At 38.8% G+C, this 461373-nt stretch carries 349 protein-coding genes and 3 tRNA genes (2 of these 352 only partly in view); 222 read left to right on the forward strand and 130 right to left on the reverse strand.

Going from position 1 to position 461373, the window contains the following annotated elements:
- Together JYB62_RS12990 and JYB62_RS12995 are read left to right on the forward strand one after the other, a co-directional pair.
- A protein-coding gene (locus JYB62_RS12990) for a sensor histidine kinase (protein WP_205645860.1) crosses the window boundary here: on the forward strand, positions 1 to 1590 show its 3' portion. Its footprint begins 126 nt before the window's first position; 1590 of the gene's 1716 nt are visible here — the last part of the coding sequence; its start codon lies off the left edge, out of view; the stop codon is at positions 1588 to 1590.
- The gene (locus JYB62_RS12995) at positions 1587 to 2282 is read left to right on the forward strand and encodes a response regulator transcription factor (protein ID WP_205645861.1); all 696 of its coding nucleotides are present in this window, start codon (positions 1587 to 1589) and stop codon (positions 2280 to 2282) included. The genes JYB62_RS12990 and JYB62_RS12995 overlap by 4 nt, the downstream gene beginning before the upstream one ends.
- 47 nt (positions 2283 to 2329) lie before the next feature.
- On the opposite strand, the gene JYB62_RS13000 is transcribed toward JYB62_RS12995, so the two are convergent.
- Entirely contained in the window at positions 2330 to 3340 is a 1011-nt protein-coding gene (locus JYB62_RS13000; protein ID WP_205645862.1) for a dipeptide epimerase, read from the reverse strand.
- A gap of 78 nt (positions 3341 to 3418) precedes the next feature.
- On the opposite strand from JYB62_RS13000, the gene JYB62_RS13005 reads away from it, so the two are divergent.
- The 4 genes from JYB62_RS13005 to rlmF all read left to right on the forward strand — a co-directional run bounded on the left by JYB62_RS13005 (position 3419) and on the right by rlmF (position 7396).
- The gene (locus JYB62_RS13005) at positions 3419 to 4903 is read left to right on the forward strand and encodes a M14 family zinc carboxypeptidase (RefSeq protein WP_243431568.1); all 1485 of its coding nucleotides are present in this window, start codon (positions 3419 to 3421) and stop codon (positions 4901 to 4903) included.
- A 100-nt stretch (positions 4904 to 5003) separates the two neighbouring features.
- Positions 5004 to 5735, forward strand: a complete 732-nt coding sequence (locus tag JYB62_RS13010) for an SIMPL domain-containing protein (protein WP_205645863.1) — start codon at positions 5004 to 5006, stop codon at positions 5733 to 5735.
- 75 nt (positions 5736 to 5810) lie between these two features.
- Positions 5811 to 6302: a CIA30 family protein gene (locus JYB62_RS13015; RefSeq protein WP_205645864.1), complete on the forward strand. Its 492-nt coding sequence runs from the start codon at positions 5811 to 5813 to the stop codon at positions 6300 to 6302.
- A 140-nt stretch (positions 6303 to 6442) separates the two neighbouring features.
- Positions 6443 to 7396 (forward strand): 23S rRNA (adenine(1618)-N(6))-methyltransferase RlmF, encoded by a 954-nt coding sequence (rlmF, locus tag JYB62_RS13020; protein WP_207758635.1) that lies wholly within the window; start codon positions 6443 to 6445, stop codon positions 7394 to 7396.
- 74 nt (positions 7397 to 7470) lie between these two features.
- On the opposite strand, the gene JYB62_RS13025 is transcribed toward rlmF, so the two are convergent.
- The 11 genes from JYB62_RS13025 to JYB62_RS13075 form a co-directional block, all read right to left on the reverse strand.
- Positions 7471 to 7884, reverse strand: coding sequence for an OsmC family protein (locus JYB62_RS13025; RefSeq protein WP_205645865.1), 414 nt, complete (start codon positions 7882 to 7884; stop codon positions 7471 to 7473).
- An 87-nt stretch (positions 7885 to 7971) separates the two neighbouring features.
- Positions 7972 to 9147: a glycosyltransferase gene (locus JYB62_RS13030; RefSeq protein WP_243431570.1), complete on the reverse strand. Its 1176-nt coding sequence runs from the start codon at positions 9145 to 9147 to the stop codon at positions 7972 to 7974.
- Positions 9123 to 10283, reverse strand: a complete 1161-nt coding sequence (locus tag JYB62_RS13035; RefSeq protein ID WP_205645866.1) for a glycosyltransferase family 4 protein — start codon at positions 10281 to 10283, stop codon at positions 9123 to 9125. Before JYB62_RS13035 ends, JYB62_RS13030 begins: the two co-directional genes overlap by 25 nt.
- Positions 10276 to 11175, reverse strand: a complete 900-nt coding sequence (locus tag JYB62_RS13040) for a class I SAM-dependent methyltransferase (protein ID WP_205645867.1) — start codon at positions 11173 to 11175, stop codon at positions 10276 to 10278. The genes JYB62_RS13035 and JYB62_RS13040 overlap by 8 nt, the downstream gene beginning before the upstream one ends.
- The gene (locus JYB62_RS13045; RefSeq protein WP_205645868.1) at positions 11172 to 12302 is read right to left on the reverse strand and encodes a glycosyltransferase family 4 protein; all 1131 of its coding nucleotides are present in this window, start codon (positions 12300 to 12302) and stop codon (positions 11172 to 11174) included. The genes JYB62_RS13040 and JYB62_RS13045 overlap by 4 nt, the downstream gene beginning before the upstream one ends.
- 157 nt (positions 12303 to 12459) lie before the next feature.
- Entirely contained in the window at positions 12460 to 13863 is a 1404-nt protein-coding gene (locus JYB62_RS13050) for an O-antigen ligase domain-containing protein (RefSeq protein ID WP_205645869.1), read from the reverse strand.
- Positions 13854 to 14789 (reverse strand): glycosyltransferase family 2 protein, encoded by a 936-nt coding sequence (locus JYB62_RS13055; protein ID WP_205645870.1) that lies wholly within the window; start codon positions 14787 to 14789, stop codon positions 13854 to 13856. The genes JYB62_RS13050 and JYB62_RS13055 overlap by 10 nt, the downstream gene beginning before the upstream one ends.
- Complete coding sequence (locus JYB62_RS13060) at positions 14773 to 16062, reverse strand: oligosaccharide flippase family protein (RefSeq protein WP_205645871.1); 1290 nt, start codon at positions 16060 to 16062, stop codon at positions 14773 to 14775. The genes JYB62_RS13055 and JYB62_RS13060 overlap by 17 nt, the downstream gene beginning before the upstream one ends.
- Positions 16063 to 16075: 13 nt before the next feature.
- Entirely contained in the window at positions 16076 to 17143 is a 1068-nt protein-coding gene (locus tag JYB62_RS13065) for a GumC domain-containing protein (RefSeq protein ID WP_205645872.1), read from the reverse strand.
- Positions 17143 to 19731, reverse strand: coding sequence for an SLBB domain-containing protein (locus JYB62_RS13070; protein WP_205645873.1), 2589 nt, complete (start codon positions 19729 to 19731; stop codon positions 17143 to 17145). The genes JYB62_RS13065 and JYB62_RS13070 overlap by 1 nt, the downstream gene beginning before the upstream one ends.
- Positions 19732 to 19860: 129 nt before the next feature.
- Positions 19861 to 20865 (reverse strand): radical SAM/SPASM domain-containing protein, encoded by a 1005-nt coding sequence (locus JYB62_RS13075; protein WP_205645874.1) that lies wholly within the window; start codon positions 20863 to 20865, stop codon positions 19861 to 19863.
- 106 nt (positions 20866 to 20971) lie between these two features.
- On the opposite strand from JYB62_RS13075, the gene gldB reads away from it, so the two are divergent.
- Entirely contained in the window at positions 20972 to 21976 is a 1005-nt protein-coding gene (gldB, locus tag JYB62_RS13080) for a gliding motility lipoprotein GldB (RefSeq protein WP_205645875.1), read from the forward strand.
- Here gldB and JYB62_RS13085 read toward each other — a convergent pair.
- From JYB62_RS13085 to nth, 3 genes are read right to left on the reverse strand one after another with little or no spacing between them, the layout of a single operon-like run.
- A complete protein-coding gene (locus tag JYB62_RS13085) occupies positions 21939 to 23162 on the reverse strand; it encodes a glycosyltransferase family 4 protein (RefSeq protein ID WP_205645876.1) in 1224 nt (407 codons plus the stop codon). The two genes, gldB and JYB62_RS13085, sit on opposite strands and share 38 nt — an antisense overlap.
- Positions 23159 to 24934 (reverse strand): asparagine synthase (glutamine-hydrolyzing), encoded by a 1776-nt coding sequence (asnB, locus tag JYB62_RS13090; protein ID WP_205645877.1) that lies wholly within the window; start codon positions 24932 to 24934, stop codon positions 23159 to 23161. The genes JYB62_RS13085 and asnB overlap by 4 nt, the downstream gene beginning before the upstream one ends.
- Positions 24934 to 25599 (reverse strand): endonuclease III, encoded by a 666-nt coding sequence (nth, locus tag JYB62_RS13095; protein ID WP_205645878.1) that lies wholly within the window; start codon positions 25597 to 25599, stop codon positions 24934 to 24936. Before nth ends, asnB begins: the two co-directional genes overlap by 1 nt.
- Positions 25600 to 25787: 188 nt before the next feature.
- On the opposite strand from nth, the gene JYB62_RS13100 reads away from it, so the two are divergent.
- The 38 genes from JYB62_RS13100 to JYB62_RS13280 all read left to right on the forward strand — a co-directional run bounded on the left by JYB62_RS13100 (position 25788) and on the right by JYB62_RS13280 (position 61837).
- Positions 25788 to 26870, forward strand: a complete 1083-nt coding sequence (locus JYB62_RS13100; protein WP_243431573.1) for a P1 family peptidase — start codon at positions 25788 to 25790, stop codon at positions 26868 to 26870.
- Positions 26871 to 27475: 605 nt separating this feature from the next.
- Positions 27476 to 28516: a methyltransferase gene (locus JYB62_RS13105; RefSeq protein WP_205645879.1), complete on the forward strand. Its 1041-nt coding sequence runs from the start codon at positions 27476 to 27478 to the stop codon at positions 28514 to 28516.
- Positions 28517 to 28752: 236 nt separating this feature from the next.
- On the forward strand, positions 28753 to 29517 hold the full coding sequence (locus JYB62_RS13110; protein WP_205645880.1) for a hypothetical protein: 765 nt from the start codon (positions 28753 to 28755) through the stop codon (positions 29515 to 29517).
- A gap of 11 nt (positions 29518 to 29528) precedes the next feature.
- The gene (locus JYB62_RS13115; protein WP_205645881.1) at positions 29529 to 30407 is read left to right on the forward strand and encodes a dioxygenase family protein; all 879 of its coding nucleotides are present in this window, start codon (positions 29529 to 29531) and stop codon (positions 30405 to 30407) included.
- 17 nt (positions 30408 to 30424) lie between these two features.
- On the forward strand, positions 30425 to 31495 hold the full coding sequence (locus JYB62_RS13120; protein ID WP_205645882.1) for a DUF3500 domain-containing protein: 1071 nt from the start codon (positions 30425 to 30427) through the stop codon (positions 31493 to 31495).
- A gap of 48 nt (positions 31496 to 31543) precedes the next feature.
- On the forward strand, positions 31544 to 31867 hold the full coding sequence (locus tag JYB62_RS19890) for a DUF418 domain-containing protein (RefSeq protein ID WP_243431575.1): 324 nt from the start codon (positions 31544 to 31546) through the stop codon (positions 31865 to 31867).
- Positions 31833 to 32876, forward strand: a complete 1044-nt coding sequence (locus JYB62_RS13125) for a DUF418 domain-containing protein (RefSeq protein ID WP_243431576.1) — start codon at positions 31833 to 31835, stop codon at positions 32874 to 32876. The genes JYB62_RS19890 and JYB62_RS13125 overlap by 35 nt, the downstream gene beginning before the upstream one ends.
- Before the next feature lie 203 nt (positions 32877 to 33079).
- The gene (locus tag JYB62_RS13130) at positions 33080 to 34999 is read left to right on the forward strand and encodes an adenylate/guanylate cyclase domain-containing protein (protein WP_205645883.1); all 1920 of its coding nucleotides are present in this window, start codon (positions 33080 to 33082) and stop codon (positions 34997 to 34999) included.
- Positions 34992 to 36638 (forward strand): arylsulfatase, encoded by a 1647-nt coding sequence (locus JYB62_RS13135; protein WP_205645884.1) that lies wholly within the window; start codon positions 34992 to 34994, stop codon positions 36636 to 36638. Before JYB62_RS13130 ends, JYB62_RS13135 begins: the two co-directional genes overlap by 8 nt.
- 18 nt (positions 36639 to 36656) lie before the next feature.
- Positions 36657 to 38354, forward strand: coding sequence for a gamma-glutamyltransferase (gene ggt / locus JYB62_RS13140; RefSeq protein ID WP_205645885.1), 1698 nt, complete (start codon positions 36657 to 36659; stop codon positions 38352 to 38354).
- A 142-nt stretch (positions 38355 to 38496) separates the two neighbouring features.
- Positions 38497 to 39795, forward strand: coding sequence for an APC family permease (locus JYB62_RS13145; protein ID WP_205645886.1), 1299 nt, complete (start codon positions 38497 to 38499; stop codon positions 39793 to 39795).
- Positions 39796 to 39799: 4 nt separating this feature from the next.
- Complete coding sequence (locus JYB62_RS13150) at positions 39800 to 41116, forward strand: APC family permease (protein WP_205645887.1); 1317 nt, start codon at positions 39800 to 39802, stop codon at positions 41114 to 41116.
- Positions 41117 to 41233: 117 nt separating this feature from the next.
- Positions 41234 to 43267 (forward strand): S9 family peptidase, encoded by a 2034-nt coding sequence (locus tag JYB62_RS13155; RefSeq protein ID WP_205645888.1) that lies wholly within the window; start codon positions 41234 to 41236, stop codon positions 43265 to 43267.
- A 22-nt stretch (positions 43268 to 43289) separates the two neighbouring features.
- Positions 43290 to 43826 carry a DsrE family protein gene (locus JYB62_RS13160; RefSeq protein WP_205645889.1) on the forward strand — a complete coding sequence of 179 codons (537 nt, stop codon included), beginning with the start codon at positions 43290 to 43292 and terminating at the stop codon, positions 43824 to 43826.
- Between the two features lie 9 nt (positions 43827 to 43835).
- The gene (locus tag JYB62_RS13165; RefSeq protein WP_243431578.1) at positions 43836 to 44291 is read left to right on the forward strand and encodes a nuclear transport factor 2 family protein; all 456 of its coding nucleotides are present in this window, start codon (positions 43836 to 43838) and stop codon (positions 44289 to 44291) included.
- A gap of 4 nt (positions 44292 to 44295) precedes the next feature.
- Positions 44296 to 45060 carry a hypothetical protein gene (locus JYB62_RS13170; protein ID WP_205645890.1) on the forward strand — a complete coding sequence of 255 codons (765 nt, stop codon included), beginning with the start codon at positions 44296 to 44298 and terminating at the stop codon, positions 45058 to 45060.
- A 2-nt stretch (positions 45061 to 45062) separates the two neighbouring features.
- The gene (locus tag JYB62_RS13175) at positions 45063 to 45815 is read left to right on the forward strand and encodes a hypothetical protein (RefSeq protein ID WP_205645891.1); all 753 of its coding nucleotides are present in this window, start codon (positions 45063 to 45065) and stop codon (positions 45813 to 45815) included.
- Between the two features lie 91 nt (positions 45816 to 45906).
- Positions 45907 to 46098 carry a hypothetical protein gene (locus JYB62_RS13180; RefSeq protein WP_205645892.1) on the forward strand — a complete coding sequence of 64 codons (192 nt, stop codon included), beginning with the start codon at positions 45907 to 45909 and terminating at the stop codon, positions 46096 to 46098.
- A 92-nt stretch (positions 46099 to 46190) separates the two neighbouring features.
- Positions 46191 to 46859, forward strand: coding sequence for a hypothetical protein (locus JYB62_RS13185; RefSeq protein WP_205645893.1), 669 nt, complete (start codon positions 46191 to 46193; stop codon positions 46857 to 46859).
- Between the two features lie 419 nt (positions 46860 to 47278).
- Positions 47279 to 47782, forward strand: a complete 504-nt coding sequence (locus JYB62_RS13190) for a hypothetical protein (RefSeq protein WP_205645894.1) — start codon at positions 47279 to 47281, stop codon at positions 47780 to 47782.
- Positions 47783 to 48042: 260 nt separating this feature from the next.
- Entirely contained in the window at positions 48043 to 48774 is a 732-nt protein-coding gene (locus tag JYB62_RS13195; protein ID WP_205645895.1) for a DUF6090 family protein, read from the forward strand.
- On the forward strand, positions 48771 to 49526 hold the full coding sequence (locus JYB62_RS13200; protein ID WP_205645896.1) for a DUF6090 family protein: 756 nt from the start codon (positions 48771 to 48773) through the stop codon (positions 49524 to 49526). The genes JYB62_RS13195 and JYB62_RS13200 overlap by 4 nt, the downstream gene beginning before the upstream one ends.
- Positions 49527 to 49535: 9 nt before the next feature.
- Positions 49536 to 50303, forward strand: a complete 768-nt coding sequence (locus JYB62_RS13205) for a DUF6090 family protein (RefSeq protein ID WP_262897662.1) — start codon at positions 49536 to 49538, stop codon at positions 50301 to 50303.
- Between the two features lie 4 nt (positions 50304 to 50307).
- Complete coding sequence (locus tag JYB62_RS13210; protein ID WP_205645898.1) at positions 50308 to 51096, forward strand: DUF6090 family protein; 789 nt, start codon at positions 50308 to 50310, stop codon at positions 51094 to 51096.
- A gap of 4 nt (positions 51097 to 51100) precedes the next feature.
- A complete protein-coding gene (locus JYB62_RS13215; RefSeq protein ID WP_205645899.1) occupies positions 51101 to 51385 on the forward strand; it encodes a DUF6090 family protein in 285 nt (94 codons plus the stop codon).
- 102 nt (positions 51386 to 51487) lie between these two features.
- Positions 51488 to 51850 carry a hypothetical protein gene (locus JYB62_RS13220; RefSeq protein ID WP_205645900.1) on the forward strand — a complete coding sequence of 121 codons (363 nt, stop codon included), beginning with the start codon at positions 51488 to 51490 and terminating at the stop codon, positions 51848 to 51850.
- Positions 51847 to 52605, forward strand: coding sequence for a DUF6090 family protein (locus JYB62_RS13225; protein WP_205645901.1), 759 nt, complete (start codon positions 51847 to 51849; stop codon positions 52603 to 52605). The genes JYB62_RS13220 and JYB62_RS13225 overlap by 4 nt, the downstream gene beginning before the upstream one ends.
- Entirely contained in the window at positions 52602 to 53390 is a 789-nt protein-coding gene (locus JYB62_RS13230; RefSeq protein WP_205645902.1) for a DUF6090 family protein, read from the forward strand. Before JYB62_RS13225 ends, JYB62_RS13230 begins: the two co-directional genes overlap by 4 nt.
- A 5-nt stretch (positions 53391 to 53395) precedes the next feature.
- Positions 53396 to 54160: a hypothetical protein gene (locus tag JYB62_RS13235; RefSeq protein ID WP_205645903.1), complete on the forward strand. Its 765-nt coding sequence runs from the start codon at positions 53396 to 53398 to the stop codon at positions 54158 to 54160.
- Positions 54157 to 54900 carry a DUF6090 family protein gene (locus JYB62_RS13240; protein WP_205645904.1) on the forward strand — a complete coding sequence of 248 codons (744 nt, stop codon included), beginning with the start codon at positions 54157 to 54159 and terminating at the stop codon, positions 54898 to 54900. The genes JYB62_RS13235 and JYB62_RS13240 overlap by 4 nt, the downstream gene beginning before the upstream one ends.
- A gap of 75 nt (positions 54901 to 54975) precedes the next feature.
- Complete coding sequence (locus JYB62_RS13245) at positions 54976 to 55716, forward strand: hypothetical protein (protein WP_205645905.1); 741 nt, start codon at positions 54976 to 54978, stop codon at positions 55714 to 55716.
- Positions 55713 to 56447 (forward strand): DUF6090 family protein, encoded by a 735-nt coding sequence (locus tag JYB62_RS13250; RefSeq protein ID WP_205645906.1) that lies wholly within the window; start codon positions 55713 to 55715, stop codon positions 56445 to 56447. Before JYB62_RS13245 ends, JYB62_RS13250 begins: the two co-directional genes overlap by 4 nt.
- On the forward strand, positions 56444 to 57172 hold the full coding sequence (locus tag JYB62_RS13255; RefSeq protein ID WP_205645907.1) for a DUF6090 family protein: 729 nt from the start codon (positions 56444 to 56446) through the stop codon (positions 57170 to 57172). The genes JYB62_RS13250 and JYB62_RS13255 overlap by 4 nt, the downstream gene beginning before the upstream one ends.
- A complete protein-coding gene (locus JYB62_RS13260) occupies positions 57165 to 57902 on the forward strand; it encodes a DUF6090 family protein (protein WP_205645908.1) in 738 nt (245 codons plus the stop codon). Before JYB62_RS13255 ends, JYB62_RS13260 begins: the two co-directional genes overlap by 8 nt.
- Positions 57903 to 58070: 168 nt before the next feature.
- Positions 58071 to 59756: a potassium channel family protein gene (locus JYB62_RS13265; RefSeq protein WP_205645909.1), complete on the forward strand. Its 1686-nt coding sequence runs from the start codon at positions 58071 to 58073 to the stop codon at positions 59754 to 59756.
- Positions 59757 to 59869: 113 nt separating this feature from the next.
- Entirely contained in the window at positions 59870 to 60595 is a 726-nt protein-coding gene (locus tag JYB62_RS13270; RefSeq protein ID WP_205645910.1) for a hypothetical protein, read from the forward strand.
- A complete protein-coding gene (locus tag JYB62_RS13275; protein ID WP_205645911.1) occupies positions 60592 to 61308 on the forward strand; it encodes a DUF6090 family protein in 717 nt (238 codons plus the stop codon). The genes JYB62_RS13270 and JYB62_RS13275 overlap by 4 nt, the downstream gene beginning before the upstream one ends.
- A 7-nt stretch (positions 61309 to 61315) precedes the next feature.
- Positions 61316 to 61837 (forward strand): DUF6090 family protein, encoded by a 522-nt coding sequence (locus JYB62_RS13280; RefSeq protein ID WP_205645912.1) that lies wholly within the window; start codon positions 61316 to 61318, stop codon positions 61835 to 61837.
- A 506-nt stretch (positions 61838 to 62343) separates the two neighbouring features.
- Here JYB62_RS13280 and JYB62_RS13285 read toward each other — a convergent pair.
- The 3 genes from JYB62_RS13285 to JYB62_RS13295 all read right to left on the reverse strand — a co-directional run bounded on the left by JYB62_RS13285 (position 62344) and on the right by JYB62_RS13295 (position 72427).
- The gene (locus JYB62_RS13285) at positions 62344 to 64071 is read right to left on the reverse strand and encodes an NHL repeat-containing protein (RefSeq protein ID WP_205645913.1); all 1728 of its coding nucleotides are present in this window, start codon (positions 64069 to 64071) and stop codon (positions 62344 to 62346) included.
- Positions 64072 to 64559: 488 nt separating this feature from the next.
- On the reverse strand, positions 64560 to 68579 hold the full coding sequence (locus JYB62_RS13290) for a hybrid sensor histidine kinase/response regulator transcription factor (protein WP_205645914.1): 4020 nt from the start codon (positions 68577 to 68579) through the stop codon (positions 64560 to 64562).
- Between the two features lie 554 nt (positions 68580 to 69133).
- The gene (locus tag JYB62_RS13295; protein ID WP_205645915.1) at positions 69134 to 72427 is read right to left on the reverse strand and encodes a VPS10 domain-containing protein; all 3294 of its coding nucleotides are present in this window, start codon (positions 72425 to 72427) and stop codon (positions 69134 to 69136) included.
- Between the two features lie 254 nt (positions 72428 to 72681).
- Here JYB62_RS13295 and JYB62_RS13300 point away from each other — a divergent pair, with 254 nt between their 5' ends.
- The 9 genes from JYB62_RS13300 (at position 72682) to JYB62_RS13340 (ending at position 79259) form a co-directional block, all read left to right on the forward strand.
- Positions 72682 to 73422 (forward strand): DUF6090 family protein, encoded by a 741-nt coding sequence (locus tag JYB62_RS13300; RefSeq protein ID WP_205645916.1) that lies wholly within the window; start codon positions 72682 to 72684, stop codon positions 73420 to 73422.
- A 36-nt stretch (positions 73423 to 73458) separates the two neighbouring features.
- Positions 73459 to 74154, forward strand: coding sequence for a DUF6090 family protein (locus JYB62_RS13305; protein WP_205645917.1), 696 nt, complete (start codon positions 73459 to 73461; stop codon positions 74152 to 74154).
- A 38-nt stretch (positions 74155 to 74192) separates the two neighbouring features.
- Entirely contained in the window at positions 74193 to 74903 is a 711-nt protein-coding gene (locus JYB62_RS13310; protein WP_205645918.1) for a DUF6090 family protein, read from the forward strand.
- A gap of 8 nt (positions 74904 to 74911) precedes the next feature.
- A complete protein-coding gene (locus JYB62_RS13315) occupies positions 74912 to 75637 on the forward strand; it encodes a DUF6090 family protein (RefSeq protein WP_205645919.1) in 726 nt (241 codons plus the stop codon).
- Positions 75634 to 76332, forward strand: coding sequence for a DUF6090 family protein (locus JYB62_RS13320; protein WP_205645920.1), 699 nt, complete (start codon positions 75634 to 75636; stop codon positions 76330 to 76332). Before JYB62_RS13315 ends, JYB62_RS13320 begins: the two co-directional genes overlap by 4 nt.
- Positions 76329 to 77027: a DUF6090 family protein gene (locus JYB62_RS13325; protein WP_205645921.1), complete on the forward strand. Its 699-nt coding sequence runs from the start codon at positions 76329 to 76331 to the stop codon at positions 77025 to 77027. Before JYB62_RS13320 ends, JYB62_RS13325 begins: the two co-directional genes overlap by 4 nt.
- A 7-nt stretch (positions 77028 to 77034) precedes the next feature.
- Entirely contained in the window at positions 77035 to 77778 is a 744-nt protein-coding gene (locus JYB62_RS13330; protein WP_205645922.1) for a DUF6090 family protein, read from the forward strand.
- 65 nt (positions 77779 to 77843) lie between these two features.
- The gene (locus tag JYB62_RS13335) at positions 77844 to 78590 is read left to right on the forward strand and encodes a DUF6090 family protein (protein ID WP_205645923.1); all 747 of its coding nucleotides are present in this window, start codon (positions 77844 to 77846) and stop codon (positions 78588 to 78590) included.
- A gap of 138 nt (positions 78591 to 78728) precedes the next feature.
- Positions 78729 to 79259: a VOC family protein gene (locus tag JYB62_RS13340; protein ID WP_205645924.1), complete on the forward strand. Its 531-nt coding sequence runs from the start codon at positions 78729 to 78731 to the stop codon at positions 79257 to 79259.
- 100 nt (positions 79260 to 79359) lie between these two features.
- Here JYB62_RS13340 and JYB62_RS13345 read toward each other — a convergent pair whose 3' ends face one another.
- Positions 79360 to 82395, reverse strand: a complete 3036-nt coding sequence (locus JYB62_RS13345) for a glycoside hydrolase (RefSeq protein ID WP_205645925.1) — start codon at positions 82393 to 82395, stop codon at positions 79360 to 79362.
- Positions 82396 to 82760: 365 nt separating this feature from the next.
- Here JYB62_RS13345 and JYB62_RS13350 point away from each other — a divergent pair, with 365 nt between their 5' ends.
- From JYB62_RS13350 to JYB62_RS13525, 36 genes are all read left to right on the forward strand, one after another.
- Positions 82761 to 84302: an FAD-dependent oxidoreductase gene (locus JYB62_RS13350; RefSeq protein WP_205645926.1), complete on the forward strand. Its 1542-nt coding sequence runs from the start codon at positions 82761 to 82763 to the stop codon at positions 84300 to 84302.
- Entirely contained in the window at positions 84289 to 86232 is a 1944-nt protein-coding gene (locus JYB62_RS13355; protein WP_205645927.1) for an adenylate/guanylate cyclase domain-containing protein, read from the forward strand. Before JYB62_RS13350 ends, JYB62_RS13355 begins: the two co-directional genes overlap by 14 nt.
- A 36-nt stretch (positions 86233 to 86268) precedes the next feature.
- The gene (locus JYB62_RS13360; RefSeq protein WP_205645928.1) at positions 86269 to 88434 is read left to right on the forward strand and encodes a hypothetical protein; all 2166 of its coding nucleotides are present in this window, start codon (positions 86269 to 86271) and stop codon (positions 88432 to 88434) included.
- Between the two features lie 47 nt (positions 88435 to 88481).
- A complete protein-coding gene (locus tag JYB62_RS13365) occupies positions 88482 to 89789 on the forward strand; it encodes a hypothetical protein (RefSeq protein WP_205645929.1) in 1308 nt (435 codons plus the stop codon).
- A 389-nt stretch (positions 89790 to 90178) separates the two neighbouring features.
- Positions 90179 to 95485, forward strand: coding sequence for an ATP-binding protein (locus JYB62_RS13370; protein WP_205645930.1), 5307 nt, complete (start codon positions 90179 to 90181; stop codon positions 95483 to 95485).
- A complete protein-coding gene (locus JYB62_RS13375; RefSeq protein ID WP_205646672.1) occupies positions 95482 to 103212 on the forward strand; it encodes a sensor histidine kinase in 7731 nt (2576 codons plus the stop codon). The genes JYB62_RS13370 and JYB62_RS13375 overlap by 4 nt, the downstream gene beginning before the upstream one ends.
- A complete protein-coding gene (locus JYB62_RS19895) occupies positions 103209 to 105191 on the forward strand; it encodes an ATP-binding protein (RefSeq protein WP_243431580.1) in 1983 nt (660 codons plus the stop codon). Before JYB62_RS13375 ends, JYB62_RS19895 begins: the two co-directional genes overlap by 4 nt.
- Positions 105192 to 105193: 2 nt before the next feature.
- Entirely contained in the window at positions 105194 to 108859 is a 3666-nt protein-coding gene (locus tag JYB62_RS13385) for a sensor histidine kinase (protein WP_205645931.1), read from the forward strand.
- Positions 108856 to 110016 carry an FIST signal transduction protein gene (locus JYB62_RS13390; protein ID WP_205645932.1) on the forward strand — a complete coding sequence of 387 codons (1161 nt, stop codon included), beginning with the start codon at positions 108856 to 108858 and terminating at the stop codon, positions 110014 to 110016. Before JYB62_RS13385 ends, JYB62_RS13390 begins: the two co-directional genes overlap by 4 nt.
- A gap of 24 nt (positions 110017 to 110040) precedes the next feature.
- Entirely contained in the window at positions 110041 to 111180 is a 1140-nt protein-coding gene (locus JYB62_RS13395) for an FIST N-terminal domain-containing protein (RefSeq protein WP_205645933.1), read from the forward strand.
- A gap of 23 nt (positions 111181 to 111203) precedes the next feature.
- The gene (locus tag JYB62_RS13400; protein ID WP_205645934.1) at positions 111204 to 112343 is read left to right on the forward strand and encodes an FIST signal transduction protein; all 1140 of its coding nucleotides are present in this window, start codon (positions 111204 to 111206) and stop codon (positions 112341 to 112343) included.
- On the forward strand, positions 112344 to 113396 hold the full coding sequence (locus JYB62_RS13405) for a sensor histidine kinase (protein ID WP_205645935.1): 1053 nt from the start codon (positions 112344 to 112346) through the stop codon (positions 113394 to 113396).
- Positions 113386 to 117564: an ATP-binding protein gene (locus JYB62_RS13410; protein ID WP_205645936.1), complete on the forward strand. Its 4179-nt coding sequence runs from the start codon at positions 113386 to 113388 to the stop codon at positions 117562 to 117564. The genes JYB62_RS13405 and JYB62_RS13410 overlap by 11 nt, the downstream gene beginning before the upstream one ends.
- Positions 117557 to 121180: an ATP-binding protein gene (locus tag JYB62_RS13415; protein WP_205645937.1), complete on the forward strand. Its 3624-nt coding sequence runs from the start codon at positions 117557 to 117559 to the stop codon at positions 121178 to 121180. Before JYB62_RS13410 ends, JYB62_RS13415 begins: the two co-directional genes overlap by 8 nt.
- Complete coding sequence (locus JYB62_RS13420) at positions 121177 to 121935, forward strand: DUF6090 family protein (protein WP_205645938.1); 759 nt, start codon at positions 121177 to 121179, stop codon at positions 121933 to 121935. Before JYB62_RS13415 ends, JYB62_RS13420 begins: the two co-directional genes overlap by 4 nt.
- Positions 121932 to 122990 carry a DUF6090 family protein gene (locus JYB62_RS13425; RefSeq protein ID WP_205645939.1) on the forward strand — a complete coding sequence of 353 codons (1059 nt, stop codon included), beginning with the start codon at positions 121932 to 121934 and terminating at the stop codon, positions 122988 to 122990. The genes JYB62_RS13420 and JYB62_RS13425 overlap by 4 nt, the downstream gene beginning before the upstream one ends.
- A complete protein-coding gene (locus JYB62_RS13430; RefSeq protein ID WP_205645940.1) occupies positions 122987 to 123778 on the forward strand; it encodes a DUF6090 family protein in 792 nt (263 codons plus the stop codon). The genes JYB62_RS13425 and JYB62_RS13430 overlap by 4 nt, the downstream gene beginning before the upstream one ends.
- 11 nt (positions 123779 to 123789) lie before the next feature.
- A complete protein-coding gene (locus JYB62_RS13435) occupies positions 123790 to 124848 on the forward strand; it encodes a DUF6090 family protein (RefSeq protein ID WP_205645941.1) in 1059 nt (352 codons plus the stop codon).
- A gap of 3 nt (positions 124849 to 124851) precedes the next feature.
- The gene (locus JYB62_RS13440) at positions 124852 to 125574 is read left to right on the forward strand and encodes a hypothetical protein (RefSeq protein ID WP_205645942.1); all 723 of its coding nucleotides are present in this window, start codon (positions 124852 to 124854) and stop codon (positions 125572 to 125574) included.
- A gap of 67 nt (positions 125575 to 125641) precedes the next feature.
- Positions 125642 to 127768 (forward strand): ATP-binding protein, encoded by a 2127-nt coding sequence (locus JYB62_RS13445; RefSeq protein WP_243431581.1) that lies wholly within the window; start codon positions 125642 to 125644, stop codon positions 127766 to 127768.
- A 4-nt stretch (positions 127769 to 127772) separates the two neighbouring features.
- A complete protein-coding gene (locus tag JYB62_RS13450) occupies positions 127773 to 128474 on the forward strand; it encodes a DUF6090 family protein (RefSeq protein ID WP_205645943.1) in 702 nt (233 codons plus the stop codon).
- Positions 128475 to 128498: 24 nt separating this feature from the next.
- Positions 128499 to 129251, forward strand: a complete 753-nt coding sequence (locus JYB62_RS13455) for a DUF6090 family protein (protein WP_205645944.1) — start codon at positions 128499 to 128501, stop codon at positions 129249 to 129251.
- Between the two features lie 35 nt (positions 129252 to 129286).
- Positions 129287 to 129964, forward strand: a complete 678-nt coding sequence (locus JYB62_RS13460; RefSeq protein WP_205645945.1) for a DUF6090 family protein — start codon at positions 129287 to 129289, stop codon at positions 129962 to 129964.
- Between the two features lie 23 nt (positions 129965 to 129987).
- Positions 129988 to 130722 (forward strand): DUF6090 family protein, encoded by a 735-nt coding sequence (locus JYB62_RS13465; protein WP_205645946.1) that lies wholly within the window; start codon positions 129988 to 129990, stop codon positions 130720 to 130722.
- 14 nt (positions 130723 to 130736) lie between these two features.
- On the forward strand, positions 130737 to 131498 hold the full coding sequence (locus tag JYB62_RS13470) for a DUF6090 family protein (protein WP_205645947.1): 762 nt from the start codon (positions 130737 to 130739) through the stop codon (positions 131496 to 131498).
- Between the two features lie 92 nt (positions 131499 to 131590).
- The gene (locus tag JYB62_RS19900; RefSeq protein WP_243431582.1) at positions 131591 to 134998 is read left to right on the forward strand and encodes a sensor histidine kinase; all 3408 of its coding nucleotides are present in this window, start codon (positions 131591 to 131593) and stop codon (positions 134996 to 134998) included.
- A gap of 39 nt (positions 134999 to 135037) precedes the next feature.
- A complete protein-coding gene (locus tag JYB62_RS13480) occupies positions 135038 to 138319 on the forward strand; it encodes a sensor histidine kinase (protein WP_205645948.1) in 3282 nt (1093 codons plus the stop codon).
- Positions 138320 to 138818: 499 nt separating this feature from the next.
- Positions 138819 to 144989 (forward strand): S8 family serine peptidase, encoded by a 6171-nt coding sequence (locus tag JYB62_RS13485; RefSeq protein ID WP_205645949.1) that lies wholly within the window; start codon positions 138819 to 138821, stop codon positions 144987 to 144989.
- An 84-nt stretch (positions 144990 to 145073) separates the two neighbouring features.
- The gene (locus tag JYB62_RS13490) at positions 145074 to 147212 is read left to right on the forward strand and encodes a tetratricopeptide repeat protein (protein ID WP_205645950.1); all 2139 of its coding nucleotides are present in this window, start codon (positions 145074 to 145076) and stop codon (positions 147210 to 147212) included.
- 539 nt (positions 147213 to 147751) lie between these two features.
- A complete protein-coding gene (locus JYB62_RS13495) occupies positions 147752 to 151450 on the forward strand; it encodes a two-component regulator propeller domain-containing protein (RefSeq protein ID WP_205645951.1) in 3699 nt (1232 codons plus the stop codon).
- Between the two features lie 68 nt (positions 151451 to 151518).
- On the forward strand, positions 151519 to 152919 hold the full coding sequence (locus JYB62_RS13500; protein ID WP_205645952.1) for a sensor histidine kinase: 1401 nt from the start codon (positions 151519 to 151521) through the stop codon (positions 152917 to 152919).
- Positions 152920 to 152964: 45 nt separating this feature from the next.
- The gene (locus JYB62_RS13505) at positions 152965 to 153360 is read left to right on the forward strand and encodes a response regulator (protein WP_205645953.1); all 396 of its coding nucleotides are present in this window, start codon (positions 152965 to 152967) and stop codon (positions 153358 to 153360) included.
- Entirely contained in the window at positions 153357 to 154397 is a 1041-nt protein-coding gene (locus JYB62_RS13510; protein ID WP_205645954.1) for a response regulator, read from the forward strand. The genes JYB62_RS13505 and JYB62_RS13510 overlap by 4 nt, the downstream gene beginning before the upstream one ends.
- A 138-nt stretch (positions 154398 to 154535) precedes the next feature.
- A complete protein-coding gene (locus JYB62_RS13515; protein WP_205645955.1) occupies positions 154536 to 158165 on the forward strand; it encodes an amidohydrolase family protein in 3630 nt (1209 codons plus the stop codon).
- A 222-nt stretch (positions 158166 to 158387) separates the two neighbouring features.
- A complete protein-coding gene (locus JYB62_RS13520; RefSeq protein ID WP_205645956.1) occupies positions 158388 to 159122 on the forward strand; it encodes a DUF6090 family protein in 735 nt (244 codons plus the stop codon).
- Positions 159123 to 159308: 186 nt separating this feature from the next.
- On the forward strand, positions 159309 to 160127 hold the full coding sequence (locus JYB62_RS13525; RefSeq protein WP_205645957.1) for a hypothetical protein: 819 nt from the start codon (positions 159309 to 159311) through the stop codon (positions 160125 to 160127).
- 77 nt (positions 160128 to 160204) lie between these two features.
- On the opposite strand, the gene JYB62_RS13530 is transcribed toward JYB62_RS13525, so the two are convergent.
- The 3 genes from JYB62_RS13530 to JYB62_RS13540 all read right to left on the reverse strand — a co-directional run bounded on the left by JYB62_RS13530 (position 160205) and on the right by JYB62_RS13540 (position 163435).
- A complete protein-coding gene (locus JYB62_RS13530; protein WP_205645958.1) occupies positions 160205 to 160969 on the reverse strand; it encodes a LytR/AlgR family response regulator transcription factor in 765 nt (254 codons plus the stop codon).
- Complete coding sequence (locus tag JYB62_RS13535) at positions 160950 to 161993, reverse strand: sensor histidine kinase (protein WP_205645959.1); 1044 nt, start codon at positions 161991 to 161993, stop codon at positions 160950 to 160952. The genes JYB62_RS13530 and JYB62_RS13535 overlap by 20 nt, the downstream gene beginning before the upstream one ends.
- A gap of 191 nt (positions 161994 to 162184) precedes the next feature.
- Positions 162185 to 163435 (reverse strand): hypothetical protein, encoded by a 1251-nt coding sequence (locus JYB62_RS13540; protein WP_205645960.1) that lies wholly within the window; start codon positions 163433 to 163435, stop codon positions 162185 to 162187.
- Between the two features lie 1074 nt (positions 163436 to 164509).
- Here JYB62_RS13540 and JYB62_RS13545 point away from each other — a divergent pair.
- From JYB62_RS13545 to JYB62_RS20120, 14 genes are all read left to right on the forward strand, one after another.
- Positions 164510 to 165316, forward strand: a complete 807-nt coding sequence (locus JYB62_RS13545; RefSeq protein WP_205645961.1) for a DUF6090 family protein — start codon at positions 164510 to 164512, stop codon at positions 165314 to 165316.
- A gap of 275 nt (positions 165317 to 165591) precedes the next feature.
- A complete protein-coding gene (locus JYB62_RS13550) occupies positions 165592 to 165846 on the forward strand; it encodes a DUF6090 family protein (RefSeq protein WP_205645962.1) in 255 nt (84 codons plus the stop codon).
- A gap of 304 nt (positions 165847 to 166150) precedes the next feature.
- Positions 166151 to 166906, forward strand: a complete 756-nt coding sequence (locus JYB62_RS13555) for a hypothetical protein (RefSeq protein WP_205645963.1) — start codon at positions 166151 to 166153, stop codon at positions 166904 to 166906.
- Between the two features lie 344 nt (positions 166907 to 167250).
- Positions 167251 to 168267: an SMP-30/gluconolactonase/LRE family protein gene (locus tag JYB62_RS13560; RefSeq protein ID WP_205645964.1), complete on the forward strand. Its 1017-nt coding sequence runs from the start codon at positions 167251 to 167253 to the stop codon at positions 168265 to 168267.
- A 390-nt stretch (positions 168268 to 168657) separates the two neighbouring features.
- Positions 168658 to 170943, forward strand: a complete 2286-nt coding sequence (gene bglX / locus JYB62_RS13565) for a beta-glucosidase BglX (protein ID WP_205645965.1) — start codon at positions 168658 to 168660, stop codon at positions 170941 to 170943.
- Positions 170944 to 171077: 134 nt separating this feature from the next.
- A complete protein-coding gene (locus JYB62_RS13570; RefSeq protein WP_205645966.1) occupies positions 171078 to 171878 on the forward strand; it encodes a hypothetical protein in 801 nt (266 codons plus the stop codon).
- A 436-nt stretch (positions 171879 to 172314) separates the two neighbouring features.
- Entirely contained in the window at positions 172315 to 173079 is a 765-nt protein-coding gene (locus JYB62_RS13575) for a DUF6090 family protein (protein ID WP_205645967.1), read from the forward strand.
- A gap of 474 nt (positions 173080 to 173553) precedes the next feature.
- Positions 173554 to 174219, forward strand: a complete 666-nt coding sequence (locus tag JYB62_RS13580; protein ID WP_205645968.1) for a DUF805 domain-containing protein — start codon at positions 173554 to 173556, stop codon at positions 174217 to 174219.
- A 626-nt stretch (positions 174220 to 174845) separates the two neighbouring features.
- Positions 174846 to 177650 carry a Kelch repeat-containing protein gene (locus JYB62_RS13585; RefSeq protein ID WP_205645969.1) on the forward strand — a complete coding sequence of 935 codons (2805 nt, stop codon included), beginning with the start codon at positions 174846 to 174848 and terminating at the stop codon, positions 177648 to 177650.
- A 262-nt stretch (positions 177651 to 177912) separates the two neighbouring features.
- Entirely contained in the window at positions 177913 to 179166 is a 1254-nt protein-coding gene (locus JYB62_RS13590) for a neutral/alkaline non-lysosomal ceramidase N-terminal domain-containing protein (protein ID WP_205645970.1), read from the forward strand.
- 456 nt (positions 179167 to 179622) lie between these two features.
- Positions 179623 to 180699, forward strand: coding sequence for a DUF4185 domain-containing protein (locus JYB62_RS13595; protein ID WP_205645971.1), 1077 nt, complete (start codon positions 179623 to 179625; stop codon positions 180697 to 180699).
- A 169-nt stretch (positions 180700 to 180868) separates the two neighbouring features.
- A complete protein-coding gene (locus JYB62_RS13600) occupies positions 180869 to 181627 on the forward strand; it encodes a DUF6090 family protein (protein ID WP_205645972.1) in 759 nt (252 codons plus the stop codon).
- A gap of 176 nt (positions 181628 to 181803) precedes the next feature.
- Positions 181804 to 182031 (forward strand): hypothetical protein, encoded by a 228-nt coding sequence (locus tag JYB62_RS13605; RefSeq protein WP_205645973.1) that lies wholly within the window; start codon positions 181804 to 181806, stop codon positions 182029 to 182031.
- A 183-nt stretch (positions 182032 to 182214) separates the two neighbouring features.
- Complete coding sequence (locus tag JYB62_RS20120) at positions 182215 to 182646, forward strand: alpha/beta hydrolase (protein WP_205646636.1); 432 nt, start codon at positions 182215 to 182217, stop codon at positions 182644 to 182646.
- Positions 182647 to 183013: 367 nt separating this feature from the next.
- On the opposite strand, the gene JYB62_RS13615 is transcribed toward JYB62_RS20120, so the two are convergent.
- A complete protein-coding gene (locus JYB62_RS13615) occupies positions 183014 to 184381 on the reverse strand; it encodes a hypothetical protein (protein WP_205645974.1) in 1368 nt (455 codons plus the stop codon).
- Between the two features lie 632 nt (positions 184382 to 185013).
- On the opposite strand from JYB62_RS13615, the gene JYB62_RS13620 reads away from it, so the two are divergent.
- A complete protein-coding gene (locus JYB62_RS13620; protein ID WP_205645975.1) occupies positions 185014 to 187281 on the forward strand; it encodes a PD40 domain-containing protein in 2268 nt (755 codons plus the stop codon).
- Positions 187282 to 187338: 57 nt separating this feature from the next.
- Here JYB62_RS13620 and JYB62_RS13625 read toward each other — a convergent pair whose 3' ends face one another.
- Together JYB62_RS13625 and JYB62_RS13630 are read right to left on the reverse strand one after the other, a co-directional pair.
- Entirely contained in the window at positions 187339 to 188499 is a 1161-nt protein-coding gene (locus JYB62_RS13625; RefSeq protein WP_205645976.1) for a hypothetical protein, read from the reverse strand.
- A gap of 173 nt (positions 188500 to 188672) precedes the next feature.
- A complete protein-coding gene (locus JYB62_RS13630; RefSeq protein WP_205645977.1) occupies positions 188673 to 189485 on the reverse strand; it encodes a LytTR family DNA-binding domain-containing protein in 813 nt (270 codons plus the stop codon).
- A gap of 191 nt (positions 189486 to 189676) precedes the next feature.
- Here JYB62_RS13630 and JYB62_RS13635 point away from each other — a divergent pair, with 191 nt between their 5' ends.
- From JYB62_RS13635 to JYB62_RS13650, 4 genes are all read left to right on the forward strand, one after another.
- Positions 189677 to 190942, forward strand: coding sequence for a serine hydrolase domain-containing protein (locus JYB62_RS13635; protein ID WP_205645978.1), 1266 nt, complete (start codon positions 189677 to 189679; stop codon positions 190940 to 190942).
- 184 nt (positions 190943 to 191126) lie between these two features.
- Positions 191127 to 191567, forward strand: coding sequence for a DUF6326 family protein (locus JYB62_RS13640; protein WP_205645979.1), 441 nt, complete (start codon positions 191127 to 191129; stop codon positions 191565 to 191567).
- A 60-nt stretch (positions 191568 to 191627) separates the two neighbouring features.
- Complete coding sequence (locus JYB62_RS13645) at positions 191628 to 192329, forward strand: DUF4386 domain-containing protein (protein WP_205645980.1); 702 nt, start codon at positions 191628 to 191630, stop codon at positions 192327 to 192329.
- A gap of 461 nt (positions 192330 to 192790) precedes the next feature.
- Positions 192791 to 193546, forward strand: a complete 756-nt coding sequence (locus JYB62_RS13650; RefSeq protein WP_205645981.1) for a DUF6090 family protein — start codon at positions 192791 to 192793, stop codon at positions 193544 to 193546.
- Between the two features lie 288 nt (positions 193547 to 193834).
- On the opposite strand, the gene JYB62_RS20060 is transcribed toward JYB62_RS13650, so the two are convergent.
- Together JYB62_RS20060 and JYB62_RS13660 are read right to left on the reverse strand one after the other, a co-directional pair.
- The gene (locus JYB62_RS20060) at positions 193835 to 194887 is read right to left on the reverse strand and encodes a response regulator transcription factor (RefSeq protein ID WP_317194674.1); all 1053 of its coding nucleotides are present in this window, start codon (positions 194885 to 194887) and stop codon (positions 193835 to 193837) included.
- A 234-nt stretch (positions 194888 to 195121) separates the two neighbouring features.
- Complete coding sequence (locus JYB62_RS13660; protein WP_205645982.1) at positions 195122 to 196849, reverse strand: alpha/beta hydrolase-fold protein; 1728 nt, start codon at positions 196847 to 196849, stop codon at positions 195122 to 195124.
- A gap of 356 nt (positions 196850 to 197205) precedes the next feature.
- Here JYB62_RS13660 and JYB62_RS13665 point away from each other — a divergent pair, with 356 nt between their 5' ends.
- The 11 genes from JYB62_RS13665 to JYB62_RS13710 all read left to right on the forward strand — a co-directional run bounded on the left by JYB62_RS13665 (position 197206) and on the right by JYB62_RS13710 (position 208983).
- Positions 197206 to 198273 carry an MBL fold metallo-hydrolase gene (locus tag JYB62_RS13665; protein ID WP_205645983.1) on the forward strand — a complete coding sequence of 356 codons (1068 nt, stop codon included), beginning with the start codon at positions 197206 to 197208 and terminating at the stop codon, positions 198271 to 198273.
- Positions 198274 to 199368: 1095 nt separating this feature from the next.
- Positions 199369 to 200529, forward strand: coding sequence for an alpha/beta hydrolase-fold protein (locus JYB62_RS13670; protein ID WP_205645984.1), 1161 nt, complete (start codon positions 199369 to 199371; stop codon positions 200527 to 200529).
- A gap of 21 nt (positions 200530 to 200550) precedes the next feature.
- A complete protein-coding gene (locus JYB62_RS13675; RefSeq protein ID WP_205645985.1) occupies positions 200551 to 202185 on the forward strand; it encodes an alpha/beta hydrolase-fold protein in 1635 nt (544 codons plus the stop codon).
- Positions 202186 to 202344: 159 nt separating this feature from the next.
- A complete protein-coding gene (locus JYB62_RS13680; RefSeq protein WP_205645986.1) occupies positions 202345 to 202530 on the forward strand; it encodes a hypothetical protein in 186 nt (61 codons plus the stop codon).
- A 699-nt stretch (positions 202531 to 203229) separates the two neighbouring features.
- On the forward strand, positions 203230 to 203490 hold the full coding sequence (locus tag JYB62_RS20125; protein WP_394369699.1) for a HupE/UreJ family protein: 261 nt from the start codon (positions 203230 to 203232) through the stop codon (positions 203488 to 203490).
- Between the two features lie 155 nt (positions 203491 to 203645).
- The gene (locus tag JYB62_RS13690; RefSeq protein ID WP_205645987.1) at positions 203646 to 204164 is read left to right on the forward strand and encodes an O-acetyl-ADP-ribose deacetylase; all 519 of its coding nucleotides are present in this window, start codon (positions 203646 to 203648) and stop codon (positions 204162 to 204164) included.
- A gap of 115 nt (positions 204165 to 204279) precedes the next feature.
- On the forward strand, positions 204280 to 204489 hold the full coding sequence (locus JYB62_RS19910) for a GDCCVxC domain-containing (seleno)protein (protein WP_243431583.1): 210 nt from the start codon (positions 204280 to 204282) through the stop codon (positions 204487 to 204489).
- 178 nt (positions 204490 to 204667) lie between these two features.
- Entirely contained in the window at positions 204668 to 205462 is a 795-nt protein-coding gene (locus JYB62_RS20065; RefSeq protein WP_205645988.1) for a LytR/AlgR family response regulator transcription factor, read from the forward strand.
- Between the two features lie 100 nt (positions 205463 to 205562).
- Positions 205563 to 206717 (forward strand): serine hydrolase domain-containing protein, encoded by a 1155-nt coding sequence (locus JYB62_RS13700; RefSeq protein ID WP_205645989.1) that lies wholly within the window; start codon positions 205563 to 205565, stop codon positions 206715 to 206717.
- 2 nt (positions 206718 to 206719) lie between these two features.
- The gene (locus tag JYB62_RS13705) at positions 206720 to 207436 is read left to right on the forward strand and encodes a hypothetical protein (protein ID WP_205645990.1); all 717 of its coding nucleotides are present in this window, start codon (positions 206720 to 206722) and stop codon (positions 207434 to 207436) included.
- A gap of 374 nt (positions 207437 to 207810) precedes the next feature.
- Positions 207811 to 208983 (forward strand): alpha/beta hydrolase-fold protein, encoded by a 1173-nt coding sequence (locus JYB62_RS13710; RefSeq protein ID WP_205645991.1) that lies wholly within the window; start codon positions 207811 to 207813, stop codon positions 208981 to 208983.
- A 57-nt stretch (positions 208984 to 209040) separates the two neighbouring features.
- On the opposite strand, the gene alr is transcribed toward JYB62_RS13710, so the two are convergent.
- From alr to JYB62_RS13725, 3 genes are read right to left on the reverse strand one after another with little or no spacing between them, the layout of a single operon-like run.
- Positions 209041 to 210219 (reverse strand): alanine racemase, encoded by a 1179-nt coding sequence (alr, locus tag JYB62_RS13715; protein ID WP_243431584.1) that lies wholly within the window; start codon positions 210217 to 210219, stop codon positions 209041 to 209043.
- On the reverse strand, positions 210192 to 212180 hold the full coding sequence (locus JYB62_RS13720) for a hypothetical protein (protein ID WP_205645992.1): 1989 nt from the start codon (positions 212178 to 212180) through the stop codon (positions 210192 to 210194). Before JYB62_RS13720 ends, alr begins: the two co-directional genes overlap by 28 nt.
- 13 nt (positions 212181 to 212193) lie before the next feature.
- A complete protein-coding gene (locus JYB62_RS13725; protein ID WP_205645993.1) occupies positions 212194 to 213417 on the reverse strand; it encodes an ATP-grasp domain-containing protein in 1224 nt (407 codons plus the stop codon).
- 723 nt (positions 213418 to 214140) lie between these two features.
- On the opposite strand from JYB62_RS13725, the gene JYB62_RS13730 reads away from it, so the two are divergent.
- The 5 genes from JYB62_RS13730 to JYB62_RS13750 all read left to right on the forward strand — a co-directional run bounded on the left by JYB62_RS13730 (position 214141) and on the right by JYB62_RS13750 (position 223300).
- Entirely contained in the window at positions 214141 to 216546 is a 2406-nt protein-coding gene (locus JYB62_RS13730) for an arylsulfatase (RefSeq protein ID WP_205645994.1), read from the forward strand.
- 50 nt (positions 216547 to 216596) lie between these two features.
- Positions 216597 to 218033 carry a DUF1214 domain-containing protein gene (locus JYB62_RS13735; protein WP_205645995.1) on the forward strand — a complete coding sequence of 479 codons (1437 nt, stop codon included), beginning with the start codon at positions 216597 to 216599 and terminating at the stop codon, positions 218031 to 218033.
- 292 nt (positions 218034 to 218325) lie between these two features.
- Positions 218326 to 220494, forward strand: a complete 2169-nt coding sequence (locus JYB62_RS13740; RefSeq protein ID WP_205645996.1) for a TIM-barrel domain-containing protein — start codon at positions 218326 to 218328, stop codon at positions 220492 to 220494.
- Between the two features lie 157 nt (positions 220495 to 220651).
- Positions 220652 to 221113, forward strand: coding sequence for a (2Fe-2S)-binding protein (locus tag JYB62_RS13745; RefSeq protein WP_205645997.1), 462 nt, complete (start codon positions 220652 to 220654; stop codon positions 221111 to 221113).
- A 3-nt stretch (positions 221114 to 221116) separates the two neighbouring features.
- Complete coding sequence (locus JYB62_RS13750) at positions 221117 to 223300, forward strand: xanthine dehydrogenase family protein molybdopterin-binding subunit (protein ID WP_205645998.1); 2184 nt, start codon at positions 221117 to 221119, stop codon at positions 223298 to 223300.
- A gap of 70 nt (positions 223301 to 223370) precedes the next feature.
- Here the strand turns inward: JYB62_RS13750 and JYB62_RS13755 are convergent, their stop codons facing one another.
- Both JYB62_RS13755 and JYB62_RS13760 read right to left on the reverse strand, forming a co-directional pair.
- Complete coding sequence (locus JYB62_RS13755; protein ID WP_205645999.1) at positions 223371 to 224081, reverse strand: twin-arginine translocation signal domain-containing protein; 711 nt, start codon at positions 224079 to 224081, stop codon at positions 223371 to 223373.
- A 286-nt stretch (positions 224082 to 224367) separates the two neighbouring features.
- Complete coding sequence (locus JYB62_RS13760; protein WP_205646000.1) at positions 224368 to 225261, reverse strand: LysR family transcriptional regulator; 894 nt, start codon at positions 225259 to 225261, stop codon at positions 224368 to 224370.
- A gap of 90 nt (positions 225262 to 225351) precedes the next feature.
- On the opposite strand from JYB62_RS13760, the gene JYB62_RS13765 reads away from it, so the two are divergent.
- From JYB62_RS13765 to JYB62_RS13850, 18 genes are all read left to right on the forward strand, one after another.
- On the forward strand, positions 225352 to 225657 hold the full coding sequence (locus JYB62_RS13765; RefSeq protein WP_205646001.1) for a hypothetical protein: 306 nt from the start codon (positions 225352 to 225354) through the stop codon (positions 225655 to 225657).
- A gap of 14 nt (positions 225658 to 225671) precedes the next feature.
- Positions 225672 to 227336, forward strand: coding sequence for a proton-conducting transporter transmembrane domain-containing protein (locus JYB62_RS13770; protein ID WP_205646002.1), 1665 nt, complete (start codon positions 225672 to 225674; stop codon positions 227334 to 227336).
- Between the two features lie 39 nt (positions 227337 to 227375).
- The gene (locus tag JYB62_RS13775; protein ID WP_205646003.1) at positions 227376 to 229886 is read left to right on the forward strand and encodes a YbcC family protein; all 2511 of its coding nucleotides are present in this window, start codon (positions 227376 to 227378) and stop codon (positions 229884 to 229886) included.
- Between the two features lie 138 nt (positions 229887 to 230024).
- A complete protein-coding gene (locus tag JYB62_RS13780) occupies positions 230025 to 231020 on the forward strand; it encodes an SAM-dependent methyltransferase (RefSeq protein ID WP_205646004.1) in 996 nt (331 codons plus the stop codon).
- A 177-nt stretch (positions 231021 to 231197) separates the two neighbouring features.
- Positions 231198 to 232013, forward strand: coding sequence for an alpha/beta hydrolase (locus JYB62_RS13785; protein WP_205646005.1), 816 nt, complete (start codon positions 231198 to 231200; stop codon positions 232011 to 232013).
- 103 nt (positions 232014 to 232116) lie between these two features.
- Positions 232117 to 233199 (forward strand): nickel-binding protein, encoded by a 1083-nt coding sequence (locus JYB62_RS13790; protein WP_205646006.1) that lies wholly within the window; start codon positions 232117 to 232119, stop codon positions 233197 to 233199.
- A 120-nt stretch (positions 233200 to 233319) separates the two neighbouring features.
- Positions 233320 to 233715, forward strand: a complete 396-nt coding sequence (locus JYB62_RS13795) for a group I truncated hemoglobin (RefSeq protein WP_207758636.1) — start codon at positions 233320 to 233322, stop codon at positions 233713 to 233715.
- A gap of 117 nt (positions 233716 to 233832) precedes the next feature.
- On the forward strand, positions 233833 to 235197 hold the full coding sequence (locus JYB62_RS13800; protein WP_205646007.1) for a D-arabinono-1,4-lactone oxidase: 1365 nt from the start codon (positions 233833 to 233835) through the stop codon (positions 235195 to 235197).
- A gap of 142 nt (positions 235198 to 235339) precedes the next feature.
- Positions 235340 to 236914: an amidohydrolase family protein gene (locus tag JYB62_RS13805; protein ID WP_205646008.1), complete on the forward strand. Its 1575-nt coding sequence runs from the start codon at positions 235340 to 235342 to the stop codon at positions 236912 to 236914.
- A 231-nt stretch (positions 236915 to 237145) separates the two neighbouring features.
- Positions 237146 to 239011, forward strand: a complete 1866-nt coding sequence (locus JYB62_RS13810) for a sulfatase family protein (RefSeq protein WP_205646009.1) — start codon at positions 237146 to 237148, stop codon at positions 239009 to 239011.
- Between the two features lie 35 nt (positions 239012 to 239046).
- On the forward strand, positions 239047 to 239583 hold the full coding sequence (locus tag JYB62_RS13815) for a dihydrofolate reductase family protein (RefSeq protein ID WP_205646010.1): 537 nt from the start codon (positions 239047 to 239049) through the stop codon (positions 239581 to 239583).
- A gap of 167 nt (positions 239584 to 239750) precedes the next feature.
- Positions 239751 to 240671: an alpha/beta hydrolase gene (locus JYB62_RS13820; protein WP_205646011.1), complete on the forward strand. Its 921-nt coding sequence runs from the start codon at positions 239751 to 239753 to the stop codon at positions 240669 to 240671.
- 293 nt (positions 240672 to 240964) lie between these two features.
- On the forward strand, positions 240965 to 242935 hold the full coding sequence (locus tag JYB62_RS13825) for a pyrroloquinoline quinone-dependent dehydrogenase (protein ID WP_205646012.1): 1971 nt from the start codon (positions 240965 to 240967) through the stop codon (positions 242933 to 242935).
- A 28-nt stretch (positions 242936 to 242963) separates the two neighbouring features.
- A complete protein-coding gene (locus tag JYB62_RS13830; protein WP_205646013.1) occupies positions 242964 to 243773 on the forward strand; it encodes a class I SAM-dependent methyltransferase in 810 nt (269 codons plus the stop codon).
- A gap of 79 nt (positions 243774 to 243852) precedes the next feature.
- The gene (locus JYB62_RS13835; protein ID WP_205646014.1) at positions 243853 to 244281 is read left to right on the forward strand and encodes a hypothetical protein; all 429 of its coding nucleotides are present in this window, start codon (positions 243853 to 243855) and stop codon (positions 244279 to 244281) included.
- Between the two features lie 91 nt (positions 244282 to 244372).
- On the forward strand, positions 244373 to 245296 hold the full coding sequence (locus tag JYB62_RS13840; protein WP_243431585.1) for a serine hydrolase: 924 nt from the start codon (positions 244373 to 244375) through the stop codon (positions 245294 to 245296).
- 1 nt (position 245297) lies between these two features.
- Entirely contained in the window at positions 245298 to 246374 is a 1077-nt protein-coding gene (locus JYB62_RS13845; protein WP_205646015.1) for a serine hydrolase domain-containing protein, read from the forward strand.
- Positions 246364 to 246990 (forward strand): YdeI/OmpD-associated family protein, encoded by a 627-nt coding sequence (locus JYB62_RS13850; RefSeq protein ID WP_317194675.1) that lies wholly within the window; start codon positions 246364 to 246366, stop codon positions 246988 to 246990. The genes JYB62_RS13845 and JYB62_RS13850 overlap by 11 nt, the downstream gene beginning before the upstream one ends.
- 59 nt (positions 246991 to 247049) lie before the next feature.
- Here the strand turns inward: JYB62_RS13850 and JYB62_RS13855 are convergent, their stop codons facing one another.
- The 3 genes from JYB62_RS13855 to JYB62_RS13865 form a co-directional block, all read right to left on the reverse strand.
- On the reverse strand, positions 247050 to 248171 hold the full coding sequence (locus tag JYB62_RS13855) for an aldose epimerase family protein (RefSeq protein WP_205646016.1): 1122 nt from the start codon (positions 248169 to 248171) through the stop codon (positions 247050 to 247052).
- 82 nt (positions 248172 to 248253) lie between these two features.
- Positions 248254 to 250107: a glycoside hydrolase family 2 protein gene (locus JYB62_RS13860; RefSeq protein WP_205646017.1), complete on the reverse strand. Its 1854-nt coding sequence runs from the start codon at positions 250105 to 250107 to the stop codon at positions 248254 to 248256.
- 76 nt (positions 250108 to 250183) lie between these two features.
- Positions 250184 to 252319 carry a beta-L-arabinofuranosidase domain-containing protein gene (locus JYB62_RS13865; protein WP_205646018.1) on the reverse strand — a complete coding sequence of 712 codons (2136 nt, stop codon included), beginning with the start codon at positions 252317 to 252319 and terminating at the stop codon, positions 250184 to 250186.
- A 347-nt stretch (positions 252320 to 252666) separates the two neighbouring features.
- On the opposite strand from JYB62_RS13865, the gene JYB62_RS13870 reads away from it, so the two are divergent.
- Positions 252667 to 254211, forward strand: a complete 1545-nt coding sequence (locus JYB62_RS13870; protein ID WP_205646019.1) for a M20/M25/M40 family metallo-hydrolase — start codon at positions 252667 to 252669, stop codon at positions 254209 to 254211.
- A gap of 125 nt (positions 254212 to 254336) precedes the next feature.
- Positions 254337 to 255422 carry a serine hydrolase domain-containing protein gene (locus JYB62_RS13875; RefSeq protein WP_205646020.1) on the forward strand — a complete coding sequence of 362 codons (1086 nt, stop codon included), beginning with the start codon at positions 254337 to 254339 and terminating at the stop codon, positions 255420 to 255422.
- A gap of 20 nt (positions 255423 to 255442) precedes the next feature.
- Here JYB62_RS13875 and JYB62_RS13880 read toward each other — a convergent pair whose 3' ends face one another.
- The 6 genes from JYB62_RS13880 to JYB62_RS13905 form a co-directional block, all read right to left on the reverse strand.
- Positions 255443 to 256972 (reverse strand): arylsulfatase, encoded by a 1530-nt coding sequence (locus JYB62_RS13880; protein ID WP_205646021.1) that lies wholly within the window; start codon positions 256970 to 256972, stop codon positions 255443 to 255445.
- The gene (locus JYB62_RS13885; protein ID WP_205646022.1) at positions 256969 to 257508 is read right to left on the reverse strand and encodes an AAA family ATPase; all 540 of its coding nucleotides are present in this window, start codon (positions 257506 to 257508) and stop codon (positions 256969 to 256971) included. The genes JYB62_RS13880 and JYB62_RS13885 overlap by 4 nt, the downstream gene beginning before the upstream one ends.
- The gene (gene pnuC, locus JYB62_RS13890; protein ID WP_205646023.1) at positions 257498 to 258112 is read right to left on the reverse strand and encodes a nicotinamide riboside transporter PnuC; all 615 of its coding nucleotides are present in this window, start codon (positions 258110 to 258112) and stop codon (positions 257498 to 257500) included. The genes JYB62_RS13885 and pnuC overlap by 11 nt, the downstream gene beginning before the upstream one ends.
- An 89-nt stretch (positions 258113 to 258201) precedes the next feature.
- Positions 258202 to 259758 carry a hypothetical protein gene (locus JYB62_RS13895; RefSeq protein ID WP_205646024.1) on the reverse strand — a complete coding sequence of 519 codons (1557 nt, stop codon included), beginning with the start codon at positions 259756 to 259758 and terminating at the stop codon, positions 258202 to 258204.
- The gene (locus JYB62_RS13900; protein WP_205646025.1) at positions 259755 to 261569 is read right to left on the reverse strand and encodes a hypothetical protein; all 1815 of its coding nucleotides are present in this window, start codon (positions 261567 to 261569) and stop codon (positions 259755 to 259757) included. The genes JYB62_RS13895 and JYB62_RS13900 overlap by 4 nt, the downstream gene beginning before the upstream one ends.
- Positions 261570 to 261631: 62 nt before the next feature.
- The gene (locus JYB62_RS13905; protein WP_205646026.1) at positions 261632 to 266743 is read right to left on the reverse strand and encodes an adenylate/guanylate cyclase domain-containing protein; all 5112 of its coding nucleotides are present in this window, start codon (positions 266741 to 266743) and stop codon (positions 261632 to 261634) included.
- A gap of 253 nt (positions 266744 to 266996) precedes the next feature.
- Here JYB62_RS13905 and uvrA point away from each other — a divergent pair, with 253 nt between their 5' ends.
- Positions 266997 to 269813 carry an excinuclease ABC subunit UvrA gene (gene uvrA, locus JYB62_RS13910; protein WP_205646027.1) on the forward strand — a complete coding sequence of 939 codons (2817 nt, stop codon included), beginning with the start codon at positions 266997 to 266999 and terminating at the stop codon, positions 269811 to 269813.
- A gap of 166 nt (positions 269814 to 269979) precedes the next feature.
- Here the strand turns inward: uvrA and JYB62_RS13915 are convergent.
- The 3 genes from JYB62_RS13915 to JYB62_RS13925 all read right to left on the reverse strand — a co-directional run bounded on the left by JYB62_RS13915 (position 269980) and on the right by JYB62_RS13925 (position 271910).
- Positions 269980 to 270052: transfer RNA gene (locus tag JYB62_RS13915), tRNA-Gly, on the reverse strand.
- A gap of 125 nt (positions 270053 to 270177) precedes the next feature.
- A complete protein-coding gene (locus tag JYB62_RS13920; protein WP_205646028.1) occupies positions 270178 to 270489 on the reverse strand; it encodes a rhodanese-like domain-containing protein in 312 nt (103 codons plus the stop codon).
- An 11-nt stretch (positions 270490 to 270500) separates the two neighbouring features.
- Entirely contained in the window at positions 270501 to 271910 is a 1410-nt protein-coding gene (locus JYB62_RS13925) for an MBL fold metallo-hydrolase (RefSeq protein WP_205646029.1), read from the reverse strand.
- 223 nt (positions 271911 to 272133) lie between these two features.
- Between JYB62_RS13925 and JYB62_RS13930 the strand changes: the two genes are divergently transcribed.
- The 7 genes from JYB62_RS13930 to JYB62_RS13960 all read left to right on the forward strand — a co-directional run bounded on the left by JYB62_RS13930 (position 272134) and on the right by JYB62_RS13960 (position 284777).
- The gene (locus JYB62_RS13930; protein WP_205646030.1) at positions 272134 to 274665 is read left to right on the forward strand and encodes a M14 family metallopeptidase; all 2532 of its coding nucleotides are present in this window, start codon (positions 272134 to 272136) and stop codon (positions 274663 to 274665) included.
- 199 nt (positions 274666 to 274864) lie between these two features.
- On the forward strand, positions 274865 to 276529 hold the full coding sequence (locus JYB62_RS13935) for a carboxylesterase/lipase family protein (protein WP_205646031.1): 1665 nt from the start codon (positions 274865 to 274867) through the stop codon (positions 276527 to 276529).
- A gap of 95 nt (positions 276530 to 276624) precedes the next feature.
- Positions 276625 to 278358 (forward strand): alpha-glucan family phosphorylase, encoded by a 1734-nt coding sequence (glgP, locus tag JYB62_RS13940; protein ID WP_205646032.1) that lies wholly within the window; start codon positions 276625 to 276627, stop codon positions 278356 to 278358.
- Between the two features lie 35 nt (positions 278359 to 278393).
- On the forward strand, positions 278394 to 279731 hold the full coding sequence (locus JYB62_RS13945) for a glucuronyl esterase domain-containing protein (RefSeq protein ID WP_205646033.1): 1338 nt from the start codon (positions 278394 to 278396) through the stop codon (positions 279729 to 279731).
- A 22-nt stretch (positions 279732 to 279753) separates the two neighbouring features.
- Positions 279754 to 281133 (forward strand): sulfatase, encoded by a 1380-nt coding sequence (locus JYB62_RS13950; RefSeq protein WP_205646034.1) that lies wholly within the window; start codon positions 279754 to 279756, stop codon positions 281131 to 281133.
- Positions 281134 to 281222: 89 nt separating this feature from the next.
- The gene (locus tag JYB62_RS13955; RefSeq protein ID WP_205646035.1) at positions 281223 to 283022 is read left to right on the forward strand and encodes a M14 family metallopeptidase; all 1800 of its coding nucleotides are present in this window, start codon (positions 281223 to 281225) and stop codon (positions 283020 to 283022) included.
- Positions 283023 to 283130: 108 nt separating this feature from the next.
- Complete coding sequence (locus JYB62_RS13960) at positions 283131 to 284777, forward strand: DUF748 domain-containing protein (RefSeq protein WP_205646036.1); 1647 nt, start codon at positions 283131 to 283133, stop codon at positions 284775 to 284777.
- Between the two features lie 83 nt (positions 284778 to 284860).
- Here the strand turns inward: JYB62_RS13960 and JYB62_RS13965 are convergent, their stop codons facing one another.
- The 3 genes from JYB62_RS13965 to JYB62_RS13975 form a co-directional block, all read right to left on the reverse strand.
- Positions 284861 to 285469: a YceI family protein gene (locus JYB62_RS13965; protein ID WP_205646037.1), complete on the reverse strand. Its 609-nt coding sequence runs from the start codon at positions 285467 to 285469 to the stop codon at positions 284861 to 284863.
- Between the two features lie 62 nt (positions 285470 to 285531).
- A complete protein-coding gene (locus JYB62_RS13970) occupies positions 285532 to 286806 on the reverse strand; it encodes a hypothetical protein (RefSeq protein WP_205646038.1) in 1275 nt (424 codons plus the stop codon).
- Between the two features lie 17 nt (positions 286807 to 286823).
- On the reverse strand, positions 286824 to 287405 hold the full coding sequence (locus tag JYB62_RS13975) for a YceI family protein (protein ID WP_205646039.1): 582 nt from the start codon (positions 287403 to 287405) through the stop codon (positions 286824 to 286826).
- Positions 287406 to 287920: 515 nt separating this feature from the next.
- Between JYB62_RS13975 and JYB62_RS13980 the strand changes: the two genes are divergently transcribed.
- From JYB62_RS13980 to JYB62_RS14000, 5 genes are all read left to right on the forward strand, one after another.
- The gene (locus JYB62_RS13980) at positions 287921 to 290080 is read left to right on the forward strand and encodes a TonB-dependent receptor (RefSeq protein WP_205646040.1); all 2160 of its coding nucleotides are present in this window, start codon (positions 287921 to 287923) and stop codon (positions 290078 to 290080) included.
- Between the two features lie 10 nt (positions 290081 to 290090).
- Positions 290091 to 290735 carry a tetratricopeptide repeat protein gene (locus tag JYB62_RS13985; RefSeq protein ID WP_205646041.1) on the forward strand — a complete coding sequence of 215 codons (645 nt, stop codon included), beginning with the start codon at positions 290091 to 290093 and terminating at the stop codon, positions 290733 to 290735.
- Positions 290736 to 290821: 86 nt separating this feature from the next.
- A complete protein-coding gene (locus JYB62_RS13990) occupies positions 290822 to 291889 on the forward strand; it encodes a sensor histidine kinase (protein ID WP_205646042.1) in 1068 nt (355 codons plus the stop codon).
- The gene (locus JYB62_RS13995; RefSeq protein WP_205646043.1) at positions 291886 to 292638 is read left to right on the forward strand and encodes a LytR/AlgR family response regulator transcription factor; all 753 of its coding nucleotides are present in this window, start codon (positions 291886 to 291888) and stop codon (positions 292636 to 292638) included. Before JYB62_RS13990 ends, JYB62_RS13995 begins: the two co-directional genes overlap by 4 nt.
- 15 nt (positions 292639 to 292653) lie before the next feature.
- Positions 292654 to 293874, forward strand: coding sequence for a hypothetical protein (locus JYB62_RS14000; RefSeq protein ID WP_205646044.1), 1221 nt, complete (start codon positions 292654 to 292656; stop codon positions 293872 to 293874).
- 45 nt (positions 293875 to 293919) lie between these two features.
- Here JYB62_RS14000 and JYB62_RS14005 read toward each other — a convergent pair whose 3' ends face one another.
- The 3 genes from JYB62_RS14005 to JYB62_RS14015 all read right to left on the reverse strand — a co-directional run bounded on the left by JYB62_RS14005 (position 293920) and on the right by JYB62_RS14015 (position 296828).
- The gene (locus tag JYB62_RS14005) at positions 293920 to 295491 is read right to left on the reverse strand and encodes an Rne/Rng family ribonuclease (RefSeq protein WP_205646045.1); all 1572 of its coding nucleotides are present in this window, start codon (positions 295489 to 295491) and stop codon (positions 293920 to 293922) included.
- Between the two features lie 181 nt (positions 295492 to 295672).
- Entirely contained in the window at positions 295673 to 296500 is an 828-nt protein-coding gene (locus tag JYB62_RS14010) for a tetratricopeptide repeat protein (protein WP_205646046.1), read from the reverse strand.
- A gap of 19 nt (positions 296501 to 296519) precedes the next feature.
- Positions 296520 to 296828, reverse strand: coding sequence for an HU family DNA-binding protein (locus JYB62_RS14015; protein ID WP_074225800.1), 309 nt, complete (start codon positions 296826 to 296828; stop codon positions 296520 to 296522).
- A gap of 145 nt (positions 296829 to 296973) precedes the next feature.
- On the opposite strand from JYB62_RS14015, the gene mutY reads away from it, so the two are divergent.
- The 5 genes from mutY to JYB62_RS14040 all read left to right on the forward strand — a co-directional run bounded on the left by mutY (position 296974) and on the right by JYB62_RS14040 (position 306326).
- Positions 296974 to 298041, forward strand: a complete 1068-nt coding sequence (mutY, locus tag JYB62_RS14020; protein WP_205646047.1) for an A/G-specific adenine glycosylase — start codon at positions 296974 to 296976, stop codon at positions 298039 to 298041.
- 44 nt (positions 298042 to 298085) lie between these two features.
- On the forward strand, positions 298086 to 298541 hold the full coding sequence (locus JYB62_RS14025) for a single-stranded DNA-binding protein (protein ID WP_205646048.1): 456 nt from the start codon (positions 298086 to 298088) through the stop codon (positions 298539 to 298541).
- A gap of 69 nt (positions 298542 to 298610) precedes the next feature.
- On the forward strand, positions 298611 to 299960 hold the full coding sequence (gldE, locus tag JYB62_RS14030; RefSeq protein WP_205646049.1) for a gliding motility-associated protein GldE: 1350 nt from the start codon (positions 298611 to 298613) through the stop codon (positions 299958 to 299960).
- Positions 299961 to 300355: 395 nt separating this feature from the next.
- Entirely contained in the window at positions 300356 to 304846 is a 4491-nt protein-coding gene (gltB, locus tag JYB62_RS14035; RefSeq protein WP_205646643.1) for a glutamate synthase large subunit, read from the forward strand.
- Position 304847: 1 nt separating this feature from the next.
- Complete coding sequence (locus JYB62_RS14040) at positions 304848 to 306326, forward strand: glutamate synthase subunit beta (RefSeq protein ID WP_205646050.1); 1479 nt, start codon at positions 304848 to 304850, stop codon at positions 306324 to 306326.
- A 94-nt stretch (positions 306327 to 306420) separates the two neighbouring features.
- On the opposite strand, the gene JYB62_RS14045 is transcribed toward JYB62_RS14040, so the two are convergent.
- Positions 306421 to 306852 (reverse strand): DUF4890 domain-containing protein, encoded by a 432-nt coding sequence (locus JYB62_RS14045; RefSeq protein WP_205646051.1) that lies wholly within the window; start codon positions 306850 to 306852, stop codon positions 306421 to 306423.
- A gap of 88 nt (positions 306853 to 306940) precedes the next feature.
- A complete protein-coding gene (locus JYB62_RS14050) occupies positions 306941 to 308272 on the reverse strand; it encodes an NAD(P)/FAD-dependent oxidoreductase (RefSeq protein ID WP_205646052.1) in 1332 nt (443 codons plus the stop codon).
- 145 nt (positions 308273 to 308417) lie between these two features.
- On the opposite strand from JYB62_RS14050, the gene JYB62_RS14055 reads away from it, so the two are divergent.
- The gene (locus tag JYB62_RS14055; RefSeq protein WP_074225806.1) at positions 308418 to 309125 is read left to right on the forward strand and encodes a YebC/PmpR family DNA-binding transcriptional regulator; all 708 of its coding nucleotides are present in this window, start codon (positions 308418 to 308420) and stop codon (positions 309123 to 309125) included.
- A 26-nt stretch (positions 309126 to 309151) separates the two neighbouring features.
- Positions 309152 to 309718: an inosine/xanthosine triphosphatase gene (gene yjjX, locus JYB62_RS14060; RefSeq protein WP_205646053.1), complete on the forward strand. Its 567-nt coding sequence runs from the start codon at positions 309152 to 309154 to the stop codon at positions 309716 to 309718.
- 186 nt (positions 309719 to 309904) lie between these two features.
- On the opposite strand, the gene JYB62_RS14065 is transcribed toward yjjX, so the two are convergent.
- On the reverse strand, positions 309905 to 310888 hold the full coding sequence (locus JYB62_RS14065; RefSeq protein WP_205646054.1) for an NTPase: 984 nt from the start codon (positions 310886 to 310888) through the stop codon (positions 309905 to 309907).
- Between the two features lie 70 nt (positions 310889 to 310958).
- On the opposite strand from JYB62_RS14065, the gene JYB62_RS14070 reads away from it, so the two are divergent.
- Positions 310959 to 311882: a M28 family peptidase gene (locus tag JYB62_RS14070; protein ID WP_205646055.1), complete on the forward strand. Its 924-nt coding sequence runs from the start codon at positions 310959 to 310961 to the stop codon at positions 311880 to 311882.
- Between the two features lie 70 nt (positions 311883 to 311952).
- Entirely contained in the window at positions 311953 to 313731 is a 1779-nt protein-coding gene (locus JYB62_RS14075) for a chloride channel protein (protein ID WP_205646056.1), read from the forward strand.
- A 445-nt stretch (positions 313732 to 314176) separates the two neighbouring features.
- Here the strand turns inward: JYB62_RS14075 and mtgA are convergent, their stop codons facing one another.
- Positions 314177 to 314872 carry a monofunctional biosynthetic peptidoglycan transglycosylase gene (gene mtgA, locus JYB62_RS14080; RefSeq protein ID WP_205646057.1) on the reverse strand — a complete coding sequence of 232 codons (696 nt, stop codon included), beginning with the start codon at positions 314870 to 314872 and terminating at the stop codon, positions 314177 to 314179.
- A 4-nt stretch (positions 314873 to 314876) separates the two neighbouring features.
- Positions 314877 to 315671 carry a class I SAM-dependent methyltransferase gene (locus JYB62_RS14085; RefSeq protein ID WP_205646058.1) on the reverse strand — a complete coding sequence of 265 codons (795 nt, stop codon included), beginning with the start codon at positions 315669 to 315671 and terminating at the stop codon, positions 314877 to 314879.
- Positions 315672 to 315820: 149 nt separating this feature from the next.
- On the opposite strand from JYB62_RS14085, the gene JYB62_RS14090 reads away from it, so the two are divergent.
- On the forward strand, positions 315821 to 316285 hold the full coding sequence (locus JYB62_RS14090; protein ID WP_205646059.1) for a MaoC family dehydratase: 465 nt from the start codon (positions 315821 to 315823) through the stop codon (positions 316283 to 316285).
- A gap of 50 nt (positions 316286 to 316335) precedes the next feature.
- Here JYB62_RS14090 and JYB62_RS14095 read toward each other — a convergent pair whose 3' ends face one another.
- From JYB62_RS14095 to JYB62_RS14115, 5 genes are all read right to left on the reverse strand, one after another.
- Positions 316336 to 317652 carry a serine hydrolase domain-containing protein gene (locus JYB62_RS14095; protein ID WP_205646060.1) on the reverse strand — a complete coding sequence of 439 codons (1317 nt, stop codon included), beginning with the start codon at positions 317650 to 317652 and terminating at the stop codon, positions 316336 to 316338.
- Between the two features lie 63 nt (positions 317653 to 317715).
- Positions 317716 to 320145: a TonB-dependent receptor gene (locus JYB62_RS14100; protein WP_205646061.1), complete on the reverse strand. Its 2430-nt coding sequence runs from the start codon at positions 320143 to 320145 to the stop codon at positions 317716 to 317718.
- Between the two features lie 203 nt (positions 320146 to 320348).
- A complete protein-coding gene (locus JYB62_RS14105; protein ID WP_205646062.1) occupies positions 320349 to 320954 on the reverse strand; it encodes a superoxide dismutase in 606 nt (201 codons plus the stop codon).
- Positions 320955 to 321057: 103 nt separating this feature from the next.
- Positions 321058 to 321501 carry a nucleoside deaminase gene (locus tag JYB62_RS14110; RefSeq protein WP_205646063.1) on the reverse strand — a complete coding sequence of 148 codons (444 nt, stop codon included), beginning with the start codon at positions 321499 to 321501 and terminating at the stop codon, positions 321058 to 321060.
- 6 nt (positions 321502 to 321507) lie between these two features.
- Positions 321508 to 322650, reverse strand: a complete 1143-nt coding sequence (locus JYB62_RS14115) for a hypothetical protein (protein WP_205646064.1) — start codon at positions 322648 to 322650, stop codon at positions 321508 to 321510.
- Positions 322651 to 322881: 231 nt separating this feature from the next.
- Here JYB62_RS14115 and JYB62_RS14120 point away from each other — a divergent pair, with 231 nt between their 5' ends.
- The gene (locus JYB62_RS14120) at positions 322882 to 323994 is read left to right on the forward strand and encodes a Na/Pi symporter (protein ID WP_205646065.1); all 1113 of its coding nucleotides are present in this window, start codon (positions 322882 to 322884) and stop codon (positions 323992 to 323994) included.
- On the opposite strand, the gene deoC is transcribed toward JYB62_RS14120, so the two are convergent.
- Positions 323991 to 324656 (reverse strand): deoxyribose-phosphate aldolase, encoded by a 666-nt coding sequence (gene deoC / locus JYB62_RS14125; RefSeq protein WP_205646066.1) that lies wholly within the window; start codon positions 324654 to 324656, stop codon positions 323991 to 323993. The genes JYB62_RS14120 and deoC overlap by 4 nt on opposite strands.
- 1 nt (position 324657) lies before the next feature.
- Positions 324658 to 325866: an NAD(P)-dependent oxidoreductase gene (locus tag JYB62_RS14130; RefSeq protein WP_205646067.1), complete on the reverse strand. Its 1209-nt coding sequence runs from the start codon at positions 325864 to 325866 to the stop codon at positions 324658 to 324660.
- Positions 325867 to 325898: 32 nt separating this feature from the next.
- On the opposite strand from JYB62_RS14130, the gene JYB62_RS14135 reads away from it, so the two are divergent.
- Entirely contained in the window at positions 325899 to 326489 is a 591-nt protein-coding gene (locus JYB62_RS14135) for a methyltransferase family protein (protein WP_205646068.1), read from the forward strand.
- Positions 326490 to 326502: 13 nt separating this feature from the next.
- On the opposite strand, the gene JYB62_RS14140 is transcribed toward JYB62_RS14135, so the two are convergent.
- Genes JYB62_RS14140 through JYB62_RS14155 form a run of 4 tightly spaced genes read right to left on the reverse strand, consistent with a single transcriptional unit; the run spans position 326503 to position 329665 of the window.
- Entirely contained in the window at positions 326503 to 327054 is a 552-nt protein-coding gene (locus JYB62_RS14140) for an FKBP-type peptidyl-prolyl cis-trans isomerase (protein WP_205646069.1), read from the reverse strand.
- A 3-nt stretch (positions 327055 to 327057) separates the two neighbouring features.
- The gene (locus JYB62_RS14145) at positions 327058 to 327612 is read right to left on the reverse strand and encodes an FKBP-type peptidyl-prolyl cis-trans isomerase (protein ID WP_205646070.1); all 555 of its coding nucleotides are present in this window, start codon (positions 327610 to 327612) and stop codon (positions 327058 to 327060) included.
- A gap of 44 nt (positions 327613 to 327656) precedes the next feature.
- On the reverse strand, positions 327657 to 328583 hold the full coding sequence (locus JYB62_RS14150) for an FKBP-type peptidyl-prolyl cis-trans isomerase (RefSeq protein ID WP_205646071.1): 927 nt from the start codon (positions 328581 to 328583) through the stop codon (positions 327657 to 327659).
- A 47-nt stretch (positions 328584 to 328630) separates the two neighbouring features.
- On the reverse strand, positions 328631 to 329665 hold the full coding sequence (locus tag JYB62_RS14155) for a DHH family phosphoesterase (RefSeq protein ID WP_205646072.1): 1035 nt from the start codon (positions 329663 to 329665) through the stop codon (positions 328631 to 328633).
- Between the two features lie 187 nt (positions 329666 to 329852).
- Here JYB62_RS14155 and JYB62_RS14160 point away from each other — a divergent pair, with 187 nt between their 5' ends.
- The 4 genes from JYB62_RS14160 (at position 329853) to JYB62_RS14175 (ending at position 332612) form a co-directional block, all read left to right on the forward strand.
- Positions 329853 to 330275: a nucleoside-diphosphate kinase gene (locus JYB62_RS14160; protein WP_205646073.1), complete on the forward strand. Its 423-nt coding sequence runs from the start codon at positions 329853 to 329855 to the stop codon at positions 330273 to 330275.
- A gap of 371 nt (positions 330276 to 330646) precedes the next feature.
- The gene (locus JYB62_RS14165) at positions 330647 to 330772 is read left to right on the forward strand and encodes a DUF4202 family protein (RefSeq protein WP_205646074.1); all 126 of its coding nucleotides are present in this window, start codon (positions 330647 to 330649) and stop codon (positions 330770 to 330772) included.
- 200 nt (positions 330773 to 330972) lie between these two features.
- Positions 330973 to 331635: a response regulator gene (locus JYB62_RS14170; protein ID WP_205646075.1), complete on the forward strand. Its 663-nt coding sequence runs from the start codon at positions 330973 to 330975 to the stop codon at positions 331633 to 331635.
- 320 nt (positions 331636 to 331955) lie between these two features.
- Positions 331956 to 332612, forward strand: a complete 657-nt coding sequence (locus JYB62_RS14175) for a hypothetical protein (RefSeq protein WP_205646076.1) — start codon at positions 331956 to 331958, stop codon at positions 332610 to 332612.
- 515 nt (positions 332613 to 333127) lie between these two features.
- On the opposite strand, the gene moaA is transcribed toward JYB62_RS14175, so the two are convergent.
- The 11 genes from moaA to JYB62_RS14230 all read right to left on the reverse strand — a co-directional run bounded on the left by moaA (position 333128) and on the right by JYB62_RS14230 (position 342426).
- Entirely contained in the window at positions 333128 to 334144 is a 1017-nt protein-coding gene (gene moaA / locus JYB62_RS14180) for a GTP 3',8-cyclase MoaA (protein WP_205646077.1), read from the reverse strand.
- The gene (gene moaCB, locus JYB62_RS14185) at positions 334128 to 335045 is read right to left on the reverse strand and encodes a bifunctional molybdenum cofactor biosynthesis protein MoaC/MoaB (protein WP_205646078.1); all 918 of its coding nucleotides are present in this window, start codon (positions 335043 to 335045) and stop codon (positions 334128 to 334130) included. The genes moaA and moaCB overlap by 17 nt, the downstream gene beginning before the upstream one ends.
- Positions 335046 to 335166: 121 nt before the next feature.
- Complete coding sequence (locus tag JYB62_RS14190; protein ID WP_205646079.1) at positions 335167 to 335595, reverse strand: molybdenum cofactor biosynthesis protein MoaE; 429 nt, start codon at positions 335593 to 335595, stop codon at positions 335167 to 335169.
- Between the two features lie 89 nt (positions 335596 to 335684).
- Positions 335685 to 336746 (reverse strand): HesA/MoeB/ThiF family protein, encoded by a 1062-nt coding sequence (locus JYB62_RS14195; protein WP_243431587.1) that lies wholly within the window; start codon positions 336744 to 336746, stop codon positions 335685 to 335687.
- Entirely contained in the window at positions 336703 to 336939 is a 237-nt protein-coding gene (locus JYB62_RS14200; protein WP_205646080.1) for a MoaD/ThiS family protein, read from the reverse strand. The genes JYB62_RS14195 and JYB62_RS14200 overlap by 44 nt, the downstream gene beginning before the upstream one ends.
- Before the next feature lie 269 nt (positions 336940 to 337208).
- Positions 337209 to 337784 (reverse strand): molybdenum cofactor guanylyltransferase, encoded by a 576-nt coding sequence (locus JYB62_RS14205; protein ID WP_205646081.1) that lies wholly within the window; start codon positions 337782 to 337784, stop codon positions 337209 to 337211.
- Between the two features lie 8 nt (positions 337785 to 337792).
- Complete coding sequence (locus JYB62_RS14210) at positions 337793 to 338965, reverse strand: molybdopterin molybdotransferase MoeA (protein ID WP_205646082.1); 1173 nt, start codon at positions 338963 to 338965, stop codon at positions 337793 to 337795.
- Positions 338966 to 339178: 213 nt separating this feature from the next.
- Positions 339179 to 339979 carry a TPM domain-containing protein gene (locus tag JYB62_RS14215; protein ID WP_205646083.1) on the reverse strand — a complete coding sequence of 267 codons (801 nt, stop codon included), beginning with the start codon at positions 339977 to 339979 and terminating at the stop codon, positions 339179 to 339181.
- Positions 339957 to 340394, reverse strand: a complete 438-nt coding sequence (locus JYB62_RS14220) for a TPM domain-containing protein (protein ID WP_205646084.1) — start codon at positions 340392 to 340394, stop codon at positions 339957 to 339959. Before JYB62_RS14220 ends, JYB62_RS14215 begins: the two co-directional genes overlap by 23 nt.
- A 10-nt stretch (positions 340395 to 340404) precedes the next feature.
- Positions 340405 to 340995, reverse strand: coding sequence for a LemA family protein (locus JYB62_RS14225; protein ID WP_205646085.1), 591 nt, complete (start codon positions 340993 to 340995; stop codon positions 340405 to 340407).
- Between the two features lie 120 nt (positions 340996 to 341115).
- Complete coding sequence (locus JYB62_RS14230) at positions 341116 to 342426, reverse strand: aspartyl protease family protein (protein ID WP_243431589.1); 1311 nt, start codon at positions 342424 to 342426, stop codon at positions 341116 to 341118.
- Between the two features lie 150 nt (positions 342427 to 342576).
- Between JYB62_RS14230 and JYB62_RS14235 the strand changes: the two genes are divergently transcribed.
- Positions 342577 to 343050, forward strand: coding sequence for a Fur family transcriptional regulator (locus JYB62_RS14235; RefSeq protein ID WP_205646086.1), 474 nt, complete (start codon positions 342577 to 342579; stop codon positions 343048 to 343050).
- On the opposite strand, the gene JYB62_RS14240 is transcribed toward JYB62_RS14235, so the two are convergent.
- Positions 343047 to 343490: an SRPBCC family protein gene (locus JYB62_RS14240; RefSeq protein ID WP_205646087.1), complete on the reverse strand. Its 444-nt coding sequence runs from the start codon at positions 343488 to 343490 to the stop codon at positions 343047 to 343049. The genes JYB62_RS14235 and JYB62_RS14240 overlap by 4 nt on opposite strands.
- 9 nt (positions 343491 to 343499) lie before the next feature.
- A complete protein-coding gene (locus JYB62_RS14245; protein ID WP_205646088.1) occupies positions 343500 to 344114 on the reverse strand; it encodes a cytochrome c oxidase subunit 3 in 615 nt (204 codons plus the stop codon).
- Between the two features lie 124 nt (positions 344115 to 344238).
- Here JYB62_RS14245 and mfd point away from each other — a divergent pair, with 124 nt between their 5' ends.
- The 5 genes from mfd to JYB62_RS14270 all read left to right on the forward strand — a co-directional run bounded on the left by mfd (position 344239) and on the right by JYB62_RS14270 (position 352080).
- Positions 344239 to 347592: a transcription-repair coupling factor gene (gene mfd, locus JYB62_RS14250; protein ID WP_205646646.1), complete on the forward strand. Its 3354-nt coding sequence runs from the start codon at positions 344239 to 344241 to the stop codon at positions 347590 to 347592.
- A 177-nt stretch (positions 347593 to 347769) separates the two neighbouring features.
- Positions 347770 to 348993, forward strand: a complete 1224-nt coding sequence (gene gldJ / locus JYB62_RS14255) for a gliding motility lipoprotein GldJ (RefSeq protein ID WP_205646089.1) — start codon at positions 347770 to 347772, stop codon at positions 348991 to 348993.
- An 82-nt stretch (positions 348994 to 349075) separates the two neighbouring features.
- Positions 349076 to 349807, forward strand: coding sequence for a 23S rRNA pseudouridine(2604) synthase RluF (gene rluF / locus JYB62_RS14260; protein ID WP_205646090.1), 732 nt, complete (start codon positions 349076 to 349078; stop codon positions 349805 to 349807).
- Positions 349808 to 350181: 374 nt separating this feature from the next.
- Positions 350182 to 351204, forward strand: a complete 1023-nt coding sequence (locus JYB62_RS14265; protein ID WP_205646091.1) for a glucosaminidase domain-containing protein — start codon at positions 350182 to 350184, stop codon at positions 351202 to 351204.
- 72 nt (positions 351205 to 351276) lie between these two features.
- Positions 351277 to 352080, forward strand: a complete 804-nt coding sequence (locus JYB62_RS14270; RefSeq protein WP_205646092.1) for a hypothetical protein — start codon at positions 351277 to 351279, stop codon at positions 352078 to 352080.
- 97 nt (positions 352081 to 352177) lie between these two features.
- Here JYB62_RS14270 and JYB62_RS14275 read toward each other — a convergent pair whose 3' ends face one another.
- Positions 352178 to 353023 carry a glycoside hydrolase family 16 protein gene (locus JYB62_RS14275; protein ID WP_205646093.1) on the reverse strand — a complete coding sequence of 282 codons (846 nt, stop codon included), beginning with the start codon at positions 353021 to 353023 and terminating at the stop codon, positions 352178 to 352180.
- 190 nt (positions 353024 to 353213) lie between these two features.
- Between JYB62_RS14275 and JYB62_RS14280 the strand changes: the two genes are divergently transcribed.
- On the forward strand, positions 353214 to 353657 hold the full coding sequence (locus JYB62_RS14280) for a DoxX family protein (protein WP_205646094.1): 444 nt from the start codon (positions 353214 to 353216) through the stop codon (positions 353655 to 353657).
- Between the two features lie 6 nt (positions 353658 to 353663).
- On the opposite strand, the gene JYB62_RS14285 is transcribed toward JYB62_RS14280, so the two are convergent.
- From JYB62_RS14285 to JYB62_RS14315, 7 genes are all read right to left on the reverse strand, one after another.
- Positions 353664 to 354167, reverse strand: coding sequence for a hypothetical protein (locus JYB62_RS14285; RefSeq protein WP_205646095.1), 504 nt, complete (start codon positions 354165 to 354167; stop codon positions 353664 to 353666).
- Between the two features lie 74 nt (positions 354168 to 354241).
- Positions 354242 to 354961 (reverse strand): outer membrane beta-barrel protein, encoded by a 720-nt coding sequence (locus JYB62_RS14290; protein WP_205646096.1) that lies wholly within the window; start codon positions 354959 to 354961, stop codon positions 354242 to 354244.
- A gap of 172 nt (positions 354962 to 355133) precedes the next feature.
- Positions 355134 to 356156: an HAD family hydrolase gene (locus JYB62_RS14295; protein WP_205646097.1), complete on the reverse strand. Its 1023-nt coding sequence runs from the start codon at positions 356154 to 356156 to the stop codon at positions 355134 to 355136.
- Positions 356157 to 356213: 57 nt separating this feature from the next.
- Positions 356214 to 357770, reverse strand: coding sequence for an arylsulfatase (locus tag JYB62_RS14300; protein ID WP_205646098.1), 1557 nt, complete (start codon positions 357768 to 357770; stop codon positions 356214 to 356216).
- 342 nt (positions 357771 to 358112) lie between these two features.
- Positions 358113 to 359276: a helix-turn-helix domain-containing protein gene (locus tag JYB62_RS14305; protein ID WP_205646099.1), complete on the reverse strand. Its 1164-nt coding sequence runs from the start codon at positions 359274 to 359276 to the stop codon at positions 358113 to 358115.
- A 116-nt stretch (positions 359277 to 359392) separates the two neighbouring features.
- Positions 359393 to 360184, reverse strand: a complete 792-nt coding sequence (locus JYB62_RS14310) for a hypothetical protein (RefSeq protein WP_205646100.1) — start codon at positions 360182 to 360184, stop codon at positions 359393 to 359395.
- Positions 360185 to 360481: 297 nt separating this feature from the next.
- Positions 360482 to 362065 carry an arylsulfatase gene (locus JYB62_RS14315; RefSeq protein ID WP_205646101.1) on the reverse strand — a complete coding sequence of 528 codons (1584 nt, stop codon included), beginning with the start codon at positions 362063 to 362065 and terminating at the stop codon, positions 360482 to 360484.
- Positions 362066 to 362519: 454 nt separating this feature from the next.
- Here JYB62_RS14315 and JYB62_RS14320 point away from each other — a divergent pair, with 454 nt between their 5' ends.
- Entirely contained in the window at positions 362520 to 364958 is a 2439-nt protein-coding gene (locus JYB62_RS14320) for a S9 family peptidase (RefSeq protein WP_205646102.1), read from the forward strand.
- Positions 364959 to 365298: 340 nt separating this feature from the next.
- A complete protein-coding gene (locus JYB62_RS14325; protein ID WP_205646647.1) occupies positions 365299 to 366789 on the forward strand; it encodes a BCCT family transporter in 1491 nt (496 codons plus the stop codon).
- A gap of 46 nt (positions 366790 to 366835) precedes the next feature.
- On the opposite strand, the gene betA is transcribed toward JYB62_RS14325, so the two are convergent.
- The 5 genes from betA to JYB62_RS14350 form a co-directional block, all read right to left on the reverse strand.
- Positions 366836 to 368503: a choline dehydrogenase gene (gene betA, locus JYB62_RS14330; RefSeq protein ID WP_205646103.1), complete on the reverse strand. Its 1668-nt coding sequence runs from the start codon at positions 368501 to 368503 to the stop codon at positions 366836 to 366838.
- Positions 368504 to 368568: 65 nt separating this feature from the next.
- Positions 368569 to 369810 (reverse strand): alkaline phosphatase family protein, encoded by a 1242-nt coding sequence (locus JYB62_RS14335; RefSeq protein ID WP_205646104.1) that lies wholly within the window; start codon positions 369808 to 369810, stop codon positions 368569 to 368571.
- 64 nt (positions 369811 to 369874) lie between these two features.
- Positions 369875 to 371665, reverse strand: coding sequence for a RagB/SusD family nutrient uptake outer membrane protein (locus JYB62_RS14340; RefSeq protein ID WP_205646105.1), 1791 nt, complete (start codon positions 371663 to 371665; stop codon positions 369875 to 369877).
- A gap of 18 nt (positions 371666 to 371683) precedes the next feature.
- A complete protein-coding gene (locus JYB62_RS14345) occupies positions 371684 to 374923 on the reverse strand; it encodes a SusC/RagA family TonB-linked outer membrane protein (RefSeq protein ID WP_205646106.1) in 3240 nt (1079 codons plus the stop codon).
- 374 nt (positions 374924 to 375297) lie between these two features.
- Entirely contained in the window at positions 375298 to 376194 is an 897-nt protein-coding gene (locus tag JYB62_RS14350; RefSeq protein WP_205646107.1) for a metallophosphoesterase family protein, read from the reverse strand.
- A 184-nt stretch (positions 376195 to 376378) separates the two neighbouring features.
- Between JYB62_RS14350 and JYB62_RS14355 the strand changes: the two genes are divergently transcribed.
- Complete coding sequence (locus tag JYB62_RS14355; RefSeq protein WP_205646108.1) at positions 376379 to 376963, forward strand: TetR family transcriptional regulator; 585 nt, start codon at positions 376379 to 376381, stop codon at positions 376961 to 376963.
- 71 nt (positions 376964 to 377034) lie between these two features.
- Here JYB62_RS14355 and JYB62_RS14360 read toward each other — a convergent pair whose 3' ends face one another.
- The 4 genes from JYB62_RS14360 to JYB62_RS14375 all read right to left on the reverse strand — a co-directional run bounded on the left by JYB62_RS14360 (position 377035) and on the right by JYB62_RS14375 (position 378969).
- Entirely contained in the window at positions 377035 to 377451 is a 417-nt protein-coding gene (locus JYB62_RS14360; protein WP_205646109.1) for a hypothetical protein, read from the reverse strand.
- Between the two features lie 101 nt (positions 377452 to 377552).
- Positions 377553 to 378077 carry a hypothetical protein gene (locus JYB62_RS14365; protein ID WP_205646110.1) on the reverse strand — a complete coding sequence of 175 codons (525 nt, stop codon included), beginning with the start codon at positions 378075 to 378077 and terminating at the stop codon, positions 377553 to 377555.
- 42 nt (positions 378078 to 378119) lie between these two features.
- The gene (locus JYB62_RS14370; protein WP_317194676.1) at positions 378120 to 378401 is read right to left on the reverse strand and encodes a winged helix-turn-helix domain-containing protein; all 282 of its coding nucleotides are present in this window, start codon (positions 378399 to 378401) and stop codon (positions 378120 to 378122) included.
- Positions 378394 to 378969, reverse strand: coding sequence for a hypothetical protein (locus tag JYB62_RS14375; RefSeq protein WP_205646112.1), 576 nt, complete (start codon positions 378967 to 378969; stop codon positions 378394 to 378396). Before JYB62_RS14375 ends, JYB62_RS14370 begins: the two co-directional genes overlap by 8 nt.
- A gap of 142 nt (positions 378970 to 379111) precedes the next feature.
- Between JYB62_RS14375 and JYB62_RS14380 the strand changes: the two genes are divergently transcribed.
- From JYB62_RS14380 to JYB62_RS14395, 4 genes are all read left to right on the forward strand, one after another.
- Entirely contained in the window at positions 379112 to 379564 is a 453-nt protein-coding gene (locus JYB62_RS14380) for a DUF1569 domain-containing protein (protein WP_205646113.1), read from the forward strand.
- Entirely contained in the window at positions 379561 to 379932 is a 372-nt protein-coding gene (locus JYB62_RS14385; RefSeq protein WP_205646114.1) for a VOC family protein, read from the forward strand. Before JYB62_RS14380 ends, JYB62_RS14385 begins: the two co-directional genes overlap by 4 nt.
- A gap of 65 nt (positions 379933 to 379997) precedes the next feature.
- Positions 379998 to 380606 (forward strand): energy transducer TonB, encoded by a 609-nt coding sequence (locus JYB62_RS14390; protein ID WP_205646115.1) that lies wholly within the window; start codon positions 379998 to 380000, stop codon positions 380604 to 380606.
- A 113-nt stretch (positions 380607 to 380719) separates the two neighbouring features.
- Positions 380720 to 381193, forward strand: a complete 474-nt coding sequence (locus JYB62_RS14395; RefSeq protein WP_205646116.1) for a copper resistance protein NlpE — start codon at positions 380720 to 380722, stop codon at positions 381191 to 381193.
- Here JYB62_RS14395 and JYB62_RS14400 read toward each other — a convergent pair whose 3' ends face one another.
- Entirely contained in the window at positions 381194 to 382126 is a 933-nt protein-coding gene (locus tag JYB62_RS14400; RefSeq protein ID WP_205646117.1) for a hydrogen peroxide-inducible genes activator, read from the reverse strand. It lies immediately after the preceding gene.
- 180 nt (positions 382127 to 382306) lie between these two features.
- Between JYB62_RS14400 and JYB62_RS14405 the strand changes: the two genes are divergently transcribed.
- The 4 genes from JYB62_RS14405 to JYB62_RS14420 are packed head-to-tail and all read left to right on the forward strand — an operon-like array spanning position 382307 to position 385809.
- On the forward strand, positions 382307 to 383614 hold the full coding sequence (locus tag JYB62_RS14405; RefSeq protein WP_205646118.1) for a Gfo/Idh/MocA family protein: 1308 nt from the start codon (positions 382307 to 382309) through the stop codon (positions 383612 to 383614).
- 36 nt (positions 383615 to 383650) lie between these two features.
- Positions 383651 to 384874: a redoxin domain-containing protein gene (locus tag JYB62_RS14410; RefSeq protein ID WP_205646119.1), complete on the forward strand. Its 1224-nt coding sequence runs from the start codon at positions 383651 to 383653 to the stop codon at positions 384872 to 384874.
- 57 nt (positions 384875 to 384931) lie between these two features.
- Positions 384932 to 385372 carry a MarR family winged helix-turn-helix transcriptional regulator gene (locus tag JYB62_RS14415; protein ID WP_205646120.1) on the forward strand — a complete coding sequence of 147 codons (441 nt, stop codon included), beginning with the start codon at positions 384932 to 384934 and terminating at the stop codon, positions 385370 to 385372.
- Entirely contained in the window at positions 385369 to 385809 is a 441-nt protein-coding gene (locus JYB62_RS14420; RefSeq protein ID WP_205646121.1) for an organic hydroperoxide resistance protein, read from the forward strand. The genes JYB62_RS14415 and JYB62_RS14420 overlap by 4 nt, the downstream gene beginning before the upstream one ends.
- Before the next feature lie 466 nt (positions 385810 to 386275).
- On the opposite strand, the gene JYB62_RS14425 is transcribed toward JYB62_RS14420, so the two are convergent.
- The 3 genes from JYB62_RS14425 to JYB62_RS14435 all read right to left on the reverse strand — a co-directional run bounded on the left by JYB62_RS14425 (position 386276) and on the right by JYB62_RS14435 (position 387542).
- Positions 386276 to 386662 (reverse strand): hypothetical protein, encoded by a 387-nt coding sequence (locus JYB62_RS14425; RefSeq protein WP_205646122.1) that lies wholly within the window; start codon positions 386660 to 386662, stop codon positions 386276 to 386278.
- 271 nt (positions 386663 to 386933) lie between these two features.
- Positions 386934 to 387260, reverse strand: coding sequence for a hypothetical protein (locus JYB62_RS14430; protein WP_205646123.1), 327 nt, complete (start codon positions 387258 to 387260; stop codon positions 386934 to 386936).
- Positions 387261 to 387332: 72 nt separating this feature from the next.
- Positions 387333 to 387542, reverse strand: coding sequence for a hypothetical protein (locus tag JYB62_RS14435; protein ID WP_205646124.1), 210 nt, complete (start codon positions 387540 to 387542; stop codon positions 387333 to 387335).
- Positions 387543 to 387706: 164 nt separating this feature from the next.
- Here JYB62_RS14435 and JYB62_RS14440 point away from each other — a divergent pair, with 164 nt between their 5' ends.
- On the forward strand, positions 387707 to 388000 hold the full coding sequence (locus tag JYB62_RS14440; RefSeq protein WP_205646648.1) for an Ohr family peroxiredoxin: 294 nt from the start codon (positions 387707 to 387709) through the stop codon (positions 387998 to 388000).
- 109 nt (positions 388001 to 388109) lie between these two features.
- On the opposite strand, the gene JYB62_RS14445 is transcribed toward JYB62_RS14440, so the two are convergent.
- The 4 genes from JYB62_RS14445 to JYB62_RS14460 all read right to left on the reverse strand — a co-directional run bounded on the left by JYB62_RS14445 (position 388110) and on the right by JYB62_RS14460 (position 394124).
- Complete coding sequence (locus tag JYB62_RS14445; protein WP_205646125.1) at positions 388110 to 389399, reverse strand: BamA/TamA family outer membrane protein; 1290 nt, start codon at positions 389397 to 389399, stop codon at positions 388110 to 388112.
- A 182-nt stretch (positions 389400 to 389581) separates the two neighbouring features.
- Positions 389582 to 390625, reverse strand: a complete 1044-nt coding sequence (locus JYB62_RS14450) for a hypothetical protein (protein ID WP_205646126.1) — start codon at positions 390623 to 390625, stop codon at positions 389582 to 389584.
- A gap of 4 nt (positions 390626 to 390629) precedes the next feature.
- A complete protein-coding gene (locus tag JYB62_RS14455) occupies positions 390630 to 392573 on the reverse strand; it encodes a hypothetical protein (protein ID WP_205646127.1) in 1944 nt (647 codons plus the stop codon).
- Positions 392574 to 393107: 534 nt separating this feature from the next.
- Entirely contained in the window at positions 393108 to 394124 is a 1017-nt protein-coding gene (locus JYB62_RS14460) for an NADPH:quinone oxidoreductase family protein (RefSeq protein WP_205646128.1), read from the reverse strand.
- 104 nt (positions 394125 to 394228) lie between these two features.
- Between JYB62_RS14460 and JYB62_RS14465 the strand changes: the two genes are divergently transcribed.
- Positions 394229 to 395617 (forward strand): dipeptidase, encoded by a 1389-nt coding sequence (locus tag JYB62_RS14465; protein WP_205646129.1) that lies wholly within the window; start codon positions 394229 to 394231, stop codon positions 395615 to 395617.
- A gap of 54 nt (positions 395618 to 395671) precedes the next feature.
- Positions 395672 to 397738, forward strand: a complete 2067-nt coding sequence (locus JYB62_RS14470; protein WP_205646130.1) for a protein-disulfide reductase DsbD family protein — start codon at positions 395672 to 395674, stop codon at positions 397736 to 397738.
- 66 nt (positions 397739 to 397804) lie between these two features.
- Here the strand turns inward: JYB62_RS14470 and JYB62_RS14475 are convergent, their stop codons facing one another.
- The 5 genes from JYB62_RS14475 to dapF form a co-directional block, all read right to left on the reverse strand.
- Complete coding sequence (locus JYB62_RS14475; protein WP_205646131.1) at positions 397805 to 398575, reverse strand: S1/P1 nuclease; 771 nt, start codon at positions 398573 to 398575, stop codon at positions 397805 to 397807.
- A gap of 58 nt (positions 398576 to 398633) precedes the next feature.
- On the reverse strand, positions 398634 to 399824 hold the full coding sequence (locus JYB62_RS14480; protein ID WP_205646132.1) for a M20 metallopeptidase family protein: 1191 nt from the start codon (positions 399822 to 399824) through the stop codon (positions 398634 to 398636).
- The gene (locus JYB62_RS14485; RefSeq protein ID WP_205646133.1) at positions 399805 to 400347 is read right to left on the reverse strand and encodes a hypothetical protein; all 543 of its coding nucleotides are present in this window, start codon (positions 400345 to 400347) and stop codon (positions 399805 to 399807) included. The genes JYB62_RS14480 and JYB62_RS14485 overlap by 20 nt, the downstream gene beginning before the upstream one ends.
- A gap of 11 nt (positions 400348 to 400358) precedes the next feature.
- Positions 400359 to 403736, reverse strand: coding sequence for a preprotein translocase subunit SecA (secA, locus tag JYB62_RS14490; protein WP_205646134.1), 3378 nt, complete (start codon positions 403734 to 403736; stop codon positions 400359 to 400361).
- Positions 403737 to 403834: 98 nt separating this feature from the next.
- Positions 403835 to 404608 (reverse strand): diaminopimelate epimerase, encoded by a 774-nt coding sequence (gene dapF / locus JYB62_RS14495; protein ID WP_205646135.1) that lies wholly within the window; start codon positions 404606 to 404608, stop codon positions 403835 to 403837.
- 262 nt (positions 404609 to 404870) lie between these two features.
- Here dapF and JYB62_RS14500 point away from each other — a divergent pair, with 262 nt between their 5' ends.
- On the forward strand, positions 404871 to 405338 hold the full coding sequence (locus JYB62_RS14500; RefSeq protein WP_205646136.1) for a pyrophosphohydrolase domain-containing protein: 468 nt from the start codon (positions 404871 to 404873) through the stop codon (positions 405336 to 405338).
- Position 405339: 1 nt separating this feature from the next.
- Here the strand turns inward: JYB62_RS14500 and JYB62_RS14505 are convergent, their stop codons facing one another.
- The 7 genes from JYB62_RS14505 to mutS all read right to left on the reverse strand — a co-directional run bounded on the left by JYB62_RS14505 (position 405340) and on the right by mutS (position 412071).
- Complete coding sequence (locus JYB62_RS14505) at positions 405340 to 406191, reverse strand: mechanosensitive ion channel family protein (protein WP_205646137.1); 852 nt, start codon at positions 406189 to 406191, stop codon at positions 405340 to 405342.
- Between the two features lie 77 nt (positions 406192 to 406268).
- Complete coding sequence (gene betB, locus JYB62_RS14510) at positions 406269 to 407720, reverse strand: betaine-aldehyde dehydrogenase (protein WP_205646138.1); 1452 nt, start codon at positions 407718 to 407720, stop codon at positions 406269 to 406271.
- Positions 407721 to 407970: 250 nt separating this feature from the next.
- Positions 407971 to 408210, reverse strand: coding sequence for a GIY-YIG nuclease family protein (locus JYB62_RS14515; RefSeq protein WP_205646139.1), 240 nt, complete (start codon positions 408208 to 408210; stop codon positions 407971 to 407973).
- A gap of 42 nt (positions 408211 to 408252) precedes the next feature.
- Positions 408253 to 408336: transfer RNA gene (locus JYB62_RS14520), tRNA-Leu, on the reverse strand.
- A 67-nt stretch (positions 408337 to 408403) separates the two neighbouring features.
- Positions 408404 to 408476: transfer RNA gene (locus JYB62_RS14525), tRNA-Gly, on the reverse strand.
- Positions 408477 to 408601: 125 nt separating this feature from the next.
- Entirely contained in the window at positions 408602 to 409411 is an 810-nt protein-coding gene (locus JYB62_RS14530; RefSeq protein ID WP_205646140.1) for a LuxR C-terminal-related transcriptional regulator, read from the reverse strand.
- A gap of 53 nt (positions 409412 to 409464) precedes the next feature.
- Positions 409465 to 412071, reverse strand: a complete 2607-nt coding sequence (gene mutS, locus JYB62_RS14535) for a DNA mismatch repair protein MutS (protein ID WP_205646141.1) — start codon at positions 412069 to 412071, stop codon at positions 409465 to 409467.
- Positions 412072 to 412165: 94 nt separating this feature from the next.
- On the opposite strand from mutS, the gene JYB62_RS14540 reads away from it, so the two are divergent.
- The gene (locus tag JYB62_RS14540; RefSeq protein ID WP_205646142.1) at positions 412166 to 412699 is read left to right on the forward strand and encodes an RNA methyltransferase; all 534 of its coding nucleotides are present in this window, start codon (positions 412166 to 412168) and stop codon (positions 412697 to 412699) included.
- Between the two features lie 448 nt (positions 412700 to 413147).
- On the opposite strand, the gene JYB62_RS14545 is transcribed toward JYB62_RS14540, so the two are convergent.
- Genes JYB62_RS14545 through JYB62_RS14575 form a run of 7 tightly spaced genes read right to left on the reverse strand, consistent with a single transcriptional unit; the run spans position 413148 to position 418571 of the window.
- Entirely contained in the window at positions 413148 to 413594 is a 447-nt protein-coding gene (locus tag JYB62_RS14545; protein ID WP_205646143.1) for a PaaI family thioesterase, read from the reverse strand.
- Positions 413595 to 413602: 8 nt separating this feature from the next.
- Complete coding sequence (locus tag JYB62_RS14550; protein ID WP_205646144.1) at positions 413603 to 414193, reverse strand: hypothetical protein; 591 nt, start codon at positions 414191 to 414193, stop codon at positions 413603 to 413605.
- A gap of 35 nt (positions 414194 to 414228) precedes the next feature.
- Positions 414229 to 414987 (reverse strand): SDR family NAD(P)-dependent oxidoreductase, encoded by a 759-nt coding sequence (locus JYB62_RS14555; protein ID WP_205646145.1) that lies wholly within the window; start codon positions 414985 to 414987, stop codon positions 414229 to 414231.
- A gap of 11 nt (positions 414988 to 414998) precedes the next feature.
- A complete protein-coding gene (locus tag JYB62_RS14560) occupies positions 414999 to 415898 on the reverse strand; it encodes a hypothetical protein (RefSeq protein WP_205646146.1) in 900 nt (299 codons plus the stop codon).
- Positions 415899 to 415904: 6 nt separating this feature from the next.
- Complete coding sequence (locus JYB62_RS14565; protein WP_205646147.1) at positions 415905 to 417320, reverse strand: MBOAT family O-acyltransferase; 1416 nt, start codon at positions 417318 to 417320, stop codon at positions 415905 to 415907.
- 23 nt (positions 417321 to 417343) lie between these two features.
- Complete coding sequence (locus JYB62_RS14570) at positions 417344 to 417877, reverse strand: YfiT family bacillithiol transferase (RefSeq protein WP_205646148.1); 534 nt, start codon at positions 417875 to 417877, stop codon at positions 417344 to 417346.
- A 7-nt stretch (positions 417878 to 417884) separates the two neighbouring features.
- Positions 417885 to 418571 carry a ComF family protein gene (locus JYB62_RS14575; RefSeq protein ID WP_205646149.1) on the reverse strand — a complete coding sequence of 229 codons (687 nt, stop codon included), beginning with the start codon at positions 418569 to 418571 and terminating at the stop codon, positions 417885 to 417887.
- 83 nt (positions 418572 to 418654) lie between these two features.
- On the opposite strand from JYB62_RS14575, the gene JYB62_RS14580 reads away from it, so the two are divergent.
- The 17 genes from JYB62_RS14580 (at position 418655) to JYB62_RS14660 (ending at position 442543) form a co-directional block, all read left to right on the forward strand.
- Entirely contained in the window at positions 418655 to 418996 is a 342-nt protein-coding gene (locus JYB62_RS14580) for a carboxymuconolactone decarboxylase family protein (protein WP_074225897.1), read from the forward strand.
- A gap of 8 nt (positions 418997 to 419004) precedes the next feature.
- On the forward strand, positions 419005 to 419367 hold the full coding sequence (locus JYB62_RS14585; protein WP_205646150.1) for a hypothetical protein: 363 nt from the start codon (positions 419005 to 419007) through the stop codon (positions 419365 to 419367).
- Between the two features lie 2 nt (positions 419368 to 419369).
- Complete coding sequence (locus tag JYB62_RS14590; protein WP_205646151.1) at positions 419370 to 420134, forward strand: exodeoxyribonuclease III; 765 nt, start codon at positions 419370 to 419372, stop codon at positions 420132 to 420134.
- A 32-nt stretch (positions 420135 to 420166) separates the two neighbouring features.
- A complete protein-coding gene (locus JYB62_RS14595; protein ID WP_205646152.1) occupies positions 420167 to 420568 on the forward strand; it encodes an ATP-binding protein in 402 nt (133 codons plus the stop codon).
- Between the two features lie 3 nt (positions 420569 to 420571).
- Positions 420572 to 420997 carry an rRNA maturation RNase YbeY gene (ybeY, locus tag JYB62_RS14600; protein WP_205646153.1) on the forward strand — a complete coding sequence of 142 codons (426 nt, stop codon included), beginning with the start codon at positions 420572 to 420574 and terminating at the stop codon, positions 420995 to 420997.
- An 81-nt stretch (positions 420998 to 421078) separates the two neighbouring features.
- Positions 421079 to 422944: a tRNA uridine-5-carboxymethylaminomethyl(34) synthesis enzyme MnmG gene (gene mnmG, locus JYB62_RS14605; protein ID WP_205646154.1), complete on the forward strand. Its 1866-nt coding sequence runs from the start codon at positions 421079 to 421081 to the stop codon at positions 422942 to 422944.
- Between the two features lie 2 nt (positions 422945 to 422946).
- The gene (locus JYB62_RS14610; protein ID WP_205646155.1) at positions 422947 to 423843 is read left to right on the forward strand and encodes a class I SAM-dependent methyltransferase; all 897 of its coding nucleotides are present in this window, start codon (positions 422947 to 422949) and stop codon (positions 423841 to 423843) included.
- Positions 423840 to 425501 (forward strand): Ig-like domain-containing domain, encoded by a 1662-nt coding sequence (locus tag JYB62_RS14615; protein WP_205646156.1) that lies wholly within the window; start codon positions 423840 to 423842, stop codon positions 425499 to 425501. The genes JYB62_RS14610 and JYB62_RS14615 overlap by 4 nt, the downstream gene beginning before the upstream one ends.
- Positions 425502 to 425977: 476 nt before the next feature.
- The gene (locus JYB62_RS14620) at positions 425978 to 427726 is read left to right on the forward strand and encodes an AMP-dependent synthetase/ligase (protein ID WP_205646157.1); all 1749 of its coding nucleotides are present in this window, start codon (positions 425978 to 425980) and stop codon (positions 427724 to 427726) included.
- A gap of 280 nt (positions 427727 to 428006) precedes the next feature.
- A complete protein-coding gene (locus tag JYB62_RS14625) occupies positions 428007 to 428477 on the forward strand; it encodes a MarR family winged helix-turn-helix transcriptional regulator (RefSeq protein ID WP_205646158.1) in 471 nt (156 codons plus the stop codon).
- 45 nt (positions 428478 to 428522) lie between these two features.
- Complete coding sequence (locus JYB62_RS14630) at positions 428523 to 430928, forward strand: 3-hydroxyacyl-CoA dehydrogenase/enoyl-CoA hydratase family protein (protein ID WP_205646159.1); 2406 nt, start codon at positions 428523 to 428525, stop codon at positions 430926 to 430928.
- Positions 430929 to 430972: 44 nt separating this feature from the next.
- Positions 430973 to 432148 carry a thiolase family protein gene (locus JYB62_RS14635; RefSeq protein WP_205646160.1) on the forward strand — a complete coding sequence of 392 codons (1176 nt, stop codon included), beginning with the start codon at positions 430973 to 430975 and terminating at the stop codon, positions 432146 to 432148.
- Between the two features lie 45 nt (positions 432149 to 432193).
- Positions 432194 to 433987: an acyl-CoA dehydrogenase family protein gene (locus JYB62_RS14640; RefSeq protein WP_205646161.1), complete on the forward strand. Its 1794-nt coding sequence runs from the start codon at positions 432194 to 432196 to the stop codon at positions 433985 to 433987.
- 122 nt (positions 433988 to 434109) lie between these two features.
- Positions 434110 to 435789: a PQQ-dependent sugar dehydrogenase gene (locus JYB62_RS14645; protein WP_205646162.1), complete on the forward strand. Its 1680-nt coding sequence runs from the start codon at positions 434110 to 434112 to the stop codon at positions 435787 to 435789.
- On the forward strand, positions 435786 to 437066 hold the full coding sequence (locus JYB62_RS14650) for a serine hydrolase domain-containing protein (RefSeq protein WP_205646163.1): 1281 nt from the start codon (positions 435786 to 435788) through the stop codon (positions 437064 to 437066). Before JYB62_RS14645 ends, JYB62_RS14650 begins: the two co-directional genes overlap by 4 nt.
- Before the next feature lie 101 nt (positions 437067 to 437167).
- Positions 437168 to 439591: an alpha/beta hydrolase family protein gene (locus tag JYB62_RS14655; protein WP_205646164.1), complete on the forward strand. Its 2424-nt coding sequence runs from the start codon at positions 437168 to 437170 to the stop codon at positions 439589 to 439591.
- A gap of 138 nt (positions 439592 to 439729) precedes the next feature.
- The gene (locus JYB62_RS14660) at positions 439730 to 442543 is read left to right on the forward strand and encodes a PQQ-dependent sugar dehydrogenase (protein WP_243431590.1); all 2814 of its coding nucleotides are present in this window, start codon (positions 439730 to 439732) and stop codon (positions 442541 to 442543) included.
- A gap of 131 nt (positions 442544 to 442674) precedes the next feature.
- On the opposite strand, the gene JYB62_RS14665 is transcribed toward JYB62_RS14660, so the two are convergent.
- Both JYB62_RS14665 and dgt read right to left on the reverse strand, forming a co-directional pair.
- Positions 442675 to 445677, reverse strand: coding sequence for an AsmA-like C-terminal region-containing protein (locus JYB62_RS14665; protein WP_205646165.1), 3003 nt, complete (start codon positions 445675 to 445677; stop codon positions 442675 to 442677).
- 203 nt (positions 445678 to 445880) lie between these two features.
- Positions 445881 to 447224 carry a dGTP triphosphohydrolase gene (gene dgt / locus JYB62_RS14670; protein ID WP_205646650.1) on the reverse strand — a complete coding sequence of 448 codons (1344 nt, stop codon included), beginning with the start codon at positions 447222 to 447224 and terminating at the stop codon, positions 445881 to 445883.
- A 108-nt stretch (positions 447225 to 447332) separates the two neighbouring features.
- Here dgt and JYB62_RS14675 point away from each other — a divergent pair, with 108 nt between their 5' ends.
- The 4 genes from JYB62_RS14675 (at position 447333) to JYB62_RS14690 (ending at position 450575) form a co-directional block, all read left to right on the forward strand.
- Complete coding sequence (locus tag JYB62_RS14675; protein ID WP_205646166.1) at positions 447333 to 448178, forward strand: DUF4382 domain-containing protein; 846 nt, start codon at positions 447333 to 447335, stop codon at positions 448176 to 448178.
- Positions 448179 to 448359: 181 nt separating this feature from the next.
- The gene (locus JYB62_RS14680) at positions 448360 to 449076 is read left to right on the forward strand and encodes a DUF4382 domain-containing protein (RefSeq protein ID WP_205646167.1); all 717 of its coding nucleotides are present in this window, start codon (positions 448360 to 448362) and stop codon (positions 449074 to 449076) included.
- Between the two features lies 1 nt (position 449077).
- On the forward strand, positions 449078 to 450100 hold the full coding sequence (gene ribD / locus JYB62_RS14685) for a bifunctional diaminohydroxyphosphoribosylaminopyrimidine deaminase/5-amino-6-(5-phosphoribosylamino)uracil reductase RibD (RefSeq protein ID WP_205646168.1): 1023 nt from the start codon (positions 449078 to 449080) through the stop codon (positions 450098 to 450100).
- The gene (locus JYB62_RS14690; protein WP_205646169.1) at positions 450093 to 450575 is read left to right on the forward strand and encodes a GAF domain-containing protein; all 483 of its coding nucleotides are present in this window, start codon (positions 450093 to 450095) and stop codon (positions 450573 to 450575) included. Before ribD ends, JYB62_RS14690 begins: the two co-directional genes overlap by 8 nt.
- Positions 450576 to 450608: 33 nt before the next feature.
- On the opposite strand, the gene JYB62_RS14695 is transcribed toward JYB62_RS14690, so the two are convergent.
- Positions 450609 to 451376: an alpha/beta fold hydrolase gene (locus tag JYB62_RS14695; RefSeq protein ID WP_205646170.1), complete on the reverse strand. Its 768-nt coding sequence runs from the start codon at positions 451374 to 451376 to the stop codon at positions 450609 to 450611.
- A gap of 11 nt (positions 451377 to 451387) precedes the next feature.
- Positions 451388 to 453301, reverse strand: a complete 1914-nt coding sequence (gene dxs / locus JYB62_RS14700; RefSeq protein WP_205646171.1) for a 1-deoxy-D-xylulose-5-phosphate synthase — start codon at positions 453299 to 453301, stop codon at positions 451388 to 451390.
- Positions 453302 to 453479: 178 nt separating this feature from the next.
- Here dxs and JYB62_RS14705 point away from each other — a divergent pair, with 178 nt between their 5' ends.
- Genes JYB62_RS14705 through JYB62_RS14720 form a run of 4 tightly spaced genes read left to right on the forward strand, consistent with a single transcriptional unit; the run spans position 453480 to position 458605 of the window.
- Positions 453480 to 454229 carry a segregation and condensation protein A gene (locus JYB62_RS14705; protein WP_205646172.1) on the forward strand — a complete coding sequence of 250 codons (750 nt, stop codon included), beginning with the start codon at positions 453480 to 453482 and terminating at the stop codon, positions 454227 to 454229.
- A gap of 2 nt (positions 454230 to 454231) precedes the next feature.
- Positions 454232 to 455299, forward strand: a complete 1068-nt coding sequence (locus tag JYB62_RS14710; protein WP_205646173.1) for a lysylphosphatidylglycerol synthase transmembrane domain-containing protein — start codon at positions 454232 to 454234, stop codon at positions 455297 to 455299.
- A 1-nt stretch (position 455300) separates the two neighbouring features.
- Positions 455301 to 457760, forward strand: coding sequence for a bifunctional UDP-N-acetylmuramoyl-tripeptide:D-alanyl-D-alanine ligase/alanine racemase (locus JYB62_RS14715; RefSeq protein WP_205646174.1), 2460 nt, complete (start codon positions 455301 to 455303; stop codon positions 457758 to 457760).
- A gap of 35 nt (positions 457761 to 457795) precedes the next feature.
- Complete coding sequence (locus JYB62_RS14720; RefSeq protein WP_205646175.1) at positions 457796 to 458605, forward strand: ion transporter; 810 nt, start codon at positions 457796 to 457798, stop codon at positions 458603 to 458605.
- Here JYB62_RS14720 and JYB62_RS14725 read toward each other — a convergent pair.
- The 3 genes from JYB62_RS14725 to JYB62_RS14735 form a co-directional block, all read right to left on the reverse strand.
- Positions 458602 to 459291, reverse strand: a complete 690-nt coding sequence (locus JYB62_RS14725; RefSeq protein ID WP_205646176.1) for a potassium channel family protein — start codon at positions 459289 to 459291, stop codon at positions 458602 to 458604. The genes JYB62_RS14720 and JYB62_RS14725 overlap by 4 nt on opposite strands.
- A 101-nt stretch (positions 459292 to 459392) precedes the next feature.
- Positions 459393 to 461207, reverse strand: coding sequence for a TrkH family potassium uptake protein (locus tag JYB62_RS14730; RefSeq protein ID WP_205646177.1), 1815 nt, complete (start codon positions 461205 to 461207; stop codon positions 459393 to 459395).
- Between the two features lie 40 nt (positions 461208 to 461247).
- Positions 461248 to 461373, reverse strand: partial view of a voltage-gated chloride channel family protein gene (locus JYB62_RS14735; RefSeq protein ID WP_205646178.1) — the 3' end only. Its footprint extends 1131 nt past the window's final position; only the last 126 of its 1257 coding nucleotides appear in the window; the start codon falls outside the window, past its right edge; it ends in the stop codon at positions 461248 to 461250.

The raw sequence follows: 461373 nt of genomic DNA on the forward strand, positions 1-461373 counted from the left end.
GTGTATATGGCGCTCTCGGGGACGGTAGAGCAATTGGAAAAAGGAGAGACTTCAGACGTCTTACTCAGCTATTTAATGAAAGACTCCCTTTTCCAGGAATCCTTATTTGAAAAAATTGAACCAATCACTTTCCAGATCCAACAACGCCCCGTCTATAGAAGCAGACCCTCTATTGTGGACACTCTACTCAATGAAACTGCACCGGAAGTTAGCCCTACTTTCAGGAGAATCCTCGAATCCAGAGGGTTTGATATGAATGCACTGAAAGAATTGGAAATGTTTTTTGCCTATATGACCCCTGAATTGGCTTCCAGCATGTTTACTCCGGATGAAATGGCTATTCTTTTGGAAGAAAAGGAACGCCAACTCAACTACCTAAGTAAGGCAGAAAGTACAAGAGTAAGGCCTAATGTAGAAGTGATCCCAAGTCCAGAAGTATTGACAGAAATAAATATTTCGGATGATATTCTGGACAAAATCCGTCGAGCCAATTTCAAAATTGACATGGTGGAACGTACCTGGAATGAATTAGCAGCAGGGCAAAAGGAAATTCTGGACAGACTTGACACGCTCCAAGTAAGGGAGCTTTTGAGTAACCACCTTTTGGAAAGAGGGATTACCGAATCTTTTGAACTGGGACTTTTAAAAGACAATGGTGAAGTACTCCCATTAGGTCCAGTCACCCAACAAAGTACCTTACTCCAAAACGGAATCAAGGCCAAACTCTTTCCAAATGACATTCTAGGTAAAGAAAATTTCCTTTATATATTCTTTCCAGAAAAGAACTATCATGTCATCCGTCAAGTTTGGATTCCAATTTCGAGTTCCATCTTATTTATAGGAGTAATTATTTTCTGTTTCATTTACGCGATCAAAGTCATCATCCGACAAAAAGCACTTTCGGACACCAAAAATGATTTTATCAATAATATGACCCATGAGTTCAAAACTCCGTTAGCTACAGTAAGTCTTGCCGTAGAAGCTTTACAAGACCCTGAATTATCGACCCAGGATAAATTCAGAAAGAGATACCTAGGGATCATCAAAGATGAAAACAAAAGGCTGACAGCTCAAGTAGAGAAAGTTTTACAGGCGGCTGCGCTGGATAAGCAGGACTTCAAATTAAAAATAGAGGAGTTGAATCTCAGTGAATTATTAGAATCTACAATGCAACATATCAGCCTTCAGGTGGAGAAAAGAGGTGGAACACTCTCATTTACAGATCGGCTAAAAGAACCATCAGTTGAAGGTGATGCTTTTCATTTAACTCACATCTTTAATAATTTACTGGACAATGCATTGAAATATACTCCACATACCCCAACCATAAAAATGGAAGCGACGGAGGGAAAAGATCAGTTTATTGTTAAGATTACAGATAATGGGATAGGAATGTCTAAGGATGCCCAAAAGAAAATTTTTGATAAGTTTTATAGAGTTCCTACCGGAAACGTTCACGATGTGAAAGGTTTTGGTCTAGGATTATCTTATGTAAAAACCATGCTTGAAGCACATCAGGGAGGCATTCAAGTAGAAAGTGAAGTAGGAAGAGGGACAACGTTCACTATAACTTTACCCAAAAAGCAATGAGCAAAGCTAAACTATTGGTCGTAGAAGACGACCCAAACCTAGGGGATATTCTTCAGGAATATCTTGAAATGAAAGGCTATGAACCAACCCTATGCAGAGATGGGGAAGAAGGCTGGAATAAATTCAAAAAGGGCAAATACGATTTATGCCTTTTAGATATCATGATGCCCAAAAAGGATGGCTTTACCCTTGCCAAAGAAATCAAAAAAGTACAAGAGGATCTTCCAGTGCTATTTTTGACCGCTAAAAATCAAAAAGACGATATTATTGAAGGACTAAAAATAGGAGCAGATGATTACATCACCAAGCCATTTAGTATGGAAGAATTGCTGCTTCGGGTCACAGCAATCCTAAGGAGGACCCAAAAAAGCACAGAAGTTACTCCTTTAAAAATTTATAAGTTTGGTGGATTTGTACTTCATTACGATGAGCAATACCTCGAGGGCCCTAAAGGTAAACACAAACTTACTTCCAAGGAGAATGAGCTCATACGACTATTGGCCTCGGAAATCAATAAACTGGTCAATAGAAGTCATGCCTTAAAGCAAATCTGGGGAGATGACAGCTACTTCAATGCACGTAGTATGGATGTGTACCTAAGCAAGATTCGAAAACTGCTCAAGGACGATCCCAAGGTTCAAATCATCACCGTGCACGGAGAAGGTTTTAAATTGATCGTCTCAGAAGACTAAAAAAAGGCAGTGATTTCACTGCCTTTTTCCTATTCTAGAAGTAAGCTTTATACTAAACTTGCTCCAATTCCATTTCCCTCAGGAAAGGTTATTTTTTCTGGCGTTATCTTCACTCCTGTAGCAGGGTCTTTTGCCAACAACATGGCCCCATCCATATCCACATAATCCAGTAATGGCGCGATATGGGCAATGGCAGTAATCCCAATAGAAGATTCTGTCATGCATCCTACCATGGTTTTCATCCCTAAAGATTTTGCTTCATGGATCATTCGAAGCCCCGGAGTAATTCCCCCAGCCTTTACCAACTTCACATTAATACCATGGAATAGCCCATGGCATTTTTTCACATCACTTTCCACCATGCAACTCTCATCTGCAATTACCGGTAGTTTGGAATATTTGAATACTTCCTTCATCCCATCCAAATCATCTTTACCCAGAGGTTGTTCCATAAATTCCACTCCTAGTTTTTGGAGCTCTACCGAATATTCAATGGCCTGATCCGCAGTCCAGGCACAATTAGCGTCTATTCTAAATATAGCATCGGTATGCTTTCTTAACTCCCTCACGATTTCCAAATCATCCGATGTTCCCAATTTTATTTTATAGATAGGCCAGTGGACCTCTTTCATTTTAGAGACCATTTTTGGAACAGTATCTATCCCAATGGTAAAATTGGTAGTTGGGATATCCGTAGGGTTTAGCCCTAAAAATTCATACAGTTTTTTGCCCTTTTTCTTGGTATACAAATCCCAAGCAGCCATATCTAAAGCGCATTGAGCAAATGGATTATCCTTAAAATGGGTTTTCCCTAGCTCCCACAATTCTTCTGGGCTTTCCCAACTTCCACCCTCCACTATATCACGGAACTTATCCAGGGCCATACTCATATTTTCTACAGTCATCCCATAAAAAGGATTGGTCGTGGACTCACCTAAGCCCACCAAATCACCCTCTTCCAGTTTGACTATCAAGGTATCTTGAATATCCCTACTTTGGTGAGCAATGGTAAAAGTATGTTTAAGCGGAAGATCTTCAACAAAATACGATAGCTTCATTTACAATTTGAGCTTTATACATATACTATTTAAATCACAATGGCTAGTTTTACTTTTCACTTTAAAGAAAATCCAACCATGATGAGCTTTTCAAAGGGCATTTATACACGCATTTTTTTGCTGTTTTTAATTTCCTTAATTGGGTGTAAAACTGCAAATAAAAATACTGCCGAACCACTTTCTATCGAAACTTTAGAGTCAGCTTTCGACAATTTTAAGGAATCGGCTATCACCCATCGGAGATTTAAACACGAAGACCTGCAGCCTCTGATTCAAAAACATGCAAGTCAGTTTGAAACACAGGTTCTAGGAAACTCCATAGATGGCAGAAGTATTTCCAGTTTAGACTGGGGAAATGGCGAAACGAAAGTCATGCTATGGTCACAAATGCACGGAAATGAAAGCACTGCTACCATGGCGCTTTTTGATCTATTTAACTTTTTGGAGGGTAGTGGAGATGAATATGAAGATATCAGAAACACACTGAGAAGCAATTTGAATATCAAATTCATTCCAATGATTAATCCAGATGGTGCTGAAGCATTCAAAAGAAGAAATAGTCTGGACATTGATTTGAACAGGGATGCCATTTCTCAAATCTCCCCTGAAGCCATTATTTTAAAGAAAGCGAGGGATGATTTCGAACCAGAATTCGGTTTTAACCTTCACGATCAGCAGGTGTATTACAATGTAGAGGGTACTCCCAAACAAGCAACCATTTCCGTTTTGGCTCCAGCCTACAATGTCGCCACCGATGTGAATGAGATTAGAAAAAGGGCCATGCAGACTATTGTGGGAATGAATAAAGTTCTTCAACAAGTTGTTCCTGGCCAAGTGGGAAAGTATGATGATGCCTTTGAACCTAGAGCTTTTGGAGATAACATTCAAAAATGGGGAACAAGCACAATTCTGATCGAATCAGGAGGATACTGGGGAGACCCTGATAAGCAGTATATCCGCCAACTCAATTTTATGATCATTTTAGATGCCTTGCATCAGATTGCAACCAAAGGGTACGAACAGTACACTACAGAGGAGTATTTTTCAATCCCAGATAACGATTCCAAACTGGCAGATTTGATGATCAATGAAATGTTGGTTGAGGTAGAAGGAAAGAAATATCCAATTGACCTTATCATCAGAAGGAGAGAATCTGAAGTACCAGGCGGCTATTATGTTTCTGGCTCCATTGAAGATCTAGGCGACATGCAAGTATATTATGCTCCGGAGGTTTTTGATGCTAGTGGATTTGAGTTTGAAGAAGGCAAGGTATATGAATCAACTTTTGAAGACATTGGCTCATTAGATTTTAACCAAGCAATAGACTTATTAAAACAAGGATATTTGGCAGTGAAAGTAAACAATGGAGCGTCTAAAGATCTTCATTCCTTACCCATTCTGGTATTAAAAAGCGTGGATTCTTTTCCAAGTGTATGGACTACCGGTTCTGCCCCAAACTTTTATTTAGCTAAAGATGGAGAATTGAAATATGCTATCGTCAATGGTTATCTGATCGACTTGGAAAACCCTACACAGCAAGACTTTAAACAAAGAATCTATTAATTGTTAATAAATGTTTCCAGAGTACTAAAACCCGCTAAATGGCGGGTTTTTTGATGATTGGACTTATTATTCTTTATATTCAAAAGTAACTTTTAGCCCTATGAATAAGAACCTATCCTCCATATTATTTGCTTTGGCAATCGTCCTTGCCTCGATCGTTTTAGGAAATGCAATCATCAATAGAAACAGGCCTCAAGGCACCATCAACGTGACCGGTTTGGGTGAAAGTAACTTCACTTCAGACCTAGTGGTTTGGGAAGGGAATTTTTCCAGAGAAAGTTTTGACTTAAAATCTGCTTACGAGGATTTGGAAAAAGACAAGAAATTAGTGTCAGATTATTTGGTTTCCAAAGGGATCCCAGCAGACAAGTTGATCTTCAATGCTGTTCAGACCAACCCAAAATACCAGCAAAATTATTCCGAAACTGGAAGATACCTAGGACAGACATTTGATGGTTATTCTTTGAATCAATCGCTGAAAATAGAATCTACAGAAGTAGAGAAAGTAGAAAAGATCAGCCGTGAAATCACAGAGTTATTAAATCAGGGGATTGCATTCTATTCACAAGCTCCACGGTATTATTATACCGGACTGGAATCTTTGAAACTGGAAATGATTGCCAAAGCGACAGAAGATGCACGGGTACGGGCTGAGCGCATCGCAGAAAACTCCAAAGGGGATCTTGGAGACCTAATTTCGGCGAATATGGGTATTTTTCAGATTACTGGCCGAAATTCTGGGGAGGACTATTCCTGGGGTGGTACTTTCAATACCGCAGACAAAAACAAAACCGCTTCCATTACCATGAAACTGGTTTTTGAAGTGGATTAAGAAAAGGTTGGCTTTAAACAATTAGGACCTATAAGGCCTTATTAGTATGTGAAAGCTTTAATCATTTTAATACTAATGTCCTCGACCATTATCCTTTATCAGTTTGACAAAAATTCACCTACAAGAGATTGGAGGGTAGTAGATGATGGCGTGATGGGAGGAAGATCATCAGGCAATTTCTATGTCAATCAATCTGGGAATGGTGTATTTGAAGGTTTCGTGTCCTTGGAAAATAATGGAGGCTTTTCTTCGGTGAGATACAGGAAGACTTTTCAAATTCAATCTCAAAAAACTATTAGAATCCAATTAAAGGGAGATGGAAGCACGTATCAATTTCGAGTAAAGGCAAATTCTAATGATCTCCATTCCTACATAGGAGAATTTAAAACAAGCGGGGAATGGGAAATTGTGGAAATTGAGCTCACAAAGATGTACCCAGCTTTTAGAGGTCGAACACTTTCAATTCCAAACTTCGACAAAGATCATATTGAGGAATTAGCCTTTTTGATAGGTAATAAAAAAGAACAAAAATTCCATTTGGAAATAAAGTCTATCCAACTAATCTGATTCTTCCGATCGCTTTTGAATGTAAAAAAAGATGGACCTAAACTTGAATCTCAAGACTTAGGTGGAGATTACTTGTTAGATACCTACTAAAACCCGTCGATTAACACTAATTTGCCTTGATACTCATGAAGTAGATTGAATTGAAAAAACAAGAAAAGACCAAATCCGGACTTCACCCACGAAATGCCCATCGGGAACGCTACGATTTCCCTGCATTGATTCATTCCCACTCTTCCTTAATGCAATATGTTTCGGAAAATAAATACGGAGATCTCAGTATTGATTTTGCCAACCCTAAAGCAGTAAAGGAACTCAACAGAGCTTTACTCAAGCATTTCTACCAGATTTCAAATTGGGATGTCCCGGAGGGATACCTTTGCCCTCCTATCCCAGGAAGGGCAGACTATATTCATTATGTAGCCGATTTATTAACACAGTGTAATGCCGGTACTATTCCAAAAAAAGTTCATATGCTAGATATTGGAACTGGAGCAAACTGTATTTATCCCATTTTAGGCAATGCCATTTATGTCTGGTCCTTTATAGGAACTGACATTGACACCAAGGCTCTGCAGGCAGCTCAAAAAAACCTGGATTCAAACCCGAAACTTGAGCAACAAATCACGCTTCGCTATCAGGAAAATTCTGCACAGGTTTTAAAAGGAATTATCCGATCAGATGATGTATTCGATGTCTCCATCTGCAACCCTCCCTTCCATGAATCCCAAGCCGCAGCCGAAGCGGGAAGTAGAAGAAAAGTAAAAAACTTAAAAGGCAAGGTAGCAAAAAAAGTACCCCTCAATTTCGGAGGACAAAGCAATGAATTATGGTGTGAAGGAGGAGAGCTTTCCTTTATCAAAACCATGATCAAGGAAAGTGTAGAATACAAATACAATTGCTTTTGGTTTACCAGCTTGGTCAGCAAAGAAGAACATCTCAAAGAACTGATCCTTGCCTTGAAAAAAGCCAGAGTATCGGAAAGAAAAATCATTGATATGGCCCAGGGAAATAAAAAGAGTCGACTACTTGCCTGGACATTTTTATCTCCTGAAAAGCAAGAAAACTGGAGTAGGATGAAATGGAACAAAGGCTAGACTCAAAAAAAAGCGACTTGATAACTCAAGTCGCTTTTTTTTGGTTGAAAATTAATCTCTCGACTTAATCCTTATCAAGCGTTTAAAGTACTCTCAACAGAGATTTCCATATTCAACGCTCTGGAAATTGGACAATTTGCTTCAGCATCTTTTACCAATTCATCAAACTTTTCTTGTGTCACACCATCCACTGTTGCCTTCAGCACCAGATGAGATTTCTTAAGTGTACCTTCCTCAAAAGTGATATTGGAAGTAACATCCAGCTCAGTTGCAGTAAAGCCTGCTTCCTGTAGATTAAAGCTTAATTTCATGGCAAAACAACCAGCGTGAGCGGCAGCCACCAACTCTTCCGGGTTGGTACCTACCCCATCTTCAAAACGTGATTTAAAAGAATATTGTGTTTTGTCTAAAACTGTACTTGCCGTAGTCAAATGACCTTTTCCATCTTTTCCGGATCCTTGCCAAACGGCTGTTGCTTTTCTAATCATGGTAATATTTTTAGGGTTAAAAGTATGCTTATATAAACCAAAGTTAGAGATCAAAGTTCAGAATTAATCCATTCTCTTCGATCCAAATTAATTATCCACCCTTTCCAATTTTCTTTTTTCAGTGGAAACTTTTTCAGTTTTAAAACCAGCCAATTCTTCAAATACTTCCAAGTATTGATCTGTGACATGATCCCAATTGTATTTTTTCACCAATCCCTCACGAGCGGTCTTCCGAAAATAATCCATACGTTCTTGGCTATTTTCTGCAGCCTCGACAATATCCTTCACAGAGTCCACCGATTTTTTGAAATACCATCCATGCTTACCTTCTTGAAGCATTTCTTGGTTGAAAGGAGTATCTAATGCTAAGATCGCACATCCATACCCTAAGGCTTTCAGCATCGCAGGATTGGTACCGCCATACTCATGGCCATGGAAATAAGCATAACAATGGGTATACCAAGCAGCCAAATCAATAGGGTCTGTTACATAACCCAAAAACAACAATCGATCATCTTCAATGTTTTTCAACACCTGAGCATAATCATCTAAGTAAGGAACATCGCCTACAATCACCAGTTTTCTTTTTGAATCAGAATTCAAAAATCCTTGAATGATTAAATCGGCATTATTATCAGGAACCAGTCTACCCACAATCAGGAAGTAATCCTGAGGCTCTACTCCCCATTTCATTACCGGTGAAGGTTCCACCTCCTCTTTTGGATTAGCACCATAGGCAATCACTTTAGATTCGGCATTAAACAATTCCTTATATACCCGTTGCATTTCATCCGAATCATTGATGATTTGATCGTAATATTTGGTTGCCATTTTGGAGGCCCAGAAAAAATATCTAGATCCTAGCCCCCTCCATTTTGGCCGTAGCCATTCCAATCCATCTACATTAATCAAGGTAGCTTTTCTGAAAAATCTAGAAATCAACCCAAAGGGGCCATTCCCACTATTAACCACAAAAATCACATCCACATCCGATAGACATGCATGAATCATAGAGAAAAAAGTATGGGATAACTGAGTCAAATACTTTGACTCAATTGCTGGAGTATAGATGCATTCAATTCCATTGACATACCTAGGTTTCTCCACAAACAAGGCCTTATGGTTGTACACTCGTACGTGCACACCTTTTAAAACTAATCTCTCTCCCAGCTCTTTCACCATGGTATCATATCCCCCGTAAACGTAAGGATATCCTTTGGCACCCATGATTGCTACTTTTAGTTTTCGTTGAGATGCCTCCATAGGTGTTTTTGCATTTTTTCCTTAAATGTATTCAAATTATATTCTATCAGCACTTTACTTCTTCCAGCTTCACCAAAGCTTTTAATTTTTTCTTTATCTAGTATCAGCGTTTTTAAAGCCTCCACTCCCTTTTCCACATCCCCAATCGGAATCAAATATCCGGTTTTACCAGGTTCCACCATTTCCTCTGCTCCACCAGATTGCGTAGCGATTACGGGCTTGCCAGAAGCCATGGCCTCCAAGATTACTGTGGGAAAAGAATCAGGTAAAATAGATGGCAACATAAAAATATCTGTTGCTGCTAAAACTTCCGGAATATCCTTCCGAAACCCTAAATCACTAACGGATTCTTGCAATCCATTGTCCCTAATTACGGATTTTATTTCTTCTTGGATTGATTCATATCCAGGAAAAGGATCACCCACTAAAACAAAATGACATTGTGGATAAGTCTGCAATATACGCTTTGCAATTTCTAAAAAGAAAAGTTGGCCCTTTCCAGGATTAATCCTCCCCACCATGGTGATCACCAATTTATCCTCTGGCAAGCCTAAATCTGCTTTGGGATCTGAATAGGAAACCATGTATTCCTCATAGGGAATCCCATTGTGAATTACTTCCGGTTTGGCCACTTTTAACTTGGTCTCCCAATGCTTTTTAACTGCCTCTGAAACCACAATCGGATTTGGGGTACTGGAATCTAACACCTTTGCCAACAACTTCACCAGTGGACTTGGACCCAAAACTATTTCATGTATATGCCAAATGTGAGCAAGTTTATTTTTCTTGGCCCAATAGGCTCCAACAATCACTGCCAGGGTATTGGAATACACTAATTCAAATTGAAACTCCTGATGCAGTTGATCCAAAAATCGATAGGCTTTGTAATTTTTGGAAAATCGGTTGACCAAGCCTTTCGCATTCACATACTTCCTTCGTAAAATCCCAAGATTTTGAACTTTTACGATAAAGCCTTCAGACTCCATTAATTCACCAAGAGGACCTTCTCCAGTCATAACCACTACCGGATTCAATCCTTGATCTCTGTAAATCCTCAATACCTGAAGCAAGATTTTGCCAGAACCATACAACTCTGAACTACTTTGAAGAAAAAGTACGTTACTGCTCTTACCCATTCTTCTTAAAATAAACTCCCACTATACCCGATTTCCCAAAAGCGGAAGCAAGAGACTCCAACAAAAAAGCAACAGGTGTCAACAAGGCAACACCCAGCATTAATCCTACTGACTTCTTCTTTTTTAATGCCAAAATCAAATGGTCATTATATCCAAATAAGCTGAATAAAGCTTGAAGCATTCCCAATACTCCCAAATGAATGGAAAAGGATTTTCCTCCTACTTTCTTGTATCCAACATCCTCAAACTGTTTCACCAATCCCGATTCCTTCCAGTGGTTTAAATGTTTGGGAATATCCCAATGTAACCACTTGGTTCCTGCAATGTTTGCCTGCCAGGAATCAGTCCTTGGAACTTCAATATACAATAGACCCGTTTCAGCCAAATTCGATTCAATTAACTCCTTTACCATTGAAATAGGTGCTGGGAGATGCTCTAGTACATGGTTAAGCGTAATCAAATCAAATGGTTGATCAGTAACTTTTCCATGAGAATAAAACTCTTGTATCACTTCCACTTGATACTTATCCACAGCGAAAACTGCTCTATCTCTGGCAGTTTCAATACCAATACCATTCCAACCTAACTTTTTGGCCTCTGCTAAAAATTGCCCTTTTCCACATCCAAAGTCCAACAGCCTTTTTTTAGACGGACCAAGTAAATAATTGCCTTTATTTAAGATTATTCGAGCTTCACGAAAGATCAGCTTTTCAAATACAGATTGCCTATTATCCACTACTGCATACACTTCATCTTCATAAAGTGCATCTGAATCCAATTCGGCAGAAATAAAAGTCCACTTTACCTGACAGGTAGGGCAGTCAATAATTGAAAATTCCTCTGGTGATGAGTTAGGTTCTTGGTTGCAGACTGGACATGCAATTTGCCTCATATTCTAGGGGCAGCATTCAAAATCAAATGCTGAAAAGCTTCTATAAAATGTTGAGGGGAAAACTCTTTGCTTCGTTGAAGACCTTTTTTGATCAGTTCTTCTCGAAATGCCTTTTCCCGGCCCAAAAGTATCATTTTTTCTGCCAAATCTGATAAATCACCGGTCTTGAATGCTATTCCCGCTGATCCACTTACTTCTACTAAGGCTTCTTGATCTGAATGAATGACAGGAATCCCTTCTCGCATCGCTTCTAAAATCGGTATTCCAAAACCCTCATTTTCAGAGGGAAAAACATAGGCAAAAGCATGTTGATACAAACTCCTGATCTGGGCATCTGAAATATATCCGGGCAGAATCACACGATCTTCCAACCCTTTTTCAAGAATTAGTCTTTCTATCAAAGGAAAATCATTCATTTGGACACTTTGCCCAGGTCCTCCAGCTAGCACCAATTTGAAATCTTCTTCCTGACTTTTCAAAAATACCTCAAATGCTTCTACCAAAAGCGGTAAATTCTTTCGCTTATCAAAAGTCCCAACATGCAGAAAATAAGGAGTTCGGTCCAATGCGAATTTTTCAATCAGAAGCTGATCTACTTCCTTACTCAGACTTTTGGGGCTTTGATAAATTACATGGATCGGAAGACTAATTTCCAAATGCTTGCTCAAAGCCTGTTTAGAGTATTCTGTGGTCGTGATAATGTTTGTATCCTCTTTTAGTCCCTTTCGGATTAAGCTTAGAAAATACTTCCTCCACCAAAGCGGGTAATTTTGGGGCATCTGCCAAAAAAAAGCATCATGAATGACAGTAATTCGCTTGCAAGGTAAACTTGCAGCAGGGGAAACAAAATCAGGACAAATTAAGATATCCGGTTGAACCTTCTTGACTAAATCAGGAAGTTGAAACTCTTTCCATCGAAAGTAATCCAAATGATAATTCAGGCGCTGAAATTTGGATTCAGGATTTTTAAAAGTCTGATCAGCAGCCTGGGATTTTGGATCATGGGAAAATATCCATTCTATTTCAGGATGCGGATAGTCTACTGCAGCTTGGGCCAATTCCATCATGTAGGTCTTGATGCCTGTAGTAGCTACATTAAGATATTGTAAGTCTAAAAGTACTTTCAAAGGATTGATTTTGACTCGAATTTAGAGATTTTGGAGGAAAAAATAGTTGGGGATAACTTGATCATTTACTAAGCAGTCTCGTTACCATTCTGAATAAAGCAATAAATCGACCAAGGAGTGTCCTAGCTTTTGCTTTCAAATCCAGTAATTAACTATTTTAAATCAGCTCAAGTCTCTCCTCCAATTTCAGCCTACTATAGGCATGAACTGAATACCCTGCCATCCACCAAGTAGTCCAGGCCACATAGGTATACATTTCAGCATTGGCGGTAAACAGTGGTAACAAAAGCCCCACTTTAACCGCAGCTGCTACAAATGCTATCCGGGCATCCATCGTATTATCAGATCGATAGAAAACACGTAAACTCAAAATAACTGAGGAAGCTAGCGTCAGGATATATAACATCATGCCCAACCATCCTAATTGCACTCCATATATCAAAAACTGATTTTCTCCTCCTACACGCAGTTCATCAGATACACTCCCAGCATTCCCACTCATCGCCAATCCTATCCCAAATGGATTCCCTACCATAGAATCCAATGCCAATAACCATTCTACCACGTGACCAATACTAGAAGTATTTTCAAAAGTAAGTGTATCCACTACAAAAAAGTAGAAGTCGTCAGAAGCGAAGAAGATCACATAAATTCCGAAGGCCAACAAGCTTAAAAATCCAGCTGCAATCAACTTATACAAACCAAACACCAAAGCTAGGAAGAAGATCATCACGAAGAAGGCTCCAAATGCAGCTCGAGAAGCTGAAAACACCAAACTTCCCAAAGAGCAAATCATTACTATGATGTACAACCAGTTATATTCCTTTTTACTGGTCAAAAACCAAATTAAGCCAGCAGCAAACCCCATCAACACAGAGCTGGCCATTTCCAATGGATCTGAAAAAAAACTTGCCAATCGCTTGGTCACGGCCTGAGTTTCGAATGTCCAGGTCAATCCAAAATTTCCGGTTGGATCAATATCGTTGATGGCATGATTGTATAAAGCATATCCCGTGTATTGTTGTAGGTGTGCATTCAGCACATAATTTTCAAACAAATTGACTAGGAAAGCCCCGATGGCAATGGCAAAAATCATCTGAAATAAACCTCGAATCTCATCCTGGTTGAAGGTGGTATTCCTCCCCAAAAAGTAGACAATTCCGGGAATCAGCATCCCCTTAAAATAAAGGGCTTTATTAATAAAAGAGGCTTGTCCCAAAGGAAGAACTAAATAAATACTCCCCAAGGCCAAAAACGCCATCATAAACCAATCTACCGATTGCAATCGAAAAGAATATTCGAAGATATTCTTCCGAAAAAATATAAAGGAGAATAAAGCTAAAAGTACGATTGCTTCTTTCAACACCTGAAAAACTCCCACCAATGAGCTGGAACCAGTAGTCAGATACACCAAACTCAAGGTGGTAATATAAAAAGGAAGCAATCCGATTAGGAAATAGATAAAGTACTGCCAGTTTCCTTTAAACGCAATTTCCTGAACCACCCAGAATAGACCTGCAGCGACTATAAAGACAATTAAAATAAATAGTATCAAGGCCATTGCATTGGATTTTGTAATGGAAAATTGAAGCCATCTTTGATCCCTCTTGCCACAGATTTAAATTTCTGAAACCTACCCCGAATAAAAAAATATCCCATCCACAAGGAGAATCTAGTGATATGATAGGCAAAAGAAAAAGGTTTCTCCCATCCTGAGCAGACACTTCTTAATAGGAATAATTGATTTCTAACATGCAGATAAAATACTCGAGCACTCAACGTACCTTCTGTATGTTTTTTTTTGGAGGAAGCCCCAGCTTCATGATAAATTTTTGCTTTGGAGGTCAGCGCTATCCCATATCCATTTTCCCGAAATCTTAAGGACCATTCTACATCTTCAAAATACGCAAAATACCCCTCATTCAGTAACCCGACTTTCAGTAATGCTTCTCTTGTCACCAGCATACAGCATCCTGTGGCCCAATCCAGAGGACGATCGGCAACATGGATATTCGATAGAAATTTCCGGTCTTCTAAGGTAATTGCCCTACCCAGAAAGGAATTCCATTTTCCTCCTGCGCTCCAAACCTGGTCCTTTTCATGAAGAAAACAGATCAAGGGCTGAACCATTCCCAACTTGGAATCAGCCTGTAACTTTCGGATCATCTCTCCTAAAAAATCGGCTTCTACCTCTGTATCATTATTCAACAACATGATATGAGAATATCCATCTTCCAAAGCTTTGCTGATTCCTACATTATTACCTCCTGTAAATCCCAAGTTCTGCTCATTTTGTATCAAAAGGATATCCGGAAATGCTGCTTTCAAACGGCTTCCTTCCTGATTTCCGGATGCGTTATCTACTACAATGATTTTGTAATCAGGAAATTCAAGACATTGAAGCGATTGCAAACAGGCTTCGGTAAACTCAAACCCATTCCAGTTTACTAATACAATAGCTACCGAAGGTTCAGGTATAAAAGCCATGGATCAGTTTTCTATTATTTTGATACAACAACACCATGCAAATTAAAAAGACAATCACCTCGGTTGAAATAATGGCGATACACACCCCTACTCCCCCCATCATGGAGGTCAAAATAGTAGCCACTACGATCATATACAAACACATCATCCAAGAGGCTTTAAACAGAAGGTTTTTGAGATCTGCCACCAGCATCATAATGACGTTGGCAATGTTAAGGCAAGCCAGGAATGGGACTAAAGCTAACAATTGAAGATAAGTAACTGATTCAATCAACTCAGATCTTGAAAGTACCTGAATAGTCCAAGGTGCTGTCAAGTAGGTAGCGCCTGCCAAAAATGCTCCAAAGGCGAGCACTCTGAAATAGACACTTCTCAGAAACTTATAAAATCCGGCTTCATCACTTTTGTACAATTTGGCAGCATTCGGGTAAATCGCCTGAATGATCAATGCCGGAAACATTCTCAAAACCATCACCACGCGCTCTGCCAAAGAATACATTCCCAAGGTTTCAGCCACAGAGAAGAAACTAAGGATAATCAATCCTCCGTTGATTGAAATATGGCTGGCAAGATTACTAAAGAATAATAGAATATTATCTTTTAAGCTTTTTCGAATCGCTGAGAACTCAGGTCTATACACTCTAATCCCCATAAAAGTGTGGATATAAAAGAGCAGTAGAATATTGATGGATAACCCAAAGAATCCCATCATAAAATTCACCCACCTGCTTTGCCCTGGATTGTGAATAAATAACACGATCCCCATCAAGAAAAGCAGCTTACTAAAAATATTGGCTATACTGATCAGCTTCATTTTCTCCATTCCTTGGAAAAACCAAAGGGGGAGGGTGGCCTCTGAAAACAGCATTAAAGAGGAAAAAACCAAAATCATCTGGTATTCCTTGAATAGGTTCAGTCCAAATACTAAAATCAAAATGATTAAAGTGGCAGTGGTTGCCAACAGGATTTTGGCAGAAAACACATTGGACACCAAATGAGATAAAGCCGTCTTATCACCTTGATTGATTGCTACTTCTCTTGGAGCACTTAGATTGTACCCAAAGCCTACCAAAATATTCAACAAGATAATTACCGCAAGTGAAAGGTTTACCAACCCAAATTGATCGACCCCAATACTTTGTATAAGTAAAGGCATGCTAATAATGGAAATCAGCACATTGGAAGATTGAATAATCGCCAAAAACAAAAAATTTTGAATGGATTTGTTCCTGATAATATTGCCGATCGGAAGGAGTAATAATTTTTCAAACATGCCAGCTTTTCATTTAGCTTTCCTGCACATGCTTCTGATACAATCGGCGGAAATACACCACCAATAGGGTCAACATCCCAACAATTGCACATCCAAAAAACATTCCTTTAACCAATCGTATCTCCGTTCGCTCCAAAGGCAATCTTGGTGAATCAATAATCTGTATTAAGGGAGAGTTATTACGATGATTTACTTTTGCAATCTCCAAATTCTTTACGATTTCCTCATAAACAGCCCCAGTTGCCTGGACATCAATTTGCCTCTTTTTGCTTTCTATCGTGGCAGAACTCAACAATGGGTTCGCATTGGGGACTTTATCAGTGGCAGTGGCATAAGCACCAATACTTTCATCCAAAATAGCTCTCACGGAATCTGCCTGAGATTGTAAAATGGCTAAGTTTTCACTGGTCTTCTTTGTCTTTGTCTCCTTGTAAAACTCATTGACATTTTCTACCAAGCGCTCATTGAATACTTTGGCATACAATTCATCCTTAGAAGATACTGTTACCTGGATGATGCTCAACTTCCGATCGGGCTTGGTCACACTGAGTTGATTTTCCCGAATCAGTTTCGCTACTTCTTTGACTACCGAATCCTGAGACACCGTAAAATCTTCCCGATCAATAGAAAAATCCATGGAAGGGATATCAACTTTGGAGGCCCACTTTTTATCAATCTTTTCAAATGCTATAAAACGATCAATCAAGAGCTCATCTTCATTGAATGGACTGAGCAATGCTTCATCGAGCATTCTATCCGACCGGTACAGTTCCATGATATTATCTCCTTGAAATAAACCACTGGTACTTCCCAAAGAGCCTAAATTCACTCCTACCAAGGATGCCAATCCCGACATTTGTCCCATCCCTGCTGCATCCCCTTCTTCTAATACAAACGAGGTACTGGCATTAAAAATCGGTTTTTTAAAAATGGAAACCAGTGCTCCCAGCACCATTCCAATAATCCCCGCTAAAATCAATATTTTCCATTGCGAAAGGAAATAAGCAATCCAACTGGAAAAGTTTTGAAAAACTTCCTTTAGTGTAAATTGATTTTCCGAAAAATGCTTTCCTCCTGCCATTACCAGTTAATTTGGGATACGACCAATGCCAAGGTAGCCAAGCCAGTGGTGATTCCTACAATCTCACCCAAACGTAATGGAACCTTAGGACCTTTGGTAGGTACAATTACTTCAGCTCCTGGCTCTACTGGAGGATAATTTCTGATTCCGAAGAACCCTTTAGTTCTTTTTACAGCTCCATTGGCATATACCACATAGGTTTGCTTTTTATTGGCTCTCCGTTCAAATCCTCCTGCACCATTGATGTAATGCTTCAAACTTTTATTGGATTCATGTCTTAGAGTTGTTGGATATACCACATCCCCACGCATTCTAACGGTTTGCAAAAGCTTGGGCACCGATAAAATATCTCCTTCTTCCAGTAACAGGTCATCTTCCGAACCTGGATTCTTTACGATCGCCTCTAAATCAATAGCGACCGCTTCCGTTTCTTTGATTTTAACAGCAAACCCAGGAGTTTCCGAAGCAATTTGATCCAAAGATTCCTTTTTGTTTTGAGCCAATTGGGTATCGACTGGAGAATCCTTCTCTTTGGGAAGGTCCTTAAATAGTCTTTCCAATAATTGTTCCTGCGCTTCGGAATTATTCGGGTCAGCCAACAGTTGAAGTTTCAAATTCTCCAAATTTCTCTGTCTTCTCAGTTGTTCCGATTCAGTATTGAAAAATTCAGTTCTTCGGATCAAGGTAGCTCCTTTAGAATATGCAAATTGGTTGAGTCCTCCGGCCCGTTTCACCAAATCGGAAATTCGTTCTTCACTTGTCTGGATGGCGAAGATGCCTGGAGAATTGACCTGACCTTCTACTGCCACCAGCTTTTGCATGTTAAAATTTGCCCTCTTTCTTACAATCACCTGATCATAGGGTTGAAGTACTTCTCCATCTAGATTAAAAGACAAGTCAGCATTAACCTGGACAGGAATAATTTCAGACAAAGTCCCTAAATCCGCATCTTCTAGCCTTCTGGCTATTTCAATATCATCGGTATTGGCGGATTCTTGGAGGCCTCCTGCCATGATAATCAATTCCTCCACTTTCATCTTAGAGGAATATGGGAAAATTCCTGGCCGCTTTACTTCCCCAAGAATCTGAACATATTTTTCATTATTGATATCATAAATACTGGCAATTCTAACCACATCTTCCCGTTTCAAAGTAATATCCGTAGCTGTTCCATCCAAAATGGATTGGAGGTTTACCTGTACCATTTCCGTACTGAGATCTTCTTTGGTTCGAAGGATACTTGCCTGCTGTGTATAGGCATCTCCTCTGAGCCCTTCGGCATTCTTTATCAATTGAGAAAGGGTTAACCCATCGGTCAAAGCAAAAGTACCTTCTCTATAAACTGCCCCTTTGATTTGAACTCGATTGGAATACCTGTTTAATATTCGCTGAACGGTGATCTCATCTCCACCTTTCAATGGAAACATATTAAACTGGCTTTGGTATAAGTCAGAAACCGAACGTTGATTCCCGGTAATTCTAGAAATGGCCACCCGATCTTTAAATGCTTCATCTGTAAATCCACCTGCATATTGAAGTAAATCCTCAAAGGTATCCTCATTGGCGATTTCAAAGGTCATGGGACGCTTTACCTCTCCTTTGATTTTTGCTCTTGAAATAAATGGGGAAACCAATATCACGTCTTGATCTTGCAATTGTCTATCCAAGTCAGCCGTCCCTTTGATCAACAAATCGTAGACATCGATCTCCGCAATTTGCTTATTGTTTCTCACCAATTTGATGGCACGCATGGTACCATTGACATTAGGCCCACCTGCTGCATATAATGCATTGAAAACTGTAGAAAATGCACTTAAAGTGAAAGTACCTGGAAGTCTTACCTCTCCCAAAATATGTACTTTGATCGTACGAACATCACCCAAGGTGACTTTCAAAAAAGTAGAAGGGTTACTTCCTGTTAACCCAGTATAATACCTGGAAACTCTATTTTTAATGATTCCAGTGGCCTCATCAATACTTTTTCCAGAAACGGATACCGGCCCAATATTATCCAATAACACAAACCCATCAGGGTTTACTGTTGCTTCATAATACTGCTCAGATTCGCCGTAAATATCTACATACAACAAATCCCCTGGCCCCAAAATATAACTGCTTGGCGTAGCTTGATTCAAACTTGGCTCAAAACTCAAGTTTCTCTTTTTGTTATAAAACAAGGAGGTTCCAAAAATTTGATTTTCGGGGTCTATCTCCTCCATTTCTTCTTGTGGCTGAAAAACACCTCCTGCAATCAAATCAAAGTCTGCTTGTTTCCTTGGGTCTCTTTTGGATGCTTCCGAGGATCTTTTGAGACCTCGCTCCCCTAAGTCCAATTTCGCAATACGAGCTTTTAACTTCGTCACTTCCATGGTAGGCATTCCCCTTAACTCTGCCATTTCCAAAAATTCCTCAATGGAAAGACCTGCTTGTGCGGACCTGTTCAATAACTCCTGAATTTCAGCATCACTCATATCATCCACCTGTATTTTGGTGAAATCACTGTTTTGCTGAGCAATTACCTGTGGAGTTGCCAATCCTAGGAAGGCAAGTAAGGCAAAAAAGTACCAGAATCTTTTCTTTAAAATCATGTTATAGGCTAGCTGTACCGATCAACTTGGGTGTACGTCGAACAAATATTGACATTAAAAATCCGTGAATTTCTTATTTCTACCAAATATAGTTCCAAAAACCTACTTTCCCGAAATCCTGAATTCAGGCTATTCGGTACAATTTTGACAGATATTAATCTGAGAGCGATCCGCAAGCAATTGATTCCTAAAAATTTGATAAGCCGGGGATTTCCAAACATCCAACAAAGGTTGTTTTTTCAATTCTCCCATGACATGGCTGGCATCTTTATCAAAACAACAAGGGACTACTTTACCATCCCAAGTCACCACTGCTCCTTGCCACATCCGCCAACACTTATTTTCCAACTTTTTTTTGAGTTTCCATTTCCCATCTTTGTTGGGTAAATACCTAGAATATCCCAGATCAGAAGGAATTAACTCAGAACCATTTTCAAAGTCATAAATCTGGGTAGTTTTCAATTGCAACTCATCTACACTCATCTCCTGAGCCCATTGCTTTAATTTAGGAAGTTGATGTTCATTTTGCCCAGTCACCAAAAATTGAAGTACAATCCGAGGATACATTGAATTTGATTTCTCTCTTTCTCTTATTAGAAGGCTTAATCCTTCTTTGACTTTTTCCAAATTACCTCCCACCCGATATTGTTCATACACTTCCTGCGTGATCCCATCCATGGAAACAATCAATTGCTTGAGCCCACTTTTCAAAATTTCCTGTACGGTTTCCTCTTTCAAATAATGCGCATTAGTGGAAGTAGAAGTGAAAATCTTTTGAGAATCAGCGAATTTGACCATTTCCAAAAATCTTGGATTTAAGAATGGCTCTCCCTGGAAATATAAATGCAACCAGCTAAGATGGGCTTTGGACTGAAGGATGACTTTTTCAAACAACTGATCCTTTAGCATACCAGTAGGACGTGAAAAAGACCTTAACCCTGAAGGACACTCCGGACATCTGAGGTTACAGCTGGTCGTCGGTTCAATGGATAAGGTAGTAGGCATTCCCCATAAAATCGGCCTTCCCATGATTCTGGAAATTTGAAATGAAATTTGTAGTAAGCAATAATTCCAAACTTTCAAAAAAGTCAGGTAGTTGAGAAATGCTTTTGCTGTAATCCATTTGTTTTTCACCTTAGCAAGTAAATCAAATGCTTTGTTGCTACAAAGTGTATTTCTTTGAATTAATAAAAAGTACTTCCGATCGTTTACTTACTTTTGAAAGTCAAAACCATCATTCATGAAGCTTCTAAGATTTTCGATTTACGTGTTCTTGTTAATCATCGCCTTTTCCTGTGGGAAAAAGGAAGTAGCATGTGAACTTGACTCTGAGATATTAGATCAAGACTTAACGGTTGAAATTGTTCGGTTAGAAGATCAATTCTTCACAGCTGATTCGAAAGAAGATTTTGAATTTCTACTCGAAAAATACCCGGATTTTGCGGAAGGATATTTAGGGAAAAGTCTCTATGCAAGTCCTGATTCCTTGATTTCAGAACTACTCGCCATTCATCAGGATTCTGCAATGAATGTGCTTTATGATTCCGTCAAAATAGAATTTCAAGATATTTCCGATGTACAGAATGATCTTGAATATGCCTTCAAAGCCATCAAATATTACTTCCCGGAGTTTCAAGTCCCTAAAGTTTATACCTTTTTAAGTGGCTTCAATTCAGATTTGATTCTTACTGAAGACATGATTGTGATTGGATTGGATTATTATTTACCCATCACTCATACATTTCAGCCAGACTTACCTCGATACATGGCTGAGCGTTATGCTCGTCCCTACATCGTACCTATGATTGTGACGGCCATTTCATCTCAATTCAATGAAATCAATCCACAGGACAATACCATGCTGGCTGAGATGATCTATTATGGCAAAGCTTATCATTTTACCAAAGCCATCATGCCCTGTACTTCAGACCAATATATTATTGGGTATACAGAGGAAGAAATTGCAGAATGCTATGCCAATGAGGAATACATCTGGGCTCATTTTGTAGAAAATGAATTACTCTACGAAACCAATCCATTTGAAATCACCAAATATTTGGGAGAAGCACCATTTACAGATGCCATCAGCACCAAAGCGCCAGGTCGGTTAGGAAGATGGTTGGGATGGAACATCGTGGATGATTATCAGTTTAACCAAGATGTAACCTTCACGGAATTGATGGATAACCCAGATGCAGAGGAGATTTTTAGGCAGTCAGGATATAGGCCTCGTCCCCAAAATTAGCGGGGAATTTAGTAGGGTCAATCACCTGTAGGACCTTAGAAACCGCCAGATCTTTGGAAAAATACCTTTCGGCCAAGGTTCTGGAGTTCTGTTTCATCTGCAGCAAAAGTGCTGGATTTTCTTCCAGCTTTTCCAGTTTCGAAAAACTCTCTTCCAGTTTTCCAGGAAGAAATGATATCCCCAATTTATTCTGTTTCGAAAGCTGATAAACCCAGCCTTTGTGGTTGACCATAATTGCTTTTCCTGCGGCAATGGCATCGAAAAACTTATTGGGGCTATTGGTTTTTAATACAGGTAAATGAGCAAAGGAAATCCAGGCAAAATCAGCAAGGGATAAAACCTCCTTCACCTTTTCTTTTGAGCCAAAAGGTATAAATTTGACATTTTTCAACCCATTTGATTCCGCAGTTTTCTTTAATGCTATCTCCAAACTACCCGTTCCCATGATCAAAAAGTGCCAGTTCTTCTTTTTGAACTGAGCAAACTTTGCCAAATCCAACAGTTCTTCCACTGCATTCACTTGGCCCAAAGCCCCGGTATAAGCAATCGTTATAGCATCTGAAAGCCCATATTTATTCAGAATGGCAGGAATCTTTTTCTCTGGCTTAAATAGTTGAATGTCGGAGAAATTTGGAATCAGAAATACTTCTGAGGTTGGACTGACTAACCTGAGATGACTAGCAATCCCAGGAGATAGTGCCACCAATTTCAAGGCATTACTATAAATTTTCTTCTCCAATCTTCGAAAGTAATTGATCAAGAATCTGTTCTTTAGCGCTCCTACCTCGATGGGGGCTTGCGGCCAGAGATCCCTAATTTCAAAAATATATGGAATTGCCATTTTTCGCTTTGCCCAAAGTCCGATCCACCCAGTAGTCAACGGAGTAGAAGTAATGTAAAGAAGATCCGGTCTACTTAGCTTTTTTAATAGCCTTTTTACTTGGACACTAAACTCGTAAAACGCTGTGCTCCGCTTAAAAAATCCAAATTTTTGATCATAGGCAACTGGCAAATAATGCACCTTCATCCCATCTATCCATCGTTGATCATAGTCCTTTTGCTTTCCGGCGGTAATTATTTCTACTTCTATTCCAGCATCCACCATTCCTTTGGCCAGATGATAGGACCGAACTGCTCCCCCTTCACTTGGAGTCCGAAAATACTGATGGATATAGATAACTTTCATAGCTTTCTTAATTCAACCCATTCTGCCAACAAAAAGATGTTGAATAAGATCAAAAAATGCGATTTGGCAGCAGATGTTGGATTTTGAACCACCTCTCTAATAGGTGAAGGGATATATTCTCCATACGATTTTTCAAATAATTCCAATCGGTTGAATACTCTTTTGGAAAAGGCTCCTCCCTCTGCAAACCATTCTTCCAAAGGTAAGCCAAACCCAAATTTTCCCCTTTTTGTAACCATCTCCAAATCTGCTTCAATTAGCAGCTCTTTAATCCAAACTTTCCCTTTCAATAGAGATTCATCCTGTATTTCATTCCAAAATGCAAGCATGCTTCCAGAAAGGTAAGGAGCTCTCCCTTCCAAGCTATGTGCCATCAATGCCTGATCATGGATTTTCAGCACATCCTGAACCAAATAAACTTGTCGGTCAAAATCCAAAGCTCTTTTGTAAGTACTCAACTTTGGGTTGAAAACCCGATCGTAATCTGAAGCCAAATCATCAGAAATAGGGTTCAGAGCAGTAAAATTAAGAAAGGTTTTGGTAGGGTTATTTTCCAAAGAGTTGAGAAACTTCTGTGTCTTCCTACCCAACGGCAAATAGTTCAACCAAGGCTGAAGCATCATCAATACATTTTGATTTTTTAGGTAAAAGTCAAACGCTCCATGTCTTGAATATCCACCCCATAGTTCATCAGCTCCGGCTCCAGAGATTAAAACTTTCACCTCTTTTTTGGCCTCTTTTCCAATCAGCCAAGTCAGGAATCCTGCAGAATCCCCAATTGGGAAATCCAATGACATCAAATAGGCCTCCCAATTATCCCAGAATACCTGCTGGTCCACATGGATCAGACGATGCTCCGCAGGAATCCTCTCGATCAACGCGATGGCAGCATCTCCATCAGCATATTTTTTTATGTATTTCTTTTCAACCTGAATGGTATAAGCCGGTAAGGGTGTGCCGGATTGTTCATACCAAGTCGCATACAACAAACTGCTGTCCATTCCTCCGCTTAGCATGATTCCTACAGGAACATCCGCTTGGAATTGTGTAGCAACAGCCTGAGATAAAATATTCTTAAACTCCTTTTTAGTAAACTCCTGAGCCTTTGATTTAGCAATGGGGATGTTGTCCCATCTAAATGTAGAATGTTGTTGGATATGGCTATACCTGGAAGGCTTCCATTCTTTTACCCCTTTAAAAAAGGTCTTCCCTGGAGTCGGGAATCTTAAAAAACAATAATTCTCTATTTGTTTTTTATCCAGCTTCATCTCCGAAAGTTTTGCTATGCCACTTGCTACTGAGGAAATGATCAATCTATCTTGATTCTGAGAATAATAGAGCGGTTTTTCTCCATTTGGGTCTCTCGCAACTAAAATAGAATTGTCGTTTAGGTCTATAAAGATCAAAGCAAACATCCCTTCTAGTTTTTCTAGACCTTTAATTCCAAAAATCCGGATCCAATGGATCAAAACTTCAGTATCGCAATTGGTGGAGAACTCGATCCCCATCTTTTCCAATAAGCTACGAAGTGTTTTATGGTTATATATTTCCCCATTCCAAACCAATAAAGTCTTTCCATCACTGGACCAAAAGGGTTGATCCGCCTCTGGACCTGGATGCAATATCTTGAGTCTATTTGCTCCCACCCACATTCCTGGCCAAGGACTGATCGCCTCCTCCTGGTCCGGACCTCGGTAGGCACTTTCGCCCATCAAGCTTTGAATAGCAGCTTTATTTGCTCCCTTCCCCCAATAAAGATGAATTCCACACATTACTTTTCAGATCTGGTCACAGTGCCATAATTTTTCTCAAAGTATTTGCAGAGATGGGTAATGGAACATTCCTCACATTTCGGTTTTCGAGCTAGGCAAGTATACCTTCCATGCAAAATCAACCAGTGATGTGCCACATGCACATATTCTTTTGGAATATGTCGTATCAGCTGCTTTTCTACCTCCAAAGGAGTCTTGGCGGTTTGGGTAACTAAGCCTAATCTTTTGGATACCCGAAAAACATGGGTATCTACGGCCATGTTGGGTTGGTTCCAAACAACCGAAGTAATCACATTCGCAGTCTTCCGACCCACTCCTGGCAATTTGATCAATTCCGCTACTGTCTCTGGAACTTCCCCTCCAAAGTCCTCCACCAGCATTTTGCCTAGCCCTAACAAGTGTTTGGTTTTATTATTTGGGTAAGAAACAGATTTGATATATGGAAACAGTTCATCAAAATTGGAAGCTGCTAAATATTCCGGTCCTGGGAAGTCCCTGAAAAGCGCGGGAGTCACCATATTGATTCTTTTATCTGTACACTGAGCAGATAATACCACTGCTACCAATAATTGAAATGGATTTTCATAATGCAGCTCAGTTTCTGCCACTGGCATATTTTCAGAAAAGTGTTTTATAAAAGCTTCGTACCGTTCTTTCTTCAGCATGGAATCAAAATTTCTTTGAGTTTTGAAGATAGTTAAATTGGAAAATTTGAAGTATGAAAGGGAAGAATTTAGTTGAATTTTAAGAAAACTTTATTGGAATGCGGAAAAGAGTCCTGACAATTTTATCTTTCATCATGCAACTGAACCGATCCAACTTAGGACTACCTAAACTATTATTCTCACTAATCATGATTTCCATCACTTCAGCTAGTTTTTCACAGCAGGGACCACGTGAATTGGGAATTCACTTCGGAATTCTACCTACTGGAACTTACAATGCAATTACAGATGTGCCAGGAATCAAGGTGGGACAACTTACCAAAATTGAAGGGAATTCTATACGAACTGGGGTGACCGCAATCCTTCCTCATGGAGGGAACATTTTTCAGCAAAAAGTACCTGCAGCAATTTATGTGGGCAATGGGTTTGGGAAATTAGCTGGGGTTACTCAAGTGCAGGAATTGGGAAGCCTAGAAACTCCGATCGTTCTGACCAATACTTTGAGTGTGGCAGCAGGCATAGAAGGAACAGTAAAATACAGTTTGAGTCTTCCGGAAAATGAACAGGTACAATCAGTCAATGCGGTAGTAGGAGAAACGAATGATGGATATTTGAATGATATCCGAGGAATGCATATTTCAGCAGAAGAAGTAATAGAAGCCATCAAGTCAGCCAAATCTGGCCCCGTAACCCAAGGAAATGTGGGGGCAGGTACCGGAACCGTTTGTTTTGGATGGAAAGGTGGAATCGGAACTTCCTCTAGAAAACTTCCTGAAAGCTTGGGAGGGTATACTTTGGGAGTTTTGGTACAAACCAATTTTGGTGGGAATTTACAGATTGGAGGAATTCCCGTAGGTGAAAAGTTAGGTAAGTATCCATTCAAAGATGCGCTGGAAAAGTCAGATGGGAGTTGCATGATCGTAGTTGCCACTGATGCACCTTTATCTGACCGGAATTTAGAGCGTTTGGCCAAAAGAGCCATGATGGGTTTGGCAAAAACCGGAGGAATTGCCTCCAATGGTTCGGGAGATTATGTGATTGCCTTTAGTACCGCTGAAGGATTAAGAATACCTTATTCAGCAAAATCAGGAGAGTTGATGCAAACTGAAACGTTAAGAAATGACGATATGACTCCACTTTTTTTGGCTGTAATTGAAGCGACGGAAGAAGCCATTATCAATTCTCTTTTTGCCGCTGAAACCATGGAAGGGAAAGAGGGGAGAAAGGTGGAAAAACTACCCACTGAAAAAATCATCGAATGGTATAAATAATCGAATTTACGATAGCAGAAACTGGATATTCAGGAATACCAGTAGCTAAAAAGCTTGGAATTAAATATGATATGGTGATCCATGCCCTCCATTCACCTAAACCCTATATCCATTTTTTTCTTGATTTTTCAAATGAGATTATTGTCGAAGAAAATGATCCATTTTCTCCCCAAGTTGATTTAATCCATTTATTTGTAAAAAGTGAAGAAGAACTGATAGAAGGTTTCAAGCATGTGCATCAGCACTTAAAAAGAATTGGTTTGGTCTGAGCCACTTGCCCTGAAAGGACTTAAAATATGGTTTGGGAGTCGGTTTGGTAAATGTAAAAGTAGTTGCAATAGACCAGGATTAAAGTGGGTTAAAATTTATATACCGACTAAAGGATAGGTAATTGAAACTTGATATCTTTCTATTAACTCTTATTTCACATTGAAATATTTGCAGTTTAAAATTTAACTTTTCTAATAAAAACGATTAACTTTTAAGTCTAGTAACTCTAATTTTTAACGTTGTTTGAGCTAACCCAGTTTGCACTTTACTCCTCAAGCAAACTATCTGCGATTCAACTAGTGCTTTTTTTCAATTGACCAATACAAAAAATACTTATGGAAACATCATCAAACCATCCCACTCCTGAAAACATATTAAAAATCGGATCTGGGTTTATGGCTTGCAAAGCCTTACTTACCGCAGTAAAATTCCAGCTTTTCACCAAATTAGCTGCGCATCCCGACCAAACGGCCTTGGGATTGAAAAAGCAGTTGGACTTAAAATGTTCGGATCGGCATTTTTATGATTTCATGGATGCATTGACCGGTCTGGGCTTCCTTCAAAGAACCGGTCTATTGGAAAATGCCTTATACGCTAATAGTGCTGACACTGAAGTCTTTCTAGATAAAAATAAACCCACCTATATCGGGGGTATCCTGGAAATGATGGATGAAAGATTATATGGATTCTGGGACAATTTGGATGAAGGGTTAAAATCTGGTAAACCTCAAAATGAAGCTGTCCATGGGGTCAATATTTTTGAGGAGATCTACCAAGATCCTTTCCTTTTGGAAAATTTTGTGAACGGAATGACAGGGGTGCAACTCGGTAATTTCATGGCATTTGCGAAGCAATTTGACTTCTCAAATATAAAAACATTGACAGATGCCGGAGGATCTGCTGGATACCTATCCTTATTAGTAGCCCAAGAAAACCCCCATATGACCTGTACCAGTTTTGACCTCCCTCCAGTGGGCCCCATTGCTAAGTCCACCATCAAAAAATTCCATTTAGAGGATCGGGTAAAAAGTATGGATGGAAACTTTTTTGAAGACCCTATCCCCAGTGCTGATATGATTGTAATGGGAAATATTCTCCATGATTGGAATGAAGAAGAAAAAATAAGTCTCATGAAAAAAGCTTATGAATCCTTGCCCGAGGGAGGTGTATTTGTTGCTATCGAAAACATCATCGATCAAGAGAGAAAGCAAAATGTCTTTGGACTATTGATGAGTTTAAACATGCTGATCGAAACAGAAGGAGGTTTTGATTATACTTTTACCGATTTCTGTAATTGGGGTGAAAAAGCTGGATTCAAATCATTCAATTTGATGCCATTGGCAGGACCCGCAAGTGCAGCAATCGCTTACAAATAATAATTAGCCAGTTCAAATGATATAGAATCATGATTTAACTAATTCTATCTTAAATTGAACTGGCCCTTTATTACCTCTATCAAATTTATATTATTAGTATATGAATTGCATTTTTTAGTATATTAAAGATTCCTAGAAGTTTTTCTTTTTTGGAATACCATAGTGCTTTTTAAAACTAGACCAAAAATTCTGTTCAATCCGAAAAAAACGGATACGTCATTTTAATTCTCTTTCAGATGAAAGCCAAAGAGTCTATTAGTACGATATACCCAAATATGGGGTATTGGTTGATGCTATTTATTTTCGCCACTTTCGCAGGGTTTTATGTTACCTATTTTTCAAAGCTTACCTATACCTTCCCTGGAATAGTTCATATTCATTTTGCTTTTATGGGCACTTGGATGGCTATGGCCATTGTCCAACCCTTACTCATCAAATACAAAAAGATTTCTTTACACCGTAAAGTAGGAAGGTTAAGCTATGTGGTATTGCCTCTCGTGATTATCACCTCCTTACTCATGATCAGGCATAGTTATCAAACCCAATTGAGCCTAATGACTGAAAATATAGCTACAGGCATGGAGTCAATGTCATTGGAGCAGGGTTTAATTCTACTGGGTTCCTATCAAGCTCTACCTATTGTTTACTTGATCTGGTTGGCCATTTTCTTTACGCTGGCTATTTACAATAAGAAAAGCCCAAGCGTACACGCTAGATATATGATCGCAGCGGTACTCACCTTCATAGGCCCCACCTTTGATCGCATACTATTTTACTTATTTGACATGCCATTTATCCTACCCGGCATTCCTGCTGAATATGCTTCTTTCTTTTTAATTGATTTGATTCTTTGCTTCCTAATTATCAAGGATGTCCAAAAAGAAAAGAACTATATGCCTGTAGCCTTTTCCTTGGTGATTTACATTTTGTTTCAGGTGCTTTATACGCTGGTGCCAAAGACAGAGCCATTCTCCAACCTAGTCAACTTCTTATTAAGTTAAACCCAAGTAAAATGAAACGAAGAAAATTTATTGAAGCCTCTGCCCTTAGTGCAGTTGCTATTAGCTCTTTTGGATTTATTCGATTTGACGGTAAAAAATATGTGGGAGATTGTGAAACCACCACAGATATTTTAGGTCCCTACTACAGACCTGACAGCCCTATGAGGAGTAATTTGAATATCTCGGGAAGCAAAGGAAAACCCATCCATTTGACAGGATATATCTTAAATGAGGACTGTAGCACCCCCTATGCCAATGCAAAAGTAGAACTCTGGCATTGCGATCATGAAGGAGTTTATGATAATACCACTCCTGCCTATAATTACCGTGGAACTGTGATGACGGATTCCAAAGGTCAATATGCTTTCGACACCATATTGCCTGTTCCCTATGATGCCGGAGGAGGATTGATCAGGCCTGCACATTACCATTTAATGGTTACAGCAGCGGGATACCAAACGCTGGTGACCCAACTGTATTTTTCAGGAGATGAAAACATCAAAAAAGATCCATGGGCATCTAATGAAGCTGCAAAAAAAAGAGTTTTGGAAATTTCATCTGATGGCAGTAACGGAAACATAGTAACCTATCATGTAGGGCTTTCCAAAAAATTAAATGTGGAAGAGGCGTCCTTGGAAAAACTTACAGGAACGTATAAGTCTGAAAATGGGGATGATTCACTGGAGCTCTTCCAAAAGGAAGGAAGGCTTTGGCAAAAAAATGAGGTCTTTGGAATTGTTTACGATTACTTAGGGAATAATACGTTCGAATTCCCTGGCTTACACGATGGATCTTATAGAAGATTAATATTTCAGAATGGAATCTTGAAGCAGGAAATGTTTCAACCTGGATCAGAAGTAATTTCACGATCTTTCACCAAAATTTCTTAAAGCAACCAATTTATTAAATGAAAAAATCACTTCTTCTTTTGGTCATTCTGGCAGTTACTGGTTTGGGACTGAGAGCTCAAACTTCCAAAAAACTTATCTATACTACACAAGACTTTCTTAGCTCCTTAGATCCAGATCAAAAAAGCCAAGTTATGTTCACTATGGAAGATTCCATGAGAACCAAATGGACCAATCTTCCTTTGGGTCTAGCCCCTCGGACAGGCCTTCGCTACGGAGATTTTACAGAAGAATCGAAAATCAAGTTCCATAAGGTATTGAGTGCCATTTTTAGCTCTCAAGGGTATCTGAAAACCTTCAGCATTATGCAGGTGGATGATATATTGCATGAATTGTTTGAGATCCAATACAAAGAGGGAAAGATTCCTGAAAATACCATCCAAATGATCAGGGGGCTCAATTGGGATTATGGGAATTACTTTGCGGCAGTGTGGGGCGAACCCAAAGCAGAAGGTACTTGGGGGTTAAAATTTGAAGGACATCATATTTCCATCAACCTAACCATGGTGGATTCAGAATATTCCTTGACTCCCTTGTTTCTTGGATCAGATCCAGCAGTAGTGGAACAAACCCAATATGCTGGACTAAGACCTTTGAGTAAAGAAGAAGATTATGGGTTTTGGTTTGTAAACCTGCTTAGTGATGAGCAAAAAGCCAAAGCTGTATTTGAGGACAAGGTCCCTGGAGATATCATTACCAGTCCAGACCGACCTCAATGGATCTCTGAGTATAGAGGTATCAAAGGATCTGAACTGAATCCCGAGCAGCAAAAAATATTACACTATCTGATCGAGGAATATATCGGAAATCTTGAAACTCAAAAAGCAGAGGAATACATGGCTATTCTTCATGAAGGAGGATTGGACCAAGTCTATTTCTCTTGGATCGGTAGTTTAGAACCCATGAAACCACATTATTACCTCATCCATAGTCCAGATTTTATCATTGAATATGACAATGTCGGATTCTTGGATAATGCCAACCACATCCATTCTATCCTCAGACAAAACAACAACGACTTCGGTGCTGATCTTTTGAGAAAACATCGAATGGACCACAATCACAATTAATACCAATAGCCAAAAAGTTCTTTTTACCCATGTATCATTTTATCACCTATGCTAGATCAAACTTCACCAAAAATTGCTGCTACCCTAGGGATGGAGCGCATTCAGTCTCTCGATGTCATGAGAGGCTTTGTTTTATTTGGTATTCTATTAATGAATATCAACGGATTTGGATTAGCCAAAGCCTATAAAGACCCAACAGTGGCTGGTGGGTATACCGGTTATAATCTGTACACTTGGATCACCACCAATCTGTTTTTTGAAGGCACCATGCGAGCCTTGTTCTCTCTCTTATTTGGAGTAGGGATGTTTATTTTTTTGGACAGACTTTTAAAAAAGGATGCGGGGTATAAAAGCCGCAGATATTTACTTTAGAAGGCTGATGTACCTATTGGTTTTTGGTCTTATCCATGGATACCTCTTGCTTTGGGTGGGTGAGATCCTTTATCAATATGCCTTGATGGGTTTCTTGGTTTATTCATTTAGACAAATGGCCCCCAAACGTTTGATCGCAGTGGCTATTTTATTGATTTCCATCGGCACTTTTTGGAATTATATGGATTATAAAGACACCAAGAAGTTTGTTGCAAATGTGGAAGAAGCTGCTGTTTACAAAGTGGAAGGAAAAGAATTGACCAAGGAATTAAAAGGGGCTTCAGAACGATGGGAAAAGAGAGAAGAAGACCGCTCTCCAAAAGCTATTGCAGAGTATAATGCGGAAATGCATAAGGGATATTTTAGCGTAGTTGCTTTCCTTGCCCCTATCAACTTTGAATTTGACACTATCTGGCCTTATCGGGGTGATGTTTGGGATGTCCTAAGCATGATGCTCATTGGGATTGCCCTTTTTCGATGGAAAATACTTTCTGGCGAAAAGTCTTTCAGTTTTTATGGATCCATGGCCCTCATAGGCTATGCCTTGGGCCTTGCTATCAATTATTATGAAGTAAAAACCGTTTTGGATGCTGAATTCTCCTTATTGGCCTTTTCAAAATCTAATATCACCTATTATTGGGGAAGACTGTTTATCTCATTTGGGCATGTAGGTGCTATTATGATATTCTGTAAATCAGGAATTCTTTCAGGTTTTCAACAAAGTATGGCAGCTGTAGGAAAAATGGCATTAACCAATTACATGATGCATTCTGTTATCTGCATGTTCATTTTTACCGGAGTAGGTTTTGGAATGTTCGGTAAGCTCCAACGATATGAATTACTTTATGTGGTTTTCAGTATCTGGATTTTTCAGTTAATCCTAAGTCCAATTTGGCTCAAGTATTTTTATTTTGGACCTATGGAGTGGCTTTGGAGAAGCTTGAGTTATCAAAAAAGACAACTCTTTAAACGACCAAAAATAAGCCCACCTTCATTGGCAGTACAATAAAAGCCTAACGGTTGAAGAAAAACATTGGTGATTTCGGAGCAAACATTCTTAGAAAACAGCCAATGGATCATGAACACTGAATATCCTATTCAGATGTAACTTATTATGGAATTCAGCTTAGACTATGGAAAAAAAATATAAATTATTGAATCTTAAATATTTAACCTCTAATCTTATGGATTGGGAATGAGATTTTTTTGGCTATGGCAAAATTTCAGTTTTTATTTATTCTACTTTTCATCCTCTCTTTTTCTCTGAAAGGTCAGAACTTAGATAGCCTCCTTTCAAAGGCTTATTCCTATTATTCAGATTACAACTATGAGGAGTCCATACGATTTGCGGATGAAGCGATTCTTCTCGCCAAAAATGAAGGAAATGAGCCTGGCTTGCTTATCGGTGAGTTTTATAAAGCGCTGAGCGTTCAAGAACGGGATCCTACTCAATCCGATACAGAATTAATCGAGCACATGATTATCCAAATGGATAGTTTAGGTTTGAAGTTAGAGCAAGCAAGAGCCCATAACTTTCTGGCTAACACCTATGCCCGCTTCGGGGATATAGAAAAAGCGGTTGAAAATCATCAAGCCACCATGGACATATATGAGTCCACAGGCAATTTAACTGGAGTGTCTTCTTCCCATTCGAATCTCAGTTTGCTTTATTACGATCAACATGATTACGAGGAGGCGTTTTATCATGCTAGAAAGGCGTTGGAAATGGATATCTCCTTAGGAAATCCAGAAAACATTCAAAGTAGCTATAACAATCTAGCCATCATATTTGAACACACAGGCCCGCTTGATTCTGCTATTTATTACCATAAATTCTCTTTAGAATATGCAAAAGAGGATGAAAACCCCTATTCCATAGGTTTAGCCCTCAGTAATTTGGGTAATAATTATGCCAACAAAGGAGACCTAAAGCTAGCCGAAGAAACTTTACTTGAGGCACTCCGAATTCGAGATTCTTTAGGCTATTCTCGCGGCCTTGCTTATACTCATAACCGACTTGCCAATCTTTATCAAAAAACTGATCAGTTGTCAAAAGCTAAATACCATGCTGATAAATCATTGGAACATGCCCAGAAAGCAAGAGAAGTAAAAGTACTTCGAATGGCTTATGAACGACTTCAAGAGGTAGCAGAAAAAATGGGGGATTATCGTGCTGAATTAGCTTATTTAAAGGAGGCAACCTTACTTAAGGATAGTATCTTGAATGAATCGAACACAAAAAGTATCACCCAAATGATGCTTAACTATGAATTCGAGAAAAAACAGATTCTAGATAGTATCAAAAATGAGCAGGAAAAGCGAGAGCGGGACTTGATTTTCAACGAACGTCTCGAATTAGAGAGAAGCCGTAAGATCATTTTCATGATTTCCGGATTATTCCTGTTCCTACTCGTTGTTGGACTTTTTCTTCGATATCAATTCATTAAAAAATCAAAAGAAGTTCTTACAAAAGAGAAGGATCGATCAGATAAACTTTTGCTAAACATTCTACCTTCAGAAGTGGCAGAGGAACTAAAAGCAACAGGAAGTTCGGATGCCCGAGACTTTGATCAAGTCACTGTCATTTTCACAGATTTTGCCGACTTCACTAAAAAAGCCCAACATCTCAGCGCAAAAGAACTTGTCAAAGAATTGAATATTTGCTTTAAAACATTTGATGAGATCATTGTAAACCTAGGTTTAGAAAAAATCAAAACTATCGGGGATGCCTACATGGCAGCTGGGGGACTCAATTCCAAAGCTGGAGTTAAAGAAGTTGCCTTAGCGGCAATTCAGATGAAGAAATTTATTGATGAGCGAAATGCCGACCCAAATATTCCCAAAAAAATCAAATTCGATATGCGTTGTGGAATCAATACGGGGCCAGTTGTAGCAGGAATAGTAGGGATCAAGAAGTTCCAATATGATATCTGGGGTGATACGGTAAATACTGCTCAAAGAATGGAGGCAAATTGCGAAATAAACCGAATAAATATTTCTGAAAACACCTATTTATTACTGAAAGAGGATCCGCATTTCACCTTTACCGAAAGAGGAATCCTACCTGTAAAAGGAAAAGGTGAAATGAAAATGTGGTATTTAGAATCTTATGAAAAGAAAATTGATGAATAGAAAAAATCTTGGGCTAGTAATTCTTGTTAGTTTATGGTTCTTCGGCTGTACCAATAACCAACTAGATGACGGATCAGAAGATTCTCGCCCTAATATTTTATTAATTGTAGCGGACGATTTAGGCTACGCAGATATGGGGGCCTATGGTGGAGATATTGAAACACCTAATCTTGATGCATTGGCTGCCAGTGGAATCCGGTTTAGCCGGTTTCACACTGCTCCTCTTTGTGCAGTGACCCGAGCTATGTTATTATCAGGCAATAATAACCATATTGCTGGTATGGGAGTACAAGGTTTACAAACTCAAATTCCAGGTTACGAAGGTCATTTAACAGATAGAATCATACCCTTGCCAGCCTTGCTTCAATCTGCAGGATACCATACCTATATGGCAGGTAAATGGCATCTAGGAGACCGGTTGGAAGATGGCCCTATGGCTAAAGGTTTTGAGCATTCCTTTTCGATCAACGGGGAAGGGGCAGCAAATCATTATAGTAATTTGGGCATCTTCTCAGAATCTGCAATTACAGGCTATACCGAAGATGGAGAAAAAGCTGACTGGAAGGAAGGAGATTATTCCACCGATTTTTATACAGACAAACTTATTTCATACATTGATCGACACAGGGAAGATGGAAAGCCTTTTTTCACTTTTGCAGCATACACCTCACCACATTGGCCATTACAAGTGGATGAAAAATACTGGAAGAAATATGAAGGACGCTATGATGATGGGTATGAATCCTTAAAAGAAAAACGATTTGAAAGCCTTAAGAAAGCTGGAATGATTCCTCAAGATGCCGTACTTCCAAAAACCCATCCCAGTGTTAAGGCTTGGGATTCTCTTTCTCCAGAAGAGCAAAAAAAGGAGGTCCGAAAGATGGAATTATATGCTGGCATGGTAGATAACCTGGATTACAACATTGGAAGATTGATTAATCATCTAAAGGAAACAGGACAATACGAGAACACGCTGATAGTATTTATGTCAGACAATGGCGCTGCTGCGGAGGATTTTTATTACCATGAGAGCTTGGGACCTTTCATTAAAGAACACTATTCTGATGAATATTCCGAAATGGGAAAAGTAAACTCTTTTATTTCCTATGGAGCTCAATGGGCTGAAGCAGGATCCTCACCTTTCAAATATTTTAAAGGCTATACCACAGAAGGGGGTATCAACACTCCAATGATCGTTGCGGGACCAGGAGTAGAAAATAATGGAAAAATCAATGACTCATTCCTGACTTTAATGGATTTTGCACCTACCTTCTATGAGTTGGCCAATGTACAATACCCAAATGAATGGAAAGGAAAAGTAGTAAAGCCCTTACTTGGCAAATCAATTCTACCTTTACTCTCAGGAAAATCAACTACAGTACACGATTCTACCTTTGTCTTTGGATTGGAGCTTGAAGGTTATTCTATGATCAGAAAAGGAGATTGGAAAATTGTGAATATTGATTGGCCATTTCTTTTGGAAAATTTCCAGTTGATGAATCTCCAAACTGATCTCGCAGAGCAGCAAGATTTGAAGGAAATCTACCCAGAAAAATACCAAGAAATGCTGGCCGAGTGGGAACGCTTTTCCAAAGAAGTTGGAGTCGTTTACCCCACTCCAAGTCCAGAATCAAATTAAACCACCAGTATATTTTACATGAAGATTAACCCTTACCTTAATTATTTAGCTCTTAGCCTACTTTTAAGCACATTCCTTCCAACTTACCTTTTTGCCCAGACCTATGGTCAAAACGGCATGGTAGTTTCGGACCATTATTTAGCCTCAGAAGTGGGAGTAGAAATTTTAAAAAAAGGTGGTAATGCCATAGATGCCACAGTGGCCACTGCATTTGCATTGGCAGTAACCCACCCTGAAGCGGGAAATATCGGTGGAGGAGGCTTCATCGTCTACCTACCCTCAGATGGAGAAGTGACCACTTTTGATTTTCGGGAAAAGGCTCCATTGGCTGCTAGCCCCACGATGTTTTTAGGGGAAGATGGCAAAATCAAAGATAATTCCAATCATCGCGGATTATTGTCTGTGGGAGTTCCAGGAACAGTGGCAGGACTCTATCAAGCCCATCAAAAATATGGGAAACTACCTTGGAAAGACTTAGTTGAACCATCTATTAAATTGGCAAAAAAAGGCTTTCCCATGTCCTGGGGTTTATATAAGGCGGCCTTGAGAATGTCAGAGGGAGATGAATCTTGGGATATCATGAAAGATTATTTCCGAAACACTGATGGCGAAGTGGTTACTCCCGGAGAACTATGGAAGCAACCAGCATTAGCCAAAACTCTGGAAGAAATCAAAAAACATGGCAGAGATGGTTTCTATAAAGGAAAAGTAGCAGCAGAAATTGAAGCCTATATGGAGGCGAATGGAGGAATCATCACCCAAGAGGATTTGGCCAAATATGAGGCGATAGAAAGAAAGCCAGTAACAACCAGGTTTAAAGAATTTGATATTTTCTCTATGCCACCTCCAAGTTCCGGCGGCGTTGCATTGATCGAGATGATGAACTTATTGGAAGCAGCAGATATCTCTTCCGTGGAATTTAATTCTACTGCCTATGTGCATTTGGTAGCCGAAGCTATGAGAAGAGCTTTCGCAGATCGAGCAGAGTTTTTAGGAGACCCGGACTTCAATCCCGACATGCCTGTTGAAAAGTTGATTTCAAAGGAATTTGCCAAAGCAAGATTCAAAAACCTGGATTTAAAACATGCTTCTAAAAGTGATTCATCAAAATTCGGGCAGCTCTATGGAGGCGATCATACTACCCATTTCTCGGTAGTTGACAAAGATGGAAATGCCATTTCCATGACCTATACCTTGGAGAATTCTTATGGAGTCAAAATGGGATCCTCCAAACTCGGATTTATTTTCAATAATGAGATGGGTGATTTCAATCCCATCCCCGGAGTAACAACCTCTACCGGACTTATTGGCTCCACCCCTAATCTGGTAGCTCCTGAAAAACGCATGCTTTCAAGCATGACACCCACAATTGTAGCCAAAGACGGAAAACCTTATTTAGTCATTGGTAGCCCAGGAGGAAGAACCATCATCAATACCGTATTTCAAACGGTGCTCAATGTATTGGTGTATGACATGAGAATAGACCGGGCCATTGAGGCCATGAAAATCCATCATCAATGGTTACCAGATCAAATTCTCTACGAAAGAAATCTACTATCTCCAGATACTAGAAAGGCATTGGAAGAAATGGGACATACTTTAAGGCCCACTACCAATATTGGAGTATTGATGGGGATCACATACGATTCCAATTTAAAAGTATACATGGGCGCAGCTGATTCTTCAAGTGAAGATGGGGCGGCTAGAGGATATTAAATTCAGTAGGCAGAAGACAGTCGCAGTAGGCAGTATTCAGAATAGAATTATCAGGAAAAAATAGCCTTCGACTCCGCTCAGGCTGATATTGGAGATTTAGAATACAAACAAGGAATTAACCGATAATTATTAACAAATACAGGTGGAAAAAGAAACAGGTTTAAAAAGAGAAATTGGCGTCTGGGGGCTTTCTGCCAACATTGTCAACATTATAGTAGGGGCAGGGATTTTTGTCTTGCCGGCCATTGTTGCGGAAATCATGGGTTCCTCGGGAATCATCGTCTACCTATTCTGTGGATTCTTGATTGCCTTGGTCATGCTTTGCTTCGCGGAGGCAGGAAGTAAAGTCACCCGATCTGGAGGAGGGTATGCTTATATAGAAACGGCATTCGGTCCTTACCCCGGGTTTTTGTCAGCTATTTTTATAGTGGCTGGCAGTGTCTTTTCTGATGCAGCTGTGGCCAATGCCTTAGTGGAGTTGATCGGCTTAGCTTTTCCAGTTTTTACAGACCCTGTCAATAGATTCCTTTTAATGTTTGTGTTTTTCTCCAGTTTGGCTTTCCTCAATGTCATAGGAATAAAACAAGGAATCGGCTTGGTCAAAATCAATACGGTTGCAAAACTCACCCCCATCTTATTATTGATAATTTTTAGTTGGAAAGATGTATCATTTTCCAACCTTTATTGGGAAACAGCTCCCTCTTTTAATCAATTTGGACAGGCCTGTCTAATATTGTTCTTTGCTTTTCAGGGTGGCGATGCAGGCTTATCAGTTGGAGGTGAAATCAAAAACCCTCAAAAGACCGTTCCAAAAGCAATTTTTACTGGAATTCTATTTGTATTAATCCTATATGTCTTAATTCAAACCGTGGCACAAGGCGTCATGGGAGATCAATTACCTGAGTATAAGGAGGCTCCATTAGCGGCAGTGGCTAACGTGGTTTTTGGACCAATAGGGTATTCTGTTTTATTAGTAGGCGCTGGAATTTCCATGTTCGGTATGTTAAGCGGAGAAATCCTTAATCTTCCAAGGGTAATTTTTGGACTGGCCAGTGACAAAGTCATACCACTAGATAAGTTGGCATTAATTCACCCAAGGTTTAAAACTCCATACATGGCCATTCTACTTTATGCGAGTTTAGGTTTTACGCTGGCCACATTGGGAGGCTTTCGTCAACTAGCGGTTATCGCTTCAGCGAGTATGCTGTTGGTTTATTTCGGAGTTTGTTTATCTGTTATCTGGTTGAGAAAAAAACAAAAAGCCAAAAAAGGCGATTTCAAAATTCCATTCGGCAATACGGTGCCTATCCTTTCAGCAGGTATTATTCTTTTTTTCCTTTCCAATTTGACGGGATATGAGAAAACAGGTCTTTTCGTTTTTTTCCTCGCATTGACAGTAATTTATTATATGGTGAAAGCTATTCGAACTAAAAAATCATGATTTGATGGGAAACAACCAAACTGGCTTGAAACGTGAGATTGGTATATTGGGCGTAGTCACCAATGTTCTTAGTATCTCAATTGGAAGTGGAATATTCCTCTTGCCAGCCTTGGTATTTGTTATTTTAGGAAACGGAAGTATTCTAGCCTATATTTTTTGTGGACTGATTTTTTTAGCCCTTGGCTTATGCTTCGCGGAAGTAAGTAGTCGAATCTCCGATACAGGAGGGATGTATGTTTACATAGAGCGGGCATTTGGCCCTTTGGCTGGTTTTCTAGCGAATATTACCTATTTATTTGGAGTAGCCGTATTGGCCTGTGCGGCATTGCTTAATGCCATGGCGGATATTGCCTCCACCTCATTTCCGCTTATTCAGGAATCATGGGTAAGAATCTTATTTTTCCTATTGATTTTGGGAATCATATCCCTACTTAGTATTCGAGGAATTAAGGACAGTATGGTCTTTGTAAAATTACTGACTTTCACAAAGGTTTTGGCAATTCTAGCACTGATGATTTTTGGGCTTTCAGCAATCAATTTAGAAAACATCATGTGGACTGGATTTCCTGAATTTTCCAAAATTGGAGAAGCTTCCCTCCTCTTAATTTTCGCTTTTCTTGGGGGTGAATTAGCATTAAGTATCGGGGGTGAAATGAAAAACCCAAAGCGGACCGCACCTTTAGGATTCGTGATTGGAATATTTGGAGTGGTCTTAATTTTCTGTTTAATCCATTTGGCGGTTCAAGGAGTCCTTGGCCAGACTTTGGTCGACAATCAGGATGCCCCTCTTGCAGAATTAGCAAAAAATCTGGCTGGAAATATTGGGTTTATTTTGATCCTTATTGTCTCATTTATTGCAGTATGGAGCACATTTAGCTCCATTTTTTTACTTAAGAACCGGATTCTTTATGCTGGAGCTGTAGATGGACTTTTGCCAAAAATATTCGCAAAACTTCATCCCAAATATGGCACACCAACCATCGCTATTCTTTTCTTAGCAATTTTAGAATTAGTAATTGCAAGCACGGGAACCTTTCGATACTTACTGATTTTAGTTACAGCTAATTCCATTCTGATCTATTTAGGTGCAATTTTAGCCTTTTTTAAATTCAGGTTAATAGATAAAAAACCAGGTCCAGAAGTATTCAAAGTAAAAGGAGGATACTTTATTGGAACATTTGCCTTGATTGCATTGGCCTGGGTTTTTTCACGCTTACCATGGGTGGAGATTCAGGGAGTTTTAATTTCCCTTGTCACCTTAACCCTGATTTATTTTATGCTTAACTATTTGAAAACCAAAAGGGAAAAAGAATTTACCTAGCTTTTTTGCAAGAAAATCCTCACTCATATGACAAAAGAATTTTGGTAAAATTAATATCATCCCCCATTCATGCTCCAAACCATAAACCCAACCCATTTATCTAAAAATCAACCAAATATGAATATTAAATTTTATCTAATAGCTGTATTTGCGCTAGTATCATCTATGCCGCTAAATGCCCAGCAGAAATCAAACTTGGAACTCAGAGACATTTTTGATCTGGAGTATGTGACAAATCCATCCATTTCACCAGATGGAACCAAAGTAGTTTATGTCAGAAATTTCAAGGACATCATGACTGACAGAGATTATTCAAACCTCTGGATTAGTAATCTTGATGGAACTCAAAACCGCCCATTAACTCAAGGGAATCATCGGGATCTAGGTCCAGTCTGGTCTCATGATGGCACCAAAATCGCCTATAGATCCAATCAACAAGATGATAAGATGAAGCTTTTTGTCCTCTTTCTGGACACCCAAGAATCCGTGGCATTAACCAATTCTGCAAATGCACCAGGTCCTGTTTCCTGGTCCTATGACAATCAGGAATTGGCTTTCACTCAGTTTGTTCCCAAATCCAAAAAATCAATCCTGAACATTCCAACTAAGCCTGAAGGAGCAAACTGGAATGAATCCCCCATCTATATTGATGAGATGAATTACCGTGGTGATGGTGCTGGGTATTTCAAGGCAGGAAATGCTCAGATATTTACGATCGGACTAGCAGGAGGTACCGCTCGACAACGGACTTTTGATGATAATAATTACAGTTCTCCAATTTGGAGTAAAGATGGAAAAAGCCTGTTTTTTTCCGCCAATCTTCATGAAAATCATGATTTGGAACCTGGCAATTCCGAAATCTACCAACTCGATCTTCATTCAGGAAATGTCTCCGCATTGACATCGAGATTTGGACCAGATAGTGGGCCTGTACTTTCTCCTGATGGGACACAGATTGCATATACAGGATTTGATGATTCATATCAAGGGTATCAGGTAACAAATCTTTATATAATGAACATGGATGGTTCAGGGGTTAAAAACCTGACTGCAGATCTGGATCGAGATGCTGGAAATCTACAATGGGAAGCGAATGGAAAAGGAATCTATTTTCAATATGATGAATTTGGCGATACAAAAGTTGGGCATGTAGCACTTACTGGCAAAATAAGAACGGAAGTAGAAGGGCTTGGTGGCTTGGATCTAGGGAGACCTTACAATGCCGGTGATTTTTCAGTTTCTAATAATAACAAGTTTGCCTTTACCCTGGGAGGCCCGGAACATCCCTCCGATTTAGCGGTTTGGTCCGATGGGGAAATCAAAAGGATTACAGCTCTAAACGACGATGTTTTCTCCTACCGTAATTTAGGAAAAGTGGAAGAAATCTGGTGGGAATCCTCCTTTGATGGATTGAAAATCCAAGGATGGATTGTAACGCCACCTAATTTTGACCCAAATAAAAAATATCCGTTCATTCTGGAAATCCATGGAGGTCCTTTTGCCATGTATGGTCCTGCATTTTCGTATGAAATTCAGCAATATGCCGCTGCAGGTTATGTTGTGCTTTATTCCAATCCGAGAGGAAGTACCGGTTACGGGCAGGAATTTGGGAACGCTATTCATCATGATTATCCGAATCATGATTATGAAGATTTGATGTCCGGTGTGAATGCGGTCATTGAAAAAGGATATATAGACACCGACAACCTCTTTGTCACTGGTGGTAGTGGCGGTGGTTTGCTGACTGCCTGGATTGTAGGAAAAACCGATCGTTTTAAAGCTGCTGTCGTTGCAAAGCCCGTGATCAACTGGTCCACACATGTCCTATATGCCGATAACCCAGCATTTTTTACGAAATACTGGTTTCCCGGCAATCCATGGGAAGAACCTGAAAATTATGCCAAGCGCTCTCCAATTACTTTTGTTGGAAATGTAACTACTCCCACCATGCTCCTGACTGGAGAAGCAGATTACCGAACTCCTATAGCCGAGTCGGAGCAATTCTACGCAGCATTGAAATTACAGGAGGTAGAGACTGCGATGGTACGCATTCCCAATGCCTCCCACGGTTTGGTCGATAGACCCAGTATGCTGATGAGCAAATCGGCTTCTATTTTAAGTTGGTTCAACCATTACAGAGATCAAAAATAACTTCCCTTCAACTCAAATTGACATGAAAAAGCTCCTATTTACTTTGATTTTGACTTGTTCCATGATGGCATTCATACATGCCCAAGGAATAGTATACCCAGCCATTCAGGGATATGGAGGCGTCAACGAAGTTCCGTTTGAAGCTATTAAACCGGATCCCAACAAGAAGTACCGATTCGTCATCGAATTCAGCAACAGGATAGAAGACAAAAAAAAGGTATCAGATGATTTAGACTACGCTGCCAGAATGTACAATCTGCATATTTATGCAGGGGTTCCAAAAGAGAATATTGATCTGGCCTTCGTGGTTTTTTCTGGTTCAACACCTATTGTTCTTTCCAACGAAGAATACAAAAAGCGATTTGGAGTAGAAAACCCTAACGGTGAACTCTTGGACGAGTTTAAAAAACATGGCATCAGGGTGATTGTTTGTGGACAATCCATGATGAAGCAAGACCTAACCCCTGAAATGATCTATCCAGGAGTGGAAATGGCAGTTTCACGGTTTACAGCGACAACTGACTTGATGAACAAAGGATACCTATTGTTTACCCTTTAATCTTTCCCTATGAAGCCTTTAACAAAGCCATTTTTCAGGTTATTCTTAGTCTTATTAATGCTTCTGACTTTCCAAGTATTTGGACAAGAAACCGAAATCAATCAAATCCTTACCCAAAGGGAAGCATCCAATCAAGCCTTAAGAAATTTTGATGATGTCCTTAACAATACGTTCTTGACTGAGGATGTGTTAATAACTACCGGAGCAGGAACCTTGATATCAGGAAAAGCTAAGCTGATGGAATATATCAAAAATTCAAGTGGTCCTAGAATGTATTGGGTGAGAACCCCAGATGAAATCAAGGTAAATCCTGAAACCAACTTAGCCTGGGAAACTGGAACTTGGAAAGGGTTTGTAGAAGGGTTAAAAGAATCGATTGTAGGCGGAAAATATTCCGCTCAATGGACGAAGGAAACTGGAGTTTGGCTAATTCAATCCCAATTATTTGTAACCCTACCTAATTGACCTAATGATGAGAAAGAATGACGGGGTGGAGAAAGAGTCAACATCCAAAAAAACAAAAGAAAAGCGAGGCTTGGTCTCCTATCTCAAAGATTTTTTCATGCTTTTTCTGGCAGTATTTTGTGGGTTTCTGGCTGAAAATTACCGGGAATCTCTCAGTGCTCAAAAGATTGAAAAGGAATACATGGTTTCACTGATTGAAGACTTGAAAACAGATACCTCGAATCTTAAAACCTATATAGCATTTAGGAAAGAAAGGAGTAAAAGCATGGATTCTTTAGCGGTAATGATTCTTTCTGAAGAAAGAAATCAATTTGGAAATCAGATATACTATTTAGCAAGGCAAGTCTTTAACGAAGAACCATTTATATACTCTGATGGCACCATTCAACAGCTAAAAAATGCAGGAAATCTTCGCCTGATCAAAAAAAGGAACATTGTCGATGAATTACTCAATTATGAAAAGAAAGTAAGGATTGTGGAAGAATGGGACCAAAATGAAAACAAAACAAAATCTACATTCAGGGAGATGGGAGGAAAAGTATTTAATTCCAATGATCTTAATGCAACCATGGATGCAAATATGAAATTTGTCCTCCCTACAACGAACCCTCAGTTGATTACCGATGATTTCAACACCATCAATGAGTTGGCATTTCAAATCCATTTTTTATCTAAAATGTCCTTGGGAAATAGTAATCGAGCAGAATCCTTGCGAAAAAGTGCCATAGAACTATTAAGGTTAGTACATGAAGAATATAACTTAAATTGACTATGGCAAAGTCCTTAAAAAACCAAGGGCCGACAGGTAAAAAAAGCCCGCTAATTCAATCCATAAATCTGGATAAAAGAAACTGGGAATCCTATATCAAAGAATTTTTGATGTTGTTCCTAGCAATCGTCCTCGGTTTTTTTGTAGAGAATCTTCGAGAATCCTATGTGGAGCAACAAAGTGCCAAAGTACTTACCCAATCGATGCTGGAGGATTTAAAACAAGACAGAATTGCATTACAGGAAGCAATAAGGTTTGCAGAAGAAAAAGACCTGGTGATCCAAAATTTCCTCCAAATGCTTCACGCTCCAAAAGAATCTTGGGATACAGTAGCCATTTATAAAAGCATGACGACGGTTTTCACCACTTTCCCTTTCTCCCCTACAGATGGCACCTATTCGCAAATGAAATCATCGGGAACACTTCGATATTTTAATCAAATGCTAGTCAATCAAATGAATGCCTATGATAATCAGTTGAAGAAAACTGTTTTTAGAGATGAAATTGTTGAAAAGGCTGAATGGGAATTAGTCCCGCTAGCAGGTACTCTGATCAATTTTGAAGTAACTGGAGAATTACGATTTGACAAGCCGGTAACCAAAGAAATGTACCTCAAAATTCCCGATAAAAACATTTTGGATATTCTTATCAATAATGTCGCTGTTGTTCGGACAATGATGGGAAGATCTCTTCAGGAGTATAAGTCTCAACTTACTTTGGCAGAGGACCTTATTACTGAGCTAGAATCTCGGTAATCTCTGGAAAAATATCGATATTATATTCCTTACTTAATAAACCTTCTGAAAAATTCAGTTGGAATGTATGTAAACAAATAATTAGGAAATCATGGGAATGTTTTGGGATTTAATTCAGCAGAGTGAAATAGAGGAACAAAAGGAGAAGGCAGTTTCTATCGAACAACGTGTACTTTATTTAGAGGAAGAGCTTGAAAAGACTAGAAAACTTTTAATAAAAACATTGCATCTACTGGAAAAACATATTGGAAAAGATATTGATGAAGATGGAAAGTTAGGGTAAACAGCAGTTTTTTTGGTTAAAAACAAGTTATTATATCACTCTTTCGAAGAATCCGACAAAAACTCATTCAGGAAAACAAGTTCACCCGCTATTTGGCTTATGCTTTTGGAGAAATTTTTCTAGTTGTGATTGGAATTTTGATTGCGCTTCAAGTAAACAACTTTAATAACGGAAGACTTGCAAAAATAGAGGAAGAGCGGATAATTGAAGATTTATCTACTGAAATCTTACTTGCAATGAAAAGCAGGGAAGAAATAAGATTAGAATATTCTACCACAATCACACTTATTGCTCAAGCTTTAGATAAAATCTATTCCAATCTCCCAGCTTCTTTATCTGATGAGGAATGTAGAAGCATAGTATTTTCTCATATTATCCGTTGGGATCCTCATACCATTTCGACGCTTGAAGAAATAGTAGCAACAGGAAAAATCTCACTTTTAACAGATATTGAGCTAAGAAATATGCTGGTGGAGTTCAGAAACTTGTCCATAAGAAACAGAGAACGTTTAAATCAAACCATTTTTGAAGCAAATGTCTTGGTGGATGATTATCCAATAGAACTAAAAAGAACTTGGAGTCTTGAAATTCAAGATTCGGAATTTGCTTGTGACATAAACAAGATTAGAACCAATGATGCATTGCTTGCAAAGTTGCAAAGCAACAGAGGAAGAATGACTTCTCCGAGAAGCTCAGCAAGAAGAGAATTAGAAATGCTACAAGCTATTCAAAAGCTGATTAACAATAGAAACATAAAATAATGCTTCACTACCTTCATCAAAAACTCATTCTTTAAGTAAACTCCTAACAGTATTTGCTATACGCCGTTGAAGAAATTCTTTTGGTTGCCATTGGGTTTTTGATTGCCTTTTCACTTAGGAATTTAGCCAGCAATCCTTAGGAATCTAAAGAAAAATTGGAACTCCTTATTTCAATAAACCCCTATGATCTTTGGGGTTTCATTTAAAACTTGATTGGTTCAATCGAAAGTTTATCAAAATATTTGAACAGGAAATTACGGGAATCAACCTGTATACAAAATCAGGATAAATATTTATAATTTTTTTGCTTAATTCTATAATTAATCCTATAAATCATCAAATCACAATATTAATTTTTTAGATTTTCAATTTCATAGTCTTTAATTTTCGATATTGCTTCCTGCTAATTTATACAAAACATGAAGACAATTTATGCCCTAACCTTAGTCCTTTTCTTGTCGCTTAAGGTCAATGCCCAAAATGACATTTATGCAACTTCGCAAAAGCCGGATACCTACTCCAAGCCCAAAGAAAATACCTCAGTAAAAACTCCTGGAGAATCAGATGAAGTAAAAAATATTATGAGTATAAAGGCAGGAATTACAGATCCATTCCTTGCTTTTACTTATGAACGCTTATTTTCACAAAAGGTAGGCGCAGAAGTCGCTATCGGTCTTATTGGCCTTTCAGTAGGCCCAAAATTTTATCTCCCTTCCATAAGGCCCGAAAAAGTGAATTTCCATACCGGTGTAGTTGTGGGATGGGGATTTTTTGCCCAAGGAATGTATGGTTATTTACCAATCGGCATTAACCGATTAACTAAAAATAATTTCATGCTTAGTTTTGACGTAGGGCCTCAATATATATTTGAAGACGAGCAATTTCTCCCAGGAATCAATTTTAGGATAGGAAAAGCCTTTTAAAACCGAATGAGGAATTTAATCTTTCCCGGTTTTTTTATCTAGCAAATTTTCAGCTATCCTGAATTTAATTTAATAGAACTTTTTTTAGAGGATTACGAGTAATTTTCCTGTTTTTAAAACTTTTTTTAGGGCCATTCATGTTTTAGAATGGCCTGACAAAACTCAAAACCCAGCGATTACAATTCAATCATTTCACTTTTTTTCAGATCATAGAATTAATGTATCTTATTGATTCTTTTTCAGTTTTATTTGAATTTCCAATGCTCACTATATTCCGGAAAATCCGCCAAAAACTCCTAACTCAAAACAAGGTCACTCGCTATTTAGCCTATGCCATAGGTGAAATTTTTTTGGTTGTCATTGGAATTTTGATCGCCCTACAAGTAAATAACTGGAATGAAAGTAGAAAAGAGGATGCAAGAGAGCGGGAACTATTAATATATGCATTGGAAAATATTAAAACAGATTCCTTAAGCTTGGACAGCATCACATCAAGAACAGATAAAATACTTGCAGTACAAAGGGATTTGATTCTTCTTTCAGAAAATAAAATTCCTGCACAATCCATTGGAAACCTTGATTTGATTCGAGCTTCAGAGCCTAATATTTTGATTATCAAAAAAAACAATCCCAACCTTCCAAATGAAGTAAAAGACCAAGAGATAAAGAAAATGCTCTTGGATCATTACTTGACAATAGAATGGTTGGAAAACACCATTCTCAAACATAATGATATTATTGAGGGTGTAGTGAGGCCCTTTATGGCAGAAAAACAACTACTGAATTATGGAGAGCAATTAAACACCGACCGCGCGAAATTTGATTTGGTAAACGATGAAAGGTTTTATGAAGAGTTCAAAAATGAAGAACTCAGGCAGATTTTATTCGAATCGGGAGTGAAATTGAGAATAATGAGAACCAATGTTGAAAGAGTCGCCGAAAAAAATGAAAATTTAAAGAAAGCTATCAACTCATATCTAAACCATCGATGATCTCTTTTTTTAGAAAAATCCGCCAAAAACTCCTTTCCCAAAATCGGGTAACCAGATACCTCGTTTATGCGATAGGAGAAATCCTATTGGTGGTTATAGGTATTCTAATTGCACTTCAAGTCAACAACTGGAATGAACAGCGCAAAGCAGCAAACAGATGGAATACCTATCAAAAACGATTCCTTGAAGACTTTGAGGTAATTCTGGAGGACACAGATAATTCTATCCGTGGAAATGAAAAAAACTTGAGGAATTCAATCTTGGTGAAAAACTCACTGGAGTCTAAAAACCTACATGATTCTAGTAGAATAAACTTTGAAACCTACCTAGGTCAATATCACCAGTATTACATGACTATGACACCCTTTTCTACTTACGAAGAGATGATCAGCGCAGGAGAACTCAATCTGATTCCAAGTAGCAAGATTAGAGATGCCTTTTCTAGTCTTTCAGGGTATCGAAATTTCATAATCGAAGTAAACAAAGCTTACCATGATGCTGAAATCATGAAAACCAGTGAGTTTCAGCGGTATGTTCGATATACCCTTCTAAATCCAGGAACGGATTCCAGCAAAGTCATCCCTTCTTATGATTTTAATTCCATGGCTGGAGATTCTGTCCTGATCAATAAGGTTTCCCGGCAATCAGTTGCCTGGAATAGTATTTTGGGGATGTTTAAGAGGTATAAAACGTATGTTTCCGCATTTCGAGATTCGATCCAATTAAACCTGGAAAAAATTGAAAACCCTTAACCTGCTCCCATGATTTCATTTTTCAGAAAAATCCGCCAGAAACTCCTTTCCCAAAATAAGGTAACCCGATATTTAGTCTATGCGATTGGAGAAATATTCTTGGTGGTGATGGGAATATTAATTGCACTTCAGGTGAATAACTGGAATGAGAGTCAAAAAAATAAAGCCACTGAACAAAAGTTATTGAGGGAACTTAAAGACGACTTATCGGCAACTTTAGAAGACCTGAAATCTGATATAGTTATTGCCTCAGAACATTTAGCAATTTCCGATTCTATCTATACCTCCCTCTATTTAAAAGAAGAACCACCAACTGACATCAGTATTGATTTCTGGTTTTTATTTAAAAGAGGGTCACTTTTCGCAAAGATTTCGTCCTACGAATCCATAAAAAATACAGGCATTGATTTAATTCAAGATGATGCACTGAGAATTCAAATCACTAATTTTTATGAAATGAGCTTGATGAGAATTGTTAATCTGGAAAGCATTATTGCTAAAAACAGAGATGAAATTCAAAATATTTTAATCTCCCAAAAATTCAAGCAAAGCACATCTTGTGACACTTGTAAAAATTTAACGGAGCTTTTATCGCAAGAAAATCTTGATAAAAATATACTTACATCCATCAATGCTAAGACTTTAGCTACAGACACAGAATTCAATCAAAGTCTAAAGCTTCATTTTATAAGATACAATACGCTTAATAGATATTACTTGGATGCCGAGCGGGATATTGAGCAAATGATTCAAAGCTTAAATGACTATTTAAAATAGGCCTATGATCTCATTTTTTAGGAAAATCCGCCAAAAACTTCTCCAGCAAAACAGCTTCACCCGATACCTGATTTATGCTTTGGGTGAGATAATGCTTGTCGTAATCGGGATTTTGATTGCTTTACAGGTAAACAATTGGAATGAGGGAAGAAAACAGCGAAATATAGAGCTGAAGTATTTTTTAAACCTTAAAAATGATCTCTATGCCGATCTGGACAGGTTAAACTATTTGATTGATATTTCTAAAGGAAAAGTAACCGCTGCCAGTAAAGTTAAAAAAAGAGCAGATCGTGATTCGGTAGGATCGCTTTACGATTTTTCCACAGATATGCTGAATCTGATATATGTTGAAGAATTTCGACCTAATGACAATACCTATGAGGAAATGAAGAGTTCGGGAAACTTCAGTTTGATTCAAAATGACGAACTCAAATTGGAATTAATGACTTTGAGAAAAACCTATATAGAAATTCAAGCATTTCAAGAGCATCTGAGGTACGATTTTAATGTATTCCTTCAGGATTATGAGCGGTATGTCAATTGGGGTAAATATTATGACCTACCTAATTCTAATGTTCCAAAATCAGAGTTGTTATTTGATTCAACATATATCGAGAACCATCAAAAAGAAATGGAATCGGAGGTTCGCAAACTCTTAAAAAGTAAAATTTTCCTTAACAATATCTTCCTCCTAGAAATTAATTACAGATACGATATGGATGTGCTTCAAAATACTAAATCACAAATTGAAGAAATCATCCAAACATTAAATAATGAACTAGTTTTAGAATAATATCATGATCTCATTTTTTCGAAAAATCCGACAAAAACTACTCAGTCAGAATAGAATAACCCAGTACATCTTCTATGCTTTAGGAGAGATTTTTTTGGTAGTGCTTGGAATTCTGATAGCGCTTCAAGTCAATAACTGGAACCAAGAAAGGATTAGTCTAAAACGTGAAAAGCAAATACTTCAAGGTTTATATCAGGAATTTGAAGCAGCAGCTAAAGAATTAGATACAGACCTGAATGCCCGAAAGACATATCTCCGAGCAGCGAAGGCTCTTCAGGACAACCATTAGACCGGAGATGCATTAAACCTTCCAATAGATTCTATCAAACCCTTTGTTTACTCCCTACTATCAACAAGGTTTTATTCAACTGCCCATCCGATTTTAGATGACTTGTCCTCTTCCGGAAGTCTCGAACTTATCCGATCAGATTCTATTAGGTTGCTTTTGGGGACCTATATTCAGGAGAAAAATAGGTACATCTCAGTGGAGGAACGAGAAGGCAAATTTACCTACGAACAATTCATCCCTTTTCTTTCGGATATTTTGAATTTAAGCCATATCAGTTCTGACCTAATGACATCTTCAGAATTAGATAAAAATATTGAGATTTTGGAAGAGAATAATCAATATGGAAGTCTGATCTATATGAGAATTTCTCGTGTAAACGTTGCATTAGATTACGGATATAAAGTCGAACAGAGTATTGAAAATGTTCTTTTGCAACTTGAAAAGGAATTAAATAACTGGCCATGATCTCATTTTTTCGAAAAATCCGACAAAAACTACTTGCTCAAAATAGATTGACCAGATATCTCACTTATGCGATAGGGGAGATTCTTTTAGTGACTATCGGGATTTTAATCGCCCTTCAGATCAATACCTGGAATGAACAAAGGTTGAATCAAAAAAAGGAAAAATCAATACTAGAAAGTCTTCAATTGGAGTTTCTTAACAACAGAGAAAAGTTGCAAGTTATCATTCAGCATCATGAAGCTATTTTAGGAACTACAAGAGATCTAATGAAGCTTTTTAATGAGCCTGAATCGGTTCTCAAAAACTACAATTTGGATAGTCTTATTGAGAGAAGTATAGATTTCAGAAGTTATAACCCTTCCCAATCTGTCATTGAGGATTTGATTTCTTCAGGTAATCTTGATCTAATTTCTTCGGAAACCATGAGGAAATTGATTTTTGAATGGGGGACTGAAACCCTGCAAAAGGTAGAAAACTATAATACTTTGGATGAGACCTCTCAATTTTTATTGATCCCTTACTTGATGAAAAAAACATCATTGAAGAATATTGATCGGTATGGGTTTTTGAAATGGGAAGAAAAATCAAAGTTTAAGTCAGAGCCCTATAAGTTATTTCTAGATTTAGAATTTGAGAATCAATTGGACAACTATGCTTGGGGAATAGTAAATTACCTGCAGTCATTGTATATTCTTGAGGAAATTACTGATAAAATTATTTCCGAGACAAACCAAGTCCTTCTCCCAGAACAATGATCTCATTCTTTCGCAAAATCCGACAAAAACTCCTAAGAGAAAGTAAGGTCACCCGCTATCTGATTTATGCGTTGGGTGAGATTATTTTGGTGACCATAGGAATTTTAATCGCCCTTCAGATCAATACCTGGAATACTAATCGTCTGGAGCGAATCCAGGAGCAAGCAGTTTTGAAACAACTCAAGGAAGAGTTTGAGTCAAATCTTGAACAGATTGATCTCAAGATTGCTCTAAGAGATAATATTATATCCAATGCAACGGAGGTATTACATTATATCGATTCAAAAATGGAGGTAAGCAAGGATACTCTTTTCCAAAAAATGAGTCCTATCGTCATGGCTCCAACATTTGATCCCATTCAAAATGATATCCTGCAGTCCGAAAAAATCCAATTGATCAGGAATGAGCAATTACGCAGGATACTGGCAAATTGGCCGACCTATGTCACTGAGTTAAAAGAACAGGAAGAAGAGTGGGTGAAAATTTACAATAATTTCACTTCCCCTTACTTGATAGAAATTGGTCTTTCTAGGGACTTGAACCTGTATTTCTATGACAATCCTAAAAATTTAAAATACCTCATGGATATAAATAATAGTAAGGAAATATCCCTGAGCAATTCTAAAAGATCTCCATCAGTAATGGAAATCTTAAATGATATAAAAATTGAAGGCATATTATCGAATGCAGTATTGATAAATATTGGAGTCAATTGGGAGTCTGAAACCCTTAGAGACAAAATTCTCAAAATTTTAGAATTAATTGAGGGTCAAATAATTAATTGATAAAAATGATTTCATTTTTTAGAAAAATCCGACAGAAACTTTTTCAACAAAACCGGCTTACCCGGTACTTGGCCTATGCATTGGGGGAAATATTACTAGTGGTCATCGGAATTTTGATTGCGCTGCAATTAAATATTCAAAAAGAATTGGCTGAAGAAAAAAAAGAAACGGAGCAGCTTTTAATCGGTGTTCAAGCTGACTTGAAATTGGAAGCTGAACGGATAGACTTTCTGATTGACTTTTATGGGGAGATTACAGATGGCATTCAAAAGGTCCTTTTAAACTACCAAGGAAAGGAAATTAATACCAATAAAGAGTTAGGCCAATATTTCCTGAACACTTTTGAATTCCGAAAATTTTTCAAATATAATACTAGCTACCAAACACTTTACGGAAGCGGTCTTCTCCAGGGAATTGAGGACAAAAAACTATCTGAAGAAATCATTACCTATTATTCCATACAATACTTAGAGTGGTCTTTGGAGATTTATCAACAAAAAGCCAGCTCGTTTAATTTTAACAGTACCCCCCAATTTTATCCTCTTGATAAACTTGAACCAAGTGCCAATTATCAATCCATCCCTAATTTCCGATTGGATATTGATGATAATTTTAAAACCGATTTTAAAGAATTTATCAAAGAACCTGAGGTTTTGAACTTCCTCGTGGATCTCTTGCATCAAAGTGAATTGGTTTTTTTAAATCTAAAAACCTATAAAGAATCTAACCTGACTTTATCAAACAAAATAAAAAATCACCTTGAGCAATGATCTCACTTTTTCGAAAAATCCGCCAAAAACTCCTAACTCAAAATAGAGTGACCAGATACCTTGCATATGCTGTAGGAGAAATCCTTCTCGTGGTGATTGGAATTCTCATTGCATTGCAGGTAAATAACTGGAATGAAGAAAGAAAGAATAATAAAATACGTGAGATCTTTCGAAGTTCCCTAAAGAAAGATCTCCAAGCAGACACTTCCTATCTAAAAGCCACTATTCAAAAACTTCAATTGGAAAGTGAGCAATTAGCGCAGTTTAAAAGCCTTATCAATGAAATAGGGACTGATAAAAATGCTTTGATAGGCTTAATAAATACTAAAATAGAGCCTTTTATTACCCCATTTAGTGGGTTCAATAATAACACTTATCGTTCATTTGCCAACTCCGGAAGGCTTGAGCTTATAAGTTTAGACCTCCAAGAAGATCTATTTAAACTAAATTCATTTCAAGTTATTGTTGAGCGCGATTCAGAAAAATATCTTGATCTTTATTTCAGTAATATCGAGGCTTTTAAACTACCAATTCCGGTCGATATTCAATTATTACAAAATGGACCAGTCACCGATGCAATATGGAAGGCAACTAATTTTGAAACAATTGGAGTCCGACTGAACTCTTGGGGTACTTCCAAAAAGAACTATTATAGAATCATATTGCCATATTTGATTCAAGCACAAGAAAGGACAACTCAGATTCTTAAGAAATACTTTTCTGAAGAAAGTCAAAACTAAATAGTATAGGTATGGCTGTGATTCTAATTATTGAAGAACTGGAAAAGTTTTAAAAATCTGACTAAAGAAATTAAGATGATCTCCTTTTTCCGCAAAATCCGTCAAAAACTCCTAGCTCAAAATAGAGTGACCAGATACCTAGCATATGCTGTAGGTGAAATCTTTCTAGTGGTGATTGGAATTCTCATTGCCTTACAGATTAACGAATGGAATCAGGAACGGATTAATAAGAAAGTCTCTCTACAACTTCACCAACGACTTCTGGAGGATTTCGAGTTGATAGAAACTCGTACTCAAAATTCTATTTCAGATGCAACTGAGTCTATGGAGCTTATAAATTTCGCACTTTTCTGCTTTGATCAGAAAAGCATTCCAAAAGGAGAAGAAGAAAAATTTGACCTTGCCATTCGACAATTTTACCGATTTACTTATCCAGCCTTGCCAATGGCTACCTACGATGAAATGAAAAGTAATGGGAAGCTTGACTTGATTTACAACTTAGAGGTCAGAAACCAACTGAACGCCTTTATCAGCCTACTAGAATCGACCGAATTAATATTGGGAAATGCAGGGCAATCAATTCAAAACAATCTCATTTATTATGACAAATACATCCGATCAGAAACTAATCCACAGACATTGAGTATTTCTTTTTTTTATGACTTTGAAAAAATGGCAAATGATCCAGAATACCAAAATAAATTATCAAGAGTAGGTGTAAACTGGAGGGCAGTAGCTTTTTTCAACAAGGGAATTCAAAAACAAGTAGGAAACTTAAGAAGCCTGATTGAAGCAGAAATAATCAAACTAAAATGATCTTATTTTTTCGAAAAATCCGCCAAAAACTCCTTTTCAACCTGCCCGCTGGCAAGGCAGGAAACAGGATCACTAAATACCTGACCTATGCGATTGGTGAGATAGCCTTAGTCATGATCGGAATTCTTTTGGCCCTTCAGGTAAATAATTGGAATGAAAATCGTAAAGCTCAGATATTTGAAAGGGATATTCTTTCTTTAATTGATCAAAACCTTTCTAGGGATTCAGTCTTGATTGCAATAGAACTTCAGAAGGCTGTACTAGCGAACCAAATCACGGACTCCATTTTAAATCAAGTTGAACTCGGAATTTATGATGAGCAATTGAATAGATGGATGGGTAAAGTAGTTCGATTTGAACGCTTTAAATCGCAATCAAGTGGATTTGAAGTATTAAAGTCAAAAGGAATAGACCTATTATCCGACAAGAAGCTCCAGGTTAATTTGATTAATTACTATGACGAAACATTGTTTAGGGTCTATCAGTCGATCTTGGATGTAGAAAATTCCTTCAATGTGGATTGGGTCCCTGTGGTAAAAAGCGAATTCAATGACTTTGATTATGAGGACTACCTAGAGCCACGAAACCCGAAAGATTTTTTTGAAAACCCAAGCCACATCGTTCTTTTTAAACTATTTCAAGATAATCGACAAGGGGCTATCCTTAGAATGGAAACTGCTCTAAAAGAATTATCAGACCTGAAAATTCTCATTAAAAATCAGAATCAATGATCTCCTTTTTCCGCAAAATCCGTCTAAAGTTCCTTTCGCAGAACCGTGTTACGCGATACCTGATTTATGCTTTGGGTGAGATACTGCTTGTCGTAGTCGGGATTTTAATCGCTTTGCAAGTGAATAACTGGAATGAGGGTAGAAAACAGGAAAAAATCTCCGACCAAACCCTCCATAGCCTTGAAGAAGAAATCAATGAAGCCCGTTCAAATCTGGATAAAATAATTTCTTTCAACGAGCGAATTTTAGGAATTTCAGACCTTTTCTTATATGGAGAGTTGACCAGTGATTCCTTGGAAAAGGATCCAACTCAAATTTTCTTTTTAACGACCTATGCATCCGCCACGTTAAACTTTACTATTACAGAGCAGGAATTAAGCTCCGAAAGAACTATTCTAGGCAGGCAGAGCCTGAATGAAAAACTACGTGAATCGCTTCAGGATTACTTGATGATGGGAGATCTAGAGGATTTATTAAAGAATTTCTGGAATAATCAAGTTCTCCCCTACTTTATCGAAAAGAAAATGATGGTGGTTTATAATCAGTTTCTGAAAAAAGAAACCATCAACAAGGAGGATGTACAACTAATTATAAATGAGGAAAAGTTTGTCAATTTAGTAGCAACTACAAATTCGATGAATTATCAATTTCTTATTTTATTGAAAAAGCTCGATCAAGACTTAGAAGAGTCATTGGCATTAATTAAGCAAGAAGCCCATGATTAGTATTTTCCGAAAAATCCGACAAAAACTTCTCCAACAAAATCGTGTTACCCGATATTTGGTCTATGCTTTGGGTGAAATACTTTTGGTTGTAATCGGGATTTTGATTGCGCTCCAAGTCAACAACTGGAATGAAAATAGAAAAGATGCAGAAAAAGAAATTCAATTATTGACAAATCTTCAGGTTGAATTTAAAGACAATCTGAAAGACTTGGATTCTATCACAATAGAAGTAGAAGAGGTAATATATTCCTTAGAAAAATTATTTGATTCTTTCTCGAAGGATCCATCTCCCTATTTGAGGGACTCAGTCGATAGGTGGATAGCTTCCGGCCTCCAATCTCCAAATTGGAAGCCAAGTCAATATATTCTAAATAGTTTAACCAGTTCTGGAAGTATTACCAACCTAAAAAACGAACGGTTAAAACTTTTACTATATCAATGGTCAAGACAACAAAATGAAATGTTGGAAGTACAGTTGAGATCAGAGGAGACAGGAGAGGAAATCATCTCATACGTCAAAGAGTTTGGGTCCTTAAGGAATATCGATACCACCCATTCTGATTTTAATTACAAATCTTCAACATTAGGGAAAAGTAATAGCGGTTTGCTATCAGATGTTAGATTCGAAAACCTGATCGATGATAAATTGTACATGTACAAATTAACTAAGAAATGGTTAGATACTGCCAAAAAAACATTGGAACAATTGATTGAAGAGACAAACAGTTAGAGGAATAATTTATGATTTGTTTCTTGCTTTATAGTTGGCCTGAACTGAAATAATCTTCTTCCATCAAAAGTTAAAATTGTCTTTTTTGAAGGAAAGCCAAGTGCATGATTTCCAATAATTTCCTTATCTTCTTGGAAGTTTTTATCAGCCATCACCAGCCTCATCATATTGAAGAAGTTTGTTATTATCCTTCTACTTTTTTTAAGCCAAACTGCATTTTGTCAGGAAGGTGCACAAAGAAGAACCATTCCTTCTCTCACCGATTGGGTTGAAGAAGTGAATAATTGGCCGGATGAAATTTACAGGCAGGAAAATCTTAAAATTTTGATCGACCCTATAAAGGACAAAGATTTCATTTCCTTTTCAGAATCCGTGGCCAATGATCCGGCTGATACAATACCAAGGCTGACTATAAACAAAAGGCTCATTATCTGGGACATTCAATTTAGGGATGATCAGTCGCTCTACAGTGATTTTGCATTGAAGAATTTACACTTCAAAGAGCGAGTAGATTTTTATAGAATAATGAATGGTAGGCTTTCCTTTAAAAATTGCGTCTTTGAAAATGAACACCAAGTTCGTATCATCAATACGCTTTTTTATTTGGGTTATTATGATTGTGAATTCAAGGATGAATTTAGAAACAACAATCCTCAGGAGCCACTGGATATCCTCTTTTATAACTGTCAATTTCATAAGTCATTTGAGCTTTCCAGTGACCAAGGTGTCCCAAATGTTTATATCAAAAATTCAACCTTTGAAGACATAGTCAGCTTCAATGAAACCAGCAAGTATAACACGGTGAGCATTGACCAAAGCACCTTCAAATCTGATCTATTATTAAGTCGCCTTCAAATTGACAATACGCTAGAAGTAAAAGCTTCCAACATTTCATTTATCAACCTGGATGGTAGCAAACTTCCAACTGAAAACACTTATCTCCCATTCCGTCAAATCAGTCATAAAATCGGTGTTCAAAACCTACCGGATCAGACTTATTTTTTCGCGAACAAAGCTGAGGACTTTTCTTCCAAAACAGACTACGATCATGTAATAGCTCAATACGCAAAACTATTGGCGGTCTATAAATCCAGATCGGAAATGGATAGCTATAATGATTGCTACGTGGAGATGCGAGATAAGCAAACTGCTTATTCCCAATACCTTTATAAAAAAGATCGTTCTTTTGAAAACTGGCTGGTTTTTTCTCTCAATCGATTTTTAAAAATTTTCAGTGATTATGGTACACGTCCATCCAAAGCCATTTTGTTTTCTATCTATGTGATACTAGGATTTGCCCTCATCTATCTTTTCTTTCCTAATTCCTGGGATGCCCATGGCAAAAATCGAATCCTTAACCGTTACCGCTTCTTCATCAAATACCTGCAGCGAAATGCTGGTGTCCACGAAGTATATCTCGAAGAAAAAAAACAGGATCTAATGGGGTACGAGGAATTCAAAATTCTGATTTCCAATTCGGAAAAATCCGTACCGAGGTTCTTTTCTGCTACAGCCCTTCCGCTCTATCAATGGGCTGTATCAGGTAAACGCCTAACGGCTAAAATCCTAAGTAAATTCGATATCTTGAAAGGAACATGGGAAGATCTTCCTACAGGCCAAAAAGCCTGGAAGTCATTTCTGTTGGTTGGAACTTTCTTGATAGCTCTGGCTTATGATCTGTTGATTAAAGTATTGAATGCACTCATGCTCTCCATCAATACCTTCACCACCTTGGGTTTTGGAGAGATTCCCCTCAAGGGATTACCCAGGTACCTCGCAATTATCCAGGGGTTCATCGGCTGGTTTATGTTGACCATATTCTCTGTTTCATTGATATCTCAATTATTGAATTGATATGAAATCGAGCATGCTCCAAATGGCACACACTGGTATGATTACCAGCTTTGCGAGATACCCCGTCCAAATGGTGTCAGCCGGGCCGGCATGTCCCATAAAATTATAAACATATGAAAAGATTAATTATCACACTCAAAGAAAAATGGCCGGAATACATCCTGGAAATCCTTGTGATTACTATTGGTATTTATGGCGCTTTTGAATTGAATAATTATGGAGAAAACAAAACCCGGCGAAAAGCAGAACTTGAAATCCTGAAAGGCTGCAAGACAGAATTGATGATCGATCAGGCTGAAATTGATTTAAATATAGGTGAACTCAGGAAAAGCAAGGGCTCTTTAGACCTGCTCTTGGAAGTCTTGGAAAATGACGGCTCTTACCATGACTCGCTTGCTTTTCACTTCAATTATACACTTCTTCCGATGCATTTTGTTCACTCGACTAGCTCCTTTGAAACTGCAAAATCCAGGGGACTCGACATTATTTCCAATGCGGATATTCGGACTAAGTTGATCTCGCTGTATGACTCGCAGTATGATTTTTTCCTACAGGGAGAGGCAGAGGAATTGGCCGAGGTACAGTATGGGATGAGGCATATCCTGCCGGGTCGGTTTGAAGCAGGTTATAATTATCCGAATTCGGATTATACGTTTTCAGGAACCATGGTTCCCAACGACTTCGAATCCCTCAAAAGAGACCAAGAGTACCTTTATTTTATCAAAACACAGAGTAATCGTACCAGATCGTATATCGAGTTCTTTTATACAAATCTTAAGAAATCAGTTGTATCTATGATCCAGGATCTGGAGGAAGAAATCAAAAGACTCGAATCATGAAAAAAATCCTTACCACACTCAAAGAAAAATGGCCGGAATATATCTTGGAGATTCTGGTGATCACCATCGGTATTCTGGGTGCTTTTGCACTAAATAATTGGAATGAGCAAAAAAAAGAAAATGTCAGAAAATCCTTACTTCTAAATGCCTTAGTTCAGGAGTTTGAATCCAATCTATCACAATTAAATGAGGTTATTTTTTACGATGAATTAGTCTCAACAAGCTCTCTTAGATTATTGCATTTAGAGGAAAAAGAGATGGATATGATTCCTGAAGATACCATGAGATTTCTACTTCAAAATTCAAATTATATTTGGACATTTGACTCTAGATCAGGGGCATTAAGATCAGGTATTTCATCTGGTGATATTCATTTGATTCAAAATGACAGCTTGGTAAATCTATTGTTCAGCTGGCAAGATATAGTCAGTGATGCGAATGAAAATGAGTCATGGAGTTTAAATCACCGAATGAACAAAGACTTTGTGATAGAGAAGTATGTTCCGAAAGTCACCTATCGGAGTTTCGCCAACAAAGAAATGGGCGTAAGCAAGCATCCTGCTAACTATAAAAAACTGATTTTAGCCCCTGAATTCGAAACCTATATTACAGAACGGTACAGCCACATGAACGACGCCCTGAAGGAATTATATCAGGTAAAGGAGTTAAACACCCTTATCTTGCAACTCATTGAAAATGAGTTGAAAAATTAGCAATATTATGATTTTATTTTTTAGAAAAATCCGGGAGAAACTTATTCAAAAAAATCAGGTCACAAGATATCTGGTTTATGCTGTTGGAGAAATTGGCTTGGTTATGATCGGAATATTGCTTGCACTTCAAGTAAATAACTGGAATGTGGATAAGCAATCCAAAAAATGGCAAACAGACTTTTTAGTTGACACGCAAAACGAGTTAGAAAAAGACAAACGGCAATTAGAAGAAATAATCAAATTTCAGGAATCAAAAGAACTTAAATCATTAGAATTAATTCCCTTACTTGAAAAGCCGATACCTGATAAAAAAGATAAAATTGATTCTTTGTTTTCCTATTTAAGTTCGAGCAATGCCACCTTTTTTCCAAACGTCGGTGTTTTTGAAAATGCTTTATTTGCAGGAAAAATTGATTTGGTAGAAAACGATGAACTGAAATACACCATTATGGACCTTTACATGAGATCCTATAAAAGGTTAGTCTATAATGGTGAAATATATGATGAGCGCTATGACCTGGTTTCTTAGGAAAGGAAAAAGTATTTTAATAAAATCAAACAATCTATTAATTCTTGGGAGCAGGTAATATCACAGGAGTTTTACTCCCATGTTGAATTCCTGTACATACAAAATGAGATTTATACCCGATTGGCGAAAACAAGTCTTCAAGAAATTCAGAAAGTAATTCAAGCTATTGAAGCTGAAATTGCATAAACTACCAAATAACAAACCACACATACATTGATTTCATTTTTTAGAAAAATCCGTCAACACCTCCTAGCTCAAAATAGAGTGACGAGATAGCTCGCCCATGCTGTTGGGGATGCTTTTTCAGAAACATCCTGTGTTTTAATTACCTAAGTCCTCATTCAGACGAAGCAGGATAAAAGGATTTTTAATCCTAAAAAATACTTGCACCCAGAAAGGATTTCTGAAAATTATCGTAGAAAAAAAATTCCCCCTCTTCCGAATGGAAAAGGAGGAGTTGGTCACCCTTTTAGCTTAAAAAAAAAATTCAATCAATATATTTGTTCTCAATATTTAGAGATGCGGTAAATCACATTTTTTCCCCCACCCGAAACATAAATATCTCCAGATTGGCCGACAGCCACCCCATCAAACCAATAAGTTGGAGTCACAAGATTTTCTAAATTAATGGGAGCAGCACTCAGTTTGAGTCCGTCAGCTACCGTGGTTACTACTCCGGTTGCCAAGTCAACACGCGATAATCGAGAAGCCTCAGATTCCACAACCAACAATCCGCCTTCTTTATCCCAAGCCAATCCTTCAGGGCCTTTAAATCCAGTTGCAAGTGCTACTGGGATGTTGTCTGGTCCTAGCTGCCAGATGGTTCCAGTAGCGAAATCGGCCGCCCATAAAGTTTCTCCATCAGTTGCCAATCCGCTTGGTGCAAGTAGAGTCCCTCCCGGAAATATAGGTGACTGGTCACTTGCACGGACCACGCCGCCGGCGAACAGAGCGGACACAGCAATATCATCTTTGAATCGGATGGCATCGATAGGAATACTAGGTATCTCAAAAGCCTGAAGTACCTTATCAGTCTGTGGATTCCAAACCTGAACCAAATTGGAAAACCAGGAAGAAACGATGAGATTCTCCCCGTCTGCCGAAAGAGTGAAAGGAGTGGTCAGATTATTATCCGGATCTCCGAGCAAGTCGCCCTTATAATCCATTTCCTCCTTACCGGTGAGCCCATTGAATTGTCTCAATCGAAACAAGTCGGCAACAAACAAAGCATCTTGGTTATTGGCCCCCGGCAAAACAGCCAAGCCCATGGGCCCGATCATCCCTGCACCACTTACCGTGCGAGGCTGTCCACTAGGTAGAATTTCTACTATTGATCCATAACCCGCATTTGAGATAAATAGGGAGCCCTTGGAGTCGAAGGCCAGGTTATCGAGATCCGGTTGAATTTTGACAAGGAGTGTTTTTTCTCCGGTCTGGGTATTTACTTTAAACACCTCTCCTGATTGATCCAATACATGCAAAACTCCTTTTGAATCAAACTTCGCTGCAACGGGTACAGTAAAGCCTTCTGACACGATTTCGGCAGTTCCATCTTCAAAAGGTTTGGTGGAAGGAGGAGTCCCTGGCCCTCCTACGTTTACCCGGATCACTTTCCCTCCTGCAAATTGAGGTCCGTACAATTTTCCATCTGGACCAAAATCAAATGCATTAAAAAATGCAAGAGGGAAAAAAAAGTTTTCCTCGGCGGCAACAATAATCGGTCTAGGTGGGTCATTGAAGTCGGGGTCCAGCTCGTACAAGCCGTCACCCAGAAAGCAAAGCCCGACAAACAAACGACCATCCTCTGAGAACGTAATTGGGTTAACCCCAGGTGCCACAAACTGCTCGGTCACTACTCCAGCAGGATTCCTTCGCTTTACAAATCCAGTGAAAATATCTGTCCAATACAAAGACCCATCCGGTCCAAATGCCAAATCATCCGGTGTAGTCACCCCTTCATTTGGTCCAAGTCGATTCAAGATTTTGCCGTTCTGACTATTCATCACGATAATTTCCTGCGAATTCACTGCTCCGATGTAAAGGTTGCCATCAGGGCCAAAGTTGATGCCATTGGCACCCTTTATGGGTGAGCCAGTGGCAATCTCCTTAACTAGAGTATTAGATTTTTTTTTGCTATTGGCCCCTAGAGGTATTAGTTCATTAAATTCTTGGCATGCTGAAATTGCGGCAGTAATGACCAAAACTGCCAAAAAGGAAGACATTTTACGTTTCATGAATCATGAGTTTTAATGGTTAAAAATTTTGAAATGAAAGGTAATTTGAATGTAAAAAGCAGGACTTAGCTATTGTTTCAAATGCATTAGATATGGTTCCAAATCCAAAAAAATTAGGCTTAACTGTTTAATTGGTCACGAAGGATAGATTAAGGAAAAGCTGAATCAGATCAAAGATGAAAAACCGGTTTTTAAGCTAAAAATTTATCCATTTCTAAATTACCTATGGATCAACTACAAAATAAAAAAAAGCCACAGTCTACAAGTCAATGGCTTTTTGAATTCTCTAATCTATGTTTATGTAGAAGCTAATGTAAAGACCTGCCTAAAACATTGGTTTATCTATTGATTCATAAACTTTAGACTTTGTTCCAATTCATTCAAAAAGTTGATTACGCCTGTTTTTTAATACAGAAAGAATAAATTCATAAGAATTTGAATCCTCTGATCAGCCTTGGAAAACCTGGTCTTTTGTTTAGAAAAAAGGATTACCCTTTTCTATAAAAGCTCGGTGCCTGCCCAAACTCTTTGATAAATTCCTGTGTAAAATGGCTGGGATTACTGTAGCCTACTTCATAGCCAATTTCAGAAATATTTAAACTAGAATTTTCTAAAAGTCTTATGGCCTCCTGCATACGAATGGTTCGGATCACCTGAGAGGTTGATTTATTAGTCAAAGCCTTCAGTTTGCGATGAAGCTGGGTCCGGCTGACGCCTAGCATTTTACAGATCTCCGAGATACCAAATTCTTCATTTCCCATTTCACTTTCTATGAGATCTCGGATTTTTTTAAGGAAGGCATCCTCTTTCAATTCAGAAGATGTCTTTGGCCCGGGTAGGGTCTTCAGCCCTTCATATCGGGTAATGAGTTTTTGTCGGACCTCTATCAATTTACGAAGCCTAATCTCCAACTCATTTTTATTAAAAGGCTTGGTCAGGTAAGCATCGGCTCCTGTTTCCAATCCGGCCAAACGGGAGTCCATGTCAGCCTTAGCGGTAAGTAGGATGATAGGGATATGACTGGTTCGTTCATCGTTTTTTAACCTTTCCACCACTTCAAAGCCGTCCTTTTCTGGCATCATTACGTCGGAGACGATAATATCCGGGATTATTTCAATAGCCAGGTGAATTCCTTGAAGACCATTTCTTGCTTTCTGAATTCGATAGTGTCCCCTGAGGCAAAGTTCCAAATAACCTAAAATATCCTCATGGTCTTCGATAAGCAATGCGAGTGGAAGGCTTTCATCGTAATTTTCTTCCACCCCAATTGCGGAGGCTTTTAGTGTATCCTTGACAAAAGGCTTTGAATTTTGGGTCAATTCAACCGCAGAACCTTTGGGAGCGTGGTTTCGGATGGGTAGCCTAAGCGTAAATTCTGAACCTTTTCCAAGCTGACTGCTAGCCTCAATAGTTCCTGCCATGAGTTCGACGAGTTCTTTGGTAAGTGCCAATCCAATTCCACTACCTTCCTCAGTTCTGGTGGCGGAGTCATCCACCTGAAAAAATCGGTCAAAAATCCGCGATAATTGTTCAGAGGGTATTCCTTTACCTGTATCGACAACCCTCAATTCAAGCATATCTTCTCCTTCTTTAACCCTGATTTTTTCCATCTTGAGGTAGATGTTTCCACCGGATGGAGTGAATTTGATCGCATTGCCTATGAGGTTAGAAAAAATGATTTGAATTTTTTCCGGATCAAAGTCCATACGCAAGGTCTCTAAGTCTGTAAAAAAGTGTATCCGGATATCCTTAGAGTCTGAATAAGAGTGAAAGGATTCTGTCAAATAGTGTAAATACTCCAAAATATCATCATGGATCATTTTTGCAGTTAAAACCCCAGATTGAAGTTTGGACAAATCCAGGATCTGATTGACCAGCCTTAATAATTGGACACCATTCCGCTTGATCATAGGCAATCCATCCCTCAAGTTTTCCACCGTCGGGTGACTCAATATATAGTCTGAAATCCCTAAAATTACAGTTAAGGGGGTTCGGAATTCATGGGTCAAATTGGTATAGATTCTGGTTTTAAACTGATCCAATTCCTTTAGCTGGATCACTTCAGCTTGGGCCAGTTTTCTTCTCAACAAAAAGCTATAAATAAAGTAAAGGATCAAAAACATCACTAAGCCATACCCCAGCCATGCCCACCATTGGGTAAACCATGGCGGCCTAATTGTAATAGGTATGGATCGCTGACCCAGCTTTCCGTATCGATTTGTAGCAAGGACATGAAAAATATAGTCTCCCGGGGGTATGGAATAATAATTGGCAGTATAGGATGAGCCGCTTCTCCAGTTTTGATCAAAGTTTTCCAGCTTATAGCGGAGGTTTTTCTCAGATTCCTCAGTCACGAAATCAATAATGCCAAATTCAAGGGTAAAGGTGTTTTGATTGTATGCCAATTGAATCTCATTAGTTTCATTGAGATGCTTCGGAAGGATTTTTTTATCCGTTTGGGATGAAATATTACGGTCACCCAGAAAAAAAGCAGAGAAATACGGAATAGGCTCATCGGGATATTGCTTTTCCAATTCTCCCGGATAGAAAGAAAAATACCCTGAAGCATTTCCGACAAAAATCTCCTTTTCCTTGGAAATAAATGCATTTTTAGAGTAAAATCCAGTCTCGTTAGGTTTTTTCCAACTGTACCCAAAAAGGGCTGCGTTATTAGTTTCGGGATCCAATCGAATGAACCCAATATCTGTGTACAACCAAAGAAATTTTGAATCATCCTCAACTAATCCTGTGATGAGAAGCAAATCTGTAATTAGACCGGTATTGTCGTAGTACCGATTAAAAATTCCTGTTTCCGGATCTAATAAAAAAAATCCTGACCTGTAGGAACTGGCCCAAATTCGCTTTTTGCTATCTTCAAAAATTTCGATAATACGCACCCCTGTACTATCTAAAAATCTTTCAAAATCAGCTGATTCTTTGCGAAAGAGGTTAATGCCATTACCTGTACCTACCCAAACTCTTCCATTGGAATCTTGAAGGAGACTATGCACATCGAATGCGCTTAAACTGTTGGGATTGTTTGGGTTAGGGGTAAAATGCTTAAATTTTCCGCTTTTTGAATTGAACAGGTCAAGTCCGCGATTTGTGCCTATCCAGATAGTATCCTCACCGATAGGCAAAATGACATGTTGAAACGAAGAGGAAAGACCGTTTTTACCCTTCTCCTCCGGTCCATATAGCTTGTAGGTCATTGTCTGTCGATCGAAAAAGTACGCTCCACCCCATCGGTTGGCGACCCATAAATTGTATGCTTTGTCAAATTTTAGATCATTTATTGTTACTGATCTCAATGTATTTTGGACAAAAGTGAAAAAACTATCCCTTGATTGGTTCAAGTCATGGCCAAACACGCCTTGCCCGGTGCCAATCCAAACGCCAGTTTCTTGGTCTTGGGCAAAGACCATTGCTCGTGTTCCGATAGGGGTATGTTCAAAATTATTTTTAAAAGTGGAGATTTGAAACAACACTTGATTCTCTGTCTCGGGCTCCCATCCCGAAACCCATATAAGATTATCCTTGGTTTTCAGCAAGGACCGAAAGTCATTTTTCTCCATGTAATTCGGTCCAATTCCCGAAATCCCAAAAAACTCAATGGTCTTCGATTTCGGATTGTAGCGGTTGATTCCTCCCGCATAAGTTCCGATCCAAATACACCCTTGAGAATCTTCATTGATAAAGCTAATGTGATCTACTGCATAGCGAGCGTTTGGGTTGACAGGTGGACGGGAGAATGCATGTGGATTGTTAGGGACGTTGGGCAATCGTTGGAATGTACCTTGTTCCCGGTCCATGATATGGAGTCCATCCCCATCTGAACCGACGTAAAAATTACCTTTGCTGTCTTCAAACATAGCCCGAATCCTATTTCCAACCAGTGACTTCGGGTCTTCCGGATCATGTGTAAAATGAGTAATCAAACCGGATTCTTTTTCAAAATGGTACAAACCTGATGAATGATAATCATTAGGATCGAAAGGGTCGCCTGCGCCAATCCAAATCCGTCCGGCATGATCCTCATAGATACTTCTTACTGTTGCCTCGGTAATGGAACGACCAGCAGGTGTGTCGTCTTGTATATGAACAAAATGCCCGGTCTTCCTGTCCAAGGTATCGAGTCCTTTTGCTGTTCCAATCCATAAGGTACCCGAGCGATCTTCCAGAAGAGCATTTACCCGATTGTCACGAAGACTAGTGGTATCGCTTGAATCATGTTCGTAATGTGTGAAAGTTTCAGTAGCAGGATCAAGTCTATCCAAGCCCTCAAAAGAGCTCCCAATCCAGATAATCCCACCTTTTCCTGCATATAGGCATTCCAGCCGGTTGGTATGAAGGGAGCTGCTGTCATTTGGATTGGACTTAAAATACTTTTTATTCGTCCCATCGTATCTTACCAAACCATTGTAGTTGTCCGCAAGCCAGATAAAGCCCTTATCGTCCTGGCACATTCCCATAATATTGGTATGATTTGGATCAAAAATGAAAGGCACAGGAGAGATTTTAACCTCCTGACCAGTCGTAAGAAAAGAGGTTAAGAAAAAAATAATTAGAAAAAATAACCTAGCGCTTCTCATCTACTTAAAACAATTAGCAATCAACAACTTAGCCCTATTATTTTTAATAGCAAAAAAAGGAATAGTGAGAATAAAAAAATCCCGCTGGAATTTCGGAAGAAACACCATATCAAAATCAGAACCCTTAAATCCATAAGGCCTCAAAAATCCAGCATCAAGTTATATCCATACTTTCCCTTAACTTACTTAAAGCTATGCAACTAGTTGACCTTTAATTCATTTCTTACCCATTTATGATTCAATTTTTCTGGGAAACCCGTCAGAAAACTCCTCGAAGAAAATCCAGTGACTTATTTGCTCTCCATTATTCTAGGATTTATCGGCTGGTTTATATTGACTATATTCTCAGTGTTATTGATTTCGAAATTGTTGAACTAAGACGTCATTCCTGTCGGAGCAAAGCGGAATTCAGGTATCTTTTCCAGTGCCCCCATTGCTTATTGAGCGAAACGAAATTCAAGAATCTACCCCTAGTTCTTGATCTCTAAAACTCTTCCTGGTGTCCATGGGGCTTGATTTGCGTCAAGCTCCGCATTGATGGCCGGTACATCAACCTCTATCAGTTGCTTCAGACTTGCAATGACTGGATTCAAATAGTTCTCTGCAATTCTTTTTACCTCTTTAGACGTAGTAGTGGGGTCGGTTAAACTGGTAGATCCGGAATAAATTGCTGTATTCACCCGACTACTTAGCGATGGCGCCTGATCGATTTCTAGTTCTCTTTTGATTGGATCCCCAAACATGGTCAGCTCAATCTCATCCAATACATTTTCCATGGCATCAATTTTTTCATCCAGAGAGGCACTTTTCACTACTCTTGCAGCTGCCTGGTAATATTTCAATGCTTCACGCAATTGATTATAAGAATTTCTCGCACCATTTGCTGATTTGGAAAGCTCCATTAGTTCCTGATGAAAAGCGAGCATAGCTGCGGGATCTGACATCGGGACGGTTTGGTTATCCAAGGTTTTTACTTCGAAGGATACCGCTTCTGTGAGTGGAGTTATTTCACCATTAATACTCTTTGCTAGCTCCACAGTATAGGTTCCAGGCAGCACCATAATTCCTGAAGGGAGGTCCTTCATGGGATCTGCGAGACTAGGATTCACTTGATCGATAGCAGGATACGTTAAATCCCAGTATACTCGATTAATTCCTTCAGTCGCACCGCTCCTAATCTCATTGACCACCTCACCATTTACATCTTTAATGGTGAAAATCAGGAAGGGTTTTTCTTCGTCTTGCTCAGCTTTTAGCTGCTCGTAGCTAGGATAGTAAACAGTCTCACCGGCTTTCCTTTTCTCTTCTTCAGTTTTCTTTCGCTCACTTTCAAGCGTAGGGTATTTCTCCTTCAGAAAATAAGTAAAAGCAGCTCCAAATGGGGGGTTTTCACCTAAATAGTAGGTCTCACCCTGAAATCCTTTTGGCCCTAACCAAGAGATGGTTTTACTTGCAGCAATGGGACTATATGGCTCGTACTGCAATGCTTCCGAAACGGGGAAAATATGTGCTTCTTTTTCTAAAAGCTCATTGGATAATTCGCGCAATGCGGAGTAATCATCCAGGATATAAAACCCCCTACCAAATGTACCCAATACCAGGTCCTTTTCTCTTTCCTGAATGTTAATGTCTCGTACAGCGATGGTGGGTAGTCCTTTTGATAGCTTTTGCCAATATTGTCCACCATCGAGCGAAGTATAACACCCAAACTCAGTACCAACAAATAATAAGTTTGCAGCTACAGGGTCTTCTGCAATAGCATAAACGGATCCTTTTTCGGGCAGATTAGCTTTAATGGTTGTCCAGCTTTTTCCCATATCCGTGCTTTTCAAGATATAGGGTTTAAAATCACCTTGTTTGTGATTATTAAATGCCGCATAAACGGTATTCTTATCATGAGCAGAAGCGATGATTTCATTCACATAGGTCATGTCAGGCACGCCTGGAAATGAACTGTAGCGTGTCCAGCTCTCTCCTCCGTCTGTGGACACATGAATCAACCCGTCGTCTGTACCAGCGTAAAGTAAATTCTGATCAATTGGAGATTCTGCGATGGCCACAATGTTACCATAAGGTGTAGTCGATGCATGCTTTGCCACTGCATCCATAGGCCATACCTTGCCCATTACTTCTAGCTTGTTTCGATCTATTCCTCTAGTCAGATCACCACTCACTTCACGCCAGCTCTCGCCCATATCATCACTTCGATGTACTCGATCAGAAGCATAGTACAAACGTTTGTGGTCGTGACTACTGACAAGTAAAGGTGCATCCCAATTCCAGGTATAGGAATAGTCTCCATCCAAAGGCTGTGGTACAATGTTCTTTGTCTGACCGGTTTTCCTGTCAAATCTGGCCAGGTTACCATACTGCGATTGACTGTAAATAATATCTGGGTTTTCAGGATCCACATGTGGTTCAAAACCATCACCCAAGGTCGTCACGAACCAATTGCGATTGCTGATTCCAGTAGTTTCAGTCGTTTGAGAAGGTCCACCGAATGTGAAATTGTCCTGTGTTCCTCCATAAACAAAATAGAAGGGATAGTCATTGCTTACTCCTAGCTTATAAAACTGTGTCACTGGAAGATTTGGGAAGAAACGCCAAGTTTTTCCTCGATCCCATGACTCGTAAACTCCCCCATCATTTCCATTCAGTAAATAATTTGGGTTCTTAGGATCAATCCACAGCGCATGATTATCGATGTGCTTGTTCTTCTCACCAACATTTTTGAATGCCTTACCTCCATCTTCAGAAACGGCTGCATAGGTATCCATCACATAGACAAGCTCTACATCTACCGGATCTGCTATCACCTCTTGGTAATAGAGTCCACTGGTTGTAAAGTCACTTTGACGCACCCAGGATTCCCCAAGGTCTGTGGATTTATAAAACCCACCTTTATCTTCCTGTGCTTCCACTATGGCATAGATCACGTCTGGATTAGCAGGAGAAATATCCAGTCCAATTCGTCCTAAATCACCACTCGGAAGTCCATTGACAATCTTACGAAAATTCTCTCCTCCGTCTGTTGACTTGTAAACAGAGGATTCGGGTCCACCACTGATGTAGGTAAACACATGGCGTCTCCTTTGGTGCGCCACTGCATAAATCACATTGGGGTTTCTAGGGTCGAGATGCACCTCATGAATGCCTGTATGCTCATTGATATCCAAAATCTTTGTCCAAGTATCTCCTCCATCTATCGTTTTATATAATCCGCGATCACCTCCAGCACTCCAAAGCGGACCAGCAGCCGCTACATATACCACATCTGAATTGTTCGGATCAATGGCAATCATCCCAATGTGCTCTGAGTTTTTGAGCCCCTTATGCTCCCAGCTTTTTCCTCCATCCTTACTTTTATAAATCCCATCCCCATAGGCTACACTTCGCTGGTTATTGTTTTCTCCTGTTCCAACCCAGATGACGTTATGGTTATTGGGATCCATCTCCACCACCCCGATGGAGTAAGAGCCCTCAGCTTCAAATACCGGATCAAAATTGAGCCCTTTGTTGGTGGTTTTCCAAACCCCTCCTGCGGCAACGCCCACATAAAATTCACTTGGATTGTCTGGGTTTACAGCAAAATCAGCGATCCTGCCCGAAGTGAAAGCAGGTCCTATAGATCTGAAGGAAAGACTATTCCAATTGGTTTTATAAATGGCAGGTTTATCATCTTCCTTTTTTTGAGCTACTGCGAAAAAAGCAGAACCGGTAAGTAGTAGAAGCAACAGCGAAAAAGCGATGGTTTTTTGTAGCATAAGAAGTTACTTAGGTCAGTAGTATAGAGGAAGTTATAAAAATTCTTAGAAAATAGCAGGTTTCTCTACCCAAAAGGCCAGCCTGAACCAAAATGGGTAGCAATCATTGGGGATCGCAAATTTCACTTTGGATACCAAAAAATGGTGCTAATTCCCACCAATTCCCTAGTATTAGTTATCCGATAATCTGCAGGATACAAAAACAAATGCTAGAAATTCTTAACTTCAACGAAAGCGAAACTCACCCAGTTTGAATGATCTCATTTTTTAGAAAAATCCGCCAGAAACTTCTTCAGCAAAATCGTCTGACCCGATACATGTTGTACGCTGTGGGCGAAATTGTGCTGGTCGTAATTGGTATATTGATCGCATTGAGTATCAATAACTGGAACGATCAGAAAAAAGCACGAGATTTTGAAGTTAAAATGCTTGGTGAACTTCAAAGCACTCTTAGAGCTGACCTTAATTATATTGAAAACCACTTATTGGGAAATCGAAATCAAGCAGAATTAGACGCGATTGACTATTTCAGCGACCTACTTAAAAAAGTGAATAGAGACACTGACTCCTTGAGATACCATTGGTCAAGGTTAGCATATGGGCAAAATTTTCGAATGAACTTAGGCCCCTATGAGAGCCTTAAATCTATTGGTGTAGAAAAGATTAGCAATGATTCCCTGAGGTACCAGATCGTTCGCTTTTATGACTTTATTTTTCCAAGAAATAGAGATTTGATTCAAACGGCTCAAGATAGAGTTGAACTTGATGATGACCGCCTAGCCCAACTAATGGACAACATGACCTATGAGCTGGTAGATGACGAGGTAATCATTGATCGGCCAATCCCAGATCCATCCATTATATATAACCCTATATTTCTAGAAGTACTCAGAAATGCGCAGAGGAGAACCTCATGGACAATCCAGCACACCAATGCGGTAATTGAGGAACTAAATTTTTTACTGGGAAAAATATATGACGAATTAAATAAGTAGATGCTCAACTTCCTCCGTAATCTCAGACGAAAAAATATGAATACCAAGTACTTTAAATATGCTTTGGGTGAGATAATACTAGTTGTTATCGGAATCCTGATTGCTTTAAGCATCAACAATTGGAGCGAAAATAGAAAGGAAAGAAAGTTTGAGAAGAAAATGCTTGCAGAAATACAATTGGCGCTTGAGAACGATATCGACTATTTTAATCGTTGTATCGCACGATTAGAAAGACTGGATTCATCAGTTGAGGTCATGCTAACGCTCATAGAGCAAAAGGCAACTTTTGTAGACTCCATGTATGATCAACCAAACCAGAGGTCATATAATTTGGCTACAGGCATCTTATATCGATATAATCCCGGACCCTACGAAGCATTGAAAGCTACCGGTGTTGATAAGATCAGAAATGAGGTTTTGCGAAAAGAACTCATCAACTTGTATGATTTTGAATATCCCCGCCATGAAGAAATAGTGAAGTATTACGATCAAGATTACAAGGATCAAACAGATCGATTCTTTGCATTCCAATCTCCCCCATTTATTGAAAACAGAAATGGAGAAAGATTTATACTAACAAAATTTCCATCAGACCTTTTACAAAAACCTGAATTCCTTCTCTTACTAGATGATATTAGAGCTCGAGCTCGACTTGAGTTAAATATGTTTAACAATTTTATCCCCGAGCAGAACAGTGTATTGAAGCTTTTAAAAAAAGAATTAGAAGAATAATTATGCTCAACTTCCTTCGCAAATTCAGACGAGATAATATGAATACCAAGTACTTTAAATATGCTTTGGGTGAGATAATACTAGTTGTTATCGGAATCCTGATTGCTTTAAGCATCAATACTTGGAATGAGGACAGAAAAGATCGGATTTATGAACAAAAAATGCTGAATGAGATATACCGATCTCTGATCAATGATGCATCATATATTCGAAATCACACGATTGGCTATAGAATAGCAACTGTAGATTCAAGCATCAAATACTTTGATCAAATGCTTTTGGGTCTTGACCCAAATCCTAATAATCTGAAATATTATTTTGAAAGATTAACATGGGGGCTGACTTTTCAAATAAACGAAGGGCCATATGAAGGACTCAAAGCCAATGGATTGGATAAAATCAGGAATGATTCACTACGAAATACCCTAATGAGGTATTTTGACTTCGCTATTCCAAGGTACGAGGAACTAATAGAATGGAAATTAACCTCCACCCAACAAGAAATGGTGAAAATTTCTGAGGAATACAAAGGCAATTATCTTGCAAAGGAAGAAAACGGTGAAATTGTCCTTTATAGAAATATATCTTCCCCTTATTTCATAAGAGACCATGAATTTCTAAAGCTTTTAGCCCTTTCTAAATCCACTAATAAATGGAATAAGGATCGGTTTGATGAACTCCTTAAAGAACAATCATTTTTGATAAAAATGTTAGAAAAAGAACTTTCCATTGACCCTGCAAAACATTAAGCTGATCTATGATCGCATTTTTTAGAAAAATCCGCCAAAAACTCCTAAAGACCAACTCCGTTACTCGGTATCTAGCCTATGCTATAGGAGAAATACTTCTAGTTGTAATCGGTATTTTAATTGCACTCCAGGTAAATAACTGGAATGAAAACAGGAAAGAAGAAGTCGCCCAAAATGAATTATTGACAAATTTTGTGGTTGACCTAATGGCGGATACAGTACTGCTCATGGATTATGAATCGGATTTATTTGCTGTAATTCAAACCCACAAGCAACTCTATCTGGCACGAAAAGGAATACTTTCGTTTTCTGAAATTGAAAATCCACAATTAATCAGAGGTTCGATTAGATACCATTCTATTACCCTTAGCAATCATCCAAATATCGGCACCCAAGTAATGGATGATGAAATTAGAAATGAAATTCTCGACTACTATCAATTCCTAGCAAGAGTTGACAACTCTTATTTACAATATGACAATGTTGTCAAAGAAACCGTTAGGCCCTATTTAGCAAAAAACCTAGCATTAAATCCTGATTTTCTTTTTGATAATGAGAAAGAAAATAAATCCCCTTTAGATCTAGATCAATTCTCTCAAGTAATCTTTCAGGATGATTTTGGACAGGTGCTTTTTGAAGCAAATCTTAAAGCTGAAGAAACCATGGAGTTTTTTGAAGAACTAGAAAGTAGAAATTATGCCCTTCGTATTTTGATCAAAAAGAAAGTTTCATGAAGAGAATCCTCCATATCCTGAAAGAAAAATGGCCGGAATATATTCTGGAGATTCTAGTGATTACCATCGGTATCTTGGGTGCCTTTGCACTAAATAATTGGAATGAAAATCGAAAAGAGACCTACTCAAGGAAGGAAATGCTCAATTCATACCGAAATGAGCTAACCGACAACATTGCTTTTTTAGAGGACCGAATTACTACCAAAAATGAACCGATAATGAACCGATTGGATGCTTTCATACAATCGAATGTCGGATTGGAAAAGGATGAAGCAGGAAGATGCATATTGGATGTCTTATCTTTTCCCCCTTCGGTACCTGAGATATCTGTCCTGAATGAATTACTAACCTCAAATCTGTTTAAAAATCAGCTGGAGATCCTTGACCCATCTAGAAAACTAAAGCTAACGGTTAATCAAATCGAAAACTCTGAAAATTTTCTAAATCAATACTGGGTAAATGAAATCAGTCCATTTGTAAATCAAAACAACCTAAATGTAATCATCTTCTCAGTTTCACGGGATCTTCCTTATAGTTTGACAGATGAGCAACTAGAAACAGTAAACTCTCCGCAGTTCAAAAATCTGGCAGTAAATAAATACTTCCTATTGTCCGACTGGATCAGGCTTCAAAAATTAGCCTTAGACCAAATGAAAAATATTTTAGAATTGGTAGAAGAAGAACTCGCGAAATGAAAAGAATCCTCTCTATACTCAAAGAAAAATGGCCAGAATATATCTTGGAGATTCTGGTGATTACGATTGGTATTTTAGGCGCCTTTGCGCTGAATAACTGGAATGAAAATCGATTGAGTGAGCGAGAAGAAAGAATACTGTTATCCAACATTCGAGAGGATCTCATCAATACCATCAAAAAATTTGAAAAGGACACTGTATTCAATGCCCAAACCATCCGTAATGCAGAAAGGATTGAATATTATATTCATGAAAATCAACCTTATTCAATCGAACTCGATAGTTGTTTTGCATCATTAGGCGGCTGGAAAAGCCCATATGCAATATCTTCAGCCTATCAATCCCTAAAGTCGCAGGGTATAGATCTCATAGAGAATAAAGCACTTCGAAATTCCATTGTAAATCTTTACGACGGAATCTTAATTTTTGTAGAAGATGATTATGACCATGTGGAATGGTCTTATTATGAATCGGTCTTTATGCCCTACTCTTCCAAAAATATTAGAAGAGTGAATGAAGCATCTTTTCCAAGTGCTAGACCAAACGATTTTGAAGCCATCAAACAAAGTCAAGAATTTCAAAACATCCTGAGCACAATTATCAGGTATCGAAAAGCAGGAATAGAAATTTATGGGGATGCAATTGAAGAGATAAATCAGGTGATTGCTATGATAGATCAGGAGTTAAACGAATAATCAACCAATGAAAAGAATCCTTTCCATCCTCAAAGAAAAATGGCCAGAATATATCCTAGAGATTCTGGTCATTACGATCGGTATTTTGGGGGCATTTGCGCTGAATAATTGGAATGAAAATGTCAACAATAAGAGAATTGTAAATGATTATTACTGTCGCTTTTTGGCGGATTTAAATCAAGATGAAGTACAGGTTTCCGGTTTGCTCAAGGATAGTGGACTCAGATTAAAAAGTAGTAACGAAATGCTTGCTGAACTCCTAAGTACTAATCCAAACAAAGAAAAAATTATCCAACTCATGCTGGAATCCACCGCAAAAATCACCTATCAGTTCAACCCCATTTCTGCAGGATATGATGATATCAAGTCCAGTGGAAATCTAAATAATTTTACTGACCAAGCAATATTGGATAAACTTGGAGCCTATTTTCAAGAGGTAAAGGGACTTGCAGCCAATATTGCCAATAATGGGCAGCTAGGTTTGAATGAGGTGTTTGAAATTGATGACTTTTATAAGATTGGATTTATTGATAATTCATTCTTGGAAGAGGCCATAGATACCACAGTGGTACGAAAAGAATTTTTGGATAAAAATCCCTTAACCTTATCCCAAAACCAGGAATTAAAACATATCGCTTCCTTATTAATGGCGGTGAATTATCGAAATATCAAACATTATGAATCCATAATTTCTAAAATCGTAGCTATTAAACCTGTTTTGGAAAGTCATTGCAACAACACATCAAATTAAGCCAACAATTAATATCGAAAAATTCACAAAATCTACCTATTCTTTAAATCAATGATTCTTACAAAATGAAACGAATCTTCAGCGCCCTCAAAGATAAATGGCCAGAATACATCTTAGAAATCCTGGTGATTACAATTGGTATTCTTGGAGCCTTTGCGCTGAACAATTGGAATGAAAACCGATTAGAGGAGAAGGAAGAAGATGAAATACTTAAAAGCGTCAAAAAAGATCTAGAGAACACTATCAGCGAATTCGAGTTTTTGAATGTAATTAGGGAGTCCATACTTTATGGAACAAGAGGTATTTTAAATTTTTCAAATGCCACAGAATTACCAAAAAATGAGTTGGATAGCTTGCTTGGACTCACATTTAGCGTTCCAACTTTCAATAATAAAATGGGAACCATTGAACTGCTATTTACTTCAGGTAAGGTCAACCTGATAAAAAATGAAACAATAAAAGCCCGCCTAATCGCCTGGCCTGGATACATAGAAGATATGACAGAGGAAGAAATCTTTGCGGTTAATCTATTTCACGGACTTTATTATCAAACTTTGACGAAGTATGTAGTCATCGATGATCTTGTCACAGAAGTTGAAGTAGTATCATTCTTTGGTGGTGAAGCTGCTCCAGAATCCTTCCCGAGACCCCCTCTAGAAAGTGATTATTCTGGTTTATTGAAGGACAAAACCTTCCTTAATCATCTGAGAATGCGTGCCCTTAATATAGAACGAACAAATGCTGAAACTCGAGATTTAATAGAACAAGCAAAAGAAATTATTCAAATGATTGATTTAGAACTAGAGAAATAAAATATCTGAGCCTCATTATTTTTCTATAATTCTAGTTTTCAAAATAAAATTTTAAAGCTTTAAAAGCTACAAAAAGAAAGAAACCAACCCTTAGCACCCCCAAAGAAAAAGGATACCCGAATTAGAAAGTGAAAAAATATGAAAAATCAAATGCCAGTTTATTTATGTAGACGAGCTTATCTTTTATTGGTATTGCTGGCTTTTGTTGGATGCCAGACCAAATCGGATGAAGTTCAGCTTTTGTCTCGGTTTAATCATGTATACCTAAGCGTTGCTGATATGGATCGGTGTATTGCATTCTACACTGCTGCATTCGATTTGGAAGTTGCAAAACATGTCAAAAAATTAAAAAGAACTACTGAAGATGGAATGTCCACGGAATCTGACATCAATTTGGCATTTTTCAGATTTCCTGGGCAAGGTTTTGTACTAGAAGTTGGCGAAAACCCTGAATTTAAACCTGAAAACAGTTCGGCAAATTATCTCCATGTATGCGTCGAAGTGAAAGATATAGAAACAGCAGGAAAGCGTGTGGAAGAAGCAGGTGGAATACTTTCACGACCTTTATCTTTGGTTGAAATAGAGGGCGTGACAGCCAAAACCATGTTTTTCACAGGACCTGACGGAGAGACCATAGAGCTACTCCAACTTATCTCCGGAGGAATTTAACTCCTTAAAAACCTATTAAGCACTAGCCTAAAACTGCTAGAATATAAATAGTACTCTTCATTAAAATGCTAGATGGGCAAAACAAAACTATCCGCCCAAACTATTCTTTCACCTCATTCCAACGTAATTTGATTTTCTCCAAACTCTCCTTTAAAGAGTTTACTGCTTGAATGGTTTGTTGAGTGGGCTGAACATCCGCTGACTGAATCAGATTCATCATAAACAGAAACTTTTGCTGAAGGTCCACCAAAGTTTCATCGGACGGATCTGTCTCACGAATACTCCCATATAGGATATCAGGATTTCCTGCCCTTCCAATACCTCTGAGTGTTAATTGCCTTTCACTTGGCTTGGAATAAGCATCTATCGCTTCAATAATCGCCTGCAATTCATGGTAACTGTCATAGCAAGTTTTGCTCAATTCCGTTTGCATTTGTAAGGCTTCCTCCGAAATAGTTACCCGGGGATCCATTTTGATCGTTAATGGTTTTTCAAAGACCTCACCATCCACTGCCAATCGTACACGGTAAGTTCCAGGCCTCACAAAAGGTCCTTGTGGTGCACTCGGCGTGTTTTTGTAAACTGCAGCAATTGAATACTCTCTCTTGGAACCTCTAGGAGCTTCATACTTTAAATCCCATATGAATCGATGGTGTCCCTGAGAAACACCTACTTTTTCCTCTGGCCTGATCCAATAGGTAGGATGAGGCAAAGCAGTGCTGTCTATTTCTTCCGGTTCCTGATCACTTGAAAAGGTTCTAATTAACTCCCCTTGTTCATCCAGAATTTCCAATTTTACTTGTTGAGCCGACTGATTGAGTTGATAATCCAAAATTGCTCCATCTGGAGGGTTTTGACCGGTGGGCTCTTCAGGAGGAAGTGGTGTGTCCGAAAACATATTCCATCTTACCCGATAGCTATCAGAAGGGGAGTACAAATAAGCTGACCCTTCCTTAGATTTTGCCAACTCTCTCAAGGGAGCTATGTTATCTAAAATCCAAGCAGATCGGCCATGTGTTCCAACGACTAGGTCATTTTCATGGATCACCAAATCTCGAATAGAGGTAGCTGGCATATTATTCCTAAGGGATTGCCAATATTCCCCATCATTTATTGAAAAATACACTTCCCGTTCTGTCCCAGCATATAATAACCCTTCTGTGACAGGATCTTCACGAACTACGTTCACGGGACCATTTGGATTCAGTCCATTCGTGATCAAATCCCAGGTTTCTCCACCATCCCTAGTCCGATAAATGTAAGGAACCATGTCATCCTTACGGATGGCATTAATGGCTAAATATGCGGTCTTTTCATCAAAATGACTTGCATCGATCTGGGATACCTTATCCCAAGAACTCATCGTAAGAGGAGTAACTTCTTTCCAGTCTTTGCCTCCATTGGTAGTCAAATGCACACGTCCATCATCGGTTCCCGCCCAAATGATATCTACATTCAAAGGAGAAGGTCCAACGGCATAAATCACTCCCCTTCTTGCCATCGTTTCCATTTCAAGAGTCTTGTAATGGCCTACGCTAGATGGAACCTCCGGTTGCTCGTAGGTCAGGTCAGGACTTATGATTTCCCAGCTTTGACCTTCGTTGGTGGTTTTCCATAATACATTGGTGCCAAAAAGAAGCATCGAATCATCAGCAGGATGGAAAAGTAAAGGCATGGTCCTTACAAATCGGTAATCACCTGAACGCAAGGCTTCCGGAGCAACATTGGTAGATTGACCTGTCCGTTTATCAAAACGCATCACACGCCCTCCATAAATAATATCAGGATTCTTTGGGTCAGGTGCTACGTAAGCATATTCATCCGCTCCCACTCCCATAAATTCTCTAAAACTAATTTGTCCCCCATTTCCACGGCTGGCAACTCCGATGGCACCGCTTTCTTGCTGACCACCATAAACCCAATAAGGAAATGCATGATCGGTAGTGACATGATAAAGCTGGGTGGTAGGTTGGTTGTACCAAGAGCTCCAAGTTCGACCAGCATTCACAGTAATAACTGCCCCTTGGTCCGCCACAAAAAGCATGATGTCCGGATTTATTGGGTTGATCCAGATTCTATGGTAATCATCACCTCCCGGTGCACCTTTCAGAGAAGACCAGGTTTTTCCACCATCAGCAGAGGTATAAGAGGCAATATTGGCTACATAGATTCGATTTGGATCTTTCGGGTGAACTTTAATTTCTGCAAAATCCCCTCCTCGACCCCAAAGCCTCCGATCTTGATGAATCAAAGACCAGCTTTCTCCTCCGTCTACGCTTTTATAAATACCACCATTTTCCCGGGCATCTACGGTAGCAAACATAATACTGGAGTTACTTGGAGCAATACCTACCCCAATTCTACCTAAGCCTTGATCGGCTCCTGGTAGCCCTTTGGTAATCTTTCGCCAAGTTTCCCCTCCATCTGTACTTTTATATAGCCCACTATTGGGACCTGAAAAAGCTGCATTTTCCCAAGGGCCTTCCTGATGCTCCCACATATCTGCAAACAAAATTGCTGGATTATTGGGGTCAAATTCCACCTGAATTGCACCTGTATTCTCATTGATATAGAGCACTTTTTCCCAAGTCTCTCCACCATCTTCCGTCTTAAACACCCCTCTTTGTTCGTTTGGCCCATAAGGGTGACCTAATCCTGCGACAAAAACAATGTCAGGGTCAGTTGGATGCACGATTAATCTACCTACTTGCTGGATATCATTCAGTCCGATATGGATCCAAGTTTTTCCTCCATCTATACTTTTGAATATACCATCCCCTACTCCTAAATCAGGCCTGTGTAATCCTTCTCCACTACCAACATACAAAACCGAAGGATCGCTGGGAGCTACAGCAATATCCCCAACCGAGCCTGTAGGAGCATCATCAAAAATGGGGTCCCAAGTCCTTCCATAATCATCCGTTTTCCAAACCCCTCCATTGTTGACTCCCATAAAAAAAACATTCGGTTGTGAAGGGATACCTACACCTCCTACTGTCCTGCTTGCCCTAAACGGCCCAATCATACGATAGTCAAGATTTTGATACTGAGAGGAAGGGACTTGTCCGTAAAGCGGGGGGAGAGAAAAAATAAGAATCCCTACTAATAGAAATCGGAGTTGTTGAAATTTAAACATTTGCGAAGATTGGTTTAACCTATAATTAGTAAGAAAAAAACTATGCTGTAGAAAGCGAGCTACTAGCCTATCCAATAGAACGTCTTCCTTTTGTTAAAAATCTATTTCAAGATATTAATATATTTCAAACCTAATTCAGATTAATTCAATAAAAGAAAACTCATCTCCTATGGTCGGGAAGAACCTCATATTCAAATAAACTGGCTTTTAATTAATTAAATAGTAAGTTGACCTATTTTTAAAATAGATAATTTCTATAATTTTTTTATTGAGCATTGGATAAAATCAAGACCCAAGCATTCATTAATTGATCTAAATTCTTACATTGAAACAATAACTTTTTTTTACCAATACTTAGTAAACTGATGAGCCACCGATTGACACCTTTGCAAGAGAAAAAGGCCAAGTCCCTGAATTTTTTAAGGAGCAAAAAGGCTTCAAAAAAAATCCCTTCCAGCTATAAATTAGCATTGAACAAACTAGCCAAACTGGAAGAGCAACTTCATGGAAAAGTGGTTTATCCATGGACCAAGGGGTACAATAAAGACCGACAGGAGTTTGATGATCTCTATCCGACTTATCCAAAACTAATTGTCTATTCACTTTCATTCACAGACATTAGGGAATGTTTGGCTTTTGCAAAATCAGAAAATCTTCAGGTTGCTATTAGGTCAAGTGGGCATAGTTTGGCTTGTTTTTCTGTTTGTGATGGAATGGTGATTGATTTGAGCCTGATGAAGTCTATCCATGTGGACATAGATCAATTAATAGCCAATGTAGAATCCGGAGCAAATTTCGGAGATCTCTATCCCAAGATCGAACAATATAACCTTCATACTCCTACAGGAGATTGTCCTACCGTATGCCCCTCAGGATTTATGATGGGAGGAGGTTATAGCATTACCTCTAGAATGTACGGAATGGGATGTGATAATGTAAAGGAGGTCACCGTAATGCTGGCTGATGGAAAAATCGTCGTCGCAAACGAAGAAAAAAATAAGGACTTGTTTTGGGCAATCAGAGGAGGGACCGGTGGAAATTTTGGAGTCTTATTAAATACAAAACTGAAGCTCCACCCACTTGAAACCATTTTTGGAGTTCAAATGAGATGGCCCATTGAGAAAGATCCTGCTGTTGCTGCCAAGGTCCTATTTACGATTCAAGAATCCTTTCTAAAACCTGGTAAACTCCCCCAGCTTGGGATTGAAACGATCATTTCAAGTAATGACAATAAGGAGAAAATGGTCTTTTTCTGTGCGACTTGGATAGGATCTGAAAAAGATTTCATGGATGCTTTAAAACCCTTATTGGATATCCCCGGATTTTCCATGGATTCCTATCAAGGAAAGTATTCCAAGGTCAACAACCTGGTTTTGGAAGGCACTCCTGATATACCTGAAGATGTAATGGCATTTAGCAGAAGTACCTATATCGATAAGCCATTAGGCTACGATCACTGGTATGATATTCTCAAATACTTCTACAAACATGCGCCAAATCAATACACCATGATTGACATGGAAGCCTACGGGGGAAACGTAAGTTTAATTCCTGAAGACAACTGTGCATTTATTCATAGAAATGTCACCATGGATTTCTTTACAGAGGCTTTTTTCAATAAAGAAACCCATGATAGAGGAGCTAGTGAAAAATGGGTCAATGATCTGTTTGAATTTATGAAACCCCTGGCAAGTGGTCGCTCCTATCAAAACTACCCATACAGAGGACAAGAAGATTTCAGAACTGCCTATTGGGGCAAGTATTACAACCAACTAGTTCAAATTAAGAAAAAGTACGATCCAGATAATTTCTTTTGGTATCAACAATCCATAGGGCCTGATTTCATTGAGGACCCAGATCAAGTCACGTTATTCAAAAATTGCGCTATTGAATATGAAGCTTATTAAAACAGTATTGGGTCTTGTTTTATTCTTTAGTGCTATCAGTTCTTTGATAGCTCAATCTCTCATCAAAATTGGGGATAATGAAGGCGTGACTTTAGGTCCTCAGCTTGAATACTATGTGGATTCCACTAATTCATTGACCATTGACGAAGTTCAGGATCTATCTTTTGAAAGGAGCAATGCCAAAATTCTAAACCTGGCAAACCTCAGTTTTAATGCATGGGTCAGATTTGACATCGAAAGTCAAACGGAGGAGGAAATTTACCTAACATTAGACGATGCACTTCTTGAGGAAATTGTAGTGTATATCATTTCGGATGGAGGAGTCACCAACCATTTCGAGGGTAGCTTTCTCACTCCCTTTAAAAACAGACCCATTCAGTCAGAAAATTTCCAATTTAAATTACCGGTTACCCCCGGCACCAAGAGTTCTATTTATTTAAAAGTTCATAGTAAATTCCCTCTTCTTTTACCGATAGAAATCTCGACTTATAAAGTCTTCTCTCAAAATAATCAAGAACACAATTTGTTTTGGGGCCTTTATGCTGGCACCATCCTCTTCGCCTTCTTATATAACTTATTTGTTTACTTCTCAATAAGGGAAAGAAGATATCTATATTACCTATTGTATATCCTGGGTTCGGTTATTTTTTACATGGGATTACAAGGTTATTCCTTCCAGTTTTTATGGCCAAACCATCCCATACTGAATATTAGATTGGGCTTCTTGATTTGTATTACCAATATCATTATCACGGTTTTTACGATGAATTTTCTTCGCATCACCAAGGAGCAAAAAGTCATCTATTATATTGGAATAAGCACCATCATTGCTTACGGGTTGATTTCCATCATGAACTTTACCCCTGCCTATCCTATAGGGCTGGGTTTATCGCAATTACTAAGCTTAATCACTTGTATTTACTTTATTGTAGTCGCGATAATCAGCTACACCCGAGGAATTCAAAGCGCAAAATATTACCTCATTGGCTGGTCCATATTTCTGGTTCTGGTTGTTGTATATATTTTAACCATAAACGGAGTCATTTCAGGTAATTTTTTCACCACCCATTCCATCTTTATTGGTCATATGTCTGAGGTTCTGTTGTTGTCATTCGCTTTAGCAGACCAGATCAATATTCTTAAAAAAGAGAATGAACTCAATCAGAAAAAGATCATCGCTCAATTAGAGGAAAATGAAAAGCTTCAATTAAAGGTCAATCTGGAATTGGAGGAAAAAGTCCATGAAAGAACTGCAGAGGTGGTAAGACAGAAAAATGAAGCAGAATATCAGCGACAAAGAAGTGATGAATTACTTCTGAATATTTTACCTGCAGAAACTGCAGAAGAATTAAAAAATACGGGAAAAGCCAAAGCAAAACTAATTTCAGAAGTAACGGTAATTTTTGCTGACATTCAGGACTTTACCCACCTGTCAGAAACCATGACCCCCTCCGATTTGGTCAAAGAAATTAACGAGTGTTTCTCCGCTTTTGATAAAATCATGGGCAAATACAATGTAGAAAAAATAAAAACTATCGGAGATTCCTATATGGCAGCCGGTGGCTTACCTATTCCTAATCAAACTCATGCCAGGGACGTGGTCAATGCAGGGTTAGAAATTCAGGAATACCTGACTACCTACAAAAAACGAAAAATAGCAAATGGGGAATCTCCCTTTGAAATGAGAATTGGAATTCATACCGGACCCGTAGTAGCAGGTATCGTCGGGATAAAAAAGTTTGCCTATGACATTTGGGGAGATACCGTAAACCTAGCCAGTAGAATGGAAAGCTCAGGGGAAATTGGAAAAGTAAATATTTCTGAGGCTACCTATAACTACGTCAAGGAAGAATTTAAATGTACCTATCGAGGTAAAATCGAGGCTAAAAACAAAGGAATAATCGACATGTACTTTGCCGAAAGATTATAAAACACCATGCATCACTAGTAAGAAACTTAAAATTTTATGGGACTTTTTGACTTTCCAAGGATTCATTTTAGTGGGAAAATTGACATCAATGTACCTACTATTAATAATTCTTATTATTTCCCTTTAACCATGTATGACCAAACAAGGTCGAAAGCTTTTTTGCCACCAAGGTTATACTTTTCTGATCCAATTATTCCTAAACAGGTACAATCAGCAATTGACCCCAAGATCATCCATGATGCTGACAATGGGTATTGGTACATGGAAATCGAGCCTATCGATACGATTGACAAACTCCGGAAATGGTGTAGAACTCCATTAGGCAAAGATCCCAAAGCAAAGGATGCAGCCTATAACCCTTATTATGAAGCGGCCGACAAAGACTTGGGAAATGTGGAAGGAGCCGTCTTGATAGGAAATCCGCCGGGCTACTGGAATATGTATGGGGACATGAGCGTGAAAATGTTAGACACCAAAGTATCTGGTGTCCAAACCTATCAAGGAGGCAAAGTCAATACCTGGACAGAAAACAACCCTTCCCAAACCAAAGAAATTGGAGAATTACTCACATGTGCATTTAACCTAGACACGAAGCCTGATAGTGGAATTAGTACTGCCGTGATTGCGGAAACCATCTCAAGCCAAAGTATTTATGCGAATATCTTTTGCTCTTCCGTCAATTTATTTAAAGAGACTGAACCAGATCAAGTATTTCTCCAAGGCAAACCCTTCCGATTTTCAGCAATGATTTATGGAAGTTGGCGGGTGGTCAATTGGCTTCCAGCCATGGCGGGCTCTGCCAGATGGGTTTCGAGCATTCCAATGGATTCCATCCCAGACTCAGAACAGAGTAAACTGATCTCATTTTTCGAATCTCAGAATAATTATGATGGAAGGGCTTTAAAGGGAGTTTTCGTTTCATTTACCACCTTCGAGGTATTTGAAAACAGATATGATCCAGAACTCTATCAGCCCGAAAGAATCATCAGGAACCCTGCCCAAGCCACTACGGTAGGAAGCATTTCCCCATGGTATGAAGATGATATGAAATCAGCCGTTTCGGGTAGAAATTTGATTGCATTGAATACCCAGCCCATTTTTATCAATACGGGTAACAATGCTGAGATCCCTGTTCAAATGACGCCTGCAATTGCCTCTCACCGTAAACTTTCTGAAACCTTATCCATCTTCTCAGTGGACATGGGTAATAGCTGGCCGGAATTGATGGATCCTCCGTTTCAGGTTGACAAAGTTCAGCCAGCAAAGAGAGGGGAAGCAACCTTTGATACTTTGAACTTGGGCACATTAAGCTTTAGGACCGGACCGGATTCGTCTACAGAATTTGCATCCATTGAGGTTGACCCGATTAACAATCCCCTTTCCAAAGTATTTGGCCAGGGCTGTTTATTTGATTTTGTGATCACAGATCCAGCTACCATTGATACCATAGAAAACGAGTATATCTATGTGTATACCGTAAGTGAAGGCTCCGAAAAACTTATTTTAAAAGAGTCTACCTACATGATACTGACTGACGAAAAGGGTCTGTATGGGGAAGAAGGAGACGATCCGGACGAGGGCTATATGTCTTTCTCAGAGCAGAAGCAACCTTGTAGATTAAGGATTTTCCAAAGAGGTAAACCGGTCGTTCAACCCATAGAGATTTATATTGCAGAATACATTGTTCCGGAAGCCGCCAATGATCCACTAAAAGGACCTGATAATGTATGGACCCAACTGGTTGCTGACAAAGACATCGTCAATTTGGTATCCAATCAAATCAAAATTAAAAACACAGCGGTTTATTATTTTGTATACAAAGGTCAATATCCTGACGATGTAATCCCCACATTCACCACTTCCAATTATACCATCATGGACACTGGAAGTTTTGCTACCCTGCGGGTTTATCCGAAGAAAGATTACGAAAAATACACCAATCCAAACCATCCGGAATATGCACCTCCAACTTTTGAAGTCATGTACGAGGAGGTTTTCAAACTTTATGATGTGGTTTATCCCATTATGGCGGAAATCCATCCTTTCACGAAAGAAGCATGGGAGAATGGCATCATGGCTGGCTTGGTCAAACAACGTACAAATCCAAGCCTTTGGAATGACGTGCTATATATGGGAAGGTCCAGGGAGTTGAGCCAATCCCAAAGAGAATTGATTCTGGCTTGGGCTAAAAAGTATGAGTAATCCTTTGTTTTATATACCAAATTTTTCATCTATAAATCCTAAAGTTTATGCATGCTGATTCTTTAGATTTCCCTTCCTTTTCCATACGGCTCGAGCCTTTGACCAAACCTGAAAAGATGCCCTTGATTCAATCTGGAGCTTGGGCAGTTTGGGAAAATAAATTAATAATTCTTGGGGGTAGAGATGAAGGTTTTCATGGCTTAAATCAATTACAAGACCCTTTCAAACAAAGCCGGGTCAATCAATCGATTTGGGCGATAGATTTAAGCAGTTTTGAATCTCTTGAATTAAAATTAGACCCCAAGAATCCTGAATGGGAACAGCTTTTCTCTTCCAACATGCAATTTGAACAAGATGGAAGCACCCTCTATATCGTAGGAGGATTTGGGGCCCGACATTCCACGGATAAACAAAGTGATGACACATTTGATACTTTAATTGCTTTCGACTTACCACAATTGTTGATCGAAATCGAGCAACAAGGAGATCCTTCTAATGCCGTCGTGGCAAGAGCTTGTAGCCCTCATTTAAAAGTTACCGGAGGGGAATTATTGAAAATTGGAGACTTATTTTACCTCTGTTTCGGGCAATGCTTTGAGGGCGTATACGATCCCGGGAAATCTGGTCTTTACACAGGAGCCATCCGAGTATTTCAACTTATGGATCAAGAAATAACCTTAGTCCGGGAAATCAAACACGAAAGTCTACACCGAAGGGATTTAAATGCAGTAAAAATTTATCAAAATGAAAAAACCTTCCTAGCAGGACTTGGAGGAGTATTTGATTCCAAAGGGAACGGGTATTATAATCCCGTTTATTACGACCCTAATATTGATGAATGTTCAGTTACCGTTGACCCTTTGAAACAGCTTACCAATCAGTACAATTGTGCCAAAGCAAGTATTTTTGATAAAGAGTCCAATAGCTGTATTACTGTTCTCTTAGGAGGCATTGGTCAAAATCAATACCATGTTTCTAGCAATTCATGGGAAAATGGAGATAGTGGCGCAAAAATTCCATTTGTGAAAAGCATTACCCAAATGATCTTTTCTAAAGGTAAGATGTATCAATACATTCAAATACCTCCTCAAGATCCAGAAATGCCGGGACTTCTTGGCGCAAATTCCATATTCATCCCTGCTACAGCATTTAAAAATGATGATTCCATCATTGATTACAGCCTCTTAAATAATCAGGTATCGACTATTGGTCTTTTGTATGGAGGAATTGAAGCTCAAAGACCTACTTCCAGTACCATCTACCCAACTCGGGTTAACCAAGTTATTTACAAGGTTTTGCTGGAAAAAAATGAAGATAAAAGTTTTCAAACCCTTACAAAGAGCAGATTAGGGTAGATTATTAAAATGAAAAATTAGTGATACTAGGGGACTAAAGATCAAACCATAAACATGTAGGAAGCAGATCGCCTCAAAATAAAAAGCATTTTTTAAGCGATAAATCAATTTTTTATGAAGTTATATTCAATTTATTTCTTGCATTTGACTAAAAATCAACAAGTTCTTAGAGAGTATCATCATTTGATTTTGTAATTTGTTTAAACCAAACAAATTACCACCAACTAGTTAGTAGAAACTAAGCTTTTGAAGGAGTTCAGACCGCTTTCTTTCAGGATTAAAGCTTGTATTAGTTTTTGAGTTTAGTAATTGATTTTTAGGTCATCGGGTCATTTTTCTCAGATCTAAGACATCAGTTTCTACCAACTTGAATTTTAATTTTTAACAAAATGAAGTTGAGTAAAATAGAAGCTTCTGAAATAGCTCAAGTTTATGAAACTTGGTTGAACAGTTATATTTCAGGAGATATAGAAACCTACGATTCCTATTTCGACGATGAATATCATTTTATCGGCTCTACAAATAATGAGGAATATTTATCCCGCAAAGAGACTACTGATTTCTTTCGGAAAACAGCGGACCAACTAGCTGGAAAAACACAGCTTAGAAATAACGAGAAAACTTTTGAGCGACAAGGGGATATCGTATTCATTACACACTTTTTTGATGCCTATTTCTTAAGTGGTACTGAATGGACCTATTACGACCGTTTTCGATGTTCATCTGCCCTACACCATACTGAACGAGGATGGCTTTTTATTTACCAACATTTTTCAACTCCGGATAGTAATGCCGAAGAAGGAGAAACCATAGGATACGATCAGATCAGTGCAGAAAACAAGGAACTCCGGGAAGCAATTAATCGGAGAACCATCGAATTGGAAAATAAAACAAAAGATCTGGAGATACAGAACTCTCTGGAGCGGATAAGAGCGATTGCTATGGGAATGAGCAAGCCTGAAGATCTTTTGGAAATCGCTGAAAGTATTTTCATAGAACTTAAAAAACATGGATTCGAATCGCTCCGAAATACCATGATCAATATTTATCAGGACCAGCATGAATCTTTCCTCAATTATGATTTTTCTCCGAGTTCTGGTAAAACACTTACAACCATCGACTACAAGAGTCACCCCATTACAGAAAATCTTATCAAGGAAACCCGAAGTTCAAAAGACGTATTCTCTGAGTTTCAGGTGAAAGGCAAAAAGCTTCAGGAATGGAGAAATTATAGGAAAGGAATGGGAGAAGCAGACGATCCAGCACTGGATACTACGACTGTTCTCAGCTATTATTTCTATTCCTTCGAAGATGGGTCAATTGGAATTTCCACCTATGAACCCATCAACCAAAATCAATTAGCGGTAATCAAGCTATTCAAAAACACCTTTGAACTAACCTACAAGCGCTATTTGGATCTTCAAAATGCCTTGGCTCAAGCACGTGAGTCACAAATTGAAGCTGCTTTGGAACGCCTCAGAGCCAGAAGTTTATCCATGCAAAAAAGTGATGAACTGGCAGAAGCATCCATTCTTTTGGAAGAAGAAATCAGAAAATTGGGCATTGAAAATTGGGGCTGTGCTTTTCATATCTATGATGAGGAAACTACTGATGGGACTCCCTGGGATTTAGAATGGTTTACTTCTTTTGCTGGATTCCTTCCTTTTTATAAGACTCCTCGCGAAAATGTTTTCCTCAAATACTATGATGAAAGTAAAAAAGGTAATCCCCTCTACATTCAAGAATTTGGTCCAGATGTCATCAAGGAGCATTACGATTACCTCAAATCTATACCTGTTTTAGGAGATGCCTTAACCGAATTACATGATTCCGGAGTACCGCTTCCCGAAAGGCAAATTGACCATGTGGCATTTTTCAACCATGGCCATTTACTGTTTATCACCTATAAGCCTGTACCTGAATCTCATGACATCTTTATTCGATTTGCCAAGGTATTTAATCAGGCATACACCAGGTTTTTGGACTTAGAAAAAGCAGAATTACAGGCTAAGGAAGCAAAATTAGAATCTGCTCTGGAACGCATCAGAGGTCAGGTAGCCTCTATGAGAGAATCTACCGAGCTATTGGAAATCATGGTTTCCATGCGAAAAGAGTTTGTAAATCTTGGACATGAAGCCCATTATTTCTGGCACATGCGATGGCTTCCTGAATCCTATGAAAAAGCTATGACATCAGGGGACGGCACTCAGATTGGGATGGTCATGAGCTTGCCGAGACAGATTCATGGAGATATTCAGGCAGTAGCAGATTGGGAAAAAGGTTCTGACCCTCTTTTTGTACTCGCGATGGAAACAGAGGAAGCGGTTGACTATGTGCACAAAATGATCACCTGGGGAGATTTTGAAAAAGTAGATCCTCAGGCCCCAACGCTCGATGATATCCGTCATATAGGAGGATTGACTTTTGTGATGGCAAGAACCTCACATGGAGAGATCGGTTATAGTCTCCCTGGTTCTATACCTAATCCACCCAAAGAGGGTATGGACACGCTGATACGCTTTGCTAAAGTATTTGACTTAGCCTACCAACGCTTTGAGGATCTGAAAAAAGCAGAGCATCAAACCCGTGAAACCCAAGTTGAATTGGCTTTAGAGAGGGTTAGAAGCCGTAGCATGGCCATGCAGAAAAGTGAGGAGTTGAAAGAAGTCATTCAGGTGGTTTTCGACCAATTTGTCTCATTGGACATCCTAGTGGAGCATACCGGGTTTATTTTGGATTATAAAGACCGAGAAGATATGTTCATTTGGCTGGCTGATAAGAATGGCGTTCCCTCACAAATCACACTTCCTTACTTTGATTGTCCTCACTGGAACAGCTTTTTGGAGACCAAGAAAAATGGAGGCAACTTCTTCACCAACCTGCATACTTTCGAAGAGAAAAACAGATTTTATGAAGACCTCTTTGAGTGGATCCCAGATGCCGCAGAAGGTCTCCGGGAAATCTATTTGTCCTACCCTGGCTTAGCGATTTCTACGGTCTTGCTGGATAACATCGGGCTGTACATCGAAAACTTTGAAAGTAAACCCTATACCCCCCAGGAAAATGCGATTCTCATGCGATTTGGGAAAGTTTTCCAACAGACTTACACACGTTTTCTCGATTTAAAACGAGCAGAAGCTCAGGCAAAAGAAGCACATATTGAATCTTCCTTAGAGAGAGTCCGAGCTCAAACCATGGCGATGCATAATAGCCAGGATATTGGGAAGTGTATTGTGATGATGTTTGAGGAACTCACCGCCTTAGGAGTAAATGAAAAAACCCGCTTTGGTATCGGGATCCTAAACCATGAAAACGAAAACAATCAGCTTTGGACCGCCTCCAAAATTGAAGAGGAATTCAAACTACATATTGGGCATTTGGAAATGTCTTGGCATCCTTTGTTGAAAAGTGCACGGAAGGCATGGAAGGAGCAGATCCCGCTCCATACTTATGTACTGGAGGGAGAAGACTTGCTCAATTATTACAAAATGCTAAACCAAGCTCCTGATTATAAAATCCAAATACCACTAGAAAAACTTCCTACAAGAGAATTCCACTATGGTTTTGTCTTCGAACATGGGTTTTTCTATGCCTTTAGTCCTATCGAATTTCCGGCCGATATAATCCAAATTATTCATCGTTTCAGTTCTCTTTTCGGTCAAACCTACCGACGGTATCTAGACCTAAAAAGAGCAGAAGCACAAGCCAGGGAGGCACAAATAAATTTAGGCGTAGAACGGGTAAGGGCCAAGGCATTGGCCATGCATAATTCATCGCAGATCCTGGAGGTAGTTGATGTTTTGAAAAATGAGATGCTTGGCTTGGAAATTTCAGGGGTGGTTGCAGCAACGATTTATCTAAAAGAAGAAGAGGATTTTATCCGGATGTGGGACCTTACTTCTGTCCAAGATACAGCAGATGGTTTTCAGGTTACTTTGGACTTGAAATTCAATTTATCAGAAACCCATCCTGAGTTCTTTGTTCGAAAAATATGGAATAATATAGCAAAGTATTTTGTAGAAAAGCAGGATCCAAATGACATGGCCATCACGATCGATTGGCTGAAACAATATAATGCAGAGGAGGCGGATAATGTAGCTGAATTTTTATCAACCAACACTTTTGAATACTTACTCCATCCCACTGTAAAATTAGCAAATGGGAAAATGTCGGTTGACATTTTGAATACTTCTCCTCCGGCCGAAATGGAATCCATAATGGTGAAAATGGGAGCTGCTTTTGATCTAGCATATAAGCGATTCCAGGACTTACAGAAAGCAGAAGCTCAAGTAAGGGAAGCCAAAATTGAGGCCGCTTTGGAAAAAATAAGATCCCGTACCATGGCCATGCAGCATAGTGATGAGCTTCCTGAGGCTGCAAATGTCTTATTCAATGAAGTAAGAAAATTGGGTATTCCCGCCTGGAGTTGCGGATATAATATTTTATCAGAGGACCTTGAGTCCTCCATGTGTTGGATGAGTAGTGAAAATGAAATTCAAACTCCTTTTCGGTTGCCGCTTACCGAACATGAAAGTATGCTTCCTTGGCACCAGGCTATCGTGAATCAGGAAGAGTTTTTTGTTTACGAGCAAGGAGGTGAAGATTTGGTAGAGCACTACCGGTATTTGGGCGAGCTTCCCGAGCTGAAGCCAGTTTTAGAACAATTTGATGCAGCAGGTATTTCCCTACCTACTTTCCAGGTGAATCATCTGGGATGCTTTACACATGGTTTTTTATTGTTCATTACCTACGAACGGGTACCTGAAGCCCATGGTATTTTCAAGCGATTTACCAAAGTTTTCGAGCAAACTTATACCCGTTTCCTTGACCTGCAACAAAAAGAGGAGCAGGGCAAAAAACTGATAGCAGAAAAACAAAGATTGGAACGGGCATTAAAGGATCTACAGGCTACCCAGGCTCAACTCATCCAATCTGAAAAAATGGCCTCCCTCGGTGAACTTACCGCCGGGATAGCCCATGAGATTCAGAACCCTCTAAACTTTGTGAATAACTTCTCTGAAGTAAGCAGCGAAATGTTTGAGGAATTGATGGAGGAAATTGAAAATGGAGATATGGAAGAGGTGAAAGCTATTTCCGCAGATATCAAAGAGAACCTCAGCAAAATTAATCATCACGGCAAGCGGGCTGATTCTATTGTGAAAAGCATGCTGGATCATAGTAGATCAAGCTCCGGTGAAAAAAATCCCACCGACTTCAATGCTTTGGCAGATGAGTTTTTACGCCTCTCCTATCATGGAATCCGTGCCAAAGACAAAAGTTTCAATTCAGAATTTAAGCTGGACTTAGACCCCAAGCTTCCGAAGGTAAATATCATCGCAAAAGATATGGGAAGAGTGATTTTGAACTTGGTAAACAATGCTTTCTATGCAGTCAATGAAAAAGCGAAATCGTCAAATGGGGAATATCATCCCGAGGTGATATTAAGTAGTAAAAAGATTCTTTATGGAATCGAATTATCTGTAAAAGACAATGGGAATGGAATTCCGGAAACAGCAAAGGAAAAAATCTTCCAGCCATTTTTTACTACCAAGCCAACTGGCTCAGGAACAGGCCTGGGATTGTCTTTGAGCTATGATATCGTCAAAGCTCATGGAGGGGATTTTAGAGTCAAAAGTGTAGTGGGAGAAGGAACGGAAATGACCCTCTTTTTACCAATAGACCCAGAAAACAAATGAAAACGGAGGCCCAATTAAAAGCGGAAATTGAAAGACTCCAGCGCTCGATGGAAAAGCAAGCAATAGAGTTGGAATCTAAAAATCGAGAGTTGGAGATTGAGGCTGCTTTGGAGCGAGTACGATCCAGGACTATGGATATGCACCAAAGCAATGAATTATTGGACACAGCTAAAATTTTATTTCACCAGTTTCAAGAACTGGGCATTGGACTCCATGTTTGTGGTTTTGGTATTCCAGATAAAGATAAACCCACTGGAATACAATATTTATCAATTGGCGGCACTGAATTTCCGGAACCAGTTCCAATACGTTTTGATAAAGACCCCTATTTAATGAAAGCATATGAAGACTGGAAACTGGGTAAAACACACTTAATCTTTGATATTCAGGGAGAAGAATTAGAAAACCACCTAGCTGGTAATGCAGACCAATTCAAAGATCTGGAAAGTGCAGATATCTTGGCAAAACAGGCTGCAAAATATTCAAAGGGTCAAGCACAACAACCTCAGCGTTTAGTAGTCCATCACGCTTTCTTTAAACATGGTATTTTGTTTTTAACCAATGACAGGCCGATTGAAAATATAGAAATACTCGTCAGGTTTGCCAAAGTATTCGACCAAACCTACACCCGCTTCCTAGACCTTCAAAAAGCCGAAGCGCAGGCTAGGGAAGCACAAATAGAAGCCGGATTAGAAAGAGTCCGTGCGGCCTCCATGGCCATGCATAAAAGTGAAGAACTAAGTCAGGTCGTTGCGGTCATTTATGAAGAAATAAATAGACTTGGTTTTACTGACTGGGGTTGCTCAATCATTATTTGTGATATCCAAGCAAGTGTCATGCGATACTGGTATGCTGAGACCAACATGCCACATTTAGAAGGTTTTTGTAATGTGCCATTGACTAACAAAATTGCTAAAAAGACATGGGACTTATGGCAATCAGGTATTCCTCAATTTGATATTAACCTCCTTGGAAAGGAAAAAGAGGACTACACCTCCTTTATGCTAAATAATACCGACTATAATCAGATGCTTCCTGAGGAGGTTAAGAAAGGCTGGCTTAAACCCAAGGATATTTACTTATCCTATTTCACATTGAAATTTGGAATGCTTGAGTTTGTGGATATAAAACCACTTAACCGAGAAAATTACCCGGCCTACGAGCGTTTTGCTAAAGTCTTCGAACAAACCTATACCCGCTTCCTAGACCTTCAAAAAGCCGAAGCGCAAGCTAGGGAAGCACAAATAGAAGCCGGATTAGAAAGAGTCCGTGCGGCCTCCATGGCCATGCATAAAAGTGAAGAACTCGTTGACGTGGTTCGGGTGCTAGATCGAGAACAAATCGCGCTAGGTATCGAATTTAATGGTTCACAAATCATCACCGACTTTTCAAATATTAACGAAGGTCTTAATAGTTGGTTCGCACGTGAAGGGCAAGGATACCTTAATAAATTCCATATTCCATTTTCTGAGGAGTACTTCAGGATTTTAACCCATCCAACGGAAGATGGTCTCCCGTTTTACACTGAAAAATATTCGAAAGAAGAAAAAAACAAGTTTTTCAGGTGGTTATTTAAGTATTCCGATTTTAAAATTATACCAAAGGAGAGACAGGAATTTGTGTATCAAACACCTGGCTGGGTAAGAGCTGTCGTGCGATCAAAGAACTCTATCCTGGTACTTCAACGGTTCAGTCTCACTGAGTTCACAAAAGAAGAAGAGGAAATTTTTAAACGCTTCGGCAAAGTATTCGAACAAGCCTACACACGCTTCCTTGATCTAAAAAAGGCAGAAGCACAGGCTAGAGAGGCACAGATTGAAGTGGCATTAGAGCGGGTACGTGCTAGAACCATGGCAATGCATAAAAGTGATGAACTAACAGATACCGCTTCACAAATATATGTAGAGCTGGAATCCTTGGGTATAAAACCACTTGCATTTGGGTTTAATATTTGGGTTTCAGGCAAACCTATTGCAGAAGCCTGGTCATGTGCAGGTTCGCCTGATATTATGTGGAAAATGAATGTTCCCCACAATATCGACCCCTACCTTAAAAAAATATATAAAGGGAAAAATTCAGGTGCAGATCTATTTTCAGAAACTGTCAAGGGGAAAGCCTTGAAAAAACATTTTGAATACATGAAGACGATAATGAGTCAGGGAGAATTATCTGACGATTCATCTGACCTTTTGTTTCATTTACCGGAATCCATGTATATGAATGCAGCCTATTTTAAACAAGGTTATTTGCTTTTGACGACCCTATTTAAAAATGAGGAAGTAAAATCAATACTGGTAAAATTTGCCAAAGTATTCGAACAGACTTACACCCGCTTCCTTGATCTGCAAAAGGCAGAAGCGCAAACAAGGGAAGCGGAGATTGAGGCTGCATTGGAGCGAGTTAGATCTAGGTCAATGGCCATGCATCAAACAAATGAATTGAATGAAGTATCAATGGTTCTTTATGAGGAATTGATAAAACTAGGATTTCAGTTTGTTTCTTGTGGGTTCGAAATTATTCTTGAAAAGGAGCAGATATTAAAAGTTTGGAATCATGATTTTAACCAAGGACAGTTATCGCATTTCCAAATGCCACTTAAAGGAGATAATACCCTTAAAATGCGTTATGAGGCATGGAAAGATAGAAAGGCAATATTTCTACAAGAACTGAAAGGCATTGCACTCAATGACCACCTTAGACTGGGTGCACCTGAAAATGTGAAGTATGAAGAAAATCTGATTTCCTTATTCAATTTTCCAGACCCAGCATATTTCTGCCTTGCGAATTTTTCAAAAGGTTGTCTCCATGTTATTGGAAATAGCCAAATCCAAATTAATCATCAGAAGATTCTTATTCGCTTCGCTACTGTATTCGAACAGGCTTACACTCGTTTCCTTGACCTCCAAAAAGCTGAAGCACAGGCAAGGGAAGCACAAATCGAGGCTGCTTTAGAAAGAGTCCGAAGCAGGACTATGGCCATGCAAAAAAGTGAGGAGCTTACAGAGGTAGCTGGGTTACTTTTCAATCAGGTGAGTAAAATGGGCATTAAAGTTTGGACTGCAGGTTTTAATGTATGGAGTAAAGACAATAACTATTATACTGACTATGTCACGAGTCCTCAGGGAGAATTTATCAAACCCTATAAGCTAGATACGCAGCAGAATCCGGTTTTAAAAGAAATAAGTGATGCTCGGAAAAGTGGGGTCGACTATTTTATGCAATATGCTGAAGGGGAGGACCTTAAGCAGATGTATCTGACACTTACTCGATTTATGGACGAAAAACAATATGAAATCATGCTGAAGGAAGGAAATCATTTGCCATCCCATCAGTATAACCATTTTGTATTTGGCCAAGAGGTAAGTTTGATGTTTGTTTTATTTGAAGCTGTACCAGAAGCACAGGAAATTTTCCGAAGATTTGGTCAGGTTTTCGAACAAACCTACACCCGTTTCCTAGATCTCCAAAAAGCGGAAACCCAGGCGAGAGAGGCGCAGATTGAAGTAGCTCTTGAAAAGATACGTAACCGAACACTTTTGATGAAAGACAGTGCTGAACTGAATGAAACAGTATCTGTCTTTTTTCAGCAGTTTGATTTATTAGAATTATTGCCAAAGGAAGCAAGAACCTATTTCAGCCATGTTGATACGAATACAGATACAGTTCAAGTCTGGATGACTCACGCAGATGGACGGGTCATGTCGGGAAGTCATTTTACACCATTGAACCAATCTGCACAATTAAAGGCATTTTACTCGAAATGGAAGAAAGACAGAGGAATAATTAATATCCGTATCTATCAGGAAGAAGAATTAGCAAACTATATGGCATTCCTAGCTACCCTGCCCCACGTGGCTAAGGATGAAGATTATCAAAAACTATTTAAATCTCCGCCTGATCAAATTGTGATGACAGATGCCGGTTTTTTGCAAGGATTCCTCGGTATCATGAGTTTTGAACCTTTGAAAAAGGAAGCCCTTGAAATTCTTTCCCGTTTTGCCAAAGCATTCGAATTTACCTACACCCGCTTCCTTGACCTCCAAAAAGCCGAAGCCCAGGCAAGAGAAGCGGAGATAGAAGCCGGTTTAGAACGGGTTCGATCCGCTTCAATGGCCATGCATCGCAGTGAAGAGCTTGAGAAAGTGGTAGAGGTAACATTTCGTCAACTTCAAAATTTAAGACTTCCCATAGATGGTTGTCAATTAATCACCTTTGAAGATCAATCAAAGGACTTTCATTTTTGGTCAGCTACACCGGACATGATTTATCCGACTCGTTTGAATATCCCTTATTTTGACCATCCATTATTCTCAAATTTTTGGGAAGCTCGAGATAGAGGAGACACTTTCATAAGCTTTGATTTAACGAGGCAAGAAACCCTGGATTTTTATAATCACTTGTACGATAAAACAAATCTCGGAATATCTGTGACGAAAGAAAGGTGGGAAAGAATTCAATCCATAGAACATGGATTTAAAACCTCCTGGGGTATTCAGAAAAACACGGGTCTTTGGGTTTTCAATTTTACTAATCACCAATTCACAGAAGAAGAGAATTCATTAATTGATCGCTTCGCCAGAGTCTTCGAACAAACCTATACCCGTTTTCTAGATCTACAAAAAGCGGAAGTTCAAGCTAGAGAAGCGGAGATTGAGGCAGCCCTTGAGCGGGTCAGGTCTAAAGCCATGGCCATGCACAATACCAGTGATCTTGCAAATGCCAATAGTGTAGTCTTTAATGAATTAAATTCATTAGGAATCACTCCTTTGAGATCTGGGATAGGATTGATTGAGGCGGAAACTAAGCAGGGAACTATGTATGCCACAGTTCGATCTGATCAAGGGAACAATCTGCTATTAATTGGGGAAATATCTCTGCAGGGAAATGAAGTTTTAGAATCAATATTCGATCATTGGAATAAGAAGAAGATCTATTGTCCAAAGCTAAATGGAAAGGAATTACAGCAATATTACGATCTTATTCTTGCAAGCTACGGTGACTTGCCGAAACCAAAATTTTCAAAAAATGAAGTACAATACGGGTACTTCCTCCCTTTCAAGCATGGTTGTTTTTATGCCTGGACTCAAGAACCATTTAGCGAGGATAAGCTAAAGACAATTCAGCGGTTTGTAAGCGTCATTGACCTAACCTACAATAGATACTTCGACCTTCAAAAAGCGGAAGCTCAGGCTAGAGAAGCTGAAATTCAATTAGCTTTAGAAAGAGTGCGTGCTCGAACTATGGCCATGCAGCGAAGTGATGAATTAAAAGAGGTGGTAGCGGAAGTATTTGAAAAACTTTCAGAGCTGGATTTTGGTCTGAAAAATGGGGCAGCAATAATTCATATTTTCAACGATGATTCAAAAGATCATATAGAATGGATTGCCGACCCTTCTCAAATTTTTCCCAAAGGCCTCGAAATGCCCTTTTTCGAAAATCCCTTACGTTCAGATATTTTTAATGCCTGGCAAAGCGGGTTAAACTATTACTCTAAAGAATATTCCAAAGAAATAAAAGATGATTTTTTTGCCTTTACCTTTCAACATACTGATTATAAGAATATTGACAAAAAAATAAAGGAGGTAATTCAAAAAACTGGAAAATACTCGTATACAATTGCTTTTGGAAAAAATACTGCCATAGGAATCCCTGATACAACAGGTAGATTATTTACAGCTCAGGAAGAAGAAATTTTAACTCGCTTTGCCAAGGTCTTCGAACAAACCTATACCCGCTTTCTTGACCTCCAAAAAGCGGAAGCACAGGCAAGGGAAGCACAGATTGAGGCGGCTTTGGAGCGAGTACGAAGCCAGTCAATGGCAATGCAACATTCCGGTGAACTGAATTTAATTCTTGCCAAGGTTTTTGAAGAATTAACCAATCTGGAATTACAGATGGAGCGTGCTGTGATATGGATTTATTATCCAGAAAACAAATCTGTTCGTTGGTGGGCAGCCAATCCAGAAGCAGAAAGTGGAACAGACAGCTTTTTAATTACCAATCAGGATCATCCGGTTTATCTGGAATATTGGAAATGCTGGGAAGAAAAAAGGACAAAAAACCTTTACATTTTGGAGGGGGAAAACATGGTAAGCTGGTGCGATGTACTTTTCAATGAAATGGAATTGGGAAGACTACCCATGGAAGTACAAGAAGCAATGAGAGCTCCTGAAAAAGTCTATTTATACAATACGTTTAATGATTTTGGAGTCCTATTTCTTGCCTGCATCGAACCTTTGTCTGATGACAAATTTTCTGTTCTGGAACGATTTGGAAAGGTATTCGATCAATCCTACACACGTTTCAAAGACATCAAACAAGCTGAAGCTCGTGAAAAGGAAGCAATCAAACAGTCTTCTTTAGATCGCGTCAGAGCAGAAATCGCCTCCATGCGAAAAACGGAAGATTTGCAACGGATTACCCCTTTGATTTGGAGAGAGCTTTTGACACTAGGGGTTCCTTTCTTCCGATGCGGCTTAATGATTATAAATGAAAAAGAGGAAAAAGTCCATTTTTATTTATCTACTCCTGATGGGAAACCTTTAGCGGCCCTGAATTTAGATTATGAAAGTAATGAGGTCAGTTCCAACGGGGTAAAACATTGGAAAAAACAGCAGCCCTACATTGCCCATTGGAACAAAGAGGAGTTTTTAGCTTTTACTAATACCTTACTGGAACAACAGCAAATAGAAAATTCCATTACCTATCAGGGAGGCGAGGAACCACCGGAATCCTTAACCCTCCAATTTATTCCATTTCCCCAAGGAATGTTGTATGTGGGAAGTACAGCAGATTTAACTTCGGTTCAAATAGATCTGGTTCAAAATTTAGCAGACGCCTTTTCTGTTGCCTATGCCCGGTATGAAGATTTCAAGCAATTGGAGGATGCAAAATCCAAGATTGAGTATACCCTCAGCGAACTCAAATCCACCCAAGCCCAACTGATCCAATCCGAAAAGATGGCCTCTCTTGGAGAGCTTACTGCAGGAATTGCCCATGAGATTCAAAACCCATTGAATTTTGTCAACAACTTCTCGGAGGTCAGTGACGAGTTGGTCGATGAGATGAATGAGGAATTAGAAAATGGGGATATAGAAGAAGCGAAAGCAATCGGCAAAGACCTAAAAGAAAACTTAAGCAAGATCAACCTTCATGGAAAGCGTGCCGATGCTATCGTCAAAGGAATGCTGGAGCATAGTCGGGCAAATAAAGGCGAAAAAGCTCCAACAGATTTAAATGCTTTAGTCGATGAATTTGTGCGACTTTCCTTCCATGGACTTCGTGCAAAAGACAAGAGCTTTAATGCAGATTTCAAATTAGATCTTGACCCTAATTTGCCAAAAGTAAATTTAGTGGCTTCCGATATCGGTCGGGTAATTTTAAATCTAGTAAACAACGCTTTTTACGCAGTTCATGAAAAAGCTAAGACTGTAAACGCAGACTCCGATTATAAACCAATCGTAACTGTAAGCAGCACCTACTCCCCCCTAGCAGGGGAGCAAGGGGGGGTCGTCGAGCTCTCCGTCCAAGACAACGGTCCTGGCATCCCCGACTCCATCAAAGAAAAAATCTTCCAGCCTTTCTTTACCACCAAGCCGACAGGGTCCGGAACAGGATTGGGATTATCACTGAGCTATGATATTGTGAAGGCGCATGGAGGGGAAATAATTGTGAAATCATCTGCAGAAAAAGGAACAGTTTTCATTTTAACCCTACCTATCAAATGAGGCTCCTTTTAATCATATCATTTTTTGTAGGCCTAGTTAACTCTAGTCAAAGTCAAGGATTTACTGAAGAATATCGAAACTTCGGAATATATAACGAGCTAAGAGCTGCCACGGAAGACACTACTAAAGTAAATGTTTATATACAACTATCTAACTTCCATAAGTTTAGCAGGCCCGATTCCGGTATTTTCTATGCCTCTAAAGCATTAGTCTTATCGCGATCTATCAATTTTGTTTTGGGAGAAGTAAAAGCTTTACACCAGTTAAGCCTCAGCTATCAAACCCTGGGTGACTTTACAAAGGCACTTCGAATATGCTCTGAAGGACTAAGAATTGGTGAGGATTTGAATGAAAATACCATGAAGGCCAAATTCATTATGAACCAAGGCAATAATAGCACAATGCTAGGAAACTTCGAAGAAGCTATAAGGCTACTTCATACCGCCAATGATTTATTTCAAGAAGCAAATGATCAAAATTTCATTTCTATAAACCATTCATTATTAGCTAGAGCATTCTTAGGAAACCAAAAAATAGATTCTGCATTTCATTATGGATATAAGTCAAAAGTTTTGGCAGAAGAGCTTCAAGTATCTTGGGTTTTGGTTCAACCCTATAATGAATTAGGAAAAGCTCATAGCCAAATTGGTAATTTCGATTCTGCCATCTATTATCTCAAAAAATCTTTCTCACAATTCCATTCAGAATCACAATCCGGCGAAGCTAGAATCCTTCTTGATATAGCAAAAGTTTTCAAAGTGAAAAATGAACTGGATTCAAGTCTTTACTATGCAATAGAGTCCTTGACTAAAGCAACTGAAAATATGCTATTTGTTGGAATGAAAGATGGGAGCAAATTTTTGGTAGAGTTTTATCAGGATTCAGACCCAAAGAAAGCTTTGGTTTATAGTAAACAAGCACTCTCTGCATCTGATAGTCTGGCGAAAATGCTGAATATGTCTGCATTCTCAGACTTTAACGATTACGATGAACAACAAAGAAAATATGAGTTAGAAGTCGCTAAAAAGGAGTATCAGTCGAAACTAAACCGAAATATTTTTCTGGGAAGTACTTTCACTTTTCTAATCATTGGCTTTTTTCTGATCAGAAATAACAGACAAAAGCAAAAAGCAAAAGTCCAAATTGAAGGAGCTTACAACCAACTCAAATCCACCCAAGCCCAGCTGATTCAGTCCGAAAAAATGGCCAGTCTGGGTGAACTCACCGCAGGCATTGCGCATGAGATTCAGAATCCACTCAACTTCGTCAACAACTTTTCCGAGGTAAGCACAGAGCTAGTGGATGAAATGAAAGAGGAGTTGGCAGCTGGCAGTGTACAGTTTGCAGTGGAGATCGCCGATGATCTCAAACAGAACTTAGAGAAAATCACCCTCCACGGCAAACGGGCAGATGCCATCGTAAAGGGTATGCTCGAGCATAGCAAAAGAGGCTCAGGTCAGAAGCAACCTACTTATCTCAACGTGTTGGCAGATGAATTCCTTCGCTTGAGTTACCAATCCTTTTTAGCAAAAGAACCTGATTTCAAATGTGAATTAAAAACAGACCTAGCTCCTGATCTTCCACAGGTTTCGGTAATTCCTCAGGATATAGGTAAAGTTCTTCTCAACCTGATGAATAATGCTTTTTACGCCATTAATGAAAAGACAAAATTAGGAAAGACAGACTCCGATTATAAACCAATCGTAACCGTAAGCAGCACTTACTCCCCCCTAGCAGGGGGGCAAGGGGGGTTCGTCGAGCTCTCCGTCCAAGACAACGGCTCTGGTATCCCCGACTCCATCAAAGAAAAAATCTTCCAGCCTTTCTTTACCTCCAAACCAACAGGTTCGGGGACAGGATTGGGATTGTCTTTGAGCTATGATATAGTGAAAGCACATGGAGGGGAGATAAGGGTAGAAAGCGAAGAAGGTGAGGGAACAACCTTTATAATTTCCTTACCTTTTAAAATCAATCAATAATCATGATATCGAAAACGAAAACCATACTATTTTTTTCTTGCCTTGCGGCCATTTTTACGGTATCCTGTAATGATGATAAAGTTCAAAAAGGCGCTCTTGACCCGACCTCGTTCCGAACGCCTATAACCAAAGCATTTGAGTACACCGAAACCAAACCCATCGAATGGCAAGTTGTTGACCCGGATAGTATTGACCTTCCTCAAACATACCCGTTGGACATTGGCAAAATACCTTCTAAGCCCTTCAATATTAATGAGTTCAAACCTCTAAATTCTCCGATGGAAGAATCCCCCTTGGATTGGGACCCCAATGATCGGATTAAGCTGGAGTTTGACACCATTCCGGTTGAAAAGAAAATTTCCATCCTTCCTACGCCTGTTGTCAGCAAAATGAACCAACCAAGTGTTCTGACTGGAGTTTCTTCGGGGATATTACAACTTTCCATGAGTGAGGGGCTGCCCTCTAACGAAATCAGAAAAGTGCTTCAGAACGATGATGGGAGCTATTGGATTGCCACATTTGACGGTGGACTGTGTTTGTATAACGGGAATGAGTTGTATACTTATGACTACAGAAACATCTGGGATATTGTATTAGATCAGGATGGTAAATTATGGGTGGCCACGGGAAATAATGGGGTCTATGTACTAGATTTCAAAAATAGGACGCAAACCCATTTTCTGGCAACGCAGGTAATCCTTTCACTTCTTTGTGATCATCAAAATCAAATATGGATGAACCATTGGCAAAATGCCTACTATGTCATGGATAGTGAAATGAAGCAGTTGCGACAAATTACCAATCCCGGCTTTGAAGGTGGGTTTCGGATAATGGAGGATCATAGAAACAATATTTGGCTCACTCATAATAGTGGTGGTCAAAATGTATTAAGCGTTATCGGGGAAGACCGTGAAGACTACGTAGAAATCTTGAATGATCGGGTTTCATATTTTTTTCAAGACTCAAATCACAGTATGTGGCTGGCCGCCGAAAAGGGTCCTATGGCCATTTCATTAGAAGAAAAAACAGCTGCTACCATTGACAATAAAAAGTGGGGTCTTGGGTGGCAAGTTTTATTTGAGGAAGATCGTCACGGAAGGTTATGGGTCATAAAAAATGATACTATAGAGGTGCTCAGTAAAGATCGCAGGCAGATGAAAACAATTGTCACCAATAGTTCTGTAAGATGGGGAAATGCGATAAAAGATAACAGGGGCGTAATCTGGATTGGTATTACGGAAGGACTCCTTCTGTTGGATCCGGATGGACCTTTACCCGGGTTCCTGGACGAGTCTGATGGGCTGATCGATAGTGAAGTCAGGAGTTTGGAGGAAGACCATCGAGGGGATATCTGGCTAGGCACACCGGACGGCATCAATATTTATAGCCCTTCCAGCAAGACCCTCAAAGCGATCGATGATGCAACTCTACAAAACCCAAACTCAAGAAATATTTTTTTCATCAAAGAATTTGAAAAAGACAACTTATTCGTTGATGGAGATCAGCAGGGTTTTCTCATCATAAATCGCGAGGAAAAAGTACTCACCCAGTATCTTACAACGCAAAACATTGCAGAACGGATTTTCGGCGCCCTCAAAGACGAAGAGGGCTTCTATTGGTTAGCCACCGATAATGGACTCGCGGTATATAATCCGGTATCAAATGGATTAAAGATCATCCCAAAGGAGTCTCCCCAATTAGGTTCTGATCGGGTAAGCTGTATTTTGGATGATGGATCAGGTCGTTACTGGCTGGGCACAAGCAATGGATTGGTTATCATAGATCCGGATAAAAATACCATCCAATATTTACGGGAACAGGAAGGGTTGGCCCATAACAACATCTGGCAAATCATACAGAGGGAAGATGGTACGTTGTGGGTGGCAACAGATGGTGGCATTTCGATTATAAATCCTGTCAGTCAAACCATCACCAATCTGGGGGAAGCAGAAGGAATCGTGCCGGAGACCGTGTACAACTTACAGGAAAAAGATAGTACTCTATACTTAGGAACGGTAGATGGTCTCCTGATGGTAAATCCTCCGGCTGATCTAAACACGCCCTGGAATTTCTTCAACTACAGCGCTGCTCAAGGTTTCCTCTCAAATGACTATAACCGAAGAGCAAGCTTACTTCTGGCTAACGGGCAACTTTGGTTTGGTACTGGGCCTAATTGGAAATTGACCATTCTGACACAAGACCCGGTGATTGACACCGTGCCAAGTCCGGTTTTCATCACCGGACTAACAATCATGGATGACAAACGATCTTTTGATCGTATGGCAGATTTACGGCCCCTTGTTGAGACGGGAGATACTCTGTGGTCCAGCGATGGCAATCAACTCTTCACCAAAAATACGCTGCCACAAGACTCAGGATATGTATTTGATAATCATATCCAATGGGACAGCCTTTCAAGTCCTTACAAATTGCCCATCGGGCTGCAACTGCCTTATGATCAAAATTATCTCCAGTTCAGTTTTGCCAATCTGAGTGTCTTGAACAGAGACAAAATCTCATTCAGATATATGCTGGCAGGCGCTGACGATCGCTGGATCTATGCAGGCCAGGAGCCTCAAAGCAAAAATTACTTTAATCTCCCACCCGGCGCCTATACCTTTCGTGTCGCAACCAGAGGAATCCAAGGCCAATGGGGTGTCCCTGCTGAATTCAGTTTTCGAATTTTTCCGCCCTGGTGGCAGACCTGGTGGGCTTACTTGGCTTATGCAATCCTAGCCTTCGGCGGTATCTGGGCAATCGTTCAATACCGGTCGAGACGGCTAAAGAAGGAAAACCGTTTGCTCGAAGAAAAAGTAACTCAAAGAACCGATGAACTTCGGGAGACCATCAGTAACCTTCAATCCACCCAAAGCCAACTCATCCAATCCGAAAAGATGGCCTCTCTAGGAGAGCTCACCGCGGGCATTGCCCATGAGATTCAAAACCCTTTGAATTTTGTCAACAACTTCTCGGAGGTCAGTGACGAGTTGGTTGATGAGATGAATGAGGAATTGGAGAAGGGGGGCATTGAAGAGGCAAAAGCTATTGGCAAAGACTTAAAAGAAAATCTCTCGAAAATAAATCACCATGGCAAACGTGCTGATACCATTGTGAAAGGAATGCTAGAGCATAGCCGAGCCAACAAAGGAGAGAAAACACCCACTGACTTAAATGCACTTGCCGACAAATATTTGCGGTTGAGTTACCACGGACTTCGGGCAAAAGACAAGTCTTTTAATGCTGACTTTGAGTTAAAACTTGACCCTAATTTGCCAAAGGTAAATGTAGTCGCTTCGGATATCGGTCGGGTAATTTTAAACCTGGTGAATAATGCTTTTTACGCGGTCCATGAAAAGGCAAAATCTACCCCCCAGCCCCCTGAAGGGGAAGAAGGCTACAAACCAGAAGTAATTGTCAAAACAACGATGACCAAGTCCCCTTTAGGGGATTTAGGGGTAGAAATCTCCGTCCAAGACAACGGCTCCGGCATCCCCGAACACATCAAAGAAAAAATCTTCCAGCCATTCTTTACGACTAAACCAACAGGTTCGGGGACAGGATTGGGATTATCCTTATCTTATGATATCGTAAAGGCGCATGGAGGGGAAATAAGAGTAGAAACATCGATCAATTGGGGGACGAAGTTTATAATCAAATTAAGCACATGAAATCAAAATCCATCTACGGTAAATCTCCAGAGGACATCCAAAAGGCAATACAAGCCGCTATTGCTGACGATTTTACCCCTACCCTCGCTGTTGTTTTTATTTCTGTTAATCAGGACAGGCAAGCGGTAACCGAAATCCTTGCCCAATATGATATTGACGTTTTTGGAGCTACATCCTGTGGTGAGTTTGTCAATGGTCATCAAAGCAATGGTGAAATGGCCCTCCTCTTGATGGATTTGGCAAGGGATTCTTATTCCATTTTATTGAAGGAAATAGGAGTGCAAAGCATTCAGGAAGTAGCTAGGCAAGTGGCAAATTCCGCGCTTACCCAGTTTGTCAATCCTTCTATGATTGTTTGCAGTACCGGCGTAACACCGGGCTCTGAATTGTTTGACGGAATAACTCTAGTTCAAGAACTATCCGAAGCAATAGGACCGGAAAAGATCTTTTTTGGAGGCATGGCAGGTGACGATTTAACCTTAGCCGGAACGGCCGTTTTCACTAAAAACCAAGAAACAAATCATGGCCTGATAGTCTTGGTTTTTGATGCTAATAAAGTCTCTCTGAACGGTATGGCCATTACTGGCTGGAAACGTTTGGGAATTTCCAGGAAAGTGACCCGTAGCAAGGGTAAACTTCTGTATTCTATTGACGGAAAGCCAGCAGTGGACATGTACCTTAATTATCTGGGTAAGGGTAAAGAGGGTGAAAACCGGGAGTTCAATGTATTAAACGAGCTATCTTTCTATTACCCATTTATTGTGGAGCGGAAAAGCAGCGATGATATTCTCATCAAATCTCCGATGAGTATTGATTATGAAGAAAATGCGCTCAACATGGATATGGAGATGGTTGAGGGTGAGAAGTTTTGGTTTTCGGTACCTCCGGATTTTGATATTGTTCAGGAGATCACTGATGAAGCAAGTAAAGTCAGGAATAATTTAGGCAAGGATGCAGACGCATTATTGGTATTTTCTTGTGCAGGTAGAGAACCGGCTCTCGGACCGCTTGTGACGATAGAAAACGAAGGATTGGCTGAGGTTTGGAACAGCCCTATGGCTGGTTTCTTCACCTATGGTGAATTTGGTAGGGCAAAAAACAGCCCTCAAAACTTCCATTCTACGGCATGCTGCTGGGTGGCTTTGACAGAGAAATGAGTTGACCAAAAATTTGTTGAAAATATGAAAGCAAAAACCATCAACGGAAAAACACCTACTGAAATACAAAAGGAATTAGATGAATGCATGAGCGAAGGTTTCATTCCAACCCTAGCCACCATCATTCTAACCAACAAGGAGGATGCTGAAGAGCTCCGTTCCATTTTTGGGAAACAGGGTATTGAGATCTTCGGAATCACATCTCCGCAGAAATTTTCTGAAGATGGAATTACAGAAGCGGAAATCCTTGTCATGCTACTGGATATTAAACCTGACCATTTTAAAATAATATTGAACGAATACGAGGGGTCGTCTGCCTACGAAGCGGGGTATAATGCAGGGCTATCTGGAAAAACCGCTTTTGCGAATCCCGGCTTCATCATTTCACCATTGGATTTCAGAATTTCTTACGATGGGCTCATCCAAGGATTGACGGATGCCGCAGGTCAGGATATTTTGATCGCGGGCGGCGGTAGTGGTGATCCGGCTGACTTTACAGGAATCCTTTTCACCAATGATGTATCAAGTAAAGGAGGCTTGCTTGCACTCATTCTTGATCAGGACAAGGTTGCGATAAGCGGTCTGGCAGTTTCAGGCTGGAAGCCAGTAGGTACGATGAAAAAAATCACGAAAAGTGAAGGTTCCTGGGCTTTAACTATTGATCATGAACCTGCGATGCATGTCATTCAAAGATTCTTAGGGAAAGATATAGTAAGGGCGAATCCAGAAGGAAGTGGATTTATTCCTACAGACCTTGGCTATCCATTACAGTTTGAGAGGGCATCAGGAAATGCTATTATGAAGCCTGCGCTGTTTTTTAATCCTACCGAACTATCCGTCATGATTGCAGGTGGTGTAAATGAAGGAGATCAATTCCGATTTTCCCTTCCACCGGATTTTGATGTGATTGACAAAGTAGTAGAAAGCACCAGGGTCAGTAAAAGAAAGGAGATGCCAGATGCCGATGTGTTGATGGTTTTTTCATGTATAGGAAGATTAGGGACTTTCGGTCCTTTGATTTCCACTGAGATAGAAGGGCTGGCATCCACTTGGGGTACACCCATGATTGGCTTTTTCTCCTTGGGTGAATTTGGAAAATTGGATGAAGGCCGTTGCGAATTTCAGGGAACAACTGTAAGCTGGGTAGCATTGAAAGAGAAGTAATCTTATCAAAAAAAATTAAAAAAATGAAAGCGAAATCAATCAAAGGAAGATCTTCCGATGAAATTAAAGCAGCACTTACTGAAAGTATGGCTGATAGTTTTAAGCCCACACTGGCATTCGTTTTCCTGTCCGTTTCACAAGACCGCAAGGCCATTTGTAGCATACTTGACAAAGCAGGCATTGCCATTTTTGGATCTACCACCAATGGCGAGTTTATCGATGAAGAGACCGAATCAGGCGCAGTTGCCATCCTTTTATTGGATATGAAAAAAGAATATTTCAAAATCCATTCGGCTGAATTTCATCAAAATAACTATCGGGACACATCCAAATCCATTGCCTCCAAAGCCAAAAAGGAATTTGGAAAAGTTGCTTTCCTCCTAGCGGTCAGCAATGCGGCAACTGATGGCGAGGAAGTGTTGCTGGGCCTTCAGGAAATCGCAGGTGAACAAGTCAATGCATTTGGTGGAGCTGCCGGTGATGATTTGGCCTTTAGTAAAACCTGGGTTTTTACAAACGGATGGGAAAGTGATCAAGGGATGGTTTGTTTAGCCTTAAATGAAGAAAAAGTATCAGTCAGTGGTATTGCTACCTGTGGCTGGAAAGCCATGGGAACGGAAAAAACGGTAACCAAAAGCGAAGGCAATCATGTGTTCACCATCGATAACGAACCAGCACTCGATATCACTACAAAATATGGGGGCCTTGAAAATATCACGCCCGAAAATAAAGATGTATTGTTGGAACTTGCTGCCAATTTTCCTCTGCAATTGCAACGTGAAAAAGGTGACCCTGTCATGCGTCCTGGTCTAGTCGTAGATTGGTCTGACCATTCATTTTATACAAGTGGGTCTGTTCCACAAGGTTCAAAAATAAGGTTTTCCTTGCCACCCGACTGGGATGTGATGGAAAGGGTCGTGAAGGGAGTTCAAAATCTGAAAGACACTGAAATGCCGGAGGCCGATGCCTTGGTGGTATTCAGTTGCGCTGGTAGAATACTTTCCTTTGGTCCTATGATGAATGCTGAGATTGAAGGGGTGAAGCAGGTTTGGAATGTCCCTATGGCTGGCATGTTTTCCTATGCAGAGTTGGGAAGAATGGCCGGTGGAAATTTGGAAATGCATAACCTAACTACCTGTTGTGTGGCATTAAAGGAAAAATAAATGAACATCCATCTCCAGCAAATTCTCGATACCCTACTCCAGCTTGATGCCATCTCTGATGAGCAAAAATCTTCATTATCTAAATCCCTGAAGGAAGCTGATAAAGAGCTGACCATTTTGGAATTCAAACTAGACCGAACTGAAAAAGTAAAACGAACCACCGCAATTCTACTAGAGGAAACTATAGAGGAATTGGAACAGAAAAGAAAGGCTATAGAAGAAACCAATTCAGCACTTGAAAAATCATTGGAAGAACTCAAATCTACCCAGTCCCAATTGATCCAATCGGAAAAGATGGCTTCTCTCGGACAACTTACTGCTGGAATTGCCCATGAGATCCAGAACCCTCTAAATTTTGTGAATAACTTCTCTGATGTAAATCGGGAATTGATTGCAGAGCTTAAAGAAGAAATTGAAAAAGGTGATTTGGAAGAAGTGAAGTTAATCGCATCCGACATTGAGGCCAACGAGGAGAAAATCAATCATCACGGCAAACGGGCAGATGCAATAGTAAAAGGAATGCTCGAACACAGTCGAGCCAGCTCAGGCGAAAAAACCCACACCGACTTAAATGCGCTGGCCGATGAGTTTGTCCGACTTTCCTACCATGGACTACGGGCAAAAGACAAAAGCTTCAACGCTGATTTCAAACTCGAGCTCGACACGAATTTACCTAAAGTAAATGTGGTGGCTTCGGATATCGGACGTGTTTTATTAAACCTTATCAACAATGCATTTTATGCAGTAAACGAGAAAGCAAAGGAGAATTTGGAGGGGTATAAGCCTGAAGTAATTGTATCCACTAAAAAGACCAAAAATGGGGTAGAAATATCCGTCTCTGATAATGGTTCGGGCATCCCCGACTCCATTAAAGACAAAATCTTCCAACCATTCTTTACCACTAAGCCCACAGGTTCAGGAACTGGACTTGGATTATCCTTATCTTATGATATTGTGAAAGCGCATGGAGGGGAGTTGAAAGTAAATACACTTGAAGACGAAGGTTCTAACTTTATCATTCAACTGAACAAAAATGTTAACAATGGGATCTGAGAAAGAAAGGCTACTTGAAAAAAATTACGATCGCATTGCCAATGTGGGCTATTGTTTAATTCCTTATGAGGACTTACGTGACATCATCCATCCTAATGCAGTGGTTTTTGGTACCGCAAAGGATGAGCATCTTTTCACTTTTGAGCAAATAGATAAGTTATTTAAAGCCCAATATATTCAAATGAGTCAACTAGACTCGAAAATTGAGCGTAACCGGATAGCTACTCACCTTTCTTTAGATGGCAACCATGCCATCATCATAGAGCTGGTAAATATGAATATGGCATCAGAGGATGTGACAATTCACCTCGAGCTAAGAACCAGTTGCTCTATGGAGTATATCGATGGGACATGGGTACTTACCCATTGGCATGCTTCTACTGCAGCAAATACAGAAAATGATCCTTGGCACTTAGAAGAGTGGCGAAGGGAGCGAGAAACTCTCCAGGATCTTGTGGACCAACAGACAGAAGAATTATTGTTGAAAAACCGAGAACTGGAGATCGAAACAGCCCTTGAACGTATCCGAGCTCGATCATTGGCCATGCAACATACCGATGAACTTAGCGAGGTGATCACATTAATTTTTAAGATACTTAATGAATTCAATATAGCAGTAAAGGACGGTGTAGCGCTTATTACTTTCGATGAAGGAAGCAAAGACCTGAATGAATGGATGGCCAACGCTGGTTTTGATTCAGCCATGAATTTCTATTTACCTTATTTCGAGCATCCTGTTCTCTCCAACCTATGGGAAGCTAAAAACCTTGGCAAAAACTTTTTAACGCATAGATATTCATCAGAAGAAAGCAGGTCTTTCCATTCTCACATTTTTGAATATTCCGATTTTAAGCATACTCCTCAGGCGGTAAAAGAATATTGCCTTGCAGCAGAGACCTACGCTACATCCATTGCATTTCAAAAGAATACAGCCATTTTCATCAATGATTATTCAGGCACATCACTAACCCCGCCTGAAATTGACCTCTTAAAGAAATTTTCTAATGTCTTCGAACAAACCTATACTCGCTTTCTAGATATCCAAAAAGCCGAAGCGCAGGCTAGGGAGTCGCAAATTGAAGCATCATTGGAGCGAGTTAGATCGCGAAGTTTGGCGATGCATCATTCCTCAGAATTATCCTCTGTAGTTGATACCCTTCTCCAAGAATTTACCAATCTGGAATTCACACTTACTTTCTGCATCATCAACTTGATTGATGAGCATGACAAGAGCAATACGGTATGGGCAGCCAATCCGGAAACGGGAAAAGATCCAGAATCCTATTACATGAAGTTTGAAGATTATCCTTTTCATCATGCCATGTGGGAAGCATGGAAAGCTCAGAAAAAGAGATTTGTTTATACCATAGAAGGTGAAGAGAAAAAAATATATGATGAATACCTGTATTCAGAGACTGAATTCAGTCGCTTTCCGAAGCATGTCCAAGAAGCAAATAAAGGCCTTGATCGTTATGTTGCAGGCTTTACATTTTTTAAATATAGCGGACTCCAAACAGTTAGTGAGGGATATATATCTGAGGAAGATTTGGATATTCTCGAACGCTTCGGTAAAGTTTTCGAGCAAGCTTATACTCGGTTTCTAGACCTAAAAAAAGTAGAATCTCAGGCTCGAGAAGCACAGATAGAAGCGGCTTTAGAACGCGTTCGTTCGTCCTCTATGGCAATGCACAAAAGTGACGATCTTTTATTAGTAATAAAGGCAGTTCACGAACAAATCACCGAGCTTGGAATTAAAGTTGACGCCAGTAATTTTCAAACTTATATTGAAAATTCTCGAGATTTTTATTTGTGGGCAATCACCAACACGCATTCTTATCAACAAAAACTGAGGATCACTTACATAGATTTTGGTATGACCAAAAAAATGTGGGATGCCTGGGAAAAGGGTGAATCATTTGTAGAAATACATTCCGATGCCGAAGAAATGCATAGCTGGTGGAATAAAGCATTTGAAGTCTCAGAGCTTAGTCATACACCACAACACCGAAGAGAAATTATTCTATCTGCTCCTGGCTGGAATTCAATTGTAGCTAGGAGAAACACAGTTGGTTTACAACTACATCGTTACAATCTAGAAAGCTTCACTGACCAAGAAAAAGATATTCTAGAAAGACTAGCTACAGTATTCGAACAATCCTACACCCGTTTCCTTGACCTACAAAAAGCAGAAAGACAAGCTAGGGAGGCACAAATTGAAGCGGCCCTTGAAAGAATCAGATCACGCTCTATGGCCATGCATAAGACCAGTGAATTATCTGAAGTTATCCTAGTACTTTTTAAGCAATTTGAGCATTTAAACTTGGTCGTTGATACATGCTACATCGATATCTTTGATGAAGATAACCAGGCATTCAATGTCTGGATTGGAGCTAGTACAGCAATCTATCCAAAGCAAGTAAAACTTCCTTACTGCGAGCATCCCATTCATCAGCTGAACAAAGAAGCGAGACAAAACGGTATTGAGTTCTTCACTTTTGATGAGGATAAAAGATCAAAGGAAAAATACTTTGAACACTTTTATCCCAATGCTCAAGGTATAGATGTCCCAAAAAGTCGAATGGAGTATATTGATAAGGGCTTAGGGATTTCTGGCTCTGCTGCACTGGGGAAGTACTCCGGTATTACGATGTTCAATTATCAAAAAATTATTTATTCCAAGGAAGAAAATGACATCCTCAAGCGAGTTAATATAGTCTTTCAACAGACCTACACCCGTTTCCTTGACCTTCAAAAAGCTGAAGCTCAAGCTCGGGAAGCGACCAAGCAATCTTCCCTAGATCGGGTTCGGGCTGAAATCGCCTCAATGCGAACTGCCAAAGACTTGGAGCGGATTACACCGCTAGTTTGGAAAGAATTAAGATCCTTGGGAGTTCCATTCTTCCGCTGTGGGGTGATGCTTGTCAATGAAGAAAAACAGAAGCTAGACTTCTACCTATCCAACCCAGAAGGAAAAGCTTTGGCCGCCCTGCATTTGGATTATGACAATTCAGAAATTACCCGAAAGGGAGTGGATCATTGGAGGCAACAGGCCACCTACATTGAGCATTGGTCTGAAGAGCAATTCCTAACTTTTACGAAAAGTCTACTGCAGCAAGGGCAGATTTCGGACTTAAGCACCTATCAGGGTGGAGATAAGCCTCCCACTTCTCTAACTTTACAATTTGTCCCATTTGCACAGGGGATGGTCTATGTGGGCTCCGAAATTGATCTAAATGAGGAAGAATTGGACTTGGTTGCCGCTTTGGGAAGATCCCTTTCTGTGGCATATGCACGATATGAGGACTTTACCCGTCTGGATGTTGCCAAGGCCAAAGCGGAACAAGCGTTAAAGGATCTGAAAGCAGCTCAGGAGCAATTGGTACAGCAGGAGAAACTCGCCAGCTTAGGGCAGCTCACAGCTGGAATTGCTCATGAAATTAAAAACCCATTGAATTTTGTCAACAACTTTTCTGATTTAAGCTCCGAACTGATTGAGGAGGTATTTGAGGAATTGGAAAATATAGAGGATTCAATCTCAAAGGAAGAGATTATTGCAATCCTTGAGGATGTGCAAAGTAACCTAAAAAAGGTACATGAACACGGGACACGAGCAGATGGCATTGTCAAATCTATGCTACAACACAGCAGGGGCGGTGCAGGTAAAGTGGATAATATTCCGGTTAATGATTTGGTTCAAGAGTTTGTCAAACTATCCTTCCATGGTATGCGAGCCGGCAAAAACCCGATCAATGTAGACTTGGATTTTCAGCTGGATGAACAGGTTGGAGAGGTCGATTTGGTTATGGAAGATTTTTCGAGAGTGATTTTGAATATCGCTAACAACGCATTCGATGCCATGCGTGAAAAACTCAAAAATGAAGATCCCAATAGCTATTTACCAAAATTTACCGTCAAGACGGAAAGGCATCCAAACGAAATACTGCTCACCTTCAAGGACAATGGACCCGGAATTCCCAAAAAGCTTCAAGACAAAATTCTCCAACCCTTTTTTACCACCAAAAAAGGTACGGAAGGTACCGGATTGGGACTAAGCATCACCCATGATATCATTAAGGCACATGGCGGTAAATTAAGCGTAGAAAGTGAAATTAATCAAAGTACTTCTTTCACTATAACAATACCTATAAGTCAATCAGTTGATGGATAAAAATAAAAAACGCCAGCTGGAGGAAACCTACCAGAAGTTTATGTATGCCGGACTATCAGGATCCGAACCTAAAAATCTGGAGGAAATTATCGACCCAAAAATCGTGGGATTTGGCACTGCTCTAGACGAGAAAATCAGGGGTATCTCCGAGGTCAAAAAACTACTAGAAAACCAAAAAATCCAAAGCGAAGGGCTCACAATCTCCTGGACAAGAAACCCGGTAGATCAATATACTACCGCTGATGAAAACACCGCAATCATTGTAGATGAAGTCAAAGTATCCATCAATTCAGCCGATCAGGGAGTCGAAATAGACATGAGAATATCGAGTGTGCTCGAGTACCGCGAAAACACTTGGAAGGTGATTCACTGGCATGGATCAAAACCTGAGGAGGTAGAAAGTGAAAAAGATACCTGGGGAGTAAAAATATACAAGCAACGAGCGGAGGAATTGCAAAAGCTGGTGGATGAAAAAACCGCGGATCTACAAGAAAAAAACCGCAAGCTTGAGATTGAAACGGCTTTGGAACGGATACGAGCCAAAACGATGGCTATGGAAAAGAGCGACGAACTTGCACCGACCGCTTCTCTATTATTTCAACAATTAAAAGACTTAGGTATCAATACTTATAGTAGCGGTTTTACGATCTGGGACGAAAAACAAGACCAGCTTATTTCTTGGATGTGCAATGCTGATGGTTCGATGAACCCTCCATTCATCATGCCTATTGCTGATAATGAATGGCATGAATACCAATTTGAATCATGGAAAAGAGGAGAGCATTTTTTGGTCAAAGACTTATCAGGGGATGAGTTGCAATCCTATTTCAAATATTTGCAATCCTTTCCTATGCTTAGCCAAGCATTTCAAAAATCAATAGACGCAGGATATCCTATGCCAAAAAGGCAAATACATCACGTGGCTAATTTTGCATCTGGTAATCTATTACTTATCACACTAGAACCTCTGCCTGAAGCGCATGGTTTATTCCGACGTTTTGCGAAGGTGTTCGAACAAACCTATACCAGATTCCTTGACCTTCAAAAAGCAGAGGAACAGGCAAAAGAAGCTCGTATTGAGGCTGCTCTGGAAAGAGTTAGATCAAGGACCATGGGAATGCAAAGAGCTGAGGAATTGGGAGAGGTGGCCCTCGTATTGTTTGACGAGTTAAAATCCCTTGTTGATAATCTTTGGACTTGTGGTTTTGTGCTTTGTGAAAAGGATCGCAGAGAGGACGAATGGTGGCTAAGTTTGGATAATGGATTAATCAAACCGTTTTACATTTCCAATGAAGGAGACTATGCTCATGAAAATCTCTACGAAGGATGGGAAAAGGGTGTGCCTTACCGAACGGTGACCCTAGAAGGAGAAAAACTAAAGGAGCACTACGACTGGCTCATGAAAATTCCCATTACCAAGCAAATTTTTCAAGATATGGAGGCTTCTGGCATTGCACGACCAAAATGGCAACGCTTGCATGCTGCCTATTTCAAGACTGGGTATTTGGTGATGATCACTGAAGTTCCTTGTGAGGAAGAGCAAATATTTAAGCGTTTTGCTCAGGCATTCGATCTTACCTACACGAGGTTTCTTGATCTTACTAAGGCGGAGGCTCAAGCCAAAGAAGCAAAGTTAGAGCTTAGTCTAGAACGGATCCGGGCTCAAGTTACCGCTATGAGACAGTCTGAGGAACTCTTTGACATTGTAGTCACAATGCGAAGGGAATTTATTCTTCTTGGACATGAGGCAGACTACTTCTGGCATATGAAATGGACTCCAGAAAGCTATGAAATGTCGATGACCTCTGAGGATGGTGAAAGAATAGGCATGATCATTTCAGTTCCAAAGTTTGTCCACGATGAGATTACACGACTTGCCGCTTGGGAAAAGAGTGACTCCCCCATCATTGCCTTAGATTTGAATGGGCAAAAGGCCTGGGATTACATCGATAAGATGAATACTTATGGCAAATATGAACAAGCGGATCCTCATGCTCCTACAAAAGATGATATTATGGCTCTAGGAGGCCTTACTTTTGTCATCGCAAGAACTACACATGGAGAGATCGGGTTTAGTCTTCCTGGACAAGTTCCTAATCCACCTTCAGAGTCTATCGAAACTTTGGTTCGCTTTGCAGGAGTATTTGACTTGGCATACAGACGATTTGAAGACTTACTCAACGCTGAAAAGCAAAACAGGAAAGCAAAAATTGAACTGGCATTGGAGCGTGTCAGAGCGAGGGCTATGGCCATGCAGGAACCTGAGGAATTGGTAGAGGTGGCAAATGTAATGCGGGAGGAAATGGGCCTTCTAGGAGTAGAGGAATTAGAGACTAGCTCCATTTACATCAATAAGAATTCTCAGGGAGATGCGGAATGTTGGTATTCTCTAAAAGATATCCGCGAAGGAAAAAAAACCTATGTAGCCGATCATTTCAATCTGAATTACAAAGATACCTGGGTGGGCCAGCAGATGCTATCTTTTTACCAAAGTGAGCAACCGGATACTTCTATCGTCATGAAAGGAACCAATCGCATAGAATGGATCAACTATTGTTCGGAACAGTCTCCTGCGATCCAAGGGTATTATGGAAAAACCATCCCCGAACGCACTTATCATTTGACCAAATTTTCGAATGGTGCAATCGGAGCCGCTACCCCAGGTGAAATTTCCAGCGAAAGTTGGGACTTATTGCGGAGGGCAGCATTGGTCTTCTCATTAGCCTACTCCAGGTTCAAGGATCTCTCACAAGCCAAAGAGGATTTAAAGCGGCTGAAAAAAGCAAAAGCTCGAGCCGAAAAAGCCCTCAAAGAATTAAAATCCACTCAGCAGCAACTTGTTCAACAAGAGAAATTAGCCTCTCTGGGTCAACTGACTGCTGGAATTGCTCATGAGATAAAAAACCCGTTGAACTTTGTCAATAATTTTTCAGATCTCAGTAGGGAACTGATCGAGGAGGTATTTGAAGAATTAGAAAATCTGGAAGATTCGGATGGCAAAGAAGAAATCATTGCCATCCTGAATGATGTAAAAAGCAATCTTTTCAAAGTTCATGAACATGGTACCCGAGCAGATAGCATTGTCAAATCTATGCTACAACACAGCCGGGCTTCCGACGGTAAGCGGGAGGACAAAGCATTCAATGCATTGGTACAGGAGTTTGTGAACCTTTCCTTCCATGGAATGCGAGCAGGCAAAGCTCCTATCAATGTGGACATAGAATTCAAATTGGATCCTGAAGTAGGAGAAGTATCGCTAATCAGTGAAGATTTTTCGAGAGTAATTCTAAACCTATGCAATAATGGATTTGATGCTATGAGAGAAAAACTCAAAACCGTAGGAACGAATGATTATCTACCCAAACTTACGGTGACCACTGGTCTACTGAAAGACAAAATCCATTTCTCCATTTCAGACAATGGTCCCGGAATCCCAAAAGAAATAAAGGATAAAATTCTCCAGCCTTTTTTCACTACAAAAAAAGGAACCGAAGGCACTGGACTAGGACTCAGCATCACCCATGATATTATCAAAGCACATGGTGGAGAATTACACTTAGAAACAAATGAACAAGTTGGAAGTGAGTTTATTATTCATCTACCCCTTAAAAAATGATCTCTTTCTTTCGAAAAATTCGCCAAAAACTCATAAGCCACCTGCCTGCCGGCAAGGCAGGAAATCAGGTGACCCGATACTTCATCTATGCTTTGGGTGAGATATTTTTAGTGGTGATAGGAATCCTGATAGCGCTACAGGTCAATAACTGGAATCAGGAACGCTTAGAAAAGAGAAAATCCAAGGAATTCCACCAGCGTCTCAGCAATGATTTGGATCAGATCATTAGGTTCCTTGTAGGAATTGAGGAGTATTCCAGTTTAGTAGCTAACCAATTGGATGAGGCTGTGGAACTTTTAGAGTCCGGTAAATTCAACGATTCGAACAAGCAGATATTGGACTTTGCTTTTGGTAATTATTTTCGGCTTTCCCGCCACCTTCCCGAACTATCTGCCTATGAGGAAATGAAAAGCTCAGGGCAGTTGGGGTTGATATATAATCTGGAGCTTCGAGAAGAGTTGAGCAAATACATCACCCAACAAAAACTGGTGAGCACCATCTACGAGGATCTAAACGAAAAGGTCAATCAAACTACTTTCATGGATCCTTATTTAAAGTTTGAGGCTGGTGGAAGCGTAACCGAAAATGCTTTTAGCTATGATTTTTCAAAAATCCAACAAGATCGTGTCGTAATTAACACCTTATCCAGATATGCTTTTCACTGGAAGTCCAAAAGTTCCTTTTCTAGAAGTCTTCAAAACCAAGCAACTCAGCTCCACGAATTGATTCAAAAAGAAATTGATACTTCCTTATGATCTCTTTTTTCCGCAAAATCCGCCAAAAACTCTTCTCTCAGAATCGAATCACTCGATACCTCCTCTATGCCTTGGGGGAGATATTCTTGGTGGTAATTGGAATTTTGATTGCCCTTCAGGTGAATAACTGGAATGAGGAGAGAAACAATTTTAAAAAAACAGAGCAATTGTTAATCGAAATACAGAAAGATCTGTCAAATGACTATTCTGAAATAGGCTACTCTTCAGATTTTTATCAATTGAAAGATTCGCTAGCTCTTTTATTTTTAAGTGATACGGTTTTCGATTTAAACCCGAACCATTTTACAAATAGATCTATTCAGAAAATAGGTAAAGGTTCATTCCCGGTCACTATTAGCAACCAGTCTTTTCGAAATCTAGATGATAATAGAGAGATCATTCCCGAGCAATTCAAAGAAATCGTAAGAAGTTTGGGCTTATTTTATACCGAAAGAATCTCACAATTTGAATCAGTCTCGGGTAATCTATTGACAATAGAAAAAAATTTAGATCAATATTTAGCTCAACAGCCTGGTTACATTGCCATGCAAAGAGATTCAATTACTCAAGAAAATCTAGAGTTTTATCTTCAAGATCCAATCTTCAAAAATTTTGTATTTAAATACCACCAAGCTATTGAAGAATACCAAGTGATCGGCTCTATCCTGCAAAACAAAGTAATAGCCATAAATCAAATTATTAACGAGATCCTTGTTTTCGAGAAAAACCAGTCCTTAGACCCTTTGCTTCAAATTACTTACACAAAAAAGGAATTAGAAGAGTACACTGGAAGCTATATTTCTAATTCGGGCTCCGATACCATCTATATCTTTGATTACCACGGTCTCTTAGCAGGAAGAAGCTCAGAGAATCGCGAGATCTACGAAGAATTTTTTGTGTTAGAAAAAATTGGAGAAGATTCCGTAAGGAGTATCGGATTTGAGCAAGACCTAGCATATTTCATTAGAAATGAAGAGAGAGAAGTTGAGGCAATCAAAAATTATTGGTCAAATAGGGAAAGCTTTATTATTTCGAAAAAATTGAAAAACAAATGATCTCTTTCTTTCGCAAAATCCGTCAAAAACTCCTACAGCAAAATAGAGTCACTCGATATCTGGTCTATGCCCTTGGTGAGATATTCTTGGTAGTAGTTGGAATTTTGATTGCTCTTCAGGTCAATAACTGGAATGAGGAGAGGAAAGATAGAAAAAGAGAAATCGATTACCTCTATAGGATTCTTTCGGAAATTGAAAGGGATAGTGCCAGCCTACACTCATCTATTAATCTAACTTCAAATAAGGTTGAACAGGGTAAAAGACTTTTATCTTTAAATAAGTTAGATTCAAATTTAACTGATAGTGCCCAGTTTATTTGGGACATCTTTTTGATAGGAAGAGGGGGTAGTTATTCTCCCTATATTCCTGCTTACCAAGAATTAGTTTCAACGGGTGATGAGGTAAATGTTATTCATAACAAAGCAATCATTGAACTATTAGAAAAGTATCTAAATCGTACAAATGGCTTGGAATCCTTTGTGTACAGGGAAGGAGAACAACGAAGAACCGAGTACAACCAATTTATCCAGCGATACTTCTCCGCTTTAATCATGGATTCAATATGGGATTTAGGAAGGAAGGGGATTTCTGAAGAAGATATAGACCACTTTAAATCATTGGGAATAGACATTGAAGGATTTAGGAATGATGCCAATGCAGGTTATCAGATTCGAAGTATGACTGCCCTTAATATGGAATTATCAAGACTATATCGGCAAAATATGGAAAGCTATTCGGAGCCATTATTAGAGCAACTCAGAGATGAAATCAACTCGCTAGTAAAATAACTTGACAAGCTATGATCTCCTTTTTTCGCAAAATCCGTCAGAATCTACTAAAACAAAATCGGGTGACCCGCTACTTGGTCTATGCTATAGGAGAAATCTTCTTAGTGGTTATCGGAATACTAATTGCCCTGCAAGTGAATAATTGGAATGAGGAGAGAAAAAATAAAAAGGAAGTCCGAGTAATTTTGAAAGAAATTCAACAAGACTTAATAAATGATTTAGACGAGTTTGAACTAGGGCTGAAATGGGCAGTAAATAGAGACACTCTTTGTCTTAAAACTCTTCGAGGAGAGCTTACAGTTGAGGATTACAGAAATCCAAAGCAAAGGTCCTTATGGTATTTAGGCACCGAAGGCTACTTAATAAAGCTTAGTGATCGCTCTTTCCAAGTATTGGAGCAGGAAAAAGAAAAACTCCCCGATGAAAACCGAGAGCTTTTTGTTACCCTCAATTCACTCTATGTCGAAGATGAACACTACCTAGAGCAAGTATCAAAAGATTTGAATCTCACAACAACATCCTATTTTACATACCTACATGATTCTAAACCCTGGATAGTAGATTTGAGTCAAGATAAGCCAAACGAACTTGCCTTTGATTACTTTCTGAATGACCCACTTCATAAACAGAAAATTGCACTTTATCATACTCACCTCCAAAACTATACAGCATATATACTTCGGATAAGAGACAAATCAGTGTTGAACTACATGATTATTCGAAATCTTTTGGGCGACAGAAATGAACTTCCTCCTCAAATCAAAAAATTTATCCCCAATGATTCTAAACCTAGTCAAAACTATAAAGCCCGAGTTCGTGTAGTTACCGCAGATGGTGATTCCATTCAGTTTAGAATTTTTTCGAAATACGATTTGACCTTCTGGGAAAATTTGGATGTAGGAGGATTCCATTGGCGAAGTACCCTCTTGAATGAAATCTCCCCAGACTCCTTGCAATGGGCTTTTGACCCTAGATTCACCATGAAAATTCAGCGTGATCAGTCGGGAATAATTACTGGTTTGCAAACCTATGACCTTGGAAAGCCAGATTATCAATTCAAAGCTTACTAGTCTATGATCTCTTTCTTTCGCAAAATCCGTCAAAAACTCCTTCAACAAAATCGAATCACTCGATACCTCCTCTATGCCATCGGTGAGATATTCTTGGTAGTAGTTGGAATTTTGATTGCTCTTCAGGTCAATAACTGGAATGAGGAAAGGAAATCAAATAATGTATCCTCCCAAACTATTCAAAAATTGCAAGCAGAATTATCAGAGGTAAAAGCGGAAATTGAAAAAGCTATTGAGGTAAATGAAATGATTCTTTCCTGGGCTGATACTTACCTACAATCTCCTTCTTACGTGGATTCACTAAAAGCTGAATACACACGTATTCTTCTAATGACCAGTTATGTATCGCTAAGAGTAGATTTGCCGGTATTAAATCAAGAATTAAGTTCAGACCAATTAATAAAAGAGGAGCCCGATCTCACAAATAAACTCAGATCCATAAAACTTGGGTATGAAGAAGCTAGCTCAATTCGTGATATATCTAGATCCCTATGGAATGAAAATGTTATCGGGTACTATTTCGATAATCAACTCTTAGTGTTATACAATGCTTTCCTAAGAGGTCAAGATTATAATAAAGATGAGGTCATTTCTCTGCTTTACGATGAAGAATTCAAAAATGTAGTAGCCTTGACCACTTTGTCGAATGCTCAATTAACCAGAAAACTTAAAGAGCTTTTAGTCCATATTGATGAAACCCTTCAATTAATTGATCAGGGTTTGTAATGCTGCGAATATGTAGTCAAATCAGAAAAAACTCATTTGAAGATTAACTTATTGAAATTCAAGTTTTATGATCGCATTATTGATAGGTATTCTAACCCTTTTACAGCCCCAACCGATTCTGATTGATACAGCTAGCAGCGTACCGGTACTTCACGATTCGCTAACGGTTCAGGACGGAGAGGTTCTTTCTCTGTCCGCCCTGGACGGATGGGAGTTTACTACAGATAATATTGAAGATTCGATGGTATCCGTACGATGGGTGAGGCTTGAGCAACCGGTATCCAATCAAGATGCTTTTCCCGATTCACTCTGGAATGGCTTTGGATATTTCCGTCTGAAATTCAAGGTGGATTCAACGTTCAGTCACAAAGAAGCCTTTCTTCGATTTTCATCTTCTGAAAACACATCCGCAGAAATTTATTTAAATGACAAGTCGGTACTAAAGATTGGAAATCCTTCAAGAGATAGGGAGAGCGAAGAAATTGTAGCACGATATGCTGGAATAGGACAGCCCGTTAATTTAATTCCCGGCGCTTCGTATGTTCTAGTGGTAAAGAAGTCTTATCACCGCCATTCACTTTATAGGACATTGACTTTTCGAAGGTTTAGTAAGCCCTATTCCTTTTCACTCACTTTGGCAAGTCCGGATTATGTTCAAACCTATACTGACATTCAAAAAGTATCTATTTTGATAAATGGTATTTCGCTTTCAGTAATTTTTCTATTGTCTGTTCTTTATCTGATCCTTTACATAAAAGTAAAAGATCAGAAAGAAAATTTATGGCTGGTTCTTCTAATGGTGTCGATTGGTGGACTCGCTTTAAACTGGTTTCTCTATCAATTTACTATTCATTCGTTTTGGGTGGGTCTTGGTTTAGATATCGTTTTCCAAGTAGTGCTGGGCTCACTGGCATTTACCCTTGTGCCTTTGGTAACGCATAAATTATTAAAGGTTCAAGCTCATGTCTTTTGGAAAGCTTATGTCATTGTAGGAACCGTGTTACTTTATTTTGCTCCTGACAATAATGATTTTTATTTTTTCTTAATAGTATTTACATCACTGGCAGGCGGATTGAGCGCTATCTATAAGGCCTATATACAAGGAGTGAGCGATACGATCATCCCTGCTGTATCTATCCTGGGAGTACCTGTAGTTCTCATCTTGGCTTTTATTTTTGATTATTTTGGGTTTTTAGGGATGTATTTTGTTCCTGTATTAACACTATTACTTTATAACACATTGCCGATTGGACTCTCCATATATCAGGGTAAAAAATTTCTAAGGCTCAATACAGAGATGGAGGATTTGGTAACAGAACGAACCAACCAACTCGAAATAGCAAACAAAAAGCTAGAAGAATCTCTTAGTGATTTAAAATCCACCCAAGCCCAACTGATCCAATCTGAAAAAATGGCGAGCCTCGGTGAGTTAACAGCCGGAATTGCCCATGAGATCCAAAACCCACTGAATTTTGTAAATAACTTTTCAGAGGTTTCCGAGGAGCTAGTCGATGAAATGAATGAGGAATTGGAGAAAGGAGACATTGAGGAGGCCAAGTTTATCGGTAAAGATCTTAAAGAAAACCTCTCCAAGATTAACCATCATGGGAAGCGCGCGGATGCCATAGTGAAGGGCATGCTTGAGCATAGCCGAACCAATAAAGGCGAAAAAGCTCCTACAGATTTAAATGCACTTGCTGATGAATTTGTACGACTCTCTTACCATGGCCTTCGAGCAAAAGACAAAGAATTCAATGCTGTCCCGATAGATATCGGGATCAAATTGGAACTTGACCCAGACTTACCAAAAGTGAATGTGGTAGCTTCAGATATTGGCCGAGTGATTTTGAATCTGGTCAATAATGCCTTTTACGCCTGTGCTGAGCGAAGTCGAATTACTGTAAATGAAAAAGCAAAATCTGACCCCCAGGATTACAAACCCGAAGTCATTGTCAATTCAAAGCAGACCGAAAAAGGAATAGAGATCTCCATCCAAGACAATGGATCAGGCATCCCAGATTCAATTATAGAAAAGATTTTTCAACCCTTCTTCACTACTAAACCTACAGGGTCTGGAACGGGATTAGGTTTATCCTTATCTTATGATATTGTAAAGGCCCATGGAGGAGAATTGAGGGTCTGGAGCGAGGAAGGAAAGGGAACAAAATTTACCCTGCATATACCAATTTCATGAGAATTTGATTTCATTTTTAAGACATATCCGCCAAAAACTCTTCTCTCAGAATCGAATCACTCGATACCTCCTCTATGCCTTGGGGGAGATATTCTTGGTGGTAATTGGAATTTTGATTGCCCTTCAGGTCAATAACTGGAATGAAAGTCAAAAGCAGAATCGAAAAAAAGATCAGGCTCTAACGATTATCATTTCTAACCTAGAATCAGACCTTGAAATCCTAAGCAACAATATTAAAAATGGAAAGAAGGCTATCCTATACTGGGATAATTTTGGAAGAAATGATAGTCTAAGCCCTCCTGAATTATTTTTTAATCGGCTCAGTAGGCCAGGAATAAGAGTAAGTGATACTGGGTATATCAAAGCATTGAATGAGGATGTTATTAATAATTTAGGAAACGAATCATTGAAATTAGCCCTTATCCAGTACTACGATTCTGATTACAAGTACTATGAACTAAATCAAGCCAGATTAGAAAAAGAGTATGAATTTGTAAGGGACAAAGCTTTGATTCTTTCTTCTGACATTTCCAGATTTCCTTCCCTTCAAATGCAAATCAAAAACCTGATGTCCAATCCATCTTTTGAAAAGGTATTGGAGTCCTACATAAGACAAGCCCAAAATCTGTTACCAATTATTGAGGAACGGGCTAAACAATGTCAAACCCTAAAAGAATCCATTGAAACAGAACTAGAACGGAGATAAAACCCTAGCCAAAAATCAAGAACTATGATTTCTTTCTTTAGAAAAATCCGTCAAAAACTCCTTCAACAAAATCGAGTCACTCGATACCTACTCTATGCATTGGGGGAGATTTTCTTGGTCGTCATCGGAATACTAATTGCCCTTCAGGTCAATAACTGGAATGAACAACGTAGGGCTGAACAGTACGAGACCATCCTATTAAAACAGATGCAAAACGCTCTGGATAATGATCTGTTTTTGATCAACAACTTCTTTGAACCCAGAGTACAGCAGAATAAAGAAGGGGTAGATAGTCTGTTACAATATGTTCAAATGAATGAAATGCCTGACCAAGAAACTATGAGGCGGTTAGTCGGCAAAATGTTAACCGACATCATATACAGATATGACTCTGGACCTTATGAAAATTTGAAATCAAATGGACTTGATATTATTAAGAATGATTCCCTGAGAAATTATATTTCCAACTTATACGGTGTAGCACTGCCAAGCTATGCCCTGTTCATCAATGAATTCAAGGATGAACGTGAAGAGGAAATAAAGATCTATTTAAGGAAATTGATCAAAGATGAATTAACTGTGGATGAAGCCGGTAAACCCTATTTACGTGAAGTACCAAATTTCAATGATATCAGAGATGAGAACCTGTTAAGAGTGATCAATCTCCGCAGTTTTGTTTATAAAAATAACAGAGCAAGGCTTGTTGCTGTAATTAAATCCAACAGAAAAGGGGAAGCTATGATTGCAAAAGAACTTAGATCAAGAATTAAGAACTGATGCTTAGATTCTTAAGACATATCCGAAAAAACCTTATGGAACAGGATAAAATTCGTTCCTATATCCTCTATGCCATTGGTGAAATCACTTTGGTGGTAATTGGAATTTTGATTGCCCTTCAGGTCAACAACTGGAATGAAACCCGAAAGACCATGAAGAAAGAGCAAGCAAGCCTGAAAAAGATAGCTCAAAATCTTCAAGAGGACATTGATCTACTACAAGAAATAATCCACGAGGACTCCACAATTTATGAAAACCTGAGTAAGCTGTCCAATCAAATCATAGATGCTAACTCGGTCGATGACTTAGACCCCTCTAGTAGTGCCAGATTTCGGGTGCCATTGTTCTACCCCAATCAAAGTGCTTTTGAAAATCTGCTATCCTCAGGTCAGATTGAAATTATCCAAAATGACAGTCTGACCCAACGTCTACAGCTGTATTATAGATCCATAAAAATCATTCAAGAGGGCACAGATTTTTCTCTCAGAAATTATAGTCGTGACATCGAGAAGTTTTTCATGGAATTTGATCATGTTAGAGATCATCCAAAACTTAAAAAGAAAGCTATCGCAGCCTACCGGGAAGATCCATTTTTGCTAAATTCTCTGTATTACAAAAATGGACTGATTCTTCGTCAAATTTCGAATTATTCCAAGATCATGGTTGAAGCCCAAGGTATACTTGCTTTGATTGAAAATGAAATTTCATCTTAAACTCTGATCAAAACTCAAGAATCATGATCTCAATCTTCCGCAAAATCCGCCAAAAACTCCTTCAACAAAATCGAATTACTCGGTATATGACTTATGCTGTAGGTGAAATCTTCCTGGTGACTATCGGGATCCTAATAGCATTGAGCATTAATACTTGGAATGAGGATAGAAAAGAAAAGATTTATGAGCGAAAGATGCTATTGGAATTAATGGAAGATATGCAGTTGGACACTGCATTCATGCACTTACAATTACGCCGCATAGAAAATTTTGAAAGAAGCCTTGTTGCTTTAGAAAAACCCCTTTTAAGTTGGGAAGAACTAAAAGATGTAGACCCACAATTATTCGGAGGAGTGTACTTCATCCAAAACACGAAAGCCTTAGAAACCATCAAATCTGGGAACGTCCAGATTCCATTTGATGACCAACTGAGAAAACAAATCAATTCCCATTATCATAACTCCAGGTTTTATCTGGATTTAATAATCATGGAGGATAAAAATTTCAATGAATTTCGAAGCATCCCCATTCAAAAAGAATATTTCAAAGTGGAACGTAATGAAGATTCTGAAATCTTTGACTTAAAAATTTTCCCAATAGATTTTGAGAAGATGAAAAATTCGCAAGAATTTAAGGATTTTCTGTTACTCCGAAGATCGCGTGTCAATCGATGGAATTGGGCCTACAGAAAAGTTTATGACTCCACTTTGGAAAGTATGAAGTCGATTCAAGAATACCTCCAGCAAAAGACCAATTAACTATTCAAAGAATCATGCGAGTATTTAATTCCATGCGAAAACTTTTCCTCTTCGATAATAAAGTAGCTAAATACCTCAGTTATGCATTTGGGGAGATATTCTTGGTGGTTATTGGAATATTGATCGCCCTTCAGGTGAATAACTGGAATGAGGAAAACAAACTGAAGAAACAAAAAGTCATCCTCCTAGCAAGTCTAAAAACTGAATTTGAAGAAAACCAAAATAGACTGAATATTTTATTAAGCTTTATTAATCAAAGAGAAGCTTATGCAAGAAGCCTTTTAGGAATGCTGCAGCAAATTCCTACTCAAGTGGACAGTGTGGAAACGGTCTTCGCTTTGGAAAGAACGGGCTTTGTCCATTATTTTAACCCAACACTTCCTACCTATGAGGAAATGAAATCCTCAGGGACTTTAAGCCTTATCGATAATAAAGATCTGAAAAGGCGGATGGCTGATTACCAAACATTTCTCGAATACAGCTTCAGAATAGAAGATGGGAACAAGGGCCCCATTCAACAATTTTCCGAGCGTGTTTTGAAATACATGGATCCAGATTTTGGTGATGTAAACATCACGGATAATGAGTCAAGAAAATATACTTCTGTAAAATTTGATCTTGAGGCCATGTCAAATGATCCTGAAATTCAGTATCTTCTGAAAATTATTATCCAAAAGAGTGTTCTTGAAGCCGGATACAAGGAGCGTATCTTCAGACCGAGGTTAACAGGGATCATAGGTTTGATTGAAGAAGAAATAAACCAAACAGCGGAATAACAAACCTGAAAGCTTGTTTTTCCAACCTTCTTCATACAGGATTTAATCCCTGCCGTGGCTTTTTGACACATGTTATTTAGACAGTTTTTTTAATGAAAAAGCTAATTCAAACCCCATTTTTTTTATTGCTTCAGTTCTGCGGTTTGGCCATGATTTCTTTGGCTCTAAACGCTCAGAACATTTCTCAGAATGCAGTTTTCAACAACATCACATCAGATGAGGGACTGCCAAGTACTTCAGTCACCGATGTGACTCAGGACACCTACGGGTTTATCTATCTGGGTACTTGGGAAGGAGTTTTCCAGTTTGATGGAAAAAATTATAAAAAGATTTTTTATGAAGGCCGATATGTAGAAGCAGATGAAAAGGGAGGGGTCTGGATAGAAGCCGGAGATGGGGATTTGATTTATTATGACTCCAATAAAGATAGCCTTTCATTTTACCGGGATATTGATTTGAATAGGAGGTATGTCCAAGTCCTCTTGGGAAAGCAAGGTGAAGTATTTGCCTCCACCACAAAAGGAATCATGAAGCTAGACCCGGAAACTCAAAAATTTATTTTAGAGCCTGGGCAGGAATCAGGTGAAGTATATAATCTTCAACTTGGGGATGACGGAAGAGTAAATTTTATTTTAGTTCAAAATGGGAAAGAGGCAAAAATGGGGAAACGGCATCCTGATGGGAAATTCCACTATGAACAATTTCCTTTAGATGAAAACACTATCAATAAAACATCCTTTGCCACATACCGCCAAACTGTCATTCTTCCTTACGGGAATTCAGGCACAGTTCTTTTAAATCCGATTGGATTGGCTACACGGGAATCCGATACTGAACCTTGGACATTTAAAAAATTCAGTGAACCTGAACTATTGAAGGAAAAAGGCCTTGGGAGTGAAGCTTCTTATATAATTCATGGTCCATTTATATGGCTCAACCAACGGAACGCGATCACCAAAATCAATTTAGAAACAGGGGAATCCTTAACCATCCATTCTGGCACGAATACCCACAAAGAACTACTTCCAATGTCCAGTGATCACGGATGCAAATTATATTTGGATCGACAAGGGGTCATATGGATCACTAGATTCGCCTATGGAATCAGCCTTTTAAATACCCATCAATCTGATTTTGGCCTTTTACGGGATGAACAAGGAAAAACCATCCCAGATATCCTTTCTTCTTACGAACTGGAAGATGGATCTTTTTGGATAGGTCAGCGGATTTCTATTGAAAGTGGACTCATTCATTTTGCTACAGATGGAAAGAACATTCTCCACAGAATTGGAGCTTCCCAGGATAATCCTCCTGCTGGTAAAACATTCGGGTCAGAATTATCGCATCCCTATCCTTGGGCAATCGCAGAGACTTCTGATTCTACACTTTGGGTAGGAACAGGCTCTCCCGGAGATCAAAATGGAGGACTCAATCGGATAGACCCAAAAACAGGTTTGATTACCCGGTATCGAAATAATCCAAAAGATTCAACCTCTTTAAGTAAAAATTGGATTTTTGGAATTCAAGTAGATGCTAGAGACAAACTTTGGATCAGTCATACCGATGGAATGGATTTTTTTGATCCTGAAATAGAAAAATTCACCTCTTTGGTCAAAGATTCTTCCAATTCCAGACCCCGAGGAGTATTGATTGATTCTCAGGAAAATCTTTTGGTCCAAAGAACTGAAGATGGAGGCTCTTGGATGTTGATCGACACCAAATCTAAATCTGTAATTAAACAAGGTGCATTCTTCGGTGAATATTTAGGTTATTCAACATCTCGGCCGGTTCTTGATACTAAAGGAAGAGTCTGGATTGCTACAGTTGATGGATTTGGCTATGCAGATGAGGAATACAATGGATTAAAATTCTGGCAGAGTTATGAAGAGTTTGGATTTCCAGACCTTGAAATCAGAGCCTTCAGCTATGATGAGGATGGGTACCTCTATTTTGGAACTTCAGATGGTATTTTTCAATATCTCCCAGAAACTGGCAAAACAGTAAGATTTGGTATTGAAAGAGGGCTTCAATCCAGTTCATTTAATTCCAAACTGAAAAATCGTGGCCCATCTGGAAAAATCTACTTTTCGGGAAATGGTGGGATGAATGTGTTTGATCCCAGTGAACTTCAAACTAATCCGTATCCTCCACAAATCATTATTAGAGGAATAACCCTAGATGGGAAAAATTACCAAAACTATTTGGACTCCACAGAAAGGAAACCAAACCATACCATTTCTTCTCTGCTTATTCCTCCTGGAATCACCACTTTAAATATCAATTTTGCGGCCATTCACTTTGGGGGAAATGGAAATAATAGTTCCCAATATCGACTCACGAACTTTGATGATACGTGGCAAGAGGCGAGTGGAAATGCTGTTTTTACCAACCTACCAGCAGGGGATTATACACTAGAATTAAAATCTGTCAACCTAGATGGGATCTGGAGTGAAAGCCCTCTCCGGGTTTCAATCAAAGTATTACCTCCATGGTATCAAACCTGGTGGGCTTATCTCCTTTACTTGGTCTTATTTATGATTCTAGCATATTTATTTATCCAAGAGCAAAGAAAAAGGGCCGCTCGAATCGAACGCGAAAAATCCAAAGATCGTGAGCTAGCTCAAGCCAAAGAGATAGAAAAAGCCTACTCTGAACTCAAATCTACCCAGGCCCAACTAATTCAATCCGAAAAAATGGCTTCACTCGGAGAGCTGACCGCAGGTATTGCTCATGAAATACAAAACCCCCTCAACTTTGTCAATAACTTCTCGGAAGTAAGTTCTGAAATGATAGATGAACTACAAGAAGAATTGCAAAATGGAGAGTTGGAAGAAGCCAAGCTCCTAGCTACCGAAATTAAAGGCAACCTAAACAAAATCACTCACCATGGGAAGCGAGCGGATTCTATTGTCAAAGGAATGCTTGAACATAGCCGATCCAAAAAAGGAGAAAAGGAACTTACCGACATTAATGCGCTAGTTGATGAATTTGTAAGGCTTTCTTACCATGGTTTACGTGCAAAAAATAAATCTTTCAATGCTGATTTTAAGCTAGACCTTGACCCCAATCTTCCTAAAGTAAATGTAGTGGCTTCTGATATCGGCCGAGTGATTTTGAACTTAGTAAACAATGCTTTTTATGCGGTTAACGAAAAGGCGAATTCAAAAAACACAGACCCTGATTATAAACCACTCGTAACTGTGAGCAGTATCTACTCCCCCCAAGCAGGGGGGCAGGGCCTTTCTCGAGATATCGGGAGGGGGGCCATTCAGATCTCCGTCAATGACAACGGCTCTGGCATACCGGACTCCATCAAAGAAAAAATCTTCCAACCTTTTTTTACTACTAAGCCGACAGGTTCTGGTACCGGGCTAGGATTGTCTCTAAGCTATGATATAGTGAAAGTACATGGAGGAGATTTACGTGTGAGAAGTGTGGATGAAGAGGGCACTGAAATGATCCTCTTATTACCAGTAACAGACCAAATAAAAAACGAATAAAGTGTTGACCTCAAACACCCAACCCTAATAGATGAAATTATGAAAAAAGACTTTTTTAAATATCTAGTGCTCCCCAGTACGTTCTTCTTTAGTTTACTGGCTTTCAACTCCTATAGCCAAATAAACGCATCAAAGGGAGTACCTAGCTTCACTAATTATGTGGTAGGCGATGATAATTTTGCCGGTCAACAAATCTGGGATGTGAATCAAAATAAGGAAGGTTTCTTATTCGTTGGCACAAGTTCAGGTCTTCAAAAATTTGACGGTAAAAACTGGGAACTCCTTTCCTCTCCTACCACCGAATTCAATACCAATGTAAGGTCTACCTTACTTGCCTCAGATAGTACATTCTATTTCGGATCGCTCGGAGATTTTGGTATTGTCACCACTGATTCCACTGGAAAAACCATAGAAACATCACTCATTGAAGGATATCCTTCAGACCTGGTTTTCAATGATATCTGGTCGATTCGGGAAAGTCAGGGGAAAATTTACTTCCAAGCCAGAGAAGCAATTTTCATTTATACTCCAGCTTCGGAAAATCAGGGAAGCAATCTCAAAGTTTGGAAACCGGATACTGAATTTATGTATGGTTTTAGCCTAAATGATACCTATTATGCCCATCAAATCAACCTGGGTTTGTTTAAGGAGCAAGGAGGATCATTGGAGTTAGTGCCAGGCAGCCAATTTCTGGGAGAGGATAGAGTACAAGTTCTATTACCCTATCAAAACTCTGATGGGTTTCTGGTAGGCGCCTTTTCAGGAGGATTGTATCATTACGATGGTCAGGATTTCATTCCCTTCCCAACTGAAATTGACCCTCTTCTAAAGGATAGAAGTTTATACAAAGCACTCAGTCTTCCTGATGGCACCTATGCCCTTAGTGTATTGGGACATGGATTTTTTATCATCGATCAAGAGGGAAAAATAAAATCGGAGTTTAACACCAAAAATTCCATTACCGACCAAAGTGTCTATGCTTTTTTCCTGGACAATACTTCTAATTTATGGGTGGGTACAAACAGTGGGCTTTCAAAAATTGAAATTTTTTCACCGATTTCTAGATTTGATTCTGATCAATATGAAATAGGAAGTCCATTATCTCTTGGTGCCTATGACGACAATTTATACATCGGAACATCAACTAATGTGCTGTACCTAGATAAGTCTGATGGGGTCGTCAAGCAAGTCGAGGGAATTCCCAATACCCAGGTATTTGATCTTGTTCCAGATGTTAATCAGATGTTGAGCACTGGAGTTGGGGTATATTCAATTAGGGGAAAAACCTCCAAGATCATTCCAGGCACGGAGAGCTACCAGACACTTAAAATAGTGATTTCGGAATTTCATCCAGGATACGTGTTTATTAGTGGAGGATTTGGTATTCAGGTATTCAAAAGAGAGAAGGGAATCAATGGGGAGTATGATTATGAAAATATCGGCTCTATTTCCGGTGTGGAACGATCGATCTATAGCTTGGCCGAAAATCAGGAAGGTGAACTCTGGGGCGGTACCCAGGCAGGCGTACTATTCAGGATTGTTTTCCAAAAAACGGCATCTGGCAATCTAGATGTTCCCAACGCAAGGGTAACAGAAATCAGCGAAAAAGATGGGGTTAGAGGTTTATCAGGTCTTGCCGTAGGACCGATTGAGGGCAAAGTATATACTTCTGGTATCGATGGGTTCTATTTTTTCAATTCAAGTATCAATGAATTTGAGCGCGACCCGGTCTTCAGTTTCTCCGATGAAGTAGCCAACATCAACCTGGACACCTATGGCCTTGGAGTGGGAGAAACCGGCAATGTTTATTTGGACTTCAAAGGAGAAAAACGCTTGGCTGTACGGCAAGAAGATGGAAGCTTTCAGCTCCAATCCTATCCATTTAATTTAATAACAGCCAGTTCTGTTGCCTCAGGATTTACAGAGCCTAGTGGGGTAATATGGTTTGGCACAGATGACGGGCTGATCAGGCTTGATCCCAATAAAGATTATAGAACAGACCATCCGCTTCCACTATATTTCACTTCTGCATCGACGAGCGAGAATATTTTACCGATTAGCATGCAGTCCGGAGGATCAACTGTGGAAATTCCATATAAGGGCAATTCCATTAGTTTTAACTTTACTGCACCATTTTTTGTAAAAGAAAATCAGATTCGATATCAGACATTTTTAGAAGGGCTGGATGAAGAATGGTCTGACTGGACAGAAAATGTCTCAAGGGAATTCTCCAATCTCCCTTATGGATCGTACACCTTTCGAGTACGCGCAAAAAACACCTTTAACACCATCTCTAATGAGATCGCCTACCCCTTTGAAATACTTCCTCCTTGGTATGCCACTTGGTGGGCATTCCTCATTTACTTTATTGTCTTTGTCTTAATCGTCTATGGGCTGGTTAAATTCCAGACTAACAGGGTTTTGGCAAGAGAAAAAGTAAAAACACAGGAACGGGAATTAGCTCAGGCCAAAGAAATTGAAAAAGCATATAAAGAGCTCAAGGCTACACAGGCTCAGCTAATTCAATCCGAAAAAATGGCTTCTCTTGGAGAGCTCACAGCTGGAATTGCCCATGAAATTCAAAATCCTTTGAACTTCGTAAACAACTTTTCCGACCTAAACCAAGAGCTCATCGATGAATTGGAAGATGAAATCGAAAAAGGAAACCTTCTTGAAGTAAAGCAAATCGCAGCTTCAATCAAGGAAAATGAGGCCAAAATCCAACAACATGGTAGACGTGCAGATCTAATTGTCAAAGGAATGCTTCAACATAGCAGAGCAAATTCTAGTGAGAAAAAGGAAACCGACCTCAATTCCCTTGCAGAAGAATTCCTGAAGCTTTCCTATCATGGACTCCGGGCAAAAGACAAGAGCTTTAATGCAAACTTCAAGCTTGAACTCGATCCTAATCTCCCAAAAGTGAAAGTTGTGGCTTCAGATATCGGAAGAGTAATTTTGAATTTGGTGAATAATGCTTTTTATGCCTGTGCAGAGCAAAGCCAAAGCAGCATCAATGGAAAAGCACAAACAGGTCCCGATGGCCTTCTTGACAATAAATACGAACCGGAAGTAATTGTCAGCTCGAAGCAGACTCAACATGGTATCGAACTCTCGGTGAAAGATAACGGCCCCGGCATTCCGGACTCCATCAAAGAAAAAATCTTTCAACCCTTCTATACCACCAAGCCCACTGGCTCCGGTACTGGACTTGGGTTATCGCTAAGCTATGATATCGTAAGGGCGCACGGCGGAAAAATTAAAGTCATTTCGAAAAAAGGGGAAATGACCGAATTCATTATTTCTCTCCCTTTTTCTATCTAGTTCGAATAAAATGAAAAAAATCTTATTATCATTTAATCAAATTAAAAGAAGCAGTTTATCTCCTTAACTGTTTTATTAGCATATCTCATAGGTAGTAGCACCAACTTATTCCTTCAAGGCCCTTTGAAGGAATAAGTTTTTGAATTCCAACATTTCAAAAAATCCTTTAATTGAGTTTTACTTTGTTAATTAGAAAAAATTCAATTTTAATATTGGTATTATTATATTTTTCTTGATTATGAAATGAATTATTAAAAAACTCTGACGCCATTCTCATTTAACTTTTTTATCCAAAAATCAGACGATATTTTACCAAATTATAAATCATTGATTTTTAATAATTTGAAAATATTTTTCATATTTTAGATATATATTTCATAGGAAATTTAATGTTTTTCACTTGTAGAAAAATGCTGTTTTTGACACTTTTTACTTGATTTCGGATTTTTCAAAAACACGGTCTACTTGACTATTTATTCTTTAAACTGAATGTAATGTTATGCAAAAATTACTGACGCTCGCAAAGGGGATAGTGATAGTTTTTTTACTTGCATCAAATTTTTCCAATGCCCAATCTGTCAAGTTGGAGCAAGGACAAAATGGTGGAGTCGATAAAGAACCTACCAGTCCTGTAATTTGGTCAACAGGAAACTCCAACTCCGGAAATAGCCATTTTTTTGAAGGTCAATCCATACCTTATCGTCTTACCATTTCCAAACTGAAGGCCGGAAATCATTCAGTAGAAATTGAATGGGATACTAAAAAGGACGAAAAAAATGCCATTGACTATATTACCAACTTCAATAGAATCTGTGAGGAAGTAATTCCTGATCCAGGCACTCCCAGTTTTGCAGTAATTCCTGCGCCAGAAGGAACTCCCCAGCCTTTAACGAGTTTCAACCAACTTTCAGAAGACGAGCGGAAACTCGCCATATTTGGCGGAACGATAGAAGATGTTTCTTATACAATTCAGGAAACCAGTTCTTCCACTACGATCACCCGCCTTCGTATTTCTTTTGTTGTAGAGGGAGACAATGGAGCTAATAATACTGCAGTCATTGCCTGGGGAGGCCATATTGCCAAAGCCCAGGATTGGGGAGAAGGTAATTCAGCGGCTAGTATCAATGGATCTCCTTACCATACCCGAGTTGTTTCCCTTGACGACAAATCCGTAGGAAGCCAAAGCAGTTCTGTACAGGCTGCGACGGAAATTCTGGAATCCGTGACAGAATGCTTAATTGAAGGAGAAACTAACATTTGTGACGGATCCTTAGCTACTTATACTGCCCCCGAGGGAGGACTTTCCTATGCTTGGACGATCAGCGGGGAAGGAGAAATCAGTGCGGGTCAAGGAACTAATAGTATTACAGTCAATTGGGCTGGATCTGGAACAGTAGTCGTAGAAATAGAAAACGAAGGAACCTGTCTACCCATCCAATGCAGCTTAGATGTCACTTATACTACCCCTCCTACCCTCACTGTGTACGAGGCAGTACTTTGTAGTACTGAAAATGGAGGCAATACTGCCATTGGAAACCTGTATGATTTTATCTCTGTAGATTTTGGAGAGGTATCTTTTGTGCGCAATCGACAAACAATTGAAACCCCTGAAGAAATTTTGGTTACCGACGGAGATGTCATTGAAGTTTCTACCATCGGAAATTGTAGCAAAACAGAATCCTTCAGTATTACAGTCAATGACCGGCAGATTTTTGGAATTTGTAGCCAAGGAAAAGTCTACGAACTAATAGGTTCCGAATTGAGTGCTTTGAATGAAATATTCAATCAAGGGGAAACGGTGGAATCCAATGAGGTATTCTACATCGATGGAGACGAGGTACTCATTGAAGTCATTTACTTCAAAGATCGCTTTGCCGAAGCAAAGACCATTCTGGAAAACTTAGGCTTTGTCACGCCTACCGAAGCGGAGCTAAAACAAGACCCTAACTCGCTGATCATTGCAGGATTTTTCCCAATTGCAAACTTGCTAGAATTAAATAAATATTTTGAAGTTCTGAACCACGTTCGGCCTGCTTTCCCCCCAGTAGCCAATAAGGGAGCGACAACTACACAAGGTGATCGGGTGATGCGTTCCAATTTAGTTAGAGCTGGATATACGCATTTTGAGGGAGATCAACCCATTGATGGTACAGGTATAAAAATAGGAGTCCTTTCTGACAGCTATGCTACCCGAACAGATGCAGGGGTGAATACGTTGGAGACCGATATTTCAAACGGTGATTTACCTGAAAGCACCTATTTCTTGAGGGATCTTCCAAGTCGATTTGGAACAGGCACTGATGAAGGTCGTGCCATGATGCAGATCATATATGACATTGCTCCAGGAGCAGAATTAGCCTTCCGTACTGGTGTAGTTACTGCAGGAGATTTTGCCCAGGGAATACGGGATTTAGCAGCTGCAGGAAGTGATGTTTTGGTGGATGACATATCCTACATGACCGAACCTAGTTTTAGAGACGGTAAAGTAGCAAAAGCCATTAATGACGTCACAGCGGATGGAGTTTCCTATTTTACTTCTGCCGGCAATTTTGGTATCAAATCCTTTGAAGGGACCTTTAATCCAGTGATCGACCCCACTATTCAATTGCCGTTAAATAGTGGGACTTGGGAAGAACAAGGAAGAGTTCATCAGTTTAGTAATGGATCCACTACGCAATCCATTAATGTCTTCCCGGCAGAAAATGGGCCTGCAGTTTATATGATTTCATTACAGTGGGAAGACCCGCTATATTCTGTAGATCAGGTAGGAAGTTTATACGATCTGGACATTTATTTGAAAAACTTTGACGTGCCGCTCTTTGGCTTTAATAGGGATAATGCCAATGGAGACCCTTTTGAAATCCTTTCTTTTACCATCTCAGAGCCAACAACAATTGACCTTTTGATTGCAAGGGAATGCGAGAGTTGCAACGACTTGGATTCCAACACAGGCATCAAATTTAAATATGTAGTTTATAGAGGCGAACTGGACCCGAATGATCAAAATGGCATCAATGCATCCACGGTAGTAGGTCATGCCAATTCGGAAGGGGCAATGACGGTAGGCGCCGTACTATATGCCAATACTGCAGTATATGGATTTGACCCAGCATTAGTACCTAGTGGAACAGAGCCCTTTACAGTGGCTTCCTTCTCCTCCCGAGGAGGAACCACCACCAATGGGGTGGTTCGGGCCAAACCGGATTTCACAGCTCCCAATGGGGTAAATACCACTGTCAATTTAGGAGCTCCCAATCTAGAGGATGATGATTTTCCAAATTTCTATGGTACTTCTGCCGCAGCTCCGCATGCAGCCGCTTTGGCTGCCCTCATCAAGCAAGCCCGACTCAAATATTACCCAGAAACTTCTCCTCCTAATTGGGAAGGTGAAGTAGGTTCCACCACACCTGAAGACATCCGGCGGGTACTCAAATCAACGGCACAAGACATGCATGATCCCGGAGAGGACTTTCTTTCCGGTGCTGGGATGGTTCGGGCAGATAAAGCTTTATTGACCTTAGCAACTCCTAATCCCAATAACATTGAATTGGTATATGAGGAAGGAATAACTCCTGGAGAGGTAGAGTTTCAATTGATCATTCAGGGAACCAACCTCTATGAAGGTTCGAATGTGTACTTGAGAGAAGAACAATTAAACGCCGTCTATGGTGTGGATGAATTTGGTACCGGCTATTTGGAAGTGACGGTACCAACTTTTGAAGGAAACCCAGGGGTAACCGTTGTAAATAATTTCATTTCCGACAGTGAATTGGATGGGGGTACTGCCGGACCGGAATATTTCTTTGATGTGGTTAAAAGAACCATAGCCATCCGGGCAGATGATCTATCCAAAAACTATGCACAGACAGTACCTGCTTTCGCAGCAAGCGTCTATGAAAGAATTGATAATAATTGGGTGTTAAGTGAGCTGACATTGGAGGAAATAGGATTGACTTTAGATCCTGAAAACCCGGACCCTTCTTTACAATTATTGACCTTATCCAGTACCATCACTGGTAATTTGGCCGAGGTAGGGACTTATATTATTACCGCTTCCCATCCTCAAACAACCTTTACCTATTCGGATTTTTTCAATTATGTAGGAGTGCTTCAAGAAGATGGCTCCTTATTCTATGATGGAACAAATAATGATTTTGGAAATTATGGTCCAGGTATCATCACAGTGGAAACCTTACCTATTACTATCAAGCCGAAGGACCTAGTAGATCAATTTGCCATTGAATATGGAGAGTCCATAGGAGATGCATTGGAGTTTGAAGTATTGATTGCAGATAGCCTGATAGGCCCAGAAAGCAACCCGAAAATCATCGATGTGGCCGGGTTGAAAAATAGCGTTCTTACCCAATATATGGAGGACTTGGAACTTGCCAAAAGAACGGGAGACAATAGCCTTCCATTGGGAATATTTAATGGAAGATCCATTATCAATAAGGAAAGCTTTGTCAACAAAAGTTTCATGGTCAGCGGACGTAGCATTATTAATGGAAGAACAATCATCAACGGCAGATCCATCATCAATGGGCGAACCATTATAAATTCTGCATTTGATGTCCCTGCCAACTCCTTCTTAGATTACCTAGAAGATCCTGAAAATCAAGATTTGCAAGCCGTCAGCATCAATGGAAGGACGATGATCAATGCTCGGACCATGATCAACGCCCGAAGTATGATCAATGGAAGAACCATCATCAATGGACGGACCATTATCAATGCTAGAAGCATTATCAATGGAAGAACCATCATTAATTCTAGAACCATCATCAATAGTACAGGAGGTGAAGAAGAAGAGACAAACTTCAATAACCTGGTCATTTTTGGAGAAAAAGATCTAGAATTAGCTGAGGAAGGGGAAAATGCAGAAATCGGGAAATACTATGACTTCGGCGCTGAAACGGGAGAAAATAACGATGATTTCAACTTGGAATTCTTCTCCATCACGATGGTAACTGGTACTGATGTAGGACCACAAGTAATTATCCCCGGTACTTTTGAATCCAGAAATTTTACCTCTTACTATTTACCTGCCGATCTTACCATTACTCCTGCCTCCTTACTTGCAGAAACTTCAGCGACTCCAGATGCAATGATTTACGGAGATTCTATTCCTCCACTGAACACATCATTTGAAGGTTTTAAAATTAGTACCAGCTTCCTTAATTCTGAAGAAACGGAACTAACCTTAGAGGAAAATACCGAATCAATAGTGGATACTGTTACCTATCGATTGCTGTATCAGGAAATTGCATTTCCAAGAGTGGGTGTGATTCCAGTAGGATCCTATGTAATAGATCCAGAAATCACCCTGTTTGAACCTTCTAATTATATCATTGACCCTATTAATAAAGGAATGCTTTCAGTAGGAAAGGCAACACCTACTGTCATCGTTACAGGTGGTGAATTCGAATATTTGGGAGAACCGATTGAAGCAAGTGCCTACGCATATGGAATTGGCGGAGAAGAAGATTTTCTGGATAGAAAACTAATCTCCATTGAATACGAAGGAGTTGGCCAAACCAGCTATGGACCTACCACCTTTGCTCCCGTATTCCCTGGTACTTATCAGGTAATTGCACAGTATGCAGGAGATGAAAACTACACTTCAGCCAGTTCGGAATACGCTCCTTTCCTAATTGTAGGATGTGCCAATGAGGCACCTGAGATAGGGGATTTTGAAACCGCTATGGGAGCTGGAAATACCAGTAACCCTGCAATCATTAAAAAACCTGCCAATACCAAAATCGGTGATTTGTTGATTGTCGGATTAATGTTCGAAAAAGGAGAAGCTCCTTTGGTAACTCCTGAGGAAGCTGGGTGGGTCCTAATCCAGCGAGTCAATCAAGAAAACCAAGTCGCTATGGTCACCTACTACAAAGTGGTGGAAGACAATAATGAGCCGGAAACTTATGGGTTCCGTATCAACCAAGCGCCAAAATGGACCATGGGAATTACTAGAATTGAAGGGGCTGATATCCATCATCCGGATGGTCCGATTGTCACCTTTAGTGGAGATTCAGGATCTCAGAGTTTAGTAGGAACTACTCCTTCTTTAACCACCACGGACTGCAATACCCTGATCATGTTATTCTACACCAACAAGAAAAATGCTACCTGGACTCCACCGGCAGGTACTATTGAAGTGTACGATGATCCGAATGATCAGCAAGGTCTGACCTCCAATATGATGAGCTATTTTATTCTGAGCGATGCGGGCGAAACCGGAGCCTTAAGCGCTGAGGCTTCTGAAAGCGAGCATTGGGTGGCCCAAGCCATTGCAATCAGGCCAATCGTTACAAATTTTGAAACAGCCAGAGTAAAACCAATTACCGGAGAAACCAATCCTGAAATTTCACTATCTTATGAAAGTAAGCAGCTGAAGCAGGAGGAAATTCCAAGTGAATTGATTGCCTACCCTAATCCAGTAAATGACCGATTAAACCTAAATCTGAAAGGGTTGGTCAATGAAGAGCCTAGTGATTTCTCTTTGGTCATTCTTGATGCCATGGGAAGAATCCGTCAATTGCCTAGAGTATGGCATGAAAGGGAAAGAAGACTTGAGTTGGACTTCTCTCAAATGAATGTTGGTTTCTATATTATCAATATCAATACCACCAAAGGGATGAAAACCATTCATATCATCAAAGACCCGTAATTATGCACTTCCATACAATCGAAATATCCACCGACAAAATGAAGGTAACGTAATCCGCAAAAACTAAGGAACCAGGACCATTATATGACTACTTTTAGATATGTGCTCATTCTATTTTTGTTTACATCTCTCTATTTACCCAAAAGTTTGGCCCAAACGAATAGGATAGATAGTCTAATTCAGTCTATAGGAAAACTAGAGGAAGATAGTGTAAAGGTTTCTGGCTACATAGATTTAGGTCGCGAATACTTTGATTCTGATTTGAGTAGGACAATCTTTTACATGGATTCAGCCATTCAATTAGGTGAAAAAGTCAATTACAAAAAAGGGCTGGCCGATGCATACAATCTGAAAGGAAGAGCATATGCTCAACAGGGAAATTTCCAAGAAGCCATCCTGACTTTTCAGGAAGCATTAAAATTCTATCAGGAAATTGGAGACCAAACAGGAGAGGCCAATATTCTGAGTAATCAGGGTTCCATTTATTTTAGACTTGGAAACAGTACCAAAGCTCTGGAATTACATTTTCAATCCCTCAATATATCCGAAAGACTGGATAATAAGCTTCGGATTGGAACCTCTCTAAATAATATAGGGACTGTTTACAGTAAAAATAACTCGACCATCCAGGAAGCTCTCACCTACTTTAAAAGATCACTTCAGGTATTCGAAGAAATTAATTTGGAGACGGGAATGGCCATAGCAGCAATGAATATTGGGGAAGTCTATTTTTTAGACTTAAACTATGACTCTGCTACCTTCTACCATCAGAAGGCTTTAAAATTATGTGATGGAACAATAGATGCAACCTTTCCACTCACCCAACTCGGAGAGATTAGCTCCCAATTGGGAAATTTTCAGGATGCCTACGGATACCACCAAAGAGCATTGGATATTTCAGAAAAGTTAGATGCTAAATTTGAATTGACACAAAGTTTGATCGGGCTGGCCAAAACCCAGATTAAGCAGCAAGATTATAGAGCGGCCATTTCCAGTTTTGAGCGGGCTAAAACCTTGGGGATAGAAATTGATGCCAAAAATGAATTAGTAGATATCTATGAAAATCTCGCCAACACCGAAGCGCAGATTGGAAACTACAAGGCTGCATATGAAAATGAAATCAATGCCAAAAGCGTCAAAGAAGAAATAGCAAAATCAAGTACAGAAAAGAAAATACAACAACTTCAATTCGAATTTGAGCTGGACAAAAAAGAGGCAGAAATCGAACTTCTACAAAAAGATACAGAGTTAAAAAATGCCGAAGTATTTAACCAGAGAGTTATCATTTTCGCTTCATTGGGAGGCCTGGCGATGTTTGTCATCATCAGTATTTCTTTATTCCGAAACAATCTGAGTAAGCAAAAGGCTAACCGTCTATTACAAATCCAAAAAGAGGAAATCCGCATACAAAGAGAAAATGTCGTTTCGGCATATGATAAATTGAAATCTACCCAGGCCCAACTGATCCAATCCGAAAAAATGGCTTCTTTGGGAGAACTTACCGCAGGGATTGCACATGAGATTCAGAACCCCCTCAATTTTGTAAATAACTTCTCTGAGGTTAGTGAAGAAATGGTGGATGAAATGAAGGAAGAACTGGAAAAAGGTGATTATGATGAAGCAAAATCCATAGGAGAAGAAATCAAACAAAATCTTTCCAGAATCAGATTACATGGAAAACGAGCGGACTCCATCGTCAAAGGGATGCTGGAACACAGTAGATCCAATGCAAGAGAAAAAGTACCTACAGATTTGAATCTGTTAGCCAATGAATTTTTACGATTGTCCTATCATGGTATTAGAGCAAAGGACAAAGCATTTAATGCAGACTTTGAACTGGAAGTAGATGACCAGCTTCCCAAAGTGACTGTGGTGCCTCAAGACATTGGTCGGGTTATCCTCAACATGGTAAACAATGCTTTTTATACAGTCAACGAAAAATCAAAAACCGGAATTCCTGACTACCAACCGATGGTTCGTGTAAAAACCAAAAAAACTAAGAACGGTATAGAATTGAGCATTCAGGACAATGGAAGTGGTATCCCAGATGCCATCAAGGACAAAGTATTCCAACCATTTTTTACCACCAAACCAACCGGGTCTGGAACAGGCCTTGGCCTAAGTTTAAGCTATGACATTATTAAAGCACATAATGGCGAATTAAAAGTAGAAAGTAAAGAAGGGGAAGGAACTGAATTCATCATTTCATTACCCCTAAAATAAATACCTCCATTGTAGCCCTCTCCTTTTCATGGTACAAATACATTTTACGCGAGCCCTTCAATTTCAACCTAGGCTGGTTTAAAAACTCCTGCCTTCTCATTTGGAAATTCAACAATCCTCATTTTTCATACTGCAAACATTAGATTTAAGGATACCTATTGCTTGGTTTTGAAGGATTTAGTTTCAATTCTATTTCAGAATACCTATGGAAATTCCCGTAATAAAATGTAGATTAAAATGCCAAACAGGACGGAAGGGTGATGGATAGAAATGAATACCAAGTTGTGTGAGCTTTTTTAAATGAAACCCAATAAATAAAAGCAAAATAACTCTGAGTACTTTTTCTATTGATTACATTCGGTGAACAACTGGTTTCATTTTTTCGAAGGATATACCAGGTAAACACCTCTAGAGTAGGTTGCTCTCAAATGCACATTTTTGAAACCTACATGACCTCCACCCTATTTGGAAAAATTTGTAAAGGTGGAATACTAGTTTATGATTCATCAATTCTTCACGTGTTTATCAAACCACATTAGATGAAAACCTCCTATTTTTCATTTGTAGTGCCTTTGGTTTTTATTTTTTCTTGCTCAGAAAGCCTGGATAAAACGGCAACTGAGGTAAAAACCCCGATCTCCAAACCCACTGTAGTACAGCTGGATGCATTACCTGATTCTTTACAGCCTATTCCCCGATTTATAACAGAAGTACAAGCACCGCAAGTAGTAAGAGTTCCGCTGAGTTCCTCAGAACAAAGAAGCTATTTCAACGATGGGGAGCTGATTAGCCTAACCCCACCAGTGATATCTCCTTTGTTAGTCCTTCAGGATGAAGATGGAAGTACCGTAGCAGGCAGCAATGGACCCTTCATTCTTGGAGAAGGAGGAAGAGCACAATTTACCACCTACACTTCTGACAACGGATTGGCATTGGATGCGGTTAACTCTTCCCTATTAGATCGACATGGTCATCTATGGTTTGGAACTTCAGGAGGAGGAGTAAGTCATTTTGATGGAAATACTTTTACCAATTACACTACGGTACAAGGTTTGGCCGCCAATAACTTAAGATCCATTATTGAGGACCAAAATGGAAATATTTGGTTTGGAACGGTCGGCGGTGGGGCCAGTAAATATGATGGAGTAAGTTTTACCAATTTCAATGCTGGCAATGGATTGGTGGATGATATTGTTTTCATCATCAAAGAAGACCAGCAAGGAAATCTTTGGTTTGGAACCAACGAAGGAGTAAGCAAATACGATGGGAATACCTTCACCAATTATACCACCGAAGAAGGGCTGGCCGGAAATGTAGTGGTGAGTATAGAGGAGGATAAGGAAGGTAACCTTTGGTTTGGAACCTATGGTAATGGTGTCAGCAAATATGATGGCAACCAATTTCATTCAATCGCAGCTACCGAAGGCCTGTCTGGGGATCGGGTTCGGGTAATCCTAAAAGATTCCAAAGAAAACTTATGGTTTGGTACCGTAGGAGAAGGGGTCACAAAATATAATGGAGAAACTTTTGAAAACTATCGTATTGAAGATGGGCTTGCCAGCAACTTGATTCGAAATATTGCAGAAGACAAAAGAGGAAATTTGTGGTTTGCCACCTCAGGGGGAGGAATCAGCAAATTTGATGGAAATACATTCACCACCTACACCACGGGACAAGGCCTAGCGAGCAACAATGTCCTCAGTATTACAGAGGATAAATCAGGAAAACTATGGTTTGGAACGGACGGAGGAGGAATCAGCAGGTATGATGGGCTAGGTTTTACCACCTTTACCACTGCTCAAGGACTGGCGGCAAATATTGTAATGAGCATAGCCGAAGATCAGCAACAAAACCTATGGTTTGGAACACCTCTGGGAGGTATCAGCAAGTTTAACGGTAAAAATTTCACCAACTACACCACTGCTCAAGGCTTGGCTTCGGATGTCGTATTCAGTCTATATGCGAACCAAAATGAAGAATTGTGGATAGGCCGAGTGGGTGGAATCAGCTTGTTTGATGGCAAGAGTTTTACCAACTATTCATCTGACCAAGGTCTCACTGGATATGATGTTTTTAGCATTCTGGAAGATAAAAATGGAATTCTCTGGATCGGCACCGATGGAGGTGGTGTCACTCAATTTAACGGAGAATCATTCACCAATTTCACTCCAGATCAAGGCCTGGCAGGATATGCCATACTCAGTATCTTAGAAGACAAATCCGGTAGAATCTGGTTTGGAGCTGCCGATGGAGGAATCAGTATTTTTGACGGTAAAAGCTTTACTAATCTCACAACAGAACAAGGATTAATTGATAACTCAGTCCTTAGCATTGAGGAAGATTTTGCAGGGAATTTCTGGGTCGGTACTGAGCATGGATTAAACTTTATCAGTTCCAATGATTTGAATGCCCTGCTTCAAGGAAACTTTTCGGAAACAGAAAATCTTTTCAAATCCTTTACCACTACCGAAGGATTACCCAATGATGTCATCCTACAAATCGAATCATTCCCTACTGGGAAAATTGCCGTTGGAACGAACTTAGGCTTGGCGATTTTTGATAGTCCTATGGCTAATGAGCCCCTGCAGGAGCTCAAAAACCTTGAGCTTTTTAATTCCAACACAGGCTATCCCGTCAAAGACCTCACAGATGGTCAAAAAGGAATGTTTTTGGATAGCAGAGGCATTCTCTGGGCAGGTACAGGGAGCAACAAAACGGCTTTGAGCAGGTTGGATTACTCCTCTTTATTAAGAAATGAGAACTTACCAGAGGTAGCGTTAATGCAAGTAAAGATCAATGAGGAAAACCTCTCTTGGAACCTCTTAGCTCAAGCTGCCAACAATCCAGAAAGTGAAGGAATAACGACTTCTCAAATCAATGAAGAAGTCAGTGTTTTTGGAAGAAGTCTAAGTGAGAAAGAGCGGGAAGCCATGCGCAACCGATTCAATTCCATCGCGTTCGATAGTATCGCTCCTTTCCATCCTATTCCACTTAATTTGGTGCTACCCTATAAAAACAATCACCTGACTATTGATTTTGGTACTAACGAAATTTCCAAACCCGAATTAATAGAATATCGGTACATGCTGGAGGGCTATGATCAGGAATGGAGCCCCATTCTCAAAAAATCCGAGGCCACTTTTGGTAATATCAGCGAAGGAACCTACACCTTCAAGGTCATGGCCCGATACAATGGTCCTGCAGTAGCTGGAGCTAGCGAATGGACCACTCCAACCAACTATACCTTTACTGTTTTACCTCCTTGGTTTAGAAGCTGGTGGGCCTATGGCTTGTATACCCTGATCTTTCTTTCATTGATTTACCCTGCCTCCCGATACCAAAAGAATCAAGTATTAAAGGCTGAACAAAAGAAAGCCCGTGAACGGGAATTGGCACATGCACGGGAAATTGAAAAGGCTTATGCAAAGCTAGAAGCCTCCCATGAACACTTGAAAGAAACCCAGTCTCAATTGATCCAAGCTGAAAAAATGGCCTCCTTGGGAGAGTTGACCGCAGGCATCGCACATGAAATTCAAAACCCCTTGAATTTTGTTAATAATTTCTCCGATGTCAGCAATGAATTGATGGATGAAATGATGGAGGAATTAGAAAGTGGGGATATGGAGGAAACCAAAGCCATTGCCGAGGACATCAAACAAAACCTCGAGCGGATCAACTTGCATGGAAAGCGTGCCGACTCCATCGTCAAAGCCATGTTGCAGCATAGCCGGGTAGGTTCGGGTAAAAAAGAACCTACAAACCTCAATGCTCTGGCAGACGAATGTTTACGCTTGAGTTTCCATGGACTCAAAGCCAAAGACAAAACGTTCAATGCGGATTTTCTCACTGACTTTGATGAAAAACTGCCGCAGTTAGAAGTCATTCAGCAAGATATAGGAAGAGTGATTCTGAATATGGTAAACAATTCATTTTATGCAGTAAACGAGAAATCAAAAGCAGTAAACGGTACTGAATACCATCCCTATGTTAAAATTACCACCAGGCAAATCTTAGGAGGTGCAGAAATTACCATAGAGGATAATGGGCCAGGAATCTCTACAGAAATCATCAATAAGATATTCCAACCCTTTTTTACCACAAAACCAACAGGGCAAGGAACCGGATTGGGACTTTCTCTCAGTTATGACATTATTAAGTCACATGGAGGGGATTTAAGAGTAAAAAGTAGTACCACAACTGACCAAGGAACCGCATTTACTATTTATATTCCAGAATAATTCTTTTGGAAGGGCTTAAAATTCTTTTAAAACTATTTAATTAATAGATCAAATAACAAAACAACGTCGTGCTTTCAGTAAATATCATTTCCATCATTCTTCTATTTACCCTCAAGAGGCCGCTGAGTACTAAACAGGTTTCTGAAGAGTGGAAACGTTTATTCAATTATGGAATAATAGCTGCGATAGCCTTAATGGTGATTGAGTGGGTTCCCATGCCCTCCCTCATTTCCTTCATTGCCAGCATCGCAGGATATCTATTGATCAGTGCGATTGTCTTTGTGACCCTACAATTTCCTGCGCTGGAGCACAAGAAAGGTGTGGTCTATGCCTGGTTGCCAATTATCGTCATTTCCATCATTTCGGAAATTTTTGTGGCGCTGGCCCCGGAATTTTACAATAAATGGGATTCCTATTTCGAAACCGCTGAAGCATTTGCGTTTATCTGGGCCATTGCTATGTGGATCATCAATGCCAAGCAAAAGAAAAACTTGGAGAAAGAGCGAATCAAGGCGTTGGAGAAGGAAAAGGAACTGGAAATCACTGAGCAGTTAAAAAATCAGTTTGAGCAACAGGTGAAAGCCCGAACAGCAGAATTGACAGCCCAGAAAAACGAATTGGAGAAAATTGTGCAGGAACTGAAATCCACTCAATCCCAATTGATCCACGCAGAAAAAATGGCTTCACTCGGGGAACTTACCGCAGGCATCGCGCATGAGATCCAAAACCCCCTCAATTTTGTGAATAATTTCTCTGAATTGAGTAATGAGCTATTAGTGGAGATGAAGGAAGAAATCGAGGCGGGAAATTATGAATTGGCACTGGAAATTGTGGATGACATCACGCAAAACCTACAAAAAATAGCCCACCATGGTAATCGCGCTGATTCCATTGTTAAAGGAATGCTTCAACATAGCCGAATCAATTCTGGAGAAAAGGAATTAACAGACCTAAATAATCTGGCGGATGAATTTCTAAGACTTTCCTATCACGGGCTTCGAGCCAAAGACAAAAGCTTCAATTCGGATTTCAAGCTAAACCTGGATCCTAATCTTCCCAAAGTAAAGGTGGTAGCTCAGGATTTCGGTAGACTGATCTTAAACCTCGTCAACAATGCCTTCTTCGCTGTCAATGAGAAAAAGAGCAAGTTAGATCCCAATTCGGAGGAGGGGAAAAACTACCAGCCTACAGTAGAAGTCACCACTTCTCTCGAAAATAATAAGATCAAAATCACGGTATCGGATAATGGAAGTGGAATTCCTAAAGCCATCAAAGAAAAGATATTTCAGCCATTTTTTACCACCAAACCTACTGGGTCTGGAACAGGCTTAGGTTTGAGTTTGAGTTACGATATTGTCAAAGCACATGGGGGAGATTTCAAAGTGGATTCAGTAGAAGGAGAGCAAACCACTTTTACCATAATTCTTCCTCTTGATAAGCTCGAGAAATCAGATAAAGCTGAAGAATAAAAAAAGAGTAAAAAGTCAACATGAGTTTACTTTAAAGAAAGAAAAATGAATATTTTGATAGTAGATGATGAAATGGATGTAGAAATACTTTTTCGTCAAAAATTCAGGAAAGAAATAAAGAAAGGAGAGATCAGCTTATCTTTTGCCTTTTCTGGACAAGAAGCATTGGATTTTTTAGAACAAGAAAATCCTCCCCAAGTTGTATATGTGTTTTCGGATATCAATATGCCCGGGATGACCGGCTTAGAATTGTTGAAAAAAATAAAGGAACGTTTTCCACAAATCAATGTCAGCATGATATCCGCATATGGGGATACCGAAAACTATGAAAAAGCGATTGATTCAGGGGCAAAAGAGTTTTTTACAAAACCCATAGACTTTGAATTTTTAAAATCAGAAATCGCCAATTTGGTTCATAAACAAAAATCAAATAAGCCATGATCAGAATATTAGTGGTAGATGATGAGGCGGATCTAGAGGTACTTATCAGACAGAAATTTAGAAAGAAAATCCGTTCTAAGGAATATGAGTTCCATTTTGCCCTCAACGGTAAAAAAGCATTGGAACTCATGGAGGAATCAAAGAATATTGACATGATTCTGAGTGACATCAATATGCCTGAGATGGACGGATTGACACTGCTTTCGCGGGTAAAAGAACAAAACTCCTTATTGAAAACGGTCATTATATCCGCCTATGGAGATATGGAAAATATACGTACCGCCATGAACCTGGGTGCTTTTGATTTTATCACCAAGCCGGTGGATTTTCAAGACTTGGAAATTACTATTGAGAAAACCATCACCTACATCAATCAGATCAAGGACACCCTCAAAGCCATGAAGGAAAATAACATCCTGAGAATGTATGTGGATGAGACTGTACTGAACTTTATGGGAGGCAGGGAAATAGAAAGTGGACTGATCGAAAACGAAACCATGGAAGCGGCAGTAGCTTTTATCGATCTCTGCGGATTTACGGCCATCAGTGAAAATGAAGAACCCAACGTAGTGGTGGGCCAGCTCAATGATTATTTTGACATGATGGTGCGGGAAATCATCGCCGAACAAGGCATTATTGACAAGTTTATTGGCGATGCGGTAATGGCAGTGTTCAAAGGAGAAGATTATGAAAAGCGGGCTATTCGTGCAAGTATCGCCATTCGGGATAAGATGAACGCCATGCCAGTATTTTCAGAGAAATCCGGATTCCAACCCAAAGTTTCCATCGGAATCAATAAGGGCGAAATGGTCTCAGGTAACATTGGGTCCATTTCATTGAAGAGACTGGACTACACCGTGATTGGGGATACCGTCAATGTAGCATCCCGATTACAATCCAAAGCCAGCCCAGGGCAGATCCTAATTTTGGAACAATACCAACATGACGTGAAAGATGATTTTAAGATCTCCAAGATTGGGGAAATGGTCTTGAAAAATAAAGCAAAACCTGTCACCGTCTATGAAGTAAACTCCTAACTTATTCAGCCACAGCAGCTATCAAATACTCACTAATTAAAAAAATTGGCCGCAATCGGTCAATTTTTTTAATTTCAGGGCCAATCATTTGCCTTCAAACAAGATTAAGCTGTAGATTATTTACCCAAATACCACTATATGAAAAAATTTACCCAACCTGCCTTGTTGGTTGCATTGGGAGCATCGGTGAGTTTTGCCACGATGACTCCAAAACCAACAAAGAAACTGGTACCCATGGATCATGCAACAATGGTTCAGACGGACAGCACCAAAAAAGATTCCATTGTAACCCCAAAGTTTAAAGACCTTCCCCTCAAGCCCGAACGAGAAGTAAAATTCAATACCAAACAAGGTACTTGGATGAGTGTGGATGTGAGCCCGGATGGAAAAACTTTGGCTTTTGACTTACTGGGAGATATTTACACGATTCCGATCGAAGGTGGAAAAGCCTCTCCAGTAACCACAGGTATGGCTTATGAAACCCACCCTAGATTTTCTCCGGATGGAGAGAAAATCCTCTTCACGTCCGATCGCGCCGGAAACGACAACCTTTGGTACATCGATCTGGTCAAAAAAGACACCGTTCAGATCACCAAAGACAAAAATGGGGACGTTCCAGGTGCAGACTGGACCCCAGATTCCGAATACATCGTGGTCAGTAAAGGAAGAAGGATCTCCAAATTGTGGATGTACCATAAAGATGGAGGTGGCGGCATTCAATTGAATGAAAATCCGAGCAACATTAAAACCATCGATCCTTTTGTCAGCCCGGATGGAAAAAAGGTGTACTATTCCCTGAGAAGCGGAGCCTGGAATTACAATGCCTTGCTTCCACAATACCAAATTGGAACCTATGACTTTGAAAAAGGAGAGGTCAACCGAATTACCTCCCGATATGGTTCTGCTTTCACTCCAACCCTGAGTGATGATGGCAAATGGATGGTCTATGGTTCTCGTTGGGAAGAAAAAACTGGCTTGGTACTTAGAAACATGGAAACAGGAGAAGAAAATTGGTTGGCTTATCCAGTACAACGAGATGAGCAGGAATCCATCGCTCCCCAAGGAGTATTACCAGCCATGGCCTTCACGCCTGATAGCAAACATGTCATCGCTTCTTATGATGGTAAAATCTGGAAAATCTCCGTGGATGGCGACAGCCCTCAGGAAATTCCATTCGAAGTAGATGTGAACCTGGCTATGGGACCTCGCTTGTATTTCAATTACGAAATCAAAGATACGACAGCAGCAAGAGCCACTCAGATCCGGGATGCAGTTCCTTCTCCTGACGGAAAGAAATTAGCATTTACTGCTCTAAACAGATTGTATGTAATGGACTATCCTGATGGGGAGCCAAAACGAATCACCAATCATGATTTCACCGAAGCCATGCCTACCTGGAGTCCTGATGGAACCCAACTGGCATTTGTAGGTTGGAATGAAACCGAAGGAGGACATATCTACAAGGCTACTTTAGGAAACAGAGGCAGCGTATCCCAACTCACTACCGAAAGTGCGCTATACATGCAGCCCGCTTGGAGTCCAAGAAATAGAATCGCCGTATTCAAAGCATCCAATCAAGTGATGAAAGATGCAGAAGGCCCAGGAATCAATGGTTCAGAAGCAGAATTGGTGTGGATCCCAGCTACCGGTGGGGAATTCAGAAAGATTATGGATGCAGGAAACCAGGGCAACGTACATTTCACCAAAGACACTTCACGAGTATTCTTGAATGGTCCTGGTGGCACCTTGCTAGGTGTAAGATGGGATGGAACTGACGAAAAAGAATACGCAAAAATTACGGGCATCACTCCATTTGGGTCGGTCGCTGAATCCCATGATGATCATGGACATACCACCAATCCAGAAGAAGCATCAGATATCCGCTATGTGATGGGACTTCCTAGATCCAATGCCGATGCAGTCAATTATTGCATGCTTCCTGAAGGCGCCAGCGCACAGGAACCACAGATGAGACCAAGCAGTGCCAGCACTATTTTGATGGCTCCGGAAGGAGATTTGGCAGTAGCCCAGGTGAATAACAATATTTATGTGGTGCAGATCCCGAAAGTTGGGAAGACTCCAAGCATTAATGTGGGTAATCCAGAATCCAGTAATTTCCCTTCCCGCCAACTCACCGAAATCGGAGGAGAATGGCCGGCTTGGGAAGCGAATGGCAAGAAAGTTCACTGGTCTTTGGGCAATGGACATTGGGTGTATGACATCGACCGGGCTGAGTTTATCGAAGATTCAGTCAAGACTGCCAAAAAAGCAAAAATGATGGCAGATGCGGATTCTGTTGCTGCCTTGAAAGCTTTGGGACCTGAAGCGGTGAAAGCTGCCGATTCTGTAGCCAAAGCCAAAAAAGAAGCTTTGGCAGAATTGCTGAAAAATGACAAGGAAAAAGCAAAAGCAGATAGCATTTACAAAGCCGAACAAAAAGAAAAAGAAAGCTACAAACCTGTAGAAAAGCAAGTTTCGGTTTACTATACTAAAGACATTCCGAAAGGAACTGTCTTGCTAAGCAATGCCCGAATCGTCACCATGAAAGGGGATGAAATCATCGAGCGGGGAGATATTCTGATTGAAAATAACCGAATCAAAGCCGTTGGTGCCACCGGTACTTTGGATGCCGGAAATTCAAAAGTCATGGACATGTCTGGCAAGACCATTACCCCAGGCTTTATCGATACCCATGCGCACATGTGGCCAACTTGGGGATTACATAAAAACTCGGTTTGGATCTATGCGGCCAACTTGGCATATGGAGTAACCACTACCCGGGATCCACAGACAGCTACTACCGATGTATTGACTTACGGAGATATGGTGGAAGCTGGAATGGTGCCAGGACCTAGAGTGTACAGCACCGGACCAGGTGTAGGCTATTGGATGTATAATCTGAAGTCTCTGGATCAGACCAAAAATGTACTGAAGCAATACAGCAAGTATTACAATACCCAATACATCAAAATGTATCTCGTAGGGAACCGTCAGCATAGACAGTGGGTGATTATGGCTGCCAAAGAACAGGAACTGATGCCTACCACGGAGGGTGGCTTGGATTTCAAACTAAACATGACCCAGCTGATCGATGGTTATCCAGGACATGAGCATTCTATTCCGATTCATCCACTGTATCAGGATGTGACCAAGACCATTGCAGAAAGCAAGATGGCGGTGACTCCTACCCTCTTGGTAGCTTATGGTGGACCTTGGGCTGAGAACTATTACTACACTACCGAAAGCCCACTTCATGATCCGAAGCTGAACCGCTTCACTCCTTATGAGGAACTGAATGCCAAAGCAAGAAGAAGAGCCGGTGGATTAGGTGGCTGGTTTGCTCCGGAAGACCATGTATTTATGAAACATGCAGAAGGCATTAAATCCATCTTCGAGCAAGGTGGTTTAGCAGGTGTGGGTTCCCATGGTCAGCTACAAGGATTAGGTTATCACTGGGAACTTTGGTCTGTAGCCAGCGGAGGCATGGAAGCGCATGATGCACTAAAAGTGGCAACGATCTCGGGAGCGGAAGCTTTGGGATTGGATAAAGAACTGGGAAGTATCGAAGTGGGGAAACTAGCCGACTTGGTGATTATGGATAGCAATCCATTGGAGAATATCCGAAACACCAATAGCATTTCCCATGTGGTGAAGAACGGAAGAATCTATGATGGCAATACCTTGGATGAGGTCTATCCAACTCCTAGAAAGATGGATGTAAGTCCTTGGACTAAAGTCGCTCCGGTTCCGAATACCAGTTTGAAGTAAGAAACTCTAGAACTAATAGAAATCCCTCAGAGCGATCTGGGGGATTTTTTTGTTTTAGGGGAAAAATAAAACCGAAACTATCCTAAATCGCCAAGGAAGTCCAACCCGAAATCCTTACTTTACATTCTATACCCCTATGGACAAGGGGGATAGCTTCGCAATAGAATAGTCTGACTTGGGTTTATACCTGAATTGTGCTTCAAATGGAAACCCAAATAACCAATGATTAAATTCTTCAGAAAAATTAGACAAAACTTGCTTTCAGAAGGTAAAACTGGAAAGTACTTTAAATATGCTATTGGTGAAATCATACTTGTAGTTATTGGAATTTTGATTGCACTATCAATTAATAATTGGAACCAAAAAAGAATCAATTCCCTAAGCGAAAGCCTATTGCTAAAGGAAATTAACACTGAATTTAAATTCAATAAAAAAGAGCTGGAAAGCACCATTAGAACTTATACTCTTATTCGAAACCAGTGTAACTATTTAAGAAAGTCATTCCCTTTAGTCCAAAATGAAATAGATAGAGACTCTTTATCAAGAGCATTACGTCAGCTACGAAATCTTGGTTCTGCAGATCTATCGATGGGATCTATTTCAACTTTAATCAATACATCATCTTTTGAAATTATTTCAAATACAGAACTTCGAACTTTGCTAATTCAATGGGATGACTTGATATCTGATTATTTCGAAAGAGAGAAGCAAGCAATAAATTATACCAGACATACCATAATTCCCTATTTGGCGAAAAGAATCCCACAGCCCTATATTAAAGGGTTAGATGATGACCGTGTTGATTTATCATTTTTAAGCTCAATAGAATTTGAGAATTTAATTAACGACCGACACCTAGATGCAAATACATTGTTGAACATTGTAGAACATGAAGACGATGAAATCCGAAAAGCAATAAATAGAATAATATTTCTAAGTAACGGTAGCACGGAATAATAAAATGAATAATTTATTTGTTCCAAATAGATAACGAAAGGCTAACATCGGCTACACCCCAAGGCCTGGATCTTAGTACACCTCACACCCTCAAATCCTAAAAAAACCTATCTTTAGATGAACGCTATGCAATTAATACCGGCAACGGGGCATAGCCGTAACCGGTGGCAATAATTAAATCAAATCATGTTGAAAATAATATCTGTTATAATTTCATTGCTCTTCCTGGCTGGTTGCAGTCAAAAAGCAGAAAATAGAACTAAAGAACTAATAATTTTAGGTTCAGTCCATTTCCCTACAAGTGGGATAAATTCCGACTCGATTTACCTCGCTATAAAGAAAGTGAAGCCCGAGGTCATCTTAATGGAAAGGGACTCGGTTAGCTTTGACTCTGCATTTAACAGGAAGGTTGAGTATGAAGAGAACGAAGATCAGGCCGTTACCCGATATTTAAAAAATCATCCCAATACGATTCTCAGGCCTATTGAATTTGAAGGAAGAAACTCGTATCGAACCGAGGTGGGCTTGTATCCTCAAGCCGGAGAGGTGTATCAGAAACTCAATGAACTAAGTAAGGCTGGAAAATTCACCCCTAAAGAGAGTCAAATATGGAGCAGGTTTGCCAGTTATTGGGTTCATTTAGATAGTCTTTCTTCGGATAACCTAAAAGCGCTAAATAATGATGAGACTGATGCTGTTATGGACAGCATCAAGTATTATCAGTATACAAAAATGAAGCAGATTGTGAATAACCGAGATGAATTCAATGAACAAATACTTGACTCAAAAGGAGACTCTGTTTCTTTAGTAGACTATTTCAATAAATGGGAACAGTTTGAACATTATGATCGAAATAATGCAATGGTATCTAATATTATAAGAACTTTAGACCGTTTACCAAATGATCGATTTATGCTGATTGTTGGATATCATCACCGCTATTACATTAAAAAGGCATTAGCAAGTAAAGCGCCTCACATTAAGCTGATTGAGTTTTATGAATAAAACTTATTACCAACAAGGTATAAAATGCATTAAAACGCATTTTATACAAAACGTAGGGATTCTCAATAATATTTTCGTCAACTCCCATCGAGCCAAAGCTTAAAACGACCAGACCTCTCCTTGCTAACAATTACCTCAGTTGATGAAGATGGAGACAACTCTAATTTAAGCTTAGAATTAAAATAATCATGAATGGCGCTTATTGAATTAATACGAGCTAAAAATGATCGGTTAAGCCTAAAAAACACTTTTGGATCTAACATTTTCTCCAATTCCTCTAAAGAATAGGAAACACTATACTTACTACCATCTAACGTATGAACTAACACAATACTATCATCTCTCTGAAAATAAGCAATTTGATCTACTGAAAGACTGATTAACTTACTCCCATGACGAATTAGAAATCGTTCTTTATGCGCTTCTTTTGAATTTATTGAAATAGAATTTAATAAGCCCTGCCAATCATCCCTCTTCAAGGGAGAGGACAACTGTCCACGCAGTTTTTTAATAGCATTTTTAAAATGATCTTCATCAACAGGTTTTAGTAGATAGGCCAAACTATTCAAATCAAATGCTCTAATGGCATATTGATTGTAGGCCGTTGTAAATATCACAAAAGAGTCAATTTCGACCTCTGTTAAAATGTCAAAGCATTGCCCGTCAGTAAGCTCTACATCCATAAAAATCACATCAGGAGAAGGATTAGACGATAACCAGTTTACTGCCTCTCGTACACTTTGCACGGGGCCTGAAATTTCAAACTCTGTAAGGTATTTTTCACACAATCGTCGCAATTGGCGATATGCAGCCGCTTCGTCTTCAATTATTAATAACCTCATGCTTACCTATATTTAATAATGGTAATGAAACTCGAAAGATTGTCCCTTCCTTTTCAAAGGAGGGAAGTGATTGGCCTAATAAGCGATAGCGTTCACTTAAATTTACGAGCCCTATACGTGTAGAAGGATTCTTTTTCTTCCGCAGTTGCAGATTATTCTCAACAACTAAAACATCGTTCTCTACAAATATGTTGATATTGAGCGGATTAGCAACCTCTGCTATGTTATGCTTAAATGCATTTTCCACTAATAATTGTAAAGACATTGGAGGAATATATTTAGTCCGAGCTTCTTTGCTGACCTCTATGGTGGATTTAAAAGAATCCTCGAAACGCTTTTTCAAGAGAAAAAGATAAGATTCAATCATATTTAGCTCATTTTCCAAAGTCACAAGCTCCTCATCTTGATGTTGCAATGAATAGCGGTACACCTCAGAAAATACGGATAGGAATTTACTAGCTACTTCTGGGCTCTCATGAATCAGCGAATTCAAGGTGTTAAGATTATTGAATAGAAAATGAGGACTTATCTGATGCTTCAGGTTTTGGAATAAAGTTTCGGCTTGCTCCTTATGTAAACGTTCCGTTTCTAGCTGAGACTTTTGCCATGCTAAGAGATAAAATATACCCATCTGAAATCCCCCTATGGCTAATACCAAAAATACACCCGGGATAGAGACTGTGACATTTTGTTCAAGGCTAAACCCATTTCCTGTATTTCCTTGTATATAAATTTCATACAAGCGAAGTATATAATAGGAAATATTGAAGGCCATCATCCCAAAAACGAGAAGAACAACTAGTTGCCATGTTAACTTTTTCAGTAAAGAGGCTTTAACTGAAAACTTTCTATCAATCCATTTAGAGATCAGGTAACTGCCTTCCCATAAAACACTTGACATAGCAGTTAACCAAATAATTACTGGCCAATTTGCATCTTCGGTAAAGTGTCTTATTAAACTAAAAAACACCACTCCAAATAGCACCGGTACAGCTATGCGGAATATATTATTTATTCTCTCCATTGTAATGGTTATTGACTATTTACGGGTTAGTTAAGACCAACAATTGGCTTACAAATTAAGTTTTTTCTTTTGATTGCCTCCCAGCATAACTTAACTGTGAAAACAAATGACATTAAGATCATTATAAGGGTTCCTGACCATTTATGATGGTCGGGAACCCTTTCTTAGATAAACTTGATCAGACAATTTGCTTATCGGTTAAATTCTGGCTTTTCGTCCGCTGGTGGGAAAATTAATAAATCAAAACCCTTGATCATTCTGTTTAAATCTTGATAGTCAGGATGTGTTATGATTTGAAATTTATTAGCATTCAAGTCCTCTCGCAACTTTCTTAGATCGATAACAGTCCAGCTATCTGTTTGATGAAAGTCAAGGAAGGTCTGAGCTCGATCTTTAAAATCCTTGCCTTCATAGGTCGCTCTGGATATAATTATATTAGTACTCTTTACCTGCTCTATTTCAGCAATTTCATGGGTTAAAGCCCCAATATCATAACAATCAAAAGAAATACTAGTCGTTGCCGCATGCTTAGAACCTATTTTTATAAAATAACGAGCATCTTTGTTTTCCTTTTCAAAAGCTTCATATTTATTCAGGAAATTTGACCTTATATAATTTACCCTATCCTCATGAGAATTATTTGATTTTTCGTAGATGTACCAACTATCATAAAGTTTCTTTAAAACATCTTGTGCATAGTGGTCATCCGCATCAAACATCTTCTCAAAGTTTTTAAAATCTTCATGCTCATATATAGAAGTTAGCATAGAGTTAGAGTTATTATTGTCTATGTTTTCAAACTCAGCTTCTATGCTTGCCCTAGCTTTTCCCCAAGCCGCTTTAATCTCTTTGTAGTTAGCATCATTGGACTTTGAAGCCACCATTTCATCTCCAAGAAATACTACTGAGAAAAAAAACTCCTGATCAATACCCCAGAAATCCATCTTGGTGTCCGCAAATTCCTCTAAGAAGTTTGCATCATCAACATAAAAAAACATAGGAATAGCAGACATTTCCATTGAAGGAATAAAATATTCTTTATTGAAGGCCTTAAGACTTTCTAGGGTTTGAACAGGATTGCTTGATAATTCTTTGAGCTTCTCGGCAGAATGAGGCCCCACTTCAAAAGAAGCCACTTTATATCCTGATTGATCTAGCAAAGGAACCAGGTTTTTAGTTAAGATGGATATTTGCTTAGAATTATGGTTTTCTCCTAATACTAAGAATTTAGAACTGCTTACAGCATCTTTTAAAACAGCTGCACCATTTCCTTCAAATGAATTATCCTTAATATCAAAGTAGCTTACGGAGTTAGCCACTGTCAAAGAATCAAGTACAGGGATATCTCTTAAAGATTTTTGACCGAAAAGATTTGTGGAAGATATCATTGCCACAAACAGTGCAATGCATAAAAATCTGACTTTATTTTTTGAATTTTTCATGAGTAATGGTTTATTAAATGAATATCGTTTTGAATCAATTTATTTTTCCGAAAGGTGTAGAAATTGAGGTAGTGACTCAAGAGTCTACCTCCCGAAGCGTCTTAAATTGATTCCGAACCGACACTAAATGATAGCGAAAATTTTGAGTAAATCATTTCAAGTTCTTCCATAGGTAGATGTAGGTACTCACGGAATATTGGAGGCAAATTCATTTTGGCTAACAGAAATGGCTATGAAGCACTTCGATACAAGCTATTGGTAACTTTTATTAGCTCTACCATAAAGCAAAATTGTAATTCATTGGATTGATATTATCCTTCTGCCTCAAGGAAGATCATATCCTCATTATCGATAAATTAAAAAAGTGAGATCAGCTGTTACGATCAGGAGAAATTTGCCGTAAAATGGCTTTTATTGCTTCTGGTATTTAAGGATGTTTGATTTAGCAGATGGAAAAGGAATAAACGAACCTGCAACATGCCATAGAACCCATTTGCTTACTCATTTCATAGCAGGATTCTCTGCATGTGAACCGCAAGTTATGCTTTCGCCTCGGGCTAGCTTCAGTGAAGCGGGACGACAGATTGTAGAAATAAAAGGCAGCTAAGGTTAAGCAAACTGCAACAGCATTGGAAAATTTCGCGGGACTTTACATGATCACTTTCAATTAACATCTGCGTGACGATCAATCAGTTTCTCTAGCTGCCAACTTCAACGAAAGGACTAAGTTTGACCTACCGTATTGGGAAATGGTATATTCTGGTATATATGCCTTGGCAAGACCCTTTGGGTTATCTTATGCATGCGCTAGGTGCAATTTTAGAGATTTTTGTAGATAGAATATTAATTAAAAGATTGTTTGAATTTTGGGATTAGGCTCCTCAGAGCTATCTGGGGGATTTTTTGTTTTATGGCGGAAAAAAACGGAACTATCCAATATCCCCAAGGTAGTCATAACCGAAATTCTTATTTTACATTCTATACCCCTGTGGACAATGCGGATAGTTACGCAATAGACTATTCGGACTTGGGTTTATACATGTGTTGTGCTTCATTAAGACTAACCGCTATCCAATGATAAAATTCTTTAGAAAAATTAGACAAAACTTGCTCATGGAAAATAAAACTGGGAAGCCTGCCTGGCCGGTAGGCAGGTATTTTAAATATGCAATCGGAGAGATTGTTCTTGTCGTTATTGGAATCTTGATTGCTTTACAGATTAATAATTGGAACGAGCAAAGAAAAGATAAAATAAAGGAACAAGGTTTACTTAAACAACTGCAAGAAGATTATCAATCTAATCTTTTACAATTAGAAGAAAAAATGGCGACTAGGGAAATCTTGCTTAATTCGGCAGTTCAACTTTTGAATGCTATTGATGAACCTGTTGGTGTTGTAAGAGATTCAGTAATTAAAGATCTCGCGAATATTAGGCATGATCCGACATTCGATCCTATAAGAAATAACTTAACCAGTTCGGAGAATTTAAGATTGATTCGCAACAACGAATTGAGGCGTTTACTATCAAACTGGTCATCTGATGTAGTTGGAGTGAAAGAAATCGAAACGACTTGGAGTCAATTAGTGAATGAGCAGTATCATCCAATTATCTCAGAATTAGGTTTGGGCAGAGATATCTATAATAGTTTTGTTAACGATTCTGAACATAATTGGCTATTAGATAAGAACTCAAATTCTTTTAAATCAGAAATTGGAATTTCAAAACTAAAAACAACATTAAATGAAATATTAATAAGTAAAAAATTGGAATCTATGATTTCTGCCTCTATTGTTTTTAATAGAGGTGCAAATCTGCAATCTGAGGCATTACGCCAAAGAATCTTGGAGATTTTAGAATTAATAGCAGACGAAATAAAATAACGAAAGCCAGCCTTCTGCAGACAGGCACAACAATGGCAATAAGTAATTGCTTGTTCTCACCTACTTCTTAAAATCCCTGCGGAATTTCCAATTTGGTGTATACTGGCAAAGTTAAGTGCTAACCAACGCAACTACTCATAGCCGAGACGTTGTCTTTCATTAAAACCTCCCAATAACTTATCATATAAATTTTTAGAAAAATTCGTTTTGCTCTTATCGAAAACAATAAAACTGGAAAGTATTTAAAATATGCTTTTGGAGAAATTATTCTAGTCGTGATTGGTATCCTCATCTCATTACAAATCAATAATTGGAATGAAGCTAAAAAGCTTAACAAGGAAGAATTAATAATACTTACCCATCTGAATGAGGATTTTAAAGAAAATAAACTAATGCTTGAAGAAACTATTAATCTCGAGAGAAATGTGATTTCTCACAGCAAAGCTCTTATTAATATTTTACAAACTAAAAATGCAGATGTCAGTTCAGATTTTGTAATCAATTGTGTTGTAAAAGGAGCCAAATCCTGATGGAAACCAGAATTTATAACAGGAACCTAGGATGCTATGTAAGGTTCTGGCAAATTGAATGCATTATCTGATGATAATTTAAAACGTTTGCTTGCGCAATTTTCTACAGAGGTATAATTGGGTTTTGAGGTTATCAAGTGGAACGGTTTTTTTTTCTAAATCAGTGGCTCAAACACGCAACAAACCATACACAAAACCGCTGCAATAAAAATCATCCTAGGGACTAGTCCCTATTTCAACCCTTATTTGTGCCAGGTTTACCTTGTCTGCAGGGTATATTTGTCTGAACAAGACACATGAACTAATGAAAAAAACTACATTTCTTTTTACTCTGATTCTTTTAAACTCCATTTATTCGTTTTCGCAAGATTTAGGAACTAAAACACTAGAAGAGATTCGTCTAAAACAGATTGAAAACATCAAAAATCCTGAATTATGGGATATGGAACGAATGAAAGATGTTGATATTGAACCAGAAAATGAACGTCTGCCTATCAGGTTTGGCGCTTTCCCCGTACCTCATTACAATAGCCTTTTTAGCTTTGACTATAGAGGAGGCGGAGAAGTTAATAATCGAATGGCTCGATCTTTACCAGACTATAAGATTACCGTGGAAGATAAGGAAATTGTGTTTCAAAGTTTTTGGATAGGCAACAGTGAATTATATAAAGAAGAACAACGAAATACAGCATTTTTTACTGTTCTTACAGTTATTGATACTGTTGATACTAATAATTTCGCTTTAGGTGCTTCTAATTTCATTTCAAGAAATCACCCGGATTATACTGGCCAGGGATCATTTATTACAAAAGACAACAAGGTCGAATTTGTTGCTTTTGCAACACCAGATAAAGGGAGCTATGCCATTGTGAACATGAGGCTTTTTCATCTGGAATATGGAAATATTATTTTAATCACTCCTCAAAAAGATGGTTCTTTTAGGTCTCTCCAGATAAAAGGCTCAGTACCTCCAGCAGAAGCTAGTTTTGATTACATAAGAAGCAATGTCTTACAGAGAGAAGAAGTAATTAAGTTTTTTACTGCGGATGGAGTAATATAAAACCCCCTAAGCGTAGATCACGATAACTATCGGTGCATCTACGCTTTTCTATTTTTAGGAATTTGTAATTCCACTAGCCATTTCACAACAGAAAAACCAGCTCCAACAACTACGTTATACAAGTCAAGATAAGTGTCACTATTTCCATACCCCGACAGTACTACCTATGGGATTTTTTTGCTTTCGGGAAGAATAAATTCGAAACTATCCATTATCGCCAAGGAAGCCATACGCTAAATTCTTATTTTACATTATAAACCCCTGTGGACAATGCGTATAGTTACGCAATAGACTAGTCGGACTTGGGTTTATACAAGTGTTAGTGGATATAAATCAAAAAGAATATGAAAAAAATCACAACTATTATTCTCACTGCATTTTTTTCCCTTCCTGGAATTACCTATGCCCAATCCATTGCAAATGAAATTATTGCATCTGGTACAGAGTTGATAGAACTGTTTGATGGTGGAGAGGGTTTCCTCTTAGAGGGACCTTGCATGTCCCCTAGTGGTGAACTATTCTTTACCGATATTCCATTTACTATGTTTAGTGGTTTAAAAGCTGGAATTATCTGGAAATACAATCTTGAATCAAAAGAACCAACAGTATTTCGATCACCAAGTGGAATGGCAAATGGGATGGCATTTGATGCTGATGGGAATCTAATTGTTTGTGAAGGGGCTGATTTTGGAGGTCAGAGGGTAATTAGGACTGACATGTCAACCGGCAAAAGTGAGATAATAGCAGGTCTTTACAATGGCGAACCTTTTAATGGGCCTAATGATGTGGTCATAGATGAATCTGGTCGAATATATTTTACGGATCCAAGGTATTTCGGGCATGAACCCATTGAACAAAAAGTAATGGGAGTTTACAGAATTGACAATCAGGGTAAAGTAGAACTGATCATTGCAAATGCGAGCAATCCTAATGGGATTATCATTTCTCCAGATCAAAAATCGCTATACATCGCAAATTTTGCAGTTCCCGGAAATTATGAATTTCCAACTGCTAATTTCACAGGGGTAAGGCAAGTGAGTGAAGGGGAAATTTTAGCATATGACTTATTACAGGATGGTTCAGTCAAGTTTCGCAAAGAACTTATTAACTTAGGGAACTTAGGACCTGATGGAATGACCATTGACATGGAAGAGAACTTGTATATTGCTCATGGTAACAAGGTTGGTATTTATAATAATCAAGGAGAGAAATTATATGAAATTGAAATCCCTAAAAGTCCGGTCTCCAATTTAACTTTTGGAAGAGAAAAGTATAGTAAAACGCTATTTATTACTGCTGGAAAAAGTTTGTTTTCAATTCAAACGCAAAAAGAAGGATATCATATTCCATTTAATAAATAAATGGCCGTGATAAATTGAACATCCACTAACACCGGCTATGCGATAATGCCCCCTCTAAACAAAGACCTCGATACCTATTAGGCACATCTACGCTTTTCTATTTTTAGGAATTTGTAATTCTCTTAGAGCGAGATCTGGGGAATTTTTTTTACCCCATCCAAGAATAGCAATATTGTTTGAACTGGTTAAGTTTCCAATTCCGCCCTATTAAAAAAATAATTTGATTTTTAGAAAATGTTGGTTTTACTCCCTGCCACTACTCCACCTAAATCTTACCTATCTTTTATCAGTTCTTTTGTTAATCTAACCTAGATCAAATAACTTATCTAAAAGTATTGTATCATCATCTATTTCAGCATTTTGCTGATTGATTAACATAAACCCGACCTTATGAAATATCTAAGTACTATTATTATTTCGTGCATTATTCTTTTGATATCTCTGGGTTTCCAGAACATAAAGCCTGTTGCCAAGGGTGATCCTGCATTAGACGCGCGTGTAGATTCTTTATTGTCTTTGATGACTTTGGAAGAGAAAGTAGGCCAAATGAACCAATACAATGGGTTTTGGGAAGTTACTGGCCCTGCTCCAAAAGATGGAGATGCTGCAAGAAAATATGAACACCTTCGCAAAGGACTTGTTGGCTCGATGCTCAATGTAACTGGATCAGAAAATGTAAGGGCTGTTCAGCGTATCGCGGTTGAGGAAACCCGATTGGGTATTCCTTTAGTAATCGGGTATGACGTAATTCACGGGTTTAAAACCTTAAGTCCAATTCCATTGGCGGAAGCAGCAAGTTGGGATCTAGCAGCGATCCGTAAATCTGCAGAAGTGGCAGCTAAAGAATCAAGTGCTGCTGGGGTCAATTGGACCTTTGCTCCAATGGTAGATATTTCTAGAGATGCCCGCTGGGGCAGGGTGATGGAAGGAGCAGGAGAAGACACCTATTTGGGAAGCAAAATCGCATATGAGAGAGTGAAGGGCTTCCAAGGGGAAGATTTGTCTCAGCCTCACACCATTCTGGCCACAGCCAAACACTTTGCTGGTTATGGGTTTTCCGAATCCGGTAGAGATTACAACACGGTCGATGTGGGCACTTCTACACTTTACAATGATATTTTTCCTCCATTCCAAGCTGCATTGGAGGCCGATGTGAAAACCTTTATGAATTCCTTCAATATCCTAAATGGCATTCCTGCAACAGGTAATTCCTTTTTACAGCGGGATATTCTAAAAGGAAAGTGGGCATTTGAAGGCTTGATGGTTTCTGATTGGGGTTCTATTCGAGAAATGATTCCCCATGGATTTGCCAGAGATGGAAAACATGCCGCAGAACTAGCAGTCAATGCCGGCTCAGATATGGACATGGAGTCTGCTTTGTATGTAGAGCATTTAGTCTCACTGGTTAAAGAGGGTAAAGTCAAGGAAAGTGATATTGACGATGCAGTCAAAAGGATTCTAAAACTAAAATTTGAATTGGGACTGTTTGAAGACCCTTACAAATACTGTAATTCGGATCGAGAAAAAGAGATTACAGGAAGTAAAGAAATCCGCGATGCAGTTTTAGATATGGCTCAAAAGTCAATCGTCTTGTTAAAAAATGAAGGCGGACTTTTGCCTTTGAAGAAAAGTGGAGCCAACATAGCTTTGATCGGTCAATTAGCGGCAGATAAAGACAGTCCTTTGGGAAGCTGGAGAGCATTGGTCGAAGCCAATTCTGCAGTTTCTGTTTTGGAAGGATTGATTTCAAGTGGGCAGAATAAGATTCAATATGAAAGAGGCCCTTTGGTTTTTGATGGTACACAGAATTTTGCTTTCGAAGTAAAAGTCAATGAAGAGGACAGGACAGGTTTTCAGGAAGCCATTCAAGCAGCAAAACAAGCGGAGGTAGTAGTTATGGTTCTTGGTGAAAATGGGTTTCAGTCAGGCGAAGGCAGAAGTCGAACTGATTTGGGACTTCCTGGACTTCAGCAGGAACTGCTTGAAGAAGTCTATAAAGTCAATCCCAACATTGTTTTGGTCCTTATGAATGGACGTCCTTTGGTTATAGACTGGGCTGCCGAACATATCCCTTCCATCGTAGAAGCTTGGCATCTGGGCAGCGAAAGCGGGAATGCAATTGCTAAAGTATTGTATGGTGACTATAATCCAAGCGGAAAACTACCGATGACATTCCCAAGGAATGTAGGGCAAATTCCAATCTATTATAATCACAAAAATACAGGTCGCCCAGATTATCCAGGACAAGATTTAGTGTTTTGGTCGCATTATATGGATTCGCCCAATACTCCGCTATATCCGTTCGGGTATGGTTTGAGCTACACCAGTTTTGAATACAGTGATCTTAAACTTTCGGCTTCTCAAATGAACAAAGGAGGGAATATGGAACTCAGCGTGGTATTGAAAAACACAGGTGCGGTGAAAGGTAAAGAAACGGTCCAATTGTATGTCCACGACCTTGTTGCTTCCACAAGTCGACCAATAAAAGAATTAAAAGGGTTTCAGCAAATAGAATTAGCCCCTGGCGAATCCAAAGAGGTGAAATTCATCATTGATGAAAAAAGTCTTGGGTTCTACACGCCAGAGGGAAACTGGATAGTTGAATCAGGAGAATTCAAACTGTTCTTGGGTGGAGATTCCGCCAGCGAGATGAATGTTGACTTGGTTATTGATTAGATTTTATAAATAAGAATTGGTGCTTGGGTGGTAAAAAATGGCTACGCTTTCCCAAGCACTTTTTAACTTCTTGCATGGTATATCATCAAGTTTTTCAATATGATTCCGAATATTAGATATCCAAACTAGAAAAAATGCTGAAATTCTTTCGAAGATTACGACACTATTATATCGAGAATAATAAAACTGGAAAATACCTGAAGTATGCCATTGGAGAAATTTTACTTGTTATGATTGGGATTTTATTAGCATTACAAGTAAATACTTGGAATCAAGAGAGACAAAATAGAAAGCTCGAAAAAGAATATCTAAAAGGATTTATTCAAGACTTGAATCAAGATTCTCTTGATCTTTCTAAGGCAAGCGTCAATATTAAATTATGTGTTGATGTCATAATAGAATTAGGAGATAGTATTCCTAAGAATTATTATGAAAACAAATTTTTTAATACTGCTATGAATCAAGTAAAAATTGATGGAGGCAATGTAGTTACTTATAAAAACTATTCTGAATTGGTAAGAAGTTTTGGTGAAAAAACAACTCAGCTCACACAACATAGATCATTTGATTTAGCGAGAGTTACTTTTGATGATTTATTGTCAACTGGAAATATTGATGTCATACAAAATGAAAAACTCCGCAATGAAATACAAAACTACTATAGTGGAATGACAGCAGAATTAGACTATGAATCAAACGCAATAAATCCTTCTTTTAATACATATTTAAATGTCTTACAGGAAATTGGATTGACTCCTTATAATGAAACACCAATTGAAGAAATCAAGGACAATTCAGAATCTCGCCAAAAGTTAATAACCTCACTTAAATTTCTCCTTGAAGCAAATGTAAGACATCTCTATTGGTCAAGTGGACTTAATGAGAAAGTAAAGAAAATGGAATATGCCATTGAGATGGAGTCAACTAAATTATAGATTTTAACTTAAAATAGACCTTCAAAAATGTGGATAAATACAGTACCTCCGTCGAGTCTATAAAGCACATACACTCGCGGTAGCATTCATTATTACTCCCTCTAAGCGTAGATTGCATCTACGCTTTTCTATTTTTAGGAATTTGTAATTCCACTAGCCAAGCAATATTCAAACAGAAAAATCAGATAAGCATCTCCAATATAAATACCGAAAAAAGGCTCACTATTTCCATAGCCTCCTCATTACGATTTGGTTTTTTTGCATTAAAGGGGATGAAAATAAATTCCGAACCACCCAATATCTCCAAGGAAGTCATCTACAAAATTCTTAATTTGATATTAAATACCCCTGTGGAAAATGCGGATATATACGCAATAGACTTTTCAGACTTGGGTTGATACAAGTGTTAGCCTTCATTATGACCAACCATTAACCGATGATAAAATTCTTTAGAAAAATCAGACAAGAATTACTGATGGAAAATAAAATTGGAAAGTATTTTAAATATGCCATTGGAGAAATTATTCTTGTGGTTATTGGTATTCTAATCGCTTTACAAATAAACAATTACAACAACTACAAAGAACAGAGGAAAACAGAACAAGAGCTTTTAATATCACTTCAAACAGAATTTAAATCGAACCTTGAAAAACTTAATGTATCGATTGATGATAATAAAGTACGTAAAAATGCTCTTGAGGACCTCTTAACTTTATTCGATATTTCTGTGCTCGATAGTGTCAGCAACAAATCTATATCGTTCATGCTTGACCCTATTTTTGGTTCGGATTTAAGTTATAAACCTTCACTAGGCGTCGTAAGTGATATGATAAGTTCTGGAAAATTGAATATCATTTTGAACAAAAACTTAAGGCAGAAATTGGCCTCCTTTGAAAGTTCATTAGATTATTTAAAAATTCAGGAGGAAGAAGCCAATAACATAAAGCAAAGTTTGAAATCCTTGTTATTTAAAGAGTTGAGTATTCGTAATATTCAAAAAGATATAGGTAGACAGTTTGAAAACCAATCTATTTCGGATAGCATAAATAATAAACGAATATTCAATTCAGTTGAATTGGAAAATCATCTATTGGATTACTCACTGGTAACAAATGCTGCAAATGATTCACGCTTTTTTGGAGGTTTAAAAGAAGAGATAGAATACATATTAAAAGAAATTGAAAATGAACTGAATAAATAAAAAAGCTCAATATTGGCTATAAATTATTGTGGTTTTGTGCCACGCCAAGGAAGATGGATGTCAGTCCATGGGCTAAATCCGCTCCGGTTTAGAATACCAGTTTGAAATAAGATTTTCTTAAAATGCTAAAAATCCCTATGAACGATCTGGGGGATTTTTTTTGGCTTAAGTAGCATAAGTAATACTTAAAATAGAATTTATTCGTCATTACAAGGAGAAGGTTACGAAGACGCGGCAATCCCGATCAATTTGAAATCTATAACCTTTAAAGAATCAAAAGAAGAAACTGGAACCATCCAATATCCCCAAGGAAGTCATCTACAAAATTCTTAATTTGATACTAAATACCCCTGCGGATAACGAGGATATATATGCAATAGACTAGTCAGACTTGAATTTATACAAGTGTTGGCAATCATTTGAGTTACTCAGAATGAAAGTTGGAAAAGCCGCCAATAACATATAAAAAACTTTATGAAGTATTTTTTAGAAGCAATTAAAAACTATTCCGTTTTCCAAGGCAGATCTAGTAGAAAGGAATTTTGGATGTTCGCACTATTTGGACTCTTAATATTCCCTATGGGGTTAAAATTCCTTTTTGGTGATTGGCTTGAAATTATTTTCCTTACTAGTTATAGTCTTTTCATACTCATTCCCACCTTAGCCATTATGACAAGAAGAATACGCGATACCGGAACAAATGGATCATCAGTACTTCTTGCTTTAATACCTTTTTTTGGGTTTTTGATTATTTTAATTTTATGTCTTCTGGAGAGTTATAATAATGAGAATGAGTTTGAACCTGGTTTTGTGGACAACAACAAACTTGAACCCAATCAGTCCGAAAATCCAAATTTATATTCTAAGACTGCTCAATTAGATCATACATCCCTTGCCAAAAAGGAATATATGATACCTCAAGAGGCAAGCAAAAATAAAGGATATGGATGCGCATTAGCCTCTGGCGGTCTATTTTTTGGCGCCCTGACCGGCGGAATTATTGGATATATTATTGGTGATTCTCAGGCTAAACCAGGGGAAGCTATATTGGCTATTTTATATTTAATAATTGGAATACCAATTGGAGCAATTATAGGAATGGTAGTTGGCGGGATTTTGGGAAGTAAAAGAAAGAGTTGATGAATTTTTATTTCTGAGAATTGCTTCATGTATAAAGGAACTCCTACTTTTTCTATTTGGTAAGATCTCTGAAACTATGAATACCGGGGTAATGGCAGATATTTCAGAATAGAAAAAAATTAAAATAACTATTGCAGAAAAGATATATAAGCCATTAAGACGACTCATACACTAACCATTAAAAGTAACGCGCACGAATTGCATTGTTAGGTAACGCGGTCCAAGACAAATAGTAAACATAATTCTAAATCACGCATAATTCTGTACCCCAGAAATCATTGACGTTTGATTTCTAGTACTTACCAAGTAGAAGTTCATTACTCTTGATAAAATCCTTTTACCCTCAATAGAAGTAACTTGGCTCTTGGAAGCGATAAATGATATATGAACCTGAACTTCCATAAAAGGACATAACATTAAACTATCAACGCTACATCCAGACTTTTTGGAGCAAGGATATATCGAGATAGAAAACTTTTTTTGCGGATGAGTTGATGGATCATTTGAATAAAGTGATTTTGTCAGACTATAGATCGAAAGGAGGTGCGGTAAGGGAAGTATTCAAAAAATGTTGAAATTAGAGGTGTAGAATCTATGTCAACAGGCTAAGTCAACTAATATAAATCATGAAGTACATTTTTAGAGCATTCCTTTTTTTTCCACTCCTCAGTATGCTGTTGCTGCAAAGCTGTGACGATGCTACACCAAGCAATTGGCATTGGGAAACTGTCCAAACAGTGGGAGAACCAACAGCACGTCATGAGGCTGGCCTTATAGCATACAAAGACAAATTATATTTAATGGGTGGAAGAAGGATTAATCCTACTTCAGTATTTGATCCTGCCACAAATACCTGGACTGAAAAATCAGCAACGCCTATTGAATTACATCATTTTCAACCCGTGGTTTATAAAGATGCCATTTATTTGGTTGGGGCCATGACTGGAGAGTGGCCAAACGAAACTCCAGTGGACAGAATCATTAAGTATTATCCCGAGCGTGATGAATACGTTTACGGTGATTCAATTCCTAAACATAGAAGTAGAGGAGGTGCCGGAGCAGTGGTTTACAATAATAAAATATATTTAATCGGAGGAATTACCAATGGCCATATGAATGGCTACAAACCATGGCTTGATGCATATAATCCAGAAAATGGTGTATGGGAAACATTAGCTGATGCACCGAATGCAAGAGACCATTTTCAAGCGGTGGTTCTTGATGACAAACTCTATGCTTTTGCGGGAAGAACCACTTCGAAAATAACTGACCAAGATATGGCTTTGACAGTGAGCCATGGCAATATTTATAACTTCACAACCAATAAATGGGAAACTGTAACCAACAATTTAGAGATCCCTACTATGCGAGCAGGCAATTTCGCATTTAGATGGAATAACTCAATTATAATTGGCGGAGGTGAAACCGCTGAACAAGTTGATGCGCATAACGAGGTGGAGGCATTTAATACCAAAACAAATTTATGGAGTAAATGGCCTTCTCTCAATCAAGGTAGACATGGAACTGGATTTGCCGTAATTGGAAACTATGTTTATGTTGCTTCAGGTTCTGGAAAACATGGTGGAGAACCTGAACTTACCACAATTGAACGGTTGGAATTACCTCAGGGAGATGCAGAACCAATATCTGAAAATGTAGATAGCACAACAATACACATGCAGTGGCACCCCCTAACCCTTTCCTTCAAAGGGCCCGAATCATCTGAATTGGCTCAGGAAAATCCATTTTTGAACTATCGGTTAAGTGTTGATTTTAAGAACGAGGAAACCCAATATACAATACGTGGATTTTATGCTGCTGACGGAAATGCTTCTGAAACAAGCTCAGAGGCAGGATCGATCTGGAGAGTTCATTTTAATCCCGATAAAACAGGGACCTGGTCGTACTCGGCAAAATTAATCAAGGGGGATAGCATTGCTTTAAACGATGATCCAACTAGTGGCGAAACAGTATTTATCTCGAATGCCAAAGGCAATTTCAAAGTGATCAAATCAGATAAGGAGGGAGATGATTTTCGAGCTCATGGACGAATAGAAGCCTATAATGGGTACTTTAAATTTACTGGCACTGATAATTATTGGATTAAAGCCGGAACAAATAGTCCTGAAAACTTATTGGCTTACATTGATTTTGATGATACCTATAGAATCAAAGCGGAAGCAAGAGAGGGAGAAGCTGCTACGTCCGGCGAAATTCATAGTTATGAACCACACCTGAAGGATTGGAATACTGGAGACCCCACCTGGAAAGGCGGGAAAGGAAAATCATTGATCGGGAGCATCAATTATTTAGCGTCAAAAGGCATGAACGTTGCCTATTTCTTGACTTTAAATATTCTAGGCGATGGCAAAGATGTATGGCCTTATGTGAGCCCTGATGATTTTACACGATTTGATGTGAGTAAATTAGATCAATGGGAGATCTTATTTAAACACATGCAATCAAAAGGAATATTATTACATGTGGTGATCCAAGAAACTGAAAACGAAACCATGTTAGATGGTGGTGATACAGGTCCATTGCGTCAATTATACCTTCATGAATTGATTGCTCGGTTTGGACATCACAATGCTTTAATATGGAATTTAGGAGAGGAAAATGGACTTGCCCCATGGGTTACCACCGGAGCTCAAACGGATGCACAACGGAAATCGACAGCTACATTTATTAAAAAGAATGACCCCTATAATCACCCAGTGGTAAACCATACATTGCCTACGGAAGAGCTAAGAGCAACTGTATTAGATAGTCTACTTGGATTTCCTTATGTGGATGGAATATCGTTACAACATCACGAGCGAAAGAGTGCACCAGAGGTGGTTCAAGGCCTTAAAGAAATATCCATTAATTCCGGACACGAATGGCTAGTCACTATGGATGAAATTGGTATGTGGTATGATGGCGCCATGACTGATACCGAAGATCCAAATCATTCCACACTTAGACGCTATGCACTTTGGGGAACCTTACTATCAGGAGGAGCCGGTGTAGAATGGTATTTTGGAGCACAACATCCACATACCGACCTAACCTCCGAAGACTGGCGGCAAAGAAACCGACTTTGGGAAATCACCAACTACGCGAAGGCGTTTTTTAACACCTATCTGCCGTATTGGGAAATGCAACCTGAGCATAGTTTGATAAACTCGAAAGAAGCCTATTGCCTACGCAAAAAGGATGAAGTTTATGCTATTTATTTACCCAATTCTAAGACCTATACGATTGATTTAAGTAGCGCAAATGGAAGCTTTACTGTACAATGGTTTAACCCATTAATGGGAGGTGAATTACAAATTGGCTCAGTGCATAAAATTGAAGGAGGTCGAATTCGCTCATTGGGAAATCCTCCTAAAATTGAGAATATGGTACCTGATCAAGATTGGGTCGTATTGATAAAACGCTCCTTGTAAAATAAATCGAAATAAAAATCTTCTTAATTATAATATTGTTACTTGATGTTTGTTTATGACCAAAAGGCAAAAACTTAAACACCACAATTTGCCCCAAATCTCTAATAGTAACCTAGTATTCATACCTTGAAAACAAAACCCCTGTAGACAATACGAATATATACGCAGTAGACTAGTCGGACTTGGGTTTATACAAGTGTTAGCGGTTACGCCGTTTCACAAAAAAATAATTACCCGAAAAAAACTTACAAAACATTAATAAATGAAGTCCTTAACAGCACTACTTATCGGCCTATTACTAGTTGGATGTAATCAAAAAAAATACGATTACGGAGGACTAAGGGTTGGAGTTTCTTACCAATCCATTACCCCTAATTTGGGGGCCTTTATTGCCGGTGACCAAAATAATCGTCGTTTTACAACAGTCCATGACTCTTTATATGTGAAAGCAATGGTTCTGTCTGATTCAAAGAATACAATGGCATTTCTTGTATTCGATTGCATTGGAATGCTTTATCCGACCTTGATTGAAATTAGGAAAGAAGTTTCGTCCAGGATTTTACCTTCTGAATTAGACCCGTCTCACATTGTTATGGCTTCCACTCATACACATTCTGGTCCTGATGTTGTTGGTATTTGGGGACCGGACCAAGGAACCCCAGGAGTTGATTCAATATACATGGAAAAAATTATTAAGAAATCGGCAGATGCGATCTACACAGCATGGCAAAACATGCAAAGTGCAAAAGCTGTATACGCAGAAACTCAATTCGGAGAAGATTGGGTGTTTAATATTTCTGATTCTTTGAATTTAGACCGGTCATTAACAATCCTGCAATTTTTGGATAATAAGGGTAAATCAATCGCAACCCTTAACAATTTTGCTTGTCACCCAACCATAATGGATGGCGTCTCGAGTGCCGTTTCGGCAGACTTTGTATCCTCCATGTATTCATTTCTCGAAGAAGAAATCGGGGGAGTCAATTTCTTTCTTCAAGGAGCTATTGGTGGCTGGGTACAACCCGAATACGAAGCTAAAACTTTTGAAAGTGTAAATAAAAGAGGCTTAGAGTTAGGAAGAAAAATTATAACTGCTTTGAAAGATCCAATCAATTTGGAATCAGAATCTATTCAATTCAAAAGTAAAATAGTCAATTTGCCCGTATCGAATCCCAATTTTCAACAATTGGCAAAAATAGGAGTGATAAACCGAACTATGACAGATAGTGTAAGCACGGAAATTGCTTGGTTTTCTATTGGTAATGCACAATTTGTCACTCACCCTGGAGAAACTACTCCCACTCACTCATGGGAATCAAAAAGACTAATGAATAAACAAGGTCCCAAGTTTGTGATCGGTTTGGGAATGGATGCTTTAGGGTATATTCTAACCACGGAGTTTTACGAAGAAAAACCCAAAGTGAAACATGCAGAATATTTAACCGGTATGTCTATTGATGAAAAAGCAGGGACTCTTTTAATGGAGAATATAAAATCATTGGCCAATAAAGATTGACAAAACTGAATCCTTAACAATGAATAATAATGATAGCCTAGTTATAAGTAAATTCAAGTACTGTATTATGCATCAACTTCCTTGTATTTTGGAAGGAAATTCACACACAGTCGGCTAATATTCTTATACCCCTCTAAGCGTAGATTGCATCTACGCTTTTCTATTTTCAGGAATTTATAATTCCACTAGCCAAGCAATATTCAAACAGAAAATCAGATAAGCATCTCGAATATACAAGCCGAAAAAAGGCTCACTATTTCCATAGCCTCCTCATTACGATTTGGTTTTTTTGCATTAAGGAGGATGAAAATAAATTCGGAACCATCCTATATCACCAAGGAAGTCATCTACAAAATTCTTAATTTGATACTAAATACCCCTGTGGATAATCCGGATATATACGCAATAGACTAGTCAGACTTGAGTTTTTACAAGTGTTGGCAACCATAAAAAGGAATGAAATTACTTGCATTTTCAATATTATTCATATTTGTATTTATCCTAAATGGACAATCTCAGGTTCAATCAAAGGATATGCAAATTGAAGTGAATGAGGTCGATAATTCCATGTTCACTGCTGATAAATTCTGGAGAGGTGCAGATGGTGCAGCTTCAATTGATTTAGAGAATGGAAAAATTCTATGGTTATTCAGTGATACATTTATTGACCCTCAAGGAACAGGCAAGCGAAGTGATTCAAAGATGATCAACAATAGTATTGCTATTCAAGAAGGTTATTCTTTAGATAAAGGAAAAATTTCTTTTTACCATAAAGGAAGACAAGGAAAACCAAAATCATTCTTTGAGTTGCCCGGTAAGACATGGTTTTGGACTGGACATGGTATTGTTGCGAATGATAAACTTATCATATTCTTATTTGAAGAAAAGAGCACACATACAGGAATTGGATTTGAAGCAATAGGATGGTATATAGGTTTAATTGACAATCCATTTGAAAACCCTCTTAATTGGAATATAAAGTATATCAAGGGATCAGATACTTTTGGAGTTATTGCTGGATCTTCCGCTATTCTAAAAGATAAAGAATTTATATATGCCTATGGTGTCACAGAACCTTCTTCACATGAAGTCTACCTTTTGAGATTCCCAATTGATAAAATAGTTGAAGGCGATATCTCTGGGTTAGAGTGGTGGAATGAAGATAGTTGGACCACAAGAAAGGAGAAAAACCCAGCTCCTTCCCCACTTTTTATTGGACAGACTGAATTTTCTGTTCATTACCAGGAAAATCTTCATCAATATGTTCAAGTTCAAACATATGGCTATGGTGCTGCTTCTATAGGATATAGATTAGCCGAACGACCTGAAGGCCCTTGGTCACAGCCTGTAATTTTTTACCAGACACAATTGAAAAGTCCGGAGGAATTTGTCTATTCAGCAAATGCACATCCAGAGATAACAAATGATGGAATTTTGGTTACTTACAATGTTAATAATGGGAATTTTAATGAGTTGATGAAAAATGAAAACATATATTTCCCAAAATTCATAAGTGTTAAAATTTCAAAATGAAACATTAATTACTATTGCCAACAATGTATAAAAATAATAGCCGAGACAGTAGTAACTACAAGAGTTGAAGCCAGCTTCAACTTTCTTGTAACTTGACTGGAAAGTGCCACGCAGTCGGCTACTATTCTTATACTTACCGTTGTCCTTCATTATGACCACCCAATAACTTATGATAAAATTTTTTAGAAAAATTCGTTTCGGCCTTATCGAAAACAATAAAACTGGAAAGTATTTAAAATATGCTTTTGGAGAAATTATTCTAGTCGTGATTGGTATCCTCATCGCATTACAAATCAATAATTGGAATGAAGCTAATAAGCTTAACAAGGAAGAATTAAAAATACTTACCCAACTGAATGAGGATTTTAAAGAAAATAAACTAAGGCTTGAAGAAACTATTAATCTCGAGAAAAATGTGATTTCTCATAGCAAAGCTCTTATTAATATTTTACAAACTAAAAATACAAATGTCAGTTCGGATTCTGTAATCAATTGTGTTGTAAAAGGTGCCAAATCCTGGTGGAGAACAGAATTTATAACAGGAACCTACGATGCTATGTCAGGGTCTGGCAAATTGAATGCATTAACTAATGATAATTTAAAACGTTTGCTTGCGCAATTTTCTACAGAGGTAGAATTGGGTTTTGAGGATCATAATGAGTCGATTAATTATCTTATTGAATTAAATAAAATCTCAGCGAAGCTGACTCCCTCATTTATCATGGATGACCAACTCGTCCAGCTAGGAATGACTAAAAACCAAGAGCAAATTACTGAATCAATAAATGAACTTATAAATAATGAGGTTGTATTAGGATTAGTATTAAGCAAAACTTGGCTAGAAATAAATCGATTGGACTATTTATTTAAAATTCAAGATTACAATAATGACATTCTCAACATTATTGATTCAGAATTAAAAAAATGACGGAAGTACAGCAATGGCTATAAGTAATTGCTTGTTTTCTCCTCCTTATAAATCCCGCTAGCTATCGGGAACCACGGATTTTTAAGTTTGGCGTGTCATTGCGAAGTTAACTGCTAAACCATGCAAATACTTATAACCGTAACCACTAGCCTCAACTACTAGAAAACTAAAATTACATGAAACAACAACGACTGTTTATATTTATAAATTTATTGATATTATTTTTTCATACTTCGCTATTTGCTCAGTCTCAAAAAGATCAACAGAATATATTTGAAATAGGGGTTTCTGATAGTTTGTATTCAAAAACATTAGATGAATATCGAAAGATCTGGGTGCATGTACCTGAAAGTGCAATGGATAACAAAAACAAAAAATATCCAGTTCTTTTCGTTTTAGATTGAGATTCATAACTACCTAAAATTAGCGCTATTATTCAACAACTTGAAAGGATTAAATTGCCGGAAATGATTGTCATAGGAGTTGATAATAATTCTAATAGACTAAGAGATTTAACCCCAACAAAACCTCATAATCCAAGTCCGGAGTCTCCTGTTCCTGGTGGTGGATAAAAATTCACGGAGTTTATTGAAAATGAATTAATTCCCTATTTAGATAGTAAATACCCCACTACATCTTATCGTACCCTTTGGGGACATTCTATTGGCGGTTTACTTGTATTGAATGTACTGTTTTTACATTCTGATACATTTGACAACTACATTGCTATTGACCCCAGTCTATGGAGAGGTGGTGATTATGATTATTTAAAAGAGTATTCGGCTTACTTAAATAACAGGCAGTTTCACGATAAATCACTTTTTATAGGAGTAGCTAATACGATGTCTCGATTAAATTTAAATCTTGATACGGTGTCTGTTTTAAAAGATAGATCAAGGGCAACAGAACATATTCGTCATATTTTGACCTTCTCAAAAATAGCTAATTCAAACAAGCAAAATAAATTGAATTTTGCTTGGAAATATTATGATAATGAGGACCATAACAGTGTTGTCTAAATATCCACCTATGACGCCTTATATTATCTCTTTAGTTGGTATCCAGAAAATGAAAAATGATTTAATCAAAGTAAATGGCCTAACCCACAATAAAATACTGAAGCTAACAAAAGCTAAAACATCCATCCGCCCCAAACGGGCGCCCAGTCTTTAGCCTTTCCGTAAGCAACAATTTGAAATCAATGCGGATAAAGTCTATTTGAGAAAGAAATAATAGTGATACCTCAATTCTTAACTTTGATAAAAACATCAAGTCGTTAAAAGCACTACTTTTCAAACGTTTTTCCAATTCGAAAAACCTATTTTGCAATCATCATTTCGTCAAGCATTCAATTTCGTTTAGTCCTTTAATTCTCAGAATGAATCATTAATCATTCCCAACAAAATTGGCCCTTCCAAAAAATCTTCGATTCACGAAGTTATTGAGATTAGAACCAAAGCGATAATTAAACCCAAATCTGGTATCGATGTTATATGCTGATGGTAGGGTTACCCTCCCACTCAAAATATCCTGTTCGGTGTAATCTCCCGATGCCAGGTAAATCTGGTCCTTTACGTAGTTCCCTTCTACCCTCATAAAAAAAGAAAAATTCCCAGTGACACGGACTTGTGCACTAATATTCAAGCCTGTGGACCAAGAGCTAAAATCATCTAGGTAATTTCTAATTCGGTATCCCACTTCCAGACTACCCCAACGTTGATTTAACCCTAGGCTGGCTCTCAAACTATGGAGGACCCTGGTTTCTTTAAGAACACCGGAAATCGTTTCTTCTACATATTTATTATTCCTGACTTCTACCCCGTAGTTCACTCTTAGAAATCTGGAATTCTGCACTGATTCCGGAAAGAAATTGTACTCTATAGCTGGTCTAAAGCTGGTCTGAAACTGATAATTAAAGCGGGTGTTCTGACGACCTGCAATATCATACCCATAAGACCATTGGGGTGAAATAGACTTCACCAACTGGTGACTAAATCCAAATTCTGATACATCAAAATTATTCTCCACTTCATCGATGATCGGATTACCAGTTTCATCAAGAACCGGATTTCCATCATCATCAACTCTTGGTACTTTTTGAATCGTTCTTCTCAACCTTTCATCTATTCTCCCAGATAAGGAAATTTTCCATTTATCCGTGATACGATTAATATTGATGTCTCCACCAAAATTGATTTCCTTGCTCAATTCTTCTAATTCAATGTTTGCATCACTACCCACATTAAAAACCCAATAATTCCAAGGATCAATGCTTTCCTGCACGGTATCTTCCTGACTGCCAGAGACAGTCTTCATATTGATTTCAACCTCCTCTCCAGCATTGGTTTTCGCAACATAGGGAGCTAAACCTAATTTGATAAACCGGGTAAGTCTTTCCCGTACTTCAAAGTCGGTGTCGGTCTGTTTGGTATTTACATAGAGAGTGTCGCTTCTTCCCGCATGGATGTTTTGTTGACCTATAAACAAAAGTTGATACTGTCTTCCACCCCCACCAGACCTGTTATTGTTTATCAACAGAAAAACATCAGCCGATTGATTATCCCTGTAAAAGTCAACCGCTGTAATTTCAGTTCTGATAAAATCCATATCACAGCCTCCATCCCACCGATCACAACCATCAATAAATACCCTGAGTTTATTGGGTAGGCTGTTATTATCAATTAACGTTTGACTAATTGCAGGAGGATTTAAGGAAAAAAATGTCAGAATTAATAACAGTGGTAATTTTCTCATGTTTTTAGGGGTAACTCAGGTTGATCGCTTTATTTCAATCAAATTCAAGTGGCATTTATCAACCTACATACTGTTTTTACCCTACATTGTTTGAAATGAATATACATTTTACACGAAAGGGCAAAGAAAATAACACCCGATCCGTTGCTACCCCATTATTTGAATCAAGCAAGTCGCCTTCCCTTTTTATGAAAGAAATAAATCAAATGATTTGAAGCAGATACAAACGTCGGGTACCGGTATGTATTTAGAATTATATGAAGGTATAAACAAACTACTTAGCTAACAATGGATATAGGCATTAGCGGTTTCTTTGGGTATTCGAGCGGTAGTGTTTCTAATCAATCCCCCCAAACCTGAAAACCTAAAAAAAAAGAAAACAACACAGCACTATTTCAAGTACATGGCAATTTTAAAAACCATAGTTATTTGAATTTTTCAAAGCCCCCTCAAAACGATCTGGTTTTCTTCTTTATTGGGAGAAAAAATAAATCCAAAACTATCCAATATCCCCAAGGAAGTCCTATCTGAAATTCTTATTTTACATCTAATACCCCTGTGGAAAAGGTGGGTTGCTTCGCAATAGACTAGTCGAACTTGGGTTTATACAAGTGTTATCACCAATACATACTATGAAGAAACTCAATATTTTTTTACTAATAATTATACTTACAAGTCCACTAGCTTTTAGTCAAACTGGAAATGAACGCGTTTTCTTTTCTTCGTATAGACCACAGGGTTGGGATATTTGGATTGCTAACGGCCAAACAGAGGAAATTAATCAGGTGACTACCAACGAAGCTTTGGAATATAACCCAGTAATCAGCCCGGATGGAAAATGGATTGTCTTTACCTCTGAGCGATTTGGCAATCCTAAAATTTTCATCAAATCTCTAGAAGAAAAAGGTGAAGCTCGTCTATTTATCAACCATGAATCCTCCATGCAGGATCAGGCCGCAATATCTCCCGACAATAATTGGATTGTATTTACTTCAACACATGAAGGACAATCGGATATTTACCGGCTTCCCTTCCAGCCTAGCGATACATTAAATCTTGATGCTGCAATAAATCTTACTCATGACAAAGGCGGTGATTTCAGGCCGTCATTTTCACCTGATGGATTGCAAATCGCATTTTCAAGTGACCGCAACCATTCCATTAAATCGCATCCTTCTTTTGTGTTTGCTATGAGCCGAACTGCCGATATCTATAGTATGGATATCGATGGGGAGAATCTAAAAAGACTAACGAAAAACGATCATTGGGATGGAAGCCCTTGCTATTCAAATGACGGAAAGCAGATATTTTTCTATAGCGGTCCGAGAAATTCGTACCGAATCTATTCGATGGATCTCGATGGCATGAATCAGGAAGCCATTTCACCTGAGGGCATCAATGCCATTTCACCTTCAGTTAAAAATGATTCGACTTTAGTCTTTACTACATTCCAAGGAAGAGCATTTCGGCTAATGAGTTTAAATCTCATTTCGATGGAAGTGGATTCGTTATTTAAATCTACCTCAAATTTCTTAGGGGCAAAACTCCAACAAAATGGGATGATGACTTTTTACGGAGGAGAGCCTCCTATGGAAACGGCTTATAATTTAGGTGGATTTGAGGGTGATTTGTTAGTTAAAGGATCCCCATTTTCTAAAGATTTGAACCAAAAAGTAGTCGATATGTATGCTGTTAGGAGAGCATTTGCCGCTCCTCCAAATCCTAATAATAGCACACTAATTTTTGATAACACCGATATAAGAGGAGTGGAAGATGCACTTACTCCGTGGGCTTATAGCCTACTAACTATCGTAGTTTTATTAATCCTCTTTATTGGGTTAGGCAATCGAAACCTTAAAGTAGCTAAAGCAAAAACCCGTTCATTCCTTCTTTTCAATATCATTTCGGTTTTAATTATCGCTTTACTGGTATTCGAATTGTATTATTTCTTTATCGATCAACTTGCACCAATCAATACGATGCGAGTGTATCTTGGATTAGTAGCTGTATTCTTGGCCATCTGCATTGGTTTTGTTCATTATAAGAGAACACAAATGCTATCCGAACAATTAAGAACTATTTTAATCTTAAATTTTGTGAGCACACTTTTTCTGATTGCTATACTCCCTCTGCTGATCCGGATCCCAATTCAATTCTATGAGGTGAATTATAAAACGAATGAAGTAGACCCAATTTATTCTTTTGTCAAGCCATCAAATTATAATCCTTTAAATGGGATGGTTATTGATACTAAATTTAATCCGTCAGGAGACGAACTCGTATATTCTGTGGGTAATTTCAGAGGAGGACCATTAAATCAGGGAGATGTCTTCACTCTAAACCTAAACTCATCAAAAACTACCAGGCTTACATCATCTGATTTCAATGATGGCTTTGGCGACATAACCTCTGATAAATCAAAAATCGTTTTTAGAAGTGGTAGAAGTGGTTTTTTCGACATTTACTTACAAGAAGGAGAAATGGTTAAAAACATCACCTCAGATGAACACAGAGACAATTTCCCAATTATCTCTCCTCAAGGGGATAAGATCGCTTTCTGCTCAGATCGACTAGGAACTGACATAGAAGGAAAAGTGAAAACAATGGATATCTTCCTTACTGTTTTAAATGTTGATGGAACTTGGAGCGATGCAAAGAGAATGACATTTGATGGTGGTCAGGATGCACATCCACATTTTTCTCCTGATGGTGATTGGCTCATTTACGCTTCAGAAGAAGGAGGTATTAATGACGAAGAACCACTGGTACAACCAGTGATTTTTGGGCCTCAGATGTATGGAGAAATCTTTGCCATTCATATCAGCTCAGGTAAAAAAATCAGACTTACCCATAATAAATGGGAAGATGGAGCACCACTTTGGACAAAAGGATTAAAATAGGTGATAACACTTTATAAAATGCATTTAAACCCAACGTGGTGCTCCATCATCTTAAAGCTAAAATCTTAACCCCTCACTGTTCCTTACTAAAATCAGGTAATCGTAATAATCTGAAGTAACATTATTTTCTCCTGCATTGACTACCTGCCCAAATGGAAGGATTTTAAACATACTAGATAATCTTTTAGAATGATTATACGGTGAATCTATTCCATTTAATTTTATAAGATTAAAACTTTTCTCATCTGTTATTCTTCTTAAATCGTCGATACCAAATAGATAAGACATAAAAATATTATCATAAGAAACGCTGAGGTTAGTATACTCGCCTTCGTCCTGCATAAAACCTGGTAAAGCATTGCTATGAAAGGACATTTTACTATCCAAGAATACAAAATTTGTTGATAGAATCTCATCCTTTAAATCTGGCTTTATTTCTGCAAATCTTGCAGCCATTGATTTGTAACCACTTTCAAATGGTGCCAACACGGTATGTCCTAAACCATATGACCCATACACCTTTTCATTGCTCAAATTATATCTATCGTAAAGGGCTATAAGATTTTCTGTTAAGATTTCTTCCCTGTTTTTCTCAGTAATGGAATATTCAATATTTTTTAAAACATAATCTGCCAGCCAATTAAGATTGGTAGGTACTTGTGATTTTATAAATTTCTCCTGTGTCTCAATCAACTGAATAGAATCATTTTCCTTCGATTCCAGACTAAAAGTCTGATTTAAAACCTCATTAGAGAATCGTTTCACTAAATGAATATCTGATATATTGTTATTTCCGAAATAGGTGAATTCTCCGTCACTTAGATAAATTTGCCTAAGTTTTTTAAATTTATTTTTATAATCTACACTCTCCCGCCCTATTCGCACTACCCATTTACTTAAAACTTCTTCTAGTAATTGTTCATTGCCGGTTCTATTATAAACATTCAAATAATGAGCCTGGGCGAAATCCATTTCAACCAAAAAATGCTTGATATTAAATTTCTTTCTCAAAAAGGAAAAAAATACAGGATCAAATTTGGTAGCGTCCTGGAAACCATGAATTTCACCAACCAGAATTAATTTTGATTTTTGGATATCTTCGGTCATTATCTCAAAACTCAGACCTTCCGGATTTGGTGAAGATTCAATATTTCTATCAAGATATGACACAAAATTATTTCCCTTTAAATGTTCCCTTGCTTTAAACAAACTAAACATGATTATTAGTAGACTTAATAAAGTCAATAATCCTATACCTAAGAATTTGAATATTCGTCCCATCTTTCTTTTTTTGAGCAAAGAACATGGTCAAGTTTAACAACTGAAAATCTTAGTGACGAATAACTTATTAATGTGATGAAATCGTATAGGATGGGACGAATTTTACATTTTTAGGGCTTACTTTGAAGGTAACTTTTAATAGCATCATGGTACTTTCTACTAACAGGAATTTCTTTTTCAATGCCTTTCAATCTTAATGCTCTCTTTCTGGAGTTTCCCTCTAACTTATCAAAAAAATAGGGGTTTACTAGATAGGATCTATGAACCTGATAAGCATGCCTTAACTGTTCTGCTAATTGGCCAAAAGTAGAACGGAAAACTCTTTGAGTTAAATTTTCATCATTATCAAGGTAAGTTAAGCTGACGTAGTTTTGTTGCGCCTCTGCATAAATAAATTGATTGAAGCTTATTATAAATTCTTCTTCCTTACCCTCTCCAGAAATTTTCACTATTAAATTCTGAGCCTCACTTTGATTTTTGACGTAGATATGACCGAATCTAAACCTCAAATAAGCTAATAGAGGAATCACTATCGGGAAAAAAGGAATGCAATAGTTTAAAAAGTATTGGAAGAAATATGAAATAGATAATTGATTATCTGAAAATACAGTAGTTTGATATACATAACTTAGTGCCGAAATAAATATGACGGTTATGGAAATATAAATCACTTCATAGACCAGTCTCCAATCCCTGGAAGGATAATAAACGAGCCTTTCAATAAAATGAAGAATTAGAATAGGGAAAAATACTGTAAGTCCATAGCCGACAAGTTTGAAAGTTTTATATGAAATATCATTCTGAAAAGTATCGAATGGTTGTAGAAAAACCATGATAAAAACAATAAACGTGGAAAGCAGCATAGCTATCAAAAAAGTAAACTTCCAATTGTCTACAAAAGAGACTTGCTTATTTAAATTCATCGAGTTATAATATTAAATCGAACTAAAAATAAGAAAGCCAGTGCACATCATCAACTAAGCGCCATGGCTAGGTTAGCGCCTTATGTTCCATTTTCGGTGTGTGTTCTCTCTTCTATATTTTACATCGGTAGGACCCCACTTCCGTTTAGTGAGAGCGTTATCAGAAAGGCTTCAATAGAACCGATCACCCAATGAACAGGATCACACCTTTAACAATCATTATATTACTGGCTTTCTGCTCTTGTCAAGCTCCTTCAGGATCAACTAAGAATCAAGACTTATCTAATGTGCGTGACTCGCTAACAACCGAGCTACAGAGAATCTACGAACAGGGTTTCATAAATGGCTTTTCGGTTTCAATAGTAAACAAATCAGGTTCTATGTACCAAAATGGATTCGGATATGCTAACAAGAATCCTGAAATAGATTTCACAGAAAACACTATAATAAATATTGGATCAATATCTAAATCCCTAGTCGGTTTATCATTGATGAAAGCTCAAGAACTAGGCTTGTTATCACTCGATGATCCAATTAATGATCATTTACCTTTTACAGTTGAAAATCCGCACTTTCCGACCGAAACCATCACTATTCGTCAACTAGCAAATCATACATCCACAATTATTGATACAGAGTATTTTGAGAGAACCTGCTATGTAATGATTGCTGAACCCAATACCACAGATATTTACCCAATTGAAGTTCCATACTTCTTTAACGATCCAAAAGACACAATCTCACTTGCTAACTACATAGAAAGCATGCTAAGAAAAGGGGCCAATGCTTATTCAAAAACAGCCTTCTTAGAAGTAAAACCAGGTGAGAAATACCAATACTCCAACACTGGCGCAGGTCTTGCTGCGCTGATCATTGAGATAGCTTCAGAACAATCTTTTGCCGAATTTTCCACAAAAAATATCCTTAAACCATTAAAAATGGAGTCTTCCGGATGGAAACGAGATGACCTAGAAGAAAATCGAATCTCTAAAAATTATGCAACAACTGACACTGTGTATGCAGATTATCATTTAATCAACTACCCAGATGGAGGCTTGCTGACTTCGGCGGCCGATTTAAGTAAATTATTAGTGGAACTGATCAAAGGATACGACGGAGAAGGATCTCTTTTAACCTCAGAAAGTTTTGAAACTTTGTTTGCGAAAGACATAGCAGAAGACCTTTATTGGAATCTTGGAGAGGATGTAATTCCTGTGATTAACACGCGATTGGATAAAGGTATTTTCATGGGACTTGCTCCTAAAAACACCATTGGCCATTCAGGAGGCGATCCTGGAGTTGTTTCATTTATGTTCTTCAATTCTGAGACAGGAATTGGTAGGATACTTTTGATCAACATGAGCATTGATAATCCGAGCCAAGGGGTATTTACTGAACTTTTTGATGTTTGGAATAAACTTGAAGCATATCAAGAGAGATTGATCAATGCCAGCTGATAACGGACACTAAGCTCAATCGGCTCACTTAGTTTATTTGCAAAGGGCGTTTAGATCGGATGCTTTTGATATATTTAAAACACTAAGCCGACAAAGCTTAATTTTATGTGAACCTCTATGTTAAAACCCTACTTATCCAGTACCATCGTCAAATTTTAGTAGGAATTACTAAAAGCAAACAAATATGAATGTAAAAAAAACCTCCTCCAGATCACTGACTGATTATAATGTTAACATCAAAATTAAGCTAGCAGCTCTCTGGACCTCATTGATGTTTTTGTATATATATGCTGACTTTTTTCAGCTGATGACTCCAAAAAAGTTGGAGAAAATGATTGATCTTCAAACCCCAATGGGACCAACATCTCCTGGGATTTTGGTTGTTTTCTCAATGATTTTAATTGTTCCTTCACTGATGGTTTTTTTGTCCGTTTTTCTGAAACCCCAAATTAATAAATGGTTGAATATCTGTATTGCGGCCTTATATGCAAGCATGTCTATTTTGATTATTGTCTCCACACTAGGTAGTGAATGGCACATATTTTACATCTTGTTCAATCTGATAGAAGTTTTTGTTTTTGCGATGATAATTTATCAAGCATGGAATTGGCCAAAAGCGGTATAGCATTATTGGATACCGAAAAGTCATGATAATCATAAAATTTAAAAACAAGGCGAATAATCTATGAGTGTAATTAACGAACAAAAGCAATTGATTAAAACCGCAAGAACAACTGGCCTGTGGTATTTAATGATGGCCATTTCAGGAATTTTAGGATTTATGGTCTTTCATTCTCAACTATTTGTGCCGGGTAATCCCGAACAAACACTAACGAATTTAATAGAATTAGAATCTACTGCCAGAATTAGGTTACTCTTAGAGTTTGCTATTGTCATATCTCAGGCACTTACCGCAGTTTGGTTTTTCAAATTATTCAAAGAAAACTTTGAGTGGGAAGCTTGGACTCTAGGAATATGGGGAATGGTGAATGCTCTAGTCATTATGATCAGTGCAATTTCAATCGCTTCCGCAATAGGTATTGCAAATTCTGACATCAGTGCCATGAAAGACAAAGTTGTACTAATTCAGGGCTTTCAAACTGTAATTTCAAATGCTTGGGGAATTGGAGGTCTTTTCTTTGGGCTTTGGCTTTTTCCTATGGGATACATAGTAATCAAATCTAAAAGAATGCCTGTCTGGTTAGGGAGAGTTATTATTTTAGGGGGAATTGGCTATCTAATTACCACCGTTATCCGATACACAGGAATTGATTTTGGGTTCAATAGATTTCTTATCCTACCCGCAACTATTGGAGAATTTTGGATGATCGGTTATTTACTGATTTTTGGGATACGGCCTAAAGAGGACGAAACAAGACAAAATTAAGTGCTCTCTCATCAAACAAAACCAGCATTGATCAATGATAAAAATATTTGGATAAATTCTTTTGATCCCCTCAAAGCGTAGACCACCATAGTTATCGGGTACATCTACGCTTTTCTATTTTTTGGAATTTGCAATTCCTATAGTATAAACCATTTCACAGGAGAAAATCAGCAATAGCAAATCCGTTATACCGGTCAAAAAAAGGCTCACTATTTACATATCCCAATTTTGGAGGCCGAGAAAATTTAGAATTGGTGATATCATGGATTTGAAGAAGCGTTGAATATCGTCTCAAACCTTTTAAGTTAAAAGCCGGGAAACTCGAAAAAAGGGATTATATTCCTTTTAGACAACATTCCTAAGTCCCAAAGACTTAACCCATTTAGCCAGTCAAAAAAACCGGATAAACACCTTTATACCACCACTAAAATTTGTGGTTCCTTTCGACCAACCAATAAGCAATGATAAATTTCTTTAGAAAAATACGCCAAGACCTGATAGAGAAAAACAAAATGGGAAAATATTTGAAATATGCTTTGGGAGAAATAACCCTAGTGGTGATCGGGATATTGATTGCATTAGGAATTAATAACTGGAATGAAAAAGAAAATAATATAAATCAAGCGAATAAACATTTAGAAACAATTCGCCTAAACCTAAAAGATGATATAGTACAAGCAGAAAAACTACTGGCTGAAACGCAAACCACTGTTGACTATTCAAATATCTTTTTAGACCAATTCAAGACACTAAAACCAATTGATAGAAATATTCAGATGTATATTATCTATCTGATGTTCGAACGAAATATTGAAGTTAATGATAGCGGGTTAACGGCACTATTAAATTCGAATAGTATGTCATTTGTAGATGAAGATTTACAAGTCAAAATATTCAATTATTACAGGCATATCGAACAATTAAAAAGTAGAGAAATAAATGCCAATTCAGAAATTAAAACAATGTATGAGCCCTATGTGAAAGAAAATTTTTATTGGATTTACAACAAAACAAATCCTTGGCACAGGCAAGCTGATGTGTATAAAAATGACCCAAGGCCTATAGAAAATATTGACGGAAAATTAAAAAATGTAATAGAAGATAAGAGATTTGAAATAATGGTGAATCACAGGAGATACCAAACATTAATATTATCTGATTTCTATATTCAAACTATTGAACTAGCTAAGGAAATAATTTCCGAGATTAAAAAATAGCGAATGCTCAACAGCGAGTAAAAATAATTTCACGTCAGTTTCAATTGGAAATCCTGAGCATCTCCTTACAACTTTTTACCGGTTGCTAACTTTAAGGCAGAAGCTGGAATCCATCCCAAAACCCCTGAAAACCAGCAGGCTAAACCATCCACCACAACCCATTCAACCTTAAGTTGTAACGATTATTCCTCGAATTGATTGAAAGAAAGTTGGAAAGAGAAAATAAAGTTAGATTAAGATTATATCCTTATCCAAAAGAGGGCGAAAGACTGTTTCGATAAATGGAGCCTAATCCCTAGAATGATTTTTAAGCTTATCTACAAATTCTTGTCTATTGGCCACCTCTAACTTTGCGTAAATATTTCGGATGTGGGTCTTTACAGTACTTAAGGAAATGAAGAGTTCGTCTGCAATTTCTTTATTGCTTTTATCCTGAATGATAAGTTCGGAAATACGTTCTTCTTGATTAGTTAAATTGATATTCTCCTGTGGTAACCCTACGTTCTTTTTTTGCTTTAATTTCACAAACAATAAGACCACACCCATACTTAAAATAAAACTAACAGCTCCTAGGATATAGGCCACTAGTCTATAGAATTCCAATTCTTTTTGTGTTTCAGTTTTAGAAAGATCAATAATTAATTCGTCCAATTGGTTTGCATAGGCAGTATTATTGTAATAGACATTCAGGCTGTCTTGAAGCTTTTTATAAAACTCAGGATCACTTTCAAGATCATCCTTGAGAAAATGATCTTGAACATTCGCAAGCAAAACTAAAGTCACTAATGGATGAACATCATTTCTATCGGCATAGGACTTCAATTCTGATATCATCTGAGTAGACGATTGATTTTGTAGTTTTGGGTCGGTTACGGAAGAGAGTTCTCTGTTTAATTGAAGGGTGTAGCTATTGAATTCTTGTAATTCAATATCAACAGGATTTGTAGTGGTATAACTAGAAAACCAGGATCTGCTATTTTTTCGAAAAACGATGGTATCCTTGTTAGAAAATACAAAGTTCTGAAAGTTCTTGTACACCCCATCATCTAACATTTGTAATGTGGGCCCACTCTCATCAACTCTAGCATGAATACGGTATAGTGCATACTTATCAGAAAGTAATTTACCTTCAAAAGAAAAATATCCTAAGCTATCCGTCAAAGTAGACATTAGCACTTGACTTGTAGCAATTGTATTTTGTTCGTTAAATCTCAACAGACTTAAATAAACCCTCTTGTTCTTGGTGGGGGAATCTAGATATCCTGAAATAGAATACTGCCCATAGCAGAAATTGCTACAAACATAGAATGCAAGTCCGAAAAGAAATAAGTTACGCTTCATGCCAAGGCTAAAAGTAAAGAATTTCAATCATTGACCAAATCGAACTGAAACTTTAACCTTTAGACTTTACTAATAAAAATTTGCAGGTTTGAACTGAAATTGAACGCTTCCCAAAAGAGGGCAAACAACCAAACGCAGTTTTCACGGTAACTTATTCAATGGAAAAATGAGGCTAACAAACCTGTTATTAGCCTCATTTTAAGTTAATTATCAAAACTTAGAAAGCTTTTGCTATCAATCCATTTTAGTCAAGTAATTCTTTTGCAATCCTTCAAGCTCTTCTGCGGTAAAGATTCCATTTTTCTTGTAATTATCTTTACAATAAGCTAATGCTTTTTCTCCTTCGTTTCGTTTAATATTATGTTCATTAGCCAGTTTCGCGATGTGATAATTGAAAAACAACTGATAGTAGTTCACACTCTTTGGTTCGAGATCTGTATTTGAATTTAAATAGGCTTTGGTGTCCAGCATAAGATTCATTAAGCCATCATAATCTTTAATTTGTTTGAATGCTGAGATGGCTTTTTCAAAGTTTGCCAAATAAATTTCTGGAGGAAGAAACGTTTGAATTTGGTCAAATGCCAAGGCATAACTTTCCGCACTTTTCTTATAATCTTCTACGATGAAGTAGAAATTCCCTTTGTTTGCACCATCAAATCCACCTCCTTCTTTCATTTTAGGAAGCTGCCATAGTTTTTGATCTTCAACAAACTTTAATAATACCTCTAGTTCATCCTTTTTCTTTCCGATCATAATATCCGAAAATACGGGCTCTAAATCTCGTATAGAATACTCCTCTTCTATCCCATAATTAGTCTTCATATCTTCTAAATAATAGTCTCGATAAGAAGCTAAATTCTTGTAGTTTTCTACATTTCTGTAATCTTTAAAAATAAACTGAATCCCATCTACTAATGCGAGAGGTACAACTGAATTATGATTGGCCTCATAGGTTTGCTTTTTGAACTGGAAATTGGGATTCAAATTTTCCTGATAAATTTCTTCATAATCATTTCCTGCTTCAATTCTATCTGGCGAATCTGCTGTAGCATTAGCCACGAAATAATAAAGGTTATTACCCTGGTAGTTTTTCATGAGTTTACCAATTTCTTGTCTGACATCTCTGGCGTAGAAATTCGTTGATAACGATATAAATCCTCTAAAAGGGTTTTCTTCCTCGAGTAAAAGGAAGTGATTATACTCAGCCCCATTGGAATGTCCGATCATCACATTGAAATCCGAGGTGCTATACGTACTATTGATGTATGGGACTAGTTCCTCGAAAACGAAATTTTTAAACTTCTGACCAGTTTCTTTGTAATAAACATCTAAGTCGTCATTTCTATTAGAGCGGTCGTTAGTCGTTCCATGAACGATGCCCACTAAAATACTTTCAGGCATCAGCCTATATTCATCCAAAGAAAGATTTGAAATATAATTTTTGGCCACTGAAAACATATTCCATCCAGCATCAGTGGTATAAAAAACAGGATACTTTTTAGCAGGATCATAGTTCTCAGGTAAAGCAATTTTAACTAAACGCTCTGCTCCTAAATAGTTGGATTGAAATATTTTAGTGCTGTATCCTAGTCCTAAAGACTCCGCATTAGATTCGTTGGCCCAACCCTTAACGAAAAATATATTTTTGGAACTAGAATCGGATAATTTTTGATTCGGATTATTATCTAGTTGATTAATAATCCCTTCATTTTCCCATTTTCCTTTTGTGAATTTGAATTCAGCTGGGTAAGTAATAGCTGCTGTGATTTCTCTCTCGAAATCTGATACTTTATTCATTTTCACAACACCTGGGTCCCAGTTTCCTAAAGATTCTTGGTTACCCGTAATAAAAACCTCATCGGTTTTATTAGGCACAATGACCTTGATGGTTACGTTCTCTTGAGCAAATGCTTTCCCTATAAAAAGCATTGATAGTGCGAATACAATTATTTTTCGATTCATTTTGTTATGTGGTTGTTTCGAACAAATGTATCCTGCATACTAGATAAAGTCGATAAAAACCTAGGTGGAAATTGGTACTAGTCCCTAGGATGATATTTATTTATCTGACTGTAACTTATTAATATTAAGGATTTTAGCTTCAAAAATAATGGAAGTCTACCGTGCAGCTATTAATCCCCTTTACACACTAAGAGGCCCATTAGAACTTGACCAAAATGATGCAAATGTCAGATTTATAGGTGATGTTTTGATTTAGAAACTGGTATTAAGTCAAGACAATTATTAAGTCAAGATTTGTAACTTGAATTTCAATCCTTCAGATCCAAAACTTTTTAATTGTGTGAGGGATGGAAGGCATGAAATTCTTACTTTACATAAAAAAACCCTGTGGACAAGATTGTCAGGAAGGCAATAGACCAGTCGGATCCGGGTGTATCCAAGTGTTTTTAATAATAGATATAGGATTTATGGTAATAAGAAAATATTTGGCGCTTCTCATCCTAATCATTTTAAACACCAATTTACTTTTTGGTCAGCAAGGGGATCATTCTGTTTCTCAATTAAAGATTACAACCTTATCCACGATGTTGGTAAACTTAAAAGGTGTAGGGGAATGGGGATATTCGGCATTAATTGATGTGGATGGAAAGAAAATACTTTTTGATACAGGGGCAAAACCTGAAACTGTTTTACAAAATGCGCGGGAAATGGACATTGATTTATCTGATGTAGAAGATGTTTTGCTCAGCCATAATCATTGGGATCACATTGGCGGTCTTCTTACCCTTAGACAGGAGTTGAAAAAACAAAACCCCAATGCTCTCAAAAGAATCCATGTAGGAGAGGGCATATTTAGTAAAAGGGTGAATTCCGAAAATACCATTTTGGCAATTCGAGAAGAATTAGAAGCCGATGATGTGGAGTTTTACATTTATGAAAATCAACAGGAATTATTTCCTGGCGTCTGGATAACAGGGCCCATAAACCGAATTCATAATGAGCGAAATTGGTCTGGAAATGGTAAAATAGAAACAGCCAGTGGGCTGGTAGAAGATACTATACCTGAAGATCAGTCTTTGGTGATAAACACAAAAAATGGACTTGTTCTGATTTCAGGGTGTGGGCATGCAGGTCTTATCAATACCCTTGATCATATTGTTGCAAATAGTGAAGAAGAAAAGGTGTTTGCGATTATTGGAGGATTTCATCTATTCAATGCCTCAGAAGAGCATTTGAACTGGACGGCAAGTAAACTTAGGGATTTTGGAGTTTCGAAAATAATTGGAGCCCACTGTACAGGTATTAATTCGCTATACACTTTAAGAGGATTATTAGAACTAGACCGTAGTGATGCTGTGTTTGGATCTGTAGGTGATGTTTTTGATTTAGCAAATGGTATTAAAGCGGGGCCTATTGCAAGGTAAAAAGGAGACTTAGAAAAATGACAAATAGATAAAGGGAGAAGGAGATTAAAAAGTATCCCTCATATCTGCAAAGGGTTTTGTAAAGAGTTCGTTTGGGAAAATGGAAATTGCTAATCCATAAACATGGTGTTTTCAGGACAAAAAAAGAGTCTGGCCATTCACTACTTTGATGCCTTTAGCAGCGGCGGTCTTCCGCTTAATTTGATTCTAGTGTAGCTGGACCTTTTCAGCTCGCATACCAACGACCGTACTGATCAGGAGGGATATTTCATGCCAAATGGTAAGTTAAATAATACTGAAATCAGGAAAGCTTCGGGAAAATTTCGGGCTTTTAATAGATACTTTCTTTGTAGAATATCGACTATTCCCTAAATGCCAAAAACCGTGAAGAGGTATTAACAAATAACCTGATTGATCTACATGATCATTTTAATCTATCCCAGAAGCAGGTATATGGCTACTACGGACTTGGACATACCATGCTAAACCCAATAAGTGGAGGTTATGAGTCTATGGCATCAAGGTTCAAAAATGCCAAACCAGAAATGGAGGGCAAAATCCTGACTGCGAATTTAATTTAGATAGTCATATGACTATGAACAGTGATAATCTCTCATCGATTTTAAGAGATGAGGGTGAGTTTACTATGCTATCTGTGTCCTACGATAACATTTGGATGAATTATTTACACGGTATAGATGAACTAAGGAGATCCTCTAATCCACATTCCATTAATATAGTAAAGCTGAACGGCAAAAACTCCCCATATATGGAATCGCGAAGACTCTCAATGATGTCGCAGATTTTGCCCCTAGGGCCGCTCCTAAATTCCTTAGAAGGATCAGTAACCACTGATATTAATCAATATATGATTCTAATAAGGAACTCTGAGGGAGCATTATAGTTGCGATACATTTATTGGAGAATGAAACAGATCTTAAGTGTATTAAAAACATTAAAACACTTAAAAATGAAGAAGTTATTGTCCGATAAAATAAAAATCATCCTAGGGACTAGTACCAATTTCAACCTAGGCTTCTATCAAGTTTATCTAGTATGCAGGATACATTTGTTTGAAACAACCACATAACAAAAATGAAAAAGTTACACTTATTAATATTTCCATTAATTTTTATTGTATCGGGTGTGTTTGCTCAAAAGTTTGAGGAAATCACAATTGATTCAAAAGAATTAAATCAAAAAAGAGAAATCGTGGTATACACGCCCGTGAATTATTATGATGAGTATACCTATTATAACGTCATATATGTTTTTGATGCCCATGATCGGCCTCTTTTTGACTATGTAAACTCCATAGCACATCTTATTAGTGGAAATCATGAAGGATTTATTGTGGTGGGCATCAAGGCTACTTATGATCCAGTCAATTTCTATGCTAGAAATCATGATTTTCTTCCTTCTACAACAACTAGAAATATGGGACCTAAGTCCAAAGGGAATGCGGAAAACTTCTTGAAATATTTGAAAAATGAAGTGATTCCTTATGTCGATAATAATTACAGAACATTAAAGCATAAAACCGCTGTTGGTCATTCGCTTGGGGCCTCCTTTCTATTTTATACTATGATGAATGAACCTTCGCTATTTGATAATATAATTGCTGTTTCTCCCAATTTAGCAGATGATAATGAGCGGCTAGTAAAGCAACTTGCAACTTTTGATCCCAATCAATATTCTTCTACCAAATTCCTATATGTAAGTAATGCCGATGAAGGAAAAAACAGTAATTATAGAGGCTGGGGAGAAGCCTATGAAAAAACCTATAAAATTCTAAAAAATGATTTAGCTACAGAGAATCTAAAGGTTGTAGTAGAGGAATATCCAAGTGAATCGCATAGATCAGGCTATATCCCAAGCGTTAAATCGGCTATCTCGATATACATGAATGAAATTGAGCCAATTCAAGAGAAATTACTCTCCCAAGAAAAATTTGAAGTCACTTTTAAGGTAAAAGTACCAAATGAAAATGATGAGATTTTTATCACTGGTAATCAAGAAAGCTTAGGGAATTGGATGCCTGAAAAAATCAAAATGAATAAAACGTCACCGTTAGAACGTGAAATCACTTTAAAAGTACAGGACCCTGTCCAGGTAAAATTTACAAAAGGAAGCTGGGAAAGTGAAGCTTGGATGTCATTTTCAGATAATAGTCAAGGTAAGACAAGTGTGGCGAGAATGTTTAGACCTAAGGCAGGTATGAAAGTATCTTTTGAAATAGCCGGATATATGCAGTAATACAGAAAACATTATTTATTTATGAAAACATCATTGACTATCATTTTTGGCCTACTCTCTTTCATCTCTTTTGGACAAGAGTTAACCACCATTCAAGTGTCTGTCCCAAATAAATCGGACGAAGTATATATTGTGGGAAATCAGGATGCTCTAGGAAACTGGCAGCCCAATCAGGTTAAAATGGAGAAAGCCTCCGACTATGAACGAACCATAACATTGGAACTTAATTTCCCGGCAGAGTTTAAGTTCACAAAAGGAAGTTGGGAAAGCGAAGGAATAGTAACAACCTTATTGGACAACCCTAACCTTAAAATCGAAGACGGAAATGCTAGTAATTCTTTTAAAGTAAAAACCTGGAGGGATAATATTCAGGCAGACAAACTTGGTCTCGATTATGACATCAAATACATAAACTCCAAACTCTTCGGTGATGAAAGAATGCTCAATATCTATGTGCCCGAAAATTATTCGCCAAACAGAAAATACCCCGTCATTTATCTTACTGACGGCTCAGGCACAAATTTCCCTGCAGTTAAAGGATATGTAACCGCCTTTTCTCAACCCAACTTTAAGCTTGTTCCACCTTCCATTGTCGTAGGAGTCGTACATAAATCCCGAAATGAAGAACTTTACAATGAAGGGAATGGCAAGCACTTTACTGAATATTTACTTAATGAGGTGATGCCATACATTGAATCGACCTACAGCACCTCAGGTTTCAACATCATGGTAGGCCATTCGAATGGAGCTGAATTCAACCATACATTATTGGTTAGAGAGGATAACCCATTTAGAGGTTTTATATCACTCTCAACGTCCTTTTACGGAACAAAGGATATCAAGGGCAATCTCCCTTCATTTCTCAAGGATTATAATGGAAAGAAGATGTATTATTTTATAGCCAATGGCACATATGATTCACCAGATAGATATCAGGCAGGACTAACCTTTGATAGTTTGTATCAACATAACCCCAGTTCAAAAATCGACTTCAAAAGCCAAACCTATAAAGCAAACCATCAAACCATAGTCCCTCTCGGCTTATACGATGGTCTTCAATTTATTTTTAGAGATTACAGCGATTTAGATGTCTACCCGACTATATACGATTACGCTCAAAACTATCTAAAAAATGTAAAAGAGAATTATGGAATTGAGGGTCAAATTACCAGAGATGAGTTGGAAGGGTATGTCTTAAACTTAATGAAAACAAAAAATAAAAAGGAGTATGAATATATAATGGAGTTTATGGATGAGAACCGCCTTTTTAATGGCGGAAAAGTAGATCCTGTTAACAAAGCAATGGGTTACTTCATGATTGAGTCTTATGACGAGACTATCAGCTATTTCAATCAAGCCCTTGAAGAAATTGAGAATATAAATCCTGATTTATTTTATAAAAATGCCTTGTATGCAGCTACCAGAGCCTATAAAGCTGAAGGTAAAATTGCTGAGGGTATAATTTTCCTTGAGAAAGGAAGAGAAAAACTCCCTGAGCATTTCTCCCTAGGCTTTGCCTATCACATCGCAAAGCTATCATTGGAGAATATGGTTGAAATTCAAAAGGGGAAAGAAGCTTTAGAATATTGCAAAACCAATTACAGAGAGAACAAGGATTTCTCTATGGACGATCTTTTTGCTTTAGAAAAAAAATAAATACTGTTGACACTAATAATTTTGCTTTAGGAGGGTCCTATTTTCTTTCCGGAAATCACCCAGATTATGGAGGCGAGGGATCAATTATTACAAAAGATAATAAGGTCGAATTTGTTGCATTTACAACACTTGATAAAGGAAGCTTTGCAGTCGTGCAACATGAGGCTGTTTCATCTGGAATATGGAAGTATTATTCTAGTCACTCCCCAAAAAGATGGCTCATTTAGGCCCCTTCAAATACAGGGCTCTGTACCCCCTGAAGAAGGTAGTTTTGATTATTTAAAAAGAAATGTGTTACAAAGAGAAGAAGTAATTAAGTTTTTTACAGAGGATGGAGTTATATAATACGGATTTCAGCAATTAAAAGAATAAATCTGTAAAGTAAATAGTGGGTATATCAGAAACAATATCAATCGAGTATTTACAAGAATTATCATCTTGATTAGCATTTCAGGTAAATGGAATACCTATTTTAGTCTTGTTGATGGCCCGACATTTTATCAAAACTTTCATATTCTTACAACCTTCATATGGCTCGGACTACTTTTAACACAATTGATTTACATAGATTCAAGAAAGACTTTGATACATAGAAGATTAGGTGAAAAATTTATTGTTGGACCAATACTTATTTCACCCTAGTTTCGCTATCTGTTTTCCCAGCATCAAAATCAGCTGCTCGTGGTGAATCTGAAATATTTGCGATTCAGAATATTTTTCCTGCATTAGAAGTTGCTATACTAAGTGTACTAGGATTTCATCTATTCAATGCATCAGAAGAGCATTTGAACTGGACGACAAGCAACCTGAGAGTTTGGAGTCTAGAAAATAATTGGAGCCCATTGTACAGGTATTAATTCGCTATATACTTTAAGAGGCTTATTAGAACTAGACCGTAGTGATGCTGTGGTTGGATCTGTAGGTGATGTTTTTGATTTGGCAAATGGTATAAAAGCGGGGCCTATTGCAAGGTAAAATAAGGGCTTAAAAATCCTGCAAGGTCAATCTACCTTAACAAGTCAAAAGCCCTGGACAGTCGCATTTATTTTTGGTTTACTCCATGGATTTGGATTCGCAGGAGCATTACAAGACATCGGATTGCCTCAAAATGAAATCCCCTTGACTTTGACTACCTTCAATGTGGGAGCAGAATTAGGACAAATTTTTTTTGTCTTGGTGGTTTTGCAGATCATAAGATTCACACAATTTATTCTGCCATCAAAAAGTTGGACCGAAAAACTTGTTCCTTATGCCATAAGCTCAAAGGCTGTATTCTGGTTGATCGAACGGATTACAGGATTTTAGAATAACTATGAACTTCCCCTCGAGATGTTGTAAAAAAATCAATGGAAGCATTAAAAGAATCTATCAGGAAATATAATTCGCATATAAAGACTGTTACCAGATAATCCCAACTTTGGAGAAGCATCAACCAATTGATAAACACGAACCCTGAAAAAATGGAGATCGAACTACTTAAAGGAGATATCACCCAACTAGCCGTAGATGCCATTGTCAATGCAGCAAATACTTCCTTATTGGGTGGAGGAGGAGTGGATGGAGCAATTCACCAAGCTGGAGGACCCGAAATCCTAGCTGAATGTCAAAAAATCCCAGCTCAACAAGGAGGATGTAAGGTCGGTGAAGCAGTGATTACGACTGCGGGAAATCTAAAAGCAAACTATGTCATTCACACCGTAGGACCGATTTGGAAGGGTGGTAAGTTCGGAGAAGCAGAGCTATTGAAGAATTGCTATATCAACTCCCTGAAAATTGCCAGTGAACATGGGGTCAAATCCATTGCCTTCCCCAATATCAGCACAGGAGTCTATGAATATCCATTGGAAGAAGCCGCGGAGATTGCCATAAAAGCAGTATCGGAAGCCAATTTCCCGGAAATAGAAATCCTCACCTTTGTATGTTTCAATCAGGAAGACTATGAGCTCTATGACCAAAAACTGAATCAAATGCACAAATGATCCCCCTCTTTTAACTTTTCGTTCAAGTTAGCACTTTACCTTGTCAACTATACCAACCTCCAAAATTGAAGTTGATTGAATTCACTAACTTGTCATTGGTTCTTAATAACAAATAATGAAACTCATCTTACAATCGACAATCACTTGCCCTGCTTGTGGACATCAAAAAGAAGAAACCATGCCTACCGATGCATGTCAATTCTTTTACGAATGTGAAAACTGTAAGAAAATTTTAAAACCTAAACAGGGTGACTGTTGTGTTTATTGCAGTTATGGAACAGTGAAATGTCCTCCGATTCAAAAAGGAACGAACTGCTGTGGATAATTTTGATTTGAATCAGTAATACTTAAAACTATATCCTCACCAAGCATTCTTAAAACACCCAAGCTTTCAATCTCTGAATCTTTGCTAAATTAGTACATCACTTGGCAAAACTTCATTCCGTTTTATTAGCGATTTGAATGATAATCAGGTATTCCACTCTAAAACAGGTTGAATAATAGTGACCAAAGAATTGAAAATAGCAGGATCCATCAATTTTAACAAACGCTATTTGTCCAGGTATTTTCCAGTAATTTTTGGTATTCTTTCTGGCTTTTCGGTCTTCTATTTTCTGTATTTTTTTGAAGCTTATGGAATTCAAAAAGGACTGTCTTACTCAGGCCATTCCCATCTATTTCGAAGCATCAGTTTCGGTGTGTTGACTTTTACCTATCTCACACTGTTCGAAACTTGGCTCAAGCCAAAATGGGCAAAAGGTCGCTGGCTGAATCAAACCGCCTGGTATGTAGGTTTAGTGATGTTGGGCAGCCATCTCATCTTTATCCTATTCAATTATTTCTGGAATTGGCAAGAGTGGGATTTAATAGGCTATGGATTGATTATTAAAGAATTCCCTTTGATGATGGTACTCCCGCTATCCTTTTATTTGGTTCTAAATGCCATGACCAAACCAAAAGGGATCGACGCGGATTATTTACTATTCCAATCTGAAAATGGCAAAGACCTCTTAAAGGTGAAGTTGAGTGATTTTATGTTTGCAAACTCTTCTGATAACTACATCACCATTTTTTATCTGTCTCATAACCAAAGCAAGCAGCACTTGATCCGAAAACCCTTGAAGGTGCTGGAAGAAGAATTAAAAACCCATTTAGAAATTGAGCGTGCCCACAGAAGTTATTTGGTCAATAGAAGGAATATTCAGGCTGTAAAGCAACTCAAAGGGAAAGTACATGTTGAAATAAATGGCCACAGTTTACCTGTATCCAAACAGTTTCAAACACACTTTCTCAACTGATCCTTCGTTTCGTCCCTCCAGTAAATTTTTCATCCCAAAACGGCCAAATTATTCGTCAAACAGCATTCTAGGCTTTCATATTTGTAAAAAACGAAAGTCCATGAAGAACAATTTAATCCTGCTGTTTATAGGAATTTTCTTGAGTTTCTCAGTCGGCTGCCAATCAAAGAAAGAGGATGGCAAGGTGTCTTCTATGCCGGATCAAGCTCAAAAAATAGACTCACTGATCCAGGCACATTTTCAACAGAATCAATTCCACGGGGGAGTAGTCATTACGGAAAAAGGAGAAACCCTCTACGAAAACTACCTGGGACTGGCAGATAGAACCTGGGGGATTCCCGTGGCGAATGACACCAAATTCGATATTGCCTCGGTTAACAAATCCATGATTGCTGCACTTGTTTTAAAAGGTGTAGAAGAAGGAAAGCTAAGCTTAGAGGATAAATTGGTGGATTTGTTATCTTCATTTTCTTACCAGGGAAGTTTTCACCCTGACATTACCCTCCATCACCTTATGAGCCACAGTTCGGGATTACCAGATTATGATGGAGTAGCCAAAGAATTACAGGAAGATTTCTTTTTGCCTTTTAAGCGTTTGCGATTTACGAATGTGGGCTATGTTGATTTTATCAGTACCCTCAAGCCGATCAATAGCCCAGGTCAACAATTTTACTACAGCAATTTTGCCTATCACCTCCTGGCTATCCTGTTGGAAGAAACTTATGATATGCCTTTTGCAGAACTGTTAAAGGAAAAACTGACTCGTCCTTTGGGACTAAAACATACAGTCTCTGAAAGTCAAAACGAAATCATCATCCCACAACTTGCCAGAGCATATAACTACCAAGAGCAGACAGGAAGCTGGCATGAGAATAGGTTCATTGACTTAAGCCTAGGAAGAAGAATATTTTCTACTCCCTCTGATCTAAACCGATGGGCCCATGTCATGGATAATCCGGGATGGTTAACCGCAGAATCTTTGAACTTGATGCAGCAAAACCACCAAGCCACCATCGACCAAAACTTTAGCTATGGCTATGGATGGGTTGTCATAGACCAAGAAAACAAAAGTAGGATGGTCGATTTGGGGATAAGCCAACCCTACATCATTCATGGGGGGAGTACGGAAGGGTACAAAGCCATGCTCATCAATATCAATCATGGAGCATATGTCATCAGCTTCCTGAGTAATGTGGGAAGCAAGACCAATGAAATCCAACTCGCTAAAGCAATTGTAAACATTCTAATAAACTAAAGATGAAAAAAGAATTGAACTACCTCCTAGGATGTATCCTTTTACTCCTTTCTATCCCTGCTCAAGCCCAAAAAGAAAAGGTCTTAGGATTTTGGGAAGTTGAAAATGTAATGGTTGGGGAAGAAAACATGACGCCGGTGGCCAAATGGTTCAAAATAAACCAAGATGGAACCTATCAAGCAGGAAATGGATGGCTACAAAATGGGGAGGGTCATTGGGATTTCGACGCGAAAACAAATAAGTATGCTGCTCAAGACAATTTAGATGTGGCGGATGATTTCGGGGCTTTTGACGTCTCATTTACGGGTGAAAAAATGATTTTCGAACGTGAAGAAGAAGGGATGCATGTAAAAGTGATATTAGTACCTATCGAAAAATTACCGATGTCACCTACAGATTATTTGGAAGGAATTTGGGATTTGGTGGAAATCACAGAAAACGAGCAATCCATTTTAAACGAATTCGATGGAGAGGGAAAACATAAATTATTTATTCGTTGGGACAGGATCTACATTAATTTTTCTCCAGAAGGAAAAAGACTTTCAGGTTATTGGCATATCAATGGGCATAGGCCAGAAATCACCTTACTCCCCCATCAAGGAGATCAGGGCCCTGAAAGCTGGAAAATCGAAGTAGATGAAAAGAAATTAGTAATGACCGGGATCTCAGATAGCAATCGTGGCATTCAACGAAAATACCAGAGGTTAAAAAGTTTTTAAACTTTCTGATAACTATCCTCCGTCTTCTACTAAAGTAGTATTTAATTTAGGAAATCAAAGCCTTTTAAATTGTGGATAAATAAGATATATACGCAATTGGTGAAAGGTAATTGGGTTTATACAAGTTGGAATCTATGTAAAATATTAGTTAATCGTATTTTAAGGTTATCAGAAATAGAAAACACCCCTGACGTCGCTAAATGCATTTTTCCTTTGAGTTGAACCTCAACTAGGGTGACTAAATTAAAACCTAAAACAAATTTTTAAACATCATCTTCAGATTCCCGTGAAAAGTTTTGATCCTATCTTGGATTAAAACCCAAGACAAAAAAGTCCATTATCTTAGGATAATTAAATCCCTCACCCCAAAAAGCATGAGTAAAAATATCCTACTCCTTATTTTTTTCTTATCTGGAATTCAAATTATCAAAGCCCAAGAAACAAAAGAAATCTCCATCGGCACCGTTCACCAAATTCACTCCGATCAGCTCAACGAGGATAGGGAATATTGGGTCAACTTACCCGAATCTTACCATGAAAAAGGCAGCTCTTACAAAAGATATCCACTTCTGATCCTGTTGGATGGAAATGCTCATTTTCGGTCCATCACGGGGATGGTAAACTATATGAGTTCGGGGTACAATGGAAATCGGGTCATTCCGGAAATGATCGTCGTAGCCATTCAGAATGTGGATCGAAGACGAGACTTTACTCCAGACAAAATCATCACGGTTCGAGAAAACACATCCGGAGGGGGAGAACAATTTTTAAGCTTTTTGGAAGAAGAACTGATTCCTGAGCTGGATGCAAACTACAGAACGGATTCCTATCGCATCCTATTCGGACACTCCTTGGGAGGCTTGCTGGCAACACATGCTTACATGAAAGAAAAAACGCTGTTTAATGCATTCATCGCCGTAGATCCAAGTTTTGGAACCTGGGATGCGGAAACCATGGACCAAAAACTCGAGGCAGTGACCGATCAGTCTTATCAACGATACCTGTATCTAGCCACTGCAAACTGGGGCAAAAGGAATATTAGAAACCGAGATCGACATGTGAGGTTATATGAATCTTTACATAGCAAAAGCCCCGCTGAATTCTTTGCTAAGTACGAGTATTTCGAACAAGAAAATCATGGTTCTGTCCCTCCGATTGCTTTTTATCAGGGTATCTCTTCCATGTTTGAGGGATATGGGATTTCTTACAGAGATATACAAAGCATGGATCAAATGCTTCAGCACTTTCAATTGATTTCCCAACGACTTTCCTATGATTTTCACCCTCCAGAATACTTGGTCAACCGAGTCGGTTACGGTTTCCTTCAAAGCAGAAATCCTGAAGAGCAAGTCAAGGCTTTGGAATTTTTTCTCTTAAATACCCAAAACTACCCTGAATCTTACAATGCTTTTGACAGTCTGGGAGAAGCCTATGAAACCTTGGGTGATACAGAAAAGGCCATTGAGAGTTATCAGCAGTCCCTGAATCTCAATCCCACCCATGAACATGCCAAGAACAAGCTTGAAATTTTAAGTCAAGGCAATTAAACAAAGACTGTTTCTTCAAGCAAATTTCAAATCTTATTAAGCTAGGAATAGACGAGTCTATTTCACAATCTTCCTGGGAATCGCCGAGGGCAACCTACTCAACATCTCATTATTCATAAGTTGAGTTACTTGAGTAAATGAGCTAATATTAATGGTATTGTTATTCTGTCTTCCAACTAACACCACTTCATCACCAACCTGAACACCCGGAATGTGGGACACATCCACCATAAACAGATTCATATTGATCAATCCCACAATCTGAGCCTTTTTACCTTTAATCAGTACATGCCCTCGATTGGATTGGGCACGGGGATATCCGTTGGAATAGCCTAAGGGCATCACGGCCACTTTCATGTTTTGCGAAGCTTGGTAGGAAGTTCCATAGCCAATAAATTCGCCCGCATCCACATCTCTTACATCCATCACATCAGTTTTCCAGGTAAAAATTCGTTTGAGTGCTCCATCTGATTGCTTCCCGATTTCCTGCAAATGGGAGTAATAAATATCTGGACTGGGCCAAAATCCATACTGTGCTACTCCAATTCTCACCATGTCATACACGGTATCTTTGTAGGCCAAGGCGGCTGCAGAGCAAGCGATGTGTCGGATTTCAGGAAGCGTTTTCTTTTGTTGACATTGCTTGAGGAAACCTTTGAACCGTTCATGCTGAGCATTGATCTTGAAGAGATTTGAAAAATTCTCTGCTCCCCCAAAATGAGTACAAAGCCCCTTGAAGGCAATCTCCTCCGGATACTTCTTAAGGAAACTTAAAGTAGGAGCGAATTCCTTTTTGGTCATTCCGGTACGGTTGGCACCAGTTTCCACCTCAATATGCACTTTTGCTTGCTTTCCCACCTTTTTTGCCAACTCCAGCACCAGCGGTAGGCGCTCATAGTTGAACACATAAAATTCAATTTCATTCCGGATAGCCCATTCAATATCCTCATCATAGAGAATACCCATGATCATCACATCACTGACCTCTGATTTGGCTTCCAGAACTTCCTCCGCTTCAAAAGCTGAAGCAGTAGCAAAATGCCCTACTCCAGCTTTTTCGGCCATCTTTACAAAAGATCGAATGCCATGACCATAAGCATTCGCTTTGACCACAGAGGATATCCGAACACCCTCACCAACCTTTTTCCTGATGAAATTAATATTATTCGTTAGCGAGGATTGACTCAATTCTATTCTCGACGAATGTCTTACCATAATTTTGTTTGTTGATTCCATACATACGATTTCCCCCAGCTTTCCCTACCCATTTTTTCCACCAGAATGAGCTCCTCTTGGGGCACCTCATTGAGCTTATTTCTCACATCCAAAGTACTATAATGAAAGGCATAAACTCGCGCAGCAAAATGATGGAAAGGCAAGGATGATTCGCCCTGTTTTTCTCCTTGACCATGCACTGATGGCTTGATTCCCTGTCCCCAGTCCTGTCGGCCTTCGTTGTTTGGATTGAGAAAATAAGCCCGCAATTCACCGGCTTTGGTTTCATCAACCCTAAGAAGGGATACAGCGTGAAACCCGATCATATCTCCCTTATTGCTCGTAATGAAAATTCCTACGGGGTTAGGGTAAACCATTTGTTGATTCCCATTGTAGTTAGGGTGAAAAGCCCCATAAAAGATTCGCAGGTAGCCTGGATAATCCATGATGGAATTGCTCAGATAATCGTAACAGGAAGCAAAGCCCACCTGAATCCACTGACCATACATCGCCGGATTGACCCATTTGTGTGGGTCCTCCAGCCTTCCAGTGGATAGCCTCATCATTTCATTGTAAATCTTATCCAAGTGAGGAACCAATACCACAGAAACCACATCCAAGTTGTAATCGAGCTGATCCACCAAGCCTTTCAATAGATTATTTGAAACCAAGTTTTGGTTTTCAAATCGCATGATCAGGTTGTTTTGGGTGGACACGGTGATGATCATATCAATCAGTTTTGCAGGAGAATGCTGGCTCCACATACTGATTCCCCTCGCCGATTGGCAGGTAGGGTTATTCCCTTGACCTACCCCCAGCGGTTGTCCCAAAACCTTGATCGTGCCCCCAATCAAATATTGAAGAGCAGTAATCTCAGCATCTGGATCCGTTAAGGATTTCATGATCCTCTTCTCCACTTGAGGATTTATTTTAATACGCCGAAGGTTTTCCAAGCCTATTCGAACAGCCCTTCTGGAAAATAGGTTTTTGCCCAACATCCTGGCCAAACCATAAATGCATTGACAATTGTCCCAGCTTACTGTTTCCAAAATCAAGTTGGAGACCATCTCATGGAACTTCTCCCATTCGGCAATTCCCCGATCATTCAGGTCCAGACAGATAGGAACCAAGTTTGGATTTTTCTCAACTATAAATCGCAGTAAGAGGGCATGATACCCACTCACCAATCCAGTGGCGTTCATATACTCCCCCATGGAAAGAGATTCCGATGCGAGTTCAGTTTCAGAGGCCTGATCTAAAAACTCTAGATATTCTTCTTTTCCTTCATGTAGTTTAGCTCCTTCGGATGGTGCGAAAAGCGCATCTATATAAATGCGAATCGCTTTATCTTTCTTAGTGGTACCTGAGGTATCAAACCTTCTGTTGACTAAGCTGATCAGTTCTCGAGCTTTTTGGGTCCGAATAGGTCGTTGCTCGCAAATCATCTGAACTTCATCTACCAACTTTCCATAGACCCCATTGAGGTCCATTTCAGACATGATAAAGCCAAAGAGATTGAAGGCTTTTTTCAACTCCCGGTCCGACATCCGAACCCGGGTTTCCTCATTTGGCTCCCTTAGGGCAAATTCCAGATTATGCACAATGACTTCTTCTAGAAAGCTTTGCGCATCCTCTGCAGAAAGTAGCTCGTGGACATCCTCTCCTTTGGCATAACGAAGCATGCGCAGTTCGGATAGGGTTTCAAAACTAGAGGAGGGGTGCCCATATTTGAGCGTACCTTTCACTAAAAATGGCACCAGCTTATCAGGATCATTCCAGGAAGTCCCCTGAAAAAAGCCCGCTTGCTCCAGCTCGACACTTTTGTGATAGAGGTAAGCAAGACCTGATCTTGTCAAACTCAAAATATCAATGTGGCTGGCTAACTTGGTAGCTTTCTCTTTCTTAGTGAGTGCTCCAGAGTCGATAAACTCCTGGAGACTTTGATCGAAATTATTAAATACCTTATCGGTCGTCAATCCCATTAATTACTTCAAATTATACATAAAATTCTTCTTCCTCATAATGTTTTAGAAGCTCAGTCATCCGATCCGGATCCTCCCCTTTGAAATTGATGGTTCCAAAGTGATTACCAAATCCATTTCGGTCTGCACTTAACTTCTGCCCTTCATAAGGTGCAATCAACGTATGCTCCACGAAATAAGGCTCATTGTTGAGGGACTCAGGAATTTCTAACTTGGAGAACTGACGTTTCTGTGGATAGATCATCACGTTTCCGTGGTAGTTTTTGGGTTTGAAATCCTTGGCAGGAAATATCTCATCCAACTCCTCTTCGGTGATGTTTGGATCATGGCTAATCACAAAGGCAGCCAAGGCGTCAAATTCATAAGATTTAGAACATAATTCTAGAATATGCCCTCCTGGAATTCTACAGGCAGTTTCCCCGAAATTAAGCTCATCTTTTTCAGTCAAGAACCACTCTGGGTGAACCATACCATATTCGATTCCAAAGATGTCTACCATCTTCTGAACTTCCTTATGGATCAAATCCCGCTTACTTTCCAGGTATTTTCCTTCTGGGATAAAGTTGGAGTAGCCCAGTTTCACGTATTCAGTGATATTGAGGAATCTGATTTTACCTTTGTTGATAAATGCTTCACAAGAAAACTCCCGACCTGGCAAATGACTTTCCGCCAAACATGGGAAATCGCTATCCTCACATTTTTCGTCTACATCACTCATAGAACGAAGTAATCTATGGCCTACCGTACCAGCGGAGGCAAATGGCTTGATGTGAACCCAGCTATCTTCTTCTCCTTCCAACTGCAGGTTTGCCTGATTCAGCCGTTTCATAAAGGCCTTTACGCCTTCCTTGTTATACACTTCCTCAAAGAGCCCAACTCGTAAACCACCAATTAAGGCCTTTCTCTTCATCATGGCCTTATTACGGAATAAAAATGCCCTATTAAGAACACGTGGGTCTCCACGGTAAATAGAGTTAAGAGCACCTGCCCATTCTACTGTTTCTTCGTATAAGGGAACTGCTACATCCGCATCGAATGCTTTAAGCTTTTCATAAAGGTCAAGGGAATTGGAGCTGTCACTCCACTCATCTAGTTGATATGGAAGAAATGGGATATTATTTTCTTGTGCATACGGTTCAAAATCTGGAAAGGAGACCACTACAAAGGGTCTTCCTGTTTTTTGCATACTTTCTATGACGGGCAAACTCCAGCCCATTAGTGCGAAACATTTAGCCATAATTAAAATGGATTAAGGGTTAAAAAACTGATTTATTCGGATGTCTAAGGCAACACTGGATGGTGTGATAGAGAATTGGACAGAACAGTCAAAGGCTTAGACATCCACTTATACAAGGGATCTAGTAGGAAGTTCGTTCCATAAATTTTCAATCCCTTAGCAGAGTACAAGGGTTCTTAGAATATTATAATGAATTTGGATTTTATGAAGCGGAAAAAGGTGAATTCAATCATTCCTAATTACATCACCAGCTCAAATTTTCTGTATTCCAGTTGGGAGGCTGACCTGATAATAAAATATAAAAAGAAAAGGTATTTCAGCCATTTTTCCTGAAATGTCAACAAAATAAAAAGCATCAGGAACTTCGGTATTCCTGCTATTTTTCCATTCTCTGGAACAACATTTCAGTTTAAAACAGCCCTCCAAGAATATATCTTAAGTACAATTTAACCTAAGTATTTTTAAACTCCGATTGATTATCATTAAATTACAGGAATATCAAATTGATTTATTATAAGTTATTTCATGATTTTAATCATGGAATTTTTATTCCATTAGGTTTAACTTAAACATCCAACTGAAGATTGAATGCTACTATTAAGTAATCACTAATTTTTATCAAATTGAATCTCGGGAAAAGTAGTATCAACTTCAATTTTTAGGGCAAAGTTCAAGAGTAAGTAAATCGTTTATACATATAATATCAACAAACTTAGGCAAGTTATGAATTCATCATTTTTACAAAAAGCAGGGGGGGGCCTAGTATTTATACTTGGTATTTTTAGCTACATTCCTATAAGTATAGCTCAAGAGGTGATCCCATTTCCACAAAAGAAATCAGGTGGAACTCCTGGCTTGACGATTCAGGAGTCAATTTATAGTCCTAACAAAGAAAAAAGCTATTTAAGTAAAGATGCACCCAATATTATTATCATTTTGATTGATGATGTGGGACCAGCACAATCAAGTACGTTTGGAGGAGAAATCAACACTCCTACAATGGACAAAATAGCAGGGCAGGGCATCACCTACAATCGATTCCACACCACTGCCATGTGTTCTCCAACTCGTGCTGCCCTATTGACGGGAAGAAATCACCACATGGTCGGAGCAGGTCAAATTGCAGAATTAGCAAATGATTGGGATGGCTATTCAGGAGTTCAACCTAAAACCAGTGCCATGCTTCCTGAGGTGTTAAAAGCATATGGATATCACACTGGGGCTTGGGGGAAATGGCATAATACTCCTGCCCAATACACTACTGCAGCGGGTCCTTTTGACTATTGGCCCACCGGATATGGCTTTGAATATTTCTATGGGTTTTTAGCTGGAGAAGCCTCTCAATATGAGCCAAATATGGTTCGGAATACTTCCATTGTCCATCCCAATGAACCAAAAAATGGAAAACCCTATCATTTAACAGAAGATATCGCTGATGATGCAATTGAATGGCTTCAAGACCATAAAGCATTTTCTCCAGATAAACCCTTTTTCATGTATTGGGCCCCGGGAGCAGTCCACGGACCTCATCATGTTGCCAAAGAATGGGCTGACAAGTACAAAGGGAAATTTGACGATGGCTGGGACGCCTACCGAGAACGTGTATTTGCCAATGCAAAGGCCAAAGGATGGATTCCTCAAGATGCTCAATTGACTCCTAGACCAGCAACTTTGCCGGCTTGGGATGATATTCCAGAAAGCGAAAAACCTTTTCAAAGAAGGTTAATGGAAGTTTTCGCAGGTTTTGTGGAACATACCGATGTACAAGTAGGCAAAGTAATCGATGAAGTGGATCGCTTGGGTTATGGTGACAACACCCTCATATTTTATATCTGGGGTGATAATGGAGCTTCAGCAGAGGGGCAGGGAGGAACTATCAGCGAATTGTTGGCCCAAAATGGAATACCTACTACCATTGACCAGCATATCAATACATTGAATGATTTAGGGGGGCTAGATGTTCTTGGTAGCCCAAAAACTGATAACATGTACCATGGAGGTTGGGCATGGGCAGGCAGCACTCCATACCAATCGACCAAATTGATTGCAGCCCATTTCGGTGGAACAAGAAACCCTATGGCCATCCGCTGGCCTAAATCTATCAAGCCAGATTCAAAACCCCACACTCAATTTCATCATGTCAATGATATTGTTCCTACCATTTATGACATCCTAAATATTACTCCTCCCAAGGTGGTAAATGGTTTCCCTCAAGATCCTATTCAAGGAGTAAGTATGTTGTACAGCTTCGACAATGGTCAAGCTAAAGGTGAAAAACTTACCCAATATTTCGAAATCATGGGAAGTCGGGGAATTTATCATGATGGTTGGTTTGCCAGTGCTAAAGGACCAAGGGAACCTTGGGTTCCTGGGATACCAAAAGGAATGTTTAATGAAAAAGGAGAATTGATCTGGAACCCCAATGATGACAAATGGGAGCTCTTTAATTTGGACGAAGATTGGTCTCAAGCCAATGATCTATCCAGTCAAATGCCTAAGAAACTTAGGGAAATGCAGGATCTTTTCTTGGTTGAATTTGGTCAAAACAAAGGCTTGCCAGTAGGCGGAGGATTATTTGTTCCTTTGGTGAGACCTGACCTGAGAGTATCCACTCCATATACTGAATGGACTTTTGCCGGAAACATGACCAGAATGCCGGAATTTGCTGCTCCAGCTCTGGGCAACAAAGAGAATATCGTGACGATTAATGCAAAATTCCCAGCAAACGCAGATGGGGTGATCTATTCCTTGGGTGGGTTTTCTGCCGGCCTCAGTTTGTATATGGAAAAAGGAATCCTATCCTATGAATACAATCTCTTTGAAATCTCACGGACTCACATAAAAGCCAAAAGCAAGCTTTCTCCAGGCGCAAAAAAGATTGAAGTCATCACGAAATATGTAGAAAAAAGACCTGCAGGACCTTTAGAAGTATCCATCTATGTAGATGGAAAAGAGGTGGCCAAAGGGATAGTCCCAGTAAGTGCTCCTTTAGGTTTCACTGCTAATGATTGCTTGGATGTTGGGATAGACTTGGGATCCCCTGTTTCCATAGATTATTATGATAAAGCCCCTTTTAAATTTAATGGGACAATAGATGAAATGCAGGTAAAATACACAGATTCAAAATAGTGGAAAAACCGCTATTTTTTTAAAAATAAGGCATACCAAAAATCAATACAATGAAAACTCTAATTACTGTTCTATTCGCTTTTAGTATATCCATTTTTCTGGTTGGATGTGAGAATCAGACTGAAAAAACCGGGGAGTTAAAAGTAGATGAACAAGGCTATGTAATACTCACAGATGCTGAGGTAGAAAACTTAATCAAGCGCTCCTACCAGTATGTCGCTATGTACAATGTAAATAACAAGTTTGCATTAGCTGAGTCAGGCATGTCCACTAGGGGCTATAATAAGGGCCTAAAAAACACCCAATTGTTGGACCACACCGTCAAAGCCATTGCAAGGCCCAATAATGATGTGATGTATCAAATGGCCATGTTGGACTTACGAAAAGATGCCGCCGTATTTGAATTTCCTGCCATGGAATCCAAATATGTATCCTTGATGGCCACTGCCTATGATCATTATGTAAATGTGCCTCTTACCACCACTGAAGGTGATTTTAAAGAACCAACCACCATTCTTTTCTATACTCAGCGAACAGAAAATTACGATGGATCTCCTGTGGAAGGTGTGGACGAAATCTTCGAAATGACAGGTGATTTTGTCTCTGTAGTACTAAGAGTTATGCCTCATGCCAATGAACCAGAAAAGTTTCAAAGGATTATAGACCAAATTAATCAAATCAAAGGCATGACCCTATCGGAGTTTCAAGGCCAACCAAAACTTCCGGAAGAACCCATTGAATTCCCCGATTATGGAGCCACAGATGCCGATATATTCGAACATAACTTATTGGAGGTAATGCAATTCATATTCAACCATACCACCTTCGATACTACCAAGATCTTGGATAAGGGAGTTTTGGATGCTTACAAACCCTTGGGTATTGAACCTGGGAAAACCTATGATCCAGAAACAGCCTTTCGTATTGATGGGAAACGTTTTCGGGAAAAATCCATCCAAATCAAAGAGGAGTTCTTAGCTAAAATGAATAATCCAGAAGAAAGTAAAAGTCTATTACCAAAGTTGTTTCAGTTGAAAGGTAATATGACCCTAGAACCTATGGTGCTTCAATCTGTCGTTGGGCCCATTGGCCTTCCACTCAAAGAGGCAGTATATCCTCCTGTGGTAACCTCAGATGGAGCTCCAATGAATGCCATGAATGATTACGTCATCGAAATGTCAAAAGAGGATATCCCTCCAGCTACGGCTTTTTGGTCGCTGACTCTCTATGATACTGAAAATGGATTTTTCATCCCAAATGACCATAAGAAATACAGTGTAGGGGAAAACTCAGGCATGCAATTGAATCCAGACGGAGGAATTAAAATTTACATTTCCGAGAAAAAACCAGATGACATCCCTATGGACAACTGGCTTCCTATCAATAGAATTGACCAGAATATTGATGTCATATTAAGGGTATATGCTCCTGATCTAGAAAAGTATACAACCTGGACTCCTCCAAAGGCTGTCAAGGTTGAAAACTAACCCTAATCCATCATTTCAATTCAAAAAAATCCCATGTAGAGATCTCTAATATTAAAATCCAAAAGTCAGGTGAAAAGTCAAAATCATTAAAAATGATCAGGTGAAGGCAATCTCTTCGTTTTGTAGATTAAATGCACAAGAAGGCCGAAAAAGTAGTATAAAAAGCTGATATTAAAGTATTAGAGATTGAAAATTAAAATGTGCTTGCTGCATTGAAACTCCTGTTTATTAAACTTTATAGTACTCCAATTATTTTTTGATTCAATCGTAAAATCAGGTTAGATTGGTTGATATGAAGACAAAGCTTTTAAAAGATCAATCAAGAATTCTTTTTTTAACATCCATTTTAATCATTTTCTGTTTTAATGGATTTGCTCAGAACACCCTTATTTCTGACATGGATCAATTGAAATGGGAGAAGGTCATGCCTGGAATTTGGAAGGCAAGTTTTGGTGAAATGGGTCTAAATCCCATGGATTATACCAATCCACCCAATATAAAGGCAATAGAAGAACTGGGAGATACTCCTTTTCCCTTTGACGAAGAGGCTACTTATAGCCTTCTAACAGCAAACCGGGCTAGCATTCGATTACCTCTAGGTGAAACCGAAAAGATTTATGGGCTAGGTTTAGAATTTGAAGGAATGAATAGAAGAAGTAATGTTTATTCTTTAAAAGTAGATCACTATGGAGGCACAAAAGGATACACGCACGCACCAGTGCCTTTTTATATTTCGAGCAAGGGTTATGGTGTACTAATCAATTCTTCGCAACGAGTCAAAATTCATGTTGGCGTTGGCAATAGAAAAGATAGTAATTTACCCGAGCGAATCGACCGAACAACAGGTAAAAACTGGGCTGCAAGACCCCTTTCTGACGCCATTGAAGCAAGTGTCCAAGCCGGAGGAATGGAAATTTATGTCTTTACTGGACAAACAAACCTTGAAGTAGTTCAGAGATACAATTTATTTTTTGGAGGAGGAATTCTCCCTCCAAAATGGGGACTTGGCTTTTGGCATAGAGTGCACACTACAAGTTCTGATCAGGATGTCTTGAAAGAAATACAAGATTTTGAAAGCAATAATTTTCCATTGGATGTAATCGGATTGGAACCAGGATGGCAGAGTTTCGCATACCCTTGCTCTTTTGATTGGGATCCAACACGTTTTCCTAACCCTGGGAACTTTGTAAACATGCTGGATAAGAAAGGAATAAAAGTCAATCTCTGGGAAAATCCCTATGTGTCTCCTTCCTCCACCATGTACGAAGATATTAGACCCTTCACTGGTAGCCATACCGTTTGGCTAGGTGAAGTTCCGGATTATACCATTCCCGAAGCCCGGGAAGTACTGCTAAACCATCACGAAAAAAATCATTTAAACTTAGGTGTCAGTGGGTATAAGATTGATGAAGTAGATGGCTATGATGTTTGGTTATGGCCAGACCATGCCACTTTCCCTTCAGGAACTGATGCGGTAGAAATGCGACAAGTCTATGGAATGATGATGCAGGATATGTTTGATGATTATTTTAAAAAGCAAAACACCAGAACCTATAGCCTTATTCGCTCCGCCTATATTGGGGCAAGCAATCATAATTTCGTTTTGTATAGCGATTATTATGATCATAAAGGGTATGTAACAGCGATGGCAAGTGCATCCTTAACCGGACTTTTATGGACTCCTGAAATCAGAAGTGCAAACTCAGGAGAGGAATGGGTCAGGAGATTTCAAACTGTTGCATTCTCTCCATTGATGATGCTTAACGCTTGGTCATCGGGTAAAAAGCCTTGGAGTTTTCCAGAAGTAACTGATATTGTTAGAAACACCATAGAACTAAGATTAAAGCTTTTGCCCTATCTCTACACGGCATTTTATGATTACAATCAAAAAGGAATTCCTCCTTTTAGGGCCATGATTCTAGAAAACGGTTATAGGACTCAGGAGACACAAAAAAGCGGTGTTATAAATGATGTTACCAATCCCTATGCAGAAGAAAAAAGATTGGAAGTAACAGATCAGTATATGATGGGACCATCGATTCTAGTCGCACCGGTTTTTACGGGGCAGAAAGAGAGAAACGTAGTACTTCCTCAAGGAGATTGGTTTGATTTCTATACCGGGGAATACGTCGGTGATGGAGAAATTATCACCATACAAACCAAACTGGAAGAAATTCCTCTATTTGTAAAAGATGGGGCAATAATTCCTATGTTGACTTCTATCAGTAAGAGTGAAACAGATAATTCACTGGAGGTCAGACACTATGGAAAAAAGGAAAATTCATTTTTATTGTATGACGACGATGGAGTGAGTTATAATTACGAAAAGGGCGAATTCTCGATGACAGAACTGAAAGCCGAAAAAACTGAGAATGGAAAGTTATCTGGCAGCTCAAATGCTATAAATAACAAGAAGTCTAACTACAGTGAAATCACCTGGCGCTGGATGACTAAACAGTAATCCAAACTGAGTTGTTAAGGGAGTAGAAATCTCAAAACTCAAATAGTTGAAAAAAGTCTTTGTCAATTGTTAGTAGCCCATTTGGCTGATACCCATTTATAACTCTTGTCAAGTGACTTATTTTCAGTATTTTGAAATTTTCAAATATTATCTTGTTATGGCGTCTTATACATTGAATATTAACGATCAAACTCACAAGGTAGAGGTGGACAAAGGAACCTCACTATTGTGGGTGTTGAGAGAACATTTGGGTTTGACTGGAACCAAATATGGATGCGGAATAGCCCAATGCGGTGCTTGTACCATCCATGTGGACAATACCCCCATGAAAGCTTGTGTGCTCTCAGTTGAGGATTTTTCCAATGGAGAAAAGATCAAAACCATAGAAGGATTATCCGAAAAAGGCGATCATCCCCTTCAAAAAGCTTGGGTAGAAGTTCAGGCTCCCCAATGTGGCTATTGCCATTCCGGTCAAATCATGCAAGCTGCCGCCTTGTTGAAAAACAATCCAAGTCCAAGCAAAGAGGAAATCAAAACGCATATGAATGGAAATATATGCCGTTGCGGTACGTATCTGAGAATTGTGCAAGCCATCCAATTAGCCGCCCAAAGCCAATAAGCCATGACCCAAAAACACTCCAAAATCGAAACGTTGAACCGGAGAGAATTCCTGAAGTCATCGGGAGGTATTGCCTTATTTATCGGAGCATCCGGGATTTTTCCGGCCTTGGTTTCTTGTACAGATACCAAAAAAATCCAGGAGCAATTTGAAAAACATGCCATTACCGCTTGGGTAAAGATTTCAGAAGATGGTCAGATCATAATTTATAATCCTGCATCAGAAATGGGACAAGGTTCCATGACTTCTTTACCCTTGATTTTTGCCGAAGAAATGGATGCCGATTGGTCCAATGTACAAGTAGAGTTTTCTCCCCAGGAAAGTGATATCTACGGTTCACCAGGTTGGGCTCCCGGAAGCAAATTGATGTTTACGGTAGGTAGTAGAACCACCAATAGTTATTTCAATACGATGCGAACAGCCGGTGCACAAGCAAGAGCTATTTTGCTCCATGCTGCAGCTCAGCATTGGAAGGTGCCAGTGGGAGAGTTGAGTGCTGAAAACAGTGTGGTTTCCCATACCGGCTCGGGTAAAACGATCACCTACGGAGAATTGATACCCTATTTGGTTGCTGGAGAAACTATGCCGGATTTATCAGAAGTACCTCTGAAGGCCCCAGACAAATTCAAATTGATCGGTCATGAAATACCTAGGACGGAAATCCCCTCCAAAGTAGATGGCACTGCCCAATTTGCAATTGATATTCGCCTACCAGATATGCTTTATGGAGTACTGGAAAGAGGAAACCTTCATGGAGCCAAACCCACCTTACTCAATGAGTCTGAAATTTTGGGATTGGAAGGGGTAGTCAAAATCGTTCCTTACGATTATGCCATTGGAATCATTGCCACGAAGCTAGAGCTAGCCTTAAAGGCAAAAAGTCAGCTCAAAATCGATTGGAGTACTTCAAATGCCTCAGGCTTTAACTCAGAAGAAATCTACAGCGAATACAAAAAGATTGCCAACCAAAATCAATCGGGAGAGGTCATTATTAATGAAGGAGATGTAAGCCAAGCATTTCAGAATGCTTCCAAAGTTTATCAAGCGGATTTTAAAAACGATTATGTCTACCACGCCCAACTGGAACCTTTAAATGCAGTCATACAGGTTTCGGAAGATCTTCGGAAAGCCGACGTTTGGGTAGGTAGTCAACAAGGGACCGATACCAAACTTGGGGTACCAAGAGTGTTGGGGATCCCTCCCGAAAATGTCAATGTCCATTTACAATATTTGGGAGGTGGTTTTGGAAGGAGAAGCCTCAGTGATTTTGTGGAAGAATGTGCTGTACTGGCCAAGGAAGTAGCTCCAAAACCCGTAAAATTGATCTGGACACGTGAAGATGACCTGAGATATGGTACTTTCAGACCTATGTCCCTTCAACGAATCAAAGCAAGTGTTGATGTTTCTGGAACTATCCATGCGTTTTCGCATACGGTCGTAGGAGACGGAGGAAATCTGGTGGCCAGTGGTATCCGAAACGATCATTATGCCATTCCCAATCAATTTGCCGATTGGAGATCCACTTCCCATGGGATTCGATTAAAGCATTGGCGTTCGGTAGGACATGGTCCAAATAAATTTGCCATAGAATCCATGTTAGATCAAATTGCCTTTGATCAAAAAATAAGTCCTGTAACACTACGGAAGAAGCTGATGATCAACTCACCGAGGGCCTTAGCTACCTTGGAGAAAGCCGTAGAAATTTCCAGTTGGGAAGAACCATCTCCTGAGGGCTATGCCAAGGGAATCTCATTCGTGGAACACGGATCTTTAGGTACAGGAGTAGTGGAGATTTCATTGAATAAAGAAACTGGCGAAATTAAAGTACATCGTGTTTGGATTGCTTTGGACGCCGGAACCATCATTCAGCCCGATAATGTCAAAGCGCAGATGGAAGGCGGGATCATCATGGGGATTAGCAGTGCCTTGAAAGAAAAAATTTCGGTAGTGGATGGTCAGGTTCAGCAACGTAATTTCAATGATTATTCTTTGCTGAGAATGCAGGATGCCCCAGATAGCATTGAAACGGTGTTGATTCCATCTGGAGAAACTCCTCAAGGAGTGGGAGAAACAGCAACACCGATGGTGGCTGGTGCCATTGCCAATGCTTTCCTTCAATTAACCGGAAAACATTTACTACATATGCCATTCACCCCAGATCGGGTCTTGGAAGCTCTGAATTCCTGAAAAAAGATAGACGTTTAAAAAATAGTAAAACACCTTCTGAAGAAATTTACCTTCAAAAGGTGTTTTTTCTTTAACCTAGACTGGAATCGATGTAAGCAATTTTATTTTCTGCCAATCGACCTAATGCCCAAACTCCAGAAGGTGCAGGTAAAATTCCAGGAAGAGTTCCTGCCACAAAATCCTGATACACTTCCTCTTGTTTCAAGCCCATCTTCTGGGCCACAAACATGGCATTTACTTTTCTAGCCATATCACAGACACAAAAAACTGCGCCCTGCTCCTGCAATCCTTTGATACCAGCAAGCCCCGGAAGTGGAAAAACCCCATCTTCTGGGATATAGTATGGATTTTTTAAAGCAGGTTGCTTTGTGACAGGGTCATTATACCCAAAAAATTCTCCCAGCTTGTACTTGGAAATTGTCTCATCGTTCAAGGCGAATATCATCCCGTGGTGACGAAGTACATTAAAAATACCTAGCTGTTCACCCGGAGTACCAGTCTCCGCATTGGTCAAATAATACACATTGGACCAAATGAATCCCCATGGAATGGCTTGAGAAATATCATAGGAAACCGGATGCTTCTTCTTCCCTATTCTTTTAATTTCCTCATCCAGTTCCGCTCCACCGGCACCCATATTGCTCATGGCAAATCCTGATGAAGCATCCTTGTTGATTTTAGCCTGAAGGTTGTTTGGAAGTAAACTAAGTCCGGAGGCAACCGCCCCAGTAGCAACTAAACCAATGAAATTCCTTCTCGATTGTATGATGTCCTCTTTCATAATAAAATATGGTTTATGATTTAAATTGATTAAAAAGCAGATTTGGGGATGGGGACTTCTGATACTTAAAACAATCCACTTCCTTGCCCTATTCCATTACAGGAAGCTGGTTTCAATTCACTTCTCCAGTTGTGAGAAATAATGATGAGTCAAAATTGCAAAGAGAAAGATGAGGATACTACACCCAAAAAGATGATTTTAAAAAATCACACAATAGTGTGAGAAGCAACTTGAATAGCCAACTTCAGAGGACTTTCCAGCAAAAAAATAATTGACATCCTGAGGATTAATGGCTTAAGTACCAGCTGAAGCTATGGTCCAAGATATGCTGCTTTTCCGAACGGATAAATTCTAGAAATGCCTGGCTAATGGGAGATAGTTTTTTGCCTTTGAGCCAAATCAATCGCCACTCTGTTTTGATGGGTAAATCCACAGATTCAAGGATAAATAATTCTTTATTGACCAATTCATTATGAATCCCAATCATTGGCATGATGGAATAACCCAGCCCAGCAATCACCGCCTGTTTTACTGCTTCATTGGAAGTCAACTCCATCCTTTTCCTCTGCTTTCCTTGGTGCTCCTCAAAATATTTCTCCATGGCCAATCGGGTGGCAGACCCTTCTTCTCTATAAATCAGGGGCTTTTTCTCATCTCTAAAATCTTGATTTCCAATAAGGTATAGTTTATTTTCTATCAATAGCTCTTCCTCTACAGGTAGCTTTTCAGGAACAACAGACACCAAGGCAAAATCTGTTTCATTATTCTTTAAGCTCTCTATCACACGGCTTTTATTGGTCACATCTAAAACCAAATCAATTCCGGTATGCAATTCCATAAATCCGGATAGAAAGTAAGGAATGACATACTTCCCGGTAGAAGCTGAAGAAATGCTAAGTCTCCCCGTCAAAATCCCCTGATAGGCTTGGGTTTTATAGGTGATATTATCCAACTCTTGAATTACCCGCTCTGCTACCTGTGCGATTTCCTTCCCAAAATCTGTAATGTATAACTGCCGACCAATGACCTCAGTCAAGGGGATTTCAAATTGGTCCTGAAGATTTTTTAACTGGATAGAGACTGCAGGTTGTGTCATGAAAAGCTCCTCAGAGGCCTTGGTAATACTCCTTGTCTGTACCACTTTTAAAAAGATCTGTAACTGATGTATCGTGTAATTCATAAATTTTGTTTATGTATATTATAATAAATATAAATAAAAATTTATAAATAAGATTTCCAAACTTTGTATCGAAATCTAAAGACTTGAAGTATGATACAAACAGAATTGACAGAAAAAAAACCAGTTGAACTCCAAAAGTATGATCTGATCAAAGGAGATTTCTCCCCTGAGGATGCTTCAGAAATGATTTATCATATGATCTCCAAGAAGATAAATTTCCACGAGCACAGAAATTTTAGCAGTGAGATCAGGTTTGGAGAAGTGGATCAGCATTCAGTTGAACGTATCCAGCAATTAAAAGCCTGTTTATCCTCATTTAATACAGTAATCAAGGAAGCAAAAGAGCAGGGCAGAAATCTGAAAATTTCCTCCACCATTTCTGTAGAACTTATATAATCAATCGATTAGCTATGCTTCAAAACCTACTTACATTTCTAACCTTGGTATCTCCGGTTGTCTTTATATTGACAGCAATTGTATCTTGGTTCCAACCGGGAATTCGACCATTTTTTCTTAAAAAATTGGCTACGGCTGCTTCTATCATAAGTATTTCCATCGCCGCTTTAAGCGGTTTTTTTGTAGCCAATTACTCCTTGTTGGAATCTCCTTTTTATGGAATAGCAGATTTGGGATTCAGTATTAGATTGGATGCGCTGAGTGTAATTATGCTGAATATGATTGCCTTATTAGGATTTATTGTGATCAGATTTAGCTTGAATTACTTAGATGGTGATTCCCGGCATGGAACATTTATAGGAAGATTGGCCGCAGCCATTGCCTCTGTTCAGCTCTTGGTCTTATCAGGAAACCTAGGAATACTATTTATTTCCTGGGTACTCACTAGCATGTCCCTTCATAGATTGCTGGTATTTTACAAGGAAAGACCTGGTGCCATCATCGCTGCCCGTAAAAAATTCATTGTGGCACGACTTGGAGATGTCAGCCTATTGGCAGCCGCTATTCTCCTATATTCTCAATTTGGGACTGGAAACTTAGAAGTACTTTTCCAAACGATAAAAAGTAATCTTGCTACCGGAATCTCCATGCCCGGGATCGAGCTGGTTGCAGTACTTTTAGCATCAGCAGCTATCCTGAAATCCGCTCAATTCCCTACTCATGGGTGGTTGATTGAAGTGATGGAAACCCCCACTCCTGTATCTGCACTCCTACATGCAGGATTACTCAATGCAGGTCCATTTCTGATTATTCGAATGGCCTTTGTAATGGATGCAAGTACTTATGCTTCAGCGATCTTAATAGGGATTGGAGGATTTACCGCACTTTTTGCTTCGGTCGTTTTCCTTACCCAAACATCTGTCAAAACAGCCTTGGGATATTCAAGTGTGGCACATATGGGCTTTAGCCTGATGACTTGTGGTTTGGGGGTTTATCCTGCCGCGATGCTTCACTTAGTATCGCACTCCTTCTATAAAGCTCATTCTTTCCTATCCTCGGGAAGTGTAATCGAGGTAATCAGAGCTTCAAATGTTATTAACTACAAACGAATAGGAAGCCCAATAAGAATTTTAATGGGTGCCCTTCTAGCTTTGGTTTTATATTCAGGTTTTGCCATGCTTTGGGGTATAGATCCGCAAAAAGAACTATCCTTACTTGCCATAGGAGCAATCATCATCTTGGGACTGACCAGACTCTTTACCTCTGCGATAGATTCGAATGGGGGTATGAAGCTGATCTCAAGAGCAATTGCTTTATCTATGCTTGTTACCTTGTCTTTCTTCACCCTTGAATCAGGTGCGCACTTCCTGCTTTCTTCCCAAGTTCCTGAACTAACTCAACCCAATCTATTTGAAAGCATCTTATTGGGCATCATGTTGATTGCCTTTGGAATCACAGTGTTCATTCAAATCCTTGCTCCTACTCTTTCCTCAAACCCTGCCTACTTGGCTATGTCAGTTCACATTAGAAATGGTCTATACATCAATACAATATTTGACAGAATGGTAAGATCACTTTATACGCATAAACCTTTGCAGCATCCAGCTTTGATTTCAAAGTCTGTTCGGCAAAAGTCTAGACAAGAGGAAACTTTGGAAAAAACTCTTGCAGAAGCTTAAACTAAGTGTAGAAATATGCAATCCGCTAAAAGTCATCAAATGAACCATCTCAAAACTTCTACCATGAATACACTCGAAAATCTGGATCAAGACCAAAAACTCCTGATGAAAACCATGAAAACAGCAGGAAAGAAAATCGCTCCTGTCTGGCCTTTGGAGAATTTTGTAGCCGTAAACCCCTACCTTGGATTTACTGAAAAAAGATTTGAACAGGTTGCACATGAATTGGCTACAGCGGGAGATATACAAATGACCCTACCTAGCTCTTTTTACCTCCAAAAGATCCAGGAAGGAAGTTTGAAAAAGGAAGACGTTCTCCAGGTTTTGAAGCATAGAAAAAGCAAACAGGGATATAAGGAATTCATTCAATCAGTAGAAAATAACAGGGGTTCCAATGAATCCATGATTTATGTTTCCACGGTGGCAGACTTAGCCACGCAAGTCACCCAAAAGGACTGGAACCGTTTCGTCACCTCCAGAATTTCTCAATGGGCAGCATCTTACTTCGATAAAGGTCAGGCGATCTGGATTGCTGCAGATCAACAGGTAAGTATTTTCAAAGCTTGGAAAACTGAAGCCCAATTGGACAAAACTCCAGACCTGAGTGGTTTAACTAATTTTAGAAAAATTATCCAATCTTTTCCTGATCATCCGATCCAAGCTGCTCAGAAAGCAATTGAAATACTTGGGATACCTGCTGATCAAACCTCATTTTACTTTCATCGACTCCTACTGAAACAAGGAGGATGGGCAGCTCATGTAGCTAGGTTAGATTGGGATAAACAATTAGCAGGAGAAAAAGATGGGATGATCGTAGAATTTCTTGCTGTCCTGATTTGCTGGGAAGCTGCTCTATTGAAAAGCCTAAAAGGGTTTGAAATCGTACCTTTGTGGGAAGATCTAAAAGATCAATGGATAGGAAGTGAAGAGGACTTGGAAGTCAACAAGCAACTCACTGAAAATCTGATTCTTCAAGAAGCATTTGATTTGGCTACTCAACGAAGGCTGATAGAGAAGTTTAAAAATATTCAGGGCGGAAATAAATCCAAGAAAGAGCAGCCTAAGGCTCAGGCGGTATTTTGCATCGATGTAAGATCCGAAGTCTTCCGAAGAAATTTGGAATTAGTGGACCAGTCGATCGAAACCCTGGGATTTGCGGGATTTTTCGGATTCCCGATCAACTACATTCCCTTAGGACATCAAAGCGGAGAGGCACAATGTCCGGTTTTATTGAAAACAGGGCCAACAATTGAGGAGCAGATCCCTGATCCTGAAATCCATGAGAAAGCGGTCAAAGACCGTATTTTGTCTCATCAAATTGGTAATGTATGGAAGTCTTTCAAATCCGGAGCGGTCACCTGCTTCAGCTTTGTGAGCCCCATGGGTATATCTTATCTACCCAAAATCTTCACAGATTCCTTTCGATGGACGAGACCGGTTCCCCATCCAGATAAGCAAGGGATTTCTTCCAGCATTTTAAAAAGTAAAACAGTCCAATTGGAACCTCATTACTATGAAGCTGACTCGGCAGGGATTCCACTTGATCAACAAATTCAGATGGCCAAAAACGCCTTAAAAGCCATGTCACTTACAGATGATTTTGGAAAATTCGTCATGATAGTCGGGCATGGCTCCAGTACTGTCAATAACCCTCATGCCACAGGATATGATTGTGGGGCTTGTGGAGGACATACAGGCGAAGCCAATGCCAAAGTAGCGGCAGCCGTGTTAAATAACCGGGAAGTAAGAACCGGCTTACTCCAAGAAAACATCTTCATCCCTGTTCAGACCATTTTCCTGGCCTGTTTACATGATACTACTACTGACGAAGTGACCATTTTTAATGAACAAGTGGTGCCGTCCGAAAGAGCACAAGAATTGGAAGATCTGAAAAATTCCCTTAAAAATGCAGGGAAAGCTTCCAGAACAGAGCGGGCGCTCCGAATGTCAAGTCAAAAGAATTCAAGTGTGGAAAAGATGATTTTTGCAAAAAGTAAAGATTGGTCAGAAACCCGACCAGAGTGGGGATTGGCTGGCTGCTCCACATTCGTGGTCGCTAACCGGGAGAAAACAAAAAATCTGGACCTAGAAGGAAAATCATTCCTCCAATCTTATGATTGGAAAAAAGATCAAGGCTTCTCAATTCTCGAATTGATCATGACCGCACCAATGGTAGTGACCAGTTGGATCAACCTCCAATATTATGGATCAACAGTGGACAACAAGCACCACGGGTCTGGTAACAAAACCTTACACAATGTCACTGCTGGTCTGGGAGTTTTAGAAGGATTCTCCGGGGATTTAAGAGTAGGGCTTCCCTTACAAGCAATCCATGATGGAGAGAATTATCAACATGAGCCCAATCGCTTACAGGTGATTATTCATGCGCCTCTTGAAGCTATCAACGGGATCTTAGAAAAGCATCCCTCTGTAAAAAATCTATGTGATAATGAATGGATATTTCTGATGGCCATGGATGAGGAAGGCTACATCTCTGACCGTTATATGGGTAACCTAAAATGGCAAAGCTTAACCCAACATGTGGCCTAATTTTACAATGGCAAATAACTAGGTTATTTGCCATTACTTTTTTATCAGTAATCCCAGAATAAACTAGAATGCTCTTTATTTTTGATTTATCTAAAGTATTTTCAAATAACTTTTCATAAAGATGAATCATCCTTTTAGATGCCAGACAACCCAGCTCTTACGTTAATCAAACAATTCAGCTCTTCTTTACAAAACAACGAGATAGATCCACTTCAAGCCGAACGATTAATTAATGATATCCACAGTCATTTTTGCAAGCTGACTGATATCTCAGGCTTTGACTTAAAAGTTGAATATTTAGCAGCCATCCCCACTTCAAAAGGAAAAGCACTTGGTCTAAATCATGCGGCTCAATGCTTATTGGACTACCGCCGAACGGTGAAATTTGTCAAGGCCATTTTACAGGCCATCAAAGAAAAGCAAGGTCTATACCCAGGTAAAGTGATACAGATATTTTATGCTGGTTGTGGCCCATATGCACCCTTTCTAACTTTAATTGCACCACTTTTTTCTTCTGATAAAATTCAATTCACCCTCTTAGAAATCAATGAAAACTCCCTAAACTCAGCTAAAAGATTAATCCGATCCTTAAATTTGACAAACTTTTTAAAGACGGATTTTCTCGAAGATGCAGTAACTGTTCAAGTTCCTGACCCAAGCCACTATCATATTCTAATTAGTGAAACACTGGATGCCTTGCTATACCGGGAATGTTATGTCCCAATATTGAATAACTTGCTTCCACAATTTGACCCAGAGGTAACTTTGATTCCCGAAAACGTGACTATTCATCTCAGCTTGCGAAAAAACGCCGACCAGCAAGACCCTGATGAGGAAGAAATCAGCACAATTTTTAATGTTCGGGATACCCTATCCACCTTATCAAATGAACAACTATCCAGTGCTATATTCCCTGATGTGGTTATTCCCTTTACTACTATTGACATCCAACCTACCCATAGCTTTATCTTAGATACCACTGTACACATATACAAGGATATTGCACTTTTCAGAAATGAATCCTCACTTACCTTACCCATAGAACTACCGATAGAGCTTCCAACTAACGCTCAATCCTTGATTTTCAACTACTATTTAGAGCCTGAAGTTGAATTGAAATATAGGATTCAATAATATATTCATCATCCCTTTTAATGACCAGTATATGATCCAATTTTGAACAATAAAAAATTAGTATATTCAGTAAATAATTTTGTGTTTACTGATCATCCGAAAAAATCTGAATTCCCTTCCCTAAATGGACAGTGAATTACCTACTTTTAAGTATAGGTCACTCAATCGATAGAAATTATGAAAAGAATAGTAACTATAGGAGGTTTGGTTGCTTTATCGATTATTGCCGCCTATTTCATAATTCAACAAATCAAAACAGAGGCAATTGTTGCTTTAATAGTCACTGTTCCAGAAAAACCTAGCCCATTGGACTCTTTACCTATTCAAAAGATAAAGATTCCTGTAAAAAAAAGAGTGCTTGCTGCGAATTATTACCAAAAAGATGAAAATGCTCCTGCTATTTTCATTTGTACCGGCAACGGGGAGGCTTTATATGAATGGCTGGAAGTTCAGAAATATCTGTATGAACAAGGGTTTTCCTCTTTTGTATTTAGTTATTCCGGATTTGGAAACAGTACAGGAAAGACTTCTTCAACCAGTCTATTTGAAGATGCTTTAGCGGCATATCAACAGTTTATTTTACTGACGCCAAATGCCAATAAGCGCTTTGCTTTGTCTCATTCCTTAGGAGGAACTCCCCTTTTGGGCATCGCAAATCAACTTGATCCTGCGCCCGAAAAACTTATAGTACATGCTGCTTTTTCTTCCATCGTAGAGCTTCTTATTGATTTAAAAATTGCTACGAGTAATTCCGACTTTCTCTGGCCAAACCTGTGGAACAATACAGAGTTTGTAGAAGATATCGAACTCCCTATTTTATTTGTCCACAGTAAAAAAGACCATTCCGTCCCTTTTAAACATAGCCAGCGACTCCTAGAACATGCAGGAGAGAATGGATCTCTCTTGCTTCTTGAAAATTATGGACACAATGCTATCTATCAGAACGTTTCTGACAGTTTGTACAGGCCAATTCTAGAATTCATCAGAAAATAATTGATTCCACTTAGGACGATAAGTTAATATTCTTTCTCTTTCATATAAGCCGAAGTTCGGCTTATATGCCACGATTCAATTTTGTAACACTAAGAAAAAAACGATGCCCATTTACATGGACCGACACGATATTTCAGCAGATGTTACTGCAGAAAACGTGGCTGAACTGCATAGAGAAGACCTGAAAATTCAAGCAAAGTTTAGTTGCAAGGGCTTAACCTATTGGTTTGATGAATCCAAAAAAATAGCTTTTTGCCTGATTGAGGCACCCAATCAAGATGCAATTCACAAGATGCATCAACATGCCCATGGAGAAGTCCCCAATCAAATCATCGAAGTGGATCCTCAATTAGTAGAATCTTTTCTAGGTAGGATCAAAGATCCTTTCCCATCTTCTCCCAAAGCACAAGGTTTAATCAATGAATCCGCACAAAGAGTGATCATGTGCCTTCGGTTTGAACCGCAACAACTGAAAAACCTACCTGTATTGAAATGGAAAAGTCTTCTTCAAAGCTACTTGTATACCCTTAGAGATAAGCTAAGCAAATTCGAAGGTAACATAGGAAATCAAGTAGGTTCTCAATTTTTTATCTCATTTAAAAACTTCCAAGATGCGATTAGGTGCGGCCAAGAACTAGTAAATCATTTTAAATCAGAACATTTAAAAAATGGGAAGTACCTACTCGATATAAAAATCGGGCTATCTACCGGCATGCCTCTCAGTGATGGAAATGATCTTTTTGAGCCTGCAATATCCGAGTCGATTGCATTGAGTTATTTTAAATCAAATGGTATCATTCTTTCAGATTCATATTTAATAAACCAAGAGGGCCTACAAAAAAATAGGCCTATCAATTTACCTAAAGAGGATTTAAAAATTCTTTGTCATCTTTTAGAATTTATAAAAAAGGAATGGCAAAACCCCCTAGTAAAAGTCGAGGATTTTGGCCATTCATTAGGATTGAGCAAAACTTTGATGTACCGAAACATGATCCGACTGACCGGAAAATCCCCGAATAACTTTTTACGCAAATACAGGCTCGACCAGGCATTGGATGAAATAACCAAACAGGAAAAATCACTTACTGAAATAGCCTTTGAATCAGGATTTAATAGTGTTAATTATTTCTCAAAATGCTTCAAAAAACAATTTGGGACTCTTCCTTCCTCCTATTTAAAAAAATAGAATAATACTGAACCAAATGTGCAGGAAAAAAAACCAATTGTGCACGTTGAGCTAGGATGATTCCGGTACTTTTGAAAACTGCTGAACTATATTTTTCAATTCTAAAACCCATAAATGACCATGTCAAACTCAACTCAACAAATAGACGTATCCCTTTTCGAAAGATTGGGAAAGACAGATGGGATCACTAGGATCGTGGAAGATGTGATTCAAGCACATATGGAGAACCCCAAAATCCAGGCAATTTTCATTCCTTATAAGGATACTCCTGAAAAACTAGAGGTCATCTTACAGCATACCGTAGATTTTTTTAGTGAAGGAAGTGGTGGCCCGGTGGTATACAAAGGGAGAGATATGGTGACTACCCATAAGGGGATGAACATTACTCCGGAGGAATATGCATGTGTAGTAGATGATATCATGGGGGTATTGGAAAAGCATCAAATAGATAAGGATTCCCAAAATGAAGTGACCAAAATTCTTGAATCCCTAAAAGGGATGATCATAGGACAATAAGCCTAGCCTGATTTTCATAGAGGCTTAGCAAAAAGTAAGATGAACCAGCTCTGCTAAATCCCACTTTCCATTCCTCTTTTCCATTCAAAATTCTTTATCTTACTGAAAATAAGGAATATGAAAAGGAAAGATTTCATCAAAACATCTTCAGTACTTTTTGCTGGAAGTCTACTTTCCCCATACTTAGCATGTTCACCCCAAAATACAACGAAAGAAGACCTTCAAGAAATCGTTAGGAAAAACTGGGCTGGGAATTATACCTACCAAGCAAAAAAACTATACGAGCCCACTTCGGTAGAAGAACTACAAAATCTAATCAAGTCTATAAATAAACAAAAAGCTTTAGGTTCGAGACATTGTTTTAACAACATTGCCGATAGTCCGGAAAATCAAATCTCCACCAAAAACCTAAATCAAATTGTCTCACTGGATGAAGAAAACAAGACCCTTACAGTAGAGGCAGGCGCTCGGTATGGCAATTTTTCCGAAGAACTCTATCAAAAAGGATACGCCCTACATAATCTAGCCTCTTTGCCCCATATTACTGTGGCCGGTGCATGTGCCACGGCGACGCATGGCTCTGGTGTAAATAATGGGAATCTAGCCACTTCAGTGGTAGCAATAGAATTAATCAAGCCATCTGGTGAACTAGCTAAAATTGACAGGAACCACCCTGACTTTCCTGCTGTGGTAGTAGGTTTGGGAGCATTTGGAATTATCAGTAAAGTGACTTTGGAAATCCAGAATGCCTTTGATGTAAGGCAGGATGTTTTTCAGGATTTACCACTCTCATCTGTAGAAAACAGCTTTGATGAAATCATGTCCAGTGGTTATAGTGTCAGCTTGTTTACAGACTGGATGGATAAAAAGGTTAGTGAAGTTTGGATCAAAAGGAGAATGGACACCAATCCACAAGAGTTGGGAGATGATTTTTATGGAGCAAAAGCAGCTACTAAAGACCTGCATCCCATCGTAGAACTATCCGCGGAAGCTTGTTCAGCGCAAATGGGAGTTCCCGGTCCTTGGTATGATAGACTACCTCATTTTAAAATGGGATTCACACCAAGTGCTGGAGAAGAATTGCAATCCGAATATTTTATTCCAAAAGAGCATGCAGTAGCAGCAATCATGGCAGTAGAAAAACTGAAAGAGGAAATAAATCCTCACTTGATGATTACTGAAATTAGAACCATCGCTGCAGATAGCTTTTGGATGAGCCCATGCTATCAACAAGATTCTATTGCCATTCACTTTACATGGAAACCAAAAACCAAGGAAGTAATGGAAACCTTACCAAAAATTGAAGAGGTATTGGCTCCTTTTGGAGTTAAACCTCATTGGGGAAAATTATTTACGATCTCTCCTGCACTCCTTCATGTATTGTATGAGAAATTTCCTGAATTCCTGGCTTTGGCCAACAGCTACGACCCTGAAGGTAAATTCCGAAATAGCTACCTGGATTTAAATATTTATAAAATGTAGTAGGTAGCTCATTCAATTTAGATTTTTGGTGTCTATTAACTGGTACTGATTGTATTTTGTCAGGATTATGACTGAATCCTGCAAAACTTTGGTAATCAAGTACTTTTTAGCGTTTTTCATAAAGCAACCAACCACCAACCATATGAAACATCTACTAACTTTTTGCCTTGGGTTTATACTTGTTAGCTCCAGCGTGTATTCCCAAGTTCAACTCAATCCAGCTCCAGATAGAAGAGCTGATGAAGGAGAAGGCCCCTTTGAACGATTAATTATTAGAGGTGCCATCGTCATCGATGGTTCAGGGGCTCCTCCTGCCGGACCTGCTGACATCGTCATCGAAGGAAATAAAATTGTGGAAATCAGACAGGTCGGGGTTCCAAATGTCCCAATAGACGATGCTTCCAGACCGCAAGGAGCTACCAAGGAAATCGATGCGCATGGATCCTACATTATGCCCGGATTCATCAATCTTCATGCTCACATCGGGGGTGCTGAAAAATCACCCAATTCAGAATATCCCTACAAGTTGTATTTGGCACATGGAGTTACCACGATTAGGGGAGTGCCTGCTGCCAATGTAGCTTGGACACAAAGCGAGAAAAAACGCTCCGCTGCCAACGAAATCGTGGCACCGAGAATCGTTGCTTTTCATACCTTGGGCCAAGGAGAAAACTGGAAGGGAGGAGCCGTTTATACCCCTGAAAAAGCCAGAGAATGGGTCTCTTGGGCTGCCAGCCAAGGAGTAGAAGGAATCAAGTTCTTCAACCATGATCCAGATGTGCTTCAAGCTGCAATCGACGCTGCTCACGAAAATGGAATGGGAACGGTCGCCCATATCGCTCAGCCAATGGTCGCCCAGACCAATGCCTTAGATGCAGCAAGAATGGGCCTTGATAACATGACTCATTATTATGGATTATTTGAGGCATTGTATAAAGATGAAGACATACAACATTGGCCTGCTGAGTTCAACTATAATGACGAGCAGCATCGCTTTAGTCAGGTAGCTTATCAATGGGACAAAATACATCCAAGAGGAAGTGCTCAATGGAATGCTTTGATAGAAGAATTTTTGGAGCATGATTTCATTATTGATCCCACCATGACGGCCTATCTGGCTGGAAGAGATCTTATGAGGGAGCGAAATGCTGAATGGCATCAGGAATATACCTTGCCCTCTCTTTGGGATTTTTACACACCAAACCGTGAAAACCATGGATCCTATTTTTACAACTGGACTTCTTGGGATGAAACTGCCTGGCGGAATTTCTACAAAGTATGGATGTCATTCCTGAACGACTACAAAAATGCAGGAGGTCGGGTTACTGTCAGTGACGATGCGTCTTTTATCTATAATCTTTGGGGCTTTGGATTGATTGAGGAAATGGAGTTGCTTCAAGAGGCAGGCTTCCATCCTTTAGAAGTCATCAGAGGAGCAACATTACATGCGGCTCAAGCAATCTTTGAACCTAAGGGAAAACCCATTGAATTTGGGGTAATTCGTCCGGGCCTATTGGCAGACTTGGTGATAGTGGATGAAAACCCGATAGAAAATCTCAAGGTGCTTTATGGAACTGGCTTCTTGAAACTCAATGATGAGACGGGTGAAATGGAGCGAGTGGGTGGAGTAAAATATACCATCAAAGACGGGATTGTTTACGATGCAGTTCAGCTTAGGGAGGATATCAAAGAGATGGTCCGAAATCAAAAGAAATAAGCACTACCTGCTTTAAAATATCTCCCGGGGAGGTTTTCTCCCTGGGATTTTTTATGCTTTTCTGATTTTGGTTTTCAATGATATGTTTCTCCAAAATCAGTAATTTTATCAAGGTTCGGAGAGCACTAGGTATTGTTCGAATCGATTCATTTAGAGTGTCTCTCCTAGCCAACTGAATGGAATCCACAACTTAATAAGTTGATTCCCATCAACCTTCCAAAAAAACCCAAGATGAACCTTCGAATCCCACTACTGAACAGTCTTCTTCTATTTTTTAATTGCTGCAGTTTATTTGCCCAAAATAATCCTAGCATTCCTCCTCCCAACATAGTATGGATTACCTCTGAGGATAATTCCATGCATTATTTAAAGCTTTTCCATGAAAATGGCATAGCAACTCCAAATATAGAAAGCTTGGCAGATCATGGACTGGTATTTACACACACATTTTCAAATGCTCCCGTTTGTAGCGTAGCCAGGTCCACCATCATTTCGGGAAGTTATGCTCCAAGAATCGGCGCACAATTTCATAGAAAAAACAAAACTGTTCCCATGCAGGATTCCCTTCGAATGTTTCCCTTTTACTTAAGAAGAGCAGGATATCATACGAGTAATAACAACAAAAAGGACTATAATATCATCGAAGGAGACGGGGTTTGGGATGAGTCTTCACGAGAGGCAAGCTGGAAGTCTAGGAAACCTGATCAACCCTTTTTTCATGTTTTCAATATTGGAGTTAGCCATGAATCAAGCCTGCACTTTTCGAAAGAAAAGATGGAGACTACTCCCACACAAACCAACAAAAATTCATTTTCAATCCAGCCGAACCATCCAGATACGGAATTATTCCGCTACACCAATGCCTATTATCGGGATAAGATCAAGGAAATGGACCAAAGACTAGGCGAAGTTATCAGAGAGCTTGAAAATGACGGCTTATTGGAAAACACCTTCATTTTTTATTTTGGAGATCATGGAGGTGTACTTCCCGGAAGTAAAGGTTACCTCTATGAAACTGGATTGCATGTTCCCATGGTGGTTCATGTACCCGAGAAGTATAAAAACCTCGCCCAAATTGGAGAAGAAGGCAAGGTGAATGGGTTTGTGAGTTTCATTGATCTCGGGCCTACTGTGCTTCAATTGGCAGGTATAAAAACTCCCGAGGGAATGGATGGCAAGCCCTTTTTTGGAGACAATGTTACCAAAGAAATGATCGCTTCTAGAAATACTACCTTTAGCTATGCAGATCGATTCGATGAAAAATACGATATGGTCAGAGCTGTAAGAAAAGGGAAGTACAAGTACATCAGAAATTTTCAACCTTTCAATTTTGATGGGTTGATGAATAATTACAGATTCATCCAATTAGCCTATCAAGAATGGAAAGAACTATATGAAAAAGGAGCTTTAAATGAGATACAGGCTGCATTTTTCAAACCTAAAGAAGCAGAAATGCTATTTGACCTAGAATCAGACCCCTATGAAACGGTCAACCTCATAACCGATCCTTCCTCCAAAAAAATAGCCGAGGACCTACGAATGGAACTGAATAATTGGCTACAAGAAATGCCTGACCTCTCTTTCTACCCTGAGCATGTACTGATAGACCAGGCATTTTCAAACCCGACAGCATTTGGAAAAGCACATCAAAAGGATATTCAACGATATATAGATATAGCCAACTGGAGTATTTTGCCTTTCGAACAAATTGAAAACTTCTTACAGACAAGTCTGAAGTCAAAGGATCCATGGGAAAGGTATTGGGGCTTGATTACTTCCAGTAATTTTGGTCCAGAAGCAAAAAGTCTGAGCTCTCTTATTTCAGAGATCTCAAAAGAAGATGAAGAATTAATAAACAGAGTAAGAGCAGCCGAATTTCTATCTATTTCCAACCAAATTGACCCAAGTCAAGTGATGGTAGAAAGTTTGTACGAAAGTAAGAAACCAATGGAGGCTTTGCTGATTTTAAACTCGATTGTGCTCCAGAGTTCTTTTGATTATGGCTATGAAATCCATTTGGACAAAAGCAAAATTTCATCCACGGTCATTCAGGATAGTGAGGTGAAAAGAAGACTGGAGTATTTAACGGGAGGATAAATCCTCAGTTTTTTTGAAACAAAACGCAGTGAAACATGGGAAAGATCATCTATTATGTCGCAAGTTCTCTAGACGGATTTATTTCTGGTCCCAATGAAGATACTAGAATGTTTGTTCCAGGAGGAAAAGGGATAGAAAAATACTTCGAGGATTTAAAAAAATTCAAGACAGTGATCATGGGAAGGAAAACGTATGAATTCGGTTACAAATTTGGCTTGCAACCTGGACAACCAGCCTACCAACACATGCAGCATCATATTTTTTCAGATTCGCTGACATTTGAAAACAAGGCCGAATCGGTCCATGTAGAACCTAGGAAAATCTCTCGGGTTCAAGAAATTAAAGCATCTGCTTCTTCGGATATTTATTTATGTGGAGGAGGAATATTTGCAGGTTGGCTATTGGACCACCATCTGATCGACCAATTGAAAATTAAACTGAACCCCATTATCCTGGGAGATGGAATTAGGCTATTCGGATCATCCAAGACCAAAGGAAAGCTGGATTTGATGCAAGATGAAACCTTCGAAAATGGTCTAAAAATTATTACCTATTCTATTAGAAAAAATTAAGTCTGCAGCCCCTCTCCAGTTGATAGAATAAAAGGTTGTATTTAAAGTTACCATCATTTAATAAGGTGCTTATTATTTAGAATAGGATAGAAAGATTTTTAATATGAGGGAAAGCATATATTTTTAAAAACCTAATTATCAATTAGTTCTCTTAACCCAATAAACCTATGAAATTTTCAAAAATCGCCACTTTTGTTGGCTTACTATGCTTTGCTGCGTCCGCTTTCGCCCAAGACGGTACCATTTACCCTTTAGAAACCCCATCTGAACCAAATGCCATATTACTTAATACCGGTGGGGTAGATGATCAACCTGCCTCCGAAACCTGGTTTCGACAATGGGGAGATCCAATGGCTAGAAATATTACCACTGCGACCTTAACTCCATTTCTTCCAGAACCTGGAACTGCCAATGGTGCAGCAGTGATCGTAGCTCCTGGAGGTGGTTTTAGATGGCTTTCTATGGGAAATGAAGGATGGGAAGTAGCTGAGGCTCTTGCGAAACAGGGAATCGCCGCCTTTGTACTCAAATACCGCTTACATCCTACACCTGAATCGTTGGATGATTTTAGCGACTGGATGAATCGTCCTCGCCCTACTACTCCTGCGACATCTTCAGATGCTGCTCCTCGTCCTGCACCTATGGATCTTACCAACCAACTTGAAGATGCAGAGGCTGCCTATGCGATGATCTTGGACCGTGCTATAGAATGGGGAGTCGACACCGATAGAATTGGAATGATTGGATTTTCTGCAGGAGCAGGACTTACTATGCACTCTACTTTGAATTCCAAAACCATGAAGTTGGCATTTATAGGCCCAATTTATGGTGGAATGGGACCTGTGGAAGTTCCAAAAGGTGCTCCTCCTATGTTTAATGTCATTGCCTCTGATGACTTTTTATTTAGAGGTCAATTTGGAGTAATCGATTCTTGGTTCAAAGCCGGAATCCCAGTTGAGTTTCATTTGTATCAAAATGGCGGTCATGGTTTTGGGCTAGGCAATCCAAATCGTACTAGTAATCGTTGGTTCGATGCTTTTATTCATTGGTTGGATGTCAATCAATTTCTTACTGCCAAGGCAGAATAGAGATACTCTACCGCTACATATTTCTAAAAATCCCCAAAATTCTATGGGGATTTTTTGTTAACTAATTTTTAAATATAAATATTCTTTTTCTTATAAAATTGTATCTATCTAATAATTTATTTGTATTTTACTACGCTTTAATTGTGTTTAAGAGACAAACTTTGCTTTATTTCTCAAGAGAAATGAATAGTCTAAGCTTATTGGGATTCAATTTTTCTTGTCTTGGTTTTTCTTTTAAAAGCTAATAATTCTAGGAAATCATTGTCTTAAATTTTTACCTAACCAATAAAAAGATGAAATCTACCTATTCATTTTTAGTGTGGTCAGTTGTTGGGCTTCTTTTATTTGCATGTTCCAGCCCTAATGATCCTCTTACCATTACTCAAAGCGTAAATTGGTCTTCCTACGCTTCAGATAAATTTAACTCTAAATATTCCCCGCTGGATCAAATCAACAAGGACAATGTTAATAACCTAACCATAAAGTGGACATGGGACTCCCCGGATAATGCCTTGGTAAATCAGTTCAATTTCCCTGTTTCTATCTACCAAGCTACCCCTATTGCCATAGATGGAATATTGTACGTAAGTTCTTCTTCGGCAATTGTCTCAGCGATTCATGGTGTTACTGGAGAAACTATTTGGACCTATGACCCTGAAACCTATAAGTCCAATGCTCCAGCCCATGGAGCTTTTATCCATCGTGGGGTTTCCTATTGGGATGATGGCATGGAAGGAAGAATCATTTTTGGAACTCCTGATGCCCGTTTGATCGCCTTAAATGCGAGGGACGGGAGTTTGGTCGAATCATTTGGAGAAAGGGGGATTGTGGACCTTTCCAAAGGACTGGGTAGAGAATTTGACCCTTCCCATTACGGAGTATCTACTCCTCCCATCATCGCCAACGATGTCATTGTGATTGGTGCTTCCATTACAGATAAAGACCCTCAAAGTATGCGTCCTCCGGGAGACATTCGAGGATTTGATGTGAAAACCGGAAAACAGCTTTGGGTATTCCATACTATTCCACAAGAAGGGGAATTCGGAAATGAAACTTGGGAAAATGAATCCTGGAAATTCACCGGAAATACCAATGTATGGACCAGAATGAGTGCCGATGAGGAGTTAGGCTATGTATATCTTCCCATCAGCACCCCTACTAACGATTGGTACGGAGGAAATAGATTAGGGGACAACCTCTTTGCCGAAAGCTTGGTTTGTCTAAATATTAAAACTGGAGAACGAATTTGGCATTTTCAAATGGTCCACCATGGTGTATGGGATTATGATCTTCCCGCTGCACCCAACCTACTGGATATAAACAAAGATGGAAAAACCATTAAAGCGGTTGCACAGGTTAGTAAGCAAGGGTTTACTTATGTTTTTGACAGAGTAACTGGCGAACCCATTTGGCCAATTGAAGAACGGCCTGTACCCCAATCTACTGTTCCGGGAGAAAGGACCTCTCCCACACAACCTTTCCCGACCAAACCAGCCCCATTTGACAGACAAGGCGTAACTAAAGAAGATATCATAGACTTTACTCCGAAAATTTTTGAAGATGCATGGTCCAGTTTAAAGGGTGTGGACTTGGGTGAACTTTTTACACCTCCTACTGAGAATGGGTTAATGTATCTTCCCGGGGCACTTGGCGGTGCCAACTGGCATGGTGCTGCGGTAGATCCTGAAACTGGAATATTATATGTTCCCTCGATGACCTTCCCAGTATTCTTTAGAATCGTCAAATCTGATTCTACCAAAACAGATGCTAATTACGAATGGGAAAATTTTGGATTCCCTGGCCCAAATGGATTGCCATTCTTAAAACCTCCATATGGCAGGATCACAGCAATAGATATGAATGAGGGTAACCATATATGGCAATCACCCATGGGAGAAGGACCAAGAAATCATCCTCTTCTAAAAGACTTGAACTTACCAAGACTGGGATGGAATTTACGCGGATCACCAGTTTTGACGAAAACACTCCTATTTATTGGGCAAGAAGGAAAGTACTGGGAGTTCGTTCCTGCACTGGTGGGAGGAGCTAAGCTAACCGAGGTACAAACCCAAGAAATCATCAAGTTTGATCCAAAAATGCAGGTTTTCGATAAGGAAAATGGGGAATTGATATTTGAACTTGAACTCCCCCTCAATGTCACTGGTGCACCAATGACTTATATGGCAAATGGAAAACAATACATTGCATTTGCAGTGGGAGGATCAATTGGCCCAGCTAAAATTATTGCCTTAGGTCTAAAATAGAAATGGACAAACGCTTAACCCTTATCCTTTGAAAGATCAATCTAGTTCCTTTGAAAAGTCTATTCCTGAAGTATATGAAAAATACTTGGGCCCTTATCTATACGAACCATTTTCCAAATATGTCACCAATAGAATACTAGGTGACCCACAACAAGTATTGGAAATAGGTTGTGGTTCTGGTAGACTTACCAATCATTTGGTTAATTCCTTAAGTCAAACTGCCAAGCTAACGGCACTAGACATTAACTCCAATATGATTGCTGTGGCCAAAGAAAAGGTGCAAAGTTACCAAGTCGAATTTGTCCATGGGGATGCCCAGGAAATGCCCTTTGAAGACAACACTTTTGATTTTGTAGTTTGTCAATTCGGGTTCATGTTTCTCCCAAATAAACAAAAAGGATTCAATGAAGCATGGAGAGTTTTAAAACCTAGAGGCCAATTTATTTTTGTTACTTGGGACAAAGCTGAAAACAATATCACACTGCATATTAGCCAAGAAACTATTCTAAGCCATTTAAAAGCCAGTCCTCCGGCATATTTTGGACGAGCCTATTATTCCATGAATAATCCTGATGACTTATTAGCCTACACCAAAAATGCTGGATTTGAAAATGGTAAAATTGAAAAAGTGAGTTTACAGGCAACTTGCCAAACAGCATTGGACGCAGCTATTGGATTTGTGGAAGGGAATTCCATTATCAAAGAGATTCTTAAAGAAGGAGGTCCCGAATTACTTCAGAAAATCGAGTCCAACATTGTAAAAAGAATTAATTCGGAAGTTTGCCAAGATCCAGTTTGTTCTGAAATCAATGCCTGGCTGGGAGAAGCATTTAAGTAATCTTAAAATACACTTATTCAAAGCTTTAGTTCTTATAAAAACAAGGATTTCCTTCATTGAGAGTATCTTTAAATACCCTATGAAAAGATATCTAAAAATTATTCTTGCCGGACTTGTTGGGGGGTTTATTGGGGAAGGTATGATGGGAGCACTATTTATGAGTCCTCCGATCCATTCTATTTTATATGACCCCTCTTTACAAAGCGAGCTTTTTATACAACTTACTCCTGAGAGAAACCTAGTCCTGTCTATTGCAGGAATGGTAATTTTGACCATAGCTCATGCATGGTTTTATTACCTCTTTAAAAACTCAATTCCCGGCACTACTTGGGCTAAAAAAGGCTTATTCTGGGGTTTTACCATTTGGTTGCTCTATTGGGTATTTCAAGAATGGTTTATTTATCATACACTGATTGGAGAACCCATTTTATTAAACTTGTTAGAGTTGGCGGTTTTACTTCTAGGCTCGCTCGTAGAGGGCATCATCATTGCCAGAATTCTCAAATGAAAACTTTTTAATACTTCCTGATCCGATGAAGTAATCTGGATTTCATAAATTAGAAAATCACTATTTCTATTTAAGAGTGAATCCTAAACAAATGATGAAATTGATTCCCATGCCTTCCTATTCCCAACAAGTGTTAATTGTCTTGGCATTCCTCTCCCTATTTTCCTGCCAAAAGAAAACTACCGAAAAACCAAGTCTTGAAGAAAGTGTTCTTGCACAGCTAGACTCAATCCAAGGAGATGTAGCGGTGGCATATTTCAATTTGGGTGATCCTTCTGATACCTTGATGATTCATGCTTTTGAAGAATTCCATGCCGCCAGCACGATGAAAGTTCCCGTCATGATTGAATTATTTAAACAAGAGAAAGAAGGTAAACTCGATTTAAACGATTCTATTGTATTGGTCAATGAATTCAAAAGTATTGTAGATGGTAGTCCATACAGTATGGACATAGGAGATGATAGTGATGATGTGATTTACAGTAAAATTGGAAGTACTGTCTCATTAAATGATCTTATGTATAGCATGATTACGGTCAGTAGCAATTTGGCAACCAACGTATTGATCGAATTGGTGGATGCCAAAAACGTAACTGCAACAATGAGAACATTAGGAGCTGACAAAATACAGGTGTTAAGGGGAGTGGAAGATCAAAAAGCTTATGATCTGGGATTAAGTAATTCCACCACAGCCAATGACCTAATGATGATTATGAAAGCCATCGCTGAGGACCAGGCCGGAACTCCTACTGATTGCGAGGAAATGATCTCCATTTTGAAAGATCAACAATTCAATGAAATAATCCCCTTTTACTTACCCAAGGATGTTTCAGTTGCCCATAAAACTGGGGTCATTACAGGAGTTCATCATGATGCAGGAATCGTATACTTGCCAGATGGAAGGAGCTACGTTCTTGTTCTGCTTTCTAAAAACTTACAGGATTTTGACAAAGGAACTAATCAATTGGCTAAGGTTTCAAAGCTTATTTATGATCATTTCTTGATTCAAAATTGACATGTGGAAGGCTAAGCTTTCTAAATTTGGTTTCCACTTCATTTTTTGGGGGATTCTAATCTCCCAACCCCTTTCCGCTCAAGTGAATGTGCAAAAGATGGATGAATTGCTACCTGCAATTTTGGATAGTGCCAAAATACCAGGCATCAGCATAGCCGTCATCGACCAAGGAAAGATGGTTTATTCCAGCGCTTTCGGAAGAAAGGAGCTTAGAAAGGAGAGTGAAATAAGTAAGCAAACTATTTTTGAAGCGGCCTCGTTGACCAAGCCCATTACTGCCTTCTGTGCCATGAAGTTGGTAGAAATGGGAAAATTGGATTTGGATAAGCCTCTTTATCAGTACTTGGAATATCCGGATGCAGCTTCCGATCAAAGGTACCAATTGATCACGGGCAGAATGGTGCTTTCTCACAAGACTGGATTTCCAAACTGGAGGAAAAACAGAAATAGCAATAAGTTAGAAATCAAATTCGATCCTGATACCAAATTTGGATACTCTGGGGAGGGCTTTGTATACCTTCAAAAAGTGATGGAGCAAATCGAAAGGAAAAGCTTGGAACTAATCGCTCAGGAATTTGTCTTTCAACCTTTGCAAATGCATCGAAGCTTCCTGATTTTTCCTGAAACAGATGATTTTGCAGTAGGACATAATCCAAAAAATGAACCGAATCAAAAATTTATGCCAAAAGAGGCAAATGCTGCCTATAGTTTACACACTACTGCTGAGGATTATTCGAAATTCTTACTTGAACTCATGTATCCGAGTTTAATAGATTCGGCCTTCGTTTCTGACATGATTTCCCAAGAGACCCTCATGGACTCAAAAGACCCTTCTCTAGGATGGGGTTTAGGATTAGGTATTAATACCACTTCCCTAGACCAATACATTTGGCATTGGGGAGACAATGGCACCTTTAGAGCATTCTTTATCTTTTCCCCAAAAACAGAGGTTGGTCTAGTATATTTCACCAATAGCCAAAATGGCCTTAGCATAGTAAAAAGAATGGTTCATCTTACTTTTTCAGATCCTGAGGTCATGGAAAATTGGAACGAATACAAGCAGTTTGATGATGAATAAAAGTGTAGACAACTACTTCATTGAAGGATGTGGAAGATGTCCCTTCGGAGGAACTCCCCAGTGTAAAGTCCATTCTTGGGCTCAGGAACTTGGTCTTCTCCGGGAAATCCTTCAGGAAAGTGAATTAAAAGAAGAATGCAAATGGGGTGTTCCCTGTTATACCTTCCAAGGAGTAAATGTGCTGATTATTAGCGCTTTCAAAGAATATTGTTGTCTTAGCTTTTTTAAAGGAGCACTGCTAAAAGACCCTTATAAAATCTTGTCCAAACAGGGCGAAAATACCTATGCAGCAAGATTGATTCGATTTACCAATGTCCAGGAAATCAAAAAATTTACCTCTGAAATAAAGTCTACAATTGGCGAAGCCATAGAAGTAGAAAAATCCGGTTTAAAGTTACCTCCAAAGGAACTTACAGCAACAGATTTTGTGGATGAACTTTGGCAAAAGCTGGAGGAAGACCCTTCTTTTAAATCTGCATTTGAAGCATTGACACCAGGAAGGCAAAGAGGATATAACCTCTATTTTTCCCAAGCCAAACAATCAGTCACTCGTTTTTCAAGGATAGAAAAATCCATGAACAAGATCTTTGAAGGAAAAGGATGGAACGAACGATAAAAAGGGGAACAGATTAAATGAAATCTGATCCCTTTTTCAATTAAATCAAGGCTAGATTTTTATTTCGTTCCAAATTTGTAAATACAAGTTTGTTCGTATTGATCTCCAGGCTCCAAAATCGTAGATGGGAAGTTCGGTTGATTTGGAGAATCTGGAAAATGCTGTGTTTCCAAACAAAATGCAGACCTATATTCATAGGCGATGCCACCTTTGCCTTTGGCAGTACCGTCTAAGAAGTTACCCGCATAAAACTGAATTCCTGGTTCGGTGGTAAAAACCTTCATTTCAATTCCTGAATTTGGAGAATAGGCAGTAGCAGCCAATTCCAATGCTCCTTGTTCCTTTTTATCCAGCACCCAGTTATGGTCAAATCCTCCACCAAATTTCAATTGTTCATGGTCTTTGTTAATATCTTGGCCGATAGGTTTTGATTTAGTAAAATCAAAAGGTGTTCCTGCCACAGGTTCATTGCCTCCCAAAGGAATCAAGGTGCTATCAACAGGGGTATATTTACTGGCCATCAATTGAAGCTCTTGATCCAGCACATCACCACTTCCAGCCCCATCTAAATTGAAAAAAGAATGATGCGTTAAGTTGACTGGTGTAGCTTTATCGGTTTCAGCCTCATAAGTGATTTTAAACTCATTATCTTCTGTTAGAAAATAGGTCATTTTCACATTCAAATTCCCAGGAAAACCTTCCTCTCCATCTTTAGATAAGTAGGTAAAAACGATATGAGAATCATCAGCCTCTTGAATATTCCAGATCACATTGTGGAAACCTCCTGGTCCACCATGTAGGGAATTTGCTCCGTTATTGAGAGCCAAAGAATAGGTTTGTCCATTCAAATCAAATTTTCCTTTTGCAATTCTATTTCCATACCTACCCACTGCAGTTCCAAAAAAAGGTTCAGGTGACGTGAGGTATTCCGAAGGAGTGTCAAACCCTAACACTACATCGATTAATTCCCCATTCTTATCGGGAACAAGTAAGGTCATTACCCTTGCACCTAAATTGGTGACCGTCATTTTCATCCCTTTGCTATTGGATAAAGTCAGGATTTGGTAGGGGCTTTCTTCTGGAATCATAGTTTCTTCAGGCATTTCGGTTTGTTTTTTTTGAGCACAGGCAAACATAAGAACGATACAGCTCAAGCCTAGGATTTGGATTATATTTTTCATTGCTATGGGGTCCAGTCTGTATTGGGGAATTGGGGTAGAAAAGATTTCATGAAACCTTTCTACCCTACCAATTTACCTGATTTTACTGAATCGAAACCTTATAAAGTCGATCATGAAGAGATTTTAACTCTGCTGCTTTCATTTTAATGATTTTACGGTCATAGGTCATCAAACCATTCGTCTCCACTTCCACATCGGTAGTTTGTGTGTACACCGCTGCTGAAAGACCTGCTGCTATTAATTCTTCCATTCTACTCATCAATTGGGAGTATTTGGCTAAAAGCTCTTGTTCATTTTTGAAGCTCTGATATCCCCAATTGTCTTTCTGTTGCCAGACATGACCATCTACAGGAAGCCCTAATCCTCCAAATTCGCCCAACACGAGGATGTTCTCTTTTCCATAGATCCCCGGTGAAGGCATTTTGGCATCAGGGTAATTATGCAAGTCAATGATATCTCCGGTGATCTTTGCTCCCTCCATTTCAAAGTTACCTCCACTTGCAGAATTCACTAATCTACCTGGATCATGTGCCTCAGTCCATTCTGTGATTTCCTTGGTTTTGAATTGTCCCCAGGCCTCGTTGAAAGGGACCCAAACCACGATAGAAGGGAAATTGTAAAAATCATCCATGATTTCTTTCCATTCTGTTCTATAAATCGCTTCAGATTCAGGAGTACGATCCCGATCAGTTTGACTTCCTAGTACAGCCAATTTCATCTCCCAGCCATTACCCATATCACCGCTTGGCATATCCTGCCACACCAACATACCCATTTTATCGCAGGCATAATACCATCTGGCTGGCTCTACTTTCACATGTTTCCTAATCATATTGAAACCCATTTCCTTGGTTTTGGCAATGTCATACACCAACGCCTCTTCAGTAGGAGCTGTATACAATCCATCAGGCCACCATCCCTGATCCAGTGGTCCGTACTGGAAAAGGAATTTACCATTTAACATCATTCGCTGGATGCCATTCGAGTCCGGTGCCTTCTTTATTTCACGAAGAGCAGCATAACTTCCCACTTCGTCAAGGACTTTCTTTCCATTGATCAACTCAACTTTCAAATCATATAACACGGGATTTCCAGGTTCCCACAATTCTGCATTGGATATGCTAAGCTTTGCAGTTCCACTAGGACTGATAATTTCTTCAGCCAGCATAGTTCCATCTTTCCAGGCTGAAACCTTTACTTGATGACCTTCTGCTACGCCTGTCACTTCAGGGCTCACTAAAATTTGTTTGGATTGAATGTCAGAGGAATTTCTGATCCCAGAAATATAACTTGCAGGAACTGTTTCTAGCCAAACAGTTTCCCAGATCCCCGTCACCGGAGTATACCAAATTCCTCCTGGCTTATTTACTTGCTTTCCTCTAGGCTGTGGTCCATCATTGCTGGGATCCCAAATTCTTACTTGGAGTGTTTGATTTTTCCCTGATTTTAAAAATTCAGTAATATCAAATTGAAAAGGATCATATCCTCCTTTATGCACACCTACGGATTGCCCATTGACAAATACCTCTGTCTCCCAATCAGAAGCAACAAAGTGCAACAAAACTTTATCCTTGCTTCCTTTTTTTGGGGTTGAAAAAGTGGTGTTATACCATAATTCATTGTCTTTTCCCACTGTCTTTCCAACTCCAGAAAGAGCTGATTCTATTGCAAAAGGGACTAAAATCTCACCATCATAATTGCTGGGCATAGGTGTTCCTTTAGGAAGAATTGCATAGTCCCAAAGTCCATTCAGATTGACCCAATTTTGTCGAGTCATTTGTGGTCTTGGATATTCTTGATGCACATTTTCCGGATTTACTTTTGCCGCCCATTCGGTCATTATTTTCCCTTCAACGGGAGTCCATTCTTGTGCTTGGGCAACGGAAAATTGATGCGCAAAAAGCAAGGTTGCGCCGATAATTAAGGATCTTTTCATTAATCTAAAAGGTTTACTGTTTTGAGAACGGTTACTTGTATAATATTTAGGCTATAATTAGCCAGTTATTTCAAATTTATTGATTCTGTCTCAACTCTGGAAAAGCGGTAATTCTTAACCTTGCAGCTCCCATCGGGATCAAGGTCACATCTACCACAGGTTGATCCGAAGTTTTGGGAAGGTCTTTCAATTCTCCAACCAAGCCATATTCATCGAATTGCCATTCCGGGATTTGCTGTGCCTTTACCACCATTTTGATCGGAACTTCTTCCAGCGTAAATGGAAAGTTAGAAGAAGGCCATTTCCCCTTCATTACTTCAAAAGAGGATGAAGGATCATTTTCATCGACAATGATGCTATAATTCCAGTCCGTCACAGGATGAACTTCCCAGGAAGGCCATTTTTTGGTATCCACCCCCTCTTGCCATTTGGAATCCCTGATTGCCGTTTCATCACTATCCTTTTTAAGATATTTCTCCCTGATTTTTAAGGAATAGGTCAAAGGACCTCTATTCACACTTAAACTGTTGCTGTTTTTCTCCCAACGTTTGGTTTCTATTTCCATTGGCAGTTGAATGGAAACTTGATCTCCACTATACCAGGTTCGATTGATTTTTGCAAATCCAATTCCCGAAATATGATCCTTTACAACTTCTCCATTAATGGAAATAGAGGCACTTTTTACCCAAGCTGGAATTCTTAAATAAAGTGGAAAATCGACTTGCTTTTCCATACTTAAGGAAAACTGAATCTCTTCTTCAAATGGATAGTGCGTGGATTCCTTAATGGTTACCAGCGTACCATCTCCCACTTTGACTTCCACTTGATTTGCACCATAGAGTGTCGCAGCCACCCCATTGTCGGGAGTGGCCATCCATAGGTTTTCAATAAAATAAGGCCAACCCTGAGAATGATTGTGTTGGCAACATCTAGAACTAAAGGGGTTCATCATCAAGAATGGCCCTTTGTTGCCTATTCCCGGGAAATGGTTTTCAGCATCCAGCAAAGCCATGTTGGGAGAAGTAATGTAATGCAAAGCTTTAAAATCCGGCATGACTGCAGCCGGATAGGTATTATAGGCAACTTCCTCCGCATGATCTCCCCAAAAAGGATCTCCGGTGATTCTAAGCATATGTTCGTCTGAATTCATTTGCTCCACCATCCCGCAAGTTTCTACTCCTTGTCTTGGGTCTGCATACCCAGGTCTAGCATCTTCATCTGCCCCAAACATTCCTCCGGGAACCTGTCCAAAGTGGTTCCGAATGATTTCAAAATTTTCGTAGGAAGCCTTTAAATCCGCTTCATTTTTGGAAAGCAAGTAATATTGGGCAGGTTCTCTAAATGCTTGAGCATGGTTCACATTATGCCAATCCACCTGATCTCTATACCAGTCAGGAACTTCCCCTCCATCTCTTACTTCATAGTAGTTTCTGATATCTTCCAAGGGTAAATCCCTTCCAGTCCAATTGGCAGTATTTCGATGAATTTTCTCCGCCAATTCCAATAAAAATTCGTCCCCAGTTCGATTATATAGCCAGAACACGCTATGTAAATTATCTCCTCCACGAAGTTTTTGCCAGTAGCCTTCGAGGAAATTTTCATCAGGAATTGTCAACTCGTACTTGAAATAATTGGTCATTAACTCCAATACTCGGGGATCCTGGGAATATTCATAATAAGATTGAAGGCAATAGAGCATGATCATATTTGCCCAAAAATCCTGATTATCCCCATCAAAATGCTTTGGACCAAAATTTCCATCTTCCCGTTGGCTACCCAAGGTTCCTTCAATCCAGACCATCGCCTCATCGATCATTTTTTGATCCTCCAAAATGTAACCGATATTGGCATAGCCTTTCAACCAATAAGGAACCTCTTCCCATCCCCATTTTCCTTCTCCATCCGGCGAAAGCCAAGCATTATCCGTTTTTTGAAGCCAAGCAGAAATTTCTCCTAAATTCCCTGTCAATCCCTCTTTTTGTCTTAGTAGGTATTCCTTTAAAAAACCCTCAGGCTTTACCGACCCCACAGGCAGTTTGATTAAAGAACTTGGGATCAACGGAGCCCGATTACTTACATAATATTGATTAGTAGATTGAGTTTCAATTTTATCAACTATTGTCACTTCATTACTGCCAGAACCATTTTGGCAGGCAAAAGAGGTTATTGTAATACCAAGTAGTAAAAAAGTTTTTCTGGTGAAAAGATACATGGATTTAGTTTGGGTTTTGGTAAAATAAAGTATCAGTTACGCCTGAATGATTTCGACCCAAATCATGAAAATGATTCAATTGAAGCAATATAAGAACATGAAAAAAAGTCGTGATCATTCAAATTGAGATTGTACGCACTTGAAAACTACAAAAATATACAGATAGTCCCATAGATAAGAAGCATCTAGGGTTGTTGAATAACCCCTGAATTATTGTTTTTAAACTTGAAAACCCCGGGAGTTTGGAGGAATCATCAAGAGGAACTTTATTTAGACAAATACAAATCCACCAGCGGTGTGGAAAAGCGTTCTTCAAAGCCTATTTTTATCGTTTAAATACACCAAATATGAAAAAGAGATACCTACTCGGTCTTAGTATGATGTTGATTTTGGGAAGTCAGGTGCAAGCCCAAGACGAAATCATCGAAAAGATCATCAAGGAAGAAACTGAAAATTCTCAGTTAAAAGAGATTGCTCATGAATTAATGGATGGTATCGGTCCAAGATTAGTGGGAACTCCAAATATGCAGAAAGCTCATGATTGGGCGGTAGCAAAATACGAAGGATGGGGAATTGAAGCTCGCAACGAACAATGGGGTGAGTGGAGAGGATGGGAAAGAGGAATCACCCATATTGATATGGTGGCTCCATGGACCAAATCTTTGGCAGGTCAACAATTAGCCTGGAGTCCAGCATCTCCAGCAGGTGGTGCACAAGGAGAAGTTGTTGTTATTCCAAATGTGGCTGATGAAGCTGCTTTCCAAGCTTGGTTACCATCCGTAAAAGGGAAATACGTGATGATTTCCGCTCCTCAAATCACTGGTAGACCAGATTACAATTGGGAAGAATTTGCCACGGAAGAATCTTTCGAGAAGATGAAAGAGGAACGCACAGAATCCAATAGAGCTTGGAATGAAAGACTTCAAAAAACCGGTAAAGGCAGAAGAGAACTCCCTACCACTTTAGAAGATGCAGGTGCTTTGGGAATCATTACCTCTTATTGGTCACAAGGATTTGGAGCAAATAAAATTTTCTCAGCTTATACCAAAAAAGTTCCTACCATCGATCTTTCATTAGAAGATTATGGGCTACTATTTAGACTAGCAGAAGGTGGAGAAAAACCAAAGATCCATCTTAATGCGCAATCCAAAGATCTTGGGGTAGTTCCTACCTTCAACACCATTGCGGAAATCAAAGGAACAGAAAAACCAGAAGAGTATGTGATGTTATCAGCCCATTTTGACTCTTGGGATGGAGGTACGGGTGCTACCGACAATGGAACCGGAACCATCATGATGATGGAAGTAATGAGAGTTTTGAAAAAAATCTACCCAAATCCTAAAAGAACCATCTTGGTAGGACATTGGGGTTCTGAGGAACAAGGCTTAAACGGTTCAAGAGCATTTGTAGAAGATCATCCGGAAATGATGGATAAAATCCAAGCCTTGTTTAACCAAGACAACGGAACAGGTAGAGTAGCTAATGTTTCTGGACAGGGTTTTGTAGATAGCTATGAGTACTTGGGTAGGTGGATGTCAAAAGTTCCAAGAGAAATCACAAAAGATATCAACACGACTTTCCCTGGCAATCCAGGTGGAGGAGGCTCTGATTATGCTTCTTTCGTTGCAGCAGGAGTACCAGCATTCTCTTTGAGTTCATTGAACTGGTCATATTTTAATTACACTTGGCATACCAACTTGGATACTTATGACAAAATTATTTTTGATGATGTTCAGAGCAATGTGATTATGGCTGCTATCATGGTATACATGGCCAGTGAAGAGGAAAATATGGTTTCCAGAGAAGTGAGAGTTCCTGTGGGAAGAAATGGTGAGCCTACTGAATGGCCTGCAAAAAGATCTCCAACCAGAAGAGGCGGATTGGATAATTAATCCAAACTGAATCAAATTAGGAAAGCCACAGACATCTGTGGCTTTCTTATTTTCCACTTTTTACAATTCCCCTATTAGTGCATGAGTAAAAGGTTTTGTATTTTTCTAAACCTTACTCTATGAACATGAAAAAAATCATCTTTCAATTCATCCTCCTATCTTTTGCATTTACCTCACCGACGATTGCCCAAGAAAAAATCCTGGTAGACGCAGTAGAAAAAGCGAGAAGTGAAGGTTTTTCAGGAGTAATATTGGTTGCCCAAGAAGGTAAAGTCCTGTACCAAGAAGCCATAGGGTTACGATCATTTGAGAACCATGTCGCCTTAAAGAAGAACGATATTTTCGAAATGGCTTCAGTATCCAAGCAATTTACCGCCATGATGATCATGATGTGCCAGGAGAAAGGATTGTTGGAGTATGATGATCCCGTGGGGAAATATCTGGATATCCCCTACCGGGGAATTACAATTAGACAATTATTAACACATACCAGCGGTGTACCAGATTATCAAGCAGTGATGGATGAGCATTGGGACAAAAGCAAAGTAGCGGGTAATCCTGATATTCTGGAGTACCTAAATCAATACCAACCACCTATGATTTTTGAGCCCGGAGAAAAATATGAATACAGCAACACCGGGTATGTATTCTTGGCAAGTATAGTGGAAAAAGCCACCGGAAGAGATTTCGTGGAATTAATGAGGGAATGGATATTTCAGCCTTTAGGAATGAAAAACACCGATATCCGATCTCCAGAAGCGAAAGCCAAAGTAAAAAACTTTGCGGCTGGACACATTAAAAATGAAGCGGGGGAATATGTCAATGCAAATAACTTCCATTCCTCGGATTATACCGTTTGGTTAGGAAATAGAAAAGGACCAGGAAGAGTAAGTAGTACTGCTTTAGATCTTTTATTATGGGATCAAGCTCTATATACTGATCAATTGGTTTCCCAAAAAACCATGGAACTCGCCTATTCTCCAGCCAAACTTAATGATGGCACTAGAAGCTATTATGGATTCGGTTGGGAATTGGAACCCAAAAGCCCTTTAGGAAAAATGGTCATGCATACAGGAGACAATCCCGGATACAAGACCATTATTGTAAGATACATTGAGGAAAATAAAACCATCATCATCCTGAACAACAATTATCATCCTGATATGATGAGGCTTGTGGAGGCAGCTACACTTTCCCTAGGAAAGTGGTAAACAATTAAATTGTGTAAAATTTATTTATCGCCCAAAGCTGCCATTTTAAAGCGGTCTATTTCTGGAGTGGTGTGCTCCATCTTCATTATCTCTTCCATCTTTTTCACGATTTCCGGATTTGCTTCTGCCAAATTATTTTGCTCTTTTGGGTCAACAGATAAATCGTACAATTCAATTTCCAGATTTCCTTCCTTTACGATATTCTGGCGAACAGCCTTCCATTTACCCATTCGAACAGCCTGCTGTCCTCCATACTCAGGATATTCCCAAAACAAATATTCGTGCTCTTCTTGCTCCTGACCAAGTAGTGTCGGTAAGAAGCTTTTTCCATCTGCATCGGCAGGAACTGGTATTCCCAAAAGATCACATATGGTAGGCATGACATCATAAAAGGCAGAGATATGATCAGTGGTAGAACCAGCCTGAACTTTCCCTGGCCAACTCACCAGCATCGGGATTCTGATGCCTCCTTCATATACGAAGCCTTTGGTTCTTCCATAGCCATTGGTAAATGGTTTAGAGCTTTGGAAATAATCGAAATCCACACCTCCAGTATAAGTCGGTCCATTATCGCTCGTTACGACAATGATGGTATTTTCTTCCAATCCCAATTCTTTTAGTTTATTACGTACCTCACCGATTTGTTGGTCAAGGAGGGTGATCATGGCAGCGTAGGTAGCATGTGGATATCTATTTGGAAAGTATCCTCTGGATCCATCATACGGCACTTCATCGCCAAATTCAGATTCATACTTATCCACATCTCCCATAGGTGCCTGAAGAGGGACGTGAGGCAATGGTGAAGCATAGTACAAGAAGAAAGGCTCATCCTTGCTTTCCTCCAAGAAACTTAAAACCTTTTCGTGCATTAAGGTAGGTGCATAATCTTGCTGCTGGTATTTAGAATAGCTGGCGGGATCATTGGGATCAGCTTGCGGATCCAATTTTGTATTAGGAACCACGATCGGATTATTAAGCGGCACCTTCGTTTCATTTTCCCACATATGTGGTGGATAAAGGTTGTGCGCTTGTCTTTGGCAGTTGTAACCATAGAAATAATCAAAGCCCATCTTTGTGGGAATACTTTCAGTGGTCGGAGCACCTAAGCCCCATTTACCCACAATTCCTGTTTTATAACCTTGGCCTTGCAAAAGTGAAGCTAGTGTAACTGTACCGGTTGGTAAAGGTCGTTGTCCCTCTAAATTGGGGTCTGCAGCAGCTTTGGCATAATCCCATACCTCACCTCTTTCTCTCCATTCGTCATTTCCACGAATATAAGCATGCCCACCATGCTTACCAGTCAATAAAATGCATCTAGCCGGAGCACAAACTGGAGCTCCAGAATAGTGATTCGTAAAGACCATTCCAGAAGCCGCCAATGCGTCGATATTAGGAGTATGAATCTTTTCCTGCCCCTGGTAACCTACTTCTCCATACCCAAGATCATCTGCTAGAATATATACGATATTAGGCTTGATGGGCTTTTCTTCAGGTGAGGAGCATCCAAAAACTAAGGCTACGGCAAATAGAGATAAAAAGATTCGATTCATATTGGGTTGTTTTTGTGAAGGTACTTATTGATATAATTTATTGCTTGTTCAAGTCTTGAAACCTCTTTTCCACTGACCACCTCGAATGGAAATCCGCTTTCTTGTGCAAGTTGAAAATATTTGTCAAAGAAATACTTTCTCATTTCCAATTCTGGGTATTCCCGTTGCGGGTCAGGTTCCCATGGAAGGTCTGTGTCGGTCAATAGAATCAGACTATAAGTTCTTTTCTGGATTTGATCTAAGACCCAAGGGTCTGTTTTGTTAAATCGATGTTCGGACCAAATGTGGATAACTCGTAAATCCGTATCGCAAAAAAGGTATTTAGTCGCCTCTTGTACAAGTTGATCTTCCAGTTCCACTTGCCCTTTGGCTATTTCCAATAAATCATCGTATTGATAAGGTTTACCTAGTTTCTCCAAATATTCCCGGGCAAATTCTGGAACCCAGGGTTCTTTAAAGGCTGTGGATAAGTCTTGACATAAGGTGCTTTTCCCTGTCGACTCTGGGCCTAGTATCAGTATTCGTTTAGGCTGCATAACTTCTTTCAGATTTTATCCAAGCTAGCAAGCCCATTATTGCCAGCACCGTGAAAAACGTAAACTGGAAGGAAGTTAAAATTAACCCCTTGTAAAAATAAAGTGGGATGGAAACCAAATCCGTAATAATCCAAAAAATCCAGTTTTCCACTTTCTTTTTTGCCATCAGCCACATCCCAACAAAAGCAGAGGCAGTAGTGAATGAATCCCAATAGGGCACATCACTATCCGTAAATTGGGATAAGATCAAGTACAAGACCAAATAGGAAAATAAGAAAAGGACGATTGAAAAAAACCAACCGGAAGGCTTCAACCATGTAACCGGTAAGACAGTTTCTCCTTCTTTAGGGTGCGTCCAAACATACCATCCATAGATGGACATGCTAAAATAATAGGCATTGATCCCCATATCTGCATATAGCTTGTATTGAAAGCAGATCCATACATAAATTAAAGTAGAGATGATACCCGTTGGATACACCCAAATGTTTTCTTTGATGGAATAAAAAACAGAAGCGATGCCAAAAAAGACAGCGATCCCCTCCAGCAAGCTCATCTGCTGTAAGCCTTTTATTAAACCATCAAGGAGCCATTGGATTTCCATTACACGAAATAAAGAAAATAAACTTGAATCCTATCATATAAAAAAAGCGAGATTGAATCTCGCTTTTTACTCAGCAGAAATTTAAATTTTTACTGGGTATTTGGGTCTGCTTTAGTTGCAAAGCTTGCTGGTATGGCTCCGGAGGGAGTCTTAGTCACATAAACTGCAAAGATCGAATTACTAGCCCAAGTACCCTGGTTTGGAATTTTGGGCAAGGGCGCTGCTGCTTCAATCCCTCCAAGAATATATCCTGCAAGAACTTTCTCTCCGTTTGAAAGCCCACTCAACTTTAAGATTCCATTGCTTGTAGCCTTTCCTTCACTTTCAAGTTTTCGGTTTCCGATAAAGGTAACACTCGCTCCAAGAAGTCTATTATTTTTAATCGGCTCAGAATTAATATACTCAGAATAAGTTCCATCTGCTGATTCTATGAAGGTACTTATATCTGCCACGAAGGGGATTCCGTCATTTCTACCTTGGGCGGTTGCCAGATCGTAGATTGCTTTTTGAGTTGAGTCTTGGGAATAGTAATACAATCCTATTCCACCAAACATGGTCCTATAAATAGATTTATTATCTGCCTCATCATCGTAAATTGAAATAATCGGGCATTCATATTGGCTAAACTTCTGATGAACATCCTTATTCACCACAGGATTTTGGGGGCCAGTAATATAGATAGGGTAATCATATCCTCCGATGATACCTGGAGGAAATACACCTCCCAAAGCAGTAATTCTTTCTTGTCCAGTACTTGGATCAATGTCTTCGATAATGTTTCCGTCTCTTCGATGAAAAGGTCGATCTGGATCTGGACTAGTTGATGTACCATAGGTTAATATATCCAAAGACCCTGGTTTTAAGGTAAATACCCTTACTTCTTCGGTATATTCCTGAGTAAAATCAGTTCCACCAAATGCTCGATATTGACCATCAAAGCGCTGACCAAAGACTAAATAAAATCTTCCATTAAGTTTAATTAGATCTCCTCCTGTCACAGCAAATCGGTCATCTTCTCCATATTCCATAAGGGCCTCCATTTCACTTGCGGAAGCTCCATTTTTGATTGCTTGAGTTACTGCTTCAAGTTTGAACCGAATGATACTAGGAAAAGTCTTCATATCGGAACCGTCGGCCTTCCATCCATAGCCTCCGATCACATACACTTCATCCGTGTCTTCATCATGGTATCCCTGCAAATTATTGGATTGTAAAGGAGCGGACAGCTCATCTTTCAACCCATTTACATCGAAAGACCAAAAGTCTCCTGTCTCAGGGTTAATAACATAAAGAAAGTTGTTGGCACTATCTGGAATAAAATTATTCTCAGGAGCAGCTTTAAAAGTATGTAATCCTTGCCTTCTTCCTCCGACTATTAATATTTCTCCCGCCTGATTAACAGCACTTGTATAGGATTGCAATCCAGGAAGCGCAGGTTTATTAGAAAATTCTTGCTCCACAAATTCTATCGTATAAGGCAAAACATCCTGTTGAATATTTGGATCTGGCACACTCGTTTGTACCATCATAATCCCTTGAGCTTCTTCAGAAGTTTGTGAACCTCCGCTTCCCGAGTTTTCACAGGAGGAAAATACAACACTGGCTAACCCCACCAATCCAATATATTTTAAAATAAATTTATTCATGATTCTTGATTGTTTGGTCCAGTGGCTGTGCCGTTTTGGAGATTAAAAATAAAATTTAAGACAGTATCTCTTTTTGCCTTTGACAAATCCCGCGTTACAGGCATATACCTGGTGTCATTCTCATCTCTGGTCATAAAAAACCCTATCGCACCTGCCTTTATTCCATGCGAAGGAGGGGTATTTGGACCATACATATGATTCCATGGGGGGTTTTTCGCAAAGACTTCAAAGGATTTGAAATCAATAAGATTTATTTTTTCCGTCATTCCTGGAAACAACTTCACATAAGGGGCTAATATATCTTGAACATCTTCCCACTTTGGATTTTTTTTGACTTTATAATCTGACCAAGCAAGGCATGAGATCATAGCACTTTGGGAAATGCTAGAAGGAACTGGATAATCCGCATCATATAGGTTGATAAAATATAATTGGCCATCCAATTGGGGAGTTCTAAATCCTGGATCTTTAAGCACTACAATAGAAACTGTTGCAAAACCTAAAGAGTCAGTCTCTGTGATGGTTGCATCAATAGCTCCAAATGCCTGAGGAGTATTTCCGGGATTCGAGGGAGGAACTGTTGCGCCCGGAGTGTTTCCATGAACACTCACAATTTGAACACCTAACTTTTTCCCAGGAACAGGTTTCCCTAGCCTACTAACATAAACTTTAGTTGTTGCGACACTGCCAGGAGATCCTTCAAGTCGAATCGGCCTGACTTCTACTTCAATATTTACAGGGGTAATATCTTCAACAAATATCTCGGAGGGTCCAATATCTGTCCTGGATATCTGTAGGCTTAATGCTGATGAATTAAGGGCAGTAATCTGATCATCACTTAGTGGTATCTGAACTATGTGGGAATAAGTATTAAAACAATATTCTAAATAGTCTACCTCTCCTATTAAAATTGGATCTGCATGGTCAGGCTTAATCCAAGCCGTCAAAGTTCCTAAATCTACTGGTGGACCTCCTGCATTCTTTCTGCAAATTCCATTTGCCAAGTCCAGAATCAAAAATTTTCTTTCCTCATCAATTGTAAAGGGACAATTGTTAAACATTGGATAATGCCAAGGATCACTTTTATCTTGAGGTCTCCCATTCAGTATTCTTACACCAGGACTATAAAGCGGTTCATTTGCAAAAACCGGCCCCAAAGACCCCGTAATTCTTCCAGTTTGATATTGCTTATCCTCAGGGACATTTCTATATCCATCCACAACAAATCGAATAGACACCAAGTAATTTCCATTTTCTTGCAATGTCCTGGATTTCAACTCTTTTAATACCGGAGAAACCTCATCACTAGGCCAAGAGGAAAAAGGTACCCGTATAATGGATTGGTAAACACCACTTGCATTCATATCCCCTCCAAAACTATCCATTTGATAATCAGCATCTTGCCAACTCCTTGTCGCCAGAACAGATACCCACCATAATTGATTAAGCACAGCAGGGTCAATCAATCCTGTAAGACTGATAGAATCAGAAATTGGAATGCTTACTTCCATTCCATAAATAGTGGGCACTCCTTGTTGGTATACATCAATATCAGCAATTTTAGCAGCTGATGGTTGATCTGTAGTGATAAATGGAAGCCCTAAGATTGGATCTTGAATTTCACCATCCTTTCCTATTGTAGAAACTATACTACAATCTTGGAGTTGAAACTTATGAAGTCCTTTTGGATTCTGCCATGGGGAAGGAACAGTATTGTCAACTTCATAATGGGTAGGATCATTGTTTACAGTAGAAGGATCGGTAAAAAATCGACCGTAAAAATTAATCCTCGGATAAGATAAATAACTCATAATAAACTAATTACAATTTTTAATAAAATATTATACTCGAAAAATCCATCTAAATAGATGGATTAAATTTTAGAATCAACAAAATACATTTCTACCTGACCTTTGTTTTTAACCTTGATTTTTCCCCGAGGCGTACAGTTAAATTTATCTTTGATCAGCTCATAGGTTTGCCCACTAATATTAATTTTTCCAGACTCTCCTGCAGTTTCCATTCGTGAGGCAACATTCACAGTATCTCCCCAGATGTCGTATGCAAACTTTTTGATCCCAACGATCCCTGCAATGACAGGCCCAGTATGGATTCCAATCCGCATACCGATCGGCGGTTTTCCTTCAGAAATCTTTGATTTCATATGCTCCTGTATGAATTCATTAATTTCAAAAGCAGCTAAAATAATATTAGAGGCATCAAACTCTTTGGTAAAATTCAATCCGCCGGCACACATGTAGCTATCTCCGACTGTCTTAATTTTTTCGATCCCATATCGATCAACAATTCGGTCAAATTCACAGTAGAAATAGTTTAACTCAGCCACTAATTCTTCCGCCGTGAGGACTTCACATAATCCGGAAAAATTTACAATGTCAGTAAACATGACACTTACATCATCGAAATTACGAGCCTTTGACATCCCATTATTTTTCAGTTCACTGGCTATTTCTGGAGGCAAAATATTCAATAGTAATTCCTCAGATTTTTCCTTCTCCTCATTAAGCTGTTTGGTTCTCAATCGAATTTTATCCTCCATATTTTGATAAAGCATCGCATTCTCCAAAGAAATGGCCATTTGGCTTGAAAGGATATTGATCAGGTTTAAGCGTTCAATTGTAAATGCCCCTTCAATCAAGTTATTTTCCAGGTAAATGATCCCAGTCACTTCACTTTGTTTCATCAAAGGAACAATCATTATAGATTTGAGCTTTTCTTTTAGAATGTACGGATCCTTTCTAAATCGCTTGTCCTGAACTGCATTTTCCAAAATGACACTCTCCTTATTCTTCAAAGCATACAAGACCACCTCTTTTGCTATAGATTCGAAACTTTTCAGAGGGAGGTTTTCAAATAAATTTGGCTCATCATTTTTAGTACAGGATTCAGATTGGACTGTGAATTCATTCTCAGTTTTCAACAATAAAACCATGCGTTGAGCCCCGGCATTTTCGATGATAATCTTCATCAAAATTTTAAGCAAATCCTTTAATTTGATCTCCTTTGAAATTGCTTCTGAGGACTTCAGCACGGATTTCAAATCCAAATCATTATTCGAAAATTTTTGACTTACTCCTTTCTCATCTGCACGTTGCCCAAATCTGAATTCCATTCGGGAAAAATTACTCGAACTCCTTTTTGAAGCCATTAAATCAACGATACCTTTGGCTCCTAACAGATTATATAGATACTCGGCATCACTCAAATGAATTGCTGCTATTTTCTTTTTCCCATCTTTCAAATTCAATTCAAACAGGCGACGGTTAACCAATGCCTGGATCTGTAGATACTCGTTCTTTTCAGAACAATTTAACGCCTCATAATATTCAGATTGAGCCTTTTCTAAATCCCCTTGAATCAAAGCTAGTTCAGCAGAAAGAAGTCTATATTTATGTTCAAAATTTGAGGAACTTTGCTGCGTATATTTTTTGAATTTTTTGACAATAGATGAAAGTGCCCTCTTCCACTTTAAGTTATTTACCCTATTTGCATTCGGGATCAGACAGGCTAAAATCAATCCTTTGTAAAAATAATGCTCCGCAGTATGCAGCATCCCGGGAGAATCCTTCAAGTAAATGTCCGAAGTAAGAGAGACCTCATAGGCTTTTTCATATTCCTCCCATAAATAAAGGGACTGCATCTTATTGATATAATAAAAGTGTGCAAAATGCCTTGAGTTAAAGTTTTCTAACTTTTTTACATACTCATTTTCATTAAAACCCTCATCAGAAAACGAATCAATTGAATTTGTTTTGCCCTGCAGATTTTTAATGGACTGAGAAATCGCACTCATGGTGAGAATCCCCTCCTCAATTTGAAATCTTTTTAAGAAATCTAAATACGAGTTACATGACTCAAGAACCAGATCATACTGAACTCCTCTCATAAAATAACTTTGCACCATCGCACAACTCGCACAGCTGGCATGAAATAAATCTCCTACCTCCAATCCAGCCTCGTACGCGGTTAACCAATACCCTTCCATTTCCTTGGCAGGTTTTTTCCATGGAATTGCAAAGTACCCAGTTACAAAATTTACCTCAGCTCTTGCACCATAATTCTGGTATTTATCAACTAAACCTAGGGTGAGCTGCCCTATCTTATATCCTGTTGTTCTAAAACCCAGGATACCGCTATGAAAAACGGGGCCAAAACCAAGAAAACCGATAAAGCCTCCATCTGTATTGCCATGTTTTAAGCATAAGTTTACCATGATCGCGCAAACCAATACACATAATTCCGGCTTAATTTGAAATGCAGATTGACCAGCTGCAGCCATCAGAAGAATAGCCGTTTTAAGCTTTTCATCCGACATCTCCGGAAGGTCAATCAACTCCTCCACATCCCTTTTACCCATCATGGCTTTGTATTTCACGAACTCAATCGCTAGGCTAGGAGGCGAGAAACTAGCCGGAATACTCACTCCTAATTCGGATGTTACTTCCCTACAAACCTTATATGCTGCCTCAAAATTTCTGATATTATTGTAAAACTGAATTTTTCGAATGGTGATTTTTGCTTTTTCTATTACATCCTCTGCATTGTTTAGGGCCTCATCAAAATAATCTACTACATAGGTGTTATTTCCAGCTAGATGTTCGGATTCAGCCCTTTGCAAATTCAAATCCCGTAGGGTTTCTCTAGAGACGTTCAGATTTTTAGACTGAACCAATTCCATTGCATTTTTTATATAGCTCAATCCTGATTCATAGGCATTCGCATATTTTGCTCGGATGCTTGCAGAAATATTCAATTCTACCAATTTCTTTAATAAATCCTGATCAAGAATAAGTTCTTGGGCATAATTAAGATGATCAGTAACTATGTAGACATAGTCAGAGTGTTCAATATCAGAAAGTTTAGATATAATACTTTTTGCAATTTCAAGTCGAACCTTCCGCTTTTCAATTTCCGAAAGTAAGCCTAAGGCAGCTTGTTGAATTTTATCATGTTGGAAACCGTAATCATCATCTCCCGAGCGCTCTTTTGTTTTAATGTTTTCAATGATGCATAGTTTTTCCGCAAATTTGAGTTGCATGTCTAGCTCCCCCTCAGAAATATCAACTAGACCACTCAAAATTTCTATTGAAAAGGTGTTTCCTATACAGGATGCATATTTCAAAGTAGTCTGAACCTCATCTGGAAGCCTGAAAAATAGCTCCGACATCAGGTCAATTACATTATCACTGATGCTTACACGATTGGCTTTCTCAATACTATAAGTCCAACTTTGTGTGTTTTGAGATACTTGGATTACCCCACTTTCATAGAGCGTAAGAAGGCATTGCCTGATAAAGAAAGGGTTTCCAAGCGTTTTCCTGTAAACTATTTTAGCTAGATCTTTTCCTGATTCTTTTGAAATTGAAAGAGAGTCTGCAATGATTTCTTCGACAGAATTTTGATCTAAAGGAGATAAAGCGAACTGGGTAGTAGTGACCCCATGAGAATTAAACCGATCCAACATCAACATCATAGGATGTGAGGGAGAAACTTCATTTTCCCTGTAAGCACAAATAACAAGCAAGTGCTTTAAACTTGAATCCATTAATGTATTTTCCAACCACCTTCTAGTAGTACTATCCAACCACTGTAAATCATCCAAGAAAATACATAGTGGATGATCCTCGCTTGCAAAAGACCTGATAAAGCTGTTAAAAACTTGGTCAAATCTATTTTTGGACTCATTCATAGGAAGTTGGGGAACTTCCACTTGCGGGCCTATCAACAATTCCAGATCAGGCATGATATCAATGATCAGTTGACCGGAATTACCTACGGCTTTTAAAATTGACTTCCTCCAATAATCTTGTTGCTCCTCTCCCCGGATTAGAATTTGGTCGATAAGGTCATTTAATGCAATTAATAATGAACTTAAAGGAGGATTATTTTTGTATTGTTCAAATTTCCCTGAGATGAAAAACCCTCCACCTAAATCAATATATTTCTGAAACTCTCGGACAAAACTTGATTTACCTACTCCAGAGTATCCACTCACCAATGCCAATTCAGCTCTCTTGTTTTTTATTCGCTGAAAGACTTCATTCATTTGTTTTAATTCCTCATCCCTTCCATAGATTTTGGAAGAAATCTGAAATTGATCTAATCGATCTTGAGTACCCAAAGTAAATTCGGTGATCTCATTGATATCCAAAAGCCTATCCAAACACTGTTGCAGATCATTTAATAGCCCAGAGCAACTTTGGTACCTTTCACTTGTGTTTTTCTTCAACAGTTTTAAAACGACTTTACTGATAACCTGAGGAATATCATGACGCAACTTACTTGGTTCTTCTGGTAGCAATGCCAAATGAGCGTGCATCAGCTCCATGGGATCAGAAAAATTAAATATCGTTTTGCCTGTTAGCATTTCGTAAAAAACAGCCCCTATGGAATATAAATCAGTTCGATGATCAATAGGCCTGTTCATTCTTCCAGTTTGCTCAGGAGAAATGTAATGCAGTCCTAATTCCAAGGCCTCGCTCACATTGGAAAAATTAAGATCTCTACCTCTTTCTATCGCATAGTCAAAACCCCAAACTTTTATTTCTCCGTTCTTATCCACTATAATATTTGAGGAGTTAATATTTTTGTGGATGATATTTTTACTATGTAGGTAATTCACTGCTTTAGTGATCTCCATAGCAATTTTTAAAAAATTGATTAGGTCTAAATTCCCTTTTTTAAGATACTCAGATAAAGGCTCCCCAATCACATCCTCATTGACTATGATTGGCAAATTTTCCAAATATTCTAATCCTATGGGCTGAACAATATTTGGATGAGAAAGCTTTGATAAAATGGAATACTCTTGTTTTAAGTGATTCAAATCTCGAAAACTAGGATAAGCCGAGCGAAAAGTTTGAATGGTCACAGGTTTCGAATCCTGAATCCGATTTGCTTTATAAACGATGTATCTTGAGTTCTCCCGAACTTTATCCAGTATATCAAAGCTAAAATCAGGCATTAAAAAATTATTAGTCGTTAATTGAAGTTTTAGTTCAACAATGAAAGACCTTTACGGAAAAACATGTTGGTTCATAAACGTCTTAAAGTACAAACATTTTTGAATTTAATTAAAAAAATTACTCCAATAATCATGTAAAATGGACAATAATAATATTTGCAAAAATCATTATTTACTCCACCTCACCTGAGAAAATTTTAAACTCTTCCTATTCCCAAACAAAAAAGGATTTGCCTTTGTATCTTTGCCAGCTATGACTTTGAGCACATTATCCTCCAAAATAGACATTGATTCTTTTGACCCTAAGAATTTTATCATCATAAAAAATGCGAGGGTCAATAACTTAAAAAGTCTAAGTGTCGCCATTCCACGAAATAAATTGATTGTCGTGACCGGACTATCGGGTTCAGGTAAATCTTCTCTGGCCTTCGATACACTTTTTGCTGAAGGACAACGCATGTATGTGGAAAGCCTTTCTTCCTATGCACGGCAATTTTTGGGAAGGATGGAAAAACCCGATGTAGAATACATCAAAGGTGTAGCTCCGGCCATAGCGATCCAACAAAAAGTCAACACCAAAAACCCTCGATCAACTGTTGGAACGACTACTGAAATCTACGATTACCTCAAGTTACTTTTCTCCAGAGTCGGAAAAACCATTTCTCCCATATCCGGAAATGAAGTAAAACACCATACGGTAACTGACATCGTAGATTACATCCAATCTTTTGAAGAAGGTACCAAGGTCATGATTTCCTGCCCGCTTCAGATTCAAAGAGGTAGAAAAATCGAGCAAGAACTGGAGCTTTTACTTCAAAAAGGATATACACGGATTTTGATAGATGAAACGGTATACTTTGTAGAAGACTTATTGGGAGAGAAAAGTGTACCCAAGGGAACCTATGAAATTTTAATTGATCGGGCTTCTGTAATCCAGAATGATGAAGACAATCAATTCCGATTAGCAGATTCCGTTCAAACGGCATTATTTGAAGGACATGGAGACTGTAAAATCACAATTCCAGGAAAAGAGACCCGTACTTTTTCGGATCGTTTCGAGCTGGATGGAATGTCATTCGAAATTCCCTCAGTCAATTTTTTCTCATTCAATAACCCTTATGGGGCTTGCAGAACCTGTGAAGGATTTGGCAATGTGTTAGGAATAGATCCTGACTTGGTGATTCCAGACAAAGAAATGTCGGTGTTTGAAGGAGCCATTGCACCATGGAGAGGAGAAACCTCCAGAAGTTGGTTAGAGCCATTGCTAAAAAAAGGAATTGAATTTGATTTCCCCATCCACAGATCGTATAGTGAACTGACAGAAAAGGAGCAAAACCTGATCTGGAAAGGAAACAAATATTTCAAGGGATTGGATGCCTTCTTCAAAGACCTGGAATCCAAAACCCACAAAATCCAGTACCGTGTAATGCTTTCACGATTCCGCGGAAGAACAACCTGTCCAGATTGCCAGGGAACACGCCTTCGAAAGGATGCTTCTTATGTAAAGATTAATGGAAAATCCATTATTGACTTGGTATTGATGCCTATTGATGAAGCCTTGCCATTTTTCCAGAAATTGGATTTACCATCCCATCAGGCAAAAATCGCCAACCGCCTACTAAAAGAAATTCAAAGTCGATTGGAGTACATGGATCAAGTTGGATTGGGCTATTTGACTTTGAACCGACTAACCTCCACCCTTTCTGGTGGAGAATACCAACGAATCAAATTGGCGACTTCTTTGGGATCTGCTTTGGTGGGTTCCATGTATATTTTGGATGAACCGAGTATTGGTCTTCATCCTAGGGACACCGATCGGTTGATTGGTGTCTTAAAATCCCTGCGTGATTTAGGTAATACCGTCATTGTGGTGGAACATGAGGAGAAAGTAATGAAAGCCGCAGACCAGATCATCGATATTGGTCCGGATGCGGGTGTCAACGGAGGGGAATTGTTGTTTCAAGGACCTATCCAAGACTTGATGGCATCCGCCCAAACATATACGGCTAAATACCTGCGTGGAGAAGAATTGATTTTCGAGAAGGAGGGCAATAGAAAATGGAAAGACAGCATTATCGTCAAAGGCGCAAAAGAGAATAACCTAAAAAACCTGACGGTAAAATTCCCATTGAATACTTTGACCGTGGTAACTGGTGTTTCCGGTTCTGGAAAATCTACCTTGGTGAAAAAGGTCTTGTACCCTGCTTTAGGTAAAATGCTGGGTACTGTAATCGATGAAAGTGGGAAGTATGATAAGATTGATGGGGACTATAGATCTGTTTCCCAAATCGAATTCGTGGATCAAAACCCCATTGGTAAATCTTCTAGGTCTAATCCGGTAACCTATGTAAAGGCATATGATGCCATTCGTTCCCTGTATTCGGAACAAGCCATTTCTAAACAAAGAGGCTACAAACCTGCCTTTTTCTCCTTCAATGTGGATGGAGGAAGATGTGAGGCCTGTGCTGGTGAAGGCACTACTACGGTAGAAATGCAGTTTATGGCAGATATTCACCTGACCTGCGAATCCTGCAAAGGAAAACGCTTCAAAAATGAAATCCTGGATGTGAAGTACAAGGATAAAGACATTGCCGAAGTGCTGGACATGACCATTGATGAGGCCATTGAGTTCTTCCAAGGCAAAACCCAAATTGTCAACAAACTACTTCCACTTCAGGAGGTAGGTCTAGGCTATATAGGGATGGGACAAAGCTCCAACACCTTATCTGGTGGAGAGGCCCAACGTGTGAAACTGGCATCCTTTTTAGGGAAGGGTGGGAGTAAATCAAATGAGCACATCCTCTTTATTTTTGATGAGCCGACTACTGGCCTACATTTTCATGACATCAAAAAATTACTTCATTCCATCAATGCCTTGATTGATCAAGGGCATTCTGTCATTATCATCGAGCATAATACCGAGGTAATCAAATCAGCAGATTGGGTAATAGATTTAGGCCCAGAAGGAGGGAACAAAGGTGGACATTTGACCTTTGAAGGCACTCCAGAGGAGATGATGAAGGAACAAAACAACTATACCGCGAAGTATTTGCGAGAGGCTTTTGTTTAACCCTTCGAGTTTTTGAAAAATTCAAAGGTTTCCTTTATTGGACCTATAATTAGGAAATTTAGCGCAGTTAGTATTGGGTGCTGCTTAAGCAACGCAGTTGTCTAGATTTTGCATCCCATAAAATTCAAAGAAAGAGCCACTCCGAAATGGAATGGCTCTTTCTTTGAGCGGGTAATGAGTCTCGAACTCACGGCCTTCAGCTTGGGAAGCTGACGCTCTACCAACTGAGCTACACCCGCTTTTTTCAATGTTGATTCAAATTTTTGTGAATTTAATTTACTTCAAAAACTTTCAAAATGTTTCAGTCATTACCAAAAAAAAAGAGAGTCAACATTGACTCTCTTTTCATTTAACCCAAACCTTTTTAACCTACACACTCTTTGACATTACCCACGGTACCACCATCAATGACATTTGGAATCCCATGATGATTTAAAATACCTTGAGCTTGTCCGCTTCGGTTTCCACTTCTACAAAACACTACTACGTGCTTTTTGTTTTTAAATTGTGCCAATTGGTTTCCAATTCTATCCAAAGGAATATTAACCGCTCCTTTGACACTACCCGAAGCAAACTCTCCTGGAGTTCTTACATCCACTAGAAATGCCCCATCCTTGATGGCTTCCACTAATTTCGTGTTGTCCTTCGTTCCGAATATTGCTGAGAAAAAACCCATATTTATTTTCTTTAAATGTTTACTAATTCATTGGTGACAGTTTCCTGTCCAGTCTCTTTCCATTCCTTCATTCCTACGGAATAGTTTTTCACATTTTCAAATCCATTTCTTCTAAGAAGAGAGTAAGCAATTGCCGCCCGATCTCCACTTTGACAATGGATAACCACTTGCTTATCCTTGTTGATTTTTTCCAAGTTATCTACAAGAGTTCCCACAAATACGTGCTCTGCTCCTTTCACATGTCCTTGCTTAAACTCTGTGGTATTCCTTACATCCACAATTTGGACATCCTCTTTGCCTACCATGGACTTGAACTCTTCCAATCCAATCACCTCTGAGCTCTGAAGTTCAATTCCCAAATCCTCTACAGATTCCACAAATCCATAGATGTTATCCAAACCGATTCGCATCAATTTTCTAGTCAAATCTTCCATTTGGCTCTCTTCTGCCACCAGAATAAACTGCTCCTGATAGTTCAACAACCAACCTGCCCAAGTTGCAAAGGAGTTATTTCCTTGGATATTGATGCTGCCAGGTAAGAACCCTTTGGCAAAGTCCACTTTGTTTCTAGTATCTATAACTTTCAACCCATCTTGGTAAGCGGATAGAAATTGTTCTTTTGATAATTTTGGATGCTTTGGAACTTCCACCAACAAAGGTCTATCTACCTTATTGAGGTGTTTCATCATCGCAAAATACTTTGGTGGCTCTGGTTGACCATCCAACAAGTAATCAATGAAACCATTCTCATCAGTTGCAAATTGGAATGCCCAGTTTCTTACTTTTTCATATCCTACAGTAGAACTTGGAACAGAGCCTAAGGCTTTTCCACAGGCAGAACCTGCTCCATGACCTGGCCATACCTGTACATAATCAGGGAGCTCCGCAAATCGCTGGATGGACTCATACATTTGCTTGGCACCTTTTTCCTGGGTACCTACGATACCTGCGGCTTTTTCCAATAAATCCGGTCTTCCGACATCTCCCACAAAGACAAAGTCTCCGGTGAATACCATCACAGGTTTATCTGTAGCAGGGTGATCGGTTAACAAGAAACTGATACTTTCTGGCGTATGGCCTGGTGTGTGCAATACCTCTAAAGTCAAGTTACCTACCTTGATTTTATCTCCATGCTTTAATCCTTCATGTGGGAATTCGTACTGCCATTCAGCAGGCCCTTCATCGGAAAGATACATTTTAGCACCTGTTACTGCAGCCAATTCGCGTGCTCCACTCAAGAAGTCTGCGTGGATGTGGGTTTCAGTAATATGAGTAATCTTCATATTATTCTGCTTGGCAATTGCCAAATAAACATCCATGTCTCGCTGAGGATCAATTACAATTGCCTCTCCTTTGGCTTGACATCCAATGAAATAACTGGCTTGCGCCAGGGTCTTGTCATATACGTGTTGAAAATACATATCGCTTTCTTTTTTTAATTTCTATGACAAATGTCAACATTTCTAAACCCCTCCACAGGAACTTTTGTCACATTAGAAGGGGCCTATCTTCACATGAATCAATTTGAGCTGATAAAACCATTGATTTCATTGAAACCAAAGACTCCTGGGAGTTTTTTTTGATCGGTGTGAATGGAAAAGACAATTCCTTTTAACTTCAAGGCATCATTCTTTAACAAACTCTATGAAAAAAAATATACTTCTCTCATTATTCGTTTTTTCGATCACTATTTGCTCTTGGGCTCAAATTCAGACTCCAGAGCAATTTTTAGGTTATAAGCCTGGTGATCGATTTACCCCCCATCATCGAATGGTGGATTATTTTGAGCATGTCGCTGCCAACAATCCAAATGTCAAATTGATTCAATATGGGGAAACGAACGAAAAACGCCCGTTGATCATCGCGATTCTTTCCAGCCCGGAAAACATGGCGAATCTGGAGCAAATCCGTACGGACAACCTCAAAAGAGCTGGTATTATGGAAGGAACTCCTTCCACTGCTATCCCAATCAATTGGATGTCTTTTAATGTACATGGCAATGAATCTGTAGGAATGGAAGCCGCCATTTCCTCATTCTATACCTTAGCAAACCCAGAAAATGCTAAATCACAGGAATGGTTACAAAACCAGATCGTCATCATCGACCCGGCCATCAACCCTGACGGAAGAGATCGATATGCCATGTGGTACAACCAAAAAATGAATACTCGGCTTCAGCCTGATTTGCAATCTGTAGAACATAATGAACCATGGCCAGGAGGTCGTGCCAACCATTACCTCTTTGACCTAAACAGGGATTGGGCATGGCAAGTACAGGTGGAATCTCAGGCAAGATTGAAAATCTATCAACAGTGGATGCCTCAGTTGCATTTGGATTTCCATGAGCAAGGAATCAATAATCCATTCTACATGGCGCCTGCTGCGGAACCTTTGCATGAGCAATTGACTCCTTGGCAACATGAGTTCCAGGATACCTTTGGAAGAAATACGGCAAAATACTTTGACGAGGCTGGAAGATTTTACTTCACCAAGGAGCGTTTTGACTTGCTTTACCCATCTTATGGGGATTCCTACCCAATGTTCAATGGTGCTATCGGGATGACCATCGAGCAAGGCGGTGGCGGTCAAGCAGGTATAGGAGGTTACAATTCTGTAGGTGATACAGTGACTTTGAGTTATAGGATTGCGGGGCATTATACAGCTGCGATGTCAGCTGCAGAAGTTACCAGCCAGAACGCTCAAAAATTGCTTTCGGAATATGCCAAATTCTATGAGGATAACTCTACCAATCCAAAGGGTAAGTATAAGAGCTTTGTCATCAAAGGAAAAAGCAACCCTGCACAAGTAGCCAAATTATTGGAATTGTTAGATAAGAATGGAATCAGATATGGCAAGGCAGGTTCTAAGTCCGGCCTCAAAGGATATGAATACCAGACTGGTAAGAGTGGTTCATTTGCTACCTCTGACGAAGATATCATCATCAGTGCCTACCAACCCAAATCTGTATTGGCGCAGGTTTTCTTCGAACCCAATCCTGCTTTACACGATAGCATTACCTATGACATTACCAGTTGGGCTTTACCTTATGCCTATGGACTGGAAGCTTATGCAATAGAAACAAGATTAGATCCAACTGGAGAATACGAAGCTCCTGAATTCACTGCCAATACAGTAGGAAAAACTCCTGTGGCTTACATGGCCGCATGGGAAGGGACTAGAGATGTGGCTTTCTTGGCTGAGTTGTTAAATGCTGGAATCCGAGTTAAGTATCCCGAGTTTCCATTTGAAGTAGAAGGAAAAAGCTTCCCTGCCGGATCCTTATTGATCACCAAAGGAGGAAATGAATATGTTCCGAATTTTGATCAAAAGGTAGTAGAGATCGCCAATAAATTTGGAATAACATTAGAAACCACCATGAGTGGATACATGGACAAAGGTAAGGACTTTGGTTCACCAAATATCAGAATTATCCAAGCACCAAATGTAGCCTTGATTGGCGGATCCGGAACCAGTTCCTTGAATTATGGAGCGATCTGGCACTTTTTTGAAAAAGAACTGAATTATCCTTTAGTAAATCTTGAGTTGGAAAATATGGCCAGATACGATCTTCATAAATACGATGTGTTGATCATGCCTTCTACCAGAGGAGGAGGTTTGTCCAAACCTGCTATGGACAATGTCTTGGAATGGGTTCGAGGTGGAGGAAAATTAATAGCCATTGATGGTGCGTTGAACGTATTTGCCAATAAAGAAGGGTTCGAGCTAAAGACATTTGATACCGAAGAAGAAAAGAAAGCCGCAGAAAAAGAATCTACTGAATTAGCAAAAGAAGAGCGGCTTGCACCTTACCAAGAAGGTGAACGAGTGGCAATTTCTGGTGGAGCTGCTGGTGCTATCTATGAAGTTACCATGGATGAGACACATCCTCTGGGATATGGTACAGGGGGAAAATACTTTACCTTGAAAAACAATTCTAGTAGGTATGCCTACTTAACCCGCGGTGTAAATGCTGGAATTATCGCCAACAACGATGCATACCGAACTGGATATATCGGCTTTAAAATCAAATCCAAAATGGGAGAATCCATGGCTATCGGTACAGAAAGAGTAGGAAGAGGACAACTCGTCTATTTTGTAGATGATCCAATTTTCAGAGGCTTCTGGGAATCAGGAAAACTAGTATTGAGTAATGCTATTTTTATGGTAGGCCAATAAAGATAAATTTGAAAACAGGAAGACCGACTGCTGAAAAGTGGTCGGTTTTTTTATTGCTATTGCTCTATTATTTCAATTTGAAACAATATTTGTCCACTTAAATAATTCTTCATTAAGAATTCCTGATTAATTTGAGATTACTAAAAATAGAAACCTATATTTTATTGAATTTCAAACCATTACCATTAGACCCAAAATTATGAAAAACCAAAGACGGGAATTCTTTAAGAAAGTGGGGGTAGGAACCGCAGGCCTTGGCTTGGCTGCTACGGTCCCTTTTGCCTCCAATGCTAATACCCCAAATCCTCCACATGAAGCACCTTCCGGTCAATTTCTTCAAATCGGGGATGACATCGCTGTAGCCAATACCGATTCAGGAAAAATCAGAGGTTACATCCTCAATAATGTTTACACTTTTCTTGGCGTTCCTTATGGCGCAGACACTTCAGGGAAAAACCGCTTTATGCCTCCACAAAAACCCGAAAAATGGACAGGGGTCAAGCCAACTATTTGGTGGGGAAATACTGCTCCGCAAATTATGGATAATCGTTATGCCAGCCCTGATTACTCCTTTGCAGATCATTGGAATTATGACGATGTCAGTGAGGATTGTCTCAAATTGAATATTTGGACTCCCGCATTGGATACTAAAAAAAGACCTGTATTAGTTTGGTTACATGGAGGAGGTTTTACCAACGGAAATGGTATCGAGCAAGATGGGTATCATGGAGAAAATATCAGCAAAAACGGAGACATCGTTTTTGTTTCCATTAATCATCGTTTAGGTCCGATTGGTTTTACCGATCTCTCAGGTGTAGGAGGCTCAAAATATGCCCACTCAGGTAATGTCAGCCAATTAGATATCATCGCATCATTGGAATGGGTAAGAGATAACATCGCCAATTTCGGTGGAGATCCAGGTAACGTGACCATCATGGGACAATCTGGAGGTGGGGCAAAAGTAACGGCCACCATGTCCATGCCTGCAGCAAAAGGATTGGTTCACAAGGGAGTCCCATTGAGTGGCTCCATGCTCCGTGCCAATGACCAGGAGTATTCCAGAAAACTAGGGGAATACGTGATGAAAGAAGCTGGGCTTACTCCTGATTCTATTGACAAGCTACAGGAATTAAACTGGAGAGAATACATTGACATTGCCAATAAGGCTTTGGAAAAAATGAGAAAAGATCATCCAACTCCTGGGTTTAGAGGTGGCTTTGGGCCAGTGGCTGATGGCGTTAATATCCCTAAAGGAGAATTTTTTTCGGATCCAAATGGATTGGCTTCAGACATTCCAATGCTGATCTGTACCACATTTCATGAATGGAACCCTACAAGAACTTCTCCAGAACTCGAAAAAATCGACTGGGCAGGGGTTGTGGAAAAGATCCAACCAAGATTTGGAGACAATTCCCAAAAAATCGTGGATGCCTACAGCCAAGATTTCCCGGAAGCATCACCGGCAGATATTTGGGCCATGATACTATCTAACAGACAAGGGGCCATCAATACTGCTAATGCAAAATCCAAACAAAAAGCACCTGTATATCTAGCTTGGTTTGGATGGGAACCAGACCTCTACAGTGGAAGAATGAAAGCCTTCCACTGCATCGATATTTGTTTTTGGTTTGACAATACTGATCGTATGTATACACATACCGGTGGTGGTGACAGACCAAGAAAACTCTCTAAAGCCATGTCGGCTTCGCTTTTGGCATTTATGAAAACAGGAAATCCAAACGCTGGTGCTTTGCCTAATTGGAAAGAATATACAGCAGAAGGTGGAGAAACCATGATATTGAATGATGTAAGTTCCTTAAAAAATAATCCAGATAAACGGGGAAGGACAGCCTTAGAAGCTTAAGGTGAAACCGGGTGTTGAAAAACCACCCGGTTTTTATTTTTAAACACCTTAGAGCTATGGATAATCATTAAATTAGAAAGAACAATCTCCAACATATGACCGCCTTTCGCAACTTTTCCATTCCTTATCAACCTGCTGTCGCTTATTCAGAAAAAGTCGCCTACTTTTCAATGGAATTTGCGATCCATCAGCCTCTCAAAATTTATTCTGGTGGATTGGGTTTTTTGTCTGGATCCCATTTACGAAGTGCTTATGGTCTAAGGCAAAACCTCATCGGTATAGGTATTTTATGGAAATATGGCTATTACGATCAGGGAAGAAATCAGGACCAGACGCTCAAGCCAGAATGGTATGAAAAAACCTACAGCTTCTTGGTTGACACGGGAATCAAATTCCAAATAGAGGTACACAGTGCTCCTGTATGGGTCAAAGCCTTTTATTTACCACCTGAAACATTTGGAAGCGCCCCTTTATTTCTATTAAGTACGGACTTACCGGAAAATGACTATTTGAGTCAAACCATTTCTCACAAACTTTATGATTCGGATGTGGCAGGTAAAATTGCCCAATTTATGCTCCTTGGACTGGGAGGAGCCAAGTTATTAGATGAACTTAATTTTAATCCTGATGTGTATCATTTGAATGAAGCACATGGGGTCAGTGCCGTATTTCACCTGATGAGAAAATTCGGAAACAAATCGGCAGTGAAAAAGCATTTGGTATTCACCTCCCATACACCAGAAGAAGCCGGAAATGAAAAACATGATATTTACCTCTGCGAAAAAATGGGGTATTTCAACGGATTCTCACTTTCCGAAGTAAGATCATTGACCGGAATGTCAGGAGACTTATTTAACCATAGCTTAGCTGCATTTCGATTTGCAAGGAAAGCCAATGGCGTCAGCAAACTACATGGAGAGGTCAGCAGACACATGTGGCGAAATTACGAGGGCATTCCAGAAATCACCTCCATCACCAATTCCCAAAACTATCACTACTGGGCCGACAAACAGCTGTATAAATACTTGGATGAAAAGGATGTGGATCGGTTTGACGATAGGAAATATTTCCTAAAAAAACGCGCTTTTGAAATCGTAGCAGACCAGACTGGCAAACTCTTGGATCCATCTATCTTGACGATCGTTTGGGCTCGAAGATTCGCCAGTTATAAACGACCTGACTTGTTGACTAGAGACTTAAAACGTTTTGAAAAACTGATTAACAACGCTACAAAACCGGTACAATTTATCTGGGCGGGAAAACCCTACCCTATGGATGACGGAGCAATTTCAGTATTCAATCAATTGGTTCATCTGAGTAAGAAGTATCCCAATGTAGCAGTCTGTGTGGGGTATGAACTGGCACTAAGTAAAAGATTGAAACAAGCTTCTGATATCTGGCTCAACAATCCTAGAGTACCTAGAGAAGCAAGTGGGACTTCCGGTATGACCGCAGCTATGAACGGAGCTGTAAATTTTAGCACCTTCGATGGATGGATTCGTGAATTCGCTAAGCATGGAGAGAATAGCTTTATTGTCCCCACGGCAGATTATAAAAAGATGAATATCCCTGAACAGGATGATTTCGATTTGCAAAATCTATTTCAGGTACTTGAGAAAGAAATCGTTCCCACCTATTATGATGACCCTACTACCTGGAGAAATATCGTTCAGAATGGCATGAGAGAAGTAGTGGAAAACTTTGAAAGTGATCGATTGGCTAAAGAGTACTATGAATTGATGTATCAGGACAAAAAGTTAAAAGGCCCTAAAAATCCTTATGCCTTTAATGCTAGGCCTATTCATACAATAGCCTCGGCATTTTTGTAATTTGACTGTCTACAATTTACCCAATACCAATACCTATGAGAAATTTTATCCTTTTACTTTCCTGTTTTTTCATAGGTGCTCACTTATCCGCAGTTGCCCAACAGTCACAGCAAGCTCGAGATAGCATAGCAAAACTAAGTAAGGAAGACCATCAATTGATGATGGAGAGATTGGGGATTAAAGAATTGCGACCAGGCCCATCCGGAAATCCGAGCGCTCCTAATGCTGCAAATTCAGATGAGTCCAAAGCTACTCCCTACAAGGAATTGCCGAATCCTCTCTTCTTTGACAATGGAGCCAAGGTCAATTCCAAAAAGGACTGGGAGAAGAGGAAAAAAGAACTCAAAGAACATTTTGATTCTGAAGTATATGGTCGGATGCCTGAGCATATCCCAGGAGTTAAATGGGAAATTGTGGAAGAAAAAGACAGTCTTTTTGGTGAAGTAAATGCCAGGTATAAGAAGTTAATTGGCCATGTGGATAACTCTTCTTATCCCGAGATCCAAGTGGCAATCGAGATGCGGATGGCTACCCCTTTAGAAAGCAAAAGTCCAGTCCCACTGATCATGCAATTTAGTTGGATTTGGCCTGCCAGTATGCAAAGACCCAAGCCAGAAGGACCTACTTGGCAAGAGCAACTTCTTTCTGAAGGATGGGGTTTTGCCATGTTGATCCCTACCAGTTTTCAGGCTGACAATGGAGCAGGTTTAAGGGAAGGAATTATCGGATTGGTCAATAAAGGCCAGCCTCGGAAACTAGACGATTGGGGAACCCTGAGAGCTTGGGGATGGGGGGCCAGCAGGGCATTGGATTATTTTGAAACTGACCCATTGGTCAATGCCAAAAAAGTAGGTATTGAAGGGCTTTCCAGATATGGCAAAGCAGCCTTAGTAGCGATGGTGGACGAACCTAGATTTGCCATTGGTTTTATTGCTTCTTCAGGTGCTGGAGGAACCAAAATATTTCGAAGAGTGTATGGAGAACAGGTGGAAAATTTAGCCTCCTCGGGAGAATATCATTGGTTTACGCCTAATTTCATCAAATATGCGGGCCTGTTGACTCCTATGGATTTACCCATCGATGCTCATGAAATGCTTGCTTTATGTGCTCCAAGACCCGTATTTATTTCAAGTGGAGATCCCAAGGTTGAAGGTCATTGGATCGATGCAGTAGGGATGTTCAAGACAGCAGTAGCAGCAAGCCCTGTATATGAATTGCTTGGAAAAAAGGGCTTGGATACCGCTCAATATCCTGGTACCAATGTAGGCCTCCTCAATGGAGATTTAGTATTTAGACAACATGATGGTGGACACACAGAAGGTCCCAATTGGGCATATTTCATAGAGTTTGCCAGAAAGTATTTGAATGACTAGCTTCAGTTTTAAATTCTTCTTCATGAAAAGAGTCATTTTCTCAATTTGCTGCTTTTTTACGTTCTCCATTATTTCTGCACAAAAGCAACCCAACATCATTTTAATCAATATTGATGATATGGGATGGAGAGATGTAGGCTTTATGGGGAGTGATTTTTACGAAACTCCCACCATAGATAGCTTGGCAAAAGTCGGAATGATATTTACCCAGGGATATGCCTCTGCAGCAAATTGTGCTCCCAGTAGGGCATCCATGATGAGTGGACTTTGGTCGCCACGACATGGAGTGTATACCGTCGGAACTTCCGAAAGAGGAAAGTCCAAAGATCGAAAAATTATCCCCACACCAAACACTACCACCATCTCTTCTGCTCATGAGCTGATTCCACAATCCTTGCGTCGAGTTGGATATCAAACCATTCATGCAGGCAAATGGCATTTAAGCGACTCCCCACTGGATTATGGATTTGATGTAAATATTGGAGGAGGACATAATGGTCATCCTAGAAGCTATTACCCTCCTTATGGAAATGTCGAATTGGACGGAAATGGAACCTATTTAACGGATGCCATCATGGCAAAAACCTTGGAGCAGCTTAGTCAAACCCAATCTCCTTTCTTTTTGTATTATTCACCTTATGCAGTACATACCCCTATTCAGCCGGTAAATTCTTTAGTGGAAAAGTACCAACATAAATCTTCTACACTAGGCCAAGAAAATGCCGATTATGCCAGCATGGTGGATAACTTAGACCGAAATATTGGGTTACTTATCCACAATCTTAAAACCAATCATCAATTGGAAAACACTCTGATCATTTTTATCTCTGACAATGGAGGACTGAAAGGCATTACCAGTCAACAACCTTTGAGATCTGGTAAAGGCAGTTATTATGAAGGGGGAATTCGAGTACCTTTCTTCTTTATTTGGGAAGGGAAAATCTCTGCCGGGACATCCAATTCAACACCAATTTCTAATTTAGATATCTATCCCACTATTTTGGAAGCTGCTGGAGTCACTAATCGAAGCTCAAAACTGGATGGCAACAGTCTTCTTCCAATATTAACAGGGGAGGGCAGTATTCCGGAAAGAGCCCTCTTTTGGCATTTCCCAATCTATTTGGAGGCCTATCAATATGGTCAGAATGAAACCCGGGATCCACTGTTCAGAACAAGACCCGGCACTGCTATGAGATTAGGTAAATGGAAATTGCACTATTATTTTGAAGATAATGAAGTCGAATTGTTTGATTTGGAAGCAGACATTTCTGAACATAATGATCTATCCACATCTCTTCCTGATACTACAAAAGTATTACTGGAAAAAATGAAAGTTTGGTGGGAAGAAACCTCAGCACCAATTCCCCAAACCCCAAATCCAGCATACATCGACTTTAACTAACGAAAATTCACATGGATATTGAACCATTGAAATCTTAATCCTACTAGATTCACTGGATCTACACCATATTTAAGCCTTAATCACTAGTTATGAAAAATTTAAGGAAATCACTTCTGTTGCCAATCATTGGCATTATTTCTATTCAGGCTTCGGCACAGGATTTCCTTCCTCCGTCACTACCATGGCAGGGGAAAAGTAAAACTTTGATCGCTGAGCCTTCTGACCCTTGGGTTACTCCTAGCGAATTAACAGGACTTACTGAATCTCCAAGTTATGAGGAAACGATGGCTTGGTTGGAAAAATTAAGTGAAAGCTCACCTTATATTGCGATCAACTCCATAGGCGTAAGTGAACAAGGGAGAGCCATTCAAATGGTGATGGTCTCTAAAGATCAAGACTTCACCGCACATGAGTTATCCACATCCAAAAAACCCCTAATTCTTTTCCAGGCAGGAATTCATGCAGGGGAAATTGATGGAAAAGATGCTGGGATGATGTTACTAAGAGACATCAATGTAGGAGAAAAATTGGAGCTTTTGGACTACGCTAACCTGCTGTTTATCCCCATCTTGAATGTGGACGGACATGAAAGGAAAAGCGAATACGGAAGGGTCAACCAAAGAGGTCCTAAAATAATGGGATGGAGAACCAATGCGAATAACCTGAATTTAAACAGGGATTACACCAAGTTGGAAACTGCCGGAATTAAAGCCATTACCCATGTGATTAACAGTTATGATCCTGATTTGTATGTAGACATCCATGTAACTGATGGTGCTGATTATCAATATGACGTAACCTACGGTTTTGTGGAAACAGGAGGATATTCTCCGAAGATTTCTTCTTGGTTGGCTGAAAAATTCAAACCTGAAGTAGATCAGGCTTTGAAAGATCAAGGTCATATCCCTGGCCCTTTACTTTTTGCTGCCAATGGACAGGATTTTACAGAGGGGAATATTGCTTTTTCTTTTAGCCCTAGGTTTTCCCATACCTATGGAGATATCCGACATCTTCCAGCCATTTTAATTGAAAACCACTCTTTAAAACCATTTGAACAACGCGTTTTGGGAACCTATGTGTTTTTGGAACAAATGATCAAATCTGTTGGAAATCATTTTGAGGAACTTCAAGAGGCTATAGCCTCAGACAAGGATCAATCTATGGAAACGGTAGTTGTAAAATTTGGCTTTCGGGATACCCCGGCAGATTCAGTAGAATTTTTAGGTGTAAAATCCGAATTAGTAAAATCTAAGATTACGGGAAATGAATATGTAGACTGGAAAGGCGAGCCTACTACTCAAATAGTACCAAGTATATTGATGGACAAGCCAGTCTCCTCTGTTCCTGTGCCCAAAGCTTATTGGATTCCAGTAGAATGGTCAGCAGTGATACAAAAAATGGAAAATCATGGGATAGAAATGGAAGTCTTGGAAGAGCACAAAGAACTAAACCTAGAGTTTTCTGCTGTCAATGATTTCAAAATGGTGAGTAGACCTTATGAAGGTTTAATGAGATTTCAATCCTTTGACTTGAATAAAGCTTATAAAAGGGTAACGATGCAACCAGGTTCTGTACGAATAAAAACTGATCAAGCATTAGGTGAGTTAGCTGTCATTCTTTTAGAACCTGAATCTGTGGATAGCTTCTTCCAATGGGGATATTTCAATACCATTTTATCCCAAACTGAATACATGGAAACCTATGTGATGGAACCGATGATTCAGGAAATGCTGAGTAAAGACCCAGAATTGAAGAAAAGATTTGATGAGAAATTGGAAAGCGAGGAAGACTTCGCCTCCTCCCCTCGACAGATCTACCGTTGGTTTTATGAGCAAACCCCATTCATTGACCAAAACTGGAAAGTGATCCCGGTAGGTAGGGAATGGTAACTCTACTTCTTAGGACATTCAAATTAGTTGATTTAGGATGTTTCTCTAGGCTTATTTAAAAAGCCTTTTTTTTATTAAATTGACTGATAAGCTTTTAAGTCATTCTTAATGAAAAAAATAGTCATAATTATAGGGTCCATTCTGCTTTTCCTATTTGCCTCAATTATTGTATTGGAGTATTGGGTTCAAACGAAATTTCAAAATACTTTAAACTCCAACCCAAAGCGAAAGTATGACCTGAATTACGACAAGCTGACTGTTAGTATCTTTAAAGGAAGAATTGAACTAAATCAATTACAAATCACCCCCCTGATCGTCGATAGCATTCCAACCATTATAGAAGGTTCAGTAGAACGGGCGAATTTAGATGGAATTGGATTCATCAATTTTTTGAGATCCAAAGAAATTAGCATTGAAAACTTAGGGTTTCTAAACCCAGAATTCACCCTTATACGCACGGATTTTCAAAAAGATCAGGTGGAATCCACTAGACCATTTCAAACGCTATTTAGAGATATCATTTCCAGAGGTGAGATAAAAAATTTCTCTCTATCTGGAGGGAAAGCCATTTTATTTGAACAAAACGATAGTCTTCAGAGAATAGGCTCCTTTGATGATCTTGAGATCCTAGCAAGTGGCATAGAGACTGATTCAGTTCAGCTAGATAAAGCCATTCCTTTTAAGTTGGAAGAACTGAAAATCGGGCTTAAAAATCTATCCTACTTGCTTTCAGAAAATCAGGTTTTTGGTTTTGAATCCTATGCCTTTGATTTTTCCAGAGGTCAAATGGACCTAGAAAAAATCAGTTTGGAGCTCGATCAGGAGTGGTATGAACAAGCCAAAAATCAACCCGAACAAAAGGAAATTATGGAATTTGACATTGGAAGTGTTGCCATAAGAGGGTTGAGTGAAGCAAGCCAATTTGGAGATTCATTAATGATCATTGCAGAATCGATCACCTTGGATAGTGTTGATTTTAAGATAGGGAAAGACAAAAACAGACCCTTCCCACCAAAGGAACTCAAACAAGATTTTTCCTATTTGCTGGAGGCCTTGACCTTTCCAATGAGGGTAGATTCCTTACTGGTCACCAATTCCACGGTAACCTATTCGGAAATTGGAAATGGACATACCCTGCCTGGAACCATTGATTTATCAGAAGTCAATGGACTGATCTTAAATGTTTCTACCATAGAAGAAGTAGAGCGGGTAAACAGTCTCTATGTGGAGGTAACTGCAATTTTTGACAGGTCAGGCCAGTTGAAATTAGAGGTCCATGAAAATTACTTTGAAAGAGAATGGAAAGCTGACCTTACTTTAGAAAATATGGATATGACAAATCTCAATCAAACAGTCAATAACTTGGCGGGCATCTCCATTACTTCTGGAAAATTAAATAAGCTTCATCTTAACATGGAAGCAAATGCCAAATTTTCGGATAACCATTTTTTGATGGAATATGAAGATTTTAAAATTGAATTGCTGAATCCCGAACACCATAAAAAAGGATTCTTAAGTGGTCTGGCTAATTTAGCAGTACACAAACAAAATAAGCCTGGGGATAAACATTATCAAGAACTCGCATACGCCACTCCTAGAGACCCATACAAGGGACCTATCAATTTAATCTGGCTGAGTGCCAAGGATGGACTCTTGGCTACCGTTCCAATCAAAGCCGCTCAGAAACTAATGCTTCATTCCAAGAATGATAAAAGAGGGAAAAAACATGGGAAAAAGAAAAATAGCAAGGAGTAATTAGCCTCCTTATTTTGAGTATAGTTGTATCAAGTAGCCTTCTTTCCATCAATGGTTTCCAATCGTAATCAATGAAAATCACATTAGTTAGAAATTATTAAATCTTGTCGTTCCAAAACCAGGTAAAAATTTACTGCTATAGTGTCGCTGACTTTTAAAGCTCCAAAGAATTTTTCTGGAGGCTCAATATTAAAATCTGACAGCTGAATTTTTCGCTCTCCCGAAAGCAAGGCAGAATTATTTTCACTTGCTAAAAACACACAAGAAATGTCGTATTTTCGAGAAATTCCCACCATAGTAATCTCTACTTGCCCCATGAGGTTTTTCTGAGTAGGAGTTTCGGATTCTTTTGTTAAACCCAAAAAATTGACAGAGATAGTAGGAAATTTTTCTACTTCTATCGTCTTTTTGAAGTCTTTGGTCATCAACTCATTGTCACAATCAAAATTTCTACTTGTGATTTTGACTTCACCATTCCACTGACCAACTTCCTGACCTTTTGGAATCCTCTGAATTAAGTATTCCTGACCTGTATACTCATAATTTTCACAAGTAAATTTGGAAACATTGGTTGTCCCCAAAACCTCTAGCATACTATCTCTCGTGACTTTCCAATTAATAACTTCTTCTTTAGGAGAAGCATCTAAAAGAATGGACCAAATCAAAATTAGGAAGGATTGAAAAAGGGGCATAGTCGTGTAATTATAAAGTCAGTTCCGCTTTTGAATGCAGAACTGACCTTATTCTTAATTCCTTAGAAACTTATTGCAGCTTCAATATTGATTCCATTGAATTTGGCTTGATAATATTTTGAATCCATGCCAAAACCATTTTTATATTCTTGATTGACATACTCCAATTTAACAACCACATTATTGGTCATAAACCAACCTCCACCTACATTCACTCGGCTGATTTCTATATCCTCAGGATCAGATTCATTATTGGATCCTTTGACTGTATTGTACCGTCCACCTAAATAAAACTGCTCTGTTTTACCAAATCGATACAACAATTCTCCTGCTATTTGAGTGAATTGTCCTCCACCCTGCTCCTCTGAATTTCCTACGGATTCTAGAATCCCGAAAAACTCTAGCCCTTTATATTTAATAAAAGGGTTAAACTGCAAAGCAGTCATTTGCTTAAACCTAGGATTGAATCTTCCTTCAAAATCATTGGTAGTTCCATCCAATAAATCCAATATATGGTAATACCTACTTCCTGCACGATCCCCTCCATAAAGCCAGGTACCAGAGGTAGTTCCCTTATTTAAATACCAGGATCCAGTAAGCCTTACCCGTAGATCCTCAGTCACATAATTATCATAACCAAGTTTACCATAAAATGACATCTTGTTATTGGTGTTATCATTGACAATGACACTCTGATTTAACTTCCCATTGGTCAATCCGACAACTGCCAAGAAGCCGTTTTTTTGTACGGTCACTTCACCAAAGGCTTCAGTAGAGAAAGAATCCATAATGTAATTTCCTATAAACGGGTTATAAATAACTCGGGCATTGTCAGATCTTCGGAAATGTGCATCACCATAATTGAACTCATCCATCCCAAAGGTGAGGGTAGTATAATCCATAATCCCCTCCAAGAACCCTTCTTTTATAAAGTCTAATCGATCCATCTGCAGATAGCCACCTTTTACCCAGGCCTCATTATGGTGTTTGGAAGATAAATAAACCCGTAAATGAAGACGAAGACCACGGGCCAGTTGCGTATTCAAATTGAGATTGGCTGAAGGAAGGTTAATGTTCGACCCTAAACCCACTAGATTATCCAAGTAATTGGAATGATCTATTGATTGAAACTGCAAGGCGAAATCACCCCCGATAAAAACCCGGACTTTATCAAAAGTCTGTTCTGACTCTTTTGAAGTTTCGAAAACATTCACCCCTTCCTTGCTATTTTCCCGAAAATACTCAAGCTGGGTTTTCTCTTGTGCTAAAACCGAAATGGAACACAGTGCCAACAAAAGGCTTGCTCCAATTTTTGAAAATTGTAGAATTCTATTCATGTGTGATAGGGGGTAAATTAAGTTTTTTGTGTCAATGCAATATCGAATGACAACGTTAGCTCATTTCCAGTTTTGATGGTACCAAAAACAGCTTTGGGAGGCTCTATATTATAGTCTGTAAATTTGATCTCTTTCGTACCGGAGAAGGTAATCTTTGTACCATTCACCTGATACAAAACCACCATAGGAATAGTTTGTGAGGTGCCTGAAATTGTCATTCTGCCACTAGCTGAAATTTTATTACCACTGATTTTGGCAGGTCCCACAAGCTCAAAAGAGATGGTGGAATACTTATCGGTTACCAAAGCTTTGTAGGCATTGGTATCCATTCCTTTGTTTCCACTTTTCAGACTTTCGGCTTTCAGTTCCACCTTGAGGCAAAAAATCCCTTTTAACTGCCCATTTTCCAGGCTCATACTGGCAGTGGCACTAACGCCATTCTCAGCTACCATTTCCCAATCATGAATAGTGGAAGTGCCTGAAACTTTCATTTCTTTTAGCTCAGAAAATGAAAACTTTGTCTGAGCCGTACTTTCAACAGCCAACAGTAAAAATAGGATTGTGGCAAAAAATCCGCTAAAATTTCGGTGAAGCCCCATAAAATATAGTGGTTTTGTTTTAATTCAAATCTACACAAAGCATTTCGGGTTGACCGTGATAAAAAGAATTAACTTTCCTGATTAAAATCAGTAAAAATTTAAATATTCCGATCTATAGGCTACTCTTACAATATTTATTATTGAAATATTTATACTTAATCTAATATTTTTTGAAACAATGGCAACTTCTGCCTATTGTTTTTTTTAAGGAATTAATCCATACACCGAATTTAAGTCCATACTCCAGTGGATAGGATACCTTAAAAGGGCCTCTCATTTAAAACTTGCCAGGCTTTGAATCAAGTTTGTAAATGGGGAACTAAATCGGGAGATCAAAAAGTAATGTCATTCTTTATAGTAGATCATGACTTTATTATAAATCCCCTCGATTCAAATAAAAGCCAAAAAATTCATTCACTTCTTAATACAGTTCAGTAGCGGTTTCCTACGGTTCAGTCAAATCAAATTTTTAGCCTGGACTCTACCAAACATATTTGGCTTAAATCTAAGCCAACATGAAAACGCTATATCTTTTTACGTATCTCTTTTTTCTTCAAATAGGTTTCTTATTTGGACAAAGTCAAATATCAGGAATCATCACAGATGAAAAAGGGATCCCCCTTCCAGGCGTAAATATTTTTATTAGAGGAAGCTTTGATGGGGCAAGTAGTGATATCGAAGGCAAATATGTCTTTGAAACCACTTTAGAAGGTGAGCAAACCCTTGTTTTCCAATTTTTAGGATTCAAAGGCAAGGAACTGTCTATCAATTGTAATCAACAAAAGATACAAGTAGAATCTATCCACTTAATAGAAGCAATAACCGAAATGAATGCAGTAACTATTTCTGCAGGAGCAATGGATGCGTCCGATGAAAGTAAGGCAGTTATCTTGAAACCTATTGACATCGTCACGACTCCTAGTGCCATGGGGGATGTAGTGGGAGCATTTCAGACATTACCAGGAACAAGCACTGTAGGAAATGACGGGAGGTTATTTGTTCGTGGTGGTGATGCCAGTGAAGTGGGAATCTATGTGGATGGTATGCGTGTGGGAAATGCTTATGGGACCACTGCTGCAAATGTTCCAACAAGGACTCGATTCAATGCGAACTTATTCAAAGGTACATTCTTCAGTACCGGGGGCTATTCAGCGGAATACGGCCAAGCACTATCCTCTGCTTTGGCTTTAAAAACCAAAGACTTAGCTATCCGAAACCAAGGGGATCTTAGCATCATGTCTGTAGGAGGAGGATATTCCCACACACTCGCAAACGAAAAACACAGCATTACCTTATCTGCCAATTATTTTGATTTACAACCCTATCAAAATCTAATCAAACAAAACTTTGATTGGGAAAGAAGTCCTCATAGCTGGGATCTGGAATTAGCCGCTCAACAAAAAATTAAAAAGAATGGCTTAGTGAAAGTATTAGCTAGAACAGAATCAGGGGGAATGTCTCTTTGGAGGCCAGAACCTGGTAAAGAAGAAAGAGGAATCTTGACTGACATCAACAATTCCTATTCTTATGTTCAGACAAATTATAGACAAGCTCTTAAAAATAACTGGACCCTATTTTCAGGTATCGCCCTTTCGCACAACAAGGATGAGATCGGTTTGGATAGTCTACAGATCCACCGAATTAGTAACCTTACACACATAAAAAGTACAGCAACCAAAGATTTTTCTGATCGATTATCTGCCAATACGGGGATAGAAGTGTATCTCCATGGTTATAAAGAGTTACTTCCCAATAAAAATCTTAGCAGAAAAATTGATGAAACCGAAGCTTACCTATTCACAGAATGGGATTGGTATCTCAACAAAGATTTCATAGTAAGAGGGGGCCTTCGAGGAGGTAGGAGCCAGCTATCCGATCAATATTGGCTCGACCCTAGGATTTCATTAGCATACAAAGTTTCCGAAAGTGGGACAATCTCTTTTGCCTCTGGAAAATTTCATCAATTACCTGTGGATAACTACAGAGTCATAGAAAATAGTTTACAAAATTCAAATTCCAATCACCTGATTTTAAATTACTTATATGCAAATAATGGCATTACATTTCGAAGTGAGCTATTTTATAAATCATATGATAGATTGGTCACTTTTGAAGGTTATCCACAGGATCCACAACAGCTAACTAATGGTGGATATGGAAATGCAAAGGGATTTGATCTTTTTTATAGGGATAGAAAAAGTATCAAAAACACAGATTTTTGGGTGACTTACAGTTTTGTCGACAGTGAACGAAAATTTGATCAATACTCCAACCAAGTTCAACCGAATTTTGCTCCAAAGCATAACTTTTCGATAGTGGCAAAGCATTTCATTACAAATCTGAACTCACAATTTGGGGCTTCATTTTCTTTGAATGATGGCTATACCTACGCCAACCCAAATTTTCCAGGAGAGATGAACTCAAAAACCGAGAGCTATCAAAGTTTAAGTTTGTCATGGAGCTACCTGCCCAAACCGAATTTGATCATTCATTTAGCTTGCAGCAATGTGTTGGGAAGGGAAAATATCTTTGGGTATACCTATACTCAAAATCCCAATGAAATGGGAGTTTTTGAATCTCTACCAAGCGGACAGGTAGCTCCTAGATTTCTCTTCCTTGGGATCTTCCTGACTATATCCAAAGACAAAACAGCAAATAATCTAAACAACTTATAAAACTAAAATCATGAAAAAGTCAATTTTAACTTTCGCACTAATATTTATGTGGATCACTTTTGTAAAAGCCATGGACCCTGTTTATGAAGCGGCTATGCAAAAGCAAATTCAGGCTATGAATTCTATCCCAAACTTGGAAACTGCACAGCAAGTAACCAATGGTTTTATCAGAATCGCAGAAGCAAAAAATGAGGAGTGGCTCCCATTGTATTATGCTGCATATACAAATGTAATGTCAGCTTTCCGATTTGAAGTCAACAAAGATCAATATTTTGACCAAGCTCTTCAATGGGTAAATAAAGCAGCTGAAATATCCCCAGATAATTCTGAAATCACAGCCCTGCATGGATTCGTAATCATGGGTAAACTAAGTGTGGATCCAGCTAGTAGAGGACAAGAAATGAGCCCTATGGCCATGCAACTTTTTAGTAAGGCAATCAACCAAGATCGTGAAAACCCTCGTGCTGTTACCTTAATGGCCCAAATGGAATTAGGAATGTCTCAATTCTTTGGTTCAGGACCAGAAAAAGCATGTGGTATGGCAAGGTTAGGATTAGAGCTATTTAAGAAAGAGAAAATGAAAATTACGGATGAATATATCTTACCTACTTGGGGGGAAAGAGATGCAGAGGGTATTTTAAAGAATTGTAATTGATTTAATTGTATCAAATCCATAAAGAGCTAATTACAGAGGATACGAATCTTTATTCTGAATTAGCTCTTTTTTATTATCTTCCTACGATGCTTAAAAATTCATCTTCTGAAAAAGGCCAAGGATTATGGAATAACTTACGCAGCTTCCTGATCATTAACCTATTCATTGCCATCATCTTGGTAATTCTTTTTTGCCCCAAATGCTTTTTGAGTTGGGAAGGAATTGTCAATGTGATTCCTGATTTTTTTTATAGCTTCTTCATTTCCATGGCCTTGAGTTTTGGAGGAAGTAAAATAGAGGATTTTTATGATCAACGAATTTCATGGATTTCTTTTCCTCTCAAAAGGCTAGTATGCACCATACTGACTTATTTGGTGTATTCTTTTATCGTATCTTTTATCATAGTATTTTCCTTTGCATACCTTCAAGGCCAATTTACCTTTTCTAAAATCCCATGGAGATCCATTCTGGATTTCACCTTTGTACCAATGCAGATTGCATTTGTATTCATGGCGATATTCACAACGAGAAGCTGGCTCTTGGAATGGCGTAAATCAGCTATCGAGGCAGAGCAACTGAGGTCCGAAAAACTAGCGAGTCAGTATCAGGGGCTAAAAGATCAGCTGAATCCACATTTCCTTTTTAATTCTTTAAATGTGCTATCAAACCTTGTGTATGAGGATGCAGATCGGTCTGCTGCTTTTATTCAAAAACTTTCTAAAATTTATCGATACGTTTTAGATGTCCAAAATGAAGAATTGATATCATTGGAAAAAGAGGCTGCGTTTGCAAGAAACTTTTTAGAACTACAAAAAATCCGATTTGAAGACAGTTTAGAGTTCAACATCCAACTTCAACAAGCAAATAATTATTTTCTACCCCCACTGTCATTGCAATTGCTGTTAGAGAATGCCATTAAACACAATATTGCAAGTCAGGCAAACCCGCTCTTTATTCATATTATTCAGAAAGAGGATGAGCTATGGGTAAGCAATACCTTACAATTGAAATCAGGAAATAAAACCACTAATAAAGGAATTGGGCTGGAAAATATCCGCTTAAGATACCTTCATCTCAGCAATAAAGAAATTACAATAACCCAAACCCAAGATGAATTTCTTGTTCAGCTTCCATTATTAAAAATATTCAAATGAAGATTTTACTGATTGAAGATGAAAAACCAGCTGTCAAAAGGCTCTTGAGTCTTATAAAGGGCTACTTTCCTACTTCAGAATTCATTACTGATCTAGACACGGTGAAAAAAACTATTCAGTGGTTGCGATCCCATGAAAACCCTGACTTGATGTTTTGCGACATTCAATTGGCAGATGGAAACAGTTTTGAGATTTTTGAGCAAGTGAGTGTTAAAACTCCGGTCATTTTTACAACCGCCTACGATCAATATGCTATTAAAGCTTTCAAGGTCAATGCTGTGGATTATCTATTAAAGCCCATCGACCCTGAGGAATTACAAAGAGCAATAGATAAATTTAATCAACAGAAGCTTAATCAAAACCTGGATTTATCACTTATTCAGCAGCTCATTACCAAAGAAAAGTCCAGCTTTAAAAACCGATTTTTAGTGAAGTTTGGAGAAAAAATTCAAAGTATTTCTATTCAGGAAGTTGCTTTCTTTTATAGTGAAGAGCGCGTTACTTTTTTGCAAACCCATAAGGGTAAAAAATATGTTTTGGACAGCACTTTAGAGCAGGTAGAATCACAGATAAACCCTACTTTATTTTTCCGAATAAACCGAAAATATCTTTGTTCATATTCCTCAATTTCAGATATTTTCACTTATTCAAATAGTAGACTCAAAATCAAACTGATTAATTGTGAAGATCAGGACATTTTGATCAGTCGTGACAAAACTTCAGCTTTTAAAAGCTGGCTGGATGGTTAACCATCACAATTTTTTATGGAAAAGAAATTAGATACTGAAAAAAGACAGGAAGAACTGAGTTGGTTAGAAAACCTTCAGCGAAACAGTTGGGAACCTGAGGTCATCATATCAGGTATTACGCTTGCCTTTCTCTTTGCTTTTCCTTCCCAACTTTTTGAATTTGCGGCATACCTCATTCAAGATCTGGGAACAGGTTTTTTGCCGGCCATCTTAATTTTGGTTTATTCTTCTACCATCATTTCAGTTTTTAAAATTTTTTTCGTGGTTCATTTAATCCTGAGGTTTGTTTGGGCAGGTCTGTTGGGGTTGAGCTATGCATTTCCCGAAGGTGTGATTGAAAAAAACCTATTTAAGGTCGGGCAAGGTTATCGCTATCAAAAACCAGATGAAATGGTCTTGAAGCTGGAGCGCATTTGCAGTATGACCTTTGCATTTCCGGTTTCACTCGTGATTACATTTTTAATCTTCACAGTCTATTTAGGGATTTTAATCTCCATCTATATATGGTTGGACCTCCCATTTCTATTTATATATCTGATCTTTTTGATGACGGTTCTTGGCTTTGTGTTTTTTACGATCTCCTCACGGCGAACCCGTTTCAAGAAATGGTATGCAAGTACCATCATCAGTTCGATTTCATCCCTTTATCAAAGTAATTTAGGTAAATGGTTCACTGTTTTTTACGCCTTCTTCATATTTATTTTAGCCATTCCCATTATCATGACAGATATAGAGGATTTTGGCATGTTTGACAATGAAAGAAATATTGGAGGCCCCATAGAGCAGGAATGGCCGGCCAAATACCTTCATTTTGAGGATTACCATGACCCTGAAAAAAGATACCCCAGGGCATTTATAGATCAGGAAATCACGAATGACAACATCATAGAAATTAGCATTGCCAGATATGAAGGAGATCGAAAAGTAATGGAAGACATTAAGAAAAATTTTTCGGGGAAATTAGACTCCTTACAATGGAGAGAGTTAACAGAAACAGCCCATCTACATCGTATATATGTAGACAATTCACTAATCCCAATAGGTAAATGGTCAAAGGTGCGGTTCCCTAATACCAAACAAAAAATCTATCAGGCCGTGTTTGATTTAAAAGAATTGGCCCCTGGTCCTCATACACTTCGAGTAGAAAAACTGATGTTGAGTTATGATTTTTTTAATAATGAGCCCCAGTTCATAGTATTGGAAAACTGGTCCAGTTTTGAATTTATTAAACAATAATTCATTCTGATAAAAAAAGTTGGTCAGATCAAAAAAAAAGCGAGACTACACAGTCTCGCTTTTTACTTGAAGTTCTATTTCCTCTCCAGATTCATCTAAGAATCTGTATTCCGTTACCGGTAGGGAAGAATCTTTGATCAGTTTAATCCATTTGTAATACTTTAAAAACCACTTTACTCTGCGGCTTATAAAACCGGTAGTAAAGTATGCGTGCAGATAGGGATGCAGCCCAATGTGGATATGATCCACGTTTTGGATAGTAGCTATATGCTCCAGATCTTTTTCAAGCTTGTCGGCAACTAAAATAGATGCCTGGATTTTTCCAGTTCCATTACAAGCAGGACAGGTTTCTTTGGTAACAATATTAACTTCCGGCCTTACTCTTTGGCGGGTGATCTGCATGAGCCCAAATTTGCTCAGCGGCAAAACAGTATGCTTAGATCTATCCAGTTTTAGCTCTTCTTTCATTGCTTCATAGACTACCTTTTTATTTTCGGCTCTTCTCATGTCTATAAAGTCAACTACGATGATACCTCCCATATCTCGGAGGCGCAGCTGTCTGGCAATTTCTTTCGCAGCGACCAGATTGGTTTTTAATGCTGTTGATTCCTGGTCACTTTCCTGATTGGATTTATTTCCACTATTCACATCAATGACGTGAAGGGCTTCGGTGTGTTCGATGATCACATACCCTCCTTGAGGAAGGCTGACCGTCTGTCCAAACAGGCTTTTGATCTGCTTTTCTATTCCAAAATTTTCAAATAGCTTGGCTTTACCATTGTAAAGCCTGACAATTTTTTCTTTTTCAGGCGCTATGGACCTGATGTAGGATCTGATCTGATCGTAAGTGGATTCTTCTTCTACGGTAATTGCATCGAAGGATTCATTGAGAAGGTCTCTCACCAGTGAGGAAGCCATACTCATCTCTCCTATAACCTTGTCTCGACTTTTGGCTTTCAATAATTTTCTCATCCCATCTTCCCAATTTGTAAGAAGATTTCGAAGATCTTTGTCCAGTTCTGTAACGGACTGACCTTCTGCCACGGTGCGAATAATCACCCCAAAATTGGCAGGTTTGATCGAATTAATGAGCCTTAAAAGTCTTTTTCTCTCGTCGTTGCTTCTTATCTTCTTAGAAACATTCACAGAATCTGAGAAGGGAACCAATACGAGATAACGACCCGGTAGAGAGAGCTCGCAGGATAGTCGGGGTCCTTTTGTAGAGATGGGTTCTTTAACGACCTGTACTAACACTTGATTATTTTTAGACAGGATGTTGGAAATTTTCCCAATCTTGTCTATTTCAGGTTCGTTGTCAAAACCCTTCAAATTATAATTGCTAAAGTTGTTGTTGCGCACCATTTTGGTGAACTTCATCAGGCTGTTGAAATTCGGGCCGAGGTCCTGGTAATGAAGAAAGGCATCTTTCTCATAACCTACATCAATGAAGGCTGCATTGAGCCCATTGACGATTTTTCGGACCGTACCCAAATAAATGTCACCAACCTTGAATTGATTATCCATCCCTTCGGAATGCAATTCAACCAAGCTTTTATCTTGAAGGAGGGCAATACGACTACCACTTTGAGCAGAATCAATTAATAATTCCGTACTCAAAATCGCGTCTAACTATTATGTAAATGAACGTGTGTTAAAAAACGGGAATAAGAAGAAGTATATTACTTCTTCTTATGTCTGTTTTTTCTAAGTCTCTTCTTACGCTTGTGCGTAGCGATCTTATGTCTTTTTCTTTTCTTACCGCAAGGCATAGTCTTTAGAATTTAAGTGATATAATAATTTATAGCCTGTCAAGATAGCCCTGGATACTACTAAGGATCATTTCATCCCCGGTCATTTCCTTCACTGCCTCAAACTGAGCTTTTGCTTTATTCTTTTGATTGGCTTCAAAATAGCTCACCCCAAGGTAAAACTGACCTTGAAGATTCTGAGGATGATATTGAACCAACTCCTCAAAACGCTCCGCAGCTCGCTTGTATTGACCTGATTGAATCGCTAAGATACCCATATTAAACAAAGCATCCTCATTTTGAGGATCTTGCTCGAGAATTTCCCGAAGCATGGTAATGCCTTGCATAGGGTTTGAAGACGACACATAAGTCATGGCGACTTTGGTTTTCAAATCCAATCGGGTGGGATCGTTTTCCAACACCTGAGTTAAGTACTTTCGGGTCTGTTCGGCAGTAAACGCTACTTTATTGGCATCTAACGCAAATGTAAAAGCTTCATAATAAGAATCTCCGGCTTTTTCAGCCAGTGTTAAATTATTGCGCTCATCTGCAGCTAAACCAAAGTAATAGCCAGCACTGTCAAATTTTCCCAACTCCTGATAAATAGAACCCAAAGAATCCAATAATGATTCAGTATTCACATCTGAATCTCCATTGTCCAATCTTTCTTTGAGTGAAGCTACAACAGCCTCTTGATCAGGAGTCAACTCAGCCTCATGCATGGCAACCGAATTGGAATCCGAGGACTCTGCACCTGCATTATCCTGAGAAATTGCATCTACTTCGCCCTCATTATCCACCACCACACTTGGCAAGGCATATAGTCCTACTATGGCGATGATTCCCACGACAATGAGAATGAGCTGAGTTTTTTTCATGTCAAATTATCTTCTCAGATTAATCCTGAGGAGCCAATTCTTTAATTTTCTTGCTATTCTTGATCTTTTCTACAAACACTTTAGAAGGCTTGAAAGCTGGAATGTAGTGCTCATCAATTACGATAGCTGTGTTCTTAGAAATATTACGAGCGATTTTCTTAGCTCTTTTCTTATTGATAAAGCTACCAAAACCTCTTACGTAAATGTTTTCTCCTTCAGACATAGAATCTTTTACTACCTTGAAGAAAGCCTCAACGGCCTGTGTAACATCATCCTTTTGGATTCCTGTCTTGTCTGAAATCTTAGTGATTACTTCTGCTTTTGTCACAGTAATTTTAATTTAGAAATTATGAAATAAGCTTAACAACCTATTAACCAAGTGTTTTTGGGACTGCAAATGTACAAGAACCATCGCAATTAAAAAACAAAATGATAAAAATTAGCTTGATTTGTAAGATAGAATTTTCACATTCATGAACCATAAAGACACTGACTTTCAAGCATTTTCATATCAAATCCTACGCTGGTATCGTGAAAATCCTAGAGATTTACCTTGGCGAGGAATACGAAATCCATACAAAATTTGGCTCTCTGAAATCATCCTCCAACAAACTCGCGTTGCTCAGGGCTTACCTTATTATGAAAACTTTGTAAACAAATATCCCACAGTTCAAGAGCTGGCTAATGCCCCTGAAGAAGAGGTCTTGAGACTCTGGCAAGGTCTGGGTTATTATAGTAGAGCCCGAAACCTCCATTTCTGCGCAAAATACATTTGCACTGAGCTGGACGGGAAGTTTCCAGAATCCTATGAAGGACTATTAAAATTAAAAGGAGTAGGCAGCTATACCGCCTCCGCCATAGCAAGTTTTGCTTTTGGGGAAGCCAAAGCCGTAGTAGACGGAAATGTATTCAGAGTACTGGCCCGATATTTCGGAATAGAGACTGACATTGCCAGCAGTAAAGGGAAGAAACAATTTGAAGCATTAGCAGATGACATCATTCCACAGGACACGCCCGATGAATACAACCAGGCAATCATGGATTTTGGAGCAAGGCAATGTACTCCCGTTAACCCCAATTGTACAGCATGCCCCCTTAAATCAAATTGCTTTGCTTATACTAATGAACTGACCAAAGTACTTCCTGTCAAAATAAAGAAACTTAAAATACGAGAAAGGAACTTCCATTATTACCTGATCAAATGCGGAAGTAAGTGGGTCTGGAATAAAAGAGGAGCCGGAGATATCTGGGAAGGTCTTTTTGATTTTCCTTCCAAGGAACTGGGTGTAAATAAAAATTCTTTTGATTGGGAAACCTTTGAGGGAGAAGAAACCCAACATTATGAAAAGAAATACCGACATATTCTGTCGCACCAGCGTTTGAATGCTACATTTTCAGAAGTAGAAATCCCGAGTAAGAATTATCATAAATTGGCTGAATGGTGCGATCAGGAAGGTTTTACATTGGTCAAAGAAGATCAAATAGACGAACTGGCCAAGCCTAAGTTAATCGTAAATTTTTTGACTGATCAGGGGATTTGAGTAACTTCATTCTTTCAATTAGATATTCACATTATTCATAAAATATGGCAGGAGTCAACAAAGTAATATTAGTAGGAAATCTGGGAGCAGACCCTGAAGTAAAATACCTTGAAGGAGATAATGTAGTTGCAAATATCAGTCTAGCTACCACAGAAGCCTATAAAGACCGAAATGGTAATAGAGTAGAACAAACGGAATGGCATGACCTGGAACTTTGGGGTCAGCAGGCCAAAATTGCCGAGCAATACCTAAAGAAGGGAAGTCAAATCTATGTGGAAGGAAAGATAAAATCTGACAAATGGACTGATGAACAAGGTCAAAATAGAAAAAAGGTAAGAATTCGTGTTTTGAGCTTTACCATGCTGGGCGGTAAACCAGAAGGTGGAAACACCCCAGCAGGTCAAGCAAGTAATCCTCAATCCAAACCAACCACAGCTCCGGCCCCTTCCGGAGGTGACAAAATGGTCATGGATGAAGGAGATGATGATCTTCCATTTTAATTACAGTCCCCTGAACGTTATTTTCGGGGGATTTTTTTTTACTTTTGTCCTAAACATTCTGGATAATCCATGGACGACCCCTATCCGAGTTACCATTTACTCGCACAGATCAGTGAACTAGGCTTAAGCTACCTGATCTTTAACAGTTTACTTTTTCTTATTCTTCTGATTGGTTCCGCGTTGGTTTCTGGATCAGAGGTAGCATTTTTCTCCCTATCCAACGAAGATTTAGATTCACTTCAACTCGATCAATCCGGACAAGCAAAACAAGTGATCAGATTGGTAGAAGCACCTAAAAACCTGCTAAGCACCATACTTATTCTAAACAACCTGATCAACATTGGAATTGTCACCTTGACCACCTTTGTGTCATGGTCGATCTTTGGCATGAATGCCACCGGAATCATCGTCATCCTTGTACAAACGATCGGAGTTACCTTCGCCATTGTATTCTTTGGGGAAATAGTCCCAAAAGTCTATGCTGCAAAAGCAAGCATGCAGTTTAGTTTGATCATGGCACCTAGTATCAGTTTCTTCAGTACCATCCTCAAACCTATTTCCATTTTCTTGGAAGCAATGAGTAACCTCATTGAAAAAAACATTCAAAAGAGAGGATACTCACTTTCGGTGAATGAATTAAATCAAGCTTTGGAAATGACCACTGAGGATACTCCTGAAGAAGAACGAGATATCTTAAAAGGGATTGTAAATTTTGGAACCTTGACCGTCAAGCAGGTAATGAGAAGTAGAATGGAAATCACGGCGATTGATGAAGAAATGGACTTCCATGAATTAATGGACAAAATCAATAAAAGTGGCTTCTCCCGGATTCCAGTATATAATGAGACTATTGACAATATCTCAGGGATACTTTACATCAAGGATTTACTTCCATTTATAGAAAGAGACGAGAATTTCAATTGGAAAGACCTGATCCGGAAAAGTTACTTCGTACCTGAAAATAAAAAGGTAGACACCTTACTGAAGGATTTCCAATTAAAACGAGTTCACATGGCCATCGTAGTGGACGAATATGGAGGGACATCTGGGTTGGTTACTCTAGAAGATTTGATTGAAGAAATTATCGGTGAAATCAATGACGAATTTGATGACACAGACGATATTTTCTTTCAGGAAATTGATGAAAGCACCTTTATTTTTGAAGGGAAAGTTTCTTTGAATGACTTCTGCAAGAAGCTAGAATTGGATCCTCAGTTATTTGAGGAAGTCAAAGGTGAAAACGAATCCTTGGGAGGCTTGCTGTTAGAGCTAAATTCCAAACTCCCGAAAAATGGAACTAAAATCAAATTTGAATATTTCGAGTTTACTATCCTGGCCGTTGACGCCAGAAAAATCAAAAAAGTCAAAGTTCATCTTTTAGGGTCCCCTAAAAGCAATACTGCTAATTTTACAGACTGAAAAAGCATTTAAGTAGTTGATTCTTAGTTATTCAATCTTAGCAGAATAATATATTGCTAAATTCCAAATACTAATTTCATCAAAAAGGTGAAATCAAATTTTCTCAAAAAAAATTTATTTCTTTTTAAAATTTTCCGATAAAAACCACTTTTTGTCAAATTCACATTTTTTATCGTAATTATTGGTTGTTTTTTACCCTTTACCTCCTAAAATTATCACATTTTTCAACAGAAGTAGGTTTTATTAAACCCTCTACTTTTTTACGAAAAAATCAAAAATCTCTAATCTCATAAAAAATAAGGCATTTAGAAGGCTGGTTTATTGCCTAAATTTTAATGAAAGAAATTTTTTCTGTATTTTTTGGAAATTTTGAACCTATTAAATTCTACAGAAAAATGCAAAAAGGGTTGTATCGATCGGAGTTTGAGCATGACTCCTGCGGTATTGGTGCAGTTGTCGACTTGTCGGGAGTACCTTCCCACGAGACAATTAGCGATGCCTTATACATGCTTAGTAATATGGAGCATCGTGGTGGCAGAGGATCCGATCCGAAAACTGGAGACGGAGCGGGAGTACTTATACAAGTACCGCATCAATTCTTGAAGGACATTACAGCAAGGTCAGAAATCAATCTGCCTGAGGCTGGATATTATGGTGTGGGGATGACATTCTTCCCTAAAAACAAACAGTTGTTTCATAAATCAAAAGAACTCCTTAATCAAATAATTGAGGAATTGGATTTCGAATTAATTGGGTACAGACAAGTCCCAGTTGATGAAACAGTCCCTGGTTCAGGTGCCTTGGAAGTAATGCCTAACATTGAGCAATTATTTGTCAAGCACAAAAAGGGATTGACTGGAATTGATCTGGAACGAAAGCTCTACTTATTGAGAAATTACACTACTTCTGAAATCAACTCCAAGATTCCAGGGGTAAATAATTCATTCTATTTTGCCAGTTTAAGTAGCAATACACTTATATATAAAGGACAACTTCGAACAGATCAGGTTTTAGCCTTCTATAAGGACCTTCAAAACAGCAAAATTGAATCTGCGTTTGCCATTGTGCACTCCAGGTTTTCTACGAATACCTTCCCGAATTGGAGATTGGCTCAGCCATTTAGATTCCTATCTCACAATGGTGAAATCAACACCATTAGAGGTAATGTGACCAAGATGAAGTCAAAGGAATCTTTGATGAAAACAAAGTACTATTCAGAAGAGGAGCTTAAAAAGCTGTTACCTATCACCAACAGTCAGAATTCCGATTCAGCAAACCTTGATGCAATGGTAGAGCTTCTGACTCTAACAGGAAGGTCATTGCCACATGCCATGATGATGCTGGTACCAGAAGCTTGGCAGGACAATGAAGTCATGGATAGAGACAGAAAGGCATTTTATAAATTCCATGCTTCTTTAGTAGAGCCATGGGATGGCCCTGCTGCGCTTTTATTTACCGACGGCAAATCTGTTGGAGCTACTTTGGATAGAAATGGACTAAGACCTTTGCGTTATTTTATAACCAAGGATCAACGATTAATCCTTTCCTCTGAGGCAGGTGCCTTACCTATTCGTGAAGCTACCATTGTTGAAAAAGGAAGAATTAGCCCAGGCAGAATGATGTGGGCCGATTTGGAAAAGAAACGAGTACTTTTTGACGAGGAAGTAAAAGGTGAAATCTGCACTAAACAACCGTATGAAAAGTGGGTTGCAGACCAACGGATCAAGCTTCGTTTGATGCCTGACCCAGAGGTATTATCCCATCCTTATAATTTCGAAAATCTGAAGAAATGCCAAACAGTATTTGGTTATACTTCTGAGGAACTCAAAGTGGTACTTGCCCCCATGGGTGATACCGCCTACGAGGCCATCGGTTCTATGGGAGCAGATACTCCTTTGGCCGTTCTTTCAAAACAAAGTCAGCATATTTCTAATTACTTCAAGCAACTTTTTGCTCAGGTAAGTAACCCACCTATTGATCCAATCCGTGAGCGTTTAGTTATGTCCTTATTTACCCGTCTGGGAGAGGGACATAATATATTAGAGGAAAGCCCAAGACATACCAGACAGATTCATATCTCTCAACCGGTATTATTAAATGAAGATTTGGATAAAATCCAAAACATGGAGCACCTTGGGTATAGAAGCCAAAAAATCTATGCGCATTTCAATACAGATCATAAACCAGGAAGGCTGCTGGAAGCTCTTGAGAAACTTTGCATGGAGGCAGAAAAAGCAATCAAGGATAGCAAAAATATCCTGATCATTTCTGATCGAAACAGTTCTGAGGAATGGGCTCCTATTCCATCATTATTAGCCATCGGAGCTGTGCACCATCATTTGGTGAAAAATAACATCCGAACCAAAGCCGGTCTAGTGTTAGAGTCTGGAGATATCCGCGAAACGCATCATTTTGCCACAGCTATTGGCTATGGCGCTTCTGCCATTAACCCATACATGGCTCTGGAATCACTTTTGGAAATGTTTGAAAATGGACAGCTTACAAAAGTTAAAGAGCGTAAAAAAGTATTGACCAATTACCAAGAAGCCATAGGCAAAGGATTACTTAAAGTCCTTTCCAAAATGGGTATATCTACCCTTCAATCCTACCAAAGTGCTCAGATCTTTGAAGCATTAGGATTAGGTCCTGAGGTAATTGATAGATGCTTTAAAGGAACCATCTCTAGAATTTCCGGAATCTCATTTGATGAATTGGCAGAAGAAGTATTGATCAGACATAGGGCTGCCTACGGAACCAAAAGCCCAGTACTCGAAACAGGAGGAGTATACCAATGGAAGAGAAGAGGTGAAAAACACCTATTCAATCCAGAGACTATCCATCTGCTTCAAAAGTCTACCAGACTTAATGACTATGGGTTGTATAAGAAGTTTGCCAATAAAATTAATGAGCAATCCAAGGATGCCCTTACATTAAGAGGTCTATTTGAGTTCAAAAAGAGAATTACTGTTCCTATTGACGAAGTAGAACCTGCTTCCAGCATCATGCGAAGATTTGCTACAGGTGCGATGTCCTTTGGATCAATTTCTCATGAAGCGCATTCTACCTTGGCTATTGCCATGAATAGAATCGGAGGAAAAAGTAATTCTGGAGAAGGAGGAGAAGATGAAATCAGATTTGCAAGGAAAGAAAATGGGGACTGGGAAAGGTCTGCTATCAAACAAGTAGCTTCTGGAAGATTTGGCGTGACCAGTAATTACCTTTCTAATGCTGCCGAACTTCAAATAAAAATGGCCCAAGGTGCCAAGCCAGGTGAAGGGGGTCAGCTTCCTGGACATAAGGTCGATGAATGGATCGGAAGAGTAAGGCACTCCACTCCGGGAGTAGGATTAATTTCTCCTCCACCACACCACGATATTTATTCTATTGAGGATCTGGCTCAGTTGATCTACGATCTTAAAAATGCCAATAGAAAAGCCAGAATCAACGTAAAATTGGTTTCTCAAGCTGGCGTAGGAACAGTGGCTGCCGGTGTGGCCAAGGCTATGGCAGATGTGATTTTGATCTCAGGTGCTGATGGAGGTACAGGTGCTTCCCCATTGAGTTCTATCCGACATGCGGGATTACCTTGGGAATTAGGTTTATCCGAAGCTCACCAAACTTTGGTGAAAAACAATTTGAGAAGTAGAGTTACGCTTCAAACTGACGGTCAGTTACGAACCGGAAGAGACTTGGCAATTGCTACCTTATTAGGTGCTGAGGAGTGGGGAATATCTACCGCTGCTTTGGTAGTGGAAGGTTGTATCATGATGCGTAAGTGTCATTTAAATACCTGCCCAGTAGGAATTGCTACTCAAAATGAAGAATTGAGAAAGTTATTTACAGGAGATCCAGACCATGTAGTGAATTATTTCAATTTCTTGGTTCAGGATCTTCGTGAAATTATGGCTTCTCTTGGATTTAGAACCATCGATGAAATGGTGGGCCAAAGTCATATCCTTCAGTCTACCGGACATCTAAACCACTGGAAATGGGATAAAGTAGATTTGACACCAATATTCCATAGAGTAGAAGTGCCGGATCATGTCGGTATCCATAAGCAAATCGATCAGGATTTTGAACTGAAACGTGTACTGGATAGACAATTGATCAAGGCGGCACATCCATCTTTGGAACAGGCAGTTCCTTCTACAGGAAACTTCCAAATAAAGAATACTGATCGCTCTGTAGGTGCTATGCTTTCAAATGAAATTTCGAAAATATTCGGAAGTGTAGGATTACCTGATGATACCATTGAGTTTAAGTTTACTGGTTCGGCAGGGCAAACCTTCGGAGCCTTCCTTACCAAAGGAGTAAACTTTGAGTTGGAAGGTGAAGCTAATGACTACTTTGGAAAAGGTCTTTCTGGAGGGAAGCTGATTATTTATCCGAGCCGAAATGCACGATTCAAGCCAGAGGAAAACATCATCATTGGCAACGTGGCTTTTTACGGAGCTACTTCAGGAGAAGCTTATATCAATGGTAAAGGAGGAGAACGATTCTGTGTAAGAAATTCAGGAGTAAAAACCGTCATTGAAGGAATTGGAGACCATGGTTGTGAATACATGACCGGTGGTTTAGTGATCAATTTAGGAGAGATCGGTAGAAACTTTGCCGCTGGAATGAGTGGTGGTATCGCCTATATTCTTAAAGATTATATCACAGAAATCAATCCTGAACTTGTAGATATCGACAACTTGGAAGAAGAAGATTTTGCTACGATAAAATCCTTCCTTAAGCGACATGTGAAACTCACAGAAAGCGAGTTGGGAACGAAATTCCTAGAAAATTGGGATCAGTCAAAAGAGAAATTTATTAAAGTAATCCCTAGAGATTACAAAGCTGTTTTACAAAAAAGAGCTTCAGAACAATCTAAATCATTGGTGTAAGATGGGAGCGAAAGAAGGTTTTTTACAATTCAAAAGAGAGACGCCTGAATCAAGAGACCCAAAGCAAAGGGTAGGCGATTATAAAGAGATCTATAAGCCATTTTCCGGTGAACAATTAAATCACCAAGCGGCAAGATGTATGGACTGTGGTATTCCGTTTTGTCATAACGGTTGTCCATTGGGGAATGTAATCCCTGATTTTAATGATGCAGTATATAATGAGGAATGGGAGCAAGCGATCAATATTCTGAAAAGTACCAATAACTTCCCTGAGTTTACGGGTAGAATATGCCCCGCTCCGTGTGAAGCAAGTTGTGTATTAGGAATCAACAAAGATCCTGTTGCAATTGAATTGATCGAGAAAAGCATTGCTGAAAAGGCATATGAGCTAGGCTTGATCCTTCCTAAGCCTCCTGAAAAAAGAACCGGTAAACAGGTAGCTATCATCGGTTCGGGCCCTGCTGGACTTGCTGCGGCTGATCAGTTGAATCAGGCAGGTCATGAGGTTACTGTTTTTGAAAAAGACAACAAACCTGGAGGTCTTCTTAGATACGGAATCCCAGATTTCAAATTGGAAAAATGGGTCATTGATAGAAGGATCGACATCATGAAAGAAGAAGGTGTGATTTTCACTTGTGGAACAGAAGTAGGTTTTAATATCAAGGCAGAAAATATCCTCAGAAATTTTGATGCGGTCGTGATTTGTACCGGAGCTGGACAACCACGGGAACTCCGAATTAATGGAGACAAGTTGAAAGGAGTACATTTTGCAATGGAATTCCTCGGCAACCAAAACAAAGTGATCAATGGCGAGTTGGAAGAGAATCCAATTTCAGCGAAAGACAAGCATGTATTTGTCATTGGTGGCGGTGATACTGGAAGTGATTGTATCGGTACCTCAAACAGACATGGGGCAAAGTCTATCACTCAATTGGAATTATTGCCAAAACCTCCAAAGCAAAGAACTACTCTAAACCCTTGGCCAGAATGGCCAATGACCTTGAGAACTTCCAGTTCTCATGAGGAAGGTTCAGAAAGAATGTTCTCCATCTTGACCAAGGAGTTTATTGGAAATGAGGAGGGCGAAGTGACCGGACTGAAATTAGTAGATATAGAGTGGAAAGAAAATGGTGGAAGAATGACCTTTGAGGAGGTAGAGGGGTCAGAGCGTGTCGCTCCCTGTGACCTTGCGTTCATTGCCATTGGATTTTCAGGTCCTACTCAAAATGGGTTATTAGATGCATTTGGTGTAGGCACCATGGAAAATACCCTTCCAAAATCCAAAAATTACCAAAGCACAAACTCCAAAGTATTCCTTGCCGGAGATATGCGAAGAGGTCAATCACTTGTAGTTTGGGCAATCTCAGAAGGAAGAGAAGCTGCTGTAAAAGTAGATGAATATCTTATGGGAAGTTCATCTCTACCAATGAAAGACGAATCGTTTTTCCAGGTGGAAGAAGAAATCGCAGGTATTGATTGAGCCTAAAAGCTCAGATTATCCAATAGAATCCCTGTTTAGTTGACAACCCTGCGAAACAGAAAGCCATCCGCTTCGGCAGATGGCTTTCCTATTTTTAATTATCTCCTCTTCTTCTTGGTATTTCGCCTCTTTCTCTAATTTCTCCACCAGGTCTTCTTCCCCTTCGATGTCTTTGGGATTCTTTTAATTCTTCCCACTTTGCTCGTTGCTCTTCAGTCAGGACTTTTTTGATTGCTTCATCTTGTGCCTTCATCTCTTCACGCTTTGCGCTCATCTCTTCTTTTTTAGCATCCATTTCGGCTCTTCTGGCTTCCATCTCTACCTCTCTTTTCTTAGCATTTTCCAGATTGATTGCCAAAATCTCAGTTTTCTGAGCTTCAGAAAGTTCCAATTGCTTTGCCATCATCTCTGTTTGCTTTTGAGCTCTCTCTTCAGGAGTTGGTCTTTCTTTTGTTTTCGCCTCTTGAGCGAAGGCAGCTGTACCGGCCATCATGACCATCATCAATGCAATAGTTAGCTTTTTCATTGTTCTACGGTTTGTTTGTCTTTTAGACATGCCATTTGCTGGATAGTTTAATTAGAAATGCAAAACCCTTGTTAACAAACCTTAAATTCTACTTTTCTTCAATTAATTCTTTACGCTCACTGGCTTTTACATATTTTGGTTTGATCAGCAACCTCAGACTAGGATCAAAACTCAAATAATTCCAAGCCCAATCCAAAAAAATGAACATCTTGTTTTTGACTCCCAAAATGGCCATCAGGTGGACAAAAAGCCAGGTTAGCCAAGCCATTAAACCTTGAAATTTAATAAAAGGAAGATCTACTACGGCTAATTTTCTACCAACTGTAGCCATAGAACCCAAGTCTTTATAACGGAATGGCTCCATTTCCTTTCCCTTGGTCAGGTTAATTAAATTTTTTGCTAAGTTCTCAGCTTGCTGCATGGCTACCTGAGCAACCTGAGGATGTCCTTTGGGATACTTTTCTTCTCTTAGTAAAGCCACATCTCCCAAAACAAAAATGTCCTTTTCTCCTACTACCCGGTTCATTTCGTCTACATAAATTCTTCCATTAGGTGCAAAATGCTCTTTAGAGAGTCCGTCAATAAAATTCGGTTTTATCCCAGCAGCCCAGAGCAGAGTATGGGTATTTATTGATTCTTTCCCTTCCAATTTTACCTGCTCCCCATCATAGTCCTGTACTTTGGTATCCAGCATCACTTCAACTCCCAACTTCTGCAAATATCTAAGAGAATGATCTTGTGATTCCTCTGACATTGCACCCAGGAGTTTTGGGCCTGCTTCAATCAGGACTACCTTCATATTGCTAAAGTTCAGCTCAGGATAATCTTTTGGGAACACATTATTTCTCAGTTCCGCCATGGCACCTGCCAGTTCCACACCTGTTGGACCTCCTCCCACAATCACCACATTCATCAAGGACTTCCTATCTTCTTGCTTTTCAATATTGATGGCACGCTCATAATTGGAAATGATTTTATTTCTGATGTAAAGTGCTTCGGATACCGTCTTCATAGGACTGGAATTATATTCTATGGATTGACTGCCGAAGTAATTGGTATCCGCCCCCATTGCCAGAACTAGGTAATCATAGTCTATGTATCCAATATCAGAGTAAAGTCGTTTGATTTTCGAATCAAAAGAATGTACTTCTGCCATTCTAAAAATAGAATTTGGAGTATCGTGAAATATCTTCCTTAAAGGAAAAGAAATAGCACTGGGCTCTAATCCAGCCGTGGCCACCTGATAAAAGAGTGGCTGAAACTGATGGTAATTGTTTTTATCAAGTAAGATGACTTGATAAGGTCCCTTTATTAACTTTCTGGCAAGCTTTAATCCACCAAAACCTCCTCCAACTATGACGAGTTTGGGAAGGTTGGTTTCTGGAATATTTGGAATGGGTTTTTGTGCGGGTAGTAACATTGGCTATGGCTTTTCTTAGCTAACGAATTAGAAATAGATAAGGACAAAATTCTGCTCCCTTTTTCCTATTTAAAAGATCGGCCAACTTGGACTAGCCTATAGATAAAAAGATTTGTTATTTTTACCACCCTAATAAAGTATATCCATGGGAAGAGCATTTGAATTCAGAAAAGAAAGAAAATTCAAGCGTTGGGACAAAATGTCCAAAGTATTCACGCGTCTAGGGAAAGAAATAGTGATGGCGGTTAAGTCCGGTGGTCCCGATCCCGCGTCCAACCCGAGATTGAGAACAATCATCCAAAATGCCAAAGGAGCACAAATGCCCAAGGACAGAATTGAAGCTGCGATCAAACGAGCTTCGAATAAGGATGAAAAAGATTACGAGGAAGTAGTATATGAAGGTTACGGCCCTTTTGGAATTGCCGTCATCGTAGAAACATCAACAGATAACATTAATAGGACCGTAGCAAACGTCCGTTCTTACTTTACCAAGGCCGGAGGTTCACTAGGTACTTCAGGTTCCGTTAGTTTTATGTTTGACCATAAAGCTGTATTCCGATTTGCGCAGGGCGATTGGGACATGGAGGAATTAGAGCTAGAGTTAATTGATTATGGACTGTCAGAGATCGATGAGAATGAAGGTGAACTGTTTGTTTACACTGAATTTGCAGATTTTGGCACCATGCAAAAAGCATTAGAGGAAAAAGGGATTGAAGTGATCAGTGCAGATTTCCAAAGATTCCCAACTTCCTTAACTGAATTGACGGAAGAGCAAGAAGAAATCATCAATAAGATGATTGAAAAGATGGAAGAAGATGATGATGTCAATCAAGTATTTACCAACATGGCCTAGGCAATTGCCTAGGCTTTTTTATGTCTATGAATTTTCCAAAAAGAGTAAATTTTCAAGATGCTGAAAAACAATTGATCATTGTAGGAAGTAAAAACCCTGTCAAGATCTCATGTACTGAATCAGCATTTTCAGAAGCATTTTCAAAATCATTTTTAGTCAACGGAGTGAATACATCCTCTGGTGTTTCCGATCAACCTTTGGGTAGCGAGGAAACTTTGAAAGGTGCTAAAAACAGAGCAATCAATGCTAAAAAAACATTTCCTGAAGCAGATTTCTGGGTAGGTATAGAGGGAGGTGTAGATGAAGACGAACATGGCATGTTTGCTTTTGCTTGGATTTACATTGAAAGTGCTCAAAATAAATCAAGTCAGTCAAAGACGGGTACTTTTTATCTCCCCGATGAAGTAACTAAGCTCATCAAATCAGGTATGGAACTTGGTGAAGCTGATGATCAGGTTTTTAGTCAACTAAATTCAAAACAACAAGGTGGTTCGGTAGGAATTCTGACCCATGGTGTAGTGGATAGAAAAGCCTATTATTCTCAAGCAATCATTCTTGCTTTAATACCATTTCTAAATAAAAACCTCTACTAAAAAATCAGTTTTAGTAAAAAAGTAACATTTTTGCCTTTATATTATAAAAAATTTTTAAAATGGTTGGAAAATCCAATTAATTGAGTTTGATTAGTAACATTAAATGTAGATACACTCAATTCAGATATTACAGAAGTTGTTTCAGTCACCCAAAAATTGATTCAGCTATAAACCTCCTCAGGAGGTTTATTTTTTTAGATTCCTTAGGAAATTTCGAAGCGCAACCTGCCAATCCGGATCTGCATCCCATTCGGGGCCTATATATAACTCATTTCGAACGATAAGCTTGATATAATATTTAACCACCGTACGATTCGTAGATTCTCCTGCGGGAACTTCTAACCCCATACTTTTCATCATATCTGCTTCTCTTGCTTCCACCTTTACTAATAAGAACTGTACCCGATCCCTAATTAATTCCTGGTCAGTTTTTGCTTCCGTTAACCATTCTGTGGCATAAGGATATTCAGCTTTCAATATTTGTTCAATACCCGATTTTTGAGCTTCCTGTTCTGCTAATATGGTAGCTTGGGATTTTCCATACATGTCATACCTGAAATAGCTCAATAGACCTGATTCAGCAGAGGAGCCTTCGATCGGAATACCAAGTTTAAATACTTCTAGGTTTAAGGGGTTTTCTGCAATAAACTGTTGCGCGGAAGAAGTCTCATTTTGCCCAATGTTAGGAAACTCAGGCACATCTATCACTAATAGATTTTTGGATCTAGTATTTGCTCCGACCGCGGCAAATTGTTTGGCTGCTGTTTGTAAATCAGGTCCACTTACTCCAAATAAGCTGGTAGAAGGGATCATTTGCGCATTCCCTGTATAGGGAGCCACATGAATGGAGGTGTTGTTTTTTTGCCGTGTTACAAAAATGATATTTTTGACCAATCGACTTGAAAATGCATTGGAATAATCTGCTTGAACAGCATCTGATATGGCAACCTGTTCCAGTTCAAAATACCCCACAGGGTCTCCTCCTGCCTCCACCAAGGATGAATGGACACTATCAGCTAATGCTTTCCATTCCATCGCAGGTCTGGCACCGGGGTCATTCGATACCAAAACGATCGATTTCCCATCAAAAAAAGTTTCTGGCAAAGTGCCTTGCCCCATTCCTCTTAGTAGGAAAATGAAAACAAAAACTAGAGATAAGATATATTTCATTAGTAGAAATAGGTGATGTCCTTTTGCTTAGTAATTTTACGAATATACATAACGAAAAATATTTTCATTGATGCAGATTAATTTGAAGTCTTTCCTAAGTTTTCTGTTTATCCTATTGGCTTTTTATTCCGAAGCTCAACATGTGGATAAAAAATCACTATTGGACAATATAGAATATTTATCCTCAGATGACTTCAAAGGGAGAAAAACAGGCAGTGCGGAAAACTTAAAAGCCAGAAATTTTATCGTTGAGAAGTTCAAATCCATTGGATTAGAAACCCACTATCTCCAGTTTCAGCAAAAGTTTTCTTTTGAAAATAGAAGATCTAATGATCGCCTCGACGGTGCTAATGTGGTAGGGTTTGTGGCAGGCAGTGAATCTAGAAAATTAATCGTGATCACCGCCCATTTCGACCATGTGGGAGTAGGAAACCCTATTGAGGGAGACAGCATTTTTAATGGAGCGGATGACAATGCCTCGGGGACTGCCGCTTTAATAGCTTTGGCAGAATACTTTAGAAAGAATAGACCTAAGCACAGTATGATATTTGCCGCTTTGGATGGAGAAGAAATGGGGCTGCAAGGCGCTAGAGCATTGGTCAGGGATTTTCCATTTCCACTTGAAACAATTGAATTGAATATCAATATGGATATGATTTCCAGAAATAATCAGGGAGAATTATATGCTTCTGGAACTTACCAAAACCCAGATTTAAAACCGATTTTGGAAAAAGCGTCTTTAGGTCTTTCCCCAACTTTAGTATTTGGTCATGATATACCAGATACCGGTAGAGATGATTGGAGTAAATCCTCAGATCATGGAGCTTTCCTAGAAAAGGGAGTTCCACATATTTATTTTGGGGTGGAAGATCACCCGGATTACCACAAGCCAAGTGATGAGTTTAAAAACATACAACCTGATTTTTATTACGAGGCAGTTAACCTGATTCTTAAATGCACCCTTGCTTTAGATCGTGAATTACTGAAAGAATAGTATTAATCCTTCGGATTGCCTGAAAGGATGCGTAATTTGGGGTTTGTTTCTAAGACTATACCGCTGAATTTTGCCAAAAACAGATTTTATCACAAAGCTACTAATCTGGCGACTCAGACATCTGAGTAATCAATCCTTTATTATCATCCTTAGCGGGATCATAGGAATAATTTCAGGACTGGCAGCTGTAATTTTGAAAAGCGGAGTCCATGCCATTCAGGAGTTCTTAACAGAAGACTTTTACAACGAATACGCCAATTTCCTGTATATCCTTTATCCTATGATAGGGATAACAGCTGCGTATGTAGTAGGAAAATATATTTTTAAAGATGTAGGCGGACATGGAATCCCGGATGTTTTGTTTATCATCTCCAAGAAGCAAAGCCTCATTCCTAGGGTAAAAATGTATAGCCGATTATTTACTTCGGCACTAACCGTAGGATTTGGAGGTTCAGTCGGTTTGGAAGCTCCAATGGTGGTAACCGGGTCTGCCATCGGTTCCAATACAGGCTTGCTGATGCATTTAAATGCAAAAAAAAGAACCCTATTGATTGGCTGTGGTGCCGCCGCTGCTATTTCAGCCATCTTCGGAGCGCCCATTGGAGCGGTGATTTTTGCAATTGAGGTGATCCTAATGGAAATAAGCACCGCAAGTTTCATCCCTCTACTTATTGCCTCGGTGATGGGTTCGCTTACCTCCATGGTTTTGATTGGGAAAGATTCCATTTTTAACTTCAATTTCACCGAAACCTTCAAGGCTTCCCATATGCCCTATTACCTGTTATTAGGTATTATTTGTGGATTGGTATCGCTTTATTTTAACCGTGCGGTAAGAAGAACAGAATTAGCTCTGGAAGGATTGGAAAGCCAAACGATGCGAATGCTATATGGAGGTGCTTTTCTAGGTTTTATGGTGTTTTTCTTCCCCCCAATATATGGAGAAGGTTACAATATCCTAAACCAATTGATTGAAGGTAAATCGGCAGAAATTTTGAATAGAAGCCCATTTTTCTCCGTGATCGAGAACCCTTATATGATCATCATTTTCTTGGTTTTGATCATCTTATTTAAACCCATTGCTTCCGCATTAACCATTGGGAGTGGGGGTAGCGGAGGGATATTTGCCCCTTCTCTTTATGTGGGAGGTATCGTAGGTTTTGTCTTTGCCTATTCCAAAAACCTGTTTGGATTCCACATTCCTCTTCCTCTGGCCTCCTTTACTTTGGTAGCCATGTGTGGGGTCATGAGTGGAGTACAGCATGCACCGCTTTCAGCGATATTCTTAATTGCTGAAATTACGGGAGGATATGAACTCTTCGTCCCCTTGATGTTTGTTTCAGCAATTTCCTTTATCACCACTACCTATTATCAAAAGGATAGCTTATACTCCCTTCAATTAAAAGACAAGGGTAAATTTTTGCCTGAATCAAAAGATCAAGAACTACTAGAGTTAATTGATATAACCCATGTTATTGAACGGGATCTTCTGCCTGTTCATCCCGATGCTAAATTAAAGGATCTGACCAACTTGGTTAAAATTTCGAAAAGGAATATCTTCCCTGTAGTGGATGAGAAAAAGGCCCTTAGAGGCATCGTCACCTTAGATGATATTAGAGATATCATGTTTGACCAATCACAACAGGATTCCGTTTTTATACGAGATTTGATGCATAGCCCTCCAGAAATCCTATTGGCTACTGAAAATATGCAAAAAGCCATGGAAAAATTTGAAAGCTCAGGAGCTTGGAACCTCCCTGTTATTGAAAATGGGATTTATTTAGGCTTCGTTTCTAAATCCAGGATATTCAATGCATATAGGAAACGTCTCATTCGACAGAAGCAAGATTAAGCGAGTTTAGAATAAAATTTGGAATTGGAAATTATCCACTTATTTCAAGATTTAAATCTTCCTTTTTTTTAAGATAGCTACTTTTATCCACAAAATCGAGCTATTGTTTTATGTTATAAAAACTTGATTTTCAATTACTTATTATAACAAAGTGGAAAAGTGTGGATAAATTAATGAAAATGTGGATAAAATTTTCTTGCAATTTTCAATCCTTAAATAGACGCAATCAAGGCCCTTTTTTTTAAACAAACCTAAGAGCAAATTTCTATTTGTAATTCTATTTTCGAAGCTCAGAAATTCAAAGTTTAGAATAATATTCTGAAACACAACTTTTAGTCTTCATTTTAAGATGTGAAGTTGGATTTACCTAAATGGTAAAATATTCTCTCAGAAACTTCACATTAGTATAAGCCAATTTTAACAGATATAATACAAATAGTATTCCTTAGATTCCAAAGCCAATCGGGGCCAGATTATTCATTTGTTTTAAGATCCAGGCTTGTCTTCCAATAATATAAGGAGTAGGTTTTTTTGGATTCCAACGAATAGGATTAGGCAATACGGCGGCAATCATTGCGGCTTCGTTTCTATTTAAATTTGCTGCAGGCTTTTTATAATAGGTTTGGGCAGCAGCCTCTATCCCGTAAATGCCATTCCCCATTTCAATCACATTCAAATAAACCTCAAGAATCCTTTCTTTGGGCCAAATCAACTCTACCAGCACCGTAAAATAAGCTTCTAAACCTTTCCTTAGATAACTTCTATCTGGCCATAAAAACACATTTTTTACAGTCTGTTGGGTAATGGTACTTGCCCCCTTGATATTCTTTCCTTTTTGATTTCCTTCCCAGGCTTTTTTCATGGCCTCAAAGTCAAAGCCATGATGATCCAGAAATTTTTGATCCTCCGCAGCCACTACTGCCTGGGGAGCATTCTTTGAAATTTGGGTCATTGGTACCCAATCTTTCGACAACTTCACCTTTTTTTCTGAATCGAATGTTTGTTCAAATAGCCGAATCACCATCAAAGGCGTCACCGGAACAGGGACAAAACGATAAAGAACTGTAAAGCCAATAGAAAGAATAAGAAACCATATACACAGTTTCCAGAGAAATCTCCAAATTTTACGAAATACTTTCATTTAGTTAAACAGTTGCGCTGGCTTGAACAAAGCGATAGTAAAAGACCGCATTTCTATCCTCGGAAATGGTATCCAAATCTTGTTCCATTAATCGTATCTCTTCTTCTTTGATTAACTGAGCCTTTAACATGGAAGCAGCTGCACTTTTCATCAGCCCTTTCCAATAAGTGGTAAATTGCTGAAGGGTATTAGGGTCGTGCTGGCTTAAGTGAAATCCTCCTGGGAAGAGGTTAATATCAATAAAATCTGCCTCATGAAGTAGATTCCCCAATTTCAAACCTACATCAGGGTCTCCTCCGAGGGATCTTTGAAACTGGTTATATTTTTCATAGTAATTCTTTAAACCTGGAAGTTCGGGATAAAAGTAAAAAGAACTATTATAAACTTCAGTCAGCCAAATTTTGGATCCAGGCAAAAGATGAGATTTTAAGCTCCTTAATACCTGAGTTGGTTCTGGAATATGTTCTAATACCCAACAGATAAATGCCCCATCAAATTTCTCATTCAACTGTAGATTCCTAGCATCCTGATGCTCAAAACTAAGTCGATCCTTAAAAGAATCAAGATTGACCTGAGCCTTTTCCAATTGTTTCGATTCAGCATCTACACAAGTGATTCTAATTTCGGGGAATAGGTCCAGCAAAACTTGGGTTTGAGCACCTACTCCAGAACCGATTTCAAGGATATGTTTACATCCATTAAAATCAATTCTGGGATAAATCAAAGAACCTAACACTCCTGCTTGTTCTACCAGTCGTTCTTGTTCTTCGGGTACATATCCATGAATGTATGATGTCATTGACTTAAATTTTAATGCAAATTATCAAGAAAATAATAGAAGTATGTTAATTCCATTGTTTCAGTCTGAATTTTATCATCACATTAACTTCCCCTTGTAATTAACCCTAAAAGTTCCCTATTTTGGATTTTGACGAAATAATAAACCAAATGAGCGCAATAGAAATTGGAAGTTTCGAGGATTTTGAAAAATATAGCGGTAAAGAGTTAGGCACATCTGAGTACTTCCAAATAACCCAAGAGCAAATCAATTTATTTGCAGACGCAACTTATGATCACCAATGGATCCACACCGATCCTGAAAAAGCAAAAACCCAAGGAGCATTTGGAAATACCATTGCACATGGTTATTTAACCCTTAGTATCGTTCCTCATTTATGGGAACAGATCCTTAAGGTCAATAATCTAAAAATGATGATTAATTACGGAATTGAGAATTTCAGATTTGCTCATCCCGTGCTGGTTACTGACCAAGTAAGATTAGTCGCCACCCTGAAATCCGTAGTCAACCTGAGAGGGACCGTGAAGGCGGAAGTATCTGTAAAACTGGAAATCAAAGATCAGAAAAAACCAGCTTTTACCGGCGTATTAGTATTTCTATACCACTTTCAATAATCAATTGACATAATCTTATACTAAAAATAAAGCCGGATTTTCCGGCTTTTTTACTGTTCTATTCTCTGAAACAAGATAGTAGCCCCACCTTGTTTAAGAGTCATTTCGCCTTTCTCTGGATCAAAAATCATCGTAGCCCCTGCTTGGACAAATTCAAAAACATGATTTCCTCTGGCTTCTAAAGGAGTATCAGGTTGACCGGTAGGTTTCGCAATCAATGTATTTCCCTCTTTCACGAAGGTCATTTTAAGAGGAATCTGGTCTGAAGCATATTCCCCTAAATATTGATCCAACTCTTCTTCAGTTAATGTTGCAGTTTGAAAATTTGGAATCTTCACTTCTCTTCCAAATTGAGTATCCAAAATGGCTAGGATGATGTTATTGTTATTGTAATTACTGCCATTTGACAAAATACAGACTGTAACATCTTCTGCGGGTAAATAACCTATCATAGACGAAAAACCATCAATCCCCCCGTTGTGGCCATAGGCTATCTTTTCATAATAAGGAAATTGGAACATGCCCCTTCCATACCCGTCCTTTATTTCTTTCATTAATGCCAAACTCTCCTCAGAAATGAGTTTGCCAGAAAAAAGCCCTTCAATAAATTTCCCTAAATCTTCTGCGGTAGAAACAATAGCACCAGCTCCTAAAGGAATAGACATGTCGGTAACCTGTTCTTCCTCCCAACCATCTTCATAGGAATAGGATTTGGCTTCATTTGTTCCTTTTTCCTGACCCACTAAGGTATGTTCCAATTGCAAAGGCTTGGTGATTTTTTCCTCTACTAATTCCGAATAAGATTCATTGTAAACATCTTCTAAAATAAAAGTGAGTAAGACAAAATTGGAATTACTATACTCTCCTTTGGAGTCTGGTTCAAAATCGCTTCCTCCATCTTTGATGATTTCAACAAGCTGCTCACGAGTTTGAGGACTTGTGAAATAAGTATCATATAAATCATCATTGGTGAAATTATGAATGCCACTTCTATGCTGAAGGAGCATGCTGATGGTGATTTGGTCCGAATGAGGGATTTCGGGAATAAATTCAGATAGCTTTTGATCCAATTTCATCTTTCCTTCCTCCACCGCCTGGAAAACCATCACTGTGGTAAACATTTTGGTGATAGAGCCCACCCGGAATCTAGTATCATCATCTAATTTTACTCCCTCACCCACATCTTTAAAGCCAAGAGAACGGGCATAAAGCACTTCTCCATTTGCCTTCAAAAGGACATTCCCCATAAACTTGTCGTGGACTTCTAAGGAATCGAAATATTGATCCAGTTTGTTGAAATCTTGTGCAATCAGGGTAGCTCCGCTAAACAATAAAATAAATAATGAATAGATAAACCGTTGTTTCATAGCAAATTGTCTTCAATGAAGATAAAAAAAATCCTCCTTGGGTTACAAGGAGGATGTGAAGGATTAGTTAAGACGGTTTCTTTCTTCAGCACTTCCAGAACTTTTATTCACTCGGAAACTTTCTCCTTTAGAGAATCGATAACGAAGGGTAAATCTTACACCTTGGTTACTTCTATATTGTCTAAAAGAAGAATCAATATCTGCAAAATCAACTTTCGCTTTAATTACTTGAGTTCTAAATAGGTCGGTTCCATTTACGGCGATAGTCAATTTATCCTTCATAATGGTCTTGGTAACTCCTGCATCTACCCATCCGAAGCCTTCTAATTCTCCCTGTCCCCAAATCTGTGGACCTAAATACATACCCACTACTTCAAGCTTGAATCCTTTCGGTAAGTTGATATTGTGTTGTGATCTCACCATAAATGAAGTTTGCTCAGTATCCAGGTAGTCGTCACCAATCTGAGACTTATATCTATTATAGTTTACTTGCAACATATTGGAAGTTCCCCACCACTGTCTGATTTGGACAGGAACCATTGCTCTAAAGTTGGCATTTCTTGTTTTATCAAAATTGTCGGTAAAAGTCGTAGTGGTTCTTTCTTCATCATCCTGAATGAACACCTGATTAAATGCATCTGAAGTTTCACTGTAGCCAATAGTAAATTGATAAGCCCCTTTTACTACGTGGTTCATCTCAAAATTATTGGAATATTGAGGCTTCAAATTCGGATTTCCTCTTTCTGAAGTCAATGGATCGATATAGTAAACAAATGGATTCAACAATCTATAATTCGGACGAGTAATTCTTCTATTCGCATTATAAACGATCTGATAATTATCAGAAACCTTATGCTGGATAAATGCACTTGGAAATAAGTTGAAATACTCCTGAGTATTGATTTGATCCAAAGTCACCGAATTCCCTTCAATATTGGAATACTCCCCTCTCAAACCTGCCTGGTAACTTACCTTATCAGAAAACTTTCCTTTATAAGAAGCGTAACCTGCCAAGACATTTTCATGATATATAAAGTGATTACTGTTTGGAGTTGGCTCAAAAGGACCATCTTCTATCGCCAAGGTCAAATCCAAATTATTATCTGACATCACCCATGACCCTTTTACACCGGTCTCTAGCGTTCCTTTACCCAGCGGCTTTACAAAGTCTACTTTTGCAGTAAAGATATTATAGTACATATCATTTACAGTGTTAAGCCTCCCACGGGCAGCATCAACCTGATCTTCTCCAGTCCATGTAGTCGTACTCAACAAGGATTCACTACCTGAATTCATTCTGGTAAAGTCAAAATCTGCTGTCAACTTAGTACCTAAGGTATCCAAGTTTCCACCATAGTGAAGGTTTCCGAAGAATCGATTTCCTCCACCTTTTGAATCATTATAAGAATCTAAATAGGTCTTATCCACCACCCCAGGAGTAATTATTTCAGTTAGAGATGGATTGGTGGTTGTATTGTCAAAATCGGATGCCTGAAGATTGATACCAATGTTGTGGTTCTTATTGATTTCATAATTTGCTGCTCCATTGAAAAACAAATTTTTATTTCTTTGCCTAATTCTAGACTCTTGTAAGAAATTGGAAACCCCTTCCGCTACATCAAAATTCCGCTCAATGTCTAACTCATTTAAGTTGGCATAATGATTATAATTCAAATCTGCATTAGTGGACCATTTCCCTTTCTTAACATTCAAAGAAACTCCTGCAATCGGTGCCCAGTAGCCATTATATTGACCACCCGCCTGAACATTTCCAAACATTCCATCTACGGTATTCTTTTTAAGTCGAATATTGATCACGCCTGCAGATCCTTCTGCGTCAAATCTGGCAGACGGATTATTGATAACTTCAATACTCTTAATATTGTCGGCTGGCATAGCTCTTAAGAAATTAGCCAAGTCTGTGGCGCTCATATAAGTTTGGCGATCATTGATCATCACTACGACACCAGTACGACCATTCAAATTGATGATTCCATCCTGATCCACATAGATCCCTGGAGATCTCCCGATCACATCCAAAGCGGTTGATCCTTCCGCCATCACTGTTCCTTCTACATTGACTATGGTTTTGTCAGGTTCAATGATAATTTCTGGTCGTGTAGAAGAAACTGTCACCTCATCCAATCCGGTAGCTTCATCATGTACCGTCAATTCTCCCATTTCCTTAATCGTCCCAGGTTTCAATTCAAACGGATCAGATTCAAATGGTTTAAAACCAATAGAGGAAATCACCACTTTTACTTGTGCTGTTTTTGCTGATTCAATCAAAAATAATCCATTCTCATCGGATACAGCTCCATCTACAAGATGTCCATCATTTACCGCAATTAAGGCCACATTGGCATAAGGAACTGCCTGCCCATTCTGATCTAAAATTTTTCCGGATATTTTACTAAGATCTTTTGCAGCAAGATTACTCATTCCCAACAAATATGAGAATAGAGTTAAAAAGAGTAAGTTGGTAGTTTTCATTACTATGAAATATATGTGTTAACTGTGCCAACTAGTGAAAACAAAATGCCAAGAGTAAAAAATGCCCCAAAAAAGCATAGAATGGCGTTTTTTAGCAAAACAAAAAATAGAACTGTATCAAAACCGAACAGTATTTCGATCGGTTTTAAACAAAAAAATCCCCGATTCATACCGGGGATTTTAGAAAGAATTTTTAGTTCTGCTTATTTAGCAGCAGCATATCTCTTACTTACTTCTTCCCAATTCACTACATTCCAGAATGAAGCAATGTAATCAGGTCTTCTATTTTGGTAATTTAAATAGTATGCATGTTCCCAAACATCCAAACCAAGGATTGGAGTACCAGGGCACTCAGCAACATCCATTAATGGATTGTCTTGATTTGGGGAGGAACAAACACAAAGTTCTTTTTTGGCATCTACACAAAGCCAAGCCCATCCTGAACCAAATCTGGTAGCAGCAGCTTTATTGAATGTTTCTTTGAATGCATCGAAAGAGCCGAATTTTGCATCAATTGCAGTAGCTAACTCTCCAGTAGGGGCTCCTCCACCATTTGGAGAAAGGATCGTCCAGAAAAGTGAGTGATTAAAATGACCACCCCCATTATTTCTTACCGCAGTATTTGAACCTGCGATTTTCAACAACTCTTCCAGAGATTTACCTTCTAGATCAGTCCCTGCAATTGCATTGTTTAAGTTAGTCACATATCCATTGTGGTGCTTTGTATAATGGATTTCCATTGTACGTGCATCAATGTTTGGTTCTAATGCATCATATGCATAAGGTAATGAAGGAAGTTCAAAAGCCATATTGTTAAAATTTAAGGTTAAACGTTAAAATTATATTCATTCAAATAATCTGCCTAAGGAACTGGTAGAAAAGAAAAAAAATTCCCTGAAATCCAATTTCCTTTTAGTTTCTCAGCTTTTTGAAAAATTCAAGTATCAATTGCTCCGATTCTAAGGCCATAGGCCCCTGAAAAAATTTGGTTTTTGGGTGTAGCATTGCAGGGTTGCATTGCTTAAAACCTCTTTTGGGATCAGGTGCTGCAAAATGCACCTCTCCGATTTGGGACCAAAAAAGAGCCCCGGCACACATGGCACAGGGCTCTAAAGTCACATATAATTTACATTCGTTGAGATATTTGGATCCCAAGTAATTTTCTGCTGAGGTGATCGCCAGCATTTCAGCATGTGCGGTCACATCATTGAGCATTTCAGTTTGATTGTAAGCTTTTGCTATAATCCTGTTTTTACACACAATAACAGCGCCTACTGGGATTTCACCTTCTTCAAAAGCTTCCTTGGCCTGCTTAAAGGCCTCATTCATGAAATATTCGTGCGTGAAAAGCTCCAACTCTTTTTATCTGAAAAATGCGAAAATCTCCTCCCTAATTCCCTCGTTAATGATGACTGCCAACAATAAGGAAACCAATAATCCAATGAATGCCTTGCCCACATCTTTACTTGCCAATTTGTAAGCTCTGCTAACCCAGTCTCTACGTTTTTCTGGCTTGGCTGCTTTACCTAGGGCAATGGCTAATTCACGTCCTCCCAACAATCCGATAAACACCCAAGTCGTACTCATTGGAACTTTGCTGTGAATCTTGAAATAGAATAATATAATGGCGTACACAAAATCCACAATAGTCGCTGCTCTCACATCCGTGACATTTGACTTCTCGTTTACAATAGATTGGATTTTGTCACCTTTTAAATAAAACAGGAATCCAAGTCCCAAGAAGACAAACCCTGCATAAACAGAAAATTCATAGACATTCAACTGTCTTGGAAGGAATACGGCAATGTTTGCCGCATCTTGCATGATCCAAACAGCCCATAGGGTTCCTGAAGTGATCCATTGCAAAAACATCCAGTACGGCTTTGGCTTTCCTTTTAGGTAATTCTGAACAAACCGCTCCAATACAAACCAAACAACTATCGCAATACCGAATGCCAAAAGATAACCTACAAAGCTCTTCTTCATTACTTCTAAAATGGTACCTGCCTTATAGGTAAAAACATTTAGCAATAGGAATGTCGTAGAAACCGGCATTCTCATTCTAGTCATGATCAACAAGACTATTGGCGCTGCCAACTGTAAAAACACAAAGCTTTCGGGAGCTTTATCTAGGCCTTTGGTAGTCAAACGCTCATAACTCACATCACCATTGAAGGTAAACCAGCTATAGGTAACTGTTCCCACAAAAATTAACCCCATAAACAACCACAACCAATACCATTTTTTGGATTGATTAGAAGCTATGAAAGTACCGATGGTCTGTATACTATCATTGGCAATGGCAGAGTAGGCCGCCAAAGCAAATCCGAACCACATGGCGGCATAAGTATACGGTAGTATTAATCCAGCAATTGATATAAGTATACATATACCTATCAGGAACTGCTTTTCTTTCTTGGCAAAGTCAAATATAGAGTATGCACTTTTACTTAACTTCTCCTGATTAATGTTCTGGTCGAGATTTTTATTCTTAGCCTTGGCCATGTCTTTGTTTTCTATTTGGCTACAAAATTAATGAAGATAATCTTCTGGGAATATTAAGAAATTGTTAAGTACGCACAAATTCTTTTCTATTACACTTAGTTTGGCTTGTAATTCGCAAAAAAATTTCAACTTTTGCGATTTATTTTAATTAAAATTTGGAATTTCTTCGACATTAGGCTTCGAAGTGAAATATCATTAGTATTAGTAGACTACCAACTATAATACGCTGGGATGGAATTATATGATCAGGAACAACCTGTAAAAAACAAAACCAAAAGCTATATCTTAATGCTTTTGGCCATCATATTATTCATTTTTTCGATCGACCTTCTTACAGTTGCGATGGGTCAACTAAACAGCACTGTGGCAAATGATATTTTAATGGCCACCAAAAATCCATTCGTCAGCCTTTTCATTGGTCTTTTAATGACAGCTCTAATCCAAAGCAGCTCAACAGTAACTTCGAGTATCGTGGCGATTGTTGCCGCGGGAAATATGAGCATGGAACAAGCCGTTCCAATGGTAATGGGTGCAAATATAGGTACTACCTTGACCTCTACACTTGTTTCATTTTCTTATATCATGAAAAAGAAACAGTTTAAAAGAGCCATCTCAGCAGGGGTCATTCATGACTTATTTAACATTATTACTGTTTTTATTTTATTCCCTTTAGAATATTATTTCCAGTTTTTATCCAGAATTGCTCACAAACTGGCTTCCTTTTTCCTTACTAGCGAAAACTATTCAGGAAACTTCAATTACAACAACAAAGTATTTACACGTCCTATGACAGAATGGATCTCTGAAACAATTCAGATTCCTTTTTTAACCTTGGTATTGGCAATATTCCTGGTCTTTGGAGCCATTAAATTGCTTTCCTCTTCTGTCTATAAAGCCTTTGTATTAGATAGCTTTCAGGAAATCAACAATTTTGTCTTCAAGAAAACGAACTTGGCGTTTATTTATGGAATATTTTTTACCGCGGCGGTACAATCCAGCACCGTAACAACCTCATTGGTGGTACCGCTCGTAGCTAATAAAAAAGTATCTCTTAAAAAATCATTCCCTTTTATCATTGGGGCAAATATTGGCACTACGATTACTGCTGCCATAGCCGCATTCTATAAAACAGAGGCAGCCATCGCATTAGCTATTGTTCACTTCTTGATAAACTTGTTTGGAGCCTTAATCATCTTGCCTTTCCCAGGTATCCGAAATATCCCTGTTAGAATGGCTACTTATATGGGAGCAAAATCAGTTCAAACCCGATTTATTGGTTTCGCTTATATTTTGCTGACCTTCTTTATCATTCCATTCTTACTGATTTATTTCAGCAACTATTAAGAATATTTCATTTTCCAAGCATCCATTAATTGCTTTGCAGAACTGGTTCCGATTCGATCTGCTCCCGCTTCAATCAGTTGAATCGCAAATTCCAGCGTTTTGATACCCCCAGAGGCTTTGACACCCACATGCGAAGATAGAGTTGCTCTCATGGTAAGGATATCCTCTACAGAAGCTCCTCTAGTGGAAAAGCCTGTTGATGTTTTGACATAATCCGCACCTGCATCCTGACAGATCAGACAGGCATCTTTGATTTGGGACTCATTCAGGTTAGCAGTTTCAATGATAACTTTTAAAATTTTTTCCTCCTCATGACATAATTTAGCGATCTGAGCAATTTCTATCTTCGGCCAATTCATTCCAGAGTGATAAGAAGTCTGGGACCATACCAAATCCAATTCATCCGCTCCTTGTTTGATTGCCTCCTTCGTTTCAAACACTTTTGTTGCGGTATCAGTGTAACCCAAAGGAAACCCTATCACCGTGACCAACTGGATTTCTTCCTCTTTCAACTCTCTTTTAACTTTTTTCAACCAAAATGGTGGAACACATACACCTACAAACTGCTCCTCAATGGCATCCTTGATCAATTGATCAAGTTGATCCGAAGTCATGTTGGCTTGAAGTAGAGTTGATTCCAAATACCTATTAAAGTTTTTCATATCAAGACTTTGCATTTACATAATCCAATAAATACATGAATTCCAAAGTCAAATCCCCATCCCGGGCAATGGTGGCTCCTTCCAAAATTGGAGAAACATCTTTATTCAATTCTGGGATAACCCATTGGATCAGTTGATCTCCAAAATCAGTACTAGCTCCTCTAGGCAACTCGCAAGGGAGGTTATCAATGGCCATCACGGAAATACTGGTTTGATTGCCAAATGCTTCAATGGCTTCCCCTGTGTTTCTATCTACATCATACACTGGGTTCAGAATATTGGAAGCTTTCACGGTCGTAGGTATGGACCCATGAATGTCACAGGAGATATCTGCAATTACCGAAATTGCAAAATCAGGATGGTCAATATCTTTCAATTCAAACAACCTAGGCGCATCAGGATCCCAATAATGTGAGGCTATCAAAATTTCCCCTTCCTCCGCAAACTTTAAAAAATGGCTTTCATACTTTTCTGGAGTAGTGTAAAACTCTTCCTGATCATATCCTCCATCAGATTTGCGTCTATTATAATCCGAGGATTTTAAAACCAAATACACAGGCTCATCAAAATAATGGTGAAGGAAATCATGGGTAGAAACTTCTCTCACACCCAAAGTATCCAAAATTTCTTTAGCTCCTTTTCCTACTCTACCAGAACCGGTTACGATGATCTTGATAGGAGGTAATTGTACCTTTTGAAGCTCCAATTCCAGTTCTTTTTTATCAAAACACTGATAAGCCCTCTTAATATCAAATAGGTCCGTTTTCTTTCCATACGTCCACAAGGCATTATAGGCCCCAACTATTCCCGCCCATCTTCCAAATGCCACTACTCTTTTTCCAGATTCATCTTTCAGAACTTCATAATCCAATAAGCGAATATTTTTATCCAAAACCGCTTTTAACAAGCCACGGTTATAAGGCTGCTTTTTAATGGTATGCGAAAAGAAAAAAAAGGTTTTTCCCGGGATCAGCTGATCAATGGGCACTTCTTTTACTCCAAAAATAACATCACAATCACTCAAATCATCCACTACATCACAGCCCGCATGGATGTATTCCATATCAGTAAAGGCACGGTGAGGACTGGACTGAATATAAAAAGAATATTCTCCAGGATATTGTCCCTGAATATGAATGACTTGACTAGGAGTAAATGGAGTTCGTCTATCTGGGGGGTTTTTTCCTTCGCGGATAATTCCGATTTTCATAAAAATAAGGTTATCGGGTAATCGAATTATAAATGGGCTATATACTATTAATTTTCAGCTGGAGCATATTTTATAGTACGCACAGCCTTTTCGCTTCTGCCAAGTTAAAAAGAATTCTAAAAGCCCAATGGGCAGGAAGCCAAAAATGGTATAGACTTTTGTACACCATCTTTTCCACCTTGCTTTTTATGGGAATCATGATTCAATCCTTATTTATTCCTGCATCAAAATTTTTAGATCAAAATGCACTCATGACCTATTTGGGATATATGTTTGCCACTTTTGGAACTATCCTACTAGTCAAATCCACCAAGCAACTCCATCTCAAACAGTTCTTGGGAATTTCTGCACAAGAACAGTCCCCTCAATTAATCACCACTGGGTTATTTAGCCGAGTAAGACACCCTCTGTATTTGGGATTGGTTTTAATCTTTTTAGGCTATTTGTTGGTTTCTGCAACCTATACAGCTTTGATTCATTTTAGCTGTCTGATTCTATATTTACCATTTGGAATGTATTTCGAAGAAAAAAATCTAGTAGATCAATTTGGTAAAGCCTATCGGGAGTATCAAAAAAAGGTCCCTATGATCCTTCCTAGGTGGGGCAAAAAAAAGAGGGCCTAAGCCCTCTTTAATATCAATCTGTTCCTTTAAAGTCAACATCGAAAATCAATATCGAATTCGGTGGGATCCTACTGTTATTTTCAGAAGAACGATAACCATAAGGAGAAGGAATAATCATTCTTGCCTTGGTACCTGGTCTGATTCGTCTAAAACCGATATCCCATCCAGTAATTACATTTCCCGCTCCTACCTGGAATTTGAAAATATCATAGGCAGCTCCTTCTACATAGATATTATTTTCTCTGGCAATGGTTTCATCGGTGGTATCGAATACGGAACCATCTTCCATTAAGAAGCCAGTATAATCCGTATATACAATATTTCCGCCAGTAGGTCGAGACCCTACTCCCTCTTCTTGAACAATAATCACTACACCAGATGGGTCATGGATTCTATACAGACTGTCTACTTGAGCCGTGTCAATATAAGCCGCTATTTTCACAGAGTCGATGGCAAGATTCCCATCTACATCATAAACAGGACCCGTGTTGAAAGGATTATTTGGTTCGCAGGCAATAATTGCACTGAAAAGCCCAACTAAAAGGAAATAGAATAATTTCTTCATGTATTAATTTTCTCTTAGACCAGGTTTGATTTCCACTAATTCCACTTCAAAGACCAAAGGGGTATTTGGAGGTACTGGTCCCTGGCCATTTCTACCATAACCTAATTCAGAAGGCATGATGATGGTTGCCTTATCCCCAGTTTCCATTTGTCTAATTCCAAACTCAAAGGCAGTAAGAACAGAAAAGGAACCCACTCTAAATGAAAGTGGAGGATAATTATAATTGTCTCTATACAAGCCATTATCCTTGGCTACTTGTTCGATACTGGTATCAAACACTTTTCCACTCAAGAATTTACCTGTATAGTGAACAACTACTGTATCACCTACATAAACTGAATCTTTACTATTGGACAGCTCTTGCCAAATAATGTAATAGGCATTCGCCTGATCCTTGTATTCTTTGACATTGACTATGGAAGTAGTATCCAAATAAGCCTCAATCTCTGCTTTATCTTCTAAGAAAATAGCTTCTGAAGTCTCTTCAGTGTCAATACAAGATACAAGTGTAATGCTTCCTACAAGTAAGGAAAGAAATGAATACAGTTTAATTTTCATTGTGTTGGTATAGTTTTAATTGTTTGTCCTAAGTCTTGGCGGACTTATTTCTGAACATCTACTACCTCTACATCGAAGATTAGGATAGAATTAGGTCCAATCATAGCTCCAGCTCCATTTTCACCATATGCCAATGGAGAAGGTATCAAGAACTTCCCTTTAGAACCTTTTTTCAACAATAACAATCCTTCATCCCATCCAGGAATTACCTGACCCATTCCTACATTGACAGGAAGTGGTTCGTAGGGTCTTTGAGGATTATAAACATCATTCTCCTTAGCTAATTCCTCTATAGAAGTATCAAATAAAGTCCCGTCCAACAGGTAACCAGCATAATTCACATTCATGGTAGTACCTGGAGTGACTGGCTCACCTGTTCCTTCTTCTTCGATCACATAATATAGTCCGCTCTCAGTCTTATTCGCATTTAAACCCTTTTCCGCAACATATGCTTCAATAGTTTTTGCTTCTTCTACCAATAATTCCTTTGCTCTATCCGCTCTTTTTAGTTCTTCAGCTTCCATGGTTTGGTTGAAAAAAGCCTCAATTTCTAACTGATCCATGATTTCAAACGCACCTAATCTTACTTTTACTACATCATCCTCTTTCAAGAATGGAGGAAAATTCTCCCCAAAAATAATTTTGGCAGTAGATTCAAATGCGATGCTGTCTCCTTTTTTCAAGTTCAAGAAAATCTCATCCATCCCATTGGTAGGAGTAATGGAATCATTAGCCATCAAATAGCCTGGAAATGGCTGGTCTGCTGTGGAATAAATGACAGAGTCATCTCCATTGGTAATTTCCAAGTTGTAAAGAAGAAAATCTCCATTAGGAGCCGTCTCATTTCCCTCAGAAACGTAGGCGTACTCAATTCCGTCTTTTTCGGTTACTTTTTTCTTTTGACAAGAAGAAACTAGGGCTACCCCAAGCATCAAGACGATTAAAGCCAATAGGCTGTTGTTATTTTTCATAAAGATTAAGTGAATTTTCTAAGTAAAGTGTGGTGATAAAATCGGGCTTAATTTGCTCCAACAGGTTCAACAGGGAAAAGCGAATCCTGATTTTCTTCTACTAATTTTTCAAATCTTTCTACAGTTTCTTTTAGTCCCAAATTTGACTTACCTCCAGAAGCATTTTTATGTCCACCTCCATTGAAATATTGAGCAGCAAATTTATTTACTGATACTTCACTGGATGATCTGAAAGAGATCTTGATGCCATCTTCACGCTCTGAGAATAAAGCGGCCAATTTTATGCCATCCAAAGATAAAGCATAATTAACCAATCCTTCTGTATCTCCAGTCTGGCTTTGATATTTTTTAAGATCTTTTTTGCTGATGGCAAAATAAGCAGTATGTAGATCTTCTCGGACCACCAATCTTCTGCTGATGGCAAATCCGATAAATTTCAACCTGTTGACTGAATTGGAATCATAAATCCAATTGGCAATCTGGGAACTATTCGCTCCCAAATCCAATAACTCTGCCACTACCAAATGTACGTTTTTAGTAGTATTAGGATGTCTAAAACCTCCCGTATCAGTCATGATCCCTGCATAAAGACATTCTGCAATATCCTTATCGATCAAGGACTTGTCTCCTAGTTCATCGATCAACTCAAAAACCAGTTCACAGGTAGCTGCGGCCTGAGTACTTGAGTATTCAAAATCTGCGAAATCTTCAGGATCCTGATGATGGTCAATATTGACCACATAAGCTTTGGATTCACGAATCATCTCTCCCAATTCGTTTACCCTGTTCAAAACAGAGAAATCCAGGCAAAAGATAATGTCGGCTTCTTCCAGCTTATTAATGGCAATCTCCCGATGTTCAGGTTTGCTAAAATCCAATACGTCATCATTCCCTTTCATCCAGTTAAGGAAAGAAGGGTAATCGGTTGGAGTCACTACACTTACCTCATGTCCTTTTTTGATCAAGTAGTTAGCAAGACCCAAAGAGGAACCCAGTGCGTCAGCATCGGGCTTCACATGAGTGGTAATGAATATTTTTTTGGGGGATGAAATTTCTTTCTTAAATGAGGCTAATGCTTCCATTTTTTAGAATTAGCGGCACTTTGGCTCTAAGTAAGTCGCAAAGGTCACTAATTTTTTGACAAATCCCAACTTATGCATTTACCTGAAAATTAGCCGGATATCCGATAAATAATTTATAATACTCGGAAGATGGATTAAATTCTCCTATTTTTGCGCCCGAATTAAACCAATGTAAATAAGAAAACCCATGGCAACAAACAGAACATTTACCATGATCAAGCCGGATGCTTTTTCAGCAGGCAACTCAGGAGCTATCCTTAAAATGATTGAAGAAGCTGGTTTCAAAATCATAGCAATGAAAGCAACTCAATTGACCCCGGCTACTGCAGGTAAATTCTATGAAGTGCATAAAGAAAGACCTTTCTATGCAGATCTTTGCGCATATATGTCTTCTGGACCTATCATTGCGGCGATCTTGGAGAAAGAAAATGCAGTAGAAGATTTCAGAAAATTAATTGGTGCTACCAATCCAGCTGATGCTGCGGAAGGTACTATCAGAAAAATCTTCGCTAAATCAATCGAAGCAAATGCAGTTCACGGATCTGATTCTGATGAAAATGCAGCAATCGAAGGAAATTTCTACTTCTCTCAAATCGAAAGAATAGGATAATATACATACCCAATCTATTCTGAAGGCACCTCCATAGGGGGTGCTTTTTTGATTTTTATCAATTCCATTTCCAAGTTAGTGCCCTAAAAAATAGATTCTTCAAGTCTAACAAGGTTTCTATTTCGCCGTCTTTACAAAATAGCCATTTTGAAGACTTAAGGTTTTCAGATAAGAACCTAGACAAGAAATGACTTGATTAGCTCACTCCTAAGTCGGTTTAAGAACAAATGGAGTGATGTTCATTATAATGAGAACTTCCTTTTAAAGTAGGCAACAGCCTGAGTGAAGATGACTATAGCATCGCTACTGATCATGGTAAAAGTAGAAGAGTTAAATGGATATATTGGTTTTGCAGATTAAACCAATTACGCATGAACACTTCCCAGAGAACTATTTCAAAAATCGATGAAGAAACCCAGACTCTGGAAGACGTGATCTGCCTGGTTTTTTTGAGAGATTATTTCGAGGAGTTTTCCACCAAATCCGAAAAAGAGTAAATCATAATAATCTTTCGAAAAACCTGGGGAAAAATGTAGGAAAGAGGCCATCAAGCTTCACTCCAATTAATCTTTACAAAAGAGAATCTACAGCTAATCCAAAAAGTAGGGTTAGAATAAAATGAATCCTCCATTGATTTCAATAGCTGGTCTTTTATACGTAAAAGTGCTTATTTTACTACGTATTAAATTTAGTATGTATGTCTCCAACCCAAATAGTTCTTGTTGATGATCATGAGTTAGTTCGTGATGGAATTAAATTCCTATTGGAGAAAGAATCTGGTTTTGAGGTAATTGCTGAAGCTGCAGACGGCGTGGAAGCTTTACACGTAATTGCCAAAAAACAACCTGATCTGGTGATAGTAGATATTCGAATGCCCAATATGGATGGCATTGAGTTAGTAAGGCAGTTGGAACAAAAGTATCCCAATGTCAAAAAAATGATTTTGTCAATTCATAGTACTGAAGAATATGTAGTAGAATCGATAGAAGCTGGTGTAGATGGATACTTACTGAAAGGATCATCCAAAGATGAATTTATAAAAGCATTGAAAACAATTGCAGCTGGAAGCAAGTATTTCGCTGGTGATGTTTCTGCCATCATCATTCATCATTATGTCGAAAATAAACCTAAAGTCACCCATAAACCTAAATCAGTTCCTGATGAATTGGCAGCTTTGACCAATCGGGAAAAACAGATTTTGGATTTGATCCTGGAAGGGAAAGGCAATAACGAAATTGCAGAGGCCCTAAAGATCAGCAAAAGGACAGCAGAAGTACATCGCTTTAATCTGATGAAGAAACTTAATGTGAAGAACCTGGTTGAGCTTACCAATAAATCAAAAGAGCTACACTTAATTTAAACTTGGCAGTGAATCCAAATACTTTAAAAAGAATCTTCATATCTCTTTTTGAGAATTCTGAACTTACAGATAGGACTAGTGGAAATGGGGATTCAGGTAACTAAGTGTAGACGTGGGTAAAATGAGAGATTTAATTTTCCTAATATTAGTAAAGTGGCATAGCTCCTGAATAAAATTGATTTTATAACTACTTTTAAATCAATATTTTAATTACTTTTCTTATAGTTAAATAACTATCATTTTTTGCTTTTTTGACTCAAAATATTTTAATAATTTTTCTAAGAAATTTTTAACAATTCAACTTTTAAACCCAAAGTAAAATGAAAAATTTAAAGATTAGTTTATCTGCTTTTAGCTTTTTGGCTGCATTAGTGTTTTTTGGATGTGACAACAGTGTGACCGAAGATCAAACTCCATTGAAGGGGCCCGAAATGGGCTTACGATTAAGTACTATGACAGATGATGGGAAAGTGCTGGATACGGAAACTACTACTCCAATCCTAAACAAAAAATCCATTAACTCTAAAAGTAGATTAGCCACAGACCTAGCAGTTACCGGTGAGTTTAATACTCCATCTGGAAATTTCTATGATTTTAGTGCTGTCATGAATAGCAGCGGAATTCGTGGAGAAATGGTAGTGGATCATACCTTAGCGGGAAGGATTGAATCAGAAACGATTTGCGTCTCTAACGTAGACAATGAGGCCATCTTTGCCGTGCTACTTACCAGCGTAGAAACTCCTATTGGAGCTTTACAGGAGAACAACATTGTTTTCATCAAAGTGACAGACAATGGGGAAGGTAAAAACAGCGATCCAGATCAACGTAGTGATATTCTCCTAATCTTTTTTGATTGGTTTAATTTTTATGAAACACCAGAAGATTTTTTGGTAGACTTTCCTTGCTCTGCGGTATTTGACAATCCTAACTTTGTTGGATTTACAGATATTGAAGAAGGACAAGTTCAAGTTCGATAATAAGAAACCACATGGAATACCCGCATCATATTTGTGGGTATTTTTTATCGTACCTTCTTTTCATTTTAAGTCAAAAGGACACAAGTTTTTAAGGCTAGTTATTTGAAAACCTATTTTCAAATAACTTTTAAAATCAAGATTGCCCAACCACCTCAATTACAACGAATTCCTTAAATTGTTTTCTTTAATCATTCTGATTCTAGTATATATTTTAGAAATATAAAAATTAGGTTGATGAGAACTTGTTTTTACAATTGTTTGGGATGATACCAATTCACCTCACACAAAAAATTAATCAAAAATTCTTATTCTAACTTCGATGGCAGTTTTCTTTTTAGCTTGCCAAAAAAATCAATCCTGAACTAATATCTGCGGAATTGAAATCCGGATTAATTAAAAAGATTAAAAATCCTTAAAATTGAGCTTCGAGATTATATTCCGATAATTGTCAGAACTCGAAGAGCAGTATTGGCTCCCTAGTTATCGGAAATCTTTTTGAATAGGCTAAAAACCATTCACCCCCCAATCGCGATCATACTGCGATTATCGGAATGCAAGTCCGGATCGGATAATTTTTCAAGATTATCCATGCCGGCACGAACGGCCTTTTTATGAAAAATGGATTCCAAAATCAGGTTTTCTACATCTTCCCCAGCTCGTAAAGCTGTCAACAAATCGGTTTCCCGATTGGAAAACAAACAATTTTTTATCTTCCCGTTGGCAGTTAGGCGGATGCGATTACAAGTTCCACAAAAAGGATTGGTCACGGATGATATCACCCCAAAATCTCCCAGAAAACCTTTAATCTGAAATTTCCGGGCAGTTAGGTTTTGTTCGTCCGGTAAGGAAACCAAGTTTTCTGATCCAAAAGCAGCACCCACTTCCGCGAGCACTTCCTGTTCGGAAACCATTTTGGATCGATCCCATTTGTTCCCATCGAAAGGCATAAACTCTATAAACCGGGCAGATATGGGCAGGTCTTTGGTAAATCGCACAAAGTCAACCACTTCATCGTCATTCAGCCCTTTCATCAGTACGATATTCAACTTCACCTCAAAGCCTTCCCGGATAAACAAGTCCAGGTTATCCAGGGTCTTCTGATAACCTGATCTGCGGGTGATTTCCTTGAACCGTTCTTCTTTCAAGGTATCCAGACTGAAATTGACTTTTTTAAGCCCATGCTTTTTGAATACGGGAAGAAAGCGATCAGCCAAAATCCCATTGGTGGTAATGGAAAGGTCCACCTCAAATTGGGATAACCGGCTTAAAATATCTTCAAAATCCTTTCGAAGCAGTGGTTCGCCCCCTGTCAATCGAATCTTCTTTACTCCAAGACCCACAAAAGTTCTAGTTAGACTTTCTATCTCCTCAGCATTCATCAGGAATTTGGAAGGCGTCAAAGGAATTCCCTCTTCCGGCATGCAATACTTGCAACGCAGATTACATTTCTCGATCAGAGAAATCCTGAGATAGTCGTGTTTCCTACCAAATTGATCTTTGAGTACCTGAAGATGTTCAGTCTGCTGTTTCATGCTGAGCTCCTTTCAAGATTTTAAATACGTGTAATAAATGCGGGAATACCGCATCCATGGATTCTTTTGCTCCATTGGTACTTCCTGGCAGCGCCAAAACCAAAGCATCCCCAATTGTTCCTGCTACGGATCTGGACAGCATGGCATAAGGCATGATTTTCTGTCCATAGCTTCGAATAGCTTCTTCGATCCCAGGAATTCTTCTTTCCAGGATAGGTTCCAATGCTTCTGGGGTCACATCTCGTTTGGAGAGACCTGTACCTCCTGTGAAAATGATCAGTTTATTGGTATCTGCATATTCCAATGCCTTTTGACGGATCAATTCCAGTTCATCGGGAATAACCTCATAGGAGGACACCTCCACTTCCATGGATTTAAGTTTCTCTACAATGGTTTTACCTGCCGCATCTTCTTTGATTCCTTTGGAAATGGAATCCGAACAAACGATTACCGCAGCATTGATGGTTTTAGGGTTTTGTTGCTTGAAGCTACTTTTGCCTCCTTTTTTCTCCACCAAACCTACTTCACGGATTACAATTCCCTTGTCGATCGGCTTGAGCATATCATACATGGTCAAAGCAATCACAGATGCACCATGCATGGCTTCCACTTCTACCCCTGTTTTATATACCGTTTTAACAGTGATGTAAATATGTATTTCCAATCCTTGGATATCGTATTCCACAGCGGTGTATTCGATGGGAAGGGGATGACAGTCTGGTATGGTGATGTGGGTATTTTTCACGGCAAACAAACCCGCCACTTTCGCCATTTCAAAGACGTTGCCTTTGGGCACTTTATTTTCGACCACTGCTGCGATCGTTCCGGGCATGCTCACATGAACAATGGCCTTTGCCTTCGCAACTCGTAGCGTCGTTATTTTATGTGTAATGTCTACCATTCCTATATTATATTCTGGCTTTTCCTTCCTACCGCAACTGATCACTAAAAACTGTCTTCAAATTTCAGCTTTCTCACTTTATACTTCTTCCTTTCCCTCTACCTACTGCGACAGAATACTGTCAACTATTAACTTTCCACTGACTCTCCTCATTTTCAAAAATCTCCTTTCCGAAAATAGGAACCTCTGATTTCACTTGATTCACCAACCATTCGGTGGCTTCATATACTTGCTTTCTTCTAGGAGCAGACACAAAAACGAAGATACAGATACCTCCTACTTTCACATTTCCCAAACTATGGTAGATATGCATGCAGGTCAAGTCGAATTTCTCAAAAGCAGCTTCCCGGATTTCATGTAGCTTTTCATTGGCCATATCCTCATAACAGGTAAAGTCAATGGACTCTACCTTTTTACCATCTACTTCATCCCCTCGTACTTGTCCCAAGAAGATATTATGGGCACCAATGCTATGTTTGCCTTGATGCTTGGCAATCGAATCTGCTATGAATTCCGGAGAAATCGCTCCCTCAAGAAATACCTTTTTCATGTAATTTTTATTATAAAGTTATTAGCTACATGGAATCTCGCATAATCACTGATTAGTTCACAATAAAATCCTCCTGATTCCGTGCGATTTCATGTATCAATTAATTGTAATAAATCATTAGCACCCCCTCGAATCAACTTCAAATTCTGAAATCCTTTCTTGGAAAGCAACTCTGCTGCACTTCTACTTCTAATTCCAGATTGACAAAAGATTCTAAATTCTATTTTAGGATCCAACTTTTCACTTTCTCTTTCCAAGACCGAAAGAGGTATTTGGAGGGTATTCGAGAAAGAGACTTCCGGTTCTTCTCCAATTTCTCTGACATCTAGCAAAATAGAATCCCCATTTAATGCTTCCTCTGCCAATATCATGTCGAAGGAAACAGAAATATCGGGCTTTTTTGGGGAGGATACCTTCCCAAATTCAAATACTTGTTGGGTGTTTTGAAGCAAATCATATATCAACAGCTTACCCGACAGTACCTCACCGATCCCTAAAATAATTTTAATGGCCTCATTTGCCTGAAGCATTCCGATTAATCCCACAGTGGTTCCTAAGACCCCAGCCTCTGCACAGTTCGGCACGGATTGGTTTTCCTGAGGAAATATATCCCGATAGGAAGGCCCTCCTTCATAATTGAAAACGGAAACCTGACCCTGGAATTGATGGATGGAGCCGTATACAAAGGGTTTTCCAAATTCCAGACAGGTATCATTGATGACATACCGAATAAATAGATTATCCGTAGCATCTATGATCAAATCATAAGTAGGAAAAATTTCCTGAGCGTTTTTTGAAGTCAGAAATTCCTTGTACACCAAAACTTCCACCTTTGGGTTATTCTTAGAAATGGAAGCGGCCGCTTCATACGCTTTGTAAAAGCCCAGTTGATCCGGAGTATAAAGCACTTGCCGATGAAGATTGGATTCTTCAATTTGGTCTCCATCAATAATTCCGATGGTACCAACTCCTGCCGCTGCCAAATAAGGCAAAACAGCACAACCCAATCCTCCAGCACCTATCACTAGCACCCGGCTGTTCAACAGTTTTTGCTGACCGGACTCTCCCACTTGAGGTAAGGTTGTCTGACGGATGTATCGATTCATTTCAGCCTCCGGAAAAGGGTGGTAAGAAGGCGATTTCGTCCCCATCTTCTAATAGCTGTTCAGAGAGATTGGATACGATTTTCCTGTTCACCGCAATTTGAAAATTATATTCGCCCAAACTGTGTCGGGAGGTTAAATCTGAAAGAACTTTAGATAAGGTCATATTCTCCTCCGCAATATTTTCTGATTCACATTGAGCCGCCTCTGCTATAATTCCGAAATACTTTACCTGTATCATAGACTATAAATTTCTCCTAATTTACGAATGGAATGGTATTAAGATTCTTAAAAATTAACTCATCTTCCTATTCTTCTTTGATTTTTTTGGATGTCAAGTTCATCCCTTCTCACACGACAATGACTGCCATAGCCGCCATTTATCCTTTTCCTTTCAACTGATGGATGATCTCAATTGTTCCAAAATCAAGAATTACCTTTTCCCCAGACCGATTTCAACAGGGTTTTGATGATTTGATTTTCCTGTGATACTAATCATGGCTAGGTTTGTTAGGTGAGGCTAAGTAATTCTTCTTGTGTATTGATATTTCGTATTGCAGCTTGATCTTTTGGAGTAATGACTAATTTTTGATGCCTAAGGCTATCCACTAAAGGGCAAAGCTTTAAATGTTGCTGCTCAATGGCATATTGGAATGCCTGAAGCAAGGATTTTTGATAGCACCCGATTAAAGGATAATCATGCTTGCCATCTGAAAGGATAAAGACATCTTTATCGGATCCTTTTGCAGTTTGAATCAAAGCGGACAACACTTCTGTAGTTATCTTGGGGATATCACAACTTAAAATCAGATTGTACCTAAAGCTGGAATCAGCCAAAGCAGTATAAATTCCTCCGACTGGCCCTTGATCCTCCACCAAATCCGGAATCATGGGTAATCCAAAGCATGCATAAGCAACGTTCTTGGTTACCAAGGTAATGGTGCTAGTCATAGGAGTAACCGCATCCAGAATCCATTGAAGAAAAGACTTCCCATGAAATTCCACCAGCCCTTTCTCCGTATTCATTCTGGAGCTTTTTCCTCCACAGAGAATATAAACCGCTATATCTTCGTTGCTTCGGAGCATCAGGTCAATTAAAGTTTAAAGGGGATGTACATGACCTCATCCCCATCCTGGATTTCTTTTACATCATCAGGTACGAATAAAAACGCATTGCTTTGGGTAAAAGACACCAACATACTGGATGCCTGCTTTGGATAGACTTCCAATTCACCGGCATGTTCTCTCACCTGAAGAAATAGGGCCTTATTAAATACATTTTTATAATTCCCCTTCAATCTACCTTTTTTCAAATTGATGTCTATGGCGGCAGTTCCATTCATTTTGCGAATGGCCGCAGTCACATATATCAAGAAACATGTTAGGGAAGAAGCAGGATTCCCAGGCAACGCAAACACCTGCTTTTCCCCCTTTTTTCCATACCAAAGCGGTTTCCCGGGCTTTTGATTTACTTTATAGAATTTCTCCTGCACCCCATTTTTCTCCAGGCTTTCTTTGACAAAGTCATAATCACCCACTGAAATTCCTCCTGAGATCATCACGAGATCAGCTTCCAAGGCTTTTTGGATGGCTTGGAAAGTGTATTCTTTATCGTCAAGCACATGGGCAGAATAGAGCAAATCCACTTTCTCCGATTGCAGGGCAGCCTCCAACATATACTGATTACTTTCATACACTGATCCAGGTTCTAGAGGCGTTCCCGGCTCCTGAAGTTCATTTCCTGTTACAATTAGCGAAATTTTGGGTATACGTATGACTAAAACCTTGGAGATCCCTAAACCAGCCAAAAACCCCACAATCGCCGCATTGATTTGGGTTCCTTTTTTTAGGACAACCTCATCTTGTTTTATCTGTTCACCAATTTGTCTCACATTGGTTCCCTTCTCAGGCATTTTTAGGATTCGGATGCCATCAATTGTTTTCTCCACATGCTCTTGCATCACCACAGTATCTACCTGATCCGGAACTCTAGCACCAGTAAAAATTCTAAGGCAATCAGATATGGACACCTTAAATTCCTGGAAATCTCCCGCTTTGCTTTCGCCAATTAGCTTCAAATCTCCCTTCGCTCCATGTTGGAAGGCATAACCATCCATGGCTGATTGGCGAAATGGGGGGAGATTGATTGGAGCTTTGACATCTTCTGCTAAAACACACCCATTTACCTCAGAAAGAGGCAAAAGCATAGGAGCCAAAGCTTCTGTGTTTTGATCGATGATAGAAAGCGCTTGAAATACTGAAACCATAATTGATGTTGAACAAGGTACTAGGTTAGGTAAATTAAGTATTATTACGTATTTATTTCCATGAAAAGAGAATCCTCTCCTTTAAATCCTGCCAAGAAAAAAGAAATCTAAGCAATCCTTATTGCAAGACATAAAAAAGCCTGAAACCAATTTGATTCCAGGCCAATATTAATTCAGATATCTGTTTTCATCCATCTGACTTCTTACTTGTTTTTACCAACTTCCACCGGCACCTCCTCCACCAAAAGACCCTCCTCCGAAGCCGCCAAAGCCTCCTCCACCACCGCCGAAGCCACCGCTTCCTCCGAAGCCGCCGCCTCTACGACCACCACCCAGCATATTGGCCAGCATAATGGTTGTCCAAAGATCTACACCTCCACCTCGACCACCCATGTGGTTATCATTGTCATTTTTATTTCGGATCAATGGAAGAATCACAAAAAAGAAAATAAAGATCAATAGCAAGAAGATGGCTCCTCCGCCCTTTCCTTTAGACTCAATATCCTCTGCCTTATATTCTCCGGAAGCCAATTTGATAATCATATCTGTGGCTTGGTCCAAGCCCTGATAATAGGCCTCCATTTTGAAGTTAGGGATGATGAGCTGCTCTACAATTCTTTTGGCCAAGGCATCAGGAACTGCTCCTTCCATACCATATCCAGTGGCAATGAAGACTTTTCTGTCATCCATTGCTGCCAAAATAAGAATCCCATTATCATTTTCGGAACCTCCAATTCCCCAGGCATCTCCCAGTCTAAATGCATAATCCGAAATGTCATATTGACCGACGGATCGCATCATGACGATGGAAATCTGGGTAGAGGTACTATCATTGTAAGCCACCAGTTTATTCTCTAATTGTTGCCGTTCCGAGTTGGAAAGGGTATTGGTAAAATCATTGACCAACCTCGGAGGGTTTGGGGCAGGAGGAAAGTCCTGTGCAAAAGTCCCTCCGGCAAACAAAAAGAGAATGATGACAAGTGGTCGGATCTTATGATCCAAAAGAAATCTCATCAGGAAGTTCGTTTATGTCTGAATCCCCTTGGTAAGGAAAATGGGCTCCAAGCTGGGTTCCGGCTTCATTAATACCTTCTATCAGACCCTGTGTAAATTCGCCAGCCTTGAAACGGCTGACCATATTTTCTTTAATTTTTTCCCAGAAACCATCCGGAACGGCTTCGTTGATTCCTGAATCACCCAAAATCGCAAACTTCTTATCTTCTACTGCTAGGTAGAATAGGACCCCATTTCGGTCCTGAGTCTGATACATTTTGAGTTTATCAAAAACCACCACCGCACAATCAAGCACGTCCCCTTTACAGCGACTCTCGATGTGAACTTGAATTTCTCCGGAAGTGGAAACCTCTGCGGACTTAATTGCATCTACTATTGCTTTTTTGTCCGCAGAACTGAATAATTTTTCTGCCATGGAATTTTACTTAAAACTGTACTGAGGGAGCATTTTCAGCCCCAGCAGATGCTTCAAAGTAACCTTTGGCTTCAAAGCCATACCATCCCGCAAATATGTTATTAGGGAATGTTCTGAGGTTAGCATTATAAGCCTGAACAGACTCATTAAAGTTCCTTCTGGCCACAGCGATTCTATTTTCTGTTCCTTCCAACTGGGCTTGAAGCTCTAGGAAGTTTTGATTTGCCTTCAAATCCGGATACCGCTCTACAGTGACCAATAATCTGCTTAAAGCACCGGAAAGCTGGTCCTGGGCCTGCTGAAATTCTGCTAATTTATCTGGAGTTAAGTTTCCTGCATCTACATTGACGGAAGTCGCTTTGGCTCTCGCTTCAATTACCCCAGTGAGGGTTTCCTGCTCAAAATCTGCATATCCTTTTACGGTATTGACCAAATTTGGGATCAAGTCTGCTCTTCTCTGATATTGCGTTTGTACCTCAGCCCATTGAACGTTGATTTGCTCTTCGGTTTGAACAAATTGATTGTAAGTTCCTACTGCCTTGGTGTACATATAGATACCCACCACTGCTAAGATCAAAATAGGAATCAATAATTTTTTCATAGTCTGTTTTTTGGTTTAGAAATCGGAATTAATCACGAAAATCACAGAAAGAGGTTTGATTATCTCCCCAAACTGAAATCAAAAATATCCATTTTTTATTCCAATCAGGTCAATCCTGAATTAAATCTGCTTTTTGAGCACAATACGAAATACCATATCCTTATACTTGGTCAAGTCCAAGCCTTCGTACCTACGGACCTCAAATTCAATTTCTTTTCCTTCTTCTGATCTCAAAAGCTTGATGACATCTGACAATTCCCAGATAAAAGCTGGAATCTTGTTGATGGACAAAATTTCGTCAAACTCCTCAATCCCAGCCTTGCTGGCAGGAGAGTTGACCCTTACTTGTCCTACATAAATCCGGTTTTCCTCATTTGGAACTTTCTTGACAGAAATCCCACTCATATCGTATTCAAATGGAGCGTAATATTTTTCACCTCTGCGGATCAGCAATCTGTTTCTGGGGTAATCAATGATCAATTTCATTCTTCCCAGGACTTCAGAACCTAAACTACCTTGCCTTCCTGACTCTTTGATCACATAGCTGAAAGGCGTTTCGTTAGGATAGGAAGTAAGGACATCTTGCAACCTAAAACCTTCAAGATTGAGAGATTTCACTCTCCCTATAAATCCTTCCAGAACCCCTCCCAAGCTTTGCCCCAATTCGGATTCAATAAACAGTTCAGGTAAAATAATATCATCGGAAGTTTCTTTGTTCAATAACAAACCATGGTTTGCCCCAGTATCAATCAATAGTTTGGGTTTAAGGATACTTCCATCCTGTTGCCTTACTTTTGCCTCAATATAGGGTTTACTATTCTCTACAATCATCTCCAGCTTTTTATAAAAAATTGGTCGCCATTTCACGGCATCATTTTCATAAAAGGTTATCAGTTCCTTATCGTAATCGATTTTGACTGGATTGTATTTAAAGAATTCATAGCCTATAATTCCATATACAGGAATACCAATCACAGTCTCCAACTCTAAAAAGTCCTCTTCCAGAACCAATAAATTTTGATATGTCCCTTCAATAGGCCCTAAATCAAAGGTGTTGGTAGGAGAAACGAAAGCAGACAGACTCGCTGAACCATCCGCTCCAATCAGGTCAAGTTGACGGGAATAATTCAATTCCATAGCGTCCCCTAGGTTTTTACTGAATAAAATATTGGAGCGAACCCCAGTATCCACTAGAAAATTAACCGGGTAATTTCCATTGATGGAAACGGGAATAATAATCAAACTATTGGAAGCGTAAAAAGGAAGTTGAACTTTATGTTGCTCCTCCTTCATATAGAATCCAGGAAGTTGGGCATAGGTAGGCAGCGAGGCAATCCAAATGAAAAGAAATAAGGCTATCCTTGCACACATGTTTAAAGAAAAGTCCGGGTGACTGATATAAGGTAAATCTTTTTGTAAAATTTTCAGCATAGAATTCTCTAAACCCTAAGCTAACCTTATGTTTTACGCAATAGTTTCTCTTTTGTTAAATTAGAATAAAACCAAATTAGCATAGAAAAGGATGGGATTCTTGCCAAAATTTCAAGAATCCTCCATCTTTATTTTTTAGCAACCCGAGATATGGCTGATAAAGCACTTATAGAGAAAGCAAAAAAGATTTTTGAAAACTTCCTTACCAAACAAGGAAGCAGAAAGACCCCCGAACGATTCTCTGTAATCGATGAATTGTATTCCCTTCCAGAAGACGAACATATGGATGTGGAAGGCCTTTTTTTAAGCATGAGAAATAAAGGTTATACCATCAGTCGGGCCACCATTTACAATACATTGGATCTTTTGGTAGAAAGTGGTCTAGCAGTCAAACACCAATTTAAGGATAAAGTTGCCCTCTATGAGCAGGCGCTTACTTACAAGCATCATGATCACCACGTGTGCAACCAATGCCGAAAAATCCGTGAATTCTCTGATCCGAAAATCAATGAAATCAAAGAATCCATGGGAAAGGAATTTAAGTCTTCCATAAAAAGTCACTCCTTGGTGCTTTATGGGGATTGTTTGATTGAAAATTGTGAAAACAAGATTCCGTTGGTTTAATCCTCTTTCTTGAAGACTTTCCTGTAAATCGGAATTCGATAAGCAAATTGAAGAATCATGGCAGGATATAAAAGCCATGTCAGGAGCTGAAATGGGGCTTGATAACTTATTTCGTCTTGAATAATACTGCCTTCACCAGATTGGATAATTCGATGCTTATGTTTCCAGGATTTTAGAAAAAAGGGCAACTCAATTCCCTCATCAATAAAATAAAATTCCTCTTCGGTAGTTTGGTCATCCGTAATTTTACTTACCCATTTCTGCTTGAAGAACATAAAATTCAATTCTAAGGAAACTATATCTCCTTTCTCAGATCCATCAAACCTGATCAGTTTCACCGGAGGGAAGGGTGGACTTAATTTTTTAAAAAGGGTCGCTTGAAATCCTTCTTTTACCGAAAGATAATCCTGCTCCACACTCGTTTTAATTTTGATATTCATGCAAATTGACTAGAAACTAAGAACAAATAAGAAGAATAAAACCAACCAAATGGCATCCATGTAATGCCAATAAAAAGTAAATAGTCTAATCCTCATTTTCTCGAAGGGATTGGTTAGCATTACGAGGTTTTTAATCTGATCTCTTTGGTGTTTTCTCAATTGAACCCACATAATGAGGGCAAATACCATAGCTCCCAATAAATGGAAAATATGGATACCCGATAATACGTATAAAAAACTACCACTGGGAATACCTGTGAAACTAATCCCCATATTGCTCAATTCCATCCATCCAACCAACTGGAAACAGGTAAAAGAAATTCCCAACAAAATAGTGTTTCGCAAGGATGCCTGAAGCTTATCGGTATTTTCCTCCTGATAATGCAATCTCATTTGGGTGGCAGTATAGCCACTCAAAATCAGCAGCATGGTAGAAATCAGGAAAGCGATCGGAACGCGATGATTTAATCCTTCCAATTGCCTTAATCCGGAAAAAAGGAAAGCGACCACCAAAAAAAGGAAAATCAGGCCACTCCCAAGCATTCCTAAGTATAGGAGTGTTTCATATGGATGTAGGCTTTCCAGCTTTTGGAACCAAGTTTTAGTTTCTTTTGTATTCCCCATGTTTGATAAACATTTTATCTATCCTTAGGTTCAGAGTTTTCTAAATCAACTCAATTTAGCTCTATTGACGATCAAATGCGTTAAATTTGATCTCCAAACCTTACTTACAAACTACGCTACTATTTTGGATCGACAGGCATTTCTCTCCATCTACCAATCAGACCCGATTTTTCAGACGCTTTCGCATGAATTAAACAAGAAAGAAAAATTCCTCTTACAATTGAAGGGTCTTTCCGGAAGTCTTGATATGGTGCTTTTTTCAAGCTATTTCCTCCAACATGGTGGTTTTCACCTAATCATAGCTACGGATAAAGAACAAGCTGCCTACCTCAATTCAGATCTTCAAAATCTGTTGAACACAGAAGATCATATGATTTTTCCTTCGAGTTTCAAGCGAGCTTACCAATACGAGGAAGTAGACAATGCCAATGTATTATTACGTTCTGAAATCCTAAATCTTGTACTGGATGCCAAGACCAATTCCAGGATTATTGTCACCTACCCAGAAGCGCTTTATGAACGGGTTATCAATAAAAGATCCTTGAAAGAAAATACGTTTACGGCTTCTGTGGGAGAATCTGTGGATATGGAATTTGTTTCCGAAGTCTTGACCAGCTATGATTTCGAAAAAACCGATTTTGTCTATGAACCTGGTCAATTTGCCATAAGAGGGGGAATTTTGGATGTGTTTTCTTTTTCGAATGAACACCCCTACCGTCTTGAACTTTTTGGAAAAGAGATTGAAAGTATTCGAACTTTTGACCCGGAAAGCCAACTTTCCATTGCCAATGTCGATGAAATTTCACTGATCCCGAATGTTCAGACGAAACTACTTCAGGAAGTTCGCCAGTCTTTTCTAAGCTTTCTACCCCAAGACTGCAAAATCTGGTATAAGGACTATCAGCTCAACCTGGATGTGATGGACGAGTGTTTTCATAAAGCAGAACAGGCTTTTGATACCATTGCAAAGCAAACCCAGACTGATAAGCTCATGCTGAAGCCCTCTGACCTTTTTGATAAAGGAAAGGATTTTCGGGAATTGGCAACTAACCATTCTCAAATTGAATTTGGGAAGCAATTTTACCTCCGGGGAGGGAAAGAAATCAAATGGGATAGTCAGCCCCAACCTTCTTTTAATAAGAACTTTGACTTATTGGTAAGCAATCTTTCTGAGAATGAGAAAAAAGGATTTACCAATATCCTGACTGCGGAAAATGAAAAGCAAATAGAGCGTCTGCTGGGAATTTTCAGAGAGTTGGATCCTACCCTGCAAGTACAAAGCATGCTGCTGGGCTTAAGAGAAGGATTCGAAGATCGGATTCTAAAACTGGTTTGCTACACGGATCATCAGCTGTTCGAACGTTTCCACCGATACAAGACCCGAAACAAAGCCAGCAAGTCCAAAGCGTTGACCATCAAAGAACTGAAGGCACTACATCCTGGAGATTACATTGTGCATGTGGATTATGGGGTCGGCCGATTTGCAGGATTGGAAAAGGTGGATGTGAATGGAAAACTTCAAGAAGCCGTCAGGCTGGTCTTCCGGGACGATGATTTGCTATATGTAAATATTCACTCCCTACACAAAATCTCAAAATATTCTGGGCAAGAAGGCACCATGCCTTCTATGTCAAAATTAGGTTCTCCGGAGTGGGACAACAAAAAGAAAAAGGTAAAGCGGCAAGTCAAAGACATAGCCAAGGATTTGATCTCCTTGTATGCAAAAAGAAGATCTACGCCTGGTTTTGCCTTCAGTAGGGATTCTGTATTGCAGGTGGAATTGGAGTCTTCCTTTATCTATGAAGATACTCCAGATCAGGCCATGTCTACTGCAGATGTGAAAGCCGATATGGAAAAATCATACCCTATGGATCGTTTGGTTTGTGGTGATGTAGGTTTTGGAAAGACAGAAGTGGCCATTCGTGCTGCATTTAAAGCAGTCAACGATCGAAAGCAAGTGGCTGTTTTGGTTCCCACCACGATTTTAGCCATGCAGCATTATCAGACTTTTTGTGAACGTCTGGAAAATCTACCAGTAAAAGTGGAGTATATCAACCGATTCCGTACCGCCAAACAGGTCAAAGAGATTGTTGCTCAGGTGAAGACTGGAGAAATAGACATTCTGGTTGGGACGCATAAAATCGTCAACAAAGACATCGTTTTCAAAGACTTAGGCCTGTTGATCATCGATGAAGAGCAAAAATTTGGGGTAAAAGTAAAAGACCAACTGAAAAATCTTCGAGTCAATGTTGACGTATTGACTTTGACCGCCACTCCGATTCCAAGGACCCTTCATTTTTCGCTGATGGGCGCTCGGGATTTGTCAGTCATTGCCACGCCTCCACCCAATAGACAACCCGTAACTACCGAAGTCGCGACCTTTCAGGAAGAAACTATTCGTGATGCGATAGCCTATGAGTTAAGAAGAGGCGGACAAGTATTTTTCGTTCACAATCGCGTAGGAGAAATTGACAGCATTGCCAATTTGATCATGAAACTGGTTCCTGATGCCCGAGTAGTTGGAGCCCATGGACAGATGGATGGCAAAAAGCTCGAAAAAATTATGGTGGATTTTATCAATCATGAATACGATGTGCTCGTTTCTACCAACATCATTGAATCAGGATTAGATATTCCTAATGCAAACACGATTATCATTAACCGAGCTCATATGTTTGGTTTGAGTGATTTGCACCAAATGAGAGGAAGAGTGGGGAGAAGCAATAAAAAAGCCTTCTGCTATTTATTGACTCAGCCGATGTCTGGCCTTACCCCTGAAGCGAGGAAAAGACTACAAACATTGGAGGAATTTTCTGATCTGGGAGATGGATTCAAAGTCGCTATGAAAGATCTGGATATCAGGGGAGCGGGCAACTTATTGGGAGCAGAACAAAGTGGATTTATTACTGATCTAGGATTTGAAATGTATCATAAAATCCTAGATGAAGCAGTGCAGGAATTGAAGGAAAATGAGTTTGCTGCCCTTTTCGAAGTGGATCTGAAAGAAAAAGTGAAAGTATTGGTACAGGATTGTACCATTGAAACAGATTTGGAACTCTTGATACCCGAAGAATATGTAACCAATATTTCAGAAAGATTGGGGCTCTATTCCAAGTTGGATACCATTAAAAACGAAGAAGAACTGAGTAAATTCTCAGCGATGCTGATCGATCGATTTGGTCCTTTGCCTGATTCGGTCAAGGATTTGATGGAAACGGTACGATTGAGATGGATGGCAGAAAAACTGGGAATTGAGAAGCTAAATTTGAAAGGCAAGCAAATGAAATGCTACCTACTCCCTTCTACCAGAGATGATTTCTATTCCTCCGAGATATTTGGGAAGATTATGAAATTTGTTCAGTTACATGCGAAGCAAAGTAAAATAAAGGAGTACAAAAATCGTTTGATTTTAACAGTATCAGAAATTCCAACGATCTCAAAGGCTCAAAGTGCTCTAAAAGAGATGTCTGAAGTCTGATTTTCGTAAAATTTAACTGGCATAAATATTGTTGTTTTCCATACCAAATTTGTAGAATACTCGAAAATTTGCATAATAAGCACCTTTTCTTAAACTTGCGTTCTAGAAATTTGATTGGAAGTAGTCTGTAATGCTTCTATATTTACAAACTGATCAAGACCTTAAATAGATATAAATATGCGTCTGAGTAACAAATCATGGGGAATGTGGACAGCTGCCTTGGCTATTGTAGCTGGCTCTGTTTTAACCTCTTGTAACAAAACTCCAGGTTATGGTAGAAGAACTGCCAATAACCCAGGCAAAAAAAGTGCGACGACAGGAGCTGAGTTCAGTTTTGAAGAAAACGACTCTACTAACTTCTTTGTGGCAAAAAATGCGGAACAAATTCCTGGACCAAACTTGAAATTCATCCAAGGTGGCCGGGCTGTTTTGGGTTCTCAAGAGGAAGATGTGATGGCATTCCGAGACAACCAGGAAAGAACCGTGACAATTTCCAATTTCTACATGGATGAAACTGAAATCACGAATAATGACTATCGTGAATTTCTTTTCGATATGAAGAAAAAGGTAAGTGCTGATTCTCTTTTGAAGTTGGAGCCATCGGAAAATGTTTGGTCTGGCGCTATGTCTTTCAATGACCTTTATCAGTCATACTATTTCAGGTTCCCTGGATTTAATTTCTATCCTGTTGCTGGAGTTTCTTGGACTCAAGCAAACGTTTATTCAAAATGGAGAACTGAATATGTTCAGGAAATCATTCGAAAAGAAAGAGAAATTGACTCTACTTTTACTAAAAACCAATTGATCGAACGAGGAGTTGCCATGGCTGATTTCCGTTTGCCAAACGAAGGTGAGTGGGAATATGCAGCCAAAGCAATGATCGGTACCCAATACTTAGACGAAAATCAGGAATATGGTAGAATTTATCCTTGGGATGGTCGCGGTGTGAGAAATCCATACAATGTGAAGAGAAAAGGCAAGCAGGGTGATTTTTTAGCTAACTTCAAAAGAGGTCGTGGGGACTATGCAGGTATTGCTGGTAATCAAAGAAATGATGGAGAAATCCTTCCTACCAACGTGTATGATATGGCTCCAAATGATTTCGGATTGTACCACATGGCTGGAAACATGAATGAGTGGGTTTATGATGTTTATCGTCCACTTTCATACCAAGATTTTGATGACCTTAATCCATTGAGAAAAGATGGAGTATATGATGAGATTGACAATTATGAGACTACCATGCTAAGCGATGAGTTTAGAGTATACAAAGGAGGCTCTTGGAAAGATGTTTCTTATTGGTTAGCTCCAGGTACTCGTAGATTTATGCACCAAGATTCTGCTACCAACTCTATTGGTTTCAGATGTGCAATGATCTCTATTGGAGAAAAAGGAAAATAATTCTAAATATTTGTTGAAGAGCCCCGAGCGAATTTTCGTGTCGGGGCTTTTTTATTTCCAAAGAATCAGGAAATTTTACAGTATGGAAGAGAATAAAGGAATCCGAATCAATAAATACCTGAGTGAAGTAGGTTTTTGTTCCAGGAGAGAAGGCGATAAGCTTCTTGAAGCAGGGAGGATTACTTTAAATGGTAAAATCCCGGAAGTGGGCACTAAAGTAATGCCCAATGATATTGTGAGGGTAGATGGCAAGCCAGTGGGAAAGCCGATTCAAAACCATGTGTATATCGCATTCAATAAACCCGTAGGAATAGTTTCCACCACCGATACCAAAGGGGAGAAGAATAATATGATAGACTATATTGGGCACCCTCAAAGGATTTTTCCAATCGGTAGATTAGACAAGGACAGTGAAGGCTTAATTTTCCTGACCAGTGAAGGAGATATTGTCAATAAAATCCTGCGGTCCAAGAACAACCATGAAAAGGAATACATTGTCACTGTGGACAAGCCTATCAACGATCGCTTTATTCAACGCATGAGCTCTGGGATTCCCATTTTGGACACTGTCACTGATCCCTGTAAAGTGGAACGGATTTCCCGATTCAAATTCAGAATTATCCTCACCCAAGGGCTGAATCGCCAAATCAGAAGAATGTGTGAATATTTGGGATACGAAGTGAAGCAATTGAAACGCATCCGGATTATGAATGTGCGCCTGGATATCCCGATAGGTAAGTGGAGAGACTTAACCGAAAAGGAACTGAAAGAACTCAACTACCTGGTAGCAGACAGTTCAAAAACCTTCGATTAAACCCATTAGAATCTATTTTTTTGCCTTTTTAGTTTAGACTAAGCTTGTTCTATAATTGTTGATTATACTTTTATAATCTAATAAACTAATTATTGAAATAGGGTTTATTTTTTTCACTAAGCTTTTATTTTTTACCAATTATCCCCTCAAGTAAACTGATTTAAATCATAATAAAACGAATTTTAAATCAATCATAATCAGTGATTTGTAAGATAACTTGTGGTATACACATTAATTAAGTACCAGGTTTTCTAACAATCAATCTGTGGATAAGCAAGACAGTAAACTCAGGTTAATTTTTCGAGAATTTAATACCTCAACATTAGAGGAAGGAAGTACCTAGTATTTCTATTATCAACCTAAACTAATAAACAATGAGATCTAAAGCATTGATGATTATAGGAATTGTAGTAGCTATTCTTTTAGGCTGTATTTCAAAGAATGAGGATAAATCAACCTTGGAAGTGGTGACCAATGGAAAAAATAAAGTAGACACCTTAATTTATTCCAATCCACAAAATTATTCCAACACCCTAGAATCGGGACCTGATGTCCAAAATATAGAAGTCAGGAATTATAAGGACCTATTTGAACTATACGAGAAGCTTAACTATACTCCTGAAGCTTGGCAGTCTGGCATCAGGGAAGTTCCAAGAGTATACCTTCCGATCATTGGTGACCGATGGGGATCCGGAAACTCAGAGGAAGTAACCACAGACAACAAAAAGAGGCTCTTCTTTCGAACCTTAGCCCCTTTGATATTAAGATCGAATGAACTGATTTTAAAAGACAGAGACAGACTGGGTGAAATAAGATCTTCTTTGAAACAGAGTAATTCCATTTCAAAAGAAGATCAGACATGGATTGTTAAGCTTGCCAAAGTTTACAAAGTGGAGGTAAAAGAGGATGAGATTTCGGTTGATCGGGTTGATGAATTATGGAAAAAAGTGGATATCGTTCCTGTCTCTTTGGCATTGGCTCAAGCAGCTGAAGAAAGTGGCTGGGGAACTTCAAGATTTGCAGCATTAGGAAATGCAGTTTATGGCCAATGGACATGGGGATCCAATGCAATAATCCCGGAAAATCAACGAAAAGAAAAAGGGAATTATGGAATTGCCTCCTTTGAAAATCTTCAACAGTCCATCTGTGCCTACATGCTCAATTTAAATACCCATCGAGCTTATTCCAGCCTAAGAGACAAAAGGGCAGAGCTGAGAAGAAATAATGAAGAAATCACCGGATATATTCTTGCTGGACAATTAACCAAGTATTCAGAGCGTGGTGAGGAATATGTGAAATCTCTAAGAGGCTTGATGGACTATAATCAACTTATTCCAACTGATGAGGCCTATTTGTCTTCTAGCCCCATTATTTATTTAGTTCCTGTAGCTAATTGAAGTCAATTCTAAGGTAAACCAAATTCTATTTTCCCATGAATTCAAAATGAAGAAAAAATCTTAATTCAAAAAATGAAATCTCTAATCTGCCTTTTCAGCGCCATTTTATTGGCAACCGGAACTATTTACGGGCAATCTCAGGAAGAGCTGTCTAAACAAGCTGCTAATCCATTAGCAAACCTGATGAGCTTTCCTTTTCAGAATAACCTTAATATGAATTATGGCCCTTTTAATAGGAATTTGAATATCATGAATTTCCAACCAGTGATTCCATTTGGGTTAAAAAAAGGGACGATCATTACCAGGACCATTTTGCCATTCATGAAAATTCCTGATTTCTCAAGCGAAACTGGAAAGTACTCTTCCGGTTTAGGAGATATGGTATTAACCGCTTTCTATTCGCCAGAAAGTAGTGTGACTTGGGGAATTGGTCCCGTATTGGAACTTCCCACTGGCGGGAGGAAAAGAGGTTCCCAAAAATGGAGTGCAGGCCCTTCTTTTGTGATTCTGGTTCAACCAGGGGACTGGACCTTTGGAGCACTCGTAAATAATGCCTGGTCTTTTGCCGGAAATGAGGATCGCTCGGATGTAAATCATATGCTATTTAACGCCTTCATTGTACTACAACTTGGAAATGGTTGGTATGTGAACAGCGCTCCAATTATAACTGCCGATTGGACAGCTCCCTCAGGTCAACAGTGGACTGTGCCTGTAGGTGGAGGAGGAGGAAAACTTGTGATGATAGGAGGAAGACTACCCTTAAACCTTCAATCTCAGATTTATTATAATGTGGAACATCCAGACTTTGGCCCTGATTGGCAATGGAGATTACAACTACAGATACTTTTGCCAAAAAGCATACTTTCAAAAAAGTAAGGGAAAAATAATGATCCACCTTTATGAACTACCGACGACCCTATAAAATGGGACTTACTATTTGGTATTAGAGTAAAGTTTACTAGAATACCAAACCCTATTTTCTCTGATAAACCCGAACATAATCCACTTGATACTCCCTTGGAAAATCTGTAGGAGAAGGATCCCCTCCGTTAGAGCCAATAGCCAAATTCAGTAAAATATAGTGGGGTTGATGGAACGGGTTAAACCCATCAGGATTTAAGGTTTTGCTTAGATCAATTTCATTCAATAGAACTTCATCCAGGTAGATTTTGATAGATTCTTCCGTCCAATCCATTTTCCAAATATGGAATTCATCGGCCCATTGAGGGTCATTTTCTAAAAATTCTGAAAGAGGAATCTTAGCTTCGTCCCAATTAGCTCTTTTGGTCGCATCCGCCCAAGCAGCATTGGCTAAAATGGTCTGCTCTCCCTTCACCTGATAAAACTCCATTACATCTATTTCTCCATTTGCTGGCCAGGGCTTACTTATTCCCAAAGTCCAAATAGCTGGCCACATTCCTGAAGCTGTATCAATCTTAGCGCGGACTTCCAAAATACCATATTGAAATTCAAACTTGCCTCTGGTATTGATACTAGAAGAAGTATAATCAGCAAATTCCCGTGCTTTTTTCCAATTATCGCTCCCTGATTCATAAGCAGGATTAGCTAGTTTTTCTCTTCTCCCTTGGATCAGGAGTATCCCATTTTTCTGACTAGCATTGGCCTCCTGATACCATTGAAGCTCATTATTTCTGACAAACCCCTTTTCAAAATTCCATGTAGAAAGATCAACGGAACCCTCTTCATTAAACTCATCTTGCCAGACAAGTTGATATCCTGCCGGGATTTCCTGAGCAAAGGAAGGTTGCATCATTGCAGCAACTAAAAAAACGAAAAGAGATCTGAAAATGATGTTCATAAAAAACAAGGTTTGAAAAAGGAAGGTACAGCATTTTCGAATTGGTTTGGTCAGAAAATCCTTCAAGTAGCAAGAAATAGGGTTTAAAACTTAGCGAAAACCTCCAGTCAATTGAACACACAACCTATTGAATTTCAAATCATTAATTCGATTTCAACGTATAAAGAGTATAATCAAAACCCAAAATAACATGAATGCTGTACAAAAAATGGAACATTGGGCAGATGCCCATCATCCACAATGGATTGATTTTTTACGAGTGGTATTAGGCCTATTTATCTTTTATAAAGGGGTCTTATTCATTTCAAATACGGATGCCTTGCTAGAAATCATGAAAAATGCGGATCTACAATTTGTAAATTTAGGATTAGCACACTTTGTGGCTTTTGCCCATTTGGTAGGAGGAATATTGATCGCCATGGGCTTGGTCACCCGATTTGCCATAGCCTTCCAGATCCCAATTCTTTTAGGGGCCGTATTGTTCGTGAATATTAATCAAGGCTTTTTATCAGTCTCCAATAACCTGGAATTTGAAACCTCCATTTTGGTATTGGTACTTCTGATTGTCTTTTTAATATTCGGATCAGGAAAATTTTCGGTAGATCATTGGATGAAAAAGCACCCAAATGGCTAATACCGTTTAATCCACTCTTCTATAGGTGAGGGCTCCAACACAACTGTTCACTCTTCCATTAGGAGTGTCATTGCAAGGATACACCAAATCAAAAGATCTGTTATTTGAAGAAAAAATCATACTACCAGTAATGGGGTAGGTGCCTGTAACCTCCGTTTCCTGAAGATTTTCTTTTGGAACATACAAGAGGTATGCATCCAATTTTAGCTCATACATCTTGGTAATATTCTCTGTGTAGGACTCTCCACGGAGTTCGTACGTTCCAATTGCATTACTATAATAACCAAGTATGGTGGTAGTCTCACTTTCTCTAATCAAAATACTTTTCTCCAAAGTGCCATCTTTCTGAAAAATATATTGGAAAATAAAAAAGACCTTCTGATCGGAATTATAAACTGCACGCTGCCAAATTCCTTCAAGCGGACTGAGCGGTAGTATGTCTTTGTCTTCTTTACAGGAAAATAAACCTAAGAGAATTGTGAAAAGAAAAAATGCCCTAGCGTTCTTCATTGATTTCTAATTTTAGAAAGGAGGAAAACTTTTCCCAATAACGAAACGATTAAGTCAATCGCAACGATCTGACTTTAATCCTTCAAACCGGCTTTTCCTCTTCCAATTGGAAGATTATAATAGATGGCAAGTTGACTGTGCTTATTACTCCCTTGGTTTTTCATCACATTAACTATTCCCCCAACATATCGGATCCCCACTGCATCTACCTTATACTTCCCGATGAATGTTCCAACCCCTACAATATAGGAAACGTCAATTTGATTGATCTGATCTTTAACATCCACTTCCAGAACCAAATCTCCATCAGGTACACTTCTTGTAAAATAGTCTTTTGCTTTTTTTGTTCTCCAGGAAAACTGAGCACCAGCCTCTACAAACATCCCCTTATCATTCATATACCGAATGGTGGGAGCAGCACTCAAATAATTGATTTTCCGATCAAAATGAGTGTTTGAAAATTGAGAATCCAAATCTGGATCCATAAGTGAATAAGCTGGAATTTCTGATGCTCCTCTGATATATTTACCAAGCAAATCCATATTCCAAGCCCAATGATCGTCAAATTTTCGACTAAAAAACAATCCTAAATTCAAAGAGCCCAAACCCAATGCTCTAGAATCTTCAATGTTCGTGATCCCATTAAAGCTGTAATCAATATGCATTCCAAAGGCGTTTTTCTCTGTATTTAACTTATCTCCAAATATCAAGCTCATTAATACTTGGGCATTTGAATAGCTTACTACTCCAAAGAATAAAACAAGGGTGAAAATGAAATTAGGGCGCAGCTTCATGGTCAATGGGATTTATTTCAATCTATTGTTTTTTACTGATGCCTGCAAACCTACAATTCAAATTCAATAAAAACTGAATAGGAAGATAAATAAAAGCTTAGTGCGGCAAATCATTGAAATGAGTTTAAAAGGTTCCCTTTCTTAAGATAATATCCATATAGGGTAAGTGAAATTAATTTGGGTAAATCAACTCCCAATCTTTTGCCATATCCACTACCAACCAATGGTTTTTTTCAGCATCATCTAAGCCTTTGACCAATTTTCCAATGGAAGATTCCCGGTCATAGGCATACTCTCTAATGGAATCTGTATGATGGATATAAATCCCCAATCTTGGGCCATCAGAGTTTGTTGTGTATTCCAGCATTTCATAATCCCCATCCGAATTCCCCACCGCAATAGTCGGCTTCATTCCAATATGCTGATGTATGCCGACTGGCTTACCTCCCTTATCATCAAAAAAGTTTAATTCCGGTATTTTGAGGATTTGAAGTTTCCCATCTACTTCTTCATATTTGGCTTTTAAGGAGGAACCTACCACCTGATAAGGAGGTATGCCATAGGCTTCTTCTGCCCAAACCCTTAAAAAGTCAATCCCTCCGCCTGACACAATAAACGTTTTGTAGCCATGGTCTCTTAAATAATCCAGCAACTCCAACATGGGTTGAAATATCATTTGGTTAAATGGTTTACCTGTTATGGGATGCTTACTCATTGATAACCACTCACGAACAGAGTTTGCGAACTCATCTTCTGTCATATTTGCATGGGAAACCATCATCAACTCAGCCAAGGCTTTTTCACCTCCAGCCAAAGCTCCATTTAAATCGTCATTAAGAATTGACTGAACAGCTTCACTTTTTGACCATTCTGGATGTTCAGCTGCATGCTTTTTGATAAAGTCCACCGCGTAAAAAAGTTGGAAATAGAGCGGCTTTTCAGACCATAAAGTACCATCATTATCAAAAACAGCTATCCTCTCATTTTTGGGAATAAAATCAGTACTTGTTGAATCTGTAGTTTTTTCCACAAACGCTGTAATTCTAGCTTTACTTGGTCCTTCATTCCATGATTCAAGAAACTCCATCTTTTCAGCAACAACCGGATTATTTTTATTGTCACTTTCTTCGTTAGTTCTACAACTAATGAGGCTTAAATTGATGATTATTATGATATAAATACAACTCTTGTTCATTGGTTTCATAGAGAATAATAGGAATTAAAAAGCCGGTCTTTTGGGACCGGCTTTGACTTACTTATTATGTGATTTGACCATATTATTTATTTGCTCTTCCACTTTACTCAAACTCCAATCGCCCGCAGTCTGACTTGGAGGATAATCTTGGAAGGTAGATAAAAAATTAAAAGCATATCCTTGCATTGCAATAAGAATAAAGGCCCGATCAATATACCAATCATAATAGGTGTTTGAACCAATAAGTGCTTTTTCAAAAGGATCTCTTCTTAAGTTAAACAAATAGGGGGCCCTTAATTCTACAAAAGGTTCTAACCATATTTGAAGTCTATCAGCTCTATTCTCTAAAAACATTGCCTTCCAATCTTGGTACCTTAAAGCTGCTACAGCCCCCGCATCATCCACATAAATAAATCCTTCTCTGGGAGACTCTTCCACTTTTCCAGTCAAATAATCCAGCTGGTTCACTCCATCTATGTAATTTTTATAAGTTCGTCCACCCATTGTTACTCCATTCATGATTTTTTCTTTCACATTTGGATCTCCGGCCATGGCAGCAAATGTTGGTAACCAATCTTCGTGAGAGACTATACCATTCAAAGTTTTTCCCGCTGGTATTTTACCAGGCCATTTAATAAATGCAGGAACCCTATATGCTCCTTCCCAACTGCTATTTTTCTCTCCATGGAAAGGAGTAGTGCCTGCATCTGGCCAGGTGTTATAATGAGGTCCATTATCTGTACTGTAGAACACAATGGTATTTTCTGCAATTCCCAATTCATCCAATAAATCTAACAATTGCCCTACATGCATATCATGCTCAATCATTCCATCTGTATATTCATCATTGCCTGGATGTCTATTCTCTTCCTTCACGTGCGTTCTAAAGTGCATCCGAGTAGCATTCCACCATGTAAAGAATGGCTTATCTGCATCTACTTGTTTTTTGATAAATTCCTTTGCCGCAGCGATTGTTTCATCGTCAATGGTCTCCATCCTTTTTTTGGTCAAAGCCCCAGTATCTTCAATTTTTTGTCCCCCATTTCCATCGGCCCAACTATGAATGACTCCTCTTGGTCCATAAACCTCTCCGAAAGATTTGCCATTTTTCAAGACAAGATCGGTTGGGTAATCAAAATTTTCTGGTTCTTCTTCCGCATTCAAATGGTATAAATTTCCAAAAAACTCATCAAAGCCATGCATAGTTGGCAAATGTTCGTCTCTGTCACCCTGATGGTTCTTCCCAAATTGGCCAGTTGAATACCCCAAGTTCTTTAGGACAGTGGCGATGGTAATATCCGTCATCTGCCATCCTTCCTTAGCTCCTGGCATTCCTACTTTGGTCATTCCTGTGCGAACGGGTACATTTCCTCCAATAAAAGCTGCACGACCAGCCGTGCATGATTGTTGAGCATAATAATCTGTAAATCCTACACCCTCACTTGCAATTCGATCAATATTAGGAGTCCTATAGCCCATCATGCCGCGGTTATTATGGCTGATGTTCCATGTTCCAATATCATCTCCCCAAATCACCAGAATATTGGGTTTATCCTGAGCCCAAACTAATGAGGTCCATAAAAATATCCCCACTATTAAATAAATCTTTTTCATAATGAAAACAGTTAGGTTAGTAAAATTCTAAATCTAAAACATGATCAAAGTCAAATCTCACCCATTTGATGAAAATTCAGTCCTTTTAAAAGTATAGGCTTGTTAAGAATAGCCTAATATTGACAAAATGGTATTTCCTCCGTAAAAACATCCCATCCATTCTCCAACATCTTAACCTATAAGTATTTACTCTCTAAAATCAATTTTTAATTTACTGAAATCTTAGAAAAACTCTTCTAAAATCCATACATTTTACTAGTTCAGCCATATTTATATTTATCATATAGGATCAAATCCAATTATAAATAATAATCAACGTAAAATTTTGATGACTTAAAACTATTAGAAGACTGTATCTGGAATCTCTTTCAAATATTGGCTGGGTGTAATTCCTTTGACTTTTTTAAAGGAAGATATAAATGTAGTACGATTCGAAAATCCGCATTTAGAGGCTATTCCATCTAAGGTCATTTTTTCATGGTACCCTTCAAAGATCAACTGTTCAAATTCCTCAATTCTAAACTGGTTGATCCACTGATTGAAATTCATATGAAAACAGGCATTGATAGCGGGGGAAATCTTATAAACGGGAATATCTGATGCTACACTCAAATCATTGATGGAAAAACCCTTCTTTAAAAATAATTTCTCCTCCTGAATCAAATGATTCAATTTTTGACAAAGCTCTTGGTTTTCCCGCTCCAACCTTTGCAGTTCCTTTACACTAGTTTCACTGGTTTTTTTAAAATCAATCCTTTCTTGGGATTCATTTTCCCAATAAAAACCATACAAGAGTGAAGGATGGAAGAATAAAAATATTCCTGATCCTATAAGAGTGATCGCTAAAGTAAGGGCTTGCATCCCCAGGGTATATGCTTCTACCAAATTGATAACCCTAAAAAATGGAGGTAAAATCGAAATGCTCATTGTCACCACCATAAACCAAAGGTAACGGTTAATATCCCGGTTGACCTTAGCCTCTTCTCTCCTTATTAAATTTCGGTTAATCCACAGCAATCGGATACTTAAGATCAAAAAAAGCAATAAATAAATCTGCCGAAAGTAGAAATGAAAGCTATCAGGAAGAAAGCTGCTTTCGCTAAATAAGAAATGATCCTCTCCTAATTGTTGAGCCAGGATAATGCTGGATTTTTCCTCCCCCGAAAGTAAATAATAAGGCAAAAAATCAATCAAATTTAGGAGAGACGGTAAAAAAATAAGTAGGTCCGGGCTTTTAAATAAAGGTCCTCGATAAAGTAAATACCTGACAAAAAGATAAAATAGTGGAGCAACAAGGTATGCAGAAAGATTCCCTGTTCTTGAAATATGGGGTACATTAACCATATCTCCACTTTGATATAGAATAGAAACTAAGAGGCAATGACAAACGGTGAGTAAACAAAACCCTAACAAAATATTTCCATTTTCCCTCGATCGAGGGAAGAATATCAGGATTATAGATACCAATAACCCTATGATCATTCCAGGCCAAAAGAGAAATAACATATACGGTAGCGAGGAGGTTAAGCTACTTAAATATAACCCTTTATCTTCTTGAGAATGAAGTGATAAATAATAATCACCTTATTTTTGTTTTGAGGAAAAAAATAAATTCCAACGGTCTATTGTGGAAAAAGGAAGATTAACACCGCTCTCCATCCCCAATCTGCTTTGCCTCCTTCGGGAGCTACCAGGTTTATCCGTGGACCTACTGCAAACTGTGTTTTTTGTTTTCCGAGTGAAGTCACAGCACTGAAAGTTGGGTTCAACCAAATCGTCGAAGATGAGGTTTTCCAGTTTTGTGTCCACTCCATATTGGCTCCAACTCCTGCCCCGGTTTTCCAATTATACACCAAAAAAGGTTGAACAAACATTTGGCTGACATCAGGGCGGTCCTCATTTCCTGCTACAGACCAGAGTTGATTGATCAATCCACCAACCGTCCATCCATTGGCTTGTTTTAATGCCACAGCCGTTGGGCCCATTCCAAATTTTTTGGTGGTCAAATAATCATTGGTACCAATAGGCAAAAGCAGTGCAGGCCCAACTCCCCAAGTTACTTTGTCGGAGTTTTTTGGTGAAAAGAAAGCAGACATTACCGCATCTCCTAAACCGGATTGTTTTTCCCCCGGTGCAGAAATATTGTATTGCGTAATAATTGGTAGCACCACCCGAGTGATCATATTCCAATTTTTACTTACTGAAACTGGAATTACTGGCTGAATATTCAGTGTATTTCTTGTCCCTTGAAAAGAACTTATTCCATAATCAGTGTTATTCTGTAAAGGTACCGATATCAAGGAAGCTATAGGGTTTGCAAGTTTTTTTGCTAGTTCGGCAGCATCATCTTGTGCATTAGCCGTGAGTGTGTATAAAAAAAATAGGCAAGTACATAGAGTAAAAACCTTCTTCACTGTCATGTTGGTTTAAACCAATAAAGATAGTTTAATCTTAGATAATTAAAATCTTTTACGCTTATAATCTAACAAACTTGGAAAGATTAGGAGGTTAATTCAGTTTCTGAAGAAGATTGAGGTATTCAAAACAGTAATTGGAATATAACTTCAAACAGCTCGGCAAATTTCAGGGTTAACCGTGGTCTTACACGTACCTGGATAAAAAATGGTGCTCTCTATTCATAAAAATACCCCCAAAAAGAAATAACTTTTTGAGGGCATATCAAATTCAAAATTTCTTTTACATGAAGATATTTATTGCTTACTTTTTTTGATAAACTCTTCTACCACATTAGACATATCAAAACTTTTACCTCCCTGAACTGGGGGATATTCAGCGAGGGATTGTAGATGTTCCTGCATAAGAACTCCCATGGGTTGAAGTAGCCATGAAACTTTTTGCATAAGATGTCCATACGAATCTTTATTATCATAAGACTCAAAGGGGTCCATTCTAATATTAAAAACTAAGGGAACCGTCCTAGGAATCACATTTGCATAATAATCTTCTTTGGTTGAGAAATGGAATTTCCAGGGTCCCATCCTGACAGCAGTAAGTTTCGACTCATAATAATAGAAAATTGAATTTCTTGCTGAGTTATCTGTTTCACCTTTCCAATACGCTAAATTGTTAACGCCATCAATAACTTGCTTTTTTTCGCTCATAACTTTGTCTGCAATATTATCTATCCCCGCAGCCGCAGCAAGTGTGGTGAACATATCCATATGACTTTGGATGCCATTAAGTTTTTGTCCCGGTTTGATTACTCCAGGCCATCTTAACATTGAAATTACACGCACTCCACCTTCATAAGTAGTCATTTTCTCACCACGGAAAGGAGTTGTTGCACCATGTGGCCAAGAAGCGTGCTCAGGACCATTATCAGTTGAATACCAGATAATTGTGTTTTCAGCCAAGCCTTGTTCTTCCAACCATTGAAGCACCATTCCTATATCATGATCATGTTGTAACATTCCTGAACCATGAATGTCAGCTTCACTGGTATATTCCTCCGCAGCATATTTCCATTTTTCATCCAAACGAGTATATAAGTGCATCCTACTGGTATTTAACCAGACAAAGAATGGCTTATCTTCATCCTTGGCTTTTTTCATAAAATTTTCAGCCATTGGGATTACCTCTTCAGAATCAAAGTTTTTCATTCTTTCCTGAGTAAGCGGTCCCGTATCTTCTATTCGCTGCATTCCCACTTTTCCAAATCTTGGATCCTCCGAGTTATCCATTTGATCAGTTGCCCAAGAATGAATGACACCTCTTGTACCAAATCTCTTCTCATACGATTCTAAATCACCGGAAAAAGCTTTTCCAAATCGTTGATAATCTCGTTGCTCAGATTCTTCTTGGGTATTTAGGTGATACAAATTTCCATAAAACTCATCGAATCCGTGGGCAGTTGGAAGATGTTCATTTCGATCACCCAAGTGATTTTTACCAAAATGGCCAGTTGCATAACCTGCTTCTTTCATATAACTAGCAAGGCTAGGAGATGCAGCTTGTAAACCTAAGGCATCACCAGGCTGACCTACCGTAGTCATTCCTGATCTTATAGGATATTGACCTGTAATAAATGAAGCTCTTCCTGCTGTACAACTTGGTTGAGCATAGTGATCTGTAAATCGAATACCCTCCATTCCAATTCGATCAATATTGGGTGTGGTATATCCCATTGTACCCATTCCATATGCACTTACATTTTGCCAACCTATATCGTCCCCCCAGATCACCAAAATATTCGGCTTATCTTGAGCCCACACCAGGCATGGCCCCAATAAGAAGAGGTTCAAAGTCCATAGAAAAATAGAATTTACTTTCTTCATTTATTATATATTTAAGGTAAGATTTCGGACTAAAAAAAGTTTAAGTCATCGTTAAAATTAATATGTTTTTTTGACAATTTTTTCTACTCAAAATTCAACCTTTATTGATTACAATAAAAATTAATCAAGCTCCATTGGTTTAAAACACAGCTTGAAAGGATGATATTTAAATTTTAAAAGACTTTAATCAAAGGGTCAAAAAAAGCCTGACAAATCATTAACTAATTAATACAGATTCTTTCTATTCGTTTGATTATTGCCTATTTAACAATCTTCTCAAACAAATGTTATTTTAGATCAATTGATTCACAGTACCTGCCCAAATAGGCATATTCTTAAACGTATACTTTAAATTCAGACTATTAAACCCAGATACCTACCATTGATCTTATTTTTGAAGTCAAAATCGATCGAAAGGGGTTATTTTAATTAGCGAAAATTAAACCTTACCGTTATGAACAAAAATTTTACAATCTGTATACTACTTGCGCTAGTTGTCTGGCTAGGAATCCCTGATTCTCAGGCACAAACAGGCTACCAGAAACCACCAAAGTCAATTGCTGACTTGGTAAATGCGCCTAATACTCCTTCGGTAAATTTTAGTAAAAATGGGGATTGGATGCTGTTATTGGAAAGTGCCGATAACCCTAGCATTGAATCGCTTTCCCAACCAGAATTGAAAATTGCGGGACTTCGAATTAATCCGGCAACTTCTGGGCCCAGTAGAGGAAGAGGCATCGAAAAAATAAAAATAAAGATGACCCAAGGAGGAGAAGAAAAGCAAATAACAGGACTTCCATCTCAACCTAATATGAGTGACTTTAGAGTTTCTCATGATGAAAAATACCTAGCATTTACCCAAACTGAAGCAACCGGGATCAGCCTTTGGGTAGTAGATTTAAGCACTTTTGACGCAAAAAAATTAACGGATCCTATCATTAATGATGTGATGGGCAATTCAGTGATTTGGACTCCTGAAAATAAATTATTGATCAAAGCAGCCAACCCTAGTAGAGGTACGATGCCTCAAAGACCTGCTGCTCCTGCAGGCCCTATTATTCAAGAAACTACCGGAGAAGCAGCTCCAAGCAGAACCTATCAAGACTTGTTATCAGACCCATATGATGAGGCTTTATTTGCTTATTTCATGGATTCTCAATTGATGTTGGTGGATTTGAATGGTACAAAAAATGCAATCGGAAGCCCTGGAATGATAAAATCAGTGGATCTTTCCCCTGACGGATCCTATATTTTAGTAGACTTGATCAAAAAACCTTTTTCCTATTTAGTTCCAGCTTATCGATTCCCATATGATGTGGAAATCTGGTCAAAAGAGGGTAATAAAATGAAAACCCTTGCGGAAATTCCATTGGATGAAAACCGTCCCACAGGCTTTGATGCTACTGTTACTGGTCCCAGAAATATTAGCTGGAGAGCTGATAAACCTGCCACCCTCTATTGGGTGGAAGCACAAGATGGTGGTGATGCCAGGGTAGAGATGGAGGAAAGAGAAATCATCTACTCCCTAGAAGCTCCATTTACTAGCAACAAGAAAAAACTGGCCAGTAGCTCCTATAGATTTGCCGGAATCGCATGGTCTGATGACAACTTTGCCATCATGAACGAACGATGGTCACAAGCTAGAAAAGAAGTTAGGTCGGTAATCAATCCATCTGATCCTTCCCAGGAAAAAAGAGTGATCATTGATCGATCTTCTGATGATTTATACAATGACCCTGGAGATCCGCTTTTCACCGAAAATGAATTTGGAAGGAATGTACTTCTTAGAAATGGCGATTTGGTCTTCATGACTAGCCAAGGAGGTTCTCCTGACGGAAATATGCCTTTTCTCTCCACATTTAATACCAAAACGAAAGAGCAGGAAATCTTATGGAGATCACAAGCTCCTTATTATGAACGAGTTGTTAAGGTTTTAGATGACAACGGAACAGAATTTATCACCCTGAAAGAAAGTACAGATATTCAGCCAAACTATTGGTTGGTCAATACAAGAAAGAGAATTGCTCCGATGCAATTGACAAATTTTGAACATCCGTATGAGTCTTTAAAGGGAATACAAAAACAATTGGTAACTTACAAACGAAAGGACGGATTGAATCTTTCTGCAGTCATTTATACTCCAGCAGGATATGATCCGGCAAAAGATGGTCCGCTACCAGTTTTGATGTGGGCTTATCCAAGAGAATATAAGTCCAAGGAAGTTGCAGCTCAGGTTCGTGGTTCAAAATACGCTTTTACTAGATTGAGTTGGGGCTCCCCTTTGTATTGGGTGACCCGAGGATATGCGATCATGGACCGTACCGAAATGCCGATTGTAGGAGAGGGAGATCAAGAACCGAATGATTATTTTGTGGAGCAGTTGGTAGCCAATGCAGAAGCGGCCATTGACCATATTGTAGAATTAGGGATTGGTGATCGGGACCGAATTGCAGTGGGAGGACACTCTTATGGGGCATTTATGACCGCCAATTTACTTTCTCATACCAATCTGTTTGCAGCAGGAATTGCCAGAAGCGGGGCATACAACCGAACCTTGACCCCATTTGGATTCCAATATGAACAACGCACCTATTGGGAAGCACCTGAGGTATATTTCAATATGTCCCCATTCTCTTTTGCTCACAAAGTAGAAACCCCAATTTTGTTGATTCATGGACAGGCGGATAATAATTCCGGAACTTTCCCCATCCAATCAGAACGCTATTACAATGCCTTAAAAGGCCATGGAGCGACTGCTAGATTGGTTTTTTTACCCAATGAAAGCCATGGTTATGCAGCAGAAGAATCCATATTGCATACCCTTTGGGAGATGGACACCTGGCTGGAAAAGTATGTAAAAAACAAGAATGAAATCCAGAAAGGAACCGATTAAAAATTCCCTTTTCTTCGAAGACAAAAGAGGCTTTGGTAAAACCAAGGCCTTCTTTATTTTAACCAAATAAAACAGCTGCATTTTAAACACAAATTAGTTCTCAAAAGGGTTCTTTTTTTTCCAAAAAAAACAGCCTAAAATTATCCTAAAAAAGTGAGAAAAAACCTAGGATAAGAAGCCTTTTTTCATACGTATTTGCCTCTTAAATAAGGATTTACAAAAACAGTGGATATACCGTCCCATATATTTCCCTAAGCCCGATAAATGGGTTAAATTAGCCAAAAAAACACCCTTAGTTATCAAAGATTCTAAAAGTACCCAAGTTCCCTTTTTAAAGAGCATTCAACCCTGGGTTTTTTTTCCCTCCGCTGGCTTGATTGTTTTATTTGTTACACTCACCTTGATCTTCCAAGAATCCGTAGGAGATTTATTTGAATCTGCACAATCCTACATTTCTACAAGGTTTGGTTGGCTTTACGTCCTAGCTGTAAATGTTATTCTGATTTTCTGTATTTACCTTGGGTTTAGCAGATATAAAACCATCCGTCTTGGAGGGAAGGACGCCAAACCCGAATTCAGTACCTGGGCATGGTTAAGTATGCTTTTCAATGCAGGTATAGGATTGGTTTTGATGTTTTATGCAGTAGCTGAACCGGTTAGTCACTTTTCAAATCCTCCTTATGGGGAAGCGGGAACTTTGACCGCTGCTAAAAATGCCCTCAACTTATCCTATTTGCATTGGGGCCTCCACGGCTGGGGTGTATATGCTTTAATGGGATTATCCATCGCTTTTTTCAAATACAATAAAGGACTTCCTCTTGGAGTGCGTTGGATTTTATATCCATTATTAGGGGATCGGCTGAAAGGTCCAATTGGTCATTTCATTGATACCATGGCCGTAGTTGCTACCATGTTTGGTCTGGCCACTACCCTAGGATTAGGAATTCAACATATCAATTCTGGTATGGAATACCTATTCAATATCCCTATCAGTGCCAATGTTCAAGTAATCCTGATAGGAATCATCACTATTTGTGCCACCGCTTCAGTGGTTTCAGGTTTACATAATGGAATTCAAGTCCTTAGTAAAATAGCATCTATTATGGCGATTACCCTAATGGCTTTTATGATCATCGTAGGACCCACCTTATTTATCCTTGGCTCGACTGTTCAGAGTACCGGCTCTTATATTCAAAGCCTTATCGGTACTGCGACTTGGATGGAAGTTTATCGGGGAACGCATTGGATGGATAGCTGGACCTTTTTTTATTGGGCTTGGTGGTTCGCCTGGGCTCCATTCGTGGGACTATTTATTGCAAGGATTTCAAGAGGTAGAACGATTCGCGAATTCATGATGGGAGTATTACTTGGTCCTACAGCAGCTAGTATCATATGGATTTCCATCTTTGGAAATACTGCTTTTTATGTGGAATTATTCGGGCCAGGAGGAATAAGTGAAGCAGTTCAGGAAAATATCAACACAGGTCTATATTCACTACTTGAATTATACCCTCTTCCTTACCTAAGTATCTTTTTTGTGGTACTTGCCGGAGTTATTTTCTTTGTTACTTCTTCCGATAGTGGATCATTGGTAATCGACTTTATCACCAGTGGTGGAAGAGATGACACCCCTGTCAAACTACGAATTTTCTGGGCATTAATCGAAGGGGCAGTAGCTTCAGTATTAGTGTTGGGAGGAGGATTGATTGCCCTTCAAACTGGTTCTCTAGTTACTGGATTACCCGTATGTATATTGATGCTAGTAGTTTGCTATTCAATCTTTAAAGCACTCAAAAAATATAGAGTAGAACATAAAGAAAGCCACGAATAGGAATTATTCGTGGCTTTTATAGAAAGGGCTGTTGACCGAAGTTTTACTATTTGGTGACAGCCTCTTTTTTTGAATCAGGCATTTCTATTTTATAATAAGGAACATTTTCAGCTGGCAGAGGAGCATTTCCCAAAATAATGTCAGCAGCTTTTTCAGCCACCATCATCACAGGAGAATAAATATTTCCATTGGTAACATAAGGGAATACAGAAGCATCCACTATTCTGAGGTTTTCCACTCCATGTACTTTCATGGTTTTAGGGTCGGTTACATCCATTGGGCCCACACCCATTCTACAAGTCGAACATGGATGATAGGCACTTTCACCTTCTTTGGCTACGAAGTCCAAAATCTCTTCATCCGTCTGGACATCCTTACCAGGGGAAAGTTCCTCCCCTCTCAATTCACCCATGGCATTTGTCTCAATAATTTTTCGCGACAAGCGAATGGCTTCCACCCACTCTTTACGCTCTTTTTCTGTGGACAGGTAATTGAAAAGAATACTCGGGTAGTCTTTTGGATCTGCTGATTTAATTTTCACTCTTCCTCTCACATCCGTGTTCATTGGACCCACGTGAAGCTGAAATCCATGTCCCTCCTTTGGGGCAGAACCATCGTAGCGGATTGCCAAAGGCAAAAAGTGGAATTGTAAATTTGGATATTCTACAGTGTCATTGCTTCGGATAAATCCTCCTGCCTCAAAATGATTGGAAGCTCCTAGTCCTTTTCTCCTGAATAACCAGTCGAACCCGATTTTTGGTGCTCTCCAGGGGCTCAAAGCTGGAAATAAACTAACCGGCTTTTTACAGGCCCACTGAACATATACTTCCAAATGATCCTGAAGATCTTCTCCTACTCCTGGCAAATCATGCACCACTGGGATTCCCAAACTTTTCAAATGTGGGGCATTTCCTACTCCTGAAAGCTGAAGTAATTGAGGCGTATTGATCGCCCCTCCACAACAAATGATTTCCTTGGCATATACTTGCTTGACGTTTCCTCCTTTTTGATATTCTACCCCAACCGCTTTTTTCCCTTCAAAAAGAATCCTCATCACCATGGCTGAGGTTTCTACATGAAGATTCTTTCGGTGTTTTATTGGATGAATATAGGCACGGGCAGCATTCAATCTTCTAGACTTGTATATGGTCTGATCAAACTTCCCGAAACCTTCTTGTTGGTATCCATTCACATCATCTGTCAAAGGATATCCTGCTTCCTTAACTGAATTAAAAAAGGCATCAAACAACGGATTATTACACTTGGGAGTAGTCAACTTCAAGTTTCCTTTGTCCCCTCGGTAATCGTCCCCTCCAATCAATCGCTCCTCCACTCTTTTAAAATAGGGAAGACAATGAGCATAATCCCAATCTTCCAAGCCTTTATCCTGAGACCATTTATTGAAATCCATGGCATTACCACGGATCCAAATCATCCCATTGATACAGGAAGATCCCCCCAAAACTTTCCCGCGTGGCTGGGCAATTCTGCGGTTATTCATATAAGGCTCCGGGTCTGAAGAATAACCCCAATTGTAATGGGTCCCCGTTAAAAGGTAGGTGAGTGCTGCAGGCATATGAATTCTAAAATCCAGGGTATAATCTGGTTTTCCAGCTTCTAGTACCAACACTTCTTTTGAGGGGTCTTGACTTAGTCTGTTGGTAAGGACAGCACCAGCAGAACCGCCTCCAACAATTATATAATCGTACTTCATAGTAATCAATATTTTGAGGTTATTAAACCTACTAGGGTCCTTGCATCTCCTAGTTCAACTCTAATTTACTCCTCTGTAATCCAATAATTTAAATAGCCTGAAGGGGTTTCCAAGACTATTTTATAGTATTCTGAATCTGAATTTTCCGGGGAAAATGTGAATTTTTCATCAGAGAGATTTACCTCTCCTATAGACTGGTAGTCATCAGTTCCACCCATTTTAAAATGATTGGTAGTACTAATCCAAACTTTTCCTGTCCCTGTTTTAGAAAGCGAATTCCATGTCAAATGAATTTGTTCTCCTTTTTCAACCGCTTTGAAATTACTCACATCCACCTGCCCAATAAATGGAACACCATCCAACTCCATTGCATGTTCCTTAGGGATTTCAAGATCCAAGAAGTTGACGATGGATGGGAAAATATCTACAGTAGCGCCTACTTCATTAAAATGAGCATTGGTCTCTGGATAATTAGTAGCAATCCAAACACTTCTCTCACGCTCACTTTGACCACCATGACCATATCCACTATCCTCTCTACCGTGGTCTGTGGTAATGACAATTAGCCAATCTTCATTATACTTAGATTCTCGTTTTTTGATTGCATCCCAGACTCTTCCTACTTGGATATCTGCCTTTTGGATGGCGTCAACAAACTGTGGGCTATTGCCGAACTTATGAGACATATCATCAGTAAACTCCAAGTACATCCAGGTTAGATCTGGTGATTTTTCTAATATTTCCTCTGCCGCTTTTTTTGAAACCTCTTCATCGATCAAATGAATATAGGTTCGTTCTTCATCATGAGGATAACTGACGGTATCTATTTCCAAACCATCAAAATGATAATCAACGGTCAAATTACCAGTTTGGGGAAGACCATCTCCCACCAATTTGGTTCTGTTGTCTAACCAAGTAGAATAAATAGCATTCTTTTTTTCAGGGTTGTTATTCTTGAGTACCCTAAATAACGTGGGGTAATGATAATTCGGATCTTTAATAGAATTCCCCCAAACATTGTGTTTGTTTGCCCAAACTCCGGTAAGCACCGTATTGTAACCTACAGCTGAAATGGTGGGTGTTTGGCTGTAACCATCTTTTTCACCACCCATCATTGCTTTGGTTATTCCTCCTTCAGCTATGATTTTATCCAAATTTGGGGTAGGAACCGTATCCAGAACATCATCAGGAATGCCGTCTAAGATTACAAATATGGCTTTTTTAGCAGTTGGTTGATTTTTCTCTTCGGTAGTACAAGATTGTAATGCCACCAATACGAGGCATACAGCTACAAATAGGTTTTTCATTGTAGTTATTATAAATGGAGGAAGCCCGGCACATTTACCGGGCTATTTATCTTACTTGATTAGTTTATTCCCATCCAAAGATCTGAACTAGATTTGGATTTAAAGTTACTTGTTGAATTGGGATAGGTCGGTAATAATATTTAGGCTCCACGAAGTTTCTTTCCTTCGTTTCAGTAACCATGTTACCTCCATTCTCACCATCTGTTAAGAATACATCTACATTATCGTCAATTGTTCCAGCCTTGTAGTAAATCAAAGCTTCACCCAGACTGTTTTTTTCTTTATCATCTCCAACAGGGATAGTACTGTCCTTATCCACTAAAATAATGTCTTCTATTCCATCTCCCGTCATATCGTATTTTCCAAGACCTGGAAAATACATCCCCTCTGGAATATTTTCCAGAAGTTTACCTGCATTCCATCTCATCAAATCATCATACCGATATCCTTCCAAGGCCAACTCTACTCTTCTTTCTCTTCTGATTTCAAGTAGTACACCTTGGTTAGCACCTGAAACTGAAGGATATTTAGAAGTCAAGAATTGATCAGGATTTCCATTGGCTGCTGCCATTTCCAAATTTGGCATACCTACTCTTTGTCTCAAAACATTAATGGTCATGTCTAAATCTCCTTGGCTTAATTCATTCAATTCAGCTTTTGCCTCTGCATGAATCAATAAGGTTTCCGCAAATCGATACACAGGGAAATCATCACTGGATACTTCCACATTATCAATGCTGTTAACATAGCCTTTCAATTGATGATATCCAGTAAAATTTTTATTTAGAGATTGAATGTATGGAGTAGCATCAGGCTGTCTTATCCAGCCTGGATAAACGACAGTTTGACTTAACCTTGGGTCTCTATTCTGAAACTCCTCTACAAAAACTTTTTCATTGTAACCTTCCAAATCGGTAAACCTCGATCCGTCTTTCATCAAATAACTTAATACTAGATCCTTTGAAGGAGATTGCTCATAATCACCAAAGATGACGGTATTGAAATTAGCTCCTCGGTCTTTATTGGAATCATAAATATTAGCTAAAATTACTTCAGGGTGGCCTACCAAATCCTGTGCACCAAATAAAGATCCATAATCACTTTCTGGATTTCCAGAGTTAAAAATGGAAAACAAACCTGAATTCATGATTTCTAGAGAAACGTTCTTAGCTTTTTCCAAAAATGCCGCTGCACTTCCTTCTAATCCCAATTCAGTATGGTATTTTCTATAAGTTCCCTCATATAAAGCTACTCTCGCAGTAAATGCTTTGACTGCCCAAACATCAGGAGTACCTGTAGGAACTGATTCTCTTACATTTGCCATAGCAAAGTCCAAGTCTTCCATGACCTTGGTCATGACCATTTCCCGGGAATCTCTGGGCTTATATAAATCTTCATCACCTGGACTCAACGTACTTTCATACCATGGTACATCAGAATATCTTTTTACCATGTTGAAATAGAACAACGCACGATAATACCTCGCCAAACCTACATAATGGGCAATCCCTTCCTCGGTACCCGTGGCTTTGCTGTAGTTATCAAGGAAATAATTGATGTTTCTAAGTGTTCCCCAGTTCCAGCCACTGGTAATTGTCTGTGAACTTGGAGAACCTGTCATGATATTTTTTATTTCAATGGCGCCGGTAGTGGCACTATTGTCACTGCTTTGGTCAGCTAAATAACTTCCAGGTCCAGCCATGGTAAGTAACCCATTTACATACAATTCTAAATCTTCCTCTGTTTTGAAAAACTCTTCAGGAGCTACTGAAGTCTGAGGATATTTATCTAGAAAATCATCGTTACATGAAGCTAAAAGGAAAGCTGCACTTAAATAAAGGAAATATTTTTTCATGATTTTTTCTATTCTTAATTACAGATCTATGTTGATTCCGAATGCAAATTTTCTCTGGAATGGATATGAATTTGCATCTCCACTCGACGCATTAACCGATTCCGGATCCACATATTTCTTGATGGCAGAGATTTCATATAAGTTCTCTCCCGTTACATAAAATCTTACTTTGGTTACGTTTAGCCTTTCTGTCAACACCTGAGGAAGGCTATAACCAAGAGTGATATTTTTAAGTCTTAAATAAGCACCACTTAGCAAATAGTTGGTTTGAGGAATATCCAACCCTGCTCCATAATTAGCATCTGCCAACCAAGATTGAAGTACCGGATAGCTTGAATCCAAATTTTGCTCTGCTAAGCCCGCTTCAATGTAAGATTGAGAATGCTGAGCCAATAAATCAGTTCCATCTGCCTCTGCTCTGTAGAAATCAAGGTTCCAAGGATAAACATTCCCGTAAGGCTGTTGGTAAGGTCCCCAGAAGAGGTAACGGCTTGGGTAATAATCTCTTTTAGCTACGCCTTGTAAGAAAAGGGATAAATCAAATCCACTCCAGCCTACGTTAATGTTAGCTCCATATCGATATCTAGCAGTAGTGTTACCAATTAATCTCAAGTCCTTTGGATCATCTTGGGATTGACCTCTTTCGATTTTACCATCATTATCTTGGTCTACATACTTTGGCCAGCCTGGAACAATGTCCAAAGCTCCCCATGGTACGATACTGGATTGATCCAATTGAGCAATTTCATCTTCATTGGCAAATAACCCATCACTTTCAAGCCCCCACAACTCACCCACTTCCTGGCCTACTCTCCAATTGGAAAATAAGTTTTGCTCATTTTGGAATTTGGTAATGGTAGATCTAGAATCTGAAAGGATCATTTTCACACCAAAAGTTACTGGGTTGGATGTGCTTCCTACCTGATCTCTATATCCAATGGAAAAGTCAAATCCTTTTGTTCTTAAATCAGCTGCATTTTGCTTTGGAGGTGCGGTTCCTAATACTCCTGGAAGTTCTACTGGGTCCGTAAGCATTCCTTTGGTATCCCGGATGAAATAATCAAAAGTACCACTGATTCTATCTCCTAAAAATCCGAAATCCAAACCTACGTTTGTAGAGATTACTTCTTCCCAAGTATAGAAATTAGGATCTACCGCTAAAGATGGAGCAGAGGTAATAATGGTTTTCTTACTACCGTCTATTAGGTAACTAGACAAGTTGGTTGGCAAAGCTTGGATATATCCAAAGTTCGCTACATTCTGATTTCCTAAACTACCATAAGAGGCTCTCACTTTGAACGTAGATACTACATTGGTCAAAGGTTGGAAGAAACCTTCATCCATCATCAACCAGGAAGCAGAAACGGATGGGAAGAAGCCCCAACGGTTGTCGCTTGGGAATCTGGATGACCCATCATATCGTCCATTCACCTCAAGGATGTATTTATCATTGAAGGTGTAGTTAATTCTACCAAACAAACTTCTTACAGAATAGGCACTATAGGATGGCGTAATGAATGATTCTCCAGTAGTCAAACCTATGTATGGAAGGGAAGAGGAAATCAACACTCTTCTTTCTGCTTGAATCGTGGAGTAGTCATAATTTTCTTGGTTGTAACCTGCTAAGATTCCGAAGTTATGCTTACCAAGAGTTTTGGAATATCTACCATAAAAATCCAAGATGGTGGTATTCAAAGATCCGTTTCTTTCGATTACAGATCCATCTCCACCTTCTGTTCGGATGTCTTCAGGACCAAAGCCAATATTATATTTCTTTCTATTCCAATGGTATTTCCATTGCTCTCTTTTGAAACTGGCCGTTCCTTTGAAAATCAAATCCCCGTTTAACATGGTAGCGGTAGCTCCCAAAATATTTTGGAAACCAAACATGTTTTCTTGATTCTCTCCTCCATCTACTAACCTGGCAGCTAATCTTCCTGTCGCTGTGTTTGCCCAGGAACCATCAGGGTTGACCGCCACATCAATTGGTCTTAAGTTGTAAACACTTGTAATATTGTTGGTCGGATCTTCTCTTTTAGTCTGGTAGATGTTCAGATTATTGTCCACATCTAGCCATTTCAACGGCTTAGCAGTTACTCGAGCTCTAAGGGAATACCTTTTCCAATAGTCATCAGCTAATTTATTTAGTCCGTTTTCATTGGTATAATCACCTGAGACGTAATAGCCCATTGGCATTTTTCCACCACTATTTCCACTAATCGCTAAACTATGGTTGGTAGAAAAGCTGGATTTATTGAAGAAGTAATCATACCAGTCATAATTACCCATGTAAGCCCAACGATTTGGGTTATTGGGATCTAATCTAGTATCCTCGATAGAAGGATCTTCTGATCTTTCTTTTGCCCATTGGTAATGCGCATCAGAATAATTGACATAATCCCAAGGTGTATTATTGGTAGATGTTTCCAACACTCTGGAATGGATATACGGATCTGTTACAGGTTCTGGAAGTACAGAAGGTCGACCCCATGCAAAATAGTTATTGTAGGTTATTCGCTGATTACCGGATGTTCCTTTTTTGGTGGTAATCAAAATCACTCCAAATGCGGCTCTGGCACCATAAATTGCAGCTGAAGCAGCATCTCTAAGTACGGAGTAAGATTCAATATCAGAAGGATTCAACCTCAATAAATCGCTGTTGTTTCCTGCAATTCCATCAATTATAATCAAAGGGTCTCCTCCATTGATAGAAGTAAAACCTCTAATATTGATATTAGGAACGGATCCAGGTCTACCTCCTTGATAGGTAATGTTCAAACCAGGACTCATCCCTTGAAGTCCTTGCATAACATTCGCGATAGGTCTATCGGCAATTTCTTCTCCAGCCAATTGATCCACGGCACCCGTTACATTTACCTTTTTCTGAGTTCCGTATCCCACTACAACTACCTGCTCCAGCAACGTATCTTCTTCTTCGAAAGTAAGATCAATGATACTGTTTCCTCTCACAGGCTGCTCCATGGTCTTATATCCAATGAAAGAAAATACCAATACAGCATTTTCATTGGAAACCTCAATCGTATAAGATCCATCCAAATCAGTGATCGTACCATTTTGAGTACCTTTTTCCAATACGGATACTCCAGGCATTCCTAATCCTGATTTATCAGTGATCGTTCCTTTGATTTGAGATTGTGCGAACGAACTAATCGCAAAAGTCACAACCAAAAAAATCATAAGGCCTGTCCTCCTTATCAAGGAGTTTCGGTCTGGGATTCTTTGTAAAACTTGTTCCATATAGTATTGAGTTGAATTGTTTCTTTTTCAAATTTTCTATTCCAAAAACGGTTAAAAAATTGCCAATTTAACCAAGAATTTATTGAACATTCATTCAATATTAAATATTGTAATTTAAAATTCAAAGGAATTAAATTTCCATTTTAAATAGTTAATAATAATTTAATACTTAGTGTTAGTAATTAATCCTGAAGAAATGAATCAATAATAAAATGCTAAAAATTGAAGTTTTTCCACAAAAAATTGACCCATTGATTATAGCAAGCTGCTTATTTGCAGTTTATGAATCATTGAATGGAATTATATAAAAAAACATAAGCCACCCTTAAATGATGGCTTATTAGATAATTGTCAATTCAGAAAAATATGGTTTTTTATCGCAGAGGGAAATATTCATTTTCCACCTGACCATCTTCATATAATTTTAAAATTGCATATCCAGGAGGAGTCTCCAAGTAATACTGTTTACCAGCAGATTCCTGATCTCCATCTCCCCACCAAAATCCACTAAGGGATCCATTACAGAAATAATGTACATCATTGTACCAAGTTCTGTCCAACAAATGTTGATGACCACTCAAACACACCCGAACCTTATCTTTATGTTGGTAGAATAATTTTTTCAATTCTTTATGGTCCTGATGCTGACCACCTACCAGCGCATTGGTAATGGATGTAATTGGAAAATGAGACATGACTAAGGTTGGAGTATTTTCGGCAAGTTGAATTAGGTCATTTTCTAACCAGTTCATCTGCTCTTCCCCAAGGCTAATTCCCTCATGATTTCCATCCAAAATGACAAAATGCCAGCCATTTTTATCAAAGCTGTAATAAGGTGATGGCATCCCCAAACGTTCCACTACATAAGGCTTCCCATACATCGGCTCTTGATTTTTATCAGCAACATCCCACCAAGGATCGTGGTTACCAATACAGCTATACACTTCACTTTCTTTGATTTCTTCCCTGAATTGATCCCAAACTTCCCATTGTGCAATGACTCGATCCTTTGTCACTCCTTCATACGAAGCATCATGGATGCTATCCCCTCCATTTAGATAAAAATCGGGTTTATGTTTTTTAACGATTTTCAACCAGTCTATGGCTCTAGAAGGAACATCTTCTTCGGGCCGAATATGAACGTCAGTAATATGGGCAACTGTTAACACCGGTTTTTTAGCAGAATTAATGTCTTTAGCAGATGAAACGGTAGGCAATCCTATTCCTGCAGAAATAAATCCAGCATTTGTTAAAAACTTCCTTCTATTCATATTCTCTTTAAATCAATTTTTCCTGACTAAAAGCCATGAAAATCAGCATTTTTTGAATTATTTTTATTTTTAGTCACCCGATTTCTGTTGAATGACCATTCAATATTATATATTGTAAAAGTCAAAACAAAAGAATTTACTCTAATTAAAGAGTGCATTAACTTTATTTTAATAATTAATTAACATGGCCACAAAGGTTTCTGCTGATAGGAAAAGAGAAATAATTGAAGGGTTTTATCAGCTTTCCAAAGAAAATGGAATTGAAAACACATCCATTGCCAAAATCGGAAAACACCTGGGGATGCCCCCTAGTCTGATCATGCATTATTTCCCCACCAGGGACATTTTAATTTCTAATCTCATCTCATTTATTCTAAAGAGATTATTGCAAATTTATACACCTATTATCAAGGAATTGAGGGTTCAAAACTATACCGACCCTCATACATTTGTAGAGCGAATGTTTTCGAGAGACTGGAACCTATTGATTGATGATGGAGTATTTTATAGTTGCTTTAGCTTGATTTTCAGGAATGATACTATTAAGCGGGAATACCGAAACCTTCATCTCAAACTCAGAGAAAATTTGAAGGAGATTCTTGATCAAGATGAAAAATTGAATAAAAAAGATACTGCATTACTTTCTGAGCAAATCTTTGTAGTAGTAGAAGGTGCTTACTATTATTTATCCATGATTGATGATGAGGAGCTTTACGAGCAAAAAGTCGAGATTTTTAAAAATCAGGTTTACGATTTACTAAGAGGCTAAATTCTTACCAGTACTCAATTTTTTAAAATCGTTTTGCAACTCCTAAAGCAAATGACGTCACATCATAAATATTAGACCTTACATCCTGGGATAAAACAGCAACCATCTCCCAGCCATTTGAAATTTCTACTCCATATTCCAAACTTATAGGACCCTGTAATGGTAGGAGCAATAGGTCTTTCACGCTCTACCACACCTCCCTCATCTCCTGTTTCGATAAAATAATTCTCGTTGACAAAATCCGTTTGAACCCCCAAAGCAAACTTATTTGAAAACCAATAGCTGTAATCCACTGCAAAAGAAGGGACCATGGTAAATTGCTTTTTCCCTTCACTGGATCTGCCCTGACCAATTCTGGAATGACCCAATAATAAGGCAATCACATGTTTTCCTTCCTTCGTTTCCTTCTCTATCTCTTCCTGTGCTTTTAATTCTGAAAAAGAGCTTAGAATCAAAAGAACAATTGTAAAGTGAAAAATTCTATTCATGTGGTAGTAGTTAAAAGCTTATTACAAATTACAAATCAACTGGAATCGAAAAAAGCAGGAACTGTGTCCTGCTCTGATTTCCTGTTTAAAACTACGGAATGTTATTGCGCATTTTTAGAAAGAGTCATCTCGAAAAATTGATACCAATTCTCTCCTTTCTTAATTTCTCCAATTTCAAACCAAGTTTCTTGTTCATCAATCCGGATGATGTATCGAATATCTTCCCTTGGATACCAATAGAAATTACCATTAATAGTCTCTGCTTTGAATTCTCCTTTTCGGCCGTTTTGTAGATAGGATTGAAAGGAGTATTGATCTTTTTCTCCTCCAAAGGTTACTATGGCCATTGCATTATGAATGATTTGATCATGAGTCTTTCCCTGTCCTTCAATCAAAATTGCTGTAGAGTCCAATTTAAACTGGATGTGTTCTGTTTGGGTAAACTCATATCTTTCCCGGTCAGCTCCCATCATCCATCCACTTCCTGACCATGATCCGATTAAGTGTTGAAGAGAACTTATCGCCTCTTTTGAAACAGGATCGGTTTCTACGTTTTGAGAAAACGCCTGGTACTGAACTCCTGTAAGAACCCAGATTCCTAACATAATTTTAAATAAGTTTTTCATTTGTAAACTGGTTTATTTTATAAACTAAAATGACAAAAAATTTTAATGGATGTAATTCTTTAAATTTTCTACATAGTCTTCAAAAGCCTTTATCCCTTTGGAAGTAATTTTACAGGTGGTCAAAGGTCTTTTACCTTTAAACGATTTATGGATTTTGATATAACCTGCCTTTTCGAGTTTATCCAACTGAACACTCAGATTACCCGCGGTCGCTTCCGTTTTTTCCTTTAAGAAAGTAAACTCTGCTTCCTCCAGTCCTATCAACAATGACATGACTGCCAGTCTTAATTGAGAGTGAAGAAGAGGATCAAGTGGCTTAAACACGTTCACGGTAGTTTTTTTTCAAATAATATCCGGGCACAAGATATCCTAAAATGATGGCAATCCCTGCTACTAGGTACTGATCCATGACCGGTAATGTAAAAGCAACGATGGCTCCTATACCAAGGATTACTCCACCCAGTTTAACTACGTTGACCCGAATAAGAGTCCCCGTAACAAACATTCCCAAAGCTGCCAAAATTAAAATCACCGGATTCTGATTGAATTCCAAAATATTCATAAATCCCAACACGATGATAATTCCAACAAACACGGCAATCCACAATTGGCTGATCACGATGTCTAAATGAGTTCTGACTCTTGCCTTTTTTCCCTTTCGAATACCATGCACCGTGCTTACAATCGTCGTTGGGATCACTAATAGCCATATCAAATAGGAATTGGCTATCCCTGCTTTCATCAAAGCATAATGCCCCAAATTACAGATGGATATCGCCCACCCCCATAGTAGAATCTGAAAACTTCCATCTCCAGCTACTTCCCTTTTCGCTTTTCTGATCATGTCAGTAATCAGTGCTAATGAATCTTTACTGCTAAGCTCTTTTTCCATAATAGTTTTTTGTTTTCTTGCTATAACGGAACAAATATAAATAGGTTTACATTATAAACCTATTTATATACAAATATTTATGAATCAATTGTTTGAAACGAAGAAAGATGCCTAATTTTAATAATAAAGGAACATACCAATTATGAAAGATATCTTTGATCCAGCTGTCACTGCTAAACTAATAGACAGGATCAATCAATTGACACCTGAAACTCAAGGACTTTGGGGAAAAATGAGTGTAGACCAAATGCTTGCACATTGTAATGTGGCCTATGAAATGGCATTTACTGATAAGCATGCAAAACCTAATGCGTTGGTTCGGTTTCTCCTAAAGACTTTCGTCAAAAATGGGGTTGTCAATGAAAAACCCTACCCAAAAAATGTAAGGACTGCTCCTGCTTTTATCATTGCTGACTCTAGAAATTTCAATGAGGAAAAGGAACGTTTGATTGGTTACTTGAACCATACCCTAGAATTGGGAAAGGAACACTTTGAAGGAAAAGCATCTATTTCCTTCGGGCCAATGACTGCTCAAGAATGGAATAATCAATTCTATAAACATTTGGACCATCATCTGAACCAATTTGGCGTATGAATCATCCAGCAAAATCAATTCGAACATTTATAGGAGCCAAAAACTTCGAAGAGAGTACTCGATTTTACCAAACCCTAGGTTTTACTGTAAAACCTCTAAGCAAAGGGTTCTCATTAGTGACTGTTAAGGAAAATATCTGCTTTTATCTACAGGACTATTATTCCAAAGAATGGTGTGAAAACTGCATGATTTTTTTGGAAGTGGATCAGCTGGAATCTTATTGGGAAGCTATGAAAGTGCTTGGTATTCCGGATAAGTTTAAAGGAGTCAAGTTGAGCACTATCAAACATGAAGAATGGGGAAGTGAGTTTTTTCTTCACGATCCAGCAGGAGTTCTATGGCACTTTGGAGTGTTTAAAAACAACTAAGAATTACTTTTTTATTTGCTTTAAAATCAGTAGTTTAGTTCAACTAACACTAAACCAGATTTTTTATGAAAAAATTAACCTCACTATTTTTGATCTTATTTTTTGTAGGGGTTGGAGCAATGGCTCAAAACTCCAGTGGGCCAGCAGCCATGAATCAAATGTTGTCTAAAAATGTAAAATATCCAGCAGAGGTCAGAGCAGAGAATAAGTCTGGATTTGTCACTTTATCCATATCCATGGATGATTCTGGTTATCCCATGGGAAAGCCTACGGTTTATTCTTCTCATGAAAAATTATCTGAAGAGATATTAAGAACCTTTGCGTTGTTAAAAGAAAATTGGGATCCTAGTTTTTTAGATGGAAAAAAGACCGGTGAAGAATACTTGATGACTTTTGAGTTCCGCTTAAGCCAAGGAGGTGAGTTTATTAAAAATCCATTGACGAAGTATAAAACTCCTGAAAAAGTAGATCATCTTGCTGTATTAAATAAAGCAATTGAGGAAAACCCCTATTCTTCCAAACTATATCATGAAAGAGGCGAGTATTACCAAATGATTGGAGAAAACTGGCTTTCAAAATTAGACTTCAATCAAAGTACATTTCTAAAAAATCAAGAGATAACCCATGTAGTGATTGTGGGATATGGAGCATCCAATCATCCAAAATCACTTTAAAAGATTAGCAATTGTTAAGCCTAAGGAGAACTGTAATCAGTTCTCCTTTTTTATTATACATTCGGTTTTGGTTTAATTTCTTCAAAGCTACCTTTGTATCAAATTTTATTAAAATGAAGTGCCTTTATTCAATTTTTACTGTCTTATTTCTTTTTCTTCTAAGTTCTTGCTCCAATGAGAAAGTAACAAATAAAAAGGAAGCAGAAACAACTGATAATTTACAGGAGCAATTAAGCGAAGGGTTACCAATTGGAGACAACTCCAGAACCTCCTTGGATTGGAATGGGACTTATTCAGGGATCATACCCTGCGCTGACTGCGAAGGGATAGAAACCACCCTGACACTCAATCAGGATCTAACCTATTACATAGTCACCAATTATTTAGGGAGAAATGATGCTTTGGAAGAAACCTTCAACGGAACCTTCAAATGGGATGATACGGGTTCGAAAATATTCTTAGAAGGCGTAAAGTATGCTCCGAACCAATATAAAATCGGTGAAAATCAAATTTGGCAATTAGACAAATCAGGTAACATGATTACCGGAGACTTGGCCGACCATTACATCCTTTACAAAAAACCTTGATTACTTAAACCGAACGATTTTACCGTGGGATTTGGAAGTCATTTTTGCAGGAATAGATTCAGTTATCTCGTTATATAGGAGCTCTACTAATTTTTGTTTCAGGTAACTGCGGTTCAAAATTATACTTACTTCCCGAATAGGAGGTACTCCAAAAAATGGACGAATTCTTGATTTTTCCTCATCGGATAAGTCAAACGTAGCTAACTCTGGAAGCAAGGTGACTCCTTGGTATTTATTGACCATGTTTTTTAGGCCTTCCAAAGATCCACTTTCATAATGGAAGTTACTGGGCCCACTCAATCTTTGATCACATAGATTGATCACCTGGTCCCTGAAACAGTGACCTTGTTGTAAAATCCACAAGTCCTCTTGATTGATCATTTCTGGCCTGAATTCTTTTTCTTTCAATAAGGGATGGCCTTTGGACAAATAGGCATAGAATTTTTCATAAAACATAGGCTTTTCGACCACCCCAATTTCATGAAGTGGAGTGACTACAATCCCTAAATCCAACTCATCATTTTTGAGTTTTCTGACAATTTCTTCGGTCATCATTTCCTGAACTTCCATTTTCACCTTTGGATATTTTTCAAGAAACTTTCTAATAAAAAGATGAAGTAAATAAGGAGCGAGCGTAGGAATAATCCCCAGCTTAATCACGCCAGAAATATCTCCCTTCAATTGGGCCACCAACTCAAAAATTCCTTTGCTTTCAGATACTACTCTTTTGGCTTGGCCAATAATCTGAACTCCAATCTCGGTGGGAATTACAGGCATTTTGCTTCTATCAAACAAAATCACCCCTAATTCTCTTTCCAGCTTACTCAACTGTGCGCTTAATGTGGGTTGGGTAACAAAGCAACTTTCAGCTGCATGCCCAAAATGCCGATGTTTATCCACGGCAATTAAATATTCTAGTTGTTGAATAGTCATGAAAGTAGGTTTAGGTTAATAAAAGTAAAGATTTTTCGAGAACCCTCTAGCGAACCCAAACAAGGAACCTGGATACCTTTGGTCAAAATAAGGTTTGAAAATTTCACTAAACTTCAGAAAAACAGTAATTTATTTCCTCTAATCGTGAATAGACAATCAACAAACCCAAAATAAATACAAATGAGTAAATCTTCTTTTTCAAGAAGGAAGTTTATTGGGACTTCCCTTCTTAGCTCTATCGGTCTTAGTAGCATCCCTGCACTCTCTTTTGCCAAATCTAATCCCGCCTTTAAAAAAGATTCCGAGACCATCAAACTGGGCTTTATTGGTGTAGGTAGGCAGGCAATGGGACTGCTTAATAATATGATGAACAATCCTTCTGTGGATGTGATAGCAGGCGCAGATGTATACGAAATAAAGCTACAGCGTTTTAAAGAACGCGTGGCAAGGAATTATGAGGAACATCAGCGAGAAGCCAAAGAAGTTCGTCTATATGCAGATTATAAGGAATTGTTGGCAAACCCTGAGGTAGATGCAGTAGTCATCGCCTCACCAGACCATTGGCATGCTATGATGGCAATTGATGCTTGCCATGCAGGAAAAGATATTTACCTGGAAAAGCCGCTGACATTTACCATTCATGAAGGGCAGGAATTAATCAAAGCAGTAAGAGGGAACAATATTGTGTTAGCTGTTGGTAGTATGCAACGCTCCGCTGCAAATTTCCAACATGCTGTACGAATGGTGCAAAAAGGAAACCTAGGTAAAATTACTGAAGTGCTGGTCAATGTGGGAACTCCTCCTCATCCCAAGCCATACGATTTACCAAAGCAGGAAATTCCGGCAGGATTAGATTGGAAAACTTGGACTGGTCCTCTTCCAGATATTCATTATAACGAAGAACTAAACCCTCCTATCAGTTTAAATCCTGAACAAAATGAAAAAGTGTGGGGAGCTTGGAGATGGTATGAAGAAACCGGTGGTGGATTGATGACCGATTGGGGTGCACATATGATTGACATAGCACAATGGGGAATAGGAATGGATAGAAACGGACCAGTGGAGATTATACCTGCAACAGATTCCAGTCCACTCACCTATTTTTATCCAAATGGTGTAAAGATACATATCACTCCATTTGATGAGGGGCGACAAGGAGTCAAGTTCTTTGGTGAAAAGGGCTGGATAAAAGTTTCACGTGGCCAATACGATACCAATGTTCCGGCATGTGAAAGAAAATTCAGTAATGAAGAAACCAGATTCAATGCTCATCACGTCGATTTTATCGATTCTGTCAAAATGAGAAAAGATCCAATTGTTCCTGTGGAAATAGGCCATAGCACTTGTACTTCCTGCACTTTGGGAAATATCGCTCATAAACTGGGAAGACCATTGAAATGGGATCCAACGAAACAAGTGTTTATCGATGATTTTGAAGCCAACACGCATTTGCATTATGTGTACCAGCATGGGTATTCCTTAGGCTAATTCAAACTTTCTCAACCCTCCTCAATCTTCTGTGTTATGAAATCAAAGTTGAAAATTATTCTAGTTGTTGAATTATTACTGCTTTTGACTTTTCTACTTACAAAATGTAACAGCAAATCAGTTGATGAAAAAGGAGGTGAACAGTCAGGTTTAGATCTAGAAGAGTCAAGCTTTGTAGCAAATCCTCAAATGGTGGAAGAAAAACCAATTGGAAAACTGGCAATAGGAGACAAGGCTCCAGATTTTAACTTACCTGGGGTCGATGGTGATTTCCATCAACTCTCAGACTATAGTGAAGCCGATGTATTGGTAGTGAACTTTACCTGTAATCACTGCCCAACTGCACAAGCTTATGAAGATCGATTTATTCAAGCAGTGGAAGACTACAAAGGCAAAAACGTTGCCTTTATAGCTATTTCTACTAATAGCCCCATCGCTATTCTTCCAGAGGAGTTGGGATATACTGACCTCAGTGATACCTATGAGGAAATGAAAATCAGGGCGAAGGACAAAGGCTATAATTTCCATTATTTATATGACGGAGACCAACACAAATTTTCCTTGGCATATGGTCCCACTGCCACACCACATGTATTTGTATTCGATAAGAATAGAAAATTGACCTATTCCGGAAGAATCGATGCTTCCGAAAAACCAGGCACTGCGAATGCAGAGGATTTAAGAAATGCCATTGATTTGACTTTGCAGGGAAAAAGTCTTCCCTCTGATCAAGCTCAAACTCCATCTTTTGGCTGTTCTATGAAATGGGCCTGGAAAAATGAATACACCATTAAAACCAATAAAGCCTGGAAAGAAAAAGAAGTGAATTTGGAAAAATTATCTCCGTCTGAATTAGCGGAACTTCTAATTAATGATACAGATGAATTGCTACTTGTGAACTTCTGGGCTACTTGGTGTGGCCCTTGTATCATTGAGTACCCAGAGTTTGTTACACTTCAAAGAATGTATGGGGAACGTGATTTTCAATTCGTTTCCATAAGCATGGATAATCCTGAGCAAGAGGCCAAAGCGCTGAAGTTTTTGAAAGGAAAAGCCTCTGCCTTACCCAATTACATCATGAACACGGATGATAAATATGAAGTAATCGAGGTGGTGGGAGAAAACTGGGACGGAAGTTTACCGATCACCTTGTTGGTGGAGCCAGGAGGGGAAATAGCCTATTTCGTACCCGGAACCATTGATATACTCGCCCTCAAAAGACAAATTGTAGATCACTCATTAATCGGGAGATATTATTGAAAATCTTTGGATTTAGTTTTTATGCAGTTAAATTGTATAAAACTTAATTTATAGAAAATGGTCTCCCTTCATCAACTCTCTCTAGCACTTTATAGTACTTCAAGGTTACTGATTCAACTTCTTCAAAACACCCTAAAAGAATTTAATCTAACCTATCCTCAGTATGTAACTATGACAGTACTGTGGGAAGAGGATAGCATTTTGGTAAAAGAAATAGGAGAAAGACTTCACTTAGACTCTGGAACGCTGACTCCATTGTTAAAAAAATTGGAAGCAATGAATTACGTCAAGCGACAACGAGGAGAAAATGATGAACGAACTGTTCATATTGAGTTGACCTACCCTGGCAAGTCACTTCAATCGAAAGTCCAGCAAGCCCTTCTGCCTTTAGAGGAAATTCTAAACGAAATTCCAGGTTTGGAATTATACGATTTAAACCATTCCCTACAAAACTTGTTAGAAAGCGTAGAAACTCTAAAAAATTCTAAAAAGGAATGAAAAAATTAAAGGTTGATTATACTGCTGTGGCTTTTAATACAGGAGGGAGAAAAGGCCACGTCAGAACTGACGATGGAAAAATTGACATGGAAGTCTCTATGCCCAAAGAAATTGGAGGAGATGGTGAAAAGACCAATCCTGAGCAGCTTTTTGCAGCAGCCTATGCTGCATGTTTTGGAGGAGCTTTGGGAGCAGTTGCCAAAAAAACCAGCTTGAGAGATTCAGAAATCAAAGCACTAGTCCATCTTGGTCATTATGGCCCAGACAGCTACGGACTTGAAGTGGACATCGAGGTAAAAATCCCACATGCTGAATCTCTTGAAGAAGCACAAAAGTTAGTCGAAGCAGCCCACCAAGTTTGCCCTTATTCCAAGGCTACTAGAGGGAATATGGTGGTGAGAGTAAAAGCTGTTGAAAAAGTCAGGCGTCAAAATTGACGCCTGACTTTTTCAGAATAAATAATAAAAAAGGTAAATCAATAAGGGGAAATCTTTCCTTCTTCAAAAAGGTGATTTGCAAGCTTCATATTGGATGATTTAGTGATTGGAAAAAATTAATCTAGGTAATCTTAACCAAGAGAAGGGCTAAAAAACACCTTATGAAGATTTACAAAATTCAAATTCATTTAAATTGACAGATATTCGAAGCCTATAAATAAGACTTGATTTTAATTTCAAGCGCAGATTTTTCAGTTTATGTGGTTATCATCAATTTAGGTCTAAGTGAATGCCACATTAAAGCGATCTTTTAGCCACTTTAGAATATCACTCCAGGAGAAAAGTGAAATTGAACATGTTTCTTGCCTCAAGCTTCAGCTTATTGGTAAACCAACCTATTTAATAAACATACCTTAGCTTCATAGAAAGCATTCTTTATCATTTTACTGGCCAATAATTCCTCATCCTATTTCCCTGCATTTTTCTTGGCTCTGCGTTGGGCCATTTTTTTTACCGCTTCCTCATAAGTAATGTGTATAGTCTTCCCTGTCTCCATGGTGAAGATTATGAATATCCCGACACTGAGGAAAGTGTAGAACAAATGGAAAAACAACATCTCATCACCGGATGCCTCAATCAAAGGTCCTGAATAAGGAGTATTCATTGACATAGTCGTCACTGAATAGAGGATAGACTCCTTTAACGGCCAACCACCAGCAAGCCAAGTATACAATGTCCCAACTAGCAGGACCAATAAATTAAGCAAACCGATAGAACGGTAGTACCGATCCTTGATCAGGCGTTTGATAATTCCGATCAGAAACTGAAAAGCAAGTAATATTGTCGTTAACATAGAAATTTTTAATGAATAATAAATAAATCATTGAACATAAACAACTTTGTCCGATATTCAGCCCTTTAAAGAAATAATGATTATTTGACAAGAGTGGAAATTGTAATCCTAAACCTTCTACGGATTAAGAAAATACTCTTGGCCGTAGAAGTATAATATAATAGTTCGACAAAACCTCACAGCCTGATGACGCAGAAACCAAGGTAAAGGGATGGCACAGACCATTTTTAAGATTTTGGATTAAAAACATGCCTCACAAAAAAACTTATCTTTAACCCATTGTTTGATCATTTTTGTCCATATAGGAGGTGTTTTCTCTAGAAATTTCGGATGTAATGGATTCTTTTTTAGATAGATACTCATACCTCTCATCCAAGGACTTTACTATATAGCCTCCGTTTTCGGGGATTTTTTGAAAATAAACCGTGCACTGGAAAACACCCCATTCAATTTTTTGACCCATAAATTTCAGAGGCTCGGTATTTACTAATTCTACCTTTTCCAAATCATCTCCAACTAGATAAATTAAACCCTTTACTTTTTTCCCAAATTTCAATTCTGGTTCTAATTTGGATGGATCATAAAGAAAGGAGAACACTAGATTAGATCCATCCTGAATGACTAAGGTCAAAGTACTTTCATCATACAAATAGGACTTGGAAAAGCGGATTTAAGAATGCATTTCCTTCACAGCCTTGACCAGTTCTTTCTCCTTTATAATCCTAAGGGAGTCCGGATTGTATTCTATTTGGATATCTAATCCTTCCTTGAAGTTTGGATCATAATTCAAAATAAATTGAACAGGATCTGCTTGTCCATTTTTCATCCTTTTGGCCACTGTGTTTTGGACATAGGCACCCTCTTGCAGGGTCGCACTCAAGACAGCATCCAGGATTTTAGGTGAAATTCCACGAGCTTTAAGATAGCTACTATTTAAAGGAATGGAACTTTGGCAAACCCAAATCCTAGAATTCAAGAAAGAAAAAGTGTAAAAAATATTTTTTTCATGGTAGATTTCTTCTTAGAATAAATCATGAAGGCTGAATTAGTAGTAATCCTGAACAATTATTAGCTGCGGCCTTTTCTACTTGTTTTGGAGGGGCGCTGGCTTCAGTTGCACAGAAAGTAAGTTTGCGTGATTCTGAAATTACAGCCAAAGTACATTTAGGAAGTTTTGGTCCTGAAGATTATGGTATTGCAGTGGATATTTTTGTAAAAATCCCACATGCAAGTTCTTTAGAGGAAGCTCAAAAACTTGCAGATGAAGCACATGAAATCTGTTTGATTTCCAAAGCCACCAGGGGAAATATTGAAGTAAATGTGAGGGCCATAGATTAGCAATTAAAACTTGGTCTAACATCCAAAGTGTGAATACTACAACCGAAATCTATTGGAGGATAATACTTAAATTAATGGAGTATAATTTGAAATCACTTGATTAAGAATTCTAAAAATATTCATTCAACCCAAAATAAATGGCCCCCTTGCCATCAGCCCCAATTCCATAATCTAGAGTTACATTGGAGCGAGTTGCCTTTTGAAACATGAACCTTAGACCTGCCCCAGCTCCACCCTTGATGGTTTGAAATAGTTTTACGTTTTGGTCAATTGAGGAGGCAGATGTGGCATTGGCAAAAACTGCTCCTCCCAAAAAATCCGGATTTTTATTAAATAAAGGAATTCTGAATCGATATTCTAATTCAGAATAAATAAGGTTTTCCCCCCTGAATCTCCCTTGGGGATATGCACGCCCTGATCTACCCAGTTGATCCCAGCCTAGTGCGGGTAATCCCATATAGGGTAATTTGCCAAAAGCAGTCAGATTGGCAAAAGCCCAAAGTGCTATAGTATTTCTTTTAACTCTTTGGGAAACATTCCAATATTGTCGATATTCCAGCCACCATGAATGAGTACTTTTCTGATTTCCTAACCAACTCGGAAGAAATCTGTATTGGGCAAAGGCATACCTTCCTTTATAGGGAAAGTTCACATTGTCTCGTGTATCAAGTACTGAATTCAAACTAGGGCCTGTGATAGAGTATTGCGCTAATTCAAAATCATGCAATACATTATACGCGAAATGGTTGGTAATCCTTTTTGGATCACTCTCCAGGTCCAAAAGTGTATCATCGATATTGTAATATCGATCTAGATGGTATCCAAAGCCTAAATAAAATTCGTTTTTGATCCGCTTCAAGGCAACCTGAGAGATTCGTAGGAGATTAAAATTCATCAATTCTTCTAAATCAACACCATCCTTGTAATCCCCCAGCTCGAAGCCGTTTCCAGGCTCATTCAAAAAAATCTCACTTTGTTTGCCTGTTCCTAATCCATAAGTTGGTTGAGAAGAGTCCAAAAATCTCCAGTCTCCCAATAAAATCCAGTTGTTGTGATTCGTATAGATGGTTGTCTTCAAACTGAGAACCAATTGTTTTTTGGAAGAATAGGTAGCATTAAAAAATCCAGAAGAAAGATTGGTGTCTTCTAATTCGCCAATCAGCATGTTTGTTGATGCAGCTACACCGTAAATAGCCCCAAAAGCCGGGTTATAGGATATCACCGGTAGGGGGATAAAATATAACTTTCTAGGCTTGATTTGAGCTTTAGTAGAGTCTTTTTTAAAAAGCTGCCGGCCTTCTGCTTCCTGAGAAATCCCAAGGAACCCTAGGATAAAAAAAATACCAGTAGCAAATATAAAGCCATTAAAAACCCTTTTCCCGTCAGCAATTTTATTCATAAATAACCCTTTATTTGACTTTGTTCCAACGTGAAACCAATGGCTCTAAGCTTCTTGCGTTTGTGAAGTTCCGGAATTTAAACTCAGGCAAATGGCTTTTTAAACTAAATAGAAGAAGTCAATTTTAACTTTACAAAGCGATAAATAAAGAAACCAAGATGTTGAATTAAGAGTAGTTTCGATTATAATGTAAGCCCTCTGAGATAGTTTTTACCTTTCCATCCAAATCTATAACCTACGCCTGCTACAATCTGCTCTCTACTGCCCAAAAAGGTGTATATCGCATTAAATTGAAAACGATGATTAAGTTGATAGTTAGCGCCAACGGTCATACTAACAGGATAATACAATCTCTTTGTAAAATCATAATAAATACTAAGCGGATCTTCACTCCTTAAAAAGTTTGAGAACCCATCATAAATACCTTCATATAACTCTCTTTGTTGATCATCGAGATCACCATACCATTCGTCCAATTTATCTGCAGCTTCTAATTTTCCCTCTGGTGTGATCCCAACTAATTTTTCCAAATTGGCAGATCCATTGCTCTTAGGATTCAAACCTATATATTGGGCTCCGACCAGCAACACAAGATTCTGTTGGGGCTTTCCTCTAAATCTAAGCATATAGCCAACTCTTCCATCAACAACGGTAGATTTTGATGGTCTATCTAGACTGGGGACAAAAGTCCAAGCTTGGACATAGTTAGCTGCCATTACCAAAGGTCCCACACCACCTGCGGCTACAGTACCCCAGCCAATAGTGTTTCCTGAATTTTCTGTTTGAAATTGTAAAGAAAACGGAAGCCCCATATCCACATTCGTTTTAGACTCTATATGACCGGCTATAGCGAAAAAATTGATAAAAGGAAGAACATAAAAATCATACCGGGCTACAATTGCATTTACGCTGGCATCAATAGATCTAAAACGTGCGAGACCATCCACATTTACCATCTTATCTGGGGCAAAACCGACTTTGAGATCATCCAGAATTAAGTTCTGTGTGGAATAACCATAAGATATCGACACCCCATTTGGATAAGGAAGATCAAAACCCAACTCCCTCAATTTTGCTCCCATCACCGGGAATCGCCAAGGATAATTTGAAGTTTTTATACTATCTCTATATTTTTCATAAACTTCATCCAAACTCAAGTTTCCAATTTGACTAAAAGCTGATGTCCCAAACAAAATAAAAACTACTACTAATGTTAACTTCTTCATAAGACTATTTATGGCTTAGTACTATTGTTGCTTCTTTAAAATTATTTGCAATCTGGACTTGCTCCCACAAATTATTATAGATCAAAAGAGCAATGATTGCAGATACTCTCTTTTCAGTGATTACATCCTCGAAGATTCCACTGGCTACCACCGCATTGATCAATTTTTGGGAAAGATCTTTTGCATCGATAGCATTGATTGATTGAAGAACAGGAAGAAGAATTGCAGTTATATTTTCTTCGTTTATGGTATCTTTTATTATATCAAGAGATAAAATGCCTTTGGCAATATATCTGGCTAATGCCTCGGCATTGATGTTTGCAATGAAATCAATAGCAGGTTGTATTAAGAGTTTAATTGACTCTTCGGTTACATTTTCTTTAATAAATTTATTGAGTGCCTGCGCGATTTTAAAGGATACCAACTCTGGATTAATATTGTCCAAAATGGGGCTTAAAAGGTTTGACAAATAATCGATTATTTGCGGAGACACGTTATCTACCAAGTTCACTAACCAAGCTGAAATAGTCGATCCAACAAGCTCTGGATCCAACTGTTGTAATGCATTGATTGCAGAGACAAATACAGAATTGATATTTTCAGTATTTAAAAATCCAGAAATCACCAATTTTCCCACTTCTGCAGCTGCTTTCTCTGCTCCACCTGCTAGGCTTATAACGGGCTTCGCTGCAATGAAAATAGCCTTGATTTGCTGTTCTATTTTTTCATAGTCTGGAGAAAGATTTAAATCCGGAAACTCTTCATTGATTTTTCCAATGAGCTGCTCAAGAGCTGCTGTTGTCTCCTTTGCCAATTGGCCCATTTGAAGAATGGATGTGTTTTCTATTTTAGAGGTAAAAGGAAGAAATAGTTCTTTGAAATTTTCCTCATTAATCCAGACTTTCTCTACGATCGATGTAAGCGTATCTGAGATCACCTTGACTTGTTCATCATCTAATTTCGTGAATTTTTCCCAAGCTCCGGCGATAAGTACTTTGACATTTTCTTCATTGAAAATCTTTAAAAATTCATTTACAACAAGAGTAGAAATTGCCTTAGCACTTTCGTCAGGATTAGTGGATAATTCATTCAAGAATGGCAGAACCAAATTATAAATATTTTCTGTAGAAAGGCCTTTATTAATGGCTTCAGCAACTTCCGAGGCAATTTTACTTGCCACTAAGTCCGGATCGATATTGGTTATTTTTTCCAATTCCGGTCTTATCAAATCTGTTAATTTACCTTCCCAGTCAATAGCCCCCAAAGAATCAATTATCTTTCCAGCCAAAAGCTCGGCTGCTTCCTCAGGGTCAAAATCAGTGATTGATTCCAATTCCCCAGCCAAAGCCGAAACAACCAAGTCATTGATCAGCTTTTGGATCTTCTGGTTATTAAAAAGTAAATCCGCAACTAAATCTCCTAATTTATTTGGCGTTCTGTTAGCAACGGCACTGACCAATTTATCGTTGATATCCCGAATCAATGCACTTGCATCATCAGCTGTCACCGTCATCGAAAGCGTGTTTTCAGGCTCATTATATAAGTACCGATAATTTAATTTAACTTTTTCCGTTTTTATTTGAACTGTTCTATCGTTAAATACAAAATAGGAGGCAATACTATCACCCAATACGTCTATTGGCCCATTTGATGTAACCAAATTCCCCTCTGAATCAAAAATGACCGAGTAATCCCTCATATCCGACGCATCAAACACCATGTCATCTAAATCATAAATTCCAGATTTCATGACATCTTCACCCAATCCAAATAAAATTGGTGCTGGGATATCTGAACTCCTCACTTTTACAGTAAAATCCTCTAACTTCCACACGTTGGACTGAAGCAGATTATTGGTTTGGTCTACAGCTTTAATTATGGGGTCCAAAGGTTGTTCACATGCGAAAACCATCCCTAGAATTAGCAAAAAGCTTAATATTTTTTTCATTTTCATAAAGACATCATTTCAATTGGTAGCTACCAAAACCTTAATGAGAAAAAGAAGATATTCTACATTACTGAATATAATTCTAATTACTTTCTTTTCATTTTTAAATTCTTCCAATCTATCCTAGTGCTTCAATAAAAAGAACTCTCTGCTATGAAGGAACTGATATTTAGGTTTGGAAAATTATTGATTTAATATGCAAAATTAAGTAAATAAGCAAGGATGAGGCCTACTACTAAAGTCGTAGAAAAGTAGGTTTTTTGCCATAAAAAATGGGGGTTTATTCATGAAATATAAATCCTTTGATTTTTAAGAATTTAATCAAAACCGAGTTTCTATATTCATTGTTTCTTATTTCTTGAGAGAAGGAATAATTAGAATACAATATTAATTTCAAAACCGTTATATATTTTTAATTCTAAATAGCTTGACAACATCAAATTGTTTGTCAATGGTTTATAGAATTTTAAAATTAATATTTTAGAAAAGACTCCATTCCAATAAAACATAAAGATGTTTTTAATTAATGACTCTTTACGCTCTAATAAAGCCCTGAATTACGTTCTTTTTTCTTCCCCCAATAATTACCACTCCCTTTCCCAGCATCTTTCGGTCTAGTAAATTCTGCAAAGCTTCCGGTACTTCTTTTAATGAATACCTCCTACTAATGTGCTGTTGAATTTTTCCCTCTTTTATCCATTGAACCAACTGAGAAATATTCTCAAAATTCTGTTTTTGCTCAAGTTTCGAAAATTGGCTCCAAAACACACCTATAATTGAACACCCTTTTAATAAAGGAAGATTCATCGGAATTCTAGGGATTTCCCCATTGGCAAACCCTACGACAAGATAACGTCCTTTCCATGCTATTCCCCTCAAAGCTTTTTCCATAAAATCACCTCCAACTGGATCATAAATTACATCAACTCCTCTCCCATCAGTCAGCTCAAGGATTCGGGTTTTTAGATCTTCGCTTGTGTACTTAATCGTTTCTGAAGCTCCCTTTTCGCGGCATAGCTCAAGCTTCTCATTTGTCGAGGCAGCAGCAATTACTCTGGCACCCATTAGTTTCCCCAACTCCACCGCAGCCAGTCCCACTCCTCCTGCTGCGCCCAATACCAAAAGACTTTCTCCCGATAATAACTTTGCACGATCCTTCAAGGCATGGTAAGATGTCGCATAAGTATATAATGTAGAAGCAGCCGTCTCAGAAGATAAACCCGAGGGTATTGCGAAAACGCGATCTCTATCCACTACCACTTTCTCAGCAAATCCACCCCAGCCGCAAAGTGCAAGAATTGTTTGTCCAACCTGGAATTGCGTGACATCTTTACCGATTTCTATCACTTTACCAACGACTTCTCCTCCAGGTGAAAAAGGCAAGTCTGGCTTAAACTGATACTTATTTTGGATCAGCAGCAGATCTGGAAAATTCACACCACATGCATCCACCTCTATTAAAACTTGGTTTTCCCCAACAATTGGGTCTGGCACTTCTCTTAATTTCAAAAGATCAGGTCCTCCAAATTGCTCACAAAGAATCGCTTTCATTCGTTTTTATAGAATTTCATAAAGAAGAAAAGTAGTATTTAAAGTAGGCAATTCCTCATTAAAAGGATAATTTTGAGCTTTGTATAACCCAATTATAAACTTCTATGGCAGTTTCAGATTTTATCCAGAATAATAAAGACCGTTTTTTAAATGAACTATTAGACTTATTGAGAATTCCATCCGTCAGTGCAGATCCTAAATTCAAAAATGATGTTTTTGCCGCAGCTGAATTTGTGAAGGAAAGCTTAATCAAAGCCGGAGCTGATACTGCAGAAATATGTGAGACCAAAGGGTATCCGATTGTCTATGGAGAAAAGGTCATAAACCCGGAATTCCCTACCGTATTGGTTTATGGGCATTATGATGTTCAACCTGCAGATCCATACGAATTATGGGATTCTCCTCCATTTGAGCCAGTTATCAAAAAGACAGAAGAGCATCCACAAGGAGCAATTTTTGCTAGGGGTTCGGCCGATGATAAAGGACAATTCTACATGCATATAAAAGCTCTTGAAGCCATGATGGCTTCTGGAGATTTACCATGTAATGTGAAGTTTATGATTGAAGGAGAAGAAGAAGTCGGATCGGATAACCTGGACAAATTTGTTATTGAAAATAAAGAGAAATTAAAAGCTGATGTCATTTTGATTTCAGACACTCATATGATCAGCATGAAAGACCCTTCCATTACGGTAGGACTTCGTGGCATGGCTTATATGGAAGTGGAAGTGACTGGAGCAAATAGGGACTTACACTCTGGAACCTATGGTGGAGCAGTAGCCAACCCAATCAATGTACTATGCGATATGATTTCTTCCATGAAGGATGAAAATGATCACATCACCATTCCAGGATTTTACGATAAAGTTGCAGATTTAACAGCAGAACAAAGAGCCAGGCTTAATGAAGCTCCTTTTGACCTCGATGAATACAAGAAGAAACTAAAAATAGCCGACGTTCAAGGTGAAAAAGGATATACAACCATTGAACGAGTGGGTATCAGACCAACTTTAGATGTCAATGGTATTTGGGGAGGATATATTGGAGAAGGTGCAAAAACCGTGTTGCCATCCAAAGCCTCTGCAAAGATTTCCATGCGATTGGTTCCAGATCAAGATTGGCATGAAATCTCTGAGCTTTTCGAAAACTATTTCAGGTCTATCGCTCCAAAATCAGTAACTGTCAAGGTAATCCCACATCATGGAGGGTCTCCAGCTGTGGTTTCTGATAGCTCGATTGGATACCAAGCAGCAGAAAAAGCCATGGAGGAGACTTTTGGAAAAAGACCTATTCCTACTAGAGAAGGCGGTTCTATCCCTATTGTCGCATTGTTTCAAAAAGAGCTGGAAACCGATCCAATTTTATTTGGTTTTGGTTTGGATACCGATGCATTACACTCACCCAATGAACACTATGGGGTTGCCAATTATTTTATTGGAATTGAAACTATTGCGGCTTTCTTCAAACATTTCAAAACTTTAAGTAGTCAGTAATTCAGGAACTTATTGCACTTCAATTTCCTTTCGAATACAATCATCCTTGAATACATGAAAATCAACAGATTTCTTCAGGTAGCTGTAGCAATTATCTTATTCCTGAGTCTAGGCTCCCTTTCGGAAGCTCAGATTGTATCTCCCCCAAGTTGGAGTATTAGTTTGGAGCCTAATAAAACCCTTGTGGGCGAGGAATCTACGCTAGTATTTGAAGCTCAGATACCTATAGGCTGGTATGTTTACTCCAATGATTTTGATCCAGACTTAGGACCCAATTTGACCACCCTCGTTTTAGAAGAATCTGCAGATTATACGCTCTCAGGTTCTCTGACGCCTATTAATCCTAAAGAAAAGTTTGATCCTATCTGGAAAGGGGATGTCACGTATTTCATGGGAAAAGGAAGGTTTGAGCAAAAGTTTATTGCGAATTCCGAATCTGGAACCATTAAAGGCTATTTGGAATACCAAATGTGCTCAGATGTCACCGGCCAATGTATCAACTATGAAGAAGATTTTGAAATTTCCTTCAATGCAGTCTCAGGAAGTAGCAGTGTAAATTCCGATGCAGCAGGTGAAGAACAGGCCGAATTAGATAGCCCATTTGATGTGGTAGAATCTGAATCTCCCTCTACAGATGCAGATGAGCAACAAGTCTCCACATTTACCACAGAAACTTCGGATTCAAGTGAGTCCTTAGTAGGTTTTATGGTGTTGGCATTCTTAGCAGGCTTGGCAGCATTGCTTACGCCTTGCGTGTTTCCCATGATCCCCATGACCGTCACCTTCTTTACTGGAAGGTCAAAATCCAAGGCAGCGGGAATCCGACAGGCCTTTATTTATGGACTTTCCATTATCGCAATTTATACCGTAGCCGGAACGGCAGTGGCCGCAATCCAAGGACCGGAATTTGCAAATTGGTTGGCAACCCACTGGGTACCCAACCTCTTCTTTTTCGGGGTTTTCATCTTCTTTGCCTTGGCTTTCTTAGGATTATTTGAAATAAATCTTCCATCCAGTTTTGTTAATAAAGTAGATGCCAAAGCTGAAAAAGGAGGCCTGGCCGGAGTATTCTTCATGGCCTTTACCTTAGTATTGGTTTCCTTTTCCTGTACAGGACCCATCGTCGGATCCATTTTGATTTCCTCCGCTGGAGGAGAACTTATCAAGCCGATTTTGGGAATGTTTGCGTTCTCAATGGCATTTGCAATTCCATTTACCTTATTCGCCATATTTCCAGAGTGGATGAAATCCCTACCAAAATCCGGAGGTTGGCTGAATTCAGTGAAAGTAGTATTGGGATTTTTGGAGTTGGCTTTGGCCTTCAAGTTCCTTTCCATAGCAGACCTGGTTTACCATTGGGGAATTTTGGATCGTGATATATTCTTGATCATCTGGATTGTCATCTTTGGGGCAATGGGACTTTACTTACTAGGAAAAATCCGATTGCCACATGATTCTCCATTGGAAACTATTGGGGTACCAAGACTACTATTAGCTTTGATTACCTTCATGTTTGTGGTGTACATGATCCCTGGCTTATTTGGAGCTCCGCTGAAATTATTAAGCGGTTACCTTCCCCCAATGACTACTCAAAACTTCTCCATAGCTTCAGTGCCAGGATTAGAGTCAGAAAGACCCGTTTCTGACGAAACAATCCTCTATTCTGATATTTTGGAAATCCCTTACGGTATCCATGGCTACTTTGATTATGATCAAGCCATGGCAGCGGCCAAAAAAGCAGGGAAGCCCTTATTGATTGACTTTACTGGGCATGGCTGTGTCAACTGTCGTAAGATGGAAGAAAATGTTTGGGTAGATCCTGCTGTACTAACCCGACTTCAACAAGATTTTGTCATGGCCGCTTTGTACATTGATGAGAGACTGGAACTTCCAGAAAGTGAATGGTATACCTCTAAATACGATGGAAAGGTCAAAAAGACTTTAGGTAAGCAAAATGCGGATTTTCAGATCACTGAGTTTAATAATAATGCGCAACCTTATTATGTGATCTTGGACCACAATGGAGCACTTTTAGCAAAACCTCATTCTTATGATACCGATATCTCCAACTTTGTGGAATTTCTGGATGGGGCAAAGAAAGAATTTGAAAAGAGAAAGTAATTAAAATGAAAAAGCTTCTGGAAACTTTTAATTCCAGAAGCTTTTTTGAAATCTCTTTTTGAGTATTTAATAAATCTCCTCCAATACCTGAGCTAATCGTACACTCGCTGCTATTAATCGCTCCTCCACAATATCTCTGGTTTCATATCCATATTCGTAGGAGATCTTTTTATTTTCTGGAAGATTATAAACCATCGGTCTTAAGCTTACCGCTTCTTTCAACCAATCATCAATGGTAGCTTTTCTATATTGATTTTCCATCTCAGCTGTAATCCTCCTGCTCAATTCATCTCCAATTTCTGTGTAAGACATCGCCCAACGGTCAATCATTCCGGAATCCCATACCGAATGCAAATTACTTGGTTGGTAAAAATACTCCAATTTGACATCGTTGCCTCCCCGATCTTCACCAGTACCAACATGTAAAGGTTGATGAATATCTTCAACAATATGAATCAGCATTTTCAGCTTTTCCGCTTCTTCCTGAGGACTCAAGTTACCAGCGATCAATTCACTTTTCAATCTAAGAATTGCTTCATAGGCATCACCACCCTCTTCCTGAAGTTCAGGATCATACTCTCCAGACTTGCTGGTCAGGTAATGCCAAGAATATGCATAGTTGTAGGATCTGTCAGATTTGATTTCATCCATCCAAGTACCGCTTCTACCCAAGCTCATGGGGCCGAGGACCTGCTCTACTTTCTTTCGAGTAGAGTTTTTCAACTGCATATTGGCCATATAGCCGATCAAATAGTGACCAAGTTGTCCCCAGGCGAAAACCTGTGACCCCATCAATGACATGATCAATGTCAATACAATAGATTTGATGAATTTCATAACAATAAAATTAGTCCTAAATCTAAGGGGAAAATAAAAAGAAGAGGTAAACTGAATATTAAGAATTTTGCAATTCTGACACTGCCAACCAAGCCATTAAGCCTGCTCCTATTTCCAAGGCATCTTCTTCAATGTCAAAAGTTGGGGTGTGTACTCCAGAAGTGATTCCTTTTGCCTCATTTCTGGTACCCAATCTATAAAAACAACCGTTGATCTCTTGGGAATAATAGGCAAAGTCCTCTGCAGCCATCCAAATATCCAAATCCAATACATTTTCCTTTCCTAGGTATTCAATGGCAGCTTGCTGGGATCTGTCTGTTAATTCTGGATCATTTTGTAAGAATGGATATCCTTTTCGGATTTCGAAATCCAGTTCTCCTCCCATTCCTTCTACAATCCCATGAGCGATCTGAAGCATTTTTTCATGTGCTTTCGCCCGCCATTCTTCATTCAGGGTTCTGAACGTTCCCTGAATCTTCACTTCATTTGGAATCACATTGGTGGCTCCTAAGGCTTCAAATCGTCCAAAAGATAGAACCGATGGGATTTTAGGACTTGCAGCTCTACTTACCACTTGTTGTAATGCCACAATCATATGGGAAGCAATCAATACAGGATCAATCAACGTTTCAGGCATGGCTCCATGCCCACCTTTACCTTTGACAGTAACATAGATTTCATCGGCGCTAGCCATGTAAATACCTTTTCTGAAGCCTACTTTACCAGAATCAATAAAAGGCATCACATGCTGACCAATAATTCCGGCAGGTCTAGGGTCCTCTAGTACTTTATCTTTGATCATTAAAGAAGCTCCACCAGGTACTACCTCTTCTCCTGGTTGAAAAATCAATTTGATGGTACCTTCAAAATCGTCTTTTACTTCATTGAGGATTTTAGCCGCTCCCAATAAAGAAGCAGTATGGGCATCATGGCCACAGGCATGCATCACTCCTACATTTTTAGATTTATAAGGCACATCGTTAGCTTCTATGATTGGCAAGGCATCCATATCAGCTCGAAGAGCCACTACTTTTTTGCTTGGATTTTTACCTTCGATCAAAGCTGACCAGCCTGTAGTAGCTTTTTTATCAATCTTAGTAATTCCCAAATCCTTGAGCTTTTCTTCTACAAAAGCAGAGGTCTTAAACTCGACATAGGATAGTTCTGGATTGGCATGCAGATGTCTGCGGTTCGCAATAACTTCTTCTTTATAGGCCTTGGCCAGTGACTTAATTTTGTCCTTCAGCATTCGAATTTAAGATTTCAGGGGCTTCATATTCTTTTCTCTGAAATCTATCCTGAATAATTCTTGCAGTAGGAAACTGAGATTTGATCAGTGAAAAGCTCTTATGAGCCTCTATTTTATAATTAAACTTACCCACCTTTACCATATAGCGTGGCTCTTGGTATTGCATTTCAGCTTTTATATCAGGAAAATATTCCTTCAATTCATCTTGAGTCTCAAATGCCTTTGTTCGGTCAATGCCAGAATAAACCAATACCGAATACCCGTTGAAATAAGGCTCCGTTACATTTTTATCATAGATTTCTTGAATCTTCTGTTCTAGCTCTGCATCTACCGTTTTCACGGAAGTATTGACATTGTCATTGGATTTAGCTGCCAATTCAGCTTCATAATTAGGATACACAGGCAATGAACTCGTCAGATTTTCTTGATAAGAAGCATAAGCAGATGCTCCTCCAGAAGCTGACTTACTGGAATTACAACCTACTACAATGACTACTAATCCGAGAATCCAAACTGCTTTCATAATCTGTTACTTTAATCGATAATAATACACTTACCTTCCTGAATATCCTGCTCCACACTTTTATATTTCACATCTGATTTGGTAGTTCCATTGGTATATTGAACATTCACCCGATCATTTCTTCCATAAGCTTTGTCTGACTTTCTTGGAGCAACCACTTGAGGAGCTGGTCTTCCAGCACTTGCTGCAGCAGCAGCCGCTCTATTGGCACCAGGATTCAAAGTACTGGAAACTTCTGCTTTGCTCGCTTGTCCCTGTGGCTCTGCCGCTCTCGGAGGCTGCGCCACATTCACTTGACTTGGGTCTTGCTTCGGTAAATCCGCCCTAGAAATGAATGAAATGACATCTTCGTTCAATTTACCGATGAAGCGCTTGAACATTTCAAACGCTTCAAACTTATAAATCAATAACGGGTCTTTTTGCTCATACACTGCATTCTGAACAGACTGCTTCAAGTCATCCATATCGCGCAGATGCTCTTTCCAGTTTTGATCAATGATCGCCAAGGTCACGTTCTTTTCAATGGATCGGATCAATTCACGACCTTCACTATTGATCATTCCCTCTAGATTTACGACTACTCCAATCTGCTTGATGCCATCAGAAATCGGAACCATGATATCTTTTACAGTAGCTCCTCTTTCTTCCTGAACTTTCTTGAAGATTGGGAGCGCAGTGCTCATGATTAACTCATTCTTTTTCTGGTAATTATCAAAGGCTGCTTCATACAACTCCTGAGTCAAAGTAGTAGAATCCTTAGATTTCAAATCACTTTCAGAAATCTGATAATCCAAGCCCAATGACGTAAAGACATTCAATCTCAAATCTTCTGGATCACCGGTAGATTTTCCCATTTCGATGTTGCTTTCGCATACATCATACATGATATTCAATATATCTAACTCCAGACGATCTCCTTTTAGTGCATTTCTTCTTCTTTTATACACTACTTCACGCTGTGAGTTCATCACATCATCATACTCTAGCAACCTCTTTCTGGTGCCAAAGTTATTTTCTTCTACTTTCGTTTGAGCACGCTCAATGGATTTAGTAATCATACTATGTTGAATTACCTCTCCTTCTTCAAGCCCCATTCGGTCCATTAACTTGGCAATTCGATCCGAACCAAATAGACGCATTAGGCTATCTTCAAGCGAAACGAAGAATTGAGAAGAACCCACATCACCTTGACGTCCAGCACGACCTCTCAACTGTCTATCCACCCTTCTGGATTCGTGTCTTTCGGTACCTATAATGGCTAAACCTCCTGCTTTTTTGGATTCATCCGAAAGCTTAATATCGGTACCACGACCTGCCATGTTGGTAGCGATGGTTACGGTACCTGCTTGACCAGCAGCAGCAACTACATCTGCTTCCTTCGCGTGTTGCTTCGCATTCAATACCTGATGAGGAATTTTCTTCAAAGTCAGCATTCTACTTAACACCTCTGAAATTTCCACTGAAGTGGTACCCACCAAGACAGGTCTTCCGGCTGCTACCAATTCATTGATTTCATCAACCACCGCATTGAATTTCTCACGGACGGTTTTATAAACTTTATCTTCTCTATCTGAACGTTGGATAACTCGGTTGGTAGGAATTACTACCACGTCCAATTTATAGATTTCCCAAAATTCCCCAGCTTCAGTTTCTGCTGTACCAGTCATACCAGCCAACTTGTGGTACATTCTGAAATAGTTCTGTAAGGTAATCGTCGCGTAAGTCTGAGTGGCATCCTCCACTTTCACGTTTTCCTTCGCTTCAATCGCCTGGTGTAATCCATCCGAGTATCTTCTACCCTCCATGACACGACCTGTTTGCTCATCCACGATCTTCACTTTTCCATCCACAATGATGTACTCTGTGTCTCGTTCAAACATACAATAAGCCTTTAGCAATTGATTTACGGTATGGATACGTTGTGCTTTTACACCATAGTCTTTGATGACTTCTTCTTTTCGAACCAACTTCTCTTTATCATTCAAAGAATCATCCTTTTCCAAGTCTGCGATTACTACACCGATATCCGGCAAAATGAAAAACTCAGCATTTTCATTTTTGCTAGTCATCGTATCTATCCCACGATCAGTCAAATCAACCACATTGGTTTTTTCATCAATCGTAAACAAAAGTGGCTCATCAGCCTCAGGCATGTTTCGCTTATTGTCCTGTAGATAGAAGTTTTCTGTTTTTTGAAGAATTACCCGAATACCTGGCTCAGAAAGGTACTTGATCAATGGCTTGTATTTAGGCATCCCTCTAAAAGCTCTAAATAATGCCAATCCCCCTTCTTTTTCATTTCCTTCTGCCAATAATTTCTTAGCAGAGGTAAGGTATCCTTGAACTAATTTTCTTTGTTCGTCAACCAAAGTGGCCACACGAGGCTTCATGTCATCAAACTCATGTACATCGCCTTTTGGCACAGGGCCAGAAATAATCAATGGAGTACGAGCATCATCAATCAATACGGAATCGACCTCATCGACCATGGCAAAATGATGCTTGCCTTGAACCAAGTCTCCGCCATCACGAGCCATGTTGTCACGCAAATAGTCAAATCCAAATTCGTTATTGGTACCATACACGATATCACATGCATAGGCTTTCTTTCTTCCAGCTGAATTCGGTTGGTATTTATCAATACAGTCTACAGACAGCCCATGGAATTCAAAAAGTGGTGCATTCCATTCGGAGTCACGTTTCGCCAGGTAATCATTGACTGTGACAATGTGAACTCCTCTTCCTGCCAAGGCATTGAGGTACGCAGGAAGTGTGGAAACCAAGGTTTTACCCTCACCAGTAGCCATCTCTGCAATTTTACCACTATGTAAAACCATCCCTCCTATTAGCTGAACATCGTAGTGGACCATATCCCAAACTACTTCGTTACCTGCTGCTAACCAGGTGTTGTGCCAGATGGCAAGATCTCCATCGATTTCAACATTTTGCTTGCGAGCTGCCAATTCACGGTCATGTAAATTGGCTGTAACTTTCAGCTGCTTGTTTTCTTTGAATCTTCTCGCAGTCTCTTTCACTACAGCAAAAGCCGTAGGCATAACCTCCAAAAGTACCTCTTCCAAGGATTCATCCCGCTGCTTCTCCAGTTGATCAATTTCGTTGAAAAGTTGGTCCTTTTCATGAATTGCATTCGCAGGAAGTTCATTGATCTTTATTCTTAGCTCTCCAATGCTATCATCGATAGTTTTGAGTTTAGCATCAATGATACCTTTGATTTCAGCAGTCTTTGCCCGCAACTCATCATCACTGAGAGAAGCTAAGCTTTTAAAGATCTTATTGATCTCTTCTACTTTTGGGGATAATTCTTTAATATCTCTATCGGACTTAGTACCGAATACTTTCGCGAGTCCTTTGGCAATTAATTCTAACATGTCGAGTGAATGTGATTCTCAAATCGGGCTCTAAAATTAAGCCCTTTTTATTACAATTGATAATGATATTCAGTTAGTCCTGAATGATCCTTTTTCTTCTAAAGTTTAATAGTTCCGCTAAACACTTGCTCTGCTGGACCGATTAACCAAATATCGGTAAAACCTCCTGATGGCTTAGAAGTAAATTTAACGGATAACTTCCCTCCAAGGGTATTAATTTTTATTTCAGCGGCAGGAAGATCCTTTCCATAGACCAATGCTGCGGCGGTCACCCCTGTCCCACAGGAAAGGGTTTCATTTTCTACGCCTCTTTCATAGGTTCTAACAAATAGCTCATCATCAGAAATCGCTTCTACAAAGTTGACATTGGCACCTCCGGGAGCATAAGAGGAACTGTATCTCACCTCTTTACCTTCGGCATAAACTGGATAGTCAGATACTGCACCTACTAAACGAATATGATGAGGCGATCCGGTATTGACGAAATAATCCTGCTCTTTGGACTCTATACCGCTCACATCTCCCATCAGTAACTGGACTAAACCATCTTTGATCACTGCATCATGAGCACCATCAATGGCAAGAAAATGAGTCTTGAATGTAACAATTCCCAAAAATGCAGAAAAAGCAACAGCACATCGTGCTCCATTTCCACACATACTCTGCGACCCATCGGCATTGAAATAAATCATTTCAAAATCATAATCTGGATGATTCCGAATCAAAATCAATCCATCGGCCCCTATTCCAAACTTACGGTTGCATAACTTTGAAACAAGCTCCAAATTAGAAACATCAAATGCTTCAGAACGATCATCGATCATTACAAAATCATTTCCTGTTCCTTGATATTTATAAAAGGTAATTTCCATGGAATTATAATTCTAGCAACTTGGTTCAAAAATTCAACCAACTGCCATATAGATTGCAAACTTAATCAACTTGTCACAAAATCAGACTTATTGTCTGATTCTCAATTTAAAAAACGGCAGAAATTGCGCTAGTATACAGCCCATTTCGAATAATCAAGGGGCTTTTCAAAGCAGATCCTCAATTTGCAGGAATAAAAGCTTCCTCTAAAGACCGGTTATTCCAGTCTTTTTCATTTATTTCGAACAATCATTAAAATAAAACATGCAAGATCCAAAGTCACTTACCTCGGTCGCTTTATTTCACGAGACATTCAAACATCCAGTTTTAGCTGAACCTACCATTCCTTCCGATACGCGCTGTAATCTACGTGTTTCCTTATTGGCAGAAGAGCTAAGAGAATTGGAAGAAGCGATTGAAAACAAAGACCTGGTTGAAATTGCCGATGCTCTTTGTGATTTACAATACGTATTATCTGGTGCCATCTTAGAGTTTGGATTAGGAGAAAAATTCAAAACCCTATTTGATGAGGTTCAACGCTCCAACATGAGTAAAGCCTGTAAATCAGAAGAAGAAGCGAAAGCGACCGTAGCACATTATGAAGCAAAGGGAACTCCTTGCTTTTATGAAAAAGAAGGGGAGCTTTATTTAGTTTTCAGAGAAGGGGATCACAAAACCCTAAAATCAGTCAATTATTCTCCTGCTGACTTAGCAGGTATCCTCAATAAATAAATTAAGAAGTCTTCAGACTTTTCCCCTGATGATTTTTCAATTCAACGATCTTGGCCGGCAAATTATAGCCGGCCTTTTCTAATGCCGTCAATACCTGAATGATGGCGTTACTTTTGACTACTGCATCAGAAATTGAACGTTCAAAAGTATCTACCCAAAATGTCACTTGGATATTTAAGGTACTTTCTGCTAATTCCACAACCCAAACTTTCGGGGATTTAGCCCCTTGCAGCACCCCTGGAACAGTCACAATAGAAGATTGGATCAATTCAACTGCACCTTGGTAATCGGAACCATAATCCAGACCAATAATAAAATCATATCGAAGGAATCCATCAATGGTAAAATTGGTCAGTGGGTTTTTTAGAATGACTCCATTAGGAATGAATACATCTTTTCCGTCTGCCGTTTTAATTTGGGTATCTCTCAGGTTGAGGGTAAGTACCTGACCTCTCATCCCAATGATATCTACCAAATCACCTACCCGAAAAGGTCTTTTGAATGCGAGAATGATCCCTGCTAAAAAGTTTTCCCCAATATCTTTCAAGGCAAAACCAATGATGAAAGCGGAAATTCCGGCCCCGGCCAATAATCCAGAAACCACTCCTGATAAACCAATAATTCTAAGGACAACCAACAAGCCAGCTAGGATGACCAAAGCACTGGCAATCCCAGCAAGAAAATTTGCCAGTAAATCATCCTCCATTCGCTTTATCAAACGAGCCCTCAGAAAGGTCTTCGATTTTCTAGCGAAAAAGACAAATAATAAAAAAACACCTAAAGCGACACCCGCAACGAGCAATCCGTTTTTGAGGGTAGCCCAATCCATAGAGAAAAATTCCAATTCCTTCATTTTAGTAAAATACAAAAAGTCAATCAGATTAGAATTTTCTGCCCTATCAATGTAGGAATATGAGGAACTTGCTTGAATTAAAAAGGATTGCCAAGGTCTTTCATTGCAACATATACAGTCTTCAATTGGGAATAATGCTCGATGGCCGCCAATCCATTTTCTCTTCCTATCCCGGATTGTTTATAGCCCCCAAAAGGGATTTCAACTGGATTGATATTGTAGGTATTGATCCAACACATACCTGCTTGAAGACCGGCTACCATACGATGGGCTCTTCGCAAATCATTGGTATAGACACCAGCAGCTAAACCAAACTCGGTATCATTGGCACGTTGTAAAACCTCTGACTCCTCTTTGAATGTCAGGATAGTCATGACCGGACCAAAAATTTCTTCTTGAACGATCTGGCAATGGTCCACTTTGCTTCCAAAAATAGTGGGCTCAATGAAATAACCTCCTTCACAACCAGAGACCTTGATTTGCTTCCCGCCATAGATTAATTCGGCTCCTTGCTCTTTCCCCAATTCAATGTAGCCCATCACTTTTTCAAAATGGCTTTTATTGATTAGTGCACCTATTTGGGTCTCAGGATTTGAAGGATTACCCACTCTGAGCTGCTTCGCCTTTTCGACAAGTGTTGCAATAAATTTTTCGCGGATAGTTTCATGCACAAAAACGCGAGTTCCATTGCTACAAATTTCTCCTTGAGTGTAAAAGTTGCCAAGCATGGCCCCATTGACCGCTTCATCAATATCGGCATCTTCAAAAATAATAATGGGTGATTTTCCCCCTAATTCCAAAGTAACATGCTTCAGGGTAGCAGCAGAAGCAGCCATGACCTTCTTTCCCGTTCCTACTTCCCCAGTTATAGAAACCTTAGCGATGTCTGGGTGAGCAGTCATTAATTGTCCTACTTCTCCATCGCCTTGGATCACGTTGAAAACTCCATCAGGCATCCCAGCTTCCTTAAATACATCACCCAAAAGAAAGGCTGTCAAAGGAGTCAATTCAGCAGGTTTAAAAATCATCACATTCCCACAAGCTAAAGCAGGGGCTGCTTTCCAGCAAGCGATTTGAATTGGATAGTTCCATGCTCCTATTCCTCCGCAAATACCCAAAGGTTCCCTCTTGGTATAGGCAAAATCTCCTCCCAATTCAAAATGCTCTCCATGTAAGGAGGGGGCTAATCCTGCATAATATTCCAAACAATCTGCTCCGGAAATTACATCTACTGCTATAGCTTCTTTGAAGGGTTTACCGGAATCCTGAGATTCCAATAAGGCCAATTCCTCATTTTTCTCACGTAATAATGCTGAAGCTTTATGTAAAATTCTTCCTCGTTCGGTGGGAGACATGGCAGACCATACTTTGAAGCCTCTTTTTGCGGACTCAATCGCCTTTTCAAAATCTTCCGGAGAAGCACTGGTGACTTGATGAGTCTTTTCACCGGTAGCAGGATTGAAGTTATCAAAAATCTTACCTTGTCCGCCGACTGGCTTATTATCTATAAATAAAGGGATGATTTGCATTTTTGTAGATTTAATGGCCTTGTGGGATCATTTTTCGTGAAATAAAGGCAAAAGTTGAATGGTCATTCAAATTTATAGGTCTTATGATCCTGTCCCAAGAAAGTAGCGGTGGAATTTGAAAAAATTAATGAAGCATACCCTAAAATACAAAAAGCCCCACATCACTGTGAGGCTTTTGGATTTACCTCCTACAGGGAGGCCAGGAGCGGGACTGGTAAAATCGAACCTACCTGCAGTAGGCAGGCCCGCACTATTTTAGCAATGCCTTTAAAAACCGCTTACCATGGCTTGTTTTCAATTCCTTTTCCCGTCTTCTTGCGGAAGACCTATCTGGAAATTCTTCACTATAAATCAATTTGAAGGGCCGATAGGGTTTTGTAGTTCGCTCGTATCCCGAATTGTGACGTGTTATCCGGTTTTCAAGATCGGAGGTGAGACCTACATAAATGTATTCTCTGGTCTGACTCGATATAGCATAAACTTGAAACATACCCTAAAATACAAAAAGCCTCACATTGCTGTGAGGCTTTTGTACCAGGAGCGGGAATCGAACCCGCACGGCCGTGAAGCCACAAGATTTTAAGTCTTGCGTGTCTACCTATTCCACCATCCCGGCTTCACTCCAACAATTCGGAGCTACTTAAACTCTAAACAAGAAAGCCCTTGAATCAAGGGCTTCTTAGAGCGAGAGACGAGATTCGAACTCGCGACCCCGACCTTGGCAAGGTCGTGCTCTACCAGCTGAGCTACTCTCGCTTTTTCAAAACTCAAACGATCTTTGAGCGATTTGTGGATGCAAAGGTAAGATCGTAAAATAAATTTACAAGTATTGAACGCGTATTTTTTTTCTTTTTCTTACGAAAAATTCTGATAAACTTGATTTACAGCACCATATCAAAGTCATACGATGCGATAATTTTTATCATTTCTCCCAAGTTTTTTGCCCCCAACTTCCTTAAAATATTTTTTCGATGGGTAGAAACCGTGTTAAAAGAGATATTCAATTTTTCACTGATTTCTTTGGATCCTAGCCCATCCAATATCAATCTAACAATCTCTTTTTCCTTTTTAGTCAAGGAAATTTCACGATCTGAAGGAGAGTTTTTGCTGACAAAAATCCTAGTTCCATCATCTTTCACATAGGAATAATTCCAGTCATAATTTTTGGTCTTAGGAGGAGTATGCAGTTTCACAATGATATGTAAATCCATCGCAAAATTACCGGCCGAGTCGATCAAATAAGGTTTTACCCTTCCCATCATCCAAAACACTTCCTGGGTAGTTCTATGAACCCATCTGGTGGTATAAGAAAACTCAAATCGATGTCTCTCCGCAATGGATAGCTGATGAAAAGCATCAAGCACAATCTTCTGGAAACGAAAAAGTTCTTCTCTATCGTCTGGATGAATCATGGTAAATGAGGTTTCCATCCCTTTCGATTTAAACATAGAGGCAGGATAGCCTGTCAACTCCTCTATGTTTCCAGTAAAGAACCCTAAACTTAAATTTCGGTAATCAAAACATGCAATTACCAATCCTTCTCTCATCCCAATATTTTGACTGAGAACTTCAAGATCAGCAAGCATCTGTTCCTCGTTAGGGGAATCTTTAAACTCCTGCTCTTTCCATGAATGAAAAAATTTTGAATACTTATCCTGCTTTTTCAGGTCCTTCAAAAGCACCTTATCCATAAACTCTGCTTCCTTGGTTAAACTCTATTCTAATATACATATTTACCAATCAACTACCCTTCTAATTTTTTCTTAATCTCATGTAATTTCAATAAAGCCTCAATAGGAGAAATCGCATTGATATCTATTTGCTCTATTAACTCTTTGGCCTCTTGAATCTTAGGATCAAGCTCAAATAAACTTAATTGATAATTATTTTTAGGAATAGATTTAATGCTTTCGTTTTTCTCATTGACTGCTTTGTCTTTTTCCAAGTGCCCCATAATTTCAGAGGCCCTTAAAACAACCGGATTAGGCATGCCCGCCATTTGTGCTACATGAATACCAAAGCTATGTTCGCTACCACCTTCCTTCAATTTTCTCATGAAAATGACTTTGTTTCCCACTTCTTTGACCGAAACATTAAAGTTTTTTATCCTCGGAAAATCTTCTGTCAACTGGTTTAATTCGTGGTAATGAGTTGCAAAAAGTGTCTTAGCTTTAAAATTCGGATGATTATGTAGGTATTCCACGATGGACCAAGCTATGGAAATCCCATCATAAGTAGAAGTTCCTCTTCCTATTTCATCCATCAAAACTAAACTTCGGTTAGATAAATTATTCAAAATGCTAGCCGTTTCGGTCATCTCCACCATAAACGTAGACTCTCCTTTTGATAAATTATCGGATGCTCCAACTCTTGTAAAAACCTTGTCAATAATTCCTACTCGAGCAAATGAAGCCGGAACAAAACTTCCCATTTGTGCCATCAAAACAATCAAAGCTGTTTGTCTTAATAATGCCGATTTACCTGCCATGTTAGGACCAGTAATGATCATGATTTGCTGGCTGTCATGATCCAAATAAATATCGTTTGGAACATAATTTTCTCCTAATGGTAGTTGTTTCTCTATCACAGGGTGACGACCATCTTTAAATTCCAATGTTTCGGTATCTGAAACTTTTGGCCTAGTATAAGAATTAGACAATGCTACTTGAGCAAAAGATAATAACACATCCAGGGTACCTACTACCCGTGCATTTTGCTGAATTTGAGTAACATATTTAGCAGTTTCCTGAACCAACTCTAAAAAATACTTTTGTTCCAATCCTACTAATCTCTCCTCTGCATGAAGGATTTTTTCCTCATAATCTTTTAATTCTGGAGTAATATACCGCTCCGCATTGACCAAAGTTTGCTTTCTGATCCATTCTTGAGGAACCTTATCTTTGTGGGCGTGCGTAACTTCTAGGTAATAACCAAAGACTTTATTAAAGGCTATTTTTAAAGAGGTTATTCCAGTATTCTGAACTTCACGTTGCTGAAGCTGAACCAAAAAGTCCTTTCCAGTATTGGCTAGGTTTCTATACTCATCAAGCTCTTCATCAACTCCATCTTTGATGATGCCTCCTTGATGTGTCAGCATAGGAGCATCTTCTTTGAGCTCTTTGTCAATTTTTTCCAACAAAAACTCACAAAGATTGAGTTGATCCGAAAGCCTTTTTAAGGTTGGATTTTCCTTACTTTTTAAAAGCTCCTTGATAGGAATAAGTGCTTTTAGGGCTCTTTTGATCTGATTGATCTCTCTAGGGTTTGCTCTTCCTACCACTACTTTGGATATCAAGCGCTCCAAATCCCCTATATGTTTGAGCTCTCCTACGATAATTTCTATCAATGATGAATTTTGATAGAAGAAATCTACAACATCCAGCCTTTCTTCGATGGCTCCTTTGTCTTTAAGAGGCAACACCATCCACTTTTTCATCATTCTGGAACCCATGGGTGTAACGGTTTGATCCAATATCTGAATCAATGGCACTCCTCCTTCATGCTGAGGATAAACCAACTCCAAATTGCGGATGGTAAATTTATCCAACCATACATATTTCTCCTCTGCAATTCTGGAAATAGCCGAGATATGCTGAATTTCTTTATGCTCTGTCTCTTCCAGGTAATATAAAATTGCCCCTGCTGCGATTATCCCTAATTCTTGATCTTCAATTCCAAAACCTTTTAGGTTAGCGGTTCCAAAATGGCCCTTAAGTTTTTCATAGGTAAAGTCAAATTGGAAAACCCAATCTTCACAATGAAACGTAATGAAATCATCCTTTAGCAGTTCCTGAGCCACTTTTCTAGTAGCTTTGGAGTAAATAATTTCGGAAGGAGCAAAACTCTGGATCAACTTTTCCAGATAAGATGCTGAACCCTCGGCGCACATGAATTCACCTGTGGACAAGTCTAGAAATGATATACCATGTGTATCCTTTCCAAAGTGGATGGACGCTAAATAATTATTTCGTTTCGTGTCCAGTACCTGATCATTGAAGGAAAGGCCTGGTGTTACTAATTCAGTCACGCCCCTCTTCACAATTCCTTTGACTGATTTGGGATCCTCCAATTGGTCACAAATAGCAACCCTGTTTCCAGCTCTTACCAATTTAGGTAGGTAAGTATCAAGGGAGTGGTGGGGAAAACCTGCCAATTCAATATGAGAGGCAGAGCCATTTGCTCTTTTCGTCAATACAATGTCCAGAACCTTGCTTGCTTTGACGGCATCTTCACCAAAAGTTTCATAAAAATCCCCTACCCGAAACAACAATAAGGCGCCTGGATGTTTGGCTTTAATGGCATTATACTGCTTCATTAAAGGGGTTTCTTTGCCATCTTTGGATTTACTCATGGGAGGGTATGCTTACTTTATACTATTTTTGCTCAGGTTATTCCTTTAGAATAAAACCTGAAAATAAGGCAATCCTCAAGCAGAACAAAAGGCGATGAAAAAATTAAGTATGGAAGAGCTCAACAGGCTCTCAATTGAAGATTACAAAAAAGCAGGAAAAAGCCCGATTGTGCTTGTTTTGGATAATGTGAGAAGCCTTAATAATGTGGGTTCAGCGTTTCGAACAGGAGATGCATTTCGAGTAGAAAAAATTTTTCTCTGTGGTATCACAGGAACTCCTCCTCATCGAGATATTCAAAAAACAGCCTTAGGTGCTACAGAATCCGTGGAATGGAGCTATTCTGAAAGCACAGTTGAAGCAATTACCTACTTAAAAGCACAGGGATATAAAATTTGCGCCTTGGAACAGGTCGATAATTCTATTTTTTTAAATGAGTACCAACCTGAAATAACAGATAAAATTGCGCTGATTTTTGGAAATGAAGTGTTTGGGGTAGAAGATGATGTCTTGGAAAAATGCGACCATGTCCTGGAAATCCCTCAATTGGGGACAAAACATTCCTTAAATATCTCTGTCACCTTAGGGATAGCCGTCTGGGATATGATGGTAAAGCTAAAGCAGTTTTAGTTTTTTTAAATCGATATCTGATTACTTTAGAACCTCTTAGGATACTCATTTCGTCAAGTAAACTGGCCATTTCCAATTGGAAGCCAAAATTTATGTTCTCAAAGGGTAAATATTTAAGACTGACAGTATGGCTAAACCTGAAATATAATTCCCTCTGCCACTAGGTCATGCGTAGACTTGAACTGTTTCATTTTGGAAAAAGGAATAATTGAGAACCAGTTCCAAGTCGGTACATTCAAAACTATTATCTCCCTCTAACCGGAATTCCGGAAGCCATTTATCCCCTAATAGCCGGTCTACACCAACAAAAAAGTCTATTGCCTATAGGAAATGAGGTTCTCTACTGGGCTTGGGCAATAAATGCGCTACTATTTAAAAAGACACAGAAAAAAAATAATTTTTTGAAGAAGTGTTTTTTAGTTGTACTAAATCCTTTCGAATGTTACTCCTATAGTTTTAAATCACCCATCTTAACATGGGTTTTGATCATATTTGAACTCGCTTTAGCTACGATTTTTCCCGTTTTTTTTCTGATCACCGCTTCCCAATGGTTTATATTCGCCCCTGATCGTACGAGCTCGGCTGTAAGATCCAAATCTTCTCCAATTTGAGCAGAGGAAAGAAAGTCTACACTTAGATTAATACTGGTCATTAAATATTCTGTACCAGTCACAAAATTTGCCATTCCTATTGCATCATCCAACATCAAAGATGCAACTCCCCCGTGAAGAATTCGGGCAGGGTTACACATATCTGGCCTTACTTTGTACCTCACTTTAATGTGGGATTCTGAAACTTCCAAAAGCGTTCCATCAAGCCAATTTCCTGCAGATGAAGGGGTATGATCTAATTTTTTCCCAATTAGGGCGGTAAAAAACTCTAAAGGCGTCGGCATTTTTACAACTATTTATCCTCTAATAACTTAAAATAATCGTTCAATATTTCTTTTATCGCCGCTTGTTCTTCTTTTTTTTGCCATAAAGGTTGCCAGCCATATTTAGATTTTATTGAAAAATTAGCCTGAGCATCAATCCAGAGTTTTATGGAATTCACATAGGATAAAAAGGTCTGAGCATTCCCATTTTCAAAATTAAAGGAAGTAGAATCAGTTGGAGTAATTGCTTTGATGTTCAATGGCCAATCCAAATTTTTTGGCTCCAGATAAATATAAGCCTCATCTTTTAAGGAGTTTTGGATAATCACCAAGTCTAATCCTGGTTCATTTTCTTCCTGATTTCTGTCCTTATGCCTAAACAAGAGCATTTTGGCATCTTTACGGGCTTCGCGATCATAATGAATCGCCCTCAAGTTTAAAAAAAACAGGCGATTGGAGTCATTCACCTTAAACGTTTGATCTTCTCCGGTATTATTTGCTCTTTTTTCGTCGAAAAAAGAAAGTATCAATACAATGAATACTGAAGCTATCCCAAATATTCTTAGAATTTTCAGTAGCTCAGGCGTAAATATTGGATCATTAGAGGTGCCTTTTCCCATACTTTAATCAACTGTAAACCTATTTAAAGGTTAGATTAATGTACGTAGGATCCTGCGTTAATGTCTATGCTAGTTCCTGTAGCATGGTCAGCCAAGCCAGAGCAAAGAAGAGTAATCATTGGGGCGATATCTTCTGGTTTAGTCAACTCAGTCAATGCAATGTCATTTAAAGCATATTCTTCCCCATATTCGGATAAAATTTCATTGGCCATATCTGTCCGAGTAAATCCAGGTGCCACCAAAAATGCTTTAATCCCTACTTTTCCGTAATACCTAGCTATAGATCTGGTCAAGCTGATTAATGCCCCTTTTGAAGCAGCATAAGCTAAATAATCCGTGGTATCTCCGCGAAATGCTGCTCTGGAGGAAATATTTATTATTCTCCCATTTTCCAATTCTTTGGCCTGATCAATAAATTCTTTGCATAAAATTCCCAAAGCAGTAGTATTGACCTGTAATGTTTGGTCCCAAATCTTTGCCCATTCATCAGTAGGCAAGGTATCCGGAGCTGATTTAGCAATTCCGGCATTATTTACAATCCCGGATAGGGGACCATATTTTTTTACCAAATAAGGTATAAAACCAATCACTTGAGAAGAGTCTCCTAGATCACATTTTTCAATAAACCCAGAGGTCTTTAGTTCTTTCTGTAGTTTGAGGGCTTCTGATTCATTTGCATTAAAGTGTACAATCACCTCAGCACCTGATTCAGAAAGTTGCTTTGCAATGGCTCTTCCAATTCCTCGAGATGCGCCTGTAACCAGGATTCTCTGACCTGTTAATGAAATATTCATAGTTGGAAATTTTAAAATGAACTTTTGAGAATATTGAATTCTTCAATAAATGCTTCTGTTGCTATTTTTTTCCCTGAGTTTACCATATGGATGTAGTCAGAAAAATACTTAGGATCATTAATTTTTCGGGAATGGTTAATCACAAGAAATTTTGAATTATCAACCTTGATATCATCCCTTAAATAGGGAGCAATGTAGATGATTAACTTACTTCCATTCTTTTGTGCCAACTCGCTTATTTTATCAAGAATTGGGTTTGGTAACTCCGTCTCAAAGAACCTTGGTTCCGGCATAATTTCTTGAGCCAAATAATCGGGATATTGGTAATTTCCCAATTCATCAAATAAATACTTATAATCAGGTTTGATTAAAGCTAAACCCGCTGGAGGTAATAATTCCATGTTATAATAGGCATAACCCAATACAGGAAAGTATTGTGAACTGAATAATGGTTTCACCCAACCTTCCTCATATTTTTCAAAATACCTTTGAATATAATCTTCCGAAACAAAGGGCAGGAACCTATGATCATTTTCAGAAATAATGGTCTTTGAAGTTTCAAAATCAGGTAAGTCCAAGGAAACCACAACCCATTCAGAGGAATAACCTTGGGCATAAAAATGCTCAAGCATCAATAAAGTCGAAGGCAGTGCAGTATAATCCATCGAAAAATTTACAGAGTAGCCATCAATCGCTTCACCAATCAATTTTGTATCAATAGCCGCCAAACTTCTACTTGATCCAAAAACAGTCAAATCAAAAGCCTGATTTGGTGAAAAATGATGGACCAAATAGGTTGTTTTGAAAAAATCACTCTTACTTAGAGTTCTTAAACCTATAAATGCCAAAAAATTAGCAATTAAAAGTGTAAGAACTAGGTAAACAATTGATTTAGTTACAAACTTTTTCATCAAGCATCAAAATTGAAAATAGATGAAACTTTCATGGTTTTTAAAACCCCCGAAGTAAAATATAAACAGTACAATCAATACCAAGCTCCAAGAAGGAAGCAACACTTCTTTTTTCTGTTTGCTTTCAAAGTAGCCTTCTATTATCATCATTCCCATGATACATAGCATAACAATTGTTAAAATGATCTTTCGTTTATTCGCTTCAAAAATAAAATTGGAAGATCCTTCATTGCTAAATATCAAACCAATGTAATTAAATGCTTGGGAAACGCTGTCCGCCCTAAAAAAAATCCAACCTAAACAGACGACAGTAAAGGTTAAAAATATTTTTGGCAGATTTTTAAGGATGGAATGCTCATGTAAATCCTGATGGGGTTTCATAAAGAAAAATGGAATGTATAAGATCCCATGAATCAAACCCCAAATGATAAATGTCCAATTGGCCCCATGCCAAAAGCCACTAACCAAAAAAACAATCAAAACATTTCTAAAGGATATCCATGTGGAAACCCTACTCCCTCCAAGAGGAATATAAACATAATCTCTAAACCAACTGGAAAGTGAAATGTGCCATCTTTTCCAAAAGTCATTGATGTTTTGAGCTAAATAGGGAAATCTAAAATTTAGCATCAAATCAAATCCAAAAATACGCGACAATCCAATTGCTATATCTGAATATCCACTAAAATCTCCATATATCTGAAATGCAAATAATACCACACCAAGGATTAATGATAGGCTTGATTGATTGGTATAATCTAGAAATATTTCATCTACCATAAATGCAGCATTATCTGCTATTACAATCTTTTTAAACAAACCCCAAATGATCAACCTTAGACCAGAAACAGCAAATAAATACTCAAAAACCCGAGGTTTTTGAAATTGTCCTAATAAATGGGAAGCTCTTTCAATAGGTCCAGCAACCAATTGAGGAAAAAAGCTAACGAAACCAAAAAATGCCAACCAATCATTGGTAGGCTCTAGTTTTCTCCTATAAACATCTATGGTGTAACTCAAGGTTTGAAAAGTATAGAAACTTATCCCCACTGGTAAAATAATATTCAACCTTCCAGTAGATATCTCTTTCCCAAAAAATGTAAATGCTTCACTTAGTGATTCGGAAAAAAAATTATAGTATTTGAAAAAACCTAGAAGACCTAAGTTTGTCAACAAACTTAATCCAAGCAGCATTTTCCTCTTTGATTCCACAGTAAGAGTACCTAACCGTTTTCCAATCAGAAAATCTATTCCAGAACTAAATATAATTAAACTCAAAAAGCGCCAATCCCACCAACCATAGAAGATGTAACTTGCTACTAATAAGATATATAGTTGAAATCGAAAGTGCTTTCTTAATGCCCAATAAAGTATAAATACTATTGGAAGGAAGATGGCAAACTCAATGGAATTAAACAGCATAGAAATTTAAGATTGCCAAGGATTTACCAGTTTTCCCTAATCATCAATGCTTGAATATGGGCTAAATGATGCTTCCCATGCCAACCATACATTAATGTTATTTCACTGAGAGGTGCCGAATGCTGTGATTCCGGGTGGTAATAAGTTTTAGAAAAATCAGCCGGAGACATATGATCTAAGATCACCCCCCATTTGAAATGTATATTTTTAAGTATTCCGATGGATATATCGATAGGCAATTTATTATCCGCCAATTCAGCCCAAGCTGCTTCATTATAAGGTTTAATAGTAGGGTTTATTTCAGTTAAGGCTAATTTAAACCTAGAATAGGCATTGATATGACTATCTGCGCAGTGGTGAATTACCTGCCTGACAGTCCAACCCCCTGGTCTATAAGGAGTATCCAATTGTTCCTCCGACATATTCTTCACAGTGGATTCCAAAAATTTTGGAAAGGACTTAATATCTTCAATCGCTTCTGCTAAATCCGGTTCCGTGATTTGGGATGGTATTTGAAATCTGCCAATTGGATATTTCAACAATTCAATGTCTATCATATAGTCTTTATTTTCCTGCTGCAATGGTAATCAAATCTACAGTTTTTGCTCCATTAGCCAAAAGCACATTTGCACAAGAGCATAGAGTCGCCCCCGTGGTAATTACGTCATCTACCAATAAAATTCTTCTTCCATCTGTCGGCCTAGCTAAAACAAAAACTTCATCCACATTTTCCATTCTTTGAATTCTTGTCTTCTTAGTCTGAGTTTCAGTGAATTTCTTTCTTTCTAACAATTCTTCCATAGGTAATTTCAATCCATTGGAAAGCCCTTTTGCAAACTCCTCACTTTGATTGTAGCCTCTACGATATTTTTTAATGGGATGAAGTGGAACCGGAACAATAACATCCCAATTTTTTGTCAAATCAACTTCATTTAATTGATAGGAATAAAGTTCCCCTAATTGAATTCCTAGCTTTGGCTTATTTCGATATTTAAGACAATGGAGAATTTTTTGACTTTGACCATTTTTTGTAAATCTTAAAAATGACATGGTCATACCCACATTTGCGATACCTTTTATTTTTTGAATTAGGTCATTTTCACTTGGCATCAGATGATATAGTGTTTTAGGTAGCGTTCCAATGCATATTTTACAAAGGCAGGATTCAAAATCAAATAAATTTCTACCACATAAATCACAGGTTCTGGGGAATATTAAATCAAAAAAATCTTTGATAAAAAGTAAACGCATCAGCAAAAAGTTCTGTTAGTACAATCCTAGGCCGAATACCTGCTATATTTGCCTGTAAATGTGTATCCTAAACTGTTAATTTAATGAATCTCATAGAGGAATTCAATGATTATAGAGCGATGATGAATGAAAAAATCATGGCTGCTGACAATAAAGTGTTAAAGAGGATTTTCAATTTGGATACGAATGCCTTTGCTGAAGGTGCTCTGGATGTCAAAACCAAAGAAATGTTGGGTCTTGCTTGTTCGATGGTTTTGAGGTGTGATGATTGCGTAAAATATCATCTAGGCAAATGCAAAGAGGTTGGATTGAATAAAACCGAAATTTTTGAGGTATTTTCGATTGCAACTTTAATAGGTGGATCCATTGTAATTCCTCATTTAAGAAGAGCTTCAGAATACTGGGAAGAACTTGAAAATCAATAGTTTACAAGATGTTTAAAAAGGATTTAGATCTAGAAAAAAGGTGGGCCAAACTGTTAGAAGGTCTAAAAGAAACGATAGGAAAAAAACCATCAGATCTAAATGGCGTTTTGTTTCTAATAGGAGTACAAGAATTGGGTCAGGGAAACAAGACTTTTACGAAGGAGCAAAAGCAAGATTTGATGCATATTGCCATTTGTAAAGTACTAAGCTATGATGGTTTCTATGAGTTAGACTTTGTAGACCAAGATGGTTGGCCACACTGGAAGTTGGTAAAAGAGCTTCCATATTTCGATTTATTGGAACAAGAAAAATTGTTAAAAATTCAGGTACTGGAATATTTTGAAAAAGAGTACGAAATAGAAATAAAGTAAAAATGAAGATTGTCTCCTATAATGTAAACGGCATTCGGGCTGCCATGAACAAAGGATTTGTAGAATGGTTACAACAAACAAACCCAGATGTTATTGGTTTACAGGAAGTTAAGGCATTAGAAAGTCAGATTGATAGTTCTATATTTAAGGACTTAGGATATGAAATTTATTGGTATCCAGCAGTGAAAAAAGGCTATAGTGGAGTAGCAATTTTTACTAAGAAAAGCCCTAAATCTATCAAACATGGTATGGGATTGGATAAATATGATGATGAAGGAAGGTTGTTAGAAGTTGAATTCGATGATTTTTCTTTTATATCTGCTTATTTTCCATCTGGTACCACTGGAGACATTAGACAAAGCTTTAAATATGAATTCTTGGATGATATCTATGGATACATGCAGGACTTAAAACAATCGAAACCAAATATCATTTTAAGTGGAGACTATAATATTTGTCATAAAGCAATAGATATTCATAATCCTATTTCCAACAAAAATAGTTCTGGCTTTTTACCAGAAGAACGAGCATGGATGGATAAATTCACTGACTCAGGATTTACAGATACATTCCGTTATTTTAATGAAGATCCTAATCATTATACCTGGTGGAGTTATAGAGCCAATGCAAGAGCAAAGAATTTAGGTTGGAGAATAGATTATCATATGGCCTCCAAAGAAATGCAAAATAAACTGAAAAGGTCCGTAATTTTGCCTGATGCAAAACATTCAGATCATTGTCCCATATTATTAGAATTAACTGAATAAATCATACCTGTTGATCATTGAATAAAATTAAGATGAAATCAATAAAAATTTCCATACCCTCATTAATAGAGAATATTAAAATAATCGAAAGTTTTATCGATAACGCAAGAGAAAACTTCGATATCAACGATGATATCTATGGAAATATCATGATTTCCGTCACAGAATGCATCAGCAATGCAATTATTCATGGAAATCAACATGACAAGAATAAATTAGTCCATCTGGAACTATTTATGGAAGATGAGCTTTTACGGTTCATTATAGAAGATGAAGGTCCTGGCTTTGATCTAACAGAATTAAGAGACCCTACAGAACCGGAAAACATAGAAAAACCAGGAGGAAGGGGAATTTTCCTGATCAAACATTTATCCGACGAAGTAAAATTTGAAGAGGAAGGAAGAAAGACCATTTTATCTTTCTATATGAATTAAAACATGGCTATAAATTTCTTTGAGGAAGAAACCACTTTTCGTTTAGAGAAAAGACTAAAACGTAAAAAATGGCTTAAATCGATAGCAGATTCAGAAGAATTTAAAATCCTGGATTTAAATTACATCTTTTGCAGCGATGAATACCTCTACAACATCAATGTTGAATACCTAAACCATGATACTTATACAGATATCATCACCTTTGATAATTCTGAAGAAGAAGACAAAATTGAAGGAGATGTTTTCATTAGTATCGATCGAGTAGAAGAAAACTCAAAAAAACATCAAGTACCTATAGAAGATGAACTAAGCCGGGTAATTAGTCACGGCCTATTTCATTTAATGGGATACAAAGACAAGAAAATAGAAGAAGTCGAAATAATGCGAACAAAAGAGGAGTTCGCAATTAATTTATTTCAAAACATCTAGTGTTCCACGTGGAACAGATGAATAATTTGAGTTCTATTAATACTAATGTTTCACGTGAAACAGTAAACAAAAATATAAATCATGTTTCCAAAATATGATGTAATTGTAGTAGGAGCAGGACATGCTGGATGTGAAGCGGCGCATGCAGCAGCACAAATGGGTTCCAAGGTATTATTGTGTACAATGAATATGAATACCATTGCCCAAATGTCTTGTAATCCTGCAATGGGAGGAGTGGCAAAAGGTCAAATCGTTCGAGAAATTGACGCGTTGGGAGGAATGTCTGGAATAATTTCAGATAAATCCATGATTCAGTTTAGAATGCTAAACAGATCAAAAGGCCCAGCTATGTGGTCACCACGATCTCAAAATGATAGGATGAGATTCGCAGAAGAGTGGAGATTAGCCTTAGAGAGAACACCAAATGTGGATTTCTGGCAAGAAATGATTACTGGAATCCTAGTAAAGGATGGCAGAGCAAAAGGAGTCAGAACAGGTATAGGGATAGAGATTGAGGCAGAAAGCGTAGTTTTGACCAATGGAACTTTCCTAAATGGTCTTATTCATATTGGAGAAAAACAATTTGGAGGAGGTAGAACAGGAGAAGCTGCTGCTAAAGGAATTACAGAACAATTGGTTTCTTTGGGTTTCGAATCTGGTAGGATGAAGACTGGAACCCCTCCAAGAGTGGATGGAAGAAGTTTGGATTATACCAAAATGGAAGTTCAGTATGGGGATGAAAATCCAGAGAAATTCAGCTATTCTGATGAAACTCAACCTATCAAAGAGCAAAGAACCTGCTGGATAACTTATACCAATAAAGATGTTCATAGTACTTTAGAGGAAGGATTTGACCGTTCTCCCATGTTTAATGGAAGGATTCAAGGATTAGGTCCGAGATATTGTCCTTCTATTGAAGACAAGATAAATAGGTTTGCAGAACGAGATAGACACCAAATATTTGTGGAACCTGAAGGGTGGGACACAGTAGAAATCTACGTCAACGGATTTTCGACCTCTTTACCTGAAGACGTACAATACAAAGCAATCCGTAAAATCGCTGGGTTCGAAAACGCAAAAATGTTTAGACCGGGATATGCTATAGAATATGATTTCTTCCCACCAACTCAGCTCAAACTTACTTTAGAAACCCAATTGGTAGAAAACTTATACTTCGCAGGACAGATCAACGGTACCACAGGCTATGAAGAAGCAGCATCTCAAGGACTAATTGCTGGAATCAATGCAAGTTTAAAAGTACAGGAAAAGGAACCTTTCTTATTGAAGAGATCAGATGCATACATAGGTGTTCTAATTGATGATTTGATAAATAAAGGGACTGAAGAACCCTATAGAATGTTCACATCAAGAGCAGAATTCAGGTTGTTACTTAGACAAGACAATGCAGATTTACGTCTTACCCAATTAGGCTATGATATTAATTTGGCAAGCCAGGAAAGATTGGATAAAATGCTAAATAAAAAGAAAGAAACTGCCCGGCTAATAAATGATCTAAAACAAAAAAAACTGGCTCCAGAACAAATAAATAAAGGTTTAGAACAAATAGGCACAGCAGAAATCAAAGAAAAAATAACAGCAGAAAAACTGTTGAAAAGACCGCAAATTGGTTTGAATGACTTAATGATTTTAGATCCCGAATTAGACCAATTCCTATCAGGTTTCACTACTGCTGTCAGGGAACAGGCTGAAGTTCAAATTAAATACGACAGCTATATTGAAAAAGAACAGCAGATGGTAGAAAAACTGAGTAATATGGAAAATTATAAAATTCCACTCAAGTTTGATTACTTAACCATTCCTGCACTTTCTAATGAAGGAAAACAAAAGCTAAACAAAATAAAACCCGAAACCTTAGGACAAGCTTCAAGAATCAGTGGGGTATCGCCAGCTGACCTCTCGATCCTTACCGTTTATTTAGGAAGATAATCATGGCTGAAAGACTCAGTAAATGCCCACTCTGCAAAAGTGGGCTTTTTCTTAATTACACAGAAATCAAAGATTATGCAGTAAGCAAGGAGACCTTCATTATCTGCCAATGCCAGAATTGTTCCTTACTTTTTACCAATCCTAGACCCAAAGAAGATAAAATAGGTCCCTATTATGATTTCCCAGAATATTATTCCCACGAAAAGAATAATAAAAATATTACCCAATACATTTATAATAAGGTAAGGGATTATGCAGTTTCTGAGAAAGTAAAGCTGATTACTTCTCTAAAAGGAACAGGCAAACTTCTGGATTATGGCTGCGGAACAGGAGAATTCCTAAATGCTGCTAAACAAAAGGGTTGGAAAGTAAAAGGAGTAGAACCTACAAAAAAAGCCAGAGAACAGGCAAATCTACTATTGGAAGATTCGGTCGTGAGAACCATCGATCAGTTAGAAGGTAAAAAGAAATATGATGTAATCAGTCTTTTTCATGTATTGGAACACATCCATACACTTAGGAAAACCATAAAAACACTTATAAAACACTTAAAATCAGATGGTTACATACTAATTGCTGTCCCGAATCCAGCATCTTGGGATGCACAAAACTATGGAAAAGAATGGGCTGGATGGGACGTACCTAGACACCTTTATCATTTCAATGAAACTGCTATCAAAAACTTCGAACAACTATTTGATTTAGAATTAGTTAGAACTGATCCAATGACTTTTGACAGCTACTATGTATCCTTATTATCCGAAGGATATCTTCAACCAAATCAACCTACTATTACAAAATACCTAAAAGCAGTAATTTCCGGTTGGAGATCCAACAAAAAAGCAAAAAACCAAATTGGACAATACTCCAGTAATCTCTTTATTTTTAAAAAGAAGTGAAATACAGATTATACATAGCATCCCTATTCATCGCTTTTCTATTATATGCTTGCGCAAAGCAAAGCACCCCAATGGGAGGACCTCGAGATCAGGACCCACCAGTGGTACTAGAAATGTATCCAACCAACCAAAGTCTGAACCAAAAGCCTGAGGAAATTTTAATCGTATTCGATGAATACATCAAACTTGATAACCCTAATAAAAATATTATCATTACTCCTAAAGTAAACAAAGATGAATTAGTAATTACAGCACTAAAAAACATAGTGAAAATAGAACTGAATCAAGATTTGGAAGACAGTACTACTTATGTATTCAACTTCCAAAAATCTATTCAAGACTTATCGGAGGGTAACCCCACAGAAAATTTAAAACTTGTTTTTTCTACAGGAGAAACAATAGACAGCTTAAAATTTACAGGAAAAGTCAATAATTACTTTCCAAAAAGAGGATTCTCTTACGAAAATGTAATCATAGGATTGTATGAATCAAATGATACAACTGATGTTTTTACAGCTCCTCCTTATTACTTAAGTCAAGCAGATTCATTAGGAAATTTTTCAATTGAAAACATCAAAGCAGGAAGGTATAGGGCTTATGCTTGGGATGATGACAATAATTCACTCAAAGCAGAATATAAAAGCGAAGCCTATGATTTCATCCTAGATACCATTGATATTCAAAATGAAGTATCAGGAGCAGTATTTAATCTATCCAATGCAGATCAAACTCAAATAAAACTAACAAGATCATCTTCTTCTGGAGGAAATTATGACTTAGTACTCAATAAGGATCCTTTAGAAATTGAATTAGAAAATGAAAGAATAGGAAAAGATATTTTTTATAAAGTAGCCGATAAAAAAATCACACTTTTTTCAAAAGAGCCTATTCAAGACAGCGTGAAAATTGGTGTTCTACTCCAAGATTCGTTGAGTTTTAAGGTAGATACTACCATTTATGCAAAGTTTGAAGAAACCGAAAGAAGAGCGGAAAAATTAACTTACACAGTTAATTCTGGAAAAAACTTTTACCAGGAGTTATTCATAGAATTAACCTTTAATAAACCACTAGCTGATATCTATTTCGATTCATTATACATCACCTATGATACAGCATCTCAAATCACTATAACCCCTGAGATGCTTTCTTTTCAAGATTCAATGAAAAGGGACCAGTTAAATATTAAACTAGTAATACCTGACTCCCTTAATACAGATATATTCAGTATAAATGCAGCGGATTCTACATTTAAAGATATCGAAGGACAATTCAATGAAGCAGTTTTAGCAGCAAACTACAGAAAGCTCAAAAGAGAGACCTTAGCAGACGAGATATCAGGACAAATAATAGGTGGGACAGCACCTTACCTCATTCAATTAATTGATTCTAAATCCCAAATTGCAAAGGAGCTATACATAACGGATGGAAACCAATTCAAATTTGAACTGTTAGAACCTATTACATACAAAATCAGAGTAATCGAAGACTTAAATAAAAATCGCCGATGGGACCCTTCTAATTATCTAGAGAACAGGTACGCTGAACGAGTCTTTTATTACGTACATCCAGATACCAATTTACAAGAGATAGTTGTAAAATCAGGATGGATTACCGAAGACCTTACCATCGAAGCAACTCCAAAAACAGGGTTAAAATAGGATTAAATTCCTCCTGTTGATAACTAGGGATAAGCTGTGGAAAAGAGTAAACAAAAACAGGAAAAAAACATACTTATCCCCATCCTTGTAAAATGAAAAAAACAAATTCATACTGTTGGGGGATAACTATAGAAATGTCCACAGAAGCCCAATAAGTAATCCACAGCTATTTTACCAACAGATAATAAAAATTAAAAAACTTCAAAATAGTGGATAAAAAATCACTGATCAGAAAATCAAGGATTTACATGTGGAAAAAGCTGGTATAACTGTTGGGATAAAGAAGAATAAACTACTAAAGGATGGTGGAGAACTTTTTAAATGAACTTTGTCCACAAATCCACACACCTAATAACTGTAATAGTTCTTTTTTAAAAACTAAATATAATAACTATTAAAAGGTGGATAATGTGGATAGATTCAAGAATAAGCCATTTTTTCATTAACTTATTTATCCATAACCCAAAAAACACAAAATGGCCTTACATCGATTATTTGATCTTATCCCATATCAGATCAGTGAATACGATAAAGAGATTTCACTTGCTTTTAAAGAAAATGGTACATGGCAAACTTATTCTTCCAGAGAGGTAAAAGAAATAGTAGATAATTTGAGCTTGGCATTTTTAAAAGCAGGAATTTCAAAGAATGATAAAGTTGCCCTAATTTCCCAAAATAGACCTGAGTGGAATTTTGTAGACTTGGCTTTGCAGCAAATAGGGGCGATTTCTATCCCCATGTATCCTACAATAACTATCGAAGATTATCGATACATATTCGATCACGCAGAAGTTAAAATGATTTTTGTAGGAGACCAGGAAATTCTAACCAAAGCACAAGAAGCTGCAGATGGCAGGAATATCTACTGTTTTCAGAAATTGGAGGGAGTAGAATTTTGGAGAGATTTTATGGAATTAGGTCAAAATGGAGATCTGGGCGAACTAGAACAAGCCAAATTGAAAGTAACTCCCGAGGATCTATTCACAATCATTTATACTTCAGGAACGACTGGTAGACCCAAAGGAGTCATGCTAACTCATCAAAATGTGTTAAGCAATGTGTTGGCAGTTTCTGAGCGCTTAGTTCTTGAAAAGGGAACTAGTAAAGTTTTAAGCTTTTTGCCTATCTGTCATATTTTTGAGAGAACCGGCTCATTTTGTTGTTTCTATTTGGGTATATCGATTTATTATGCAGAAAGTCTTGAAAAAATTGGGGATAATCTCAGAGAAATCAAACCCCATGGTTTTAATACTGTTCCTCGACTTTTGGAAAAGATTTATGATAAGATAGTATCTAAGGGATATGAATTGAAAGGAATAAAAAAGTCACTTTTCTTTTGGGCTTTAAAATTAGGAAATCAATATGATCCAGCAACTGATCAAGGAGCTTGGTATAATTGGCAGTTGAAAATGGCTAATAAATTGATTTTTAGTAAATGGAGAGAAGCCTTGGGAGGAGAAATAATCCAGATCAATTCAGGTGCCTCTGCATTACAACCTCGATTAGCTAGAATTTTCTGGGCTGCTGGAATCAAAGTTTGTGAAGGGTATGGTCTTACAGAGACATCCCCTGTAGTTTCATCATCTATTTGTAACCATGATGAGATCAGAATCGGTTATGTAGGTAAAATCTTAGAAGGAGTTGAAGTGAAAATCGCTGCAGATGGTGAAATTCTGGTGAAGGGACCCAATGTAATGCAAGGGTATTACAAGCAGGAGGATCTCACCGCTACTGTACTCCAAAATGGCTGGTTCCACACTGGAGATATTGGAGAGCTGGATGGAGAATACTTAAAAATTACCGATCGAAAGAAAGAGATGTTTAAAACTTCTGGAGGCAAATACGTTGCTCCGCAAGTAATAGAAAATAAAATCAAAGAATCCAGTCTCATTGACCAGATTATGGTAGTTGGTGAAAACAGAAATTATCCTGCAGCTCTCATCGTTCCGAGCGAAGATGGCTTGAAAGAATATTGCAGGCATAAAGGATATCCATTTACTCAAATGGCTGAAATGGTAGAAAGGCCGGAAATTATTGCTAAATATGAAAGGGTTATAGAGGAGATGAACAAGTATTTTGCAAAATGGGAAACCATTAAACGCTTTAAAATACTTCCGGATCCATGGTCTATTGAATCTGGTGAATTAACCCCTACTATGAAATTGAAGAGAAAAATCATCTTGGGTAAATTCGAGAAAGAGGTAGAAAATCTTTATAAATCTTGATATTCTTTTGATCCAGATCAATTTATGTTTTTGAAGTGAATTGATCGATAATTTAAGACTTTTCAATTTTGCCAAACATGATTTGGAATAGGAAGCTATTCTTAAATTATATTCTGAATATTTTTATATTGATTGAAATTACTAGTAAATAGTTTTGTTTATTTTAGAATTACCATTTTTAATTTGTGATGCATGCATAACTTTTTATAGAATATAGTATGCATGCATACAAAATTTTCGTTACATTAGAAGTCCTTAGAATTTGGACAAAATCTGAAGTATGAAGCGAGAAGAGACAGTTGATTATCATATTAAAAGTGCCTGGCATGCTATTTCTAGAATGTACAATCAGAAGGCAGCAGGTGAAGGGTTTACTACAGCGATAGGTTTTGTCCTGATCAATATTAATTCTAAAGAAGGGACACCGGCTACGAAAATAGCCCCGATGATGGGATTGGAAACAAGAAGCCTTACTCGCATGCTGAAAAACATGGAAGAAAAAGGACTCATTTATAAGAAGCCTGATCTTGTAGATAAAAGATCCGTTAGAATATTTTTAACGGAAGAAGGAAAAAGAAAAAAAGAAATTTCAATAGCCACTATCAAGGAGTTTAACGAACTGATTCGCGAGGTAGTAAGCGAAACTGATTTGAAAAATTTCTTTCAAGTTTTTGAGAAAATTCAATTGGTGATCGATCAGGTTCAGTCCGAAGGATCAGATGAAATCAACAAAATCATATTTGAACTATAAACTAAGAGCCTTATTAGGCCAATAACTACCGAAAAACCCAAAGAAATGAAAAGAACTATAAAAAATGTCGCCATTTTAGGTTCAGGAGTGATGGGGTCAAGAATTGCCTGTCATTTCGCAAACATAGGTGTACAAGTACTTTTATTAGATATTGTTCCTTTCGAATTAACGGAACAGGAAGAGCAGAAAGGATTAACGAAAGAGCACCCGATGGTCCGAAATAGGATTGTAAATACGGCTTTGCAAAATACCTTAAAAGCTAAACCATCTCCTATCTATGATAAGGACTTTGCCTCAAGAATTCGGACTGGAAACTTTGATGATGATTTATCTAAAATCAAAGATTATGACTGGATTATGGAAGTGGTCGTAGAACGACTGGATATTAAGCAATCACTTTTTGAAAAGGTTGAAAAATTCAGGAAACCTGGAACCTTGATTACCTCCAATACATCTGGTATTCCTATGCATATGATGTGTGAAGGTAGGTCTGAAGATTTTCAGATCAATTTTGCAGGAACTCACTTTTTTAATCCTCCTCGCTATCTCAGGTTATTGGAGATTATTCCAGGGCCTAAAACGAATCCTGAGATTATCGAATTCCTGATGGATTATGGAGATAAATTTCTAGGTAAAGAAACGGTCTTGTGTAAAGATACTCCTGCTTTTATTGCCAATAGAATTGGAGTGTATGCCATTATTTCGGCTATGCATTCTATTGAAAAAATGGGATTAGGTGTCTCTGAAGTGGATAAATTGACGGGAACGGTGATAGGTAGAGCAAAATCTGCCACGTTTAGAACCATGGATGTTGTGGGATTGGATACTACAGTGAATGTGGCCAATAACCTATACAAAGCACTTCCCAATGATGAATCTCGAGAGAAATTTAAGCTCCCAAAAATTGTCGAAGTCCTTTATGACAATAAGTGGTTTGGAGATAAAACAGGCCAAGGTTATTTCAAAATGATCCGTCATAAAGATGGATCGAAAGAATTAAAAGAAATTGACTTCAATACATTCGAATACAAGGACGTTGAAAAACCAAAATTTAAAGCATTAGAAGCCTCCAAAAGCATTGAAGACCTAAAAGAGCGACTCAAGTTCTTGGTCAATTTTGATGATCAAGCCGGAGAATTTTACCGCACCACTTTTTATGACTTGTTCAGGTACTGTTCCAATAGAATACCGGAAATAGCTGATGAGTTGTATAGAATCGATCAGGCGGTAAGCGCAGGTTTTGGATGGGAATATGGACCTTTTGAAACTTGGGATTTTCTGGGAGTAAAAGAAACGGTAGAAAAAATGGAAGCTGCAGGCGAAAAACCAGCAGCTTGGGTATATGAAATGTTAGACGCTGGCAATTCTTCATTTTACAAAGTAGATGCAGGCAAAAAACACTATTATGATATTCCTACTAAGACATACAAAGAGGTACCTGGAATAGAGGATTTCATCATTCTTGATACGTTAAAATCTGCAGGGAAAAAGATCTGGGGAAATGCTGGAGCTACAGTCTATGATATGGGTGATGAGGTGATCGGATTGGAATTTCATACCAAAATGAATTCCATGGGGTCTGAAGTGGTAGAAGGGATCAATACTGCGATTGGAATGGCAGAAAAATCTTACAAAGGATTGGTGATTGGAAACGAGGGGGCCAATTTCTCTGCGGGAGCCAACCTTGCCATGTTGTTTATGTTTGCCGGGGATCAGGATTTCGATGAGATCAATTTAATGATTGCCCAATTCCAAAATACTATGATGCGAGCTAGATTTTCTTCTGTTCCAGTGGTGGTAGCTCCTCATAATATGACCTTGGGAGGTGGATGTGAACTCTCTTTACATTCAGATCATGTTCAAGCTCATGCAGAATTGTATATGGGATTAGTGGAAGTCGGTGTAGGCTTAATACCTGCAGGTGGTGGTACCAAAGAAATGACCTTGAGATTTTCAGATAGCTTGATTAGTGGGGATGTGGAATTGAATCAACTACAGGAATACTTTATGAACATTGCCATGGCAAAGGTTTCTACCTCTGCTCAGGAAGCAAAAGATTTGGGTTATCTGAGAAAGAGCGACGGAATTACATTGAACCGTAAGCGACAATTGGCAGATGCCAAATCCAAAGTAATTTCCCTGTTTAATGAGGGCTATTCACAGCCTATAGAAAAGAAAGACATTAAAGTACTTGGAAAGGAATCCTTGGCTTTATTTGAAGCAGGTATTACCGGAATGCAATACGGAGCCTATATTTCTGAACATGATGCTAAAATCGCCAGAAAACTGGCTTGGGTAATGTCAGGGGGAGACTTGTCTTCTCCAACAGAGGTATCAGAACAATATTTATTGGATTTGGAACGAGAGGCATTTTTAAGTTTGACCGGAGAGAAAAAGACCTTAGAAAGAATACATAGCATTCTGTTCAAAGGAAAACCTTTGAGAAATTAAATCGCCTGGTATCAAGAAACTCAATAACTCAAAAAAGCACAATAATGGAAGCATATATAGTAAATGGATATAGGTCTGCAGTGGGTAAAGCCAAAAAAGGAGGTTTTAGGTTTTATAGACCTGATGATTTGGCCGCTGATGTAATCACTCATTTGATTGCCAATACACCTGGTTTGGAAACAAAGCACATCGATGATTTGATTGTTGGAAATGCGGTACCCGAGGCAGAACAAGGCATGCAAATGGGTAGAATGATTTCTTTGCTTGCACTTGGAATCGATAATCCCGGATTTATCATCAACAGGTATTGTGGCTCCGGATTGGAAGCTATTGCTTTGGCTGTAGGAAAAGTGAAAGCTGGAATGGCTGATTGCATCATTGCTGGAGGAACTGAAAGTATGTCCTTGGTACCGATGATGGGCTACAAAACGGTTTTGAATTATAAAATTGCTACCGAGCATCCATCCTACTACATCAGTATGGGATTGACTGCAGAGGAATTGGCAAAAGAATATAACATTACTAGAGAAGAGGCTGATGCGTTTTCAGTTCGGTCACATGAGCGAGCTTTGGCTGCTATTGCCGAAGGAAAATTTAAAGATGAAATCGTCCCTGTAGAAGTTGAAGAAACTTACTTGGATGAAAAAGGGAAAAAGAAAACCAGAAAATATGTGGTAGACACGGATGAGGGCCCTAGACCTGGTACTACCCTGGAAGTTTTGTCCGGTTTGAAGCCTGCATTTAAAAATGGAGGGCAAGTCACTGCAGGTAATTCTTCCCAAACTTCTGACGGAGCTTCTTTTGTCGTGGTGATGTCTGAAAAGTTCATGAAGTCTCTCAATTTGGAGCCCGTAGCGAGATTAATGTCTTACAGTGTTGCTGGGGTAGATCCAAGAATTATGGGAATTGGCCCAAAAGAGGCTGTTCCAAAAGCCCTGAAGCAAGCTGGGCTAAGTCTACAGGATATTGATTTAGTGGAATTGAATGAAGCATTTGCTGCTCAAGGTTTGGCAGTTATTAAGTCCTTGGATTTGAATCCTGATATCGTCAATGTCAATGGTGGAGCAGTAGCATTAGGGCACCCGTTAGGTTGTACTGGAGCAAAACTTTCGGTACAGATTTTTAACGAGTTAAGGAGACAAAATAAAAAATATGGCCTCGTAACTGCGTGTGTTGGTGGTGGTCAAGGAGTAGCAGGCGTTTATGAGTTATTGAAATAATTCAAGCTTCAAAATCGAAAAAGAAAAAAATTAATAGCATTCCAAATGGCAACGTTAGCAAAATCTATCAAAGGAGGAGAATTCCTGGTTCGGGAAACCTCAGCACATGAAATTTTTATTCCAGAGGAATATACTGAAGAGCAAAAAATGATGGCTCTGGCTTGTCAGGACTTTATTGACACTGAAATTACTCCTAAGATTGAGGAGATTGATAGTATGAAAAATCCTGATCTGGTTCCTTCAATTTTCAAAAAAGCGGGTGAACTTGGCTTATTAGGAATCTCTGTACCTGAAGAGTATGGAGGGATGGGGATGAACTTTGTTACTTCCATGCTGATTGCGGATATCATTGGCTCAGCTGGTTCCTTTTCTACAACTTATGGAGCGCATACCGGAATCGGAACCCTTCCGATTTTGTATTACGGTACGGAAGAGCAAAAGCAAAAGTATCTGCCAAAGCTAGCCACTGGTGAGTGGGCAGCATGTTATTGCTTGACAGAACCCGATGCAGGATCGGATGCGAACAGTGGAAAAACCAAAGCAGAACTAACGCCGGACGGTAAGCATTATTTGATTAATGGGCAAAAGATGTGGATTTCGAATGCAGGATTCGCTGACTTATTTATCGTCTTTGCCAAAATTGAGGACGATAAGAATTTGACCGCTTTTATTGTTGAAAAAACATTTGGGGGAATCACCATGAATGAGGAGGAGAAAAAGATGGGTATTAAAGGGTCCTCTACCCGTCAGGTATTCTTCAATGATTGTAAGGTTCCGGTAGAAAACATGCTTTCGGACCGTCAAAATGGATTTAAGATTGCTGTGAATATCTTAAACATTGGTAGAATAAAATTAGGCTCTGGGATTTTAGGAGGTGTAAGAGCAGTCACTACGAAAGCAATCAAGTATTCCACGGAAAGAAAACAATTCGGAGTAAGCATCAACACCTTTGGAGCAATTAAATCCAAGTTGGCAGAAATGGCCATAAGAACATACGTTTCAGAATCGCTTTGCTATAGAGCGGGTCAGGATATAGAAGAGCAGATTAATTCTTTCGTCGCAGAAGGAATGGAGGAAAGCCAAGCTAAATTAAAGGGAGTAGAAGCTTTTGCCATGGAGTGTGCTATCGCGAAAATACACGGATCTGAAGTATTGGATTATGTAGTGGATCAAGGTGTCCAAGTGTATGGAGGAATGGGCTATTCTGCGGAAGCACCTATGGAAAGAGCTTATCGGGATGCTCGGATCGCCCGCATTTATGAAGGGACGAATGAAATCAACCGGATGTTGATGATTGGAATGCTTTTGAAAAGAGCCATGAAAGGAGAAATTAACTTATTTGAGCCTGCGATGGCTGTTTCTGCTGAATTGACTTCGGTGCCTTCTTTCGAAACCATTGACACATCTGAGTTATTTGCCTCAGAAAAAGAAGTGCTGAAGAAGTTGAAAAAAGTATTCTTAATGGTCGGAGGTAAAGCTGCGATGGCATTGCAAGATAAAATTGAAGAGGAGCAGGAAATCATGATGAATTTGGCTGATGTAATGATCGAGATTTATGCTGCAGAATCGGCAATTCTTCGGAGTGAAAAACTCGTGAGCATTCAAGGTGAAGAAGCTACTGCCCATCAAATTGCGATGAGCCAGGTTTATTTGGCTGAAGCTGTAGATAAAATAAATGCAGCAGCAAAAGAAGCCATTGCAAGTTTTACCAAAGGAGATGAACAAAAAGTGATGCTCATGGGACTGAAAAGATTCACCAAAGCTGATTTAGTGAATACCAAGGAACTTAGAAGGCAAATTGCCGATTATATGATCGAGCAAGGGAAATACCCATTTTAACTAAACAGGGATTATTTGGTGAAACCTCTGGTACTTTGTGCCAGAGGTTTTTTTATTTCTAAAACCAGACAGAAAAACAATATATTTTTCTGTATTTAACAAAAACTCCCAAATTAGTATCGATGAAAAAATTAAGTACCCTTTTTTCCGTTTTGACAATTCTTGCTACCCTATCCTGTACTTCAACTAATGAAGAAGAGTTTGGTGCAACTATTAGTCAAGACGTTGATCAAATTAAAGCCGGAAAAGTCCTTTTTGATCAGAATTGCTCTACTTGTCATAATTTTAACGAGAATGCAATAGGCCCTAATCTAAGTGGTCTTACCCGTCAGGTAGAAACAGATTGGATCAAAAGATTTATTAAAAACCCATCTGAGTTTTTTAAAGCTAAAGATGAAAGAGCAGAAAGGCTTTTAGCCATTTATAAAAATGAAATGCCTGCATTTCCAAACTTTTCAGAATCAGATCTGAATTCTATTCTAAGCTATCTTCACACCTTTGAAACCCTCCCTATTGAAATTTTAGGAGACACTACCTCGAACTTAATTCCCGAGAAAATACAGGATTCAGGAATTAGATTTGAATTAGAGTTTTTTGCGCAACTACCGGCTTCAGACACAACTCCAGCTTTGGCTAAAATGACTAAAATGGAGCCAATTCCTGGCACAAATCGCCTAATGATCAATGACCAGCGGATAGGAATCTATGAGTTAGTGAATCAAAAACCACAGCTATATCTAGATTTATTAAAGCAAAGACCTGATATGGTGAGTAAACCGGGGTGGGCAACGGGTTTGGGTAGCTTCACCTTTCATCCGGAGTTTTTGGAGAATGGTCTATTTTATACAGCTCATACTGAGCCAGGAGGAACCCAACTTTCAGATTTTGGCTATACTGATAGCTTGAATGTTTTTATGCAATGGGTTCTAACTGAATGGAAAACAGATTCGCCAAATTCAAAAACCTTCGAAGGAACCAGTCGGGAAATTCTCCGAATTGATAATGCTTCTCAGGCTCATGGAATGCAGGAGCTCACATTTAATCCAAATTCGAAAAAAGGAGATGAAGATTTTGGGTTGCTTTATATAGGATATGGAGATGGTGGTACAGTAGAAAAACGATTTGCCTATATCTCAGATCATGGAGGGACTGGGGTTTACAGCAGTATTTTGAGAATTGATCCTGCAGGGAATAATAGTGCCAATGGAAAATATGGGATCCCTACAATTAACCCATTTTCTGGTATCCAAGGAAAAGCAGGTGAAGTTTTGGCGTTTGGGTTTCGGAATCCAAATAGAATATTTTGGGATGAATCAGGCAAATTATTTGCAACTGATATTGGGCAGCATAGTATTGAAGAGATTAATTTGATTGAGCCGGGAAAATTTTATGGCTGGCCCATTCGGGAAGGAAGATTTATGATTAATCCTTTTGGAAGCTTCCGTACCCTTTATCCCTTGCCAAAGGATGATGAAAAAAAGGGGGTAACTTATCCTCTTATTCAGTTGGAGCATGATGAAGCTGTGGCGGTAATTGGAGGCTATTTTCTTTCAGAGGGGAGACTAAAAGGGAATTTTGTGTTTGGAGATATTCCAACAGGTAGATTGTTTTTTGCTGATTTAGATCAAAATCCAAACCCTGAAGTGAAAAGTATGAAAGTGGTTTTTGAAGGGAATGAAACGACTATGGAAGAAATAGTTGGCGGTCGAGTAGATTTGAAATTTGGAATCGATGCCGAAAAACAGGTTTATATCATGAGTAAGAATCAAGGAAAAATCTATAAAATCGTCAATACTCTATGATAAAATCATTAAAGAGCCTTCTTTCCATCTCTATTGGTCTCGCTTTACTGCTTAGTTCTTGCACAAAGCAAGAAGAGAAGTCAGATTTTATTGTTAATGAACTTGCTATTGCCAGATTAGACTCTACCCTACAAGCCTATGTTAATTCGGGAAATGTAGCAGGGATTTCTGCATTGATTTTTGAGAAGGATCAGGAGGTGTATTTTAATGCTTTTGGATATGCCAATAAAGAGAAGAATATCCCGATGCAGAGAAATACCATTGTCCAGATTTATTCGATGACAAAACCTATTACGGGTACTTCTTTGATGACCTTATATGAAGAAGGAAAATTCCAACTTGATGATCCACTTGAAAAATATGCGCCTGAATTTGCCAATATGAAAGTTTACCAAGGGGTAGATGAAAATGGAAAAATGATTTTGGTAGATACAGAGAGACCAGTGACGATCCGTGACATTACCAGGCATACAGGCGGTTTTCCCAACCGTGACAATATCCCAGGTTTGAGTGAGGTAATGAAGGAAAAAGATGCCAGAAGCTATGAAAACACACTTACGGTGATGGCAGAGAAAATTGGAAGTACTCCGCTTTGGTTCCAACCTGGCACCCAGTGGGAATATGGCCAATCAGTAGATGTGCAGGCCTTTTTGGTAGAAAGAATTTCCGGAATTCCTTATGAAGAGTATGTTTATGAGCATGTGTTGGGCCCCTTACAGATGAGCGATACTCGATATGTGGTTAGAGAAGAAGATTTAGATAGATTTTCTGCTGCTTATCAGCGAACAGGTGAAGGAGAATTGACCCAAATGCCCGACTCTGTAGCCCATGCTTTTAACCTTAAAAAATGGCCTTTGACTCCAGGAGGATTTGGGTTGACATCTACTTTGGATGATTACATGACTTTTGCGAGAATGCTTGTTAATGAAGGCTCTCTAAAAGGAACTACTATTCTGAAACCAGAAACTGTAAAATTGATGGCAACGAACCATCTTCCTGATTCCGTCACAGAAAGATCCTGGCTTCCAAGCAAAGGAAGAGTCGGCTTCGGAATTGACTTCGCTGTTCGGACAGACCCACCGGCTTCCGCAGAGGAAATGAATGGTGTGGTTGGAGAGTTTTTTTGGGATGGAGCGGCAAGTACTTTATTTTGGGTAGACCCTGTCAATGAATTGACTGCTGTCCTGTTTGTTCAGTTATTCCCTTATGATGGAATAAGGCTTCATAAAAATTTTAGAGATGCAGTATATGGGAAGTATGTTCCAACACCAAACTGAGCAATAATTCCTTAATTATGAATGGTTTCAGTAAAATCTAATAATTTCAGTAGATTAGGATACCAGTCATTTTTTGACATAAAACCACCAACCTACTGACAATGATTAAAAAAAAACTGAAGCAGGCTTGGGCATGGATAAGTGCCAAGACTTTGTTGATCACACCAGGTAAAACCTCTATCAAAGGTGCTGCCATAGGTTTACTAATCGGGAGCATTGGTTTGTTGCTCCTTTCATCCATAATTAGAGCATTTAATATCCGGGACCCTTGGATCTTGGTATTAGGCATTTTGCTTGTTGCTGCTGCCATCCTCGCAGCATTCTTATCAGCTTGGGTGATCAAATTGATTTATAAAATTCCCAAGTGGTATAAAATAGCCTTATTGGTATCGGTTCCACTATTTTCCTTTACTTTTTATGGGAATTTTCTGTTGATGGGATGGTGCGTTTTAGTTTTTTCCTTCCTTGGTGCTTTTTGGATTACGTTTACAAAAACCGGCTTTCAAAAACTTAAAACTCCCAAAAAGGTCATTTTTATCCTTGGGAGTCTCTTAGGAATTATAGGCTTTGGGCTTACTATCTATTACTATTCTCTCAGAGGTTTGGAAATGGATAAGATAGAAAATGCCGCACTTTATTCAGAAGTTGAAATTCCTACTATTGAGGGGGAATCACCAGCTACTCCAGGTTCTTTTGAAGTCAAAACCTTTACCTATGGAAGTGGAAAAGATAAACATCGAAAGGAATTTGGAGAGGAAGTAACCTTTAAAACGGACTCCGTCAATGGGGTAGCTTTTTTGGATAATTGGGATGGATTTGGTGGTTGGTGGCGAGAGAAATATTGGGGATTTGATTCCAAATCCTTGCCCATAAACGGTAGAGTTTGGTATCCTGAGGGTCCAGGACCTTTCCCTTTGGTATTGGTGGTCCATGGAAACCACTCCATGCAAGATTATTCTGATCCGGGCTATGATTACTTGGGGGAGTTATTGGCTTCTCGAGGTATGATATTGGCCTCTGTAGATGAAAATTTTGTCAATGGTTCCTGGTCAGACATTTTTGGAGGATTGAGCAAAGAAAATGATGCCCGAGGTTGGCTTTTATTGGAGCATCTGAAAGTTTGGGATCAGTGGAATACCTCTTCGGATCATCCATTTGCAGGAAAAATTGATATGGACCGTATAGCCCTGATGGGCCATTCCAGAGGAGGTGAAGCGGTGGCTCATGCTGCCATGCTCAATGAATTGGATTATTATCCAGATGATGCCACGATACCTTTGGGTTATCATTTCAATATTCAGTCCATCGTGTCCATTGCTCCAGTTGATGGGCAATACCAACCCGGGGAAACCCGCACAAAATTTAAGGACGTTGATTACTTTGTTTTTCATGGATCACAGGATGCAGATGTAACTTCTTTTATGGGATCCATGCAATTCGAACGTGTCTATTTTGAAGACTCCAGCTACCATTTCAAGACAGGTCTATATATCCAAGGGGCAAATCATGGTCAGTTCAATACCTCTTGGGGGGATAATGATTCAGGAAACCCCTTCAAAGGCTTGTTGAATCTGGAGCAACAAATGGATGAAAAGTCTCAACAGGAAATTGCCAAGGTGTATATTTCTGCCTTTTTGGAAACCACTCTAAATGCTGACACTAAATACCTCCCTTTATTTATGGATGCCAGATCTGGGAAAGGCTGGCTTCCTGAAACCATTTATTTGAACCAGTTTGAAGATTCAAATACACGCTACTTGGTAGATTTCAATAAAGATTTTGATGTAACTAATACAGGCTACGGAGGAGAAATTGTTGGGAATAACCTTAGTGTATGGAGAGAATCAGAAGTTAAACTAAAATATGGAAAGAAAGGTACACGGGCAGTTTTTTTAGGATGGAGTTATGAGGTTCCGGATAGCTTAAAAGAACGTCCTATACAGGAAGTTGTGCCCGATTCGTTGATTGCCTCCTACTCTATTTTCCCAAAATCTGAGGATTTAATGCTAGACTCTACCTCAGTTTTCGTTTTTGAAATGGCTGAGTCCAAAGAAAATTCCAATCCAAAAGCCAGTGGAAAATGGATTTCTGATGAGGATGAAGAGGAAAATGAAGAGGATCTAAATGGAGATGTCAAATCCGAAAATAATAATTCCAGTGAAGAAGATGAACCCAAAGAGGGGGAAGATGAAGAAAAAGAGCCTGAGAAGCCTTTGGATTTGAGCATTCATTTAGTGGATAGCAGTGGAAATCACGTGAGCTTTCTCCTGAGTGAATTTTCCTCCCTGCAACGCCAAATTGTAGTCAATACCCTTAAAACAGATTTTGTAGAAGGAGATGGTAGTTCAGAAATTGTATTTCAGAAATATACCTTTGATTTGGAGGAGCTTAAAAATAAAAACAACACATTGAATCCTTATCAATTAAGAGAAATCAAATTGGTTTTTAATCAATCTGAAAAAGGAGTGATCGTGTTAGACAAACCAGGCTTCTCGAAAAAAATAAATTTGGTAAAGATCGATTAACATTTATAAAAACTTGGATTAATAGTTCATTTATCCCAATAAAATGCCGTAGAACGTATTTTGAATAGTGGCTTGTTGCCTATTTTTTCAAATTGACAAATTAAAAGCCGAAAACAATTATCCAAAATCAATTGATTAATGAGTCATTTGGTAAATAAAATTTATAAAGGCCAGATTTTCATGGTCTTTCTTTTATTCATGGGATTGATTTCCTGTAAAGAAACGGAGCCAGCGGATGATCCTACCATCAAACCAGAGGAAAATCGCTTTACAAAAGTGGTTTTGACGGAGGGGATGGACGAACCTATGGAAATGACTTTTCTTCCAGGAAAAAGAGTGTTGATTGTAGAAAGAAAAGGGGGGGTCAAAATACTAGATGAGAATACTGGTGAAATGACCTTGGTAGCTACCATTCCCGTAAATACAAAATACACTAATAAAGAGGGAGCTGTACGAGAAGCAGAAGAAGGTTTAATGGGCGTAATAGCACATCCGGATTTTGAAAAAAACCATTGGATATATCTTTATTATGCAGATCCTGTGGATACACAGCATGTCTTGGCCCGCTATGAATTGGATGGTAATACCCTGAAAGAAGAGACCAAAAAAGTTCTTTTGGTTGTTCCAACGCAACGGGAAGAATGTTGCCATACCGGTGGAGGGATGGTCTTTGACCAAGAAGGAAACTTATATCTTACTGTGGGAAATAATACAGTAAATCCAAGAACAGGTTCTTCCAATCTGGATGAAAGACCAGGCCATGAAAATTCGGACGATCAAAGAGCTCCAGGAAATACCAATGACTTAAGAGGAAAAATTTTAAGAATCCACCCAGAAGATGATGGTACTTATACTATTCCTGAAGGAAATTTATTTCCTTCAGGCACAGAGAAAACAAGACCAGAAATATATACAATGGGACATAGGAACCCTTGGAGACCTACTTTGGATAGTGAAACCGGTTACCTGTATTGGGGTGAAGTAGGCCCGGATGCTTCTGTTGATTCCATTTGGGGTCCTAAAGGGTATGATGAATTTAACCAAGCCAAAGGTCCTGGATTTTTTGGATGGCCTTACTTTATTGCTAATAATAGACCTTACAATAGACATGATCTGGCCACAGATACCTATGGAGAGCCTTTTGATGTCAACAATCCTGTAAATGAATCTGTAAATAATACGGGCTTAAGAGAGCTACCTACTCCAGTGATTCCTGCATTTATATATTATCCTTATGGTGTTTCTGAGGAGTTTCCAATGCTCGGTAGTTCTGGAAGAAGTGCGACTGGAGGACCAGTTTTAAGAAAGAAGGACTTTTCAAAAGATGCTCCGTTTGTTTTCCCGGCTTATTATGAAGGAAAATGGTTAATTGTAGACTTCATGAGAGGTTGGATCATGGCAGTTACCATGGATGAAAATGGTGATTATCAATCCATGGAGCGTTTTCTTCCTAACGATAATTTCAGCTCTGCCATAGATATGGATTTTGGTCCAGATGGAGCATTATATGTTTTGGAGTATGGTAGTGCCTGGTTTAGGGGAAATTCCAATTCTAAATTGGTTAAAATCGAATACAATGCGGGAAATAGAAAGCCTAACGTAAGTGCTTCTGCAGATGTGTTGGCCGGAGCTGTTCCATTTACCTCCAACTTTTCCTCAGAAGGAACCAGTGATTACGACGATTATGATCAAGGTAAGCTTGACTATTCTTGGTCTATATCTTCAAATAACGGCACTGAAGAAACGCTTCAAGGAGAAAATGCTACTTATACCTTTGATACTCCAGGGGTGTATGAAGTTCAACTTACGGTGACAGATACCAAAGGAGAATCAAATGTTGCAAACCTTGAGTTGATTGCCGGAAATGATCGCCCTGAGGTGAGTATTGATTTCAAAGGAAAAAACAGAACTTTTTATTTTGGAGAAAGCTCTTTGGAATATCAAGTGAGCGTTTCGGATAAAGAAGATGGGTCTACTTTGGATGGTTCGATCAAACCTGAGGAAATGGCTATCACATTTGATTACGTTCCAGCTGGATTTGATCCAATTGAAATGGCATCTAATCAAAGTGGAGCAGAGTCCATGGCAGTATTGAATATTGGTAGAAATTTGATTGAAGCCAGTGATTGTAAATCTTGTCATCAGTATGACTCTACTTCTATTGGGCCAAGTTATTCTGCGGTTGCCCAAAAATATTCCAATACTCCTGCTAATGTTGATATGTTAGTAAGTAAGATTATTAATGGCGGAAGCGGTGTATGGGGAGATCATGCTATGAGTGCTCACCCACAGCTTTCTGAAGCTGATGCCAAGAGAATGGTGGAATATATTTTCAGTTTGAATGAAGTGAATCCAACTGTTACATCTCTTCCTTTGGAAGGACAACTGAATCCACAATTTCCAACCGGTGAAGATGGCCAAGGTGGATTTTTATTGAGAGCTTTTTATACCGACAAAGGAGCTGGCAATATTACTTCCTTGACTGGCGAGGATTATGTGGCTTTAAGAAATCCTTTCTTGGACCCACAACTTTCGGAGATGCGAAAAGGTGTTCAATTATTGACAACGCCTAGTATCAATTTCTTTATGGTAGGTGACCAATCCTATATAGGATTCAAGGACATTGATTTGACAGAAGTACAGGAAATTGTTCTTTACCTTGGAATTAGCAACAGAAACGGAGCCAAAGGAGCATCAGTGGAGGTAAGAGTTGACTCTCCTACTGGAACGCTTATTGGTCAAACAGAAAAAGTTACTGAAGCGCCGAACGGAGGCTTTAGACCTCCAGCTGGAGTATCACGCTTGGAGTGGAGAAGACAGAATTCTGCCAAACCATCAGCGAAAATATCCGAGGTAAGCGGCAAACACGATATTTATTTTATATTTAAAAATGCAGATGCGAAATCAGAGGAAATCTTAGCTGCGATTAATGAAATAGAATTCAAAAAATAGCTTCCAACTGATTGAATCATCTCCTTTTTTCAGGGCAAGTTTTTTGAGACTGAAAGCTCAAGGAAAAAATAAAAACCCAAAATAGCCAAGCCCCAAACCGAAAGGTTTGGGGCTTTTTGCTTCAATATGGCTTAGTTTTCTTTGATTATGGTGGTATCTGGTTTGGTTTCTTTGGGAGCAGATAAAAATCCTTTCAGTAGTTTTTTAGCTTCATTTACTGCTTTGTCTTTGGTGACATTTGCCTGCTTTTCTAATTCTTTTTTGACACTATCTTGAACTACTTCCGCCTTGAGCTTCATTTCTTTTTTGATACTATCCTGAGCAGCATTGAATTGCTCTGTAGCTTTCGTTTGCAATGTTTGAGTTTCCCCGCTTACTCTAGCTTTTAATGCATTTGTCAATAAACTTTCCATACTATTCCCTCCTGCCAAAGCTATTTTTGGAGAATTGTATGTGCCTGAAAGATTCAAAGCAATAGGGATTTTGGTGTTTTCATCTACTGTAGATCCCGAAAGGGTTGCCAAAATTGAATTGGCTTGAGTCCCAAATTTTCCAGCAGGAACTTGCATATTGATCAGGTAATTGATGGACCCGTCAAACCCGGCAGATCCTTGTACATTGGCTTCATAATCCCAAAGTTTTACATCAAATGGCTTCACATCCATTACCCCATTATCAATGGAAATGGGGATGGAAATATTACGCAATTGTAGCGTATTGACATCCTTTAGTTTGGTCAAGCTGGTGATGCCCTCCAAAATTTTACTGTCTTTAAGGGCTGTTTCGGCTATTTTTAACAAGCCAGAGCCATCCAAACTTGATAAAAGAGGCATCATATCTTGGCCTAAGTTTCCTGAGAAACTAAGATTTGAATTGAATTTTCCTGTCAGGTTTTGTGCAATAGGAGCAAAAGCTTTGACTGTATTAAATGATTTAAAAGCCTCTGCTATACTTAACTCCACGATATTCAAATCAAAATCAAATTTTGGTACCGTAATATCTCTAGGATCATAGGTACCGCTTAATGCAATGCTTCCGCCTAAAGTTTTCATGGAGGCATCACTAAACTTCAACACTCCATCCTTCAAGGTCATGCTTCCCTTCATATCTCTAAGATTCATGTTGTCATAAATGACTTCATTCGCTGATACACTCATGGTGAAATCAATATTTGTCGGAAGCTCTATGACAGTCAATTCTGTGCTTGAAGTGTCTGGGCTATTATCTTCTGTCATCCATTCGTTCACATTGAACCGAGTGCTGTTGATCGCCAATTGACCTTTTAAGGTGCCATTCTCACTGAGAAGATATTCCATGTAGTTGGACAATGATCCCGTCGCTTGGACAGGACTTTCTCCTAATTTAGAGTCAAATTCAGTGAGCTTAATACTAGTAGGACTAAACTCAGTGATTGCTTTGGATATTTCAACACCTTGAGGTATCTCTGAAGAGCTGTACTTAAAGTCCGATACTTCCATTGTTCCTTTGGTGTCCAATTGCTGATATTTTCCTGCTTCCAAGGCAGCATAGGATCCTTGAGTTAGTATATCAGCTTGAATTCGACCTTCCAAATTCATGTCATCCACAGGAAAAATTGCCATGATTTTTTTCAGGTCCACTTCCCCTTTGATTTCTCCATCCCAATTCAATTTTTCAAAATCAGTGATTTTCATTTTTCCATGGATTTCCTCTTCTTCCAATTCAAAACCAAATTGGCTTAGGTTGACCAAGAAATCGTTCATTTTGCCACTGTTGTTCTGAATCAAGGCATTCACACGGATGTTTTCAATTGGGGCAGGATATTCGGTACTTTTTGCATAGCCATTTGCCAACACTAGTTTGGCATCAATTGCTGGAATCACTCCGGCAATAGAATCATATTTCCCTTTTGCCGTTGCATTGATAGCTAGATTTCCTTTCAGCGCCAATCCATCAATTGGAAAAATGGAAGTCATTTCCTCTAGATTTAATTTCCCATTGATCGCGGCATCCATGGTATAAGAAATTAAGTCTTGCAAAAAGAATTTTCCAGAAAGTGGATTGCTACCAAACTCTAAATTGAAAGTAGGAATAGAAACAGATGTATTGTCTAAGTGATCAGTTTCGTTAAAGACGTGTAAGTCTAGATTTACATTTTTGACGGGTCTTGGTAGATCGGGGTATTGAAACATCCCGTCAGCGATTTTCAAGCTGATGTCAAAAGAGGGGAATTTAGTCTCATTATAAATTCCTTTGACAAAACCCGAGAAGTCCATGGTCCCAGATGTTTCCAGGCTGGAAAAGCTATCTGAATAGATTCCCGGAACCAAGGAAAGGACACTTTTAAATTCATTGTTTCTTCCAGAGAAAGCTAGATCCAATTCAATATCATCTGTAGGCATGGCCAGAAACCCTGAGAGCCCAAATACAAAATCATTCAGTTGAAACTCACCTTCTCCAAGGGTAAATTTCATTTTATCCATATCAATGTTGACCAACGTCTCTCCTGAAAAAGTCTTATTGGAAAGGTAGCTAGTACCTTCATAATTTATTTCCGCAATTAAGGCCTCAAGTTCTATTGGTAATTCATATACGTCAGAAGTAAATTCTCCATTTCCCGTAGCATTAATATCTCCTAAAGCCATAAAGTAACGAAGGGAACGATCGTCATAAACCAGGTTAAGATGATTGATTTCAATTTGGTCTACACCTATTCTTAGGTTGCTTTCTTCCGTTGTGGTAGATTCTTCAGATGGATAAGTGATATCATAGTTGGCAGTTCCATCCTCCAATACTTTCACATAAAGGCTTCCTCCATTCAAATGTACTCCTGTCAAGGTAGGATAGTCATTAAACAATACCGACTTCAAATTAAAATCTATTTGAAGTTCATCTAACCTTGCCAGCGTGTCATTTTCAAAAGGTGCATTTCCTACGATTCCAAAATCTTTGACATTAGCCGAGATGTCAGGAAAATTTCTAAAAATGCTGAGACTGATGTTATCCAAATCATACAGCACCTTTGCATTCACAGATTGGGCAATTTCTTGGTCAATTCGGGCAGCTATTTTATCCTTGAATATGAAGGGAATAGCGATGGCTGAAGCGATCAGAAATAAAAATATAGCAGATAGTATTAATAGAGTCTTTTTCATAATCGTTGAAATTGGGCAATTGAGTTGTATAGGACCTTTTATACAGAATGGAATTGCAATGCTAATTACGGAGAACTGTTCCGTAAAGGCTTAATTTAAAGCAAGATTTAAGCCGTTCAATAGTAAATTTTTTGACTTGGAAATAAGAAAGGCCATGATTTAGAAAAAAACCATGACCTGTAATATGAAAAGCAGTATTTTAGTTAAGACCCCGGAAAGGAAATTCCTTTTACTCTTCTATATAGATTGACTGCATATTTATCTGTCATTCCAGAAATGAAATCAACCAAAGACCTCAGTAATGGATAAGGATTTACTTCAGCTCCCCAGCCCTTTAATGGAAAGTCTTCTGGAAGCAGTCGTAAAATACTTTTATCTTGACCTGAGAATCTTTCAGGAAGATAAAATTGGTGATATAATGCCTGAGAAAATACAGAAAGTAACCCTTCCAGTACCTGGAAGCCTGCTGCTTCCTTTTCTAATACGACCTTGGAGCGATAAATTTTATCTATAGAGACCATGGTGATTTGTTGGAGTGCTTTAGCAGATGGTATAATGTCTGTCAATGCTTTGTCAAAGTTTCCCTTGCACATGCTCTCCTCATACTGTGCAAAAACTTCTACAGTTTCACGGATTAACTCTCCGATTGCCAATGCCCTTAATGCACCTAGGTTTTGGGAATTGGTCCGATTTTTCAGTTTTTTCGGATCAAATTTATCTTTCAAAATGGGAGCTAAAAGCTTGACAGTTTCTTCAAAACTTACCAGGCCCAAAGTGCATCCATCTTCCAAATCAATAATACTGTAGCATATGTCATCTGCGGCTTCTACCAAAAATGCTAGGGGGTGTCGTAACCAACATTCAGGGCTGGATTTCTCCATTCCCAAAAAGGTTCCCATTTGCTCAAAATCAACTAATTGATTAATAAAAAAGCCATATTTTTTCTGACTTCTTCTTGCGATGTCCCTATGTGGAATAAAGCTAGGTCGAGGATATTTGGTAAATGCTGCAAGCGTAGCATAAGTGAGTTTCAAACCATTTGATTTTGAAACTAACATTCTGAATCCCTGTGCATTACCTTCAAAGTTGCAAAGGTCTTCCCATTGCTCACCCCGTACATGAGATTCCCAACATTTCCCAGTATCGTGAAATTTAAAAAAATCGGAAATAGCTTCTTCTCCTGCATGTCCAAAAGGAGGATTTCCAATATCGTGAGTTAGTGCAGCAGCAGCCACAATAGCCCCTACTTCATAGGCTGAAATCCCCGTTTTTTGCAGATTAGGGTATTTTTCCAATAGAAATTCTCCAGCAGATTTACCTAATGACCTTCCTACGCTTGATACTTCAAGACTATGCGTTAACCGGGTGTGGACAAAGGCCTGTTCGGGTAATGGAAAGACCTGTGTTTTGTCCTGTAGATTTCGAAAAGGAGCTGAAAATATGATCCTATCATAATCTACTTCAAACTCACTTCTTGTAATTTGAGTTGGAATAAAACCGGGCTCATCTCCAAATCTGCCCCTGGCCAATAATTTTTCCCATTTCATCATCCCCAAAAATAACAAGCTACTTTTACAATCCGTTTAAAAAAATTAAATTGTAAATTGGCACGGACATTGAAACTTGTCCGGTCAAACTAACCCAACAATTTACGTATGAAGAATATATTTAATTATTTGATGTTGCTCGGAGTAATGCTTTTTGCTGTTGCATGCTCCAATGATGATGAAACTCCAAACGGAGGAAACGCCAGAGTAAATTTTTACTTGGTAGATGCTCCTGGAGATTTTGAGGAAGTTTGGATTGAAGTGCTTGCAATTAGAGTTAAAGCAGAAGATGATTCCATGGATGATGATGTTCAAGGCAATGATGATGATGACGAGAATGAATCTGATTGGATTGAAATTCCTTACGATGAAGCTAGCCCTTACGTGAATTTGATGGATCTAACAGGTGAAAATTCCTTGTTTATTGGATCAGAAGATTTTCCTGAAGGCGAAATTGATCAATTGCGATTGGTGCTTGGAGATGATAACTACGTGATCAGAGACGGTGAACGTTCTGATTTGACAACACCAAGTGCTCAGCAAAGTGGACTGAAAATCAAGGTTGATGAAGATATTGAAGGAGGTATGAGTTATAACTTGGTTATTGATTTTGATGTTGCAAAATCAATTGTTGAGGCAGGAAACTCCGGGAATATTATCTTGAAGCCTGTTTTAAGAGCCTATTTGGAAGAAGCAGCTTCAGGAGTAATGGGCCAAGTATTCCCAGCAGAAGCTCAACCAGTGGCAGTGAATGCCCTAAAAGGTGATGATGAGTATAATACATTTGTCGATGATAATGGTAATTTCAAAATTTTAGGAATGGATGATGGAGTCTATACCTTTACATTTACTCCAAATGATGGTTACCAAATATTGGTAGTAGAAAATGTTGTTGTAGAGGAAGGAGTTGTGCTTACCCTAGACCCTATTACACTTCTACCTATAGAAGAATAAAAATGAAAGCCGGTTTCGACCGGCTTTTTTTTATGATTTTTTGATCTATCTCCCAAAGGCTAAATTTTGACTACTTTTAGGCTAAATTTGTAAAGTGAAAAGAAGCGTTTTTAATTTCTTAAGTATTCTTTTAATTCTGTGCTTTTGGGGTTGTAGCGAATTTGATTCTAACCCTAAAGGCTTGCTGAACCTTATTCTGATAGATGCACCTGCACAATGGGACTCTGTTTTTGTGGAGATCCAAGGGGTTGATGTAGAGTTGATCAGATCGGGTAGAGAAGATGGTGTGATTGAAACCTATTTTCTTCCTTATGCTCCAGGAGATAAAAAAATTGAAGTTAGCTCCTTGGTAGCGGGGGAAGCTCTTTTATTAGGTAGGGATGAATTACCAAATGGGAAGGTGTTGGGTTTGACTATGAGATTGGGAAATGAATATTTCCTCTACCTAGATGAAAAAAGGTATTCTATGAGTTTGGCAGAATCTTCCTCCAATGAGGTACCTATAGAAATTGAAATGGATATTGAGCAAGGGTTTTCCTATGATATCGTATTGGATTTTGATCTTGAAAAATCTATAAAAGTCATAGGTGAAGGGCCTTTGTCTTTTGAGTTGAATCCTTCGGTAAAAGCGTATAAAGGCGCAGGCACAGGAGAAATTAGGGGGGTAGTCAGCCCCACTGCCTTGCAACCAGCTGTCTATGCAATTTTAGAAGGGGATTCAATAAGTACACATACCAACAGTTCTGGAACCTATAATTTTAGACTTCCTGAGGGGACTTATTCACTTTACTTTGATCCCAAAAATGAGTCTTATGCAGATACCCTAATTCACAATGTGGAAGTAGTGGCTAGAGAAACAAATTCCTTGGATTTGGTGACTTTAAAATTGAAGCCTTAGTATGAATGATCAACTCTACATGCAAAGAGCTTTAGAGCTTGCTGAATTAGGGAGAGGTAATGTAAGTCCAAACCCAATGGTGGGATGTGTGATTGTGAAGGAGGGATTTATTATCGGGGAGGGATACCATCGGAAATATGGGGAAGCTCACGCGGAAGTCAATGCAGTAAATGATGTCAAAGATCCTAAGTTAATAGAGGGCGCTACTGCCTATGTGACTTTGGAGCCATGCGCCCATTTTGGGAAAACTCCTCCTTGTGCCAATTTATTGGTGGAAATGAAGATAGGAAGAGTTGTCATTGCAGCCGTGGATTCCAACCCTTTGGTTGGGGGAAAAGGCATTAATATCTTAAAAGAAGCGGGAATTGAAGTGGACACCGGAATTTTAGAAGAAGAAGCCCGATGGCAAAATCGCAGATTTTTTACGCAAATAGAAAAAAAGCGTCCTTATGTGATTCTCAAGTGGGCCCAAACCGCTGATGGCTTCGTAGCAAGAAAAGATTATTCCTCAAAATGGATAAGTAATTTTTCCAGCCGTCAATTGGTTCATAAGTGGAGAGCAGAGGAAGATGCAATTATGGTAGGGAAGAATACTGCTAAATATGACAATCCTACCCTGAATGTAAGAAATTGGGTAGGTAAGAATCCTTTAAGGATTCTTGTTGATAGCAGATTGGAATTACCAAAAGACTTAAAATTATTTGATCAAGCAGTTCCTACTGTATGTTATAACACTCAAAAATCAGAAGTATATGGGAATTTAGAGTTTGTGAGACTAAAGTCTGGATTTTCTGTTCAAGATATACTTCAGGATTTAAATCAAAGGAAAATTCAAAGCCTGATTGTCGAAGGTGGGAGTTTCCTATTGAATAAATTTTTGGAATCTGAACTTTGGGATGAAGCTCGTGTGTTTACCAGTCAAAATAAATTTGAGGAAGGAATTGTTGCTCCAATCATTAATAATCCTGCATCCGAATTTATTTCAATTTTAGAAGATCGTCTAGCAATACATTATCATGTCTGAAAATCTATTTATCCCAGAAGCTGCTACCAAGGCAGAAAAATACGAAGCGGTAATCCCGCAAATTGAAGCGCTGATAAGTGGAGAACCAGACTTATATGCCAATTTGGCCAATATTTCTGCAGCCTTGAAAGAGGCTTTTGGATTTTTTTGGGTAGGCTTTTATTTGGTGAAGGAAACTCAATTGGTATTAGGTCCATTCCAGGGCCCTATCGCTTGTACTCGGATTTCAATTGGAAAAGGGGTTTGTGGTACGGCTTGGCAAGAAGCCAAAACGCAAGTTGTTCCGGATGTTGATGCTTTTCCAGGACATATTGCATGTAGCTCTGCCTCAAAATCAGAAATTGTGGTCCCTGTATTTAAAGATAAACAGGTCGTAATGATCTTGGATGTGGATTCTGACCAATTAGATGATTTTGATCAAACCGACCAAAAGTATCTGGAAAAGTTAATGGACTCTTTAGGAAATACTTTATAATAAATCCGTTCTAGTCTATTAATCAAGGGTTCTTTAGTTTAGACTTTTTCCAAATGAACGGATGATCTCAATCGTTTCTTCCTTTCTTTCAATCATTCCTACATGACCAGTTTCTGGAAGTTCAACGTAGTTGGTCACCGCTTCTTGGTGTTTTCTACTTGCTTCAATTGGTACCGCTGCATCCAGTTCTCCAGCGATCATCAATTTTGAACCTTGAAAATTTTCTAAGACTTCCATTCGGTCTTTTCGATCTCTCATGGCTTTGGTAAGCACAATTAATCCCTCAAGAGAACAATTTTTACCTTGTTCGATGGCTAGTTGGATGTCTGAATATAATTCCTCTCTTCTATTTTCCGGAAAAAGAGGTGGAACAAAAGAAGTAACAAAGGTATCTACTCCATATTTCTGAAGGAAAATTACGGTGCGGTCTCGCATTTCTTTCTTTTCCTGACTGTCTGCAAAAGCAGTAGAATGAAAAAGGCCTATGGCTTTTAACTTGTGCCCCATTAACTCTGTGAGGGCTAAAGTAACGTAGCCGCCTAAGGAATGTCCGATTACTATAGGGTTTAAAATGCCTTCTTCCTCCAACCAATTTTCCAATAAAACAGCTATCTCTTCCATAGTCAGACTAGATTGCTCAAGTTTGGAATTTCCTATGCCGGGAAGATTTGGACAAATGATTCTAAAATCCTTGGATAATGAATTGGCAAAATCACTCCACATTTCTGCTATTTCACAAAAACCGTGGATCAGGACAATGGGTTGACCCTGTCCTTTTTCAAAAAATTCAATACCAGACATATTTGTGTTTTTTAGAGGGATTTGGCTACCTCAGCCATGCTTCTCACAGCATCTGCTATTCCATCAGGATCAAAACCACACTCTTTTTGCAATTCAATTTGCTCACCGTGTTCGATGACCTCATCTGGAATTCCCAAACGTTTTATTTGTGCTTGATAGCCATGATCCATCATCCATTCTAGAACTGCAGATCCAAAACCGCCCATGAGACATCCATCCTCCACAGTGATAACCTTTTTGAATTTGCCAAACACCTCATGGAGTAATTCTCCATCCAATGGTTTAGCAAATCGCATATCATAGTGCGCAGGATTTAGACCTTCTTTTTGGAGGGTTTCACATGCTTCTACAGCGTAGTTTCCAATGTGGCCCAAAGTTAAAATTGCTACTTCCTCTCCTTCTTTGATGATTCGTCCTTGTCCTGCAGGAATTTGTCTAAATGGTGTTTTCCATTCTGGCATTACTCCTTTACCTCTTGGATATCGAATGGAATATGGTCCATTGTGCAATGAACCTGAATACATCATATTTCGGAGTTCCTCTTCATTCATTGGTGCAGAAACAACCAGATTTGGAATGCATCTGAAATAGGCAATATCATAGGCACCGTGATGGGTAGGTCCATCAGCCCCAGCAAAACCAGCTCGATCAAGACAAAGTACTACTGGAAGGTTTTGAAGGCACACATCATGTACTACCTGATCATAGGCACGCTGCATGAAGGTGGAATAGATATTACAAAAAGGTACTAAACCTTGGGTAGCAAGACCTGCCGAAAATGTAACTGCATGTTGTTCCGCAATGCCCACATCAAATGCTCGGTCAGGCATGGCTTTCATCATGATATTCATGGACGATCCCGATGGCATGGCTGGAGTCACCCCCATGATTCTATCATCCATTTCAGCTAATTCCACTAAGGTATTTCCAAAAACATCTTGATACTTTGGAGCTTGAGGAATTGAAGGAGTTTTCTTGAAAATTTCTCCTGTTACTTTATCGAAAGTGCCTGGTGCATGCCAAGTCGTCTTGTTTCCATTTTCTGCAGGCGCGTATCCCTTTCCTTTGACTGTGACGCAGTGCAAAATTTTCGGGCCAGGGATATCTTTCAAATCCTTGAGAATTTCAGCCAAATGATTTACATCATGTCCGTCTACAGGACCAAAGTATCTTAAATTCAAGGATTCGAATAAGTTACTTTGATGAAGTACTGCGGATTTGATGGCTCCCTCTACTTTTGAGATAACTTCTTGGGCACTAGAACCGAATTTGCTGAATTTTCCCAAGAGCTTCCATACTTCATCTTTTACTTTATTATAAGTATGCGAAGTAGTAATATCTGTGAGGTAGTCCTTGAGTGCTCCTACGTTAGGATCAATGGACATACAGTTATCATTCAAAATAATCAGGACATTGGAGTCACTGACTCCTGCATGGTTCATGGCTTCAAATGCCATTCCCCCGGTCATAGATCCATCGCCAATGACTGCGACATGTTGCTTGTGAACTCCTTTGTATTTGGAGCCTACAGCCATTCCCAAAGCAGCAGAAATGGAAGTGCTGGAATGACCTACACCAAATGTGTCGTATTCGCTCTCTTTTCTTTTAGGGAAACCGGAAATACCTCCGTACACTCGATTGGTATGAAATTGATCTCTACGGCCAGTTAGGATTTTATGCCCATAGGCTTGATGGCCTACATCCCACACCAATTGATCTTCAGGAGTATTTAAAACGTAATGAAGAGCCACGGTCAGCTCTACTACACCTAAACTTGCACCAAAATGTCCCCCATACACGGAAACGTTATCTACTATAAATTGACGCAATTCATCGCATATCTGAACGAGTTTTTCCTTCTGAAACTTCTTCAGGTCAGCAGGGCTGTTGATTTGCGCTAATAATTCTCCTGGTTGAATCAACATGATCTAATTTCTGGTGTCAAAAAGAAATAACTCTCCTTTTAAGTATTTGTTCTAAAATCAGTTAGGATTTCTTTTTGCCTACCTTTTTTCATTCTTTGGCCTAAGTCCAATTAATTTACGCTTAATTGAATATCTTTGGCTACAAGGTTGCAAAATTAACCAATAATTTAAATATCCCTTGAGTTTCGAAATCAAATTACCGCTTTTCGAGGGCCCGTTCGATTTGATGTTATTCTTCATTGAGCGGGACGAATTGGATATATATGATATTCCTATCTCCAAGATAACCAATGATTTCTTAGACTACCTACATCATCTGGAAAAAATGGAGATAGAAGTGGCAAGTGATTTTATTCTCTTTGCAGCAACTTTAATGCGAATTAAATCCAAACTTTTGCTTCCAAGGCCTGAATTAAATGAGCAAGGTGAAGAAATAGACCCTCGCGAGGAATTGATTAGAAACCTTTTGGAGTATAAAAAGTACAAATCTGTGATACAGGATCTGGCAAGTTTGGAAGAGACCAGATTAACCAAAGAAAAAAGAGGAAACTTGCTTTTTGAGCTGCAGGAACTAAGTAAAGTAGAGGACGTTGATGCTGAAATGCAGCATGTGGATTTATACAAACTGCTCAAAGTGTTTCAGCGGAGTATGGCCAAATTCGCCGCGAGAGGGGATGAAACAAAGCATACGGTCATCCAGTATCCCTATACCATAGAGCAGCAAAAAGACTTCGTATTGGAAAGAATTAGTTTTAAAAAACAAGTACCATTTTCAGAATTTATCACCTACAAACCAGACAAAATTTTTGTGATTTATACCTTTCTGGCAATTCTAGAATTACTTCAGCTTTCTAAAGTTACCATCATTATCGGTGAAGGCTTTAATAATTTTTGGGTGGAAAAGACTGAGCCAATCGCTGCGGGCTAAGTATGAAATTGGACAACAAAAAAATCTTTCAGACATTAAACCCCAATAAGGTTTGGGTGCCTATTATCATAGGCTTGGGGATCGTATTTGCGATGTTTTATTTTGACCCCTCAATCAATGCTGAAACCTTAAGTGTTGTTTTTGATGCATCCTTGTCCTGGATTTTTTTGGCTATCGTAGTCATTCTTTTTAGGGATGCCGGATATATATACCGGATTCGGGAAATTACCAATAGAGAACTTACCTGGTCTAGGTCTATCTACGTGATTATTCTTTGGGAATTTGCTTCGGCGGTAACCCCTTCTGTAGTAGGAGGTACGGCTGTAGCAATCTTCATATTGAACAAGGAAGGGATCAAATTAGGAAGAGCGATTGCCTATGTCATGGTGACGGCGATTTTAGATAATTTGTTTTTTGTCATTGGGGCTCCTATTATCTTGTTTTTTGCAAAGGGAAATATATTTCCAGAAAGCAAGGTGTTGGAAACCCAGATGCAGAGTAGTATGGAGGCAATTTTCTGGATTAGTTATGCCCTCTATGCGACCTATAGCTTAATCATGGCAGCCGCACTATTTTATAGACCTAGAGTTTTCAAATGGGTGTTGATCAAATTATTTTCTATCAAATGGCTCCGCAAATGGAAGCATGATGCAAGTGAATATGGAAATCAGATCATTGAAGCATCCAAAGAATTGACCGGTAAAAACTTCAGGTATTGGCTTCCTATCGTGGCAGCTACAATCTTTATTTGGACTTCCAGATATTTAATGTTGAATGCATTAATCTCTGCCTTTGTGCCATTGAGTCTCAATGATCATATCATTGTATTTGCAAGGCAGGTGATCATGTGGATCGTGATGATGATTTCTCCCACTCCAGGTAGTAGCGGTACGGCTGAGTTTTTCTTTGCGCAGTTCTTCACCCAATTCCTTACTATTTACACCTTTGTGACGAGTATCGTGTGGAGGCTACTATCTTATTACCCCTACTTGATTCTTGGGGCATTATTCTTGCCTAGATGGATCAAACAGGTCTTTTTTAAGAAAAAGGAGAATGAAACCCTAGAGTAATATGCTACAGGAAATGACCATCAAGCAAGTTGCTGAAATTACTAAAGGAGAACTTTTAGGAAATGTAAAAAGCAATTTGATTTCTCAAGTAGCTATTGATTCCCGTCAGATTATACATCCTAGCCGTAGCTTGTTTGTAGCCTTAAAAGGGGCAAAAGCGGATGGAACAGTATTTATTCCCCAACTTTTTGAGTTGGGCGTTCGATGTTTTCTGGTTCCAAAAAATTATAAAACAAAGGAAGATACAGCATCTTATGTGGTAGTAGAAGATACCAGATCAGCTTTACAGAAGCTTGCTGAATTTCAACGAAACCAGTTCCAAAAGCCTATAGTTTCCATTACAGGGAGCAATGGCAAAACCATTGTCAAGGAATGGTTAGGTCAGGTCCTAAGCCAAAAATTTCATGTAGCCAAAAGCCCTAAAAGCTATAATTCCCAAGTTGGAGTACCTCTTTCCATTTTTGGAATCGAAAAGGATCATCAGGTGGCAATTCTTGAAGCGGGGATTTCAAAATCTGGGGAAATGGCTGCTTTGGAAAAAATGATTCAACCAAGTTTGGGAATTTTCACCAATATTGGGACTGCCCACCAAGAAGGTTTTGAAAGCCAAGAGCAAAAGATTTCGGAGAAACTCAGCCTTTTTGAGCGTTCAAAACTGTTGATTTACTGTAAAGACCATCCAATATTGGCTTCTAAGATTGCCAATACCTTTCCAGAGGATAAATTGATAGCTTGGTCAGATGAGCCTGGTTCAGATTTCACCAGATCTGTTAAAATCAGAGATCATCAAACGAAAATATTCCTATTAAAATCTGATTTAAGTACCTATACATTTCAAGTTCCTTTTAGAGATCCAGCCTCTATTGAAAATATTACCCATGTTCTAGTTGCCGCCTTAACATTGGGTCAATCTTCAGAATCTATCCAAGAAGGGTTGCATCATCTGAAGTCGATCGATATGCGCTTGACTTTGAAGCCGGGTGTGCATGAATCTATTATAATTGATGATACTTATAATAACGATTTGGCTGGTTTAAAGGTCGCGCTGGATTTTATGCAGCAGCAGCGTCCCAAAAACAGAAAGGTTTTGATACTTTCTGATTTATTGCAACAGGGAGAGCCGGATCGGGTTTATTCCATGGTCTCCGATTTGATAATGAATTATCGCTTAGATAAAATTGTAGGGGTGGGTCAAGACATTGCGCGGATTGGCACTAATTTTCCAGGTAAGTTTGAGACTTATTTAAAAACGGAAGATTTGCTTGATGTCCTAGACCCTGAACAATTTACAAATGATTTGATCCTGATTACTGGAGCAAGGCCGTTTGGTTTTGAAAGAGTAGTCAATAGACTCCAGCAACGTATCCATGGGACAACTTTAGAGATCAACCTCAATGCATTAACGCATAATTTTAATTTTTATAAAAGACTGGTAAAACCTGAAACCAAAATGATGGTGATGGTAAAAGCCTTTGCCTATGGTGGAGGTGCAGTAGAAATTGCCAATCACTTACAAACCATGGGTGCAGATTACCTGGCAGTGGCTTTTACCGATGAAGGAGTAATTTTAAGAAAGCATGGAATTTCCTTACCGATTATGGTACTGAATCCCCTAGAGGAGTCTATAGATTTGTGCCATGAGTATGCTTTGGAACCAGTGGTTTTTAGTCCTGAATTTTTCAAAAAGGTCAACCAATATTGTGAGATAAATGAGCGGTCCTTATCTATTCATCTGGATTTGGATACCGGTATGCACCGGCTGGGTTTTGAGGAGAAGCATCTGGATGAATTAAAGGAGCTGATTTCAAAGGCAAGACATTTAAAAATAGCTTCCGTGTATACCCATTTGGTAGGTGCTGACGAAGAACTCCATCGTGATTTTTCATTAGAACAAATCCTCAGTTTCCAGCGAATGAAATCAGAGTTGGAGCAAATTTTACCTACAGACACTTTGTTTCATGCCCTCAATTCCGCTGGAATAGCAGCTTTCCCGGAATATCAATTTGATATGGTAAGGCTTGGAATTGGCTTGTACGGAGTAGAGGTAACCGGTAAATATGGAAATTCGCTTCGGTCTATCAGTACCTTAAAGACGACTATTTCCCAGGTTAAAACTTTAAATCCAGGTGAAACGGTAGGTTATTCGAGAAAAGGAGCCTTACCTCAGGGAGGAAAAATAGCTACTCTTGGTATTGGTTATGCAGATGGCTATGACAGGAGGTTTTCGAATGGAAATGGATATGTCCTCATTCAGGGAAAAAAAGCTCCTGTAGTAGGAAACGTTTGTATGGATATGTGCATGGTAGATGTGAGTGATTTGGATGTCAAACCTGGAGATGAAGCAATTATCTATGGAGAGCAGATTTCTTTGAAAGAGCTCGCAAGCCGAATAGGAACCATTCCTTATGAGTTATTAACCAATATCAGTACCAGAGTAAAACGTGTATACTATTTGGATTGAGTGGTGAAGGCTGATATTTTTTCCTAAATTCATTTATGAAAATCACAAGAAAACGACTTGCTCATATAGTTTTTGAGTCTGACGATTGGGCCTCGAAGACTTTCGACATTGTATTGCTTTTTTTGATTTTTGGAAGTATTCTCATTTCCATTCTAGACTCGGTGGCAAGTCTTCGTGCTACCTATGGGGACTTTTTTTGGTGGTTGGAATGGGTTTTTACTATTTTATTTACAGTAGAATATGTACTACGGGTTTGGTTATCTAGAAAACCCAGAGGTTATATTTTTAGCTTTTATGGCTTGGTAGACCTGCTAGCCATTTTACCTTCTTATTTGAGCTTTTTCGTGGTGAATTCTCAGCTTCTGGCGGTGGTAAGAGCTTTACGTTTGTTGCGGGTGATCAGAATCTTAAAATTAGGGAGGTATGTTTCCGAAGCTGAATATTTACAACGATCCCTTCGTGCCAGTTCACATAAAATAATGATTTTTATAGGGTTTGTGGTTACCATTGTATTGATCATGGGAACCCTGATGTTCATTATAGAAGGTCCGGAACATGGATTTACGAGCATCCCTGTTGGAATGTATTGGGCGATCGTCACCTTGACTACTGTAGGCTTTGGAGATATCACTCCTGCCACTCCCTTAGGCCAGTTTGTCTCCTCTATAATTATGCTTCTTGGATATGCGATCATAGCTGTACCTACTGGTATTGTAAGTACGGAAATGGCTTCTCAACGAAAAAAAGCAGATAGGCCTAAGTTGATTACATGTCCAAATTGCGGAAAGGACGATTTGAAACCTACCGACAATTTCTGTGCAAATTGTGGGATCAGCCTACGTTAATCTTCCAGATTCAGAAACTCCTGGATGTTTTTAATCTTTCCGAATAGTAAAAGGATATCTCCTTCTTCAAGTAAATAATCCGGGGTTATTACCCCAATTACTCTTTTTTCCTGAGTTTTAAGACCTAGCAAGTTGGTTTTATCTTCCAATTTGATGACAGTCAAAATGTTTAAAAAGAACTCCTTTCGAATTTCGGCTTCGGATACCTTCATTCCGAAATAACGCTTCGGCAATTTTACTTCCACAATGTTGTATTCATCTGAGATCTCCAGTGAGTCCATCACTCCTTTCAACTCCAATCTTTTTGATAATCGATCAGCAGTTTCTTCCTCTGGATGTATGATTTCATCTACTCCAATACTTCGAATCACGGTCTCGTGTAAATCATTGATGGCTCTTGCGATGATCCGTTTTACCTGAAGCTGTTTAAAAATAGCGGTAGACATGATGGAGGCCCCAACATCTTCCCCAATAGCAATAATGACCACATCACAGTCTTTGAGGGGTAAGTTTTTCACCGCTTGTGCGTCTGTAGCGTTCATCGTCACCGCATGGGTGATTTTGTTACTGATCAGGTCAATGCGGTTTTCGCTATTATCTACTCCGATTACCTCATGGCCTAAATCGGTCAGTCTAATGGCGAGATACCCGCCAAAGTTTCCCATTCCAACTATGATGTATTTCATGTGTTTTTAATTTGGTTTTTATAGGCCACTTGGAATCTATTAAGTTTTATCGTTCCATTTGTGGTGTATAGTTTTATGCTCGGTTTTACAGCATAATTAATTTACGTAATAAAGACATTTTCCTCTGGATATTTATAGCGGTGCTGGCCTGCTTTTCTAACAATTGCAATCAATACTGTCAACGTACCTACCCTACCCATAAACATGCAAATCATGATCACCAATTTACTGGCTGTCCCCAACTGTGAAGTAATTCCCAAACTCAATCCCACCGTCGAAAATGCGCTAAATACTTCAAAAGCCACGTCGATCAAGGGTAGGTGAGGGTCAAAAAGCATAACTAAGAAAATTCCTAAACCAATTACTAAAAAGGATAAGGCAATTACTGCAAATGCTTTTTGTATGGTTTCATTTGAAATTTGCCTCATAAAAACTTCTACTCTCTTTTTACCGGTGGCAATGCTTATTGTATTTAATAAGGCTACAGCAAAGGTGCTGGTTTTAAGTCCTCCGCCAGTAGATCCAGGTGAAGCTCCTATCCACATCAGGATCAAATATATTAAGATGGTAGGCACAGTGAGTAAGGTCATATCAACCGTATTGAACCCAGCTGTTCTTGGAGTTACTGCTCCAAAAACCGCAGTAGCGAATTTTCCATAAGGACTCAACCCTTCAAGGGTACTTTCACTTTCAAACACCCAGAAGGTGATAAAGCCAACAACCAATAGAATTCCCGTGGTATACAGAGAAAGCTTAGTGCTGACATTTGAAATCCTTGGAACATGTCTGTAGGATTCTATTCCCAATAGGTTTTTTGTTCCTCCGACTACTACGTGTTTCAAATAATTGTAATAATTAATAAAGACGGGAAAACCGATCCCTCCTAAAATAATGGCCAAAGCCAGGACCAAATGCATGGAATAGGCCTCTCTAAACCCAGACTCATAGAGCCCATTGCTCAAGGTGGAAAATCCTGCGTTACAGAATGCTGAAATAGCATGGAAAGCTGCAAAAAACAATTGCTCTCCTTTGGAGCTAAATAAGTCATCTGCCGTGAAATGGTAAATTAAAAAAGCAGCTATTACCTCCGTCAATACCGTAAAGAAGATGATTTTTAATAAGGTGGAATAAATCTCTCCAACGTTGTTTTCATTGATGTAATCTCTGATGAACAACTGGTTTTCTATGGAGAAGCTGCCTTTAAAAAAGAAACCAAAAAAACTGGTAAAGGTCATCATTCCCAAGCCCCCTATTTGAAAAAGGATCATGATGATGGTCTGACCAAAAAATGTGAAATCCTTTGCGGTGTCTAGTACGATCAGACCTGTCACACATACCGCAGAAGTGGAGGTAAATAATGCGTCAATCAAGGAAATGCCATGTTGAGTGGCATGAGGAAGGCTTAATAAGATGGCTCCAATCCAAATCAAAATGAAGAAACTCATGATAAAGACTAGGGTTGGACTGGCTTTTAGACGGTTAATAGTCAGGCTAAACTTGCTGATCTCTATAAAAAATAGCATAGCCACCAGAATATTTACTATAAAATACTGGCGTGAGTAGTTTAGAATTCCTTCGGAAAATTCCATTCCAAATACATTCCACCTCAATAAGGAAAAACCAATTAAGAAAAGGGAAAGCAGTAGCTCCAATAATACCCTACTTACTAAAATGGATGGCTCATTAAGTAGGATTTTTAGGATATATCCAATCCCTATCAAGATCAGGCAAAGGGTAAAGATAAATGAGGTGACAGCATAGGAACCTGAAGTGGGTTCATATCCCAAATGATACAATAAAATTCCGAAGCTGATGAAGCTGCTGTAACGAACTACACCTTCAACAATTGCTTTCAGCTTACGTGTGAAATATAAATTGCGGACAGGATTAGAAAAAAATTTAAAATTTAGTTTCATTCAGGCTTGATTCAATTACCTAAAGATATGCTTTAGTGTTTTACTTTTTAAACCATCGATTCCATGAAAAAAAGCTTTTTGAGGGAAATATGAGAATTTTACCTTCCAAATTTTGGGCAGAATAGATACTGGATCGGCCACTAAAGAGATAAGCAATGAGGCATGC

Origin of the sequence: Algoriphagus lutimaris (genome assembly GCF_017051705.1) — a bacterium.
GTDB lineage: Bacteria > Bacteroidota > Bacteroidia > Cytophagales > Cyclobacteriaceae > Algoriphagus > Algoriphagus lutimaris.

Bases quoted from the DNA above. Each gene is read 5' to 3' on its own strand.
- JYB62_RS12995 (WP_205645861.1), top strand. From the start codon at position 1,587: ATGAGCAAAGCTAAACTATTGGTCGTAGAAGACGACCCAAACCTAGGG.
- JYB62_RS13000 (WP_205645862.1), bottom strand. From the start codon at position 3,340: ATGAAGCTATCGTATTTTGTTGAAGATCTTCCGCTTAAACATACTTTT.
- JYB62_RS13005 (WP_243431568.1), top strand. From the start codon at position 3,419: ATGATGAGCTTTTCAAAGGGCATTTATACACGCATTTTTTTGCTGTTT.
- JYB62_RS13010 (WP_205645863.1), top strand. From the start codon at position 5,004: ATGAATAAGAACCTATCCTCCATATTATTTGCTTTGGCAATCGTCCTT.
- JYB62_RS13015 (WP_205645864.1), top strand. From the start codon at position 5,811: ATGTCCTCGACCATTATCCTTTATCAGTTTGACAAAAATTCACCTACA.
- JYB62_RS13025 (WP_205645865.1), bottom strand. From the start codon at position 7,884: ATGATTAGAAAAGCAACAGCCGTTTGGCAAGGATCCGGAAAAGATGGA.
- JYB62_RS13030 (WP_243431570.1), bottom strand. From the start codon at position 9,147: ATGGAGGCATCTCAACGAAAACTAAAAGTAGCAATCATGGGTGCCAAA.
- JYB62_RS13035 (WP_205645866.1), bottom strand. From the start codon at position 10,283: ATGGGTAAGAGCAGTAACGTACTTTTTCTTCAAAGTAGTTCAGAGTTG.
- JYB62_RS13040 (WP_205645867.1), bottom strand. From the start codon at position 11,175: ATGAGGCAAATTGCATGTCCAGTCTGCAACCAAGAACCTAACTCATCA.
- JYB62_RS13050 (WP_205645869.1), bottom strand. From the start codon at position 13,863: ATGGCCTTGATACTATTTATTTTAATTGTCTTTATAGTCGCTGCAGGT.
- JYB62_RS13055 (WP_205645870.1), bottom strand. From the start codon at position 14,789: ATGGCTTTTATACCTGAACCTTCGGTAGCTATTGTATTAGTAAACTGG.
- JYB62_RS13060 (WP_205645871.1), bottom strand. From the start codon at position 16,062: ATGTTTGAAAAATTATTACTCCTTCCGATCGGCAATATTATCAGGAAC.
- JYB62_RS13065 (WP_205645872.1), bottom strand. From the start codon at position 17,143: ATGGCAGGAGGAAAGCATTTTTCGGAAAATCAATTTACACTAAAGGAA.
- JYB62_RS13070 (WP_205645873.1), bottom strand. From the start codon at position 19,731: ATGATTTTAAAGAAAAGATTCTGGTACTTTTTTGCCTTACTTGCCTTC.
- gldB (WP_205645875.1), top strand. From the start codon at position 20,972: ATGAAGCTTCTAAGATTTTCGATTTACGTGTTCTTGTTAATCATCGCC.
- JYB62_RS13085 (WP_205645876.1), bottom strand. From the start codon at position 23,162: ATGAAAGTTATCTATATCCATCAGTATTTTCGGACTCCAAGTGAAGGG.
- asnB (WP_205645877.1), bottom strand. From the start codon at position 24,934: ATGTGTGGAATTCATCTTTATTGGGGGAAGGGAGCAAATAAAGCTGCT.
- nth (WP_205645878.1), bottom strand. From the start codon at position 25,599: ATGCTGAAGAAAGAACGGTACGAAGCTTTTATAAAACACTTTTCTGAA.
- JYB62_RS13100 (WP_243431573.1), top strand. From the start codon at position 25,788: ATGATTTCCATCACTTCAGCTAGTTTTTCACAGCAGGGACCACGTGAA.
- JYB62_RS13105 (WP_205645879.1), top strand. From the start codon at position 27,476: ATGGAAACATCATCAAACCATCCCACTCCTGAAAACATATTAAAAATC.
- JYB62_RS13110 (WP_205645880.1), top strand. From the start codon at position 28,753: ATGAAAGCCAAAGAGTCTATTAGTACGATATACCCAAATATGGGGTAT.
- JYB62_RS13115 (WP_205645881.1), top strand. From the start codon at position 29,529: ATGAAACGAAGAAAATTTATTGAAGCCTCTGCCCTTAGTGCAGTTGCT.
- JYB62_RS13120 (WP_205645882.1), top strand. From the start codon at position 30,425: ATGAAAAAATCACTTCTTCTTTTGGTCATTCTGGCAGTTACTGGTTTG.
- JYB62_RS19890 (WP_243431575.1), top strand. From the start codon at position 31,544: ATGCTAGATCAAACTTCACCAAAAATTGCTGCTACCCTAGGGATGGAG.
- JYB62_RS13125 (WP_243431576.1), top strand. From the start codon at position 31,833: ATGCGGGGTATAAAAGCCGCAGATATTTACTTTAGAAGGCTGATGTAC.
- JYB62_RS13130 (WP_205645883.1), top strand. From the start codon at position 33,080: ATGGCAAAATTTCAGTTTTTATTTATTCTACTTTTCATCCTCTCTTTT.
- JYB62_RS13135 (WP_205645884.1), top strand. From the start codon at position 34,992: ATGAATAGAAAAAATCTTGGGCTAGTAATTCTTGTTAGTTTATGGTTC.
- ggt (WP_205645885.1), top strand. From the start codon at position 36,657: ATGAAGATTAACCCTTACCTTAATTATTTAGCTCTTAGCCTACTTTTA.
- JYB62_RS13150 (WP_205645887.1), top strand. From the start codon at position 39,800: ATGGGAAACAACCAAACTGGCTTGAAACGTGAGATTGGTATATTGGGC.
- JYB62_RS13155 (WP_205645888.1), top strand. From the start codon at position 41,234: ATGAATATTAAATTTTATCTAATAGCTGTATTTGCGCTAGTATCATCT.
- JYB62_RS13160 (WP_205645889.1), top strand. From the start codon at position 43,290: ATGAAAAAGCTCCTATTTACTTTGATTTTGACTTGTTCCATGATGGCA.
- JYB62_RS13165 (WP_243431578.1), top strand. From the start codon at position 43,836: ATGAAGCCTTTAACAAAGCCATTTTTCAGGTTATTCTTAGTCTTATTA.
- JYB62_RS13170 (WP_205645890.1), top strand. From the start codon at position 44,296: ATGATGAGAAAGAATGACGGGGTGGAGAAAGAGTCAACATCCAAAAAA.
- JYB62_RS13175 (WP_205645891.1), top strand. From the start codon at position 45,063: ATGGCAAAGTCCTTAAAAAACCAAGGGCCGACAGGTAAAAAAAGCCCG.
- JYB62_RS13180 (WP_205645892.1), top strand. From the start codon at position 45,907: ATGGGAATGTTTTGGGATTTAATTCAGCAGAGTGAAATAGAGGAACAA.
- JYB62_RS13190 (WP_205645894.1), top strand. From the start codon at position 47,279: ATGAAGACAATTTATGCCCTAACCTTAGTCCTTTTCTTGTCGCTTAAG.
- JYB62_RS13195 (WP_205645895.1), top strand. From the start codon at position 48,043: ATGCTCACTATATTCCGGAAAATCCGCCAAAAACTCCTAACTCAAAAC.
- JYB62_RS13200 (WP_205645896.1), top strand. From the start codon at position 48,771: ATGATCTCTTTTTTTAGAAAAATCCGCCAAAAACTCCTTTCCCAAAAT.
- JYB62_RS13205 (WP_262897662.1), top strand. From the start codon at position 49,536: ATGATTTCATTTTTCAGAAAAATCCGCCAGAAACTCCTTTCCCAAAAT.
- JYB62_RS13210 (WP_205645898.1), top strand. From the start codon at position 50,308: ATGATCTCATTTTTTAGGAAAATCCGCCAAAAACTTCTCCAGCAAAAC.
- JYB62_RS13215 (WP_205645899.1), top strand. From the start codon at position 51,101: ATGATCTCATTTTTTCGAAAAATCCGACAAAAACTACTCAGTCAGAAT.
- JYB62_RS13225 (WP_205645901.1), top strand. From the start codon at position 51,847: ATGATCTCATTTTTTCGAAAAATCCGACAAAAACTACTTGCTCAAAAT.
- JYB62_RS13230 (WP_205645902.1), top strand. From the start codon at position 52,602: ATGATCTCATTCTTTCGCAAAATCCGACAAAAACTCCTAAGAGAAAGT.
- JYB62_RS13235 (WP_205645903.1), top strand. From the start codon at position 53,396: ATGATTTCATTTTTTAGAAAAATCCGACAGAAACTTTTTCAACAAAAC.
- JYB62_RS13240 (WP_205645904.1), top strand. From the start codon at position 54,157: ATGATCTCACTTTTTCGAAAAATCCGCCAAAAACTCCTAACTCAAAAT.
- JYB62_RS13245 (WP_205645905.1), top strand. From the start codon at position 54,976: ATGATCTCCTTTTTCCGCAAAATCCGTCAAAAACTCCTAGCTCAAAAT.
- JYB62_RS13250 (WP_205645906.1), top strand. From the start codon at position 55,713: ATGATCTTATTTTTTCGAAAAATCCGCCAAAAACTCCTTTTCAACCTG.
- JYB62_RS13255 (WP_205645907.1), top strand. From the start codon at position 56,444: ATGATCTCCTTTTTCCGCAAAATCCGTCTAAAGTTCCTTTCGCAGAAC.
- JYB62_RS13260 (WP_205645908.1), top strand. From the start codon at position 57,165: ATGATTAGTATTTTCCGAAAAATCCGACAAAAACTTCTCCAACAAAAT.
- JYB62_RS13270 (WP_205645910.1), top strand. From the start codon at position 59,870: ATGAAAAGATTAATTATCACACTCAAAGAAAAATGGCCGGAATACATC.
- JYB62_RS13275 (WP_205645911.1), top strand. From the start codon at position 60,592: ATGAAAAAAATCCTTACCACACTCAAAGAAAAATGGCCGGAATATATC.
- JYB62_RS13280 (WP_205645912.1), top strand. From the start codon at position 61,316: ATGATTTTATTTTTTAGAAAAATCCGGGAGAAACTTATTCAAAAAAAT.
- JYB62_RS13285 (WP_205645913.1), bottom strand. From the start codon at position 64,071: ATGAAACGTAAAATGTCTTCCTTTTTGGCAGTTTTGGTCATTACTGCC.
- JYB62_RS13295 (WP_205645915.1), bottom strand. From the start codon at position 72,427: ATGCTACAAAAAACCATCGCTTTTTCGCTGTTGCTTCTACTACTTACC.
- JYB62_RS13300 (WP_205645916.1), top strand. From the start codon at position 72,682: ATGATCTCATTTTTTAGAAAAATCCGCCAGAAACTTCTTCAGCAAAAT.
- JYB62_RS13305 (WP_205645917.1), top strand. From the start codon at position 73,459: ATGAATACCAAGTACTTTAAATATGCTTTGGGTGAGATAATACTAGTT.
- JYB62_RS13310 (WP_205645918.1), top strand. From the start codon at position 74,193: ATGAATACCAAGTACTTTAAATATGCTTTGGGTGAGATAATACTAGTT.
- JYB62_RS13315 (WP_205645919.1), top strand. From the start codon at position 74,912: ATGATCGCATTTTTTAGAAAAATCCGCCAAAAACTCCTAAAGACCAAC.
- JYB62_RS13320 (WP_205645920.1), top strand. From the start codon at position 75,634: ATGAAGAGAATCCTCCATATCCTGAAAGAAAAATGGCCGGAATATATT.
- JYB62_RS13325 (WP_205645921.1), top strand. From the start codon at position 76,329: ATGAAAAGAATCCTCTCTATACTCAAAGAAAAATGGCCAGAATATATC.
- JYB62_RS13330 (WP_205645922.1), top strand. From the start codon at position 77,035: ATGAAAAGAATCCTTTCCATCCTCAAAGAAAAATGGCCAGAATATATC.
- JYB62_RS13335 (WP_205645923.1), top strand. From the start codon at position 77,844: ATGAAACGAATCTTCAGCGCCCTCAAAGATAAATGGCCAGAATACATC.
- JYB62_RS13340 (WP_205645924.1), top strand. From the start codon at position 78,729: ATGAAAAATCAAATGCCAGTTTATTTATGTAGACGAGCTTATCTTTTA.
- JYB62_RS13345 (WP_205645925.1), bottom strand. From the start codon at position 82,395: ATGTTTAAATTTCAACAACTCCGATTTCTATTAGTAGGGATTCTTATT.
- JYB62_RS13350 (WP_205645926.1), top strand. From the start codon at position 82,761: ATGAGCCACCGATTGACACCTTTGCAAGAGAAAAAGGCCAAGTCCCTG.
- JYB62_RS13355 (WP_205645927.1), top strand. From the start codon at position 84,289: ATGAAGCTTATTAAAACAGTATTGGGTCTTGTTTTATTCTTTAGTGCT.
- JYB62_RS13360 (WP_205645928.1), top strand. From the start codon at position 86,269: ATGGGACTTTTTGACTTTCCAAGGATTCATTTTAGTGGGAAAATTGAC.
- JYB62_RS13365 (WP_205645929.1), top strand. From the start codon at position 88,482: ATGCATGCTGATTCTTTAGATTTCCCTTCCTTTTCCATACGGCTCGAG.
- JYB62_RS13370 (WP_205645930.1), top strand. From the start codon at position 90,179: ATGAAGTTGAGTAAAATAGAAGCTTCTGAAATAGCTCAAGTTTATGAA.
- JYB62_RS13375 (WP_205646672.1), top strand. From the start codon at position 95,482: ATGAAAACGGAGGCCCAATTAAAAGCGGAAATTGAAAGACTCCAGCGC.
- JYB62_RS19895 (WP_243431580.1), top strand. From the start codon at position 103,209: ATGAGGCTCCTTTTAATCATATCATTTTTTGTAGGCCTAGTTAACTCT.
- JYB62_RS13385 (WP_205645931.1), top strand. From the start codon at position 105,194: ATGATATCGAAAACGAAAACCATACTATTTTTTTCTTGCCTTGCGGCC.
- JYB62_RS13390 (WP_205645932.1), top strand. From the start codon at position 108,856: ATGAAATCAAAATCCATCTACGGTAAATCTCCAGAGGACATCCAAAAG.
- JYB62_RS13395 (WP_205645933.1), top strand. From the start codon at position 110,041: ATGAAAGCAAAAACCATCAACGGAAAAACACCTACTGAAATACAAAAG.
- JYB62_RS13400 (WP_205645934.1), top strand. From the start codon at position 111,204: ATGAAAGCGAAATCAATCAAAGGAAGATCTTCCGATGAAATTAAAGCA.
- JYB62_RS13405 (WP_205645935.1), top strand. From the start codon at position 112,344: ATGAACATCCATCTCCAGCAAATTCTCGATACCCTACTCCAGCTTGAT.
- JYB62_RS13410 (WP_205645936.1), top strand. From the start codon at position 113,386: ATGGGATCTGAGAAAGAAAGGCTACTTGAAAAAAATTACGATCGCATT.
- JYB62_RS13415 (WP_205645937.1), top strand. From the start codon at position 117,557: ATGGATAAAAATAAAAAACGCCAGCTGGAGGAAACCTACCAGAAGTTT.
- JYB62_RS13420 (WP_205645938.1), top strand. From the start codon at position 121,177: ATGATCTCTTTCTTTCGAAAAATTCGCCAAAAACTCATAAGCCACCTG.
- JYB62_RS13425 (WP_205645939.1), top strand. From the start codon at position 121,932: ATGATCTCTTTTTTCCGCAAAATCCGCCAAAAACTCTTCTCTCAGAAT.
- JYB62_RS13430 (WP_205645940.1), top strand. From the start codon at position 122,987: ATGATCTCTTTCTTTCGCAAAATCCGTCAAAAACTCCTACAGCAAAAT.
- JYB62_RS13435 (WP_205645941.1), top strand. From the start codon at position 123,790: ATGATCTCCTTTTTTCGCAAAATCCGTCAGAATCTACTAAAACAAAAT.
- JYB62_RS13440 (WP_205645942.1), top strand. From the start codon at position 124,852: ATGATCTCTTTCTTTCGCAAAATCCGTCAAAAACTCCTTCAACAAAAT.
- JYB62_RS13445 (WP_243431581.1), top strand. From the start codon at position 125,642: ATGATCGCATTATTGATAGGTATTCTAACCCTTTTACAGCCCCAACCG.
- JYB62_RS13455 (WP_205645944.1), top strand. From the start codon at position 128,499: ATGATTTCTTTCTTTAGAAAAATCCGTCAAAAACTCCTTCAACAAAAT.
- JYB62_RS13460 (WP_205645945.1), top strand. From the start codon at position 129,287: ATGGAACAGGATAAAATTCGTTCCTATATCCTCTATGCCATTGGTGAA.
- JYB62_RS13465 (WP_205645946.1), top strand. From the start codon at position 129,988: ATGATCTCAATCTTCCGCAAAATCCGCCAAAAACTCCTTCAACAAAAT.
- JYB62_RS13470 (WP_205645947.1), top strand. From the start codon at position 130,737: ATGCGAGTATTTAATTCCATGCGAAAACTTTTCCTCTTCGATAATAAA.
- JYB62_RS19900 (WP_243431582.1), top strand. From the start codon at position 131,591: ATGAAAAAGCTAATTCAAACCCCATTTTTTTTATTGCTTCAGTTCTGC.
- JYB62_RS13480 (WP_205645948.1), top strand. From the start codon at position 135,038: ATGAAAAAAGACTTTTTTAAATATCTAGTGCTCCCCAGTACGTTCTTC.
- JYB62_RS13485 (WP_205645949.1), top strand. From the start codon at position 138,819: ATGCAAAAATTACTGACGCTCGCAAAGGGGATAGTGATAGTTTTTTTA.
- JYB62_RS13490 (WP_205645950.1), top strand. From the start codon at position 145,074: ATGACTACTTTTAGATATGTGCTCATTCTATTTTTGTTTACATCTCTC.
- JYB62_RS13495 (WP_205645951.1), top strand. From the start codon at position 147,752: ATGAAAACCTCCTATTTTTCATTTGTAGTGCCTTTGGTTTTTATTTTT.
- JYB62_RS13505 (WP_205645953.1), top strand. From the start codon at position 152,965: ATGAATATTTTGATAGTAGATGATGAAATGGATGTAGAAATACTTTTT.
- JYB62_RS13510 (WP_205645954.1), top strand. From the start codon at position 153,357: ATGATCAGAATATTAGTGGTAGATGATGAGGCGGATCTAGAGGTACTT.
- JYB62_RS13515 (WP_205645955.1), top strand. From the start codon at position 154,536: ATGAAAAAATTTACCCAACCTGCCTTGTTGGTTGCATTGGGAGCATCG.
- JYB62_RS13520 (WP_205645956.1), top strand. From the start codon at position 158,388: ATGATTAAATTCTTCAGAAAAATTAGACAAAACTTGCTTTCAGAAGGT.
- JYB62_RS13525 (WP_205645957.1), top strand. From the start codon at position 159,309: ATGTTGAAAATAATATCTGTTATAATTTCATTGCTCTTCCTGGCTGGT.
- JYB62_RS13530 (WP_205645958.1), bottom strand. From the start codon at position 160,969: ATGAGGTTATTAATAATTGAAGACGAAGCGGCTGCATATCGCCAATTG.
- JYB62_RS13535 (WP_205645959.1), bottom strand. From the start codon at position 161,993: ATGGAGAGAATAAATAATATATTCCGCATAGCTGTACCGGTGCTATTT.
- JYB62_RS13540 (WP_205645960.1), bottom strand. From the start codon at position 163,435: ATGAAAAATTCAAAAAATAAAGTCAGATTTTTATGCATTGCACTGTTT.
- JYB62_RS13545 (WP_205645961.1), top strand. From the start codon at position 164,510: ATGATAAAATTCTTTAGAAAAATTAGACAAAACTTGCTCATGGAAAAT.
- JYB62_RS13555 (WP_205645963.1), top strand. From the start codon at position 166,151: ATGAAAAAAACTACATTTCTTTTTACTCTGATTCTTTTAAACTCCATT.
- JYB62_RS13560 (WP_205645964.1), top strand. From the start codon at position 167,251: ATGAAAAAAATCACAACTATTATTCTCACTGCATTTTTTTCCCTTCCT.
- bglX (WP_205645965.1), top strand. From the start codon at position 168,658: ATGAAATATCTAAGTACTATTATTATTTCGTGCATTATTCTTTTGATA.
- JYB62_RS13570 (WP_205645966.1), top strand. From the start codon at position 171,078: ATGCTGAAATTCTTTCGAAGATTACGACACTATTATATCGAGAATAAT.
- JYB62_RS13575 (WP_205645967.1), top strand. From the start codon at position 172,315: ATGATAAAATTCTTTAGAAAAATCAGACAAGAATTACTGATGGAAAAT.
- JYB62_RS13580 (WP_205645968.1), top strand. From the start codon at position 173,554: ATGAAGTATTTTTTAGAAGCAATTAAAAACTATTCCGTTTTCCAAGGC.
- JYB62_RS13585 (WP_205645969.1), top strand. From the start codon at position 174,846: ATGAAGTACATTTTTAGAGCATTCCTTTTTTTTCCACTCCTCAGTATG.
- JYB62_RS13590 (WP_205645970.1), top strand. From the start codon at position 177,913: ATGAAGTCCTTAACAGCACTACTTATCGGCCTATTACTAGTTGGATGT.
- JYB62_RS13595 (WP_205645971.1), top strand. From the start codon at position 179,623: ATGAAATTACTTGCATTTTCAATATTATTCATATTTGTATTTATCCTA.
- JYB62_RS13600 (WP_205645972.1), top strand. From the start codon at position 180,869: ATGATAAAATTTTTTAGAAAAATTCGTTTCGGCCTTATCGAAAACAAT.
- JYB62_RS13605 (WP_205645973.1), top strand. From the start codon at position 181,804: ATGAAACAACAACGACTGTTTATATTTATAAATTTATTGATATTATTT.
- JYB62_RS13615 (WP_205645974.1), bottom strand. From the start codon at position 184,381: ATGAGAAAATTACCACTGTTATTAATTCTGACATTTTTTTCCTTAAAT.
- JYB62_RS13620 (WP_205645975.1), top strand. From the start codon at position 185,014: ATGAAGAAACTCAATATTTTTTTACTAATAATTATACTTACAAGTCCA.
- JYB62_RS13625 (WP_205645976.1), bottom strand. From the start codon at position 188,499: ATGTTTAGTTTGTTTAAAGCAAGGGAACATTTAAAGGGAAATAATTTT.
- JYB62_RS13630 (WP_205645977.1), bottom strand. From the start codon at position 189,485: ATGAATTTAAATAAGCAAGTCTCTTTTGTAGACAATTGGAAGTTTACT.
- JYB62_RS13635 (WP_205645978.1), top strand. From the start codon at position 189,677: ATGAACAGGATCACACCTTTAACAATCATTATATTACTGGCTTTCTGC.
- JYB62_RS13640 (WP_205645979.1), top strand. From the start codon at position 191,127: ATGAATGTAAAAAAAACCTCCTCCAGATCACTGACTGATTATAATGTT.
- JYB62_RS13645 (WP_205645980.1), top strand. From the start codon at position 191,628: ATGAGTGTAATTAACGAACAAAAGCAATTGATTAAAACCGCAAGAACA.
- JYB62_RS13650 (WP_205645981.1), top strand. From the start codon at position 192,791: ATGATAAATTTCTTTAGAAAAATACGCCAAGACCTGATAGAGAAAAAC.
- JYB62_RS20060 (WP_317194674.1), bottom strand. From the start codon at position 194,887: ATGAAGCGTAACTTATTTCTTTTCGGACTTGCATTCTATGTTTGTAGC.
- JYB62_RS13660 (WP_205645982.1), bottom strand. From the start codon at position 196,849: ATGAATCGAAAAATAATTGTATTCGCACTATCAATGCTTTTTATAGGG.
- JYB62_RS13665 (WP_205645983.1), top strand. From the start codon at position 197,206: ATGAAATTCTTACTTTACATAAAAAAACCCTGTGGACAAGATTGTCAG.
- JYB62_RS13670 (WP_205645984.1), top strand. From the start codon at position 199,369: ATGAAAAAGTTACACTTATTAATATTTCCATTAATTTTTATTGTATCG.
- JYB62_RS13675 (WP_205645985.1), top strand. From the start codon at position 200,551: ATGAAAACATCATTGACTATCATTTTTGGCCTACTCTCTTTCATCTCT.
- JYB62_RS13680 (WP_205645986.1), top strand. From the start codon at position 202,345: ATGAGGCTGTTTCATCTGGAATATGGAAGTATTATTCTAGTCACTCCC.
- JYB62_RS13690 (WP_205645987.1), top strand. From the start codon at position 203,646: ATGGAGATCGAACTACTTAAAGGAGATATCACCCAACTAGCCGTAGAT.
- JYB62_RS19910 (WP_243431583.1), top strand. From the start codon at position 204,280: ATGAAACTCATCTTACAATCGACAATCACTTGCCCTGCTTGTGGACAT.
- JYB62_RS13700 (WP_205645989.1), top strand. From the start codon at position 205,563: ATGAAGAACAATTTAATCCTGCTGTTTATAGGAATTTTCTTGAGTTTC.
- JYB62_RS13705 (WP_205645990.1), top strand. From the start codon at position 206,720: ATGAAAAAAGAATTGAACTACCTCCTAGGATGTATCCTTTTACTCCTT.
- JYB62_RS13710 (WP_205645991.1), top strand. From the start codon at position 207,811: ATGAGTAAAAATATCCTACTCCTTATTTTTTTCTTATCTGGAATTCAA.
- alr (WP_243431584.1), bottom strand. From the start codon at position 210,219: ATGGAATCAACAAACAAAATTATGGTAAGACATTCGTCGAGAATAGAA.
- JYB62_RS13720 (WP_205645992.1), bottom strand. From the start codon at position 212,180: ATGGGATTGACGACCGATAAGGTATTTAATAATTTCGATCAAAGTCTC.
- JYB62_RS13725 (WP_205645993.1), bottom strand. From the start codon at position 213,417: ATGGCTAAATGTTTCGCACTAATGGGCTGGAGTTTGCCCGTCATAGAA.
- JYB62_RS13730 (WP_205645994.1), top strand. From the start codon at position 214,141: ATGAATTCATCATTTTTACAAAAAGCAGGGGGGGGCCTAGTATTTATA.
- JYB62_RS13735 (WP_205645995.1), top strand. From the start codon at position 216,597: ATGAAAACTCTAATTACTGTTCTATTCGCTTTTAGTATATCCATTTTT.
- JYB62_RS13740 (WP_205645996.1), top strand. From the start codon at position 218,326: ATGAAGACAAAGCTTTTAAAAGATCAATCAAGAATTCTTTTTTTAACA.
- JYB62_RS13745 (WP_205645997.1), top strand. From the start codon at position 220,652: ATGGCGTCTTATACATTGAATATTAACGATCAAACTCACAAGGTAGAG.
- JYB62_RS13750 (WP_205645998.1), top strand. From the start codon at position 221,117: ATGACCCAAAAACACTCCAAAATCGAAACGTTGAACCGGAGAGAATTC.
- JYB62_RS13755 (WP_205645999.1), bottom strand. From the start codon at position 224,081: ATGAAAGAGGACATCATACAATCGAGAAGGAATTTCATTGGTTTAGTT.
- JYB62_RS13760 (WP_205646000.1), bottom strand. From the start codon at position 225,261: ATGAATTACACGATACATCAGTTACAGATCTTTTTAAAAGTGGTACAG.
- JYB62_RS13765 (WP_205646001.1), top strand. From the start codon at position 225,352: ATGATACAAACAGAATTGACAGAAAAAAAACCAGTTGAACTCCAAAAG.
- JYB62_RS13770 (WP_205646002.1), top strand. From the start codon at position 225,672: ATGCTTCAAAACCTACTTACATTTCTAACCTTGGTATCTCCGGTTGTC.
- JYB62_RS13775 (WP_205646003.1), top strand. From the start codon at position 227,376: ATGAACCATCTCAAAACTTCTACCATGAATACACTCGAAAATCTGGAT.
- JYB62_RS13780 (WP_205646004.1), top strand. From the start codon at position 230,025: ATGCCAGACAACCCAGCTCTTACGTTAATCAAACAATTCAGCTCTTCT.
- JYB62_RS13785 (WP_205646005.1), top strand. From the start codon at position 231,198: ATGAAAAGAATAGTAACTATAGGAGGTTTGGTTGCTTTATCGATTATT.
- JYB62_RS13790 (WP_205646006.1), top strand. From the start codon at position 232,117: ATGCCCATTTACATGGACCGACACGATATTTCAGCAGATGTTACTGCA.
- JYB62_RS13795 (WP_207758636.1), top strand. From the start codon at position 233,320: ATGTCAAACTCAACTCAACAAATAGACGTATCCCTTTTCGAAAGATTG.
- JYB62_RS13800 (WP_205646007.1), top strand. From the start codon at position 233,833: ATGAAAAGGAAAGATTTCATCAAAACATCTTCAGTACTTTTTGCTGGA.
- JYB62_RS13805 (WP_205646008.1), top strand. From the start codon at position 235,340: ATGAAACATCTACTAACTTTTTGCCTTGGGTTTATACTTGTTAGCTCC.
- JYB62_RS13810 (WP_205646009.1), top strand. From the start codon at position 237,146: ATGAACCTTCGAATCCCACTACTGAACAGTCTTCTTCTATTTTTTAAT.
- JYB62_RS13815 (WP_205646010.1), top strand. From the start codon at position 239,047: ATGGGAAAGATCATCTATTATGTCGCAAGTTCTCTAGACGGATTTATT.
- JYB62_RS13820 (WP_205646011.1), top strand. From the start codon at position 239,751: ATGAAATTTTCAAAAATCGCCACTTTTGTTGGCTTACTATGCTTTGCT.
- JYB62_RS13825 (WP_205646012.1), top strand. From the start codon at position 240,965: ATGAAATCTACCTATTCATTTTTAGTGTGGTCAGTTGTTGGGCTTCTT.
- JYB62_RS13835 (WP_205646014.1), top strand. From the start codon at position 243,853: ATGAAAAGATATCTAAAAATTATTCTTGCCGGACTTGTTGGGGGGTTT.
- JYB62_RS13840 (WP_243431585.1), top strand. From the start codon at position 244,373: ATGATGAAATTGATTCCCATGCCTTCCTATTCCCAACAAGTGTTAATT.
- JYB62_RS13845 (WP_205646015.1), top strand. From the start codon at position 245,298: ATGTGGAAGGCTAAGCTTTCTAAATTTGGTTTCCACTTCATTTTTTGG.
- JYB62_RS13850 (WP_317194675.1), top strand. From the start codon at position 246,364: ATGATGAATAAAAGTGTAGACAACTACTTCATTGAAGGATGTGGAAGA.
- JYB62_RS13855 (WP_205646016.1), bottom strand. From the start codon at position 248,171: ATGAAAAATATAATCCAAATCCTAGGCTTGAGCTGTATCGTTCTTATG.
- JYB62_RS13860 (WP_205646017.1), bottom strand. From the start codon at position 250,107: ATGAAAAGATCCTTAATTATCGGCGCAACCTTGCTTTTTGCGCATCAA.
- JYB62_RS13865 (WP_205646018.1), bottom strand. From the start codon at position 252,319: ATGTATCTTTTCACCAGAAAAACTTTTTTACTACTTGGTATTACAATA.
- JYB62_RS13870 (WP_205646019.1), top strand. From the start codon at position 252,667: ATGAAAAAGAGATACCTACTCGGTCTTAGTATGATGTTGATTTTGGGA.
- JYB62_RS13875 (WP_205646020.1), top strand. From the start codon at position 254,337: ATGAAAAAAATCATCTTTCAATTCATCCTCCTATCTTTTGCATTTACC.
- JYB62_RS13880 (WP_205646021.1), bottom strand. From the start codon at position 256,972: ATGAATCGAATCTTTTTATCTCTATTTGCCGTAGCCTTAGTTTTTGGA.
- JYB62_RS13885 (WP_205646022.1), bottom strand. From the start codon at position 257,508: ATGCAGCCTAAACGAATACTGATACTAGGCCCAGAGTCGACAGGGAAA.
- pnuC (WP_205646023.1), bottom strand. From the start codon at position 258,112: ATGGAAATCCAATGGCTCCTTGATGGTTTAATAAAAGGCTTACAGCAG.
- JYB62_RS13895 (WP_205646024.1), bottom strand. From the start codon at position 259,758: ATGAATAAATTTATTTTAAAATATATTGGATTGGTGGGGTTAGCCAGT.
- JYB62_RS13900 (WP_205646025.1), bottom strand. From the start codon at position 261,569: ATGAGTTATTTATCTTATCCGAGGATTAATTTTTACGGTCGATTTTTT.
- JYB62_RS13905 (WP_205646026.1), bottom strand. From the start codon at position 266,743: ATGCCTGATTTTAGCTTTGATATACTGGATAAAGTTCGGGAGAACTCA.
- uvrA (WP_205646027.1), top strand. From the start codon at position 266,997: ATGACTTTGAGCACATTATCCTCCAAAATAGACATTGATTCTTTTGAC.
- JYB62_RS13920 (WP_205646028.1), bottom strand. From the start codon at position 270,489: ATGGGTTTTTTCTCAGCAATATTCGGAACGAAGGACAACACGAAATTA.
- JYB62_RS13925 (WP_205646029.1), bottom strand. From the start codon at position 271,910: ATGTATTTTCAACACGTATATGACAAGACCCTGGCGCAAGCCAGTTAT.
- JYB62_RS13930 (WP_205646030.1), top strand. From the start codon at position 272,134: ATGAAAAAAAATATACTTCTCTCATTATTCGTTTTTTCGATCACTATT.
- JYB62_RS13935 (WP_205646031.1), top strand. From the start codon at position 274,865: ATGAAAAACCAAAGACGGGAATTCTTTAAGAAAGTGGGGGTAGGAACC.
- glgP (WP_205646032.1), top strand. From the start codon at position 276,625: ATGACCGCCTTTCGCAACTTTTCCATTCCTTATCAACCTGCTGTCGCT.
- JYB62_RS13945 (WP_205646033.1), top strand. From the start codon at position 278,394: ATGAGAAATTTTATCCTTTTACTTTCCTGTTTTTTCATAGGTGCTCAC.
- JYB62_RS13950 (WP_205646034.1), top strand. From the start codon at position 279,754: ATGAAAAGAGTCATTTTCTCAATTTGCTGCTTTTTTACGTTCTCCATT.
- JYB62_RS13955 (WP_205646035.1), top strand. From the start codon at position 281,223: ATGAAAAATTTAAGGAAATCACTTCTGTTGCCAATCATTGGCATTATT.
- JYB62_RS13960 (WP_205646036.1), top strand. From the start codon at position 283,131: ATGAAAAAAATAGTCATAATTATAGGGTCCATTCTGCTTTTCCTATTT.
- JYB62_RS13965 (WP_205646037.1), bottom strand. From the start codon at position 285,469: ATGCCCCTTTTTCAATCCTTCCTAATTTTGATTTGGTCCATTCTTTTA.
- JYB62_RS13970 (WP_205646038.1), bottom strand. From the start codon at position 286,806: ATGAATAGAATTCTACAATTTTCAAAAATTGGAGCAAGCCTTTTGTTG.
- JYB62_RS13975 (WP_205646039.1), bottom strand. From the start codon at position 287,405: ATGGGGCTTCACCGAAATTTTAGCGGATTTTTTGCCACAATCCTATTT.
- JYB62_RS13980 (WP_205646040.1), top strand. From the start codon at position 287,921: ATGAAAACGCTATATCTTTTTACGTATCTCTTTTTTCTTCAAATAGGT.
- JYB62_RS13985 (WP_205646041.1), top strand. From the start codon at position 290,091: ATGAAAAAGTCAATTTTAACTTTCGCACTAATATTTATGTGGATCACT.
- JYB62_RS13990 (WP_205646042.1), top strand. From the start codon at position 290,822: ATGCTTAAAAATTCATCTTCTGAAAAAGGCCAAGGATTATGGAATAAC.
- JYB62_RS13995 (WP_205646043.1), top strand. From the start codon at position 291,886: ATGAAGATTTTACTGATTGAAGATGAAAAACCAGCTGTCAAAAGGCTC.
- JYB62_RS14000 (WP_205646044.1), top strand. From the start codon at position 292,654: ATGGAAAAGAAATTAGATACTGAAAAAAGACAGGAAGAACTGAGTTGG.
- JYB62_RS14010 (WP_205646046.1), bottom strand. From the start codon at position 296,500: ATGAAAAAAACTCAGCTCATTCTCATTGTCGTGGGAATCATCGCCATA.
- mutY (WP_205646047.1), top strand. From the start codon at position 296,974: ATGAACCATAAAGACACTGACTTTCAAGCATTTTCATATCAAATCCTA.
- JYB62_RS14025 (WP_205646048.1), top strand. From the start codon at position 298,086: ATGGCAGGAGTCAACAAAGTAATATTAGTAGGAAATCTGGGAGCAGAC.
- gldE (WP_205646049.1), top strand. From the start codon at position 298,611: ATGGACGACCCCTATCCGAGTTACCATTTACTCGCACAGATCAGTGAA.
- gltB (WP_205646643.1), top strand. From the start codon at position 300,356: ATGCAAAAAGGGTTGTATCGATCGGAGTTTGAGCATGACTCCTGCGGT.
- JYB62_RS14040 (WP_205646050.1), top strand. From the start codon at position 304,848: ATGGGAGCGAAAGAAGGTTTTTTACAATTCAAAAGAGAGACGCCTGAA.
- JYB62_RS14045 (WP_205646051.1), bottom strand. From the start codon at position 306,852: ATGAAAAAGCTAACTATTGCATTGATGATGGTCATGATGGCCGGTACA.
- JYB62_RS14050 (WP_205646052.1), bottom strand. From the start codon at position 308,272: ATGTTACTACCCGCACAAAAACCCATTCCAAATATTCCAGAAACCAAC.
- JYB62_RS14055 (WP_074225806.1), top strand. From the start codon at position 308,418: ATGGGAAGAGCATTTGAATTCAGAAAAGAAAGAAAATTCAAGCGTTGG.
- yjjX (WP_205646053.1), top strand. From the start codon at position 309,152: ATGAATTTTCCAAAAAGAGTAAATTTTCAAGATGCTGAAAAACAATTG.
- JYB62_RS14065 (WP_205646054.1), bottom strand. From the start codon at position 310,888: ATGAAATATATCTTATCTCTAGTTTTTGTTTTCATTTTCCTACTAAGA.
- JYB62_RS14070 (WP_205646055.1), top strand. From the start codon at position 310,959: ATGCAGATTAATTTGAAGTCTTTCCTAAGTTTTCTGTTTATCCTATTG.
- mtgA (WP_205646057.1), bottom strand. From the start codon at position 314,872: ATGAAAGTATTTCGTAAAATTTGGAGATTTCTCTGGAAACTGTGTATA.
- JYB62_RS14085 (WP_205646058.1), bottom strand. From the start codon at position 315,671: ATGACATCATACATTCATGGATATGTACCCGAAGAACAAGAACGACTG.
- JYB62_RS14090 (WP_205646059.1), top strand. From the start codon at position 315,821: ATGAGCGCAATAGAAATTGGAAGTTTCGAGGATTTTGAAAAATATAGC.
- JYB62_RS14095 (WP_205646060.1), bottom strand. From the start codon at position 317,652: ATGAAACAACGGTTTATCTATTCATTATTTATTTTATTGTTTAGCGGA.
- JYB62_RS14100 (WP_205646061.1), bottom strand. From the start codon at position 320,145: ATGAAAACTACCAACTTACTCTTTTTAACTCTATTCTCATATTTGTTG.
- JYB62_RS14105 (WP_205646062.1), bottom strand. From the start codon at position 320,954: ATGGCTTTTGAACTTCCTTCATTACCTTATGCATATGATGCATTAGAA.
- JYB62_RS14115 (WP_205646064.1), bottom strand. From the start codon at position 322,650: ATGGCCAAGGCTAAGAATAAAAATCTCGACCAGAACATTAATCAGGAG.
- JYB62_RS14120 (WP_205646065.1), top strand. From the start codon at position 322,882: ATGGAATTATATGATCAGGAACAACCTGTAAAAAACAAAACCAAAAGC.
- deoC (WP_205646066.1), bottom strand. From the start codon at position 324,656: ATGAAAAACTTTAATAGGTATTTGGAATCAACTCTACTTCAAGCCAAC.
- JYB62_RS14130 (WP_205646067.1), bottom strand. From the start codon at position 325,866: ATGAAAATCGGAATTATCCGCGAAGGAAAAAACCCCCCAGATAGACGA.
- JYB62_RS14135 (WP_205646068.1), top strand. From the start codon at position 325,899: ATGGGCTATATACTATTAATTTTCAGCTGGAGCATATTTTATAGTACG.
- JYB62_RS14140 (WP_205646069.1), bottom strand. From the start codon at position 327,054: ATGAAGAAATTATTCTATTTCCTTTTAGTTGGGCTTTTCAGTGCAATT.
- JYB62_RS14145 (WP_205646070.1), bottom strand. From the start codon at position 327,612: ATGAAAATTAAACTGTATTCATTTCTTTCCTTACTTGTAGGAAGCATT.
- JYB62_RS14150 (WP_205646071.1), bottom strand. From the start codon at position 328,583: ATGAAAAATAACAACAGCCTATTGGCTTTAATCGTCTTGATGCTTGGG.
- JYB62_RS14155 (WP_205646072.1), bottom strand. From the start codon at position 329,665: ATGGAAGCATTAGCCTCATTTAAGAAAGAAATTTCATCCCCCAAAAAA.
- JYB62_RS14160 (WP_205646073.1), top strand. From the start codon at position 329,853: ATGGCAACAAACAGAACATTTACCATGATCAAGCCGGATGCTTTTTCA.
- JYB62_RS14165 (WP_205646074.1), top strand. From the start codon at position 330,647: ATGAACACTTCCCAGAGAACTATTTCAAAAATCGATGAAGAAACCCAG.
- JYB62_RS14170 (WP_205646075.1), top strand. From the start codon at position 330,973: ATGTCTCCAACCCAAATAGTTCTTGTTGATGATCATGAGTTAGTTCGT.
- JYB62_RS14175 (WP_205646076.1), top strand. From the start codon at position 331,956: ATGAAAAATTTAAAGATTAGTTTATCTGCTTTTAGCTTTTTGGCTGCA.
- moaA (WP_205646077.1), bottom strand. From the start codon at position 334,144: ATGAAACAGCAGACTGAACATCTTCAGGTACTCAAAGATCAATTTGGT.
- moaCB (WP_205646078.1), bottom strand. From the start codon at position 335,045: ATGGTAGACATTACACATAAAATAACGACGCTACGAGTTGCGAAGGCA.
- JYB62_RS14190 (WP_205646079.1), bottom strand. From the start codon at position 335,595: ATGAAAAAGGTATTTCTTGAGGGAGCGATTTCTCCGGAATTCATAGCA.
- JYB62_RS14195 (WP_243431587.1), bottom strand. From the start codon at position 336,746: ATGGGGACGAAATCGCCTTCTTACCACCCTTTTCCGGAGGCTGAAATG.
- JYB62_RS14200 (WP_205646080.1), bottom strand. From the start codon at position 336,939: ATGATACAGGTAAAGTATTTCGGAATTATAGCAGAGGCGGCTCAATGT.
- JYB62_RS14205 (WP_205646081.1), bottom strand. From the start codon at position 337,784: ATGCTCCGAAGCAACGAAGATATAGCGGTTTATATTCTCTGTGGAGGA.
- JYB62_RS14210 (WP_205646082.1), bottom strand. From the start codon at position 338,965: ATGGTTTCAGTATTTCAAGCGCTTTCTATCATCGATCAAAACACAGAA.
- JYB62_RS14215 (WP_205646083.1), bottom strand. From the start codon at position 339,979: ATGAGATTTCTTTTGGATCATAAGATCCGACCACTTGTCATCATTCTC.
- JYB62_RS14220 (WP_205646084.1), bottom strand. From the start codon at position 340,394: ATGGCAGAAAAATTATTCAGTTCTGCGGACAAAAAAGCAATAGTAGAT.
- JYB62_RS14225 (WP_205646085.1), bottom strand. From the start codon at position 340,995: ATGAAAAAATTATTGATTCCTATTTTGATCTTAGCAGTGGTGGGTATC.
- JYB62_RS14230 (WP_243431589.1), bottom strand. From the start codon at position 342,426: ATGCTGAAAATTTTACAAAAAGATTTACCTTATATCAGTCACCCGGAC.
- JYB62_RS14235 (WP_205646086.1), top strand. From the start codon at position 342,577: ATGGCTGATAAAGCACTTATAGAGAAAGCAAAAAAGATTTTTGAAAAC.
- JYB62_RS14240 (WP_205646087.1), bottom strand. From the start codon at position 343,490: ATGAATATCAAAATTAAAACGAGTGTGGAGCAGGATTATCTTTCGGTA.
- JYB62_RS14245 (WP_205646088.1), bottom strand. From the start codon at position 344,114: ATGGGGAATACAAAAGAAACTAAAACTTGGTTCCAAAAGCTGGAAAGC.
- gldJ (WP_205646089.1), top strand. From the start codon at position 347,770: ATGCGTCTGAGTAACAAATCATGGGGAATGTGGACAGCTGCCTTGGCT.
- rluF (WP_205646090.1), top strand. From the start codon at position 349,076: ATGGAAGAGAATAAAGGAATCCGAATCAATAAATACCTGAGTGAAGTA.
- JYB62_RS14265 (WP_205646091.1), top strand. From the start codon at position 350,182: ATGAGATCTAAAGCATTGATGATTATAGGAATTGTAGTAGCTATTCTT.
- JYB62_RS14270 (WP_205646092.1), top strand. From the start codon at position 351,277: ATGAAATCTCTAATCTGCCTTTTCAGCGCCATTTTATTGGCAACCGGA.
- JYB62_RS14275 (WP_205646093.1), bottom strand. From the start codon at position 353,023: ATGAACATCATTTTCAGATCTCTTTTCGTTTTTTTAGTTGCTGCAATG.
- JYB62_RS14280 (WP_205646094.1), top strand. From the start codon at position 353,214: ATGAATGCTGTACAAAAAATGGAACATTGGGCAGATGCCCATCATCCA.
- JYB62_RS14285 (WP_205646095.1), bottom strand. From the start codon at position 354,167: ATGAAGAACGCTAGGGCATTTTTTCTTTTCACAATTCTCTTAGGTTTA.
- JYB62_RS14290 (WP_205646096.1), bottom strand. From the start codon at position 354,961: ATGAAGCTGCGCCCTAATTTCATTTTCACCCTTGTTTTATTCTTTGGA.
- JYB62_RS14295 (WP_205646097.1), bottom strand. From the start codon at position 356,156: ATGAACAAGAGTTGTATTTATATCATAATAATCATCAATTTAAGCCTC.
- JYB62_RS14300 (WP_205646098.1), bottom strand. From the start codon at position 357,770: ATGAAAAAGATTTATTTAATAGTGGGGATATTTTTATGGACCTCATTA.
- JYB62_RS14305 (WP_205646099.1), bottom strand. From the start codon at position 359,276: ATGTTATTTCTCTTTTGGCCTGGAATGATCATAGGGTTATTGGTATCT.
- JYB62_RS14315 (WP_205646101.1), bottom strand. From the start codon at position 362,065: ATGAAGAAAGTAAATTCTATTTTTCTATGGACTTTGAACCTCTTCTTA.
- JYB62_RS14320 (WP_205646102.1), top strand. From the start codon at position 362,520: ATGAACAAAAATTTTACAATCTGTATACTACTTGCGCTAGTTGTCTGG.
- betA (WP_205646103.1), bottom strand. From the start codon at position 368,503: ATGAAGTACGATTATATAATTGTTGGAGGCGGTTCTGCTGGTGCTGTC.
- JYB62_RS14335 (WP_205646104.1), bottom strand. From the start codon at position 369,810: ATGAAAAACCTATTTGTAGCTGTATGCCTCGTATTGGTGGCATTACAA.
- JYB62_RS14340 (WP_205646105.1), bottom strand. From the start codon at position 371,665: ATGAAAAAATATTTCCTTTATTTAAGTGCAGCTTTCCTTTTAGCTTCA.
- JYB62_RS14345 (WP_205646106.1), bottom strand. From the start codon at position 374,923: ATGGAACAAGTTTTACAAAGAATCCCAGACCGAAACTCCTTGATAAGG.
- JYB62_RS14350 (WP_205646107.1), bottom strand. From the start codon at position 376,194: ATGAATAGAAGGAAGTTTTTAACAAATGCTGGATTTATTTCTGCAGGA.
- JYB62_RS14355 (WP_205646108.1), top strand. From the start codon at position 376,379: ATGGCCACAAAGGTTTCTGCTGATAGGAAAAGAGAAATAATTGAAGGG.
- JYB62_RS14360 (WP_205646109.1), bottom strand. From the start codon at position 377,451: ATGAATAGAATTTTTCACTTTACAATTGTTCTTTTGATTCTAAGCTCT.
- JYB62_RS14365 (WP_205646110.1), bottom strand. From the start codon at position 378,077: ATGAAAAACTTATTTAAAATTATGTTAGGAATCTGGGTTCTTACAGGA.
- JYB62_RS14375 (WP_205646112.1), bottom strand. From the start codon at position 378,969: ATGGAAAAAGAGCTTAGCAGTAAAGATTCATTAGCACTGATTACTGAC.
- JYB62_RS14380 (WP_205646113.1), top strand. From the start codon at position 379,112: ATGAAAGATATCTTTGATCCAGCTGTCACTGCTAAACTAATAGACAGG.
- JYB62_RS14385 (WP_205646114.1), top strand. From the start codon at position 379,561: ATGAATCATCCAGCAAAATCAATTCGAACATTTATAGGAGCCAAAAAC.
- JYB62_RS14390 (WP_205646115.1), top strand. From the start codon at position 379,998: ATGAAAAAATTAACCTCACTATTTTTGATCTTATTTTTTGTAGGGGTT.
- JYB62_RS14395 (WP_205646116.1), top strand. From the start codon at position 380,720: ATGAAGTGCCTTTATTCAATTTTTACTGTCTTATTTCTTTTTCTTCTA.
- JYB62_RS14400 (WP_205646117.1), bottom strand. From the start codon at position 382,126: ATGACTATTCAACAACTAGAATATTTAATTGCCGTGGATAAACATCGG.
- JYB62_RS14405 (WP_205646118.1), top strand. From the start codon at position 382,307: ATGAGTAAATCTTCTTTTTCAAGAAGGAAGTTTATTGGGACTTCCCTT.
- JYB62_RS14410 (WP_205646119.1), top strand. From the start codon at position 383,651: ATGAAATCAAAGTTGAAAATTATTCTAGTTGTTGAATTATTACTGCTT.
- JYB62_RS14415 (WP_205646120.1), top strand. From the start codon at position 384,932: ATGGTCTCCCTTCATCAACTCTCTCTAGCACTTTATAGTACTTCAAGG.
- JYB62_RS14420 (WP_205646121.1), top strand. From the start codon at position 385,369: ATGAAAAAATTAAAGGTTGATTATACTGCTGTGGCTTTTAATACAGGA.
- JYB62_RS14425 (WP_205646122.1), bottom strand. From the start codon at position 386,662: ATGTTAACGACAATATTACTTGCTTTTCAGTTTCTGATCGGAATTATC.
- JYB62_RS14445 (WP_205646125.1), bottom strand. From the start codon at position 389,399: ATGAATAAAATTGCTGACGGGAAAAGGGTTTTTAATGGCTTTATATTT.
- JYB62_RS14450 (WP_205646126.1), bottom strand. From the start codon at position 390,625: ATGAAGAAGTTAACATTAGTAGTAGTTTTTATTTTGTTTGGGACATCA.
- JYB62_RS14455 (WP_205646127.1), bottom strand. From the start codon at position 392,573: ATGAAAAAAATATTAAGCTTTTTGCTAATTCTAGGGATGGTTTTCGCA.
- JYB62_RS14460 (WP_205646128.1), bottom strand. From the start codon at position 394,124: ATGAAAGCGATTCTTTGTGAGCAATTTGGAGGACCTGATCTTTTGAAA.
- JYB62_RS14465 (WP_205646129.1), top strand. From the start codon at position 394,229: ATGGCAGTTTCAGATTTTATCCAGAATAATAAAGACCGTTTTTTAAAT.
- JYB62_RS14470 (WP_205646130.1), top strand. From the start codon at position 395,672: ATGAAAATCAACAGATTTCTTCAGGTAGCTGTAGCAATTATCTTATTC.
- JYB62_RS14475 (WP_205646131.1), bottom strand. From the start codon at position 398,575: ATGAAATTCATCAAATCTATTGTATTGACATTGATCATGTCATTGATG.
- JYB62_RS14480 (WP_205646132.1), bottom strand. From the start codon at position 399,824: ATGCTGAAGGACAAAATTAAGTCACTGGCCAAGGCCTATAAAGAAGAA.
- JYB62_RS14485 (WP_205646133.1), bottom strand. From the start codon at position 400,347: ATGAAAGCAGTTTGGATTCTCGGATTAGTAGTCATTGTAGTAGGTTGT.
- secA (WP_205646134.1), bottom strand. From the start codon at position 403,736: ATGTTAGAATTAATTGCCAAAGGACTCGCGAAAGTATTCGGTACTAAG.
- dapF (WP_205646135.1), bottom strand. From the start codon at position 404,608: ATGGAAATTACCTTTTATAAATATCAAGGAACAGGAAATGATTTTGTA.
- JYB62_RS14500 (WP_205646136.1), top strand. From the start codon at position 404,871: ATGCAAGATCCAAAGTCACTTACCTCGGTCGCTTTATTTCACGAGACA.
- JYB62_RS14505 (WP_205646137.1), bottom strand. From the start codon at position 406,191: ATGAAGGAATTGGAATTTTTCTCTATGGATTGGGCTACCCTCAAAAAC.
- betB (WP_205646138.1), bottom strand. From the start codon at position 407,720: ATGCAAATCATCCCTTTATTTATAGATAATAAGCCAGTCGGCGGACAA.
- JYB62_RS14515 (WP_205646139.1), bottom strand. From the start codon at position 408,210: ATGTTTCAAGTTTATGCTATATCGAGTCAGACCAGAGAATACATTTAT.
- JYB62_RS14530 (WP_205646140.1), bottom strand. From the start codon at position 409,411: ATGGATAAGGTGCTTTTGAAGGACCTGAAAAAGCAGGATAAGTATTCA.
- mutS (WP_205646141.1), bottom strand. From the start codon at position 412,071: ATGAGTAAATCCAAAGATGGCAAAGAAACCCCTTTAATGAAGCAGTAT.
- JYB62_RS14540 (WP_205646142.1), top strand. From the start codon at position 412,166: ATGAAAAAATTAAGTATGGAAGAGCTCAACAGGCTCTCAATTGAAGAT.
- JYB62_RS14545 (WP_205646143.1), bottom strand. From the start codon at position 413,594: ATGCCGACGCCTTTAGAGTTTTTTACCGCCCTAATTGGGAAAAAATTA.
- JYB62_RS14550 (WP_205646144.1), bottom strand. From the start codon at position 414,193: ATGGGAAAAGGCACCTCTAATGATCCAATATTTACGCCTGAGCTACTG.
- JYB62_RS14555 (WP_205646145.1), bottom strand. From the start codon at position 414,987: ATGAATATTTCATTAACAGGTCAGAGAATCCTGGTTACAGGCGCATCT.
- JYB62_RS14560 (WP_205646146.1), bottom strand. From the start codon at position 415,898: ATGAAAAAGTTTGTAACTAAATCAATTGTTTACCTAGTTCTTACACTT.
- JYB62_RS14565 (WP_205646147.1), bottom strand. From the start codon at position 417,320: ATGCTGTTTAATTCCATTGAGTTTGCCATCTTCCTTCCAATAGTATTT.
- JYB62_RS14570 (WP_205646148.1), bottom strand. From the start codon at position 417,877: ATGATAGACATTGAATTGTTGAAATATCCAATTGGCAGATTTCAAATA.
- JYB62_RS14575 (WP_205646149.1), bottom strand. From the start codon at position 418,571: ATGCGTTTACTTTTTATCAAAGATTTTTTTGATTTAATATTCCCCAGA.
- JYB62_RS14580 (WP_074225897.1), top strand. From the start codon at position 418,655: ATGAATCTCATAGAGGAATTCAATGATTATAGAGCGATGATGAATGAA.
- JYB62_RS14585 (WP_205646150.1), top strand. From the start codon at position 419,005: ATGTTTAAAAAGGATTTAGATCTAGAAAAAAGGTGGGCCAAACTGTTA.
- JYB62_RS14590 (WP_205646151.1), top strand. From the start codon at position 419,370: ATGAAGATTGTCTCCTATAATGTAAACGGCATTCGGGCTGCCATGAAC.
- JYB62_RS14595 (WP_205646152.1), top strand. From the start codon at position 420,167: ATGAAATCAATAAAAATTTCCATACCCTCATTAATAGAGAATATTAAA.
- ybeY (WP_205646153.1), top strand. From the start codon at position 420,572: ATGGCTATAAATTTCTTTGAGGAAGAAACCACTTTTCGTTTAGAGAAA.
- mnmG (WP_205646154.1), top strand. From the start codon at position 421,079: ATGTTTCCAAAATATGATGTAATTGTAGTAGGAGCAGGACATGCTGGA.
- JYB62_RS14610 (WP_205646155.1), top strand. From the start codon at position 422,947: ATGGCTGAAAGACTCAGTAAATGCCCACTCTGCAAAAGTGGGCTTTTT.
- JYB62_RS14620 (WP_205646157.1), top strand. From the start codon at position 425,978: ATGGCCTTACATCGATTATTTGATCTTATCCCATATCAGATCAGTGAA.
- JYB62_RS14625 (WP_205646158.1), top strand. From the start codon at position 428,007: ATGAAGCGAGAAGAGACAGTTGATTATCATATTAAAAGTGCCTGGCAT.
- JYB62_RS14630 (WP_205646159.1), top strand. From the start codon at position 428,523: ATGAAAAGAACTATAAAAAATGTCGCCATTTTAGGTTCAGGAGTGATG.
- JYB62_RS14635 (WP_205646160.1), top strand. From the start codon at position 430,973: ATGGAAGCATATATAGTAAATGGATATAGGTCTGCAGTGGGTAAAGCC.
- JYB62_RS14640 (WP_205646161.1), top strand. From the start codon at position 432,194: ATGGCAACGTTAGCAAAATCTATCAAAGGAGGAGAATTCCTGGTTCGG.
- JYB62_RS14645 (WP_205646162.1), top strand. From the start codon at position 434,110: ATGAAAAAATTAAGTACCCTTTTTTCCGTTTTGACAATTCTTGCTACC.
- JYB62_RS14650 (WP_205646163.1), top strand. From the start codon at position 435,786: ATGATAAAATCATTAAAGAGCCTTCTTTCCATCTCTATTGGTCTCGCT.
- JYB62_RS14655 (WP_205646164.1), top strand. From the start codon at position 437,168: ATGATTAAAAAAAAACTGAAGCAGGCTTGGGCATGGATAAGTGCCAAG.
- JYB62_RS14660 (WP_243431590.1), top strand. From the start codon at position 439,730: ATGAGTCATTTGGTAAATAAAATTTATAAAGGCCAGATTTTCATGGTC.
- JYB62_RS14665 (WP_205646165.1), bottom strand. From the start codon at position 445,677: ATGAAAAAGACTCTATTAATACTATCTGCTATATTTTTATTTCTGATC.
- dgt (WP_205646650.1), bottom strand. From the start codon at position 447,224: ATGAAATGGGAAAAATTATTGGCCAGGGGCAGATTTGGAGATGAGCCC.
- JYB62_RS14675 (WP_205646166.1), top strand. From the start codon at position 447,333: ATGAAGAATATATTTAATTATTTGATGTTGCTCGGAGTAATGCTTTTT.
- ribD (WP_205646168.1), top strand. From the start codon at position 449,078: ATGAATGATCAACTCTACATGCAAAGAGCTTTAGAGCTTGCTGAATTA.
- JYB62_RS14690 (WP_205646169.1), top strand. From the start codon at position 450,093: ATGTCTGAAAATCTATTTATCCCAGAAGCTGCTACCAAGGCAGAAAAA.
- JYB62_RS14695 (WP_205646170.1), bottom strand. From the start codon at position 451,376: ATGTCTGGTATTGAATTTTTTGAAAAAGGACAGGGTCAACCCATTGTC.
- dxs (WP_205646171.1), bottom strand. From the start codon at position 453,301: ATGTTGATTCAACCAGGAGAATTATTAGCGCAAATCAACAGCCCTGCT.
- JYB62_RS14710 (WP_205646173.1), top strand. From the start codon at position 454,232: ATGAAATTGGACAACAAAAAAATCTTTCAGACATTAAACCCCAATAAG.
- JYB62_RS14715 (WP_205646174.1), top strand. From the start codon at position 455,301: ATGCTACAGGAAATGACCATCAAGCAAGTTGCTGAAATTACTAAAGGA.
- JYB62_RS14720 (WP_205646175.1), top strand. From the start codon at position 457,796: ATGAAAATCACAAGAAAACGACTTGCTCATATAGTTTTTGAGTCTGAC.
- JYB62_RS14725 (WP_205646176.1), bottom strand. From the start codon at position 459,291: ATGAAATACATCATAGTTGGAATGGGAAACTTTGGCGGGTATCTCGCC.
- JYB62_RS14730 (WP_205646177.1), bottom strand. From the start codon at position 461,207: ATGAAACTAAATTTTAAATTTTTTTCTAATCCTGTCCGCAATTTATAT.